419 protein-coding genes, 1 tRNA gene and 3 pseudogenes (2 of these 423 only partly in view) are annotated in these 452,510 nt (G+C 68.5%); 199 read left to right on the top strand and 224 right to left on the bottom strand.

Annotated elements, in window-relative coordinates; all coding sequences use genetic code 11:
• Together AC099J_RS03375 and AC099J_RS03370 are read left to right on the top strand one after the other, a co-directional pair.
• Positions 1-1,512, top strand: the end of a protein-coding gene (locus AC099J_RS03375; RefSeq protein WP_479613781.1) for a response regulator. Its footprint begins 1,845 nt before the window's first position; only the last 1,512 of its 3,357 coding nucleotides appear in the window; its start codon lies off the left edge, out of view; it ends in the stop codon at positions 1,510-1,512.
• A gap of 85 nt (positions 1,513-1,597) precedes the next feature.
• Positions 1,598-2,341 carry a substrate-binding periplasmic protein gene (locus AC099J_RS03370; RefSeq protein ID WP_479613780.1) on the top strand — a complete coding sequence of 248 codons (744 nt, stop codon included), beginning with the start codon at positions 1,598-1,600 and terminating at the stop codon, positions 2,339-2,341.
• Here AC099J_RS03370 and AC099J_RS03365 read toward each other — a convergent pair.
• Genes AC099J_RS03365 through AC099J_RS03330 form a run of 8 tightly spaced genes read right to left on the bottom strand, consistent with a single transcriptional unit; the run spans position 2,304 to position 15,246 of the window.
• The gene (locus tag AC099J_RS03365; RefSeq protein WP_479613779.1) at positions 2,304-2,591 is read right to left on the bottom strand and encodes a hypothetical protein; all 288 of its coding nucleotides are present in this window, start codon (positions 2,589-2,591) and stop codon (positions 2,304-2,306) included. The genes AC099J_RS03370 and AC099J_RS03365 overlap by 38 nt on opposite strands.
• 15 nt (positions 2,592-2,606) lie before the next feature.
• Positions 2,607-3,344, bottom strand: a complete 738-nt coding sequence (locus AC099J_RS03360; protein ID WP_479613778.1) for a cephalosporin hydroxylase family protein — start codon at positions 3,342-3,344, stop codon at positions 2,607-2,609.
• Entirely contained in the window at positions 3,334-4,404 is a 1,071-nt protein-coding gene (locus AC099J_RS03355; RefSeq protein WP_479613777.1) for a class I SAM-dependent methyltransferase, read from the bottom strand. Before AC099J_RS03355 ends, AC099J_RS03360 begins: the two co-directional genes overlap by 11 nt.
• Positions 4,401-5,246 (bottom strand): NAD-dependent epimerase/dehydratase family protein, encoded by an 846-nt coding sequence (locus AC099J_RS03350; RefSeq protein WP_479613776.1) that lies wholly within the window; start codon positions 5,244-5,246, stop codon positions 4,401-4,403. Before AC099J_RS03350 ends, AC099J_RS03355 begins: the two co-directional genes overlap by 4 nt.
• Positions 5,243-5,851: a dTDP-4-dehydrorhamnose 3,5-epimerase family protein gene (locus tag AC099J_RS03345; RefSeq protein WP_479613775.1), complete on the bottom strand. Its 609-nt coding sequence runs from the start codon at positions 5,849-5,851 to the stop codon at positions 5,243-5,245. Before AC099J_RS03345 ends, AC099J_RS03350 begins: the two co-directional genes overlap by 4 nt.
• Positions 5,848-6,927, bottom strand: a complete 1,080-nt coding sequence (gene rfbG, locus AC099J_RS03340) for a CDP-glucose 4,6-dehydratase (RefSeq protein WP_479613774.1) — start codon at positions 6,925-6,927, stop codon at positions 5,848-5,850. Before rfbG ends, AC099J_RS03345 begins: the two co-directional genes overlap by 4 nt.
• A 1-nt stretch (position 6,928) precedes the next feature.
• Positions 6,929-7,699 carry a glucose-1-phosphate cytidylyltransferase gene (rfbF, locus tag AC099J_RS03335; RefSeq protein WP_479613773.1) on the bottom strand — a complete coding sequence of 257 codons (771 nt, stop codon included), beginning with the start codon at positions 7,697-7,699 and terminating at the stop codon, positions 6,929-6,931.
• Positions 7,696-15,246, bottom strand: a complete 7,551-nt coding sequence (locus AC099J_RS03330; protein ID WP_479613772.1) for an O-linked N-acetylglucosamine transferase family protein — start codon at positions 15,244-15,246, stop codon at positions 7,696-7,698. Before AC099J_RS03330 ends, rfbF begins: the two co-directional genes overlap by 4 nt.
• Positions 15,247-15,561: 315 nt before the next feature.
• Here AC099J_RS03330 and motA point away from each other — a divergent pair, with 315 nt between their 5' ends.
• The 9 genes from motA to AC099J_RS03285 all read left to right on the top strand — a co-directional run bounded on the left by motA (position 15,562) and on the right by AC099J_RS03285 (position 24,925).
• The gene (motA, locus tag AC099J_RS03325; protein WP_479613771.1) at positions 15,562-16,419 is read left to right on the top strand and encodes a flagellar motor stator protein MotA; all 858 of its coding nucleotides are present in this window, start codon (positions 15,562-15,564) and stop codon (positions 16,417-16,419) included.
• 14 nt (positions 16,420-16,433) lie between these two features.
• A complete protein-coding gene (motB, locus tag AC099J_RS03320; RefSeq protein ID WP_479613770.1) occupies positions 16,434-17,396 on the top strand; it encodes a flagellar motor protein MotB in 963 nt (320 codons plus the stop codon).
• 66 nt (positions 17,397-17,462) lie between these two features.
• A complete protein-coding gene (gene cheY / locus AC099J_RS03315; protein WP_479613769.1) occupies positions 17,463-17,846 on the top strand; it encodes a chemotaxis response regulator CheY in 384 nt (127 codons plus the stop codon).
• Between the two features lie 7 nt (positions 17,847-17,853).
• Entirely contained in the window at positions 17,854-18,495 is a 642-nt protein-coding gene (locus AC099J_RS03310) for a protein phosphatase CheZ (protein ID WP_479613768.1), read from the top strand.
• 103 nt (positions 18,496-18,598) lie between these two features.
• A complete protein-coding gene (locus AC099J_RS03305; RefSeq protein WP_479613767.1) occupies positions 18,599-19,807 on the top strand; it encodes an EscU/YscU/HrcU family type III secretion system export apparatus switch protein in 1,209 nt (402 codons plus the stop codon).
• Positions 19,804-21,882 carry a flagellar biosynthesis protein FlhA gene (flhA, locus tag AC099J_RS03300; RefSeq protein WP_479613766.1) on the top strand — a complete coding sequence of 693 codons (2,079 nt, stop codon included), beginning with the start codon at positions 19,804-19,806 and terminating at the stop codon, positions 21,880-21,882. The genes AC099J_RS03305 and flhA overlap by 4 nt, the downstream gene beginning before the upstream one ends.
• Positions 21,879-23,456 carry a flagellar biosynthesis protein FlhF gene (gene flhF, locus AC099J_RS03295; RefSeq protein WP_479613765.1) on the top strand — a complete coding sequence of 526 codons (1,578 nt, stop codon included), beginning with the start codon at positions 21,879-21,881 and terminating at the stop codon, positions 23,454-23,456. Before flhA ends, flhF begins: the two co-directional genes overlap by 4 nt.
• On the top strand, positions 23,449-24,198 hold the full coding sequence (locus AC099J_RS03290) for a hypothetical protein (RefSeq protein ID WP_479613764.1): 750 nt from the start codon (positions 23,449-23,451) through the stop codon (positions 24,196-24,198). Before flhF ends, AC099J_RS03290 begins: the two co-directional genes overlap by 8 nt.
• A gap of 10 nt (positions 24,199-24,208) precedes the next feature.
• Positions 24,209-24,925, top strand: a complete 717-nt coding sequence (locus AC099J_RS03285) for an RNA polymerase sigma factor FliA (RefSeq protein ID WP_479613763.1) — start codon at positions 24,209-24,211, stop codon at positions 24,923-24,925.
• Between the two features lie 76 nt (positions 24,926-25,001).
• Here AC099J_RS03285 and AC099J_RS03280 read toward each other — a convergent pair whose 3' ends face one another.
• The 4 genes from AC099J_RS03280 to flgA all read right to left on the bottom strand — a co-directional run bounded on the left by AC099J_RS03280 (position 25,002) and on the right by flgA (position 27,527).
• On the bottom strand, positions 25,002-25,766 hold the full coding sequence (locus tag AC099J_RS03280; protein WP_479613762.1) for a PEP-CTERM sorting domain-containing protein: 765 nt from the start codon (positions 25,764-25,766) through the stop codon (positions 25,002-25,004).
• Positions 25,767-25,976: 210 nt separating this feature from the next.
• Positions 25,977-26,351 carry a hypothetical protein gene (locus AC099J_RS03275; RefSeq protein WP_479613761.1) on the bottom strand — a complete coding sequence of 125 codons (375 nt, stop codon included), beginning with the start codon at positions 26,349-26,351 and terminating at the stop codon, positions 25,977-25,979.
• A 19-nt stretch (positions 26,352-26,370) separates the two neighbouring features.
• The gene (gene flgM, locus AC099J_RS03270) at positions 26,371-26,694 is read right to left on the bottom strand and encodes a flagellar biosynthesis anti-sigma factor FlgM (RefSeq protein ID WP_479613760.1); all 324 of its coding nucleotides are present in this window, start codon (positions 26,692-26,694) and stop codon (positions 26,371-26,373) included.
• A gap of 107 nt (positions 26,695-26,801) precedes the next feature.
• Positions 26,802-27,527: a flagellar basal body P-ring formation chaperone FlgA gene (flgA, locus tag AC099J_RS03265; protein ID WP_479613759.1), complete on the bottom strand. Its 726-nt coding sequence runs from the start codon at positions 27,525-27,527 to the stop codon at positions 26,802-26,804.
• A 181-nt stretch (positions 27,528-27,708) separates the two neighbouring features.
• Here flgA and flgB point away from each other — a divergent pair, with 181 nt between their 5' ends.
• The 12 genes from flgB to AC099J_RS03205 all read left to right on the top strand — a co-directional run bounded on the left by flgB (position 27,709) and on the right by AC099J_RS03205 (position 39,406).
• Positions 27,709-28,137 (top strand): flagellar basal body rod protein FlgB, encoded by a 429-nt coding sequence (gene flgB / locus AC099J_RS03260; protein ID WP_479613758.1) that lies wholly within the window; start codon positions 27,709-27,711, stop codon positions 28,135-28,137.
• 11 nt (positions 28,138-28,148) lie between these two features.
• On the top strand, positions 28,149-28,553 hold the full coding sequence (gene flgC / locus AC099J_RS03255) for a flagellar basal body rod protein FlgC (protein ID WP_479613757.1): 405 nt from the start codon (positions 28,149-28,151) through the stop codon (positions 28,551-28,553).
• Positions 28,554-28,644: 91 nt separating this feature from the next.
• Positions 28,645-29,301: a flagellar hook assembly protein FlgD gene (locus AC099J_RS03250; protein ID WP_479613756.1), complete on the top strand. Its 657-nt coding sequence runs from the start codon at positions 28,645-28,647 to the stop codon at positions 29,299-29,301.
• A gap of 35 nt (positions 29,302-29,336) precedes the next feature.
• Complete coding sequence (gene flgE / locus AC099J_RS03245; RefSeq protein ID WP_479613755.1) at positions 29,337-30,563, top strand: flagellar hook protein FlgE; 1,227 nt, start codon at positions 29,337-29,339, stop codon at positions 30,561-30,563.
• Between the two features lie 25 nt (positions 30,564-30,588).
• A complete protein-coding gene (gene flgF, locus AC099J_RS03240) occupies positions 30,589-31,329 on the top strand; it encodes a flagellar basal-body rod protein FlgF (RefSeq protein WP_479613754.1) in 741 nt (246 codons plus the stop codon).
• Positions 31,330-31,341: 12 nt separating this feature from the next.
• The gene (flgG, locus tag AC099J_RS03235; protein ID WP_479613753.1) at positions 31,342-32,124 is read left to right on the top strand and encodes a flagellar basal-body rod protein FlgG; all 783 of its coding nucleotides are present in this window, start codon (positions 31,342-31,344) and stop codon (positions 32,122-32,124) included.
• Positions 32,125-32,134: 10 nt separating this feature from the next.
• A complete protein-coding gene (locus AC099J_RS03230) occupies positions 32,135-32,827 on the top strand; it encodes a flagellar basal body L-ring protein FlgH (RefSeq protein WP_479613752.1) in 693 nt (230 codons plus the stop codon).
• Positions 32,828-32,875: 48 nt separating this feature from the next.
• On the top strand, positions 32,876-33,991 hold the full coding sequence (locus AC099J_RS03225; RefSeq protein WP_479613751.1) for a flagellar basal body P-ring protein FlgI: 1,116 nt from the start codon (positions 32,876-32,878) through the stop codon (positions 33,989-33,991).
• Positions 33,992-34,843, top strand: coding sequence for a flagellar assembly peptidoglycan hydrolase FlgJ (flgJ, locus tag AC099J_RS03220; RefSeq protein ID WP_479613750.1), 852 nt, complete (start codon positions 33,992-33,994; stop codon positions 34,841-34,843).
• Complete coding sequence (gene flgK, locus AC099J_RS03215) at positions 34,840-36,744, top strand: flagellar hook-associated protein FlgK (RefSeq protein ID WP_479613749.1); 1,905 nt, start codon at positions 34,840-34,842, stop codon at positions 36,742-36,744. The genes flgJ and flgK overlap by 4 nt, the downstream gene beginning before the upstream one ends.
• Positions 36,745-36,917: 173 nt before the next feature.
• Positions 36,918-38,168, top strand: coding sequence for a flagellar hook-associated protein FlgL (gene flgL, locus AC099J_RS03210; RefSeq protein ID WP_479613748.1), 1,251 nt, complete (start codon positions 36,918-36,920; stop codon positions 38,166-38,168).
• Between the two features lie 41 nt (positions 38,169-38,209).
• Positions 38,210-39,406 (top strand): HDOD domain-containing protein, encoded by a 1,197-nt coding sequence (locus AC099J_RS03205; RefSeq protein ID WP_479613747.1) that lies wholly within the window; start codon positions 38,210-38,212, stop codon positions 39,404-39,406.
• An 89-nt stretch (positions 39,407-39,495) separates the two neighbouring features.
• Here the strand turns inward: AC099J_RS03205 and AC099J_RS03200 are convergent, their stop codons facing one another.
• Genes AC099J_RS03200 through AC099J_RS03190 form a run of 3 tightly spaced genes read right to left on the bottom strand, consistent with a single transcriptional unit; the run spans position 39,496 to position 42,235 of the window.
• On the bottom strand, positions 39,496-40,458 hold the full coding sequence (locus tag AC099J_RS03200) for a right-handed parallel beta-helix repeat-containing protein (protein WP_479613746.1): 963 nt from the start codon (positions 40,456-40,458) through the stop codon (positions 39,496-39,498).
• A complete protein-coding gene (locus tag AC099J_RS03195; RefSeq protein ID WP_479613745.1) occupies positions 40,455-41,597 on the bottom strand; it encodes a DSD1 family PLP-dependent enzyme in 1,143 nt (380 codons plus the stop codon). The genes AC099J_RS03200 and AC099J_RS03195 overlap by 4 nt, the downstream gene beginning before the upstream one ends.
• A complete protein-coding gene (locus AC099J_RS03190) occupies positions 41,597-42,235 on the bottom strand; it encodes a histidine phosphatase family protein (protein WP_479613744.1) in 639 nt (212 codons plus the stop codon). Before AC099J_RS03190 ends, AC099J_RS03195 begins: the two co-directional genes overlap by 1 nt.
• Before the next feature lie 200 nt (positions 42,236-42,435).
• Here AC099J_RS03190 and AC099J_RS03185 point away from each other — a divergent pair, with 200 nt between their 5' ends.
• Positions 42,436-42,780: a hypothetical protein gene (locus tag AC099J_RS03185; protein WP_479613743.1), complete on the top strand. Its 345-nt coding sequence runs from the start codon at positions 42,436-42,438 to the stop codon at positions 42,778-42,780.
• Positions 42,781-42,817: 37 nt separating this feature from the next.
• Here AC099J_RS03185 and AC099J_RS03180 read toward each other — a convergent pair whose 3' ends face one another.
• Positions 42,818-43,450, bottom strand: coding sequence for a TetR/AcrR family transcriptional regulator (locus AC099J_RS03180; RefSeq protein ID WP_479613742.1), 633 nt, complete (start codon positions 43,448-43,450; stop codon positions 42,818-42,820).
• A gap of 96 nt (positions 43,451-43,546) precedes the next feature.
• On the opposite strand from AC099J_RS03180, the gene AC099J_RS03175 reads away from it, so the two are divergent.
• The 4 genes from AC099J_RS03175 to AC099J_RS03160 all read left to right on the top strand — a co-directional run bounded on the left by AC099J_RS03175 (position 43,547) and on the right by AC099J_RS03160 (position 48,196).
• Entirely contained in the window at positions 43,547-44,350 is an 804-nt protein-coding gene (locus tag AC099J_RS03175) for an SDR family NAD(P)-dependent oxidoreductase (protein ID WP_479613741.1), read from the top strand.
• Between the two features lie 151 nt (positions 44,351-44,501).
• On the top strand, positions 44,502-45,638 hold the full coding sequence (locus AC099J_RS03170; RefSeq protein WP_479613740.1) for a DUF5938 domain-containing protein: 1,137 nt from the start codon (positions 44,502-44,504) through the stop codon (positions 45,636-45,638).
• 8 nt (positions 45,639-45,646) lie between these two features.
• Positions 45,647-47,188: an AMP-binding protein gene (locus AC099J_RS03165; protein ID WP_479613739.1), complete on the top strand. Its 1,542-nt coding sequence runs from the start codon at positions 45,647-45,649 to the stop codon at positions 47,186-47,188.
• 93 nt (positions 47,189-47,281) lie between these two features.
• A complete protein-coding gene (locus tag AC099J_RS03160; protein WP_479613738.1) occupies positions 47,282-48,196 on the top strand; it encodes an isopenicillin N synthase family dioxygenase in 915 nt (304 codons plus the stop codon).
• 3 nt (positions 48,197-48,199) lie between these two features.
• On the opposite strand, the gene AC099J_RS03155 is transcribed toward AC099J_RS03160, so the two are convergent.
• The 5 genes from AC099J_RS03155 to AC099J_RS03135 form a co-directional block, all read right to left on the bottom strand.
• Positions 48,200-48,820: a DUF4136 domain-containing protein gene (locus AC099J_RS03155; protein WP_479613737.1), complete on the bottom strand. Its 621-nt coding sequence runs from the start codon at positions 48,818-48,820 to the stop codon at positions 48,200-48,202.
• Positions 48,821-48,864: 44 nt separating this feature from the next.
• Complete coding sequence (ttcA, locus tag AC099J_RS03150) at positions 48,865-49,794, bottom strand: tRNA 2-thiocytidine(32) synthetase TtcA (RefSeq protein ID WP_479613736.1); 930 nt, start codon at positions 49,792-49,794, stop codon at positions 48,865-48,867.
• 70 nt (positions 49,795-49,864) lie between these two features.
• Complete coding sequence (locus AC099J_RS03145; RefSeq protein ID WP_479613735.1) at positions 49,865-50,248, bottom strand: dihydroneopterin aldolase; 384 nt, start codon at positions 50,246-50,248, stop codon at positions 49,865-49,867.
• Positions 50,245-50,667: a dihydroneopterin aldolase gene (locus tag AC099J_RS03140; protein ID WP_479613734.1), complete on the bottom strand. Its 423-nt coding sequence runs from the start codon at positions 50,665-50,667 to the stop codon at positions 50,245-50,247. The genes AC099J_RS03145 and AC099J_RS03140 overlap by 4 nt, the downstream gene beginning before the upstream one ends.
• The gene (locus AC099J_RS03135; RefSeq protein ID WP_479613733.1) at positions 50,648-51,448 is read right to left on the bottom strand and encodes an SDR family oxidoreductase; all 801 of its coding nucleotides are present in this window, start codon (positions 51,446-51,448) and stop codon (positions 50,648-50,650) included. Before AC099J_RS03135 ends, AC099J_RS03140 begins: the two co-directional genes overlap by 20 nt.
• 128 nt (positions 51,449-51,576) lie before the next feature.
• Between AC099J_RS03135 and AC099J_RS03130 the strand changes: the two genes are divergently transcribed.
• From AC099J_RS03130 to AC099J_RS03115, 4 genes are all read left to right on the top strand, one after another.
• Positions 51,577-52,680 (top strand): class I SAM-dependent methyltransferase, encoded by a 1,104-nt coding sequence (locus tag AC099J_RS03130; RefSeq protein WP_479613732.1) that lies wholly within the window; start codon positions 51,577-51,579, stop codon positions 52,678-52,680.
• Positions 52,681-52,768: 88 nt separating this feature from the next.
• Positions 52,769-52,963: a DUF2905 domain-containing protein gene (locus tag AC099J_RS03125; RefSeq protein WP_479613731.1), complete on the top strand. Its 195-nt coding sequence runs from the start codon at positions 52,769-52,771 to the stop codon at positions 52,961-52,963.
• A 14-nt stretch (positions 52,964-52,977) separates the two neighbouring features.
• Positions 52,978-53,919 carry an ROK family protein gene (locus AC099J_RS03120; protein ID WP_479613826.1) on the top strand — a complete coding sequence of 314 codons (942 nt, stop codon included), beginning with the start codon at positions 52,978-52,980 and terminating at the stop codon, positions 53,917-53,919.
• A gap of 169 nt (positions 53,920-54,088) precedes the next feature.
• A complete protein-coding gene (locus AC099J_RS03115; RefSeq protein WP_479613825.1) occupies positions 54,089-54,385 on the top strand; it encodes an H-NS histone family protein in 297 nt (98 codons plus the stop codon).
• A gap of 52 nt (positions 54,386-54,437) precedes the next feature.
• Here the strand turns inward: AC099J_RS03115 and AC099J_RS03110 are convergent, their stop codons facing one another.
• Positions 54,438-55,682, bottom strand: a complete 1,245-nt coding sequence (locus AC099J_RS03110) for a multifunctional CCA addition/repair protein (protein WP_479613730.1) — start codon at positions 55,680-55,682, stop codon at positions 54,438-54,440.
• Between the two features lie 117 nt (positions 55,683-55,799).
• On the bottom strand, positions 55,800-56,540 hold the full coding sequence (locus AC099J_RS03105) for an IclR family transcriptional regulator (protein WP_479613729.1): 741 nt from the start codon (positions 56,538-56,540) through the stop codon (positions 55,800-55,802).
• A 127-nt stretch (positions 56,541-56,667) separates the two neighbouring features.
• On the opposite strand from AC099J_RS03105, the gene AC099J_RS03100 reads away from it, so the two are divergent.
• From AC099J_RS03100 to AC099J_RS03080, 5 genes are read left to right on the top strand one after another with little or no spacing between them, the layout of a single operon-like run.
• Entirely contained in the window at positions 56,668-58,281 is a 1,614-nt protein-coding gene (locus AC099J_RS03100; protein ID WP_479613728.1) for an acyl-CoA carboxylase subunit beta, read from the top strand.
• Between the two features lie 14 nt (positions 58,282-58,295).
• Entirely contained in the window at positions 58,296-59,468 is a 1,173-nt protein-coding gene (locus AC099J_RS03095) for an acyl-CoA dehydrogenase family protein (protein ID WP_479613727.1), read from the top strand.
• A 5-nt stretch (positions 59,469-59,473) separates the two neighbouring features.
• Positions 59,474-60,319: an enoyl-CoA hydratase/isomerase family protein gene (locus tag AC099J_RS03090; protein ID WP_479613726.1), complete on the top strand. Its 846-nt coding sequence runs from the start codon at positions 59,474-59,476 to the stop codon at positions 60,317-60,319.
• Positions 60,316-62,388, top strand: a complete 2,073-nt coding sequence (locus AC099J_RS03085; RefSeq protein ID WP_479613725.1) for an acetyl/propionyl/methylcrotonyl-CoA carboxylase subunit alpha — start codon at positions 60,316-60,318, stop codon at positions 62,386-62,388. The genes AC099J_RS03090 and AC099J_RS03085 overlap by 4 nt, the downstream gene beginning before the upstream one ends.
• The gene (locus AC099J_RS03080) at positions 62,385-64,223 is read left to right on the top strand and encodes an acyclic terpene utilization AtuA family protein (protein WP_479613724.1); all 1,839 of its coding nucleotides are present in this window, start codon (positions 62,385-62,387) and stop codon (positions 64,221-64,223) included. The genes AC099J_RS03085 and AC099J_RS03080 overlap by 4 nt, the downstream gene beginning before the upstream one ends.
• 54 nt (positions 64,224-64,277) lie before the next feature.
• Here the strand turns inward: AC099J_RS03080 and AC099J_RS03075 are convergent, their stop codons facing one another.
• Positions 64,278-65,480, bottom strand: a complete 1,203-nt coding sequence (locus AC099J_RS03075) for an MFS transporter (protein ID WP_479613723.1) — start codon at positions 65,478-65,480, stop codon at positions 64,278-64,280.
• A 40-nt stretch (positions 65,481-65,520) separates the two neighbouring features.
• Entirely contained in the window at positions 65,521-66,567 is a 1,047-nt protein-coding gene (locus tag AC099J_RS03070) for a bifunctional nicotinamide-nucleotide adenylyltransferase/Nudix hydroxylase (protein WP_479613722.1), read from the bottom strand.
• Positions 66,568-66,834: 267 nt separating this feature from the next.
• On the opposite strand from AC099J_RS03070, the gene AC099J_RS03065 reads away from it, so the two are divergent.
• The 3 genes from AC099J_RS03065 to AC099J_RS03055 all read left to right on the top strand — a co-directional run bounded on the left by AC099J_RS03065 (position 66,835) and on the right by AC099J_RS03055 (position 68,719).
• Positions 66,835-67,125 carry a hypothetical protein gene (locus AC099J_RS03065; RefSeq protein WP_479613721.1) on the top strand — a complete coding sequence of 97 codons (291 nt, stop codon included), beginning with the start codon at positions 66,835-66,837 and terminating at the stop codon, positions 67,123-67,125.
• A gap of 101 nt (positions 67,126-67,226) precedes the next feature.
• Positions 67,227-68,018 carry a hypothetical protein gene (locus tag AC099J_RS03060; RefSeq protein ID WP_479613720.1) on the top strand — a complete coding sequence of 264 codons (792 nt, stop codon included), beginning with the start codon at positions 67,227-67,229 and terminating at the stop codon, positions 68,016-68,018.
• An 80-nt stretch (positions 68,019-68,098) separates the two neighbouring features.
• Entirely contained in the window at positions 68,099-68,719 is a 621-nt protein-coding gene (locus AC099J_RS03055) for a L,D-transpeptidase (RefSeq protein ID WP_479613719.1), read from the top strand.
• A gap of 10 nt (positions 68,720-68,729) precedes the next feature.
• On the opposite strand, the gene AC099J_RS03050 is transcribed toward AC099J_RS03055, so the two are convergent.
• The 8 genes from AC099J_RS03050 to AC099J_RS03015 form a co-directional block, all read right to left on the bottom strand.
• The gene (locus AC099J_RS03050; RefSeq protein ID WP_479613718.1) at positions 68,730-70,451 is read right to left on the bottom strand and encodes an AMP-binding protein; all 1,722 of its coding nucleotides are present in this window, start codon (positions 70,449-70,451) and stop codon (positions 68,730-68,732) included.
• Positions 70,452-70,455: 4 nt separating this feature from the next.
• On the bottom strand, positions 70,456-73,758 hold the full coding sequence (locus AC099J_RS03045; protein ID WP_479613717.1) for an acetyl-CoA carboxylase family protein: 3,303 nt from the start codon (positions 73,756-73,758) through the stop codon (positions 70,456-70,458).
• 24 nt (positions 73,759-73,782) lie between these two features.
• A complete protein-coding gene (locus AC099J_RS03040; RefSeq protein WP_479613716.1) occupies positions 73,783-75,480 on the bottom strand; it encodes an AMP-binding protein in 1,698 nt (565 codons plus the stop codon).
• Positions 75,477-76,508 carry an ABC transporter ATP-binding protein gene (locus AC099J_RS03035; RefSeq protein ID WP_479613715.1) on the bottom strand — a complete coding sequence of 344 codons (1,032 nt, stop codon included), beginning with the start codon at positions 76,506-76,508 and terminating at the stop codon, positions 75,477-75,479. The genes AC099J_RS03040 and AC099J_RS03035 overlap by 4 nt, the downstream gene beginning before the upstream one ends.
• Positions 76,498-77,541, bottom strand: a complete 1,044-nt coding sequence (locus AC099J_RS03030; RefSeq protein ID WP_479613714.1) for an ABC transporter ATP-binding protein — start codon at positions 77,539-77,541, stop codon at positions 76,498-76,500. Before AC099J_RS03030 ends, AC099J_RS03035 begins: the two co-directional genes overlap by 11 nt.
• Before the next feature lie 76 nt (positions 77,542-77,617).
• On the bottom strand, positions 77,618-78,514 hold the full coding sequence (locus tag AC099J_RS03025; RefSeq protein ID WP_479613713.1) for an ABC transporter permease: 897 nt from the start codon (positions 78,512-78,514) through the stop codon (positions 77,618-77,620).
• Positions 78,504-79,424 carry an ABC transporter permease gene (locus AC099J_RS03020; RefSeq protein ID WP_479613712.1) on the bottom strand — a complete coding sequence of 307 codons (921 nt, stop codon included), beginning with the start codon at positions 79,422-79,424 and terminating at the stop codon, positions 78,504-78,506. The genes AC099J_RS03025 and AC099J_RS03020 overlap by 11 nt, the downstream gene beginning before the upstream one ends.
• Positions 79,425-79,461: 37 nt before the next feature.
• Positions 79,462-81,057 carry an ABC transporter substrate-binding protein gene (locus AC099J_RS03015; protein WP_479613711.1) on the bottom strand — a complete coding sequence of 532 codons (1,596 nt, stop codon included), beginning with the start codon at positions 81,055-81,057 and terminating at the stop codon, positions 79,462-79,464.
• A gap of 175 nt (positions 81,058-81,232) precedes the next feature.
• On the opposite strand from AC099J_RS03015, the gene AC099J_RS03010 reads away from it, so the two are divergent.
• A complete protein-coding gene (locus AC099J_RS03010; protein ID WP_479613710.1) occupies positions 81,233-82,468 on the top strand; it encodes a TetR/AcrR family transcriptional regulator in 1,236 nt (411 codons plus the stop codon).
• 15 nt (positions 82,469-82,483) lie between these two features.
• Here AC099J_RS03010 and AC099J_RS03005 read toward each other — a convergent pair whose 3' ends face one another.
• The 12 genes from AC099J_RS03005 to AC099J_RS02950 form a co-directional block, all read right to left on the bottom strand.
• Complete coding sequence (locus AC099J_RS03005) at positions 82,484-83,248, bottom strand: enoyl-CoA hydratase (protein WP_479613709.1); 765 nt, start codon at positions 83,246-83,248, stop codon at positions 82,484-82,486.
• A 5-nt stretch (positions 83,249-83,253) separates the two neighbouring features.
• Positions 83,254-84,072, bottom strand: coding sequence for an acyl-CoA thioesterase (locus AC099J_RS03000; protein ID WP_479613708.1), 819 nt, complete (start codon positions 84,070-84,072; stop codon positions 83,254-83,256).
• 21 nt (positions 84,073-84,093) lie between these two features.
• Positions 84,094-85,302, bottom strand: coding sequence for an acetyl-CoA C-acyltransferase (locus AC099J_RS02995; RefSeq protein ID WP_479613707.1), 1,209 nt, complete (start codon positions 85,300-85,302; stop codon positions 84,094-84,096).
• Between the two features lie 12 nt (positions 85,303-85,314).
• Entirely contained in the window at positions 85,315-87,714 is a 2,400-nt protein-coding gene (locus AC099J_RS02990; RefSeq protein WP_479613706.1) for a 3-hydroxyacyl-CoA dehydrogenase/enoyl-CoA hydratase family protein, read from the bottom strand.
• A gap of 16 nt (positions 87,715-87,730) precedes the next feature.
• Entirely contained in the window at positions 87,731-88,174 is a 444-nt protein-coding gene (locus AC099J_RS02985; RefSeq protein WP_479613705.1) for a DUF2147 domain-containing protein, read from the bottom strand.
• Positions 88,174-89,970 (bottom strand): acyl-CoA dehydrogenase C-terminal domain-containing protein, encoded by a 1,797-nt coding sequence (locus AC099J_RS02980; protein WP_479613704.1) that lies wholly within the window; start codon positions 89,968-89,970, stop codon positions 88,174-88,176. The genes AC099J_RS02985 and AC099J_RS02980 overlap by 1 nt, the downstream gene beginning before the upstream one ends.
• A 4-nt stretch (positions 89,971-89,974) precedes the next feature.
• Positions 89,975-90,715: a TetR/AcrR family transcriptional regulator gene (locus AC099J_RS02975; RefSeq protein WP_479613703.1), complete on the bottom strand. Its 741-nt coding sequence runs from the start codon at positions 90,713-90,715 to the stop codon at positions 89,975-89,977.
• Between the two features lie 101 nt (positions 90,716-90,816).
• Entirely contained in the window at positions 90,817-91,179 is a 363-nt protein-coding gene (locus tag AC099J_RS02970; protein WP_479613702.1) for a response regulator, read from the bottom strand.
• A 105-nt stretch (positions 91,180-91,284) separates the two neighbouring features.
• Entirely contained in the window at positions 91,285-91,497 is a 213-nt protein-coding gene (locus tag AC099J_RS02965; RefSeq protein ID WP_479613701.1) for a hypothetical protein, read from the bottom strand.
• 87 nt (positions 91,498-91,584) lie between these two features.
• The gene (locus tag AC099J_RS02960; protein ID WP_479613700.1) at positions 91,585-91,749 is read right to left on the bottom strand and encodes a hypothetical protein; all 165 of its coding nucleotides are present in this window, start codon (positions 91,747-91,749) and stop codon (positions 91,585-91,587) included.
• Between the two features lie 135 nt (positions 91,750-91,884).
• Complete coding sequence (locus AC099J_RS02955; RefSeq protein ID WP_479613699.1) at positions 91,885-93,012, bottom strand: anhydro-N-acetylmuramic acid kinase; 1,128 nt, start codon at positions 93,010-93,012, stop codon at positions 91,885-91,887.
• A gap of 13 nt (positions 93,013-93,025) precedes the next feature.
• Positions 93,026-94,360 (bottom strand): peptidoglycan DD-metalloendopeptidase family protein, encoded by a 1,335-nt coding sequence (locus AC099J_RS02950; protein ID WP_479613698.1) that lies wholly within the window; start codon positions 94,358-94,360, stop codon positions 93,026-93,028.
• Between the two features lie 159 nt (positions 94,361-94,519).
• Between AC099J_RS02950 and tyrS the strand changes: the two genes are divergently transcribed.
• A complete protein-coding gene (tyrS, locus tag AC099J_RS02945; RefSeq protein WP_479613697.1) occupies positions 94,520-95,776 on the top strand; it encodes a tyrosine--tRNA ligase in 1,257 nt (418 codons plus the stop codon).
• A gap of 12 nt (positions 95,777-95,788) precedes the next feature.
• Here tyrS and AC099J_RS02940 read toward each other — a convergent pair whose 3' ends face one another.
• The 16 genes from AC099J_RS02940 to AC099J_RS02865 form a co-directional block, all read right to left on the bottom strand.
• Positions 95,789-97,261 (bottom strand): hypothetical protein, encoded by a 1,473-nt coding sequence (locus tag AC099J_RS02940; RefSeq protein WP_479613696.1) that lies wholly within the window; start codon positions 97,259-97,261, stop codon positions 95,789-95,791.
• On the bottom strand, positions 97,258-97,836 hold the full coding sequence (locus AC099J_RS02935) for an SCO family protein (protein WP_479613695.1): 579 nt from the start codon (positions 97,834-97,836) through the stop codon (positions 97,258-97,260). The genes AC099J_RS02940 and AC099J_RS02935 overlap by 4 nt, the downstream gene beginning before the upstream one ends.
• Before the next feature lie 71 nt (positions 97,837-97,907).
• Positions 97,908-98,501, bottom strand: a complete 594-nt coding sequence (locus AC099J_RS02930) for an SCO family protein (protein ID WP_479613694.1) — start codon at positions 98,499-98,501, stop codon at positions 97,908-97,910.
• An 8-nt stretch (positions 98,502-98,509) separates the two neighbouring features.
• Complete coding sequence (locus tag AC099J_RS02925; RefSeq protein ID WP_479613693.1) at positions 98,510-100,435, bottom strand: hypothetical protein; 1,926 nt, start codon at positions 100,433-100,435, stop codon at positions 98,510-98,512.
• A complete protein-coding gene (locus AC099J_RS02920) occupies positions 100,432-108,204 on the bottom strand; it encodes a hypothetical protein (RefSeq protein WP_479613692.1) in 7,773 nt (2,590 codons plus the stop codon). The genes AC099J_RS02925 and AC099J_RS02920 overlap by 4 nt, the downstream gene beginning before the upstream one ends.
• A 185-nt stretch (positions 108,205-108,389) precedes the next feature.
• Complete coding sequence (locus AC099J_RS02915; protein ID WP_479613691.1) at positions 108,390-109,109, bottom strand: ankyrin repeat domain-containing protein; 720 nt, start codon at positions 109,107-109,109, stop codon at positions 108,390-108,392.
• On the bottom strand, positions 109,064-109,555 hold the full coding sequence (locus AC099J_RS02910; RefSeq protein WP_479613690.1) for a GlcG/HbpS family heme-binding protein: 492 nt from the start codon (positions 109,553-109,555) through the stop codon (positions 109,064-109,066). Before AC099J_RS02910 ends, AC099J_RS02915 begins: the two co-directional genes overlap by 46 nt.
• Before the next feature lie 161 nt (positions 109,556-109,716).
• The gene (locus AC099J_RS02905) at positions 109,717-110,346 is read right to left on the bottom strand and encodes a response regulator transcription factor (RefSeq protein ID WP_479613689.1); all 630 of its coding nucleotides are present in this window, start codon (positions 110,344-110,346) and stop codon (positions 109,717-109,719) included.
• Positions 110,343-111,902, bottom strand: coding sequence for a sensor histidine kinase (locus tag AC099J_RS02900; protein WP_479613688.1), 1,560 nt, complete (start codon positions 111,900-111,902; stop codon positions 110,343-110,345). The genes AC099J_RS02905 and AC099J_RS02900 overlap by 4 nt, the downstream gene beginning before the upstream one ends.
• 35 nt (positions 111,903-111,937) lie before the next feature.
• Positions 111,938-114,046, bottom strand: a complete 2,109-nt coding sequence (gene fusA, locus AC099J_RS02895) for an elongation factor G (protein ID WP_479613687.1) — start codon at positions 114,044-114,046, stop codon at positions 111,938-111,940.
• A gap of 209 nt (positions 114,047-114,255) precedes the next feature.
• On the bottom strand, positions 114,256-117,075 hold the full coding sequence (gene prsT / locus AC099J_RS02890; protein ID WP_479613686.1) for an XrtA/PEP-CTERM system TPR-repeat protein PrsT: 2,820 nt from the start codon (positions 117,073-117,075) through the stop codon (positions 114,256-114,258).
• A 156-nt stretch (positions 117,076-117,231) separates the two neighbouring features.
• The gene (locus AC099J_RS02885; protein ID WP_479613685.1) at positions 117,232-118,029 is read right to left on the bottom strand and encodes a PEP-CTERM sorting domain-containing protein; all 798 of its coding nucleotides are present in this window, start codon (positions 118,027-118,029) and stop codon (positions 117,232-117,234) included.
• 380 nt (positions 118,030-118,409) lie between these two features.
• Entirely contained in the window at positions 118,410-119,465 is a 1,056-nt protein-coding gene (locus tag AC099J_RS02880; protein ID WP_479613684.1) for a Bug family tripartite tricarboxylate transporter substrate binding protein, read from the bottom strand.
• A gap of 18 nt (positions 119,466-119,483) precedes the next feature.
• Positions 119,484-120,149: an HAD family hydrolase gene (locus tag AC099J_RS02875; protein WP_479613683.1), complete on the bottom strand. Its 666-nt coding sequence runs from the start codon at positions 120,147-120,149 to the stop codon at positions 119,484-119,486.
• Between the two features lie 71 nt (positions 120,150-120,220).
• A complete protein-coding gene (locus tag AC099J_RS02870; RefSeq protein WP_479613682.1) occupies positions 120,221-121,042 on the bottom strand; it encodes a creatininase family protein in 822 nt (273 codons plus the stop codon).
• Between the two features lie 40 nt (positions 121,043-121,082).
• Entirely contained in the window at positions 121,083-121,397 is a 315-nt protein-coding gene (locus AC099J_RS02865; RefSeq protein ID WP_479613681.1) for an EthD family reductase, read from the bottom strand.
• 102 nt (positions 121,398-121,499) lie between these two features.
• Between AC099J_RS02865 and AC099J_RS02860 the strand changes: the two genes are divergently transcribed.
• The 5 genes from AC099J_RS02860 (at position 121,500) to AC099J_RS02840 (ending at position 128,750) form a co-directional block, all read left to right on the top strand.
• Positions 121,500-122,723 (top strand): YbfB/YjiJ family MFS transporter, encoded by a 1,224-nt coding sequence (locus tag AC099J_RS02860; RefSeq protein ID WP_479613680.1) that lies wholly within the window; start codon positions 121,500-121,502, stop codon positions 122,721-122,723.
• The gene (locus AC099J_RS02855; RefSeq protein ID WP_479613679.1) at positions 122,720-123,733 is read left to right on the top strand and encodes a LacI family DNA-binding transcriptional regulator; all 1,014 of its coding nucleotides are present in this window, start codon (positions 122,720-122,722) and stop codon (positions 123,731-123,733) included. Before AC099J_RS02860 ends, AC099J_RS02855 begins: the two co-directional genes overlap by 4 nt.
• Before the next feature lie 1,115 nt (positions 123,734-124,848).
• Positions 124,849-125,328: a hypothetical protein gene (locus tag AC099J_RS02850; RefSeq protein WP_479613678.1), complete on the top strand. Its 480-nt coding sequence runs from the start codon at positions 124,849-124,851 to the stop codon at positions 125,326-125,328.
• 88 nt (positions 125,329-125,416) lie between these two features.
• Positions 125,417-127,660 carry an ATP-dependent DNA helicase gene (locus AC099J_RS02845; RefSeq protein WP_479613677.1) on the top strand — a complete coding sequence of 748 codons (2,244 nt, stop codon included), beginning with the start codon at positions 125,417-125,419 and terminating at the stop codon, positions 127,658-127,660.
• 268 nt (positions 127,661-127,928) lie between these two features.
• Positions 127,929-128,750: a THxN family PEP-CTERM protein gene (locus AC099J_RS02840; protein ID WP_479613676.1), complete on the top strand. Its 822-nt coding sequence runs from the start codon at positions 127,929-127,931 to the stop codon at positions 128,748-128,750.
• Between the two features lie 46 nt (positions 128,751-128,796).
• On the opposite strand, the gene mdeB is transcribed toward AC099J_RS02840, so the two are convergent.
• Complete coding sequence (mdeB, locus tag AC099J_RS02835) at positions 128,797-131,415, bottom strand: alpha-ketoglutarate dehydrogenase (protein WP_479613675.1); 2,619 nt, start codon at positions 131,413-131,415, stop codon at positions 128,797-128,799.
• Between the two features lie 208 nt (positions 131,416-131,623).
• Here mdeB and AC099J_RS02830 point away from each other — a divergent pair, with 208 nt between their 5' ends.
• The 7 genes from AC099J_RS02830 (at position 131,624) to nadA (ending at position 145,014) form a co-directional block, all read left to right on the top strand.
• A complete protein-coding gene (locus tag AC099J_RS02830) occupies positions 131,624-134,734 on the top strand; it encodes an ATP-binding protein (RefSeq protein WP_479613674.1) in 3,111 nt (1,036 codons plus the stop codon).
• 8 nt (positions 134,735-134,742) lie between these two features.
• Positions 134,743-138,609 carry an ATP-binding protein gene (locus tag AC099J_RS02825; RefSeq protein ID WP_479613673.1) on the top strand — a complete coding sequence of 1,289 codons (3,867 nt, stop codon included), beginning with the start codon at positions 134,743-134,745 and terminating at the stop codon, positions 138,607-138,609.
• 15 nt (positions 138,610-138,624) lie between these two features.
• Positions 138,625-138,759 carry a hypothetical protein gene (locus AC099J_RS02820; RefSeq protein WP_479613672.1) on the top strand — a complete coding sequence of 45 codons (135 nt, stop codon included), beginning with the start codon at positions 138,625-138,627 and terminating at the stop codon, positions 138,757-138,759.
• Positions 138,756-139,730: a Bug family tripartite tricarboxylate transporter substrate binding protein gene (locus AC099J_RS02815; RefSeq protein WP_479613671.1), complete on the top strand. Its 975-nt coding sequence runs from the start codon at positions 138,756-138,758 to the stop codon at positions 139,728-139,730. The genes AC099J_RS02820 and AC099J_RS02815 overlap by 4 nt, the downstream gene beginning before the upstream one ends.
• 169 nt (positions 139,731-139,899) lie before the next feature.
• A complete protein-coding gene (locus AC099J_RS02810) occupies positions 139,900-142,998 on the top strand; it encodes a PAS domain S-box protein (RefSeq protein ID WP_479613670.1) in 3,099 nt (1,032 codons plus the stop codon).
• Positions 142,999-143,062: 64 nt separating this feature from the next.
• Positions 143,063-143,890, top strand: coding sequence for a pantoate--beta-alanine ligase (panC, locus tag AC099J_RS02805; RefSeq protein ID WP_479613669.1), 828 nt, complete (start codon positions 143,063-143,065; stop codon positions 143,888-143,890).
• Positions 143,891-143,892: 2 nt separating this feature from the next.
• Positions 143,893-145,014 (top strand): quinolinate synthase NadA, encoded by a 1,122-nt coding sequence (nadA, locus tag AC099J_RS02800; RefSeq protein WP_479613668.1) that lies wholly within the window; start codon positions 143,893-143,895, stop codon positions 145,012-145,014.
• A 173-nt stretch (positions 145,015-145,187) separates the two neighbouring features.
• Here nadA and panB read toward each other — a convergent pair whose 3' ends face one another.
• Both panB and nadB read right to left on the bottom strand, forming a co-directional pair.
• On the bottom strand, positions 145,188-146,042 hold the full coding sequence (panB, locus tag AC099J_RS02795) for a 3-methyl-2-oxobutanoate hydroxymethyltransferase (protein ID WP_479613667.1): 855 nt from the start codon (positions 146,040-146,042) through the stop codon (positions 145,188-145,190).
• A gap of 46 nt (positions 146,043-146,088) precedes the next feature.
• Complete coding sequence (nadB, locus tag AC099J_RS02790) at positions 146,089-147,666, bottom strand: L-aspartate oxidase (RefSeq protein WP_479613666.1); 1,578 nt, start codon at positions 147,664-147,666, stop codon at positions 146,089-146,091.
• A 346-nt stretch (positions 147,667-148,012) separates the two neighbouring features.
• Here nadB and AC099J_RS02785 point away from each other — a divergent pair, with 346 nt between their 5' ends.
• The 3 genes from AC099J_RS02785 (at position 148,013) to AC099J_RS02775 (ending at position 150,068) form a co-directional block, all read left to right on the top strand.
• Positions 148,013-148,264: a hypothetical protein gene (locus AC099J_RS02785; RefSeq protein ID WP_479613665.1), complete on the top strand. Its 252-nt coding sequence runs from the start codon at positions 148,013-148,015 to the stop codon at positions 148,262-148,264.
• Positions 148,265-148,335: 71 nt separating this feature from the next.
• Positions 148,336-149,388 carry an alpha/beta hydrolase family protein gene (locus AC099J_RS02780; RefSeq protein ID WP_479613664.1) on the top strand — a complete coding sequence of 351 codons (1,053 nt, stop codon included), beginning with the start codon at positions 148,336-148,338 and terminating at the stop codon, positions 149,386-149,388.
• Positions 149,389-149,531: 143 nt separating this feature from the next.
• Entirely contained in the window at positions 149,532-150,068 is a 537-nt protein-coding gene (locus AC099J_RS02775; protein WP_479613663.1) for a hypothetical protein, read from the top strand.
• On the opposite strand, the gene AC099J_RS02770 is transcribed toward AC099J_RS02775, so the two are convergent.
• Positions 150,046-150,516, bottom strand: coding sequence for a DM13 domain-containing protein (locus AC099J_RS02770; protein WP_479613662.1), 471 nt, complete (start codon positions 150,514-150,516; stop codon positions 150,046-150,048). The genes AC099J_RS02775 and AC099J_RS02770 overlap by 23 nt on opposite strands.
• Positions 150,517-150,661: 145 nt before the next feature.
• Here AC099J_RS02770 and AC099J_RS02765 point away from each other — a divergent pair, with 145 nt between their 5' ends.
• From AC099J_RS02765 to yfiB, 6 genes are all read left to right on the top strand, one after another.
• Positions 150,662-151,246 carry a lipocalin family protein gene (locus AC099J_RS02765; RefSeq protein ID WP_479613661.1) on the top strand — a complete coding sequence of 195 codons (585 nt, stop codon included), beginning with the start codon at positions 150,662-150,664 and terminating at the stop codon, positions 151,244-151,246.
• A gap of 121 nt (positions 151,247-151,367) precedes the next feature.
• Complete coding sequence (locus tag AC099J_RS02760; protein WP_479613660.1) at positions 151,368-153,533, top strand: protein-disulfide reductase DsbD family protein; 2,166 nt, start codon at positions 151,368-151,370, stop codon at positions 153,531-153,533.
• A gap of 38 nt (positions 153,534-153,571) precedes the next feature.
• The gene (locus AC099J_RS02755) at positions 153,572-154,222 is read left to right on the top strand and encodes a thioredoxin family protein (RefSeq protein WP_479613659.1); all 651 of its coding nucleotides are present in this window, start codon (positions 153,572-153,574) and stop codon (positions 154,220-154,222) included.
• A 152-nt stretch (positions 154,223-154,374) separates the two neighbouring features.
• Positions 154,375-154,884 carry a regulatory sequestration protein YfiR gene (gene yfiR, locus AC099J_RS02750; RefSeq protein ID WP_479613658.1) on the top strand — a complete coding sequence of 170 codons (510 nt, stop codon included), beginning with the start codon at positions 154,375-154,377 and terminating at the stop codon, positions 154,882-154,884.
• Complete coding sequence (gene dgcN / locus AC099J_RS02745) at positions 154,881-156,212, top strand: diguanylate cyclase DgcN/YfiN (RefSeq protein WP_479613657.1); 1,332 nt, start codon at positions 154,881-154,883, stop codon at positions 156,210-156,212. The genes yfiR and dgcN overlap by 4 nt, the downstream gene beginning before the upstream one ends.
• A 105-nt stretch (positions 156,213-156,317) precedes the next feature.
• A complete protein-coding gene (gene yfiB, locus AC099J_RS02740; protein WP_479613656.1) occupies positions 156,318-156,806 on the top strand; it encodes an outer membrane lipoprotein YfiB in 489 nt (162 codons plus the stop codon).
• 56 nt (positions 156,807-156,862) lie between these two features.
• On the opposite strand, the gene AC099J_RS02735 is transcribed toward yfiB, so the two are convergent.
• Positions 156,863-157,582 carry a YggS family pyridoxal phosphate-dependent enzyme gene (locus tag AC099J_RS02735; protein WP_479613655.1) on the bottom strand — a complete coding sequence of 240 codons (720 nt, stop codon included), beginning with the start codon at positions 157,580-157,582 and terminating at the stop codon, positions 156,863-156,865.
• Between the two features lie 37 nt (positions 157,583-157,619).
• Here AC099J_RS02735 and AC099J_RS02730 point away from each other — a divergent pair, with 37 nt between their 5' ends.
• From AC099J_RS02730 to AC099J_RS02715, 4 genes are all read left to right on the top strand, one after another.
• Positions 157,620-158,663, top strand: coding sequence for a type IV pilus twitching motility protein PilT (locus tag AC099J_RS02730; RefSeq protein ID WP_479613654.1), 1,044 nt, complete (start codon positions 157,620-157,622; stop codon positions 158,661-158,663).
• Positions 158,664-158,693: 30 nt separating this feature from the next.
• Complete coding sequence (locus AC099J_RS02725; RefSeq protein WP_479613653.1) at positions 158,694-159,329, top strand: cyclic nucleotide-binding domain-containing protein; 636 nt, start codon at positions 158,694-158,696, stop codon at positions 159,327-159,329.
• 31 nt (positions 159,330-159,360) lie between these two features.
• Positions 159,361-160,497 carry a PilT/PilU family type 4a pilus ATPase gene (locus AC099J_RS02720; protein ID WP_479613652.1) on the top strand — a complete coding sequence of 379 codons (1,137 nt, stop codon included), beginning with the start codon at positions 159,361-159,363 and terminating at the stop codon, positions 160,495-160,497.
• A 65-nt stretch (positions 160,498-160,562) separates the two neighbouring features.
• Positions 160,563-161,465: an NAD(P)-dependent oxidoreductase gene (locus AC099J_RS02715; protein ID WP_479613651.1), complete on the top strand. Its 903-nt coding sequence runs from the start codon at positions 160,563-160,565 to the stop codon at positions 161,463-161,465.
• A 26-nt stretch (positions 161,466-161,491) separates the two neighbouring features.
• On the opposite strand, the gene AC099J_RS02710 is transcribed toward AC099J_RS02715, so the two are convergent.
• Genes AC099J_RS02710 through AC099J_RS02700 form a run of 3 tightly spaced genes read right to left on the bottom strand, consistent with a single transcriptional unit; the run spans position 161,492 to position 163,176 of the window.
• Entirely contained in the window at positions 161,492-162,142 is a 651-nt protein-coding gene (locus AC099J_RS02710; RefSeq protein WP_479613650.1) for a BON domain-containing protein, read from the bottom strand.
• Positions 162,139-162,738, bottom strand: a complete 600-nt coding sequence (locus tag AC099J_RS02705) for a phosphoheptose isomerase (protein ID WP_479613649.1) — start codon at positions 162,736-162,738, stop codon at positions 162,139-162,141. The genes AC099J_RS02710 and AC099J_RS02705 overlap by 4 nt, the downstream gene beginning before the upstream one ends.
• Before the next feature lie 42 nt (positions 162,739-162,780).
• Positions 162,781-163,176, bottom strand: coding sequence for a YraN family protein (locus tag AC099J_RS02700; RefSeq protein WP_479613648.1), 396 nt, complete (start codon positions 163,174-163,176; stop codon positions 162,781-162,783).
• Here AC099J_RS02700 and rsmI point away from each other — a divergent pair.
• Positions 163,176-164,072, top strand: a complete 897-nt coding sequence (gene rsmI / locus AC099J_RS02695; RefSeq protein ID WP_479613647.1) for a 16S rRNA (cytidine(1402)-2'-O)-methyltransferase — start codon at positions 163,176-163,178, stop codon at positions 164,070-164,072. The two genes, AC099J_RS02700 and rsmI, sit on opposite strands and share 1 nt — an antisense overlap.
• Positions 164,073-164,087: 15 nt before the next feature.
• Here rsmI and AC099J_RS02690 read toward each other — a convergent pair.
• From AC099J_RS02690 to AC099J_RS02675, 4 genes are all read right to left on the bottom strand, one after another.
• Positions 164,088-164,163: transfer RNA gene (locus AC099J_RS02690), tRNA-Arg, on the bottom strand.
• Between the two features lie 168 nt (positions 164,164-164,331).
• Complete coding sequence (locus tag AC099J_RS02685) at positions 164,332-165,525, bottom strand: CaiB/BaiF CoA transferase family protein (RefSeq protein WP_479613646.1); 1,194 nt, start codon at positions 165,523-165,525, stop codon at positions 164,332-164,334.
• A gap of 15 nt (positions 165,526-165,540) precedes the next feature.
• On the bottom strand, positions 165,541-166,701 hold the full coding sequence (locus tag AC099J_RS02680; protein WP_479613645.1) for an acyl-CoA dehydrogenase family protein: 1,161 nt from the start codon (positions 166,699-166,701) through the stop codon (positions 165,541-165,543).
• Positions 166,702-166,719: 18 nt separating this feature from the next.
• Positions 166,720-167,571, bottom strand: a complete 852-nt coding sequence (locus tag AC099J_RS02675) for an HTD2 family dehydratase (protein ID WP_479613644.1) — start codon at positions 167,569-167,571, stop codon at positions 166,720-166,722.
• Between the two features lie 103 nt (positions 167,572-167,674).
• Here AC099J_RS02675 and AC099J_RS02670 point away from each other — a divergent pair, with 103 nt between their 5' ends.
• Complete coding sequence (locus AC099J_RS02670) at positions 167,675-168,625, top strand: LysR family transcriptional regulator (protein WP_479613643.1); 951 nt, start codon at positions 167,675-167,677, stop codon at positions 168,623-168,625.
• A gap of 341 nt (positions 168,626-168,966) precedes the next feature.
• Here AC099J_RS02670 and AC099J_RS02665 read toward each other — a convergent pair whose 3' ends face one another.
• Together AC099J_RS02665 and AC099J_RS02660 are read right to left on the bottom strand one after the other, a co-directional pair.
• A complete protein-coding gene (locus AC099J_RS02665) occupies positions 168,967-169,443 on the bottom strand; it encodes a hypothetical protein (RefSeq protein WP_479613642.1) in 477 nt (158 codons plus the stop codon).
• A 60-nt stretch (positions 169,444-169,503) separates the two neighbouring features.
• Positions 169,504-170,169, bottom strand: coding sequence for a TetR family transcriptional regulator (locus AC099J_RS02660; RefSeq protein ID WP_479613641.1), 666 nt, complete (start codon positions 170,167-170,169; stop codon positions 169,504-169,506).
• A gap of 178 nt (positions 170,170-170,347) precedes the next feature.
• Here AC099J_RS02660 and AC099J_RS02655 point away from each other — a divergent pair, with 178 nt between their 5' ends.
• From AC099J_RS02655 to AC099J_RS02640, 4 genes are all read left to right on the top strand, one after another.
• Positions 170,348-171,655, top strand: a complete 1,308-nt coding sequence (locus AC099J_RS02655; protein ID WP_479613640.1) for an efflux RND transporter periplasmic adaptor subunit — start codon at positions 170,348-170,350, stop codon at positions 171,653-171,655.
• A gap of 15 nt (positions 171,656-171,670) precedes the next feature.
• Positions 171,671-174,841, top strand: a complete 3,171-nt coding sequence (locus tag AC099J_RS02650) for an efflux RND transporter permease subunit (protein ID WP_479613639.1) — start codon at positions 171,671-171,673, stop codon at positions 174,839-174,841.
• On the top strand, positions 174,834-176,237 hold the full coding sequence (locus AC099J_RS02645; RefSeq protein ID WP_479613638.1) for an efflux transporter outer membrane subunit: 1,404 nt from the start codon (positions 174,834-174,836) through the stop codon (positions 176,235-176,237). The genes AC099J_RS02650 and AC099J_RS02645 overlap by 8 nt, the downstream gene beginning before the upstream one ends.
• 123 nt (positions 176,238-176,360) lie before the next feature.
• The gene (locus AC099J_RS02640; protein WP_479613637.1) at positions 176,361-176,969 is read left to right on the top strand and encodes a c-type cytochrome; all 609 of its coding nucleotides are present in this window, start codon (positions 176,361-176,363) and stop codon (positions 176,967-176,969) included.
• Positions 176,970-176,975: 6 nt separating this feature from the next.
• Here AC099J_RS02640 and AC099J_RS02635 read toward each other — a convergent pair whose 3' ends face one another.
• From AC099J_RS02635 to AC099J_RS02625, 3 genes are read right to left on the bottom strand one after another with little or no spacing between them, the layout of a single operon-like run.
• On the bottom strand, positions 176,976-177,545 hold the full coding sequence (locus tag AC099J_RS02635; protein ID WP_479613636.1) for a DUF2946 family protein: 570 nt from the start codon (positions 177,543-177,545) through the stop codon (positions 176,976-176,978).
• Between the two features lie 35 nt (positions 177,546-177,580).
• Complete coding sequence (locus AC099J_RS02630) at positions 177,581-178,576, bottom strand: YheT family hydrolase (protein WP_479613635.1); 996 nt, start codon at positions 178,574-178,576, stop codon at positions 177,581-177,583.
• 14 nt (positions 178,577-178,590) lie between these two features.
• Complete coding sequence (locus AC099J_RS02625; RefSeq protein WP_479613634.1) at positions 178,591-179,043, bottom strand: YybH family protein; 453 nt, start codon at positions 179,041-179,043, stop codon at positions 178,591-178,593.
• Positions 179,044-179,169: 126 nt separating this feature from the next.
• Between AC099J_RS02625 and AC099J_RS02620 the strand changes: the two genes are divergently transcribed.
• Genes AC099J_RS02620 through AC099J_RS02610 form a run of 3 tightly spaced genes read left to right on the top strand, consistent with a single transcriptional unit; the run spans position 179,170 to position 181,246 of the window.
• Entirely contained in the window at positions 179,170-179,757 is a 588-nt protein-coding gene (locus AC099J_RS02620; RefSeq protein WP_479613633.1) for a LemA family protein, read from the top strand.
• A 6-nt stretch (positions 179,758-179,763) separates the two neighbouring features.
• On the top strand, positions 179,764-180,726 hold the full coding sequence (locus AC099J_RS02615; protein WP_479613632.1) for a TPM domain-containing protein: 963 nt from the start codon (positions 179,764-179,766) through the stop codon (positions 180,724-180,726).
• Positions 180,727-180,739: 13 nt separating this feature from the next.
• Complete coding sequence (locus tag AC099J_RS02610; protein WP_479613631.1) at positions 180,740-181,246, top strand: TPM domain-containing protein; 507 nt, start codon at positions 180,740-180,742, stop codon at positions 181,244-181,246.
• A gap of 62 nt (positions 181,247-181,308) precedes the next feature.
• Here AC099J_RS02610 and AC099J_RS02605 read toward each other — a convergent pair whose 3' ends face one another.
• The 9 genes from AC099J_RS02605 to AC099J_RS02565 form a co-directional block, all read right to left on the bottom strand.
• Entirely contained in the window at positions 181,309-181,728 is a 420-nt protein-coding gene (locus AC099J_RS02605; RefSeq protein ID WP_479613630.1) for a F0F1 ATP synthase subunit epsilon, read from the bottom strand.
• A gap of 23 nt (positions 181,729-181,751) precedes the next feature.
• Positions 181,752-183,158, bottom strand: coding sequence for a F0F1 ATP synthase subunit beta (gene atpD, locus AC099J_RS02600; protein ID WP_479613629.1), 1,407 nt, complete (start codon positions 183,156-183,158; stop codon positions 181,752-181,754).
• A gap of 34 nt (positions 183,159-183,192) precedes the next feature.
• Positions 183,193-184,074, bottom strand: coding sequence for a F0F1 ATP synthase subunit gamma (gene atpG / locus AC099J_RS02595; protein WP_479613628.1), 882 nt, complete (start codon positions 184,072-184,074; stop codon positions 183,193-183,195).
• Positions 184,075-184,097: 23 nt separating this feature from the next.
• Complete coding sequence (gene atpA / locus AC099J_RS02590) at positions 184,098-185,651, bottom strand: F0F1 ATP synthase subunit alpha (RefSeq protein WP_479613627.1); 1,554 nt, start codon at positions 185,649-185,651, stop codon at positions 184,098-184,100.
• 46 nt (positions 185,652-185,697) lie between these two features.
• Positions 185,698-186,228 (bottom strand): F0F1 ATP synthase subunit delta, encoded by a 531-nt coding sequence (locus AC099J_RS02585; RefSeq protein ID WP_479613626.1) that lies wholly within the window; start codon positions 186,226-186,228, stop codon positions 185,698-185,700.
• Positions 186,229-186,235: 7 nt separating this feature from the next.
• Entirely contained in the window at positions 186,236-186,706 is a 471-nt protein-coding gene (locus AC099J_RS02580; protein WP_479613625.1) for a F0F1 ATP synthase subunit B, read from the bottom strand.
• Positions 186,707-186,739: 33 nt separating this feature from the next.
• Positions 186,740-187,009, bottom strand: a complete 270-nt coding sequence (atpE, locus tag AC099J_RS02575) for a F0F1 ATP synthase subunit C (RefSeq protein ID WP_056178876.1) — start codon at positions 187,007-187,009, stop codon at positions 186,740-186,742.
• A gap of 64 nt (positions 187,010-187,073) precedes the next feature.
• Positions 187,074-187,970: a F0F1 ATP synthase subunit A gene (atpB, locus tag AC099J_RS02570; RefSeq protein ID WP_479613624.1), complete on the bottom strand. Its 897-nt coding sequence runs from the start codon at positions 187,968-187,970 to the stop codon at positions 187,074-187,076.
• 29 nt (positions 187,971-187,999) lie between these two features.
• Positions 188,000-188,464, bottom strand: coding sequence for an ATP synthase subunit I (locus tag AC099J_RS02565; protein ID WP_479613623.1), 465 nt, complete (start codon positions 188,462-188,464; stop codon positions 188,000-188,002).
• Between the two features lie 282 nt (positions 188,465-188,746).
• On the opposite strand from AC099J_RS02565, the gene AC099J_RS02560 reads away from it, so the two are divergent.
• From AC099J_RS02560 to lipA, 3 genes are read left to right on the top strand one after another with little or no spacing between them, the layout of a single operon-like run.
• Positions 188,747-189,043 carry a YbeD family protein gene (locus AC099J_RS02560; protein ID WP_479613622.1) on the top strand — a complete coding sequence of 99 codons (297 nt, stop codon included), beginning with the start codon at positions 188,747-188,749 and terminating at the stop codon, positions 189,041-189,043.
• 27 nt (positions 189,044-189,070) lie between these two features.
• Positions 189,071-189,742: a lipoyl(octanoyl) transferase LipB gene (gene lipB, locus AC099J_RS02555; protein WP_479613621.1), complete on the top strand. Its 672-nt coding sequence runs from the start codon at positions 189,071-189,073 to the stop codon at positions 189,740-189,742.
• A gap of 3 nt (positions 189,743-189,745) precedes the next feature.
• Positions 189,746-190,738 (top strand): lipoyl synthase, encoded by a 993-nt coding sequence (gene lipA, locus AC099J_RS02550; protein ID WP_479613620.1) that lies wholly within the window; start codon positions 189,746-189,748, stop codon positions 190,736-190,738.
• A 17-nt stretch (positions 190,739-190,755) separates the two neighbouring features.
• Here the strand turns inward: lipA and ptsP are convergent, their stop codons facing one another.
• Genes ptsP through AC099J_RS02530 form a run of 4 tightly spaced genes read right to left on the bottom strand, consistent with a single transcriptional unit; the run spans position 190,756 to position 193,844 of the window.
• Positions 190,756-192,525 (bottom strand): phosphoenolpyruvate--protein phosphotransferase, encoded by a 1,770-nt coding sequence (gene ptsP, locus AC099J_RS02545; protein WP_479613619.1) that lies wholly within the window; start codon positions 192,523-192,525, stop codon positions 190,756-190,758.
• Between the two features lie 46 nt (positions 192,526-192,571).
• Positions 192,572-192,841 (bottom strand): HPr family phosphocarrier protein, encoded by a 270-nt coding sequence (locus AC099J_RS02540; protein ID WP_479613618.1) that lies wholly within the window; start codon positions 192,839-192,841, stop codon positions 192,572-192,574.
• Positions 192,810-193,253: a PTS sugar transporter subunit IIA gene (locus tag AC099J_RS02535; RefSeq protein ID WP_479613617.1), complete on the bottom strand. Its 444-nt coding sequence runs from the start codon at positions 193,251-193,253 to the stop codon at positions 192,810-192,812. The genes AC099J_RS02540 and AC099J_RS02535 overlap by 32 nt, the downstream gene beginning before the upstream one ends.
• A 57-nt stretch (positions 193,254-193,310) precedes the next feature.
• Positions 193,311-193,844, bottom strand: a complete 534-nt coding sequence (locus tag AC099J_RS02530) for a hypothetical protein (protein WP_479613616.1) — start codon at positions 193,842-193,844, stop codon at positions 193,311-193,313.
• Positions 193,845-193,991: 147 nt separating this feature from the next.
• Between AC099J_RS02530 and AC099J_RS02525 the strand changes: the two genes are divergently transcribed.
• Together AC099J_RS02525 and AC099J_RS02520 are read left to right on the top strand one after the other, a co-directional pair.
• Complete coding sequence (locus tag AC099J_RS02525) at positions 193,992-194,492, top strand: TlpA disulfide reductase family protein (RefSeq protein ID WP_479613615.1); 501 nt, start codon at positions 193,992-193,994, stop codon at positions 194,490-194,492.
• A 348-nt stretch (positions 194,493-194,840) separates the two neighbouring features.
• Positions 194,841-195,317, top strand: a complete 477-nt coding sequence (locus AC099J_RS02520; protein ID WP_479613824.1) for a GNAT family N-acetyltransferase — start codon at positions 194,841-194,843, stop codon at positions 195,315-195,317.
• Between the two features lie 7 nt (positions 195,318-195,324).
• Here the strand turns inward: AC099J_RS02520 and AC099J_RS02515 are convergent, their stop codons facing one another.
• The 21 genes from AC099J_RS02515 to AC099J_RS02415 form a co-directional block, all read right to left on the bottom strand.
• Positions 195,325-195,831 (bottom strand): redoxin family protein, encoded by a 507-nt coding sequence (locus tag AC099J_RS02515; RefSeq protein ID WP_479613614.1) that lies wholly within the window; start codon positions 195,829-195,831, stop codon positions 195,325-195,327.
• Between the two features lie 121 nt (positions 195,832-195,952).
• Positions 195,953-196,222 (bottom strand): 30S ribosomal protein S17, encoded by a 270-nt coding sequence (gene rpsQ, locus AC099J_RS02510; RefSeq protein WP_479613613.1) that lies wholly within the window; start codon positions 196,220-196,222, stop codon positions 195,953-195,955.
• 9 nt (positions 196,223-196,231) lie between these two features.
• Positions 196,232-196,453, bottom strand: coding sequence for a 50S ribosomal protein L29 (rpmC, locus tag AC099J_RS02505; RefSeq protein WP_479613612.1), 222 nt, complete (start codon positions 196,451-196,453; stop codon positions 196,232-196,234).
• 14 nt (positions 196,454-196,467) lie between these two features.
• Positions 196,468-196,884, bottom strand: coding sequence for a 50S ribosomal protein L16 (rplP, locus tag AC099J_RS02500; RefSeq protein ID WP_056178832.1), 417 nt, complete (start codon positions 196,882-196,884; stop codon positions 196,468-196,470).
• Between the two features lie 2 nt (positions 196,885-196,886).
• The gene (gene rpsC / locus AC099J_RS02495) at positions 196,887-197,786 is read right to left on the bottom strand and encodes a 30S ribosomal protein S3 (RefSeq protein ID WP_479613611.1); all 900 of its coding nucleotides are present in this window, start codon (positions 197,784-197,786) and stop codon (positions 196,887-196,889) included.
• 14 nt (positions 197,787-197,800) lie between these two features.
• Complete coding sequence (gene rplV / locus AC099J_RS02490) at positions 197,801-198,130, bottom strand: 50S ribosomal protein L22 (RefSeq protein ID WP_056178823.1); 330 nt, start codon at positions 198,128-198,130, stop codon at positions 197,801-197,803.
• A gap of 9 nt (positions 198,131-198,139) precedes the next feature.
• A complete protein-coding gene (rpsS, locus tag AC099J_RS02485) occupies positions 198,140-198,418 on the bottom strand; it encodes a 30S ribosomal protein S19 (protein WP_013899633.1) in 279 nt (92 codons plus the stop codon).
• 10 nt (positions 198,419-198,428) lie between these two features.
• Entirely contained in the window at positions 198,429-199,253 is an 825-nt protein-coding gene (gene rplB / locus AC099J_RS02480; protein ID WP_479613610.1) for a 50S ribosomal protein L2, read from the bottom strand.
• A complete protein-coding gene (gene rplW / locus AC099J_RS02475) occupies positions 199,253-199,579 on the bottom strand; it encodes a 50S ribosomal protein L23 (RefSeq protein ID WP_479613609.1) in 327 nt (108 codons plus the stop codon). The genes rplB and rplW overlap by 1 nt, the downstream gene beginning before the upstream one ends.
• A complete protein-coding gene (gene rplD, locus AC099J_RS02470) occupies positions 199,576-200,199 on the bottom strand; it encodes a 50S ribosomal protein L4 (RefSeq protein ID WP_479613608.1) in 624 nt (207 codons plus the stop codon). Before rplD ends, rplW begins: the two co-directional genes overlap by 4 nt.
• Entirely contained in the window at positions 200,199-200,873 is a 675-nt protein-coding gene (gene rplC / locus AC099J_RS02465) for a 50S ribosomal protein L3 (RefSeq protein ID WP_479613823.1), read from the bottom strand. Before rplC ends, rplD begins: the two co-directional genes overlap by 1 nt.
• 193 nt (positions 200,874-201,066) lie before the next feature.
• Positions 201,067-201,381 (bottom strand): 30S ribosomal protein S10, encoded by a 315-nt coding sequence (gene rpsJ / locus AC099J_RS02460; protein ID WP_243307437.1) that lies wholly within the window; start codon positions 201,379-201,381, stop codon positions 201,067-201,069.
• A 25-nt stretch (positions 201,382-201,406) separates the two neighbouring features.
• Complete coding sequence (tuf, locus tag AC099J_RS02455; RefSeq protein WP_479613607.1) at positions 201,407-202,597, bottom strand: elongation factor Tu; 1,191 nt, start codon at positions 202,595-202,597, stop codon at positions 201,407-201,409.
• Between the two features lie 108 nt (positions 202,598-202,705).
• Complete coding sequence (fusA, locus tag AC099J_RS02450) at positions 202,706-204,808, bottom strand: elongation factor G (RefSeq protein WP_479613606.1); 2,103 nt, start codon at positions 204,806-204,808, stop codon at positions 202,706-202,708.
• Between the two features lie 83 nt (positions 204,809-204,891).
• A complete protein-coding gene (rpsG, locus tag AC099J_RS02445; protein WP_479613605.1) occupies positions 204,892-205,365 on the bottom strand; it encodes a 30S ribosomal protein S7 in 474 nt (157 codons plus the stop codon).
• Positions 205,366-205,510: 145 nt separating this feature from the next.
• Positions 205,511-205,888: a 30S ribosomal protein S12 gene (gene rpsL, locus AC099J_RS02440; protein WP_011466063.1), complete on the bottom strand. Its 378-nt coding sequence runs from the start codon at positions 205,886-205,888 to the stop codon at positions 205,511-205,513.
• Between the two features lie 157 nt (positions 205,889-206,045).
• A complete protein-coding gene (locus AC099J_RS02435) occupies positions 206,046-207,206 on the bottom strand; it encodes a D-alanyl-D-alanine carboxypeptidase family protein (protein ID WP_479613604.1) in 1,161 nt (386 codons plus the stop codon).
• Between the two features lie 51 nt (positions 207,207-207,257).
• Complete coding sequence (locus AC099J_RS02430) at positions 207,258-207,905, bottom strand: alpha/beta hydrolase (RefSeq protein WP_479613603.1); 648 nt, start codon at positions 207,903-207,905, stop codon at positions 207,258-207,260.
• A gap of 13 nt (positions 207,906-207,918) precedes the next feature.
• Positions 207,919-208,254 (bottom strand): (2Fe-2S) ferredoxin domain-containing protein, encoded by a 336-nt coding sequence (locus AC099J_RS02425; protein ID WP_479613602.1) that lies wholly within the window; start codon positions 208,252-208,254, stop codon positions 207,919-207,921.
• A gap of 25 nt (positions 208,255-208,279) precedes the next feature.
• Positions 208,280-209,395 carry a VanZ family protein gene (locus AC099J_RS02420; RefSeq protein WP_479613601.1) on the bottom strand — a complete coding sequence of 372 codons (1,116 nt, stop codon included), beginning with the start codon at positions 209,393-209,395 and terminating at the stop codon, positions 208,280-208,282.
• Between the two features lie 11 nt (positions 209,396-209,406).
• On the bottom strand, positions 209,407-209,844 hold the full coding sequence (locus tag AC099J_RS02415) for a CopD family protein (protein ID WP_479613600.1): 438 nt from the start codon (positions 209,842-209,844) through the stop codon (positions 209,407-209,409).
• A 274-nt stretch (positions 209,845-210,118) separates the two neighbouring features.
• On the opposite strand from AC099J_RS02415, the gene hemB reads away from it, so the two are divergent.
• The gene (gene hemB / locus AC099J_RS02410; protein WP_479613599.1) at positions 210,119-211,138 is read left to right on the top strand and encodes a porphobilinogen synthase; all 1,020 of its coding nucleotides are present in this window, start codon (positions 210,119-210,121) and stop codon (positions 211,136-211,138) included.
• A 10-nt stretch (positions 211,139-211,148) separates the two neighbouring features.
• A complete protein-coding gene (locus AC099J_RS02405; protein WP_479613598.1) occupies positions 211,149-212,243 on the top strand; it encodes a magnesium transporter CorA family protein in 1,095 nt (364 codons plus the stop codon).
• A gap of 119 nt (positions 212,244-212,362) precedes the next feature.
• Here the strand turns inward: AC099J_RS02405 and AC099J_RS02400 are convergent, their stop codons facing one another.
• Positions 212,363-213,913, bottom strand: a complete 1,551-nt coding sequence (locus tag AC099J_RS02400; protein WP_479613597.1) for an SEL1-like repeat protein — start codon at positions 213,911-213,913, stop codon at positions 212,363-212,365.
• A 263-nt stretch (positions 213,914-214,176) separates the two neighbouring features.
• Complete coding sequence (locus AC099J_RS02395; RefSeq protein WP_479613596.1) at positions 214,177-215,283, bottom strand: porin; 1,107 nt, start codon at positions 215,281-215,283, stop codon at positions 214,177-214,179.
• Positions 215,284-215,611: 328 nt separating this feature from the next.
• Here AC099J_RS02395 and AC099J_RS02390 point away from each other — a divergent pair, with 328 nt between their 5' ends.
• Together AC099J_RS02390 and AC099J_RS02385 are read left to right on the top strand one after the other, a co-directional pair.
• Positions 215,612-216,286: a heavy metal response regulator transcription factor gene (locus tag AC099J_RS02390; protein WP_479613595.1), complete on the top strand. Its 675-nt coding sequence runs from the start codon at positions 215,612-215,614 to the stop codon at positions 216,284-216,286.
• On the top strand, positions 216,261-217,553 hold the full coding sequence (locus AC099J_RS02385; RefSeq protein WP_479613594.1) for a heavy metal sensor histidine kinase: 1,293 nt from the start codon (positions 216,261-216,263) through the stop codon (positions 217,551-217,553). Before AC099J_RS02390 ends, AC099J_RS02385 begins: the two co-directional genes overlap by 26 nt.
• Here the strand turns inward: AC099J_RS02385 and AC099J_RS02380 are convergent.
• From AC099J_RS02380 to AC099J_RS02365, 4 genes are read right to left on the bottom strand one after another with little or no spacing between them, the layout of a single operon-like run.
• Positions 217,522-218,169 carry a glutathione S-transferase family protein gene (locus AC099J_RS02380; protein WP_479613593.1) on the bottom strand — a complete coding sequence of 216 codons (648 nt, stop codon included), beginning with the start codon at positions 218,167-218,169 and terminating at the stop codon, positions 217,522-217,524. The genes AC099J_RS02385 and AC099J_RS02380 overlap by 32 nt on opposite strands.
• Before the next feature lie 22 nt (positions 218,170-218,191).
• Complete coding sequence (locus tag AC099J_RS02375) at positions 218,192-218,539, bottom strand: RidA family protein (RefSeq protein WP_479613592.1); 348 nt, start codon at positions 218,537-218,539, stop codon at positions 218,192-218,194.
• Between the two features lie 24 nt (positions 218,540-218,563).
• Positions 218,564-219,454 (bottom strand): amidohydrolase family protein, encoded by an 891-nt coding sequence (locus tag AC099J_RS02370; protein WP_479613591.1) that lies wholly within the window; start codon positions 219,452-219,454, stop codon positions 218,564-218,566.
• A 4-nt stretch (positions 219,455-219,458) separates the two neighbouring features.
• Complete coding sequence (locus tag AC099J_RS02365) at positions 219,459-220,148, bottom strand: dienelactone hydrolase family protein (RefSeq protein WP_479613590.1); 690 nt, start codon at positions 220,146-220,148, stop codon at positions 219,459-219,461.
• A gap of 169 nt (positions 220,149-220,317) precedes the next feature.
• Between AC099J_RS02365 and AC099J_RS02360 the strand changes: the two genes are divergently transcribed.
• Complete coding sequence (locus AC099J_RS02360; protein WP_479613589.1) at positions 220,318-221,067, top strand: SDR family oxidoreductase; 750 nt, start codon at positions 220,318-220,320, stop codon at positions 221,065-221,067.
• Between the two features lie 52 nt (positions 221,068-221,119).
• Here the strand turns inward: AC099J_RS02360 and AC099J_RS02355 are convergent, their stop codons facing one another.
• The 8 genes and pseudogenes from AC099J_RS02355 to AC099J_RS02320 all read right to left on the bottom strand — a co-directional run.
• Complete coding sequence (locus AC099J_RS02355; RefSeq protein ID WP_479613588.1) at positions 221,120-222,106, bottom strand: LysR substrate-binding domain-containing protein; 987 nt, start codon at positions 222,104-222,106, stop codon at positions 221,120-221,122.
• A gap of 39 nt (positions 222,107-222,145) precedes the next feature.
• Positions 222,146-222,580, bottom strand: coding sequence for a MaoC family dehydratase (locus AC099J_RS02350; RefSeq protein ID WP_479613587.1), 435 nt, complete (start codon positions 222,578-222,580; stop codon positions 222,146-222,148).
• A gap of 247 nt (positions 222,581-222,827) precedes the next feature.
• Entirely contained in the window at positions 222,828-223,820 is a 993-nt protein-coding gene (locus tag AC099J_RS02345) for an amidohydrolase family protein (RefSeq protein ID WP_479613586.1), read from the bottom strand.
• Positions 223,817-224,395, bottom strand: coding sequence for a 3-hydroxyanthranilate 3,4-dioxygenase (gene nbaC / locus AC099J_RS02340; protein WP_479613585.1), 579 nt, complete (start codon positions 224,393-224,395; stop codon positions 223,817-223,819). The genes AC099J_RS02345 and nbaC overlap by 4 nt, the downstream gene beginning before the upstream one ends.
• A 1-nt stretch (position 224,396) precedes the next feature.
• Positions 224,397-224,828: a RidA family protein gene (locus tag AC099J_RS02335; protein ID WP_479613584.1), complete on the bottom strand. Its 432-nt coding sequence runs from the start codon at positions 224,826-224,828 to the stop codon at positions 224,397-224,399.
• A gap of 83 nt (positions 224,829-224,911) precedes the next feature.
• Positions 224,912-225,292, bottom strand: a complete 381-nt coding sequence (locus AC099J_RS02330; RefSeq protein WP_479613583.1) for a RidA family protein — start codon at positions 225,290-225,292, stop codon at positions 224,912-224,914.
• A 21-nt stretch (positions 225,293-225,313) separates the two neighbouring features.
• On the bottom strand, positions 225,314-226,798 hold the full coding sequence (locus tag AC099J_RS02325) for a 2-hydroxymuconic semialdehyde dehydrogenase (RefSeq protein ID WP_479613582.1): 1,485 nt from the start codon (positions 226,796-226,798) through the stop codon (positions 225,314-225,316).
• Positions 226,799-226,898: 100 nt separating this feature from the next.
• A pseudogene (locus AC099J_RS02320) lies at positions 226,899-227,066 on the bottom strand (LysR family transcriptional regulator); the annotation flags it as partial.
• A 3-nt stretch (positions 227,067-227,069) separates the two neighbouring features.
• On the opposite strand from AC099J_RS02320, the gene AC099J_RS02315 reads away from it, so the two are divergent.
• Positions 227,070-228,005 carry a RibD family protein gene (locus AC099J_RS02315; RefSeq protein ID WP_479613581.1) on the top strand — a complete coding sequence of 312 codons (936 nt, stop codon included), beginning with the start codon at positions 227,070-227,072 and terminating at the stop codon, positions 228,003-228,005.
• On the opposite strand, the gene AC099J_RS02310 is transcribed toward AC099J_RS02315, so the two are convergent.
• The 4 genes from AC099J_RS02310 to AC099J_RS02295 form a co-directional block, all read right to left on the bottom strand.
• A complete protein-coding gene (locus AC099J_RS02310; protein ID WP_479613580.1) occupies positions 228,002-228,928 on the bottom strand; it encodes a class I SAM-dependent methyltransferase in 927 nt (308 codons plus the stop codon). The two genes, AC099J_RS02315 and AC099J_RS02310, sit on opposite strands and share 4 nt — an antisense overlap.
• 115 nt (positions 228,929-229,043) lie before the next feature.
• Positions 229,044-230,102 (bottom strand): glycosyltransferase family 4 protein, encoded by a 1,059-nt coding sequence (locus AC099J_RS02305; protein WP_479613579.1) that lies wholly within the window; start codon positions 230,100-230,102, stop codon positions 229,044-229,046.
• A 137-nt stretch (positions 230,103-230,239) separates the two neighbouring features.
• Positions 230,240-230,647, bottom strand: a complete 408-nt coding sequence (locus AC099J_RS02300) for a 6-pyruvoyl trahydropterin synthase family protein (protein WP_479613578.1) — start codon at positions 230,645-230,647, stop codon at positions 230,240-230,242.
• Positions 230,648-230,885: 238 nt separating this feature from the next.
• Entirely contained in the window at positions 230,886-231,881 is a 996-nt protein-coding gene (locus AC099J_RS02295) for a zinc-dependent alcohol dehydrogenase (RefSeq protein ID WP_479613577.1), read from the bottom strand.
• A 15-nt stretch (positions 231,882-231,896) separates the two neighbouring features.
• Between AC099J_RS02295 and AC099J_RS02290 the strand changes: the two genes are divergently transcribed.
• The 3 genes from AC099J_RS02290 (at position 231,897) to AC099J_RS02280 (ending at position 235,002) form a co-directional block, all read left to right on the top strand.
• Entirely contained in the window at positions 231,897-232,811 is a 915-nt protein-coding gene (locus tag AC099J_RS02290) for a CDP-alcohol phosphatidyltransferase family protein (protein ID WP_479613576.1), read from the top strand.
• 362 nt (positions 232,812-233,173) lie between these two features.
• A complete protein-coding gene (locus AC099J_RS02285; protein WP_479613575.1) occupies positions 233,174-234,526 on the top strand; it encodes an MFS transporter in 1,353 nt (450 codons plus the stop codon).
• 59 nt (positions 234,527-234,585) lie between these two features.
• Positions 234,586-235,002 (top strand): PPC domain-containing DNA-binding protein, encoded by a 417-nt coding sequence (locus AC099J_RS02280; protein ID WP_479613574.1) that lies wholly within the window; start codon positions 234,586-234,588, stop codon positions 235,000-235,002.
• Positions 235,003-235,005: 3 nt separating this feature from the next.
• Here AC099J_RS02280 and AC099J_RS02275 read toward each other — a convergent pair whose 3' ends face one another.
• Positions 235,006-235,887, bottom strand: a complete 882-nt coding sequence (locus tag AC099J_RS02275) for a ferritin family protein (protein ID WP_479613573.1) — start codon at positions 235,885-235,887, stop codon at positions 235,006-235,008.
• Positions 235,888-236,211: 324 nt separating this feature from the next.
• Complete coding sequence (locus AC099J_RS02270) at positions 236,212-236,826, bottom strand: glutathione S-transferase N-terminal domain-containing protein (protein ID WP_479613572.1); 615 nt, start codon at positions 236,824-236,826, stop codon at positions 236,212-236,214.
• Positions 236,827-236,937: 111 nt separating this feature from the next.
• On the opposite strand from AC099J_RS02270, the gene purB reads away from it, so the two are divergent.
• Positions 236,938-238,317 carry an adenylosuccinate lyase gene (gene purB, locus AC099J_RS02265; RefSeq protein ID WP_479613571.1) on the top strand — a complete coding sequence of 460 codons (1,380 nt, stop codon included), beginning with the start codon at positions 236,938-236,940 and terminating at the stop codon, positions 238,315-238,317.
• A 13-nt stretch (positions 238,318-238,330) separates the two neighbouring features.
• Positions 238,331-238,894: a YaeQ family protein gene (locus AC099J_RS02260; protein ID WP_479613570.1), complete on the top strand. Its 564-nt coding sequence runs from the start codon at positions 238,331-238,333 to the stop codon at positions 238,892-238,894.
• Here the strand turns inward: AC099J_RS02260 and AC099J_RS02255 are convergent.
• Positions 238,869-239,393, bottom strand: a complete 525-nt coding sequence (locus AC099J_RS02255) for a DUF3717 domain-containing protein (RefSeq protein WP_479613569.1) — start codon at positions 239,391-239,393, stop codon at positions 238,869-238,871. The two genes, AC099J_RS02260 and AC099J_RS02255, sit on opposite strands and share 26 nt — an antisense overlap.
• 307 nt (positions 239,394-239,700) lie before the next feature.
• Positions 239,701-239,817, bottom strand: a pseudogene (locus AC099J_RS02250) (TerC family protein); the annotation flags it as partial.
• A 14-nt stretch (positions 239,818-239,831) separates the two neighbouring features.
• On the opposite strand from AC099J_RS02250, the gene AC099J_RS02245 reads away from it, so the two are divergent.
• The 3 genes from AC099J_RS02245 (at position 239,832) to AC099J_RS02235 (ending at position 240,901) form a co-directional block, all read left to right on the top strand.
• Positions 239,832-239,960 (top strand): hypothetical protein, encoded by a 129-nt coding sequence (locus tag AC099J_RS02245; RefSeq protein ID WP_479613568.1) that lies wholly within the window; start codon positions 239,832-239,834, stop codon positions 239,958-239,960.
• A 76-nt stretch (positions 239,961-240,036) separates the two neighbouring features.
• Complete coding sequence (locus tag AC099J_RS02240) at positions 240,037-240,534, top strand: hypothetical protein (RefSeq protein WP_479613567.1); 498 nt, start codon at positions 240,037-240,039, stop codon at positions 240,532-240,534.
• 13 nt (positions 240,535-240,547) lie between these two features.
• Positions 240,548-240,901: a phage holin family protein gene (locus tag AC099J_RS02235; RefSeq protein WP_479613822.1), complete on the top strand. Its 354-nt coding sequence runs from the start codon at positions 240,548-240,550 to the stop codon at positions 240,899-240,901.
• On the opposite strand, the gene AC099J_RS02230 is transcribed toward AC099J_RS02235, so the two are convergent.
• Positions 240,860-242,404 (bottom strand): M48 family metalloprotease, encoded by a 1,545-nt coding sequence (locus AC099J_RS02230; protein WP_479613566.1) that lies wholly within the window; start codon positions 242,402-242,404, stop codon positions 240,860-240,862. The genes AC099J_RS02235 and AC099J_RS02230 overlap by 42 nt on opposite strands.
• Before the next feature lie 87 nt (positions 242,405-242,491).
• On the opposite strand from AC099J_RS02230, the gene moaC reads away from it, so the two are divergent.
• Positions 242,492-242,977 (top strand): cyclic pyranopterin monophosphate synthase MoaC, encoded by a 486-nt coding sequence (gene moaC / locus AC099J_RS02225; RefSeq protein WP_479613565.1) that lies wholly within the window; start codon positions 242,492-242,494, stop codon positions 242,975-242,977.
• A 7-nt stretch (positions 242,978-242,984) separates the two neighbouring features.
• On the opposite strand, the gene AC099J_RS02220 is transcribed toward moaC, so the two are convergent.
• From AC099J_RS02220 to AC099J_RS02210, 3 genes are all read right to left on the bottom strand, one after another.
• A complete protein-coding gene (locus AC099J_RS02220; protein ID WP_479613564.1) occupies positions 242,985-244,670 on the bottom strand; it encodes a PglL family O-oligosaccharyltransferase in 1,686 nt (561 codons plus the stop codon).
• Positions 244,671-244,816: 146 nt separating this feature from the next.
• Positions 244,817-246,403 carry a PglL family O-oligosaccharyltransferase gene (locus AC099J_RS02215; RefSeq protein ID WP_479613563.1) on the bottom strand — a complete coding sequence of 529 codons (1,587 nt, stop codon included), beginning with the start codon at positions 246,401-246,403 and terminating at the stop codon, positions 244,817-244,819.
• Between the two features lie 163 nt (positions 246,404-246,566).
• A complete protein-coding gene (locus AC099J_RS02210) occupies positions 246,567-247,034 on the bottom strand; it encodes a pilin (protein ID WP_479613562.1) in 468 nt (155 codons plus the stop codon).
• Positions 247,035-247,330: 296 nt separating this feature from the next.
• On the opposite strand from AC099J_RS02210, the gene AC099J_RS02205 reads away from it, so the two are divergent.
• Both AC099J_RS02205 and AC099J_RS02200 read left to right on the top strand, forming a co-directional pair.
• Positions 247,331-247,939, top strand: a complete 609-nt coding sequence (locus AC099J_RS02205) for a methylamine utilization protein (protein ID WP_479613561.1) — start codon at positions 247,331-247,333, stop codon at positions 247,937-247,939.
• Positions 247,940-248,033: 94 nt separating this feature from the next.
• Complete coding sequence (locus AC099J_RS02200) at positions 248,034-250,424, top strand: putative bifunctional diguanylate cyclase/phosphodiesterase (RefSeq protein ID WP_479613560.1); 2,391 nt, start codon at positions 248,034-248,036, stop codon at positions 250,422-250,424.
• Positions 250,425-250,506: 82 nt separating this feature from the next.
• Here AC099J_RS02200 and infA read toward each other — a convergent pair whose 3' ends face one another.
• Complete coding sequence (gene infA / locus AC099J_RS02195) at positions 250,507-250,776, bottom strand: translation initiation factor IF-1 (RefSeq protein ID WP_479613559.1); 270 nt, start codon at positions 250,774-250,776, stop codon at positions 250,507-250,509.
• Positions 250,777-251,238: 462 nt separating this feature from the next.
• Between infA and AC099J_RS02190 the strand changes: the two are divergent.
• The 3 genes and pseudogenes from AC099J_RS02190 to AC099J_RS02180 all read left to right on the top strand — a co-directional run.
• Positions 251,239-251,982: pseudogene (locus tag AC099J_RS02190) on the top strand (pseudouridine synthase); the annotation flags it as partial.
• Between the two features lie 134 nt (positions 251,983-252,116).
• Positions 252,117-252,440: a helix-turn-helix domain-containing protein gene (locus tag AC099J_RS02185; RefSeq protein WP_479613558.1), complete on the top strand. Its 324-nt coding sequence runs from the start codon at positions 252,117-252,119 to the stop codon at positions 252,438-252,440.
• Entirely contained in the window at positions 252,437-253,732 is a 1,296-nt protein-coding gene (locus AC099J_RS02180; RefSeq protein WP_479613557.1) for a type II toxin-antitoxin system HipA family toxin, read from the top strand. Before AC099J_RS02185 ends, AC099J_RS02180 begins: the two co-directional genes overlap by 4 nt.
• Before the next feature lie 19 nt (positions 253,733-253,751).
• Here AC099J_RS02180 and aqpZ read toward each other — a convergent pair whose 3' ends face one another.
• The gene (gene aqpZ, locus AC099J_RS02175; protein ID WP_479613556.1) at positions 253,752-254,447 is read right to left on the bottom strand and encodes an aquaporin Z; all 696 of its coding nucleotides are present in this window, start codon (positions 254,445-254,447) and stop codon (positions 253,752-253,754) included.
• 232 nt (positions 254,448-254,679) lie between these two features.
• Here aqpZ and htpG point away from each other — a divergent pair, with 232 nt between their 5' ends.
• Positions 254,680-256,734, top strand: coding sequence for a molecular chaperone HtpG (gene htpG / locus AC099J_RS02170; protein WP_479613555.1), 2,055 nt, complete (start codon positions 254,680-254,682; stop codon positions 256,732-256,734).
• Between the two features lie 14 nt (positions 256,735-256,748).
• A complete protein-coding gene (locus AC099J_RS02165; protein WP_479613554.1) occupies positions 256,749-257,105 on the top strand; it encodes a hypothetical protein in 357 nt (118 codons plus the stop codon).
• A gap of 87 nt (positions 257,106-257,192) precedes the next feature.
• Here the strand turns inward: AC099J_RS02165 and AC099J_RS02160 are convergent, their stop codons facing one another.
• The 5 genes from AC099J_RS02160 to AC099J_RS02140 form a co-directional block, all read right to left on the bottom strand.
• A complete protein-coding gene (locus AC099J_RS02160; RefSeq protein WP_479613553.1) occupies positions 257,193-258,233 on the bottom strand; it encodes a serine/threonine protein kinase in 1,041 nt (346 codons plus the stop codon).
• A 297-nt stretch (positions 258,234-258,530) separates the two neighbouring features.
• Complete coding sequence (locus AC099J_RS02155; protein ID WP_479613552.1) at positions 258,531-258,950, bottom strand: organic hydroperoxide resistance protein; 420 nt, start codon at positions 258,948-258,950, stop codon at positions 258,531-258,533.
• Between the two features lie 81 nt (positions 258,951-259,031).
• Positions 259,032-259,484 carry a MarR family winged helix-turn-helix transcriptional regulator gene (locus AC099J_RS02150; protein ID WP_479613551.1) on the bottom strand — a complete coding sequence of 151 codons (453 nt, stop codon included), beginning with the start codon at positions 259,482-259,484 and terminating at the stop codon, positions 259,032-259,034.
• A gap of 95 nt (positions 259,485-259,579) precedes the next feature.
• On the bottom strand, positions 259,580-260,005 hold the full coding sequence (locus tag AC099J_RS02145; RefSeq protein ID WP_479613821.1) for a CinA family protein: 426 nt from the start codon (positions 260,003-260,005) through the stop codon (positions 259,580-259,582).
• Between the two features lie 59 nt (positions 260,006-260,064).
• A complete protein-coding gene (locus AC099J_RS02140) occupies positions 260,065-260,613 on the bottom strand; it encodes a phosphatidylglycerophosphatase A family protein (RefSeq protein ID WP_479613550.1) in 549 nt (182 codons plus the stop codon).
• Between the two features lie 70 nt (positions 260,614-260,683).
• On the opposite strand from AC099J_RS02140, the gene AC099J_RS02135 reads away from it, so the two are divergent.
• The 5 genes from AC099J_RS02135 to gorA all read left to right on the top strand — a co-directional run bounded on the left by AC099J_RS02135 (position 260,684) and on the right by gorA (position 266,341).
• A complete protein-coding gene (locus AC099J_RS02135; RefSeq protein ID WP_479613549.1) occupies positions 260,684-262,231 on the top strand; it encodes a class I adenylate-forming enzyme family protein in 1,548 nt (515 codons plus the stop codon).
• A complete protein-coding gene (locus tag AC099J_RS02130; protein WP_479613548.1) occupies positions 262,231-262,788 on the top strand; it encodes a hypothetical protein in 558 nt (185 codons plus the stop codon). The genes AC099J_RS02135 and AC099J_RS02130 overlap by 1 nt, the downstream gene beginning before the upstream one ends.
• A 96-nt stretch (positions 262,789-262,884) precedes the next feature.
• Positions 262,885-264,612, top strand: coding sequence for a DUF2235 domain-containing protein (locus tag AC099J_RS02125; protein ID WP_479613547.1), 1,728 nt, complete (start codon positions 262,885-262,887; stop codon positions 264,610-264,612).
• A gap of 29 nt (positions 264,613-264,641) precedes the next feature.
• A complete protein-coding gene (locus AC099J_RS02120; protein WP_479613546.1) occupies positions 264,642-264,887 on the top strand; it encodes a PIN domain-containing protein in 246 nt (81 codons plus the stop codon).
• 77 nt (positions 264,888-264,964) lie between these two features.
• Complete coding sequence (gene gorA / locus AC099J_RS02115) at positions 264,965-266,341, top strand: glutathione-disulfide reductase (protein ID WP_479613545.1); 1,377 nt, start codon at positions 264,965-264,967, stop codon at positions 266,339-266,341.
• 9 nt (positions 266,342-266,350) lie between these two features.
• Here the strand turns inward: gorA and AC099J_RS02110 are convergent, their stop codons facing one another.
• The gene (locus tag AC099J_RS02110) at positions 266,351-267,100 is read right to left on the bottom strand and encodes an enoyl-CoA hydratase/isomerase family protein (RefSeq protein ID WP_479613544.1); all 750 of its coding nucleotides are present in this window, start codon (positions 267,098-267,100) and stop codon (positions 266,351-266,353) included.
• 105 nt (positions 267,101-267,205) lie between these two features.
• Between AC099J_RS02110 and AC099J_RS02105 the strand changes: the two genes are divergently transcribed.
• The 3 genes from AC099J_RS02105 to AC099J_RS02095 are packed head-to-tail and all read left to right on the top strand — an operon-like array spanning position 267,206 to position 270,326.
• Positions 267,206-268,702, top strand: a complete 1,497-nt coding sequence (locus AC099J_RS02105; RefSeq protein ID WP_479613543.1) for an AMP nucleosidase — start codon at positions 267,206-267,208, stop codon at positions 268,700-268,702.
• Positions 268,703-268,725: 23 nt separating this feature from the next.
• Complete coding sequence (locus AC099J_RS02100; RefSeq protein WP_479613542.1) at positions 268,726-269,889, top strand: GGDEF domain-containing protein; 1,164 nt, start codon at positions 268,726-268,728, stop codon at positions 269,887-269,889.
• Between the two features lie 32 nt (positions 269,890-269,921).
• A complete protein-coding gene (locus tag AC099J_RS02095) occupies positions 269,922-270,326 on the top strand; it encodes a phage holin family protein (protein WP_479613541.1) in 405 nt (134 codons plus the stop codon).
• A 43-nt stretch (positions 270,327-270,369) separates the two neighbouring features.
• On the opposite strand, the gene AC099J_RS02090 is transcribed toward AC099J_RS02095, so the two are convergent.
• Together AC099J_RS02090 and purT are read right to left on the bottom strand one after the other, a co-directional pair.
• A complete protein-coding gene (locus AC099J_RS02090; protein WP_479613540.1) occupies positions 270,370-271,509 on the bottom strand; it encodes a mechanosensitive ion channel family protein in 1,140 nt (379 codons plus the stop codon).
• Between the two features lie 310 nt (positions 271,510-271,819).
• Entirely contained in the window at positions 271,820-273,046 is a 1,227-nt protein-coding gene (gene purT, locus AC099J_RS02085) for a formate-dependent phosphoribosylglycinamide formyltransferase (protein WP_479613539.1), read from the bottom strand.
• 120 nt (positions 273,047-273,166) lie between these two features.
• Between purT and AC099J_RS02080 the strand changes: the two genes are divergently transcribed.
• A complete protein-coding gene (locus AC099J_RS02080) occupies positions 273,167-274,147 on the top strand; it encodes a hypothetical protein (RefSeq protein WP_479613538.1) in 981 nt (326 codons plus the stop codon).
• A 59-nt stretch (positions 274,148-274,206) separates the two neighbouring features.
• On the opposite strand, the gene AC099J_RS02075 is transcribed toward AC099J_RS02080, so the two are convergent.
• Both AC099J_RS02075 and AC099J_RS02070 read right to left on the bottom strand, forming a co-directional pair.
• A complete protein-coding gene (locus AC099J_RS02075) occupies positions 274,207-274,515 on the bottom strand; it encodes a CcdB family protein (RefSeq protein WP_479613537.1) in 309 nt (102 codons plus the stop codon).
• 27 nt (positions 274,516-274,542) lie between these two features.
• Entirely contained in the window at positions 274,543-274,863 is a 321-nt protein-coding gene (locus AC099J_RS02070; protein ID WP_479613536.1) for a type II toxin-antitoxin system CcdA family antitoxin, read from the bottom strand.
• Between the two features lie 48 nt (positions 274,864-274,911).
• On the opposite strand from AC099J_RS02070, the gene AC099J_RS02065 reads away from it, so the two are divergent.
• The 3 genes from AC099J_RS02065 (at position 274,912) to AC099J_RS02055 (ending at position 277,886) form a co-directional block, all read left to right on the top strand.
• On the top strand, positions 274,912-275,901 hold the full coding sequence (locus AC099J_RS02065) for an NUDIX hydrolase (protein WP_479613535.1): 990 nt from the start codon (positions 274,912-274,914) through the stop codon (positions 275,899-275,901).
• Between the two features lie 110 nt (positions 275,902-276,011).
• Positions 276,012-276,887, top strand: a complete 876-nt coding sequence (gene nadC, locus AC099J_RS02060) for a carboxylating nicotinate-nucleotide diphosphorylase (RefSeq protein WP_479613534.1) — start codon at positions 276,012-276,014, stop codon at positions 276,885-276,887.
• Between the two features lie 27 nt (positions 276,888-276,914).
• Positions 276,915-277,886 carry a tripartite tricarboxylate transporter substrate binding protein gene (locus AC099J_RS02055; RefSeq protein WP_479613820.1) on the top strand — a complete coding sequence of 324 codons (972 nt, stop codon included), beginning with the start codon at positions 276,915-276,917 and terminating at the stop codon, positions 277,884-277,886.
• Between the two features lie 150 nt (positions 277,887-278,036).
• On the opposite strand, the gene AC099J_RS02050 is transcribed toward AC099J_RS02055, so the two are convergent.
• The 6 genes from AC099J_RS02050 to AC099J_RS02025 form a co-directional block, all read right to left on the bottom strand.
• Complete coding sequence (locus AC099J_RS02050) at positions 278,037-279,245, bottom strand: HD-GYP domain-containing protein (protein ID WP_479613533.1); 1,209 nt, start codon at positions 279,243-279,245, stop codon at positions 278,037-278,039.
• A gap of 75 nt (positions 279,246-279,320) precedes the next feature.
• A complete protein-coding gene (locus AC099J_RS02045; protein WP_479613532.1) occupies positions 279,321-279,929 on the bottom strand; it encodes a rhomboid family protein in 609 nt (202 codons plus the stop codon).
• Between the two features lie 123 nt (positions 279,930-280,052).
• Positions 280,053-283,346: a YCF48-related protein gene (locus AC099J_RS02040; RefSeq protein ID WP_479613819.1), complete on the bottom strand. Its 3,294-nt coding sequence runs from the start codon at positions 283,344-283,346 to the stop codon at positions 280,053-280,055.
• Between the two features lie 287 nt (positions 283,347-283,633).
• A complete protein-coding gene (locus tag AC099J_RS02035; RefSeq protein ID WP_479613531.1) occupies positions 283,634-286,750 on the bottom strand; it encodes an efflux RND transporter permease subunit in 3,117 nt (1,038 codons plus the stop codon).
• Positions 286,751-286,763: 13 nt separating this feature from the next.
• Positions 286,764-287,927 carry an efflux RND transporter periplasmic adaptor subunit gene (locus tag AC099J_RS02030; protein WP_479613530.1) on the bottom strand — a complete coding sequence of 388 codons (1,164 nt, stop codon included), beginning with the start codon at positions 287,925-287,927 and terminating at the stop codon, positions 286,764-286,766.
• Positions 287,928-288,072: 145 nt separating this feature from the next.
• Complete coding sequence (locus AC099J_RS02025) at positions 288,073-289,587, bottom strand: efflux transporter outer membrane subunit (protein ID WP_479613529.1); 1,515 nt, start codon at positions 289,585-289,587, stop codon at positions 288,073-288,075.
• A gap of 435 nt (positions 289,588-290,022) precedes the next feature.
• Between AC099J_RS02025 and AC099J_RS02020 the strand changes: the two genes are divergently transcribed.
• Positions 290,023-290,424: a GreA/GreB family elongation factor gene (locus AC099J_RS02020; RefSeq protein ID WP_479613528.1), complete on the top strand. Its 402-nt coding sequence runs from the start codon at positions 290,023-290,025 to the stop codon at positions 290,422-290,424.
• Positions 290,425-290,586: 162 nt separating this feature from the next.
• Here AC099J_RS02020 and AC099J_RS02015 read toward each other — a convergent pair whose 3' ends face one another.
• Positions 290,587-293,859 carry a YCF48-related protein gene (locus AC099J_RS02015; protein ID WP_479613527.1) on the bottom strand — a complete coding sequence of 1,091 codons (3,273 nt, stop codon included), beginning with the start codon at positions 293,857-293,859 and terminating at the stop codon, positions 290,587-290,589.
• A 246-nt stretch (positions 293,860-294,105) separates the two neighbouring features.
• Between AC099J_RS02015 and AC099J_RS02010 the strand changes: the two genes are divergently transcribed.
• Both AC099J_RS02010 and AC099J_RS02005 read left to right on the top strand, forming a co-directional pair.
• Positions 294,106-294,948, top strand: a complete 843-nt coding sequence (locus AC099J_RS02010) for a ParB N-terminal domain-containing protein (protein WP_479613526.1) — start codon at positions 294,106-294,108, stop codon at positions 294,946-294,948.
• Between the two features lie 187 nt (positions 294,949-295,135).
• On the top strand, positions 295,136-295,918 hold the full coding sequence (locus tag AC099J_RS02005; RefSeq protein ID WP_479613525.1) for a transporter substrate-binding domain-containing protein: 783 nt from the start codon (positions 295,136-295,138) through the stop codon (positions 295,916-295,918).
• Between the two features lie 85 nt (positions 295,919-296,003).
• On the opposite strand, the gene glnE is transcribed toward AC099J_RS02005, so the two are convergent.
• The gene (gene glnE / locus AC099J_RS02000; RefSeq protein ID WP_479613524.1) at positions 296,004-298,859 is read right to left on the bottom strand and encodes a bifunctional [glutamate--ammonia ligase]-adenylyl-L-tyrosine phosphorylase/[glutamate--ammonia-ligase] adenylyltransferase; all 2,856 of its coding nucleotides are present in this window, start codon (positions 298,857-298,859) and stop codon (positions 296,004-296,006) included.
• Positions 298,860-298,883: 24 nt separating this feature from the next.
• Between glnE and AC099J_RS01995 the strand changes: the two genes are divergently transcribed.
• From AC099J_RS01995 to AC099J_RS01980, 4 genes are read left to right on the top strand one after another with little or no spacing between them, the layout of a single operon-like run.
• Positions 298,884-303,065 (top strand): YhdP family protein, encoded by a 4,182-nt coding sequence (locus AC099J_RS01995; protein WP_479613523.1) that lies wholly within the window; start codon positions 298,884-298,886, stop codon positions 303,063-303,065.
• Positions 303,062-303,886, top strand: a complete 825-nt coding sequence (locus tag AC099J_RS01990; RefSeq protein WP_479613522.1) for a carbon-nitrogen hydrolase family protein — start codon at positions 303,062-303,064, stop codon at positions 303,884-303,886. Before AC099J_RS01995 ends, AC099J_RS01990 begins: the two co-directional genes overlap by 4 nt.
• A complete protein-coding gene (locus AC099J_RS01985; RefSeq protein ID WP_479613521.1) occupies positions 303,886-305,949 on the top strand; it encodes a two-component system sensor histidine kinase NtrB in 2,064 nt (687 codons plus the stop codon). The genes AC099J_RS01990 and AC099J_RS01985 overlap by 1 nt, the downstream gene beginning before the upstream one ends.
• A 14-nt stretch (positions 305,950-305,963) precedes the next feature.
• Entirely contained in the window at positions 305,964-306,590 is a 627-nt protein-coding gene (locus tag AC099J_RS01980) for a response regulator transcription factor (RefSeq protein WP_479613520.1), read from the top strand.
• Positions 306,591-306,901: 311 nt separating this feature from the next.
• Here the strand turns inward: AC099J_RS01980 and AC099J_RS01975 are convergent, their stop codons facing one another.
• The gene (locus AC099J_RS01975) at positions 306,902-307,048 is read right to left on the bottom strand and encodes a hypothetical protein (RefSeq protein WP_479613519.1); all 147 of its coding nucleotides are present in this window, start codon (positions 307,046-307,048) and stop codon (positions 306,902-306,904) included.
• Between AC099J_RS01975 and mltA the strand changes: the two genes are divergently transcribed.
• Complete coding sequence (gene mltA / locus AC099J_RS01970) at positions 306,981-308,234, top strand: murein transglycosylase A (RefSeq protein WP_479613518.1); 1,254 nt, start codon at positions 306,981-306,983, stop codon at positions 308,232-308,234. The two genes, AC099J_RS01975 and mltA, sit on opposite strands and share 68 nt — an antisense overlap.
• 66 nt (positions 308,235-308,300) lie before the next feature.
• On the opposite strand, the gene AC099J_RS01965 is transcribed toward mltA, so the two are convergent.
• On the bottom strand, positions 308,301-308,768 hold the full coding sequence (locus tag AC099J_RS01965; protein WP_479613517.1) for a tellurite resistance TerB family protein: 468 nt from the start codon (positions 308,766-308,768) through the stop codon (positions 308,301-308,303).
• Between the two features lie 74 nt (positions 308,769-308,842).
• Positions 308,843-309,421 (bottom strand): DNA-3-methyladenine glycosylase I, encoded by a 579-nt coding sequence (locus AC099J_RS01960; RefSeq protein WP_479613516.1) that lies wholly within the window; start codon positions 309,419-309,421, stop codon positions 308,843-308,845.
• A 118-nt stretch (positions 309,422-309,539) separates the two neighbouring features.
• Here AC099J_RS01960 and AC099J_RS01955 point away from each other — a divergent pair, with 118 nt between their 5' ends.
• Positions 309,540-309,959, top strand: coding sequence for a universal stress protein (locus tag AC099J_RS01955; protein WP_479613515.1), 420 nt, complete (start codon positions 309,540-309,542; stop codon positions 309,957-309,959).
• Positions 309,960-310,057: 98 nt separating this feature from the next.
• On the opposite strand, the gene AC099J_RS01950 is transcribed toward AC099J_RS01955, so the two are convergent.
• Together AC099J_RS01950 and AC099J_RS01945 are read right to left on the bottom strand one after the other, a co-directional pair.
• Positions 310,058-310,681: a Crp/Fnr family transcriptional regulator gene (locus AC099J_RS01950; RefSeq protein ID WP_479613514.1), complete on the bottom strand. Its 624-nt coding sequence runs from the start codon at positions 310,679-310,681 to the stop codon at positions 310,058-310,060.
• Positions 310,682-310,721: 40 nt separating this feature from the next.
• On the bottom strand, positions 310,722-311,318 hold the full coding sequence (locus AC099J_RS01945; protein ID WP_479613513.1) for an IMPACT family protein: 597 nt from the start codon (positions 311,316-311,318) through the stop codon (positions 310,722-310,724).
• 234 nt (positions 311,319-311,552) lie between these two features.
• Here AC099J_RS01945 and AC099J_RS01940 point away from each other — a divergent pair, with 234 nt between their 5' ends.
• The 12 genes from AC099J_RS01940 (at position 311,553) to AC099J_RS01885 (ending at position 319,482) form a co-directional block, all read left to right on the top strand.
• Positions 311,553-312,350, top strand: coding sequence for an MlaE family ABC transporter permease (locus AC099J_RS01940; protein ID WP_479613512.1), 798 nt, complete (start codon positions 311,553-311,555; stop codon positions 312,348-312,350).
• Positions 312,347-313,315, top strand: a complete 969-nt coding sequence (locus AC099J_RS01935; RefSeq protein WP_479613511.1) for an MlaD family protein — start codon at positions 312,347-312,349, stop codon at positions 313,313-313,315. The genes AC099J_RS01940 and AC099J_RS01935 overlap by 4 nt, the downstream gene beginning before the upstream one ends.
• Positions 313,312-313,959, top strand: a complete 648-nt coding sequence (locus tag AC099J_RS01930) for a hypothetical protein (RefSeq protein ID WP_479613510.1) — start codon at positions 313,312-313,314, stop codon at positions 313,957-313,959. Before AC099J_RS01935 ends, AC099J_RS01930 begins: the two co-directional genes overlap by 4 nt.
• Positions 313,960-314,109: 150 nt before the next feature.
• A complete protein-coding gene (locus AC099J_RS01925; protein ID WP_479613509.1) occupies positions 314,110-314,433 on the top strand; it encodes an antibiotic biosynthesis monooxygenase family protein in 324 nt (107 codons plus the stop codon).
• A 98-nt stretch (positions 314,434-314,531) separates the two neighbouring features.
• Positions 314,532-314,969 carry a YciI family protein gene (locus AC099J_RS01920; RefSeq protein WP_479613508.1) on the top strand — a complete coding sequence of 146 codons (438 nt, stop codon included), beginning with the start codon at positions 314,532-314,534 and terminating at the stop codon, positions 314,967-314,969.
• The gene (locus AC099J_RS01915) at positions 314,966-315,364 is read left to right on the top strand and encodes a DUF1801 domain-containing protein (protein WP_479613507.1); all 399 of its coding nucleotides are present in this window, start codon (positions 314,966-314,968) and stop codon (positions 315,362-315,364) included. The genes AC099J_RS01920 and AC099J_RS01915 overlap by 4 nt, the downstream gene beginning before the upstream one ends.
• Positions 315,365-315,627: 263 nt before the next feature.
• Positions 315,628-316,374, top strand: a complete 747-nt coding sequence (locus AC099J_RS01910) for a type IV toxin-antitoxin system AbiEi family antitoxin domain-containing protein (protein ID WP_479613506.1) — start codon at positions 315,628-315,630, stop codon at positions 316,372-316,374.
• A complete protein-coding gene (locus AC099J_RS01905; protein ID WP_479613505.1) occupies positions 316,371-317,291 on the top strand; it encodes a nucleotidyl transferase AbiEii/AbiGii toxin family protein in 921 nt (306 codons plus the stop codon). The genes AC099J_RS01910 and AC099J_RS01905 overlap by 4 nt, the downstream gene beginning before the upstream one ends.
• A 72-nt stretch (positions 317,292-317,363) precedes the next feature.
• The gene (locus AC099J_RS01900) at positions 317,364-317,975 is read left to right on the top strand and encodes a Pr6Pr family membrane protein (RefSeq protein ID WP_479613504.1); all 612 of its coding nucleotides are present in this window, start codon (positions 317,364-317,366) and stop codon (positions 317,973-317,975) included.
• A 50-nt stretch (positions 317,976-318,025) separates the two neighbouring features.
• Positions 318,026-318,421 (top strand): tautomerase family protein, encoded by a 396-nt coding sequence (locus AC099J_RS01895; protein ID WP_479613503.1) that lies wholly within the window; start codon positions 318,026-318,028, stop codon positions 318,419-318,421.
• A gap of 87 nt (positions 318,422-318,508) precedes the next feature.
• Positions 318,509-318,961, top strand: coding sequence for a metallophosphoesterase family protein (locus tag AC099J_RS01890; RefSeq protein ID WP_479613502.1), 453 nt, complete (start codon positions 318,509-318,511; stop codon positions 318,959-318,961).
• Entirely contained in the window at positions 318,961-319,482 is a 522-nt protein-coding gene (locus AC099J_RS01885; protein ID WP_479613501.1) for a GNAT family N-acetyltransferase, read from the top strand. Before AC099J_RS01890 ends, AC099J_RS01885 begins: the two co-directional genes overlap by 1 nt.
• Before the next feature lie 3 nt (positions 319,483-319,485).
• Here AC099J_RS01885 and AC099J_RS01880 read toward each other — a convergent pair whose 3' ends face one another.
• Complete coding sequence (locus AC099J_RS01880; protein ID WP_479613500.1) at positions 319,486-321,429, bottom strand: patatin-like phospholipase family protein; 1,944 nt, start codon at positions 321,427-321,429, stop codon at positions 319,486-319,488.
• A gap of 379 nt (positions 321,430-321,808) precedes the next feature.
• Positions 321,809-322,381, bottom strand: coding sequence for a PAN domain-containing protein (locus AC099J_RS01875; protein ID WP_479613499.1), 573 nt, complete (start codon positions 322,379-322,381; stop codon positions 321,809-321,811).
• Positions 322,382-322,796: 415 nt separating this feature from the next.
• Between AC099J_RS01875 and AC099J_RS01870 the strand changes: the two genes are divergently transcribed.
• The 6 genes from AC099J_RS01870 (at position 322,797) to AC099J_RS01845 (ending at position 331,896) form a co-directional block, all read left to right on the top strand.
• Positions 322,797-323,921, top strand: a complete 1,125-nt coding sequence (locus AC099J_RS01870) for an MlaE family ABC transporter permease (RefSeq protein WP_479613498.1) — start codon at positions 322,797-322,799, stop codon at positions 323,919-323,921.
• Positions 323,922-324,084: 163 nt separating this feature from the next.
• Positions 324,085-324,912: an ABC transporter ATP-binding protein gene (locus AC099J_RS01865; RefSeq protein ID WP_479613497.1), complete on the top strand. Its 828-nt coding sequence runs from the start codon at positions 324,085-324,087 to the stop codon at positions 324,910-324,912.
• A gap of 1 nt (position 324,913) precedes the next feature.
• Entirely contained in the window at positions 324,914-325,912 is a 999-nt protein-coding gene (locus tag AC099J_RS01860; RefSeq protein WP_479613496.1) for an MlaD family protein, read from the top strand.
• Entirely contained in the window at positions 325,909-326,643 is a 735-nt protein-coding gene (locus AC099J_RS01855; protein WP_479613495.1) for an ABC-type transport auxiliary lipoprotein family protein, read from the top strand. The genes AC099J_RS01860 and AC099J_RS01855 overlap by 4 nt, the downstream gene beginning before the upstream one ends.
• Before the next feature lie 114 nt (positions 326,644-326,757).
• The gene (locus AC099J_RS01850; RefSeq protein WP_479613494.1) at positions 326,758-327,570 is read left to right on the top strand and encodes a DUF72 domain-containing protein; all 813 of its coding nucleotides are present in this window, start codon (positions 326,758-326,760) and stop codon (positions 327,568-327,570) included.
• A gap of 81 nt (positions 327,571-327,651) precedes the next feature.
• Positions 327,652-331,896, top strand: coding sequence for a response regulator (locus tag AC099J_RS01845; protein WP_479613493.1), 4,245 nt, complete (start codon positions 327,652-327,654; stop codon positions 331,894-331,896).
• 69 nt (positions 331,897-331,965) lie between these two features.
• Here the strand turns inward: AC099J_RS01845 and AC099J_RS01840 are convergent, their stop codons facing one another.
• The 3 genes from AC099J_RS01840 to AC099J_RS01830 are packed head-to-tail and all read right to left on the bottom strand — an operon-like array spanning position 331,966 to position 337,713.
• On the bottom strand, positions 331,966-337,116 hold the full coding sequence (locus tag AC099J_RS01840; protein WP_479613492.1) for a RecQ family ATP-dependent DNA helicase: 5,151 nt from the start codon (positions 337,114-337,116) through the stop codon (positions 331,966-331,968).
• 16 nt (positions 337,117-337,132) lie between these two features.
• Positions 337,133-337,438, bottom strand: a complete 306-nt coding sequence (locus AC099J_RS01835) for a type II toxin-antitoxin system RelE/ParE family toxin (RefSeq protein ID WP_479613491.1) — start codon at positions 337,436-337,438, stop codon at positions 337,133-337,135.
• A 2-nt stretch (positions 337,439-337,440) separates the two neighbouring features.
• Positions 337,441-337,713, bottom strand: a complete 273-nt coding sequence (locus AC099J_RS01830) for a type II toxin-antitoxin system ParD family antitoxin (RefSeq protein WP_479613490.1) — start codon at positions 337,711-337,713, stop codon at positions 337,441-337,443.
• 75 nt (positions 337,714-337,788) lie between these two features.
• Here AC099J_RS01830 and AC099J_RS01825 point away from each other — a divergent pair, with 75 nt between their 5' ends.
• The gene (locus AC099J_RS01825; protein ID WP_479613489.1) at positions 337,789-338,739 is read left to right on the top strand and encodes an ATP-binding cassette domain-containing protein; all 951 of its coding nucleotides are present in this window, start codon (positions 337,789-337,791) and stop codon (positions 338,737-338,739) included.
• Between the two features lie 14 nt (positions 338,740-338,753).
• Positions 338,754-339,551, top strand: coding sequence for an ABC transporter permease (locus AC099J_RS01820; RefSeq protein ID WP_479613488.1), 798 nt, complete (start codon positions 338,754-338,756; stop codon positions 339,549-339,551).
• Between the two features lie 78 nt (positions 339,552-339,629).
• Here AC099J_RS01820 and AC099J_RS01815 read toward each other — a convergent pair whose 3' ends face one another.
• From AC099J_RS01815 to AC099J_RS01750, 14 genes are all read right to left on the bottom strand, one after another.
• Positions 339,630-340,901: an aspartate aminotransferase family protein gene (locus AC099J_RS01815; RefSeq protein WP_479613487.1), complete on the bottom strand. Its 1,272-nt coding sequence runs from the start codon at positions 340,899-340,901 to the stop codon at positions 339,630-339,632.
• The gene (locus AC099J_RS01810) at positions 340,894-341,124 is read right to left on the bottom strand and encodes a hypothetical protein (RefSeq protein ID WP_479613486.1); all 231 of its coding nucleotides are present in this window, start codon (positions 341,122-341,124) and stop codon (positions 340,894-340,896) included. The genes AC099J_RS01815 and AC099J_RS01810 overlap by 8 nt, the downstream gene beginning before the upstream one ends.
• The gene (locus tag AC099J_RS01805; RefSeq protein WP_479613485.1) at positions 341,121-341,987 is read right to left on the bottom strand and encodes a phosphotransferase; all 867 of its coding nucleotides are present in this window, start codon (positions 341,985-341,987) and stop codon (positions 341,121-341,123) included. Before AC099J_RS01805 ends, AC099J_RS01810 begins: the two co-directional genes overlap by 4 nt.
• Before the next feature lie 106 nt (positions 341,988-342,093).
• Positions 342,094-343,122, bottom strand: a complete 1,029-nt coding sequence (locus tag AC099J_RS01800) for a histone deacetylase family protein (RefSeq protein WP_479613484.1) — start codon at positions 343,120-343,122, stop codon at positions 342,094-342,096.
• A 269-nt stretch (positions 343,123-343,391) separates the two neighbouring features.
• Positions 343,392-344,084, bottom strand: coding sequence for a GntR family transcriptional regulator (locus tag AC099J_RS01795; RefSeq protein WP_479613483.1), 693 nt, complete (start codon positions 344,082-344,084; stop codon positions 343,392-343,394).
• Between the two features lie 34 nt (positions 344,085-344,118).
• A complete protein-coding gene (locus AC099J_RS01790) occupies positions 344,119-345,012 on the bottom strand; it encodes a DMT family transporter (RefSeq protein WP_479613482.1) in 894 nt (297 codons plus the stop codon).
• Positions 345,013-345,073: 61 nt separating this feature from the next.
• Positions 345,074-346,111 carry a histone deacetylase family protein gene (locus tag AC099J_RS01785; protein WP_479613481.1) on the bottom strand — a complete coding sequence of 346 codons (1,038 nt, stop codon included), beginning with the start codon at positions 346,109-346,111 and terminating at the stop codon, positions 345,074-345,076.
• Between the two features lie 2 nt (positions 346,112-346,113).
• Entirely contained in the window at positions 346,114-347,481 is a 1,368-nt protein-coding gene (locus AC099J_RS01780; RefSeq protein ID WP_479613480.1) for an aminotransferase, read from the bottom strand.
• Positions 347,478-348,374 (bottom strand): 2-hydroxyacid dehydrogenase, encoded by an 897-nt coding sequence (locus AC099J_RS01775; RefSeq protein ID WP_479613818.1) that lies wholly within the window; start codon positions 348,372-348,374, stop codon positions 347,478-347,480. Before AC099J_RS01775 ends, AC099J_RS01780 begins: the two co-directional genes overlap by 4 nt.
• Before the next feature lie 95 nt (positions 348,375-348,469).
• Positions 348,470-350,104, bottom strand: a complete 1,635-nt coding sequence (locus AC099J_RS01770) for an ABC transporter ATP-binding protein (protein WP_479613479.1) — start codon at positions 350,102-350,104, stop codon at positions 348,470-348,472.
• Positions 350,105-350,106: 2 nt separating this feature from the next.
• Positions 350,107-350,949, bottom strand: coding sequence for an ABC transporter permease (locus AC099J_RS01765; protein ID WP_479613478.1), 843 nt, complete (start codon positions 350,947-350,949; stop codon positions 350,107-350,109).
• A 9-nt stretch (positions 350,950-350,958) separates the two neighbouring features.
• Positions 350,959-351,933 carry an ABC transporter permease gene (locus tag AC099J_RS01760; protein WP_479613477.1) on the bottom strand — a complete coding sequence of 325 codons (975 nt, stop codon included), beginning with the start codon at positions 351,931-351,933 and terminating at the stop codon, positions 350,959-350,961.
• A 245-nt stretch (positions 351,934-352,178) separates the two neighbouring features.
• A complete protein-coding gene (locus tag AC099J_RS01755; RefSeq protein ID WP_479613476.1) occupies positions 352,179-353,741 on the bottom strand; it encodes an ABC transporter substrate-binding protein in 1,563 nt (520 codons plus the stop codon).
• 49 nt (positions 353,742-353,790) lie between these two features.
• On the bottom strand, positions 353,791-354,630 hold the full coding sequence (locus AC099J_RS01750) for a class II aldolase/adducin family protein (RefSeq protein ID WP_479613475.1): 840 nt from the start codon (positions 354,628-354,630) through the stop codon (positions 353,791-353,793).
• Between the two features lie 237 nt (positions 354,631-354,867).
• On the opposite strand from AC099J_RS01750, the gene ylqF reads away from it, so the two are divergent.
• Positions 354,868-355,812 (top strand): ribosome biogenesis GTPase YlqF, encoded by a 945-nt coding sequence (gene ylqF, locus AC099J_RS01745; protein ID WP_479613474.1) that lies wholly within the window; start codon positions 354,868-354,870, stop codon positions 355,810-355,812.
• A 322-nt stretch (positions 355,813-356,134) separates the two neighbouring features.
• Here the strand turns inward: ylqF and AC099J_RS01740 are convergent, their stop codons facing one another.
• From AC099J_RS01740 to AC099J_RS01725, 4 genes are all read right to left on the bottom strand, one after another.
• On the bottom strand, positions 356,135-356,542 hold the full coding sequence (locus tag AC099J_RS01740; protein WP_479613473.1) for a hypothetical protein: 408 nt from the start codon (positions 356,540-356,542) through the stop codon (positions 356,135-356,137).
• Positions 356,543-356,664: 122 nt separating this feature from the next.
• Positions 356,665-357,657 (bottom strand): tripartite tricarboxylate transporter substrate binding protein, encoded by a 993-nt coding sequence (locus tag AC099J_RS01735; protein ID WP_479613472.1) that lies wholly within the window; start codon positions 357,655-357,657, stop codon positions 356,665-356,667.
• 187 nt (positions 357,658-357,844) lie between these two features.
• Positions 357,845-358,795, bottom strand: coding sequence for a Bug family tripartite tricarboxylate transporter substrate binding protein (locus AC099J_RS01730; protein WP_479613817.1), 951 nt, complete (start codon positions 358,793-358,795; stop codon positions 357,845-357,847).
• 212 nt (positions 358,796-359,007) lie between these two features.
• Positions 359,008-359,961: a 2-hydroxyacid dehydrogenase gene (locus AC099J_RS01725; protein WP_479613471.1), complete on the bottom strand. Its 954-nt coding sequence runs from the start codon at positions 359,959-359,961 to the stop codon at positions 359,008-359,010.
• Positions 359,962-360,082: 121 nt separating this feature from the next.
• Between AC099J_RS01725 and AC099J_RS01720 the strand changes: the two genes are divergently transcribed.
• On the top strand, positions 360,083-361,240 hold the full coding sequence (locus tag AC099J_RS01720; RefSeq protein ID WP_479613470.1) for a citrate synthase family protein: 1,158 nt from the start codon (positions 360,083-360,085) through the stop codon (positions 361,238-361,240).
• Between the two features lie 145 nt (positions 361,241-361,385).
• On the opposite strand, the gene AC099J_RS01715 is transcribed toward AC099J_RS01720, so the two are convergent.
• Positions 361,386-362,984 (bottom strand): GMC family oxidoreductase, encoded by a 1,599-nt coding sequence (locus AC099J_RS01715; RefSeq protein WP_479613469.1) that lies wholly within the window; start codon positions 362,982-362,984, stop codon positions 361,386-361,388.
• A gap of 169 nt (positions 362,985-363,153) precedes the next feature.
• Here AC099J_RS01715 and AC099J_RS01710 point away from each other — a divergent pair, with 169 nt between their 5' ends.
• The 5 genes from AC099J_RS01710 (at position 363,154) to AC099J_RS01690 (ending at position 367,443) form a co-directional block, all read left to right on the top strand.
• Positions 363,154-364,008, top strand: a complete 855-nt coding sequence (locus tag AC099J_RS01710) for a 3-hydroxybutyryl-CoA dehydrogenase (protein ID WP_479613468.1) — start codon at positions 363,154-363,156, stop codon at positions 364,006-364,008.
• A gap of 232 nt (positions 364,009-364,240) precedes the next feature.
• Entirely contained in the window at positions 364,241-364,831 is a 591-nt protein-coding gene (locus AC099J_RS01705; RefSeq protein ID WP_479613467.1) for a CHRD domain-containing protein, read from the top strand.
• A 185-nt stretch (positions 364,832-365,016) separates the two neighbouring features.
• Positions 365,017-365,823 (top strand): crotonase/enoyl-CoA hydratase family protein, encoded by an 807-nt coding sequence (locus AC099J_RS01700; RefSeq protein WP_479613466.1) that lies wholly within the window; start codon positions 365,017-365,019, stop codon positions 365,821-365,823.
• Positions 365,824-365,896: 73 nt separating this feature from the next.
• Positions 365,897-366,955 (top strand): helix-turn-helix domain-containing protein, encoded by a 1,059-nt coding sequence (locus AC099J_RS01695; RefSeq protein WP_479613465.1) that lies wholly within the window; start codon positions 365,897-365,899, stop codon positions 366,953-366,955.
• 107 nt (positions 366,956-367,062) lie between these two features.
• Positions 367,063-367,443, top strand: coding sequence for a PIN domain-containing protein (locus AC099J_RS01690; RefSeq protein ID WP_479613464.1), 381 nt, complete (start codon positions 367,063-367,065; stop codon positions 367,441-367,443).
• A 116-nt stretch (positions 367,444-367,559) separates the two neighbouring features.
• Here AC099J_RS01690 and AC099J_RS01685 read toward each other — a convergent pair whose 3' ends face one another.
• A complete protein-coding gene (locus AC099J_RS01685) occupies positions 367,560-368,144 on the bottom strand; it encodes a histidine phosphatase family protein (RefSeq protein ID WP_479613463.1) in 585 nt (194 codons plus the stop codon).
• Positions 368,145-368,239: 95 nt separating this feature from the next.
• On the opposite strand from AC099J_RS01685, the gene AC099J_RS01680 reads away from it, so the two are divergent.
• Both AC099J_RS01680 and AC099J_RS01675 read left to right on the top strand, forming a co-directional pair.
• Positions 368,240-369,061: an isocitrate lyase/PEP mutase family protein gene (locus AC099J_RS01680; RefSeq protein ID WP_479613462.1), complete on the top strand. Its 822-nt coding sequence runs from the start codon at positions 368,240-368,242 to the stop codon at positions 369,059-369,061.
• A gap of 35 nt (positions 369,062-369,096) precedes the next feature.
• The gene (locus AC099J_RS01675) at positions 369,097-369,990 is read left to right on the top strand and encodes a ketopantoate reductase family protein (RefSeq protein ID WP_479613461.1); all 894 of its coding nucleotides are present in this window, start codon (positions 369,097-369,099) and stop codon (positions 369,988-369,990) included.
• A gap of 43 nt (positions 369,991-370,033) precedes the next feature.
• Here AC099J_RS01675 and AC099J_RS01670 read toward each other — a convergent pair whose 3' ends face one another.
• Entirely contained in the window at positions 370,034-370,441 is a 408-nt protein-coding gene (locus AC099J_RS01670) for a hypothetical protein (protein ID WP_479613460.1), read from the bottom strand.
• Positions 370,442-370,619: 178 nt separating this feature from the next.
• Here AC099J_RS01670 and AC099J_RS01665 point away from each other — a divergent pair, with 178 nt between their 5' ends.
• Entirely contained in the window at positions 370,620-372,749 is a 2,130-nt protein-coding gene (locus tag AC099J_RS01665; RefSeq protein WP_479613459.1) for an ATP-binding protein, read from the top strand.
• A gap of 63 nt (positions 372,750-372,812) precedes the next feature.
• On the opposite strand, the gene AC099J_RS01660 is transcribed toward AC099J_RS01665, so the two are convergent.
• The 16 genes from AC099J_RS01660 to AC099J_RS01585 form a co-directional block, all read right to left on the bottom strand.
• A complete protein-coding gene (locus AC099J_RS01660) occupies positions 372,813-373,796 on the bottom strand; it encodes a response regulator (RefSeq protein ID WP_479613458.1) in 984 nt (327 codons plus the stop codon).
• A complete protein-coding gene (locus AC099J_RS01655; RefSeq protein WP_479613457.1) occupies positions 373,793-374,959 on the bottom strand; it encodes a sensor histidine kinase in 1,167 nt (388 codons plus the stop codon). Before AC099J_RS01655 ends, AC099J_RS01660 begins: the two co-directional genes overlap by 4 nt.
• A 24-nt stretch (positions 374,960-374,983) precedes the next feature.
• Positions 374,984-376,375: a sensor histidine kinase gene (locus AC099J_RS01650; RefSeq protein ID WP_479613456.1), complete on the bottom strand. Its 1,392-nt coding sequence runs from the start codon at positions 376,373-376,375 to the stop codon at positions 374,984-374,986.
• The gene (locus AC099J_RS01645) at positions 376,372-377,769 is read right to left on the bottom strand and encodes a class I SAM-dependent methyltransferase (protein WP_479613455.1); all 1,398 of its coding nucleotides are present in this window, start codon (positions 377,767-377,769) and stop codon (positions 376,372-376,374) included. Before AC099J_RS01645 ends, AC099J_RS01650 begins: the two co-directional genes overlap by 4 nt.
• A gap of 48 nt (positions 377,770-377,817) precedes the next feature.
• A complete protein-coding gene (locus AC099J_RS01640) occupies positions 377,818-378,672 on the bottom strand; it encodes a YecA/YgfB family protein (RefSeq protein ID WP_479613454.1) in 855 nt (284 codons plus the stop codon).
• Positions 378,673-378,829: 157 nt separating this feature from the next.
• A complete protein-coding gene (locus AC099J_RS01635) occupies positions 378,830-379,273 on the bottom strand; it encodes a PIN domain-containing protein (protein WP_479613453.1) in 444 nt (147 codons plus the stop codon).
• Between the two features lie 11 nt (positions 379,274-379,284).
• Positions 379,285-380,547 (bottom strand): THUMP domain-containing class I SAM-dependent RNA methyltransferase, encoded by a 1,263-nt coding sequence (locus AC099J_RS01630; protein ID WP_479613452.1) that lies wholly within the window; start codon positions 380,545-380,547, stop codon positions 379,285-379,287.
• A gap of 7 nt (positions 380,548-380,554) precedes the next feature.
• On the bottom strand, positions 380,555-382,135 hold the full coding sequence (locus AC099J_RS01625) for an RNA polymerase factor sigma-54 (RefSeq protein WP_479613451.1): 1,581 nt from the start codon (positions 382,133-382,135) through the stop codon (positions 380,555-380,557).
• A gap of 91 nt (positions 382,136-382,226) precedes the next feature.
• Positions 382,227-382,997 (bottom strand): LPS export ABC transporter ATP-binding protein, encoded by a 771-nt coding sequence (lptB, locus tag AC099J_RS01620; protein WP_479613450.1) that lies wholly within the window; start codon positions 382,995-382,997, stop codon positions 382,227-382,229.
• Positions 382,998-383,001: 4 nt separating this feature from the next.
• A complete protein-coding gene (gene lptA / locus AC099J_RS01615; protein WP_479613449.1) occupies positions 383,002-383,613 on the bottom strand; it encodes a lipopolysaccharide transport periplasmic protein LptA in 612 nt (203 codons plus the stop codon).
• A 110-nt stretch (positions 383,614-383,723) separates the two neighbouring features.
• Positions 383,724-384,377, bottom strand: a complete 654-nt coding sequence (locus tag AC099J_RS01610; protein ID WP_479613448.1) for a thiol:disulfide interchange protein DsbA/DsbL — start codon at positions 384,375-384,377, stop codon at positions 383,724-383,726.
• A gap of 48 nt (positions 384,378-384,425) precedes the next feature.
• On the bottom strand, positions 384,426-385,142 hold the full coding sequence (locus AC099J_RS01605) for an SPOR domain-containing protein (protein WP_479613447.1): 717 nt from the start codon (positions 385,140-385,142) through the stop codon (positions 384,426-384,428).
• 2 nt (positions 385,143-385,144) lie between these two features.
• Positions 385,145-386,830: an arginine--tRNA ligase gene (gene argS, locus AC099J_RS01600; protein WP_479613446.1), complete on the bottom strand. Its 1,686-nt coding sequence runs from the start codon at positions 386,828-386,830 to the stop codon at positions 385,145-385,147.
• 58 nt (positions 386,831-386,888) lie between these two features.
• Positions 386,889-387,494 carry a hypothetical protein gene (locus tag AC099J_RS01595; protein ID WP_479613445.1) on the bottom strand — a complete coding sequence of 202 codons (606 nt, stop codon included), beginning with the start codon at positions 387,492-387,494 and terminating at the stop codon, positions 386,889-386,891.
• Positions 387,487-388,521 (bottom strand): zinc-dependent alcohol dehydrogenase, encoded by a 1,035-nt coding sequence (locus tag AC099J_RS01590; RefSeq protein WP_479613444.1) that lies wholly within the window; start codon positions 388,519-388,521, stop codon positions 387,487-387,489. Before AC099J_RS01590 ends, AC099J_RS01595 begins: the two co-directional genes overlap by 8 nt.
• 8 nt (positions 388,522-388,529) lie before the next feature.
• Positions 388,530-389,489, bottom strand: a complete 960-nt coding sequence (locus tag AC099J_RS01585) for a Bug family tripartite tricarboxylate transporter substrate binding protein (protein WP_479613443.1) — start codon at positions 389,487-389,489, stop codon at positions 388,530-388,532.
• A 296-nt stretch (positions 389,490-389,785) separates the two neighbouring features.
• On the opposite strand from AC099J_RS01585, the gene AC099J_RS01580 reads away from it, so the two are divergent.
• A complete protein-coding gene (locus tag AC099J_RS01580; RefSeq protein WP_479613442.1) occupies positions 389,786-390,226 on the top strand; it encodes a PsiF family protein in 441 nt (146 codons plus the stop codon).
• Between the two features lie 49 nt (positions 390,227-390,275).
• On the opposite strand, the gene AC099J_RS01575 is transcribed toward AC099J_RS01580, so the two are convergent.
• From AC099J_RS01575 to AC099J_RS01560, 4 genes are all read right to left on the bottom strand, one after another.
• Entirely contained in the window at positions 390,276-390,728 is a 453-nt protein-coding gene (locus AC099J_RS01575) for a DUF2214 family protein (protein ID WP_479613441.1), read from the bottom strand.
• Entirely contained in the window at positions 390,718-391,677 is a 960-nt protein-coding gene (locus tag AC099J_RS01570) for a LysR family transcriptional regulator (protein ID WP_479613440.1), read from the bottom strand. Before AC099J_RS01570 ends, AC099J_RS01575 begins: the two co-directional genes overlap by 11 nt.
• 106 nt (positions 391,678-391,783) lie before the next feature.
• Positions 391,784-394,009, bottom strand: coding sequence for a catalase/peroxidase HPI (katG, locus tag AC099J_RS01565; protein WP_479613439.1), 2,226 nt, complete (start codon positions 394,007-394,009; stop codon positions 391,784-391,786).
• 184 nt (positions 394,010-394,193) lie between these two features.
• Positions 394,194-397,142 carry a DNA topoisomerase III gene (locus tag AC099J_RS01560; protein WP_479613438.1) on the bottom strand — a complete coding sequence of 983 codons (2,949 nt, stop codon included), beginning with the start codon at positions 397,140-397,142 and terminating at the stop codon, positions 394,194-394,196.
• A 203-nt stretch (positions 397,143-397,345) separates the two neighbouring features.
• On the opposite strand from AC099J_RS01560, the gene AC099J_RS01555 reads away from it, so the two are divergent.
• The 4 genes from AC099J_RS01555 to AC099J_RS01540 all read left to right on the top strand — a co-directional run bounded on the left by AC099J_RS01555 (position 397,346) and on the right by AC099J_RS01540 (position 400,065).
• On the top strand, positions 397,346-397,837 hold the full coding sequence (locus AC099J_RS01555; protein ID WP_479613437.1) for an SET domain-containing protein: 492 nt from the start codon (positions 397,346-397,348) through the stop codon (positions 397,835-397,837).
• An 82-nt stretch (positions 397,838-397,919) separates the two neighbouring features.
• Positions 397,920-398,678, top strand: coding sequence for a biotin--[acetyl-CoA-carboxylase] ligase (locus tag AC099J_RS01550; protein WP_479613436.1), 759 nt, complete (start codon positions 397,920-397,922; stop codon positions 398,676-398,678).
• A gap of 7 nt (positions 398,679-398,685) precedes the next feature.
• The gene (locus tag AC099J_RS01545; RefSeq protein ID WP_479613435.1) at positions 398,686-399,381 is read left to right on the top strand and encodes an SPOR domain-containing protein; all 696 of its coding nucleotides are present in this window, start codon (positions 398,686-398,688) and stop codon (positions 399,379-399,381) included.
• 15 nt (positions 399,382-399,396) lie between these two features.
• Positions 399,397-400,065 carry a glutathione S-transferase family protein gene (locus AC099J_RS01540; RefSeq protein ID WP_479613434.1) on the top strand — a complete coding sequence of 223 codons (669 nt, stop codon included), beginning with the start codon at positions 399,397-399,399 and terminating at the stop codon, positions 400,063-400,065.
• Positions 400,066-400,203: 138 nt separating this feature from the next.
• On the opposite strand, the gene AC099J_RS01535 is transcribed toward AC099J_RS01540, so the two are convergent.
• Genes AC099J_RS01535 through AC099J_RS01525 form a run of 3 tightly spaced genes read right to left on the bottom strand, consistent with a single transcriptional unit; the run spans position 400,204 to position 402,815 of the window.
• Entirely contained in the window at positions 400,204-401,637 is a 1,434-nt protein-coding gene (locus AC099J_RS01535; RefSeq protein WP_479613433.1) for a sensor histidine kinase, read from the bottom strand.
• Positions 401,634-402,308, bottom strand: coding sequence for a response regulator (locus tag AC099J_RS01530; RefSeq protein WP_479613432.1), 675 nt, complete (start codon positions 402,306-402,308; stop codon positions 401,634-401,636). Before AC099J_RS01530 ends, AC099J_RS01535 begins: the two co-directional genes overlap by 4 nt.
• Before the next feature lie 36 nt (positions 402,309-402,344).
• Positions 402,345-402,815: a MarR family winged helix-turn-helix transcriptional regulator gene (locus AC099J_RS01525; RefSeq protein WP_479613431.1), complete on the bottom strand. Its 471-nt coding sequence runs from the start codon at positions 402,813-402,815 to the stop codon at positions 402,345-402,347.
• Between the two features lie 143 nt (positions 402,816-402,958).
• Here AC099J_RS01525 and recA point away from each other — a divergent pair, with 143 nt between their 5' ends.
• Positions 402,959-404,011, top strand: a complete 1,053-nt coding sequence (gene recA, locus AC099J_RS01520) for a recombinase RecA (RefSeq protein WP_479613430.1) — start codon at positions 402,959-402,961, stop codon at positions 404,009-404,011.
• 125 nt (positions 404,012-404,136) lie between these two features.
• Positions 404,137-404,601 carry a recombination regulator RecX gene (gene recX / locus AC099J_RS01515; protein ID WP_479613429.1) on the top strand — a complete coding sequence of 155 codons (465 nt, stop codon included), beginning with the start codon at positions 404,137-404,139 and terminating at the stop codon, positions 404,599-404,601.
• A 48-nt stretch (positions 404,602-404,649) separates the two neighbouring features.
• Here recX and argC read toward each other — a convergent pair whose 3' ends face one another.
• On the bottom strand, positions 404,650-405,573 hold the full coding sequence (argC, locus tag AC099J_RS01510) for an N-acetyl-gamma-glutamyl-phosphate reductase (RefSeq protein ID WP_479613428.1): 924 nt from the start codon (positions 405,571-405,573) through the stop codon (positions 404,650-404,652).
• A gap of 190 nt (positions 405,574-405,763) precedes the next feature.
• On the opposite strand from argC, the gene sucC reads away from it, so the two are divergent.
• The 5 genes from sucC to AC099J_RS01485 all read left to right on the top strand — a co-directional run bounded on the left by sucC (position 405,764) and on the right by AC099J_RS01485 (position 410,801).
• Positions 405,764-406,924, top strand: coding sequence for an ADP-forming succinate--CoA ligase subunit beta (gene sucC / locus AC099J_RS01505; RefSeq protein ID WP_479613427.1), 1,161 nt, complete (start codon positions 405,764-405,766; stop codon positions 406,922-406,924).
• 9 nt (positions 406,925-406,933) lie between these two features.
• Entirely contained in the window at positions 406,934-407,827 is an 894-nt protein-coding gene (gene sucD, locus AC099J_RS01500) for a succinate--CoA ligase subunit alpha (RefSeq protein WP_479613426.1), read from the top strand.
• Between the two features lie 370 nt (positions 407,828-408,197).
• Complete coding sequence (locus AC099J_RS01495; protein WP_479613425.1) at positions 408,198-409,124, top strand: Stp1/IreP family PP2C-type Ser/Thr phosphatase; 927 nt, start codon at positions 408,198-408,200, stop codon at positions 409,122-409,124.
• A 45-nt stretch (positions 409,125-409,169) separates the two neighbouring features.
• Positions 409,170-409,835 (top strand): FHA domain-containing protein, encoded by a 666-nt coding sequence (locus AC099J_RS01490; protein WP_479613424.1) that lies wholly within the window; start codon positions 409,170-409,172, stop codon positions 409,833-409,835.
• 174 nt (positions 409,836-410,009) lie between these two features.
• The gene (locus AC099J_RS01485) at positions 410,010-410,801 is read left to right on the top strand and encodes a 3',5'-cyclic-nucleotide phosphodiesterase (protein ID WP_479613423.1); all 792 of its coding nucleotides are present in this window, start codon (positions 410,010-410,012) and stop codon (positions 410,799-410,801) included.
• An 11-nt stretch (positions 410,802-410,812) separates the two neighbouring features.
• Here AC099J_RS01485 and AC099J_RS01480 read toward each other — a convergent pair whose 3' ends face one another.
• The gene (locus AC099J_RS01480) at positions 410,813-411,001 is read right to left on the bottom strand and encodes a hypothetical protein (protein ID WP_479613422.1); all 189 of its coding nucleotides are present in this window, start codon (positions 410,999-411,001) and stop codon (positions 410,813-410,815) included.
• A 152-nt stretch (positions 411,002-411,153) separates the two neighbouring features.
• Here AC099J_RS01480 and AC099J_RS01475 point away from each other — a divergent pair, with 152 nt between their 5' ends.
• The 3 genes from AC099J_RS01475 to AC099J_RS01465 are packed head-to-tail and all read left to right on the top strand — an operon-like array spanning position 411,154 to position 412,229.
• Positions 411,154-411,468 carry an ElaB/YgaM/YqjD family protein gene (locus AC099J_RS01475; RefSeq protein ID WP_479613421.1) on the top strand — a complete coding sequence of 105 codons (315 nt, stop codon included), beginning with the start codon at positions 411,154-411,156 and terminating at the stop codon, positions 411,466-411,468.
• Between the two features lie 40 nt (positions 411,469-411,508).
• Positions 411,509-411,922, top strand: a complete 414-nt coding sequence (locus tag AC099J_RS01470; RefSeq protein ID WP_479613420.1) for a phage holin family protein — start codon at positions 411,509-411,511, stop codon at positions 411,920-411,922.
• Complete coding sequence (locus AC099J_RS01465) at positions 411,900-412,229, top strand: YqjK-like family protein (protein WP_479613419.1); 330 nt, start codon at positions 411,900-411,902, stop codon at positions 412,227-412,229. The genes AC099J_RS01470 and AC099J_RS01465 overlap by 23 nt, the downstream gene beginning before the upstream one ends.
• A gap of 13 nt (positions 412,230-412,242) precedes the next feature.
• On the opposite strand, the gene uvrA is transcribed toward AC099J_RS01465, so the two are convergent.
• Positions 412,243-415,224: an excinuclease ABC subunit UvrA gene (uvrA, locus tag AC099J_RS01460; protein WP_479613418.1), complete on the bottom strand. Its 2,982-nt coding sequence runs from the start codon at positions 415,222-415,224 to the stop codon at positions 412,243-412,245.
• A gap of 188 nt (positions 415,225-415,412) precedes the next feature.
• Here uvrA and ssb point away from each other — a divergent pair, with 188 nt between their 5' ends.
• Positions 415,413-415,922 (top strand): single-stranded DNA-binding protein, encoded by a 510-nt coding sequence (ssb, locus tag AC099J_RS01455; protein WP_479613417.1) that lies wholly within the window; start codon positions 415,413-415,415, stop codon positions 415,920-415,922.
• Positions 415,923-416,003: 81 nt separating this feature from the next.
• On the opposite strand, the gene mnmA is transcribed toward ssb, so the two are convergent.
• The 3 genes from mnmA to AC099J_RS01440 form a co-directional block, all read right to left on the bottom strand.
• Positions 416,004-417,110: a tRNA 2-thiouridine(34) synthase MnmA gene (gene mnmA, locus AC099J_RS01450; protein WP_479613416.1), complete on the bottom strand. Its 1,107-nt coding sequence runs from the start codon at positions 417,108-417,110 to the stop codon at positions 416,004-416,006.
• 66 nt (positions 417,111-417,176) lie between these two features.
• Positions 417,177-417,818, bottom strand: coding sequence for an NrsF family protein (locus AC099J_RS01445; protein ID WP_479613415.1), 642 nt, complete (start codon positions 417,816-417,818; stop codon positions 417,177-417,179).
• On the bottom strand, positions 417,815-418,384 hold the full coding sequence (locus AC099J_RS01440) for a sigma-70 family RNA polymerase sigma factor (RefSeq protein ID WP_479613414.1): 570 nt from the start codon (positions 418,382-418,384) through the stop codon (positions 417,815-417,817). The genes AC099J_RS01445 and AC099J_RS01440 overlap by 4 nt, the downstream gene beginning before the upstream one ends.
• Positions 418,385-418,532: 148 nt before the next feature.
• Here AC099J_RS01440 and AC099J_RS01435 point away from each other — a divergent pair, with 148 nt between their 5' ends.
• From AC099J_RS01435 to AC099J_RS01420, 4 genes are read left to right on the top strand one after another with little or no spacing between them, the layout of a single operon-like run.
• A complete protein-coding gene (locus AC099J_RS01435) occupies positions 418,533-418,817 on the top strand; it encodes a BufA1 family periplasmic bufferin-type metallophore (RefSeq protein WP_479613413.1) in 285 nt (94 codons plus the stop codon).
• A gap of 6 nt (positions 418,818-418,823) precedes the next feature.
• Entirely contained in the window at positions 418,824-419,663 is an 840-nt protein-coding gene (bufB, locus tag AC099J_RS01430) for an MNIO family bufferin maturase (protein ID WP_479613412.1), read from the top strand.
• Complete coding sequence (locus tag AC099J_RS01425) at positions 419,660-420,430, top strand: HvfC/BufC family peptide modification chaperone (RefSeq protein WP_479613411.1); 771 nt, start codon at positions 419,660-419,662, stop codon at positions 420,428-420,430. Before bufB ends, AC099J_RS01425 begins: the two co-directional genes overlap by 4 nt.
• Positions 420,427-420,882, top strand: coding sequence for a DoxX family protein (locus AC099J_RS01420; RefSeq protein WP_479613410.1), 456 nt, complete (start codon positions 420,427-420,429; stop codon positions 420,880-420,882). Before AC099J_RS01425 ends, AC099J_RS01420 begins: the two co-directional genes overlap by 4 nt.
• 6 nt (positions 420,883-420,888) lie before the next feature.
• Here AC099J_RS01420 and AC099J_RS01415 read toward each other — a convergent pair whose 3' ends face one another.
• Positions 420,889-421,377, bottom strand: a complete 489-nt coding sequence (locus AC099J_RS01415; RefSeq protein ID WP_479613409.1) for an NUDIX hydrolase — start codon at positions 421,375-421,377, stop codon at positions 420,889-420,891.
• Positions 421,378-421,502: 125 nt separating this feature from the next.
• On the opposite strand from AC099J_RS01415, the gene AC099J_RS01410 reads away from it, so the two are divergent.
• From AC099J_RS01410 to AC099J_RS01390, 5 genes are all read left to right on the top strand, one after another.
• Positions 421,503-422,645 carry a Re/Si-specific NAD(P)(+) transhydrogenase subunit alpha gene (locus tag AC099J_RS01410; protein ID WP_479613408.1) on the top strand — a complete coding sequence of 381 codons (1,143 nt, stop codon included), beginning with the start codon at positions 421,503-421,505 and terminating at the stop codon, positions 422,643-422,645.
• A 2-nt stretch (positions 422,646-422,647) separates the two neighbouring features.
• Positions 422,648-422,956, top strand: coding sequence for a proton-translocating transhydrogenase family protein (locus tag AC099J_RS01405; protein WP_479613407.1), 309 nt, complete (start codon positions 422,648-422,650; stop codon positions 422,954-422,956).
• Positions 422,953-424,374: an NAD(P)(+) transhydrogenase (Re/Si-specific) subunit beta gene (locus AC099J_RS01400; protein ID WP_479613406.1), complete on the top strand. Its 1,422-nt coding sequence runs from the start codon at positions 422,953-422,955 to the stop codon at positions 424,372-424,374. The genes AC099J_RS01405 and AC099J_RS01400 overlap by 4 nt, the downstream gene beginning before the upstream one ends.
• Before the next feature lie 114 nt (positions 424,375-424,488).
• Entirely contained in the window at positions 424,489-426,165 is a 1,677-nt protein-coding gene (locus tag AC099J_RS01395; protein ID WP_479613405.1) for a long-chain-fatty-acid--CoA ligase, read from the top strand.
• Complete coding sequence (locus AC099J_RS01390; protein WP_479613404.1) at positions 426,165-426,860, top strand: 5'-methylthioadenosine/adenosylhomocysteine nucleosidase; 696 nt, start codon at positions 426,165-426,167, stop codon at positions 426,858-426,860. Before AC099J_RS01395 ends, AC099J_RS01390 begins: the two co-directional genes overlap by 1 nt.
• 3 nt (positions 426,861-426,863) lie before the next feature.
• On the opposite strand, the gene corA is transcribed toward AC099J_RS01390, so the two are convergent.
• On the bottom strand, positions 426,864-427,850 hold the full coding sequence (gene corA, locus AC099J_RS01385) for a magnesium/cobalt transporter CorA (protein WP_479613403.1): 987 nt from the start codon (positions 427,848-427,850) through the stop codon (positions 426,864-426,866).
• A gap of 277 nt (positions 427,851-428,127) precedes the next feature.
• Here corA and hpf point away from each other — a divergent pair, with 277 nt between their 5' ends.
• From hpf to hprK, 3 genes are all read left to right on the top strand, one after another.
• Positions 428,128-428,457: a ribosome hibernation-promoting factor, HPF/YfiA family gene (gene hpf / locus AC099J_RS01380; RefSeq protein ID WP_479613402.1), complete on the top strand. Its 330-nt coding sequence runs from the start codon at positions 428,128-428,130 to the stop codon at positions 428,455-428,457.
• 117 nt (positions 428,458-428,574) lie between these two features.
• Complete coding sequence (locus tag AC099J_RS01375; RefSeq protein ID WP_479613401.1) at positions 428,575-429,042, top strand: PTS sugar transporter subunit IIA; 468 nt, start codon at positions 428,575-428,577, stop codon at positions 429,040-429,042.
• Between the two features lie 58 nt (positions 429,043-429,100).
• Positions 429,101-430,051 (top strand): HPr(Ser) kinase/phosphatase, encoded by a 951-nt coding sequence (gene hprK, locus AC099J_RS01370; RefSeq protein ID WP_479613400.1) that lies wholly within the window; start codon positions 429,101-429,103, stop codon positions 430,049-430,051.
• Between the two features lie 30 nt (positions 430,052-430,081).
• On the opposite strand, the gene fur is transcribed toward hprK, so the two are convergent.
• On the bottom strand, positions 430,082-430,510 hold the full coding sequence (gene fur / locus AC099J_RS01365) for a ferric iron uptake transcriptional regulator (RefSeq protein WP_479613399.1): 429 nt from the start codon (positions 430,508-430,510) through the stop codon (positions 430,082-430,084).
• Positions 430,511-430,594: 84 nt separating this feature from the next.
• On the opposite strand from fur, the gene AC099J_RS01360 reads away from it, so the two are divergent.
• The 12 genes from AC099J_RS01360 (at position 430,595) to AC099J_RS01305 (ending at position 443,711) form a co-directional block, all read left to right on the top strand.
• Positions 430,595-431,149 (top strand): outer membrane protein assembly factor BamE, encoded by a 555-nt coding sequence (locus tag AC099J_RS01360; protein WP_479613398.1) that lies wholly within the window; start codon positions 430,595-430,597, stop codon positions 431,147-431,149.
• A 48-nt stretch (positions 431,150-431,197) separates the two neighbouring features.
• Positions 431,198-432,046, top strand: coding sequence for a 4-hydroxy-tetrahydrodipicolinate reductase (gene dapB, locus AC099J_RS01355; protein WP_479613397.1), 849 nt, complete (start codon positions 431,198-431,200; stop codon positions 432,044-432,046).
• A 13-nt stretch (positions 432,047-432,059) separates the two neighbouring features.
• Positions 432,060-432,710 carry a MotA/TolQ/ExbB proton channel family protein gene (locus tag AC099J_RS01350; RefSeq protein ID WP_479613396.1) on the top strand — a complete coding sequence of 217 codons (651 nt, stop codon included), beginning with the start codon at positions 432,060-432,062 and terminating at the stop codon, positions 432,708-432,710.
• A gap of 1 nt (position 432,711) precedes the next feature.
• The gene (locus tag AC099J_RS01345; RefSeq protein ID WP_479613395.1) at positions 432,712-433,140 is read left to right on the top strand and encodes an ExbD/TolR family protein; all 429 of its coding nucleotides are present in this window, start codon (positions 432,712-432,714) and stop codon (positions 433,138-433,140) included.
• A gap of 119 nt (positions 433,141-433,259) precedes the next feature.
• Positions 433,260-435,947 carry a leucine--tRNA ligase gene (gene leuS / locus AC099J_RS01340; protein WP_479613394.1) on the top strand — a complete coding sequence of 896 codons (2,688 nt, stop codon included), beginning with the start codon at positions 433,260-433,262 and terminating at the stop codon, positions 435,945-435,947.
• A complete protein-coding gene (locus tag AC099J_RS01335) occupies positions 435,947-436,480 on the top strand; it encodes an LPS-assembly lipoprotein LptE (protein WP_479613393.1) in 534 nt (177 codons plus the stop codon). The genes leuS and AC099J_RS01335 overlap by 1 nt, the downstream gene beginning before the upstream one ends.
• A 13-nt stretch (positions 436,481-436,493) precedes the next feature.
• Complete coding sequence (locus AC099J_RS01330) at positions 436,494-436,958, top strand: Lrp/AsnC family transcriptional regulator (RefSeq protein ID WP_479613392.1); 465 nt, start codon at positions 436,494-436,496, stop codon at positions 436,956-436,958.
• A gap of 123 nt (positions 436,959-437,081) precedes the next feature.
• Positions 437,082-438,341 (top strand): ornithine--oxo-acid transaminase, encoded by a 1,260-nt coding sequence (gene rocD / locus AC099J_RS01325; protein ID WP_479613391.1) that lies wholly within the window; start codon positions 437,082-437,084, stop codon positions 438,339-438,341.
• A gap of 10 nt (positions 438,342-438,351) precedes the next feature.
• Complete coding sequence (gene holA, locus AC099J_RS01320; protein WP_479613390.1) at positions 438,352-439,413, top strand: DNA polymerase III subunit delta; 1,062 nt, start codon at positions 438,352-438,354, stop codon at positions 439,411-439,413.
• Between the two features lie 49 nt (positions 439,414-439,462).
• Positions 439,463-440,743 (top strand): glutamate-5-semialdehyde dehydrogenase, encoded by a 1,281-nt coding sequence (locus AC099J_RS01315; RefSeq protein ID WP_479613389.1) that lies wholly within the window; start codon positions 439,463-439,465, stop codon positions 440,741-440,743.
• Positions 440,744-440,762: 19 nt separating this feature from the next.
• Positions 440,763-442,238, top strand: a complete 1,476-nt coding sequence (trkA, locus tag AC099J_RS01310) for a Trk system potassium transporter TrkA (protein ID WP_479613388.1) — start codon at positions 440,763-440,765, stop codon at positions 442,236-442,238.
• A 6-nt stretch (positions 442,239-442,244) separates the two neighbouring features.
• Positions 442,245-443,711, top strand: coding sequence for a TrkH family potassium uptake protein (locus AC099J_RS01305; protein WP_479613387.1), 1,467 nt, complete (start codon positions 442,245-442,247; stop codon positions 443,709-443,711).
• Here the strand turns inward: AC099J_RS01305 and AC099J_RS01300 are convergent.
• From AC099J_RS01300 to AC099J_RS01290, 3 genes are all read right to left on the bottom strand, one after another.
• Positions 443,674-445,116 (bottom strand): MATE family efflux transporter, encoded by a 1,443-nt coding sequence (locus tag AC099J_RS01300; protein ID WP_479613386.1) that lies wholly within the window; start codon positions 445,114-445,116, stop codon positions 443,674-443,676. The genes AC099J_RS01305 and AC099J_RS01300 overlap by 38 nt on opposite strands.
• Positions 445,117-445,127: 11 nt before the next feature.
• Positions 445,128-445,832, bottom strand: a complete 705-nt coding sequence (locus AC099J_RS01295; protein ID WP_479613385.1) for an SDR family oxidoreductase — start codon at positions 445,830-445,832, stop codon at positions 445,128-445,130.
• A gap of 97 nt (positions 445,833-445,929) precedes the next feature.
• A complete protein-coding gene (locus tag AC099J_RS01290; protein WP_479613384.1) occupies positions 445,930-446,517 on the bottom strand; it encodes a TetR/AcrR family transcriptional regulator in 588 nt (195 codons plus the stop codon).
• A gap of 169 nt (positions 446,518-446,686) precedes the next feature.
• On the opposite strand from AC099J_RS01290, the gene gshA reads away from it, so the two are divergent.
• The 5 genes from gshA to kdpB form a co-directional block, all read left to right on the top strand.
• Complete coding sequence (gshA, locus tag AC099J_RS01285; RefSeq protein WP_479613383.1) at positions 446,687-447,979, top strand: glutamate--cysteine ligase; 1,293 nt, start codon at positions 446,687-446,689, stop codon at positions 447,977-447,979.
• Between the two features lie 151 nt (positions 447,980-448,130).
• Entirely contained in the window at positions 448,131-450,002 is a 1,872-nt protein-coding gene (locus tag AC099J_RS01280; protein ID WP_479613382.1) for a potassium transporter Kup, read from the top strand.
• Positions 450,003-450,252: 250 nt separating this feature from the next.
• Complete coding sequence (gene kdpF / locus AC099J_RS01275; protein ID WP_479613381.1) at positions 450,253-450,351, top strand: K(+)-transporting ATPase subunit F; 99 nt, start codon at positions 450,253-450,255, stop codon at positions 450,349-450,351.
• A 4-nt stretch (positions 450,352-450,355) separates the two neighbouring features.
• Positions 450,356-452,056 carry a potassium-transporting ATPase subunit KdpA gene (gene kdpA, locus AC099J_RS01270; protein WP_479613380.1) on the top strand — a complete coding sequence of 567 codons (1,701 nt, stop codon included), beginning with the start codon at positions 450,356-450,358 and terminating at the stop codon, positions 452,054-452,056.
• Positions 452,057-452,064: 8 nt separating this feature from the next.
• Positions 452,065-452,510 carry the start of a potassium-transporting ATPase subunit KdpB gene (gene kdpB, locus AC099J_RS01265; protein WP_479613379.1) on the top strand. The gene runs 1,636 nt beyond the window's last position, so only the first 446 of its 2,082 coding nucleotides appear in the window; its start codon is at positions 452,065-452,067; the stop codon falls past the right edge of the window.

Here is a 452,510-nt window from a genome sequence, read left to right as displayed (position 1 = left end):
GCCGCGCTGGGCACGCCACCGCCCCGCACCGAATCGCCCGCCGCCCGCCGGGCCAGCCGGCTGCTGCTGCTGGCCCCCACGCTTGCGCCCGTCGAGCTGCCCCGCTGGACACGCAACCTCGGACTGGCGTTCGAATACGCCGCGCGGCTCGCCCGCCCACTGCCCGATGTCGACCTGGTGCTGGTCGACCAGGCGCTGTGCGATGCGCATTTGATGGCCACCTTGCAGCGACCTGCGAACGCCGCCCACTGGCCCGGCATCGTGCTGCTGGCCAGCCCCGCAGGTGCCCCGGCCGATGGGCACAGCCTGCAAGGCGCGCATGCGGCGACCGGGCCATTCGACGGCGTGCTCCACAAGCCATTGGATGCCGGCAGCCTGCATGGCGAACTGATGCGCCTGCAACACCACTGGCGCGCCGCGCAGCAGGCAGCCCGGCCGGAGGCGCCCGACGACAGCGTGCAGATGGCCGCGCTGGCCGGCTCGCGGGTTCTGCTGGTGGAGGACAACGAGATCAACCAGGAAGTGGCAGGCGAGCTGCTGCGCGGTGCCGGCTTCATCGTGGAGATCGCCGGCAACGGGCAGATCGCGCTGGACCGGCTGCAGACGGCACCGTTCGACGTGGTGCTGATGGACATGCAGATGCCGGTGATGGACGGCATCACCGCCACCCAGGCGATCCGCCGGCAGCCGCAGTTCGATACGCTGCCGATCGTGGCCATGACGGCCAACGCCATGCAGCGCGACGTGGAGCGGTGCCTGGGTGCGGGCATGCAGGATTTCGTGACCAAGCCGATCGAACCGCACCGGCTGTGGGCGGCGCTGAAGACCTGGGTGCGCCCACCGCAGCAGGCCCCAGCCGCCCTGCCCGCCCCCGAGCCGCACCAGGCCGCAGCGCCGGTCGACTTGCCTGAACTGCCGGGCCTGGACTGCGCCGATGGCCTGACCCGCGTGGCCGGCAACCGCTTGCTCTACCGCTCCCTGCTGCAGCGCTTTGCCAACGCCCAGAGAGACGTGGTGGCGCAGATCCGCAGCGCCGTGGCCCAGGGCGATCTGCCGCGCGCCGAGCGCCTGGCCCACACCGCCCGCGGCGTTTGCGGCAACCTGGGCGCCCACCAGCTGGCCCGGCTCGCCCAGGCAGTGGAACAGGCGCTGGCCGCCGCGCCGCCCCAGGCATTGGCGCCCTTGCTGCTGGCCTTGGAGCAGCCCCTGGGCGAGATGATGGCCGGCCTGGACCGCTTCGAAGCGCGCCGCAGCACGCCGCCGCACGGGCCACCCGACGCGCCGGACGCGGGCCGCGCCCAGCAGGTGCTGCTGGAACTGGCGAGCCTGCTGGAGGATGATGACCCCCAGGCCCTGGACTACCTGGAGCAGCACGCGCAGGCGCTGGCTGCACTGCTGGGGCCGGCCCTGGGGACGCTGCGCGAGAGCCTGGCCGCATTCGATTTCGAGCAGGCGCTGCAGGTCGTGCAGACCAGGCTGCGGGCTGGACCGCAAGCCGCCCGGTCAGCCTGAGCAGACCGCGCTTGGCGCCGCACGCCAACAGGCATTTGGGTCAGCTGTTCATCGGTCAGGTTCATCACCGCTGGAGATTCGCATCATGCGCAGATGGTTCGTACCCCTGGCCCTGCTGGCCGCGATGTCCACGCCGCATGCGGCCGTGGACCTGGCCACCTTCCCCATCCCCGTGCACGTCGAAAGCGAGACACAGGGCCTGTTCATCGAGCTCACGCGCGAGATTGCCAAGGTGACCGGCCAGGCGGTCAACATCAAGATCATGCCGCCGCCCCGGGCCGCCCACAGCTATGCAGAGGGCAGTGTGGCGGGGCTGTTCCCGGCGCTGGACATCAACTTCGCGCCCGGCCAGACCATCACCCGGTCGGCCGAGTCGCTGGACTGCAAGGAAGACTTCGTCTTCACGCGCAAGGGCGCGCCTTTTCTCAAGGCGCTGGACGATCTAAAGGGCAAGCGGGTCGGCATCACGCGCGGCTACCCGTATGACCGTGAGGTCACAGAGAACACCACCTACACCGTCGAGGCCGGCCCCTCCGACGAGGCCAACATCCGAAAGCTCGTGGCCGGGCACCTGGACGCCTTCGTGCTCGACGAGAAGACCGGCGTCAAGGCCTTCGAAGCGCTGGGCATGACGGCGCAGATGCAATACGACCCGCAACGGCCCGTCTCGCGCCAGGACGTCTACTACGCGTTCCAGGGCACCGAGGGAGGCAAGGCACTGGCGGCCCAGTTCTCGCAGGCCCTGGCGCAGATGAAGGCCGATGGCCGCTACCAGTCGATCACGCGGGGCGTCACGATTGCCAAGGGTTGCCCGCGCGCGCCCAAATAGCCGGGCTTAGCGGTCCTGGGTTTAGATCCTCGATCACGATGCCGCCCTTGCTGGGCATGAAGCCTTGTTCGCGGATCAGGCGGCTGCCGTCGCCGCGTGCCACGCACGGAATCCTCGACGTCGGCCAGCGGCGATGCCTTGGCGGTGGGGTGGGCGACCGCCGGTCGGACAACACCTCCGGCACGCCGATTTCGGCCGGCGCGTTGTTGAGGTCGATTTGCATGAACGCCACCGGCTGCGGCGCAATCATGCTGGTGCTCCCGCCTCAGGCCACACGCCGCAAAAACCCGTTCGGCGCGACGGAGATCAACAGCTTGTTGTCCATTGCTTCGTCGATCTCAAATCCCGGCGCCGACGCCAGATAGGCATGCACGGCTGTCTTGGGGTTGTCACCGGGGCCCCAGGGGCGGTCCGCAAACACCTCCTTGGGCGTGTCCTCGACGACTGTATCGAACACCACGCAGTAGCTGCCCACCGTCACCATCGGCGCGTAAGCCTGCAGTTCGGCCAGTACATGCGCGTGCGTGTGGTTGCTGTCCAGGCAGACCAGAACTCGGCGCCGCTGCGCCGCGACGCGCGCTACCTGTGCCACGATGTCTGGCGCGACACTGGAGCCTTCGACCATCGTGATGCGCCTGGACATGGGATGGGCTTCGATCGCCGCGCGGTTATGCGCGCGGATGTCGATGTCCAGGCCCAACACCAGAGCGTCCGCAGGCCCCCCGCAGGCCGCATTCAGCTCCAGCATGGCCGCCGAAAACACCAGCGAGCCTCCATGGGCGATGCCCGTCTCGATGATCAGGTCGGGCTGGACGCGCCAGATCAACTCCTGCATGGCCACGATGTCCTGCGGGTACTGGATGATGGGCCGGCCCATCCATGAGAAGTTGTAGGAGTACTTGGGCGCCAGCGACGCCTGCATGAAGGCCTGCGCCGTAGCGCGCAGGGTGTGGTCCCGCCCATTGGCCTTGATGCGCTGGGCGACTTCCTGGTCAAAGTTCATGTCCATACTCCACGGAAAGGTAGTTGAAACGGTTGTGGGTCAGCGCGACGATCTCGTCGCGGTAGTTGGAATTCATCACGAACACGTCGTCGCCATCCCGCATTGCGGCGATGCCATCGGCGGGCGACAACACCTGCAGCCCGCTGGCCGCCAGGTACTTGCCTTGCTTGGCCGGACTGATGTCGATGACACGGGCCGGCGTCACCCCCCGACGCTGCAGGTGCAGCGTGAAGATCACGCCCTTGGAGGCGCCGCCCCAGACGGTGGCCCGGCCCATGGCAGCCCGCTGCGCCGCCGCCTCGATGCCCTGCAGGAAATCTGCGGGGAAGGCCACGGCGCTGGCCGCATCGGCCACGCTTTGGCGCAAGCTCGCCAGATCGGCAAGCACATACAAATACTGCCCGCCGAACACGCGCCCGCTTTCGAGCACGCGCCCGAACATCCGCTCGAAATCGCCGAGCCTGAAGTAGTTGACGTGCTCGTAAAAGATGTCGAACCAGGCACGGTGCCGGCAGATCCAGTCGAAACACGGCACTTCGATGTACACCACCCCGCGACCACCGTTGGCATGGGCGATGGCTGACAGGAAGCCAACGGGATCCTGCATATGCTCCAGCACGTGCCGCATGACCACGCCATCGGCCGACAGACCGAGCCCGGCCTCGAAGCGAGCCTTCACGATGGCCGGGTTTTGGCCTTCGTAGGCTGGGTCGATGCCGGTGATCTCGAAGCCCGCGCGTTGCAGATGCTCAAGGAAGGCGCCCTTGCCGCAGCCGACCTCGATCAGCGATTGGCCACCCAAATGACGCTGCAGGATCGCCGTCACGGCAGCCAGATGCCGCCCGAACACGGCAGAGATACCCTGCTCGTTCTGGTAGTGCTCGTCATAGACCAGCAAGGATGGGTCGAACGCCGCGTTGTAGACGAGGCCCGTGTCGGCGGCCTGCACCAGCCGCATGTCGCCCCGCGCGCAGGCCAGCGCCGACGCGCGGTCGGCGAACATGCGGTTCTGCAGCACGGGCAGCGCATCCACGCGGAACAGTTCGCGGGCCCGGCTCATGCGATCGACTCCAACGCCGCATCCAGGCGCTGGCGCTCGCCCCAGAACGCCATGGGCTCATGGTCTGGGTACGGGCGGCGGCCCCAGGCGGGCGCGATGGTCCAGCCCTCTTGCTCGATCCAGCGCGTGACCAGGGCACGCACCGAGACCGGCGTGCCCGAGCTGAGGTTCAGCACGCCGCGCTCGCGCGGTGCCAGCGCCAGGCGGACCAGCGTGCGAGCCACCTCCTGCACCGGCAGGTAGTCACGCAGCTGCTCGCCACCGGACATGTCGATGCCCGCATCGCCACGCTGCGCTGCGGTGCGCAGTGCCGGATACAGGGAATTGACGGGCTGGCCCTCGCCATACATGTAGAACAAGCGCGCCCACGTCAGCGCGAACGGATGCTTCGCCTGCAGCGCCTGCAGACGCTGGCGCAACTGGTCCTTCGCAACGCCGTAGGGGTTGTCGGGGTGCGTTTGCAGGCCTTCATGGAGGGCGCCGGACTGCATGCCGTATTCGAAACAGGTGCCTGCCACCACCATCGCCGGCAGACCGGCCTCGACCAGATGCTGCAGCAGCGCGAACTGGCGCGGCAACTCCTCATCCACATGACGGGCTTCACGGTAGTTCGGCAGGCCCTGCCAGGCCAGGTGCAGCAGCACGTCCGGGCGGCCCAGATGCGCATAGGCCTGCGGCGGCGGTCGGGACAGGTCCAGGCTCACCCAGCGCTGGCGCGGTGACGGCGGGTCCATGGCGGGCGACTGCCGCGACGCGGCCACCACGTCCACGTCGTGAGCACGCAGGGCCGCCAGCACATGGCGACCGATGAAGCCACTGGCGCCGGTGACGGCAATCTTCATGTCTTCTCCTCTGCAGGATCGACGCTCGCGATCCCTGCGTACGTAGCCCGGTCGATCAGCGCGCGCTGCGCGTCACGCGGGGACACCTCGGTCGCGGCCAAGGGCCAACGGATGGCCAGCGCCGGGTCAAATGGGTTGAGCCCATCCTCGGCCGGGCCTTCGTAGGGCGCCGTCACGAAGTACAGCGCTTCGGCCCCGTCGACCAGGGCCTGGAAACCATGGGCGCAGCCGGGAGGGATCACCAGGCTCTGCCGGTTCTGCTCCGACAGTTCGGCGCCGAACCACTGCAGATAGGTCAACGAGCCGGGTCGCAGGTCGACCGCCACGTCGTAGATGCGGCCGGCCGGGCAGCCCACGATCTTGGTCTCGTGGTGCGGCGGGTGCTGGAAATGCAGGCCACGCACGGTGCCCGCGCTGCGCGACTGCGAATGGTTGATCTGGACGATGCCTTGCGTCACGCCGATGGCCCGGAATTCCTCAGCGCAGTAGGCGCGCGCGAAGAACCCACGCGCATCGGCAATGGGCTTGCGCCGCACCAGCCAGACGCCAGCCAGCGGCGTCTGCGCGAAATCGAACCTCTGCGTGGAGCGCTCGGCATCGCTCATGGCGCACTCCCCAAAGCCTCGCCATACGAACGGATCTGCGCACGACACAGATCCGCGGCATCGTCGCCTCTCTGCCAGCCCCGGAACCACTCCACCGTGGTGGCCAGCGATTGCTCCAGGCTCCAGCGTGGGCACCAGCCGAGTTCGACCCGGGCCTGGGTGATGTCCAGGCGCAGCAGGCCAGCCTCGTGCGGATGCGCGGCGCCTTCGGGACAGTCCACACGCGCCGCGCCGCCCCACAGCCGCGCGAGCGATTGCGCGACCTCGCCGACCGAGGCGTCGCCGCCCGCCTCCGGGCCAAAGTTCCAGGCCTTGGCCGCACGCCGGCCGTCGGCCGCCAGCAGTCGCTCGGCCAGCGCCAGGTAGCCGCCCAGCGGCTCCAGAACATGCTGCCACGGCCGCACAGCCTGGGGGTAGCGCAGTTCAACCGGCCGCCCGGCGGCAAAGGCCTGCAGGCAGTCGGGCACCAGGCGCTCTGGCGACCAGTCGCCCCCGCCGATCACATTGCCTGCACGCGCGGTGGCAACGCAGGCGCCCGCCGCGAAAAAGCTGGCGCGGTAGCTGGCCGCCACGATTTCGGCCGCGCCCTTGCTCGCGCTGTAGGGGTCAAGGCCGCCCAATGCGTCGCCCTCGCGGTAGGGGTAGATCCATTCGCGGTTGTCATAGACCTTGTCGGTCGTGACGACGACCACGGCCTGCACGCTGGCCACCGCTCGCACCGCTTCGAGCAGATGGGCCGTCCCCATGACGTTCGTCGCAAAGGTGCCGAGCGGATCGGCATAGCCCGGCCGCACCAGCGCCTGGGCCGCCAGGTGCAGCACGACCGAAGGCCGGGCCGCCTCCAAAGCGCGCTGCAGGCCGCTGCGGTCGGCCAGGTCAGCGCGTGTGTCGCTGGCCAGCCCCTGCGCTACCTGCGCAAGCTCGAACAGATTGGGCGTGGTCGCAGGGTCCAGCGCATAGCCGTGCACCTGCGCGCCCAGGCCTTGCAGCCACAGCGCGAGCCAGCTTCCCTTGAAGCCGGTATGGCCTGTCACGAACACGGACCGGCCGCGCCAGCCATCGGAGTTCAGTCGCATGTCACCAGCACTTCCAGGGGGCCTTGCCCCTTTGCCAGAGGTCTTCCAACATGTTCTTCTCGCGCAGCGTGTCCATGGGCTGCCAGAAGCCGCGATGCTCGAAGGCTTCGAGCTGCCCATCGGCGGCGAGGCCATTGAGTGGCTCCAGCTCCCAGCTGGTAGCGTCGCTGGCGATACGCGCGATCACCTGAGGCGACAGCACGAAAAAACCCCCATTGATCCAGCCACCATCGCCGCGTGGCTTCTCGATGAACCCTTGCACGCTGGCGCCGTCACGGACCAATGCACCATAGCGCCCCGGTGGCATCACGGCGGTGACCGTGGCCAGCTTGCCATGGGCGCGGTGGAACGCGATCTCGGCAGCGATGTCCACGTCGGCCACGCCATCGCCGTAGGTGAAACAGAAGGCGTCGTCATCCCGCACATAGTCGGCCACGCGCCGCAAGCGCCCGCCAGTCATTGTGTCGTCGCCGGTGTCGACCAGGGTGACGCGCCAGGGCTCGGCATGTTTCTCGTGCACTTGCATGCGGTTGTTGACCATGTCGAACGTGACGTCCGACATGTGCAGAAAGTAGTTGGCAAAGTACTCCTTGATGACGTAGCCCTTGTAGCCACAGCAGATCACGAAGTCGTTGACGCCATGCGCCGCATACAGCTTCATGATGTGCCAGAGCATCGGCTTGCCGCCGATCTCGATCATGGGCTTGGGCTTGAGATGCGTCTCCTCGGAGATGCGGGTGCCCAGGCCACCGGCCAGGATCACGGCTTTCATGTCTTGTCCTCCTGTTCCCAGCGCACGAACATGGCGCGCAAGCTGGATTCAACCTGTCGCGCAAAACCCGGCTCGTCCATCAAAGGGCTGCGCTGCAACGCGGCGGGCAAGCTGACGCGCAGCGCCGCCAGGTGCGGCACGTCCGATGCCAGGGCGACGGCCTTGTCGATGTAGGCCTGCTCGTCGGCCGCGATCCATTCGGGATAGCCCGCCGCGTGCAACACGGAACTGCCCACGCACCCTACGCCAGGACGCCCCGCGAGCGTCACGAACGGCACGCCCATGTAGAGGCTTTCGAACAGTGTCGTGCCCGAGTTGTGCGGAAAGCAGTCCAGCGAGATGTCGATGCGCTGCAAGACGTCCCAGCCCGAGGCGCTGCAGCCGATCAGCAGCCTGTCGCGTCCGATGCCGTGTGTGAGGAAGCGCTCGGCCAGCGCATCCTGGTTGTGCCGCTCGGTGTAGCTGCGGCTGTCCACGACCAGCCGGGCATTCGGTACACGGCGCAGCAGCTCCGACCAGACCCGCACGGTGGCGTCGTTGATGCGGATCGCGCGCGTCAGCGTACCGAAGGTCACATGGCCATTGCGCTCGGCAGGCAGCGCGCCGGGCTCGCCGGTCTGCGCCTTGCCCGGTGGGCGGTAGACCCAGTTCGACGGCATGCGCCAGAGTTCTTCAGAGAACAGGTGCTCGCTGCCAGGGGGCGCATGCCAGATATCGCTCAGCAGGTAGTCGATGGCAGCGAGCCCCGTCGTGCTCACGTAGCCCAGCCAGCTGACCGAGACCGGTGCCGGTTTGCGCGCGAACGCGCCAAGCCGGTTGCCGGCGGTATGGCCGGCCAGGTCCACCAGCACATCGATGCCGTCGGCCCGGATGCGCTCGGCCAGCGCTGCGTCGCTGATGCCGCGTGTCGGCACCCAGTAGTCGACCATCTGCTTGTAGCGCGCCGTGGCCGCATCCTCGCGCTGCAGCTCGGCGTAGGCATACACCGTGACGCTCGCATGGTCGTGCCGGGCCAGCAAAGGCTCCAGAAAGTACATGCAGGAGTGATTGCAAAAGTCCGGGGAAACGTAGCCGATTTTCAGCGGCCGTCCCTGGGCTGGTGGATTGGCATGCGCGCGCCAGCTGGCGCGATGCCGCGCGTAGAACTGAGCGTCATGCAGCTTGTACTCGTCGAAGACCTGCTCGGCCGTCTTGCCCGGGTGGTAGTTCAATACGAACAGCAAGTTGCCATGCGCCACCATGTCGTCGGGCCTGAGCGCCAGCCCCCGACGCATGCTGTCCTCGGCCTCCTGCAGGCGCCCCTGGCCCTGCAGCACCACCCCCAGGTTGGCATGGGCCTGGGCCAGTTGCGGGTCCAGTGCCAAGGCCTTGCGGTAGCCGCGCTCGGCCTCCTCGAGACGTTGGGTGGCACTGAGGATCTCTGCCAGGTTGTTCCATCCCACGGCACTCTCGGGGTCGAGCGCCAGCGCGCGCCGGCTGCTGCTCTCGGCTTCCTCGTAGCGGCGCAACTCCTTGTAAGCCGTGGCCAGTTGCTGGTGAACCGGGATGGCATCGGCGTCCACTTGCAGCGCCCGCTGCAGGCAGGCCAGCGCTTCGGCATGGCGTTGCTGGCGCCGCAGCACGACACTCAGCTGCACATACGCGGTGATGTTTTCCGGGTTGTCGCGCAGCGCCTCACGCCAATGCACCTCGGACTCGAGCCAGCGCCCCTGCTCCTGCACGACCCGATCGAGATACGCACGTGCCGCCGGGAACGCGGGCTCCAGCGCAAGGGCATCGCGAAAGGCCTGCTCCGCCTGCGCAGGCTGACCTTGCGCCAGAAGATTGGTGCCCAGGTTGTAGTGGGTCGTGGCCGACTGCGGCTGCAGCGACAGCGCGCTGCGGTAGCTGGCTTCGGACTCCTCCAGACGCCCCGCTTCCTGCAGGACCAAACCCAAGGTGCCTTGGGCCTCGGCAAACTCGGGCACGAGCAGCAAGGCCTGGCGCAGGCTGGCCTCGGCCTCCTGCAGCCGGCCCTGGTCATGCTCGGCGCTGCCGCGGTCGAGCAGCGCGTGGGCACGTTGCACCAGTGCCACCAGCGGGTCGGCATCGGTGGCGCACCACTGCCTGAACATCTGCTGGTAGGCGTTCTCGACTTCGCGCGCAAAGCCGACCTCGTTCATCAAGGGGCTCGCCCGCATGCGTGGGCGCAGTTCGGCGCGCAGGCAGGCCAGTCGCGCCGAGTCCTGCGCCAGCGCCACGACCTTGTCGACATACCCGGCCACGTCCTGGGCGATCCATTCCGGATGTCCGATACCGTTCAGCACGGCGCTGCCCACGCGGCCGACGCTGGGCCGGCCGGCGAGCGTCACAAAGGGCACGCCCATGTACAGGCTCTCGAACAGCGTGGTGCCCGAGTTGTGCGGAAAGCAATCCAGCCCGATGTCGATGCCACGCAGCAAGTCCCACGGCGGGCTGTGATAGCCGATGGTCAGGCGCTCCGGCCCGATGCCGAACTCGGCAAAACGCGCCAGCAGGGCCTGCTGCGCGGACGCGTCCGCATAGCTCGAGCTGTCGACCACCAGCCGGGCCTGCGGCAATCGCTCCAGGATCTGCGACCAGGCCTGCAGCGTGTGCCGATTGATGCGCACCGCGCGCGTGAGCGTGCCCAGCGTGATGCAGCCATTGCGCTGCGCAGGCAGGGGCCCCACTTCGCCCATGCCGGCAGCTGGTCGATAGACCAGGCCGACCGGCAGCCGCCATGGCGTCTCCGAGAAGAGTGCCTCCGACCCCTCGGGCGCACTGGCGGCATCGGTCAGGTAGTAGTCGATGGCGGACAGCCCCGTCGTGTAGGCAAAGCCCAGCCAGCTCAGCGAGACCGGCGCCGGCTTGCGCGCGAAGACCCCGAGGCGGTTGCCCACCGTGTGGCCGGCAAGGTCCACCAGGATGTCAATGCCGTCGGCGCGAATGCGCTCGGCCACGGCGGCGTCGCTCAAGCCGCGCGTGGGCACCCAATGGTCGACATAGCCCTGGTAACGCTGTGTCGCTGCGTCTTCGCGCACCAGCTCGGCGTAGGCCCAGATCTCGACCGCCTGGCAGTCGTGCGCGGCCAGCAAGGGCTCCAGGAACCGTGCACAAGCGTGCTCGCGAAAGTCTGGCGACACGTAACCGACCTTCAGCCGGCGTGCCGCGCTGCGGGCGTTCGTGTGCGTCTTCCACATGCCGCGCAGTGGGTGACCGAAACGCCGGTCGTATTCGCGGTAGGCCGCGAATATCTCTGCGCCGCTGCGCTCCGGGTGGTAATTCAGCGTAAACAGCATGTTGCTGTAGATGTCTTCGTGGCCCGGCTGCACGGCCAGCGCCCGTTCGAAGTGGAGCACCGACGCGTCGTGCCGGCCCTGCTTCTGGTAGGTGATGCCCAGGTTGTTGAAGGCTTCCAGATACGCCGGCTTGAGCGCCAACGCACGGGCCAACACCTGTTCGGCCTCCGCGAAACGACCGCTGTCCTGCAGCGCATGGCCCAGATTGCAGAACACCTCGGCGTCGTCCGGCAGCAGTTGCGCGGCCCGGCGCTTGGCCATGATGGCTTCGCTAGACTTGCCCTGCGGCTGCAACATCACGCCCAGGGCCTTCCAGACGAAGCCGTTGTCGGGAAATTGCTCGGTCAAGGCCCGGGCCATCTGCTCGCCCTCGACGAAGCGCCGAGCGCGGAACAGTTCGGCCAACGCCTGCATCTGCTGTGGGGTGGGGCTGCCGTGCAAGCTGGTGCGCGGCGCCGCGGGCCGCTCCACGTAACGCTGGAACATGGCGCGGTAGGCTTGCTCGACGGTGCGCGCAAACCCAGCCTCATCCATCAGCGGGCTGGTGGCCATCTGCTGACGCAAGCCCGCACGCACGCTGGCCAAGGCGGGCAGGTCCTGCGCCAGGGCCACGACCTTGTCGACGTACTCGGCCTCGGTCTGTGCGATCCACTGCGGCCGGCCTAGGCCTTGCAGCACCGCACTGCCGATGCGGCCCACGCTCGCCCGCCCCACCAGCGTCACGACCGGCACGCCCAGGTACAGCATTTCAAACAGGGTCGTACCCGAGTTGTGCGGGAAGCAGTCCAGCCCGATGTCGACCGTCCGCATCAGATCCCAGGGCGGGCTGTGGCAGCCAATGGCCAGCCGCTCTTGCGGGATGCCGTGTTCGGCAAAGCGCGCTCGCAGGCGGCGGCAGGGCTCGTCGTCACTGAAGTTGCGGCTGTCGACGACCAGCCGTGAGCCCGGTACCCGCTGAAGGATCTGCGCCCAGACACGCACGGTGTGATCGTTGATGCGGATGGCGCGCGACAAGGTGCCGAAGGTGATGCAGTTCGACGCCACGGCCGGCAGCGGCCCGGGCTCGCCCATGCCAGGGTCAGGGCGGAACACCAAGCCGACCGGCAACCGCCACGGGGCCTCGGCAAAGACCGACTCAGCCCCCACGGGCACGCTGGCCTCGTCGGTCAGGTAGTAGTCGATGGCGGACAGGCCGGTTGTGTAGGCATAGCCCAGCCAGCTCAGCGAGACCGGCGCGGGCTTGCGCGCGAACACGCCCAGACGGTTGCCACGGGTGTGGCCGGCCAGATCGACCAGGATGTCGATGCCGTCGGCGCGGATGCGCTCGGCCACTGCGGCGTCGTCCACTCCCCGGGTCGCCACCCAGTGGTCGACAGACAGGCGGTAGCGTGCCGTGACGTCGTCTTCGCGGTCGAGTTCGGCATAGGCGAACACTTCGACCGCTGTCTTGTCGTGCGCCTGCAGCAGGGGCTCCAGAAAGCGCATGCAGGCATGCTGGCGAAAGTCGGGTGAGACGTAGCCAACCTTCAGGCGACGCCGCGCATCGCGCACGTTGGCATGCGCACGCCACTGGCTGCGCAGCGGCGCGCCGAAGTAGCGATCGAACGCGCGGTAGTCCGCGTAGATCTGCTCGGCGCTCAGATCCGGGTGGTAGTTCAGCAGGAACAACAGGTTGTCGAACAAATGCTGCGACTGCAGGCCCAGCGCGAGCGCCCGCCGGTAGCCGTCGACGGCCGACCCGAGATCGCCCAGATGCTGCAACAGGTTGCCCAGGTTGTGATGGGCCAGCGCGTAGTCGGGCTGCGCCTGCAGGGCGGCGCGGTACGAGGCCTCGGCCTCGGCCGTGCGGCCTTGGTCCTGCTGCAGCAGGCCGAGGTTGTTCCACACCTGCGCATGCTGCGGGCGCAGCGCGAGCGCTTCGCGCCAGCGCGTCTCGGCTGCCGCTGCGTTGCCCTGGGCATGCAGCGCATTGCCCTGGTTGAAGAGAAGTTCGGCGCGCAGCGCGGCGATCTCGGCATCGGCCGACAGGCTGGGCTGCACCGGCACGGGCTGCGCCGCGCCGCCGGACTCGGCATGCTGCTCGCGCCACCGCGCGAACATCTGCCGGTAGGCCTGCTCGACCGTGCGCACGAAGGCCCCCTCGTCCATCAGCGCGCTGGCCTGCATCTGCGCACGCAGCCCGCCGCGCAGTTCTGCCAACGCCGGCAGGTCCTGCGCCAGCGCCGCAAGTTTGTCCACGTATTCGTCTTCGCTGTACGCGATCCATTCGGGCCGCCCCAGGCCCTGCAGGACGGCGCTGCCGATGCGTCCCACGCTGGGCCGGCCGGCCAGGGTCACGAAAGGCACGCCCTGGTGCAGGCTTTCAAACAGGGTCGTGCCAGAGTTGTGCGGAAAGCAGTCCAGCCCGATGTCGATCGTGCGCAGCAGATCCCACGGCGGGCTGTGGCAGCCGATGGCCAGCCGTTCCCGCCCGATGCCATGCAGGGCGAAGCGCGCGGCCATCGCATCGGCCAGCACCGGATCCTTGAACGAGCGGCTGTCGATGACCAGGCGCGCGTCCGGCACGCGCTGCAGCAGCCTGGCCCAGGCGCGCACGGTGTGGTCGTTGACCCGGACGCCGCGCGTCAGGGTTCCGAACGTGATGTGGCCCGCGCGCAGGGCCGGCAGCGGCCCCGGGTCGCCCATGCCGGCACCGGGCCGGTACACCGCGAACGGCACGCCGGGCAGGCGCCATGGCGCCTCGGAGAACAGGGCTTCGCTACCGGGCGGCGCGCTGGCCGCGTCCGTCAGGTGGTAGTCGATGGCGCGCAGCCCGGTGGTGCTGGCGCAACCCAGCCAACTGACCGAGACCGGCGCGGGCTTGCGCGCGAAAACGTCCAGGCGGTTGCCCTTGGTATGGCCGGCCAGGTCGACCAGGATGTCGATCCGGTCGGCGTGGATGCGCTCTGCCAGCGCCTGCGCATCCATGTCCTGCGTGGGCACCCAATGGTCGACCAGGGTCTGGTAGCGCTCTGTCAGCGCATCGCCGGGCTGCCGCATCTCGGCATAGGCGAACAATTCGAACGCGCTGCGGTCGTGGCCGCTCAGCAGCGGCTCCATGAAGAAGGTGCAGGCATGGTGGCGGAAATCCGGCGAAACATAGCCCACCCGCAGGCGCCGACCGTCTGCGGACGGATTCGCATGCGCCGGCCAGTACGCGCGCAGTGGCGCACCGAAACGTTCTTCATAGGCGGCATAGGCCTGCTGGATCTGCTCGGCCGTCGCGTCCGGGTGGTAGTTCATGACGAACAGCAGGTTGTCGAACGCCACCCGGTAGTCCGGCTTGGCCTGGACCGCGCGCGACAGCGCATCGATGGACAGTTCGACCAACCCCTGGGCGGTATGGATGCCGCTCAGGTTGTTCCAGGCTTCGGCGAACTGGGGATTCAGCTCCACGGCGCGCTCGAAGTGGGCCGCAGCCTCGGCCACCTGGCCCTCGGCATTGAGCACCAGGCCCAGGTTGTTGAGTGTCTCGGCATGGTCGGGCCGCAACGCCAGGGAAGCGCGCAGGGCGGTGATCGCCGGGCTGCGTTGCTCCAGTTCGAAATGGGAGCGGCCCAGGTTGCACAGGCTCTCCGCATCGGCGGGGTCCAACGCCACGGCGCGCTGCTTGGCCGCCAGGGCCTCGTGCTTGAGCCCCTGCGCCTGCAACATCGCGCCCAGCGACTTCCACAGGAACGCGTCGGCCGGATAGCGCTGCAGCAGGCCCTGTGCACGTGCGGCGCCAGCCGCCCACTCGCGGCGCTGGAACAAATCGACCAGGGCCTGCTGCTCGGCTGGTGGCAGTAGTGCGGCCGGGGCCTCGGGCTGGGCCGGCGCGGCGACCACCGGGGGCCGGCGCGCCAGCCGTTCGGCGAGGCTCTGGGCCTGCGTGCGCTGCAACCCATGCGCGCGCGCCATCTCCAACACCTGCTCCGCCAGCGCCGGCTGCCCAGCGCGGATCAATGCGTCCACATAGCTGAACCAGAACTGCGGCCGCGCCGCGTCTGCATTCAAGGCCGCCTCGAAGTGCGCCAGCGCGTCCTGCGGGCGCCCCAGCTGAATCGCATACAGCACGCCCAGGTTGTGCAGCGCATCGGCGTGACCGGGCTGCTGCGCAAGCACCGCGCGGTACAGCTGCTCGGCCTGCTCGAAGTCGAACGCGCGGTGCCGCACGATGGCCTGCTCCAGCAGCTCGGGCCAGGCGGCAGCGTCAAGGAGTTCGGTCATCGGCATGGGCACAGCGTGCTGGCGTGGATCTGGCTGCCGAGAATAGCGATTGTTCGCCTGCAATATGGCTTGAATTGCGTTCGAATCATCGGCCAATTGCGGGCCTCGGGCCAGCGCCACAGCCGCCCGCCCGTGTGCCGACTGTTACAACGGCGCGCCGATCAGGCCGTGGTTTCAGGCGCTTATACGTGCTTAGAACGCTTCGTATCTCGCGCTCCATCCGATACATTTGCAAGCAGATAAGCCTTGTCGAACCGGCCGCCGTCCCAGGCGCGGCGCGGGCTGGTCCACCCCAACAACCCAGCAGCACCCTTCATGATCGTCATCATCGGCTACGTCGTCGCCATGGGTTGCATCTTTGGCGTGTACGTCTTTCACGGCGGCAACATCCAGGTGATCCTGACTGCGCTGCCGTTCGAGCTGATCACGATCTTCGGCGGCGCCCTCGGTGCGTTCGCCGTGAACAACCAGCCCAAGGTGCTCAAGGCCACGCTGAAGGCGCTGCCCACGGCCTTCAAGAGTTCGAAGTTCACCAAGGCCCGCTACATGGAGCTGATGGCGCTGCTCTACGACATCTTGCAGAAGGCGCGCAAGGACGGCCTGATGTCGATCGAGAAAGACGTGGAGGAGCCCGAAGCGTCGGAGATCTTCAAGAAGTACCCGACGGTGGGCAGCGACCACCACGTGGTGGAGTTCATGACCGACTACCTGCGCATGATGGTCTCGGGCAACCTGAACGCGCACGAGATCGAGTCGCTGATGGACAGCGAGATCGAGACCCACCACCAGGAGGCGCACGCCCCTGTGGCCGCCATCGCACGGCTGGCCGGCGCGCTGCCGGCCTTCGGCATCGTGGCCGCCGTGCTGGGTGTGGTGAACACCATGGGTTCGGTGGGCCAGCCGCCCGCCGTGCTGGGCGGCATGATCGCCTCGGCCCTGGTCGGCACCTTCCTCGGGATTCTGTTGGCCTACGGCGTGGTCGAGCCGCTGGGCGGCCTGCTGGAACAAAAGAGCGAGGACGCGGCCAAGGAGCTGCAGTGCATCAAGACCACGCTGCTCGCCAGCATGCAGGGCTACAACCCGTCGACTGCAATCGAGTTCGGCCGCAAGGTGCTGTTCTCGACCGAGCGCCCCAGCTTCGCAGAGCTGGAAGCCCACGTGAAGAAGAAGTAACGGAGGGCTGAACCATGGCCGGAGACGGAAAGAAGCTACAGCCGATCATCGTCAAGAAGATCAAGAAGTCGGGCCACGCCGTGCATGGCGGTGCGTGGAAGATTGCGTATGCCGACTTCGTGACGGCCATGATGGCCTTCTTCCTGCTGATGTGGCTGCTGGGCTCCACATCCGAGGGCGACAAGAAGGGCTTGTCGGACTATTTCAGCGCGCCGCTGAAGGTGTCGATGCAGGGCGGCACGGGCGCCGGGGCCAGCAACTCCATCCTGCCCGGCGGCGGCAAAGACCTGACCGAGAAGACCGGCCAGACCATGCGCGGCCAGTCCGACGATCCGATGAAGCGGCGCATGTCCGAAGAGGCGGCCAAGGCCGAGGTGGCGCGCCAGGATGCGCGCCGCATCGAGAGCCTGCGTGCCAAGATCGAGGCCATGATCACGGCCAGCCCGCGGCTGAACGAATACCGCTCGCAGATTCGGCTGGAGACCACGCCGGATGGCCTGCAGATCCAGATCGTGGACGACCAGAACAGGCCCATGTTCGACAGCGGCAGCGCGCTGGTCAAACCCTACATGCGCGACATCCTGCGCGAGATCGGCACCGCGCTGACCGGTGTGGAAAACCGCATCAGCCTGTCTGGCCACACCGACAACAAGCCCTATGGCAACGGCGACCGCGGCTACAGCAATTGGGAACTGTCGTCCGACCGGGCCAACGCTTCGCGCCGCGAACTGGTGGCCGCCGGCATGCCGGACGAGCGGCTGGGCCGCGTCGTCGGCCTGGCGGCCAGCAACCTGCTGGATCGGCAGAACCCGGGCGCCCCCGTGAACCGGCGCATCACGCTGACGGTGCTCACGCGCGAGGCCGAGGCGCGGCTGATCGGTGGTGCCACAATAGCTCCCTCCGCGGGCGCGCCACCAGCGCAGCCTGCGGAGACCGGCCCTCCCGCCGGGACCACCGCCGCACCCGGCACGTCATGAGGAATCGAGAGCCCGATCCATGCGCCCTGATCCTGCCAACCCCCGCTCACGCTAAAAGAGGCAAATGTGGCTGACCTACGCTTTCTGATCGTCGACGATTTCTCGACCATGCGCCGCATCGTGCGCAACCTGCTCAAGGAGAGTGGCTACACCGAGGCTGAAGAGGCCGAAGACGGTGTCGCCGCGCTGAACAAGCTGCGCAACGGCCGCTTCGACTTTGTCGTGAGCGACATCAACATGCCCAACATGAACGGCTTCGAACTGCTCACGCAGATCAAGCAGGATGAGAAGCTGAAACACCTGCCGGTGTTGATGGTCACGGCCGAAGCGCGCAAGGAAGACATCGTGGCGGCGGCCCAGGGTGGCGCCGCCGGCTACATCGTCAAGCCATTCACGAAAGCCACGCTCGAGGAGAAGGTGGCCCACATCCTCAAGAAGCTGGGGCTGTAAGGTGGATATGCAGACCAGCGACCTCTCCCCGCAGCCTGCCGACCCCTACCCTTCCCAGTCGCTGGACGGCGCCACGCCTGACGTCCACCACAAGATCGGCCTGCTGACCCGCCAGTTGCACGACTCGCTGAGCGAGCTCGGCTATGTCGACAAACTACGCGGCAGCGTTGACGAACTGCCGGACGCGCAGAGCCGTCTTTCCTACATTGCCCGCTTGACCGGCGAGGCCGCCGAGAAGGTGCTCAGCCGCGTCGAGCTGGCCAAGACGCAGCACGACTTCATCGCCTCCGAGACGCGCCGCATCGGCGCGCTGCTGGTCAAGGACCCGGTGGCCGCTGTGGCGACCGGGCAGATCTACAACTTCGTCGCCGACGTGGACAAGGCAAGCCAGGAGATCGACTCCCATCTGACCGAAATCATGATGGCGCAGGACTTTCACGATCTGACAGGCCAGGTGATCGCCCGCGTGGTGAACCTGGCCGCCACGATCGAAGAGCAGCTGGTGGCGATTCTGATCCAGACCGCGCCCTCGGCGGCGCCGGTCCCGTCGAAGGCTCTGCAGGGGCCGGTGGTGGACGCCGAGGCCCGGGACGACGTGGTGACGGACCAATCGCAAGTCGACGATCTGCTGGCCAGTTTGGGGTTCTGAGCGCGCCTGCGCGGTGGCCGATTAGCCCGGCCAACCGCCTTCTTATCGGGCTTTAGTTCCCGCCCCCGTTCCAGACAATGCGGCACCACCCTCGCCGCATGCCATGGAATCCAGCAGCCAAGACCGCAACCTTCCCGCCTCGGAGCGCAAGCTGGCGCAGGCGCGCAAGGACGGGCAGGTCTCGCGCTCCAAGGACTTGTCGCACCTGGCCGTGCTGGGCGTCGGCAGCTTCGCGCTGATGGTGCTGGCGCCGGTGTTCTTTCAGCACCTGAAGCTGGCGTTCAGCCAACAGTACAGTTTTCGCGCCGACACGCTGGCCCAGGCCAGCACCATGCTGGACCGGCTGCAGAGCATGACCATCGTGGGCCTGTCGGCCAGCGTCGCGTTTGCGGCCATCGTGCTGGTGGCGGCGATCGGCAGCGCCATTGCCGCCGGCGGCTGGATCATCACCACCAAGCCGCTGATGCCGGACCCGAACCGGCTCAATCCGCTGTCTGGCCTGGGCCGCCTGTTCTCCAAGGAACAGCTGGTCGAAGTCGGCAAGCTGCTGGTGATCACCGGCGTGCTGGGCGTGGTGGCCTGGTCCTATCTGAAGGGCAGCATCGAGCGCGTGGCCTCGATGGTGCTGCAGCCCTCGGTGGCCTCCATCGCCATGCTGGGCGATTGGCTGACGATGGGCCTGTCGCTGCTGCTGCTGGTGGTGTTCGTCGTGGCCATGGTGGATGTGCCGCTGCAGACCTTTCTGCTCAAGGGGCGGCTGAAGATGTCGCACCAGGAAGTCAAGCAGGAGCACAAGGAATCCGAGGGCAACCCGCAGCAAAAGGGCCAGCTGCGCGCACGGGCCCGCGAGATCGCCAACCGCCGCAGCATCCAGGCCGTGCCGAAGGCCGATTTCGTGCTCATGAACCCGACCCACTTCGCCGTGGCGCTGCGCTATGACGAGCGCACCATGGCCGCGCCGCAGGTCATCGCCAAGGGCGCGGACCTGTTGGCCATGCGCATCCGCGAGGTGGCGCAGCAGCATGCCATCCCCGTGCTGCAGTCGCCGATGCTGGCGCGCGCGCTGTACGCGCATGCCGAGCTGGACGGCGAGATCCCCTCGGCGCTCTACACCGCCGTCGCGCAGATCCTGGCCTACGTGTACCGGCTGAAGGCAGCCATGCGCGGCGAGGGCCCGATGCCCGAGGAGCAGCCCACGCCCTTCGTGCCGCCCGAGCTCGACCCGCTGGGCAAGACCGTGGTGGCCGAAACCACCGAAAGCCGCGGCGACGGCCCCATCGATGACATCACGCCCGTGGAGCCGATGAAATGAACCCCCAACTGCGCAAGGCCCAGGCCTGGCTGAAGGCCAACAGCACGCAGATGAGCGGCATGGCCGCGCCGCTGCTGGTGGTGGCGGTGCTGGCGCTGATGGTGCTGCCGATCCCGCCGTGGCTGCTGGACAGCTTCTTCACCGTCAACATCGCCGTGGCGCTGATGGTGATGATGGTGGCGGCGTACATGACGCGGCCGCTGGACTTCTCGGCGTTCCCGGCCGTGCTGCTGCTGACCACCTTGATGCGGCTGTCGCTGAACGTGGCCTCCACGCGCGTGGTCCTGATGGAAGGCCACACCGGCCCGGGCGCGGCCGGCGCGGTGATCGAGGCGTTCGGCCACTTCCTGATCGGCGGCAATTTCGCGGTCGGCCTGATCGTGTTCCTGATCCTCGTGGTCATCAACTTCGTGGTGATCACCAAGGGCGCCGAGCGCATCGCCGAGGTCTCGGCCCGCTTCACGCTGGACGCGATGCCCGGCAAGCAGATGGCGGTGGATGCCGACCTGAACGCCGGCCTCATCGACGACAAGGAAGCCAAGCGCCGGCGCCGCGAGGTCGGTGAAGAGGCGGAGTTTTTCGGCTCCATGGACGGTGCCAGCAAGTTCGTGCGCGGCGATGCCATCGCCGGCATTCTGATCCTGGTGATCAACATCGTCGGCGGCTTTGCCATCGGCATGCTGCAACACGGGCTGTCGGCCACCGATGCGGCCAACAGCTACATCCTGCTGGCGGTGGGCGATGCGCTGGTGGCGCAGATCCCCGGCCTGTTGATCTCGGTGGCCGCGGCCATGGTGGTCTCGCGCGTGGGCAAGGACGAAGACATCGGCGTGCAGATCGTCGACCAGCTGTTCAACTCGCCACGCACGCTGGGCATCACGGCCGGCATCCTGGCGATGCTGGGGCTGATTCCGAACATGCCGCATGCTGTCTTCCTGGGTGCGGCGGCCATTCTGGGCTATGCCGCCTGGGCCATGGCGCACAAGCCCAAGGAGGGCGTGGTCGTGGCGGGGCCGGCGCCATCGCCGCAGGATGGCGAGGCCAGCTGGGACGATCTGCAACCCGTCGACCTGCTGGGCCTGGAGCTGGGCTACCGGCTCATCTCACTGGTGGACCGCACGCGCCAGGGCGATCTGCTCAACCGCATCAAGGGCGTGCGCCGCAAGTTCGCGCAGGAGGTGGGCTTCCTGCCGCCGGCCGTGCATGTGCGCGACAACCTGGAGCTCAAGCCCAGCGCCTACCGCATCACGCTGCGTGGCGTGGTGGTGGGCGAAGGCGAGGCCTTCCCCGGCATGCACCTGGCCATCAACCCCGGCGGCATCACCACACCGCTGATCGGCGCGGCCACCACCGACCCGGCCTTTGGCCTGCCGGCGCACTGGATCGACGAGCGCCAGAAGGAAGCGGCACAAATGGCCGGCTTTACCGTCGTTGATTCGGAAACCGTCATGGCCACGCATCTCTCACACTTGATGCAGGTGCAGGCGGCACGTTTGCTCAGCCGCACCGAGACCCAGCAACTGGTGGAACACGTGACACGACTGGCCCCGAAACTGATCGAAGAAGTGGTGCCGAAGATGGTGCCCATCGCCACCTTCCAGAAGGTGCTGCAGCTGCTGCTGGAGGAGTCGGTGCACATCCGCGATATCCGCACCATCGTCGAGTCGCTGGCCGAGCACGCCGGCGCCATTGCCGACCCGCTGGAGTTGGCGCGCCGTGTGCGCATCGCCCTGGCGCCGGCCATCGTGCAGCAGATCTATGGCCCGACGCGCGAGCTGAACGTGATCGCCATCGAACCCGCTTTGGAACGCCTGCTGGTGCAGGCCCTGGGCAACGCCGCCGGCCCCTCGCTGGACCCGAGCGTGGCCGAGTTGCTCAGCAAGAACGCGGCCGACGTGGCCATGCGGCAGGAAGAGCTGGGCGTGCCGGCCTGCCTGCTGGTGCCCGACCAGATTCGCAATGCGATCTCGCGCCTGGTGCGCCGCGTGGCCCCCCGGCTGCAGGTGCTGGGCCACAGCGAGATCCCTGAAACCCATTCCATCCGCATCGGTCCCATCCTGAGAGGTGCATCTTGAACATTCAACGCTTTACCGCCGCGACCTCGCGCGAGGCCCTGGCCAAGGCCCGGATGGCTTTTGGCGACGGCACCCTGATCCTGTCCAACCGGCCCACGGCAACCGGCGTGGAGGTGATGGCCACGGCCGAAGACACGGTCGGCGCGTTGCCGGCCCCGGCGCTGGGCCCGCGCCAGGAGGCCACGCGCGCCGCCCTGGCCGGCCTGGCCACACAGGCCGCGCCGCAATCCACGGCCAAGGCCCGCATGGCCAGCCGCCCGCAGCCCGCCGACGAAAGCCCGGTGGCCGACGACGCCGATCAGCTGGCCATGAGCACGCTGTCGTTCCAGGACTATGTGCGCGAGCGCATGCTGCGCCGCCGGCACGAAGCGCTGGAGGGCGGCGGCAACGCCGGCTTTGCCGCACGCGCGCAGGCCGATGCGCCACGCGCCGCGATCGGCGTCGCGCCGACTGCCGGCCAGCTGGCCCAACTGGCCCAGCAACTGCAGGCGGCCAGCGTCCCATCGAAGGCCTCGGCCCCACCGGCCAAGCCTGCGGCAACGCGTGTGCAGCATGCGCTGCCGTTCGTCAAAGACGTGATCCACACACGCGCCGCAGCGCCGGCCGCCCCGGCGGCAGCGGCGCCCGCGCACGGCATCGCCGACGAGCTGCAAGCCATGCGCGAGATGATCGAGGAGCGCTTCAACACCATGGCCTGGCTGGGCCAGGCGCGGCAGGACCCGATCCAGTCGAACCTCATGCTCAAGCTGATCCGCTCGGGCTACTCGCCCGGCCTGGCCCGCGCCATGCTGGAGCGCCTGCCGGCAGACATGTCCGCCGGCGACGCCGTGCGCTGGATCGTCGAGGTGCTGGAGCGCAACCTGCGCACCGACGCGAAGCAACTGCCGCTGTACGAGCAGGGCGGCATCTACGCACTGGTGGGCGCCACCGGCGTCGGCAAGACCACGACCGCCGCCAAGCTGGCCGCGCACTGCGTGCAGCAGCACGGCGCTGCCAGCGTGGGCCTGATCACGCTGGACACGTACCGCGTCGGCGCGCACGAACAATTGCGCGCCTACGGCCGCATGCTGGGCGTCGTCGCCCACCTGGCGCACGACCGCGCCGCGCTGCAGGATTTGCTGGGCCTGCTGGGCAACAAGAAGATGGTGCTGGTGGACACCACCGGCGTCGCCCCGCGTGACCCGCGCAAGCAAAGCATGCTGGACGTGATGGACCTGCCCGGCGTGAACCGGCTGCTGGTCGTCAACGCCGGTGGCCACGGCGACACGCTGGACGACGTGATGAGTTCGTTCAAGACCAGCGGCGTGCAGCAGGCCATCCTGTCCAAGGTCGACGAGGCCGTCAAACTGGGCCCGGCGCTGGACGCCACGGTGCGCCATCAGCTGCTGCTGCGCGGTGTGTGCAACGGCCAGCGCGTGCCCGAGGATTTCGAGCGCGCCGACGCGGCCAAGCTGGTGGCCGCCTCGATGCGCAGCAGCGGGCGTTCTGCCTACGACCCGAAAGCACTGGACCTGAGCTTCTACTTCACGCCGGCGGGCGAACCGACACAGCGCGCGAGGTCAGCCCATGTTTGAGGCGATCGCCGGCCAGGGCGCCAGCCTGCGGCAGGGCATGCCGCAGGCGCCGGTGCGCCTGATCACCATGGTCAGCCAGGGCGACCAGTCCAACGAACAGCGCTTGCTGTGGCAACTGTGCCAGGCGCTGCAGGGCTACGGCTACCCACCGGTGGTGCTGGATGGCACGACTGTGGAATCGCGCGAGCAGCCCGGCCTGGTGGACCTGGTGCAGGACGCACCCTGGACCGCGCTGGGCGGAACCGACGCTTCGGACTGGGCCGTGCTGCCGGCAGCCGCCGGGCTGCGGGCACTGGCGCGCGAGCGCGGAGGGCCGTCACCGGTGGCGCGCCTGGGCCAGATCTTTCGTGGCTGCGGCGTGCTGGTGGTCTATGCGCGCAGCGAGCTGCTGATCCCGGTGCTGGCCGACAGCGGCGCCCAGCCTGTGCTGGCCGTGGCGCCGGGCCGCCAGTCCGTGGTGCGCGGCTACCAGACATTCAAACAGTTTCAGTTGCACGCCCGGCTGGTGCCGACACTGGTCTCGCTGGTCACCACCCCGCTCAGAAACGCGGACCAATTGGCGCGTTCAGCCGGTCGAACTCTGCAAAAATGCGCCATGGCTTACCTGGGTTGCCAAACCGATGTGATCACCGTGCGCAGCCTGCCGGGCAGTGGTCGGCGCCAGGACGACGTGCACCGCCTGGCGCTGCGGCTGCTGGAAGGTGGCTCGACCCCGTTTGCTGTCGTGGGGCGAGCCGGCTAGAAGGGACCTGATGTACACCGCCAAAGGCCAGCTGGATCGCGAGCACATGATCCGGCAGTACGTGCCCCTGGTGCGCCGGCTGGCCCACCACATGATCGCCAAGCTGCCCGCCAACATCGAGCTGGACGACCTGATCCAGGTCGGCATGATCGGCCTGTCGGAGGCGTTGACGCGCTATGAGGTGGCTCAGGGCGTGCAGTTCGAAACCTTTGCCACGCAGCGCATCCGTGGCGCCATGATCGACGAGCTGCGCGAGGGCGACTGGATGTCGCGCGGCTCGCGCAAAAGCCAGAAGGACATCGAGCGCGCTGTGCAGCGCGTCGAGCAGCGTGTCGGCCGCGCACCCAGGGAATCGGAGATCGCCGACGAGCTGGGCATGACCCTGCCCGACTACCAGGAGCTGCTGGGCAGGGTGCGCGGCACACAGCTGGTCTACCTGGAAGACATGGGCGGCGGTGAAGACGGCGACGATGGCTTTCTGGACCGCCACACCGGCGACGCCGAGGCCGACCCGATGCAGCGTCTGCGCGACAGCCGGCTGCGCAGCGCGCTGGTCGAGGCCATCAAGGCGCTGCCCGAGCGCGAGCAGTTCGTGATGAGCATGTACTACGAGCAGGACATGAATCTCAAGGAAATCGCCGCCGTGCTGGGCGTCACAGAATCGCGCGTGTGCCAGTTGCACAGCCAATCGGTGGCGCGGCTGCGGGCGAAGATGCGGGCGCATTGACGGCCGCTTTGAGCGCCCAGCAAAAAACCCGCCGAGGCGGGTTTTTTCTTTGGATGCAGGGATGTGCCTGCGCGTGTCAGACCTTGCGTCGGCGTGCCGCAGCGAGACCGGCCAGCGCCAGTCCGACCAAGGCCAGCGACGCCGGCTCAGGCACATCCCGGGAATCGCCCACGCCAGAGCCGCCAGCGCGCGCGCCGGTGATCATGTCCTGCGCACCGGCCGCTGTCAGCGTCATCACGTACTGGCCATCCAGCGCTTCAGACACGTCCAGCGCGTCGTAGAACGAGTAGAGATAGTTCGTCGTGGCTCCGCGCACGCCCGACGTTGCCTGAAACTCGCCAGCCGAATTGGTCCAGGTGCTGGAGGTGTCGTACAGGCTTTCCCAGATGCCCAGCTGGATGGCTGCGCTCATCGAGCTGTTCGTCGGGTTGAGCCAGGCATACGGGTCATAGACGCCGGTGTTCAGGCTCAGCGTGTAGTTCACGGCGCCCAGGAAATCCAGCGTGCGCGCGCGCTCGCCATCCATGTTCACGGTGTAGGTGATCCGATCGCCGCCGTTGATGGATTCGGCCAGGTCGTAGCAGTATGCAAAGAAGTCGTTGGACGAGATGAAGACGGACGGCTCGACGCCACTGGTTGCGGCCACGCTGCCGCTGAACATGCCGACATTGAGATTGTCCGTTTCGGTGCCGAACCGGACGTCGATGTTGCTGTCATAGCCCGAGTCGTGACGCGTGTCGTACAGGGCCGCATCGAAATCGACGCGGACCGTGGCGGCACTGGCAGTCGATGCGACGGCGGCCAAAACGAGGGGGGTAAGGATGTGTTTAATGTGTTTCATGGTGCTTCTTTGTATGCACCATGTGTGCCAGCTTGATGTGAACTTTTACTGCGGACAATCTCACGCCAGAAGTCCGATTCGGCCGGGAAATGTGAACAATGCGACGAGAAACCCTGTCGATGGAATTGACAGGTCTTTAGCGCACGGCGCGCAGGCGCCAATGAAAACGCCCCGCATGGCGGGGCGTTTGCGTGGGCAAAGCAGGCGTCTCTACCGTGCCGGTGCCGCGTAGATGCGGGCCACCGACCCCGTGAAGCCCCCAGCACGGCCGCTGGCGTAGGTGACGCTGTGCTGCGGCACCACGGCCGCCAGGCTCCGCTCATTCACGACGGCGCGGCGGGCCAGGTGTTCACGCTGACGGGAAAGGGACTGGGACACGGCCTGCAGCCGCGCGCGCACTGCCGGCTGCTGCAAGGTGTCCAGCGGTTCGATGCGGCCGGCCTGGGCCAGTTCGGCCATGGCGGTGCGCAGGGCCGTGGCCTCCCGCTCCAGGGCCAGCGCATCGCCGGTGACCAGCCGGGTGGCCATGCTGCCCAGCAACTGCTCGACATCGCCGAGGCTGCGTTCGAGACGGGGGGACGTCATGGCCGGCAACCCCGAACGCTCAGGCGCCGTTTGCCTTGGGTTGCAGCATTTCCTGGGCGTTTGCCAGCATCTTGTCGGCGATCGCCTCGGCATTCACTTTGTAGCTGCCGTTCGCCATGGCGGCCTTGACCGCGTCCACCTTGGTCTGGTCGATATCGCCCAGATCGCCACGGCGCGACGCTTCCATCGTGCGGGCCAGCGCAGAAACCGACACGGACGCGCCAGCGGCCGGCGTGCTTGCGGCCGTTTTCGCCTGCGTGGCGGCTTCCATGTCCTGCCCGGGCCGTTTCGCGACCGGAGCGTTGACTCCGGTGGGCAGCTCGGGCGATTGACCAATCTTCATCGCTCTCTCCAAAAGCCTCGGGTGCAAGGCATCGTGGCAATGGTTTCGGCAGTTCCTGCGGCAACTTGAGGGCCAGCATCATGTTTCGTTCCATCTCCTCGGGCCGGTCACAGCGCCAGCTGAACGGTGCGGGCATCCAGCACGACGCCCGAGAGGATGCGGCCATTGTCCATGCGCACCCGCGCCGGCTGGCCCACCACGCCAGCGCTGAGGGCCTGGGCGCTGGAACTGACGGCAAAGCCCTGGCCCTGCGCCACCACGCGCACCTGGGTGCCCGCAGCGAACACGGTGGCGGCGCGCACCATGGACTGGCGGATCGCCTGCCCCGGCATGTAGGTGCGGGTGGCGATCTGGCCCACCCACAGTTCGGGGTCGGCCAGCACGGGGGAGCGGTCTTCGGCCCAGTCGACCTCGGCCTGCTCGGCGTCGTTGGGGCCGAGCACCGTGCCCTGTTCCACCGGGCTGCGCAGCACCCAGGCCGGCCCGAAGGCCTTGACCGTGATCGGCAGAAAAACGCTCCAGCGGGTGGGTCCGTCCACGCAGCGCAGGCCCAGCCGGGCACGGCCCCACAAGCGCGCGTTGGGCGGCATGAAGGGCTCGACCTGGTTGCACGGGGCCAGCCGCAGCCGGCTGTCCAGCGCGCCGATGCTGACCTCCATGCGCAGGGGCATCTTGTCGTTCTGGGGCAGCGCGGCCAGCACGCCCTCGACCCATTGCTGTGTGGCGGCGGCATAGCCGGTGGTCGCGTCGGCCTGCGCCCAGGCGCCCGCGCAGCCGGCCAGCAGTGCGGGCAGCACCAGGCTGCGCAGCCATCGGATGGGGGCCATGGGCATCTCCTGCAAGCGTGAAAGAACGAGATCCACTGTAGGCACCCGGGCCCGACGCGAAGCGGGAAACAACCCGCCAAACACCGGCCTCATCGCGTCTTCGGCGCCGACCTCACTCCGCACAATTTGCAACACCCCCGGCACCGGACTCCCCCGTGCAGCCGGCCCGATTGCATGAGGTGATGCCATGTTGGACAGGTTGACCGGCTCCATCGATTTCCAGGCCCGCGCACTGGTGCTGCGCTCGGAACGCCAGCGCACGATCGCCAGCAACATCGCCAACGTGGACACGCCCGGCTTCGTGGCGCGCGACTACAAGTTCGGCGAGGCGCTGCAAAGCGTGATGGACAACCCGAAGGGCTACACCGTCAGCACCGCGCCGGCCCGCACCGACGCGCGGCACCTGGCGTTCTCGCGCATCGGCACGCTGAACGGCGGCGCCAACCAGCCCGAGCTGGGCTACAGCGTGCAGGCCCAGCCGAACCTGGACAACAACACCGTCGACCTGGACCGCGAGCGCGCCAACTTCGTCGACAACACCGTGCGCTATGAGGCGGCGCTGCGCTTCATCAACGGCCATTCCAAGACCATGCTGTCCGCCATCCAAGGGCAGTAAGGAGCGACGCCATGTCCATGTTTTCCATCTTCGGCATCTCGGGCAGCGGCATCAGTTCGCAGTCGCAGCGGCTCAACGTGGTGGCCAGCAACCTGGCCAACGTCGATGCCGTGGCGGGGCCCGACGGCACCCCCTACAAGGCGCGGCAGGTGGTGTTCCAGACCACGCTGATGGGGGCCGAGAGCGCGGCCGGCGTGGCCGTGCGCCAGGTCACCGAGAGCGAGGCGCCGGGCCGCAAGGTGCTGGACCCGAACCACCCGCTGTCCGACGCGCAGGGCTATGTGACGCATTCGAACGTGAACGCGGTCGAGGAGATGGTCAACATGATTTCGGCCTCGCGCTCCTACCAGAACAACGTGGAAGTCATGAACACCGCCAAGACCCTGCTGCTCAAAACGCTGCAGATGGGCCAGTGAGCACCGCCGGGCCGCCCCAAGGTGCTCAGCACCGCAGCACGCAGTGCGAAGGTACTCCAGTTCCGCCCGCCCACATTGAGAAGGACACCCCATGGCCATCAGCACCGACGTCATCAGCGCCATCAACGGCACCCCCGCCGGCAGCAGTGCCGGCAACAGCACCGCCACCGCACAGGCCACGCAGGACCGGTTCCTCAAGCTGCTGGTGGCGCAGCTGAACAGCCAGGACCCGATGAACCCGATGGACAACGCGCAGATGACCTCGCAGATCGCGCAGCTCAACACGGTGACCGGCATCGAGACGCTGAACGCCACGGTGACCGGCATGATCTCGCAGCTGGCCTCGCTGCAGACGCTGCAGGGCGCCAGTATGGTGGGCCGTGAGGTGCTGGTCGAGGGCTCGGGCCTGTCCGTGACCGACGGCGTGGGCCGCGGCAGCTTCGACCTGGGGGCCGCCGCCGACACGGCCAGGATCGAGATTCGCACCGCCGGCGGCACGCTGGTCGACACGCTGCAGATGAACGCGCTGAGTGCCGGCCGCCAGAGCTTCGAGTGGGACGCCTCCAAATACAGCGGCGGCGCCGACCTGCAGTTCAAGGTGACCGCCACCAGCAACAAGACCCCCGTCACCGCCACCCCGCTGGAGCGCGCCAAGGTCGGCGCCGTCAGCAACGAGAACAACGCGCTGATGCTGCAGCTGGCCAGCGGCGCGACCGTCGCGTACAGCGCCGTCAAGGCCATCTTCTAACTGCCCCGCACCTTCCTTCTCCACAGGAGTCCGCCATGAGTTTCCAACAAGGCCTGTCTGGCCTGAACGCCGCCAGCAAGAACCTGGATGTGATCGGCCACAACATCGCCAATGCCAACACCACGGGCATGAAGTCCTCGCGCGCCGAGTTCGCCGAGCTGTACGCCTCCAGCCTGGGCTCCTCAGGCGGCATCAACAGCGGCATCGGGGTGGAGGTCAACACCGTCTCGCAGCAGTTCACGCAGGGCAACGTGAGCATCACCGGCAACACCATGGACGTGGCCATCAACGGCAACGGCTTCTTCCAGATCACGCAGCCGAACGGCTCGCCCGCCTACACGCGGGACGGCACGTTCAAGCTGACCAAGGACGGCGAGATCGTCACCACCGACGGTGGCGCGCTGATGGGCGTGACCGCGCTGCCTGATGGCTCCGTGCCGACCGGTGGCGCGGTCGGCCCGCTGGTGCTGCCGGCCGGCGGCGAGATCGACGCCCAGATCAGCACCAAGGTGGACCTGCGCTTCAACCTGGACGCAGCGGCCGCCGTGCCCACCGGCACCGCGCCGGCGGCCCTGGTGCCGCCGCTGGAGACCTACGGCACTTCGGCCATCGCCTACAACTCGCAGGGCGCCGAGATCCCGGTGGCCATGTACTTCACGAAGACCGCCGCCAATGCGTGGGACGTGTGGACCTCGGTCGACGGTGCTGCGCCCACGCTGGCCGGCCCCATGACCTTCGGCAACGACGGCAACCTGACCTCGTCGCCCACGGGCCTGACGCCGCTGACGCTACTCGAATCCGACGGCGCGACCACCTTCCCGGTGGCGATCAACCTGGAGCGGGCCACGCAGTTCGGTTCGTCCAAGTTCTCGGTGACCAAGGCCGTGGGCGATGGCCAGGCGCCCGGCAAGCTCACCTCGATCAACATCGACGAGAGCGGCCTGATCCAGGGCGTGTATTCCAATGGCAAGTCGATCGCCGCGGGCCAGATCCAGCTGGCCACCTTTACCAACATGCAGGGGCTGGCGCCGATCGGCGGCAACCTGTGGCAGGCCACGTTCTCCTCGGGCCCGCCAACGGCCACCGGCGTGCCGGGCACCGGCAACCTGGGTGTGCTGCGCGCCGGCGCGCTGGAAGACTCCAACGTCGACCTGACCAAGGAGCTGGTCAACATGATGACCGCGCAGCGCACCTACCAGGCCAATGCGCAGACCATCAAGACGCAAGACCAGGTCTTGAACACGCTGCTGAACCTGCGCTGACCTGAGCCCACCAGAAAGCTGAGCCATGGACCACATCATCTACACCGCGATGACGGGCGCCATCGCCGCCTCGAGCCGGCAGGCGGTGTTGTCCAACAACCTGGCGAACGTGTCGACCAACGGCTTTCGCGCCGAGCTGTCGACCTTCCGCTCGGTGCCGCTGAACGGGCCGGGCTCCAGCAGCCGCGTGTTCGCGCTGGAGACCACGCGCGGCCACTCCGAAACCCCCGGCGCCGTGCAGCGCACCGGCCGCAACCTGGACGCCATGGCCCGCGACAACGCCTGGTTTGCCGTGCAGGGGCTGGACGGCACCGAGGCCTACACCCGTGGCGGCGCGTTCGAGGTCTCGCCGGCCGGCGTGCTGGTCACGCCCACCGGGCTGCCGGTGCTGTCGGCCGGGGGCGCGCCGATCGACGTGCCGCCGAATGCCGAAGTCACGCTCGGCTCGGACGGCACCGTCAGCGCCAAGGCCGGCAACCAGCCGTCGACCAACCTGGGCCGGTTGAAGCTGGCCACGCCGACGCCTGAAGAGCGGCTCAAGCGCAGCGACGACGGCCTGTTTCGCACCGCCACAGGCGACCCGCTGCAGGCCGACGGCAACGCGCGCCTGCAGGTCGGTGCGCTGGAGAGCTCGAACGTCAACGCGATCGAGACCATGGTCGGGATGATCCAGGTCGCACGCCAGTTCGAAGTGCAGATGCGCATGTTGCAGATGGCCGAATCGGGCGACAAGAGCGCCAGCCAACTGCTCGGTATTCAAGGATAAGGAAGCCTCGCCATGATCAATTCGCTCTGGATCTCCAAGACCGGCATGGAAGCCCAGCAAACCCAGCTGGACGTCATCTCGCACAACCTGGCCAACGTCTCGACCACCGGCTACAAGCGCGCCAATGCGGTGTTCGAAGACCTGATCTACCAGAACCTGCGCCAGGTCGGCGCCAACAACACCGAGGCCGAGCAGCTGCCCACCGGCCTGCAGCTGGGCCTGGGCGTGCGCACCGTGGCCACCAGCCGCTCGTATGCGCAGGGCACGATCCAGCTGACCAACAATGCCTTCGACGTGGCCATCAATGGCAACGGCTTCTTCAACATCCAGCTGCCCGACGGCAGCGTCGGCTACACGCGCGACGGCAGCTTCCAGGTCGACTCGCAAGGCCGGCTGGTCACCGCCAACGGGCTGCCGGTGGCCAACGGCGTGACGGTGCCGCCGAACGCGCTGTCGGTGAACATCAGCGAGACGGGCACGGTCTCCGTCGTGCTGCCGGGCAACGCCGCACCGCAGACGGTGGGCACCATCGCACTGTCGAACTTCATCAACCCGCCCGGGCTGGAGCCGCGCGGCCAGAACATCTTCACCGAGACCGCCGCCTCGGGCCAGCCGCAGGGCGGCACGCCGGGCACCAACGGGCTGGGCATCATGAAGCAGAACTACCTGGAAACCTCGAACGTCAACGTGGTGCAGGAGCTGGTGACCATGATCCAGACCCAGCGCGCCTACGAGATGAATTCCAAGGCCGTGCAGACTTCGGACCAGATGCTGCAGAAGCTGGCGCAGCTGTGAGGGCTCTGGCATGACTTACTCGCGACGCTTCACACCCTGGCTGCTGGCGCTGGCCGCGTTCGCGCTGGCCGGCTGCGAGACGCTGCAGCAGACGCCCAAGGTCGAGTTCCCCGCCGAATCGTTGTCGCGCCCGGTGGCCATGGCGCCGGCAACGCCCGTTGCCGTCACCGGCGGGCTGTATTCGCACGTGCGCTACCGCCCCTTTTTCGAGGACCGCCGCCCACGCCTGATCGGCGATTCGCTCACGGTGCAGATCGTGGAGAACATCAACGCCAGCCAGCGCTCGTCGTCCACGGTCGACAAGGCCGGCTCGGTCAACAGCGGCATCAGCGGCTTCCCGTTCCTTTCATCCAAGTTGCTGGGCAAGCTCAACGTCGGCGCCGAGACCGAGAACACATTTGCCGGCAGCGGCGGCACGCAAAGCGCCAACACCTTCACCGGCACCATCACCGTGACGGTGGTCGACGTGATGCCCAATGGCCACCTGGTGGTGGCCGGCGACAAGCAGATCGGCGTCAACCAGAACGTGGACGTGCTGCGCTTCTCCGGGACGGTGGACCCGCGCGCCGTGCAGGCCGGCAGCTCGGTGCCATCGACCGCCGTGGCCAACGTGCGGGTCGAATCGCGCGGCCGTGGGCAGCAGCAGGATGCGCAGGTAATTGGCTGGCTGGCGCGGTTCTTTTTGAGCGTTCTGCCGTTCTGACGCTGCGCAGAATAGGCGCAGCTTCCCCCACCCCCCCTGACTGCCGCCATGCCCAACGCCCTGCGCTTTCTCCTCCCGCTGCTCGCGGCGCTGTCGCTGCTGGCGCTGCCGGCGCAGGCCGCGCGCATCAAGGAGCTGGCGTCCGTCCAGGGCGTGCGCAGCAACCAGTTGACCGGCTATGGCCTGGTGGTGGGCCTGGACGGCACCGGCGACCAGACCACGCAGATGCCCTACACCACGCAGAGTCTGTCGAACTACCTGCAGCAGCAGGGCATCAGCCTGCCGGCGGCCGCCGCCTCGCAGTTGCAGCTGAAGAACGTGGCGGCGGTGCTGGTGACGGCGCAGCTGCCGGCGTTCGCGCAGCCCGGCCAGGTGATCGACGTGACGGTGGCCTCCATGGGCAACGCCAAGTCGATCAAGGGCGGCACGCTGATCGCCACGCCGCTGCGCGGTGCCGATGGCGAGATCTACGCGCTGGCCCAGGGCAGCCTGGTGGTGGCCGGCGCCGGCGCTGCCGCTGGTGGCAGCAAGGTGCAGATCAACCACCTGTCGGCCGGCCGCATTCCCGGCGGCGCGCAGGTCGAGCGCAGCGTGCCCTCGCCACTGCAGGACGGCGACTACGTCACGCTGGGGCTGGACGAATCGGACTTCCAGACCGCGCGCCGCGTGGCCGCCGCCATCAATGACCGGCTGGGCACGGGCCTGGCGCAGGCGCTGGACGGCCGCACGGTGCAGGTGCGCGCGCCGAACAACCCCAACGCCCGCGTCAACTTCATCGCCGAGTTGCAGGAGCTGCAGATCGAGAAGGTCATGCCCGCGGCGCGCGTGGTCATCAACGCACGCACCGGCTCCATCGTGCTGAACCAAGCCGTGACGCTGGGGGCCTGCGCCATTGCGCACGGCAACCTGTCGATCAGCATCGCCAGCACGCCGGTCATCAGCCAGCCGGCTCCGCTCTCGCAGGGGCAGACGGTGGTGACGGAGCAGGCGGACATCAAGGTCACGCAGGAGCCCGGCAAGCTGCTGTCGATGCCGGCCTCGTCGCAGCTGTCTGACGTGGTGCGCGCACTGAACGCGCTGGGCGCCACGCCGCAGGATCTGTTGGCCATCCTGCAGGCGATCAAGGCCGCAGGCGCACTCAACGCAGAGTTGGAGGTGATCTAGATGTCGCTCTCGCCCCTTGCCACCAACTCGAACGGCCTGGCCGCTGACGCGCGCTCGCTGGACGCGCTGAAAGCCTCGGCCAACAAGGACGGCGCCGGGGCCATCAAGGAAGCGGCCAAGCAGCTCGAATCGCTGTTCATGCGCGAGCTGATCAAGAGCATGCGCGAGGCGACGATGAAGTCCGGCATGCTGGACAGCAACCAGACCCAGATCAGCAGCGACCTGCTGGACCAGCAACTCTCGGTCTCGATGTCGGGCCTGCAGGGGGGGCTGTCCGCCGCGATCGAGCGCCAGCTGGCGCGCCAAACCGTGGGCATGGACAACACGCGCGTGCCGCCTGCCAGCGTCGAGAAGGTCTCGCGTGCCGGCAGCGGCACGGGCAAGACCGGCTTCGTGCAGCAGCACCAGGACGCGGCGGCCCGCATCGAGCAGCAAAGCGGCATCCCCGCCAGTTTCATGATCGGCCAGGCCGCGCACGAAACCGGCTGGGGCAAGCGCGAGATCAAGCATGGCGATGGCAGCACCTCGTTCAACCTGTTCGGCATCAAGGCCGGCGCGGGGTGGACAGGCAAGGTGGCTGAGGTGACGACCACCGAGTACGTGAACGGCGAGGCGCGCAAGATGAAGGCCAAGTTCCGCGCCTACGATTCGTACGAAGAGTCGTTCCGCGACTACGCCAAGCTCATCAACAACAGCCCGCGCTACGAGAAGGTGCGCACGCAGACCGCCTCGCCGCTGGCTTTTGCCACCGAGCTCAAGCGCGCCGGCTATGCCACCGACCCGGACTACGCCGGCAAGCTGAGCCGCGTGATCAACAGCACGCTGCAGGTGCAGCGGGCGCTCACGGCATGAGCAACATCCTCAATGTCGGCACGCGCGCGCTGCTGGCCAACGAGGTGGCGCTGCAGACGGCTGGCCACAACATTGCCAATGCCAGCACCGTGGGCTATTCGCGCCAGGTGGTGCGGCTGGCCACGGTGGAGGGGCAGTTCAGCGGCAGCGGCTACATCGGCAAGGGCGTGGACGCGGTGGCCATCGAGCGCGTGTACGACGCCTACCTCACGCGGCAGGCCGCGCTGTCCAAATCGGTCTCGGCGCAGGACGTGGCGCGTGCCGAGAAGCTGCTGCAACTCGAAGACGTGTTCGGCAGCGGCACCACCGGGCTGGGTGCTGCGGTCAACGAGATGCTGAACGCCTTCACCGACGTGGCCACCGCGCCGACCGACCTGACCGCCCGCACCGTGGTGTTGACGCGGGCCTCGGAGACGGCGGCACGCTTCAACGATTCGGCCACGCAGTTGGGCAACCTGCAGAAGGGCCTGACCGAGGCGCTGGAGAACAGCGTGGATGCAGTCAACGCGCTGACCACCAGCATCGCCGAGGTCAACAGCCAGATCCAGCAGGCGCGCGGCTCGGGCCAGTCGCCCAACGATCTGCTGGACAAGCGCGACAAGCTGATCAGCGACCTGAACCAGTACGTGCAGACCACGGCGCTGGACAACAACGACGGCACCGTCAGCGTGTTCGTGGCGCAGAGCCAGCCCATCGTGCTGGGCACCCGCGCGATCAATATGGAAGTGCGGGCCGACCCGATGGACCCGACGCGCAGCCAGCTGACGGTGGTCAACGGCAATGCGGTGGTACCGCTGCGCGAGGACATGCTGGGCGGCGGTTCGATGTCCGGGCTGATGCGCTTCCAGAACGAAGACCTGGTCGAGGCCACCAACCTGCTGGGCCGCATGGCGGTGGCCATCACGACAGTGGTCAATGCCCAGCATCAGCTGGGGCTGGACCTGGATGGCAACCCCGGCGGCGATCTGTTCAGCCCGCTGCAGATGCCCAACGGCATCGGCGCGGTGGCCAACACCGGCAGCGCCACCGTCGGCGTGAGCGTGGCGAATCCGTCGCAGGCACCGCAGCTGGAGGCGTCGGACTACCGCGTGGTGTTCAGCTCGCCGACCACCTTCACGGTGGAGCGCATGTCGGACGGCACCTTCCCCACTGTGGCCGCCGGCCCGCCACCGACGGTGGACGGCCTGGCGCTGAACATCACCGGCGCGGCCGCCGCGGGCGATATCTTTCTGTTGCGCCCGTTCAGCACGGCGGCCGATGGCATCCATACGGTGTTCGCATCGCCGCGCGACCTGGCCGTCGCCAGCACGGTGCAGGCCAGTATGGGCACCTCCAACACCGGCGGCCTGGCGGTGGCCAGTCTGCGCGCCGGCGTGACGCCGCAGCCGGCCGCCGTGACCATCAGCTTCGTCAACGGCACGACCTACACGCGCTCGGACACCGGGGCCGCCACCTACCCCTACAGCCCCGGCAGCGCGCTCACCTACGACGCGGCCCTACCTACCGCGTGGACACTGCAGCTGAGCGGCGCGCCCCAGCCCGGCGACACGCTGACCGTGGGGCCGATCAACACCGCCTTCGCGCCACTGGACGCCGGCAACGCGCAGGCGCTGATGGACCTGCGCGACCTGGCCATGTTCGACGGCGCGCCGCTGTCGGACGGCTACGCCGCGCTGCTCTCGCAGGTGGGTGTGCGGGCGCAGAGCGCCCAGTTCGCGGCCGATGTTTCCAAGGCCATCGCCGACAGCCTGGAGACGCAGCGCACCGGCGTCTCCGGCGTGAACCTGGACGAAGAGGCCGCCAAGCTCATCCAGTACCAGCAGGCCTACCAGGCTTCTGCCAAGATGATCCAGGTCGCGCAGACCATCTTCGACAGCCTGATCGCTACCGTCGCGCGCTAGACATGAACCACCCCCCAAGCGGCTTCGCCGCTCCCCCCTCTGCTGCGCGAGGAGGGCACACCCAGCGGCCTGGCAGAGCCAGTTCCGCGGGTGCCCTGGCCGGGCCTGTGGTCGGCGCGCTGCTGATTGGGCTGCGGGTGGCTCGCAGCTCAATCGATCATTGAGAGGGAACCATGGCCAACACCTTCACCCGCCTGGGCACCGCCAACACCTACGACAACGCGATGCGCACACTGCAGACGCGCCAGAGCAATCTGTCGGACCTGCAGGCCAAGCTGACCGAGGGCAAGCGCGTGACGCGGGCCAGCGACGACCCGACCGCCGCTGCGCAGGCCGAGCGCGCGCAGACGCGCATCGCCCGCATCACCGTGGAGCAGCGCGCACTGGAGGTGCAAAAGAGCGCCATCGCGCTGGGCGAATCCACCCTGGGCGAGGGCACGGCGCTGCTGCAGCAGTTCCGTGATCTGCTGGTGCAGTCGGGCAACGGCGTCAACAGCGCGACCGAGCGCGAGACGATTGCCAAGCAGCTGACTGGCCTGCGCGACGAGCTGTTCGCGCTGGCCAACCGCAAGGACGCCAACGGCATGCCCTTGTTCCACGGCCTGGGCAGCACGGTGGCACCGTTCGAGATCAGCGCCGACGGCGTCGCGCCCGACCCGGACTACGCCTTCAATGGCCTGCCCGGCCAGGCCGCTGCGGGGCAGACCTCGATCCCGTTCTCGCTGGACGGCCGCGCCACCTGGATGGACGTGCCCGAGAGCAACGGCGTCTTCAACGTGCGCCTGGGCGCCGGCAACACCGGCCAGGCGTACACCGATGTTGGTCTGATCAAAGACCCGGGCCTGATGGCCACCGAGGGCACGGACTACACCGTCACCTTCACCAGCGCGACGAGCTACGACGTGCTGAACAACAGCACCGGCCTGGCGACCACGGGCCAGCCCTATACGCCGGGCCAGACCATCACCCTGGGCGGCATCTCGATGGTCGTCAAGGGCGTGCCGGCGGTCGGCGACCAGCTGGAGGTGAATGCCAACCTGCCGAACGACCGGCCCAGCATCTTCGGCGTGCTGGACCGCGCGATTGCCGGCATGTTCGCGCCGGGCAGCAGCACCGTGGGCGCCAGCAGCACCGATGCGCAGTTCAACCACGAACTGTCGATCTCGCTGGCGCAGGTGGACACCAGCCTGGAGCGCATCGGCGCCGTGCGCGGCCAGGCCGGCGACCTGCTGAACCGGGCCGACCGCATCAGCAGCACGCAGGAGGAGCGCTCGATCCAGTCCGAGGCCGACCGATCGCGCGCAGAGGACATGGATATGATCAAAGGCCTGTCTGATTTCAAGAACCAGCAGACCAGCTACCAGGCCGCATTGCAGACCTACGCATCCATCCAGAAGCTGTCGCTGTTCAACTTCATCAACTAGTACTGCACAGCGCGCCCACCGCGCGTGCAGCGCGAGGACACATGTCGCAATCGGTCGTTGGCAGCATCACCCTGGGCTACCGCCCGCTGTGGAACAAGCAGCGCGAGCTGGCCGCCGTGCAGCTCTTCGTCGAAGCCGCCCAGGGCGGCGCCATCGACGCGGTGCACCTGGTGCAGACGCTGCAGGAGCTGTCTTCGATGGCCACGCCGCAGCTGCTGCTGTCCATGCACAACAAGCGCCTGCTGTCCGACATGCTGGCCCATGCCCCGCCCGGCGACTACTGGGTCGAGGTGCGCAACGAGTGGCTGAGCGAGCCCGACATCGCCGCTCGCGTCCCGCTGGCGCATGCGCGCGGACTGCAGCTGGTGTGGCGCGGCGCACTGGAGGACTGGGCGTCTGTGCCGCTGCGCGCGTGCTTCTTCCTGCGCCTGATGACCATGGAGCCGCATACGGTGGCCGCTGCGCTGCAGGTGGCCAGTGGCGGCCCTGGCGTCAGCCCCGTGGTCGCCGGCCAGCTGTACGAAGGCGTGCACAGCCGCGCGCTGGCCGAACACTGCCTGGACCAGCAGGACGCGCTGGCCCTGGTCGGCTGGCCCGATGAGGACGTGCTGCACGGCCACCGCCTGCAGCCCGTGGCGCCAGACCACCAGATCATCGTGCGTGCCGCCAAGGCGGTCGACGCCGACCAATCGATGGAGCAGATCGAAGCCGTCGTGCGCGACGAGCCGGTGCTGGCCTACCGCTTTCTGGCCTACACGAACTCGGCCTCGATGGGCCTGCGCACCGGCATCGATTCGGTGCGCCACGGGCTGATGATGCTGGGCTACGGCGCGCTCGGCCGCTGGCTGGCCGAGCAGCTGCCGCACGCCGCCACCGACCCCAACCTGCGCCCCGTGAAAGCGCAGATGGTGTTCCGCGCGCGCCTGACCGAGCACCTGCTGGACGCCGGAACCGAAGACAGCCTGCGCCGCGAGGTCTATCTTTGCGGGCTGTTCTCCGAACTCGACCTGCTGCTGCACGACCCGCTGGGCGTGCTGCTGAACCGCCTGCCATTGTCCGAGCGCATCTACGCCGCAGCCGTCAAGCGCAGCGGGCCGTATGCATCGGCGCTGCAGATGGCCCGCGCGTTGGAAGGCGACGACACCAAGACCATGCGCACCGTGGCGCGGACGCATGGGATGTCGATCGAGGAAGTGAATCGGCAGTTGCTGCGGACGTTGGTGGCGGCGCGCAAGTAGCGGGCGAAGACGGCACATCCAAAACCGACCAATTTGGATTCAAATCCCGACTGACTTAAATTGAAACGCCGTCCAATTCAAACCAAAGTTCAGTAGCCCAGCGTCTGCGCCCGCGTGCTACTGGCCCCTTCCAGCCGGTTGCCGCGCAGTTCGACCTGCCGGTCACCCGGCGCAACGCGCAGGTATTCGCCTCCCTTGGGCAGATCGTCGACGAGGGTGTTGTCCTGCATCACCAGCTCGTTGCGCGGCCAGGGGTAGCCCTCGGCGCCGTAGGACACCATGATCGGGTTCTGCGTGGCCGGGCCCTGGCGCAACTGGTTGTGGCTGACGCGCGCGATGCCGCCGTTCGGGAACTCCAGCTCGTAGCTGGCGCTGCCGGCCCCGCCGTCCAGGCGGTTGCCGTGGATCTCGTTGACGGCGGCGCGGCTCTTGAGCAAGTGGCCCACGCGCACATCGGTGAGGACGCTGTCACGCACGCTCAGCCGGGCGATGCGGCCCACATACAGGTTGTGGCTGTAGCCGTCGCCGGCGCCGTTGGCGTGGAAGCGGCTGCGCTCGATGACCAGTTCGCTCGCCGGGTCGTTGGCGCTGAGGATGCCGTTCTCGTTGTCCTCGAACACGCAGTCGACCACCTGCAGACGGCCGGTCTCGAAGCGGATGCCGGCGCCATTGCGCGGCTCGGCACGCGCGCCGCGGAATTCGAAACCCTCGATGCGGATGTCCTGCCCGCGCACGACCCAGATGGCCTTGCGCTCGGCGATGGCGCCGTCGGCCACGAGGCGCACGCGGCCGCCCACGGCCCGAATCTCCAGCCGGCGCTGTGTCCAGACTGCCACATCGGCCCGGTACTCGCCGGCCTGCACCTCGACCACATCGCCATCACGCGCCGCGCGCGCGGCCTGCGCGATGGTGGTGAAGGGTTGGCCAGGGCCGACCTGCAGCGTGGCGGCTAACGCGGCGGCCACGGGCAGCGCGCACAGCGCACCCACGATGGTCCCCACGAGCGCGCCCACCCAGGCGCGGCCCGGCGCTGCCAGACGCCGGCCACTCACCGCAGCGCCCCGCGTGCATCCACGCACAGCAGCTCGGCCACGCGCCCATCCTGCAGGCCACCACGCACGCCCACCATCCAGCCGTGCAGGTTGACGGTGGGGTCGCAATGCCCGGGAATCAGCCAGACCGTCTGGCCCCAGGCCGGCAGGCCCTGGCCGCCATCGGCATGCAGGATGCCGTGCTCATCGCCGCCATTGGCATAGCGCCACGGTGCGCCACCGCCGGGCCGGTGTACCAGCGGCAAGCCGGAATCGATGGCGTGGCTCTTGTGGCCGGCATCGCACACCGCATGCGTGGCGCAGACGCTGGTGACCTGTGATTTGAGGAACAGCGCATGCTCGAACGCGGGTTGCGCGGCGTCGGCCTCGTTGGCGCCGTAGTCAGCGTCCATGAACAGGAACGAGCCGCTCTGCAGCTCGCCATACACGCCGCTGGTGGCCTCGTGCACCATGCTGCCGGTGCCGGCGCCGGTGACCAGCGGCACCGTCACACCGGCCGCGCTGCAGGCGGCCTGAGTGGCGCGCACCTTGGCCAGCACGGTGGCGATGGCGTCGCGGCGGGCGGCGGCGCCGCGCAGGTGTTGCGCGCCGCCGTGGTAGGCCTGCAGGCCGGCGAAGCGCAGCGCCGGCTGCGCGGCGATCTGCTTGGCCAGCACCGCTGCGGCCGGCCCCGGGGGCACGCCGCAGCGGCCCTGGCCGACGTCGATCTCGACGAACACGTCGATGGCGTCATGCTCACCGGCCAGCGCCTGGGCCAGCCGGGCCACGCCCTCGGCATGGTCGACGGCAATCGCCAGCCGGCCCCCGCGCGCGCGCAGCGTGCGGGCCAGCGTGGCCACGCGCGCCAGCTTGGCCGGTGCGATGACTTCGTTGCTGATGTACAGGTCGGCCACGCCGCGTTCGGCCAGCGCTTCGGCCTCGGCGGTCTTTTGCACGCAGGCGCCGACCGCGCCGGCTGCCACCAGGCGCTGCGCCAGCGCGGCGCACTTGTGCATCTTGGCGTGGGGCCGCCAGCGCACCCCATGCGCCTGGGCAAAGGCCGCCATGCGGGCGATGTTGCGGTCCATGGCGTCCAGGTCGATGACCAGGGCCGGTGTGTCGATGGCGTCGACCGGGTCGCCAACGGCGGCGGCCGGCATCACGCGCTCACCTCGTCCAGCGCGCTGTCGTCCAGGTGGCCGGTGTCGGCCCAGCCCACCAGCGTCAGGCGGTCGGGCGTCCACAGCAGGCGGTTGATGGCCGCGTTGCCGAGCGCCCAGGTGCGAGGCGCCTGCAGTTCCTGGCCGGTGGCCGCGCGGTACAGCACGTCCAGCACGCCGCCATGGCCGACCACCACGATCTGCTCGCCGGCGTGGCCCACAGCCAGCCGCTGCAGCGTACTGACGATGCGTTCGCGAAAGCGCAGCAGCGATTCGCCGCCCTCGGGCTCGAAGGCCGGGTCGCGCTTGCGCCACAGCACGGCCTGCTCGGGCCAGCCGGCCTCGATCTCGGCAAAGGTGCGGCCTTCGAAGATGCCGAACGCGCGCTCGCGCAGGCCAGGGTCGGCCACCACCGGCAGGCCGGCGTTGTCGGCCACGGCGCGAGCGGTCTCGTGCGCGCGGCCGAGGTCGCTGGCGTAGACGCGGGCGATCGGCTCGCCCGCCAGCGCCGCGCCAACGCGCCGGGCCTGCCAGCGGCCGACGTCGTTCAGCGGAATGTCCAGATGGCCCTGGATGCGGGTGTCCACGTTCCAGGCGGTTTCGCCGTGGCGAATGGCAATGATGCGGGTGGCGTCCATCGGCGGATTCTAGGAGCGCGCCGGCCCCCGGCATCACCATGCAGCGCACGCGCTTCGGACGGCGTTCAGCATCCACCAGCTTGAGGACGGCCTACCGAGAAGTAGGTAGGACAACTGCAGCCTGCTCCACCAAGATCCTGGCCAACGATCCGCTCTTCGGAGATTGCCATGCTTGCCACAAGCCACCAGGGGGAATGACCATGCACCCAACGCCCACGCTGTCGACGCTGGCTGCACTGCCCACATCGCTGCAGCTGATCGTCTACCTGTACCTGTTGACCAACGCCGTGCGCATCTTCACCTACCTGCCGCAGATTCACGCGGTCTGGGCAGCGCGCGACGGTGCGCGCGCGATTTCGCTGCTGACCTGGGGATCGTGGGCGCTCTCGCACGCGGCAGCGCTGGCCTATGCGCAGCTGGTGGTGCACGACGTGGCGTTGAGCGTCATCTCGTGCATCAACCTGGCGGGCTGCAGCGCGATCACCGCGATCACCGTGCACCGCCGGCTGACCTGGCGGCGCATGGCGCTCGCGCCGGTGCACTGACCTGCTGCTGAACGCGCCGCTGGCGCCGCGGTAAGGCTCAGGCTGTCGCAGCCGGCGGGGCGACAGGCAGCAGCCGCCCCAACAGCGCGCCCACATCCCGCTTCATCGCGGCGATGGCCTTCTTGTCGCCCGACAGGTGCCGCAGCAGCGCCTGCTGGAACACGCCGTCGATGGTGGCGTAGGCCAGGGCCGAAGTGGGCAACCCCTCTCGCACACCGGCCAGCACGGCCAGGCGCGCCACCACGCGCCAGATCATCTTCTCCAGGCTCTTGTCGATGGCCACCACATCGGCGCGGAAGGCCTCTTCGAACATGGCCTGCGCGCGCAGGTCGTACCACAGGCGGTGCAGCGGTGCCTCGTCGCGCAAGGTCTGGCCCAGCGCGTCGAGGAAACCCTGCAGCAGCGTGGCGTGGTCAGGCGCCCCGGCCACGACGTCGTCATAGCGTGTGACACAGCGGGCCTTGTACTGGCGAACGCTGCACAGGATCAGGTCGGTCTTGTCGCTGAAGTAGTAGTGCAGCACGCCGTGCGTGAAGGCCGAGTTCTGGGCGATCTCGCGCAGACTGGTGCGCGCATAACCCAGCGTGGCCAGCGTCTGCAGCGTGGCCTCACCGAGCTCGGCGCGGCGCTGCTCGAACTTCTCGGCGACAGGCTTGGAGGCAGTGCGCATGGTGACGGCAAAGATAGCACAGGCGGTGTAAACCCCCGTGCGCTCTCCACTCGCCCAGTTTTATTCTGACAACTGTCCAAACCACACGGAGACACGATGACGAGCTACAACTTGGCGGGCCGTCGCGCCCTGGTGACCGGCGGCGCCCAGGGCCTGGGCGTCGGCATGGCGCAGGCGCTGAGCAACGCCGGTGCGGCGGTGATGCTCGGTGACCTGCAGGAGGCCGCCGGCCGCGATGCGGCGGGGGCCATCAACGCCTCGGGCGGCACTGCCCGCTTCGTGCGCATGGACGTTACGCAAGAAGCCGACTGGGAGCGCGCCGTGGCCGCCACCGTCGCCGAGCTGGGCGGCTTCGACATCCTCATCAACAACGCCGGCATCGAGATCACCTCGCTGGTGGTCGACGTGCGGGCCGACGATCTGCGCAAGATGTTCGATGTCAACGTGGTCGGCACGCTGCTGGGCATGAAGCACGCGCTGCGCGCCATGCGGCCGGGCGGCGCGGCGGGCCAGGGCGGCGCCATCGTCAACATCGCGTCCGTCGCGGCGACCATCGCGTTCCCGGCGATTGCGGGCTACTCGGCCAGCAAGTCGGCGGTGGACCGCGCCACCCGCGTGGCCGCCATGGAGTCCGGCAAGCTGGGCTATGGCGTGCGCGTGAACTGCGTCTACCCCGGCCTGGTGCCCACCGCCATGGGCATGCAGCTGGCCGCCGACGTGGTGGCCGCCGGGCTGTTCCCCAGCATCGACGCGGCCGTGGGTGCCATCGTCGGCGAAACGCCGCTGGGCCGTCTGGGCGAGGTGGCCGACATGGCGGACGCGGTGGTCTTCCTGTGTTCGGACGCGGCGCGATTCATCACCGGCATCGGCCTGCCGGTCGATGGCGGCATGGGCATGTAGGCCCGACACCACCCCCCAGGCGGCTTCGCCGCTCCCCCCTCTCCTGCGGGAGGGTGGCGCACCCAGCGCCCTGGCAGAGCCAGTTGCGCGGGTGCCCTGGCGGGCCGCTCCCGACCTTGACCCCTCGTTTGTCCACGCTGAAGGAAATCACATGAGCAACACCACCAAGAAGCCCGTCATCGTGTACGGCGCCAGTGGCTACACCGGCCGCCTGGTCTGCGAGTACCTGCGCGAATACGGCATCCCGTTCATCGCCGCGGGCCGCAGCCACGAGAAGCTCATCGACGCCATGCGCTCGCACGTGCCCGGCATCGAGACGGCCGACCACGAGGTCGTGCAGGTCGAGCACACCACTGCGGCGCTGACCGCGCTGTTCCAGGGCGCCTCCGTCGTGCTCAACACCGTGGGCCCGTTCGCCAAGTTTGGCCACGAGGTGGTGCAGGCCTGTCTGGCCGCCGGCTGCCACTACACGGACACGACCGGCGAGCAAGACTGGCTGATCACCCTTGACCAGGAATACGGCGCCAAGTTCGCCAAGGCCGGCCTGCTGCTGTCGCCAGGCCTCGCGCAGATGTACACCACGGGCGAAATCGCGGCCCAGCTGTGCCTGGAAACACCGGGCCTGGACACGCTGGACATCGCCGTGTTCTGGGGCGGCAGCCCGACCATTGCGTCGACGCAGACCATCCTGGTCAACGCGGCGACCAGCAAGGCCTTTCACCTGCAGGGCAAGCAGTACGTGGAATGGCAGCCCGACGCTGGCCTGTACCAGCTGGCGATTCCCGGCCAGCACGAGATGGCGCTGGCCCTGCCCTGGGGCGGCACCTCGCACCCGGTGTGGTTCAAGCGCGACCCGCGCGTGACCAACGTAAAGGTGCTGGGCGGTGTGTTCAACAAGCCGCTGATGCTGGGCGTGCCCAAGATCGTCGAAGCCGCGCTGAAGGCCACCGAGGGCATGAACGCCGACGACCGCTACGCCGCGCTGGCGCAAACTGCGGCCGGCGTCATGAACACCATGCCGCCGCGCGAGAACCCGCGCATCAACAAGTCGGTCGATTCGGTGCACGCCAGCGGGCCGCTGGGCCGCGCGCACTGCGTGATCTACGGCAACTGCAACTACAAGCAGACCGGGCTGCTGCAGGCCTTCGCCGCCCACTGGCTGCTGCAGCAGCCGCCCCTGCGCACCGGCTTTGCATCTGGCTGCCAGGCCTTTGGCCACCACGCGCTGTTGGGGGCACTGCACCACTTCGGCCTGGTGCAGCCACCGGTACGCACGGTCCACGTCTGAGGTGCTCCATGCAGCTCGTCGATTACCTCGACAAAGGCGCCCAGTCGGGGGCCGACGCGCCCTGCTTCACGATGGAGGGGCAGGACTGGAGCTACGCGCAGGTGCAGCAACTGAGCCACCGCGTGGGCCGGGGCCTGCAGCGTGCGGGCGTCGCACCGGGTGACAAGGTGGCCGTGCTGTCGTCCAACGACGCGACGGCCTTCGGCTGCGTGTTCGGCATCTCGCGCGCGGCGGGCGTCTGGTGCCCGATCAACCCACGCAACGAGATCGCCGAGAACCGCTTCGTGCTGCAGTCCTTCGACTGCGTGGCCCTGCTGTTCCACAGCCACTACGCGCCCATGGTGCAGGCCATGCGTGCCGAGCTGCCGCGCCTGAAGGCGCTGGTCTGCATCGACCAGCGGCTGGACTTTGCGCCCTCGCTGGCCGACTGGCTCGAAGGCGTGGGCAGCGCGCCGCTGCACGTGCGCCCCGCCGGAGACCTGGTCATGCTGCCCGGCACCGGCGGCACCACGGGCCAGCCCAAGGGCGTGATGCTGTCTGGCCGCAACCTGGAGACCATGACCGCGTTGACGCTGATGGGCTACCCGTTCGAGGGTCGGCCCACCTACCTGGCGCTGGCGCCGCTCACGCACGCGGCCGGCGTGCTGTGCCTGCCGATCATGGCGCTGGGCGGGCGCATCGTGATCATGGGCAAGCCCGATCTGGACGCTTTCCTGGTGCTGCTCGCGCAGTACCGCGTGACCCACACCTTTCTGCCGCCCACGCTGATCTACATGCTGCTGCAGCACCCGGCACTGGACAGCACGCGGCTCGATGCACTGCAGTGCTTCTGGTATGGCGCTGCGCCGATGTCGGTCGCCAAGCTGGAGGAGGCGCTGCAGCGCATCGGCCCGGTGATGGCCCAGCTGTTCGGCCAGACCGAGGCGCCGATGATGGTCTCGATGATGGCGCCGCGCGAGCATTTCAATGCAGATGGCTCCGTGGCGCGCGAGCGCCTGGCCTCGGCCGGCAGGCCCGGGCCGCTGGTGCAGGTCGGCATCATGGATGGCCGGGGCCGGCTGCTGCCCACGGGCGAGGTGGGCGAGATCGTGGTGCGCGGATCGCTTGTCATGATGGGTTACTACAAGAACCCCGAGGCCACGGCCGAGGCCGGCGTGCACGGCTGGCACCACACCGGCGACATCGGCCGACTGTCGCCAGACGGCTACCTCTTCATCGTCGACCGCGCCAAGGACATGATCATCAGCGGCGGCTTCAACGTGTATTCGGCCGAGGTCGAACAGGCGCTGCTGCAGCACCCCGCCATCCAGGACAGCGCCGTCGTCGGCTTGCCCGACGACAAGTGGGGCGAGCGCGTGGTCGCGGTGCTGCAGCTGGCACCTGGCCAGTCGCTGAGCCCCGAGGACGCACAGGCCTTCGTCAAGGCGCGGCTGGGCAGCGTGAAGGCGCCCAAGCAGGTGGAGGTCTGGCCCGAGCTGCCACGCTCCAAGGTCGGCAAGGTGATGAAGAAGGAAGTGCGGGCCACGCTGCTGGCGCGCCCGGGCGGCTGAGCGGCGGCGCGGCACGAACGCGTCCGCCTCGCCGACCGTCCAGCGGCCGGGGCGCTTTGCAGCGCCGCAGGCGCTCGAACTATGCTCGTCGGCATGGACAGCATCCCCCGCATCGACATCAGCGCGCTGGCCAGCGCGCACGCCCCGGACCACCTGGCCGTGGCGCAGCAGATCGGCCGCGCGTGCCGCGATACCGGCTTCTTCGTGGTCGACGGCCATGGCGTACCCGCCGCCACGACGGCCGGCGCCTTTGCCGCGGCGCAGACGGTGTTCGCGCTGCCGGCCGAAGCCAAGCGCGCGCTGGCGATCGCACGCCACGGCCACAACCGGGGCTACGTCGGGCTGGGCGTGGAGGCCTTGGACGCGGCCACCGGCCCCGACCTCAAGGAAGCCTACAACCTGGTGTGGACGGACGATGCCTCGCGGCCGCCCAACGTCTGGCCGCCGCTGGCGCACTGGCGCGCGCCGGTGCAGGCGTATTTCGACGCGCTGCTGGCCGTGGGGCGGCGCCTGCACCGCGCATTCGCGCTCGATCTGGGCGTGCCAGAGGACTTCTTCGACGACAAGCTGGACCGGCCCCAGGCCACGCTGCGCCTGCTGCACTACCCGGCACGCCCCGACGCCGATGCGCCACGCGGCCAGGCCGGCGCCGGCGCCCACACCGACTACGGCAACCTGACGCTACTGGCAACCGATGGCGTGGCGGGCCTGCAGGTGCGCAACCGCAACGGCATCTGGGTCGACGTGCCGGCGGTGCCCGGCAGCTTCGTGTGCAACATCGGCGACTGCCTGATGCGCTGGTCCAACGACGTCTATGTGTCCACGCCACACCGCGTGCTGGCGCCAGCGCAGGAGCGCTATTCGATCGCGTTCTTTCTGGACCCGAACCCAGACGCGCTGGTCAGTGCCATCGCGTCCTGCGTGCCGGCTGGCGAGGCGCCGCGGCACGCGCCCATCACGGCCGGGCAGTACCTGCAGCAGCGATTCGCCGCCACCTACGCACACTGAGCGCTACTTCTTCTCCAGCGGCACTTCGATGTTGACGCGCCGCACGCCGGCCGGCGGCTGCGGAAAGCTGCTGAGCGCGGCGTCGAACATCGGCGTCAGCAGTGCCGGGTCGCCCGGCCAGCGCGCCGAATGGACGGCGCGCGTCTCATACACCACCTGCTGGTTCGACAGGTCGCGGATGATGACGCTGACCTCGCGCTGCGCGAAGCTGTTGTCATAGCCGGTCTGCCAGCCCACACCCCATGCCGGGCCGTAGAAGCCGGCGCCGGCCCACCGCCGTCCATAGGGGCCGAAGCGGCTGTAGGCCCAGGGGTCGACCACCTGCACGTTGTTCTGCACCACGGTGCCGACCTGCACGCTGAAGCGGGCCGTGCCCTCGTCGCGCACCCAGCCGGCCTTGGCCAGTGCCGGCTCGGCAGCGGCTTCCAGCTGTGTAAGGGCACCGCCAGCCAGGGCCTGCTGCGACGGCAGGCGCTCGAAGCGGTAAGTGGCAGGCTGCGGCATGGTGCGCAGCTGCGAGAAGGTCTGCACATCGTTGTCGACGATCAAGCTGGTGGCGCAGCCAGACAACAGCACGACCGCGGCCAAGGCCGCAAACCACTGAAAACGTTGGTGAACCCGCATGCTGGCTGCCTCCTCGATGGTGTGAACCGCGCCGGCTGCTGCCGTCAAAGGCGGACGATCTGCAGCACGGACGCAGCTGGCGCCGCGATCTCTTCGGAATCGAAGGCCTTGTCGCCTTCGGGGTCGGGCACGCCGGTGGTTTTCAGACCCTTGAAGTCGTAGCGGGTTCCGTCCAGCAGGTGCGAAGGCACGACATTCTGTAACGCGCTGAACATGTTCTCGACGCGGCCGGGGTACTTCTTCTCCCACTCCTGCAGCATGCTGGCGACCTGCTTGCGCTGCAGGTTTTCCTGGCTGCCGCACAGCGTGCACGGGATGATCGGGAACGCGCGGTGGGTGGCCCAGCGGACCAGCTCACGCTCGGGCACATAGGCCAGCGGGCGGATCACGATGTGCCGGCCGTCGTCGCTGACCAGCTTGGGCGGCATGCTCTTCAACTTGGCGGCAAAGAACATGTTGAGCAGCAGCGTCTGCAGGATGTCGTCGCGGTGGTGGCCGAGCGCGATCTTGGTCGCCCCCAGCTCGTCGGCCACGCGGTACAAGATGCCGCGCCGCAGCCGGCTGCACAGGCCGCAGGTGGTCTTGCCCTCGGGGATCACGCGCTTGACGATGCTGTAGGTGTCTTGCTCTTCGATGTGAAAGGGCACGCCGGTGCTGCGCAGGTACTCGGGCAGCACGTGTTCCGGAAAGCCGGGCTGCTTCTGATCCAGGTTCACGGCCACGATGTCGAACGTGATCGGGGCGCGCGCACGCAGCTTGAGCAGGATGTCCAGCATGGCGTAGCTGTCCTTGCCGCCGGACATGCAGACCATGACCTTGTCGCCCTGCTCGACCATGTTGTAGTCGACGATGGCCTGGCCCATCAGGCGGCACAGGCGCTTTTCCAGCTTGTGGGTTTCGCGCTCGATCTTGAAGCGTTCGCCGGTCGGCGGGGGCGTGGCGGTGGCGGGTTCGTCGGTCCAGACGGCATTCATGCGGGCATCCTCAGGGGCAAGGGCGGGATTTTCCGCCATGTGGCGCCCGGCGCGCCCGGCCGGGGTCTATTCACCACTGCCCGGCTTCGATGCGGATGGCCACTTCGCAGTCCGCGAAGATCTCCAGCTTGGCGATCTTCACGCGCACGCCCAGCACGCCGGGCAGTTGCATCAGCCGCTGCGCGAGCTTGCCGATCAGGCTCTCCAGCAGGTTCACATGCTCGGCCGTGCATTCATCGATGATGATCTGGCGCACCTTGCGGTAGTCCAGTACATGGGTGATGTCGTCGTCGCGCGGGCGCAGGGGCTGCGTGCCCAGGTTCAGCTCGGTGTCCACCAGAATCGGCTGCGGCGCGGTCTTCTCGGAATCGAGGATGCCCAGGTTGGCGTCGAAGCGCAGCCCGGTGAGCGTGAGGATCTGCCTGCCCGACGGGGGCGCGGGGTGCAGGCTCACGATGGCACCGGCCTGTCGGCATGCGGCTTCGCGCGGAACACCTCCACGCCAACCGCCTCGCAATCGGGGTACACATCGGGCTTGCTGGTGGCCAGGTGCACGGCCTGCACGCCGGGGTGCTGCAGCAGTCGCGCGACCAGGTCGTCGCACAGCGTCTCCTGCAGCTCGACATGGCCTTGCGCGATGCGCTCGGCAATGACGGCGCGCACGAAATCGTAGTCCACCACTTCGTCGATGTGGTCGCGCGCCGGGGTCGACTGCGCGTAGGGTACATACAGCGCCACGTCAATCCACAGGCGCTGCGGCGCCGCCTTCTCGAACGCATGCACACCGATGCGCACCTGCACCTCGTGCCGGCGCAGGAACAGCTTGCGGCAGGTCTGCAGCAGGCCGAGGGACTCAGCGCTCGTTGACAACACGTGCATCCTCCTTGAAGCATTCGTCCACCATGAACATCACGTCGCGCTCCAGGGGCACCAGGTGCTGGCCATTGTCCACACACACGGTCACGCCCGTGATGGCGGGCGTGCTGGCCAGAAACAGGCAGGTGCGCGCGACATCGGCCGGGTCGGTCGGGCGGCGCAGCAGGTTGACGCGGCTGGCGCGTTCGAAATTCGCCGCCGTCTGCGGCCCGCTCACATACATCAGCCCCGGTGCCACGCCGCACACGCGCACGGCCGGCGCGAGCGACTGTGCCTGCAAGGCCACCGCGCGCTCCAGCGCCAGCTTGGACAAGGTGTAGGAGAAGTAGTCTGGGTTCAGGTTGAACACTTTCTGGTCGAGCACGTGGACCACGCACGCATCGGGCAGCGCGTGGCGGGCCAGTTGCCGCGCCAGTTCGCGGCCCAGCAGCAGCGGCGCGATCAGGTTGACCTCGAACTGGCGCCGCGCATTGCCGGGGTCGAAGTCCAGCCCCGTGTCCGGCTCGAACAGCGAGGCGTTGTTGACGACGGTGCGCAGTGGGCCGCCGGCCGCCTCGATCGTGGCCATCATCGCGGTGACCTGCGCCGGCTCGGCCAGGTCGGCCTGGACGAGGTCGACGCTGCAGCCCGCGTGGCGCAGCTCGGCCTGCAGTGCCGCAGCCTGTTCGCGTGAATGCTGGAAGTGGCACCAGACGCGCCAGCCGGCCTGCGCGAAGGCGCGCACCAGCTCCGCACCCAGCCGCTGGCCGCCGCCGGTGACCAGGACCTGGTCAGCCATGGACGTGCGGCGCATGGCCAGGCCCGCGCCGCATAATCACGGCCCATTGCGGCGTGGCGCCGGCTGGCAGCGCAAGCTGCTTGCGCCAGCCCATCGACTCGCCGGACATTCGCTCTCTTTCGTCACCCATGGCGCCCACACCCCTTCCTGAAGACCGTCCTGACAGATTGCTGCCGATTATCCGGCGGCACCTGGACGAGGCCGGCGGCTGGCTGGGGTTCGACCGCTTCATGGCGCTGGCGCTGTACACGCCGGGCCTGGGCTACTACGCCAACGCGCTGCCCAAGTTCGGCGCCATGCCGGCGGGCGGCAGCGACTTCGTCACCGCGCCGGAGATGTCGCCGCTGTTCGGCCGGGCGCTGGCGGCGCAGATCGGCGAGGCCTTGCGGGCCACCGGCACCGATGAGGTGTGGGAGTTTGGCGCCGGCACCGGCGCGCTGGCCCTGCAGCTGCTCGGTGCACTGGGCGAAGCGGTGCGCCGCTACACCATCGTCGACCTGTCGGGCAGTCTGCGCGCGCGCCAGCAGCTGGCCTTGTCCCAGCATGCCGACAAGCTGCAGTGGGTCGACCGCCTGCCCGAGCACATGGCCGGCGTGCTGGTGGGCAACGAGGTGCTGGACGCGATGCCGGTGCAGCTGCTGCAGCGCTCGGCAGGCAGGTGGCACGAGCGCGGCGTCGTGTGGGCTGGCGACGGCTTTGCCTGGCAAGACCGGCCGACCGCGCTGCGCCCGCCGGTGGACATGGCCGGCCCGCACGACTACCTGACCGAGATCCACCCCCAGGCCCAGGCCTTCGTGCGCACGCTGGCGGACCACGTCACGCGTGGCGCGGCGTTCTTCATCGACTATGGCTTCCCCGAAACCGAGTACTACCACCCGCAGCGCAGCAGCGGCACGGTGATGTGCCACCAGGCGCACCGCGCCGATGCGGACCCGCTGGTCGACGTGGGCGCCAAGGACATCACGGCGCATGTGGACTTCACCGGCGTTGCCGTCGCCGCGCAGGACGCCGGCTGGGACGTGCTGGGCTACACCAGCCAGGCGCGCTTCCTGCTCAACTGCGGCATCGTGCCGATGATGGAAGCAGCGCCGCTGGCCACCCGCAGCATGGCGCACCGGTTGATCGCCGAACATGAGATGGGCGAGCTGTTCAAGGTGCTGGGGCTGTCCCGGGGCGTCGCGCCCTGGGAAGCTGTCGGCTTCTCGAACGGCGACCGCAGCCATACCCTTTAGAAAATGAAGCCCCCACGCTCATCGCTGCGCGTATCGCTGCCCCCCGAGGGGCCGCGTCAAGGGCTTCGGGCGGCCGGGCGCCATTGACATGCTGCGCTGGCTGCTCGTCATCGTGCTCGCGCTGCTGCTGATCAGCTGGCTGCAGCCGTGGCTCTCCAAGCTGGGCTTTGGCAAGCTGCCCGGCGACCTGCGCTTCAAGCTGTTCGGGCGCGTGTGGTTCCTGCCGGTGATGAGCACCGTGCTGCTGAGCGCCGTGGCCAGTCTGGTCGCCAAGCTGATCTGATGGGTGCGCGGCCCATGCGTGCCTGCGTGGACATCGGTGGCACCAAGGTGGCGGTCGGCCTGTCCGACGGCCGCCCGGGCGCCGACGGCCTGCCCGTCCTGCTGGCCCGGCGCAGCGAGCCCACCGCCAACCGCGGCGCCCCCGACGCCTTGGCGCAGCAGGTGCTGCGCATGGTGGATGCGGCTTGCGCCGAGGCCGGTGTCGCGCCCTGTGACGTGCAGACCGCTGGTGTCGCATCCGCCGGCCCGTTCGTGCGGCACGACGGCTGCATCGAACTGGCCATGCCCAACCTGTGCGGCGGGCTGGCGGGCCCGGCGCGCGGCCTGCCAAACGACTGGACCAGCGTGCCGCTGCAGGCGCCGCTCGCTCTGCGCTTCGCCCAGTTGCAGGTGGAAAACGACTGTGTGGCCGCGCTGCAGGCCGAGCGCCGCTGGGGCGCACTGCAAGGCCTGGACCACTGCGCCTACGTGACCTGGAGCACCGGCATCGGCGTGGGCCTGTGCGTGGACGGCCACGTGTTGCGCGGAAAAAACGGCAACGCAGGCCATGCCGGCCACACCTTCGTCAGCGACGACACGCAGGCGCTGTGTGGCTGCGGCAACGTCGGCGATGTGGAGTCGCTGGTGGCCGGCAACGCCATCGCGCGGCGACTCGGGGTGGACACCGCCACCTGGATGGACCGCGCCAGCGCGGGCGACCCGGCCACCCTGGCCGAGGTCGATGGCCTGTGCCGCGTGCTCGGCCGCATGCTCTACAACCTGACGGCCACGCTGGACCTGGAGTGCATCAGCCTGGGCGGAAGCCTCTACTGGCACCACCGCGCCTGGTTATTGCCGCGCCTGCAGGCGGCGCTGGCCGCCCATCTGCCCGCATTGACAACCGGTGCCCGGCTGTGCAGCGCCGGCCTGGGAAATCGGGTCGGCGATTATGCGGCCCTGGCGTTGACGGCAAACTGATTCCAATATCCCGCTCCGCCTTCAATTCGCCACAGTGTGTAGGGTGATCCGCAGAAACCCTTGTCATCCGTACTGAATACGGCCTCAGGGTCTTCGAGTATTCGGACCATATTCAAATTTCCCTATAATCCGCTCGCCCGCCAATGATGGCGAGAGAATGGAACCCAGCATGAGCACGTACAAAGAACTTCTGCAGCAACGCGAGAATCTTGAGAAACAGATCCAGGAAGCACGCCAGCGTGAAAATCAGGAGGCCATCACCAAGGTGCGCGCCCTGGTGGCGGACTTCGAATTGACGGCGGAAGACATCTTCGGTGCGCCCCGCAAGGCGTCCAAGGCTGGCAGTACCGGCCAGAAGGTGGCGCCCAAATACCGCAACCCGGCCACCAACGACACCTGGACTGGCCGCGGCAAGCCGCCGAAGTGGATCGAAGGCAAAGACCGTGCCCCGTTTCTGATCGCCTGATTCTCTGCCGCAGCCGCCGCCCCCATGCTGGCGGCGAGTTTGCGGCAGCGCCTCAATCCGCACGCGCCAGATATTCCTGCAGCGCGCGCAGCCGGGCCGCCTGAATCAAGGCCCCGATTTCCGGCCCTTTGCGGCCAGCGGCCAGCGCGTCGCTGGCAATTCCCTCGGTGACCACGGCCAGTACGGCCTCCAATGCGCCCAAGAGGCGCTGGCGCTGCGGATATTCATCCTCGTCTTTCCCCAATCGCCCGCGCGCGTCGCATTCGCAGGCCAGCAGCGCTTCGCGGAATCTCGCCGGTTTGCGCACCGCATCGCATCTCTCCAGCAAGCGCAGCAGCGCCGCAGCGCCCAATTCGCCGCTGCGGTGGATGTTGCCGTGCTCGCGCGCGACCACGTCGGCCAGATCGCGGCAATCGTTGGGCACACGCAATCGCTCGCACAGCGCGCGCAGCAGCACCGCGCTGCGCTGCTCGTGGCCGATGTGGCGCGGCAGCACGTCGGCCGGCGTGGTGGCCTTGCCCAGGTCGTGGCACAGGCAGGCGAAGCGCACGGCCAGCGGCGCCTGCAGCCGCGCCGCCATGTCCAGCACCATCATCAGGTGCACGCCGGTGTCGATCTCGGGGTGGTACTCGGCGCGCTGCGGCACGCCCCACAGCGCGTCGACCTCGGGCAGCAGCCGCACCAGCGCGCCACCTTCGCGCAGCAGTTCGAACATGCGCGAGGGCCGTGCCTCCGTCAGCCCGCGCGCCAGTTCCTGCCAGACCCGCTCGGCCACCAGCGCGTCGACCTCGCCTGCCGCCACCATCGCGCGCACCAGCGCCAGCGTCTCGGGCGCCACGCCATAGTCCACGAAGCGCGCGGCGAACCGGGCCAGCCGCAGGATGCGCACCGGGTCTTCGCGGAACGCATCGGACACATGGCGCAGCACGCCGGCCTGCAGGTCGCGCTGCCCGCCGAACGGGTCGACCACGCCCTCCAGACCAGGCGCATCGGCCGGCTGGGCCATGGCGTTGATGGTCAGGTCGCGGCGCGCCAAGTCCTGCTCCAGCGTCACATCCGGCGCGGCGTGGAAGGCAAAGCCGTGGTAGCCGGGCGCGGTCTTGCGCTCGGTACGGGCCAGCGCGTACTCCTCACGCGTCTTCGGGTGCAGGAACACCGGAAAGTCCTTGCCCACCGGCAGATAGCCCTGGGCCAGCATCTGCTCGGGCGAGGCGCCCACGACCACCCAGTCGTGGTCGTGCACGGGAAGGCCCATCAGGGCGTCACGCACGGCGCCGCCCACTTTGTAGATCTGCATGGCCGGCAGTCTAGTGGGCGGTCTCGCCAGCGCTCTTGCGGCGCCGACCCGATGGTCGGTCGGACGGGGCTGCCGTGGTGTGCGGACCATCCTCCCCGCGTGGGCTTGCCATCCCCCTTACAACCGCCGCATCTCCTCCCGCAACAGCGCCGCCAGCACCGGCCCGCGCGCCTTCGGAATGCGTGACGCCGGCGCCACGATGCCCAGCGCCGCGTCGCCGCACGAGCCCAGCGCGAACCACCCGCCCACGCCCCCCAGGCCCTGGGCGTTGATCTGCACGAAGCCCTGCTCGCGCGCCTGGCGGATCCAGCGCTGCATCTTGGCCAGGCTCATGCGCTGCGTCTGGTAGGCGTCGGCATGGCGCGCGTAGTGCGCGGCGATCTCGGCGTCGTCCATGCGCGCCAGGAAGCAGAAGCTGGGAATGCCCAGGCCCAGCAGCCGCACCGTGTCCACCGCATCGATGAACACGCGCACCGGCCGTGGCCCCTCTTCCAGGTGCAGGCAGTGGCTGGCGTCGCCCGCGCGCACGACCAGGAACACCGGCTCGCCCGAACGCCGCGCCAGCGCCTTCATCACCGGCAGGCAGCGCGCGATCACGGGCGGCCGCTGCAGCGCCGCCAGGCCCAGCGCCAGCGCCTCGTCGCCCAGCCGGTAGCGCGTGCCGGGCTCGCGCTGCGCCAGCCCGGCACGCACCAGCGCGCCCAGCAGCCGGTAGGTGGTGGTGCGGTCCAGGCCGCACGCGCAGACGAGTTCGCGCAGCAGCAGCCCGTCGGCATGGTGCGCCGCCAGCAGCCGCAGCAGCGCCAGCGTGCGTTCGGTGCTTTGCGCGCCGCGCGCGGGCAGCGTCTCCTCGCTCATGGCAAACCCTCGCGTGTGCACATCGTGCACATTTTGCGCCCCTGCGTTTGCGACCCGCGCAGCCCTGCCCTGTAATCCTGTGCGACCGCGAACGCGCGCCATTCCCCCCGTCCACCCCACCGGCACCATGCGCCCCTACACCTCCCGCCTCCACCCCGCCTCCGAGGCCTTCCAGGCACAGCGCAGCGGCATGCTGGCCCTGGTCGATGAACTGCGCGCGCTGGAGCAGCGCGCCGCCGACGCCTCGGCCCGTGCCGCCCCCAGCTTCGCCAAACGCGGCGCGCTGCTGCCGCGCGAGCGCGTGGCGCGCCTGCTGGACCCGGGCCGGCCGTTCCTGCCGCTGTGCAACCTGGCCGGCTACGGCATGGACGACCCGGACCCGGCGCGCTGCACGCCCGGCGGCTCGCAGATCGCCGGCATCGGCTTTGTCTCGGGCGTGCGCTGCCTGGTGGTGGCCACCGACTCAGGCATCGACGCCGGCGCGCTCACCGAGGCCGGCAACCAGAAGCTGATGCGCTGCCAGGACGTCGCACTGGAGAACAAGCTGCCCTTCGTGCACCTGGTCGAATCGGCCGGCGCCAACCTGCGCAAGTACCGCGTCGACAAGTTCATCCGCGGCGGCGGCATGTTCTACAAGCTGGCGCGGCTGTCGGCCGCCGGGCTTCCGGTGGTCACCGTGGTGCACGGCTCGTCCACCGCCGGCGGCGCCTACATGCCCGGCCTGTCGGACGTGGTGGTCATGGTGCGTGGCCAGGCCAAAGCCTTCCTGGCCGGGCCGCCGCTGCTCAAGGCCGCAACCGGCGAGATCGCCACCGACGAGGCACTGGGTGGCACCGACATGCACGCCAGCATCAGCGGCCTGGCCGAGTACGTGGCCGAGGACGATGCGCATGCCATTGCGCTGGCGCGCGACATCCTGGCCAACCTGCCCTGGGACCGGCCCTTGCCGGCGCAAGGCATCGTCGCGCCGCTGCTGGAGCCGGCCGAGCTGGCCGGCGTGATGGTGCTGGAGCATCGGACGCCCATCGACATGCGCGAGGTCATCGCGCGGCTGGTGGACGGCTCGCGCTGGCTGGACTTCAAGCCCGACTACGGCCCGGCCACGGTCTGCGGCCATGGCCGCATCGACGACCAGCCCGTCGGCTTCATCAGCAACAACGGACCGATCGACCCGGCCGGCGCGACCAAGGCCGCGCAGTTCATCCAGCTGTGCGAGCAGTCGGGCACGCCGCTCGTGTTCCTGCAGAACACCACGGGCTTCATCGTCGGCCGCGCGTCGGAAGAGGCCGGCATGATCAAACACGGTGCCAAGATGATCCAGGCGCTGGCCAACGCCCGCGTGCCGCGCATCACGCTGTACTGCGGCGCGTCGTTCGGCGCGGGCAACTACGGCATGTGCGGCCGCGCGTTCCAGCCGCTGTTCTGCTTTTCGTGGCCGAATGCGCGCACGGCCGTGATGGGCGGCGAGCAGGCCGCCACCACGCTGGAGATCGTGGCGCGCCAGCAGGCCGCGCGCAAGGGCAAGCCGGTCGACGAGGCCGCGCTGGCCACGCAGAAGCAGGAGATCATCGCCAACTTCGAACGCCAGGCCAGCGCGTTCTACACCAGCGGCCACCTGCTGGACGACGGCGTGATCGACCCGCGCGACACGCGCGCCGTGCTGGCCTTCGTGCTGGCGACCGCGCGTGAAGCGCAAGCCCGTACACCGCGCGCCGTGCAGTTCGGCGTCGCGCGTTTCTGACCGCAGGAAGCCCCATGCTCTACACCCCCGACCACCACGCGCTGATCGCCAGCACCCGCCGCTTCGTCGAGACCGAGATCGACCCCTTCGTCGACGAATGGGAGGCGGCCGAGATCTTCCCCGCCCACGCACTGTTCAAAAAGATGGCTCAGCTCGGCCTGTTGGGCATCACCAAGCCCGAGGCCTTCGGCGGCCTGGGGCTGGACTTCTCCTACGCGCTGGCGGCCGCCGAGGCCATCGGCTACGCGCGTGCCCAGGGCGTGGGCATGGGCATCGGCGTGCAGTCCAACATGGCGACTCCGGCGCTGGCGGCGTTCGGCTCGGACGCGCTGCGGCGTGAGTTTCTGGCGCCGGCGATTGCGGGGGACATGGTGGCCTCGATCGGCGTGTCCGAACAAGGCGCGGGCTCGGATGTGTCGTCGCTCAAGACCCGCGCCAGACGCGTGGGTGGCGATGGCGGCGACTACGTGATCAGCGGCAGCAAGATGTGGATCACCAACGGCACGCAGGCCGACTGGATCTGCCTGCTCTGCAACACCTCGGACGGCCCGGCGCACAAGAACAAGTCGCTGATCATCGTGCCGCTCAAGGAGAACGGCCAGCGCGCCAAGGGCGTCCAGGTGCAGAAGATCAAGAAGTTCGGCATGTGGAGTTCCGACACCGCGCAGATCTTTTTCGACGAGGTGCGCGTGCCGGTGCGCCACCGCATCGGCGAGGAAGGCATGGGCTTCATCTACCAGATGCAGCAGTTCCAGGAAGAGCGGCTCGATGGCGCAGCCCGGCGGCTGGCCAGCATCGCGCTGATCGACGAGACAGCGGACTACCTGCGCCAGCGCATCGCCTTCGGCAAGCCGCTGCTGGACAACCAGTTCATCCAGTACAAGCTGGCCGAACTCAAGACCGAGCTGGAGGCGCTGCGCGCGCTGACCTACCGCGCCACCGAGCACTACATCGCGGGCGAAGACGTGACCGAACTCGCCTCCATGGCCAAGCTCAAGGCCGGCCGGCTGGGCCGGGAGATTGCGGACTGGTGCATGCAGTTCCAGGGCGGCATGGGCTACACCTGGGACAACCGCGTCTCACGCGCCTACCGCGACTACCGGCTGGGCTCCATCGGCGGCGGCGCGGACGAAGTGATGATGATGGTCATCGCCCGCAAGATGGGCTTGATGGACATGGGGCGCTGAGCGCCATGGCTTCGTTCGACCACATCCTCCTGCGCAGCGAACACGGCGTGCTGTTCGCCACGCTGAACCGGCCCGAGACGCGCAACGCGCTGGCGCCCGACGTCGTGGCCGAGCTGGCGCAGGCCGTCGGCCAGGCCGAGGCCGACACCGCCGTGCGCGCGCTGGTGCTGCGCGGCGCCCAGGGCTTCTTCTGCGCGGGCGGCAATGTCGGCAACTTCCAGGCGCGGCTGGACGCCGAGCCCGCGGGCGACGACCCCGTCGCCACGCGCAACCGCGCCTTCGGCCATTTCATGCAGCGCCTGGCCGCATTGCCCGTGCCCGTGGTCGCGCTGGTCGAGGGCGCGGCCATGGGCGGTGGCATGGGACTGGCCTGCGCGGCCGACATCGTGCTGGCCACGGCAGACGCGAAGTTCGCGCTCAGCGAGACCACGCTGGGCATCATCCCGGCGCAGATCGCGCCCTTCGTGGTGGCGCGGCTGGGCCTGCGCGCGGCGCAGCGCATGGGGCTGACCGGCGAGCGCGTGCAGGGCGAAACCGCTGTGCGCCTGGGGCTGGTGGATGCACTGGCGGCCGACGGCGCTGCGCTGGATGCACTGGCCGCCGAATGGCTCACGCGCATCTGCGCCTGCGCGCCCGGTGCCAACCGCGCGCTCAAGCCCCTGCTGCGCCGCTGCGGCCACGAAGACCAGGGCACGCTGCTGGACGACGCCGCCCACCTGTTCGCCGCCTGCATGCGCGACGAGGGCGCAGAAGGCATCGCCGCCTTTCGCACCCAGCGCCCCGCCGCCTGGCGCCGGGCCTTCGACGCTGCCGCCGTGCGCGCGGCCTCGTCCCCCGGAGCCACCCCATGACCAAACAGATCCGCCCCTTCCACACCGTGCTGGTGGCCAACCGTGGCGAGATCGCGCTGCGCATCTTCGCCAGCGTGCGAAGCCTGGGTTACGGCACGGTCGCCGTCTACTCGCAGGCCGACCGCGACAGCCCGCACGTGGCCGCCGCCGACCGCGCCGTCTGCATTGGCGCCGCGGCACCGCGCGAGAGCTACCTGAACATCGCCGCCCTGATCGCCGCCGCGCAGCAGGCCGGCGCCGACGCCATCCACCCCGGCTACGGTTTCCTGGCCGAGAACGCGGACTTCGCCGACGCCGTGGACGCGGCCGGCCTGGTCTTCATCGGCCCCACGGGCGCGGCCATCCGCGCCATGGGCAACAAGGCCCAGGCCAAGCGGCTGGTGACCGAGGCCGGCATGCCCTGCATCCCCGGCTACCAGGGGCGGGACCAGGGCGATGCAGCGTTTGCCCGCGCGGCGCAGGGCATCGGCTACCCCGTCATGGTCAAGGCTGCGGCCGGTGGCGGCGGGCGCGGCATGCGGCTGGTGCAGGGCGCCGACGCGCTGCCCGCCGCGCTGGCCTCGGCCCGCTCGGAAGCCGCCACGGCCTTCGGTTCGGACGAGCTGATCCTGGAACGCGCCGTGCGTGCGCCACGCCATGTGGAAGTGCAGATCCTGGCCGACGCGCACGGCCACGTGGTCCACCTCGGCGAGCGCGACTGCTCGGTGCAGCGGCGCCACCAGAAGGTCATCGAAGAGGCGCCCTCGCCCGCCGTCGACGCCGTGCTGCGCACACGCATGGGCACGGCCGCCGTGCAGGCCGCGCGCGCCATCGGCTACATCGGCGCGGGGACCGTGGAGTTCCTGCTCGACGCGGACGGCCGTGCCGTCGCCGGGCCGCGCCCAGGCGGCACAGCCCCCTTGGCGGGCAGCGAGGCCACACCCGTGCCGAGCGCGGCGGCGCAGTTCTTCTTCATGGAGATGAACACGCGGCTGCAGGTCGAGCATGCGGTGACCGAAGCGGTCTGCGGCCTGGACCTCGTGGCCTGGCAACTGCGCATCGCAGCCGGCGAGCCCTTGCGCCTGCAGCAGCAGGACATCGTGCCCACCGGCCATGCCATCGAAGTGCGGCTGACGGCCGAAGACGTGCCGGCCGGCTTTTTGCCGCAGACCGGGCCGGTGCTGCGCTGGCGCCCGCCCGGTGCGGCATTCGATGTGCGCGTGGACCACGCGCTGGCCGAGGGCGGCGCCGTGTCGCCGCACTACGACTCCATGCTCGCCAAGATCGTGGCCCATGGCGCCACGCGCGACGAGGCACGGCGCAAGCTGCTGCGCGCGGTTGAGCACTGCGTGCTGCTGGGCCTGCCGAGCAACCAGGGCTTCCTGGCCGACTGCCTGGCCGACCCGGTGTTCACCGAGGGCCACGGCGTGCACACCGGCTTCGTCGCCGAGCGCTTCGGCGCGCGCCTGGCCGAGCGGCCGACGCCCGGCCCGCGCACGCTGGCCTTTGCCGCGCTGGCGCTGCTGGGGCTGGAACAGCCGGCCGGTGCGTTGCCGATCGCGCCCGCGCCGCTGGCAGGCACCAGCGTGCTGGAACTGGCCAGCGGCGCCACCCACTGGCCACTGCGCGCGACGCCGCAGCCCCCCGGCTGGCGGCTGGACACCCCCGGCCTGCCGCCCCTCACGCTCGCCCATGCACAGTGGCTGGACGCGGGCCGCACCGCCCTGCGCGCCGAGTGCGACGGCATGACGGAAAGCATCGTCTGCGCGCTGCAGGGCGAGACGCTGCATCTGTTCCACGCCGGCCGCGCCTGGACCTTCGAGCGGCCCAACCCGCGCCGCAGCCGCGAAGCCGCAGACGGCAGCGGCGCCATCACCGCGCCGCTGACGGGCCGCATCGTCGACGTCGCCGTGCGCGAAGGCGATGTGGTGGCCGCCGGCCAGCGCCTCGTGGTGCTGGAGGCCATGAAGATGGAACACCAGCTCACCGCCCCCATCGCCGGCCGCGTGGCCGAACTCGCGGCCACCGCCGGCGGCCAGGCGGCCAAGGGCGCGCTGCTGCTGCGCATCGAGCCGGAGCCGACCCCATGAGCGCCGCACGGCCGCCCGAAGGCGCTCGCTCCGAAGCCGAAGGCACCCCCGTGAAGACCGTGCGCATCGGCGGGGCCAGCGGCTTCTGGGGCGATTCGGCCATCGCCACGCCGCAACTGCTGCAGGTACCCGGCCTGCATTACCTGGTCTACGACTACCTGGCCGAGACCACCATGGCCATCCTGGCGCGTGCACGCAGCAAGGACGCCAGCCTGGGCTACGCCACCGACTTCGTGCAGGCTGCGATGGCGCCGCACCTGCGCGACATCCTCGCCAAGGGCGTCCGCGTGATCGCCAACGCCGGCGGCCTGAACCCCGCTGCCTGCCGCGACGCGCTGCAGGCCACAGCGCGCGCGCAGGGCCTGGTGCCACGCATCGCCATCGTCACCGGCGACGACGTACTGCCCGGCTTCGAGGCCTTGCGCGCCGCCGGCCTGCGCGACCTGCACACCGGCGCCGTGCCACCGGCCGCGCTGGCCTCGGCCAACGCCTACGTGGGTGCGCAAGGCATCGCGCAGGCACTGGCGCTGGGCGCCGACATCGTCATCACGGGCCGCTGCGTCGACAGTGCCGTCGTCGTCGGCGCGCTGGCCCACGCGTTCCACTGGGACTGGCAGGACTGGGACCGCCTGGCCGCCGGCACGCTGGCCGGCCACGTGATCGAGTGCGGCGCCCAGGCCACGGGCGGCCTGTTCACCGACTGGCAGCAGGTGCCGGGCTGGGAGAACATCGGCTACCCGGTCATCGACGTGGCCGAAGACGGCAGCTTCGTGCTCTCCAAACCCGCAGGCACGGGCGGCCTCATCCACCCCGGCGCCGTGGCCGAGCAGGTGCTCTACGAGGTGGGCGACCCGGCGCACTACCTGATGCCGGACGTGAGCTGCGACTTCCGTCACGTGCGTGTGCAGGCCGCTGCGCCCGGCACCGTGCGTGTCAGCGGCGCGCGCGGCCGGCCGCCCACCGCCACCTACAAGGCCAACGGCACCTGGCGCGACGGCTACCAGCTGCAGGTCATGATGGCCATCCGCGGCATCGCAGCGCCGGCCAAGGCGCGCAAGACGGCCGACGCCCTGCTGGCCCGCACGCGCGCGCAACTGGCCGCGGCGGGCCTGGCCGACTACAGCGAAACCTGCGTGGAGCTGCTGGGCTGCGAATCGCTCTACGGCCCGCAGGCGCAGGCGTTGCCCACGCGCGAGGTCGTGCTGCGCGTCGCGGCGCGCCATGCCGACGCCCGGGGCCTGCAGTTCCTGCAACGCGAATGCGCCTCGGCCGGCACCTCCATGGGGCCGGGCACGCGCTCGTCGTTCTCGGGGCGTGCCGACGTGCAGCCCGTGGTCAAGCTGTTCTCGTTCCTGGTGCCCAAGACCGCAGTGGCGCTGCAGGTCACGCTGGACGGCCACGCGGAACCCGTGCCGCTGGCCGCGCAGGCCACGGCCGACACCGACCCGGCGCCAGAGCCCTGCTTACCCGAGCAGCCCGCACTGCCCAGCGGCCCCACCGTGACGGTGCCGCTGGTCGCGCTGGCCTGGGCGCGCAGCGGCGACAAGGGCGACGACGAGAACATCGGCGTCATCGCGCGCCGGCCTGCCCTGCTGGCACTGCTGCGCGCGCAACTCACGGCCGAGCGCGTGCGCGGGTATTTCGCGCACCTGGTGCAAGGCGAGGTCGAGCGCTTCGACGTGCCCGGCCTGCACGCGCTGAACTTCGTGCTGCACCGCGCGCTGGGCGGCGGCGGCGTCTGCAGCCTGCGGTCCGATCCGCTGGGCAAGTCTTATGCGCAGATGCTGCTGGACCTGCCCATCGCCATCCCGGCCGACTGGCCCGAGGCCACATGAACGCACGCGTACTCGGCTGGCCGTGATGGATCGCGATGCTGCGCAGGATGCGGATCAAGCCGTCCCGATGGCCCGAGCCCACAACGGCCTGAAAAACCACAGGCCCACCACTGGCCCCGGCAGCAGCAGCCAGGCAACGGCAGGCCCCAAGCGTTCCGCATGCGACGTCACCAGCGTGATGGACACCACCGTGATGGCAAACCCGATGCTGTTCTGGATCGCCAGCGCGCTGCCCACCGCGTGCGGCGGGCAGGCCTGGGCGGAGATGGCCGAGAACTGCGCCGAGTCCGCCACCACGGCCACGCCCCAGACAAGCAACGCGAGCACGCACACCACCGGCCCGGCGCGGCTGATCCAGGGGTAGGCCAGGCACATCGCGCCCGAGGTGGCGAGCGCGGCAGCAGCCACCCGGGGGCTGCCGAAGCGCCGGCTCCAGCGGCCCGCCGCCACGCTGCCGACGGCCCCTGCGCCAATCACCAGAAACGACAGGCCGGACACCAGCGCCGCCGGGGCCGCTGCGGCGCTGTCTGCCGGGCGCAGTGCGCCCGCCACGAGGAACGGCACCATGGTCCAGAACGCGTACAGCTCCCACATGTGGCCGAAGTAGCCGAGCGCCGAGGCGCGGAACGCCGGGGCCTTGAACACGCCCAGCGCTTCGCCCCAGCGGGCCGTGCGTTGCCCCGTTGATCGCTTCAGGTAGGGCCCGTCGCCCAGCCACCAGATCGCGGCCGCACCGGCCAGTGCCAGTGCCGAGGACGTCAGCACCACGCCTTGCCAGGGCAGCTCGCCACCGGCCGCGCGCACGGCATGCGGCAGCCCCGTGCCCAGCGTCAACATGGCCACCAGCAGGCCCAGCGTGGCACCCGCGCCACCCTGGCTCCATGCGATCACCATCTTCATGCCCAGCGGGTAGATGCCGGCCAGACACAGGCCGACGGCGAGGCGCACACCCAGGGCCTGGTCCAGGCTGAGCGGTGCGAGCGCAAACGCGGCGTTGAAGGCCGCCCCGAGCACGCTGGCCAGCGCGAAGATGCGGCTGGCCGGGAAGCGGTCGGCCAGCCCCGTGGTGGCCAGCAGCAGCGTGCCCAGGATGAAGCCGATCTGCACGGCGCTGGTCAGGTGCCCGAGCTGCGACGTCGTGAGCGACCAGGCGCGCACCAGGTCATCGGCCGCGCTGTTCGGGCTGAACCACAGCGAGGTGCCGAACAGCTGCGCGATGACGATGACCGCGACGGGGTGGCCTTTCAACAAGCGCATGCGCAATCACGTCACATCGGGCGCCGGTGCGGATGGGGCATCACCCCTGCGTCACGCCCAGAAAGTGGTCCAGCATGTGGAAGTGGTCGTCATGGAACTGGTCCTCCAGCGTCGCGATCTGGTCGATGGCGACCCACTCGACCGAGCGCGCGTCGTCGCCCGCCTCCACCGCCGGCAGCGTTCGATCACCCAGGTCGAAGTAGTGCGCGTGCGTGATGACGCGGCCGCGCTGGCTGCGGTCGGGATGGTCGAACACGGCCACCTCCTTCAGGCATTTGCGCAGCGCCGGCTCCAGCAAGGCCAGGTTGGTCTCTTCCTCCAGCTCGCGCACCGCGGACTGGTAGACCGTGTCACGCTGTTCGAGAAAGCCGCCCGGCACGGCCAGCAGGCCCTTGCCCGGGGCCTGCCCACGGCGGATTAGCAGCACGCGGCCCTGGCAGCGGATGACCGCGTCCACGGTCACGAACACGGGCGGGTACGGCGAGCCGGCCCACTCGGCCCGTCCCTGCACCAGAGCCTGCCACTCCTCGCGCAGGTGGGCCAGGGGCACCGCGTCCAGCCAGGCGCGCAGGAACTCCAGCGTGTTGGCCGGCAGGCTGGCTGCGACGCCCGTCAGCGCGGCCTGGGCCTGGCCGGGCGGCGCGGCCAGCAACGCTTCGCGCAAGGGCGTGCCGTCGTAGTGGCCGAGCTTGTCCACGGGCTGCAGCTTCCACTGTGGAAAGTCGCGCAGGTAGACGCTGGTCGCGTCCTTGAAATGGCCGACCAGCGCCACGCTGCGGGCGTCTGGCACGGCGTCGGCCACGGCCTTTCGCACGGCCTCGACCCAGCGCGGCTGGTCGTAGTAGTCACGCATGGGCAGCACCTCGATGCGCTCGCGCTCGGCCTCAGGCAGTGACTGGCGGACCATCTCCGCGCGCTCCTGCCAGGTCCACGGGTTGCGCGGTGTGCGCGCCTGCCAGGCCGAGCCGACCACCACGACGCACCGGCGCGCCATGCGCAGGGCCTCGCGCAGCAACGCCAGGTGGCCGTTGTGGAAGGGCTGAAAACGGCCGATGCAGACGGCCAGGTCGAAAGCGCGTGAGGGCATGGGGACTCCGTGGCAAGAGCAGTCATCGACGGACGCTCCATTGTGCGCAAAGACCGCGCGACCGCCCGCCACACGGTGCGTCCTACACAGCTGGATGTCAGCGCTGCGGCGCATGTCCGCAGGGGCGTGGGCCGTCCCGTCCTACGCCAGCGTCGGCGCAGGGCCGACGGTTCGCACACCGCACAGGCCTAAGCTGAACTCAGCCGGCTCTCACCGGCTTGTCCACCACAACGCAAACCGGACGGTTTGCACAACCGGAGCAATACCATGAAAGTTTCCAAGACCCTGACCTCGCTCGTCGCTGCTGCCTCCCTCGTGGGCGCCATCGGCATGGCCTATGCGCAGACCACCGGCGGCACCACGCAGACCCCGCAGCAAGGACAGATGGGCGCGACCGACGGTACGCCCAACAACAACAGCAACATGAACAACAGCAACATGAACAACAACTCGACCATGCCCGGCCAGACTGCTCCCATGGGTTCCACCACGGCACCCGGTAGCAGCACGACCATGGGCGCACAAGGCGATCTGGCACCCCAGGCAGACCGCAACTGAGTTGCTGCATGCCGGCACTGTTGCCCTGCACGGCCTGCCCATCGGGTAGGTGCGGTGCAGGGCATATTTGATTGGGGCAACGAATCTCGGAGCACACGGTCATGCACGCATCGACACTCCACCCTCAAGCGCAACCCGACGACGCGCTCGCGGGCATCAAATACGGCTTGCTGCTGGGCGCTGCCGTCCTCGCCCTCGTGCTGCCGCCCGTCGGCCCGCCAACGCCTTTCGGCGCGCCACCTGGCCCCCCCACAGCAGCCGCGACGGTCGAGACCCTGGCCATCGCCCCAGTCCAGCGCGTGCCCCGCTGGGCAGAGTTCGGCGGCGAAGCTGCATCCGACGACGTTCGCCGCATTGCCAACTGGGTGGCCGACTCCGGCGACAACCACCAACTCCATTTCGTGATCCTGGACAAGAAGAATGCCAGGGTCTATCTGTTCACACCGGATGCGCAGTTGCGCGCTGCGACGCCGGTGCTGCTGGGTTTTGCGGCCGGCGACCACACGGTGGCCGGCGTGGGACAGAAGCCCATCCACGAGGTGCGGCCCGAAGAACGGACGACGCCAGCGGGGCGCTTTGTCGCCCAGGCCGGCCGCAACACGACACCGGAAGACGTGGTGTGGGTGGACTACGAGGCCGCCGTGTCGATGCACCGCGTGCGGGCCACCGATCCTCGCGAGCGCCGGCTAGAACGCCTCGCCTCGCCCGGCGCTGAGGACAACCGCATCTCCTTCGGCTGCATCAACATGCCTGTGGCGTTCTTCGAGAACGAACTGTGGCCGGTGTTCCAGGGTGGCCGTGGGCTGGTCTACGTACTACCGGAAGTTTTGCCGCTGGAAGCGGTCTTCGCCCAGGCCTACGACCCCGCCGAACGGTACGCCGCAGCCCGCTGAACGGCGAGATTTCAACGCATTTGTGGGACAAGGCGCTTGTGCCTTGTAAGTAGTGACCTACGCCGCTAGCATGCGGCGCAATGCAATCATTTCTGCTGCACTGCACCACTGCACTGGCCATCACTTGGGCGGCCACTGCCCACGCCGCACCGGCAGACTTCGCAGGCCAGCGCCCCTCTGATGACGCGCGCTACGTCGCCGATTGGGTCATGGAGGCCCAAGACCACACCGGCCTGCCATTTGCCGTCGTGGACAAGAAGGCCGCCCGCATCTACCTATTCGACGCTCAGGGCCGGCTGCAGGCCGCATCGGCAGCGCTGTTGGGCCTGGCCCCCGGCGACCATGGCGATCCCAACCTGAACCAGCGCGATCTGTCCCAACTGGCGCTGCACGAGCGCACGACACCGGCCGGCCGCTTCAACGCCCAGCCCGGCCGCAACCTCAAGGGCGAGCCCGTGGTGTGGGTCGACTACGGTGCGGCGCTCGCCATCCACCGGCTGCGCCCCGGGCCTTCACAGGAGCGCCGCGCGGCGCGTCTCGACACCGCCACGCCCGAAGACAACCGCATCTCGCTGGGCTGCGTGGTCGTGCCGGTGAATTTCTACGAACAGTGGGTGGCGCCGATGCTCGGCCACAGCCGCAGCGTGGTCTACATCCTGCCGGAGACGCGGCCCGCGCACGAGCTATTCGGCTGGCAGTAGGCCTGCGCCATCACGGCGCCGTGCCGCTCTGCTGCTGCAGCAGCGCCGTCAGCTCACCCTTGAGCACCTTGCCGGTCGCGCTCGTGACCAGGTGATCCACGAGCCGGATCTCGGGCACCTTGTAGTTCGCCATGCGCTCGCGGCACCAGTCCTGTAGCGCATCGGCCGTGAGGCCCGCGCCGAGCGCCGGATCGAGCCGCACGAAGGCCACCGGCACCTCGCCCTTGTCGGCGTCCACGCGGCCGATCACGCCCGAGCCCATCACCGCCGGGTGCATGCCCAGCAGCGCCTCGACCTCGGCCGGGAACACGCTCATGCCCTTGACCTTGAGCATCTCCTTGCGCCGGCCGAGGAAGTGCAGATAGCCTGCCTCGTCCAGCATCGCGATATCGCCCGTGTGCAGCCAGCCGTCGCGCAAGGTCTGGGCGTTGGCTTCGGGCTTGTTCCAGTAACCCTTGAGCAGCGACGGCGTGCGGCAGCACAGCTCGCCTTCGCTGCCCAGTGGCAACAGCGCGCCGGTCTCGAAGTCGCAGACCTTGAACTCGGTGCCCGGCATCGGCAAGCCAACGAAGATCGGCCGCGTCTTAAGGTCGAAATCGCCAGACTGCATGCCGCGCGTGAACGTGTCGTTGGTGTGCGTCTCGGTCATGCCCCAGGCCGACTCGATCATCGTGGTGCCGGTCAACTCGCGCCAGCGTGCGCGGTAACCCAGGCCGAGCTTCTTCACGAACGAGGACACGCGCATGCTGCGCAGCGAGCGCAGGTAGTACTGGCCCACATCCGGGTGCTCCATGATCTCCACCGCCGAGTCCAGCACCAGGCCGGCGAAGCTCACGCGGTAGTGCTGCACGGCCATCATCCAGGCCACCGGGTCCCAGCGCGCCAGCATGACCACCGTGACGCCGCTGAACACGGGCTGGATCACCAGCGCGTTCTCGCCCGCGATCCAGAACGCGGGGTTGATGCCGATGCCGATGTCGTCCTCGTGCAGACCGACCGAGATGCCGTGCGTGGCGGCCGCCGTGTAGAGCATGTCACCCTGCGTGTGCACACAGCCCTTGGGCAGGCCCGTGGTGCCGCCCGTGTAGTTCAGCGCGGCCACGTCGTCCAGGCCCGGCGCCGGCAGCGGGACCGGCTGCGCCGTTGCGAGCGCAGGCAGCAGGTCCTCAGCATCCGGGCACGCGATGCGAGGGGCCGCAACGGCGCCCGGTAGCGGCAGCGTCGGCACATCGGGGCGCATGTCGGCAAAGCTCGTCACGAACAGGTGCCGCAGGGCGCCCTGGTCGCGTGCGGCGCGCGCCACATCCATCAGCTGGTCGAGCGCCAGCATCACCTGGGCACCGCTGTCGCGCAGCTCGTACAGCACCTCCTCGGTCTTGAACAGCGGGTTGACCGGAACGTGCACGGCGCCGAGTTTCAGAATGCCGTAAAACGCCACGAGGAACTGCGGGCAGTTGGGCAAGAACACCGCCACGCGGTCGCCGCGCCGCACGCCGCGCGCGATCAGCAACGCGGCGAAGCGATCGCTCAGGTCGTCGAGTTCGGCAAAGCCCAGCGTGCGGCCGTAGAAGATGACGACGGCCTTGTCCGGCTGCAGCCGCGCGCGCTCGCGCAGGTACTCGGACACCGGGCGCTGGCCCAGCGGGTAGTGGATCTCGCGCGGCACGCCGGCCGGCCAGTTCTGCTCGCGCAGCGCGGCCAGATTGGCGAGGTACTCGTCTTCCTGTGTCATGGCTTCACCAGGTTTCGATGTGCGAGCGCCGCCGGCCGCTGCGCGCCGGCCGCTCGCGCGCGGCAGACTGCAGGCCGCTGGCGATCCAGCGCCGCGTGTCGGCCGGGTCGATCACATCGTCGATCTCCACCACCGACGCCATGCTGAGCGCCTTGCCGTGCTCGTACATCTGCGCGACGCGGCGTTCGAACTCGGCCTGCTGTGCCTTCGGGTCCTCGATGGCGGCCAGTTCCTTGCGGTAAGCCAGCCGCACCGCGCCCTCCAGTCCCATGCCTCCGAACTCGCCGGTGGGCCAGGAGACGGTGAACACGGTGTCCTGGAAATCGCCGCCCGCCATGGCCAGTGCGCCCAGGCCGTATCCCTTGCGCAGCACCACCATGACCAGCGGCACAGTGAGCGACGCCGTGTTGACGAACATGCGCGAGACGCGCCGCACCTGGGCCGTCTTCTCGGCCTCGGGGCCGACCATGAAGCCCGGCGTGTCGCACAGCGAGACGATGGGCAGGCCGTGCGCATCGCACAGCTGGATGAAGCGCGACGCCTTGTCGGCCGCGTCGGCGTCGATGGCGCCGCCCAGGTGCATGGGGTTGTTGGCGATCAGGCCCACCGGCCGGCCCTCGATGCGCACGAACGCCGTCACCATGGCAAGGCCGAAACCCTGCCGCAGCTCCAGCACCGTGCCCGTGTCGGCCAGCAGATCGATGACCTTGCGCACGTCGTACACGCGCAGCCGGTTCTCAGGGATCACGCGGCGCAGCTCGCGCTGGTCGGCGCATTGCCAGGCGGTGAGCGGCCCCTGGAAATAGCCCAGGTACTGGCGCGCAGCGGCCGTCGCGGCGGCTTCGTCGTCGACCAGCACATCGATCACGCCGTTGGCGCTCTGCACGTCGGCCGGGCCGATCTGCTCGGGCGTGTAGACGCCCAGGCCGCCGCCTTCGATCATGGCCGGCCCGCCCATGCCGATGTTGGCGCTGCGCGTGGAGATGATGACGTCGCAGCAGCCCAGCAGCGCGGCGTTGCCGGCGAAGCAGCGCCCGTGCACGACACCCACCACGGGCACCAGGCCCGACAGGTGCGCGAAGGCCTTGAAGGTGGGGATGTCCAGGCTGGCCACCTTGAACAGCGCCTTGTCGGTGTCGCCGGGCCGGCCGCCGCCGCCTTCGGCGAACAGCACGAGTGGCCGTTCGATGTCGGCGGCCAGCTTGTACAGCCGGTCCTGCTTCTTGTGGTTGAACGAGCCCTGCGTGCCGGCCAGCACCGTGTAGTCGTAGGAGACGACGACCGTCTTGGCGCGCTCGGCGCCGTGGTCGCCCGCGTTCACGGTGGCCACGCCGCCGACCAGCCCGTCCGCCGGCGTGGTGCGTCGCAATTGCTCCACCGGGTGGCGGCTGCGCTGCGCGGCGATCGCCAGTGCGCCGTACTCGACGAAGCTGCCGGCGTCCACCAGGTCGGCGATGTTCTCGCGCGCTGTGCGCCCGCCCTGCGCGTGGCGCTTGCGCACGGCGTCCGGCCGCGCGTCGTCCAGCGTCATGCGGTGCCGGTCCACCGACTCGGCCAGGTCGGCACGGATGTGGTCCAGGTCGACTTGCTCCTCGCGTGCGTCGGCCAGGGCTTCGCCAACGCCCGGCTCGATGAACAGGATGGCCTGGGCCTGCAGCACCACATCGCCGACGGCTGTGGCCAGCCCGCGCACGACACCGTGGTGCTCGGCCGTGACCACGTGCTGCATCTTCATGGCCTCCAGCACCGCGACCTGCTGGCCGACGCGCACGACGTCGCCTTCGCGCACGTCGATGGCGATCACGCTGGCCTGCATGGGGGCGACCAGCGCCACGGTGCCGGGCGGTGCAGTGGTGGCGGTGGCTGCTGCGGCCACGGGCGCGGCGCTCTCGAAGAAGCGCTCCGGTTCGTCCTGCGCCGCGGCGCTGGCGAGCAGGGCCTCCATGTGGTGGTCCAGCCAACGCGTGGACACCTCGTTCGCCGCCACGTCTGGGTGCGCCAGCACGGCGGCGAGAAAGCCGAGGTTGGTCGCCACGCCCTCGATGCGGGTCTCGGCCAGCGCCCGGCGTGCGCGCGCCACGGCGTCGGCATAGGACGCCGATGGCGCGTGCACGATCAGCTTGGCCAACAGCGAGTCGTAGCTGCTGCTGGTGCGGTAGCCCAGGTAGCCGAAGCCATCGACGCGCACGCCCGGGCCCGACGGCAACTCGTATGCGGCCAAGGTACCCGATGCCGGCAGGGCACTGCCGTCGGCCTGCATGGTCTCCATGTTCACGCGCAGCTGGATCGCATGGCCGCGCGGCGCCGGCACGTCGGCCTGACACAGCCCGAGCGCTGCCAGCGTCTCGCCCAGGCACACGCGGATCTGCGCCTGCACGAGGTCCACGCCATAAACGGCCTCGGTGACCGTGTGCTCGACCTGCAGGCGCGGGTTGGCCTCGATGAACACGAAGCGGTCAACGCGGCTGCGGTCGACCAGGAACTCGAAGGTGCCCAGGCCCCGGTACCGCGCGCCGCGTGCCATGCGCAGTGCAGCGTCGGCGATGCGCTCGCGCAGGGCGGCGGGCAACGTGGGGCTGGGCGCGATCTCCACGATCTTCTGGTGGCGGCGCTGCAGGCTGCATTCACGCTCGCCGAAATGGCTGACCTCGCCCGTGCCATCGCCCAGCACCTGGATCTCGATGTGGCGCGCGTCGGCGATCAGCTCTTCGCAGTAGACCTCGCCACGGCCGAACGCGGCCAGCGCTTCGGCACTGGCGCGCGCGTGGGCCTCGGCAATGTCGGATGCCTGCTGCACAACGCGCATACCGCGCCCGCCGCCGCCGGCGATCGCCTTGATCAGCATGCCGCCGCCGTTCAGCGACGCGGAGAAGGCCTGGGCGCCGGCCACGTCGACGGCGCCGGGCGTGCCGGCCAGAACGGGCACGTCGTGCTCGGTGGCGGCGCGGCGCGCACGGGCCTTGTCGCCGAACAGGCGCAGCACATCGGCGGAGGGGCCGATGAACGCCAGCCCGGCCGCGGCGCAGGCGTCGGCCAGCGCGTCGCTCTCGCTCAGAAAGCCATAGCCAGGGTGCACGGCGTCGCAGCCCGCAGCACGGGCCGCAGCGACGGTCTGCGCCACGTCGAGGTACGCGGCGGCGCCACGGCCGGGCAGCAGTTGCGCGGCATCGACGCGCAGCACGTGCAGCGAGCGCGCGTCGTCGGCTGGGTGCACGGCCACGCTGCGCAGGCCCAGGTCGGCGCAGGCACGCGCGATGCGGATGGCGATTTCGCCGCGGTTGGCAATGAGGATGGAGCGTTGGGTCATGCGGTGGGTTGCGTTCGGCAGGGGCTACAGCAGCTTGGCCAGTTCTTCTTTCTTGACCTTGCCGGTGGCCGTCATCGGCAACGCGTCGATGAAGCGGATCTCGGGCACCTTGTAGGCGGCCATGTTGCGTTTGCACCAGTCGATGAGCTGCTGCTCGTCGAGCTCGGCGCGGCGCGCCGGGTCCACGCGGATGAAGGCCACGGGCACCTGGCCGCGTTCTGCATCCGGCCGGCCAATGACGCCCGAACCCAGGATGGCGGGGTTCTGGCCCAGCAACGCCTCGATCTCGGCCGGGAACACGCTCATGCCTTTGACCTTGAGCATCTCCTTGCGCCGCCCGAGGAAGTGCAGGTAACCCATCTCGTCGATGACGCCGATGTCGCCCGTGTGCAGCCAGCCGTCACGCAAGGCCTGGGCCGTGGCCTCGGGCTTGTTCCAGTAGCTCTTGAGCAGCGAGGGTGAGCGGCAGCAGATCTCGCCCTCCTCCCCAAGCGGCCTGAGCGCGCCGGTCTCGAAGTCGCAGATGCGGAACTCGGTGCCCGGCATCGGCAGGCCCACGAACACGGGCTGCGCCTTGAGATCGAAATCGTCACCCTGCATGCCGGTGGTGAAGGTGTCGCAGGTGTGCGTCTCGGTCATGCCCCAGGCGGCCTCGGCCATGACGGTGCCGGTCAGCGCCTGCCAGCGGCGGCGGTAGTCGATGTTGAGCTTCTTCACGAACGAGGACACGCGCACGCGCTGCAGCGAGCGCAGGTCGTAGTCGGCGGACGTGGGGTGCTCCAGCAGCTCGACCGCGTTGTCCACCAGCAGGCCAGCCACGTTCACCTTGTAGTGCTGCACGGCGGCCATGAAGCCCACCGGGTCCCAGCGCGCCAGCAGCACGCAGGTGCCGCCGCTGAAGATCGGGAAGATCAGCGCGAAGTCTTCGCCCGCGATCCAGAACACGGGGAAAAAGTTGATGCTGATGTCGTCGGGCGACCCAGGCGAGCCCACCGTGCAGGTGGTCGCGGCCGTGTAGAGCATGTTGCGCTGCGTGTGCACGCAGCCCTTGGGCATGCCCGTGGTGCCGCCCGTGTAGTTGAGCGCCGCCGTGTCGTCCAGGCCGACCGTCACCTGCGGGCACGCAGCAGGCGCACCCGCCAGCGCGCGCAGCAGGTCGATGGTGCCGGGGCATTCGATCTTGGGCTGGCGGATCGACTCGGGCACCGGGATCGTGGGCGCGGCGGGCAGCGCATCGGCAAAGCTGGTCGTGAAGACGGTGGTGAGCGGCGAGCGCTCGTGCACGGCCTGCACCAGCGGCATGAGCTGGTCCTGCACGATGGCGACCTTGGCGCCGGTGTCCTGCAGCTCGTAGACGAGCTCGGCCTCTTTGAACAGCGGGTTCACGGGCACGTGCACCGCCCCCAGTTTCATGATGGCGTAGAAGGCCACCACGAACTGCGGGCAATTGGCCAGGAACACGGCCACGCAGTCGCCCTGGCGCACGCCATGCCGTGCCAGCAATGCGGCCAGCGCGTCGCTCTGCTGGTCGAGCTGGCGGTAAGTGAGCTCTGCGCCGTAGTAGATGTAGGCCGGCTTGTCGGGCTGGATGGCCGCCCACTGGCGCAGATAGTCGGTCAGCAGCACCTCACCGAAGCGGTAGGTCGGCTGGCGCGGGATGTCGGCGGGCCAGTGGCGCTGCTGCAGTTGCGCGATGTGGCGCAGGTAGTCGTCCTGGTTCATGGCAATGCGGTCTCCAAGAGGGTGTCGGCGCGTGCGGCGGGCGCAGGCGTGGCCACGGCGTGGACGCGCGCGGCCTCGACATGGCAGGCGGCCCAGTGCACCGGCGAAAACTCCGTGGCCGCCGGCTTGTCGACGCGGCAGATGTCGATGGCCAGCGGGCAGCGCGGATGGAACTTGCAGCCCGGCGGCGGCGCCAGCGCGCTGCCGATCTCGCCCTGGATCATGCCCACGGGCAGCGGCACATCGGGGTCGGGCCGCAGCACCGAGGCCAGCAGCGCGCGCGTGTAGGGGTGGCGCGGCGCGCCGAAGACCTGGGCCGTCGGCCCCTGCTCGACCATGTCGCCCAGGTACATCACACCCACCGCGTCGGCGAAGTGCTCGACCAGCGCCAGGTCGTGCGCGATGAGCAGATACGTCAGGCCGTACTGCTGCTGGATGTCGGCCAGCAGGTTCAGGATTTGCGCGCGGATCGACACGTCGAGCGCCGAGGTCGGCTCGTCGAGCACCAGCAGGCGCGGCTTCAGCGCGAGCGCACGCGCAATCGCCACGCGCTGTCGCTGGCCGCCGCTGAACTCGTGCGGGTAGCGCTTGGCCGCATCGGGCGGCAGGCCCACCACGTCGAGCAGCTCGGCGATGCGGCCGTCCAGCTCGGCGCGGGTGGGCTTCTCGTTGGCGAGGATGGGCTCGGCAATGATGGTCGCCACGCGCAGGCGCGGGTTCAGCGAGGCGTACGGGTCCTGGAATACAGCTTGCACCTGGCGCCGCCAGGCGCGCTTGTCCGCACCTTTGAGCGAGGCGACGTCGCGGCCATCGAAGCGGATGCTGCCGGCACTCGGCGTGTCCAGCCCCAGGATCAACTTGGCACAGGTGGTCTTGCCGCAGCCCGATTCGCCGACGATGGCAAAGGTGCTGCCGGCCGGCACGTCGAAGCTGATCTGCTCCACGGCCTTGACCGGGTTTTTGGAACTGCGGACCTTGAAATGCTTCTGCAGGCCCTCGACCTGCAGCAGCGGCACATCAACCGGCATGCGGCGCTCCTTCGTGCAACCAGCAGGCGGCGCGCTGGCCGGCGCCGGTCTCGAATTCGGGCGGGTACTCCACCTCGCAGCGCGCCATGCGCTGTGGGCAGCGCGCGGCAAAGCGGCAACCGGCAGGCGGGTTCAACAGGCTGGGCGGCTGCCCGCCGATGGAGGTGAGCCGCTCGCGCGGCTGGCCCAGCCGCGGAATCGACGCCAGCAGCGCCTGCGTGTAGGGGTGCGCCGGCGCGTGGTAGATGCGGCGCACCGGGCCGGACTCGACCACGCGGCCGGCGTACATCACGGCGATGCGGTCGCACATCGACGCGGCCACGCCCATGTCGTGCGTGATCATGAGGATGCCCACGCCCGTGTCCTGCTGAATGCGCTTGAGCAGGTCGATCATCTGCACCTGGATCGTCACGTCGAGCGCGCTGGTGGGCTCGTCGGCGATCAGCAGGCGCGGCTGGCAGGCAATGGCCATGGCCGCGACCACGCGCTGGCGCATGCCACCGCTGAACTGGTGCGGGTAGTCGTCCAGCCGCTTCTCGGGCGAGGGGATGCGCACGCGGCCCAGCACGTCGATGGCGGCGCGTCGCGCTTCGGCGCGCGAGCCCGCCAGGCCGTGGTAGCGGAACGGGCCGCCGACCTGGTCGCCGATGGAGTAGACCGGGTTCAGCGAGGTCAGCGGGTCCTGCGAAATCATGGAGATGCGGTTGCCGCGCCATTCGCGGGCCATGTCGCGTTCGGACACCTGCACCAGATCGACGCCGTCCAGCTCGATGCGGCCGCCCGCGATGCGCCCGGCCGGGCGCGGCAGCAGCTTCAGGATGGACAGGCCGGTCATGGTCTTGCCCGAGCCCGATTCGCCGACGATGCCCAACGTCTCGCGTTCGGCCACTTCCAGGTTCACGCCGTCGACGGCACGCACCGTGCCGTTGCGCACGTCGATGTGGGTCTGCAGGTTGGTGATGCGCAGCAGCGGTGCGACCGTGGTGGTCGGCACGGTCGACGCTTTGGGCATCGGCAGGGTGGAGGCGCTCATGGGTGCACCCCTCGGCCTGCGGCCTGTCCCGCCAGGCTGGAGCAAGCTTGTCTGGGGCGCCCCGGCGCCGTGCTCATCATCGTTGCTTCCTCCGCGGATCCAGCGTGTCGCGCAACCAGTCGCCCACCAGGTTGGACGCCAGGCAGGTCAGCATGATGGCGATGCCGGGCAGCGTGATGAGCCACCAGGCGTGCGTCATGTAGTTGCGCGCGTCGGCCAGCATCAGGCCCCAGGACACGTCGGGCTGCTGGATGCCCAGGCCGAGGAAGCTCAGCGACGCCTCGAACACGATGACCTGGCCGACCTGCAGCGTGGCCAGCACCAGCAGCGTGTTCGACACGTTGGGCAGCAGGTGGCGCCGCAGGATGGTGAAGTTGCTGCACCCGGCCACGCGCGCCAGCGCCACGTAGTCGCGCTCCTTGAGCGACAGCACTTCGCTGCGGATGATGCGCGCGTACCAGGTCCAGTAGGTGATCACGATCACGATGACGACGGTGGAAAAGCTCGGGTCCAGCACCACGGCCACGACGAGCGCGAGCGCCAGCGAGGGAATCGACATCTGGATGTCCGCCAGGCGCATCAGCACCGCATCGACCACGCCGCCGAAGAAGCCGGCGACCAGGCCGATGAGCGCCCCGATGCCGCCCGACAGCACGATCACGTACAGCGCCACCGTGACGGACACGCGGGCGCCGGCAATGATGCGGCTGGCGATGTCGCGGCCCAGGTTGTCGGTGCCCAGCCAGTGCGCGGCCGTGCCGTCGGCATGCCAGGCCGGCGGCTTGAACACGTTGGCCAGGTCGAGCGCGTTCGGGTCCCAGGGCGTCAGTGCCTCACCGCCGATGGCGGCAATGCCGAGCAGCAGCAGCACGCACAGCGACACCCACGGAATGCCCTGGCCGCGCAGGCGGCGCAGCCAGCCGGCGCGAGCGGGCACCTCGGCCACGGTGGCGACAGTCGATTCAGCCTGCATGGCGGATCCTCGGGTCGATGACGCCATAGCTCAGGTCGACCAGCAGGTTGGCCGCCACGAACAGCACCGACGTGAACAGAACGCCGGCCTGCACGACCGGGAAGTCGCGTGCAAACACGGCCTCGACCACGGTGCGGCCCAGGCCCGGCCACGCAAACACCACCTCGACCACGAACGCCCCGCCCAGCATGGCGGCGAAGTACACGCCCAGCATGGTCACGAGCGGAATGGCGGCATTGCGAAACGCGTACTTGGTGACCAGCAGCCATTCCGGTGTGCCGAGCGAGCGGCCCATGCGGATGTAGTCGCTGTCCAGCACATCGAGCATGGCCGAGCGCACGATGCGTGTCTGCGCCGCCACCGGGTACCAGCCCAGCGCGATGGCCGGCATCAGGATGTGCGCCGCCGTGCCGTGGCCGAAGGCCGGCAGCCAGCCCAGGTGCACCGAGAACACCAGGATCAGCAGCAGCCCGACCCAGAAGCCCGGCATCGACTGCCCCAGCATCGCAAAGCCCTTGCCAAAGCTGTCGAGCCAGGTGCCGCGGTACACGGCCGACAGCATGCCCAGCGGCACGGCCAGCGCGATGCTGAACAGCAGCCCGGCGCAGGCCAGCTGGATGGTGGCCGGCAGGCGCTGCAGCACGAGGTCGAGCGCGGGGGTCTGCCACCGGTAGGAGTTGCCGAAATCGCCCACCAGCGCGTGCTGCGCAAAGATCAGGTATTGGCGCCACATCGGCAGGTCCAGCCCCATGCTGGTACGCATCGCCTCGATCACGGCGGGCGGCGCGTCCACCGGCAGCAGCAGCACGATGGGGTCACCCGACAGGCGCGAGATGATGAAGATCACCATGCTCGCGCCGACGATGCTGATCAGGCCCAGCCCGAATCGGCGCAGAAGGAATTGAATCATCGACGCGATGCTCGCCAGTGGAGGGTTGCGCGGCCGCCTACTGCTGCTTCAAGCCGATCTGCTGCAGGTTGCGCCAGAAGCCGGGCCACGGCCAGGGCGTGTAGTCGACCTTGTCGCGCCAGGCCATCGTGACCAGCGGCCGGTAGGTGGGCAGGCCGCCCAGCACACGCTCGTGCTTGAGCTTGCCGATGCGCTGCAGCACGGCTTCGCGCTGCGCCGGGTCCATGGTGCGCTTGGCCTCCTCGACCATCGCGTCCAGCTCGGGGTCGTTCGCATACGAGTAGCTGCCCCAGCCCTTGCCAGCCACGAAGCTGTGCAGGTGGCCGGCCCAGGCCGTGCCCGGATCGCCCGGGACGCCCTGGCCCCACATCCAGCTGATCACGCCATCCATCTCGGGCGGGCCGTTGCGGCCGCGTCGGCCCAGGTTGATCCAGGCGCCGTATTCCAGACCTTGCACCTTGCAGCGGATGCCGGACGCCGTGAGGTAGGCGAACACGGCCTCGCCCATTTCCTTGACGTTCGGCTCGCGTGGCGTCGTGAGGTTGTAGCAGTTGGTGTCGAAGCCGCGCGGAAAACCGGCTTGCGTCAGCAGTTCCTTGGCCTTGCGTGGGTCGTAGGGGTAGGGCTTGAGGTTGGGGTCGTAGCCGGCACCGCCCTTGCCCACCTGCACGTAGCGCTCGCCCTGGCCGAACAGCACAGCCTTGACGATGGCGTCCACGTCGATGGCATGCGCTGCGGCCTGGCGCACGCGCACGTCACGCCACGGGGAATTGGGCACCTGCTCGGCGAAGTCGATGAACAGGTTGTTGCCCGACACCACGGTGCTGGTCTGCACGCCGGGCATCTTCTTGAATTCGGCAATCATCGACGGTGGCACGGCGTCGATCCAGTCCACGGCCCCGGTCTTGAACGCGGCGACCCGCGTCAAGTCTTCGGGGATCACCTTGATCGTGAGGTTCTTGACGGTGGGCCGCGCGGTCTTGTGCCAGTAGTCGTCGAAGGCTTCGAGCTTGAGCTCTTCCTTGATGCTGCGCGAGACGAACTTCCACGGCCCGGTGCCGACCGGCGCCTTGGCAAAGCCCTCGTCGCCCACCTTCTCGAAGTAGGCCTTGGGCATGGCCCACAGCTGCAGGTTGTCGGCGATGTAGGAACCGTCGCCTTCCTTGAAGTGGATCTTGAAGTGGTGGTCGCCCACGACCTCGAAGCGCTCGACCGAGGCCTGCAGGTGCGACCAGCGCGACTGCGCCGGGTCGGCCAGGCGCTTCTGCGAGAACTCGAAATCGCGCGCGGTCAGCGGGTCGCCGTTGTGGAATTTCACGCCCTTGCGGATCTTTACGTCGAGCACGGGCTTGCCGCCGACCTCGGTCACCTCCCACGATTCGGCCAGCCAGTTCACGCGCTTCTGGGTCGGGTCGGGCTTGACGAGCTGCTCGAACATCTGGCCGATGAAGTAGGTGTCGACACCGGCCGCGTACTTCACCGGGTCGAGCGTGGTGGCCTCGGCGGCGAACGCGATGGTCAGGCTGCCGGTGGCGGGCTTGACGGTCTGCGCGAACGCGAGCGGGCCGGTCAGTGCCAGCGTTGCCGCCAGCGCGAGCGCGCGCATCGCAGGGAATCGGATCTGCAGGGCCATGTGTCTTGTCTCCTGGTGGTCGTCTGCCACGTGCCAAAAACCGTTGATTCGAAAAACGCATGTGCATCACAACACGTCAATGATCGACTTCAAATCGGGAATACCCGCTGTTCTAAAACTGTCCCGGTGGCGACATTGAAACGGCTTGCCCCAGGACTACAGACCCCTTGACACCATGATCCAAAGCCGCGATGCCGCTGCGCGCACACCGAAGTTCACGCACAAGCGCGAGGCACTGCTGGGTGCCGCCGCCCACCTGTTCAACCAAAGCGGTGTGAAGAGCGCGACGCTGTCCGACGTGGCGGCCCACGTGGGCCTGGTCAAGAACAGCGTGACCTACTACTACCGCAAGAAGGAGGATCTGGCGACCGCGTGCTTCCTGCGCGCGATCGAGGACTACCAGGGCTTCATCGCGCAGGCGGCGGCCAAGACCACGGTGGCCGAACGCCTGCAGGAACTGTTCCGCCAGCTTGCAGAGCGGCTGGCGGCGATCGAGGCGGGCACGCAGCCGGCGCTGATCCTGTTCCACGACCTGCGCACCTTGCCGCAGCCGCAGCTCGAACAGGTGTTCGCCGCCTACACCGACATGTTCCGGCGCGTGCGCGATCTGCTGCGCAGCCCGGAGACGGCCAGCCTGTCGCGCGAGGCGTTCAACGCACGCGGGCACATCCTGCTGTCCACGCTGAACAGCCTGCGCAGCTGCGTGCAGCGGCACGAGCCGCACGAGTACGGCCGCATCGCCGAGCGTTCGGCCGACCTGTTGCTGCGCGGCATGGCCGGCAACGCCGCCGCATGGCACGACGCGGGGCCCGAGCAGGATTGGGTGCTCAACAGCGAGACCGACATGGCACCCGGCTCGTTCCTGCGTTCGGCGACGGAACTGATCAACGAGCAAGGCTACAAGGGCGCATCGGTCACACGGATCGCCGAGCGGCTGCACCTGACGAAGGGCGCCTTCTATGCCCGCCACGAGGCCAAGGACGATCTCGTCACGCTGTGCTTCACGCACACCTTCGACATCGTGCGCAAGGCGCTGAGCCTGTCGCAGTCGGCGCCGGGCTCGGGCTGGGACCAGCTGTGCATGGCCACGCGCGGGCTGGTGCGCTTTCAGCTGTCGGCGGCGGGGCCACTGCTGCGGCTCACCGCCATCTCGGCGCTGCCCGACCCGGTGTACCGCGCGCGCATTCTGGACGCGACCAACCGCCTGACCGAGCGCATGACGAACCTGATCGTGGAAGGCGTCATGCAGGGCGCGATCCGCCCGCTGGATGCGTCACTGGCGGCGCAGATCGCCCTGAGCGGGATCAACGCGGCGGCGGAACTGCGGCGCTGGTCGGCGGGTGCCGATGTCGGCAACGCGGCGCCGCTGTACGCAAAGCCCCTGCTGCTGGGGCTGCTGCACCCCGGCTGAGCCGGCGCCTGCGCTTCAGAGCTTGGAGAAGTCGGGCTTGCGCCGCTCCATGAACGCGCCAAACGCCTCGCGCGCGGCGGGCTCGGCCAGCATGCGGCGGAAGATCACGCCCTCTTCGTCCATGCGGGCGTGCACCTGGTCGGCGCTGCCCTTCTTCAGCAACTGCTTGCTGGCAACCAACGCGCTGAGCGGCTTGGCTGCCAGCTTGCGGGCCTGGGCCTGCGCCAGGTGCGTGACCTCGGAGGGCGGCACCACGCGGTTGACCAGACCCACTTCCAGCGCGGCCTCGGCCATGAAGGGTTCGCCCAGCAGCAGCGCCTCGGCCGCGCGGTGGTAGCCCATCATTTGCGGCACCAGCAGGCTGGAGGCCGCCTCGGGCACCAGGCCCAGGTTCACGAAGGGCATCGAGAACGCTGCGTTGTCACCGGCATAGACCAGGTCGCAATGGAACAGCATGGTGGTGCCGACGCCGACGGCCGGGCCGCAGACGGCGGCGATCAGCGGCTTGGAAAAGCGCGCGATGCCGTGCAGGAAGCGGAACACCGGCGCGTCCTCGCCGCCGGGTGGCGTGTTGAGGAAGTCACCGATGTCGTTGCCGGCGCTGAAGATCGTCTCGTGGCCTTGCAGCACCACCACGCGCACCGCCGGGTCGGCATCGGCCGTGGCCAGCGCGTCGGCCAGCACGGCGTACATGGCGGCGGTGATGGAGTTCTTCTTGTCGACGCGGTTGAGGGTGACGGTGGTGACGCCGGCCTCGGTGTGGATCAGGATGTCGGTCATGGGTCTCACTCTTTGTAGTAGACGATCTGGTGCGATGTTGCCAGCAGTTCGCCGGCCTCGTTCCACAGCTGCGCAGTCTGGTCGAAAAATCCGTTGCGAAAGCTCTGCCCCCGCGCCTGCGCGAACAGGTAGCCGCTTGCGGTGCGCGCCAGCATCGCCGCATCGGCATGGAAGTAGGTGGTGATGGACACGGTGCCGGCCGGCACCCGCGTGGCGCGGCGCAGCCAGACGCGCGGGTAGAACACATCGGCCAGCGCCGCCAGCGCCGCAAAGTCCAGCGGACGCGGCGGGTCGTCGCGCACCCACAGCTGCGACAGGCTGTGCGTGCCGCTGCCGTCCCATGCCGGCGGGATGGTGCCGTGCACCGGGCGCATGTCGTAGCGCCGCAGCCACTCCACGGCGCGGGCTTCCTCGCGCGGCACCGTGTGTGGCGCCGCCGCGGGCGGCATGGGCAGATCGTTCACGCCCCAGGTGTCGCGCCGCGCGGCGGTGAGCGCGGTGCCGGTGAGCACCGTCTCGGGCGTGCCGTCGGCACCAGGCTGCGTGATGGCCAGCATCCAATGCTGCGTGGCGCGGTTGGTCCGCACCGGCTGCGCCACCAGCCGAAAGGGGGCGGCGGCCAGGGCGCTGGCGTAGTTGACCGTCAGCGCGACCGGTGCACCCAGCAGCTGTGGGTGCTGCAGCACGCCGTTCAGCGCGGTGGCCGCGGTGATGCCGCCGAACGGCCCCACCATGTTGGCCCAGGCCGGGTGCGCGGCACCGGTGTAGGCGTGTTCACCATCGGGCTGCAGCGCGATGCCTTGGTCGAGGAAATGGGCGTCCATGCGGGGCCTCCGGTCGTCGGATCAAACGCGCTCGAAAATGCCTGCGGCGCCCTGGCCCATGCCGACGCACATGGTGACCATACCGTACTGCAGCTTCCTGCGGCGCAGGGCATGCACCACGGTCGCGGCGCGGATGGCACCGGTCGCGCCCAACGGATGGCCCAGCGCGATGGCGCCGCCCATCGGGTTGACCTTGGCCGGGTCCAGCCCCAGCGTGTTGATCACCGCCAGCGATTGCGCGGCAAAGGCCTCGTTCAGCTCGAACCAGTCGATCTGGTCCTGCTTGAGGCCGGCGTTGCGCAGCGCTGCCGGGATGGCCTCCACAGGGCCGATGCCCATGATGTGCGGTGGCACGCCACGGCTGGCGTACGACACGAAGCGGGCCAGCGGCGTCAAGCCGTATTGCTTGACCGCACGCTCGCTGGCCAGGATCAGCGCGCCGGCGCCGTCGGACGTCTGCGAGCTGTTGCCGGCGGTGACCGAGCCGCGCGCCGAGAACACCGGGCGCAGCTTGCCCAGGCCCTCCAGGCTGGTGTCGGGCCGGGGGCCTTCGTCCAGCGCCACGCTGCGGCTGCGCAGCACGGGCTTGCCGGTGGCCAGATCGGCGCTTCGGTCGACCGCCTCCACGGGCGTGATCTCGTCGGTGAACTCACCGGCCTGCTGCGCAGCCAGCGCGCGCCGGTGCGATTCGACGGCGAACGCGTCCTGCGCATCGCGGCCCACCTTCCACTGCGTCGCCACCTTCTCGGCCGTGAGGCCCATGCCGTAGGCGATGCCGTAGTCGTCCACATTGGTGGTGTCGGCAAAGATGGTGGGCGACAGCGAGGGCGAGTTGCCCATCATCGGCACCATGCTCATGCTCTCGGTGCCGGCGGCGATCATGACGTCGGCCTCGCCCACGCGGATGCGGTCGGCCGCCATCTGCACGGCCGACAGGCCCGAGGCGCAGAAGCGGTTGACGGTGATGCCACCCACGCTGTGCGGCAGCCCGGCCAACACGGCGCCGATGCGCGCCACGTTCAGGCCCTGCTGCGCTTCGGGGATGGCGCAGCCGCAGATCACGTCTTCGATGGACTTCGGATCGAGCCCCGGCACCTGGGCCAAGGCCGCGCGCAGGGCGCTGGCCAGCAGCTCGTCGGGCCGCATGTTGCGAAAGAAGCCGCGGTGCGAACGCCCGATGGGCGTGCGGGTGGCGGCGACGATGTAGGCGTCTTGGACTTGTTTGCTCATGGGTGGCTCCGATCAGTTGCGCAGCGGCTTGCCGGTATTCAGCATGCCCATGATGCGTTCCTGGGTCTTGGGGTGGACGATCAGGCTGCAGAAGGCCTGACGTTCGAGCGTCATCAGGTATTCCTCTGACACCAGCGTGTTGGCGTCGACATCGCCGCCCGTCACCACGCCTGCGATCAGGCTGGCGATGTGGAAGTCGTGCGCGCTGATGAAGCCACCGTCGCGCATGTTGACCAGCTGGCCCTGGATGGTGGCCTTGCCGCTGCGGCCGGCCACCGGGAACAGGCGGCGCGCGGGGGCGCGGTAGCCGGCGTCGGCCATGGCGCGGGCCTGGCCGATGGCCACGTACAGCAGCTCGTCCTTGTGCGGCACGACGATGTCGCTCTCCAGCAGATATCCGAGCGCGCGGCTTTCCAGCGCGCTGGTGCCGACCTTGGCCATCGCGGCAGCAGTGAAGCCTTCGCTGACCGACTTCAGCAAGTCCTTGTCGGTGGACGTGGCGGCGTTCTCGGCGGCACGTCGGGCGATGTACGTCAGGCCGCCAGCGCCGGGCACCAGGCCGACGCCGACTTCGACCAGGCCGATGTAGCTCTCCATCGCCACCACGCGCCGCGCCGAATGGATGGCCAGCTCACAGCCGCCCCCCAGCGCCAGGCCGCGCACGGCCGACACCACGGGCACGGCGGCGTAGCGCAGCTTCAGCATGCTCTGCTGCAGCGCCAGCTCGGCCTTCTCGACGGCGCGCACGCCGGACATCATGAACGCGGGCAGCATGGCCTGCAGATCGGCGCCGGCCGAGAACGGCTCGTCGCCGGACCAGACCACCAGGCCCTGGAACTGCTGCTCGGCCAGGTCGACCGCGCGCGACAAGCCCTGCGTCACCTCGGGGCTGATGGCGTGCATCTTGGTCTTGATGCTGGCGATCAGCACCGTGCCATCCAGCGTCCACAGGCGGATGGCGGCGTCCTCGTGCAGCGTGGTTCCTGCCGTCTCAAAGCCGGTGGCGCCGCTGCCCAGCACGGTCTCGGGGAACAGCTGACGGCCATGCACCGGCAGCAGGCGGCGCGGCTCGAAGCAGCTGGTGCTTGGGTTCCACGAACCCTCGGCCGTGTGCACGCCACCGGCCTGCGCGACCGGGCCTTCGAACACCCAGGCCGGCAACGGTGCGCTCGACAAGGCCTTGCCCGCATCGATGTCCTCTTTGACCCACTGCGCGACCTGCAACCAGCCCGCCTCTTGCCACAGCTCGAACGGGCCCTGGCGCATGCCGAAGCCCCAGCGCATGGCGAAGTCCACATCGCGCGCCGTCTCGGCAATGCCGGCCAGATGCACCGCCGCGTAGTGAAAACTGTTGCGCAGGATCGCCCACAGGAAGCGGCCTTGCGGGCCCTCGCTATGGCGCAGCAGGCGCAGGCGTTCGGCGGCGGGCTTTTTCAGCATGCGGCCGTAGACCTCGTCGGCCTTCTCGCCGGTCGGCACGTAGCCCTTGCTGCGCGCATCGAAGCGCAGCACGTCGCGGCCGACCTTCTTGAAGAAGCCGGCCTTGGTCTTTTGGCCCAGGTGGCCCAATTCCAGCAGCGTCTTCAACACGGTCGGCGTGCCGAAGCTGGCGTAGAACGGGTCGGTCTCGGGCGTGAGCGTGTCCTGCAGCGTCTTGATGACGTGGGCCATCACATCCAGCCCCACGACATCGGCCGTGCGGAAGGTGCCGGAAGCGGCGCGGCCCAGGTTCTTGCCGGTCAGCTGGTCGACGATGTCGAACGGCAAGCCGTGCTGCTGCGCCTCGTGCATGGTGGCCAGCATGCCGGCGATGCCGATGCGGTTGGCGATGAAGTTCGGCGTGTCCTTGGCGCGCACCACGCCCTTGCCCAGGCCGGTGGTGACGAACGCTTCCAGGTCGTCCAACACGGCCGGCGCGGTGTCGGGCGTGGCGATCAGCTCCACCAGCGCCATGTAGCGCGGCGGGTTGAAGAAATGGATGCCGCAAAAGCGCGGGCGCATCGCCTCGGGCAGCGCCTGCGCCATCTGCGAGATCGACAGGCCCGAGGTGTTGGACGCCACGATGGCGTGCGGCGCCAGGTGCGGCGCGATCTTTTCGTACAGATCGCGCTTCCAGTCCATGCGCTCGGCGATGGCCTCGATCACCAAATCGCATTCGCCCAGCAGCGCGAGGTGCTCCTCGTAGTTGGCGGGCTGGATCAACGCGGCGTCGGCGGCCACGCCCAGGGGCGCGGGCTTGGCCTTCTTCAGGCCTTCGATGGCGCGCGTGACGGTGCCGTTCTTCGGGCCTTCCTTCGCAGGGAGGTCGAACAGCACGACCGGCACACGCACATTGGCCAGGTGGGCGGCAATCTGCGCGCCCATCACACCGGCGCCGAGCACGGCGACCTTCTTCACATGGAATCTCGTCATCTTGTTGTCCTTGCTCTCAGGGAACTCTCGTCCAGGTCTGCGTGCGGCTGAAGGGGCCAATCGAGCCGCGCACTTCCAGCTTGGCACCGCCCTCGATGGGCGTCAGGCGCAGCGTGTAGCTCTTGCCGACTTCGGGGTCGAGCACCTTGCCGCCCTCCCACACGTCGCGGCCTTCGGCCTTCTGCGCACCGCGCACGATCTCCAGGCCCAGCATCAACTGGTCTTTGCGGTCGTCGGTGCAGGCGGTGCAGCGCGCGGCAGGGTCGGCGCCGGGGCGCAGCAGCTTGTCGATGCGGCCCGTCAGCACGCCGCCGCGCTCGGCGATGACGACCTGCGATTTGGGCTCGCCGGTCTTCTCGTCCACGGTCTGCCAACGGCCGACCGGCGTCATCTGCGCCCAGGCCAGCACCGGGGCGCACGCGCACAGCCAGGCGGCCAGCGCAAGTCGTGCGGTGCGCATCACGCCAACGCGGCTTCGGTGTCCATCAGGACCTTGGTGCCGGTGCGAGCGGTGCGCATCAGGCTGGCGGTCTCGGGGAACAGCTTGGCGAAGTAGAAGCGGGCCGTCTGCAGCTTGGCCACGTAGAACGGGTCGGTGTTGCCAGCCGCGATCTCGCGCAGCGCGACTTGTGCCATGCGCGCCCAGAAGTAGCCAAACACGAGGTGGCCGACGACGCGCAGGTAGTCGACGGCGGCAGCGCCCACTTCGTCGGGGTTCTGCATGCCCTTGAAGCCCAGCTCGGTCGTGAACTTGGTGACCTGCTCGCCCAGCACCGCCAGCGGGCTGATGAACTCCGACATCTTCTCGTTCACGCCTTCCTCGGCGACCAGCGCAGCGACCAGTTTGCCGAACTTCTTCAGCGACGCACCGCCGCTGCCCAGCACCTTGCGGCCCAAGAGGTCGAGTGCCTGCACGGCGTTCGTGCCCTCATAGATCATGTTGATGCGGGCGTCGCGCACGTACTGGTCCATGCCCCACTCGCGGATGTAGCCATGGCCGCCGAACACCTGCTGGCAGGCGGTGGTGGCCGTCCAGCCGTTGTCGGTCAGGAAGGCCTTGACGATGGGCGTCAGCAGGGCGACCAGTTCGCCGCTGTCCTTGCGCACCTTCTCATCCGGGTGGTGGTGCTCCTGGCCGATCAGCTGCGCGCAATAGATGGCCAGCGCGCGGCCACCCTCGGCATAGGCCTTGGCGGTCAGCAGCATGCGGCGCACGTCGGGGTGCACGATGATGGGATCGGCCGGCTTGTCCTTGGCCTTGGTGCCCGAGAGCGAGCGCATCTGCAGCCGGTCCTTGGCGTAGGCCAGCGCGTTCTGGTAGGCCACCTCGGTCAGCCCCAGCGACTGGTTGCCCACGCCCAGGCGGGCCGCGTTCATCATCACGAACATCGCGGCCAGGCCCTTGTTCGGCTCGCCGACCATGGTGCCGACGGCGTCTTCCAGCACCATCTGGCAGGTGGAGTTGCCGTGGATGCCCATCTTGTGCTCGATGCCGCCGCACCAGATGCCGTTGCGGCTGCCCAGGCTGCCGTCGTCGTTGACGTTGAACTTGGGCACAGCGAACAGGCTGATGCCCTTGCTGCCGGCCGGCGCATCGGGCAGGCGGGCCAGCACCAGGTGGACGATGTTCTCGACCATGTCGTGCTCGCCGGCCGAGATGAAGATCTTGTTGCCGGTGATCTTGTAGCTGCCGTCGCCCTGCGGTTCGGCCTTGGTGCGCAAAAGGCCCAGGTCGGTGCCGCAATGCGGCTCGGTCAGGCACATGGTGCCCGTCCACTCGCCGCTGGTGAGCTTGGGCAGGTACATCTTCTGCTGCTCGGGCGTGCCGTGCGCGTGCAGCGCTGCGTGCGCGCCGTGCGAAAGGCCGGGGTACATCGTCCAGGCCTGGTTGGCCGAGTTCAGCATCTCGTAGAAGCACTGGCTGACGACCAGGGGCAGCCCCTGGCCGCCGAAGGCCGGGTCGCTGCTCAGCGCGGCCCAGCCGCCTTCGACGAACTTGGCGTAGGCCTCTTTGAAGCCGTCGGGCGTCTTCACTTCGTGGGTGGTCTTGTCGAGCTGGCAACCCTGCTCATCGCCGATCTGGTTCAGCGGAAAGGCGACCTCGGCGGCGAACTTTCCACCCTCCTCCAACACGGCGTTGACGGTGTCCACGTCCACTTCGGCATACGCCGGAATGTCCTTGAACGCGTCGGTGACGCGCAGCACTTCGTGCAAGACGAATTGCATGTCGCGCAGAGGCGGGGTATAGCTGGGCATGGGTCTACTCCTTGGGGCTGGGGGTGGTTTTGGAAGAGCGTGCGCGGCGTGGCGCGGGGGCGGGAATGGAAATCGGTCGGCCGGCGGCCACGGTGCGCGTCAGCGGCGCGGTGGTGTCTGTGCCATAGCGCGCCAGGATGTTGGCCATGCCGGTGTGGGCGCGGTCCATCGAGGCCGGGTTCTGCAGGAAGCGGGCCTCGTAGTGCAGCGCGAGGATCAGGCCGTGGATCTCGAAGGCCATCTGCTGCGCATCGGCATCGGGCCGCAGGTCACCGCACTGCTTGGCCAGCAGCACGGCGTGGTCCAGCGCCGCCAGCCACGAACGCACGGAGCTGGCGAGTGCATCGCGTACCGGGCCGGGCCGGTCATCGAACTCCACCGCACCGCTGATGAAGATGCAGCCGGACTGGATCTCCAACGCGACGCGCTGCATCCAGTTCTCGAACAGTGCCCGCACCCGCGCAATGCCCCGAGGCTGGGCCATGGCGGGAAGGAAGACTTCTTCCTCGAAGCGCCGGTAGTACTCGTGGATGACCGAGATCTGCAGCTCTTCGCGTGAACCGAAATGCGCGAACACGCCGGACTTGCTCATGCGCGCGACCTCGGCCACGGCGCCGATCGACAAACTCTCCAGGCCGATCTGCGTGGCCAGATTCAACGCCGCGTCGACGATGGCGGTCTTGGTCTGCTGGCCTTTGGGCAGCGCGCGGGCGCTGGGCGTGCGAACAGTCCGGGTGGTGGGCATGCGGGCGGGTAGGGTGAAAAAAGAACGAGCGTGCTATTTTGCGTTAGAACCAATCGCTCGCGCCAGCCCCCGTGCAACATTTTTTTTAAAGCGCCCCGCGCTCAGCGGGTCTGGCAGTAATCCAGGAAGTCGTCGATTTCGGTGGACTTGTCGAACACCGCATCGGCCCCCTGGGCAAGGCAGCGTGCGCGTACGTCCTTGTTGGCGAAGTTGGTGAGCACCACGACGCGCTGAGTTGCGGCCCGCGACCGGCACGCCCGCAGCACCCCCAGGCCAGAGCCTTGGCGCAGGAACAAGTCGACCACGGCCAGCTCCCATTCCTCCCCATGGTGGCGCAGCCACTCCAGCGCTTCAGGTTCCGAGCGCACCGTGGCGACGACGCGCGCCTGCGCGACCTCGCTCAACGCGACGATAAGGTTGTCGCGGATGACGTCCAGATCTTCCACGAGGAAGACTTGCAGCAACGGGCTCGGGGGTGGGGTGCTGGTCAATGAGGTCACTCCGGCAGTCTGCGTTGCGCAGCCAGGGTCACTGGTAGGACGACAGGCCGTGCCGGCGCAGGTACCGGCTCAGCGCTCTGCCAGCGCAGTGCCGCTGATGGCCTTGCCGATCTGCTCGAACAGCCGGCCGGCTGCGCGCTGCTCGTACAGGCCCGCGGCGCAGGTGGCGATGACGACGGCCTTTGCGCCACCACTCTGCGGGTCGACCACGCCCATGTGGCAGGCGCGCCGGTACTGGGAGCCGGTCTTTTGGATGCGCCACGTCCGCTTGCAGTTGCGCACGCCAGTCCTGCGCGGCGCCGACCGTTGCCGATGCTGCTGCGGCCATCCAGGCGACGACCGCCAGCGTCGCGCGGCGCGCAGCCCGCATCACGGGTCTTGTCGGCTGCTGCGCTCCACCCAGTCCTGGTGTTCACGCCATGGGCGCGTGCGCTCGTTGCGCCGCTCCTTGCGCGTGTACGCATACCACGCGTACACGGCCAGTGCGAGGCCTCCGAGCCCCACCATCAAAATGACCAGCCATATCGACGACACACTCAGACTCCCATGTTGCGCACCGCCCGCAATACCGGGCTCGTCAGCCCATCATTGCAGAGCGGGAGCATGACCGAAAGCGCGTGAAGCTCCTTCACGTGTCGGACAAAAGCCTTTTCGGCTGCGGGGTTGGCCTCAGGCCGGGTAGATGGCGCCCAGAATGCGCGGGCCGCGCGCGCCGGTGACGCTGACAAGGTTGCCCGGCAGCCGGGCCACGGTACGGCTGGCCAGCCAGGCGAAGGCGGCGGCCTCGACCTGCAGTGGCGGCAGACCCAGGGCCGCCGACGACACCACGCTCAGACGTGGCAGGCCGTGCTGAAGCCGGGTCATCAAGTCCAGGTTCAGAGCCCCGCCGCCGCACACCACCAGCCGCCCGGCCGTGGGCGCATGGCGCTGCACGGCCTGTGCGCAGACCTCGGCCGTGAAGGCGGCCAGCGTGGCCTGCACGTCGACCGGCGCGAGGCCTGCGAAGTCAGCCAAGCGGACGCGCAACCAGTCGGGGTGGAACAGGTCGCGCCCGGTGCTCTTGGGTGGCGGCAATGCGAGAAAGGGCTCGGCCATCAGCACCGACAACAACCCGGCGACCACCCGACCACTGGCACCCCAGGCACCTTGCGCGTCGTACGGCTGGCCCAGGTGCTGCTGGCACCACAGGTCGAGCAGCGCATTGCCTGGCCCGCAGTCGAAACCCAAGACGGCCTCGGCCGAACCGGGCGAAGGGAGCACGCTCAGATTGGAGATTCCACCCAGGTTCAGCACCGCCAGAGCGCCCCCACCCTGGTCGCCGCCGAACACCGCCTGGTGGAAGGCGGGCACCAGCGGCGCGCCCTGCCCCCCGGCCGCCAGATCGCGGCTGCGGAAATCGGCCACAACGTCGATGCCTGCCAGTTCGGCCAGCAGCGAAGGGTTCTGCAACTGCAAGGTGTAGCCCACGCCATCGTGTGCGAGTGGCTGATGGCGCACTGTCTGGCCGTGCGCGCCGATGGCCGTGATGTCGCCCGGCGCCAAGCCCTTGGCGCGCAGCAGTTCGGCGACCACGCCGGCGTAGCTGCGCGCAATGCCGTTGGCCGCCAGCGCGGCGCGGTGCAGTTCGTCGGGGCCGGAGGTGTTGAGCGCGAAGAGCTCGGCGCGCAATGCCGGCGCGAACGGGGCGCTGGCATGGGCCTGCACCTGCAGACCCCTGGTGGACATCTCGGCGATGACGCCGTCCACACCGTCCAACGAGGTGCCGGACATCAGGCCGATGTAGAGCGCACCGGCCATCGGGCGCGTGGTCTTACTGGGCGCTGGCCTGCTGGATGGCGGCAGCCGACGACAGCTGCTGGCGCATCACCGACGCCGTGCGTTCGAACTGCGCCTTGGCTGCGGCGGAGACCGTGCCCTTTTCGGACTGCTCGGCGATGTCGGTTGGGTCCTGGTGTTCGCCGTTCACGCGGAACTCGAAGTGCAGATGCGGGCCGGTCGTCCAGCCCGTCATGCCGACGGCGCCGATGTGCGCGCCCTGATCGACGCGCTCGCCCTGCTCCACCAGGATGCGGCTGAGGTGGGCGTACACGGTGACCATGTCGTTGCGGTGCTTCACGTAGACGACGTTGCCAAAGCCGTTTTGCACGCCGGCAAACTCGACCACGCCGTCGCCAACCGTGCGCACCGCCGTGCCGACGGGCGCCGCGTAGTCCACACCCAGATGGGCGCGCCAACGCTGCAAGATGGGATGGAAGCGGTTGGAGAAACCGCTGCTCACGCGTGAAAACTCCATCGGCGATGAAAGGAAGACCCGGCGCAGGCTGTTGCCATCGAGCGCGTAGTAGCCACCCTTCTGGCCGGGCTCCTGGAACCACATGGCCTGGAACACCTTGCCGTTGTGGGCGAACTCGGCGCTGAGCACGCGGCCGGTGCGCAGCACTTCGCCATCGGCCTCGAACGTCTCGTAGACCACCGAGAACCGGTCGCCTTTGCGCAACGCGTGGAAATCGATGTCGCCCGCGAACATTTCGGCCACCTGCGTGGCCAACGACTCCGGCAGGCCGGCGTCGTCGGTCGCGGCGAACAGCGTGCTGCGCACGGTGCCGCTGGCCAGCTGGCTGGCGGCCTCTACGGGCTGCTGCTCCAGGCGCGAGACAAACCCTTCGGGCGTGCGTTCGACCACCAGGCGCTGGAACTCGGCGTCGGTGTTGGCCGACCAGCGCAGGCTGAGCTTTTGCAGGGACTCGTCGTCCGCCGCCTCGGCCGTGACGGCACGGCCCGCGCGACCCAGGGCCTGGCGCACCCGCGCGTCGCCGCTCAGGTAGGCGACCGCAGCCGCGTCACGGATACCCAGGCGCCCCAGCAGCGAGCGAGCGCTGTCACTGGAGCGCGTCACCTCGGTGCGGTACAGATTGAACCGGTGCACGTCCAGCGCCTCGATCTGCGCAGACAAGCCCGTGGGCTCGACCGAATACTGCAGCTCCCGCACCGGCATGTCGGATGCGTCGGGCACCAGCGAGGCGACCGCAAACGCACCACCCCCACCGCACAACAGCAGTGCAGCGACGGCAGCACTCACACGCTTGGGATGGCGCTGCAGCAAAGACGCAGCAAAGTCGAGAACGGTGGTCAGACCGTGGTTCAAAAGCGTAGTCCCCTGATTGACCTACAGAAAAACGAAGCGAACCCGCGTGGGCGGATTGCATTGACTCGGGATTTCGTCTTACAGCGCAACCTAAAATTGCTGACAAAACCGCGAGCAAGTATAGCGACGTCATCCGCCCGCAACAAATGGAAAACCCTCATGGCTCAACCCTCTAACAGTTTGCCTGGTCCCGCAGCACCTATTTCCGAGGGTGTTCAGCAGGCCCTGGCCGTCACGCTGCGCGGCGTCGATGAGCTGATTCCGCAGGCCGACTGGGTCCGCAAACTGCAAAAGTCCGAAGCCAGCGGCCAGCCGCTGCGCATCAAGCTGGGCCTGGACCCGACCGCGCCCGACATCCACATCGGCCACACCGTGGTGCTGAACAAGATGCGCCAGCTGCAGGACCTGGGGCACACCGTCATCTTCCTGATCGGCGACTTCACGACCACCATCGGCGACCCGTCTGGCCGCAACAGCACGCGCCCGCCGCTCACCCGCGATCAGATCGAGGCCAACGCGCAGACCTACTACCAGCAGGCCAGCCTGGTGCTGGACCCGAGCAAGACCGAGATCCGCTACAACAGCGAATGGAGCGACCCGCTGGGCACGCGCGGGCTGATCCAGCTGGCGGCCAAGTACACGGTGGCCCGCATGATGGAGCGCAACGACTTCCATGACCGCTTCCACGCCGGCACGCCGATCAGCGTGCATGAGTTTCTCTACCCGCTGATGCAGGGCTACGACTCGGTCGCACTCAAGAGCGACCTGGAACTGGGCGGCACCGACCAGAAGTTCAACCTGCTCATGGGCCGCCACCTGCAGGCCGAATACGGGCAGGAGCCGCAATGCATCCTGACCATGCCGCTGCTCGAAGGTCTGGACGGCGTGGAGAAGATGTCCAAGAGCAAGAACAACTACATCGGTATCTCGGAGGCGCCCAACACCATGTTCGCCAAGGTGCTGTCGATCAGCGACGTGCTGATGTGGCGCTGGTACACGCTGCTGTCGTTCCAGAGCGAGGCGCAGATCGAGAAGCTGAAGGCCGAGGTCGAGGCCGGGCGCAATCCCAAGGATGCCAAGGTCGCGCTGGCCAAGGAGATCACAACGCGCTTCCACAGCGCGCAGGCGGCGGAAGCGGCGGAGCAGGATTTCGTCAACCGCAGCAAGGGCGGCGTGCCCGATGAAATCCCCGAGTTGCAAGTGCCGCTGGCCGAAGGCGGCGCGCCGCTGGGCATCGGCGCGCTGCTGAAGGCGGCCGGCCTGGCGGCTTCCAGTGGCGAAGGCAACCGGCTCATCGACGGAGGCGGGGTGCGTGTGGATTCCAGCGTGGTCAGCGACAAGGGCTTGAAGCTGGCCGCCGGCAGCTATGTGGTGCAGGTGGGCAAGCGCAAGTTCGCACGCGTGACGCTGGGCTAGTGCCCGCGCCGGTCATCGCCCGCCGGCTGGCCGGTCGATGCTGACCATCGGCAGCACCACGCGCGGCGGCTGGTCCGGGCTGAACTCCAGCACCGTCCAGGCCGTGGAGGCGCCGTAGCCGGCGGCATCGTCGCGCGGCAACTGCCATTCCCAGCCGCCTTCGGCGCGCAAGCGCCCCTGCCGGGCCAGCGCCTGCTGCCACTGCGCGCGCGTGGCCGGAGCGCCGTCGCCTAACGCGGCGTCGGCGCTGAGGCAGGCGGCCTCGGCCCAACGCTGGGCCAGCGGGCGCGGCGGTGTGCCGGGATACGGATGGGCGCGCCAGCGCCGCGCACCGGGGGCCGGCAGGTCGGCCAGGGGTTGCAACCACCAGCCGGGTGAGGGTGCGGCGGTTTCGTCCAGCCACAGACCAGCTTCGCCGGCCCGGAGCTGCGGTGTGGCCAGGCGCCGCCACTCCAGGCGCTGACCGCTGGCCAGCAGCACGGTGGCGGCGATCCGGGCCAGCGCCGCGCCCAGGGCATGGCCCTGCGCGCCCGGTCCGACCCAGACCGCCAGCGGCGCCGCAGCCGGGCGTCGTTGCAGCCAGGCGTCAAGCAACGCCACGCTGCGGGCTTCGGCGCCGCCGAACAGCCAATGCGTGCCGGCCGGCGCCATCGCCTGCGGGTCGGCCACCAGCGGGAACAGCGCCGGCAGCGGCGGTGCGTCGCCGGCCTCAGGCCGCCAGCCGCGCCAGACCGGGGCCAGCGCGGCGAGCAGATCAGGCTGGGACTGCCAATCACGCCATTGCCGCGCGGCTTCGGCGGGATCTGCGGCCTCCACTTCTTCCAACCGCGCCCGCCCCTGCAGGCGTTCCGCCAAGCAGGCGCGCAGGCGCTGTTGCACGTCGCGCTCGATGGGCGAGGCACCGGCCATGCGGAGCAGCGCTAGGCGCGGGAGCACGCGTGGCGCGCCCTGCGTGGCCAGGGCTTCGACATGGTGGGCCAAGACACCGAGCGCGGCCTCGTCGATGTCGAAGCGGGGCATGGCTGCGGCCAACACGCGGCCGTCTGCTGCGCGGCCTTCGCGCACCGCTCGCGCCAGGCGCGTGCGGGCCTGGGCGCGCACGCTCTCGTCCGGTGACGACCAGGCCGGCCAGCGCAAGTCCGGCGCGCGCTGCCCGCCTTCACCGCCCCCGGTGGCCTGAAGGCCATGGCAGTTGGCACAGGCCACGGCCGCATCGCGCAGCACCCAGCCACCGTCGGCTCCGACGCGGGCCGACAAGCCGGCGCCGCGCTCGTACAACGCCCGGCCTGGGGGTTCGGTCGCCTGAGCGCTCTGATTGGCTGAAGGGCCTGAGTCGGCTTGACCACCTTGGCTGGCCTGGTTGCCGTGCACGGCCTGGGCGCAGCCGGCGGCCAGCAGCAGGGCCACCGTCGGGAGCCGCAAGCGGATCACGGTGCTCCACAGACTCGCCTGCTGCGAGGTCCGGGTCAGAGCAAGCCCGCTCAAAGGACGCGCTGCAGTTGCTGCGCCAGCGCCTGCGGGCTGCCATCGGGCCGCAGCTTGGCCCAGTGCCCGGATGCGGCGCGGCCGGCAATCAGGCCCGTCTGGTGGGCGTCCGGCGTGTCGACCCACAGGCCCAGGCGCGACAGCACGCGCTGCACATCGGCCGGCTGGCCACCGAGAAAGCGCCAGCCCGGCACGTCTGCGCCCTGGCGCTGCGCGAAGCGCTTGAGCTCGTCCGGCCCGTCGTTCAGCGGGTCCACGGTGATCGACAGGAACCAGATGTCGGTACCAAAGCGCGGTCCCAGCAGATCGCGCACCTGCATGAGTTGCTGGGTCAGCAGCGGGCAGGCCGAGGAGCAGCCGACAAACGCAGCGTTGACCAGCACCGCGCGTGGCGCCAGCAGGTCGCTGAAGAAGGCATGGCGGCGGCGGTCCTGGTCGACGAGGGGCGTGTCGGTGAACCAGGCCTTGCCGCGTGCGCCGCGCTGCGACGCGGGGTCGTCCTGCGCGGTCGCGCACAGCGCGGCCGGCAGCACCAGGCCGAGACACAGGGCGTGCATCGCGGTGCGCCTGCTCATCGTGTCTGCGGCACCTTCGGCGCAGCTGCGCTCGTGACCCGTGACGGCCTCTCCTCGTCCACGCGCCACCTTCATGACCGCCCCCGACCTGGCGCGAGCGCCTGTTCGAGCTGCGCCATGTCCGGCAGCCCCACGATGCGCCGCGGCGCCTGGGCGGTGCCTGCCAGCCAGAGCGGGCCGTGCGCGCTCGGGTCGCCGCCGCCATCTGCGCCCAGCGCGTCCAGCGTGCGGAACATCACCTCTGGCCGGCCAGTCAGCCACCACCAGTGCGGCCCGGGCTCGAAACGGCTGGCAAAGGCCTGCAGCCGAGGCGGGTCGTCGTTGAGCGGGTCGATCGACAGCGAGATCAGCACCAGATCGCGGCCCAGCCGTGGCGCCAGCCGCTCCTGCAACTGCGCCAACATGGCCGACTGCACGCCGCAGATGCTGGTGCAGGTGGTGAACACGAAGTTGACCAGTGCCAATCGGTCCCGCCAGATGTCGCTGCGCAGCCGCAGCGGCCGGCCGTCGCGGTGCAGCAGCAGGCTGTCGGGCACCGTCGGGCTGGCGGGCCAGGCTGGCGCGGCAACCAGCGCGGCTGTGCCAGCGGCCAGCGCCAGGCAGCGGCGGCGACTGATCGGTTCCGAGATCGGGCGGTTGACAGGGCGGCTGATGGACATGGTCATGGGATGCGTCATGGCGCCTCAGCGGCGCGGATAAAGCTGGTGTAGCCCCAATGCGCGCGGGCACCGGGCGGCGGACTGGGGTGCACGTACCACAGGCCGGCCGCCAGGGCAGGAAGCTCGGCCCGGTAGCGCCCCTGACCCTGCGCGCGCGCCAGCACCTGCACGCCGGTCGCGCCCGGCTGGAACAGACGCAGCGACACGGCGGCGGGCAGTGCGTCGTCGGGCGTGCCGTCGATGCGCAGCGCCAGCACCCCGTGCGCCACCGGCAACTGCTCCCAGGCCAGCTGCCAGCCGGGCGCTGGCGCGGCCGGTCCCGCAGCCAGGCTGAGCGCGGTGCACTGGCGCGTGCGTGGCGATTCGGTGGCCACGGCCAACATCAGCTGCGTGGCGGCCGGCAGCGTGAACTGAGCCTCGTACACGCCGGGTGTGGTCTCGCGCAAGCCGCGCCGCGCGATGCGCACGGCACGCAGCTCGTGCCCACGCGCCGAGACGCTGCCGGCGGGCGCGTTCATGCCCTCCATGTAGAAGTAGATGGCGTTGTCGCCGGGGCTGGCGATGAAGCTGCCGCTGCCGTCCGTCATCGCGGCCTGCGGCGCGGCCAGCGGCAACTGCGGCGTGCGGCCGGGCGCGCGCTCGCCCATGGCGATGGGCTGCACGCGCGGCGTCTCGGCCAGAGAAGGCCAGGCGATCAGCGACACCGCTTCGGTGTCCAGTGCACGCACGTAGGCATAGCCCGGCGTGGCGCCGAGGTCGTAGGGTCGACCGCTGACGGGAATGCGGTGCGCATGGCGAAAGGAGGCCAGGTCGACCACGTCGACCTGATGCCGCGCCGGGTTGGCCACCAGCAGCCAACGGCCGTCGGGCGAAAGCAGCATGGGCCCGATGCCGCTGGACAGGGCCAACGTGCCCTGCGGCTGGCCCCGGTGGTCGAAGGCGTGCAGCACGCCGGCCCGCGCCTCGGCCACGACGAAACGGCGCCCCGCCGCGTCGAACACCACGTTCAGCGGCATCGCCCCCTGCCCGCCCGTGGCCGGCAGCGGCGCGCGGCGCACCACCTGCAGGGTGTTGGGGTCGATGAACACCACCTCGTCGGCCTCGCGCTGCGCAACAGCCACCCAGCCGGCCGGGTCGAAGGCCATTTCCACATGGCCACGCGCCAGCGGCAGCCAGTGCTGGCGGTGCGGCGCGGCAGCTTCGACCACGGCAATGCCGCCGGTTGCAGCGTGCACGGCACTGCCCGGCGCACGGTACGTTGCCCCGCCCGCCGCACTCTGGCTCGCCTGCGACACGCCAGCCCACACGCGCGCGCCGCCAGGCTCCACGCGCACGCGGCCGGGCGCACCCGGCAGCACGATGGGCGGCAGCGTGCGCAGCGCGTCCAGATCGGCCAGCGCGAGCGCATTGGCGCTGGGCACGCTGACCCACAGCAGCCGCTCGTCCGGCGTCGCCGCCCAGTCGAAGCCCGGGCCGGGCAGCGTGAGCGTGGCGCGCAGGCTGGTCTTGCCGGCAAACTGCACACGCGGGTCCAGCACCGAGATGCTGGCGTCGGCGTTGAGCGCGAGCACGTCGTAGCCGTTCAGGTCGGCCAGCGACTGCGGGTTCAGCCCGGTGCCGCGCGCGTAGCGGGCCACGCGGCGCTGGCAGGCTGCCGCATCGTCGGCCGGCGCGTCGGTGGTCTGCAGCGCGTCCAGCCAGATGCCGGGCAGCGTGCGCACCGGGGCGCCGTCGTCGCTGCCGGTGACAGTGGCGCGCAGCCGCGCGGGGGCGCCGGCGCGCAGGCCGGCCGCGTCCAGAGGCTCCAGGCTCAGCGTGACGCGCAGGCCGTCCTGGTCGAGCTGGTGCTGCCACGCCGGGGGTGCTGCGAGCACAGAGGCGGCGAGCAGACCCGCCACGCTCGCCAGCACGCGCCTGTGCAGGAACAGGCGCGGCCTCATTGGCATGAGGTCCTCAGACCATGGCGCAGGCGCAGTGGCACGGCACGTGGGCCGACGCGCATCGTCGCCCACAGCCCGCTGGTGACACCGAAGCCGCCGATGTCGCGCAGCAGGTAGTCGCCGGCAGTGCCCTGAAAGCCGCCCGCGCTCTCCAGCAACCAGTCGAAATGGGCGCTCGGCGAGATGCTGTCCTGCGCGCCGGTGTACATGCCCAACGCGTTGCGGCCTTGGCATTGGCTGTGCGTGCGCAGTGTGGACGCCGGCTCGGAACTGGCCAAGTGCAGGCCACCCTGCAGCCGCACGGCGGGGCCGGGGCGTCGGTACAACGGCATCTCGTGCAGCTTCGGGCCCAGCGCGCCGTCCGGCATAGGGTGCTGCAGGGTAGGGTCGCTCAGGTACGGGTCGCGCAGCCAGCCATGGCCGTGTAGCGCCATGGTGCTGCCGCGGCCCACGCCGGTGGGCATCAGCATGCGCAATCTCGCCTGCGCAAATGCGGGCACCGTGAACACCGGTGTCGCGGGCGCGCCCTGCAGGTGGCTGCCGCGCGGCGGTAGCAGCTGCGGCTGCATCGGCGCGCCGGCGCCGGGCGACGTGCAGCAGGTGTCGGCAAAGCCCTCGTGGGAATGCTCCAGCGCACCGAAGCCTTCGCCCTTGTGCGCCACCGGGCTGCCGGGTGTGGATTCACTGTTCATTGAGGGGCCCGCACCGAAGTCGGCCGAGGGGTCGATGCCGAAGCGGAACCACAGCGGCTCGCTGGCGTAGTTGATGCCCATCTGCCCGGCATCGTGCGCGTCCTCCGGGGCGAAGCGCTCGAACGGCATGCGGTCGGACTCGCGCTCCGCGGCCAGCGGCCCCACGGCGGAGGAGCGGCCCTGTGCACGCGTGCCGTAGCGAAGGTTCAGACCCTTCTGATGCACGGTCACCAGATCGCGGAAGTAGTGCAGTTGCGGCTTGCCCTCCTCGTCGTGCGCCGGGTGGTAGACATCGGCCGTCGCCCGCGTAGCGCGCGCTGGGCCGCCGTTCTGCCGGTCGGGGGCTTTGTCGTCCACGCTTTCCAGCCACAGGCTGCGACGCGGTTCGATGACCAGCGCACCGACGGCCGCCTTCTGCCCCTGCTTGATCCGGTCCGGTGGCGAGAGGTTGGTGCCACCGAACTCGATGTCAGCATAGGCACAGGGATCCGCTTGCAGCAGGCGTGTCGTTCTGGCGTCGATCGGCTTGTGCTTGCTCCAGTTCCCCCGCCATGTCTTCAGCGCCTCCAGCTCCCGCTGGCGCAACGCCTGGCTCTCATGCAACACGCGCAGTTCGGACTCGGCGCGAGCCAGTGGCTGGCGCACATCCTGCCCGCTGGCGCCCGCAGCGCGCAGGCGCTGCACAGTGGCCGTGGCGGCGTCGAGCGGGCGGCCCGCGTTCTCCTGCTCGCGCAGCAGCCGTGTCTCGAGCGCCGCATAGTCGTGCGCACCGCCGTCCGGGTCGGCATCGTCGTCCACGCCGGGCGCCAGGAACACGGCACTGAGCGCCAGCCGGGCGGCCAGCGCGTCCAGTCGCTCAGCCGTCTGCGCCGCCAGCAGGCTGTTGCGCGCAGTCACCGTGAGCCGCGGGCTGGTGCTGGCAAGGGCCGACTTCAGGCTGGCCACGATCGGCTCGTGCAGCGGCGTGGCGCAGCGCAGTGGCAGCACGCCCTGAGCGCCCGCGTCCCCGCCCAGGCGCGCGCGCAGTGCCTGCAGGCTGTCGAAAGCGGCCGCGTCGGGATAGGTCGGCACGTTGTCGGGTGCCAGCACCGTGCCGCCTTCGACACGCTGCAGCGCGGCCACCTGCGCGCGCAGCGCGGGCTCGGCCAACTGGGCGACGGCCTTAGGCTGCAGGTCGTGCAGGCACGCCACCACTTCCTGCCGCTTGACATCGGTGTCCAGCGTGCTGCCGAGCTGGGTCAGGAAGCTCGCGAGGTAGCGGTGGTAGTCGGCGGCGCTCACGCCCTGCCAATCTGCCGGCGCGCCGCTGCGCACAGTCAGGTCCGCTGCCTTCAATCCCGGCTGCAGCTTCTGCAGTGCGACGGTGGCCCGGTTGCTCAGTGCGATGCGGCGCGGCCCTGGGCGCTCGCTGGTCGCGCGCGCAGCGGCAAGTCGCAGCGCATCGGTGGTGTCGTCGTCCGCCGGCGACATGGCGCCGTCCTGGCCGCGCAGCAGCACATCCAGGCTGCGCGTCAACGCCACCACGTCGAAGCCCTGATTCGGCGGCCGCACGAGCAGCCTCTGCTCGACCCCAGGCACGGCCTTCCACGACCGCGCCAGCCATGCTGGCAACTGGCGTTCGTCGACACGGTAGACATGGCGGCGGTAGAAGACCAGGTCGTCGAAGTTGCCGGCCTCGACCTCGCGCAGGCATTGCGGCACCGCCTGCTGCGGCGCGAGTTCGCCCGCGTACCACTGGTACAGAACGCTGTGGCCGGGCCGCGCCAGCGACACGCTGTTGAAGCCAACGGCCGATGCGTCGCTCAGCTGCGTGTCATAGAGCACCATCTGTGGGTGCAGACCGATGCGGTTGGACGGCCGCACATGGTTGTTGTTGAACGAGGCGTGCTCGCTCTCGCCCGTACTGTCCTTTTTGGGCATCAGCATGCTCAGCGTGGTGTGCCCGGCCAGGTCGGGCATGTTCTGGCGCGCCACCGGCAGCCGGTTGTCCAGCCGCACTTCCACACACTCGCCGGCGGCAGCGCGCAGCACCACCGGCTCGAGCGGCGCCGTAGGCTTGAGCCGATAGGTCTTCGCATCGATGTCCTCATGGCGCACGATCAGGATCGCCGTCGGGCCGTGCAGCGGCCCGACGCCCAGCACCGAGGTCTGCAGCGGCGTCGTGCCCGTGAGCAGTTCGTCCTTGGCAAAGCTCTGCAGCGTGATGCGGTTGCGGTGTGGGTTGTAGACCAGCGAGCCGCCATCGGAACGCAGGCCACGCTTGGCCGGCACGCTGACGTTGGCCGCTGGCGGCAGCAGATCGTTGGCCAGGCCGGCCACCAGGTGGTAGGCCCGCACGCGCGCACCGGCAGGGCATGCGGCCCGCCCCAGCACGGCAACATGCGGCCTGCCCGAAGGCGGCGCGCCCTTGTGGGCGCTGGGCGCGTACAGCAACGTGGGCAGCGGGTTGGCGGGCAGCAGCGCCAGCTGGTCCTGGTCGTCGCGCTGGCGCGCGTTGACATCGGGCGCCGGATCGCGCCGCTCCAGCGTGCGGACCATACCCCACACGCCGTTCCACAGCCCGTCCTGGCTGGTGTCCACGGCATACAGCCGATCAGTGCTGTTGAGGAGGTCGTTGGACCAGTGGTCGGTGATGCGCGTGGACAGCGTGAACTGCTCGGACAAGCCGATGTTCTGCGAGCCGCGCCAGCCTGAATGCGGCGACTGCCCATAGCCGCTGCCGGCCTGCAGCCACTTCAGTCCGTTGATGGCGCCCGTATGCTCGTGCTCATGCGAGCCGGCCTGGATCTTGATGCGGACCATGTCACCCGAGTACGCGCGCAGGATGGGCGTGAACGGGTCACCGGGGCGCACATCGTGCGTAAGCGGGGTGTACGGCGTGTCGCCATGCACCAAGTTCAGCGCCGCGATCTGCCGATCGACCCGGCTCTTGAACGCCAGTGCCAAATCGCCAGCGCCGCCGATGGACTGCTTGGCCTGCCCGGGACCGGGCATGTCCACCGTGTTGCCGTCCAGGTTCAGCACGCGCGCGGCCACGGGCTCTTGCCGGTAGTTGACCACCATGGTGCCGATGTCATCGGCCGAGATGATCTCAGGGCACGGCCTTGGCACACGGTCCGGCAGCTTGGCGGCGGGGTAGCTCTCGATGCTGTCGTCGGCCTTGCGCCGCTTCAGGTCGAAGGTCGTCGCATGTTCCTGGTTCACGCCGCCGGGGCAGGTATCAGGCAACGCCACGACATCGGGAAAGTTCGGCGAGGACGGCTTGCGGAACGATGGCGTGACGGCCTTGCGGAAGGCCTGTTGGTTGGCCGGGTCGTCCTTGGGCACGAGCATGCCTCGCGCGTCCAGTCCCCGGAACTCGGACTTGCGGTACGCATGCTGGAAGTCGCCGAACTGCAGGAAAAATTCGCGGTGCGATTCGTGTTCCTTCTCATTGGCCGAGCGGATCACTGCCTGCCAGCTGGTCGGCCCGCCGTCGCAGCGACGCGCTGGCCCCCAGGTGTTCGGGTCCAGGTCGTTGCAGGCCACCAGCGCGGGCTGGTTGCGGTTGTAGAGCAATTCGTTGCTCTCGTTGTGTACCCAGGTCGATTCCGGTGGCTCGGTCAGCATGGTCGCGTACAGCCCCACCTGCTGGTGCGTGGACGGGCCCAGGTGGTCGTGCGTGAAGGTGATGCCCAGGCCCCGGTGCACATGCTCCTTGTTGACGATGGGGTCGGAGAACCAGCGCTGGATGGTGGTGCGGGCGCCCAGCCAGTCGCACACGCCGGGGCGCCCCAGGCCGGAGGCGTCGCGGTTGTGAAAAACGTCGTAGCCGTACTTGTCCCAAGCCTCTGAACAGTTCTTGGCCTCGGCGTATCGATCGGGGATGTTGCCTTGGAACGCCCCCGGCTTGTCATCGACCAAACCGAGCGTTCCGAAGTAATAGTGTGGCTGCGGCTTCAAAGGGTCTTTGGCCTGGCCGGTGTAGGGGTTGGGCACTGCATACCCGTTGGCTTCATTCCACTTGTTGATCGCATGAATGCGCTGGCGCACCATGCCGGGCGAGAAGGTGCCGTCCTCGTAGTTCCAGCCGTTGGCCGAGCCGTCGGCCGAGGGCAGGTCCCACTTGGGCAAGTGGATGTGCTGGCCGATCACGTCGGTAGGCGTGCGCACCTGGTAGTCGTCCATCTCGTATTCCTTGGGCACGAGATTGGTGTGCAGGTAGCGCGCGCAATCGAAGGTGTTCATGCGCATGACCAGCGGCTCGGGCGGGCGCGGATTCGGAACCCTGTCTGCCCCAGGCAGCGTGCGGAATCCTGTCGCCAGCGTCGCTTCCACGTCCTCCCACAGCGTCAAGATGCGCTGCTGCGGGTAGTGGTCGCCCAGCTTGTTGATGGTCACATCGAGCTGGATGTTGGCGCCTTTGTAAATGCGAGGCGTCTCGGCGTTGAAGTCACTCTTGCCTGGCAGACTGGTTTTGCCGTCGCTGCCGTAGTAGTGGCCAGGCGCTCCGGCGGTCAGCGTCTGGCGCCGGTCGTCCATGCAGGGCTCGAAGAACGGCGCGCCGGCCACGCGCTTGCCGCCGTTGGTCTCGAACCGTGCCGCCTGGACCGCGCCGCCGGGCAGCACCGCCACACTGGAATGTGACGGCTTTTCGTGGAACTCCATGGCGAGCTTCTCGAGTTCGGTGCCGGCTTCGTCGAAGTACTGCGGCTTGGCCTTCTTTTCTTTCTTGCTGGCGTCCAGCCGCGTGAAACTGTCCTCGGACTCGCTGCCGGCCGAGTAGCCGTAGACCGCATGGCGCGGCACCCCGCCATCGGCGCCGCCCACGCGGCGGTCCATGTCCAGCGGCGGCGTGGTCGGGCGCGAGCCCACGGTGTGCTCGATGCCGGCGATAAAGAACGGGTAGCCCGGGTTGCGCGCCCGGTCCGTCACGTCGGCCAGAGAACCGAGGGGCTGGCGGTTGTGGATCGACTTGGCCGGGTTGGGCTTGACTTGCACGGCGCCTGGCATGGGCGCCATCGCCTTGCCCGGCAGCGGCACCACGGCCGGGATCGGGGTGCCGGCCACCAGCTCGCCGTCGGGCAGCGCGCGGGCGCCCTTGGCCGGTGTGCCGTCGGCCAACCCGAAAGGCTTGCGGTGGATGCGATCAGGCGCACCCTGGCTGACCTGCAGAGCACTGCCCGCCTCGAACGTATCGTGGATGCGCCACAGGTACCACATGCCCTGCGCGAAGTGCGGGTAATAGTGGCAGTGAAACACCGCATCGCCCGCGCTCTTGTTGCGGTTGCCCGAGCCGCCGAAGGCGATCTCATAGGTATAGCCCGAGCCTGGTCCGATGGCCTGCGCGTCGATGTAGTTGGAGTTGTCGTCGTTGGGGTTGAACAGCCACTGGTGGTTGTGCAGATGGAAGATGTGCTGTTCCTTGCCGGTGTGCAGGTTGCGGAACTTGACGAAGTCGCCGATGTAGCTGTGGTGCACGTTGGCAGGGTCGTGCGGGTAGTAGGCTTTCTCCGCCTTGGGCCCGCGCAGCGGCACGCCGGGCATGCGCTTGTCCAGATCTTCAGCCAGCTTCTTGAGCTGCGACTCCACACCGTCTGCAAAGTGACCATGCAGGTTCACGCCGACCAGGTCCGGTGTGGCTTCGCCCCGCACCGTCTTCTGCTCGCCAGGCACCAGCTGCTCCAGGCCCAGGTTGGCAGGCTTGTCGACCAACAGCGCCGGGTCGCCCACAGTGAACGACGACAGGAAGAACTCTTCGAACGCGCAGTCCACGCAGTCGCTCATGGGGCCGACGCCGAGGCGGTTGGCCACGACCTCGGCGCCCACACCGGCGCTGCCGTAATTGATCATGAAGGCGTCGCGCACGCCGTGCAGCGTGTGGCCCAGCACCGGGTGCTCGAACAGCCCCGGGAAGGCCTGGGCGGCGGCGTTCTCGTCATGGAACACGCTGACGAATTCGCGGAACGGCTCCAGCCGGTTCGGCAGGCTGGGATTGGTGACGCCGGTGGATTCCAGCGGATAGGTGCTGGACGGGAAGCCACCGTCTTTGTTCGGACCAATGACGATGGCGTTGACGTCGCCATGCACCACGCGGCGCACGCCGTTGCGGACGTCCAGCATCGCCAGGATGGGCAGCCCGGCCTTGCCCTCCTTCGACCACGGCGCGCCGACGGGGTAGCGGGCCTCGTAGTTGACGATGGGCTGGCCCGGGCTGTCGCCCTCGGCGGTGCAGGCGCGCTGCTGGTCGTGCGCGCAAGCCTTCACGTTTTGCCCGACCAAGACTGGGTCGGTCCGCAGTCGGGTCGCCAGCCGAAGCTCCTCCTCCGTCACCTGCCCCCGGTACGCGCGCCCGCCTATCGGGTGCACCGCCACCGCACCGAACAGGCCCGTGCCGCTGGTGCCGGCCGTGCCCTCACCGCCGAACGCAGCACCGGGATTGGTGACCAGGAAGCTGCCTTCGGCAGGCGCGAAGAAGGTGTAGGTCTTGCTCTCGCCCGGTGCGGCCAAACTGGACGAGTTAACGCCGACATGCGAGGCGTCCGACGCGATGCTGCCCACCAGTTGCAAGCCGTTGGGGTGGAAGCCCACGCGCCGGCTGGCGACCTGGTCGTCGATGTCCATGTTCGGATCGTCCGAGCGCTGGTCCATTGGATGATCAGCGGCCAGCAGTGGCCGCTTGTGCGCCTCGAACGGGTTGGAGATGGTGCTCAGCAGGTTCGTGAACCGCACCTGCAGGCACTCGCCGGCCGCCAGCCGCAGCACCAGCGGACGCGGGCGCAGGTCGGGCCGCAGCGTGACCGTTGGCTGGCGCTTCAGCCGCAGCGCCTGGCGCGCGGCCTCCAGATCGGCCTCGTCGGCTGGGCGCGCCGCCTTGCCTGGCTCGCGCACCACCAGGTCATGCCGCAGCGCATACATCTGCCAGTTGACGTTCTGCGCGCCGAGCCGGTTGAACACCATGGGCATGTCGATGGCCACAACATCCGCATGCACGGTGTTCTCGGCATGGCAGCCCGTTGCCTGGGCCCAGGCTACGGGCTGCCATGAAAGCAAGGCGGCAGCCAGCCAGGCGGCGCGACCGGTGGGAAAGGCTTGCATCGGAATCCTCCTCTCGTTCGCGGCATCCTGCGACGCGGAGGCAAACGCAAAAAGCCGAATCGTGCAAACCATCCGCAACGCAAAGGACGCCGCTCTGTATCAATTGCAAGCACTTGTGAGTTCAGGCGAATGGTGGGTGGAGCGCCCAGAAACCTGCGCGCTGTTCAACCCACGAAGTGAGCCGTTCACCGCGCTCCCGCCCGCTCCAGCATCGCCACCATGGCCGCAAAGCCGCGCGCACGGGCCAGCGCCAGCGGCGTGTGGCCCTGGCGGTCGGCCAGCTGCAGGTTGGCGCCCGCCGCGATCAACGCGGCCAGCGTCTGCTGGTGGCGCGGGCCACCATCGCCCAGCACCACGGCCTCGATCACGGCCGTCCAGTGCAGGTTGTTCACATGGTCCAGCGGCGCGCCGGCCGCAATCAATTGCTGCACCACACCGGCATGGCCCAGGTGCGCGGCGGCGATCAAGGCCGTACCGTCGTAACGGCTGGTGACCTGCTTCGCACTGGCGCCCAGCGACAGCAGCAGGCGCAGCGTGTCCTCGTCGCCCGCCACTGCGGCAATGGTGACGGCGTCGTAGCGGTCGTGCTCCAGCGCGTTCAGGTCGGCGCCCGCTGCGGCCAGGCGGCGGATGGCCGCGTGCTCGCGCGCGAACGTGGCGACATGCAGGGCAGTGCGGCCATGGCTGTCGCGCGCCCGGGTGTCGGACTTGGCGGCCAGCAGCCGGTCTAGCTTCGCCACATCACCCCGCTGCGCCGCGGCCAACAGGCCTGTGTAGCGCGCTGCCTCGTCGGCGCCCGGCGCGGTCTGCGCAAGAGCGCCCAAAGCCGAGGCCAGCAGGCCGACCGCGAGCAGGCGTTTCACTTCAGCAGGTCCTGCACCTTGGCGATGGCGGCCACGGCGCATTGCTCGTCCAGATGCCCACCCGGCGCGCCGCCGACGCCGACGGCGCCGATGGTCTCGTTGCCGACCTTGATCGGCACGCCGCCGCCCAGCAGCAAGAAGCCCGGCAAATGGACCAGGTTGGCCGCGCCGGGGTTCTTCTGCGCGCCTTCCATCATGGCCTGTGTCGGGCTCTTGGCGGACGCCGAGGTCCAGGCCTTCTGCTGGCTGGACGCCAGGGTGTGGGGGCCCGCGTTGTCGGCGCGCTGCACGGCACGCACGCCGCCGGCATGGTCGACCACCGTCGCGGCCACGGCGTAGCCGTTGGTCGCGCAGGCGGCGACGGCAGCGGCAGCGATCTGGTTCGCCAGATCCAGCGACATGTTGCGCTCGGTGCGCACGGCCTGGGCGAACGCGCCCTGGGTGGCGAAGGCCAGCAGGCTGGCGGCGAGGAGGGCGGAAATCTTCATGGTGTGTGCGGTCTGTTCAGAGGGTGCGGCGCGGGGTTCGTCGCCGTGCAGTGACTGTAGAAAAAGCGCCCTTGCGCCACCATGCGGGCGGCTACGCCCAGCCCTCCGTAGAACTACGGAACGCCGCAATGACGGGACTGCGGGACTACAGGACGACGGCGCTACGCCGCGTCGGCATCGACCAGGCTGGCGTAGCCGCGGATCAACTGCGCCAGCGACCCGGCCTCCAGCTTGTCGAACAGATGCGCGCGGTGGCTCTCGACCGTGCGTGGCGACAGGCCCAGTGCGCGGCCGATCTCCTTGTTCGTGAGCCCTGCGACGATCAGGCCCAGCACCTCACGCTCGCGCGGCGACAGCTGGGCATAGCGCTCGCGCGCGGCGCGGTCGGCCTGGTGGCGTTCGCGCGAGCGCACGTGCTGGCGGACAGCGTTCTGCAGGGCCTCGATCAGCAGTTCGTCGTCCACCGGCTTTTCCAGGAACTCGGCCGCGCCGGACTTGAACGCACGCCGGCACATCTCCACCGTGCCGTGGCCGGTCAGCAGGATGACGGGCTGGTCCACGCCCTCGTCCACCAGCCGCTGCAGCACGGCCAGGCCGCCGATGCCGGGCATGCGCACGTCCAGCACGATGGCGCCGATGGCCTGGCGGTCAAAGCGCGCCAGAAAGTCCAGCGGGTCGGCCCAGGCCTCGACGCGCAGGCCGATGGTGGCGATCAGCAGCGCCAGCGCTTCGCGCACGGCGGCGTCGTCGTCGATCAGGTGGACCAGCGGCGTGCTGGGGCCGGGGTTCACCGGGAAACCTCGGGGCCGACGGCTTGCGGTGCGGGCCTGTCCGTCCGGCCGGGCGAGGCCGGTGCAGCAACCCCCTCGGCCAACGGCAGGCGCAGGCGGAACACGGCGCCGCGCAAGGCTGTGTGGCCAGCGCTGGCCGGATGGGTCGCGTTGGCCGCGCTCAGGCTGCCGCCCATGCCGCTGGCCAGGCTCTCGCACAGGCTCAGGCCCAGCCCCAGCCCGCCTGGTCGCGTGCTGAAAAAGGGTTCGAACACGTGGGGCAGCACCTCGGGCGACAAGCCAGGCCCGCTGTCGTGCACCTCCAGCACACCCTCGGCCTCTTCACGCGCAAGCGACAGCGCCAGGCGGCGCCCAGCCGCAGGCGTCTGGTCCAGCGCCTGCAGGGCGTTCTGCAGCAGGTTATGCACGATCTGCTCCAGCGCCACCGGGTCGGCCCGCACGCGCACGGCACCGGCCGCGCCGTCCCACTGCAGCGCGACGTCGCGGCGGCGCACTTCGGGCTCCAGCAGGTCCAGCGCCTTGGCCACAGCGGCATGCAGATCCACCGCCTGCAGCTGCGCGCCCAGCTCTGGCCGCTCGACCGCACGGCGCAGCCGGCCCACCACCTCGGACGCGCGGCGCGCCTGCGCCACGGCCTGGCCCATGGCATCGCGCGCCGTGGCGACGTCGGGTGGCTCCTCGGCGATGAGCCGGCGCGCGGCCTGGGTGTTGGCCAAGAGCGCGGTCAGCGGCTGGTTCAGCTCATGCGCCATGCCGGCCGCCAGTTCGCCCAGCGCGTTGAGCCGGCCCACCTGCCCCAGCCGCAGCAGCGCCTCGGCCCGGCGGCGCGCGGCCGCCTGCTGCTGCAGCCAGCGGGCTGCTGCCAGCACTGCCGCCAGGGCTGCAGCCAGCAGCAGCATCTGGCCCCAGGGCAGCTCGGCCCAGCCCACGGTGCGCTCGGCCACCACATCGAAGGGCTGGCTGGCAGCGGCCAGCGTCTTGTGGAAATCGTAGGACCAGCCCCGGTCCGTGAGCTGGCCGGGCTGCAGCGCCAGCCGCTGGCCGCCCAGTGCGAGCGCGATGGCCACCGGGCTGTCCTGCGGCGCCATCGGCCACTCACTCCAGGGCACCATGCTCCGGATGTCGATCTGCAGCGCGTAAGAGGCGGGCTCGGCGGCCAGCACCATGCGGTAGCGGCCCTGGCCCAGATCCACGTCGGCCAGCGCCGGCCGCTTCTCGGCGCGTGACCGCCCTTGCGCCTGACGCAGCGCTGCGTCAGCCCAGGGCGTGGCCGCATCGCTGCGGCTCACCGACAGGATCTGCGGGTACACCGAGGGCAGGCGCGCCAGCGCATCGCCGGCCTGCGATTGCGAAGCCGGCTGCAGCAGCGCGAGCATGGCCAGCACCGCGTCGTGCGCCACCACGCGCTGGCTCAGCAACCGGTGGACGATGCGCGCGTCGGTCTCGAAGGCCGTGTGTTCACGCTCCAGCGCCAGACGCGCCAACCCCACGCCGCCGGCGGCGCTGAGCACCGCCCAGGCCAGCAGCCACCAGAGGAAGGGGGAGCGAGTCCGCATACGCGCATTCTTGCGCAGGCGCCCGCTGGCCAAGCTCAATGCCGCGCAGTCACAACCTTCTCAGCCACATCCTTCGCTGCCTGCGCGTAGTGCCGGAACTCCATGCTGTAGGTCGCCCGCCCCTGCGTCAGCGAACGCAGCGTGGTCGAGTAGCCGAACATCTCCGACAACGGCACCTCGGCGCGCACCAGCTTGCCGGTGCCGCCGGGCAGGTCTTCCATGCCCTGCACCATGCCGCGCCGCCCTGACAGGTCGCCCATCACGTTGCCCATGAAGTCTTCGGGCGTCTCCACCTCGACCGCCATCATGGGCTCCAGCAGCACCGAGCTAGCGCGGCGCAGGCCCTCGCGCAGCGCCATCGCGCCGGCCATACGGAACGCGTTCTCGTTGGAGTCCACGTCGTGGTAGGAGCCGAAGGTGAGCGTGACCTTCACGTCCACCACCGGATAGCCCGCCAGCACGCCGGCCTTCAGCGCCTCGACCACGCCCTTGTTCACGGCCGGGATGAACTCGCGCGGCACCACGCCGCCCTTGATGGCGTCGACGAACTCGAAGCCCTTGCCCTCGGGCTGCGGCTCCAGCTTCAGCACCACGTGGCCGTACTGGCCCTTGCCGCCGGACTGCTTGACGAACTTGCCTTCCACGTCTTCGGCCACCTTGCGGATGGCCTCGCGGTAGGCGACCTGGGGCTTGCCCACGTTGGCCGACACGCCGAACTCGCGCCGCATGCGGTCCACCAGGATCTCCAGGTGCAGCTCGCCCATGCCGGCGATGATGGTCTGGCCCGATTCCTCGTCCGTGCGCACGCGGAACGACGGGTCTTCCTGCGCCAGGCGGTTGAGCGCGATGCCCATCTTTTCCTGGTCGGCCTGCGTCTTGGGCTCCACGGCCTGCGCGATCACGGGCTCGGGGAACACCATGCGCTCCAGCAGCACCACCTTGGCCGGGTCACTCAAGGTGTCGCCGGTCGTCACGTCCTTCAAGCCCACGGCCGCGGCGATGTCGCCGGCGTACACGGTGTCGATCTCTTGCCGCTCGTTGGCATGCATCTGCACGATGCGGCCGATGCGCTCACGCTTGCCCTTGACCGGGTTGTAGACCGTGTCGCCAGACTTCACCACGCCCGAATAGACGCGGAAGAACACCAACTGGCCCACGAAAGGGTCGGTCATGATCTTGAAGGCCAGCGCCGAGAACGGCTCGGCGTCGGACGGATGGCGCTCGACCACGGTCTCGTGCACATGCTCGTCATGGCCGGCAATGGCCGGGATGTCCAGCGGCGAGGGCAGGTAGTCGACCACCGCGTCCAGCATGGCCTGCACGCCCTTGTTCTTGAACGCGCTGCCGGCCAGCATCGGCACGATCTCGCCCGCGATCGTGCGCTGGCGCAGGCCGGCCTTGATCTCGGCCTCGGTCAGCTCGATGCCGTTCAAGTACTTGTCCATCAGCTCTTCGTTGGCCTCGGCCGCCGCCTCGACCATCTTGCTGCGCCACTCGGTGGCCAGCGGCAGCAAGGCGGCCGGGATGGCGCCGTAGGTGAACAGCACGCCCTGGCTGGGTTCGTCCCAGACGATCGCCTGCATCTTCACGAGGTCGACCACGCCCTGGAAGCCTTCTTCGGCCCCCACAGGAATCTGGATCGGCACGGCGTTGCCCTTCAGCCGCTCGCTGATCTGGCGCCGCACGCGGAAGAAGTCCGCGCCCACGCGGTCCATCTTGTTGACGAAGGCCAGGCGCGGCACCTTGTACTTGTTGGCCTGGCGCCAGACGGTCTCGCTCTGCGGCTGCACGCCGCCGACTGCGTCATAGACCATGACGGCGCCATCGAGCACGCGCATGCTGCGCTCGACCTCGATCGTGAAGTCCACGTGGCCCGGCGTGTCGATGATGTTGATGCGGTGCGCCGGGTAGTCGCCTGCCATGCCCTTCCAGAAGGCGGTGGTGGCGGCCGACGTGATGGTGATGCCGCGCTCTTGCTCCTGCTCCATCCAGTCCATGGTGGCGGCGCCGTTGTGCACCTCGCCGAGCTTGTGGTTCACCCCCGTGTAGAACAGGATGCGCTCGGTGGTCGTGGTCTTGCCGGCATCGATGTGCGCGCTGATGCCGATGTTGCGGTAATGCTGGATGGGGGTCTTGCGGGTCATGGCAGTCTCACTGCTGAGTGGGACCGGACCGCACAAAAAAAAGAAGCGGCGGCTGGTCCCTGGACAAGGGAGAGCCGCGGGGGGGCGGCTCAGATTCGAAAGATGAATGCAGCGGCGAAGTGGTACATCGGAGGCTCCGTGAGTAGCGGGTGTTCGAAAAGCTTAAGCCAAAGCAGTTGGCGCCGCCAGCGAAGAATGCAAGTGGTGCATCAGGAGCTTCCCAGCGCGCCCTTGAGTTGGGCGTAGGTGGCCTTCTGGTCGTCGTCCATGCGGCCGGCCGGCACGGCCTGCAGCGCCGCCAGCGCGCCGGCCCGGTCGCCCGTGGCCAGCAGCTGCTGCGACAGGTGCAGGCGCGGCTGCACCGCCAGGGGCGCCAGGTTGGTCGCTGCGCGCAGCGCCGCGATCGCCTCGTCGTGCCGCCCGGCCTGGGCCAGCGCCATGCCCAGCGTGTCGAGCACGTTGGCGTTGTTGGGCAGCGCGGCGATGGCCTTGCGGCTGTTGGCCAGTGCGTCTGCGCTGCCTGCCAGCACCTGCGCCCAGGCGAGGTCGTTCAGCACCATCGGGTTGTTCGGTGCGGTGGCAGCCAGTTGCTGCAGCAGCTCCACCGCCTGGCGCGGGCGACCCGCATCGAGCGCGCGCTGCGCGGCGAAACCCAGTACCGCCGTGTTGCCCCGAAAACGCCGCATGGCGCCGGCCAGCTCGCCATCTGCGGCGCCCGTGCGGCCGGCGGTGTCGAGCGTGCGCACGACGCGCAGCGTGGCGGCGGGCTCCATGCCGCTGCGCGCGGCCTTGTCGAACTGCACCAGCGCCGCCTCGGTCTTGCCGGTGCGTGCCAGCACATCGCCCTGCAGCAACAGCGCCGCCCCCTTCAGCTCTTCGCGCTCGCCCATCTGGCGCGCGATCGACAGCGCCTCCTCCGGGTTCTTGGGCAAGGCCAGGTCGGCCAGCTCGAGGTAGATGGTCGCGTCGAACGGGCGCTCCTTCAGCAGGGTGCGCAGCAGCGTGGCGGCTTCGGTGCGGCGGCCGGCCGCGGCGTCGAGCCGGGCCAGGCGCAGGCGCCACTCCGGCCGCTGCGGCTGGCTGGCCTGCAGCTTGCGGTAGAGCTCGCGCGCAGGCTCGGTCTGGCCCAGGCGCTCGTGCACGCTGGCCTGCAGGGCCTGCGCCTGGACCGGCGCGCCGTCCAAAGCCGCGCCGGCGCGCGCTGTCGCCAGCGCCAGGTCGTGCTGGCCGGCGCGGAACTGCTCTTCGACCACCGCCTCGCGCAGCGGCATCGATGCCGGCACTGCGGCCAGCCCGCGCTGCAGGATGGCCAGCGGCGCAACACCCGCGCGCACGCCGGCGCTCTCCGTGCTGCGCTGCAGTGCGGCGTACTGCAGAACCACCTGCGCGTTGGCGGGGCCGGCGTCCATTGCCCGGGCGTAACGCGCGCGCAACTCGTCTTGCTGGGCTGGCGTACGGGCCATCGGCGCGAGGGCCACCAGCGCTGCGGCGTGGCCCGGTTCGCGGTCCAGCACGGCCAGCGTCGTGCTCCAGGCCGCGGCCGGTTCGCGTTGCGCCGCCTGCACGGCGGCCAGCGTCAGCCGGGCCTGCGCCGCTTCGGGCAGCAGCGCCAGGCCCCGGTCGGCCAGGCGGCGCGCCTGGTCGAGATAACCCACGCGCAAGGCGGACGCGACGACGCGGCCGCGCAGGCCCGCGTCCTGGCCGCTCGCGGCGGCGGCTTCGTCGAGCAGGCGTGCGGCCTGCAGCTTCTCGCCCAGCCCGGCCCGGGCCTCGGCCAGGCCCAGCATCACGTCGACATTGCCAGGCCGGGCGGCGGCCAGCCCGGCCAGGGTGAGCGCAGCTTCCTTGCGCGCGCCGCGCTTCCACTCGATGTCGGCCTTCATGGTCAACAGCTCCACATCCTGTGGCGCGATCGTCAGCCCGCGGCCGATGACCGCCATGGCTTCGTCCGGCTTGCGGCCGCGCATCTTGCTCTGCACCAGCATGCGCAGCGCGGGCAGTGAGCGCGGATGCTCCTGCGCCAGCGTCTGCAGCCGCTTGTCGGCCAGCAGCAGGTCGCCCTTGCTCAGCTCGGCCGAGGCCGCCAGCAGGCCGACCGGCAGGTGGTGCGGCGACATGACCAGCGCCCTCAATGCCGCGGCATGGCTCTCGTCGACACGCCCCGCTCGCGCAAACAGCAGGGCATCGAGATAGTGCGTCCAGAAAAAATTCGGTGCCTGCTTGCGCAGTTGGTCGCGCACGGCGGCGGCCTCGTCGGTCTTGCCGGCATGGACCAGCGCTTCGCCGTATTCGCCCGTGACGCCCCAGTTCCACGGCGCCGCCGTGTGCGCCCGCCGGATCGCGTCCAGCGCGCGCGCCTGGTCGCCGACGGCGCCTGCCAGGCGTGCAGTGGCCCGCAGCAGCCACCACGGCAGCCGTTCATCGGCCTGCGTCGTGTCGCCAAGCGCTGTCAGCAGCGCCAACGCTTCGGCCACCTGCCCGGTGGTGGCCAGCAGCTGCGCCCGTGCCAGCGTGACCTCGGGCGTGTCCGCGGCGTCCTGCAACTGCTCCTGCGCGCGAGCGGGCTGCTTCTGGCCCACATACGCGATCGCCACCAGCGCACGCAAGCGGCTGTCGTCGTGCCGGTCGGCCAGCCGGCGGTCCTTGAACTCGCGGACCAGCTTGTCGAACTCGGTGCGATCGAGCTGGATGGAGGCGATTCGCAGCAGCAGGTTCTCCGGCCCGCCGGCTTCGACGGCCTTGCGCAGTTGCTGCTCTGCACCGGCCAGGTCATGGACGCGTTCCAGCGCGTCGGCCAGCTGCGCGCGGGCGACGGCCGAGCCGGGTTCGGCCTGCACGGCGTTCTTGAATTCGATGACGGCTTCGCGGTACTTGCCGGCTTCCAGGTAGTGCCGGCCCGCTGTGGCGTAGTCGCCCTGCCGCTGGCATCCGCCCAGCAGCGCGAGCGTGGCCAGGACGATCGCCAGACAATCCGATCCGAAGACCCGCGAACGGGCGGCGCCAGGGGTGCGGTGCAGGGACATGGTCATGGAAGACTCTCTGAAAAAAGCGCTGCCGCGCCAGTTCGGTCCGAGGGGATGCGCGGCCCGCACATGCGCGCGGCCGGCGGGGCCCGGGCAGCTCGCCCGCCCAGGCCCGAAAGGAAAGGGCCGGTCAGGCCGGCCCTGGGTGCAGCCGCTGGCGGCTTAGCGAGCGGCCTTGCGGCGGCGCATGCCGACCAGGCCCAGCAGGCCGGCGGCGCACAGCAGCGCGGTGGCTGGCTCAGGCACGTCGTTGCCGGGCGGGGGTGCCGTGGCGCCGAAGCCGTCCAGGTAGATGTAGCCTTCGTGCGCGGTCGGGCCGCAATCGGACGCCAGCACCGTCAGCGTGAAGTCGTTGCCCAGACGCGTGGCGTCGATGACCAGGTTCTCGATCTGCCAGTCCGCCGTGTAGAAGTAGCTGCCCGCCTGGGTGAAGCGGCTGTCGACACCGCCACCGCCGCCAACGGCGTTGTAGATGCGCGAGATCGGCGTGTCACCGCGGGTCAAGTCCTTCAGCTCGATGATCATCGCGGCCGACTGCTGCGCCGAGTGGCCACCGTTTTCGAGCACCGCCAACCAGGCGAAGAAGATGTTCGAGTCGGTGTAGTTGGTCACCGTCTGGCTGGCCACGGAGACGTAACCGCCGGTCGTCGTGTCCTCCACGCGCAACGAGTGGGAGCCACCGTAGACGATGTTGGGCATCAAAGCGCCGAAGGTCGGGTCCAGACCTGGGCTGACCACCTGCGAATGCGTGGTCGCGATCGCTGCGCTATAGAGAGACCCACCGGGCAGGTAGTCGCTCGGGTTCATCGTGCTCAGGTTCTGGCCGTTGCGGTCGCCGCCGCCGATGGTCCAGCCTGTGGCCGTCCCGTCGTCGAAGCCGCCGTTGACGAAACCTGCTGCTTGTGACAGGGCTGCCGTGGTCAGCGTCACCGCCGCCACTACGAATGCTTTCAGTCTCATATGTGTTCTCCTGCTTGGTTCCGATCCCCATGACCGGCCCAGACACATAGCAATCCATAGGCCAATTCGTAACTTATCTGTAACACCCTGATTAAGAAGACTTATTTCACGTGTGGGATTTTTCTTGTCAATGATATGTAAGCTATATCGACCAAATCGCACGATGTTTTTGCACTCTTTGCTGAAAATCCAGCGCTTTGCATGCAATCGATCCGGACTTGTGCGGCGCTCGCGCAGCGCCGGCGTCGGCTGCGGTCGGGAGCCGACCCACAAAAAAGCCGGGGCGCATGGCCCCGGCTTCGGTCTTTGTGCACTTCGCTTTTGTGCACTTCGCGATACTGCGCCCCCAACGCGCGGCCTGGGCCGCCGGGGGCCGCCGCTCACTCGGCCCGGATGTCGTTGGCCTTCACGATATCGCCATAGCGCTTGTAGTAGTCACGCGTCAGCTTGGCCAACTGCTCGGGCGTGCCACCACCGGGCTCATCGCCGCGTTCCACGATGCCTTTTTGGATGTTGGCGTCCCCCAGGGCCGCGTTCATCGCAGCGTTGGTCTTCTGCACGATGTCGGCGGGCAGGCCGGGCGGGCCGTACAGGCCGATGAACGAGATCAGCTCGAAATCCTTCAGTCCCGCCTCGGCCGCGGTCGGCACATCGGGGAAGGCCGGCACGCGCTTGGCGCCGGTCACGATCAGTGGACGCAGCTGGCCCGACTTGATGAACGGCGCCACCACCGAGGCGGCGTCGAACATGGCGCTGACGCGCCCGGCGATCAGGTCGGTCATGGCCAGGCTGCTGCCCTTGTAGGGGATGTGGTTCATCTTGGGCTTGCCGATCCGCTCGCGGAACATCTCCATGGCCACCTGGGTCAGGCTGCCGGGGCCGCCGCTGCCGTAGTCGATGTCCTTGCCCGCCTGGTCCTGCGCTTTCACCCAGGCGGTGAATTCGGCGAGGTTCTTGGCGGCAACCGATGTCGGCACCACCAGCACCAGCGCGGACTGCAGCAGCAGGCCGATGGGCGTCAGCTTCAGCGGATCGGCCACGGCCGTGTTGCGGTAGGTGTGCGGATTCAGCGTGATGACGCCGTTGCCCACCAGCAGGCGGTAGCCATCGGGTGCGGCCTTCATGACGTTGTCGGTGCCGATGTTGCCGCCGGCGCCGGCCTTGTTGTCGATCACCACGCCCTGGCCCAGCACCTTCTGCATGCCGACGGTGACCATGCGGCCGGCGAAGTCGGTCTGGCCGCCCGGCGGGTAGCCCACGACCAGCGTCACGGCCTTGGTGGGCCAGGCGCTCTGGCCCCAGGCGGGGGCACCTGCGGCGGCCAGGCCCGCAGCGGTGAGGCCCCACTGCAGCGCCGTGCGGCGTGACACCGGTGTGGGACCTGGCAGGGACGGGGGCCCGAAAGAGGGCACGGCGCAATGGTCGGTGGAATGCATCGGGAGTCTCCTTGTGGTTCAGCCGCCGCGCGCTGACAGGGTGGCCAGCCGACCGGGCAGTTCCCGCAGGCTGGCAATCCGCTCGACGTGCGGGCCGATATTAGGCGGCAGTTCCTCCTCGTGCGTGCCGAGGGCAAACACCGTCATGCCCGCCGCCAGGCCGGCCTGCATGCCGGGCAGGCTGTCCTCGACCACGGCACAGTGCTCGGGCGCCACGCCCAGCGCGGCGGCCGCGTGCAGGTACAGATCGGGAGCAGGCTTGAAGCGGCCAATGTCGTAGGCGCTGAAGATCGCCCCCTCGAACAGCGGCAACAGGCCGCACAGGCCCAGTGTCAACTCTGTCTTGTGGCGCGGGCCGTTGGTGGCCACGCAGCACGGCATGGCCAGGCCGGCGACGACTTCGTGCGCGCCGGCCATGGGCTGCAGGCGCTCTCGGAACAGCTGCGCCATGCGCGCACGCAGCGTCTGCTCGAAGTCGGCCGGCAACGGCTCCGGCACGTGCTGCTGCACGAAGGCGATCTGCGTCGCCATGCTGGCGCCCTTGTGCCGGGCCAGTGCGTCGGCCGCAGCCGGTGGCAGGCCATGCAGGGCGCCATGCTCCTGCAGCGCCTGCAGGCCCAGCGGTTCGCTGTCGACCAGCGTGCCGTCGCAATCGAAGATCACGGCGTGGATGTAGTGGTTCATGGTGGCGAAGTGGGGGTGGTTGGTGGCGATGCGGGGCAGGGGTGGAGCGGCGCGGTGCCGCCGAGGCAGCGCTAGCCCAGGTCGGGCCGGTCCACCAGCGTGGACAACGGCAGGCTGCTGATCTCGCCCAGCAGTGCTGCCAGTTGCAGCCCCGCCGCCTCGACCACCACCCGCCCCTTGTCGCCCGTGGCCACGGCCGCGTTGCCGGCCGCGCCCGTGCGGTTGTAGTCCTGCATCTGCCAGCCCAGCTTGGCACTCTTGCCGTTGCCCAGGATGGGGTAGAGCGCGGCGCGGTCCTGCGAGGTGGACCGGAAGTCACGCGCCTGCGCCATGTCCACGTGGGCAGGGTCCAGCGCCAGCATCATCGACGTTTCGATGTCACCGCCGTGGATGCCGAAGCGGTGCTCCTGCGCGCTGAACAGGCCGTCCACCGCGTCGCCCAGCGGCAGGTTGAACCAGCTGCAGTGGTAGCAGATGAGCTCGCAACGCGTGCGCAGGTCGCGCGCCACGATGTCCAGGATGGAGACCTGTCCGCCGTGGCTGTTGAGCAGCAGCAGCTTGCGCAGGCCGGCGCGCGCCACCGATTCGCCGATCTCCGTCCACAGGCGGATGGTGGTCTCGGCCGACAGGCTGAGCGTGCCGGGAAAGCGCTGGTGCTCGTTGCTGCGTCCCACTGCCTGCGTCGGCAGAAACAGCACCGGCAGCGCCGCTGGCAGGTGCGGCAGCGCGGCGGCGATGACGCCATCGACCAGCACCGTGTCGACGCTCACCGGCAGGTGCGGGCCATGCTGCTCGATGGCGGCCACCGGCAGCACGGCCACCGTGGCGGCCGGGTCCAGCCGGGCGAAATCGCGGGTCGTGAGGTCGGCCCAGAAACGGGAGGAAAGCGTCATGCGGCCATGGTACGCAATGGGCTGCCCGCCCCGAGCGACGTCAACCGACGACAACCTCGCTGATCTGCAGCACGGGTTGCAGATCGGTGTAGTTGGCGATGTCGCCCATGATCTCCTTGGCGTGCGGCCCGAACCCCGCCTGGAACGCCTCGACGCTGCCGCACAACAGGTGGCCGATGGCCACGTAGGTCGGCGGCGCACCGGGCGCGCCACCGGCCAGGCCCTTGTCGACGGTGTAGGAAGTGCACGCCTCGCCCAGGCGCGCCTTCACCATGGGCATGTGCTTGTCGCGGTAATAGGCATGGTCGAAACGGGCCCCGGGCGTGTGCGGGTACATGACGCTGACTTTGATCATTCGTGTGTCTCCTTGCCGACGGCCCAACGCCGCCGTGGGCAGCATCATGCCGCGTCTGCGGCGTTGACCTAACATGCGCCCGCCCTTGCGCCCCACCTCCACATGCCTTCCCCACCCCCCGGCCCCTGGGCCATCGCCGCCACCGGCGCCGTGGCCCTGGCCACGGCCATGGGCATCGGCCGTTTCGCCTTCACGCCGCTGTTGCCGATGATGCTGCACGACGGCGTGCTCGATCTGGCCGGCGCCAGCTGGCTGGCCAGCGCCAACTACCTGGGGTACCTGATCGGCGCCATCCTGTGCACCATGCAGCCGTGGATCTGGCGGCGCATCGGCAACCCGCCGCCGCCGGATGCAGCCGCCATGGTGCGGGGCGGCCTGGTCGCCACCACGCTGCTGACGCTGGCCATGGCCATTCCCTGGCCAGCAGCCTGGCCGGCGCTGCGCCTGGCCGCCGGCGTGGCCAGCGCCTGCGTGTTCGTCTACGTCTCGGGCTGGTGCCTGGCGCAGCTGGCACGGCGCGGGCGTGCGGCGCTCGGCGGGATGATCTATGTCGGCCCGGGCACCGGCATCGTGCTGAGCGGGCTGATCGCCGGCGCCATCGTGGCCGGGGCGGGCAGCGCGTGGATGGGCTGGGTGGTCTTCGGCCTGCTGGCCGGCGTGCTGACCGTTGCCGTGCGCCCGGTGCTGCTACGCGGCACCTTGCCGCTGGCCGCAGACAGCGGCACCGGCCCGGCCGGCCCCGGCCGCAGCGCGCCGCGCGGCGAGGTCGCTCTCTTGATCGCCGGCTACGGCTGCGCCGGCTTCGGCTACATCATCACGGCCACGTTCTTGCCGGTGATCGCGCGGCAGGCGCTACCGGGCTCGCCCTGGCTGGATCTGTTCTGGCCGATCTTCGGGCTGGGCGTGATCGCCGGCGCGATGCTGACCACGCGCGTCTCGCTCGCCCATGACATGCGCCACCTGCTGGCCGGCTGCCACGCGGTGCAGGCCGTGGGCGTTCTGGCCAGCCTGGTCAGCCCCAGCTTGCCGGGCTTTGTGCTGGGCAGCGCGCTGCTGGGCCTGCCGTTCACGGCCATCACCTACTTCGCGATGCAGGAGATCCGCCGCCTGCAGCCGCAGCAGGCCGCCAGCTTCATGGGGCTGGCGACCGCGCTGTACGGCATCGGGCAGGTGGCCGGGCCGCCGCTGGTAGCGGTGCTGGTCGCATGGAGCGGCTCGGCCGCGCGCGGGTTCACGCTGTCGCTGCTGACCGCGACCGGCGCGCTCTTGCTGGGCGCGGCGCTGTATCTGGTGGGGGCGCGGCGCTACCCCAAGGCACGACCATGACGCGTCTCGCGCCTGCCCTCCCCCGGCCCGCCACCATCCAGGACGTGGCGCGGCTGGCAGGCGTCTCGGCGATGACCGTCTCGCGTGCCTTCAACGCGCCCGACAAGGTGTCGCCCGCCACATTGAAACGCGTGCGCGCGGCCGTGGACGAGACCAGCTTCGTGCCCAACGCCATGGCCAGCGGGTTGCGGCTGTCGCGCGCGCGCTTGGTCTCGGCCCTGCTGCCCACGCTGGTCGGCCCGGTCTTCCAGGAGATGGTGGAGGCGCTGGACCACGCGCTGCACGCACGCGGCTACCAGCTGATGATCGGCCAGAGCGGCTACGACCACACGCGGGAAGAGCAGTTGCTCACGACCATCATCCAGCGGCGCCCCGACGGCATCGTCATGGCCGGGCTGGTGCAATCAGCGCAAGCGCGGCGCGCGCTGCTGGCCTCGCGCATCCCGGTGGTGGAGACCTGGGACCTGACGGACACCCCGGTGGACATGCTGGTCGGCTTCTCGCACGTGGAAATCGGCAAGGCGGTGCTGGACTTTTTGCACGCGCGCGGCCACCGCCGCGTCGGCCTGATCAGCGCCGACGACCAGCGCGCGCGTCGCCGCCTGGCGGGCTATGCCGACTGCGCGCGTGCGCGTGGGCTGCCCGAGGTGGCCACTACCTTCACCGTGCCGCCCAGTACCTTGGGCGCGGGCCGTGCCGGGCTGGCCGAGCTGCTGGCGCGCGACGCCGGCATCACGGCCGTGTTCTGCAGCTCCGACATGCTGGCGCTGGGGGCGCTGATCGAGGCGAAGCAGCGCGGCATCGACGTGCCGGGCCAACTGGCCGTGATCGGCCTGGGCGACCAGGGATTCGCTGCCGACGCCACGCCGCCATTGACCACCGTGCGGATCGACGGCACGCGCATCGGCCGCCTGGCTGCGCAGATGGTGGTGGACCGTGCCGAGCGCGGCACGACCGATGCCGAGCGCGTCGACATCGGTTTTGCGATCGTCGAACGCGAGAGTGCCTGAGTGCCTGAGTGCCTGAGTGCCTGAGTGGCTGAGTGGCTGAGTGGCTGAGCGTTATGCCTTTCAAGGTCGTTGCAATCGAGAGGCCGGCCTGGGCAGGGCCGCCCGGCCTGGGGTGTCCGCCGTGGCCGCCCGGTGGACGCGTCCCTCGCCCAGGGGCTCGGGCAGCCTGCGGTGCTCGGCCTGCGGGCGCATTGCACAACTCGCACCACTCCCTTTGTTCGTTCACCTCGAACAAGTGCAATGAGCCAGTCATTGAAGCGTGCTGCGCCGCCGCCCGCAGTCCTGCGCTCCTCGGCGCGGCCACAGGTTGGCCACGGCGGGCACCCCAGGCCGGGCTACGTTGCTGGTGGCTGGAGCGCTGTCGGGGGACAGGCTCGCGTGACGCTGGCTCGCGCGCTCCGGACTACTGGTGGGCCCTCTCGTCGGGCTACACGCGGGCCGTGTCGTCGGGCCACCAGCGGCCCCTCTCGCCGGCCTACCAGCGCGCACCTTGCATCGGAGTCAGCCGCACCGAGCCCGGCATGGGGTACCCCCAGGGCCGGCCCTGCAGATGCGCCGAGGAGCGCAGCGGCATGGGCGGCGGCGCAGCACGCTCCGTAAACTGACTCATTGCACCTGTTCGAGGTGAACGAACGAAGTGAGTGGTGCGAGTTGTGCAATGCGCCCATGCCGCGAGCACCGCAGGGGACCCCGAGCCCCTGGGCGAGGGGCGCTGAGCCGGGCCGGCCCTGGGGGTGCCCCATGCCGGGCGGCCCCCAGCACACCTGACACACCTGACACACCTGGCACACACCAGCGTGAAGACCTTGAAAGGCATCGGACTGCGTGCCTCGGTGTCGTCCGAGGTTCGGCTTATCGTGCGGATCTTCAAGCTCCACAGGGCCACCGCCTTGGCCCCCCATGCGAGGCCCTTGCGCGGCCGCGACGGGATGTGCTGCGACACCGGGCGTGTATCCCTGGCGAACTGCCGGGGAACCTGTCGAGGGGACAATCTCCACACTTTGCATTGCGCCGTGTCGAACAACCCGCAACCGTACCTCCGCTGCTTGCGCGCGATGCCCGGATGCGAGGCGTAGGCCGATGCTGTGCCGTGGCCCCGTCCTGAAAGCTCTCAGATGCCCCGCCTGCACACCGTGCTCCTGACCTCGATCAGCCTGCTGGCCAGCGCTGCGTTCGCGCAAGTGCAGGACGACCCTCTGCAGTCGCCCGCCTGCCTGGCAGCCCGGCAACGCCTGGACGCGGCGCAGGCCGACGCGCAGCGCCTGACGCCGCAATTGCGCGCGCTGCGCCGGCAGGTGGCCGACGTGTGCCTGCGCGCCCGCGCCGATGCGCCGCGCGCCGCGCGCCTGGCACGGCCGGCCGAGGCCGTGCCCTCCACCATCGCCCCGCCGCCGCAGGTTGCGGCGCCGGCCGCCCTGCCCAGGCCTGCCGTGCCCGCCGCTCCCTCGGCACCCCAGCCCGCACAGGTGACGCGCTGCGACGCCGGCGGCTGCTGGGACAGCAGTGGCCAGCGCCTGAACCGCAGCGGCGCCCTGCTGGTCAATCCGCAGGGGCAGATGTGCACGCAGCAGGGGACGGTGCTGGTCTGCCCGTGAAGGCGCGCCCGCAAGCCCCCAGCGCCACACATCGCAGCGCACGCCACAGCCCGCCAGACGCCTGCCACGCGGCGCATACCATCGGTCCATGGACTACCTGATCGCCGTGCGCGCCCTGTGCGAGTTCACGGCCAAGCAGGGCGACCTGGACCTGCGTTTCACGCCCGCGCCCACGGCGCTCGAAGGCATTGCCGGCCACGCGCTGGTGACCGGACGGCGCGGCCCGCACTACGAAGCCGAAGTACACCTGGAAGGCTGCGTGGGGCCAGTGCGAGTCCGCGGCCGGGCCGATGGCTTCGACGCCTCTCGGAACCGGCTCGAAGAAATCAAGACGCACCGCGGCGACCTGTCGCGCCAGAGCGCGCACCAGCGCCACCTGCACTGGGCGCAGCTGAAGGTCTACGGCGCGCTGCTGTGCGCCGCGCGCGGCCTGCCCGAGCTCACGCTGGCTCTGGTCTATTTCGAACTGGGCAGCCAGCACGAGACCGCTTTCGAGGAACGCCACGACGCGCAAGCGCTGCAGGCCTTCTTCGAGGACCAGTGCCGTCGCTTCCTGGCCTGGGCCGAGCAGGAGCTGGCACACCGACAGGCGCGCGATGCGGCGTTGGCGGCCCTGGCGTTTCCGCATGCCGAATTTCGCCCCGGCCAACGCACGCTGGCCGAAGCCGTCTACCGCGTCGCCGCGCATGGCCGCTGCCTGCTGGCACAAGCCCCCACCGGCATCGGCAAGACGGTGGGCACGCTGTTCCCGCTGCTCAAGGCCGCGCCCGGCCAGCGGCTGGACAAGATCGTCTACCTGGCCGCCAAGACGCCCGGCCGCCAATTGGCGCTGGACGCACTGGCGCGCATTGCCGCGCCCGGCACGCCGTTGCGGGTGCTGGAGCTGACCGCGCGCGACAAAGCCTGCGAACACCCGGACAAGGCTTGCCACGGCGATTCCTGCCCGCTGGCGCGCGGCTTTTACGACCGGCTGCCGGCCGCGCGCGCAGCCGCCGTGGCGGCCGGGCCGCAGCACCGCACAGCGTTGCGCGCCGTGGCGCTGGCCCATGCGGTGTGCCCGTATTACCTCGGCCAGGAGCTGGCACGCTGGGCCGACGTGGTGGTGGGCGACTACAACTACTGGTTCGACGGCAGCGCCATGCTGCACGCGCTGGCGCAGCAAAACGAATGGCGCGTCGGCGTGCTGGTCGACGAGGCACACAACCTGGTGGAGCGCGGGCGGGGCATGTACACCGGCGAGATGCAGCGTGCCGACCTGCGCGCCCTCAAGCGTGGCGCCCCCGCGCCCGTGCGCAAGGCACTGGAGCGGCTGGAGCGCCACTGGCGCGCGCTGCTCAAAGAGAGCGCGGACGACTACACCGTGCGCGATGCTCTGCCCGACGCCTGGTTGGACGCGCTGCAGCAAGCGGCCACCGCCCTGGGTGAGCATTTCGCCGAGACTGCCGCCACGCCGCCGGATGCAGACTTGCAGCAGTTCTGGTTCGAGGCGCTGCAGTTCCTGCGGCTGGCGCAAAGCTTCGGCACGCATTCCCTGGTCGACATCACGCGCACGCCGGGTGGCGCGGTGCTGTGCATCCGCAACCTGCTGCCCGGCCACTTTCTCGGCCCGCGGCTGGCGGCGGCGCAGACGGCCACGCTGTTCTCGGCCACGCTCAGCCCCACGGCGTTCTACCGCGACACGCTGGGCCTGCCGGCCGAGACGGCCTGGGTCGACGTGCCATCGCCCTACACGGCCGGCCAGCTGGCGGTGCGCGTGGCCGGCGGCATCTCCACCCGCTTCGCCGACCGCCAGGCCTCGGCCGCGCCGATTGCCGCGTTGATCGCCGCGCAGCACCGGGCGGCGCCGGGCAACTACCTGGCCTTCTTCAGCAGCTTCGACTACCTGGACATGGTGGCGGCGCAGTTCGAGGCAGCGCACCCGACCATCACGACATGGCGCCAATCGCGCCGCATGCGCGAGGACGAGCGTCAGGCATTTCTGGAGCGCTTCGTCCCCGGCGGCGCCGGCATCGGCTTTGCGGTGCTGGGCGGCAGCTTCGCCGAAGGGGTGGACCTGCCGGGCGATCGGCTGATCGGCGCCTTCGTCGCCACGCTGGGCCTGCCCCAGATCAACCCGGTCAACGAGGTCATGCGCCGGCGCATGCAGGACGCCTTTGGCGCCGGCTACGACTACACCTACCTGTACCCAGGTCTGCGCAAGGTGGTGCAGGCGGCGGGCCGCGTCATCCGCACGCGCGAGGACCGGGGCGTGGTGGTGCTGATCGACGAGCGCTACACGCGCCGCGCCGTGCAGGCGCTGTTGCCCGCCTGGTGGCAGGTGCAGGCGGAGTGACCGGCTGGCTTGTCCTCAATGAGCGCAAATGTACCGAGAGCATTCGAGCTGATCGTAAGCTATTGATTTTGTTGAGTTTCAAAATGTAGCCAAATGGCGCGTCGGCCTGATTGACAGCGTTTTGTACTCAAAACGCTCTTTCCGGTTCAACGCATTGAATCCAAAGGACAAACCTTCAAGGGCATGTGGTTTGCGTACAGCTGAGTATCAACTTATCGGTTGATCGCGTGATGCACCAATCGTCCCGCGCACATCCTGGAGATCCTCTATGCACTTCCCACACGTCAAAACCCGCCTGGCCCAACTGGGCCTGGCATGCGTTGCCACCTTTGCAGCAGCGTCCGCCTCGGCAGCCCCCATCGCCAACTGGGACTACATCGTCACCAGCGCGTTCGTCACCACCCCCGGTGCGACCACCTTCGTAGGCGAAGGTGCTGGCACCGCCAACGGCTGCGAGATCATCGGCGCCACCTCGATCACCTGGGGCTCCTGCGCCACGGGCGGCCCGCGCAGCGGCATCGGCATCACCAACACCCCGCGCACCGGCACGCTGGTGACCGACGGCGCTCCCGCCCCGGCCAACACCTACACCCACAGCAACTTCCCATTGAGCTCGGCCTTCGCCACGCTCACCAGCGCCACGATCTCGGCCACGTTGGGCCTGCGCCCGCAGGGTTCGACGGACCCCTACGCCTACCAAACGGCGACTTACAACATCCGCTTCGAAGAAACCTTGAACCAGGCGCCCTGCACGGTCACCAGCCCCACGCCCTGCAACGACATCTGGGTGCTCGATGGCTCGCTGAATGCCGCGACCATCATCGATGACACGCAGTACTTCTTCAGCTTCTTCGCCGCCCCGGCCTTGGGCGCGCTGACGCCCGCCGCCTGCGCCGCCGTTGGCGCGCCCTCGCCTTGCACCGGTTTCACCACCGTCGAAGGCGCCGCCAACGCGGTGAACTTCGCGCTGACCGTGACCAGCCAGCCCGTCACCATCGACGTGCCGGAGCCCGCCTCCATCGCACTGCTGGGCGTCGGCCTGCTGGGCCTGGCCGGCGTGCGCGCACGCAGGTCGCGTCGCAACGCCTGATCGCCGGCGTCACGCCAACCCTTCACCCCGCCTCGGCGGGGTTTTTTCATGCCTGTAGCGCAGCGCGCGCAGCCGCCACCACGGCGGCTGCATCGACACCGAAGAACTGCCGCAGTGCAGCCCGCGTGTCGCTGCGGCCGAAGCCGTCCGTGCCCAGCGTCACGTAGCGCCGGCCATCCGGCAGCCAGGCGCGCACGCTCTCGGGCACGGCGCGCACATAGTCGGTCGCGGCGATGACGGGGCCGGCGCTGTCCTGCAGCAGCGTGGCGATATAGGGGCTGGCACCGGCTGCGCCATCACGCGCCAGCTCGCTCCAACTGGTGATGCTGAACACGGTGACGGCCATGCCATCGGCAGCCAGTTGCCCGGCCGCCTTCAGCACCTCGGTCAAGATGGCGCCAGAGCCAAGCAAGGTGACTGACGCGCCGTCCGCCGGGCCGAAGCGACCGAAGCAGTAGCCGCCGCGCACCACGCCATCTGCCGCGCCCTCGGGCAGGCTGGGCTGGGCGTAGTTCTCGTTCATGAGCGTGACGTAGTAGAAAACGTCCTTCTGCTCGACCAGCATCTCGCGCATGCCCGCGTCCACGATCACGGCCATCTCGCCGGCGAACGCCGGGTCGTAGGCCTTGCAATTGGGGATCGTCGCGGCGATCAGGTGGCTGCTGCCATCCTGGTGCTGCAGGCCCTCGCCGCCCAGCGTGGTGCGGCCCGATGTCGCGCCCAGCAGAAAGCCGCGCGGGCGCTGGTCGGCCGCAGCCCAGATCTGGTCGCCCACGCGCTGGAAGCCGAACATCGAGTAGTAGATGTAGAACGGCAGCATCGACACGCCATGCACGCTGTAGCTGGTGGCCGCCGCTGTCCAGCTGGCGATCGCGCCGGCCTCGCTGATCCCTTCTTCCAGGATCTGCCCGTCCAGCGCTTCGCGGTAGCTCAGCACCGAGCCGATGTCTTCCGGCGCATAGCGCTGGCCCACGCTGCTGTAGATGCCAACCTGCTTGAACAGATTGGCCATGCCGAAGGTGCGCGCCTCATCGGCCACGATGGGCACGATGCGCGGCCCCAGCTGCGGGTCTTTCAACAGCTGGCCCAGCATGCGCACGAAGGCCATGGTGGTGCTCATGTCCTTGCCGTCTGCGGCCAGCGCGAACTGGGCAACGCTGGCCAGGTCGGGCACGCTCAAGCGGTCGCACACGGTCTCGCGCTTGGGCAGGTAGCCGCCCAGGGCCTGGCGGTGGGCGTGCAGGTACCGCATCTCGGGGCTGTCATCGGCCGGTTTGTAGAACGAGAGCGAAGTGGCCTGCTCGTCGGTGAGCGGCAGGTCGAAGCGGTTGCGGAAAGCGATGAGGTCGGTCTCATCGAACTTCTTCTGGCTGTGCGTGGTCATCTTGCCCTGGCCCGCCGCGCCCATGCCGTAGCCCTTCTTGGTGTGGGCCAGGATCACGGTGGGCTGGCCGGTGTGGGCGGCAGCCGAGGCATAGGCGGCGTGGATCTTCACCAGGTCGTGCCCGCCCCGGCGCAAGCGGTCGATCTGCTCGTCGGTCATGCCCTGGGCCAGGCGCGCCAGCTCCGGGTTCTGGCCGAAGAAGTGCTCGCGGTTGTAGCGCCCGTCCTTGGCGGCGAAGGTCTGCATCTGGCCGTCCACCGTGTGCGCGAAAGCGCGGGTCAGCGCGCCTTCGGTGTCGCGCGCAAACAGGCCATCCCAGTCGCTGCCCCAGACCAGCTTGATGACGTTCCAGCCGGCGCCGGCGAACAGCTTTTCCAGCTCGTCGATGATGCGGCCGTTGCCGCGCACCGGTCCATCGAGCCGCTGCAGGTTGCAGTTGACGACCCAGACCAGGTTGTCCAGCCCTTCGCGCGCGGCCAGCGTCAGCGCGCTCATGGACTCGGGCTCGTCCATCTCGCCGTCGCCGAACACGCCCCAGACTTTGCGTTGCTGGCAATCGAGCAGCTGGCGGTGCGTCAGGTAGCGCATGAAGCGCGCGTGGTAGATCGAGCTGATGGGGCCGATGCCCATGGAGCCGGTGGGGAACTGCCAGAAGTCCGGCATCAGCCAGGGGTGCGGGTAGCTGGACAGGCCCCGTGCGCCGGCCGCAGGGGCCGTGAGCTCCTGGCGGTAGTGCAACAGATCGGCTTCGGTCAGCCGGCCCTCCAGAAAGGCGCGGGCATAGACGCCCGGTGCGCTGTGCGGCTGGAAGAACACCAGGTCGCCCCGGTTCTGGCCGCCGCCCAGGCCCTGACGGGCGTGGAAGAAGTGGTTGAAGCCCACTTCGAACAGATCGGCCGCGCTCGCATAACTGGCAATGTGGCCCCCCAGCTCGCCATAAGCCTGGTTGGCCCGCACCACCATCGCCAGGGCGTTCCAGCGCATCAGCGACGCAAGCCGCTCCTCGACGGCCAGGTCGCCGGGGAACACCGGCTGCTGCTCCACGGCGATGGTGTTGAAGTACGGCGTGCTGAGCTCGGGCTGCCAGCCGATGCGCTGGGCGCGGGCCACGCGGGCCAGCTCGTCCAGCATCCAGCGTGCGCGCTCGGGGCCGCCGCTGGCCACCAGCGCGGCAAAGGATTCGCGCCATTCGGCGGTTTCCTGTGGATCGGAATCGTGCGGTGGCGGTGTGTCGGCGGGCTGCGGTTGCAGCAACTGGGCGATCGCATGGGGGGCGTTCATGGGGGTCCCGGGTCTGGTGATGCACACACTTTAGGCGGTCTTGCGCGCCGGCAACGCAAGACCCTGGGCAGCCCCCGGACCGCACTGGCGGCGGTCCCGTTGCTGCCCCTCTCAAACTCTGCTACAAGCAGTTGCAACTAAACGCGCACATGTAGCGCGGAGATTTCGGCACAAAAGCGCAACAAAACCCCGACCTCTACGCCGTCAGATGACCGCCCCGCCAAGCTCACAGCCTGCGGACACCCTTGAAACCCTGCGCCCACAGTTGGCCATCCTGCAGGCCACGCTGGAGGCTCAGCGTGTAGAGCTGCAACAGCTGCGACAGCGCGAGGCCGCGCACGCAGCGCGGGCAACCATCGCCTCGCAGCTGCCGGTGCTGACGTTCGAACTGGCAGTCGATGCCGCAGGCAGCGCCAGTTGGCGTTACCTGAGCGAACACGCAGAAGACGTCGTCGGCAGCGCCGCGCTGTCGCAGGACGCCGCCGGCCTGTGGCAGCACCTGCATCCGGACGATGCCCAGCAGGTGCGCAACACCTTGGTCGAAGCCGCCCGCCAGGCACGCAGCGGGACGCCCACGGCTGCTGTGTCCATGACGGCGCGCGTGGTCCGCGAGGGCGCGGTGCACTGGCTGCAGCTGGGCACCACGCCCCGGCTCGAAGGCGACGACGGCGCGCTGTTGTGGAGCGGCACCGTGCAGGACGTGACCGAGCCCATGCGGGAGCGCGAGCGCCTGGTCAACAACGAGGCCTACACCACGATGTTGTTCCAGAAGTCGCAGCGGGCCATGGTGGTCTATGACCCCGAGCTGCCGGGCTTCATCGACTGCAACGAGGCGGCCATCCAGATCTACGGCTACAAGACCCGCGAGGAGGTGTTGGGCAAAGTGCCGCTGGACATGCAGGCCGAGTTTCAGTACGACGGAACGCCGACGCGCATGGTCGCTTTCCAGCAGCGCCACGCCCGTCTGGCACGGGAGAGCGGCGTGACCGTGTTCACCGCACTCCACCAGCGGCCAGATGGCGAACTGTGGGACGCGCGCGTGCATCTGATGGCGTTTTCGTTTCAGGGCCGGCGGCTGCTGCAGTTCACGCTGGAGGACGTCACCGCGCAGCGCCGCGACGAGGCGCAGCTGATGTTCAACCGCTTCGTCGTGGAGAACACCGGCCCCATGCTCTGGCTGGACACCGAACATGGCCGCGTGATGTACGGCAACCTGGCCGCACAGCAGCACCTGGGTTATGGCGCCGAAGCCCTCACCGGCCTCAGCATCGCCGATTTCGACCCGGACTACGACACCTCGGCCTACGCGCGCAACATTCGCGAGCTGCGCGAGAGCTCCACCCGCCGTGTGTTCGAGACCCGGCACCGCCGCGCCGACGGCATGCTGGCCGATGTGGAGGTGATGCTGTTCCTGGCCGGCAGCCGCGAGTCCGAGCGACTGATCGTCTCCATCAAGGACATCACCGCGCAGAAGCAGGCTCAAACGCAGCTGGTGCAGGCCAAGGAACTGGCCGAGCAGGCCACACAGGCCAAGTCCGACTTTCTGGCCAACATGAGCCACGAAATGCGCACGCCGATGAACGCCATCATCGGCCTGTCACACCTCACACTGAAGACCCCGTTGAATGCGCAGCAAAGTGACTATGTGCGCAAGATCCACGCCTCGGGCACGCACCTGCTGGGGCTGATCAACGACGTGCTCGACCTGTCCAAGATCGAGGCCGGCAAGCTGACCATCGAGACGGCCGATTTCGAGCTGGACACGTTGACCGGGCAGCTGACGGACCTGCTGTCCGACAAGGTGCGCTCCAAGCCGCAGCTGCGGCTGCACATCGACATCGCGCCGGACGTGCCGCGCCGTTTGGTGGGCGACGCGATGCGGCTGGGCCAGATCCTGCTGAACTTCACCAGCAATGCCGTCAAGTTCACGGCCGCAGGCGAGATCGAGGTCACCGCCTCGGTGCGCGACCTGGACGCGGCCAGCGTGCTGCTGCACTTCGCCGTGCGTGACACCGGGATCGGCCTGAAGCCCGAGCAGATCAAACGCCTGTTCCAGAATTTCCAGCAGGCCGACACCTCGACCTCGCGCACCTACGGCGGTACCGGCCTGGGCCTGGCCATCTCCAAGAAACTGGCAGAGCAGATGGGCGGGCAAGTCGGCGTGCACAGCGTGTACGGCCAGGGCTCCACCTTCTGGTTCACCGTCAGGCTGGGGCTGCCCGTGGATGCGCGCAACGGCGCTGCAGGCACGGCCCACGCACCGGCGCAGGACGACCTGTTGGAACGCGTGCGCGCACACGGCGGCGCCCGGGTGCTGCTGGCCGAAGACAACCCCATCAACCAGCTGGTGGCCAGCGAGCTGCTGCGCGATGCGGGCCTGGTCGTGCAGGTGGCCGACAACGGACGTGTGGCGGTCGACATGGCGTGCGCCGGGCACTACGACCTGGTGTTGATGGACATGCAGATGCCCGAGATGGACGGGCTGCAGGCCACACGTGCGCTGCGCGCCATTGACACACTGCGCGGCCTGCCGGTGATCGCCATGACGGCCAATGCCATGCAGGCCGACCGCGATCGCTGCCGCGACGCTGGCATGGACGACTTCGTCAGCAAACCCATCGACCCCGAGGCGCTGTGGCTGGTTCTGCTGCGCTGGCTGCGCCCACGCGCGAGCGCCGCCGCTGCCGCCCGCGCTTCGCGCCCCACGGCGCAGGTCGCCACGCAGCTGCCCGCTGCGCTCTACCGCCTGAGCGATGTGGACACCGCCGCCGGCCTGCGCCGCGTGCTGGGCCGCGAAGCGCTGTATCTGGCGCAACTGCGCCGCTTCTACAACAGCTACGCCGGCGGCCTCGGGTCGCTGCGAGCGGCGCTGCACAGGCAGGACCTTGCGCAGGCCGAGCGCTGGGTGCACAGCCTGCGCGGCGTCTCGGCCAGCATCGGCTGCACGCAACTGCCCGCATTGGCGCTGACGCTGGAGCAGGGCTTGCGCGCGGGTGCGCCGGCGTCAACACTCGCAGCGCTGGTGCAAGCTCTGGAGGCCCCCTTGGCGCTGCTGATCGCCGAACTGCGTGAAGCCCTTCCGGCCGAACCGCCGCCGACCACGATCGCCGCGACGGACAGCGCCGAAGCACCCTGGGTGGCTGACCTGAACGAGTTGCTGCGCGATGACGACGCAGCGGCGGCCGGCTTCATGCGCGACCATGAGGCCGCACTGCGCAGCAGCCTGCACGAACGCTTCGACGCCGTGCGCGCCGCAGTCGATGCCTTCGACTTCGATGCGGCGTTGGCCCTGACCGCCCCTCCCCGCTCGACCGGATAAAGGCCAGCATGCCGCCCGGCCACACCATCGCCCATGACGACCGCCTCATCGCGCTGATGCAGGATGGCCGGCGCACCCGCGTGCGGCGCGCGCCCGGCTGCGTGCACTGGTGGCCCCTTCTGGCCTGCTGGCTCGTTGCGGCATGGGCGCTGGCCTCGCAGGCGCTGCACGCCGCCGAAGCAGGCCGTGCGGCCAACCCGGTGATCGTGGTCCTGCATTCCCAGCACATCGGCTTCCCCGTGTTCGACGCGGTCTCCCAGGGCATCCTCAGCCAGGCGCGGGAGGAAAAGTTCAACTTCTCGCGCTTCTTCGTCGAGCACCTGGACCTGTCCCGCCGTGGCACGCCAGAAGACCGCAGCGCGCTGGCGGCCCGACTGGCGCAAAAGCTCGGGCGCGAGCACGTGGCGGTGGTCATCGCCGAAGGCGACCTGGCCACGGGGTTTCTGGCCCGCGAGGGCCGGGCGCTGTTCCCCGACGCGCTGGTGATCAGCACGGCCCGCGAGCCCGTGAACCCTGCGCTGTTCAGCCCACGCCCGCTGGTCCACATGCCCATGCGCTCGGACTTCGCCAAGGGCGTGCGCATGGCCCTGTCCGTCGTGCCGGGCACGCGCCGGGTGCTGGTGGTCGGCGGGGCATCGCTGGGCGACAAGGTGTATGTGGACGATATGCGCCGGGTCGAACAGGATCTCGGAGGCCTGGTCGAATTCGCCTACACCGACCGCCTGTCGCACCAGGCCATGCTGGATCAGGTCGCGCAGGCCAGCCGTGGCACGGTGATCTTCTTCCTGAGCTTTTTCGCTGATGCCACGGGCGCCGGCTTCGTGCCGTTCGACGTGCTGGCGCGCATCGTGCAGGTCGCATCGGCGCCGGTGTTCGGCACCTCGGAGGCCGCCTTGACGCAGGGCGCAACGGGCGGCATGGTCTTCCAGAACAATGCATTCGGCCGGCAGGTCGCAAGCCTGGCGCTGCGCCACGTGCGCAGGCAGGCGCCGATGGTCGAGCCAGGCAGCGTCATCGCGGCGCCCAGCGTGCCGATGTTCAACTGGCCGCAGTTGCAGCGCTGGCGCATCGATCCAGATCTGCTGCCGCCGGGCAGCACCGTCCTCAACCGGCCGCCCACGCTGTGGGAGCAGTACCGGACCGAGGTGCTGGCGGTGTGCGCGGCGTTTGCGGTGATGGTCCTGTTGGTGCTCGCATTGGCCCTGCAGGCGCGGCGGCGACACCAGGCCGAACAAGCTGCCATCGAGAGCGAAGACCGCTTGCGGGTGATCGTGGAGACCGCGCCCGAGGCCATCACCGTGTACGACGCCGACCAGGGCCGGCTCGTGGACGCCAACGCCAAAGCGGTCCAGCTGTTCGGGCGCGACCGCGCAACGCTGCTGCAGGGCCGGGTGGAGCAGCTCTACGGCGAGCAGGCCGGGGGCGACGAGCCCACGCTGGCCGACCACATCGCGCGCGCCTTGAAGGGCGAAGAGGTCACGTTCGAGCGCTCGGTGGTGGGGCCGGGCGACGGCGAGGCCCCCCAGTGCGCCGTCCACCTCGTGCGCCTGCCGTACCGAGGGCAGCAGCTGGTGCGGGCGTCCCACACCGACATCACGGAGCGCAAGGCGATCGAGTCGGCGCTGCGCTTCGCGGCCGAACACGTGGGCAATGGTGAGGACCACGGTGTCTTCCTCACGCAACTGCTGGGCTTCCTGTGTGCGGCGCTGAAGTGCGAGGCCGGCATCGTGGCGCGCAGGATCGGCGACGCCAGGGCCGAAACCGTCATCGTCCTGCGCGATGGCCAGGTGTTGCCCAATTTCTGCTTTGCGACGCAAGGCAGCGGCAGCGACCGGTTGATGAGGACCAAGCGCACGGTGGTGCTCCCGAGTGCCGTGTGCGAGACCTTGCCCGACGATCCGCTGCTCGCGCAATGGCGTGCGCAAAGCCTGGTCGGCGCGATGCTGTGTGACTCTCAAGGCGCACCGATTGGCCACCTCACCGTGATCGGGCGGCAGCCGCTGGCCCACCCCGAGCGCGCGAGCGCCGTGATGCAGATCTTGGCGGCCCGCGCGGCGCAAGTGCTGGAGGCCATGGACAACGCTGCTGCTGTTCAGCGCTACCAGGCCGACCTGGAGGGCCAGGTGGCGACGCGGACATCGCAGCTGGCAAGCACCAACGCGGCGTTGTCCCAAGCGCTGGACGCCGCCGAGGCCGCCACGCGGGCCAAGTCCGGGTTCCTGGCCAACATGAGCCACGAGATCCGCACACCCATGAACGCCATCATCGGCCTGAGCCACCTGACGCTGAAGACCGCGCTGGACGCACAGCAGCGCGACTACGTGGGCAAGATCCACCAGTCAGGCACGCATCTGCTGGGGCTGATCAACGACGTGCTGGACCTGTCCAAGATCGAGGCCGGCAAGCTCAGCCTGGAGGCCACCCCCTTCCATCTGGACGAGCTGACCGGCCAACTAGTCGGCCTGCTGAGCGACAAACTCAAGGACAAGCCGCAGCTGACACTGCGGTTCGACATCGCGCCCGATGTGCCGCGCCAGCTGGTCGGCGATGCGCTGCGGCTGGGGCAGATCCTCGTGAACTTCACCAACAACGCCGTCAAGTTCACTGCCAAGGGCGAGATCGAGGTCAGCGCCCGCCTGCGCGACCTGAACGAGGCCAGCGTGCTGCTGCAGTTTGCCGTGCGCGACACCGGCATTGGCCTGACGCCCGAGCAGATCGGCCGGCTGTTCCAGAAGTTCCAGCAGGCCGACACCTCCACCTCGCGCAAATACGGCGGCACCGGCCTGGGGCTGGCCATCTCCAAGCAACTGGCCGAACAGATGGGCGGGCAAGTCGGTGTGCACAGCACGCCCGGCCAGGGCTCCACGTTCTGGTTCACCGCCCGGCTCGGCCTGCCCCTGGAAGCCGGCGCGCCACTGGCGCTCGCGCCGGTGCAGGAGGATCTGCTGGAGCGCGTGCGCCAATGCCGAGGCGCCCAGGTGTTGCTGGCCGAAGACAACCCCATCAACCAGCTTGTGGCGTGCGAACTTCTCAAGGACGCAGGCCTGTCGGTGGACACCGCCGACAACGGCGCCATCGCCGTGCGCATGGCCCAGCAACGCCCGTACGACCTGGTGCTGATGGACATGCAGATGCCCGAGATGGACGGGCTGCAGGCCACACGCGCGCTGCGCGCGCTCGACACGTTGCGCGGCCTGCCGGTGATCGCCATGACAGCCAACGCCATGCAGGCCGACCGCGACCGCTGCCGCGACGCCGGCATGGACGACTTCGTCAGCAAACCCATCGACCCCGACGCGCTGTGGCGGGTGCTGCTGCGCTGGCTCAAGCCGCAGGCCGGGGCCGGCGCCGCACCACCCGCCGGCCCCTTGCCTGCGGACACGGTCAACAGCGACGCCGACCCCGAGATGGCCGCAGCGCTGGCCCGTTTGCCGGACTTCGATGCTGCCGCCGGATTGCGCCGCGTGCTCCACCGGCATGGCCTGTACCTGGCGCTGCTGCGCCGCTTCGTCGACGCCCATGCCGATGGCCTGGCACCGCTGCGCGCGCTGCTGCGCGCGGGCGACCGTAGCGGCGCGGAGCGCTGGGTGCACAGCCTGCGGGGCGCCGCTGGCAATCTGGGCTGCGCGCTGGTGCCGGGCCCCGCCCAGGCGCTGGAGCAGGCGCTGCACGGCGACAGCGACGTGGCGCTGCTGGCCCCACAGATCGACGCGCTGGACCAGGCGCTGCGCCAGCGCCACGCCAGCCTCAGCGCCGTGCTGGCGGTGGCCGGCCGTGCGAGCGCTGCCGCGACCGACACCGGCTCGGGCAGCGCGGTGGTGCCCGACCCGGCGGCGCAGCAGGCCGCACTGCATCGGCTGACCGCCATGCTGTAGGAGGGCGACCCCGATGTGGCCGCCTTCGTGCACGATCACCAGGCCGAGCTGCGCTTGCTGTTCGCGGACCGCTACAGCACCGTGCGCCGTGCGGTGGATGGCTACGATTTCGACCAAGTTTTGCAACTCATACAAGAACTTACATCATGACCATTGCGACACCCCACCGCATGAACCGCAGGCGCTGCGCGCACTGGCTCGGCGCGCTGGCACTACCCCTGCCGGCAGCGCGCGCCCAGGAGCCATTGCGCCTGCTGACCGGCTTTCCGGCCGGCATCGTCGACCAGACTGCCCGCGTGCTGGGCGAGGTCATGGGACCGGCGCTGTCGCGCAGCGTGGTGGTCGAGGCCCGACCCGGCGCGGCAGGCCGCCTGGCGGTCGAGGCAGCGCGCACCGCACGGCCCGATGGCCACACGCTGCTGGTCGTGCCGCACGGTGCGATGACGCTGTTTCCGCAGGTGTTCCGCCAACTGCGCTACGACCCCGAGCGCGACTTTGTACCCGTCGCGCAGTTGGTCCATTTCGACTTCGCACTGGGCGTGGCACCGCAGGTCACGGCGCAGCGGCTGCAGGAGCTTGCGGCGTGGGTGCGCGCGCGCCAGGAAGCCACTGGTTACGGTTCGCCCGGGGTGGGCACGTCGCTGCACTTTCTGGGCGAGCGCTACGCCGCCCTGACGGGCCTGGCCCTGACGCACGTGGCCTACAAGTCGCCGGCCGAGGTGGTGACAGCGGTCATGGGCGACCAACTGCCGATGGCCTTTTTGCCGCTGGGCGACCTGTTGCCGTCCGCGCGCGCGGGCCGCCTGCGGCTGCTGGCCTCCACGGGCACCGAGCGCGCGCCACAGACGCCCGAGCTGCCAACCTTCCGCGAGGCCGGCGTCGACCTGCAGTTGCGCGGCTGGATCGGCCTGTATGCCCCGGCCGGCACACCACCGGACCGCGTGGCCGAACTGGCGCGTGCGGCCACCGACGCCATGCGCCAGCCGCGCGTGCGCCAGGCGCTGGATGCATTCGGCCTGAATGTCTCTGGCGCCGACGGGGCCGAACTGGCCCGCGTGCAGGCTGCGGAGACCCGATTCTGGGCCGACGTGGTGAAGCAGACCGCCTTCCAACCGCAATAGCGCGGGCAGCGCTGAGCACCTCATCGCGCACCTTGTTGCGCGCCGGCTCGCGGCCGCCCGGCGCGCCTGTGCTTCGGGTCTGCACCGCTCGCCACGGTTGGCCCGGGCGGCAAAGTCTGCTACAAGCTCCGCAGCACTTGGCGCGCAACCGACTTCCCAGCATCTGGCCATGCCCGCATCGCCACCCCCCAATGACGCCGCGCTCAGCGCGCCCGCGACCTCTGCGGTCCCGGAGATCGAAGCCCTGCAGCACGCGCTGGCCGAGGCCCGCGCCGAGCGTGACCGGTTGCAGACCGCCTGCGACGCCCTGGCGCTGCTGGTGTTCCAGTGGCGCATGGACGCGCGGGGCCAGGGCCGCTTCACCTACGTGGGCGACACCGCACAAGAGGTGCTCGGCATCGCCCGCGAACTGCTGCTGGCCGACCCGCAGGCGCTGTGGTCGCGCCTGCCCGCCACCCACCAGACGCTGCTGCGCAAGCCCCGCGCCACGACGCGGCGCGTGCGGCTGCGCCAGCCCGATGGGCAGGCACGCTGGTTCCAGATCTGCCTGCGCCCCGGACCGCAGGCGGCCGATGGCGCCACGCTGTGGAACGGCTCGGTGCGCGACGTCGACGCCGAGCACCGCGCCATGCAGCGGATGGTGGAGAGCGAGGCCTACAACTCCATGCTGTTCCGCCAGTCGCGCCGCGCCATGGTGGTGCTGGACCTGGTCAACGGCCGTTTCACCGACTGCAACGACGAGGCCGCGCGCATCTACGGCTATGCGCGGCGCGAAGACATACTGGGCAAGACACCGCTGGACGTGCTGGCCCCTGTGCAGTACGACGGCCAGCCCTCGCAGGAGATGCTCACGCAGCAGCGCGCTGCGCACCTGGCCAACCGGCCGGGCGTGGCCGTGTTCGAAGTACGCCACCAGCGGCCCGACGGCACCGTCTGGGACGCGCGGGTGCACATGGTGCCGTTCGACTTCCGGGGCCGCGAGCTGCTGCAGTTCACGCTGGAGGACATCACCGCCCACAAGCGCAACGAACGGCTGCTGCTGTTCACCCGGCACGTGGTCGAGAATGCCGGGCCCATGTTGTGGGTGGATGTCGACACGGTGCGTGTGGTCTACGCCAACGAAGCGGCCCAGCAGCACCTGGGCTACGGCGCGCAGGAGTGCATCGGCCTGTCGATCGCCGACTTCGACCCTCACTACAACATCGCTGAGTTCGGCAAGCACATGGCCTCGCTGCGCACGATGGGCCGGCACCGCCGTTTCGAGTCCCGGCACCGGCGCGCCGATGGCCGCCTGGCCGACGTGGAGGTGTTGCTGTTTCTGGCCCACACGGACGAGGGCGAGCGGCTGATCGTCTCGATCAAGGACATCACCGAGCAGAAGCGGGCCCAGCGCCAACTGGTGCAGGCCAAGGAACAGGCCGAGCAGGCGGCGCAGGCCAAATCGGACTTCCTGGCCAACATGAGCCACGAGATCCGCACGCCGATGAACGCCGTCATCGGCCTGGCCCACCTCGCGCTGAAAACCAGCCTGGATGCGCGTCAGCGCGACTACGTGGAGAAGATCCACCAGTCCGGCCTGCACCTGCTCGGGCTGATCAACGACGTGCTGGACCTGTCCAAGATCGAGGCCGGCAAGCTGGACATCGAGGCCGCGCCGTTCCAGCTCGACGCCCTGCTCGGCCACCTGTTGAACCTGGTGGAGGCCAAGCTCGCCGGCAAGCCGCTGGCGCTGCGCGTGGACGTTGGCCCCGACGTGCCGCGCCGCCTGTTGGGCGACGCGCTGCGCCTGGGCCAGGTGCTGATCAACTACACCAACAACGCGATCAAGTTCACCGCGGCCGGCGAGATCGTGGTGGCGGTGCGCCGCGTGCCGCAGGCACCGCAGCAGCCGCTCGACGACAGCACGGTGACGCTGCACTTCGAGGTGCGCGACACCGGCATCGGCCTCACGCCCGAACAGTGCGCACGGCTGTTCCAGAACTTCCAGCAGGCCGACGCCTCCACCTCGCGCCGTTACGGTGGCACCGGCCTGGGCCTGGCGATCAGCAAGCGGCTGGCCGAGTTGATGGGCGGTGGCGTCGGCGTCCACAGCCAGCCCGGCGCGGGTTCCACTTTCTGGTTCACCGCCAGGCTCGGCGTGGCGGGGCCCGGCGATGCCGACAGGGTCGACACGACGCAGCCGCAGCAGGAGCTGTTGACCCAGGTACGCCAGCGCGCCGGCCGCATCCTGTTGGCCGAGGACAACCCCATCAACCAGCTCGTGGCGCGCGAGCTGCTGGAAGACGCGGGCCAGCGCGTGGACGTGGCCGACAACGGCGCCATCGCCGTGCGCATGGCCCAGGCCACGCCCTACGACCTGGTGCTGATGGACATGCAGATGCCCGAGATGGACGGCCTGCAGGCCACACGCGCGCTGCGCAGCATGCAGTCGCTGCAGGGCCTGCCCATCGTGGCCATGACCGCCAACGCCATGCAGGCCGACCAGGAGCGCTGCCGCGCCGCCGGCATGGTGGACTTTGTCAGCAAGCCGATCGAGCCTGTGGCGCTGTGGCAGATGTTGCTGCGCTGGCTGCCAGTGCGCCCGGCGGCCACCGTGGTGGCCAGCGCCACTGCGACCGAAGACGTGCCCGGCACCGCTGCCGCCCGGGCCGACACCGGCCGGCCCGCCTGGCACGCGAGGCTGGCCAGCGTGCCTGATCTGGACGCCGACGCCGGCCTGGCACGGGTGCTGCATCACGCGACGCTGTACGAGCAACTGCTGCGCCGCTTCGTCGCCAGCTATGCGGATGGGCTGGCGCCGCTGCACGCGGCCCTGGCAGCCGGCCGCAGAGGCGATGCCGAGCGCTTCGTCCACACGCTGCGCAGTGTCGCGGCGAGCCTGGGCGCGCGCGCGCTGCCGGCCCAGGCCCACGCACTCGAGCAGGCACTGCGCATGCAAGCCGCGCCGCAGGATCTGGATGCGCTGGCCGCACCACTGCAGCAGGGGCTGCAGACGCTGCACGACCGGATCGCCGCCGCGCTGGGTCCGCCGCAAGCGCCGCCCCCCGCCGTACCCGCCCCCGCCGTGCCAGCCCCCGGCGTGCCCGCGCACCAGCTGCTGGACGAGTTCGTGGGCTTGCTGCGCGACGGAGACGCCCAGGCCCCGCAGTTCCTGCAGCGCCACGCCACGGCGCTGGGGCCCTTGCTGGCGCCGCACCACGACGCCCTGGGCCTCGCGCTGGACGCGTTCGACTTCGACAGGGCACTGGCGCTGCTGGCGGACAGTTGAATTGCAGACAGCCCGCGCCCGCTCATCGTGCAAACTCGTGGCTTTGCTTTCCGGAGACACCCGCATGCACGTAGTGCACCACATCGCCGCACTACGCGCGGCACTGGAAGCCGGCCCACGACCGGCCTTCGTTCCCACCATGGGCAATCTGCACGAGGGCCACCTGGCCCTGGTGCGCCAAGCCAAGGCCAGCGGCCGCCCGGTGGTCGCCAGCATCTTCGTGAACCGGCTGCAGTTCGCACCCCACGAAGATTTCGACCGCTACCCGCGCACCCTGCCGCGCGATGCCGAGCTGCTTCAGGGCGCCGGCTGCGACCTGGTCTTCGCACCCGACGAACGTGAGATGTATCCGCAGCCACAGGGCTACAAGGTGCACCCGCCCGCTGGGCTGGCCGATATCCTGGAGGGTGAGTTCCGGCCCGGCTTCTTCACCGGCGTGTGCACGGTGGTCATGAAGCTGTTCGAGATCGTGCAGCCCGGCCTGGCGCTGTTCGGCAAGAAGGACTACCAGCAGTTGCGCGTGATCGAGGGCATGGTGCGCGACTTCGCCATGCCGATCGAGATCATCGGCGGCGAAACCGTGCGCGCCAGCGACGGCCTGGCCCTGTCGTCACGCAACGGCTACCTGAGCGAGACGCAGCGCGCCGAAGCCCTGGCGTTGCGGGCGCAGTTGCAGGCCGTGGTCGACGCCGTGCGGGCAGACCGCAGCCGCATCGCCGCCGCCGAAGCCGCCGCCATGCAGGCCCTGCGCGCGCGCGACTGGTTGCCCGACTACGTGGCCGTGCGCCGCCGCAGCGATCTGGCGCCACCGCAGGATGCGGGCGACGCGCTGGTGGTCGTGGCCGCCGCCAAGCTCGGCAGCACGCGGCTGATCGACAACCTGGAGTTCTGAGCGTGTCGGCCGCCATCATCAACGTTGACTACGAGCGGCCCCTGGCCGGGGCCGCCGGCACCGCCTGCGACACGCGCCATGCCTGGGCACGCGTGCCGCCCGAGCCGGCGGCTGACGAGCGCGCGCGGCTCAAGGACCGCATCCGCCACCTGCTGCGCGATCGCGATGCGGTGATGGTCTCGCACTATTACGTGCACCCGGATCTGCAGGACCTGGCCGAAGAGACCGGTGGTCTGGTCAGCGATTCGCTGGAGATGGCGCGCTTCGGCCGCGACCACCCGGCGCAGACGCTGGTCGTCTCGGGCGTACGCTTCATGGGCGAGTCGGCCAAGATTCTGTCGCCGGCCAAGCGCGTGCTGATGCCCGACCTGGACGCGACGTGCTCGCTGGACCTGGGCTGCCCGGCGGACGCGTTTGCAGCGTTCTGCGACCAGCACCCGGACCGCACCGTCGTCGTCTACGCCAACACCAGCGCGGCTGTGAAGGCGCGCGCCGACTGGATGGTCACCTCCAGCTGCGCGCTGGACGTGGTGCGCGCGCTGAAGGACCAGGGCCGCAAGATCCTGTGGGCGCCCGACCGGCACCTGGGCGACTACATCCAGCGCGAGACCGACGCCGACATGCTGCTGTGGCAGGGCGCCTGCATCGTGCACGACGAATTCAAGGCGCTGGAGCTGGAACTCATGGTGCAGGAGCACCCCGGCGCCAAGGTGCTGGTGCACCCCGAATCGCCCGCCGCCGTGATCGCACTGGCCGACGCCGTGGGCTCGACCTCGGCCATCCTGGCGGCCGCGCAGCGCCTGGACGCGCGCACCTTCATCGTCGCCACCGACACCGGCATGCTGCACAAGCTGCGCACGCTGAACCCGGGCAAGACCTTTCTGGCCGCGCCCACGGCCGGCAACGGCGGCAGTTGCAAGAGCTGCGCGCACTGCCCCTGGATGGCCATGAACGGCCTGGCCGGCGTGGTGCACGCGCTGGAGACCGGGGCGGGAGAAGTGCAGGTCGACCCGGCACTGGGGCTGCGGGCACGGCGACCGATCGACCGCATGCTGGACTTCACGGCAGGGCTCAAGAAGGGGGTACCGGCCGGGAGCTTGGTGCAGGGGATGGGGGCGGCGTGAGGGGACGGCTGGCGCGCCTGGGCCCCGCACCAGGGTGACCGCCCCGGGGCTCTACCCGATGCCGCCCGATAGGCCGCCTGGACGGCATGCACCAGCGAAGGATGCCAGGTGCCGAGCTTGGCGACTGCCCATGCGGTGCGGCCGGTGGTACCGAGAACCCACTCGGTCGGCGCTCACCAGGCGTGCACCGCATCGTCCGGAAAGCTCCCGTCCTTCACCGCCCGCACATACGCTGCCAGTGCTTCGGCAACACCCGGCGCGTCCGCCATGAAGTTGCGCACGAATCTGGCCATCTTGCCCAGGTTCATGCCGAGCATGTCGTGCAGCACCAGCACCTGGCCGGCCGTGCCACGGCCCGCGCCGATGCCGATGGTGGCGCAGTGGGCCAGCTGCTGTGTGAGCGTGGCCGACAGCGCGGCCGGCACCATCTCCAGCACCAGCATCGTGGCGCCGGCGTCCTGCAGCGCCAGCGCCTGCTGCGTCAACACGGCGGCGGCGGCTTCGCCCTTGCCCTGCACGCGGTAGCCGCCCAGCGCATGCACGGTCTGTGGCGTGAGGCCCAGGTGCGCGCAGACGGGAATGCCGCGCTCGACCAGGAAGCGCACGGTCTCGGTCGTCCAGCCGCCGCCTTCGAGCTTGACCATCTGCGCCCCAGCCTGCATCAGCACCGTTGCGCTGCGCAGGGCCTGCTCGCGCGATTCCTGGTAGCTGCCGAATGGCATGTCGGCGATCAGCCAGGCCGCGCCCTGCACGCGCTGCAGGCCACGGGCCACGCTCTCGGTGTGGTAGCGCATGGTCTCCAGGCTGACGCCGACGGTGCTGGGCAGGCCCTGGCAGACCATGCCGACCGAATCGCCGACCAGCAGGCAGTCAACCCCGGCCGCATCGGCGATGGCGGCGAAGGTAGCGTCGTAGGCCGTGAGCATGGCGATCTTCTCGCCGCGCGCATGCATGTCGGCCAGGCGCGGCAGGCTCATGGGTTTGCGGGGGCTGCCGGGCTGCAGGCCGCCGTAGACGGGGGTGGACATGGGAGGGTCTCCGTTGCAAATCAGTTGGCGGGCATGGGTCGGGGCATCAGGCCACCGCTGGCACCAGGATGGTGGGGGCCGCAGGCGCGGCCGTCAGCGGGTAGTCGCGGCTGAAATGCAGGCCACGGCTTTCGCGCCGGGCCTGGGCCGAGCGCACGATCAGGTCGGCCACCTGCACGAGGTTGCGCAGTTCCAGCAGGTCGCGCGTGACATGGAAATGGGCGTAGAACTCGTGGATCTCGGCCTTCAGCAGCGCGATGCGGTGGGACGCGCGCTCCAGCCGCTTGTTGGTGCGCACGATGCCCACGTAATCCCACATGAGGCGGCGCAGCTCGTCCCAGTTGTGCGAGAGCACGACCATCTCGTCGGCATCGGTCACACGGCTGTCGTCCCAGGCCGGCAGCGCGGCGCCAGCCTGCAGGGGCGACGCGGCAATCGCCTGGGCCACCGCGCGCGCGAACACCAGGCATTCGACCAGCGAATTGCTGGCCAGCCGGTTGGCACCGTGCAGGCCGGTGCAGGCGGTCTCGCCGATGGCGTACAGGCCGGGCACGTCGGTGCGGCCCGCCAGGTCGCTCAGCACACCACCGCAGGTGTAGTGCGCGGCCGGCACCACGGGGATGGGGCTCTGCGTGATGTCGATGCCCAGTTCGGCGCAGCGCGCCAGGATGTTGGGAAAGTGCGCGCGCAGGAAGGCCGGGCTCTGGTGCGAGATGTCCAGGTGCACGCAATCCAGGCCGTGCTTCTTCATCTCGAAATCGATGGCGCGTGCCACCACGTCGCGCGGCGCCAGCTCGGCGCGTGCGTCGTGCGCCGGCATGAAACGCGTGCCGTCGGGCAGCAGCAGCCGGCCGCCTTCGCCGCGCACGGCCTCGCTGATCAGGAAGGACTTGGCGTGCGGGTGGTACAGGCAGGTCGGGTGGAACTGGATGAACTCCATGTTCGCGACGCGGCAGCCGGCGCGCCAGGCGGCGGCGATGCCGTCGCCGGTGGCGGTGTCGGGGTTGGTGGTGTAGACGTAGACCTTGCCGGCGCCGCCCGTGGCCAGGATGGTGTGCGGCGCGCGGAAGGTGGCGACCTCGTCGCGCAGCGCGTCCAGCGCGTGCAGGCCGACGCAGCCCGGGTCGGCGCGGCCGAGCTTGCGGCCCGTGACCAGGTCGACCAGGGTGTGCTGCTCGAACACGGTGATGCCCGGCGTGGCGCGCACGGCGTCGACCAGCGCGCGCTGGACGGCCGCGCCGGTGGCGTCGGTCGCGTGCACGATGCGGCGCTGGCTGTGGCCCCCTTCACGCGTGAGATGCAGCGCGCCGCTCTCCAGCGTAAACGGCACGCCCAGCTCACGCAGCCAGGCAATGGCCGCAGGCGCCTGCTCGACGACCAGGCGCGTGGCGGCCAGGTCGGACAGGCCGGCGCCGGCCACAAGCGTGTCGTCCACATGCTGAGCCAGGGTGTCCTCTGCCCCCAGCACGGCGGCCAAACCACCTTGCGCCCATTGGCTGGCACCGTCACCCAGTGCGGCCTTGGTGATCACGGCCACGCGGTGGGTGGGGGCCAGACGCAGCGCGGCGCTGAGGCCGGCCAGGCCACTGCCCACGATCAGGACGTCGAAGTCGTGCGATGCCATGGCAACGGATGTCGGATACGGTGGGGGCTCCGCAGGCGGGCGCAGGCACTGCGCGGGCTGCGGAGGGCTGGTACCGGGGCGCAGGCCCTCGTGGGGCTGTGCCCCGGAACGGGCGGGGGCTCGCATTGGCGAGGCGCGCATCTTAGGCCAAGGCCGCAGGGGCGCGACGGGATGCAGATCGGCACCGGCGCCACCGAGCCGCCAACCGGGTTCGCCCTTGCCCGTCACACCTGCTGATGCGTACACTTTCGAGTACGAATAGGAGAGCATTGATGCACGCATTGGGCCCGCCGGCGCGCGTTGGCGCTACAGAGCGCGCCGTACGAGGCGATCGAGCCCCCTCGCCATGAGCGCCGGCGCCACGCCCCGCATGCAGCGCTACGCCAACCTGGCCGGCGACTCCGGTGTGGCCGCATACGCAGTTGCGCGGGGACAGATCACGGTACGGTTCCGGGGCGGCGCCACCTACCTCTACGATGCCGCGCACCCGGGCGCGGATGCCGTCGCACAGATGCAGCAGTTGGCCGTCGCAGGTTGTGGATTGAGCACCTTCATCAGCCGCCACGTGCGTGAGAACTACGCGCGCAAGCTGCGCTGAGCGCTGCGTGGCGGCGCGCATCAGGCACCGATCACAGGCCCATCCACGCCACCCCCCAGGAGAAAAGCACCATGCCATTCCTGCAACGACTTGTGACCCTGGCCTGCGCCGTCCTGGCATTGGCGGCCCCGGCGCACGCTGCAATGGGCCTGACGGAGATCGCCGAGACGCCGCAGGACGGCCCGATCACGCTGTACTACCCCACCGCCATGCCCGAGCGCACGGTGATGCGCGGCGCCTTTGCCCTGCGGTTGGCTGAGAACGCGACGCCTGCGCGCGGCAATGGCCGGCTGGTGGTGATCTCGCACGGCTCGGGTGGCTCGCCCTGGGTGCACCACGACCTGGCGCGCCAGTTGGTGAACGCCGGCTTCGTCGTGGCCCTGCCCAGGCACCGAGGCGACAACCACCTGGACTACAGCGGCGCCGGCCCGGACAGCTGGAAGCTGCGGCCGGCAGAAGTCTCGCGCGCCATCGACGCGGTGGGCCGCGACAGCCGCTTCGCGCCGTTGCTGTCGCTGGACCGCGTCAGCGTGTGGGGTGGCTCGGCTGGCGGCCACACGGCGCTGACGCTGGCCGGCGGCAGTTGGTCGCCGGCACGCTTTGCGCAGCACTGCGATGCCCACCTGCAAGACGACTTCCCGGCCTGCGCCGGCCTGTTCCTGGCGCAGACCGGCGGCTGGGCCGATGGCCTGAAGCGCTGGGCCGTGCGCACGGCCTTGAATTGGAAGTTCGACGACGCCAGCCCCCACACCCACCACGACCCGCGCATTGCGGCGGTGGTGGCCATGGTGCCGCTGGCGGCCGATTTCGACCCGGCCTCACTGACGGCGCCGCGCGTGCCGCTGGCACTCGTCACGGTGCGCCAGGACCGCTGGCTGGCGCCGCGCTGGCACGGCGACCGGGTGCTGCAGGCCTGCCGCAGCTGCGAGCACCTGGCCGATCTGCCGACGGCCGGCCACGGCGCCATGCTGTCGCCGCTGCCGCCGGGAATGACCGGGCTGGTGGGCGACATGCTGAACGACCCGCCGGGCTTCGACCGCACCGTGCTGCCAGCAGTGGATGCCAAGGTCGTGGCGTTCTTTGGCCGACATGTGCTGGCCCCGCCAGCCGCCGTCAGGCCTTGAAGGGTCGAGAGCAGCGGGTGGGCGGGCCTGCGCTGCGCTTGATGCTGCGGCGCCGACACCGGCAAACGTACTCCAAATGAACGATGCGCGGCCGCCGGCGCGCAGCGACAGTCGAGGAACCCGCCCAGCCTTGAGGAGCCACCATGCAGACCAGCGCCACCGTCTTCCATGCCCCCCGTGGCGCCTGCGTGCCGCCGCTGTGGTGGGCCGACCTGGAGGGTGCGGCGCCCGAGTCCGCACGCTCTGCCGGACGCATCGGCACGGCCGACCACGACTTCATCGCACTGCTGAACGCCTTCCGCGCCACCGGCGGGCTGGTGCGCGGTGAAACGCTGGCCGACCAGATGCAGCTGCGCGGCCTGGGCGGCTACGCGGCGCTGGCAAGGCTGATTGCCAACGGCGCGGTGCTGAGCTTTGCCTGGCAACAGGAGTATTGGCTGCCCGCGTTCCAGTTCGACGCCCAGCTGGCGGTGCGCGAGGCATCGCGCCGCGTCGTACAGGAACTCACAGGCGCCTTCGACGGCTGGGCCTGCGCCCGTTGGCTGGTGACGCCCCACGCCGCCCTGGCGCCGCAGACGCCGCTCGAAGCACTGGAAACCGACGCGGCCACCGTGCTGCAGGCGGCCCGCGCCGACCGCTTCCGCGCGTTGGCGCCGGCTACCGGTAGCGTGCTGCGGTGATGAACTCGCTGAAGGTCTCGCACCAGACGATCACCGTGTCGTAGGCCGCGACGTCGACAGACGCTGGCACCGGCACGACGAAGTTGTCGAAGGTCTTGACGTCGCCCACGCGCACCATGCGGGCTTTGAGCCGCGCGAACTCGGCCTCGGTCTCCACGAACGCCGGCGACAGGTAGAGCTTGTAATCTGGCCCAGGGGCCAGCCGGCCTTGCAGCGCGATGCTGGTGCGCCCCACCGACACGGTGCCCTCTCCCCAGTGCAGCACATCGCTGTCCTGCAGATCCCGACGGAACTGGCCGGTATAGGTGGCCTGCTGCGCCTGGGCCACCACGTCGCTGGCGCTGGGGCCGGCGGGTGCCGTGAGGATCGGTAACAGATAGATGCCCAGCGCAAATCCGAGCGCGCCGACGACGGCGTGGGTGGCGAGGAGGAGCAGGAGTTTGCGCATAGTGGGTGGTGCGCCCGGATTCTCCTACAGCGCGCCGGGGCTGTGCGGCAATGGCTGACTTACGGTCGGGATGCCCGCTGGCCAGGCAGGCAAGGCCCCGGCACGAGAGTGGCGCGTCTAACATCTCGCGACCGGGGAAACACCAATGCGACAACGCTCTCTCGTCCTGCTGATGGGCGTCGCCCTCGTCGGTGTGCTCGTCGCGTCCTGCGCCGGCACGCCCCGGCGCGCAGTGCCGCCGTTGCCAAGCGCCGGCACGGTGGACCTGCCGCGCTTCATGGGCCGCTGGTATGTGATCGCCAGCATCCCGACCTGGCTGGAACGCGGCGCAGTGGACGCCACCGAACACTACGCGCTGCGCCCCGACGGCACGGTGGACATCGACTTCCGCTACCGAAGGGACGGCCAGGCCAGCTCGTTCAGCCAACTCGGCTCGCGCGGCTTCGTTCTGGACGACAGCCGCGCCGTCTGGGGTGTGCAGTTCCTCTGGCCGATCAAGGCGGACTACCGCATCGCCTGGGTGGCCCAAGACTACGGCAGCGTGATCGTGGCGCGTGAAAAGCGCGACTACGTCTGGATCATGGCCCGCACGCCGACGCTGGCCGAGGACGAATACCAGCAACTGGCGCAGCGTGTCGCGGCCATGGGCTACGACCCGGCGCTGCTGGAACGCGTGCCGCACACCAGTGCCGGGGACGGCACGGCCGCGGGAACAGACAAGGGGCGCTAAAGCCCGCACGGCGCAGCGGGCACCCCGTTGGCAGCCGGGTGCGCTGGCAAAATCGCGCGTTCCGCCCCGCTGGAACTTTGCCGCCGGGTGCCCGCTCTCACGGTCCCCTCACGCCCTCGCCATGCTCCTGCGCCTTCTGCCTGCCCTTGCCCTGTGCGCCGCCGCACTGCCGGCCCTGCCCGCCCTGGGCCAGGCCGACCGTGCCGTGGTGACGACACCGCAGGTACGGGCCGAGCTGGTGGCGCTCGCACCCGAAGGCGTGCAGCCGGGCAAGCCGCTGTGGCTGGGCCTGTCGATCACGCACAAGCCCGAGTGGCACACCTACTGGAAGAACTCAGGCGATTCCGGCCTGCCGACAACCGTCGAGTGGCAACTGCCGGCCGGCTTGCAGGCGGGCGACATTGCGTGGCCGGTGCCGCGCAAGATTGCTGTCGGCTCACTGGCGAACTACGGCTACGAGAACACGGTGTTGTTGCCGGTGCCCGTGACGGTGCTGCCCGATTTCCAACCGCCGGCGCTGGCGCGCCAGATCGACATCACGCTGCGCGCGGCCTGGCTGGTGTGCCGCAAGGAGTGCATTCCCGAGGAGGGCGAGTTTCACCTGAAACTGCCGGTAGGGGGCAGCACGGCGATGCACATGGCGGCCTTCGACGCGGCGCTCGCGGCCCAGCCCCAGCCGCTGGGCGCGGGCAGCACGGTCGACATCGACGGCCAGGCGATCCGCGTGTCGGTTGCCGGGCTGCCTGCCGATCTGCGCGGCCGCACGCTGGAGTTCTTCCCCGAAACGGCCGAGGTGATCGAAACCGCGGGCGCCTGGACGCAGGCCTGGGCCGGTGATGTGTGGACGGCGCGCGTGCCGCTGTCGGCCCAGCGCAGCCAGAGTCCGCAAGCGATGCCGGTCGTGGTGGCCTTGGACGATGCCGGCGGCCAGCGCCGCGCCTGGCGCGCGGAGGCGGCCGTCAACGGCGTCTGGCCGCAGGGTGTGACGCCTGTGGCGGTGTCGCCGCAGCTGCAGGCCGCGCTGGCAGCCAATGCCGCAGCAGCCGCACAGGCCGCCCCGGTGGACACCAGTCTGCGCATCGGCTGGATGGCAGCGCTGCTGGGCGCGCTGCTGGGCGGCTTCATCCTGAACTTCATGCCCTGCGTGTTCCCGGTGCTGGCGATCAAGATGCTGTCGTTCTCGCGCCATGGCAACACCGGCTCGGCGGCGCGCACGCTGCGCGCGGATGGGCTGGCCTACAGCGCTGGTGTGGTGCTGTCGTTCGTGGCGCTGGGTGCTGTGCTGCTGGCGCTGCGGGCGGCGGGCGAGCAACTGGGCTGGGGCTTTCAGCTGCAGTCGCCGGCCGTCGTGGCGGCGCTGGCCATCTTGTTCACGCTGATGGGGCTGAACCTGGCGGGCGTGTTCGACATCGGGCAGGTGCTGCCGGGCCGCGTGGCGTCCTATGAATCGAAGCGGCCGACGGTGAACGCGTTCCTTTCCGGCGTGCTGGCGGTGGCGATCGCGTCGCCGTGCACGGCGCCATTCATGGGCGCATCCATGGGTTTTGCAATCGGACTGCCGGCGACCGAGGCGTTGGTGATCTTCGCTGTCGTCGGCCTGGGCATGGCGCTGCCGTTCCTGCTGGCCAGCGTGGTGCCCGCCGTGGTGCGCTGGCTGCCGCGGCCGGGACCGTGGATGGAGGTGTTTCGCCGATGCATGGCGTTTCCGATGTTCGCCACCGTGGCCTGGCTGGTCTGGGTGCTGGGCCAGCAGAGCGGCATCGACGGCGCTGCGGCCCTGCTGCTGCTGCTGGTGGCGCTGGCCGCCGTGGCGTGGGCGATGGGCCTGGCCGGCCGCACGCGCTGGATCATGGGCGCCATCAGCGTGGCGCTGGCGGCTGTGCTGCTGGCCACGCTGGGACCGGCCATCGTGCGGCCGCTGGAGGCCGGCACGGTCGCCCGCGCCGGCGACCGCTGGCAGCCCTGGGCGCCGGGCCGCGTCGAGCAGATCCTGGCTGGCGGCCAGCCGGTGATGGTCGATTTCACCGCCGCCTGGTGCGTGACCTGCCAATACAACAAGAAGACCACGCTGGCCAACGCGCAGGTGCTGGCCGACCTGGACGCCCGTGGCGTGCAGCTGCTGCAAGCCGACTGGACGCGGCGCGACCCGGACATCACGGCCGCGCTGAAGCAGCTGGGCCGCAGCGGCGTGCCGGTCTATGCGCTTTACACGCCGGGCCGCGCGCCGGTGGTGCTGTCCGAGATCCTGGGGGTGGACGAGCTGCGCTCGGCCATCGCCCGCCTGTGAGCCTGTTTGTGAGCCTTCTCAACCCGCAAGGAGTCGATGTGAAACAAGCAACCCGCACCCTGTTCGCCCGCCGCCGCAGCGCGCTGCTGGCCACCGCCTGCATCGCTTTGCCTGCGCTGCTGGCCGGCCAGGCCGCCCATGCCATGGCCACCGTAGGCCAGCCGGCGCCATCGTTCACGCTGCAGGACACCAGCGGCAAGACCCGCACGCTGGCCGAGTTCAAGGGCAAGACCGTGGTGCTGGAGTGGGTCAACCCAGGCTGCCCCTTCGTACGCAAGCACTACGACAGCGCCAACATGCCCGGCCTGCAGAAGGAATTCACCGGCAAGGACGTGGTCTGGCTGGCCGTGAACTCGACCGAAAAGGCGGCCTCCGATTACCTGGCACCGCCACAGCTGGCAGGCTGGATGAAGGACAAGACCGGCGCGCCCACCGCCACGCTGATGGACGAGGAAGGCACCGTGGGCAAGGCCTATGGCGCCCGAACCACGCCGCACATGTACATCGTGAACCCGCAGGGCACGCTGGTCTACGCCGGCGGCATCGACAGCATTGCCTCGGCGCGGGCGAGCGACATCAAGACGGCCACCAACTATGTGCGCCAGGGCTTGACCGAAGCGCTGGGGGGCAAGCCGATCAGCATGGCCACCACGCAACCCTACGGCTGCACCATCAAGTACAAAAGCTGACGACCCCGCGCCTCTTTCGGCTCCACACAAGGCCTACTGGTAGCATGCCCGCTGATCCGCCGCGAGGCGGAACAGCAAGACGATCCGCCATGTTCTCCGGGGTCCCCGCCACCCTCCTCCTGCGCTCACCTCCGCTCTGGCGCCTCGTCCTCGTGTGCATCGGATTTTGGGCACTGGGCGCGCCCGTCCAAAGCCGAGCCGCCGATGCCGGGCTGGACGTACGGGAAACGCTGTTGGGCATCCTGGCCTATACCCGCTGGCCGGTCGAACCCCAGCCACTGCGCCTGTGCGTGCTCGGTCAAAGCCCGCAGACGGCACAGCTGCTGCAGGAAGGGCTGGCGCGGCCCGGCCAGCCCCCCATCGACATACGCCGACCGGAGCCGGATGCCCACCTCGCGTCTCATTGCGATGCGCTGTACGTGGGCCAACTTGCGGCCGAGGCCTGGCGCGAGCTGTTGCCGCCGTTGACAGGCCGTGCCGTGCTGACCGTGTGTGAACGCTCGTCACCCTGCAGCGCGGGCGGCATGGTGCGGTTGGACATCGGCGCCAAGGGCGAGCCGGTGCGGTTCGAGGTCAATCTGGATGCCGTGGCGCGCAGCGTGGTGCGCATCCACCCGCAGGTGCTGCGCCTGGGCCGCCGCACGCCGGGGGCCGTGCCGTGAGAGGCGCCCGCCCATCCAGCGCTGTGCGCGCCGCGTCGCAAAAAGCAGACGCACATGCACGCGATGCGTCACCGCCGCCGCGCCAGAGCCTGCAGCAGGCGCTGCGCACCGCCCATCTGCGCATCGCCATGGTCAGCATGACGGCGGTGGGGCTGGTGCTGTTGCTGGCTGCGACGCTGGCACTGCGCACTTACGCCACGCACAACCTGGACTTGGTCGCCCGCTCGATCGCCTACACGGTCGAGGCCGCGGTCGTCTTCAACGACCGCGCGGCGATCGAGGAGCAGTTGACCCTGGTCGCCCAACGCGAATCCTTGCGCAGCGTGGAACTGCGCAATGCCAAGGGCGTCGTGCTGGCCCGCTACGAGCCGGCCGCTGGCAATGGCGACCGGCGCCTGCTCAAGCTGGTCGGCGACCGCATGGCCGCCTGGCTGATGCCGCACCCGGCGGTGGCGCCCGTCATCGAATCGAACCGGCGGATCGGCGAAGTGCGCCTGCACGGGGACGGCGCCATCTTCGCCCGCTTCCTGGCGAGCGCGCTCGGCGGCACGCTGCTGTGCCTGCTGCTGGTGGCGCTGGGCCTGCGGCAGGTGATGCGGCGCATGCAGCGCGACATCGTCGAGCCGGTGCAGGGGCTGATCGCCATGACGCACGGCGCCCGCACGCAGCACGCCCGCACCCACCGCGCGCCGGCCTCTGCGATCGCCGAGTTTCATGACCTGGGTGAAGACTTCAATGCGCTGCTGACCGAGATCGAGCTGCAGCAGGCACAACTGGCGCAGGAGAACCGCTCACTGTCGCACCTGGCGAACCACGACAGCCTGACCGGTCTGTACAACCGCGCGTTCTTCAGCCGCCGCCTGGCGCGCATGCTGCAGGACGCGGAGGGCGAAGGCACGCACATCGGCGTGCTGTACATGGACAACGACCACTTCAAGGAGGTCAACGACCGCTACGGCCACGGCGTGGGCGACCTGCTGCTGGTCGAGGTGGCCAAGCGTATCCGTGCACAGCTGCGCGAGGGCGACCTGGTGGCGCGGCTGGGGGGCGACGAGTTCGCAGTGCTGCTGGCGCCGGTGCACCACCAGCGCGACGCCCTGCGCATCGCCGAGAAGATCAACCTTGCCATGGCCGAGCCGCTGCCCGGTCGGCCCGACATCGTGCCCTCCGTCAGCATTGGCGTGGCGGTCTATCCGCAGCACGGGGAGACGGCAGAGCACTTGCTGCGCGCCGCGGACCGTGCCATGTACCGCGTCAAAAAAATCCGGCGTGGCACCAGCCGGGTGTTCGACGACTCGCGCATTGCCAGCGACATTCCGGAGCACTGACCCCGCACACCCCTTTCCGCGTCTACGTCCAAGAAAAGAATACATATGAAGGCCCGGCATCTCCGAGCAGAAACCTTGATTGACCACCGTCCAACGGAACGGCACATGCGGCGAACGTTGCTGCGCAGCGCGCTGAGCGGCATTGGCACCGCGCTGCTGGTGGCCTGCGCCACCCCGCCACCGCCCCCTGCAAATGAGCCGGTCACGCAGGCACTGAAGCGGATCGGCTTCGTCCAGACCGACCACGGCTGGGAGTTCCTGCTGAGCGGCAAGCTGCTGTTCGAGCACGACTCGGCCACGCTCGATGCAGAGCACCAGGCCGTGGCGGAGCGGATCGGCCGCGAGCTGGCGATCCTGGACATCCGCTCGGTACGCGTGGAAGGCCACACGGACAACGTCGGCAGCAACGACTACAACCTCGCGCTGTCACGGCGCCGCGCAGAAGCGGTGCGGCGTGCGCTGGTGGACGGTGGGCTGCGCAAGGCGGTGATCGAAGTGCACGGGATGGGCCGCTCGGCCCAGCTGATGCCGAACGGCACCGCCGAGCAACGCATGCAGAACCGCCGCGTGGCGGTGATCGTGCCGGCCCAGTAGCGGCCGCCTGGGCAACGCGCGCGGCGCCCGTGTGGGCACCTGACCATGGACGGCCGTCAGCGGGTGCCGAAGATCGCGGTGCCGACACGCACGATGGTGCTGCCGGCGGCGATGGCGGCCTCCAGGTCCGCCGTCATGCCCATGGACAGGGTGTCCCACGGCGCGGCGCCGGGCAGCCCGGCCTGGCGCAGCTGCTCGAACAAGGCACGCGCCTGTTGGTGCACGGCAAGCTGTGCCTCGAAGTCGCTGGCCGGCTCGGGGATGGTCATCAGCCCGCGCAGCGCCAGCCGCGGCAGCGCCGCCACTGCGCGGGCCAGGGCCAGCGCCTCCGCCGGGGCCACGCCCGCCTTGTTGGGGCCGCCGTCGATGTTGACCTGCAGGCAGATCTGCAGCGGCCCCAGTTCGGGCGGCCGCTGTTCGGACAGGCGCTCTGCGATCTTCAGCCGCTCGACGCTGTGCACCCAGTCGAAATGGGTTGCGACCAGACGTGTCTTGTTGCTCTGCAGCGGGCCGATGCAATGCCAGACGGAAGCCTGCGTCAGGCGGCCGGACTCAGCCTCCCAATCGCGCACGGCGCGGATCTTGTCCACACCTTCCTGCACGTAGTTTTCGCCGAACGCGCGCTGACCGGCTTCGATGGCTTCCAGCACGCAGGCCACCGGCATGGTCTTGGAGACGGCCAGCAACGTGACGCTTTCGACGGGCCGGCCGATTTGCTCACAGGCTGTCGCAATCCTTCCACGCACTTGTTGGAGATTGTTACGGATGCTCGTCATAATCGTTCGCGAGAGTACCAAATCGGCGAGGCATTTCGTGGACATCACCCAACTGCTGGCCTTCAGCGTCAAGAACAAAGCCTCGGATTTGCACTTGTCGGCTGGGCTGCCACCGATGATCCGCGTTCACGGGGATGTTCGCCGCATCAACGTCGAGCCACTGGACCACAAGACTGTCCATGCCATGGTGTACGACATCATGAGCGACAGCCAGCGCAAGCACTATGAAGAGTTCATGGAGGTCGACTTCTCGTTCGAGATCGAAGGCCTGGCGCGTTTTCGGGTCAACGCGTTCAACCAGAACCGGGGTGCCGGTGCGGTGCTGCGAACCATCCCGTCGAAGATCCTCACCTTGGAGCAGTTGAATGCCCCCAAGATCTTCGGCGAACTGGCACTGAAGCCGCGCGGCATGGTGCTGGTGACGGGCCCCACGGGCTCGGGCAAATCGACCACGCTGGCCGCGATGGTCAACCACCTGAATGAAACCGAATACGGCCACGTGCTGACGGTGGAAGACCCGATCGAGTTCGTGCACGAGTCCAAGAAGTGCCTGATCAACCAGCGCGAAGTCGGCCCGCATACCTTGAGTTTTGCCAACGCCCTGCGCTCGGCGTTGCGTGAAGACCCGGACGCGATCCTGGTCGGCGAAATGCGCGATCTGGAGACCATCCGCCTGGCCATGACGGCGGCCGAGACGGGCCATCTGGTGTTCGGCACGCTGCACACCTCCAGTGCAGCCAAGACCATCGACCGCATCATCGACGTGTTTCCGGCCGAAGAGAAAGACATGATCCGCGCGATGCTGTCCGAATCGCTGCAGGCCGTGATTTCGCAGACGCTGTGCAAGACCAAGGACGGCCAGGGCCGCGTGGCGGCGCACGAGATCATGTTGGGCACCAGCGCCATTCGCAACCTGATCCGCGAGGCCAAGGTGGCGCAGATGTATTCCACCATCCAGACCAGCAACGGCGTGGGCATGCAGACACTGGACCAGAACCTGACCGACCTCGTCCGGCGCAACATGATCACCCCGGCCGAGGCGCGCGGCAAGGCCAAGATCCCGGAAAACTTCGCCGGGTGATCCGGCCGCGTGCACGGAACCTGGCCACACATGCGCGGACTATTCGAACTGTTGCGACCGCGTACCCCGGCACCGGCGGAGCCGAGGGCTTCGCGTGACTCAACCTTGTTCACGACCGCGTTCACGTCGCAGGGTGTCGAGGCATCGAGCGTTGTGCACTGGGAGTCGCGGGCCGTCGAAATCGGCGCCAGGCGCATCTCCTCAGGCAAAGCCGTGGCGCTGCTGCAAACGCTGTGGGCCAAAGACAAGAACATGGAGCAGCTCGATGCGCAAGCGATCGAGCGCTTGGAGCGGTACTTCCACTTTGCATCCGTGCCGGCGGGGCGCGACGTCATCCGCCAGCACGAGTACGGCAACTTCATGGTCGTGCTGCTCAAAGGCACGATCGCGGTGGACCGCCTGCAGCCCTGGGGTGAGCACCTGCGGCTGGCGGAGACGCGCCCGGGCGATATCCTGGGGGAGATGTCGCTGCTGGACAGCGGCATCCGTTTTTCTGCCTGTACGACGGTCGAAGAATGCGAGATCGGCGCATTGAGCGCCGAGTCCATGGACGACATGATGAATACCGACCCCCGCCTGGCGGCGGCGCTGATCGCGCTGCTGGCGCGCAAGCTCTCGCTGCGGCTGCGCGCCGTCAGCGCGCGCTTCAGCGACCGCCCGAACTAGCCCTTTCGGCTGCCGACACAGGAAATTTTCGATGGAACGAGACCAGGCCAGTAAATTCATCAACGACCTGCTGCGCCTCATGATCAGCCGGCAGGGCAGCGACCTGTTCCTGACGGCGGAATTCCCGCCCGGCGTCAAGGTGGACGGCAAGATCACCAAGGTCTCGCCGCAACCGCTGCTGCCCACGCACACCATGGCGCTGGCCCGTTCGATCATGAACGACAAACAGGCCGCCGAGTTCGAGCGCACGAAGGAGTGCAATTTCTCGATCTCGCCGGCCGGCATCGGCCGCTTCCGCGTGAACGCCTTCATGCAGCAGGGCAGAGTCGGCATGGTGCTGCGCGTCATCCCGACGACGCTGCCCACCATCGACGGCCTGGGCGTGCCGCAGGTGCTCAAGGACATCGTGATGAGCAAGCGCGGCCTGTGCATCCTGGTCGGCGCCACAGGCTCGGGCAAGTCGACCACGCTGGCGGCCATGGTGGACTGGCGCAACGAGAACTCCTACGGGCACATCATCACGATCGAAGACCCCGTGGAGTTCGTGCACCCGCACAAGAACTGCGTCATCACGCAGCGTGAGATCGGCCTGGACACCGACAACTGGCAGGCGGCGCTGAAGAACACGTTGCGCCAGGCGCCCGATGTGATCCTGATGGGCGAGATACGCGACCGCGAGACTATGGACCATGCGGTGGCGTTCTCGGAAACCGGCCACCTGTGCCTGGCCACCCTGCACGCGAACAACGCCAACCAGGCACTGGACCGCATCATCAATTTCTTTCCCGAAGAGCGCCGCGCGCAGCTGCTGATGGACCTGTCGCTGAACATCAAAGCGCTGGTCTCGCAGCGCCTGTTGCCGCGCCAGGATGGCAAGGGCCGCACGGCGGCGGTCGAGGTGATGCTGAACACGCCGCTGATCTCCGACCTGATCTTCAAGGGCGAGGTGGCCGAGATCAAGGAGGTCATGAAGAAGAGCCGCAATCTGGGCATGCAGACCTTCGACCAGGCGCTGTTCGACGCCTACGAAGCCCACCGCATCACCTACGAGGACGCGCTGCGCAACGCGGATTCCTTGAACGATTTGCGCCTGCAGATCAAGCTCAACAGCCAGCGCACGAAGTCGCAGGACCTGGCGGCCGGCACCGAGCACTTGACCATCGTGTGAGGATGCGGGGGGTGCCGGGGCGCACTCCTAGAATCCGCGCTTCATTTCCCAAGGAGCGCAGCCGCATGGCATCCACCAACCCCCGAACCTATTCCCCCGTGCCGTCACAGAAGGTGGCCTTCCTCGGCCTGGGCGTGATGGGTTTCCCCATGGCCGGCCACCTGGCGCTGGCGGGGCACCAGGTCACCGTCTACAACCGCAGCGCGGCCAAGGCGCAGGCCTGGGCCGACGAGTTCAAGGGCCAGCGTGCCGCCACGCCGCGCGAGGCTGCGGCCGGCGCCGATATCGTCTTTTGCTGCGTCGGCAATGACGATGACCTGCGCTCGGTGGTGCTGGGCGCGGACGGCGGCCTGGCCGGCATGCGGCCCGGGGCTGTGTTCGTCGACCACACGACGGCCTCGGCCGACGTCGCGCGCGAGCTGCATGCCGCAGCGCGCGCGGCCGGCCTGCACTTTGTCGACGCGCCGGTATCCGGCGGCCAGGCCGGAGCGCAAAACGGCATGCTGACCGTGATGTGCGGCGGCGACGCGGAGCCCTTCGCACGCATCGAGCCAGTGGCGCAGGCGTTCTCGCGGTCCATCGTGCTGCTCGGGGCCAGCGGGTCGGGTCAGTTGGCCAAGATGGTCAACCAGATCTGCATCGCCGGGTTGGTGCAAGGCCTGTCCGAAGGCATTGCGTTCGGGCAGCGCGCCGGCCTGGACATGGCCCAGGTGCTGGATGTGATCAGCAAGGGCGCGGCGCAGAGCTGGCAGATGGAGAACCGCGGCAAGACCATGGTCCAGGGCAAGTTCGACTTCGGCTTCGCAGTGGACTGGATGCGCAAGGACCTGGGCCTGGTGTTGGACGAGGCCCGCCGCAACGGCGCGCGCGTGCCGGTGACGGCGCTGGTGGACCAGTTCTACGCAGACGTGCAGCAGGCCGGCGGCCAGCGCTGGGATACGTCGAGCCTCGTGACGAGACTCAAGTAGCGCATCGACGCACGCGCCGCACCCAATCAGCGCGGTGCGGTGGGTGTGGCGGCGGGCGGGGCCTGGCGGTTCAGGCGCGCGAGCTCATCTTCCGTCAGCGTCTCGAACACCCGCACGACCTTGGTGACACTGCCTACGCCGCGGGCGATCTCGGTGGCGCGGTTGGCCTCACGCGGAGTCACGCGACCCATCAGGTAGACCACGCCACGTTCGGTGATGACCTTGAACGCGCTGATCTGCACGTCCTTGGCGTCGACGAGCGAGGCCTTGACCTTGCCGGTGGTCAGCACATCGGACGAACGCTGTGTCAGGCTGGACGGCGCCATCACGGCCAGGTCGTTGACGACGGAGCGCACGTTGTCCACGCGCGCCACGATCTGCTCGGCCCGCTGCTGGTCTTGCGCCGAGGCGACCTCGCCCGTCAACAGCACCTGGCGGTTGAAACTGGTCACGTTGATGTGGGCGTTGTCGCCCAGGTTGTCCTTCAACCGGCTGGCGGCGCGCAACTCGATGCCTTCGTCTTCGAGCTGCGCGCCCGAAGTGCGACGGTCCAGCGCCACCAGCATGCCGCCGGCCGCCGCGCCACCGACCACCAGCGGCACACAGGCCGACAAACTGGCGGCGAGGGCCGCAGCGCTCAGCGACAGCACCACGAGGCGTTGGGAGATCTTCTTCATGAACTGGTTTCCTGGTCACCTAACAATTGGGAATCGACACCATCGCACAGGCAGTGCAGCACCAGCAGGTGAACCTCCTGGATGCGGGCCATGCGCTCGTGCGGCACGCAGATGTGCACGTCGGTCTCGCGCAGCGCGCTGCTCATCTTGCCACCGCCGCGACCGGTGAGCGCCACCACGGTCATCTCGCGCGCATGGGCCGCCTCGACCGCAGCCAGCACATTGGCTGAGTTGCCGCTGGTGGTGATGGCCAGCAGCACGTCGCCCGAAGAACCGAGCGCCCGCACCTGGCGCGCGAACACCTGGTTGAAGTCGTAGTCGTTGGCAACAGCCGTGAGGATGGACGTGTCGGTGGTCAGCGAGATCGCGCCCAGCTCGGGCCGTTCGCGCTCGAAGCGGCCGACGAACGCGGCCGCGAAATGCTGCGCATCGGCCGCCGAGCCGCCATTGCCGCACGCCAGCACCTTGCCGCCACTGGTGACGGACGCGAGGATGGCCTGCACGGCCGCCGCAATCGGCTTGCTGAGCACCTGCGCCGATTGGTACTTGAGGTCGGCGCTGTCGATGAAGTGCTGCTGTATACGTTGCTCTAGCATGGCGCGCGATGATACCCGTGCGTCCAAAGCCACCTTCGGGTGTCAGGATGCGTCAAACGCCGCCTGCAGCCACTGCACCCGGCCGCCCTCCAGCACCACCACGTCGAAGCGGCATGGCGGCAGCGTGCGCTGGCGCATCAGATAGTGCCGCGCCGCAAACACGATGCGTTGGCGCTTCACCGGCCCGATGCTGGCCGCCGCACCACCGTGCGAGCGGCTGGCGCGCCGCCGCACTTCGACGAACACCACGGTGCCGTCGGGGGCGCGCAGGATCAGGTCGATCTCGCCACCGCCACGGCCCGGGGTTCGATAATTGCGCTCCAGCAGGCGCAGGCCGGCGGCTTGCAGATGCGCGAGCGCGGCGTCCTCGCCGGCGTCGCCCGCCTGCTTGGTGGTGGCCGGCCGGGCCGCCGCACCGTTCTTCCAGAGGAAACCCATTGAGCGCTTCTTTCGCCTTGGCATTGCAGGCCGCACGCGAGGCCGCCGCGGCCCAGCACTACCCGTCTTCGGCACTCTACGTCGTCGCCACGCCCATCGGCAACCTGGCCGACATCGGTCTGCGCGCACTGCATGTGCTGGCCACGGTGGATGCCATCGCCTGCGAGGACACGCGCCACACGCAAGGCATGTTGCGCATCTACGGGATCGAGCGGCCTTCGGCCCAGCTGGTGGCCGCACACCAGCACAACGAGGCCGAGGCCGCGCAGGCCGTGCTGGCGCGGCTGCAGCAGGGCCAGCGCGTGGCCTACGTCAGCGATGCCGGCACGCCGGCACTGAGCGACCCGGGCGCGCGCCTGGTGGCCGCTGCGCGCGCGGCCGGCCATGTGGTCGTGCCGCTGCCTGGCGCCAGCAGCGTGACGGCGGCGCTGTCGGTGGCGGGGATCATCGAAGACACGGGCTTCGTGTTCACGGGCTTCCTGCCCAGCAAGGCCAGCGAACGCGATGTGGCTGTGCAGACGCTGGCGGCCGAGACACGCGCCATCGTGCTGCTCGAAGCCCCGCACCGCATCGAAGCGCTGGCGCGCGCGCTGGCGCCGTTGGGGCCGCGTCTGGTCACCGTGGGCCGTGAGCTGACCAAGCAATTCGAAGAGATCGCCAGCGTGCCGGCCGAGGCGCTGGCCGCCTGGCTGGCTGAGCTGCCGACGCGCACGCGCGGGGAGTTCGTGCTGGTTGTGCACCCGGCCCCTGCAGAGGCGCCGGTCGAAGACCTGCGGGTGCTGAAGCTGCTGCTGGCGGAGCTGCCGCTGAAGGCCGCCGTAAAACTGGCGGCCGAGATCACGGGCCAACCGCGCAATGCCTTGTACGCGGCGGCGCTGCAGATCAAGCAGGCGTGAGGGAGAAAAAGGGGTTGGTGCGGCTGGCGGGGATCGAACCCACGACCCTTGGCTTCGGAGGCCAATACTCTATCCACTGAGCTACAGCCGCGACCGGGCGGGATTGTAGCTGTCACGCCAGAGGCCTTTGCCTTCACCCGCCGGGGGCATGGCGCCGGACAGCACGCAGGCCGTGTGTGGGTGCTGCCGTGCTAGCCCGCCAAGCGCCCGACACCAGGAACCAGTGCGGCCGTGCGATCAGGCGGCCGGCCTGCTCAGATCAGATCGCGCGCGAGGTGCGCAAGGCTTCGATGCCCTCGGCCGACCAGCCGAGTTCGCCGAGGACGGCCTCCGTATGCTGGCCCAGGCCCGGCACACCGTCCATGCGTGGCGCAAAGTCGCTGCTGCTGCCCGGCGGCAGCAGCGCGGGAATCGGGCCGGCCGGCGTCGGCACTTCGGTCCAGCGGCCGCGGGCCTTGAGCTGCGGGTGCTGCCAGACATCGGCCATGGTGTTCACGCGCGCATTGGCGATCTGCGCTGCGTCCAGCCGCTGCAACACTTCGTCGGCCGTCATCTTCGAGAAGCTCTCGACGATCAGCGCGCGCAGCGCCTCGCGGTTGGCCGTGCGTTTGGCGTTGGCCGAGAAGCGTTCGTCCGTCGCGACGGCGCTCTGGCGCAGCACCTGTTCGCAGAACACGGCCCACTCGCGCTCGTTCTGCAGGCCCAGCATCACCGTGGCGCCGTCGCCGGCCGGGAACGGGCCGTAGGGGTAGATGGTGGCGTGCGCGGCGCCTGCGCGCGGCGGTGGCGGCGCACCGTCGTAGGCGTAGTACATCGGAAAGCTCATCCACTCGACCATGCTCTCCAGCATCGACACGTCGATGCGGCTGCCCTTGCCGGTCTTGCCCCGCTGCAACAGCGCCGCCAGGATGGCCGAGTACGCGTACATGCCGGCCGCAATGTCCGCGATGGAGCAACCGGCCTTGGCCCCTTCATCGGCCGTGCCGGTCACCGACAGAAAGCCGGACTCGCTCTGGATCAGCAGGTCGTACGCCTTCTTGTCGCGGTAAGTCCCTGGCCGTGCGGCGTCGTCGCCATAGCCGGAGATATCGCAGACGATCAGCTTCGGATGCTTTTCCTGCAGTGCCTCGAACGACAAGCCGAGCCGCGCCGCGGCCCCCGGCGCCAGGTTCTGCACCAGCACATCGGCCTGCTCCAGCAGTTGGCCCAGCACCTTTTGCGCATCGGGATGCTTGACGTCCAGCGTGACGCTTTCCTTGGATCGGTTGGTCCAGACGAAGTGCGAGGCCTGGCCCAGCACGCGCGTGTCGTAGGCGCGCGCGAAGTCGCCCACACCGGGGCGTTCGACCTTGATGACGCGCGCGCCCAGGTCGGCAAGCTGGCGCGTGCAGAACGGTGCGGCAATGGCGTGTTCCAGCGTGACGACGGTGATGCCGTCCAGGGGGCGGGTCATGGCGTGCCTGCCTTCTCAGAACGAACGCGGCAGGCCGAGGATGTGCTCGGCCACGTAGGCGTAGATCAGGTTCGTGGAGATCGGCGCCACCTGGTACAGCCGCGTCTCGCGGAACTTGCGCTCGATGTCGTATTCGTTGGCGAAGCCGAAGCCGCCGTGGGTTTGCATGCAGACGTTGGCCGCCTCCCAGCTGGCCTTGGCGGCCAGGTACTTGGCCATGTTGGCTTGGCCGCCGCAGTCCTGGTGCGCGTCGAAGCGGCGCGCGGCCTCGAAGCGCATGAGGTTGGCCGCTTCCACCTCGATGAAGGCGTCCGCAATCGGAAACTGCACGCCCTGGTTCTTGCCGATGGGGCGGTCGAACACGATGCGCTCGCTGGCGTATTTGCGGGCGCGCTCGATGAACCAATAGCCGTCGCCGATGCACTCGGCGGCAATCAGCGTGCGCTCGGCGTTCAGGCCGTCCAGGATGTACTTGAAGCCCCTGCCCTCTTCGCCGATCAGGTTCTCTTCGGGAATCTCCAGGTCCTCGAAGAACAGCTCGTTGGTCTCGTGGTTCACAAGGTTGGGGATAGGCCGCACCGTCAGGCCGTGGCCGATCGCGTCGTGCAGGTTGACGATGAAGATCGACATGCCTTCGGACTTCTTCTTGACCTCGGCCAGCGGCGTGGTGCGCGCCAGCAGGATCATCAGGTCCGAATGCTGCACGCGTGAGATCCAGACCTTCTGGCCGTTGACGACGTAGCGGCCGTCCTTCTTGACGGCGGTGGTCTTGATCTTGGTGGTGTCGGTGCCGGTGGTCGGCTCGGTCACGGCCATGGACTGGATGCGCAGCTTGCCGGCCGCGATGCCGGGCAGGTACTTGTCCTTCTGCGCCTTGCTGCCGTTGCGCAGCAGCGTGCCCATGTTGTACATCTGGCCGTGCACGGCGCCAGCGTTGCCGCCCGAACGGTTGATCTCTTCCATGATCACCGTGGCGGCGGTCAGGCCCAGGCCGGTGCCGCCGTATTCCTCGGGGATCATGGCGGCCAGCCAGCCGGCCTCCATCAAGGCGTCAACGAACTTCTCAGGGTAGGCCTTCAGCGCGTCCACCTTGCGAAAGTACTCATCGGGAAACTGCCGGCACAGCTGGCGCACAGCGTCGCGAATCTCTTGGAAGTCGTCGGGTTCGTTGAACATGGTGTGTCTCCTTCGGGGTCAATACAGGGTGGCGGTGGCGTCCATGGCCAGGTGCCCGTCTTCGTTGCGGGCCCAGAGCTTGATCGTTTCAGCGTCTTCCTGACGCCCGCAGACGGTGAACGGGGCAATGTCGAACAGTGGCTTGACGGCACGGAACTGGAAGGTCTTGACGCGCGCATCCGGCAGCTGGCGGCGCAGCAGATCGAGCAGCAGCGTGGCGATCAGCGGGCCGTGCACGATGAGACCGGGGTAGCCCTCGACCTCGGTCACGTACTGGCGGTCGTAGTGGATGCGGTGGCCGTTGAACGTGAGCGCGGAGTAGCGGAACAGCAGCACGTCGTCAGGGACGATGCGCCGCTCCCACGCTGCGTCGGCCGGGGCCGGCGTCGGCGCGGGGGCCGCCTCGCCAGGGGCCGGCATGTCGCGGTAGACGATGTCGTGCTCCTCGACGATCGCCAACGTGCCATCGCCGCGCACCTCATGCCGCACGTTGACGAACACCAGCGGGCCGGTGCGGCCTTCCTTCACGCGCACATCGAGGATGCGCGACGCGCGCGCCAGCGCCTGGCCCACGCGTAGCGGCTGCAGGAACTCGATGCGGCTGCCGGCCCACATCCGGCGCGGCAGCGGCACCGGCGGCAAAAAGCCGCCGCGCTGGGGGTGGCCGTCCGGCCCGATCTGCGACTGCCGCGCCATCGGCAGGAAGTACAGCCAGTGCCAGCAGGGTGGCACCGGCGTGCCGCTTTGGGCGGGCGCGTCGTCGCGGTCGAGCGTGGCGCTCAGGCCGCGCACGGGCGCGGCCGTGGCGATGTCGTCCAGCGTCTCGGTGCGGCCAATCCAGCTGCGCAGGTGGTCGATGTCCAGGCTCATGCGTGTCTCCTCCAAATGTGATCGCCCCATTCTGCGGAAGGCAGCGGTATCTGTGAAATACTGTTTCGACCTAGCGGCTAGGTGAAATCCAGCTACCTCCCCCATGGAACTGCGGCAACTGCGTTACTTCGTCGGCGTCAGCGAATCGGGCAGCCTGCTCAAGGCATCGGCCCGTCTGCACGTCGCGCAGCCGGCGCTGGGCCAGCAGATCGCGGCGCTGGAGAACGATCTGGGGGCCAAGCTCTTCGATCGCTCCAGCCGCGGCATGCAGCTGACCGAGGCCGGCAAGTTGTTCCTGCAACACGCGCAGCTGGTGCTGGCCGACGTGGAGCGTGCACGCATGGCGGTGCGCGCTTCCACTGCGGTGGTCTGCGGCGAGGTCGCCATTGGCCTGCCGACCACGGTGTCGCTGATTGCCACCACGCCCATCCTGCAGACCTGCCGCGAGCAGTTGCCACAGGTCAAGCTCAAGATCGTCGAGGCCTACAGCGGCTTCCTACGCGAATGGCTGCTGTCGGGCCGGCTGGACCTGGCGCTGCTGTTCGGCGACACCACCGACGTGGCGCTGGCACGCCAGCCACTGCTGGAGGACCGGCTGGCGCTGGTGACCTCGCCACGCGCCGGCCCGCTGCCCGCGACGCTGCCGATCGAGGCCCTGGCCGACTGGCCGCTGGTGCTGCCGGGCCGCGAGCACGGGCTACGCCGCATCATCGACGACGCCTGCGCGCCATGGGGCCTGCAGCTGCACGTGGTGGCCGAAATCGAATCGCTGCCCAGCGTCAAGAAGGCCGTCCAGGCGCGCATCGGCAGCACCATCTTGCCGCTGGGTGCGGTCGCCGAGGAAGTGGCGGCCGGCCAGCTGTGCGCCGTGGCCATCGACAACCCGGCCATGGCGCGCCGCGTGATCTGCGCGACCAACCTGACGCGCCCGCCTACCGTGGCTGCCAGCGCGGTGAGCGCGATGGTGCAGGAGGTGGTGCGCGAGATGGTGGCCAGCGGGGCATGGCCGGCCCGGTGGATCGGGGCGGGGTCGGCGGGGCCGCCCGCAGGCTGAGCCGCGCTGCGTCTGCGGGCATGCACGTCGTGCGGCGAGCGGGCGGGGCTGGCTTCTGCCGCCTTGGTCGCCTTGGTCGCCGGCCAGCAACTCGAACGCAGCCTCTGGGAAGGCCTGCGCCAGCCGCCGGTCCAGCGTCAGCAGGCGCATGCTGTGGCGTTGCGCTACAGCGAGCAGGTAGGCGTCGGTGGTCTGGCGCGGGCCGGACAGGTGCCCGCAGTCGCAGGCGGTGACCGCCGGGGTGTCGGCCAGGTACACGTGCTGCGCATCGTAGCAACGGCTCGGAGCGCAGGCAATGAAGACCGGGCCGGAGATGCCCCCGGTTGCGCACAGCCTTGCGCTCAAGCGGCTTGAGCCGGCCAATCGCACCAAGCCGAGCGGGGCAGATCAGGCTGGTGGTCCGCCCGGCGCAGCCTGACATACAGCTCCAGCTGGCATGGCAGGCCCGCACGCACGTGCACACGGAACTCGATCTGCCGTGCGTCGCCCGCCTGCGGCAGCCGCTGGTAGCCCCAGACGAAATACACCCGGCCCTGCGCCGCAGCGATGGCCGCCTGCAGCGCCATGGTGGCCGGCTCGAACACGCCGCCAGGCGTCAGCAGCGATTTGACGCGCACCCGCCAGCTGCCGGTGGACAGCGCGGTTTCCTTGTAGGCCAGGAAGGCGTGGTCTTCGCCGCTCGCCCCGTCATGTGCCAGGAGCTGGCACAGCGTCTCGTAGCGGGTGTGGCCGTCGGAGACCGGGCACTGCAGGCGCACCGCCCCCGCCGGCAGCGGTAAGCCCGGGAAGCGTGACGGGCGGGGAACGGGCGTGACCATGCACCCAGCATGGTCGTGAGGCCCGGTTTCAGCGCCATTGCAAGCAACCGGAAAACTGTTTCACTTGTTGCCCCCTGCACGCTCCACGCCCGCCTCGCCGGGCGCCAGGCCCAGCCCGGCCAGGTAGACGTCGATCACCTGCCCGCCCAACGCCGGCAGGTCGAAGGCGGCGGGCGCCAGCAGCCAGTTGCGGATCAGCCCGTCGATCAACGCGTGCAGGCCCTCGGCCGCCTGGGCGGCCGGCAGCGGCAGGCGCGCCCGGCGATGGCTGGCCGCCAGCCGCAAGGCCCTGCCGATGTCGCGCACGCACTGGTCGCGGACGGTGCGGTGCCGGTCGCGCACCGCGTGCATCTCGTCCACGTATTCGACCTTCTGCATCGCGATGTCGACCACGCAGCGCAACTGGGCATCGGCGGTGAGCTGGACCAGCGCCGCCATCAGCGCCACGCGCAACTGCGCCAGTGCATCGCGCGCCTGGCCTTCGGGTGCGCGTTGCGCCGGCTGCAGCGACTGCTCCAGCGGCAGCGTGACGCGCTCCATCATGGCGTTGAAGAGGTCCGCCTTGTCCTTGAAATGCCAGTAGATCGCGCCGCGCGTGGCGCCGGCCTGGGTGGCGATGTCCTGCAGCGAGGTGCGCGAGACGCCACGCGCCTGGAACAGCGTCTCGGCCGCATCCAGCAGCCGGTGCCGCGTGGCCAGAGCTTCTTCCTTGGTGCTGCGTGCCACGCGTTCTCCACATAAAAATTGGGTGCAAGAGCTTCAATATACATCCATTGATGTATGTAACTGCATTAGACTCCACGGGCTTTCCCCGATGGCACGGCTGGCACTGCGCGCGTCTGGTGCGTCCAGCCCGCCTACATCGCCCAAAAACACCCGCCTTCGATCCCCGGAAAGGAATCGCATGTCCGTCCTGCGTCCCGGCCTACGCCCCACTTCACAACCGCAGGCGCGTGCGCTTGCCGTCCTGACCCTGGCCGTTCTGCTGGCCGCTTGCGGCAAAGGCGATGAGAAAGCCGCCACTGCCGCACCGGCGGGCGGCGGCAGGCCGCCACCGGAGGTCGGCGTGGTGGTGGCACAGCCGGGTGACATCGGGCTGGTGACCGAGCTGCCGGGCCGGCTGGAAGCCTCGCGTGTGGCCGAGGTGCGCGCCCGGGCGGCGGGCATCCTGCAGCGCCGCCTGTTCCGCGAAGGCAGTGACGTGAAGGCGGGCCAGCCCCTGTTCACCATCGACGCTGCACCATACCAAGCCAACTTTCAAAGCGCGCAGGCCTCGCTGGCCCGCGCCCAGGCCAACCTGACACAGGCCGCCGAGCTGGCCGAGCGCTACAAGCCGCTGGTCGAGGCCAACGCCATCAGCAAGCAGGACTACGCCAACGCGGTGGCCGCCAAGGGGCAGGCCGATGCCGATGTCGCCGTGGGCAAGGCTGCCGTGCGGACGGCCAAGATCAACCTGGACTACGCGGCCGTGACGGCGCCGATCTCCGGCCGCATCGGCCGCGCGCTGGTGACCGAGGGCGCGTTGGTCGGCCAGGGCGAGGCGACGCCGCTGGCGGTGATCCAGCAGGTCAACCCGCTGTACGTGAACTTCACCCAATCCGCCACCGAAGTGCTGCGCCTGCGCCGCGCGCTGGAGGCTGGCACGCTGAAGGCCGGCGGCGGCGGCGGTGCAGCCAGCGTGCGCATCGTGCTGGAAGACGGCTCGGTCTACGGCGCGCCGGGCCGGCTGCTGTTCTCCGACCTGACGGTCGACGCCGCCACCGGCCAGGTCACGCTGCGCGCCGAGGTGCCGAACCCGCGCGGCGACCTGCTGCCGGGGCTGTACGTGCGCGTGCGGCTGGAACAGGCCCAGGCGACGAACGCCATCTCGGTCCCGCAGCAGGCGGTGACGCGCAACGAGAAGGGCGACTCGCTGACGGTGGTCGGCGCCGACGGCAAACTGTCCACGCGCGAGGTCAAGGTGACGGCCGGCCAGAACAACCGCTGGATCGTGACCGAGGGCCTGAAGGGCGGCGAGCAAGTCATGGTCGACGGCTTCCAGAAACTGCAGATGATGCCGCCCGGCTCGCCGGTGAAGGCTGTGCCCTGGCAGGCACCGGGCGCGGCTGCGCCGGCCGCGCCGGCCGCGCCTGCCGCGCCTGCTGCGCCTGCTGCGTCGGCTGCGTCGGCTGCCCCAGCTGCCGCCATGCCGGCTTCGGCACCCAAGCAATAAGCAGAGCACGCACCTATGGCCAAGTTCTTCATCGAACGCCCGATCTTCGCGTGGGTGATCGCCCTGTTCATCATCGTGGTGGGCAGCGTGGCGATCACCCAATTGCCGATCGCGCAATACCCGCCGGTCGCACCGCCTGCGATCGTCATCAACACCGCCTACCCGGGCGCCTCGGCGCAGACGCTGGAGGACAGTGTGCTGTCCGTCATCGAGCGCGAAATGAACGGCTCACCGGGCCTGATCTACATGGAGTCGGTGGCGCAGGCCGACGGCTCCGGCTCGATCACCGTGACCTTCGAGCCCGGCACCAACGCCGACCTGGCGCAGGTGGACGTACAGAACCGGCTGGCACGCGCCACGCCGCGCCTGCCAGCCGCCGTGACGCAGCAAGGCGTGCGCGTGGACAAGGCGCGCAACAACTTCCTGCTGTTCACGATGCTGTCCTCGGACAACCCGGACTTCACCACGGTGCAGCTGGGGGACTACGCGGCGCGCAACATCCAGCCAGAGTTGCAGCGTGTGGCCGGCATCGGCCAGGTGCAGCTGTTCGGCAGTGAAAACGCCATGCGCATCTGGATCGACCCGGCGCGCATGCGCGGCCTGTCGGTGTCGTCGGCCGAAGTCTCGGCGGCCATCCGTGCCCAGAACGCCCAGGTGTCGTCCGGCTCCATCGGCGACCTGCCCAACGTGGCCGGCCAGGGCATCTCGGCGACCGTGGTGGTCAAGGGCCAGCTGTCCACCGTCGCGCAGTTCGAAAACATCGTGCTGCGCGCCAATGCCGATGGCTCCACCGTGCGCCTGAAAGACGTGGCACGCGTGGAGATCGGTGGCCAGAGCTACGCCACGTCGGCCCGCCTGAACGGCCAGCCGGCCGTGGGCCTGGGCGTGCAGCTGGCACCCAGCGGCAACGCGCTGGAATCGGCCCGGCTGGTGCACGCCAAGATGCAGGACCTGTCCAAATTCTTCCCGGAGGGCGTGAAGTTCGACATCCCCTACGACAGCTCGAACTTCGTGAAGATCTCGATCACGCAGGTGACGCAGACGCTGCTGGAAGCCGTGGCGCTGGTGTTCCTGGTGATGTTCCTGTTCCTGCAGAACTGGCGCTACACCATCATCCCGACGCTGGTGGTGCCGATCGCGCTGCTGGGCACCTTTGCCGTGTTGCTGGCGCTGGGCTTTTCGATCAACGTGCTGACCATGTTCGGCATGGTGCTGGTGATCGGCATCGTGGTGGACGACGCCATCGTGGTGGTGGAGAACGTCGAGCGCATCATGACCGAGGAAGGCCTGTCGCCACGCGAGGCCACGCGCAAGGCCATGCAGCAGATCTCCGGCGCGATCATCGGCGTGACGGTGGTGCTGATCTCGGTGTTCGTGCCGCTGGCGTTCTTCGCCGGCTCCACGGGCAACATCTACCGCCAGTTTTCGGCCGTGATGGTGGCCTCGATCGCGTTCTCCGCGTTCATGGCGCTGTCGCTCACGCCGGCGCTGTGCGCCACGCTGCTCAAGCCGGTGGAGGCCGGCAGCCACCACGAGAAGCGCGGCTTCTTCGGCTGGTTCAACCGCAGCTTTGCACGCACGGCCAAGGGCTATGAGGGCTTGGTCGCGCGCATGCTCAAGCGGGCGGCGCGCTACCTCATCATCTACGTGGCGATCATCGGCGCGGTGGTGGTGGTCTACCAGCGGCTGCCCTCCTCCTTCCTGCCGCAGGAAGATCAGGGCAACATTCTGGTGAACGTGCAGTTGCCTCCGGGCGCGACGCAAGAGCGCATGCTGGACGTGATGCAGCAGGTCGAAGGCTTCATCCTGAAGCAGCCCGAAGTGCAGAGCATGGTCTCGGTGCTGGGCTTCTCGTTCTCCGGCCAGGGGCAGAACGCCGGGCTGGCGTTCGTCACGCTGAAGGACTGGTCGGAACGGAACGACCCGGCCAACTCGGCCGACGCGCTGGCAGGCCGTGCGTTCGGCGCGCTGTCTGGTGTGCGCGACGCGTTCATCTACCCGCTGAGCCCGCCGCCGATCCCGGAACTCGGCTCGGCCAGCGGCTTTTCCTTCCGGCTGCAGGACCGCTCGGGCCAGGGCCATGCGGCGCTGGTGAACGCGCGCAACCAGCTGCTGGGCATGGCCTCGCAGAGCAAGGTGCTCGCGCAGGTGCGACCGGACGGGCTGGAAGACGCCCCACAGCTGCAGATCGACATCGACCGCGACAAGGCGCAGGCTCTGGGCGTGGGTTTCGATGCGATCAACACAGCCCTGTCGACCGCGCTGGGTTCGAGCTACATCAACGACTTCCCCAACCGCGGCCGCCTGCAGCGCGTGGTGGTGCAGGCCGACGCACCCGCCCGCATGCAACCTGCAGACCTGCTGCGGCTGAACGCGGCCAACGCCCAGGGGCAACCGGTGCCGCTGTCGGCCTTCGCGACGACGCGCTGGATCACGGGCGCCATGCAGACCGTGCGCTACAACGGCTACCCGTCCATGCGCATCAGCGGTGGCGCGGCGCCGGGCCAGAGCACGGGCGCGGCCATGGACGAGATGGAGCGCCTGGCGGCGCAACTGCCGGCCGGCTTCGGCTACGAGTGGACGGGCCAATCACGCGAGGAGAAGCTTGCGGGCTCGCAGGCCATGATCCTGTACGCCTTCGCCATCCTGGCGGTGTTCCTGTGCCTGGCGGCGCTGTACGAGAGCTGGTCGATCCCGCTGGCGGTGATCCTGGTGGTGCCGCTGGGCGTGCTGGGCGTGCTGCTGGCCACCTTGCTGCGCTCGTATGCGAACGACGTGTACTTCCAGGTGGGCCTGATCACCATCATCGGCCTGACGGCCAAGAACGCGATTCTGATCATCGAGTTCGCCAAGGACCTGCAGGCGCAGGGCAAGGGCGTGGTCGAGTCGGCGCTGGAGGCCGCGCACCTGCGATTCCGGCCCATCATCATGACGTCGCTCGCCTTTGGCCTGGGCGTGGTGCCGCTGTTCATCGCCTCGGGTGCCGGTTCGGCCAGCCAGCGCGCCATCGGCACCGGCGTGCTGGGCGGCATGGTCACGGGTACCTTGCTGGCCGTGTTCTTCGTGCCGGTGTTCTTCGTGGTGGTGCGCGGCATCTTCAAGGGCAGCAAGCGCCAGCACGAGATTTACGAGGAGCACGCGCGACAGGCCGGCGTGGGCAATCAGAAAGGTGCCGCACATGACTAAGCATTCGAAGCGCCTGTTGGTGCTGGCGGCAGCCACCGTGCTGGCGGGCTGTTCGTTCATCCCGACCTACGAGCGGCCAGCAGCGCCGGTGGCGGCGCAGTTTCCCGACGCGGGCACGGCGACGACGGCCGGCACGCAAGCCGTGGCCGACCTGCCGTGGCAGACCTTCATCCGCGACGCGCGGCTGCGGGGCCTGGTCGAAACGGCGCTGGCGAACAACCGCGACCTGCGCGTGGCTGTGCTGAACATCGAGCAGGCGCGGGCGCAATACCGTATCCAGCGCGCCGACCGCCTGCCCACGGTGGGCGCCGGCATCAGCGGATCGCGCACCCCGCAGGCCGGTGGCGACACGCTGACCGTGTACCAGGCCGGCCTGACCTTCTCGTCCTGGGAGATCGACTTCTTCGGCCGCATTGCCAGCCTGAGCGAAGCGGCGCTGGCGCAATACCTGGCGACAGAAGAGGGCCGCAAGGCCACGCAGATCAGCCTGGTCGCCTCGGTGGCGAATGCCTATCTCAGCCTGCTGGCCGACGACGAACTGCTGGCGCTGACGCGCCAGACGCTGGCCACGCGCGAGGAATCGATCAAGCTGTCCAGGCTGCGCTTTGACAGCGGCGTTGCGTCCGAGCTGGACGTGCGGCAGGCGCAATCGCTGCTGGAGGCCGCGCGCGCCACCTTGGCCCAGGTGCAGCGCCAGCGCGCGCTGGACGTCAACCTGCTGACCCTGCTGATCGGCCAGCCCAACTGGGCGCAGCAGTTGGCCGGCACACCGGCGTCGCCACAGCTCGAAAGCGCCGTCATGATGAACGAGTTGCCGGCCGGCCTGCCATCGGAAGTGCTGATCTCGCGGCCGGACATCCGCCAGGCGGAGCAACTCTTGATCGCCAGCAACGCCAACATCGGCGCGGCGCGGGCGGCGTTCTTTCCACGCATCACGTTGACGGCCGGCTTCGGCACGGCCAGCACACAGCTGTCTGGGTTGTTCGAAAGCGGCTCGTTCGGCTTGAGCCTCGCGCCGCAGTTGCTGCTGCCGATTTTCGACGCCGGCCGCAACCAGGCGGGCCTGGAGTCGGCCAGGGTGGGCCGCGACATCGCCGTGGCGCAGTACGAGCGCGCCATCCAAACGGCGTTCCGCGAAGTGGCGGACGCGCTGGCCGGCCGCGCCACCCTGAGCGAGCAATTGCGCGCGCAGCAGGCCCAGGTCGAGGCGGAGTCGGCGCGCTTCAAGCTGTCGGACCTGCGCTACCGCAATGGCGTGGCCAGCTACCTGGATCTGCTGGACGCGCAGCGCTCGCTGTTCACCACGCAGCAGGCGGTGGTGCAGACGCGGCTGGCGCAGTTGCAGAACCAGATCGGGCTGTACAAGGCGTTGGGCGGCGGGTGGGCCACACCCTGAACGGCGGCGCACGCGGCGCTGTGACAGCGGGCTCCACGAGGGCCTTGCCATCGACCCCGAAGTTATACTCGCCGGCTGCACAGAGCCCCCACGACACGAAGAAGCCCGATCTTTGAGGACAACATGAGCGATTCAGCGCACGGACATGCCGAAGACGAGGCCCACACCGGCCCGATCAAGAACCCGAAGCAATTGCTGGTGGCCGTATTGTTCTCGTTCGTGGTGCCGATTTTCATCATCATCGGCCTGGTGTATTTCGTCGTCTCGGACGCCAAGCCGTCGGGCGTGGCGGACAGCCAGTCCATGGGGTTGGGCGGCGTGACGGAGCAGTCCCTGGGCCAAAGCGTGGTCATGCGCCTGCAAAAGGTCGGGACGGTCGAAATCCGCGATGCCAACCGCGAACTGGCCACCGGCGAGCAGGTCTACAAGGTGCAGTGCGCCGCCTGCCATGCGGCGGGCGTGGCAGGTGCACCCAAGTCGGGCGACACGGCCGCCTGGGCGCCACGGATCGCCACTGGTTTCGAAGCCCTCTTGAATTCGGCGATCGCCGGCAAGGGCGCGATGGCGCCCCAGGGTGGCGGTGATTTCGAAGAAACCGAGATCGCCCGCGCCGTGGCGTATATGGCCAATGCCTCGGGTGGGAAGTTTCCTGAGCCGGCTGCACCTGCGGCTGCAGGGGCATCGGCCCCGGCGGAGGCCGCATCGGCGGCCCCGGTGGCCGCCGCGAAGTAAGACGATTCAGCTCGCGCGCGCGTCTTGCGGGCGCTGTGCGACGGCCGTCAGCGCTTGCGGGCTGCGCACGAATCCGTAGCGCTGGGGCAGCTCAGCCGCCACCACCGGCGTTGCAGCCCAGTCGCCCCGCTCGATCGCGGTGGCGACGAGCTCCACATCCATCGAATGCACCAGGCCGAGCCCCAGGTCGGTCTCTGCGTAAACCCAGCCCTGCTCGTCCACCAGGCATTGCGCAAAACGCGCCGCGTGGCCGCCCTGGCTGGCGATCGACAGATCCGGTGACAGCCGCCAGACCCAGGGCGCAGCCTCCAGCTCGACGTAGACGCGCTGAGGGCCGTTCTGAAAGAACCAGCAGCCCCGCGCATCGCACGCATAGTTGCGGTGGATGAACGCCAGCAGCTGCACGTGGCGCAGCACAGAGCCCTTGCTGGCCGGCGTGCCGGCGGCAAAAGGCCCGCAGGCCTGCACCTGGTCATCGCGCAGATACCAATCCCCACGCGCATCCAGGCCCAGCCAGCCATAGCAGTCGGGCACGTTGGGCCACTTTGCGATGGCCTGTTTGACGATGTCGTCCATGGCCCATTATGGGCATGGGGCGGGCACCACGTCGCTCAGCGGCTGGCGGCCAGCAACCAGTCGCCAACGGCCTGCGGCATGGCGATCACGTGGCCGGGCCAGCGCCCTTGCGGAAAGCCGACATGTCCGCCGTGTGTGGGCTGCCACAAGGTGACGCTGGCGCCGACGTCTGCGGGCCGGGGCAGGCTGGTCGCCGGAACGAAAGGGTCGTTGCGCGCGTTGACCACCAGCGTGGGCACCCGGATGCGCGCCAGGTGCGGCTTGGCGGACGCGCGGGACCAGTAGTCGTCCGTGTCCCGAAAGCCATGCAGGGGCGCCGTAAAGACGTTGTCGAATGCGTAGAGATCGCGCGCAGCCAACAACGCATCGCGGTCGAACAAGCCAGGGTGCTGGGCCAGTTTCAACAACGCCTTGGGCTTCATCGAGCGCAGGAACATGCCGGCATAGACCAGCCGGCTGAAGCCCTGCCCCAGGGCCATGCCGCCAGCCATCAGGTCGACCGGTGCGCTGACGGCCGCCACGGCACTGACTTCGCGCGTTGCGATGCTGCCCATCTCTTCGGCCCATCGGAGCAGAGCGTTACCGCCCAACGAGACGCCGATGGCGACGATCGGCCCGTCGTGGGACGCCCGCAGACGGCGCAGGATCCAGCCTACCTCCTCGAAATCCCCGGAGTGGTAAGCACGTGGGGCCAGGTTCAGCTCGCCGCTGCAACCACGGAAATGCGGCACCGTGTAGACCATGCCATGCCGACGCGCATACTCGCCGAAGGCTTGCGCATAGTGGCTGGACGACGAGCCTTCGAGCCCATGGAACAACACCATCAGCGTGCGCCGCGAAGGCGTGGCGGCAGGGTCGATGGACAGCGCTGCAGCGTCGGCGGTATCGACATCGATGAAGTCCATGTCGGGCGTGATCCAGCGTTCGCGCTTGAAGGCCAGCGGCGCTCCCCGTTGACGCCGCGCGCCCAATGAGGCCCAGATCGTCTGGAGATCACCGCCGGGCAACCACCAGGGCGCGGCGTAGTCCATCGTGTTGCCTGTGCTCAGTGCAGAGTCTGCGGGCCGGCAGGGTCCTGGCCTTCGCCGGCACCGGTGGTTTCAGGGCTGGCGTGGTGGGCCACCATGCGCCAACCCTGCGCCGTTTTCTGATAGACGTTGGTGGCGGTGACGTAGCCCACGCGCACACCGGCGTCGGTCACGATCTCGATGCGCTCGATCAAGCTGTGGACGGCACTGGTCAGTGACTCGACTTTGCGGACCCTGCGTGGCAGTGCGCGCACGACGCCGTTGGCGAACAACGCTTCATAGGCCGAGCGGATCATCGAAGCCCCCACCAGCCTGGGGCCGCCGGGATGCACACAGACAATGTCGTCTTCGTCAGCCCAGACGCGCATCATGCGGTCGATGTCGCCATGCTGCATCGCATCGTAGAACGCAGCCTCGGCGTCATCGGCAGTTCCGGCGAGCGCGGCGGCCTGCTGTTGGGCTTTGGTCATGCGGCCTGGGATTCGTGAAGAATGCGAGCGATTGTGCAACGAACTGCACAGCTTCCAGCGGTCAGCCCGCGTCCGGTATGCTTGCGCCGCCCCGCCGACGGCGGAGCGTTACCAGGAGAAGAACCCATGAAGCGCTGGATTGGCATTGCCGCCCTGCTGCTGAGCCTGACCGGCTGCGGCTACAACGATTTCCAACGCCTGGACGAGCAGTCCAAGGCCGCCTGGAGCGAAGTTCTGAACCAATACCAACGCCGAGCGGACCTGGTGCCCAACATCGTGGCCACGGTCAAGGGCGAGGCAGCGTTCGAGCAGGACACGCTGACCAAGGTCATCGAGGCGCGTGCCAAGGCCACCTCGATCCAGGTCACGCCGGAAACCCTGAACAACCCCGAGGCGATGCAGAAGTTCCAGGCCGCGCAGGGCGAGCTGGGCAGCGCCCTGTCGCGCCTGATGGTGGTCAGCGAGCGCTACCCGGATCTGAAGGCGAACCAGGGCTTTCGCGACCTGCGTGTGCAGCTGGAAGGCACGGAGAACCGCATCACCGTGGCCCGCAACCGCTTCATCCAGACGGTGCAGGAGTACAACGTACTGGCCCGCAGCTTCCCGACCAACCTGACGGCCATGGTGTTCGGCTACGACGCCAAGCCGGCCTTTGCAGTCCAGAACGAGGCGCAGATCTCCACGCCGCCGGTGGTCGACTTCAACAAGAAGTAGGGCCGCTTGAAGACGCTGCGCTCAACGTTCTGGCGGCTGCTGGCTGCAGCGCTGTTGTGCGCGTGGGGGCTGGCTGCTGCGCAACCGCTGCAGCCGGTGCCGCCGCTCAGCGGCCGTGTGGTCGACACCACCGGCACGCTCGACGCGTTGCAGCAGGGCGCACTGGATCAGAGCCTCGCGGCGCTGGAGAAAGACCGCGGCGCCCAGGTGGTGGTGCTGCTGGTGCCGACCACGGCACCCGAAGACATCGCCTCGTACGCCAACCGCGTGGCCAACGCATGGAAGATCGGCCGACGCGACATCGGCGACGGCGTGCTGCTGCTGGTGGCCAAGAACGACCGCAAGCTGCGCATCGAGGTGGCCAAGACGCTCGAGGGTGCGATCCCTGACCTGGCGGCCAAACGCATCATCGACGAGGCCATCACGCCGCGCCTGCGGCAGGGCGACTTCGCAGGGGGCCTGCAGGCCGGTGTGGCGCGGATCGATGCTCTGGTGCGCGGCGAAGCACTGCCCCCGCCTACCCGGCAGACCAGCCCGCCCGGTCTGCAAGGCGACTGGACAGGCCAGCTTCCCGTGCTGCTGGTCGCAGCGTTCGTGCTCGTGCCGTTCGCGGCAGGCGTGTTGCGGCGCATGCTGGGACGCAAGCTTGGCGCGCTCGCTACCGGGGCGGGGGTCGGCGGGATCGTCTGGCTGGTCCTGCAGCTGGGGGTGGTGTTGGCATTGGCTGGCGGCGTCATCGCATTCTTCATCGCGCTGCTGTCTGGCAATGTCGGCGGCGGCCTGCAACCACCTGCGCGCCGCGGCCGGGGCGGTGCCGCCCACGGCGGTTGGATCGCTGGCGGCGCTGCGGGCGCGGGCTGGGGCGGCGGGGGCGGGGGCGGGGGCGGTGGCGGCTTTGGTGGCGGGGGCGGCTTCGGTTCGGGTGGCGGCGGTGACTTCGGTGGCGGCGGCGCCTCCGGAGACTGGTGAGAGGCAACGGCATATGGCACGCTGGCTGCGTTTTCTGAAGCACCGCTGGACAGACGTCTCCACGGTACGGCGACTGATCGATGCTGAGGCACGGCACCGGTTGGAGCGGCGCATTGCGGCCAGCGAGGCGCGGCACGGCGGCGAGGTGCGCATCTGCATCGAGGCCGCGCTGCCCAACAGCTACCTGTGGCGTAACGCCAGTGCGCGCGAGCGTGCCGTGGCGATGTTCGGCAAGCTGCGCGTGTGGGACACGGAGCGCAACAACGGCGTCCTGATCTACCTGCTGCTGGCCGACCATGCCATCGAACTGGTGGCCGACCGCGGGCTGAACCACTGCGTGGACCCCGCGCACTGGCAGCGCGTCGTGGAACACCTGCGCGAAGCTCTGCGCGCCGGTCGCTACGAGGATGGACTGACCACAGCGCTCGAAGAAGTGTCAGCCGAGCTTGTGCGCCATTTCCCGCGGGAACCCGCGGATGGCGATGCGAACGAGTTGGAGAACGCACTCGTGATCCGTTGAACGCCGCTTAAAAAAGCAAAAAGCCACCGCGTGCGGTGGCTTTTGCTTGGGGCAAGAAGGCGTTACTTCTTTTGCCGGTACTTGCGCAGCGCAGCGATCTGCGCGGCCATCACAGCCAGCTCGGACTGCGCCTTGGCGATGTCCAGCTCGCCCTTGGCGTTGCGCAGTGCCTCTTCGGCAGCAGCCTTGGCTGCGTTGGCCTTCTCGTCGTCCAAGTCCTTGCCGCGGATCGCGGTGTCGGACAGGACGGTCACTGCGTTGGGCTGCACCTCGAGGATGCCGCCGGCGACGAAGATGAATTCTTCAGTGCCATCGGGCCGCTCGATGCGCACCGAGCCGGGCTTGATGCGCGTGATCAGCGGCGTGTGGCGCGGGTAGATGCCGAGCTCGCCGGCCTCGCCGGGCAGGGCCACGAACCGGGCCTCACCCGAGAAGATGGACTCCTCGGCGCTGACGACGTCAACTTGAAATGTCGTTGCCATGGGGTTCCTTGCGAAGCGCCCGGTCAGGCGATCTTCTTGGCCTTTTCAAAGGCTTCGTCGATGGTGCCGACCATGTAGAAGGCCTGCTCGGGCAGGTGATCGCACTCGCCAGCCACGATCATCTTGAAGCCGCGGATGGTCTCAGCCAGCGTCACGTACTTGCCGGGCGAGCCGGTGAACACTTCTGCCACGTGGAACGGCTGCGAAAGGAAACGCTGGATCTTGCGCGCGCGGGCCACAGCCAGCTTGTCTTCTGGTGCCAGCTCGTCCATGCCCAGAATCGCAATGATGTCGCGCAGTTCACGGTAGCGCTGCAGCGTGCCCTGCACGGCGCGGGCGGTCTCGTAGTGGTCCTGGCCGACGACCAGCGGGTCGAGCTGGCGGCTGGTCGAATCCAGCGGGTCCACGGCGGGGTAGATGCCCAGCGAGGCGATGTCACGCGACAGCACCACGGTGGAATCCAGGTGGGCGAAGGTCGTGGCGGGCGACGGGTCGGTCAAGTCATCCGCAGGCACGTACACGGCCTGGATCGACGTGATGGAGCCCACCTTGGTCGAAGTGATGCGCTCTTGCAAGCGGCCCATTTCCTCGGCCAGCGTCGGCTGGTAGCCCACGGCGGAAGGCATGCGGCCCAGCAGCGCGGACACTTCGGTACCGGCCAGCGTGTAGCGGTAAATGTTGTCGACGAAGAACAGCACGTCCTTGCCTTCGTCGCGGAACGACTCGGCAATCGTGAGGCCGGTCAGCGCCACGCGCAGACGGTTGCCCGGGGGCTCGTTCATCTGGCCGTAGACCATGGCCACCTTGGACTCGGGCAGGTTCTCCAGATTCACGACGCCAGAATCGGCCATCTCGTGATAGAAGTCGTTGCCTTCGCGGGTACGCTCGCCCACACCAGCGAACACCGACAGACCGCTGTGGGCCTTGGCAATGTTGTTGATGAGTTCCATCATGTTCACGGTCTTGCCCACGCCGGCACCACCGAACAGGCCCACCTTGCCGCCCTTGGCGAACGGGCACACCAGGTCGATCACCTTGATGCCGGTTTCCAGCAGCTCCTGCGAGGGCGACAGTTCGTCATACGCAGGCGCCTTGCGGTGGATCGAGGCGGTCAGGGTCTGGTCGACCGGACCACGTTCGTCGATGGGGCTGCCCAACACGTCCATGATGCGACCGAGCGTCGCCTGGCCCACCGGCACCATGATCGACGAGCCGGTGTTGAACACCATCAGCCCGCGACGCAGGCCGTCGGAAGAACCCAATGCGATGGTCCGCACCACGCCGTCGCCCAGCTGCTGCTGGACTTCCAGCGTCAACGCCGAGCCTTCCATCTTCAGCGCGTCGTAGATCTTGGGCATCTGGTTGCGCGGGAACTCAACGTCGACCACAGCGCCGATACATTGAACAATCTTGCCTTGTGCTTGAGCCATTTGTTGCTCCAAAAATTTCGAATCCGGGGCGGCGTCAGACCGCCGCTGCGCCCGCGACGATCTCGGACAATTCCTTCGTGATCGCCGCTTGACGCGACTTGTTGTAGACCAACTTCAGCTCGGCAATCACGTTGCCGGCGTTGTCGGTCGCGGACTTCATGGCCACCATGCGCGCGGACTGCTCCGACGCCATGTTCTCGGCCACAGCCTGGTAGGCCAGCGCCTCGACGTACCGCACCAGGAGCTCATCGATGACCGATTGGGCGTCCGGCTCGTAGATGTAGTCCCAGCTCAGCGCGCCCTTGACTTCAGCCTTGGCCTCGTCGCGCATCCTGGCGCTGGACAGCGGCAGCAGTGGCTCCACCACAGGTTCCTGCTTCATCGTGTTGATGAAGCGGGTGTAGCAGAGGTAGACCGCGCCAAGTTTGCCTTCGGCATACGCGTCGAGCAGCACCTTGACGGGGCCGATCAGCTTGTCGAGGTGCGGCGTATCGCCCAGGTGCGTCACGTGCGACACCACACGAGCATTCATGCGGTTCAGGAAGCCCAGGCCCTTGCTGCCGATGGCCACCGTCTGCGGGACGCCGCCTGTGCCCTGCACTTCACGCAGCTTGCCCACCAGCATCCGCAACAGGTTGGTGTTCAGCCCGCCGCACAAGCCCTTGTCGGTCGTCACCACGATGAAGCCAACGTCCTTGGCGTCGTTGGGCTTCATGAAGACGTGCGTGTACTCAGGATTCGCCTCACCCAGATGGGCCGCGATGTCGCGGATCTTGGTGGCATACGGGCGCGCTGCGCGCATCCGTTCCTGGGCCTTGCGCATCTTCGACACCGAGACCATTTCCATGGCCTTGGTGATCTTGCGGGTGTTCTCGACCGACTTGATCTTGCCGCGAATCTCTTTACCAGCAGCCATGCAAGACTCCTTTGCTTACGTGATCAGGCAAAGGACTTCTTGAACGCGCCGATGGCGGCCGAGAGTTCGGCTTCAGCGTCCTTGTCCAGGGCCTTGGTCGCTTCCAGCTTGGCCAGCAGCGCGGCGTTCTTGTCCTTCAGGTGGGCGTGCAGGCCGTGCTCGAACGGCAGCACCTTCTTGACTTCGATGTCGTCCATGAAACCCTTGTTCACGGCAAACAGCGTCGCGCCCATCAGGCTGATCGGCAGCGGTGCGTACTGGGCCTGCTTGAGCAGTTCCGTCACGCGGGCACCACGGTCCAGCTGCTTGCGGGTGGCTTCGTCCAGGTCGGAGGCGAACTGCGCGAACGCAGCCAACTCACGGTACTGCGCCAGGTCGGTACGGATACCGCCGGACTGGCCCTTGATGATCTTGGTCTGCGCAGACGAACCCACGCGCGACACCGAGATACCAGCGTTGATGGCGGGGCGGATGCCAGCGTTGAACAGACTGGTTTCCAGAAAGATCTGGCCGTCGGTGATCGAAATCACGTTGGTGGGCACGAAGGCCGACACGTCGCCAGCTTGCGTTTCGATGATTGGCAGTGCCGTCAGCGAACCAGTCTTGCCCTTGACTTCACCCTTGGTGAAGGCTTCGACATAGTCGACGTTCACGCGGGCAGCGCGCTCAAGCAGGCGGCTGTGGAGATAGAACACGTCGCCGGGATAGGCTTCACGGCCCGGCGGGCGGCGCAACAGCAGCGAGACTTGGCGGTAAGCCACGGCCTGCTTGGACAGATCGTCATAGACGATCAGCGCGTCCTGGCCGCGGTCGCGGAAATACTCGCCCATCGTGCAGCCGGAGTAGGCCGACACGTACTGCATGGCCGCGGATTCGGAGGCCGAAGCCGCCACGACGATGGTGTAGTCCATCGCACCGGCCTGCTCCAGCGCGCGCACCACGTTTTTGATGGAAGACGCCTTCTGGCCAATCGCCACGTAGACGCAGGTCATGTCCTGACCCTTCTGGTTGATGATCGCGTCGATCGCCACCGCGGTCTTGCCGGTCTGGCGGTCACCGATGATCAGCTCGCGCTGACCACGGCCGACGGGCACCATGGAGTCGATGGACTTCAGGCCGGTCTGCATCGGCTGGTCAACCGACTTGCGGGCGATCACGCCCGGTGCGACCTTTTCGATCACGTCCGTCATCTTGGCGTTGATGGGACCCTTGCCGTCGATCGGCTGGCCCAACGCGTTGACGACCCGGCCGATCAGTTCGGGGCCGACCGGCACTTCCAGAATGCGGCCCGTGCACTTGACGATGTCGCCTTCGGAGATGTGTTCGTACTCGCCCAAAATCACCGCGCCGACCGAGTCGCGCTCCAGATTCAAGGCCAGGCCGAAAGTCTGCGCGCCGCTGGCGGTCGCCGGAAACTCCAGCATTTCGCCCTGCATCACGTCGGACAGGCCGTGCACACGCACGATGCCGTCCGTGACCGAGACCACGGTGCCCTGGTTGCGGATGTCGGCAGTGGCGCCAAAGCCTTCGATGCGGCTCTTGATGAGTTCGGAAATTTCTGCGGGATTGAGCTGCATGACTCGTTCCTTCTTTCAATAAATGGAGACAACGTCACTCGCCGCTTCAGGCGGTGAGCGCAGCTTTCATCTGTTCGAGGCGGGCCTTGACCGAGGTGTCCAGCACCTCGTCGCCGACGACGGCGCGGATGCCGCCGATCAGGGATTCGTCGATTTCGACGCGGGTCGTCAGCTTGCGACCGAAGCGGCGCTCCAGCACTGCCGACACGTCCTGCAGCGCAGCACTGTCGATCGCAAAGGCACTGTAGACCACGGCATCGGACGCGCCACTGACGGCGTTCTTCAGCTTGCGGAACTGCTGGGCTGCTTCCGGCAGGGCCGCCAGACGGCCGTTGTCGATCAGCACGCGCAGGAAGTTTTTGCCCGTGTCGGGCAACGGCTCCTGAGCCAGACCGGCGATCAGGTCAAAGACCTGTTCGGGCGTGGCCTGCGGGTCAGCCGCAAAACTGAGCAACTGCGGATTGCCAACGAGCGCGGCCAAGGGTTCCAGCCAGCGGGCCGTGGCGTCCAGATCGGACGCACTGGCCTTGAACAAGGCCTCGGCATAAGGACGCGCAATGGTCGCGATTTCGGCCATATCGTCCTCAGAGCTCCGTCTTCAGACGCTGCAGCAGATCAGCATGCACACCGGCATTGACTTCCTTGCGCAGGATCTGCTCGGCACCCTTGACGGCCAATGCTGCGACCTGCTCACGCAGGGCCTCACGGGCACGCACGGATTGCTGCTCGGCCTCCACTTGCGCAGCGGCCACGATCTTGGCAGCCTCTTCGCTGGCACGGGCCTTGGCTTCTTCGATGATCTGCTGTGCACGACGCTCGGCATCGGCAAGACGACCGGCAGTCTCGGTACGAGACAAGGCCAGTTCCTGTTCGACACGCTGGTTGGCGGAGCTAAGGTCGGCCTTGGCCTTGTCAGCGGCCGCCAGGCCAGTGGCGATCTTTTGTGCACGCTCGTCCAACGCCTTCGCGATCGGTGGCCACACGAATTTCATCGTGAACAACACCAACAGCAGAAAGACGATCCCCTGGACGAACAGGGTCGCGTTGATACTCACGGCAACACCTTTCTCAAGCGGCGCAGAGCGCGATTACTTCGGCAGGTTGGCCAGGAAAGTCGCGGCAAACGGGTTGGCGAAGGCGAACAGCAGGGCAATGGCCACGCCGATCAGGAAGGCCGCGTCGATCAGACCGGCCAAGATGAACATCTTGGTTTGCAGGTCGTTCATCAGTTCGGGCTGGCGTGCCGAAGATTCGAGGAACTTGCCGCCCATGAGGGCAATGCCGATCGATGCGCCGATTGCGCCCAGACCCACGATCAGACCACTTGCCAGCGCGACGAGACCGAGAATGTTTTCCATGATGACTCCTTAGATTGAAAGATGAAGAGAAAAGAAAGAAACGAGAAGCAAGCAGGAACCGCTCTCAGTGGGCTTCATGTGCCTGGCCCAGATAGATGAGCGTCAGCATCATGAAAATGAATGCCTGGAGCGTGATCACCAAGATATGGAAGATCGCCCAGACGGTACCGGCAATGACGTGGCCCACTGGCAACAGCACTCCCGAGAACGAGGCCGCCATCGCGCCGCCCATCAGCGCGATCAGCATGAAAACGAGTTCGCCTGCGTACATGTTGCCGAACAACCGCATGCCATGCGACACGGTCTTGGCCACGTACTCGATGATCTGCATCAGCAGATTGATGACGCCCAGGATGATGGCGAACACAGGGTTCTTGCTGGTGCCGAACGGTGCGCTGACCAGTTCATGCGCCCAGCCGCCCACGCCCTTGATCTTCACGCTGTAAATCAGGCACAGCAGCAGCACGGTGGAGGACAGACCCAGCGTGGTCGAAAGATCGGCCGTCGGCACAACGCGCATGTAGGCATGGGCCGGGTCGTGGCCCAGTGCACCGTAGACCTGCGTCCAGATGGCGGGCAAAAGATCAACCGGCAGCATGTCCATCGCGTTCAGCAGGAAGATCCAGACGAACACGGTGAGCGCCAGCGGCGCGATGAACTCGCGGCTCTTGGCGTTGTGGATGTTGGACTTGGCCTGGTTGTCGACCATTTCGACCAGGATCTCGACCGCTGCCTGAAAGCGACCCGGCACGCCGGAGGTGGCCTTGCGGGCAGCAGCCCACAGTACCCAGCAACCGATGACGCCGACGATCAAGGCGTAAAGAACGGAATCCAGGTTGATGACGTTGAAGTCAACAATGGCGGTCTGAACGACGGGATTGAGACCCCAATCCACCTGCCAGTGCTGCAAGTGGTGGACGATGTACTCGCTTGCGGTCGGTGCGTGTCCTTCGGTGGCCATCTTTCAGTGTCTCTTCCCTAAGCGAAACATCAGTTCCGGTTCAACAATCGAGGCCGCGCCACAAGCGCGACCCAGTACATCTTCATGGCGGCGATCACGCCGGCCAGCATCGCCAACCAGTGCAGGTCACCGACCAGCACAGGCGCAGCAGCCAACATGGCCACGCTGAGCAACAGCTTGATCAACTCCCAGACCGCAAATCTCAACATCGCCGACTGCGCAGGCACCGCGCGACGGGTGCCACGCACGAACAGCGCAGCGGGCAGCGCCACCGACAAGGCCCCGTACAGGGCCGATACAGCAGCGGACCACTCACGCACCCACACCCACGCAACAACCGACACGAGCAATCCCATGACCAGTTGGGCAACGATCACCCACCAGGGTGACAGTGCAGGATGTGCTTCGCGCAAGCGCCGCGCCTCTTCGGCAGTCAGGGGCTTGAAATCTGCTTCTTCAGCATCAACCTCGGGACCAAGAGCGTTGGTAGTCATCTGTTATCTGCTCCGGCCAATCGATGCGCCGCGGTGCGCCGGTCGGGTACGTGGATCACGACCTGCCAGCGCTTCGCGAAGCCTCCCCCGAGATTTCTACAAAGCCCTTTATTATACGTAGAAACCCCTGACGCTCGACTATTTGACGGGACGCGTCGTTTTTGCGCAGGCCTTGCATGGTGTGCGCCACGGTTCGGCGCATCGTCGACTGCAGAGCCGTCCGCGCGTCGATGACCGAAGTCGATCCACACGGCGGCGCCAACTCAACGAAGGACATCCGGGATGAACACCCCTCGAGAAGAAGCCTCTGACGGCGCGCGCAAGGACTCGCTGATCGAGTACCCCTCGCTGTTTCCTATCAAGGTGATGGGCGTCAAGGCCGACGGCTTCGTGCACGCCGTCACGCAGATCGCGCGCGAGTTCGACCCCCTCTTCGACGCCAGCACGGTGGAACTGCGCGAGAGCAAGGGCGGCAACTATCTGGGCGTGACTGTGACCGTGACGGCCACGTCGCGCGAGCAGCTCGATGAGCTGTACCGGACGCTGAGCACCCACCCCTTGGTCAAGGTTGTGCTGTAGCGGATGGAGAGACTGACCAGCCCCGCCATGCGGGCCGAGTCGTGGGGCCGTGTGGAGTGCGCTCGCACCTACGAGGCCATGCAGCAATTCACCGCCACACGCACCGCTGCTACACCGGATGCCCTGTGGCTGTGCGAGCACCCGCCAGTATTCACACAGGGCCTGGCCGGCAAGGCAGAGCACATCCTGCGGCCAGGCGACATTCCGGTCCTGGCCACGAATCGTGGTGGACAGGCGACGTTCCATGGGCCCGGCCAGGTCGTTGCTTACCCCTTGGTGGACCTGCAGCGCGCGGGCTACTACGTCAAGGAATACGTCTATCGCATCGAACAGGCGGTGCTGCGCACGCTGGCACATTTCGGTGTGACCGGGCACCGCGTCGTTGGCGCACCTGGCATCTATGTGCGGCTCGATGACCCCTTCTCGCACGCGGTGCTGGCCAAGGCGCCGGAAGGTCAGGCGCCGAGCTTCGTCGGCCTTGGCAAGATTGCAGCATTGGGCATCAAGGTGAGTCGGCACTGCACGTACCACGGGGTGGCACTGAACGTGGCGATGGACCTGGAGCCCTTCTCGCGCATCAATCCGTGTGGATACGCCGGACTGCAAACCGTCGATCTTTCTACAATCGGCGTCCCCATCACCTGGAACGAAGCGGCGTCCGTGTTGAGCGACAAGCTCATTGCCCACCTCGCCCCCTGACACATGAGCACCCCCGAAGTCGTTCGCGAGGCGCAAGACGCCGCTACCTACAACCCGCTGGCCAAGCAGAAGGCCGGTGCGAAGCTGTCTCGCATCCCGGTCAAGGTCGAGCAGGCCGAGACCCTGAAGAAGCCGGATTGGATTCGGGTCAAGGCCGGCTCACCGACGACGCGCTTCTATGAAATCAAGCAGATCCTGCGGGAGAGCAATCTACACACGGTCTGCGAGGAAGCGTCCTGTCCCAACATCGGCGAGTGCTTCGGCAAGGGGACGGCCACGTTTATGATCATGGGCGACAAGTGCACGCGGCGCTGCCCGTTCTGCGACGTGGGCCATGGCCGCCCCGACCCGCTAGACGCCGACGAGCCACTGAACCTGGCCAGAACGATTGCGAAGCTGGGTCTGAAGTACGTCGTCATCACCAGCGTGGACCGTGACGATCTGCGTGACGGTGGCAGCGGCCACTTTGTCGAGTGCATCCGCCAGACGCGTGCGCTCTCGCCGTCCACGCAGATCGAAATCCTGGTGCCCGATTTCCGGGGACGCGACGACCGCGCGCTGGAGATCCTTAAAGCAGCGCCGCCCGACGTGATGAACCACAACCTGGAAACGGCCCCGCGCCTGTACAAACAGGCACGTCCAGGCAGCGACTACCAGTTCAGCCTGAACCTGCTGAAGAAGTTCAAGGCCTCGCACCCCAGCGTGCCGACCAAAAGCGGCATCATGGTCGGCCTGGGGGAGACGGACGAAGAGATCCTGCAGGTCATGCGCGACATGCGAGCGCACGACATCGACATGCTGACCATTGGCCAGTATCTGTCCCCCAGCAGCAGCCACCTGCCCGTGCGCCGCTACGTGCACCCGGAGACGTTCAAGATGTTCGAGCAGGAAGCCTACGCCATGGGCTTCAGCCACGCCGCCGTCGGTGCCATGGTGCGCTCCAGCTACCACGCCGACCAGCAGGCTGGTCACGTGCTGCTGCTCGCGCCAACCTGAGCAACTGGGGCTGCGCGTCAGTCCTTGGCGAGCAGCAGGGCAGGCTCCTCAGCCTCCAGCACCTCAGCGGCCCACACAGCAAGTTTGCTCGCGTCGGCACGCAGGATCTCCTGCTTGACTGCAAGGATCTGTGAGGGGTGCATCGAAAAGCTGCGCAAGCCAAGGCCCAGCAGGAGGCGCGTGTATTGCACGTCGCCGGCCATCTCGCCACAGACGCTCACGCCCTTGCCCTGCGCCCGGCATTCGGCAATGGTGTCCGCCAGCAGTCGCAACACCGCTGGGTGCAGAGGGTCGTACAGATGGGCGACCGATTCGTCCGCACGGTCGATGGCCAGGGTGTACTGGATCAGATCGTTGGTGCCGACAGACAGAAAATCGAAGTAGCGCAGGAACAGCGGCAGCGTCAGTGCCGCGGCGGGCACCTCGATCATCGCGCCCAGTTCCACCGGGCCGTAGGCCACACCCCGGTTGTCCAACTCGGCGCGTGCGAAGTCGATCAACGCCACGGTCTGGCGGATCTCGCTGCCATGCGCAAGCATCGGGATCAGCATCTGCACGGGGCCATGCACGGCCGCCCGCAAGATGGCGCGCAGCTGTGTCAGAAACATCGCCGGGTCGGCCAGGCTCCAGCGGATTGCGCGCAGACCCAGGGCTGGGTTCAGGTGCGATTCCTCTTTCAGCGCGCGGTCCATCAGCGGCTTGTCGGCGCCGATGTCGACCGTGCGGATCGTCACCGGGCGCCCCTCCATGCCCAGCACCGCGCGGCGATATGCCTCGTACTGCTCTTCTTCATCGGGCAGCGCGCCCTGTCGGCCCATGAATAGAAATTCGCTGCGGAACAGGCCCACGCCAGCCGCCCCCGCCTTCAGAGCCGCCTGGGCGTCATCGGGCATCTCGATGTTCGCCAGCAGCTCGATGCGCTCGCCGTCCAACGTCACGGCAGGCGTGTAGCGCAGGCGCGTGAGGCGCTCGCGCTCTAGCTCGCCCTGGCGCTGCTTGAAGCCGTACTCTGCCAATATGATGGCCGACGGATCGACGATCATCACGCCGGCATCGCCGTCGATGATCACCCAGTCGTCCTGGCGCACCAGCTGGCTGGCGCTGCGCGCACCGACCACGGCGGGAATGTCCAGGCTGCGTGCGACGATCGCCGTGTGCGAGGTCTTGCCGCCGACATCGGTCACAAAGCCGGCGAACACGCTTTGCTTGAACTGCAGCATGTCGGCTGGCGACAGGTCATGGGCGATCAACACCAGCGGCACATCGACCGTGTCGTCCAGCAGCAGATCCTGTTGCGTCTTGCGGCGCGGTGCGGACGGCGCCACCGGGGACGCAACGCCCTTCATGTAGCGCAGGATGCGCTCCACCACCTGCTCCAGGTCGGCCTTGCGCTCGCGCAGGTACTCGTCCTCCATCTCATCGAACTGGCGGGCGATGATTTCCAGCTGCGTTGTCAACGCCCATTCGGCGTTGTAGAGCCGATCGGTGATCCAGTGTTTGACGCCGCTGGTCAGCGCCTCGTCCTGCAGCAGCATCAGGTGCACGTCGAGCATGGCCGCCAGTTCGTGCGGCGCATCGTTCGGCCCCATTTGCGCAACGCTCACCTGCAGCCGGTGCAGTTCATCGACAACCGCATTGCGGCCTGCGCGCAAGCGATCAATTTCGGATTGGACGTGGTCCGCCTCGATGAAATAGTGCGCGACGTCGACCCGGCTGGAGGCCATCAGAATGGCGCGCCCAATCGCGACGCCGCGCGCCACGGGCAGGCCGTGCACCGAGAACGTCATGGTCGCAACGCCTCGGCGGCGGCTCGGCAAGCGGCGGCGCCTACGGTCATTCCGCCTCGCCGAACTTGTCTTCGATCAGCGCCAGCAAGGCGTCCATCGCCTCCTGTTCCCGCGCGCCTTCGGTATCCAGCTCCACGGTGGTGCCCTTGCCTGCGGCCAGCATCATGACCCCCATGATGCTCTTGGCATTGACCCGGCGCTCGCCGCGTGCGATCCAGACCTCGCAGGGGAAGCTGCCGGCCAATTTGGTCAGCTTGGCCGATGCCCTCGCGTGCAAGCCCAATTTATTGCTGATGATCGTGGTGGCTTTGATCATTACTTTTCCTCGCCTGATTCTGCGGTGCGGTGATGGCGACCTGCATGATGCCCCTGGCACCACCGTCCAATGCGCGAGACACCAGCGCGTCCAGCGGCTCATGTCGGTAGCTGACCGTGCGCAGCAGCATCGGCAGGTTGACGCCGGCGACCAGTTTGGAGCGGATCCCGTCCACGAGCTTCTGCGCCACGTTGCACGGCGTGGCGCCGAACACGTCGGTCAGCACCAAAACATGGGGCGTCGTCATCTGTGCCATCGCGATGCGCGCGGCTGAAAACGTTTCCTCGGGCGATACATGGGGCTGGACATCCAGCGATTTCAGACCCGTCTCGCAGTCCGGAAATACGTGCAGCGCACATTGCCGCAACGCATGCGCCAACGGCGCATGGGCGATGATTAGGATGCTGTTCATTTGCAGGACATTATCGGGTGACCCGTCGGCCAGCCCACACGCGCCTGAGGCACGTGGTCACCGCAAGGCCAGACTGGTGAAGAACGTTTGCGCAGCCAGGGGAACAGGCCTTGGCGCCAGCACCACTGCATGGAACACATGCACGCCCGCCGCATCGACCCGTGCGAACCAGCTTGCATCCAACGCCACCTCGCCGCCTTCGGCACTGCGGCCCAATGCCTGCATGCGTATCGATTGCGGTGCTTGCCAGGCACCTGCCAACGTGAACGGTTCCTCTCGCGGCAGTTCTGCCCGACTGTGGGCAAGCACGGCGACCCTCCAGCCGGCGAGCACTGCCTGCGCCTCGCCAGTGTCTGCCACCAGCACGTGCGATACGGCGAAAGTCGCGCCATCGGCCTGACAGCCCACCATGGAAAGTGAACGCGTCCGCCCTCCCATGCTGACATCGCGCGTCACGGCGTCCGGCTTGCAAGGCAGCAACATCGACAGCGCACCGCCATCCAGGCGAACGTCGCGCCAGTTCAATGCGGGACTGCAACCCAGCATCGCCACAGCCAGGCATGCGCACCACCACTTGCGTTTGTCGAACATCGCGGAATTATCGAATGGCGCTCTGCCCCCGCGCGGCCTGGCGCCCTCGAGCCAGCACGTCTGAACTTTTTGGGTATTCTCGGGTCGCTCATGCTCATCAACAGTTGACATGCATCGCCCCGCCACACTTGCCTCCCGCCCACCCTCATGAAAAAGTTCTACACCCTTGGTGGCGTTGCTGCACTGCTGACTGCCGGCGTGCTCGGCTACCAGGTGATGGCGTCTCCCACCAGCGCCCCGGCAGCCCACTACGTGCTGCTGGACGGCAGCAAGCGCACCACAGAAGACTTCAAAGGGCGGGTCACCTTGGTGAATTTCTGGGCGACGAGTTGCGTGACGTGCGTGGCGGAGATGCCACGCATCGTGGCGACGTATGACAAATTCAAATCGCGTGGCTATGACACGTTAGCCGTCGCCATGCAGTACGACCCGCCGAGCTACGTCGTGAACTTCGTCGAGACCCGCAAGTTGCCGTTTCGCGTTGCCATCGACAACACGGGTGCCGTGGCCAAGGCGTGGGGTGAGATTCAGTTGACGCCGACCACGTTCGTCGTCAACAAGCGTGGGGAGATCGTGAAGCGCTATGTGGGCGAGCCTGACTTTGCGGAACTGCACATCCTGATCGAAAAGCTGCTGCAGGAAGCCTGAGGCGCAGGCGCCTGCACGCTGCTGCCGGAACGCGTCATGGCCGGCGTTGCAACCAGCACTCGAAGCGCGCCTGTGATCTGCCGGCCCGCCTGTTCCATTGGGGCGCGCCCTCTGTGGTCGGCCTGTCACCGCCCCAGTAGGCGGCAGCGCCATGACTCCGCAACTCCGGTTGGGCCACGCCGTCATGGCCACGGCTCTTGCTCCGAATGTTGGGGGGCGTCGACGGCCGGCGGCCGCGTCACGGGGGTGCCGCAAGCTGCGGTTGCGCTGCTCAGAGCATGCGCCAATGCGCTCGTTACACTGCAGCACACCCAGACCCCCGCCGCCTGTCCAGAATTGACGACACCGATCATCCACATCATCCAGCCGTCCTCGGCCGGCGAGCTGGACGCCACGATCCAGATCTTCCAGGAATATGCCGACAGCCTGGGAGTGGACTTGGCGTTCCAGAACTTCACGGCCGAACTCGCCACCCTGCCCGGTGAATACGCTGCCCCACGTGGCACGCTGCTCCTGGCACTGGTCGACGACGCGGTGGCGGGGTGCTGTGCGCTACGTCCGCTGGACGAAGCTGACTATGCCAACGCCTGCGAGATGAAGCGACTTTACGTACGCAAGGCGTTTCGTGGATTCGGGCTGGGGCGGCAACTGGCGGAAACCGCCCTCGATGCGGCCCGCCGCGCGGGCTACACGCACGTGCTGTTGGACACCCTGGACGACATGGAGGCCGCGCGCGCGCTGTACGACGAGCTCGGTTTCGAAGAGGTTCCGCCCTACTACCACAACCCCATCGCGGGCGCACACTATCTCAAAGCCGCGCTGTAGCGCCCCATCAGGCCTTCGCTTGGGAGAGCAGCGTGGCAGCGTCGCTGACTTCGAACTTGCCAGGCGCCTCGACGTTCAAGGAGACCACCTTGCCGTCCTTGACCAGCATGGAATATCGATTGCTGCGCAGGCCCATGCCACGCGCCTCCAGGTCCAAAGTCAGGCCCGTGGCCTTGGCAAATGCGGCACTGCCATCGGCCAGCATCCGCACCTTGTCGCCCGATTTCTGGTCGCGCGCCCAGGCACCCATGACGAAGGCGTCGTTGACGCTCACACACCAAATTTCATCCACGCCCGCCGCCTTCAACGCGGCGTGCTGGTCGACGTAGCCGGGAACGTGCTTGGCCGAACAGGTCGGGGTGAAGGCCCCCGGAAGACCAAACACGGCAATGGTCTTGCCGGCTGCGGCCTTCGAGATGTCCACCGGGTTGGGGCCGATGCTGCAGCCTTCGCCCTCGACTTCCGAGTACTCCATCAGAGTGGCCGAGGGAAGGGTGTCGCCGACTTTGATCATGCTGATGCTCCTGTACGAAGATGAAACGATGAAACGATGCGGTCCGCGCAAAGCTGAAACGGAAAACGGCCCACATTGTGGGCCGTTTCAATTGGTGTCGCCAGCAACCACTGGCGATGACTCAGAGTGCGGGAGCCTTCTGCACAAGGCGCGTTGCAACCCAGTTCTTGGTCTTGGAGATAGGCCGGCTTTCCGTGATCTCGATTGTGTCGCCGAGCTTGAACTCGCCCTTTTCGTCATGGGCGTGGTACTTGCTCGAGCGGCCGATGATCTTGCCGTAGAGCTCGTGCTTGACACGGCGCTCGATCAGCACGGTCACAGTCTTGGCGCGCTTGTCGCTGACAACCTTGCCAACCAGGGTGCGCTTGAGGGAGGGTTTTGCTTCCGTCATGGTGCTTCCTTACTTGGCGGCCGATTCGGCCAGCTGCTTCTGCGCCAGGATGGTCTTGGCGCGCGCGATGTCGCGGCGCGTCGAACGCAACGTCGAAACATTGTTCAGCTGCTGCGTGCCCTTTTGCATGCGCAGGCCGAAATGGGCCTTTTGCAGCGCCTTGACTTCGGCTTGCAGGCCGGCAGCATCTTTGCCGCGCAGGTTGTTGCGGGATTCAGTAATTTTGGACATGGTCGTTTCCTGGATCACTGGCCGATCATGCGGCTGACGAACGTCGTGCGCAGCGGCAGCTTGGCAGCCGCCAGGCGAAACGCCTCGCGGGCCAGCTCTTCCGGCACACCGACGATCTCAAACACGATCTTGCCAGGCTGGATCTCGGCCACGTAGTACTCAGGGTTGCCCTTGCCGTTGCCCATACGCACTTCTGCGGGCTTTTGCGAGATGGGCTTGTCCGGGAACACGCGGATCCAGATGCGGCCGCCACGCTTGACGTGACGCGAAATCGCACGACGAGCGGACTCAATCTGACGCGCAGTCAGACGACCCCGATCCGTGCACTTCAGGCCGAAGTCACCGAATGCCACCGAGCTGCCCCGGGTGGCGATGCCGGTGTTACGGCCCTTTTGCTCTTTGCGGTACTTGCGACGAGCAGGTTGCAACATGTTTATTCTCCTTTACCGTCAGCAGCGGGTGCTGCAGGCGCGGCTACCTTGCGGACGCGCTGAACGGTAGATTTCGGCGCAGCTGCGCCTGATGCATCGGTAGGCTTGTCGGAACCATCAGCCGGGGCAGCTGCGCCACCCATGGGGCGGCGCGGGCCGCGCGCTGGCGGACGGTCATTGCCGCCGGGACGACCACCACGGTCGTCACGACGAGGACCACGCGGACGACGCTCTTCTTCGGGGCGGGCTTCCTGCATGACAGGTGCATCGCCACGACCCAGCGTGTCGCCCTTGTAGACCCAGACCTTGACACCGATGATGCCGTAGGTGGTCTTCGCTTCGGACGTGCCGTAGTCGATGTCGGCACGCAATGTATGAAGCGGCACGCGACCTTCGCGATACCACTCGCAACGTGCGATTTCGATGCCGTTCAAGCGGCCCGACGACATGATCTTGATGCCCTGTGCGCCCAGACGCATCGCGTTCTGCATCGCGCGCTTCATGGCGCGGCGGAACATGATGCGCTTTTCCAGCTGCTGGGTGATCGAGTCGGCAATCAGCTTGGCATCGATTTCAGGCTTGCGCACTTCTTCGATGTTGACGGCCACCGGCACTCCCAGCTGTTTCGCCAGTTCGCGCTTGAGGTTCTCGATGTCCTCGCCCTTCTTACCGATCACCACACCCGGACGCGCCGAGAAGATGGTGATGCGGGCGTTCTTGGCAGGACGCTCGATCAGCACGCGCGACACCGAAGCGTTCTTCAGCTTCTTCTTCAGGTACTCGCGCACCTTGATGTCTTCGGCCAGCATGCCGGCGAAGTCCTTGTTGCTGGCGTACCAGCGGCTGGACCAGTTACGGCTGACCGCGAGGCGGAAGCCGGTTGGATGGATTTTCTGTCCCATAGCTTTCCAGACCTTTAGTTGCCAACCGTCACGTACACATGGCACGTGGGCTTGCTGATGCGGTTGCCACGGCCTTTGGCGCGAGCGGCGAAACGCTTGAGCGTGGCGCCTTGCTCGACGTAGATGGTCTTGACCTTCAACTCGTCGATGTCGGCACCGTCGTTGTGCTCGGCGTTCGCGATCGCGGACTCCAGCACCTTCTTGATGATGACGGCGGCCTTCTTCTGCGTGAACTGCAGCGTGTTCAGCGCTTGGTCCACCTTCTTGCCGCGGATCAGGTCAGCGACCAGGCGGCCCTTGTCGACCGACAGACGAACGCCCCGGAGGACTGCACGTGTTTCCATGGTCTTTCCTTACTTCTTCTGGACTTTTTTGTCCGCAGGATGGCCCTTGAAAGTCCGGGTCAGCGCGAACTCGCCCAGCTTGTGGCCCACCATTTGGTCGGTGATATAGACCGGCACGTGTTGCTTGCCGTTGTGCACCGCGATCGTCAGGCCGATGAACTCGGGCAGGATCATGGAGCGACGCGACCAGGTCTTGATCGGCTTCTTGTCCTTGGTGGTCACGGCCTTGTCGGCCTTGGCAACCAAGTGATGGTCCACGAAGGGACCCTTCTTGAGAGAGCGGGTCATGTGCTATCCCTTACTTCTTGCGACGCGACACGACCATCACCTGGGTGCGCTTGTTGTTGCGGGTGCGGTAACCCTTGGTCAGGTTGCCCCATGGGTCGACAGGATGGCGGCCTTCGCCGGTCTTGCCTTCACCACCACCGTGGGGGTGGTCGACCGGGTTCATCACCACACCGCGAACGGTCGGGCGGATACCCATCCAGCGCGTCACACCGGCCTTGCCCAGACGGCGCAGGCTGTGCTCTTCGTTGGCCACTTCGCCAATGGTCGCGCGGCATTCGATGTGGATCTTGCGAACCTCACCAGAGCGCATGCGGACCTGGGCGTAGGTGCCTTCGCGTGCCAGCAGCGTCGCAGACGTACCAGCCGAACGCGCGATCTGCGCGCCCTTGCCGGGCTGCAACTCGATGCAGTGGATCGTCGAGCCCACCGGGATGTTGCGGATCGGCAGCGTGTTGCCCGCGCGGATCGGCGCTTCGGCACCGGACAGCAACGTGGCGCCGGCTTCCAGACCACGCGGCGCAATGATGTAGCGACGCTCGCCGTCGGCATAGCACACCAGAGCGATGTGGGCCGAACGGTTCGGGTCGTACTCAATGCGCTCGACCTTGGCGGGGATACCGTCCTTGTTGCGCACGAAGTCGACGACGCGGTAGTGGTGCTTGTGACCACCGCCGCGATGGCGAATCGTGATGTGACCGTTGTTGTTGCGGCCAGCCTTCTGGAACTGGGATTCCAGCAAGGGTGCGTGCGCCGGACCCTTGTACAGGTGGTCACGCGTGACCTTCACCATGCCGCGACGGCCTGGCGAAGTGGGTTTCATCTTGATGACGGCCATTACGCACCTTCCCCGGTCAGATGGAGTTCTTGTCCAGGCTGCAGGGTCACATACGCCTTGCGCACGTTGTCCCGGCGGCCCATGGACTTGCCGAAGCGCTTGGACTTGCCCTTGGTGTTGACCACGGACACGCCCTTGACCTCGACCTTGAACATCAGCTGCACAGCAGCCTTGATCTCATGCTTGGTCGCGTCCTGCAGGACCTTGAAGGTCACGGCATTGGACTTTTCGGCAACCATGGTGGCCTTCTCGGACACCACGGGCGCCACGAGGACCTTCATCAGGCGGCCTTCGTCGAACTGTTGAGTGGACTTGGAGGAGCTCATGCGAACATCTCCTTGAGTTTGTCCATGGCAGCCTTGGTCACCAGGACTTTCTTGTAATGCACCAGCGAAACCGGGTCGGCGTAGCGTGGCTCGACGACCAGCACGTTGACCAGGTTACGGGACGCGAGGTACAGGTTTTCGTCGACTTCGTCGGCAATCACCATGACCGAGGATGCCAGGTTCATGGCCTTCAGGCGCGCAGCCAACGGCTTGGTCTTGGGCGAATCCACAGCAAGGGACTCGACCACAGCCAAACGGCCTTCACGGGCCAGCTGCGAGAAGATGGACGCCATGCCGGCGCGGTACATCTTCTTGTTGATCTTCTGCGTGAAGTTTTCGTCCGGCATGTTCGGGAAAATCCGACCGCCCCCGCGCCACAGCGGCGAAGACGTCATACCGGCACGTGCGCGACCCGTACCCTTTTGCTTGAAGGGCTTCTTGGTCGAGTGATGGACCTGCTCACGGTCCTTCTGCGCACGCGTGCCCTGGCGGGCGTTGGCCTGGTAGGCCACCACGACCTGGTGCACCAGGTCTTCGTTGTAGGCACGACCGAACACGGTGTCGGGCACGTCCACCTTGGACGCGGCTTGACCCTGGTCGTTGAGGAGTTCGAGCTGCATCAGTTCGCTCCCTTTTCAATCTTGGCCTTGATGGCCGGACGCACCGTCACGAAGCCACCTTTGGAGCCGGGCACGGCGCCGCGGATCAGCAGCAGCTGACGCGCTTCGTCGATGCGGATCACGTCGAGGTTCTGCGTGGTCACGGTGTCGTCGCCGAGGTGGCCCGACATCTTCTTGCCGGGAAACACGCGGCCGGGATCCTGCGCCATGGAGATCGAGCCGGGCACGTTGTGCGAACGGCTGTTGCCGTGCGATGCGCGCTGCGACTTGAAGTGGTGACGCTTGATGGTGCCCGCGAAGCCCTTGCCGATCGTCGTGCCTTGCACATCGACCTTTTGACCCACGGCGAACAGCGAAGCCACGGCTACGGTAGAACCGGCCTGGTACTGGGCTGCCACATCGGCGGTCAGGCGGAATTCCTGGACGACTTCACCGGCTTCCACACCTGCCTTGGCAAGGTGGCCGGCTTGCGGCTTGGTCACACGCGAAGCTTTGCGCGCGCCGAACGTTACCTGCAGGGCAACGTAGCCGTCATTCTCTTGGGTCTTGACCTGGGTCACACGGTTGTTGGACACATCGACCACCGTGACGGGCACTGCATCGCCATCGTCGGTGAACAAACGCATCATCCCAACCTTGCGCCCCAGCAACCCCAGCGAGTTGCTTTGACTCATAGTTTTCTCCGTAACTCTCACCACCACAACTGCAATTGGCTGCGGCGATCCTCTACCAACAAGCAAAGGACGACGTGAAAGACTGTTGATGAACCCCTGCCCAAAATGAGCAGAGCCAAAAATTATAGCGCGAAGCCGCCGCAAGGGCAACTTCGCGCTTTTGGATATAGCGACCGAGGCCGCTTGCCGCAAATTACTGCAGCTTGATCTCGACGTCGACGCCAGCTGGCAGGTCCAGCTTCATCAGGGCATCCACGGTCTTGTCCGTCGGGTCGACGATGTCCATCAGACGCTGATGCGTGCGGATTTCCAACTGGTCACGGCTGGTCTTGTTGACGTGCGGCGAACGCAGGATGTCGAAACGCTTCATGCGCGTCGGCAGGGGCACCGGGCCCTTGACGATGGCGCCGGTGCGCTTGGCGGTGTCGACGATCTCGGCAGCGGACTGGTCGATCAGCTTGTAGTCGAAGGCCTTCAGGCGGATGCGGATCTTCTGCTTGGTAGACATGGTGCTTCCTTGTGCTCAGTTCCGCTTACGCGATGATCTTGGCCACGACGCCAGCGCCGACCGTCTTGCCGCCTTCGCGGATGGCGAAGCGCAGGCCTTCTTCCATGGCGATCGGGTTGATCAGCTTGACCGTGATGCTGACGTTGTCGCCGGGCATGACCATTTCCTTGCCTTCAGGCAACTCGATCGCGCCGGTCACGTCCGTCGTGCGGAAGTAGAACTGCGGGCGGTAGTTGTTGAAGAAGGGCGTGTGGCGGCCGCCTTCGTCCTTGCTCAGCACGTAGATTTCGGACGTGAAGTGCGTGTGCGGCTTGATCGAGCCGGGCTTGCACAGCACTTGGCCGCGCTCGACTTCTTCGCGCTTGGTGCCGCGCAGCAAGATGCCCACGTTGTCGCCTGCCTGGCCTTGGTCCAGCAGCTTGCGAAACATTTCCACGCCGGTGCAGGTGGTCTTGGCGGTGGCCTTGATGCCGACGATTTCGATTTCTTCACCGACCTTGACGATGCCGCGCTCGACACGACCGGTCACCACGGTGCCGCGGCCAGAGATGGAGAACACGTCTTCGACGGGCATCAGGAAGGCGCCGTCCACTGCACGCTCGGGCAGGGGGATGTAGGTGTCCAGCGCTTCGGCCAGCTTCAGGATAGCGCCCTCGCCCAGCTCACCCTTGTCGCCTTCCATGGCCAGCTTGGCGCTGCCGTGGATGATGGGGGTGTTGTCGCCGGGGAAGTCGTACTTGTCCAGCAGCTCGCGCACTTCCATTTCGACCAGTTCGAGCAGTTCGGCGTCATCCACCATGTCGCACTTGTTCAGGAACACGATGATGTAGGGCACGCCGACCTGGCGGGCCAGCAGGATGTGCTCGCGCGTCTGGGGCATGGGGCCGTCTGCGGCAGAGCACACCAGGATGGCGCCGTCCATCTGCGCGGCACCGGTGATCATGTTCTTGACGTAGTCGGCGTGGCCGGGGCAGTCGACGTGGGCATAGTGGCGGTTGGCCGTCTCGTATTCCACGTGCGCGGTGTTGATCGTGATGCCGCGGGCCTTTTCTTCTGGAGCCGCATCGATCTGGTCGTACGCCTTGGCCTGGCCGCCGAACTTGGCTGCCAGCACGGTGGTGATCGCCGCCGTCAGCGTGGTCTTGCCGTGGTCCACGTGACCGATCGTGCCGACGTTGACGTGCGGCTTGGTCCGTGCGAATTTCTCTTTTGCCATATCAAATCTCCAAAGAGCATGTCCCGTGAAAGGGTTTTACGTCTGCACGGCATTGCTGGTTCGTCACGCACGGGCACGTGACGGCACACCGTCGCAGACAGGGAAAAGTTACTTAGTACGGGAAGCCACGATGGCTTCGGCCACATTGCGGGGAGCTTCGGAATAGTGCTTGAACTCCATCGTGTACGTGGCGCGACCTTGCGTGGCCGAGCGCAGCGTGGTGGAGTAGCCGAACATCTCCGACAGCGGCACTTCGGCCCGGATGGCCTTGCCGCCACCGACCATGTCGTCCATGCCCTGCACCATGCCGCGACGCGAGGACAGATCGCCCATCACGGTGCCGGCGTAGTCTTCAGGCGTCTCGACTTCCACGGCCATCATGGGCTCGAGGATGACCGGGCCGGCTTTGCGGCAGCCTTCCTTGAAACCGAAGATGGCGGCCATCTTGAACGCCAGCTCGTTCGAGTCCACGTCGTGGTAGGAGCCGAAGTGCAGCGTGACCTTCACGTCCACCACCGGATAGCCGGCCAGCACGCCCTGGGTCACGGCTTCGTTGATGCCCTTTTCCACCGCGGGAATGTACTCGCGCGGCACCACGCCACCCTTGATCGCGTCCACGAACTCAATGCCCTTGCCGGCCTCGTTCGGTTCGATCTTCAGCACGACGTGGCCGTACTGGCCCTTGCCGCCGGACTGACGCACAAACTTGCCTTCGGCTTCTTCGATGGTCTTGCGGATCGTCTCGCGGTAGGCCACCTGCGGCTTGCCGACGTTGGCTTCCACGCCGAACTCGCGCTTCATGCGGTCCACGATGATTTCGAGGTGCAGCTCGCCCATGCCGGCGATCAGCGTCTGGCCAGACTCTTCATCGGTCTTGACGCGGAACGACGGGTCTTCAGCAGCCAGGCGTTGCAGCGCAATGCCCATCTTTTCCTGGTCGGCCTTGGTCTTGGGCTCCACCGCCTGCGTGATCACGGGCTCGGGGAACACCATGCGCTCCAGGATGATCGGCGAGCCCACATCGGCCAGCGTCTCGCCCGTGGTCACGTCCTTCAGACCCACGCAGGCAGCGATGTCGCCGGCGCGGATTTCATCGACTTCCACGCGGTCGTTCGCCATCATCTGCACGATACGGCCGATGCGCTCTTTCTTGCCCTTGACGGAGTTGAACACCGTGTCGCCCTTGGACAGCACGCCCGAGTAGACGCGCACGAAGGTCAGCTGGCCCACGAACGGGTCGGTCATCAACTTGAACGCCAGTGCCGAGAACTTCTCGCCGTCGTCCGCCTTGCGGGTGATGGGCTTCTCGTCCTCGTCGGTACCGGTCACGTCCGGGATGTCCACGGGCGAAGGCAGGTAGTCGATCACGGCGTCCAGCATGCGCTGAACGCCCTTGTTCTTGAAGGCCGTGCCGCACAGCATCGGGTGGATTTCCGTCGCGATCGTGCGCGTACGCAAGCCGAGCTTGATTTCGTCTTCCGTGAGCGCGCCCTCTTCGAGGTACTTGTTCATCAGCTCTTCGCTGGCCTCGGCAGCCGCCTCGACCATCTTCTCGCGCCATTCCTCGGCCAGGGCCACGAGGTTTGCCGGGATTTCCTGGTAGTCGAACTTCATGCCCTGCGAAGCCTCGTCCCACAGGATGGCCTTCATCTTCAGCAGATCGACCACGCCGACGAAGTTTTCTTCGGCGCCGATCGGGATCACCACGGGCACGGGGTTGGCCTTCAGGCGCAGCTTCATCTGGTCATAAACCTTGAAGAAGTTGGCACCGGTACGGTCCATCTTGTTCACAAACGCCAGACGGGGCACCTTGTACTTGTTGGCCTGGCGCCAAACGGTTTCCGACTGCGGCTGCACGCCACCCACGGCGCAATAGACCATGCAGGCGCCGTCCAGCACGCGCATGGAACGCTCGACTTCAATGGTGAAGTCCACGTGACCGGGGGTGTCGATGATGTTGAAGCGGTGCTCGGGGTAGGACAGGTCCATCCCCTTCCAGAAACAGGTCACGGCAGCCGAGGTGATCGTGATGCCGCGCTCTTGCTCCTGCTCCATCCAGTCCATGGTCGCCGCGCCATCGTGCACTTCGCCGATCTTGTGGTTCACACCGGTGTAGAACAGGATGCGCTCGGTGGTCGTCGTCTTGCCGGCGTCGATGTGCGCCGAGATGCCGATGTTGCGGTAGCGCTCGATGGGGGTTTTGCGGGCCATGAAATTACTCCATTAATGGCGTGAAGCCCGCCCGTCGGCAACGACGGGTCGGGCTCCAGACCTCTCAGACAGGGATATGAGGATCAGAAACGGAAGTGGCTGAAGGCCTTGTTGGCCTCTGCCATGCGGTGCACTTCGTCGCGCTTCTTCATCGCACCACCGCGGCCTTCGGTGGCTTCCATCAGCTCGTTGGCCAGGCGCAGGGACATGGACTTCTCGCCGCGCTTGCGGGCGGCTTCCTTGATCCAGCGCATCGACAACGCCAGGCGGCGCACCGGGCGCACTTCCACGGGCACCTGGTAGTTCGCGCCACCGACGCGGCGGGATTTCACCTCAACCATCGGCTTGACATTGTTGATGGCCATGGTGAAGGCTTCGACCGGGTCTTTGCCCGGGTTCTTCTTCTCGATGAAGTCGAGTGCGCCATAGATGATGCGCTCGGCGACGGCCTTCTTGCCGCCTTCCATGATCACGTTCATGAACTTGGACAGCTCGACATTGCCGAACTTGGGATCCGGCAGGATTTCACGCTTGGGTACTTCGCGACGACGTGGCATTTTTCACCTCTTTGCTTCAGTTGGCCTTCTTGCGAGGGCCGCGGGAGCCATCTGGACTCCCACTTACTCGACCCGACATGGGTCACTACGCTGCATCACCGCGCCACGCGGCAAACAGCACCTTGAACTCAAACCGACAGAAGGCTTACTTAGCCTTCGGCTTCTTCGCGCCGTACTTGGAACGCGACTGCTTGCGGTCTTTCACGCCTTGCAGATCCAGTGAACCGCGCACGATGTGGTAACGCACACCCGGCAGATCCTTGACACGGCCGCCGCGGACCAGCACCACGCTGTGTTCCTGCAGGTTGTGGCCTTCACCGCCGATGTACGAGATGACCTCGAAACCGTTGGTCAAACGCACCTTGGCGACCTTGCGAAGCGCCGAATTCGGCTTCTTCGGGGTCGTGGTGTAGACCCGGGTGCACACGCCGCGGCGCTGGGGAGAGTTCTGCATGGCAGGACTCTTGGATTTGATCGTCTCGACCTCGCGGCCCTGACGCACTAGTTGATTGATGGTTGGCACTCAAGCCTCCTTGTGATGACCGGTGGCAACCGGCGCCCCAACAGCGCCCCACCAGTCGACAACCGTTTGAAACGGCAAACGTGATTCCCTCGGAAATTCCGAAAAGCCTGCGAGTATAGCCGGGTGGCTGACGGGCCGCAATCCTGGGTGGTGCGTGCTACTTGATCCAAAGCCGCAAGGCATCCCAGGCGCGTCCCAGCACGCCGGCCTGCTCGACCGGCTCCAGCACCACCAGCGGCACGCTGATGAGTTGCTGCTCGCCCAGCGAGACCTTCAGCGTGCCCACGGCCTGACCCTTGGTGAACGGCGCCACCAGTGGATCAGGGCGGGCAATGTCAGTCTTGACCTTGCTGGCGCTGCCTGAAGGCACTGCCACGACAACAGGCTCCGGCCGGCCCAGCTTCAGGATATTCTCCTTGCCCTTCCAGACCGGCACCGAGACGATCGCCTGGTTGGCATCGAACAGCTTGACGCCCTCGTAGGCGGTGTAGCCCCAGTTCAGCAGCTTCTGCGACTCGTTGGCGCGCGCGTTTTCGCTGCTCGCGCCCAGCACGATGGCCAGCAGACGACGACCACCCGTCAGATTGGGAAAATCACGCTTGGCCGTGGTGATCATGCAATAGCCCGCCGCATTGGTATGGCCCGTCTTCAGGCCATCGACCGTGGGGTCGCGGAACAGCAGCAGGTTGCGGTTGGTGTCGTTGGACACCGGCGTGCCCTGGTAGCGGTATTTCCTGATGCTGTAGTAGTGCACGTACTCGGGAAAGTCGAGCATCAGACGCGTCGACAGCACCGCCAGGTCGCGCGCCGTCGTCGTATGGCCGGCCTCGGTCAGCCCTTCCGGGTTCTTGTAGCCCGTGTTCTTCATGCCCAGCACCTTGGCCTGCTCGTTCATGAGCTGCACGAAGCGCTCGACCGTGCCGCCCACGCCTTCGGCCAATGCCATCGTGGCGTCGTTGCCCGACTGGACGATCATGCCCTTGATCAAATCTTCGACCGGCACTTGCATCTTCGGGTCGATGAACATGCGCGAGCCTGGCATCTTCCAGGCGCGCTGGCTCACGGGGAGCGCCTGGTCCAGCGCGACCTTCTTCGACTTGAGCGCGTCGAACACGAGGTACGCCGTCATCAACTTGGTGAGCGAGGCCGGCTCCACCGGCGTGTCGGCGTCCTTTTCCACCAGGACCTGGTTGGCGGTGACATCGACCAGCAGATAAGCCCGCGCGGCAACTTCGGGGCCTTGGGGGACCTGGGCGGACGCCAGGCCGACGACAACCGCCAGCAGCGAAGCCAGCAGTGCTTTGAGAACACAGTTCATGGGATCAGAAAATAAGGAAGGGGCGCGCCGCCATTCAGACGGCGGCGCAGATCAGACAGCGAAAGAAGCCCGCAGATGGCGGACGACCAGGCTCTTGAGAAGCGGCAATTGTCCGTGAAAGAAATGGCCACCCCCGGGCACCACGGTAACAGGCAGTGACTGCGGCCGCGCCCAATCCATCACCGAGGCCAGGGGCACCGTGTCGTCTGCCTCACCGTGCACGATCAGGCTGCGCTCGTGCAACGACGCAGACAGCGGCGCGACGTCGAAGCGCGAGGCGGCAGTGCCGATCAGCACCAGTGTCTCGACCGGGCGCTCCGCAGGTACCGCCAGCAGCGCACGGCTGACCACGAAGGCGCCGAACGAGAAACCCGCCAGCGCCACCGGCGCCGCCGCATCGCCACCCACCTGCGCCAGCACCGAGATGAAATCCTCGGCCTCGCCCTGCCCTGCGTCGTGCACGCCTGCGGACTTGCCAACGCCTCGGAAGTTGAAACGCACGGCTGTCCACCCGCACTGCACGAAGGCCCGCGCCAGGGTCTGCACGACCTTGTTGTCCATGGTGCCGCCGAACAGGGGATGCGGGTGCGCAATCAGCGCCACGCCACGCGCCGGAACATCGGTGGCCGCTGCGTCACGCAGCGCCTCGATCGGGCCGGCGGGCCCTTGCAGCATCAGGCGCTCGGTGGAGGCGTTCATGCCGGCGCTCCGCTCATCGGCCCAGGTGCGCCGGCGTGCGCAGCCGCTCGACGACCTGCCCGTTCTTCAGGTGTGATTCGACGATCTCATCGATGTCCTGTGCGTCCACATAGCTGTACCAGACAGCCTCGGGGTAGACCACCGCCACGGGGCCCGCAGCGCAGCGGTCCAGGCAGCCCGCCTTGTTCACGCGCACCTGGCCCGGGCCCGCCAGGCCCGCCGCCTTGACCTGCGCCTTGCAGCGATCGAAGCCCTCCTGCGCGTTGTGGTGGGCACAACTGTCCTCACCGTTCTGGCGGTCGTTGAGGCAGAAGAAGATGTGTCGCTCGTAGTACGAAGATTCGCTCATCCAGGCATTCTAGAAAGCTCGGGCTTCAACTGCCTCGCGCCGGCTCTGGTCGCGACAGGCGCAGCAGCAGGTAGGCCCCTGCCGCGAATGGCCACAGCCAGCCCAGCCACTGGGCCAGGCCATGGAAGCGAATGAATCGGCCCTGCTCCCAGTCCTGCAGCGTCTGCGCGAAGTACGCACTGGTCGGCGCCTGGTTCAACACGCTCAGGTGCAGCACCAGCGCCAGCAGCGCCAACGCCGTGCAGACGCGCGCACGCAGCGGCAGCAACAGCACGGCCATCAGCACGGCGGCTGCCCAGCCCACGCGCACCGGCAGGCTCCACCACTCCCAGGCATGCACGGGCCCATAACTCAGCGCTGCCGACAGGCCGGTCGCCCCGGCGCCCAGCAGCGTCAGCACCAGCAGGAACCAGGCACGCCGGCGCACACCCGCGATGACGCCGTAGCCGATCAGGCACGGAATCAACGCGCCCAGCATCACGCAGACCATCTCGGTGCCGGGCACCATGGGCTGCAGCTCGATCTCGCGCACCGGCAGCCAGTCCAGGAACGGTGTGTCGGCCAGCTGCTCGGCCAGCGCAGATTCGAGCCGCTCGAACACCTGGCCCAGCCCCAGCGGCACGGCCGCAGGAAACAGCAGCGCCGGTGGCCACAGCGCCAGCAGCACCATGGCGCCGCGCGCATCGAAGGTCAGCCAGCCCGCGCGAAAGCGGCTCCAACGGTCGATGGTGCCGGTGCGCTGCAGCAGTTGCGCCAGCACGGCACCCAACAGACTGCCCGCCGCATTCAGCGCGAGATCGACGTTCGAGGGCACGCGCCGCGGCAGATAGCCCTGTGCCATCTCCATCAGCAGCGAGACGCCCGCGCCTGCGAGCGTGGCCAGCAGCACCGGCCAGCGCGTGCGCCCCGATCGGAGCCCCGCCAGCGCGAGCAGGAAGCCCAGCGGCGCATAGCCCGCGACGTTGACCTGCACGTCGAACCAGGTCCACCAGCGCGGCAGTGCCGCCCCCAGAAACGACCAGGGCGCGATGCCCTGGTCGCGCCAGCCTTCGAACGGGTACAGGCTGGCATAGACCACCAGGCCTGCGTAGGCCAGCGCGAGCGGCCAGGCCGATGTCTTGTGCGCAGCTGTCGGAGGCACCGGCCGGCGCGTCAGAACGGCTTGACCACCGCCAGCACGACCGCTGCCACCAGCAGCAGCACCGGCGCCTCGTTGAACCAGCGGTACCACACATGGCTGCGCGTGGGCTGCCCGTTGCGAAAGCGCCGCAGCTGCGCGGCGCAGGCATGGTGATAGCCCAGCACCAGCAGCACCACGAACAGCTTGGCATGCATCCAGCCGTTGCCCTCGCTGGCTGGGCCGCGTCCGATGCCGTAGTACAGCCACAGCGTCAGCCCCAGCGCCAGCGCCGGCACCGCCAGCAGCGTGGAAAAGCGCAGCAGCTTGCCCGCCATCAGTAGCAGCCGCTCACGCTCGGCGCCGGACTGCGGCGGGACCATGGCCAGATTGACGAAGATGCGGGGGAGATAGAACAGACCGGCGAACCAGCTGGCGACGAACACGATGTGGAAGGACTTGACCCAGAGCATCGTCCCAGTTTAGGACACCGGGCCACAGGCGCGGAGCGATGCGGCCGTTCAAAAAAATACCCCGACCGAGGGCCGGGGCCTGAAGCCCGTTAGCTGTTACACATCGAGGCTCCCGCTCAGGGAGGTGAAGCGGGGGTGGGCGGTGAAACCGCCCGCAGCCAATCTAGCAAACGCCGATAGGGGCAGCAAGTGGGTTTGCCCCAGGCCCGCCCCCCGCACCACCCGCACCACGCGCACCACGCGCGCGCCAGGGCGATCAGGCACAATTTTCCCCATGAGCCAGCCCCACCTCTCCCCCCTTGCCGCCTTCCCCGCCGCCCGCCCGCGCCGCTTGCGGCGCGATGCCTTCACGCGCGATCTGGTGCGTGAGCACACGCTGACCGCGCACGATCTGATCTACCCGGTGTTCGTGCTGGATGGCGCAGGCCGGCGCGAGGCCGTGGCCTCCATGCCCGGCGTGGAGCGCCTGAGCCTGGACCAGCTGCTGCCCGTGGCAGAAGAGTGCGTGCGGCTGCAGATCCCGGTGATGGCTCTGTTCCCGGTGATCGACGCGTCGCTGAAGGCGGAAGACGGGCGCGAAGCGCACAACCCCGACGGGCTGATTCCGTGCGTGGTGCGTGCATTGAAGGAGCGCTTCCCGCAGCTCGGCGTCATGACCGACGTGGCGCTGGACCCTTACACCAGCCACGGCCAGGACGGCCTGCTCGACCCCACCGGCTACATCGTGAACGACGCCACCACCGCCGTGCTGGTGCGCCAGGCGTTGACGCAGGCCGAGGCGGGCGTGGACATCCTGGCGCCCAGCGACATGATGGACGGGCGCATCGGCGCGATCCGCCAGGCGCTGGAAGCGCGCGGCCTGGTGCACACGCGGATCATGGCCTACAGCGCCAAGTACGCCTCGGCCTTTTACGGCCCGTTCCGCGACGCCGTAGGCTCGGCTGCCAACCTCGGCAAAAGTAACAAGAAGGTCTACCAGATGGACCCGGGCAACACCGACGAAGCGCTACGCGAAGTCGCCATGGACATCGCCGAAGGCGCCGACATGGTGATGGTCAAACCCGGCATGCCCTACCTGGACGTGGTGCGCCGCGTGAAGGACCAGTTCGGCGTGCCCACCTTTGCCTACCAGGTCAGTGGTGAATACGCCATGCTCAAGGCCGCCGCGCAGAATGGCTGGCTGGACCACGACGCCGTGATGATGGAATCGCTGTTGGCCTTCAAACGCGCCGGCGCCAACGGTGTGCTGACCTACTTCGCGCTGGACGCCGCCCGGCTGCTGCGCGCCGCCTGACGCCGCTGGCATGCGCGTCTTTCACATCCAGGGCAGCCAGGTCACCGAGACCGGCCAGGTGCCCCAGGCAGACCCTGCTGCCGGCTTCATCTGGATCGCCTGTGCGCGCGACGAGTTCAAGAACCAGCTGGCCACCGTGCAGGCCGCGCTCGCGCAGCTGAGCGGCACCGCGCTGGTCGATCTGCACGTCTCCGATCTGCTCAACCAGCAACTGCCCTCGCGCTACGACTACACCTCGCAGTACGACCTGCTGGTGTTCCGCCGGCTGGCCAGCGGCGCCGGCCAGCACCGGCCCGGCGAGACCGGCCGCGAACGCCACGGGCCACCGGTGCTGCACCGCATCGACACCAGCGCCGTCGGCTTTGCCGTGTTCGACCAGGTTTTGTTGACCGTGCACCCCGAGGACTGCGCCGTGCGCGATGCCTTCGCCGCGCGGCTGCTGCAAGGTGCGGCCGAACCGCGCGAAGGCGGTGTGCTGCGCCAGCCGACCTCGCCGGCCGACCTGATGCTGCGCCTGGTGAACCACATGGTGGACGGCTACCTCGAACTGCGGCGCGAACTCACGCGGCAGATCGACCACTGGCAATCCGAGCTGCTGCACCCTCGGGCCCGGTTCCAGGCGTGGGCGACATTGCTCGACGTGCGCCTGGGGCTGCACCACCTCGACGAAATCTGCGAAGACCAGCGCGCCGCCGTGCAGGACTGGATCGACGCCATCGAAGCCTGGCCGCCGAGCGACACGCCGCTGGCGCAGCGCGAGCGTGACCTGCTGACAGTGCGCAGTCGCGACGTGCTGGAGCACATCGAACGCGTCGTGCACCACGTGCGCCGGCTGGAGCACAGCGCCGAGACCGCCGTGCAGATGCACTTCAGCATCCAGGGCAACCGCGCCAACGACATCATGCGCACGCTGACCGCGCTGACCGCCATCTTCCTGCCGCTGAACCTGATCGCCGGCATCTTCGGCATGAACTTCGAGTTCATCCCGCTGCTGCATAGCCAGCAGGGCTTCTGGTGGGCGATGGGCGCGATGGCGCTGATCACGCTGGTGCTGGTGGCGCTGTTCTGGCGCAAGCACTACCTGGTGTCGCGCAGCAGGCGCTAGCGCAGGCCAGCGGGCGCAGCGGCTGGCACAGACCGGAGGCCGTAGCTCGCGTCAGGCGCGCCAGCCGTATCAGTCGCATTGGTCGCATCAGTCGCATTGGTCGCGTCATATCAGCCGCGTCAGCCGGCCAATGCCAGCGCCAGCGGCTTGCGGGCACGAAATGCCCACTTCGATCCCATCCGGAACGATTCCAGCACCGTCGACGACGCGCTCGCGAAGAACAGCTCGTCGCGCAGCCCCAGCCGCTCGAAGGCGCGCCGCTGGCGCACCGAGCGCCGGCGCAGGTCGCCCTCGAATGCCTGGCCCTCGCCTTGCAATTGCTCGAAGAACGCCGCTGTGCGCGCCAGCCCTTGCAGCGCCGATTCGGACAGCGCCGGCACCGCGCGTGGCGCCGACAGGCGCGCCTGCGTGATGAACGGGTTCTGGCCCACCACCAGGCCCCAGGGCCGGCGGCCCTCGACCGGGTCCACGCTCAGCGCCTCCAGCTTGGTCAGCCCGAAATCGCGCGCCAGCGTCAGCCGCTGCGCCAGCCACGGGTCGCTCTGGCGCAATTGCTCGATGGCCTGGGCAGCGACCTGCGCATCGCCTGGCACCGGCAGCACCAGAGAGCGCAGCAGGCGCTGCGCATGGGCGTCGCCCTGCGCTGCGGCCGCGTGCAGCCAGCCGATGGCCTGCTCAGACTCGGCCAGCGTGCCGGCCGAGCGCAGCACCAGCGCGCCCAGCTTGCGCTGCGCCTCGGCCTGGCCCTTCGTTGCGGCCTTTTCCAGGAAGAAGCGCGCCAGCTGCGGGTTGGCCACCGACAGGCGGTGGTCGGCATGCGCGGCGTACAAATCCAGCCAGGCGTCGTCGCGGCCGGCATCGGCCGCGCGCAGCAGCAGCGCCACACCCTTGCGCATGTTGGCCGTACCGGTCAACCGCGCCGGGCTCAAAGGGCCGCTGGCGATGCCGCACAGCGCGCGGCCCAGCAGGCAGGCGGCGTCACGGTCGCCACGCGCCATGGCCATCTCCAGGCTGGCCTCGACCTGGTCGGGCGCCAGGCCGCGCAGGTCATGCCCACTGCGCTCGGCCTGCAGCAGCGCCGCCACCACCAGGTCCGACAGTGCATGCGTCAGCTTGGGCGCCAGGGCCAGCGCGAGCTGCAGGCAGTCGCCCAGCAGGACCTGGTCGCCGCCCTCACGCGCCTGGCGCGTGGCCATCACCGCCACCTGGGCCACGTCCAGCGCGGCGCTGCCGACGAGCGCCTGCGCCATCGCGTGCAGCGCATCGGCGGTGTGGGCCTGGCGCACCGCCGCCACAGCCTGGCGCGCCTCGATGTGACCGCCGGCCGCGGCCCGCTGCAGCCAGGCCTCGCCGGCCGCCACGCGGCTGTGCTGCACGCTCAACCACACCCCCAGTTTGAACTGGCCCAGCAGGCTGCCGGCCGCGGCGGCCTGCTGCAGTGCGTTCTCCTGCTGCAGCTGCAGCAAGTCCTGCAGCGGCAGGTTCTCGGCGATGGCGCGGGCCGTCTCGGGCAGATCGCGCACGCTGGGATGCGCCAGGTATTCCAGGCCGGTGGCGATGTGCTTGGGAAAGCCGTCGCCGCCGACCAGGTAGCGGCGGCCGGCCTCACCGCGTGCTGCCGCGTCGCCCTGGCGGGCCAGGGCCAGCAGTTGGATGTCTTGTCTGCGCATGCTGTTCAACTCCAGTGTGTTGCGGGGGCAGCACACCGGGCCGGCCTTCTGAGCCTTCTGCCCGGGTGCAGCCCCTCATTCAGGACTGGTTGGGAGCATAGAAATCGGCGCCTGACGGCAACATGGCGCGCGCATGACATTCGCGTCATGTTGGCGTGGCGCCGACCCATGTGAAAAAGCCCGCACCCCTTGCGGGATGCGGGCGAAAAATTCACCTTGGAGAAGCTCGCCAGCGCAGGCTGGCGAGGCGGGCAACGCCCGGCTTAGAACGCGTGGCGCAGACCGATGTCCAGGCCCTTGGAGTTGTCGTTCGCGCTGGTCAGCGTCGCGCCGTTCAGTGCGATGCCGGCGCCGCCCTTGTTCTTCACGTACGCAAACGTGGTGTAGAGGGCGGTGCGCTTGGACAGGTTGTGCACGTAACCCACGGCGAACTTGTCGGCCTTGGCATCGACGCCCAGGTACTCGAGCTCGGCACGCGACCACGAAGCGCGGATCTCACCTGCACCGACCGGCACCTTGGTGCCCACCGTGTAGGAGGTGGTTTCCGGATCGCCGAAGGTGGCGTTGCTGACCTCGGCCTGGCGGTAGCCGGCCAGCAGGCTGGCGGGGCCGAAGTTGTAGGCGCCTGCAACGCTCCAGTCCTTGATGTCACCGATGCGGAAGTTCGTCGCGTCGGCGGTGTAGTCGGTCTTGCCGTAGGCCAGGCTCACGTCCACCGGGCCGTTCTTGTAGCCGGCGCGGGCGGCGTAGCCATTGCCGTTGTCGCGCGTCGCGCCAGCGTTCTGCTCGCCACGGTAGGCCTGCAGGGCGCCGTAGAAGCCGCCGAAGTTCGGCGTGAAGTAGGCCACCGAGTTGTCGACGCGGGTGGCGACGGGGCCGCTCACGCCCAGCGTGGTGTTGGTCATGAGGGTCGCGCCCACACCGTTGTCGCCGAACGGGTCGGCAGCCGAGCCCGTCAGGTACTGCAGCGAGAAGTCACGGCCCAGGCGAATCTCGCCCCAGCCATCGCCCATCACGCTGACGGTGGCGCGGCGCGCGAAACGCAGGCCGCTGTCGTTGGCGATGGTGCCGAACTGGTTGTTGCCGCCGCCCTGGCCGGACGTGCGGTTGGTCGAGGCGCTGCCGTCGTCCAGGTTGAAGCCCGATTCCAGCCAGAAGCCCGCCTTCAGGCCGCCGCCGAGGTCTTCGACGCCGCGAAAGCCGAGGCGGCTCGACGCATTGCCGCCGCTGCCCAGGCCGGACTTGTTGGAATCGCTGCCGCGGCCGATCTGCACGGTGGCGTCGGCCACGCCGAACAGCGTGACGGAGGATTGCGCGTAAGAGGTGGCGCTGACAGCAGCCAGAACTGCCAGTGCGGCGAATTTTTTCATGGTCATCCTTGAGTGAGGTTTGATCGGTACATGCCCCGCGTCGTGTGGCGGGCCATGGGGTGAAGCGTAGGCACCGGCTGCCCGCGCCGCGAGGCCCCGCATCGCAAACGCAGGGGCACCATGCGCACACCCCCCCGCGTTTGGGACCACGCCGTACCGCCGTTACGACAGGCACGCAGTCGCCGCCTCTATTTCCAATTCGGCAACAGTGCGTTGCCGGCGCGTCCATTGATGCGCCGGCATGCGCCACCTAAAGTCAGTCCGCCAGCTCCGCTGGCCGATACACAGGCTCACCAAGCCTGCTTTCTCCCTGCCGAAGCTCCCCGCCATGCGCTTGCTCACGATCGAAGACGAACCCCGGACCGCCGCCTACCTGCACAAGGGCCTGACCGAGCACGGCCACGTGGTGGACACCGCGCACAACGGCATCGAGGGCCTGCACCTGGCCACCTCGGGCCGGTACGACCTGATCCTGCTGGACGTGGTGCTGCCCGGCGCCGACGGCTTCGAGGTGTTGCGCACGTTGCGCGCGCAGCAGCAGACGCCGGTGTTCTTCCTGTCCGGCCGCGACCAGGTGGAAGACCGCGTGAAGGGCCTGCAACTTGGCGCCGACGACTACCTGGTCAAGCCGTTCGCTTTTGCCGAACTGCTGGCCCGCATCCAGAACGTGGCGCGGCGCGGCATGCCGGCCGCCGACTCCCTGCTCCGCATCGGCGAGCTGGAGATCGACAGCCTGCGCCGCCGCGTGCAGCGTGCCGGCCAGCGCATCGACCTCACGACCAAGGAGTTCGCCTTGCTCGACTACCTGGCGCGCCACGCCGGCGAAGTGGTCTCGCGCACGCTGATCGCCGAGGCCGTGTGGGACATGCACTTCGACAGCGACACCAACGTCATCGACGTCGCCGTGCGCCGCCTGCGCGCCAAGGTGGACGACCCCTTTGCCGGCAAGCTCATCCACACCGTACGTGGCGTCGGCTATGTCCTCGATCAGCGCGACCCCTGATCGCCCCGTGCCCAGCGCCGCGCCTGAGGTCGCGCTGCGCGGCATGGCCCGGCTGCGCGACTCCATGGCGGCGCAGATCGCGCTGGCGATCGCACTGGTCACGGCGCTGCTGGTGGTGGCCAGCTGCGCCATGGTGGGCCGCCTGATGGCCGAAGAGTTCGACGCGCTCAGCGCGCCCGTCGCAAACGCAGCGCATCTGCCTACCACGCGCCCACCAGTGCGTGCCGACATGGATCTGCAGCAGCGGCAGACCCGGCCATGGGACGAGCAACGCACGGACTTCATCCGCCGTGGTTGGCGCATCCTGTTCCTCACGCTGGGCACCGGCGCGGCCATCGCCGGCCTGTTCGCCTGGTGGATCACGCGGCGCATCCTGGCCTCGGCCCGGCACCTGGGCGACACGGCCGACCGCATCGGCGCCCAGGCCCTGCACGAGCGCCTGGTACCCGGCCACAGCCCGACCGAGCTGCAGCCGGTGGCGCACGCCTTCAACCGCATGCTGGACCGCCTGCAGGACGCGTTCGGCCGGCTGTCGGACTTCTCGTCCGATCTGGCGCATGACCTGCGCGCACCCATCCACCGCCTGCAGACGGCGGCCCAGGTGACGCTGGCGCGCGAGCGCAGTGCCGACGAATACCGCGCCGTGCTGGCGTCGGCGGTCGACGACTACGAGCGCATCGGCCGGCTGATCGACAACATCCTGTTCCTGGCACGCGCCGACCATGCGCAGACGCGCATCGCCCCTGCCTGGGTGCCGCTGGCGCCGCGCCTTGCGCAGTGGGCCGACTACTTCGGCCTGCTGGCGCAAGAGCGCGGGCTGGAACTGGTGGTGGATGGCGGGCCGCACGCCAACGCGCCGCAGCCGCTCAAGGTCTGGACCGACGACACCCTGCTCGGCCGCGCGGTGGGCAACCTGCTCACGAACGCGCTGCGCCATGCGCAGCCAGGCAGCACGGTCGTGCTGTCGGCCCGCAGCACGCCACAGGGCCAGGTCCGCATCGAGGTGGCGAACCAGGGCGCACCGATCGCCCCGCAACACCACGACCGCATCTTCCAGCGCCGCTACCGCGTGGAAGACCCGAACGTGCCCACTGAGCCCGGCTCGGGCCTGGGCCTGGCCATCGTGCAAAGCATCATGCACCTGCATGGCGGTCGCGCCAGCGCCCGCAGCGCACCCGGCCAGCCGACGGTGTTCGCGCTGGACTTTCCGACGCCGCAGCGCCGGCTCGTCGACTTCAGACCAGATCGTTCACGATCTGCTCGCTAGCGTAGGCGCGCTGCACCGCAGGCCGCGCCAGCATGCGCGACAGGTAGGGCCCCAGGTGCGGCATCGAGCGTGCGGGGTGGCCGAAATTGCGCGTCCAGCGGCACAGCATCAACAGGTAGGGGTCGAGCGCGCTGTAGGTCTCGCCCAGCAGCCAGGGCTGGCCATGGCGCGCCAGTTCCTGGTCCAGCAGTTCGAGCAAGCTGCCGACGCGCGCCTCGGCGCGCGCCTTGATGGTGGTGGCGCCGTGCACGTGGTCCGGCGAGGCCCAGCGCTCGGGGTAGAAATACAAGATCAGCGTGGCGTGCAAGGTGTTGGACAGCCAGAACATCCACTTGTAGAACTGCGCCCGCTCGTGCGAGCCCAACGCCGGCACCAGCGCCGCCTGCGGGTGGCGGTCGGCCAGGTGCAGCAGGATCGCGGCCGTCTCATAAAGCACCGTGTCGCCGTCCACCAGCACCGGGATCAGGCCGTTCGGATTCAACCGCAGGTACGCCTCGGACTTGTGCGCGTTGCTGGCGCGGTCCACCAACTGCAGCGCGAACGGCACGCCCAGCTCTTCGAGCAGCATGTGCGGCGCCATGCTGGCGTCGGTGGGGTGGTAGTACAGCTGCAGCATGGGGGCTTGCGCTCGTGCGCGGCTACTTGGCCGCCACCACCATGATCTCGACCAAGAGGCGCGGGTCGGCCAGCTTGGCCTCGACGCAGGCGCGCACCGGCAGCTGGGCCGGGTCGACCCAGGCCGACCAGACCTCGTTCATGGCCGGGCGGTTGCCGATGTCCGTCAGCCAGATCTGGGCCGAGAGCAGCTTGGTCTTGTCGCTGCCGCAGGTGGCCAGCAAAGCATCGATGCGCCGCAGGATCTGCTGCGTCTGGCCTTTCACGTCGGCGGTGGCGTCATCGGCCACGATGCCGGCCAGGTACACCGTGTTGCCGTGCACCACGGCGTTGGACAGGATGGGGTTGGGTTCGAAGCGTTGGATGGTCATGGAAACTCCAAGTGAAAGAAAGGTTCAGGGAGGCGGCGGCATGCCGAACAGCCCGGCCGCGTTGTCCCAGGCGATGCGGCGCGCCAGCGGCGCCGGCAGGTCACCCAGCCAGCGACGGTAGGCCTGCATCAAGGCGTCGTAGGACTGCCAGCGCTGGTTGACCCAGGTGTCCGAGCCGATCAAAAACCGCGTGGGGTACTTGTGCAACAACGCGCGCCAATCGGGGCACAGCAGGCCGCCCTCGCACGTGAGGCCGGGCCGGTACGACAGCTCGCCCATCAGCTTTGGATACTTCGCCAGCAGTGCATCGACGCGCGCCGCCGGTGCGCCGCCGATGCCGGTGTGCGCCCAGATCAAGCGGGCATCGGGCGCGTGCGCCATCAACAGGTCGATGGCCACATCGTCTACATGCGCCAGCACCGCGAGCTGGTGTGCCTGCGCGAACTGCATCAGCTCGATGGCGACCGGGCCGTTGGCGTTGGCGCTGTCGTACAAGTGGAACTCGCCGATGCCACGGTACGGGCCGGCGCCGGTGCCCTTGGCGAACTCGCTGCGCACCATCTCGGCAATCGACGGGTCACGGAACCAGTTGCTGTAGTCGTCGCGGTTGCGGTACAGGCGGATGAAGGGCACGACGGTGACGCCGGCCTGCTGCGTCATCGGGCTGTCGGCCAGCAGTTTGGTGCCGTCGTTGGTGCGTGAGTTGGCGATGATGGCGCGCACGCCGTTGCGCTGCATGCGGCCCAGCGCGTCGGCCAGCGGGTGCGGCGCGGCCGGCAGGTTCCACGCCTCCACGTTGTAGTGCAGGTGCGTGTCGAACAGCGGGCCCGCGTAGTCTGCAGCGCGCGCCGGCAGGGCCGCTGCCAGCAGCAGCGTGGCCAGTGCAGCCGAGGAGGCAGTCAGGCGCGCGCGCACGTCGTCAGCCCACGTGCTTTTTGAAGAAGGCGAGCGTGCGCTCCAATGCCAGCTTGGCGGCCGGTGCGTCGTGCGAGCCGCGCTGGTCGCAGTTGAAGCCGTGGTCGGCCGCGTAGACATGGACCTCGACCTCGGGGTGCGCCTTCTTGAAGGCCTGCACCGAGTCCAGCGGAATCCAGTGGTCCTTCTCGCCGAAGTGCGCGAGCACCGGCACCTTTGGCTTGCGGGCGACCTCCTCGGCCGTGGTCACGCCGCCGCCGTAGTAGGGCACGGCCGCGACCAGGCCGGTCAGGCCACAGGCGCTGCGCCAGGTGAGCAGGCCGCCCCAGCAGTAGCCGACGATGCCGACCTTCCCGCCGCTCTGCTTCGCCGCTTGGTCGATGGCAGCCTGGATGTCGGCCAGCACGCCGGGCGCGGGCAGTTCTTCGACAGCGGCCTTCAGGCCCATGCCGGCCTGCATGTCGTCACCGGTGTAGCCCAGCTCCACGCCGGGCTTGACGCGGTGGAAGGTGGACGGCGCCACGGCCAGATAGCCCTGGGCGGCATAGCCATCGGCCACGCTGCGGATGTGCGAGTTGACGCCGAAGATTTCCTGCAGCACGACGACGGCACCCTTGGGCGCGCCGGCCGGCTCGGCAACGTAGGCGGGAAAGACGAAACCGTCGGCGGACGTGAGGTCGATGAACTGGCCCATGCTGGTCGTGCTCCTGTTGCTTGTGTTGGGGGTGGCGGAAATCGCGAAGCTGGTTTGTAGCAGGATTCCCCTTGTCCCTGCGGGGCACACCGGCATGGGCACACCAGGCACTGACTTAGCATGCGCCACCGTCTGAAGAGACAGATGCAACAGACACATGGGGGCTCACATGGACAAGATCGTTCTCGTCACCGGCGGCAGCCGGGGCATCGGCGCGGCCACCGCGCTGCTGGCGGCGCGCCAGGGCTGGGCCGTGGCCGTCAACTACACGCGCGATGCGGCCGCAGCCGAAGACATCGTGCGCCAGATCCGCGCACTGGACGGCGGCCGCGCCATTGCCGTGCAGGCCGATGTGGCGGACGAGGCGCAGGTGCTGGCCATGTACGCCCGCGTCGATGCCGAGCTGGGCCGGCTGACGGCGTTGGTCAACAACGCCGGCGTGGTCGATGCCGCGCAGCGGCTGGAGGACATGAGCGTGGCCCGATTGCGCCGCATGTTCGACATCAACCTGCTCGGCGCGCTGGTCTGCGCACGCGAGGCCGTGCGCCGCATGAGCACGCGCCATGGCGGCGCGGGCGGCAGCATCGTCAACATGTCCAGCGCTGCCGCGCGGCTGGGGGGCGCCGGCCAGTATGTGGACTACGCGGCCAGCAAGGGCGCCATCGACAGCTTCACCATCGGCCTGGCGAAGGAGGTGGCGGCCGAGGGCATCCGCGTCAACGCCATCCGCCCCGGCCTGATCGAGACCGACATCCACGCCTCGGGCGGCCTGCCCGACCGCGTGGCCCAGCTGGCGCACCTGGTGCCCATGGGGCGCGGCGGCACGGCCGACGAGGTGGCGCAGGCCGCCGTGTGGCTGATGGGCGAAGGGGCCAGCTACACCACCATGGCGCTGATCGACGTCTCAGGCGGCCGGTGATTCAAGGCCCGTTCACGATCAGGCTGGCGCTCATTCCCCTGCGCGGCTGAGGTCACGGCGGCCGCGCCGCGCGCTCGCCACGCGGCGGAATGGAATCGCGCAAGGCCGTCGTCAAGCGGCTTAACACCGCACCTTGTGGCCGGTCCGAGCGCACGGTGTAGCCCACGGTGCCGAACACGCCGAGCGAGCCCATTGGCAAGATGGCCACCAGCCCTGCGTGCTGCAACGCAGTCACAGCCGACATCGGCATCAGCGCGACCATCGACGAACGCCGCAGCAGCGCGATGTTGGTCAGGATGGACACCGAGTGCACGACGCGCTGCGGCAGCTGCAGGCCCGTCTTTTCGAACATCGCGCGGGCCGTGCCAAAGGCCACCGAGTCCGGCGTCGGCAGGATCCACTGCAGCGCCTGCAAGTCCGCCAATGCGATCTTGCGCCGGCGCCGAATCGGATGCTCGCGCGAGACCACCACGCACAGCGCCTCGTCGTACAGCGTCACGTGCGCCAGGCGCGCGCGCTCGTCGGGCAGCAAGATAGGGTCGCTTGGGGCCGGCAGGAAGCCGATGACGATGTCCAGGTCACCGCGCGCCAGGGCTGGAAACAAGGTGGCATTGGTGCCCACGCGCACCTCGAAAGTGATGTCCGGCGTTGCCTCCAGCAGGCGCGCGATGGCGTCGGGCAGCAAGGCTGTCGACGCGGTCAGCAAGGTGCCGACGATCACATGCCCCGAGGTGCCGCTGTGCCAGGCGTTGAGCCCCTCGGCCAGGTAGCGCAGCTCGGCCAGCAAGGGCTTGGCGTGGTGCTCGAACGCCACGCCGAACTCGGTGAGCACCACGCCGCGTTTGCCGCGCACGAACAGGGTCTCGCCCAGGTGGCGTTCCAGTTCGTGGATGGACTTGCTGACCGCCGGCTGGGTCATCGCCAATTCGCGCGAGGCAGCCATGATGGACCCGGCCTCGGTCACCTTCTCGAACACGGCCAGCTGGTGCAGCTTGAGCGTGCGGGCCAGCGAGAGCCGGGAGTGCTTTTCGGGTTTCATGCGCCGACGGGATGGCGCGGGGTTGCCATCAGTGCGGCCTCAACGCTCCGCCCGCGACGTCGGCATCACCAGCGCATCGCCATCGATGACGACCTTGCCGGCCACCGTGCACACGGTGGTCAGCGTCACGCGGCGCTTTTCCTGCGAGATCTCCTTGACGGTGACCGTGGCCTTCACCGTGTCGCCCGGGCGCACCGGCGCCTTGAAGCGCAGGTTCTGCCCCAGGTAGACCGTGCCCGGCCCGGGCAGCCGCCCGGCAATGGCCGCCGAGATCACGCTGGCCGTCAGCATGCCGTGGGCGATGCGGCCCTTGAACTGCGTGGTCTGCGCGAACTCCTCGTTGATGTGCACCGCGTTGTTGTCGCCCGAGGCGCCGGCGAACAGGATGATGTCCGCCTCGGTGATGGTCTTGGCAAAGCTGGCTTGCATGCCGACGGTGAGGTCTTCGAAGTCGTAACCGTTCAGTTCGTTCATGGGGGTGTCTCCTTGGGGTCGTGGCTCAGGCGGCCAGCGTTTCGGGTCGGGTGTGTCTTGGGTCTGCGGCGCCGCGCCTTGCGTGCCCGCCCCGCGCATTCTGAACGCCTGCAGGCGCTGCGCACGAAGAACTTGGGCCTGGTAGATGCTCTTGAAGCTGGCCGCCGCGGTGAACCGGCTGAACAGCACGATGCACAGGCAGATCACCAGGCGCCGCTGGCCACTGCGGCGGCGCCGGTATGCGGTGCTACAGCGCGAAGAAGGCGCGCGCGTTGTCCTGCAGGATCTGCTGGCGCTGCGCCGGGTTCAGGAAGCCGGCCCCGCGCACCAGCGCGCCGACCTCCTGCTCACCCAGCGGAAAGGGGTAGTCCGAGCCCAGCATCACGCGCTCGGCACCCATCACGTCGACCAGCAGGCGCAGCGCACCCGGGTCGAACACGATGCCGTCCACGTGCAGCCGGTGCGCGTATTCCGAGGGCGGGCGCGGGCAGTCCTGGCGCACGATGTCGCGGTGCTTCCAGGCGTTGTCGGCGCGGCCCAGCATGTAGGCGAAGCTGCCGCCGCCATGGGCAAAGCAGATCTTGAGCGACGGCGGAATGCGCTCGAGCGCGCCGGACAGGATCAGCGACAGCATGCCCAGCTGCGTCTCCGCCGACATCGCCACCAGCCAGGGCAGCATCCACTTCTTCATGCGCTGGCCGCCGCCCATCATGTCCCAGGGGTGCACGAAGACGGGCACGGCGTTCTCGGCGCAGTAGGTCAGGAAGTCCACCAGGTCGGGGTGGTCCAGGTCCTTGTCGCCCACGTGGTTGCCGATCTGCACGCCCACGCAGCCGGCGGCCATGGCGCGCGAAGCTTCGGCGCAGGCCCGCTGCACGTCCTGCAGCGGCACCTGGGCCAGCGGCTTGAGCCGCGTGGCGTGCGGGGCGCAGAAGGCCACCGCCTTGTCGTTCATCTGCGCGGCCCAGTCGGCTGCGCGCGCGGCCTCCCAGGCATAGCCGAACATCACCGGCGTGGCGCAGACCAGTTGCAGCGCGATGCCCTGCGCGTCCAGCTCGGCGATGCGGGTGTCGGCATCCCACAGCGCGCGGTGCACCGGGCGGAAGGGACGGTCGCCCAGCATGATCTGGCCGGTCTTGCCGCCGGCGTCGATGGCCAGCCAGGGCGCGCGCTCGGCCTCGACCGCATGGGCCTCCTGGCGCGTGATGGGCGGCAGGAAGTGCGAGTGGATGTCGATCACGCGAGCACCCCCTTGCTGTTCTCGTTGAGCGTGCGGTGCCAGCTGGCGAAGTCGCGCCCGGGATGGACCTCTCCGCACAGGGTGCAGCTGCGCTCGGCCTCGGTGCTGGTGTAGAAGCGCTCGTACACCGGCGGCAGGTCGGCCACGATGCTCTGCAGCAGCATCTCGTGGCGCTGCACCACGGCGCCGCAGGCCGCGCAGTTCCATTGCAGCGCGTCGTACTGGCCGGGCGGGCGCTTGCGCTCCACCACCAGGCACAGGCTGCCAGCCTCGGGGCGCTGCGGTGAATGCAGGGTGTGCGGCGGCATCAGGAAGATGTCGCCCTCGCGCAGCGGCACATGCTCGTAGCGGCCCGCCTCCCACATCAACAGCGACGCATTGCCCTTGAACTGGTAGAAGAACTCTTCGACCGGATCGTCATGGAAGTCGCTGCGCGCATTCGGCCCGCCCACCACGGTGACCATGAAATCGCTGTCCTGCCAGACCTGCTGGTTGTTCACCGGCGGCTTCAGCAGGTGGGCGTTCTGGTCGAGCCAGCGCGGAAAGTTCAGCGGGCGCCCGTATGTGAGCTGCATGTCATGTCTCCTTGGGAAGCAGGGGTTTGTAGGCCACGCCCTTGATCTCGATCACAAGGTGCGGGTGGGGCAATTGGTGCACGGCCACGGTGGTGCGTGTCGGGCCGTCGTAGTCGAAATACTGGGCCCAGACTTCGTTGTAGCCGCCGAAGTCGTTCATGTTCACGAGAAAGGCCTGCGTCTCCACCAGGTCGGCGAGGTCGGCGCCCGCGCTCTGGAGGATGTCGCGCATGTTCTCGATGACCGCGCGGGTCTGCTGGCGGATGTCCAGCGCGGTGACGCCCATGGCATCGACCTGCACGCCTTCGAAGCTGTTGTCGGGCCGGCGCGAACTGGTGCCCGAGACGAACAGAAAATCGCCCGCGCGCTTGACATGCGGAAAGCGTCCGCGCGGGGTCGCCTTGCCGGCGACGAGTTGGGCCTGGGTGCTCATGGTGGTGGGGTTCCTGCGATGCGGGTGGAGAAGTCTCGAAGCCTGCACCACCGAATGCAGCGGGTGGCGCATCGGTGTCCTCTTCAGGCGTGGAACACGAACTCGATCTCGACCAGCGCGCCCAGCGGCAAGGCGCTGACGCCCAGCGTGGTGCGCGCCGGCGGCGCCACGTCGGCGAACTGGCGTTCCCAGGCCGCGTTGAACACGTCGAACTGCGTGAAGTCGGCCAGGTAGACGCGCGCCAGGCACAGCTGCGCAAGCGTGAAGCCGTAGTCGGGCAGCGCCAGCCTCAGGTTGTCGAAGACGCGCTGGGTCTGGGCGTCCATGCCGCCCTCGGCCAGGCCGCCGCCGGCCGGGTCCAGCGCCACCATGCCCGAGACGAAGCCCAGAGGCCCGCTGCGCACGCAGGGTGTGTAGAGAAAGCGCGGCGCCGCAACGCGCGCGGAGGTCAGCAGTTCACGCATGGCAAGGCCTTGTGACCCGGCTCAGACGGACACGCAGATGTTGGTGGTCTCCGAATAGAAGTCCAGCGAGAAGCGGCCGCCCTCGCGCCCGATGCCCGACAGCTTGGAGCCGCCGAACGGCGTGCGCAGGTCGCGCGAGAACCAGGTGTTGATCCACACGATGCCCACATGGAACTGCCGCGACACGCGGTGCGCGCGCGCCAGGTGGGTGGTCCACACGCAGCCGGCCAGGCCATAGGGCGTGCCGTTGACGCGGGCCATGACCTCCTCCTCGGTGTCGAACGGTGCGATATGGCAGACCGGGCCGAACACCTCTTCGCGCACGCAGCGCGCATCGTCCGGCAGGCCGGTCCAGATCGTCGGCTGCACGAAGGCGCCGTTGTCGCGCGCATCGCCGAACTTGGGCACGCCGCCGCCGGTCACCACCGTCGCGCCCTCCTGCACGGCCAGCTTGTAATACTCCAGCACCTTGTCGCGGTGCTCGTGCGAGATCAGCGAGCCCATGAACACGCCGGGCTCGTCGGGCCAGCCGATCTTCAGGGCTTCGGTCTTTGCCTTCATCGCGGCGACGAACTTGTCGAAGATCGGCCGCTCGACATAGACGCGCTCGGAGCACAGGCAGACCTGGCCCGAATTGGAGAAGCTCGACTTGATGACGCCTTCGACGGCGGCCTCGAAGTCGCAGTCGGCGAACACCACGGCGGCGTTCTTGCCGCCGAGCTCGAACGAGATCTCCTTCACGCCATCGGCCACGGCTTTCATGATGGTGGCGCCGGTGCGCGACTCGCCGGTGAAGGTGACAGCGTCCACATCGGGGTGCTTGGTCATCGCCTCGCCGGCCGAACCGGGGCCGAAGCCGTGCACGAGGTTGAACACGCCGGGCGGCACGCCAGCCTCCTGGAAGGCTTCGGCGAGCAGTGTGGCGGACGAGGGGCTCTCCTCCGAGGGCTTGGCCACCACGGTGTTGCCGCAGATCAGCGCCGGGCCGAGCTTCCAGGTCATGGACAGGAGCGGCAGGTTCCACGGGCAGATGCTGGCCACCACACCCAGCGGCTTGCGCACGGTGTAGTTCATGAGGTTCTGGCCGTTGGCCAGGCGCGTCTCGAAGTAGTCGCCGTGCGCGACCTTGCCCAGGTCGGCGAAGGTGCGCAGGTTGCTGATGCCGCGGAACACGTCCAGCGCGCGGGCCTGCTCGATGGGCCGGCCGGTGTCGGCCACTTCGGCGGCGACGAACTCGTCGAAGCGGCGCTCGATCACGTCGGCCACGCGGTGCATCAGGCGGGCGCGCTCTTCCACGCTGGCCTGGCCCCAGGGGCCGGACAAGGCCTTGCGTGCGGCCTTGACGGCGCGGTCGACCAGCGCCGCGTCGGCCTCGTGCACCTTGCCGAGCACCTGGCCGTCCAGCGGGCTCACGTTGTCGAACTGCTTGTCGGTGGAGATGAAGTCGCCATCGACGAAATTGCGCAGCGATTTGAGGGTGGATGGCAGGGCGAACTTGGCGGGCATTGCAGACTCCGGGTGTGAATGCGGCGGAGTCTAGGAAGCGCGATCACGCTTGGATAATGAAAAGATCGCTGTCAGGCATAGCCATCGGGAATACCCCGCAGCGCTCGAACAAGGGCACGGCCAGACCCTGTTCCAGCTGCTGGATCTGCCGGATGACGGCCGACTGTGTGAGCGCCAACTCGTGCGCGGCCTGGGTGCAGGCCACCGTGCGCGCCGCCACAAGACGGGCTGGCGTACTACAGGGCGCGGTGTCTGCGACTGCTAGCATGCTTTGCACCTTTGTCCATGGAGTCCTCGTCTGAGCGCCCTGCCCGCCCCCCTGTCCGATGCGTTGCCCGCCGGCGATGTGCAGGCGCTGTGGCCGCTGTGCCTGGCGCTCGCGCAGCGACGCCGCGCGCGGCTGCCGGCCGTTGACGCCAGCCTGCCGCTCGATTGGTCCGCCTCGCACGGCTATACGCTGCGCGGCGACTGGGATGCGCCGGCCGCGACGCTGTTCGACCTGCTCAAGCCGCTGCTGGACCGGCAGGGCGCGATGGCCGACTGGACCATCGGCCAGCTGGGCCAGAGCCTGGACGGCTGCATCGCCACGCACAGCGGTGATTCGTACTTCGTCAATGGCCCCGACGGGCTGGTGCACCTGCACCGGCTGCGGGCGTTGTGCGACGCGGTGATCGTCGGCGCCAGCACCGCCTGCCTGGACAACCCGCAACTGACCACCCGCCGCGTGCCGGGGGCCAACGCCACGCGCGTGGTGCTCGACCCGCACCTGCGTGTGCCGGCGGACGCCCGCATCTTCACCGACGGCCAGGCCCCCACGCTGCTGGTCTGCGACGAAGCCCACCGCGCGCGCGCCGAAGACCGCATGGGAGCGAACAGCGTTGTTGTCGTGGCGCGCGGCACGCACGGCGATCTGCAGCTGCACGAGGTCGTGCGGGCACTGCGGGCGCGCGGCCTGCACACGTTGTTTGTGGAAGGCGGCGGCGTCACGGTGTCGCAGTTCCTGCAGCAGGGCTGCCTGGACCGGTTGCACCTGATCGTGGCGCCGCTGCTGATCGGCGGCGGCCATCCCGGTCTGCAGGTGCGCCGCTCCAATGCCATGTCCGATGCGCTGCGCCCACCGGCGCGCAGCTTCGTGCTGGGCAGCGACGTGCTGTGGGATCTGGATGTGCGCGTGGCGCCGTCGGCGCCGCACGCCGTGCCGACCTAGCCAGGCCAGGCCATCAGGTCGATGTGGCCGACGCGCAGCTGGGCCGTACCCCGCGCCGCCAGCCGCCGCACCTGCCAACCCTGCACCATCGCTGCATCCTGCGGCCGCTGCTCGATGGCCGCGTTGCCGATGCCCTGCACCATTGCGTCCCACATGGCTGCATCGTCCGCGCCGATCTGCCAGTCGCTCTGCGCCAGCTGCACCGTGTAGCCAGCCGCACGCAACGCGTGGTCCGCACACACCACCGCCGCGCCACCCAGCGCCGGGCCGAAGCCCTTGTCGCGCTGCTGGTGCGCGCGGAAGGCATCGTGCACGGCGGTGTCGTCCCCATCCGCGGGGAGCCAGCCCAGGCGGTCGTCCACGTTCAGCGCCCAGCACACGGCCGCGCCGCCGGCATGGCAGCGCGCCACCAGATCCTGCAGCCAGGGGGCTGAGACGAGGTCCATCAGTGCCGAGGCCGTGACCAGGTCGGCACCGTGCAGCGGTACATCGGCCAGGCCGGCCGCGAGATCGGCCTGGCAACAGGTCACCTGCAGGTGCAGGCCCCGGCCGCTGATGGTGCCGTCGGCGGCGACATGCAGGCCCTCGGCTTGCGCCCAGGTGGCCAGTGCGCCCGGCACGGCGGCCAGCAGCGCCGGGTCGTGGTCGAACAGCCGCCAGTGCTGGCGCCCGCCCAGGCGCAGCGCGATCGCGCGCAAACTGGCGCCGGTGCCGCAGCCGAGGTCGACCACCGCAAGCGGCGCGCCCGGGGCCACCTGCGCGTGCAGCCGCTCCGCGAGCGCAGGCCAGTCGAGCGTGGCGGCGGCCTCGTTCCGCGCGGCGCGGTCGAAGGGCTCGCGCAGCGCCAGCCAGTCGCGGCTGAAGCCGGTCATGGCGCGTAGCCCCGCGTGCTTGCGCGGGCCTGAGCCGGCGGTCGTGAACATGGCGCAGGGCGTGGCCCTGATCCGCAAGGGCGAGCAGGCGGCTGCCCTGCGTAGCGCGCGGAACTGCGCCATGGTCCGCAGGGGCGAACAGGCACACGTGCGGGGTGGTGCGCAATCACCGCGCCACCCCGGCCAAGCTCGTGGCAAAGCGCGCAGCAGCGTCGTGCCAACGCGGCAACTGCTGGGCCGCCGCATGCGCACCCGCCGACAAGGCCTGGCGCGTGGCCGCATCGTCCATCAAGACCCGCAATGCCTCTTGCAGCGCAGCGGCGTCGCCCACCGGCACCAGCAGGCCGGCACTGGCGGGCACGGTGTCAACCACCGCTCCGGCCGCACAGCCCACCACCGGCAGCCCATGCGCCAGCGCCTCCGCGAAGGCCATGCCATAGCCCTCGTGGTGCGAGGCCAGCACGAAGGCATCGGCCTGGTCGTATAGCGATGCGAGGTGCGCGGCGTCCACTTCGCCATGCCAAACGATGCGCTCGGCCAGGCCCAGGCGCGCTGCTGCATCGCGCACGGCGCCTGCGGTGGCCGCGTCGCGCTGCAGGCTGCCCGCGCAGTGCAACTGCCAGCGCCGATCACGCAGACCGGCCAAGGCCTGCAGCAGCTCTGCATGGCCCTTGCGCGCGGTGACGCTGGCCACGCACAGCAGCGACAGGGCGAGCGGCCCGGCGCCGCCGCCACGCGCCAGAGGCGCCGCGTCGGTGCCGGGCTCGACGACGGTGATGCGTGCGGCCGGCACCGCGTAGTCAGCCAATGCCCGGGCCGTGGCCGGGCTGGTCACGATGACGTGGCGCGCGCAGGCCAACGCGCGCTGCTCGCTCGCGCGCAAGGCGGCCTGCTGCGCGGGCGTGAGCCCGGTCTCCAGCGCCAAGGGGTGGTGCACCAGGGCGACCCAGCGCAGGCGGTGCGTGTGGTGCGCGGCCAAGTCCGCCAGCGCGCCGAAAGCCAGACCATCGGCCACCACGAGCGCGCCATCGGGCAAGGCCTCGACCACGCGCTGCGCCTGCGCCAGCGTAGCGGCATCCACCAGCGGAAAGCCGTCGCCGGGCGAGCACCAGTCGATGGTCCAGCCGCTGGCGCGCAGGGCGTCGGCGATGCGGCGGTCGTACAGCGTGCCGCCGGTGCGCGCCTGCGCATCGCCCGGCACCAGGAAGACGGCGTGCCGGTCCAAGGCGGTCGCTGGACCAGCATCGGCCTGTCGGCCTGCGGTGCGCGCCCGTTCGCGCGGCGGGGCGATGCCGACGGCGGGAGGCCGTGACGTCGCGTCGCGCTGCGCCGCCAGCACGCCGGTCGCAGGCCGAGCGGCGCTCACGCGACCGGCAGCGCACCCTCGTACGCGGCCCAGGCCACGTGCGATTCGTGCAGCTGCACGCGCAGCGATTCCAGGCCGGCGGCATAGGCGCCCAGCTCGCCTGCCGCCGCGCGCGCGGCGATGCGGTCGAACACCACGCGGGCCATGAACTCGGTGGTGGTGTTCTGGCCCGCGAAGTCGGCCTCTTCGTCCAAGTTGCGAAAGTTCAGCGCCTCCAGCACGCTGCGCAGCACCGTGGTGGCGCGCGCGATGTCGACCACCATGCCGTCGGCGTCGAGCGCGCGGCGGCGGAACTCGGCATCGACCACGTAGGTGGCGCCGTGCAGCCGCTGGGCCGGCCCGAAGGCTTCGCCGCGGAAGCTGTGGGCGATCATGAAATGGTCTCGGACGCTGACGCTGTACATGAAATTCCTTGGTTGTCTAGGGAGCAGCGGGAGCTGCGGAACGGACCATGCCAGGGCACCCGCGGAACTGGCTCTGCCAGGCCGCTTGGGCGGCCTTGCAGGCCGCGCCGCGCATTGCCGCCCGGCCCGCGCCAGGCACAAAAGGTCCACTGGAGCTTTTTGTGTCCGGGCTCGGTCCCCCTTGCGCAGCAGGGGGGTCGGCGCAGCGCGCAGCACGCAAACTGGGGGGTGTGTCATCTCAATAGTCGATGCGCTGGCACAGCGTGTCGGGCGCGCCAGCGGCGAGCCGCGCCAGCACGGCAGGCAGGTCGTCAAACGCTGCAGTGTCGGTCACCAGCGCGTCCAGCGCGGGCTCGCGCAGCAGCGCCAGGGCCAGCGCCATGCGGCGTGCGTAGCTCCAGCGGCTGCGCTGGGCCGTGGCCACGTGGCCCACCTGCGAGCTGCGCAGCGTCAAGCGCCGCGCGTGAAAGGCCTGGCCCAGCGGCAAGGCGACGGCCTGCTGGCCGTACCAGCTCAGCTCCAGCACCGTGGCCTCGAAGGCGGCCAGGCCCAGCGCCGTGACCAGGCCCTGCGGCTGGCCGCTGGCGTGCACGACCAGGTCGGCATCGGGCGTGGCCGTGTCGGGCGTGGCAAAACCGAAGCCGAGCTGCACGGCCAGCGCGGCGCGCTGCGCTCGCACGTCTACCAGCTCGACCACGCAACCCGGCACCCGCGCCGCCAGCCAGGCCACCAGCAGACCCACCACGCCACCGCCGACGACGGCGATGCGGTCGCCCACGCGCGGCGCCGCATCCCACAGCGCGTTGACGGCCGTCTCCATGTTGGCGGCCAGCACCGCGCGCGCCGGCGGCAGGCCGTCGGGCAGCGGCTGCACGGCGCTGGCCGGCACCTGGTAGCGGCTCTGGTGCGGGTACAGGCAGAACACCGGGCGGCCCTGCAGCGCGGACGGGCCGGCCTCGACCATGCCCACGCTGGCGTAGCCGTACAGCAGCGGCCCAGGGAAATCGCCCTGCTGGAACGGCGCGCGCATGCGCTGGTGTTCGCTGGTCGGCACCTCGCCACGGTAGACCAGCAGCTCGGTGCCACGGCTCACCGCGCTGTGCAGCGCGCGCACCTGCACTGCGCCCGCGGCCAGCGGGCCCAGCGAGCCGCTGCGCAGTGCGGCGTGCTGCGGCGCCTCCAGCCAGCAGGCGCGGAAGTCTTGCGCGGGAGAGGGAATGGCGTTTGCTGGCATGCTGTGAACCATCTTATGACGAGCCCCTTTTCCCCCGCGCGGCAGCTGCCAACCACGCCCGAGGCGGACACCGGTGCGCCTTCAGGCCCGGGGTTGGGGCGCGCGTCGTCCGGCGGCCGGGCGGCGCGCAGTGGCGGATCTGAAGCTGCAACTGCAGCTGCTGCGCTGCAAGCACCGTTCGGTGCGGCCGAGCGTGTGCAGCGCGCGCTGCGGCGCGACGTGGCCCGCGCCCTGGTCGTCGCGGCGCTCGCGCTGGCTGCAGTGGCGCTGGCCCTCACAGCGCTGCCGCTGGCAACGCCGCTCGGCCTCTGGGTCGTGGCCAAGGCGCTGGCCGTGTTCGCGGTCGGCGCGGTCTGCGTCTGGCGCGCTCTGCCGGCCCACGCGCCGCACGCGCGCTTCGGCTCTGGCAACGGCATCACGTTGTTGCGGCTGGCCATGGTCGCGCTGCTGGCCGCGGGTGTGGGCGAGCCGGCCACGCGTTCGCCGCTGCTGGCCTGGTCGGCCGTGGTGCTGGCCACGCTTGCGGCGCTGCTCGACGCGGTCGACGGCCCGCTGGCCCGGCGCCAACAGCTGGCCAGTGCGTTCGGCGCCCGCTTCGACATGGAGACCGACGCGTTCCTGATCCTGGTGCTGAGCGTGCTGGTGCTGCAGTTCGACAAGGCCGGCGCCTGGGTGCTGGCTGCCGGCGCCATGCGCTATGCCTTCGTGCTGGCAGCCGGCGTGTGGCCCTGGCTGGCCGCACCGCTGCCCGCAAGCATGCGCCGCAAGACGGTCTGCGTGGTGCAGATCGTGACGCTGATCGTCTGCCTGGGGCCAATCGTTCCAGTGGCCTGGTCCACCGCCATCGCCGCGGGCGGGCTGGCGGCGCTGGTCTATTCGTTCGGGGTGGACGTCTTGTGGCTGGCGCGGCAGCGAACGGCCGGGCGGTAAGCGCCTCCTCCACATCTGCTCTTGCCCCGGATAGACTCGATCACACCACGTCACAACAGGTTGTACAGATGAAAGCGCTCATTGCATTGGTTGTACTTGCGTCGTGCATGACGGGCTGCGCGGTCTACACCCCGTCGGGGGCCGTCGTCGTCGATCCTGGCCGGTCACAGAGTTCGGGCGACAGGTTTTGCCCGCCTGGCCAGGCCAAAAAGGGAAACTGCTGAGCGCGGCTTTCTGCAGCCCTGCCAATCCAGCGCGGACCGGCAGCGCACGGGCCAGGCCGATCATCTCCATCGCTGCTGGCGTGTTCTCATTCACTTCATGTCAGCAGCTCAAAGACGAGCGGCGCTGCTTGCAAGACCATGCCTGACATGGCGTCCTTGCCGGGCTCAGGCATGGCCCTTCACCCGCCCCGCGCAGGCCCCAGTTTGATAACCCCCACCCCCTTGCGCCGCATCGCCTGGCACTTGATGCCCCTGCTCCTGCTCTGCCAAGTATTGAACCACGTGCACCACAGCAACGTCGGCTACGCACAGTTGCAGATGAAGGCGTGGCTGGGCTTTCCGGACGCAGTGTTCGGCCTGGGAGCGGGCATCTTCTTTCTGGGCTATGCGCTGTTGGAATGGACAGGCAACGTGCTGCTGGCGCGGGCCGGTATCCGGCGCACGCTGCTGCGCATCTTGGTGCTGTGGGGCCTGGCGTCGGCGGCCCTTGTGTTCGTGACCACGCCGACGCATTGGTACCTGCTGCGCTTCCTGACGGGCGTGTTCGCGGCGGGCTTTACGGCGGCCGTGCTGCTCTACCTGGCGCTGTGGTTTCCCGCGCAGCAGCGGGCACAGATGACGGCGCTGTTCTTCATGGCCTTCGCCGCCGCGCCCATCGTCGCCGGGCCCATCGCCGGTGTCGTGCTGAGCCAGTTCCACGGATGGCACGGTCTGGCGGGCTGGCAGTGGTTGTTCCTGATCCTGGGGCTGCCGACGGTGCTGCTCGGCATGCTGGCCTACTTCTGGCTGCCCGACGGGCCGTCGCAGGCGAGCTGGCTGTCACCGACGCAGCGCCAGCAGGTGCTGGCGGCGCTGGCGGCCGAGCACGCCGGGGCCGCCCCGCTGGGCGCGGGCGCGGTGCTGCGCGATGGGCGCGTCTGGTTGCTTGGGCTGATCGGTCTGCTGGTGGCGATGGGCATCTATGCGCTGACCTTCTGGCAGCCCACGCTGCTGGTGGCCGCCGGGCTCTCGCTGCCGCAGGTGGGGCTGGCGGCGGTGCTTCCGGCGTGCGCCAGCATCGCCACCATGGTGGCCGTGGGCCGGCTCTCGGATCGACTGGCGGAGCGACGCAGCCATTTCGCGGTGATGGCGCTGCTGGGCGCTGCTGGGCTGTGTGCGCTGCCCTGGGCGCTGTACGCGCCCGGGCCGGCGCTGGCCTGCCTGACGTTGGCCTCGGCTGGGCTGTCGGGTGCGTTCGTCTTGCTGTGGCCGATCGCGGCCAGCTGCATGGCGCAGCGCACGGCGGCGGCCGGCTTCGCGCTGATCGCCAGCATCAGCGCGTGCGGCGGCCTCTTGGCGCCGCTGCTGGTGGGCGGCATGAAGGCGGCCACCGGCGGCTTCGTGGTGAGCTTTTCGGTGCTGGGCGCGGCCCTGGTGCTGGCGGCCCTGCTGATGCGCTTTGCCCTGCGGGTCCACATCGTGCCGCCCGCTCAGCTGCACGGCCTGCGGTAGCTTGCCGGCGCACGGCCCGCGCAGCACATCGCACAATCGCCGGCCAGGAGGTCCGCCCCATGGAACTGCGTATCGAAGTGCTGCGCCTGAACCCCGGCGACGACCTGCGCGGCGCGCTGGAGGCCTGGAGCCGCACCGCCGCCAGCGCACCGCTGCCGGTGCAGGCGGCCTGCGTGCTGTCCGCCGTGGGCAGCCTCACGCGGGCGATGCTGCGCTATGCCGACGCGCCGGCCGGCACGCGCATCGACGGCCCGTTGGAGTTGTTGACGCTGACCGGCACGCTGGGCACCGGCGGTGTGCACCTACACGCCAGCGTGGCCGATGCCAAGGGGCAGGTGCTGGGCGGGCATTTGATGCCGGGCTGCAATGTGCGTACCACGGCCGAGATCGTGCTGGGGCTGCTGCCCGGGCAGGTGTTCGACCGGGCGCCCGACCCGCTGACGGGGTTTCTGGAACTGGTGGCGCGGCCGCGCTGAGACTCAGGCTGCGCCGGCAGCCCCAGCGGCGCCAGCGGCACTTGCGGCCTCTGCTGCATCTTCGCGGCTGATTTCCTTGCGGTAGCGGTTCAGCTCCTGCACGGTCTTGAAGCTGCGCTCCATCAGCAGGCTGAGGTTGTGCAGGATGCGGTCGACGACCTTGCCTTCCCACTCGGCGTCGAACTTGATCTGCTCGTCCAGCCAGTGCTCCAGCCACTCGGGGTTGGGCAGGCGCGACTGGATGGTGTCGCGCGGGAACAGGCTCTCGTTCACGTGCAGGTTGGTCGGGTGCAAGGCCTGGGCCGTGCGCCGTGCGCTGGCCATCAGCACGCCGACCTTGGTGAAGGCGGTGCGGGCCTCGTTGCCCATCTGCAGGATGGCGCGCTTCATGTAGCGCAGGTAGGCACCGCCATGGCGGGCCTCGTCCTGGCTCAGCTTGCCGTAGATGTTCTTGATGACCGGCTCGGTGTGCCATTCGGCGGCGCGCCGGTACCAATGGTTGAGCCGGATCTCGCCGCAGAAGTGCAGCATCAGCGTCTCAAGCGCCGGCGCCGGGTCGAACTCGAAGCGCACTTCGTGCAGCTCGTCCTCCGTCGGCGCCAACTCGGGGCGGAAGCGCCGCAGGTATTCCATCAGCACCAGCGAATGCTTCTGCTCTTCGAAGAACCAGACCGAGATGAAGGCCGAAAAGTCGCTGTCGTGCAGGTTGTCGCGCAGGAACATCTCGGTGGCCGGCAGGGCGGACCACTCGGTGATGGCATTCATCTTGATCGTCTGCGCCTGTTCGTCGGACAAACGCGTCCCGTCGAACTGGGCCCAGGGGATATCGTGCTCCATGTTCCAACGCACGGCTTCGAGTTGCTTGAAGAGTTCGGGGTACAGCATGTTGCACTCTGATGACGACGTGCTCATTCTAGGCGGCGGCCTTGTGTACAGGCGCCCCGGCGCCGTAGGACCATGCCGACAGCTGACCGGTTCACACTTCTTTACGGACGCCGTCGGGCGGAATTGGGAACTTCATCCAGCGCACGGCTTCTATGGCAGGGTGTGCGGAGATCGCTCCGCAACCACGGTTTTCGCTGCGAAGCCTTCCTGCCTTGATGGCACGGACGAAATCCCGGGGCGGTTCTCCTCCTCCTCCCTCCCCCCTCGTTCCCCCCGGGGCGCTTCGCAGCCTTTCATCTTCAGCCCTTCTGGGCCGGCACCGGATCAGCAGGGTCGGGTGTCGATGAAGCTCTGGCGCAGCATGAGCTTGTCCTGCAGCCTGACCAGATTGGGGTGGGTGTGGCGCCACGTGATCTCGGGGAAGCGGAACTCCAGCCAGCCCAGCGCGCAGCCCACCGAGATGTCGGACAGGCTCAGGTGGATGCCGCTGCAGTAGGGTTTGTCGCCCAGGCCCTGGCTGATCGCTTTCAGGCCGGCCGTGACCTTGCCGAGCTGGCGCTCGATCCAGGCCTGGCTGCGCTCGCCAGCGGCGCGGTGCACCCAGGTGGCCTCCAACCGGGCCAAGACACCAGCGTCCATGACGCCATCGGCCAGCGCCTCCCAGGTTTTGACCTCGGCGCGCTCGCGTCCCTGGGTGGGGATCAGCCGGCCAACCGGCGACAACGTGTCCAGATATTCCACGATCACGCGCGAATCGAAGACAGCCTCGCCACCCTCCATGACCAGGCAGGGCACCTTACCCAGAGGGTTGGAGCGGGAAATGGTGGTCTCATCGGCCCAGACGTCTTCGCTCGTGAACTGGTAGTCGAGCTTCTTCTCGGCCATGACGATGCGCACCTTGCGCACGTAAGGGCTGCTGAGGGATCCGATCAGTTTCATGGGCATGGGATGGTGGTGGGCAGCCCGGGCACCAGCGCAGGCCCGATCGATTCTAGGCGCCCGGCCGGCCCACCCGCCGGGCGCCCGTGGTGCGCAACCTACAATTCCGGCATGACTTTCTCGACGATCTCCGCGCTGTCGCCGCTGGACGGGCGCTACGCCGCCAAGCTTTCGGCACTGCGCCCTTTGATGAGCGAACAAGGCTTCATGCACCGCCGCGTGCAGGTCGAAATCGCCTGGTTCATCGCCTTGAGCGACGCCGGACTGGACGAATTCAAGCCACTCAGCGCCGCGGCTCGCGCAACCCTGCTGGGCCTGGTGCAGAACTTCAGCGAGGCCGACGCGCTGGCAATCAAGGAATTCGAGAAGACCACCAACCACGACGTCAAGGCCGTCGAGTACTGGATCAAGGCCCAGTTCGATGGGCACCCCGAGTTGCTGGCGGCCAAGGAGTTCGTGCACTTCGCCTGCACCAGCGAGGACATCAACAACACCAGCCACGGCCTGCAGCTCAAGGCCTTGCGCGCCACCGTGCTGCTGCCGGCGCTGGACGGCATCTGCGCCAAGCTGCGCGAGATGGCCCACGCGTTTGCCGATGTGCCCATGCTGGCACGCACCCACGGCCAGACGGCCAGCCCGACGACCGTCGGCAAAGAGGTGGCCAACGTGCTGGTGCGGCTGGAAAAAGCCCGTGCCCGCATTGCCGGTGTGGAGCTGATGGCCAAGATGAACGGCGCGGTGGGCAACTACAACGCGCACCTGTCGGCCTGGCCCGATGTCGACTGGGAGGCCTTCAGCCGCCGGGTCATCGAGACGCCCGAGCCGCTGGGCCTGGGCCTCACGTTCCAGCCCTACAGCATCCAGATCGAGCCGCACGACTACATGGCCGAGCTGTTCGACGCCGTGGCGCGTGCCAACACCATCCTCATCGATTGGTCGCGCGACGTCTGGGGCTACATCAGCCTGGGTTATTTCAAGCAGCGGCTCAAGGCCGGGGAGATCGGCTCGTCGACCATGCCGCACAAGGTCAACCCGATCGACTTCGAGAACGCCGAGGGCAACCTCGGCCTGGCCAATGCGCTGCTGCGCCACCTGTCCGAGAAACTGCCCATCAGCCGCTGGCAGCGTGACCTCACCGATTCCACCGTGCTGCGCAACATGGGCGTGGCGCTGGGTTACGCGGTGCTGGCCTATGGGTCTTTGACGACAGGGCTGAACAAGCTTGAGCTGAACCGCGAGGCGCTGGAGGCCGACCTGGACGCCGCCTGGGAAGTGCTGGCCGAGCCGATCCAGACCGTCATGCGGCGCTACGGTGTGCAGGGCGCGTATGAGGCGCTCAAGGAAGCCACGCGCGGCAAGACAGTGGCGGCCGAAGATCTGCACAAGCTGATCCGCTCTCTGGCCATTCCGGACGCCGAGAAAGATCGCCTGCTGGCGATGACGCCCGCCAGCTACGTCGGCAAGGCCGTCGCGCTGGCGCGCCAGGTCTAACGGTCAACATTCGATGGCCATCAAGTCCACGGTCTTCAAGGCCAACCTGACCATTGCCGACATCGAGCATGGCTACTACGCCGACCACAACCTGACGCTGGCGCGCCACCCCAGCGAGACCGACGAACGCATGATGGTGCGGCTGGCCGCGCTGGCGCTGAACGCGCACGCACTGCAGACGGTGTGCGAGGGCAACGGCACCTGGGCCTTCGGCGCAGGGCTGTCCGACCCGGAAGACCCCGACGTCTGCCTGCGCGACTACACCGGCCGCCCGCGTTTGTGGATCGAGGTCGGCATCCCTGAAGACCGCCCGCTGTCCAAGGCGTGCGGCAAGGCCGACGCGGTGGCGGTGTATGCCTACCAGTCGTCGGCCGAGCTTTGGTGGAACGCCATTCAGAGCAAGCTCACGCGGCTGCGCAATCTCACGGTCTGGCGCATGTCCACGGCCAGCAGCCAGGCCCTGGCCGCGATGGCCGAGCGCAGCATGCAGCTGCAGGCGACGGTGCAGGACGGGCAGCTGATGCTGTCGGACGCCAGCACCAGCGTGGAAGTCAGCTGCGAACGCTGGATGGGTTGATCAGGGCGTTGTTGGCGCTGCGGGCGGCTCCGTCGTCCGCAGGCGTCGACACGGGCGAAGGCGCTGGTGCCGGGGCTGAGGCAGGCGCTGCAGCCGCCGGGCCGGCCCGCTCCGCATAGCGGTTGAAGCGCCAGGCGTCGCCCTGCAGCGTGATGCGGCGCCAGGTCGAGCGCTTTTGCGCCGGCGACATCTCGGGCCACAACTGCACCTCTTCGAAGCTGCGGCCGCAGCCCTTGCATTCGTTGTCGCCCTGGCTGGTGGAACAGATGGCGATGCAGGGCGTGTCCGGCTGCGTGGCATACCAGGCGAGCCAGGCCGCCTTGGCCTTGGCCGGCAGCGACACCTCGTCGGCCTCGTCTTCGTGGAAGTACACCATCAGCGCGTAGACCTCGGCCAGGGCACGCAGCTCGGGGCCGAGCGTGATGCCGTCGGGCGAAGGTGTGCGTTCGCGCCAGTGGTTGATGGCAGCCTCGATGTCGGTGATGTGGATGCCTGCCATGGAGCGCCGGAGGAAAAGGGACGTGGATGATAGCGCCGCCCCCCCGCACAGGCCGGCCCGCTCCCGCAAGCCGTTTCCCGCACGACGGCAAGGGCTTGGGAAGGGCTCAATGGCGATGCTGTAGTCCGGCCCGCGAAGGGGAGTAGCTCCCACCCGCTGCGCCAAGGGACGGCCCCCACACCGGACGCTGGCGCATCGGTCATTCGGCATCGTCGTCATGACGACGTACCCCACTTCCGGCGCGCCAGGCATTCATCGGACTCACTCCGAGCCCGGCAAGACCTTCGATCTGAACCTGGACAGGTTTGGTCGAAGCGTGCGGGCCGTGGCTGTCGCCGTCGCTGTGTGGGTCGGCCAGCAACTTGTAGGGGGCCCACACCAGGCCCAGGCCACCCACCAGCATCAGGCCCGGGATCTTGAGCAATCGTCAATGAGCAGATGCCGGATGGTGTCTTCGACCAGAATGCCCCGCTGCGCTGGGCCGTATCCGCGCTGGCCATCGTGCTGGTGCTCGGCGCCGGTATGCTCAAAGAACGCAGCATGGGGCGCGCACGTTTGCAGGCCTGAAGCCCTGACCTGCGGGCCCGGCGCAGCTACCGCTAAGCTGGGTCCGTCTTCCACCGTTCACCACTGAAGGATCATTGTGGAAACCATCATTGTCTACATCGACGATGCAGCCCACGCCCGGCAGCAGCTGGCGCCCCTGTGCGCCACGCCCGAGGCCGGGCCGGCCGCGCCGGTGCACTGGGTGCTGGTAGCCTGCGCGCCGCGCATGGCCCAGCGCATCAGCAAGTGGGTCAGCCGCAGCGCACGCGAGAGCTGGCGCGCCAAGTGGGCGGACAGGCTGTTCGTGGCGGTCTCGCCCTGGCTGCGCCACCAGGGCCACCGCACCACCGAGGTGGTCGCCAAGGGGCCGTTGCCGGAGTTGGCCACCGAGCTGCAGGCACGGCACGCCGGCGCCCGCACGCTGGATGCCCGGCGCCCCAAGCACGAAGCAGTCGGCACGCACGCTGCGCAGAATGGGCAAGCCCCCCGCACCGCGCCCGACGCCACCCCGTCACAACGGCCCTGGTCGCTGCCGGGCACGCTGAGCGGTTTGGGCATGGGGATGGGCGTGCTGTTCACGCTCGGTGCCGAGTGAGGGCCGCGCCATGCTGAAGCTCGCGCTCAAGTGGCTGCTCAGCGCCGTCACGCTGCTGGTGGTGGCCAACGTCTACAGCGGCGTGCAGATCCCGGGTTTCGGCTCGGCGCTGCTGGCCGCGCTGGTGCTGGGCCTGCTCAACACCATCGTGCGCCCGGTGCTGGTGGTGCTGACGCTGCCCGTCACGGTCGTCACGCTGGGGTTGTTCCTCTTCGTGATCAACGCGCTGATGTTCTGGGCTGCGTCGGGCCTGCTGTCGGGCTTTCAGGTGGCGGGCTTCGGCGCGGCGCTGATCGGCTCGCTGCTGTACTCGCTGCTGAACCTGCTAGTTGACCTGGCGCTCGAGCGCCTGTTCCTTCACAAGTGATTCGAGCTGGCGCGTGCGGGTGTCGATGATCGACGCCTCGATGTGGTCCACCGGGCCATCGCCCGGGCGCGGCGCGCGCGCGTAGTTCTGCGCCGCCTTGAAACGGTCGAGCGCGCCGGTGTAGTCCAGCCGGGCCACCTGCTGCTCGGCCTCGGCGCGGATGGCACGCAAGGTCTGGCCCTGCTGTGCGTAGGCGCTGGACAGCAGCTGCCAGGCCACGGCGTCGCGCGGCTCCTGCGCCACACGCGCGCGCAGCTTGCCTGCGGCCTCCCCGGCCTGGCCGTTGCGGATCTGGATCTGCGAGCCCAGCAACAGCTCGGGCCGGCCCTGCCCGGCCGCCGGTATGGTGGCCAACGCGGCGGACGCACGCTCCGCATCACCGGCCGCCCACTCGGTCTCGGCCAGCAGCAACTGCACCACACGCAGCGCCTTGGGGTCTGCCTGCACGGTCGTGCGCAGCGTCTGCACCAGCGCACGTGCCTGCGCCGCATCGCGCTGCCGGCTGGCGGCCAGCGCGCCGGCATACAACACCGGCACCGTGGTGGCCACGGGGCTCGCGGCCGGCAACGTCTGCGCCTGCGTGACCCAGGTGCGCAGCAGCTCGGGGCCGGGGTTGGACAACACGCGCGAACGCGCCGCCATCATGGCGTGCACCAGGTCGGGTTGCGCCGGCGCGGCGCGACGCTCGAGCAAGGCCTGGCGCGCCTGCATGTCGGCGATGCGCTCAGTCGTCAGCGGGTGGCTGCGCAGGTAGGGGAACGAGCCGTTGTCGTTGAGTTTGCTGGCCTGCTGCAGCTTGTCGAACATGCTCACGAAGCCGACCGGGTCGAAGCCGGCCTGCGTCATCACGCCATAGCCGATGCGGTCGGCCTCGCGCTCCATGTCGCGCGAGAAATTCAGCTGGCTCTGGATGGCGGCCGCCTGCCCGCCCATGATCATGGCGCTGGCCGCATCGGGGCTCTTGCTGGCCGCCAGCATGCCCAGGATCATCGCGCCGATCGCCCACGGCGCCAGGCGCGAGGACTGGCTCATCAACCGTGAGATGTGCCGCTGCGTGACGTGCGTCAGCTCGTGTGCCAGCACCGAGGCCAGCTCGTCGCGCGTGGTCACCACGCCCATCAAGCCCAGGTGCAGGCCCAGGTAGCCACCGGGCAGCGCGAAGGCGTTGATGCTGCGGTCGCGGCCCATGAGGATTTCCCACGCGAAGCGCTCGCCCAACTCGGGCGACAACTCGCCGCGCTGCTTGGCCGCGGCGATCAACGGCTGCCACAGGCTCTGCACGTAGTCCTCGAGCACCGCGTCTTCGATGAAATCGGGGTCGCGGTACAGCTCGCGCGCAATGCGCTCGCCCAGCTTGCGCTCGGTGGCGGTGTTCATGTCGGCGCCATCGCCCAGGCTGGGCAACTGCGCGTGGGCCGGCGCCAGCAGCAGGCACGAGGCCATCAAGATGCACAGCACGCGCTGCGCGGTGCGCGCAAAGAGGTTCGGATTCGACAAAGCCATGGACCCTATGATGCGCGCAGCGGTCGCAGGTTCAGTGCCACCCGCCGAATCCCCTCTTCGCCACCACCCACTCGCATGAGCGCACCCATGAGCGCATTGACCCATTTCGACCCCACTGGCCAGGCCCACATGGTGGACGTGGCCGACAAGCCCGCCACCCGGCGCGTGGCCGTGGCCACGGGCCGCATCGAGATGCTGCCCGCCACGTTGGCTCTGATTGCAGCCGGCAACGCCAACAAGGGTGACGTGCTGGGCATCGCGCGCATCGCGGCGATCCAGGCGGCCAAGAAGACCAGCGAGCTGATCCCGTTGTGCCACCCGCTGGCATTGACGCGCGTGGCCGTGGCCTTCGAGCTGGCCGATGCGCAAGCCGCCGTGCCGTTCGTCGAATGCCGCGTCACGGCCGAAACCATCGGCCCCACCGGCGTGGAGATGGAAGCCCTGACCGCTGTGCAGGTCGGCCTGTTGACCATCTACGACATGTGCAAGGCCGTGGACCGGGGCATGACGATGACCGGCGTGCGCCTGCTGGAGAAGCACGGCGGAAAATCAGGCGACTGGGTGGCCGGCTGAGCGCGCCTCAGCGCTTCGTCGCCGCGCGCGCGGCCCACTGCGCATAGGCCTCGGGGAACGCCGCCTCGAAGCGCAAGCGGTGCAGCGGCACCTCGTCGTGCAGGCCCAGCAGCAGCGCACTGTCGAGCAGCTTTTCGGCCACGCGCGCCTCGGGCGAGAAGTGCAGCAGCTCGGTCGCCAACGCATGCACGCGCGCCGCGCTCTGCGGGGTCACGCGCGTGGTGGTGAGCTCGGCAAAGCGCACCTGGCGTTGCAGCAGCCAGCTGGCCTGCAGCTTGGGCAAGGTGTCGTCCTGGTACTGCGGCAGCCGCACCTCGGGCGGCAGGTAGATCTGGCTGATGCGCCGGTAATCCCATGCGGCGTAGGCGCTGGCGGCGAACAGCACACTGGCCAGCAGCACAGGCAACAGGGCGTAGCCCCGCCGCGTGGCAGTGGACGGCAACGCCTTCACCGGCGCGCCGCGCCACAGCAGCCCCAGGCTCAGGCCGCAAGCCAGCTGGAAAGGGCCATACCAGAGCGGGTATTCGAGCAGGCTGTGCAGCACGATGACGCCCAGCACCAGCCAGGCCATCTGACGCAGCGGATCGGTCTCGCGCCAGGGCCGGCGCAGCACCACCCAGCCCAGCAGCGCCGCGCCCGTCAGCACGGCAAAGGGCAGGCCCAGCTCCACCGCCAGCTGCAGCGGCAGGCTGTGCGCGTTGTCCAGGATGTCGCAAAAGCGCGGGCCGTCGTACAGCGTCATGTAGTGGGCGTAGTCCAGCTCGCCCCAACCCCAGCCACGCCAGGGGCGCTGGGCGATCAAGTCCAGCACGTTGCTCCACAGCGTGAGCCGGCTGGAACAGACCGCATCCCCGGCACGCAGGCGCGAGAACATGCCGTGCAGTGCAGGGTCCAGCCCGATCGCCCAGGGCAGGCCCAGCACGCCGATGGCGTAGCAGGCGAGCGTCCACACCAGCCACAGCAGCACGCGCCGGTCGCGCCGCCACACGAGGACGGCAGCGCAGATGCACACCAGCTGCAGCAGCCCGGTGCGCGAGGACGATGCGGCATTGCCGACGGCCAGCAACGCCAGCGCCGCAGCCAGCGCCAGCTCGGCCGCGCGCGAGGGTTCGGCACTGCGGCGCGGCAGCACGCGCCAGGCCAGCAGCGCCGCCAGCGCGATGTTGGTCAGCGAGGCGAACTGGTTGCGTTGGCGCAGGTTGGCGAACGCCTCGCCTTCTGGCGACCAGTTGACCCAGGGTGCCAGCGGTGCGGCGTGGCCGGTGTATTGCAGCAGGGCCAGGACGCAGCTGATGAGCCCGGCCGCCAGCCAGGGCCACAGCGCGCACCAATAGGCCCAAGGGTGGCCGGCGATGGTGGCGCCGCCCGCCTGCCGGGCGAGCATGGCGCCCAGCACGACGAGCAGCAGGCCGCCGGCCAGGGCGAGCAGCTCGTAGGACGTGGGCCAGGCGTCGCGCGGCATGGCGGCCCAGGCCAGCGTGGCGAGGATGGCGAGTGCGACTGCGGCGCTGGCGCGGGGGGAGGAAGAAGGGCGCTGGGCGAGCGGCGCGCTGGCGATGACGGCGGTGCAGACCAGCCAGGCGGAGAGCAGCCAGGGGAAGATGGAGGGGACCGGGCCGGGGGCTAGGGGGTTGAGCCAGGGGAAGATAAGTAGAAGGAGGATGCCGGCAAGGTTAGCGCGCAGTTGGGTCACGACGCGCATGGTAGAGCAGGCATTTTGAGGCCCCACGACAGGTCAACCGCCGCTGCGGCTCGACAGCCATTCGAGCAACGTGGCCCAAAATGGCCTTCTCAACGTCGATAGACAAGCAGGTCTCATTGGCTGGCAGTTCGGAAGCTTTACTTGAGCCACAGCACTCCTGCGATCGACGGGTCGGCCGCAGCCTGGGCTGCCCATGCTGCGCGCACTGCATTGCATTCTTGAGGCGGGACAACAGCACACATCCTTCGGAGCCATGTCGCCGCTTCTTCAGGCCGCCCAGTCCATGCGAGGCCGGCGGCGAGCTTGTGAATCGTGCCCGCATTTGGATAAATCCAGGCAACCCGGCGTATCCAGTCAACATTGGCAGACGCGTTTGCCGGAGAGAGATCCAGCCTCGCGAGAGCGATTGGGCCGCGCATTTGATCAAGTAGTAAAACATCGGGAGCAACCTTAGGGATGTCGATTTTGAAGTTTGCGCGCTCGAACCGAAGTACCTGGTATGCCGCCTCGATACGCATGTAGTCGCGCACCACGCCAGTGAGCATCAAACCGCATGCAATCAACAGCACCAACTGCGTCATCAGGCCATTGACGGGCAGTACCGGTGCCCGAAGCCGCGATTCCAACGCCCCGACAACAAGCCCAACAGGAAGCAGCATGTACGCATGGTGCAGAGGGAACTCCAACATCGCGTGATTGCCGACGATGAGCAACATCATGATCAACATGGCACTGCTGCTGTCACGCACCGAGCGGATTCGCCGCCACAACCACATGAGCAGCAGGGCAACCAGGCCGATGCCGATCGGAATGCCGCACCATAGAACAACATCCAGAAATAAGTTGTGGGAGTACTGGAATAGGATATGCAGAGGCGGATGATCTTCGGCCACAGTCAATTGAGCCATATTTCCCTGGTTCCAGCCGTAGCCCCACCATGGCGCCTTCGTCACGCCGTCGAATAACATCTGCCACGCCTGTAGGCGAAGCCCTCCCGAACTGCGCGCTGCTATATCCGCCGCATCTTCAAAGGGGGGCAACAACAAAAACCGGGTGGCCACGGGCGCGAAGAACGCTTGCGCGACGAAGCACAAGGCAAGCAGAACGGCTACCCAACGCGCACGTCGCCAAGGCCACAACGAAGCCCAGCACCAGACGCACGCCAGCAACAGAAGCACAGCCAGCCAAGCAGTACGCGAAGCCGTCAGGACCAGTCCCCACGACAGGAAAAGCGTGCCGAAGGCCGCATAATGCGGACGCATACGGCCACGTAGGCTGAACCACCACAAAGCGACGACACCCCACAACAGCAGTGTGGCCAGCTGGTTGGGTTGACCTACGTTGGCATAGGGACGACCGCTGCCGCTTCCCATCAGCCAAATATCGAGGATTTCAAGCCCCAGCCATTGGTGGAGTTGCAGTCCGACCGACAAGACGGCGGCGATCAGGATCGCAGCAAAAATGCCGTCACCCAACTGCCCAGGCTCGTGCTGCTCCCAACGCTGCCCGACCAGTACAGCAAGCGCGAACCCCAAAATGTAGGCACTGTTGATCCACGCGATGCCGACGAATTGAAGTTGGCCGAATGCGTACTGCACCCAAGGAATCGCTGCCACTGCAATCGCAACTCCGGCAATGAGTGGGAGTTGGACGATCCGATGACGCTGGCCCCCTGACAGCGCACAAGCCATGACCAGTAGTACAGCTGATGCCCAGGCGTCCATATGGAAGGTCGACCATGGGGGATAGTGGTTTGGGAGGAGCCATGCCCACGACAAGGCGACAGACCAAGCCAACAACCAAAAAGACGAAACGCGAAATACGAGCGCCATCAGATGCTGCAAAAAAATAGGCTCCCGAAGGAGCCTGGATGCGGAGTGGGTAAAATCAACCCTTACAGCTTGAAGGGAGGTACTTCGATTCCAAAAGAGCAGTAATCGAACTTATGGCATTGATCGGAGCCGCATTACAGACCCACGTGACTTGCCCATTGGGCTGCGCGGTACCGACAAACTGCACGCCCTTGCCAGTAAGCTTGCTCTCATTCGTGCCATTGCCAGCCACCACGATCGTACCCGTGGTCGTCGCCGCGCTGACGTAGCCGACGCCAGTCACGAATTTGGACGCCTGCGTTTCAACAGGATTGCTGGCGGTCGGAGGGAAACCGGAGCCGCTTTGCACAGCCTCCGCCAGAGTTGTTTTCGCGGAAGACCCGGCCAAAATCAACTCGGATACCTTCGCCCGCACGGTGTAATCCTGATAAGCCGGCAACGCAACGGCCGCCAAGATGCCGATGATCGCGACCACGATCATCAGTTCGATCAGGGTAAAACCCTTTTGGATTGAACGCTTCATTCACAAACTCCTAGTGATGGGAAAGACGGCACCGACAGCGCGTGCACTTCGCTGTCTCTGCAGGTTGCATGCCAAGCCGCAGCGCTAATGAAGTTCACGCACCCACGGGCACTTTTCCACGGCGGCCGGCCTTTGCACGCCATGCGCGGCATGCAAAACGAACATTTTTGACTGCCACGCCCGACATTTTTGTCAGCTCGGCCTGGCGCACTACCTTGATGGCACCACCCAAATCCCATCGCCATAATCCACCCGCACCCTACCCCCCCGGACTGCCCACCACCCGCCGCCTAACCATGGCCCTGCCCCCTGCCCAATTCCTGCTGGCCTGCTTCGCCACCCTCGCAAGTGCATCAGCCAGCGCCGCTACGCTGCAGGTGCAGACGCAAGACGCGGCCGGCAAGCCCCTGGCCGGTGCCGTCGTGTTCCTCGAATCGGCTCAGGCCAAGGCCGCATCCAAACCCCTGGCGGCCGCCGAGATCGCGCAGTTCAACAAAGAGTTCGCGCCGCTCGTCAACGTGGTCACGGTTGGCACGTCGGTGACCTTTCCCAACCGCGACACGGTGCGCCACCACGTCTACTCGTTCGCACCGGTCAAGTTCGAGCTGAAGCTCTACATCGGCACGCCCGCCGCGCCAGTGGTGTTCGACAAGCCCGGCATCGCGGTGCTGGGCTGCAACATCCACGACACGATGGCGGCCTGGGTCGTGATCGTGGAGACGCCCTACTTCGGCCGCAGCGGCGCCGACGGCAAACTGGCGCTGAACGACGTGCCTGCGGGCAACTACCGACTGCGCATCTGGCACCAGAACCTGCCGGTTGGCGCGCCGCCCACCGACCAGGCGCTGAGCCTGGCCTCGGCCGGCGGCGCGGTCACGGTGAAGGTTCCGGGCCTGGAGCCTTGAGAGGCCATCGCTTGAGCCCACACACGCCCCGGCAAGCGCAGCTCAGTGCGCCAGCGCCGATGGGCGGGCTCTTGCCCTGCGGGCCGCGGCCCTCATGAAACGCCTGACGTGGTGGCACTGGCCGCGCAGCGCCATCGCCGACTGGCGGCTGTCCACGCGCATCCTGGTGCCGTCGCTGGCGCTGCTGCTGCTGGTGCAGGGCGCAGTGTTCCTGGTGGTGCGCGGCAGCATCGAGCGCAATGCCCGCGCGCAGATCGACCAGGAGCTGCGCGTGGGCGAGCGTGTGTGGCGCCGCCTGTTGGAGCAGAACGCGCAGAACCTGCGGCAGGGCGCAGCGCTGCTGGCAGCGGATTACGCCTTTCGCGACGCAGTGGGTTCGGGCGACCTGGAGACCATCCGCTCGGCGCTGGACAACCACGGCGCACGCATCGGCGCTGACGTGACGGCCTTGCTCGACACGCGCCTGTGGCTGCGGGCGCTCAGCGACACGCCCGATGCGATCGCCATCGCGCCGGTGCTGCAGGCCCTGGGCAGCAGCCTGTCGCGCAGTGAGAACAGCACGCAGGTGGCGCTGGTCGGCACCACCCCTTACCAGTTCGTGATGGTGCCGATGCGCGCGCCGCTGATCGTCGGCTGGGTGGTGATGGGCTTCCCGCTGACGGCGGGCCTGGCCGAGGACATGCGCCAGCTGTCGGGCGTGCACGTGGCGCTGCTGACCCAAGCGCCGGGCGCGGCGCAACCGCAACTGGGCATCAGCACGCTCAGCCCGGCACAGCTGCAGGCGCTGCAGGCCGGCGGCCTGGCGCAGACGGAGGTTGCGATCGACGGCGACACCATGGTGCTGCGCAGCGTGGACCTGCGCGCCGGCAATGGCGAGGTGCGCACGCTGCTGCTGCGTTCGCTGAACGAGGTGACGGCGCCGTTCTCGCAGATCCAGGCGGTGCTGGCCGTCATCACGGCGCTGGGGCTCTTGCTGTTCACGCTGGGCAGCGTGGTCACAGCGCAGCGCGTGACGACGCCGCTGCGCTCGTTGCTACAAGCGGCCGAGCGGCTGGGCCGCGGCCAGTACGAGCAGCGCATGCAGCACATCGAGCGGCGCGACGAGATCGGCGAGCTGGCCAATGCGTTCGACCGCATGCGGCAGAACATTGCGCTCAGCCAGAACGAGATCCGCCAGCTGGCGTATTGGGACCGGTTGACGCGGCTGCCCAACCGCATGCGATTTCGCGACGCGGTGCGCGAGGCGATTGCCGCGCGCCAGGCTGAGCCCGGCAACAGAGCGCCGCTGGCCGTGGTGGTGCTGAACCTGGACCGCTTCAAGCACGTCAACGACGTGCTGGGCTACGCCATGGGCGACCGGCTGCTCAAGGCCGTGGCCGAACGCCTGTTGCTCCGCATGCAGCACATCGGCGGCCTGCTGGCACGCATGGGTGGCGACCAGTTCGCCGTGCTGCTGCCCGCTGCCGATGCGGCGCGCGCCGTGGTGGTGGCGCAGCAGCTGGGCGAGTCCTTCGTGCAGCCGATGACGTTCGACGACCAGACGGTGGACCTGTCTGCCTCCAGCGGCATCGCCTGCTGGCCCGAGCATGCCGAAGACGTGGACGCGTTGCTGAGCCGGGCCGAGGTGGCGATGTACGCGGCCAAGAGCCGCACGACGGCGGTCCAGCTGTACGACCAGGCGCTGGACTCGACCAGCGCGCAGACGCTGTCGCTGCTGTCCGAGTTGCGCCACGCGGTGGAACACTACGAGCTGCGCCTGTTCCTGCAGCCCAAGATCGCGCTGGCCGACCGTCAGGTGGTGGGCGCCGAAGCGCTGATCCGCTGGGAGCACCCGCAGCGCGGCATGGTGCGGCCGGACGACTTCATTCCGTTTGCCGAGCAGACCGGCTTCGTGCGCCAGTTGACGCTGTGGATGATCGAGGAGGTGGCGCGGCAGTGGACGGCGCTGCAGCCTGCCGACGGCCTGCTGCGGATGTCGGTCAACCTGTCTACGCGCGACCTGATGGACCAGGAGTTGCCGGCCAAGCTGATGCAGCGGCTGACGCCGCACGGCGTGTTGCCCAACGGCTTGTGCCTGGAGATCACCGAGAGCGCCATCATGGACGACCCGCAGCGCGCCGAGGTCACGCTGAACCGGTTGGCCGAGCTGGGCTTCAAGCTGTCGATCGACGATTTCGGCACCGGCTATTCGTCGCTGGCTTACCTCAAGCGGCTGCCGGTGGACGAGATGAAGATCGACAAGTCGTTCGTGATGGCCATGGAGCGCGACCCGGACGACGCCAAGATCGTGCGCTCCACCATCGACCTGGCGCACAACCTGGGCCTGTCGGTGGTGGCCGAGGGCGTGGAGACGGCTGCCATTTGGGACTTGCTGCGCGAGCTGCAGTGCGACGAAGCGCAGGGCTACCACATGGGGCGGCCGGTGCCGGCGCTGGCGTTTGCCGCCTGGCGCGAGCGTTGGAACGCGGAGACGGTGGGCGCCTGACGGGGCGACGGGCCGGCCGGGCCCTTGAAATCAACCGGCGCGCGTGGCCGGCGGGTGTGCCGTCAGCGGCTGCTGGTGCCCGTCAGCGGTTGCCGTAGGGCCGGGGAGCGCCGGGCCCGGGGCCGCTGCGCGTGTCCAGGTGGCGGAACGTGATGCGGCCCTTGGTCAGATCATAGGGAGACAGCTCGAGCGACACGTTGTCGCCCGCCAGGATGCGGATGCGGTGCTTGCGCATCTTGCCGCCGGTGTAGGCGACGAGCGAGTGGCCGTTCTCCAGCGTTACACGAAAGCGCGAGTCGGGGAGCACTTCCTCGACCTTGCCACGCATCTCAATCAACTCTTCCTTGCTCATGCAGTCTCCTTGCGGAATGAATGGGCGCACAGCCTTCCAGGGGCCGGCGCAAAAAACGCTGTCACACACCACCGGCGGACCAATGCCGGGAAAAAGGTCGCGGGCCACGGCTCACCGGTCGTGCGCGCGGCTGTTTCTTTCGCTTGACCACCGCGCGGACGGTGGGAGCCGGTCGCGCGGTGCGGCGCTGCTCGGGTGGGGCAAACGCCTGTCAGACGACAGCCGCAGCGCCACAGTGAGCACGTCGCGGCAAAACGCGCAAGTGTACCTGTCAGAGCTGCAGGGAATTGCGGCTGGATGGGGCCGCCAGCGCCGCGTGCAGGGGCTTTGCGCGCCCCTGGCGTAGACTGCCCGCGCCCCGCCAGCCCCAGGCCGCATCCCATGAACGATCCCCGTCCCCCAGCCCCCCCCATCCGCCGCATTCCCAAGGCCACGGTGCCGCAGGCCGCCGCCGAGCCGACGCGGCTGAACAAGCGCATGGCTGAGATGGGGCTGTGTTCGCGGCGCGAGGCCGATGACTGGATCGACAAGGGCTGGGTGCGTGTGAACGGCGCGCTGGCCGTCACCGGCCAGAAGGTGACGACGCAGGACCAGATCAGCGTGGAGCGCGCGGCCGAGGGCCACCAGGCGCGGCAGGTCACCGTGCTGATGCACAAGCCGATGGGCTTCGTCAGCGGCCAGGCCGAGGATGGCCACGAGCCGGCCGTCACCCTGTTCACGGCACGCAACCGCTGGGCCGAAGACCGGGCGCCGATGCGCTTCGACCATGCGCAGCTGCGCGGCCTGGCGCCCGCGGGCCGGCTGGACATCGATTCGGTAGGCCTGTTGGTGCTGACGCAGGACGGCCGCGTGGCGCGCCAGCTGATCGGCGAAGACGCCGGGATGGAGAAGGAATACCTGGTGCGCGTGCAGTTGGGCGAGCGCACGCTCGACGTGCGCTCTGCATTCCCGGCGCCCCAGCTGGCGCGGCTGCGCCATGGCCTGTCGCTGGACGGCAAGCCGCTGAAGCCGGCCGTGGTCGAGTGGGAGAACGCCGAGCAGCTGCGCTTCGTGCTGGTGGAAGGCAAGAAGCGCCAGATCCGCCGCATGTGCGAGCAGGTCGGCCTCAAAGTGGTGGGCCTCAAGCGCATCCGCATGGGCCGCGTCGTACTGGGGCGGCTGCCCGCGGGCCAATGGCGGTACCTGGCCCCCGGTGAGAGCTTCTGACGGTACTGGCGGTTAACGTCTCCATGGGACGTTATATCGCGCCGGACCGCTCCCACGAGAGATATTATTGACCCACGCTGAGTGTTCGCCATCCTTTTTTGGAGGCGCCTGTTGACGTGCTGGAGAGTCGTGAAGTGGAATTCCCCATCCCGCTGCCCGTCGAGCGCGCCATCCAAAAGCTGGGCAGCGACATCTCGCTGGCCCGTCGACGGCGCCACATTTCGCAAGCGTCGTTGGCCGAACGCATGGGCGCCTCCCTGTCCACCGTGCGGCGCATGGAGAAGGGTGATGGCCGCGTGCCCCTGCACTTTTTTGCCCGCGCGCTGCATGTCTTCGGCGAGATTCAGGCGCTGGCGCAATGGCTGGACACGGCGAACGACGACATTGGCCTGACGCTGATGGACCAGCAGTTGCCCAAACGCGTGCGAACCAGGCGCGCTGGATCGGGAGCCTTGTGACCCCTGGTGCTGCGCCCCAGCAGCGGGCGGTGCAGCTGTGCATCGGCAAGGCGGGCACGCCCATCGCCGCCCTGCTGTATGTGCAGCAGGGCCGGCGCGAGCACAGTACGTTGGCCTATGGGGACGCCTGGCTGGCGACCCCGGAGCGGTTCACCGTGTCGGCTGACTTGCAACTGGCGCCAGGCCACCAGCCACACAAAGCGGCGTCGCCGCACGATTCGGTGTTCCATGGCGCCATCGCCGACACGGCCCCGGATGCCTGGGGTCGGCGCGTCATTGCCCGCGCCCACGCGAAGCGCCGCAAGGACGAACCGCAGTTGCCGGCGCTCAGCGAGATGGACTACCTGCTCGCCGTCGACGACCTCAGCCGGGTCGGCGCGCTGCGTCTGCGCGACGCCGATGGACACTGGCACCGCACGCCCGAAGCCGGCCGCCGCAGCACACCACCACTGATCGAACTGCAACGCGTGTACCAGGCCAGCCACGCGCTGGAGCGTGGGCAGGAGACAGCCGAGGACTTGCGCTATCTGCAGGGCCGCGGCACCTCGCTGGGCGGCATGCGCCCCAAGTGCACGATGGTGGATGAGGACGGCTGGCTCGCGATTGGCAAGTTTCCGAGCGTGGCCGACACGCGCAGCGTGACACGCGGCGAGGTGTTGGCGCTGCGACTCGCGGCGCAAGCGGGCATCGAGGCCGCAACCGCGCGCGTCGTGCTGTTGGGCGATGTGCCGGTGTCCGTCATTCGCCGTTTCGACCGCGATGGGGTTGATGGCCGAATTCCTTACCAGTCGGCCGCATCCCTGCTGCAGGCCTCGCGCGAGGAAGATCGCAGCTACGCCGAGATCGCGGACGCAATTCGCACCCATGGCCACGCGCCCACGCAGGACGTGCAGCAGCTATGGCGCCGGCTTGTGTTCAATCTGCTGATCACCAATGTGGACGACCACCTGCAGAACCACGGCTTTCTGCACGTGGGGCGGGGTCTGTGGCGTTTGGCACCAGCCTTTGACATCAACCCGTTTCCAGACAAAGACCGGGAATCCAAGACTTGGCTGTCCGAGCAGGACGGGCCGATCACCGACGTGCGCATGTTGCTGGGCCGGGCGACCTATTTCGCGCTCGACGCGCAGCATGCGCAGCGCGTACTGACCGAGGTGCACGCCGCCGTGTCGGACTGGCGCCGGATGGCACTCAGCCCGCAAGTGGGGCTGAGGGCGGCGGAATTGGACGAGTTCGCGCCGGCCTTCGAGCATGCGCAGATGGAAGAGGCCGCCGCGCTGCTGGGGCGCTAGCGGCCTCCCATCGGGGACCTCAATCGTCGCTGAGCACCGCCTGGTAGATCAGGGCGCCGATGATGGCGCCGACGATCGGTGCCACCCAGAACAGCCACAGATCACCCATGGCGCCGGTCTGCGCGAACAGGGCCGGGCCGGTGCTGCGCGCCGGGTTCACGGACGTGTTGGACACCGGGATGGACACCAGGTGGATCAGCGTCAGGCACAGGCCGATGGAGATGCCGGCAAAGCCACCCTGCGCGCGCTTGGCAGTGCTGCCCAGGATGACCAGCAGGAACACGGCGGTCAGCACCACCTCGCAAATCAGCACGGCCACCATGCTGTACTTGCCGGGCGAGTTCGCGCCGAAGCCGTTGCTGGCAAAGCCGCCGACCTCGAAGCCGGGCTTGCCGGTGGCGATCATGTACAGCACCCAGGCAGCGACGATGGCGCCCAGCACCTGCGCGATGACGTAGCCGGGCAACTCTGCCCAGCGAAAACGCCCGGCCACTGCCAGGCCGACCGAGACGGCCGGGTTGAAGTGGCCACCCGAGATCGGGCCAAACGCGTAGGCGCCGGTCAATACCGTGAGGCCGAAGGCAAACGACACGCCCAAGAGCCCGATGCCGACCTCGGGAAACCCAGCCGCGAGCACGGCGCTGCCGCAGCCGCCCAGCGTGAGCCAGAAGGTGCCAAGGAACTCGGCGGTCCACTTTTTGATGTTGCTGTCCATGTTTGTTGATCTCTCTTGTGTCGATGGTGGAGTACGGTCGCAGGTGACGAGCCGGCCGGTCGGAATTGTCTGCACGCCCTTGTGTGAACTTATTACAAGGTGCGCAAACTTGTAACCAGTTGGCACAGAGCGACTAAATTTTTCACGACTTGAAGGTTTTCGTGCCCGCCCATAATTGGGGACTGTGCCGTGCATCACGCGCGACAGCCCATTTTTTGATGTTGAACGGACGATGACCAAACAAACACTTTCCTTCCAGGCCGAGGTTGCCCAGCTGCTGCACCTCGTCACGCACGCGCTGTATTCCAACCCTGAGATCTTTCTGCGTGAGCTGGTCTCCAATGCCTCGGACGCCTGCGACAAGCTGCGCTTCGAGGCGTTGAACGACGGCAAGCTGTACGAGGACGCGCCCAACCTAGAAGTCCGCGTGAGCTTCGACAAGGCGGCCAAGACGCTGACCATCACCGACAACGGCATCGGCCTGTCAGAGGAAGAAGCCATCGCCAACCTGGGCACCATCGCCAAGAGCGGCACCAAGGAGTTCATGGGCAAGCTGTCGGGCGACCAGAAGGTCGACGCGCAGCTGATCGGCCAGTTCGGTGTGGGCTTCTACTCGGGCTTCATCGTGGCCGACAAGATCACCGTCGAATCGCGACGCGCCGGCCTGCCGGCCGAGCAGGGCGTGCGCTGGACGAGCGGTGGCACCGGCGACTTCGAAGTGGAGGCCATCACCCGCGCCACACGCGGCACCAGCGTCACGCTGCACCTGCGCCCTGAGGCCGAGGAATACCTCAGCAGCTGGAAGCTCAAGTCCGTCATCGGCAAATACTCCGACCACATCTCCCTGCCCATCCTGATGCGCAAGGAAGAGTGGAAGGAAGGCGAGGACAACAAGGGCGGTGACATGGTGCTCACCGACGAGTGGGAGACCGTCAACAAGGCCACGGCCCTGTGGTCGCGCCCCAAGAAGGACGTGACCGCCGACGAGTACAACGAGTTCTACAAGCAGATCAGCTACGACCACGAGGCCCCACTGGCCTACACGCACAACCGCGTGGAAGGCAGCACCGAGTACACGCAGCTGCTGTATGTGCCCTCCAAGGCGCCGATGGACCTGTGGAACCGCGACAAGAAGGGCGGGCTGAAGCTCTACGTCAAGCGCGTGTTCATCATGGACGAGGCCGAGGCGCTGCTGCCCAGCTACCTGCGTTTTGTCAAGGGTGTGGTCGATTCAGCCGACCTGCCGCTGAACGTCAGCCGTGAGCTGCTGCAAGAGAGCCGCGACGTGCGCGCCATCCGCGACGGCTGCACCAAGCGCGTGCTGTCGATGCTGGAAGACCTGGCCAAGAAGCAGAAGACCGTGCCCGAAAGCGGTGAGGGCAAGATCGATATTGGCTCCGGCGAATCCGTACCGGCACCCGAGCCGACCGAGGCGTTGAACGACGGGGGCAACGTGAGCGATGTGAGCGACGTGGTCGACAAGACCACGACGACGGCGGCCGATGCCTCGGCCCAGCACGCCGACGAGTCGGACAAGTACGCGCGCTTCTACGCCGAGTTCGGCTCGGTGCTGAAAGAAGGCCTGGGCGAAGACTTCGCCAACCGCGAGCGCCTGGCCAAGCTGCTGCGCTTTGCCAGCACGCAGTCCGACGCCGTGACCGTTTCCTTCGCCGACTACAAGAGCCGCATGAAGGAAGGCCAGGAGGCCATCTACTACATCACCGCCGACAGCCTGCCCGCCGCCAAGAACAGCCCGCAGCTGGAAGTCTTCAAGAAGAAGGGCATCGAAGTGCTCTTGATGACCGACCGCGTGGACGAGTGGGCGCTGAACTACCTGAACGAGTTCGACGGCACGCCGCTGCAGTCGGTCGCCAAGGGCGCGGTCGATCTGGGCAAGCTGCAGGACGAGGACGAGAAGAAGGCTGCGGAAGAAGCCGCCGAAACCTTCAAGCCGCTGCTGGCCAAGCTCAAGGAAGCGCTGAAGGACAAAGCCGAAGACGTGCGCGTGACGACCCGTCTGGTCGATTCGCCCGCCTGCCTGGTGGTGCAGGACGACGGCATGAGCACGCAGCTGGCCCGCATGCTGAAACAGGCCGGCCAGCAGGCGCCGGCCGTCAAGCCGGTGCTGGAGGTGAACGCCGAGCACGCGCTGGTGAAGAAGCTGGACGGCTCGGTGCACTTCCACGATCTGGCGCACATCCTGTTCGACCAGGCGCTGCTGGCCGAAGGCGGGCTGCCGGAAGACCCTGCCGCCTACGTGCGCCGTGTGAACGCCTTGCTCGTCTGAGAGTCCAAGCTGCCATGACCACCTCGCCCCTGCTCCGCACCTCTCGCGCCCTTGCGGCGCTGGCCACCGCTGCCCTGCTGGGCGGCTGCGCGGCGGGCGTGGGAATCGGCATCCCGATCTTCCCCGGCGTTTCGCTCGGCGTGGGCGTCGGGTCGGGCGGCTTCAACCTCGGCGTGGGCACCGGCGTCGGCCCGGTTGGCGTGGGCGTGGGCGTCAACCAGCGCGGCCAGGTCTCCGCCGGGGCGGGTGTGGGCGTCAGCACTGGCATTGGCGGCGGCGCCAGCGTGGGCGCGGGGGTAGGCACCGGCACGGTGATCTACGACCCGCATGATCCCCGGCACAACAAGCCGGGCAGCACCGACCCGCGCTAGCCGAAGCCTGCCGCCTGCGCGCCCAAGTGCGTCAGGCGGAGTGCTTTGCCTGCGCGCGCCGTCGCGCAGAGCGCCATGGTGCCACCACTACACGACCAGCGGCTGCTGCGCCATCGCTTCGACCTGCTCCTGCAGCATGACGACCTGGCCCTGCCAGTAGTCGCTGCTGCCGAACCACGGGAAATTGGCCGGAAACGTCGGGTCGGCCCAGCGCCGCGCCAGCCAGGCGCTGTAGTGGATCAGCCGCAGCGTGCGCAGCGGCTCGATCAACGCCAGTTCTCGCCGGTCGAACGCGCGGAACTGCTCGTAGCCATCGAGCAGGCCGGACAGCTGCAGCGTACGCTGTCGGCGGTCGCCTGAGAGCAGCATCCACAAGTCCTGCACCGCCGGGCCGGTGCGCGCGTCGTCCAGGTCCACGAAATGCGGGCCGCCGCCGGGGCGGTCGGTCGGCGTCCACAGGATGTTGCCGGGGTGGCAGTCGCCATGCAGGCGCAGCAGCGCGATGCCGGTGTCGGCCTGCGCCAGAGGGCCATCGGCAATGGCCTGCAGCGCCAGTGTGCAGGCTTTGTCCCAATCGGCCTGCACGTCCAGCGGCACCATGTCGTGGCCCAGCAGCCAGTCATGCGAGGCGGTGCCGAAGCTGGCCAGATCGAGCGCCGGGCGTTCCACGAAGGGGCGTGCCGCGCCCACGGTGTGGATGCGCGCGAGAAAGCGTCCGATCCACTCCAGCACCTCGAAATCGTCGAGCTCGGGCGGGCGGCCCCCACGGCGCGGGCAGACGGAAAAGTAGAACGCGTCGAAGCGATGCAGCGTGGCACCACCGATGACCAGCGGGCCCACGGCCGGGATCTCGGCAGCGGCCAATTCGGTGCCGAAGGCGTGTTCTTCCAGGATCTGCGCCTCGCTCCAGCGGCCGGGCCGGTAGAACTTGGCGACCACCACCTCGGGCACGCCCTCGGGCGGGTCTTGCAGGTGCACCTGGTAGACGCGGTTCTCGTAAGAGCTGAGCGCCATCAGCCGGCCGTCGCCGACCAGACCGATGGTGTCCAGCGCGTCGAGCACGCGGTCGGGCGTCAGGGCTTCGTAGGGGTGGCGGGCGCTGTCGCCGAAAAGGGAATCAGGGTGCATCCCCGATTGTGGCGCGCGGGGCCGGAATCATCCGTTCTGCACCACGCGGCGTCCCCACCGTACGCACAAGCTTGGGGCCATGTGATTCCGATGGCCGCAGAGCAGGCCAAGCCAGGGCACCCGCGGAACTGGCTCTGCCAGGCCGCTGGGTGGCCTGGCAGGCCGCGCTGGGCCAGTGGCCCAGCCCCTCGCCGGCACAAGCGGTCCACTGGACCTTTTTGTGTCCGGGCTCGGCCCCCTTCGCGCAGCGGAAGGGGGTTGGCGGAGCGTGCAGCGCGCAGCCTGGGGGTTGGTTGTTTACACCAGGGTGATCTCGACCGGGATGTTGCCGCGCGTGGCGTTCGAGTAAGGGCACACGCCGTGGGCGGCGTCGACCAGGGCCTGGGCGGCTTCGCGCTCCATGCCGGGCAGCGAGACCTTCAGGCGCACCGCGATGCCATAGCCATGGGACGTGGGGCCGAGGTCGACTTCAGCGTCGACGGCCACGCCATCGGGCACGGCGATCTTCTTCATGCCGCCCACGGCCTTCATGGCACCGATGAAGCAGGCCGAGTAGCCGACGGCGAACAACTGCTCGGGGTTGGTGCCGGTGCCCGAGGTGCCGGGCGAGCTGAGGCTCACTTCGAGTCGACCGTCGGAGCTTTTGCCGGCGCCGTCGCGGCCGCCCGTGGTGTGTGATTGCGCGGTGTAGAGAACCTTGTCGAGGGTGGTGGTCATGGCATCGTCCTTGAAGTGGTGCTTCGCAATGAAGCGGGGGTTGGGAAACAGAAAACGAAAAGCGAGAACTGCGGCGGCGCCCTACCCGGCGAGCCGCTGACGCAGCGTACGCACCTGCTGTGTCAGTGCCTGCACCTCGCCCAGCGAGCACTGCGAGGCCGCCAGCACGCAGCCGGGGATGCGCGCCGCGCGGGCCTTGAGCTTGCGCCCATCGGCCGTGAGCGACAGGTGCACGCGCCGCTCATCCTGCACATCGCGGATGCGGGCGACCAGACCGGCCGACTCGAGCCGCTTGAGCAAGGGCGTCAGCGTGCCGGAATCGAGGAACAGGCGCTCGCCCAGCTCGGAGACGGACAGGCCGTCACGCTCCCATAAGGCCAGCATGGCGAGGTATTGCGGGTAGGTGAGGCCCAGGTCTTCGAGCAGGGGCTTGTACAGCTTGGTCATCGCCAGCGAGGCCGAATACAGCGCGAAGCACAGCTGGTGGTCCAGCTGCAGCGCCTTGTCGTTCGCGATGGTGCGGGGGGAAGCCATGGCGCAATTGTAGTTCGCAATTCAATTGCGTGCAACTTAATTGTGAGCGTTTGAAACGGCCGGCGCTGTGCCTCAGCCGCGGCCAGCGCCCGTTGTCAGCCCGCCTCGACCAGCGCCAGCAGCCGTTGCAAGGCGTGCTGCACGGTGGCCGCGCGCACGGCGGCGCGGTCGCCCGGAAAACGCTGCACCTGCGTGTGCACACGCCCCGCCACGGCCCAGCCGAACCAGACCATGCCCACCGGCTTGTCGGCGCTGCCGCCGGCCGGGCCGGCCACGCCCGTCACCGCCACTGACACCTGGGCATGGGCGTGGGCCACGGCCCCCTGCGCCATGGCGCGTGCCACGGCTTCGCTGACGGCACCATGCTGCACGATCAACGCCGCGTCCACGCCTAGCAATTCGGTCTTGGCGGCGTTGGAATAGCTGACAAAGCCGCGCTCGAACCAGTCGCTGGAGCCAGCCAGATCGGTGCAGGCGCCGGCGATCAGGCCGCCGGTACAGCTCTCGGCGGTGGCCATCATCCAGCCCTTGTTGCGCAGTTGCGTGGCCAGGCGTGCCACGAGATCGGGGACGGCATCGTTCACCAGAAGAACCTCCACAGTGCCAGGACGAACAGCGTGCAGAACGCCGCCACCAGGTCATCGAACAATATGCCGAAGCCGCCACGCGCGCCCCAGCCCTTGAATGCCGTGTCGGCCCAGGCCACCGGCCCGGGCTTGGCGGCGTCGAAATAGCGGAACAGCGCAAACGCCGCCAGCTGCCCCCAGAACGTGAGCGGCATGGCCAGCCACAGCACCAGCCAGAAGGCCACCACCTCGTCCCACACGATGGCGCCAGGGTCGGCCACACGCAGGTTGCGCGCGCACACCGTGCAGGCCCACCAGCCCAGCGGCAGCGACACCGCGATCAGCCAGCCGATCTGCGCCGTATCGAGCCAGGCCAGCAGCACCGCGTAGACCAGCCAGGCCCACAGCGTGCCCACCGTGCCGGGCGCCTTGGGCGACAGGCCCGCGCCGAAACCCAGCGCGATGCAGTGTGCCGGATGCGACAGCATGAAGCGCGCCGTGGGCCGCCGCGGCGCCCCCTGCGGCGCAGAATTCAGAGGAAGAACGGCGGGTTCGTGCGTCATGGAATGCCTGGATGGTAGCGGCGCACCTGCCGCCTATCATCGTCCCGCAAACGGCTGCCACACCACCACCATGCACGACTTCATCGCCCAACAATCCTTCGCCCGCATCGCCGACCTGATCGCTCGCCACGCGCAGCAGCAGCCCGGCCACGCGGCGCTGATCGACGCCACACAATCGCTGGACTACGCGGGCCTGGACCGCACGATGGACCAGGTGGCGCTGGCGCTGCAGCAGGCCGGCATCCAGCCCGGCGAGGCGATTGCCATCTGCGCGGCCAGCTCGGTGCCCTACGCCTGCGTGTTCCTGGGTGCGCTGCGCGCCGGTGTCGTCGTGGCGCCGCTGGCCCCTGGCTCCACCGCGCAGAGCCTGCTGCAGATGATCGACAACGCACAGGCCAGGCTGCTGTTCCTGGATGCCGCCACGGGCGAGACGATGGGCCCGGCCGGCCCCGGCGAGCCGCCGCGCATCGCGCTGGACGCCAGCGACGCAGGCCGGCCGCTGGCCGAGTGGCTGGCACCGGCCGGGCAGAAGCCGGCACCGGCCGAGGTCGATGGCCAGGCGCCGTTCAACATCATCTACTCCTCGGGAACCACGGGTGACCCCAAGGGCATCGTGCAGTCGCACGGCATGCGCTGGGCCCATGTGCAGCGTGGCGTGGGCTACGAGTACGGGCCGGGCACGGTCACGCTGCTGTCCACGCCGCTGTACTCCAACACCACGCTGGTGCTGTTCTTTCCGACGCTCGCGTTCGGCGGCACGCTGGTGCTGATGGCCAAGTTCAACGCCGCCGAATACCTGCGCCTGGCCCAGGCCCACCGGGTCACGCACACCATGCTGGTGCCGGTGCAGTACCAGCGCCTGTTGGCGCTGCCTGGCTTCGGTGACGCCGACCTGTCCAGCTTCCAGTTCAAGTTCTGCACCAGCGCGCCGTTCTCGGCCGCGATGAAGGCCGAAGTGCTCAAGCGCTGGCCCGGTGGCCTGATCGAGTTCTACGGCATGACCGAAGGCGGGGGCAGCTGCGTCCTGGAGGCCCACCTGCACCCCGACAAGTTGCACACCGTGGGCCGGCCTGCGCCGACCAGCGACATCCGCCTGATCGACGACGCCGGCCTCGAAGTGGCGCCCGGTGAAGCCGGCGAGGTGGTTGGCCATTCGCCCGGCATGATGACCGGCTACCACCGCAAGGACGACAAGACGCGCGAGGCCGAATGGTTCGACACCAGTGGCAAGCGCTTCATCCGCACCGGCGACATCGGCCGCTTCGACGCCGATGGCTTTCTGATCCTGTTCGACCGCAAGAAAGACATGATCATCTCGGGCGGCTTCAACATCTACCCGAGCGATCTGGAGGCCCTGCTGCGCGAGCACCCGGCGGTGCTGGAGGCCGCCGTGGTGGGCGTGCCGTCGGAGGCCTGGGGCGAGACGCCGGTGGCCTTCGTCGTGCCGCGCGAGGGCGAGCCGATCGAGGCCGGCGCGCTGAAGGACTGGGCCAACGAGCGCGTCGGCAAGACGCAGCGGTTGAGCGAGCTGGTGCTGGTCGACAGCCTGCCGCGCAGCGCCATCGGAAAAGTATTGAAACGCGAGCTGCGCGACCGCTGGGCGGCGCCACAGGGCTGATGGCCAGCGGGCCGGTGCGCGACCAGCACAAGGCCACGCTGGAGCGCGCCATCTTCCGCGAGTTCGCGCAGCGCTACCGCCACGACGTGGACCTGCGCTCGGTGGCCAGCGGCGACCCGAACGCGCGCGAGCCCGACATCCTGGCCAGCTCTACCGAGAGCGACGACCGCCTGGCCTTCGAACTGGTGCGACTGACCGAGCAGGACAGCCAGATGCTCGCGCGCCAGCTGCCGCGGCTGCTGCCGCCCGACGCCCTGCCGGCCCGGCTGCCGCCCGATTCGGCGTCGGTCGATGCCTTCTCGCGCAAGTTCAAGAAGGCCGAGTCCGGCCTGTACAACGGCGTGCACGCGCAAGACCTGGAACTGCTCGCTTGGTCCGACCACCTGGCCACGCCCTGGCCGCAGGTGCTGGCCAGCGCCGAGGCCTGGCTGACGCACTACGCCAGCGCCGGGCATTTCGCGATGGTCTGGCTGTGGCGCCGGCCCGACTTTCCGGGTGATCCGGGCCAGTCGGCCTGGGTCTGGTCGCGCGGCCGGGGGTTGCGGCGCTTCGGCTGAAGCACCGCCTTCTTCATCACAACGCAGCATGCCGGCGCGCCGCGCGGCTTGCATACTGGCCGCGCCGCCCAGTGCACGGGCGCTAAGGAACACCGGATGGACCTGCCCGTTGAACTGCCGCCGCGCCAGCTGATCGTTTGCTGCGACGGCACCAACAACAACCTGACCGGCGGCGCGTCGGACACCAACGTCGTCAAGCTGGCACAGCTGTTCGCAGGCTCGCCAGTGGATGCGGCGCAGACCCTGTTCTACGACCCCGGCGTGGGCAATGCCGGAGAGCTGCCCGGCGCCACGGTGATCGACAAATGGAACCGGCTGCGCGCACGCATCGCCGGACTGGCGTTCGGCCGCGGCGTCTACGAGAACGTGGCCGAGTGTTACCTGTTCCTGATGCGGCACTATCGCCCGGGCGATCAGATCTTCATCTTCGGCTTCTCGCGTGGTGCGTTCACGGCGCGCAGCCTGGCCGGGCTGGTGAACCTGTTCGGCGTGCTGCGGCCGCATGCGGACTCGATGGTCGAAACGCTGATCCACATCTACTTTTCCGACCGCGGGTCGGAAGCAGAAAAGTTCAAGCGCATCGCGGAGCAGGCTTCGGCCCTGCTGGCCGACGCACAATGCCGCAGGGTGGAGATGCAGTTTGTCGGGGTCTGGGACACGGTCGCCTCCGTCGGACTGTGGCCGTTCCACGAGCGCATCAGCGCCACGCCCACCATCGCCGGCAAGCGCTTTCGCAACGTGCGCCAGGCATTGGCGCTGGACGAGCACCGGGCGCAGTTCAAGCCGCGGCTGTATGCCGACGACAACGGCCACTACACGACAGAGGGCAAGCACCGCGCAACGCTGCAGCAGCTGTGGTTTCGCGGGTCGCACTGCGATGTGGGCGGCGGCTACGAGCCGGCTGCGACCGGCGTTTCGGACCAGGCCCTGGCCTGGATCGTCAGCCAGGCCGTGCAGTGCGGCCTGCGGCTGCGCGGCTGTGATGGCCCGCTGGACACCGAGGCCGCCGTGTTGCAAGCCGTGTCCAAGCTCCAACTGCCGCCCGGCGCCGAGCGTCCGCCGGCCCGGCCCCGGGTGGACGACATGCTGAACCGCACCTGCCTGTGGGCACTGACGGGCATGGCGGTGCGCAACACCATGCGGGTGGACATCCACCACAAGCCTGCGCGGTTCATCACGCCGGTAGAACACGCCAGCGTCAAAAACCCCGCGCTGCGCTACCCGGACGACACGGTCTGGAGCAAGCGGCGCAACCTCGCACAGCCGCTGCTGGCGGGCCTGCTGGCCGTGCTGCTGGCCAACCTCATCGGCTGGCTCCAGACACCCGCCCTGCCGCTGAAGGGCCTGGGCCAGAACATGATCCAGCTGTTCACCCAGGCGTGGACCCATCTGGCGCACAACCTGCAGTTCCAGTGCTGGCAGTTGACCTGGATGATGGAGGACCGGCTGGGTGCCGGCACGGCCCTGTTCGCCTCGCCGCGCTGGGCGCTGCTGCTGGACCTGCTGCTGATCGCCAGCTACGCGTACGTGCTGTCGTGGTTCGCGGTGGCCGGCTTCGCCCGGCGGGCCGGCTTGCGCCGCGCTGGCGACCCGGTGCCGGCGTGGTTGAACCTGCTGGGCTGGGCGCTGCCCGTAGCCGTGTTCGCCGATGTGCTGGAGAACCTGGCCACCTGGCTCACGCTGACCGCCTGGCATCTGGAACGGCCTTTCCTCGCGTGGTTCGCCGGCCTCTTCATGACACTCTTCGCAGCGGCCAAGATCATCGGGCTGGTGGGGACGCTGACGTTGGCGGCGGGCCGGCGTGCAACCACACTGGATGCCTAGAATGCGCAGAAATCTGTAGTCTCGATCAGGTGACCGATGAGGCGCTGCGCTTCATCAACGCCTTGCAATCGATGCCTGGTGTGGAGCGCCCAATGCTCGGCGCGGAATGGCCTGTGTTTCGAGAACTCTGCGCGACGAAGCAACTGGCCGCCAACCAGATCCCCGATGCGTGGCTCGCAGCGGCCGTGTTGCAACAAGGTGAACACCTGGTCAGCTTCAATGCCGACTTCAGGCGACTGCTGCCACGTTCGCAGTTCACTCGACTGACGGCGTAAGGCATTGCCCGGCGCACTGGCCGGCCGCAACGATCCCGGCGATCATCGCTGCGACTGGCCACAAGGAATCGACACGCATGGACAACAACACTTTCGACTACGACCTGCTGGTCCTCGGCGGCGGCAGCGGCGGCGTGCGCGCCGCGCGCATGGCGGCGCAGCGCGGGGCCCGTGTGGCCCTGGTGGAGGCCGCAGCGCTGGGCGGCACCTGTGTCAACGTGGGCTGCATACCCAAGAAGCTCTACAGCTACGCCGCCCACTACGGCTCGGCCTTCGACGAGGCCGCCGGCTTCGGCTGGGAGGTCAAGCCACCGCGCTTCGACTGGGGCACGCTCAAGACCAACCGCGCCAAAGAGATCGCACGGCTGAACGGCATCTATGGCGACCTGCTGAAAAGCGCGGGCGCCGAGATCGTCACCGGCTGGGGCCAGGTGGAAGACGCGCACACCTTGCGCGTGGGAGAGCGGCGCCTGCGCGGGCGGCACCTTCTCATTGCCACTGGTGGCACGCCCTTCATGCCAGATGTCGCCGGCAGCGAGTTGGCCGTCAGCTCCGACCAGATGTTCGACCTGGACCCGTTCCCCAAGCGCCTGGTGGTGGTGGGCGGCGGCTACATCGCCTGCGAGTTCGCCTCCATCTTCCGCAAGCTGGGCGCGAACGTGGTGCAGCTGCAGCGCGGTGGCCGCTTGCTGAGCGCGTTCGACGAGGACATCAGCCGCTTCCTGGCGTCCGAGATGGGCAAGACCGGCATCGACCTGCGGCTGAACGCACAGATCGAGCGCATCGCCCAGCGCCAGGGCGGGCTGCATCTGACGCTGGCCGACGGCACGCTGCTGGACGCCGATACCGTGCTGTTCGCCACCGGCCGCAAGCCCAACACCGCAGGCATCGGGCTGGAGGCAGCGGGCGTGCGCCGCGACGACAAAGGCCACATCGAGGTCGACCAGCAATACCGCAGCTCGGTGCCGTCGATCCACGCGCTGGGCGACGTGTCGACCCGCGTGCCATTGACGCCGGTGGCCACGGCCGAAGCCATGGCGCTGGTGGACCACCTGTTCGGCCCGCTCCCAGGCCGCCCCGCGCGCACCGTGTCCTACGACAACATCCCGACCGCGGTGTTCACGCATCCGCCGGTCGGCACCGTGGGCCTGACGGAGGCCGCCGCCCGCGCGCAGTACGGCGAGGTGCGCATCTTCCGGACAGAGTTCAAGCCGCTGCAGCACACCTTGTCGGGCAGCAGCGAACGGGTGCTGATGAAGCTGATCGTGGACGCCGCCAGCGACCGCGTGGTGGGCCTGCACATGGTCGGCCAGGAGGCCGGCGAGCTGGTGCAGGGCTTTGCCGTCGCATTGCGCGCCGGTGCCACCAAAGCGCAGTTCGACAGCACCATTGGCATCCACCCGACGGCGGCCGAAGAGTTTGTGACCATGCGCGAACCGGCGCCGCAGGATTGAGACGCCGGGTCAACGCCCCGTGAACTGCGGCGCGCGGCGAGCCTGCCACGCGGCCACGCCCTCGCGCAGATCGTCCGAGGCCAGCGTTTGCAGCACGGCGGCGCGCACGGCCTGCGCGTCGACTTCGCCGCGGGCAATCTGGTTCAAATGGCGCTTCATGTCCAACAGGGGCAGTGGGGCCATGGCGGCCAGCCGCGCGCACAGCGCATCGGCCTGCGCGTCGAGCTCGTCGGCGGCTGTCAGGTGCGTGAGGAAACCGCAGGCCTGCATGGCGGCGGCGTCCAGCTTCTCAGCCGTCAGAAACAGGCGTTTGGCCGTGTCCAGACCCAGCCGCGACACATAGCGCTGCAGGCCGCCGAGGTAGAAGTGCAGGCCCAGCCGCGCGGCCGGCATGAACATCTCGGTGGCCGGCGAGCCGATGCGAAAGTCACAGGCCAGCGCCATATCGGTCGCGCCGCCGTACACGCCGCCCTGCAGCACCGCGACGGTGACGGCGCGGCACTGCTCCAGTGCGTCCACCATGTCGCCGAAGCCCGCTCCCTCGGCCTGGCTGCCACCGACCTCGGCGATGTCGTAGCCCGCGCAAAAATACTTGCCGGTGCTGCGCAGCACCAGCACCAGCACGCCGTCGGCCTGGTCCACGGCCGCCACATGGGCGCGCAGCACCGGCAGATCTTCGGGCGCCAGCTTGTTGGCAGCCTGGGGGCGCTGCAGCGTGATGGTGGCAATCGGGCCGGCAATGGCGAGAGTGGGGGTCATTGGCAAGCAAGGGAATCAGGGGCGCCCAATATAAGCGGGGCCGTGCGCGGGCCGTGCGGCAGGGGCCCGCCCTGAAAGCAGGCACGGGCATTGCACAATGACCGCATGCCCTACCTGCCGCCCTTCATCGCACCGACCTTCTACACCGACCCGGCCGCCGCGCTGCAGCAGGTACAGCACATCTACGCCCAGCAGATCGACCACCTGCGCGCCGCCATGCAACGCTATGTGGCCGGTGACACGCCGCCTGGCCACGTGCGCGCCTGCTACCCCTTCGTGCGCTTGCATACCGAGACGCTGTCGCGTGCGAAAGTCGAGGACGAGCTGGACCGCCTGGCCTATGGGTTCGTGGCCGGCGCCGGCCGCTTCGAGACCACGCTGACGCGGCCCGACCTCTTCGGCAAGTACTACCTGGAGCAGTTCCGCCTGCTGCTGCAGAACCATCAGGTGCCGCTGGAAGTGGGCACCAGCACGCAACCCATTCCGGTGCATTTCTCGTTCGCCGAACACGACCACGTGGAAGGCAGCATGACGGCCGAGCGCCGCGGCCTGATGCGCGACGTCTTCGACCTGCCCGACCTGGCGGCCATGGACGACGGCATCGCCAACGGCACCTACGCGCCCAAGCCCGGCGAGCCGCAGCCGCTGTCACTGTTCACGGCGCCGCGCGTGGACTACTCGCTGCACCGGCTGCGCCACTACACGGGCACGGCGCCCGACTGGTTCCAGAACTTCGTGCTGTTCACCAACTACCAGTTCTACATCGACGAGTTCGTGCGCATGGGCCACGAGGCCATGGCCGATGAAAACAGCGAGTACATCGCCTTCGTCGAACCCGGCAACGTGGTCACGCGCCGCAAGGACTTGCCGCCGCAGGACATCGACGCCATGGGCGCCCTGCCCCCCAGGCTGCCGCAAATGCCGGCCTACCACTTGCTGCGCAGCGACCACACCGGCATCACCATGGTGAACATCGGCGTCGGCCCGGCCAACGCCAAGAACATCACCGACCACATCGCCGTGCTGCGCCCGCATGCCTGGATCATGCTGGGCCACTGCGCCGGCCTGCGCAACACGCAGCAGCTGGGCGACTACGTGCTGGCCCACGGCTATGTGCGCGAGGACCATGTGCTGGACGAAGAGCTGCCGCTGTGGGTGCCGATCCCGGCGCTGGCCGAAGTCCAGCTGGCACTGGAAAAGGCCGTGCGCGACGTCACCAAGCTCGAAGGCCCCGCGCTCAAAGGCGTGCTGCGCACCGGCACCGTGGCCAGCACCGACAACCGCAACTGGGAGCTGCTGCCCGACAACCGGGCCCAGCTGCGCTTCAGCCAGAGCCGCGCCGTGGCGCTGGACATGGAGAGCGCCACCATCGCGGCCAACGGCTTTCGCTTCCGCGTGCCCTATGGCACCTTGCTCTGCGTCTCCGACAAGCCGCTGCACGGCGAGATCAAGCTGCCCGGCATGGCCAACCACTTCTACCGCGAGCGTGTGGACCAGCACCTGCGCATCGGCATCCGCTCCGTGGAGCTGCTGCGCGCCCAGGGCATCGACGAACTGCACAGCCGCAAGCTGCGCAGCTTTGCAGAAGTCGCGTTTCAATAAGCTGACCGGACGCCCACGACAACGTGCAGATCGACATCCTCTCCCTGATCACCGTCGCGATGGTCAACCTGCTGGGCATCTCCATCGTGCTGCCGCTGATCATGGGGCGCCAGCTGACAAGCGCAGCGCGCAGTGCCCAGGCCGCGCTGCTGCTGCTGACCCTCGGTTGGACGGCGCTGACGCTGTCGGAGTACAGCTCCTCGTCGGTCCTGTCGGTGCTGGCCATGGCCTGCCTGTCGGGCTGCATGGTGGTGCTGCACCGGGCCTTGACCGGCTGGCTGGGCCCGCGCCCCGGCGGCCGCGCGCTGGTGGTGCTGGCCGTGCTGATGCCGCTGGGCTACGCGCTCGCCCATGCCAACTACCCGGTGCGCGTGGGCTGGTCCAACTTTCTGCTGGCCGCCATGCTGCTGCTGCTGGCACGTGCCACCACCGTTTCGCACCGCGACGCCGGCCGGCACTGGCGCATCGTGCTGCTGGTCTGCTTCGTGGTCATGGCCGTTCTGACGGGCGCGCGCGGCGTGCTCGGCGCGTTCTTCACCGATCAGTACCCGACGTTCCGCACACCCAACCCGGTCAACATCGCCGCGGCCCTGGCCATCAACATCGCCGTGGTGCTGGGCACGGTGGCCTTGCTGGTGGCCTGGCGCGACGAAGCCGAAGACCGGCTGCGCGCCATGGCCAACACCGACAGCCTGACCGGCCTGCCGAACCGCCGCGACTTCCACGCGCGTGCCGAAGCCCTGTTCGCCAACGCCAAGCGCTACCGCACGCCGCTGACCGCGCTGATGCTGGATCTGGACCATTTCAAGAACATCAACGACAGCCACGGCCACGACAAGGGCGACCAGGCGCTGCAGTTGTTTGCCAAGTTGCTCAGCCAGAACCGGCGCACCGGCGACCTGGCCGGCCGGCTCGGTGGCGAGGAGTTCTGTGTGTTGCTGCCCAATGCCCAGCGCAACACGGCCAGCGGATTCGACGAGCGGCTGCGGGCGCTGCTGGACGAGCAGGCCACGCAGCAGCTGGGCTTTGCGATCGGCTACAGCGCCGGTGTGGCCGCGCTGACCGACGGTGACGCGACACTGGCCGGCCTGTTGGCGCGTGCCGACGCGGCGCTGTACGAGGCCAAGCACGGCGGCCGCGCGCAGACGCTGATGGGCGCAAGCGGCACCGGTGACACGGTGATCTGACCGGCGCGGCGCCCGCCCTGTAGCATGCCCGCATGCTCGATCAGATCTACCCGTTTCTCATCCACTGGATCATCACTGCGCTCTCGCTCTGGGTCGCCAGCCACATCTTCAAGGGCCTGCGCTTCGACAGCACGGCCTCGCTGGCCGTCTCGGCCCTGCTGCTGGGCTTTGCCAACGCCATCGTCAAGCCGCTGCTGATCATGCTCACGCTGCCGCTGACGCTGCTGAGCTTCGGCCTGTTTCTGCTGGTCATCAACGCGCTGGTGATCCTGCTGGTGGCGGCGCTGGTGCGGGGCTTTCACATCTCGGGCTTCTGGACGGCACTGTTCGCCAGCCTGTTCGTCTCGGTGCTGAGCATCGTGATCGGCTCGTTCGTGGCCAGCAGCGACCCGGCCCAGCAGATCCAGATGCCGCAGGGCAGCGGCAACTGGCTGTAGCACCCCTGCTGAGCCAGCGACCCGATGCGTCCGGGCGGGCGGCTCAGGGCGTAGCCACCGCCGCAGCCGTGGGCATGGGCACGGGCGCATCGGCCCCGGCCTGCGGCCACGGCGGCGTGCCGGCTTCGCTGCGCAGCTCCGCGCGCATCAGCGGCAGGTACTGCGGGCATTCGCGTTGGATGAAGACGATCAGGCCCTCGCGCAGCCGGCAGCGCAGATCCCAGGCCAGGCTGGAGTTGGCGGCCGTGGCCAGCAGGCGCAACTGCATGCTGCGCTCGCCGGCCTCAGTCACTTGCAGCAGGCACAGGCGGCGGTCCCATTCGGGCGCGGCCTCGCACAGGCGTTGCGCCTCGGCGCGCAGTGGCTCGAGCGGCATGCGGTAGTCGACCCACAGGAACACGGTGCCGATGATGTCGGCGCTGTTGCGCGTCCAGTTCTGAAACGGGTTCTCGATGAACCACTGCAGCGGAATGATCAGCCGGCGCTGGTCCCAGATCGCCAGCACCACATAGGTGCCGGTGATCTCTTCGACGCGGCCCCACTCGCCCTGCACGATGAGCACGTCGTCCAGCCGGATCGGCTGCGCCAGCGCGATCTGCAGGCCGGCGATCAGGTTGCCGAACACCGGCTTGGCGGCAAAGCCTGCCACCAGTCCGACCACGCCGGCCGAGGCCAGCAGGCTGGCACCGAACTGGCGCGCCCCGGGAAAGGTCATCAGCATCAGCGCCAGGCCGGCCAGGGCAACGACGAACATCACCGTGCGCGACAGCACCTTGGCCTGGGTGTGGATGCGGCGCGCGTTCAGGTTGTCGGCCACGGCCAGCGGGTACTGGTCGATCACGCCCTGGGCCACGCCGGAGACGGCACGCAGGCCCGTCCAGGTCAGCGCGGCCAGTAGCAGGAGGCCGTTGATGTGGCGCAAGCCGGCGATCCAGGGCATGGTGTCGGGCGCGCCCTGCCAGACCAGCTGCAGCGCGATGAAGGGCAGCAGCCAGCGCGTGGGCAGGCGCACGGTGCGCACGACGGTGGCCGCCGTCGGCATGCCGCGCGTCACACGCGTCAGCACGGCGCGCCCAGCGCGGTGCACGACCAGCGCCAGCAGCACGGCCACCGTGGCGGCCACGCACAGGCCCATCACCGAGGCGTCGGCCCAGGTGATCAGTTGGTTCCAGTCGATCGGCATGCGGGCATGCTAGCGAGGCGCGCGATAGGCCCGCATAGCGCGCGGGTAACGAGCCAGCGCACGCGGCGGCCCCTGCGCTGGGCGGGCCCATCAGCGCCGTGCCGATGGCCGTAGACCAGGCCATGCCAGGGCACCCGCGGAACTGGCTCTGCCAGGCCGCTGGGGAGGCCTTGCAGGCCGCGCCGGGCCAGTGGCCCGGCCCCTCCCCAGGCACACAAGGTCCACTGGACCTCGTGTGTCCGGGCTCGGCCCCTTGAGGGGGATGGGATGTCTACACGAAGTGAGACATCCAAACGGGGTGGTTGTTGTTTCAAGCTTCGCGCGGCCGCACCAGCGCAGCGGCACGCTTGGCGTTCGTGCGCGCCTGCTCCACATCGGCATGGCGCGCCAGCAGCACGCCCATGCGGCGCTTGACGAAGCTCTCGGGCTTGCCGAACAGGCGGATTTCGGTGCCGGGCACCTGCAACGCTTCGGCCACGCCGTCGAACACGATGCCGGTCGCGTCCACACCGCCATAGACCACGGCGCTGGCGCCAGGCGTCATCAAGCCGGTGTCCACCGGCAGGCCGAGGATGGCGCGCGCGTGCAGCTCGAACTCGTTCTGCCACTGCGTGGCCATGGTCACCATGCCGGTGTCGTGCGGGCGCGGGCTGACCTCGCTGAACCACACCTGCTCGCCCTTGACGAACAGCTCCACACCGAACAGGCCCAGGCCAGCCGGCTGGCCGTCCAGGCCACGGCCCAGGTCGTCCGTCACCGCCCTGGCGATCTCCTGTGCGCGCTGCAGCGCGGCCGGGTGCATGGGGTGCGGCTGCCAGCTCTCCACGTAATCGCCGCTCACCTGCACGTGGCCGATCGGCTCGCAGAAATGCGTCTGCACACTGCCATCGGCGGCGCGGGCGCGCACGGTCAGCAGGGTGATCTCGTAGTCGAAATCGATGAAGCCCTCGACGATCACGCGGCCGTGGCTGACGCGGCCGCCGGCCATTGCGACCTCCCAGGCCTTGCGCACATCGGCCGGGCCGTCGATCTTGCTTTGGCCCTTGCCCGAGCTGCTCATGACCGGCTTGACGATGCAGGGGTAACCAATGCCGGCATCGATGGCCGCCTGCAGCTCGTCGAAGGAGTCGCAGAACCGGTAGGGGCTGGTCGGCAGCCCCAGCGTCTCGGCCGCCAGGCGGCGAATGCCTTCGCGGTCCATCGTCAGCCGCGCGGCACGCGCCGTGGGCACCACGCGCACGGTGCCGGCGGCTTCCAGTTCGGCCAGCGCGGGTGTGGCGATGGCCTCGATCTCGGGCACGACCCAATCAGGCTTCTCCTGTGCGATCAGGGCTTTGAGCTGCTCGGGGTCGCTCATGGCGATGGTGTGCGCGCGGTGCGCGACCTGGTGGCCGGGTGCATTGGCGTAGCGGTCCACCGCAATGGTTTCCACACCCAGGCGCTGCAGCGCGATCAGCACCTCCTTGCCGAGTTCGCCGGAGCCCAGCAGCATGACGCGCGTGGCGTGGGGTGACAAAGGGGTGCCGAAGGTGGTCATGGGCGGTGTCCGTGAAAATTCTGGGTCGCGGGCACTGTAATCGACCATCGGCGCGGGCGGCTCCGGGCCTGAGACTTGCTATAAACGGCGCCTTTTGCTCCACCGCTCCAGAAAGTGTCCATGCCGCTATTGATCGATGTTCCTCCCGGTACGCTGAAGGAGGGCCTGTTCGGCGGCGTATTTCTGCATGTGTTCGAGAGCCTGCCCTACTTCCGCCAGCACGGCATCTTCCCGGCCTGGAACATCACGTCGAAGCTGTACGGCAAGTCGCCCGGCTACACCGTGATCCCTGGGCTCATCGATCTCAGCTACACGCCCGCCACGCCGACGCGCCGCTTGCCGCTGGCCTGGGTGCGCGACCGGCACTGCGCGATGCTGGGCTCGGACTGGCACCAGCTGCACCGGCTGTGGAACGACTACTTCACCATTCCGCAGCGCTACCACGCGCGCGTGGCGCCGCTGGGCGATCTGTCGCAGGCACTGGGCGTGCACTACCGCGGCAACGACAAGACCTCGGTCGCCTGGGACAGCAACCCGGTCACGCACGCCGAGTTCTTCGCGATCGTGCTGGATTTTCTGAAGACGCGGCCGCACCTGCAGCGCCTGTTCGTCGCCACGGACGACAAGGCGTTTCTGCAGTACGTGAAGCAGCACTCGCCGCTGCCGGTGGCAGATTTCGGCGGCGGCTCGTTCCACTTCACCGAGAAGACCGACGAGGCCCGCTGGGAAGAGGCCGAGCTGGCGATCACCGACTGCGTGGCGTTGTCCACATGCCAGGCGGTGATCAACACCTCCTCGGCACTCTCGGCGTTCGCCAAGATCCTGAATCCCGACATCGAGATGGTGCGCTGCGCGGCCAGCAAGATGTTCTCGGACATCCCGTACTTTCCAATCGCCTACGTGCCGGTCTATGCGTCCAGCGACCCGCAGGTGCAGGCCACGATCACGCGCATGATGGCGGGCGACTGGACGCAGGCGCCCACGGCGCCGCGCTTCACGCAACCCTTTTTCTACCGCCTGCGGCGCATCGGCCGGCGCACGCGTGTGCGCAATGTGATCGCCACCGTGAAATCGCTGGGGCGGCCCGGGCAGGCGATCTGAGCGTGAGCCCTGCGTCAGCAGCGTGGCCCGCCCGCCCCGCAAGCGGCCGCGAGCAGTCGTCAGTACCCGCGCACCATGAAATCGACCATGGCCTCGATCTGGGGCTGCGCGCCGGCATCGAGGCGCTCTAGCGGCTGGCGCAGAAACCTGGCCGGCACGGCCAGGATGTTGGGTGTGTCCACGATGTAAGTGACGCCCTGTACCAGGATGAGCGCTTGCGCGCGCGACATCACCACGCTGCCGGCTTGCGCAGCCAGCAGGGGCAGGCACCAACGCGTGGCGGTACTGACCAGATCGCTTTGCACGTCCAGGTACAACGCATGGCTGGCATGCGGGTTCGGGTTGCGGTAGAGATCGAAGCGCGGCATCAGAGACGGGCGTGACGCAGTACCCCGTCAGCCCCGCTCGGGTGCTGAGCCTGACGCCATGAAGCCCTGCAACTGCTCGGCCGCAGTGCCATGCTCGTCCACACGCTGCGCATAAGCTTCGAGCGCATCCCGATTGTCGAGTGCCCACTGGTTGCACTGCGCATAACCACCAGGCGGCAGCCACCCGCCAGCGGACTGCGCTTGCGAGACCACCGGCACCAGTTGCGGCACCACCTTCACGGGGATCAGCTCGAAACGGCCATCCGGGTGCGCCACCACGTCGAAGAGCCGCCCAGCGAATTTCTTGCCGAGAGAAATCTGACCACTGCTGCCAACTTCTTTGAGCATGCACCCTCCTGCAAACTTTCATGCCATCATGCGGCATTAGATTAAGCCATGTCAATCGCACGGCCCTTGCCCGCTTCCTCCGACACCATCAGCGCCGAACTGGTCGCCGTGCTGGTCGCCGTCACCGGTGGCCAGGCACGCTTTCTGACGACGCACGACGGCCAGGCCTTGCCCAGCGGCCCGCTGGAGGTGGACCACCGATCCCTGCAGACCGGCATGCGCGCCTGGATCGAGGCGCAGACGCACCACCCGATCGGCTACATCGAGCAGCTCTACACCTTCGCCGACCGCGACCGCGCGCGCAATGACGACCGCCGCGTGATCTCGGTCAGCTACCTGGGCCTGACGCGCGAGGCGCCTGCGCCGCACCAGGCCGTGGGCTGGCGCGACTGGTACCACCACTTTCCCTGGGAAGACCAGCGCGCACCAGCGGCGGCCGAGTTGCTGGCTGACCACCTCGCGCCGGCCCTGGCCGCCTGGTGCCAGGGCGCACCGGCCGCCGGCCGGGCCCTGCGTCGCCAGCGCGCGGACACGGCCTTCGGCCTACACGGTGCACCCTGGAACGAGGACTTCGTGCTGCAGCGCTACGAGCTGCTGTACGAGGCCGGCCTGGTGACCGAAGCGCAGCGCAGCCCTGTGCCCGCTGCGCGCGGCCTGCCCACCACGCGCGGCCTGCCAGCGGCCCGGCGCCAGGCGCTGGCCGCCCGCACCGGTGTGCCCATGCAGCTGGACTACCGGCGCATCCTGGCCACCGGCATGGCGCGGCTGCGCGCCAAGATCAAGTACCGGCCGGTGGTCTTCGAACTGATGCCCGAAGCCTTCACGCTGCTGCAGCTGCAGCAGACCGTGGAAGCGCTGGCCGGGCGCGCGTTGCACAAGCAGAACTTTCGCCGCCTGGTGGAGCAGCAGGCGCTGGTCGAAGAGACCGGGCAGCTGACCCAGGGCACCTCGGGCCGGCCGGCACAGCTGTTCCGCTTTCGCGACGATGTGCTGCTGGAGCGGGCGATCTCGGGCAGCAAGCTGCCGTTGTCGCGCTGAGCGGCGGCAAACAAAAGATACAACTCTGGCCGCCGACTTATGCTCAAAAAAAGTATAAATGAGGTGCCCACTTTTTTTAACGCTTATATGCTCACCATGAGCACAATCACATGCGCATACCGAACGAGACAAGAGAGCCGCCCACCCCCCTGCCCCGCGTGATGCTCGAGCCGCTGGTGCGCGCCGCGCTGCTGGAAGACCTGGGCCGTGCTGGCGACATCACCAGCCAGGCCGTGGTGCCCGCCGATGCGCAGAGCCGGCTGCAGCTGGTGGCGCGCCAGGGCGGCGTGCTGGCCGGGCTGGCGCTGGCGCGCCTCGCGTTCGAGCTGGTCGATCCGGCCATCGTCTGGAAAGCGCGCCTGCAGGACGGCGCGCGCCTGGCAAGCGGCGACGTGATCGCCACGCTCGAAGGCCCAGCGCGCGGCATGCTGACGGCCGAGCGCACGGCGCTGAACTTTCTGGGCCACCTGTGCGGCGTGGCCAGCGCCACGGCGCGCATCGCCGATGCGATTGCCCACACCAAAGCGCGCGTGACCTGCACCCGCAAGACCATGCCCGGCCTGCGCGCGCTGCAGAAGTACGCGGTGCGCGCCGGTGGTGGCAGCAACCACCGCTTCGGGCTGGACGACGCGGTGCTGATCAAGGACAACCACATCGCCATCGCCGGTGGCCTGGGCCAGGCCGTGGCGCGCGCCCGCGCTGCCATCGGCCACATGGTGCAGATCGAGGTCGAGGTCGACACGCTGGACCAACTGCGCGAGGCGCTGGCGTTGCAGGTGCCCATCGTGTTGCTGGACAACATGGACCTGCCCACGCTGCGCGAAGCCGTGTCCATCACCGCCGGCCGCGCGGTGCTGGAGGCCTCGGGCCGCGTCACGGTCGAAACTGCACCGGGCATCGCCGAGACCGGCGTCGACCAGATCGCCGTGGGCTGGATCACGCACAGCGCTGCGGTGCTGGACATCGGCCTGGACACACTGGAGTAGGACGCTGCCATGCCACGCCGCCGCACCATGCGCGCTCTGCTCGACCTGGCCCTGGCCGCCCTGCTCGCCCCCGCCGCGCAGGGCACCGAGCCGAACGCCCCCAGCCGCCCGATCACCATCGTCGTGACCTTCCCGCCCGGCGGCGGCACCGACCTGCTGGCACGCAAGCTGGGCCAGGTGCTGCAGCAGGAGCTGGGCCAGACCGTGGTGGTGGAGAACCGCGCCGGTGCCAGCGGCAACATCGGTGCCAGCCTGGTGGCCAAGGCCGCACCGGACGGCCACACGCTGCTGATGGTCAACAGCTCGTTCGCGATCAACCCCGGCGTGTTCGGGCCTCTGGACTTCTCGCCCGCGCGCGATTTCACCGCGGTGATCAACGTCGGCTTCGTGCCCTCGGTGCTGGTGGTGCCGCCGGGCTCACCCTGGCAGGCGCTGCCCGATCTGCTGGCTGCGGCCCGCACGGCGCCGCAGCCGGTGTTCTTTGCTTCCTGCGGCGCTGGCACGCCGCAGCACCTGGCCGGCGAGATGCTGCACCTAGCGGCCCAGGCGCCGCTGGCGCAGGTGCCCTACAAGGGTTGTGGCCCGGCGCTGGCCGACGTGATGGCGGGCCAGGTGGGCCTGGGCATCGTCACCGCCAGCAGCGCGGCACCGCTGCTGGCAGCCGGCAAGCTGCGCGCGCTGGGCATCACCTCGCTCGCGCGCACAGCACAACTACCCGACGTTCCCACCGTGGCCGAGCAGGGGGTGCGTGGCTACGAGATGGACCAATGGCACGGCCTGCTGGCCCCGGCCGGCACACCGGCGCCGGTGGTCGAGCGGCTGAACCGCGTGCTGGCGACGGCGCTGGCCGGCAGCCCGCTGCGCGGCACGCTGCAGCAGCTGGGCTACACGCTGACGGCCGGCGAGCAGGCCACGCCCGCCGCCTTCCAGGCGCTGGTGGCGCGCGACCTGCGGCGCTTCGGCACCATCACGGCGCAGCGCGGCTTGCGAATCGAATAACTTCGACCGACTTGCGACGGATCAAGGGCGCGCGCTCCCCGCACGACCCAGCCAGGGCACCCGCGGAACTGGCTCTGCCAGGCCGCTGGGTGCGCCCCCTGTGGGGGGATGGGACGGCTACACGAAGTGAGTCCGTCCAAACGGGGGGAGTCAAATCAGCGCCAATAGGCGGTCCAGCGACACCTGCACCTTGATGTCGCGCTGCGGCACGCTGGCCGTGATCTTGTACTGCGGCAGGCTGGTGTCGCGCACGATCATCTCGCCGGTGGGCATGCCTTCGCGGTTGACCAGCACGGCGACGCGCGGGGTGCTGGTGTTCTTGCCGCGCTGAATGACGGCCGCCAGCTCGTTGCTGGCCAGCCGCACGTACAGCCCGGGCGAGTACACGCCCACGGCCTTGATCAGCGCGGCACCGGCCTCGTCGACCTGGTGCTCCTCGTCGAAGTAGCAGCCCTGCATGGCGGCCGAGGTCGACATCGGCGTGCGTGACACGCGCGGCGCCAGCCGGCTGGTGAACACATCGGCGCGCTGGATCAACCGGGCGATGCGCAACGCCGGGATCTTGCGCGCCAGCGGGCCGGGCGAGCGGTCGTGGTGGTGGCGCACGGCCAACAGCCAGTTCTCGTCGGTCACGCCCATCTCCAGCAACATGGTGAACGAGCGCTGGGCATGCAGCTCGATGGCCTCGATCTGCGCCGAGGTCAGCGCCTCGGTCTGCTGCGCCAGCACGTCCTGCAGGCTGGTCATGCTGATGTTCATCGTCAGCGCCGCCTTGCCCAGCATGGCATCGAGTTCGGGTGGCCAGTGCAGCACTTCGCGCGCGGCCAGGCTGCACACCACGTAGACCAGCATGGCGTGGGTGGCGCTGTACATGCGCAGCTCGGTGGCCGAGAGATGGTTCAGCGCGAACAGCGTGGCGTCCGGGTGGTGCTCCACCAGATCGCTCATTTCGGCGTAAAGCTTGTCCAGGCGGGCGAGGAAGGTCTCGCTGTGCGCATCGCGCAGCAGGGCATGGGCACGCGCCTGCAGTTCCAGCCAGTCGGGCCGGTCGGGTTTCTCGGGCGGGCGGGCGTTGGCAAACAGGTCGTCGGGGGCGATCTGCACCTTCTGGATTTCGCCCAGCGGGCGCTCGGAGCGCAGCATGCTCTGCAGCTTGCCGACGTAGGCGCGCTGGCGGTCGTCGTTGGCGTCCATGTCCACGCACAGCGTCATGCCGCGTGACGTCCAGTAGGTGATCTCGTCACGCGAATGGATCACATAGCCCTTATTGGCCAGAAGCACGCCCCGCTCGGTGCGCAGCTCGAACGGCAGCGGCTGACCGAGCCGGATCGCTTCGATGTTCACGGCGACGAGGTTCATGGTGCCGGGAATTATCCGGGCGCCCCCCCGCCCCCTGCAGCCCGAAATGCACCCGGAACGCCGCGTTGTTTGAGCTCAAGGGAGCGTGCGCGCCGCAGCCCTGGTGCAGCAGATCCGCCAGGCCCCACGCGCCCCATAGGCCAGCAGCGCGCCGCAGCTACCGGCCAGCGCGCCTGTCAGGTGGGCGGCCGTGGCCACGGCAAAGCCCCACTCGGGCTCGAACACCAGGGGCTGGCGCCAGGCAGCCTCGACCACCAGCTTCAGGCCCAGCCCCGCGCCCAGCAGCGCCGCCCAGGCCTGCAGCCCGCGCTGCAACGTGCAGTGCACGACCAGCACCGCCACCGCCGCGTGCAGCACGCCGGACAGCCCGGCGTAGCGCCCGATCTGCGGGAACAGCCACAGCCCCAACGTCGACAACGGCCAGGCCAGCGCCAGCGCCAGCGTGCCGGCGGCCGGCACACGCAGCGCCTGCCCCAGCACGGCCAGCGCGCCCAGCGCCAGCAGGTTGGCCACGCCATGCGCGGCTGAGCGGTGCACCAGCGCGGCCGTCCACCACGTCCACGCAAGGTCTGCGTCTTCGCGCCACCATTCCCAGGCCACCGGGTTGCGCGCCGCCCAGGCCAGCAGCGTGCCGGCGGCCAGCAGCAGGCACAGGGCGGTCCAGGTCCAGGGGGGGCGCAGCACGGTGGCCAGTGTGGCATGGACACAGCGGACAGCGGGCCTGATCGAAGCCGTGACTCTCCGGCACCTCGCAGTCGTCAGGCAGAGCACGTGCGGCGCGAACGTCTTCGAACGCCCGCGCCATTCTCACGGCGCGGCATTGCGCGTGATCACGCCGCCGCTCCCAACCGTCACGACGCCTTGCAACCCTACGCGAGCGACGGCCGTCATGCCGCCCACCTGCTGCGAATAGGTGGAAAACCAGTTCGCACCGCCATCGCGCGTGACCATGACGGTGCCGTAGGTGCCGACCGCAACGCCCGTCGTGGATGAAGCGAAAGTAACTCCATAGAACCAGTACTCCGAATAGAAGGGAAACCGTGCGGCCTGCCAAGTTGCTCCCGCGTCGGCGCTGCGAAGCACCACCCCATCCTGCCCGACCGCAAAGGCCAGGTCGGCGGTCGCGAAGGTCACGGCGAAGAGGTGTTTCGCCGTGCCGCTCGTGACCGGCAGCCATGTCTGTCCTCTGTCCAAGCTGCGATGGATTACCCCGGCGCCGCCGACCGCGAGGCCCACGGCCGCACCGTTGAAGGCAAGGCCGCGTGCCATGAAGGGGGTTCCCGGTACCAAGTTCCAGGTCGCACCGGCATCTGCCGTGCGCAGCAAACCGTAGCCGGCTGCAACCACTCCCACCGAACTGCTTGCCGGCGCGAACGCCCACAGGCTATCCGTCGTGACAGTGGCCACCGGCGCCCAGTCTGCACCTCCGTTGACGGTGCGCACAATCGTGCCGTTGATGCCCACCGCCACGCCGGTCGTGGCATCGAAGAATCCGGTGGCGTTCAGCTGCGTCGTTGTGCCGCTTGCGACAGGGGCCCAGGTCTGGCCTGCGTCGGTGCTGCGTAACATCCGCCCGCCGATACCAACCGTCACGCCAGTCGAAGGCGCCGGGAAGGCGACACCGTTCAGCGACTGCCCGAATCCACCCAGTGCGACAGTGCTCCACGTCTGGCCGAAGTTCGCGCTGCGGAAGATGCTCCCGAACTGCCCCACGGCAAGCACTTTGCCCCCCGGGCCAAAGCCAACCCCGTAAATGGCCGCGAACGGAGGTGGCACCGAGGGTGTGCCCCAGTTCGCACCGCCGTCGGTAGTGATGCGCACGCCGCCCTGGCCAAGTACCATCGCGCCGGCCGACGCATTGCCGAAGTGGATGCCATGAATCTGCTCAGTCGTGCCGCTGCCCACAGTCTGCCAAGACTGACCCGCATCGCCGCTGCGTAGCAGAGTGCCGCCCTCCCCACCGGCAAATGCGATGTCACGAGTGACGAAGCTCACGGCACCGAGATTGGCAGACCCCGTTGTGATCCCTGTCCAGTTGGCGCCGCCGTTGACGCTGCGCATGATCTTTCGGCCGTCGCCAACAATGATGCCAACGCCGTCGGCGTTGAACGCCATCGCGTGCAGCGCGGTCGGTCCGCCGTCGCTGACAGCGGGCGTCCAACGCAGGCCGCCATCCGTACTGCGCAGAATCACGCCATTTTTGCCAGCCAGGCAGAACGCTCCGGTGTTGGTGAAGGCGACTGCCGCCAGACCGTTGCTGACCGGCATGGCGACTTCGACCCAGTGGAGCCCGCCGTCCACGCTCCGCCTGATCGGCAAATTACCGCTACCGTCCACGACTGAGCTGGTGATGCCGATGCCATTGGCATCGAACGCAAGGCCTCGGAAAGTACCTCTGCGCCAGCCACTTTCGCTGACGACCGTCCACGACACGCCGGCGTCTGCACTGCGCAGGATTGTCCCCATGCCGCCTGTGGCAAACACTGTTGTCCCATCACGCCAAACTGCCGCCGAGAGCTCAACACCCGTAGGACGTGGATCGACAATCTGCCACTCAAGAGCTTCCAGGATCGCCGCTGCTCCCACCGCCGTGCCACCGGGATTGCCGACGATCACGCGCACGGCATTCACGGACGCCGCGGCACTCGCGAGGTGCAAGTAACTCGATTCGGTAGCGCCAGGAGCATTCGTCCATGACACCCCGTAATCGCTGCTCAACTGCCACTGGAACTGCAGACTTTCACCGCTAGCCGCAGCAGTGAACAACGCGTCCGTGTGACCCGGCCGCCACGTGGCGGCAGTCGGCTGCAACGTGATCACTGGCGCATCCAGCACGCGCAATTGCGCCACCGCGCTTGTCGTCGAGCCCACACTGTTCGACACCGCGACCCGCAAACGCTTCCTGTCGTCGCCAGTCATTACGCTCGCAAGCGATAGCGTGGAGCCGGTAGCACCTTGAACGTTCGCAAACGTGATACCGCCATCGACGCTGACCTGCCATTGGTAGGTGACGCTGGGAACGCCATTCGCCTGCACCGCGAACGTGGCCTCCATGCCCTGGCCGACAGCAACATCGCCCGGTTGGCGCTGGATGGCAGGCGCCACCGGCGTCAGCACGACCAGCCGTGCTGACGCAGAGTGCACATCCCCACGCACGTTGGTCGCAACAGCGCGAACAAGCGTTCCATCATCGCCAGCGGAAACCTGCGACACCGTATAGCTGCCGCCAACCGCGCCCGCGATGTCTGCCCAGGTGCCGCCGGCGTCGCTGCTGCCTTGCCAGCGCAGCGTCGGTACAGGGGTTCCAGCCGCGCTGGCCATGAACGTCGCCGCCTGACCACGCAATGTCGCCGCGTCGACCGGATTCACCGTGAAAACCGGCGCAATAGCTGACGTAACACTTAGACGCACCGCTGCGCTGGTCACCGCGCCCATGCTGTTGCTGACGAGAACTCTAAACATCGCTTCGTCGCGAATGGTGACGGCGGCGAAGGCCAGCGTCGGCAAGGTTGCGCCGGCCATATCTGACCAGCTAGAGCCGTTGTCGCTCCGCTGCCATCGATACGAGAGTGAGGTGCCACTGGCTGTCACGCTCATGGCGACCGCTTGGCCCGCGATCGCCGACGTGTCGCTTGGCTGCACGGTGATGGCGGGCATCGTGGCAGCGGCCAGAACCGTCAATGTGACAACTGAGCTCACCACCTGGTTCGCAGCGTTCTGGCGATCCGTGGCAACAACTCTCAGCTGCGATCCGGTGTCCGCAGCGCGAACCTGGCCCAACGACAACCGTGGCGCCGTACCGTGCGTAATGTCGGTCCACACGTCCGACTGCAACTGTTGCCACTGCAACGCAGCATCGCCACGGACCACGACCGTGAAGACGGCCTCCGTGCCATCACTAGCCTGCACGTCCGCGGGCTGCGTCGTGATCGCGATGGCTTGCGCGCCAACGCCACTGCCGCTATCGCTATCGCTATCGCCCCCACCACCGCAAGCCGCGACAAACGCGGCGAGCAACAAGCAAAGCCCTCGAACCATGACATGCGACAGTGTGCCGCTGGAACGCGCGCGCAAAAGCGCGACGCTGCTGTGAACGTTCATCCTCACGTTGAATCCCTCTGATAGTGCTCGCTTGTGGCTGTGGCGAACCTTGGTGCGGCGCGCGTCCCAGCCCTGCGTGAAGCCGCTCTGCGGCAGGTCTGACTGACGCCGTCATGCTGCCAGCACGTTCGCTCGCAAGCCCCGACAAATGATCCGCTCGGGTGGGCCGGAATTCGCCCAGTTGCCGATGCGTCCCGCTGCTAGGCGCATTGCCTACCTTGATATTTTTGAGCCGCTCTAACGCGAAGCGGCCAGTCCACGCGCCGCCCCGGGGCAAAGGCGCGGTGCTATTGCAAGTCGATCGGCACGACAGCCGTGCGCCCGCGCATCCGCCGCACCGTGCGGCGCAGCCACTGCTCCAGGTCATCCACGTAGGTGAAGACGGCCGGCACCACCAGCAGGCTCAGCACCGTGGAGGTGATCAGCCCGCCGATGACGGCCGTGGCCATGGGCGAGCGGAAGCTGGAATCCGCCGCGCCCCAGCCGATGGCAATCGGCAACATGCCCGCGCCCATGGCCAGCGTGGTCATGATGATCGGCCGCGCGCGCTTGTGGCAGGCGTCCAGCAGCGCATCCCAGCGCGACTTGCCGGCGACGACGGGCTGGCCGTCGCTGCCATCGTTTCCACGCCGCGCCACGATGGCGTATTCGACCAGCAGGATGGAATTCTTGGTCGCCACACCCATCAGCATGATCAGCCCGATCAGCGAAGGCATCGAGAAGCTCTTCTCCGCGAGCAACAGCGCCACGAACGCGCCGCCCAGCGACAGCGGCAGCGCCGCGAGGATGGTGACCGGTTGCAGGAAGTCCTTGAACAGCAGCACCAGCACGATCCAGATGCAGACCACGCCGGTCAGCATGGCCAGGCCGAAGCCGGTGAACAGCTCGCCCATCGCCTCGGCGTCGCCCACATCGATGATGCGCACGCTGGCCGGCAGGCTCTTCACGGCGGGCAGCTGGCGCACCGCCTCGGTCACGTCGTTCAGGCCGCGCGTGGACAGCTCGATCTCGAAGTTCACATTGCGCGCGCGGTCGTAACGGCTGATCACGGCCGGGCCGCCCGCCAGTTCGAGCGTGGCCACCTCGCCCAGGCGCACCGGGCCGTGGGCGCCGGGCACCGCCAGGCTTTCCAGCAGCGCAAGGTCTTGCCGCGCGTCGTCGCGCAGCTTGACCATGATGGGGACCTGGCGCTCGGCCAGATTCAGCTTGGCAAGCTGGTTGTCGTAGTCGCCCATGGTGGCCACACGCAAGGTGTCGGCCATGGCCGCGCTGGTCACGCCCAGATCGGCGGCGCGCGCGAAATCGGGCCGCACCACGATCTCGGGCCGCACCAGGCTGGCCAGCGAGGTCACGTTGCCGATGCCGGGGATGGTGCGCAGCTCGCGCTCTACCGCGGTGGCGGCCTGGCGCAGTGCGTGCGGGTCCTGGCTGGACAGGGCCAGCACGTACTTGTCGTTGGCGCCGCCCAGTCCCACGCCGGTGCGCACGCCCGGCATGTCGGCGAGCGACTCGCGGATCTGTTGCTCGATCACCTGCTTGCGTGGCCGCGTGCCGCGTGGCGCCAACTGCAGCGTCAGCGTGGCCTTGCGCGCCTCGACGAAGTTGCCCGAGAACGGGTCTGCGCCGGCGCTGCCGGCGCCGATGGCGGTGTAGACATCGCCGATGTGGTCGATCTTCAGCAGCCGCTGGCGCACCGCCTCGGCGGCGGCCATGGTCTGCGCAAGCTTCGCGCCGGGTGGCAGTTCGACACGCACCTGGGTCTGCGTGTTGTCGTCCGGCGGAATGAAGCCCGAAGGCAGCAGCGGGATCAGCGCCAGCGAGCCGAAGAAGAACAGCGTGGCGCCGACCATGGTCAGCACGCGGTGGCGCAGGCAGGCCCGCGCGGCGCGCATGTACCAGGCGAGCCAGCGCGGCTCTTTCTCCTGCCCCACCATCGGCTTCATGATGTAAGCCGCCATCATGGGCGTGAGCAGCCGCGCCACGACGAGCGAGGCAAACACCGCCAGCGACGCCGTCCAGCCGAACTGCTTGAAGAACTTGCCGACCACGCCGCTCATGAAGGCCGTGGGCAGGAACACGGCGATCAGCGCGAAGGTGGTGGCCACCACCGCCAGGCCGATCTCTTCGGCCGCCTCCATCGCCGCCTGGTAGGGCGATTTGCCCATGCGCAAATGGCGCACGATGTTCTCGACCTCGACGATGGCGTCGTCCACCAGGATGCCGACCACCAGCGACAGCGCCAGCAGCGTGATGATGTTGATCGAGAAGCCCAACAGGTACATGCCGATGAACGCCGGGATCACCGACAGCGGCAGCGCCACGGCCGACACGATGGTTGCGCGCCAGTCGCGCAGAAACAGCCAGACCACCAACACCGCGAGGATGGCGCCCTCGTAGAGCAGCGTCATCGAGGCGTCGTATTCCTCGGCCGCGATCTTCACGAAATCCAGTGTGCGCGTGAGCTGGATGTGCGGGAAGTCCACCTGTAGCGCGCGCAGGACCTGTTCGACCCCGGCGCCCACTTCCACCTCACTGGCGCCGCGCGATCGCGCCACCTCGAAGCCCACCACCTGCTTGCCGTTCAGCACGGCCGTGGCGCGCTGTTCGGCCACGGTGTCTTCCACCGTCGCGACATCCTGCAGCGTGATGCGCCGGCCATCGGCCAGCGGAATCTGCAGACGGCGCAGTTCGTCGGCCGAGGCGACGGTGGCAATCGTGCGCACCGGCTGCTCGCTGCCGCCCAGGTCGGCGCGGCCGCCAGCGCTCTCCTGCTGCACCTGGCGCAGTTGGCGCGACACATCGGCAGCGGTGGCGCGCAGCGCCTGCAGCTTGGCCGGGTCCAGCGCGACGCGCACCTCGCGGCTGACGCCGCCCACGCGGTTGACGGCGCCCACGCCACGCACGGCCAGCAGCCGGCGCGCAATCGTGTCGTCGACGAACCAGGACAGGGCCTCATCGTCCAGCCGGCTCGAGGAGATCGCAAACGCCAGGATGGGCTGCGCCGCCAGGTCGAGCTTGGTGACGATGGGGTCGCGCAAATCGGCCGGCATGTCCGAGCGCACGCGGCTGACGGCCGAGCGCACGTCGTCCACGGCCTCCTGGATCGGCTTCTCGAGCACGAACTCCGCCGCGATGGTGGCCGAGCCATCGGTCAGCGTGCTGGTCACGTGCTTCAAGCCCTGCAGCGTGGCGATGGCGTTCTCGATCTTGCGCGCGACGTCGTTCTCCAGCTGCGAGGGCGAGGCCCCGGGCAGCACGGCGGTGACGATGACGACCGGCAGGTCCATGTCCGGAAAGTTCTGCACCTTCATCGACTTGAACGCGAACAGGCCGCCTAGCGTCAGCATGACGAACAGCATGGCTGCGGGGATGGGGTTCTTGATGGACCAGGCGGAGAGATTCATGCGCGGCTCCGCTTCACTTGGGCGAGGACGTGGCGCCGGCCGGTGCACCCACCGACACTGCGTCGACCACCCGCACCAGATCGCCATCGTTCAGGAAGCCCGCGCCCTCGGTCACGACGCGCGCATCGGCCGGCAGATCGCCGCTGATCTCGATGCGCTCGCCCACGCGCCGGCCAGCCTGCACCTTGCGCATCTGCACGCGGCTGTCGGGCTGCAACACCATCACGGTGTTGAAGCCGTCACGTGGCACCACGGCCGATTGCGGCACGGTGAGCGCGGTGCTCTTGCCGAGCATGAATTCGCCGCGCGCGAACATCCCGGCCTTGATGCCTGCGTTGCCTTGCACGCCGGGGATGTCGACATAGACCAGCGCATTGCGCGTCTGCGGATCGACGGTCGGCGCGACGCTGCGCACCCGGCCCTGCACCTGCGCACCGCCCGGGGCCACGACACGCACCGGCAGGCCCACGGTCAGCTTGCCCAGGTCCGCCGCGCCCACCTCGGCCCGCCATTCGAGCCGCCCCTGTCGGATCAGCCGGAACAGCTCGGTGCCCGAGCCCACCACGCTGCCCACGGTGGCGCTGCGCGCGGAGATCACGCCATGGTCCGGCGCCAGGACCTGCGTGTTGCGCCCGCGCACCTGCTGCGCGGCCAGCACGGCCTGCGCCGCCTCGACGCGCGCCTTGGCGGTCTGCTCGGCGGTCTGGTACTGGGTGATCTGCTGCTGGCTCAGCGCCCCGGTCTGCTCCAGCGTGCGGGCGCGCGCGGCGTTGCCGGCGGCGTCGGCCGCGGTGGCGCGTGCCTCTGCCAGCGCGGCGCGGGCCTGCGCCACATCGGCGTCGATGGTCTCGGGTGCGAAGCGGGCCAGCACCTGGCCGCGCTGGACGACATCACCCACATTCACACGCACCTCGGACAGGCGCAGGCCAGCGGATTCGGAGCCGACGCTGGCCTCCTGCCAGGGGGCGATGTTGCCGTTGGCCGAGAGCGTGAGGGCCAGCTCGGCCGTCTCCGGTGCGGCCACGCGCACGGTCAGCGCGGGGCGGGGCTGGGCCGTGGCGGCCACTGGTTCGGCGGGGCCGTCGGCGGGCTTGGCGCCGCGTGTGAACCAGAAGGCGGCCGCGCCCAGCAGGCCAACGGCGATGACGAACAGAACGGTGCGGTTGGTACGGGTCATGGTGCTCGGTTGCATCTCAATGATCGATTGGGCTGCGTGCCACGCGCAGGCGATACCACAAGGCGTGTCTGGATCTCACTGCGCAGGAGAGCGGGGGCACGGGCCGAGGCCGCCGGGTGGGCGCTTGCGCTCCAACGGGTTCGTTTCATCTTTGCACCACATTCTGCGGTCGCGTCCAGCCGCCGCCCAACGCGCGGTAGAGCGAGACCCATGCACCTGCGCGGTCGCGCTGCAGCGCCACGCGCGCGGTCTGCGCCGCGAACAGAGTGCGACGCGCATCTTCCAGCTCGAACAGGCTGACCAGGCCGCTGTCATAGCGCGACTTCGCGGCGTTGAAGGCGCTCTGGTACCCGGCGACCGCCGTGTCGGCGTCGCCCGCGCGCAGACCGCTGTCCTGCAGCCGCAGCAAGGCCTCTTCGACCTCGCGCACCCCCAGGCGCACCTGGGCGCGGTAGCGCACCACGGCCTCGTCGTAACGGGCCTGCGCGGCCTCGGCGTTGGCGGCGCGGGTGCCGCCGTCGAAGATCGGCAAGGTCAACTGCAGCGGGCCGATGCGCCAGCTGTTCAGCGTCTCGCTGGCGCCGCCACCGCGCACGTGCAGCGCGGCGATGCTGCCCGACAGCGACAGCCGTGGGTAGCGCTGGGCCTGCGCGGCACCGACCTCACCGCTGGCAGCGGCCACGGCCAGTTCGGCGGCGTAGACATCGGGCCGCTGCGCCAATGCCTTGGCCGGCACGCTGACCACGGCCTGCAGCATGGGCAGCGTGAGGTCGGTGGCCTGCGCGTCCAGTCGCTGCGCCAGCGTGACCGCATCCCAACCCGTCAGCGCGACCAGGGCCTGGCGCTGCAACGCGCATTGGGTGCGCTGCTGCGTCAAGCGAGCCGAAGCGTCGGCAGCGCTGGCGCGGGCCAGGGCGGCGTCGGCGGGTGCCGTGAAGCCGGCCTGGGCCGAGAGATCCGTCAGCCGTGCGCTCTCGCGTCGCGATGCGTTGTCCGCACCCGCAACCTGCAGCTGCAGCGCACAGGCGCGCTCGGCGAAATAGGCGTTGGCCGTTTCGGCCGCCACCGAGACGCGGGCCGCGTGCCACTGAGCCTGGCTGCCGTCCAGCCGCGCGGACGCCGCGTCGCGGCCCGCAGCCAGGCCGCCGAACAGATCGATCTCCCACCCCGCCTGCAGCCCGGCCTGTGCATTCGTGAAAGTGGGCAGGGCGGCCGAGCCGCCGCCACCGGACACGTTGCCACCCGTGCCCGATAACGTGTTGCCGCGGCTGAGCGACAGCGATCCATCCAGCGTCGGCGCCATGGCCGCGCCGGCCTGCACGCGCGCAGCACGGGCCTCGGCGATGCGCGCTGCGGCGCCAGCCAGATCGGGGCTGGCGGCCTGGGCGGCGGCGATCAGTTCCGCCAGCAACGGGTCGCCGGGTTGCTGCCACCAGTCGGCCAGGGCCGCCGCCGAGCCACCGTGCGGCAGCGCGGCAGCGGGCGCCGACGCGTGCCACTGTGCGGGCACGGGGGCCTCGACCTGGGCGGGCGGCCTGGCGACGCTGCAGGCGGTGAGCGCCAGCACCAGCGCGGCCAGTGCGCAGAGCACCGGCGGTCTGGTCCAGCCGTCGATGCGGGCAGCCGCACCGGCTCGGGGGGAGGTGGCGGACACGTTCATGGCCGGCGCATTACACCACCCACCGTCCCTGTCGGATCGCACCAGTCGGGGTTGTCGAGACGGCTGCCGGGCTTCTCGCGGGTCGGCACCTGCGGGCCGGTCCAACTGCAGCATCGGACGGCCCGCGCCCTGCCATTCTGGCAAATGCCGTGAGGCCTTTGCGCGCCCCGTGGCGGCGCGCGCGCACCGGTTCCTACAATCGCCCCATGCCGACGAACTTGGACTGCACCCCCGTTGCCTTGGTTGCGCTGCCAGCTGCTGTAACGCGCCCGCGTGCGCTCGCCAAAAGAGCTCGTCGTCAGCAGACGCCAGCACTTTCCTAAGCCCGGCGGTCCGCTCCCACTTTTCAGCGCAACCATCCACCGTCGGGCATCAGACTCGCGCGGCCGCGCGCACCGCTCTGCCCGGGTGGCGCGCGCACAGTTGGAGTGCCTCATGCATGCAGTTGTTCACGGCGAGCGCACGCTCACCGATCTCGATTTCGCCCGTCTCTCCAAGCTACTGCTGCGGCAACCTCCGCCGCCTCTGGCGGACTTGCTCGCCAGTGCCGACGTCACCAGTGGCCGAACCGTCGGAGCAGACGTGGTCACCATGAATTCGCGCGTGGAGCTGGTCGACCTGCACACGCGGCGCCGCCAGGTGCTCACGATCTGCTACCCCCGAGATGCCGAACCCGCTGCGGGCTGCGTTTCGGTCCTCTCACCTATCGGCCACAGCCTGCTCGGGCTGAAGACCGGCGACGTCGCCAGGTGGCACACGCCTTACGGCGACGTGTGCGAGGCCGAGGTCGCGGCCCTGCTGTTCCAGCCCGAGGCCAGCGGCGACTACACGACGTAGCCTGCTGAAGGCCGCCGACGCGAGCGAGCAGCGCCGCGCGCACACGCCATGCCTTCTGGCTACCACCGCTGGCACCGCGCGACGAGTACGTGACCGGCACCAAGCGCGCCGGCGGCGCACTTCTTACCAGGCCATGCGCGACCTTCGGGATTCAGACGAAAGTCAGGGCGCCGTGTTGAGCGTGATCACGCCGCCGAACCCCACAGTGACCACGCCTTTCGCTCCCACGCGCGCCACGGCTTGCATTCCTCCGAGGCGCTGCGTGTAGTCGTCCGACCAGGTGGCGCCACCGTCGCGCGTGATCATCACCGTCCCGAGGTCGCCGACGGCCACGCCCGTGGTCGACGACGTGAACGCAACGCCGTTGAACCAATAGTCGGAGTACAAAGGGAACTGACCCACGTGCCACGTGGCGCCGGCATCGGTGCTGCGCAGCACGGTCCCATTCGCTCCAATGGCGACGGTGACGGTGGCGCTGGCGAACGTGACGGCGACCAAGCCTTTGCTCGTGCCGCTGGCGACAGGCAGCCAGGTCAGTCCGCCGTCCTGGCTGCGGTGGATGGCGCCGCCATCGCCGACGGCAAGGCCGGTCTGCTCATCATTGAAGGCAAGCCCCCTGACTTGCAGACCAGCGGCATTTGGAACAGGTGTCCACGTGGCGCCTGCATCTGTCGTACGGAGCAAGCCACTACTGGCTGCCACCACGCCGGTCGTGGCATCGACCCGCGCAAAGTCGGATAGCCAGAGGGCGGCGCCGCTCGTCGCTGGCGTCCAGCTTGCACCCCCGTCCGTTGTGCGGATGATCGACCCGTCGGCACCCAGGGCCACACCGGTCGTCGCATCGAAGAAGCCGACAGCCGTGTGATCGGTGGTCGTGCCGGTCGCGATGTTGATCCAGGTTTGGCCGGCATTGGTGCTGCGAAGCATGATGCCGCCGCCGCCGACCGCAACGCCGTTGGAGGGCGTCGAAAATGCCACGGCGAAGAGCCACCGATCAAGTCCGCCTCGCGCGACCGTGCTCCAGTTCAGCCCGCCGTCGGCGCTGCGGAAGATGCTGCCGTATCCGCCCACTGCCACGGCGTTGCCCGTCGGGCCGAAACTGACAGCCATCAACGTTGTGTAGTTGTGTGACATGTTTGCGGCATCCCAACTGGATCCACCGTCGTGTGTGACCCGCAGGCCTCCCTGCGACAACGCAAGTGCTCCCGTGGAGGAACTGCCGAAATGGATGCCTAGAATGCCCTGGCTGGTCCCGCTGGCTGCCACCTGCCACGTCAGGCCCGCATCGGCGCTGCGCAGCAATGTGCCGTCGAAGCCACCTGCAAAGACGATGTCGCGTGTGGCGAATGCCACTGCCCTCAGGTGGGCCGTGGCGCTCCCAACGCGGTTCCAATTGGCGCCACCGTTGATGCTGCGCAGGATGGTGCCGCCATCGCCGACGATCACGCCGACCCCGTCAACGTTGAACGCCATGGACCACAGCGCGGCCGAGCCCGCATCGCTTGTTGCGGGCCGCCAGGTGAGGCCTGCGTCGGTACTGCGCAGGATCACGCCGTTCTTGCCAGCCAGGCAGAATGTGCCAGTCGGGCTGGCCGCTGCGGCGAACAGCCCGTTCGTGGCGGGCATGGCCACTTGCACCCAGTGCAGGCCTCCATCGACGCTGCGCCTGATCGGCAGGTTGCCGCTTCCTGTGTCAGACGTCGTGATACCGATGCCATTGGCGTCGAATGCAATCCCCATGACAGCGACGGAGAGGAAACTGCCCTCACTGACGACGGACCAGTTCGCGCCAGCGTCGGTGCTGCGCAGGATGGTGCCACCGGCTCCAGTGGCAAAGACGGTGGATGCATCACGCCATACCGCGCCCGTCAGTGGCGCGCCGGTTGGACGGGGTTGAACCATCTGCCAGCGCAGCGCTTCCAGGGAGGCATGCTGGCTGACGGTCGATCCGCCAGGGTTGCCGACGACCACGCGCACGGCGTTGACGGATGGGCTGGCATTCACTGCGTGCAGGTAACTTGTGCCGATGGCGCCGGGCGCGTTCGTCCAGGATGCGCCACGATCGCTGCTCAGCTGCCACTGGAACGTCAGGTCACTGCCGCTGGCAGCCGCAATGAACAGTGCATCCAAATGGCCAGGGCGCCAAGTGGCGGAAGTTGGCTGCAGCGTGATGAAAGGCGGCTGGACAACGCTGAGTTGGACTGCAGCGCTGATGACCGACCCGACGCTGTTGGTTGCAACCACCCGAAAGCGCTTGCCGTGGTCGCCGAAGATGACGGGGCCGAGCGCCAGCGTGGCATTGGTTGCACCGTTCACATTGGTAAAGCTGGTGCCGCCATCGACACTGACCTGCCATTGGTAGGCAACGCTTGGCACGCCACTGGCCTGCACCGTGAAGTTCGCCTGCATCCCTGGGCCGACCGACATGTCTTGCGGCTGGGCCTGAATGGCCGGTAGTGTGGGTGTTTGAACGACCAGCCGTGCTGCCGCAGAGAAAACGTCCCCACGCTGGTTGGTGGCAACGGCGCGCACGAACTTGCCGCCGTCGGAGGCTGCTGCTTGGGCGATCGTGAAGCTGTTGCCCGTGGCGTCCGCGATATCGGCCCAGGCGGTGCCATCGGCGCTGGATTGCCAACGAACTGTCGGGGTCGGCGCTCCCACCGCGCTAGCGTGGAAGGTGGCGCTTTGGCCCGTCGCCGTGATGGTGTCGACGGGGCTGATCACGAAGCTGGGCGCTCCGGCTGCCCCGACGCCTAGCTGCGCCAAGGCACTGGTGACGCTGCCACTGCTGTTGCTCACGACGACGCGGAATGCCGCAAGGTCATCGGCGAGCGTGACCCTCAACGTCAAAATGGGTGCCGTGGCTCCTGCAATGTCTGCCCATTCGCCGCCTGCATGGCTGCGCTGCCAGCGATAGCTCAGGTTGGTGCCTGTCGCGGTGACGCTCAAGCTGACTTCCTGCCCGTCGACGGAAGAAACATCAACCGGCTGGACAGCGATGGCTGGCGCGACCGGCGTGGCCTCGACCGTCAGCGTCACGATGGAGCTCACGATCTGGCGCGCAGGGTTGTGGCGCGACGTGGCGACGACGCGGAACTGCGCGCCGCTGTCCGACGCCTGGACAGACGCCAGCGTGAGACGAGGGGATTGCGCTCCCGACAAATTTGCCCAGCCCGTCGGCTGGAGGCGTTGCCATTGCAGATCGGCGTCTCCTGTCAACGCCACCGTCAGCGTTGCGGTGCCGCCTTCCACGGCGCTCACGTCGGCAGGTTGTGCCGCGAACATCAGTTCGGTCGTGGCGCTATCGTCGCCGCCACCGCCCCCGCACGCTGCGATGAATGCGGCCAAGAGCCAGCAAAGAGACAGGCGCAGGAGCTGGACGATCGGATGGTGCGCATGTGCGCGCGGCCTGCCGCAATGGGAGTTCGTGGTCAAAGCAATGCGCTCCGGTGGAAGATTTGGATATTCGGCGGCGATGCACCGGGTACACGGTCCACGCGATGGAGCCAGCAGGCGCCAATTCCGCCTTGGTCCGGCCCGGGCGATGGTGCCCAAAGAGCCGCTATAAAGAACTGGAGAATCGTCCACTGAACTCGACCGAAATCCGCGCTGGTCAACCGCAGGGGCATGGAGAGACCATCTCCTAGAATCCGCCCCTTTTTCCGCACCCGCCCCCACCCCATGCACATCGTCGTCAACGAAGAACTCAAGGCCTACATCGACCCCCTCACGCCGGACGAACGCGAGGCGCTGGAGCGCAGCATCCTGGCCGAGGGCTGCCGCGATGCGCTGGTCTTGTGGGGCGACGTGCTGGTGGATGGCCACAACCGCTATGGCATCTGCAAGGAACACGGCCTGCCGTTCCAGACGGTGCAGAACACACGCTTTCAATCCATCGAAGACGTGCACCTGTGGATGATCGACCAGCACCTGGGGCGGCGCAGCATCTCGGATTTCCAGCGCGGCGTGCTGGCCTTGCGCAAGCGCGACATCGTGGCCGCGCGGCGCGCAGAGCGCGAGAAAGCCGCCCCGGCCGATGTGTCTGCACCAGCCGCACAGATGCCACCGGCCGAGGCGCTGGACACGCGCGAAGCCCTGGCCAAGGCCGCGCGCATCAGCAACAGCCAGGCCGTGATGATCGAGAAGATCCACCAGCATGCCGCGCCCGAGGTGGTGGCCGCCGTGCGCGCCGGTGACATCTCGATCAACGCGGCTGCGGCCGTGGCCAGCCTGCCGGCCGAGGAACAGGTAGCAGCCGCTGCCGCTGGCAAGGACGAGCTGAAGCAGGCCGCCAAGCGGGTGCGCGAGGCCGGCAAGAAGAAACCTACCGTCGAGGCGGACGGCGAAGCGGCGCCGACGGCCAGCGGCGAAGACACGGTCGAATCGCTGCGCGCGCGCGTGGCCGAACTGACGGCGGAGAACAAGGCATTGAAGAAGCAGGTAATGCATCTGCTGGGGCAGCGGCCGGGGGTCAGCGCGGCACCAGATGAGGCAGAGCCGGTGCAGGACGACGCGCCGTTCTGACATCGACGGGGCGTTCATCCGCGGCTGCTGTCCCCGCCCTCTTTCCAGCCATCTTCCCAGCCATCTTCCCAGCCATCTTCCCAGCCATCTTCCCAGCTCTCCCGCGAGGAGTGAGCGGGGCAAGACCCGTCTGGAACCGGCTGCGCTATTCTGTGGCGCCGCATTCGGCTGCCACTTCAAGATCTACATGACCGCCAAGAAACTGCTCTCGTTCACTGCCGCCGCACTGATTGCCGGCCTGTCGTTCACCGCCCCGGCGCAGGCCGGCCCGCGCCTGGACAAGATCATGGAGGCCAAGTTGATCCGCGTCGGCACGCCGGGCGACTACCGGCCGTTCGCGATCAAGACCGACAGTGGGTATTCGGGCCACGACATCGACCTGGTCGAGACCATGGCCAAGGAATTGGGCGTGAAGATCGAGTACGTGCCCACCACCTGGCCCAACCTCATGAAGGACCTGCAGGCCAACCGCTTCGACATCGCCGTGGGCGGCATCACGCGCAACGTGACGCGCATCCGCCAGGTCGAGATGCTGCCGGGCTACGCACCCTTCGGCAAAGTGGCGCTGGTGCGCGCAGCCGACAAGGCGAAGTTCACGACGCTCGAATCGCTGAACCAGCCCGGCGTGCGCGTGATCAAGAACCCCGGCGGTACCAACGAGACCTACGTGCTGGAGAACCTCAAGGCCGCGCAGGTCAGCACGCACGACAAGAACGCCGAGATTCCAGCGTTGATCGCAGACGGCAAGGGCGATGTGATGATCACCGAGACTTACGAGGCGCTGGTCTATGCCAAGGCCGACCCGCGCCTGCACGCCGCCTTCATCGGCCAGCCGCTGACACCGCCCAACACACTGGGCTTCATGCTGCCGCCGGACGATGCCGACTACACGCGGCTGATGGGCTTCGTCTGGGGCCTGGTGGAGCAGCGCGGCGCCGTGAAGCAGGCCGCCGATCGCTGGTTGAAATAGCGCGGGCGGCCGGCTGAAGGCTGGAGCGGCCATCGCTCGCGCTCACGCAAGAGCCCTGACCACTGCCTTTTCAAGCCCTGAACGATCAGCCGAACACCGCCTTCCACAGCGCCATCACCGCACCGCGCTCGGCCTGCAGGGCCGGCGGCACCACCTGCGTGGGCGCCTCGTCCAGCCGGGCCTGGTGCTGCGCATGGCGCAGTTCGCGGTAGGCATCGGCAGCGGTGCGGCCGGCCCCAGCGGGCAGCAGGCCCACGCTCTCGGCGCGCTGCAGCAGCGCGATGTTGCCGACGTTGGCAATCAGCGCCTCGTGCGTGCCGGACTGCGACAGCACCAGGTACTGCACCGCGAACTCGGCATCCACCATGCCGCCGACGCTGTGCTTGATGTCGAACTTGCCACCCCGCACCGGATGCGCGGCGCGCACCTTGTCGCGCATGGCCACGATCTCCTGGCGCAGCGCGGCCGCGTCGCGCGGCGCGGAGATGACGGCGCTGCGCACGGCGTCGAAGCGCGCACGCAGTGACTCCATGCCGATGACAAAGCGAGCCCGGGTCATGGCCTGGTGTTCCCAAGTCCAGGCAGTGTTGCTGCCCCGGCGCTGCTGATAGTTGGCGTAGGCATCGAAAGTGGTGATCAACATGCCGGAGCTGCCGTTGGGCCGCAGCGCGGTGTCGATCTCGAACAGATCGCCCTCGCCGGTCTTCACCGTCAGCCAGTTGATCATCTTGCGCACGAAGGCGGCATAGGCCTCGGGAGCGCGCTCGTCGTCGTCCTCGTAGACGAAGACGATGTCCAGGTCGCTGCCGTAGCCCAGCTCTTTGCCGCCCAGCTTGCCGTAGCCGATGATGGCGAACTGCGGCTCGGGCCGGTGCGCGTTGCGCAGGCGCTGCCAGCACCAGCGCGCCGTCACGCGCAGCATCACATCGGCCAGCGCCGAGAGATCGTCGGCCACCTGCTCGACCGTCAAGGCGCCCTCGACATCACGCGCCAGCGTGCGAAAGACCTCGGCGTGGTGCGCGCGGCGCAGCAGGTTGAGCAGGGCCTCTTCGTCGTCCTCGCCGGTGCGGGCCAGCGCGCTGCGGCGCTCTTCAAGTTCGTTCTCGAACACCTCTGGCGCGAAGCGGTCGGCCAGCATGGTGTTGGCCGCCAGCTCATCGATCACGCCGGGGTGGCGCAGCAGGTAGCGGGCGGGCCAGCGCGCGGCGCTCAACAGGCGCAGCAGGCGGTCGTGCACGGCCGGGCGCTCCAGCAACAGCGCCAGGTAGCTCTCGCGGCGCAGCAGCGGCTCGACCCAGTCGGCCCAGCGCACGGCGCCCTGCTGGCGGCGTTCGGCGGCTTCATCGTCGGGCGCGTCTTCCTGCAGCCAGGCGGCAGTTCGCTGCACCAGGCGCAGCAGCCGCGTGCGGCTCTCGTCGCGCAACGCCAGCACGCGCGGGTGTTCGCGCCAGGCTTCGATGCGCGCGCGGAACGGCGGCGCCAGGCGCTCCACGACACTGTCGAAATCAGGCGCGGGCGCGCGTTCGCCGCGCTGCGGCTTCACGCCGCCGTTGCAACCGGTGCAGCCGGGGGTGGCAGCGCCGCCGAGCAGCGTGTCGAATTCCTGCGCCACCAGCTCGCGGTGCTGGTCCAGCTCGGTGAGGAACGGGCAGCACGAGTCGTAGCCCATGCTGTGGGCGATCCAGGCCAGGTCTTCGTCGCCGCTGGGCAGCACATGGGTCTGCTGGTCGTCCAGGTACTGGATGCGGTGCTCGACCCGGCGCAGGAACTCGTAGGCGCAGGCCAACGCATCGGCCGTGGCCTGCGGCATCAGGCCGGCGCGGGCCAGGCGCTGCAGGGCGTCCAGCGTGGGGCGCGTGCGCAGCTCGGGGAACTGGCCGCCGCGCACCACCTGCAGCAGCTGCACGGTGAACTCGATCTCGCGGATCCCGCCGCGCGAAAGCTTGACATCGTTGGCGCGCTCCGGGTGGCCGGCGCTGCGGCGTTGCGCGTGTTCGCGGATCTGCCGGTGCAGCACGCGCAGCGCGTCGAACACGTTGTAGTCCAGGTAGCGACGAAAGACGAAGGGCAGCACCACGCCGCGCAGCGCCTGCGCCCCGCCGTCTTCGACACAGCGGCGCGGCGCCACAACGCGGCTCTTGAGCCAGGCGAAGCGCTCCCATTCGCGGCCCTGCGATTGCAGATAGTCCTCCAGCGCGCCCATCGAGACCGCCGGCGGGCCCGAGTTGCCGTGCGGGCGCAGCGCCAGGTCGACGCGGAACACGAAGCCGTGCTCCGTCGTGTCGCCCACCAGGCTGTAGATGATCTTGACGGCCTTGGCGAAGTATTCGTGGTTGCTGGTGCGGCCCCGGCCGTCGGCGTCGCCGGCGGTCTCGCCATCGTGGTCGTAAACGTAGATCAGGTCGATGTCGCTGGAGACGTTCAACTCGCGCGCACCGAGCTTGCCCATGCCGATGACCCACATGTGGGCGCGTGCGCCGCTCGGGCCGCAGGGCATGCCGTGGCGGGCGTCCAGCTCGCGTTCGGCTTGTTCGCAAGCGGCGTCCAACGCCAGTTCGGCCAGGTCGGTGACGGCGCGGGTCACCACGGCCAGGGGCGCCTGGCGGTCGCAGTCCAGCGTGACCAGGCGCTCCATGACCAGCTGGCGCAGCATGCGCAGCGCGGCACTGGTGGCGTGGCCCTGGTCGCGCAGCGCCTGCAGTGTGGCGCGCATGGCTTCGCGGCGGGGCGGGCCCTCGGGCAGCAGGGCCAACTCGGCCGCGTAGCGCCGTCGCAGCCGCTGCACGAAGCGCGAACCGCCGGACAGAGCGCTCGCATCGGTAGGAAGATGGGGTGCCGGATCGGCAGGGCCGCAGGCCTGCACGTCGGGGCGGTTCGGGGGTGTCGGACTGGTCAAAGGGTCACTGTCTCTGAAGGAACCGGGGCCGGGGGCGCGGGTCATAATTCCTGCCCCATCCTGCTTGCAATGACAGACCCGACGCCTAGCCCCTCACGCCTGCTCAAGCTGGCGGCCGCTACGGCGCCCTGGGTGCTTGGCCTGGTGCTGGGTTTCTGGCTCTTGTTGGGCACGGCCTGGGCTGTTTTGCACGGTTGGATTGTGCCGCGTATCGGCGAATTCCGCCCGCAGGTCGAGGCCGTGTCCGGCAGACTGCTGGGGGTTTCCGTGCGCATCGGCGCGATCACCGCCAGCGATGGCAAGCTAGTGCCCGATTTCACCTTCACCGATGTGGTGCTGCACGATGGCCAGGGCAAAGAGGGCCTGCGCATCGCGCACATGGTGGCCATGCTGTCGCCTCGGTCGCTGGCGCGACTGGGTTTCGAGCAACTGGTGATCGACGCGCCGGTGCTGGACATCGAACGCACGGCCGCAGGCCACCTGCGCGTGGCCGGCATCGACCTGGGCGGCGGCGACGCGGCACGCCCCGGCAGCAGCCACCCGGCCGCCGACTGGCTGTTCTCACAGCGCGAAGTCGTGGTGCGCCAGGCCCGGGTGCGCTGGACCGACGCACAGCAGGGCACCGAGACGGTCGAACTGCGCGACGCCGACCTGGTGCTGCGCAACAGCGCGCGGCGTCACCACCTGCGGCTGGACGCCACGCCCCCCGATGCCTGGGGCGAGCGCTTCAGCGTGCGGGCCACCATGCGCCAGTCGCTGCTGAACCCGCGCCGCGGCAACTGGCGCGCCTGGGATGGCCCGGTGTACGCCGATTTCCCGCGCATCGACTTCGCCCGTCTGCGACCCTTCGTGGCACAGGCCGGCGGCATCGGCGGGGCCGAACTGCTGGCCGGCCACGGCGCGCTGCGCGCCTGGGCCGACGTGGTGCATGGCGATGTGTGGGGCGGCACGCTGGATGTGGACTTGCAGGGCGCCAGCGCCCGGCTGCGGCCTGACCTGGCGCCGCTGTCGCTGCCCGTGCTGCGGGGCCGGCTGCGTGGGCGCGAACTGGCCGGCGGCATGGAGCTGCAGACCGAGCAGCTGCGCTTCACCACCGCCGATGGCACGGCGTGGACGGACGGTGACGTGTTCCTCAGCTACATGCGCGGCGAAAGCCGGGTGCCCGGCCAAGGCGTGCTGCGCGCCGACCGCATCGACCTGGCGGCGCTGGCGCAGCTAGCCACCCGCGTCCCACTGTCCGCAGGCCTGCAGGCCCGGCTGGCCGAGCTGGCGCCGCAGGGCCAGGTCGACGGGCTGGACGCCAGCTGGCAGGGCCGCATCGAGGCGCCCGCCAGCTGGCGCGTGCGCGGCCACGTGCGCGATCTGGCGCTGGCCGCCGGCGTGCCGGCCCCGCGCCGGCCCGACCTGCACCACCCCATGGGCCGGCCCGGCGTGCGGGGGGCTGAGTTGCGCTTCGACCTGACGCAGGCGGGCGGCAAGGCCACTGTGGCGATCGAGCGCGGCGCGCTGGAATTCCCTGGCGTGTTCGAGGAGCCGCTGGTGCCGATGGCGCGGCTGGACGCCGAACTGCAGTGGCGCCACGAGGGCGCACGACTGCGCGTGCAGGTGCCGCAGCTGCGCTTTGCCAACGCCGATGCCGCCGGCGAGCTGCAGGCCGTCTGGCACAGCAGCCCCGACCCGGCCAACGACGGCCGTGTCCATGGCCCGGGCACGCTGGATCTGTCGGGCGCGCTGCAGCGGGCCAACGCCACGCGCGTGCACCGTTACCTGCCGCTAGCCCTTGGCGATGACACCCGGCATTACGTGCGCGACGCGGTACAGGCCGGCCAGGCCAGCAGCGTGCGCTTCAAGGTGCGCGGCGACCTGTACGACTTCCCCTATGCCAACCCCAAGCTCGGCGAATTCAACATCACCGCCCAGGTGCAGGGCGTGCACTACGCCTATGTGCCGCCGCGTCTGCAAGGCGCCGGCGAGCCGCCCTGGCCGGCGCTGACACAGACTGCCGGCCGCCTGGTGTTTGAGCGTAACGGCATGCAGGTGCGCGAGGCCAGCGGCCAGCTGGCTGGCGTGGCCGGCTTCACCGTGACGCGGGCCGAGGCCGACATCGCCGACTTCCGCCACACCGAGGTCGCCGTGCGCGCCGAGGGCCGCGGCCCGCTGGAGCAGATGCTGGCGGCCGTTGGCGGCTCGCCGCTGGCGCAGATCACCGCCGGGCAACTGGCCCAGGCCAGCGCCACCGGATCGGCCGACCTGAAGCTGCAGCTCGCACTGCCGCTGGCAGACCTTTCGCGCAGCAAGGTGCAGGGCAGCGTACTGCTGGCCGGCAATGATGTGCGCCTGCGCCCGGGCACGCCGTTGCTGGCGCGCACGCACGGCGCTGTGGGCTTCAGCGAGAGCGGCTTCGCCGTGGCCAACCTGCAGACCCGCGTGTTCGGCGGCGACGCGCGGCTGGACGGTGGCCTGCGTGGCGATCAGCTGGCGATGCGCGCGCAGGGCACGGCCACGGCCGAGGGCCTGCGCCTGTCGCCAGAGCTGGGCCAGGTGGCACAGTTGGCCCAGCGCGCCAGCGGCAGCACCCCCTACAGCGTGACGCTGGGCCTGCTGGAGGGAGCGCCGGTGTTCGCACTGGACAGCACCCTGCAGGGCCTGGCGCTCGATTTGCCGGCGCCGCTGGCCAAGACGGCCGAAGCGCTGCTGCCGCTGCGCCTAGCGCTGGCGCCACTGGGCACCACGCCGCGCACGGACCAACTGTCGCTGCAGCTGGGCCAGCTGCTGTCGGCCACCTACGTGCGCGACATCAGCGGTGCCACGCCACGGGTGCTGCGCGGCGCCATCGGTTTCGGGTTGCTGCCCGACGAAACCGCGCCGCTGCCGGCGCAGGGCGTGGCAGCCAACCTGCGCCTGGACGCCGCGCCGCTGGACGCCTGGCGCGCCACATTGGACGGGCTGACACCTGCGGCAGCCGCACCGGTGCCCACATCCTCCCCGGCGACCTCGACCGCAACGGCGGACGCGCCCAACTCCGCACCCGCACGTTCTCCCTCGCCCACGTCGGCACAGGCGCCCGCAGTTGCCACCACCACGAACGGCCCGGCGCTGGACGCCAGCTACCTGCCCGACCGCTTCGCCCTGCGCGCCAGCGAACTCAGCTACGGCGGGCGCACGCTGCACCGGCTGGTGGTCGGCGGCTCGCGCGAGGGCGAGACCTGGCGCGCCAACGTCGACGCGCAGGAGATGAGCGGCTATGTCGAATACCGCCCCGGCCAGGGCGCGGCCTCGGGCCGGGTGCATGCGCGGCTGGCGCGGCTGGTCATTGCTGCGGGGAAAGAAGACGAAGTCACCACGCTGCTGGACCAGCAACCCGCCAGCGTGCCGGCACTGGACGTGGTGATCGAAGACTTCGAGCTGCGTGGCAAAAAGCTGGGGCGCGTCGAGGTCGACGCCGTGAACCGCGGCAATGCCGAATGGCGGCTCAACAAGCTGCAGCTGACGATGCCCGAGGCGCGCTTCACCGCCACCGGCGATTGGTTGGTGCGCGCGCCCGGCCACGCGCGCAACACGGCGATGGACTTTCGGCTGGACATCCAGGACGCCGGCGCGCTGCTCGCGCGCCTGGGCATGGACGGCGTGTTCCGCCGCGGCGATGGCCATCTGCAAGGCAAGATTTCCTGGGCCGGCTCGCCGCTGGCGCTGGATAACGCCACGCTGGACGGCGCCTTCCATCTGGACGTGGCCGACGGCCAGTTCCTCAAGGCCGACGCCGGCCCCGCGCGGCTGCTGGGTGTGCTCAGCCTGCAGTCGCTGCCGCGCCGGCTGACGCTGGATTTCCGCGACGTGTTCAGCGAGGGCTTCGCCTTCGACTTCGTGCGCGGCGATGTGCGCGTGGCGCAGGGCCGGGCCAGCACCAACAACCTGCAGATGAAGGGCGTCTCGGCCGCCGTGCTGCTGGAAGGCAGCGCCGACCTCGTGCGCGAGACGCAGGACCTGCGCGTCGTCGTGGTGCCCGAGATCAACGCCGGCACCGCCTCGCTGGTGGCCTCGGTCATCAACCCGGCCATCGGCGTGGGCACCTTCCTGGCGCAGTGGCTGCTGCGCCGCCCGCTGATGGAGGCGGCCACGCAGCAGTTCCACATCGACGGCACCTGGAGCGACCCGCGCATAGAACGCGTGGGCCGCGACGGCACGCGCACCGAGCTGGCCAACGACGCAGCCACCACCCGCCACCCCGCACCGACGAGAGCCACACCATGAAGATCGCCGCGCTGCAGATGGTCTCGTCCACCCGCGTGGCCGACAACCTCGCGCAGGCGCGGGCACTGCTGGAGCAAGCCGCCGCCGCTGGGGCCGAGCTGGCCGTGCTGCCCGAGTACTTCTGCCTGCTGGGCGCGCGCGACACCGACAAGCTGGCCATCCAAGAGACGTTCGGCGACGGGCCGATCCAGACCTTCCTGGCCGGCGCCGCGCGCGCGCTGGGCCTGTGGATCGTCGGCGGCACGCTGCCGCTGCGCACAGCGGCGGGGACCGATGGCGCGCGCGTCACGAACAGTGCGCTGGTCTTCGGCCCCTCGGGCGCGTGCGTGGCACGCTACGACAAGATCCATCTGTTCCGCTTCGACAACGGCAACGAGCGCTACGACGAAGCGCGCGTGCTGGAACGCGGCAACACACCCACGCTGGTCGACCTGACGGCGCGGGACGGCCGCGTCTGGCGCGTGGGCCTGTCGGTTTGCTATGACCTGCGCTTTCCCGAGCTGTACCGCCAGTACGCGGCCGCCGGCGCCGACCTGCTGCTGGTGCCCAGCGCCTTCACGCACACGACCGGGCAGGCGCACTGGGGCACGCTGCTACGCGCCCGCGCCATCGAGAACCTGGCCTATGTGCTGGCGCCCGCGCAAGGCGGCCTGCACGAGAACGGCCGGCGCACCTGGGGCCACTCGATGCTGGTGGACCCGTGGGGGCTGGTGCTGGCCGAGCAGGACGAGGGCGCGGGCTGCGTGCTGGGCGAGATGGATGCACAACGGTTGGCCGCCACACGGCGTCAGCTGCCGGCGCTGGACCACCGCTTGCTGTGATGCTGGACAGACTGCCCCCCTGGCGCTGGCTGCAGTTCCTCTGGCGGCGCTGGTCGCTGTGGTCGCTGCTGATCGCGCTGGTGGTGGGCGTGCTGGTGACGCTGGTCTGGCTGGCCGGGCGCTATGAAGCCAGCCAGGTGCAGAACAAGGTGGAGCGCGACACCGCGGACGCCGTGGTCGATGTGCGGGCCGCGCTGGGGCGCAATGTGCAGACCTTCCAGTCGCTGCACGCGGCCGAGCCCTCGACCGACAGCTGGCACCAGCGGGCCGAAGCCATGCTGCGCGACCGGCGCGAGCTGATGCGCGTGGAGTGGCGCAGCCCCGGCCTGCAGATCCTGACCGAGCTCGACACGCCCTACCGCCCGGCGGTGTTCGCCCGGCTGGGCCGCGAGAGCTCGCACTCCGACGTGGCGCTGACCTGCGCCTCGGCGCGGCGGCTGAACGGCCCTTCCTATTCGTCGAGCTATTTCCTGCCGCAGGCCGACGGCCTGGGCCTGGAGGTCATGGACCTGTGCCTGCCGCTGACGGACAGCGGCCGGCTGACCGGCTATGTGCTGGCCACCTATTCGCTGCAGGACATCCTGAGCGACCTCATCGGGCACCAGCTCACGCGCAGCCAGGAAGCCTCGTTCGTCGAGACCGACGGCACGCGGCTGGCGCTGCACGGCTCCTCGCGCCGCGGCGCGCGCGTGTTCACCGCCCAGCAGCTGCTGGACCTGCCGGGCAACACCATGCTGCTGCGGCTGGACAGCTGGCGCGGCGCGCCCGACCTGCTGCCCAACGTGCTGACGGCGCTGGTCACCGGCATGTCGATCGCGCTGGTCTCGGTGCTGGTGCTGCTGGCCAAGGACATGCGCCGGCGCCAGCGCGCCGAGCGTGATCTGGCCGATGCGCTGGCGTTTCGCAAGGCGATGGAGGATTCGCTGCTGACCGGCCTGCGCGCGCGCGACCTGGACGGGCGCATCACCTATGTCAACCCGGCGTTCTGCAGCATGGTCGGCTTCACGCCCGAGGAGCTGTGGGGCACCGACACGCCGGCCCCCTACTGGCCGCCCGAGCTGGTCGGTGAATACGAGCAGCGCCAGGCGATCCGGCTGGCCGGCCACCTGCCGCCGCGCGAGGGCTTCGAATCGGTGTTCCAGCGCAAGGACGGCACGCGCTTTCCGGTGCTGATCATCGAGGCGCCGCTGATCAACGCCCAGGGCGTGCAGACCGGCTGGATGAGCGCCTTTCTGGACATCAGCGAGCAGCGCCGCGTGGAAGAACTCTCGCGCGCCAGCCTGGAGCGGCTGCAGGCCACGGCGCGCCTGGCCACCGTGGGCGAGATGGCATCGCTGCTCAGCCACGAGCTGAACCAGCCGCTGGCCGCCATCTCCAGCTACGCCACCGGCACGCTGAACATGCTGGAGCACGCACCCGCCGGCGCCGCCGACATGCGCATGGCCATGCGCCGCATCGCCGAGCAGGCCGAGCGCGCCGGCCGCGTCATCAAGAGCGTGCACGACTTCGTGCGCCGGCGCGACGAAGAGCACGAAGCCGTCGCGCCGCAGGTGCTGCTGGACGCGATCTGGCCACTGGTCAGCCTGCAGGCACACAAGCTGCGCGTGCGCGTGCGCACCGAGATCGCGCCCGGCCTGCCCCTGGTGCGCTGCGACAGCACCATGGTCGAACAGGTGCTGCTGAACCTCGTGCGCAACGGCATGCAGGCCATGGACGCGCCCGAACTGCACCACCGCGAACTGGTGCTGGGCGTGACCCATGCCGGCGCACGCCAGGGCGCCAGCCGGCCCAATGGCTGGCTGGAATTCTCGGTGGCCGACCTCGGCCACGGCATCGACGCGCGTGTGGCAGCCCAGCTGTTCACGCCCTTCTTCACGACCAAGGCGGAAGGCATGGGGCTGGGCCTGAGCCTGTGCCGCACGGTGGTCGAGCAGCACGGCGGTTTTCTCGGGCACGAGGCCAACCAGCCACGCGGCACCATCTTTCGCTTCACGCTGCCGGCGCAAGTGCCGGAGGCGGCCCCCGCGATGCAGTCGCAGCCGGCGCCACCCGTCACGGTTTGAGAGCGGAGGAACGCATGCAACCCATTCAGGACGCGCTGGTCCACATCGTTGACGACGACTGCGGCGTGCGCGACGCGTTGTCCTGGCTGCTGCGTTCGCGTCGGCTGCTCAGCCAGACCTACGACAGCGCCGAAGCCTTCGACGCCGTGCTGCAGGCCGGCTTCACGCTGCACCAACCCAGTTGCCTGCTGCTGGACGTGCGCATGCCCGGCATGAGCGGGCTGGCGCTGTTCGACAAGCTCTGCGCGCAGGGCCTGGCGGCCGACCTGCCGGTGATCTTTCTGACCGGTCATGCCGATGTGCCCACGGCGGTGGACGCCGTCAAGCACGGCGCCTTCGACTTCTGCGAGAAGCCGTTCTCCGACAACGCGCTGGTCGACCGCATCGAACAGGCGCTGGCGCAGTCGGCGCAGCGGCTCTCGGCGCTGCGCGGCAGCACGCAGCTGCGTTCGCGCGTGAACGAGCTGACCGAGCGCGAGCGCGATGTCATGCGGCTGGTGGTCGAGGGCCTGCCGAACAAGCTGATCGCCGAGCAGCTGGCGATCAGCGTGCGCACGGTCGAGGTGCATCGCGCGCGCGTGTTCGACAAGATGGAGGTCAAGTCCGCGGTGGAATTGGCCAACCTGTTGCGCCGGCTGTAACTGCATCGCGGACCTGCCGCAGACATCTGTGTGGCGGATGACGCCAGCTTTCCATGCCTGTCCTACAAGCGCCGCCGCCGGCCGACTACAGCGCGGATGCCGCAAGGAGACGATGCTTGACGCATCTTCCACCCCAAGAGGTTTGCACCATGAATTCCGTCATCTACATTGTTGGCCTGGTCGTCGTCGTCATCGCCATACTGTCGTTCTTCGGCCTGCGCTGACCCGCCACGACCGCCGCGCCGGGCCAACCCGGGTGCCACCAGGGCCGCGTGAGCGGCCCTTTGTACGTTTGCCGGTCGCCTGTGCGTTCAGTCCTTGCGCGGCGTATCGGCGCCCGGCTCTGGCGGCGGCGTGTCGCGTAGCTCGCCTTTGTCGCGCCCCGAGAACATGGTCCACCAGACGATGCCCACCAGCAGCAAGAGGGCGCCGAGGGCTTCGAGCAAAATCAGGACCATGAACCGACTCTCCAGGTGGGTGGGATGCGCGGCGATTGTAGGAAGCCTCGTCTCCTGCACCAGCCATTCCCCGCCGCGGGACACCCCGACTCCCAGCCCCGCACCGCCGCTGACCACACGCCCCGCGCCCTATCCGGAGCTGCCGCCCGTGGCCGACTTCCCGGGCGACATCGCCCCCCTGCCGCCGCCCATCGTGCAGGGCCGCAGCCGCTGGGTGGCAGTGCGCTGGAACGAGCTGCCCGGCGTCTCCACGGACGCGCTGCACGAAGCCTGGAACGCCTGGATGCGCAGCTGCGAGCGCCCTGGTGGCACCTGGGCCGCGCTGTGCCCCGAGGTGCGCCGCATGAGCATCGCCACGCTGGACGAACAGCGCGCCTGGATGGTCGCGCGGCTGCAGCCCTACCGCATCGAGCCGCTGCCCGGCAGCCCCCCCAGCGACGGTTTGCTCACCGGCTACTACGAGCCCCTGTTCGAGGCCACACGCACGCCCAGCGCGGCCTTCGGCGTGCCGCTGTACCAGCCGCCCACCACGTTGGCGCAGCGCAAGCCTTGGTACACGCGCCAGGAGATGGACACGCTGCCCGAGGCGCAGGCGCAGCTGGCCGGCCGCGAGATCGCCTGGTTGGCCGACCCGGTGGACGCGCTGGTGTTGCAGATCCAGGGCTCTGGCCGGCTGCGCGTGACCGAGGCCGATGGCCAGCAACGCCTGGTGCGCGTGGCCTATGCCGCCACCAACGACCAGCCGTACAAGAGTGTGGGCCGCTGGCTGCTGGACCAGGGCGCCATTCGCGACGCCACCTGGCCCGGTATCAAGGCCTGGACGCTGCAGAACCCGCAGCGCGTGCGCGACATGTTGTGGAGCAACCCGCGCATGGTGTTCTTTCGTGAAGAGCCGCTGCCCGAATTCGAGGCCGCCTTCGGCCCGCGCGGCGCCCAGGGCGTGGCGCTGACGCCAGGCCGCTCCATCGCGGTCGACCCGCGCAGCATCCCCTACGGCACGCCGGTGTGGCTGGCCTCGCAGGGCCCTGTCATCACGCTGGCGCGGCTCGTGTTGGCGCAGGACACCGGCAGCGCCATCGTCGGCGCGGTGCGGGCTGACTACTTTGCCGGCTGGGGGCTGGAGGCCGGCGACATCGCCGGGCGGCTCAAGCAGCCGTTGAAGCTGTGGGCGCTATGGCCGCGTTGAGCCGGCTGATGCGTGCTGCTGCCGCTTTGAGGGCCCGTTACGTGCGGCTGCCGCGTTGAGCGGCCATCACACCCCGCCGGAAACTTCCTTGGCCCGCATCTTGGCGCCAATGTACTCGCCGTGCGTGACATGCAGCAGCCCGGCAATCTTGCTGATGGCGTGGTGCTCGTTGGCCTGCACCTGCAGGTCGGCATAGGCCACCGTCCACAGCGCCTCGACCAGCGCGATCTTCTGCGGCTGCGTGAAGCGCTCGTTCAAGACGCTGGTGAAGCGGTGGTAGTCGTACAGCCGGTGCGCCTCGGTGGCAGCCAGCTCCACCAGGCGTTCGAGCTCGTCGTCGGCCAGCGCGAACTTGCGCCGCAGTGCGGACAGCACGGCCTGATGCTCCACCGGGCCGGCCGATGAATCTGACCGCATCACCTCCACCAGCAGCACGGCGGCAGCCAGTTGCTCCTCGTGCGCGCGCTGCGCGGGTGACTGGTCGGCGTTCGGCATGGTGAAGGTGTCGAACAAGTCCTTGAGAGTGCGGAGCATGGCGGCGGCCTGGTTGGCAAAAGCAAAGGACGATGGACCCGGCGCGGCGGCGCCGGTTCCCACGATGGCTCCGATCAGGCCCCGGCAGAGCGCCGGAAACAGTGCAGCGCATGGTCGTCCACCATGCCGATGGCCTGCATCCAGGCGTGCACGATGGTCGGGCCGACGAACTTGAAGCCTCGGCGTTTCAGCTCCTTGGAGACACGCTCGGACAACGGCGTCGACGTGGCGACGTGCACGCCGTCGCTGCGCAGCACCTGGCCGTCGGTGAAGGCCCAGCAGTAGTCCGCGAAACTCTCGCCGGCATCGGCCATGGCGTTGTAGATCTGCGCGCCGGCAATCGTCGCCTCGATCTTGGCGCGCGAGCGGATGATGCCGGCGTCCTGCAGCAGCGCGGCGACCTTGTGTTCGTCGTAGCGCGCCACCCGGCGCGGGTCGAAGCCGTCGAACGCCGCCCGAAAGGCCTCGCGCTTCTTCAACACGGTGATCCACGACAGCCCGGCCTGAAAGCCTTCGAGCATCAGCATCTCCCACAGCATGCGCGGGTCGCGCTGCGGCACGCCCCATTCGGTGTCGTGGTAGTGCTGGTAGAGCGGGTCGGCGCCGCACCAGGCGCAGCGCTGCAGCGTGTCGGGCGTGTGGGTGACGGGCATGGTCATGCATGATTGTGGCTTTGGCCTGTCGACATGAGGGAGATCAAGACGACGGCTGATCTGCGGGCCATACTCGCCCGCCAACCCGGTGTTCATCAACCCAAGAAGGAGATGCTCCATGAAGATTCTGATTGCCGCCGACGGCAGCGAACATACACAGCGCGTGCTGGACTATCTGGCCACGCACGAATGGCTGGCTGCGGCCAACCAGTTCACCGTCATCACCGTCGTGCCCGAGGTGCCCAAACGCGCCGCGTCCTACCTGGACCACGACACCGTGCACGGCTACTACAAGGAAGAGGCGGAGAAGGTGCTCGACCCGGTGCGCGCGTTTTTCACGCTGCACCGCATGGAGGCGCAGTTCGAGTTCAAGGTCGGACACCCAGGCGACGAGATCTCCCACTACGCCACCGAGGGCGGGTACGACCTGCTCATGATGGGCAGCCATGGCCACGGCGCTCTGGGCAAGCTGCTCATGGGCTCGGTCGCCACCAAGGTGCTGAGCATGTGCCAGGTGCCGTTGCTGATCTTGCGCTGACGCCACGCGGCACGCGGCCTGGTTGTGCCGCGCTCGCCACAGCAGGTGCAGGTGAGCCCAGGGGTGCTGCTCAGTTGCAGCCCCTGCCGGTGATGCTTTCAGCCGGCCGCCACTTGCTGCAACCCATCCACGTCGGTCAGCTGCAGGCGCATGCCGTCCTGCAGGATCAGGCCGCGTTCGCGCAGCTGGCGCAACGCGCGCGAGAAGGTCTCCGGCGCCATGCCCAGGTGTGCGGCGATGGTGCGCTTGCGCTGTTGCAGCTCGATGGCGACACGCCCGTCGGCAGCGCTGTGGGCGTGCTGCAACAGCCACTGGGCGCAGCGTGCCTCAGTGCCCTGCATCAGCAGCGCCAGCATCGCCTCGGCCTGGTGGCGCTGTGCCTGCGCGAGGTCGTGCACCAGCGCGCTGGCGGCTGCCGGCTGCGTGGCATGCCAGTCGCGCAGCGCCTGTGCGTCGAAGCACCACATCTGCACCGGCGTCTCAGCCACCCAGTCGCACAGGGCGCCCTGGCCCAGCAGCACGGTGCCGACGTCCAGCCAGCCTGGTTGTTCGACAGCCAACACGCGGTGCCGCAGCGCGCCGCGCACGCGCAGGCCGGCCGCAGCCTGGCCGCTGCGCAGGAACAGCGCTTCGGTCGGCTCTGTGAAGCGCGCCAGCAGGAGTTCACCCGCAGCGGCACTGCGCGCCGCGGGGACCAGGGGAAAACCATCGAGCCAGCTCATGGCGCCCAGTGTGGGCACGCGGCGCGCGCCACGCCTTGACCTATCGCAATGGCGATGCGCTTTCCCAGACCAGCCGGCCCTGGCCCAGGTCCGTCAGGCGCCGCTGCAGCGCCGGCGCCTCGGGTTCGGCGATCTCCAGCTGCATGCGCACCAGCGGGCCGTGGTCGACCTGCAGCAGCCGGGCCCCGGCCGCCTCGCAGGCGCGGCGCGCCGTGCCCTCCAGTGCATAAGGCATCACGCATTGCAGTGGCACCTGGCGCACCAGCGCCACCTTGTCGGCCGCCAGAAGTGCCTGGGCCACGGCATCGGTGTAGGCCCGCACCAGCCCGCCTGCACCCAGCTTGATGCCGCCGAAGTAGCGCACCACGGTGGCCAGCACGCCGTCCAGATCCTGCTGGCGCAGCACATGCAGCATGGGCCGGCCGGCCGTGCCGCCGGGCTCGCCATCGTCCACCGCCGCCGAATCGCCGCCCGCCAACAGCGCCCAGCAGACATGGGCCGCGCCGGGGTGTTCGACCCGCAGCGCGGCCACCACCTGCTGGGCCGGGCCGCGGCCGGCGATCGGCTGCACGCAGGCGATGAAGCGGCTCTTCTTCACCAACAGCTCGTGGCGCACGGCGTGGGCGATGGTCAGCATCAGCGCCGCGCCGGGCTGCCCCCAGCAAGATCGCACCGCCAGCGAAGCCGACGCAACTCCCATGGGCGCCGCCCGGCCGCCCGAAGAGGCTCAGCACTGCAGTGCGCAGCACGAAGGCCATCGAATGCGCCTTGACCGGGCGCCCGAAGGCGCTCAGTCCGCAAGCAAAGCCGAAGGTGGTGCATAGAGCGTCGAGCCTACAGGGGAAACGGGGTCGCTCTGTATCATCGCCCGATGCCCCTGGCCACCTTGTCGACGCCCTCGTTCCACGGCCACGGTACGTGGTGGGCGCGCATCGGATACGGCTTGCGCGCGTGGTGGGATGTGCTGTTCTTCGGCGCGCTGGCGTTGGTGTTTGCGCTGTCGCCTTCCACCCACGATGCGCGTGGCCGCGCCGCCACGGCGCGCTGGATCCACGCCACCACCTGGCTGTCGTTGCCCTGGTTCGCGGTGCTGAGCGCTCTGGTCAGCGTGGCGCTGATCCGCATCGTGGTGGTCACGGCACAGAGCTACGGCCTGTCGACCTTCGCGCTGGAAATGGTGGTCCGCGTGTTGGTGCTGGAACTGATCCCGCTGGCGGCGGCCTTGATCGTGCTGCTGCGCGCGGCCGTGGTCGGTGACATCCTGCCGCCGCAGGGCAGCGCGCTGCAAGGCCCGCTGCACGCGGACCGCTGGCGGCACGACCTGGTGCCGCGCGTGCTGGCGCTGGCGTTTTCGGTGCTGGCCTTGGCCACCGTGAGCGCGGTGCTGGCCCTGGTGCTGGCCTATACCGCCGTCTATGGGCTTTCGCCCTGGGGCCTGGCGCCCTATACGCGCATGGTGGGCCGCGTGTTCGACCCGGCCATCACCGTGGGCCTGGCGCTGAAGATCGCACTGTTCAGCCTGGCCGTGGCCGTGGTGCCGTTGGCCAGTGCGCTGCAGGAGGGCCAGCGGCCGCAGCCGGGCCGCATGCCGATGCGCAGCGGCACGCTGCGCGTGTTCGTGGTGCTGCTGCTGGTCGAATCCGCGTCGCTGGCGCTCAAGTACGCATGACGCCGCCCTTGCAAGACCCCGAACCGACGGACCACGCGCCGGCCCATGTGCAGTTCAAGGCCGGCCTGCTGCTGGCCCTGGTGCTGCTGGTGGTCTGCGCCGCCGTGACCTATGTGCTGTATGCGCGCGGCACATTCGAGCGCACGCAGGAGCTGCGGCTGATGGCCGAGGATTCAGAAGGCGTCAGCGTCGGCATGGACCTGACCTTCGCCGGCTTTCCCATCGGCCGCGTGCGCCGCATCGAACTGGCCGAAGACGCCCGGGTGCGCATCGTCGTCGACGTGGCCGCCAACGACGCCGGCTGGCTGCGCAGCAGCAGCATCTACACGCTGGAGCGCGGCCTGGTCGGCGATGCGAAGCTGCGCGCGTTCACCGGTGTGCTGACCGATCCACCCCTTGCGCCCGGCGCCGAGCGCCCGGTGCTGCGCGGCGATGTCAGCGCCGAGATCCCACGGCTGGTGGCCACGCTGCAGGCGCTGACCGGCAATCTGGAGCGCATGACGCAGGAAGGTTCGGCCATCGACACCAGCCTGGCCAACGTGCGCGCACTGACCGAAGGCTTTCAGGGCCGCTATGGCGTGCTGGGCGCCACGCTGGGCGGCGACGACAACGCCAAGAAGCTGATCGCCGCGCTGGACCGTGCCAACGCGTTGCTGGGCCGCACCGACACGCTCGTGGGCCGGGCCGATGCGCGCCTGTTCGGCAAAGCGGGTGTGGTCGACGACGCGCAGGCCATGGTGCGCCAGCTCAACGCGCTGCTGACGGACGCCCAGGCCAGCCTGAGGAAGCTGGACGCTGTGCTGGTCGAAGCCCAGGCCGTGGGCGCCAACGCACGCGAGGCCACGCAGGACCTGGCGCCGCTGCGCGCCGAGGTCGAGAGCAACCTGCGCCGCATCGACGCGCTGCTGGGCGAGGTGCAGCGCAAGTGGCCGTTCGCGCGCGAGAGCGAGATCAAACTGCCGTGACGCGCCGGCTGTCTTTCGCGATGGCGTGGGTCTGGCTGGCTGGCGCGCTGCTGGCCGGTTGCGCAAGCAAGCCGGCCGTACCCGCGTGGCAGGGCGATGCCCACGCCGCACTGCAAGCCGCCGTGGCCGCCACGCTGGCAGGCGACGCGCGCGTGGCCGAGGCCGAAATGACGCGCACGCGCCGCGCCCTCGGCGCCACCGGCCAGCCGGCCCTGCTGGCGCGTGCCGAGCTGGTGCTGTGCGCCGCGCGTGTGGCCAGTCTGGACCTGGCGGGCTGCCCTGCCTACGAGGCGCTGGCGGTGGATGCCGAGCCGGCCGAGCGCGCGTATGCCGCGTACCTGTACGGCCGTGTGCCTACCGATCAAGTGCCGCTGCTGCCGGCGCAGCATCAGGCCATGGCCGCGGGCGGTGGCGGGGCCGCCGCGCTGCAGGACCCGCTCGCGCGGCTCATCGGCGCAGCCGTACTGCTGCGGCAGACGCGCATGGCGCCGGCCGACGTGGCGGCGGCAGTGGAGACAGCGTCGGCGCAGGGCTGGCGCCGCCCGCTGCTGGCCTGGCTGGGCATACAGTTGCGGGCAGCGGACGCGGTAGGGGATGCACAGGAAGCGTCCCGCATCCGCAGGCGGATCGCATCAGTGCGGTGAAGTCGCATGGCTCCGAAGACGACTACGCACTCGTGTTGGTGGCGGTGGTGACCACATTGACCTGTGGGAAGGCGGTTCCCTGACAGGTCCGACAGCTCGCATGCACAGCTACGAAGCGGCTCCCCGCCACACAACACCGGGCCGCCGTTCATGTACACATCCACCTTCATCTTCGCGCCCGGCACGTTCGACGACGCGTTCCACCGGCTCGACCAGCAGATCGCCGAGATGGCGCGCGCGCTTCCCGGTTACCTCGGCGAAGAGACCTGGGAGAACCCGACCACCGGCCTGGTCTCGAACGTCTACTACTGGGACAGCCTGGACGCACTGCAGCAGCTGGTGCGGCACCCGGACCACCAGCAGGCCAAGCAGCGCCAGGCCGAATGGCTGGCCGGCTACCACGTGGTGATCGCGCAGGTGCTGCGCACGTACGGCGACGCACGCCTGGCCGACCGTTTGCCTCTGACCGCCTGACACGTTACCGGCGCGCTGGGGCGACCGCGTGTCGAATCCGCGCCGCCTGCTTCGTCGTGGCATCGACGCGCTTGTTCAACCCCTCCAGGAGACCCCTCATGCGATTCATGGTCATCGTCAAGGCATCGGCCGACAGCGAAGCCGGCGTCATGCCGAGCGAGCAGCAACTGGCCGAGATGGGCCGCTTCAACGAAGCGCTGGTGCAAGCCGGCGTGATGCAGGCCGGTGAGGGCCTGCACCCCAGCGCCAAGGGCGCGCGCGTGCGCTTCTCGGGCGCGAGCCGCACGGTGGTCGACGGCCCGTTCGCCGAGACCAAGGAACTGATTGCCGGCTTCTGGCTCTGGAAGTGCGCCTCGCTGCAGGAGGCCATCGATTGGGCCAAGCGCTGCCCGAACCCGATGCCAGGTGAGTCCGAGCTGGAAATCCGCCAGGTGTTCGACGCGGAGGATTTCGGCGCGGCGCTGACGCCCGAGCTGCGCGCGTTGGAGGACCGGCTGCGCGAACAGGTGGCGGCCCAGCAGGCCGGCACACCATGATGCCGAACAGCGGTTCCACATCGGCCGATGGCGCGGCCTACGTCGCCGCGCTGGACGGCTGGCAGCAACGCCAGGTGGCGGCACTGCGCGCGGCGGTGCTGGAGGCGGCGCCGCTGCAAGAGGTCATCAAGTGGGGCCATTTGGTCTACCTCTCCAACGGCCCGGCACTGTTGCTGCGGGCCGAGCCCCAGCGCGTGCTGTTCGGCCTGTGGCGTGGGCAGCGCATGGCCGCGCTGGAGCCGCGGCTCAAGCCTGGCGGCCAGTTCGAGATGGCGACGCTGGCGCTGCTGGAGAACACGCCGCTGGAGCGCGACACCGTGCAGGCCCTGGCCCGCGAGGCCGTGGCGCTGAACGCGGCGCTGGGCGATCCGACGGCGGTGATGCGGCAGCGGTGATGGGGCGGCGGCGGCCGTGGGATCGGCGATGCCTGGCAGCTCTCGACACGCTCCAGATCGCGAAGTCGCTACTGTGTGGGAGGGGGCCGAAAGCCCCACCTCACAGTCGGGAGGCGGCATAAAAATCTTCTTCTAACTCGCACCTTGTGAGATTTTTATTTGATTTTTTATGCGGAACAGCGGACTCGACAGCTGCCGGTCTCCTCAACGTCGTGGTGAATGTGCTGTAGTTGACATGAAATTATTGCGTTAAAGTCCATCCGATGGGATCTTCGCCAAGTTTTTTATTCCGTCAGTTGCTGGCTGAGATCCCGCGGGGTACGCCCTTGTCCACACCTTTGCTACGTGCAGGCGGACTCGGCGCCAAGCAGGCGGCGCGGCTGGCGGAAGGCGGTTGGCTTCAGCGCTTGGGGCGCGGCACCTACCTATTGCCCGGCGACAAACTGGACCGCGACGCCGCCCTGGCCCTGCTGGCGGAGTCGGTCCCAGGGCTGCACGTGGGGGGCAAGACGGCCCTGGCATGGCGCGGTGTGCGGCACAACCTGACCTTCACGGAACGCTTGAGCCTCTGGGGTGACCAACCCGCCAAGCTGCCTCTATGGTTCACGGCGACGTTCCCGGCTCACTACCAGGCGACCCAGTTGTTCGACGACGGCTTGCCAGCCTCGTCGGGGCTCGCGCCGCTGCCGGACGGCCGGCCCGACGTGGCGGTGTCTACGCCCGAGCGTGCCCTGTTGGAACTGCTGAGCGATGTCGGTAAGTCGCAAGGCCTGGAAGAGGCCTGGCATCTGGTCGAGGCCGCTAGGTCCCTGCGCATGAACGTATTGGAGGACCTGCTGGCCCACCTCACGCGCATCAAAGTGGCGCGGCTGGCCCATACCTTGGCCGATGAGTTGGAACTGCCGTGGAAGGACCTGGCGCGTGCGCACAGCGAACGCCTGGGCGGTGGGCGCCGGTGGGTGTCGGCCACCAAGACCGGCGAGCGACTCAATCTGAAGCGACCGGCATGAACGCGCAGTACATCCGCACGGTGCAGTTGCTGCTCAACGTGTCCGAAGCGGTCTTCGATACGACAGCCTTCGCCATGAAGGGCGGCACGGCATTGAACCTGTTCATGCAGGACATGCCGCGCTTGTCGGTGGACATCGACGTGGTCTTCGTGCCGCACGCGTTGCCTCGGGACGAGGCCCTGCGCGCCATCGGCGAAGAACTGGCCGCTGCCCAGGCGCGCATCGAAGCGTTGGGATTCGATGCCGTGCTGCGCAAAGCCAAGGAGGGCAACGAGGCCAAGTTGTTCGTACGCAGCGCGCAGGCGGAGGTCAAGGTCGAGGTGAACTTTGTCTTTCGTGGCACGGTGCTGCCGCCCGAGCGGAGATCGCTAAGTCTGGCGGCGCAACAGATGTTCTCGGCCAATGTGGAGGTGCCCGTGCTGGCGCCGCCTGAGCTCTATGCCAGTAAGCTCGTGGCGGCGTTGGATCGGCAGCATCCGCGCGACCTGTTCGACATGCAGTTGATGCTGGCTGACAATGGGTGGAGCGACGCCTTGCTGGACTGCTTCGTGGTCTACCTGGCCGGCCACCATCGACCGGTGCATGAAGTGTTGTTTCCGAACGAGAAGCCGCTCGAAGTGGTGTTCGAGAACGAGTTCATAGGCATGACCTCGGTTCCGGTGCATCTCGACGATCTGCTGGCGACCCGGCGTCGCCTGGTCGAAGAATTGCCGCGCGCCTTGCGGCCACGGCATCGGCAATTTCTGCTGTCGATGGTGCGCGCCGCGCCGGAATGGGACTTGCTGCCCTATCCTCATCTGGCGCAACTGCCCGCGCTGCAATGGAAGCTGCGCAACCTGGCCCAGTTGCGCAAGAACCCCGGAAAGTTCAAGCAGCAACACGAAGAATTGGCAGCACGGCTGGAACGCGCGGCGTAACGCGCTCCCTGCTTGGCGCCCTGTACTTGAATGCGCCGCACCGCCCTCTGCACACGCTCGACACCACCGCGCATGCCCACCACCACCCCGCCGCCGCTGCGCGCCCTGCGCCTGGCCTTCGCGCTGCTGACGCTGGGGGCGGTCGGCTGGCAACTGGTGCTGCACCTGCGTGCCGGGTACAGCCCGCTGAACTTCTTCAGCTACTTCACCAACCTCTCGAACCTGCTCGCGGCGCTGGTGCTGCTGGCGGCGGCGTCGGGCGCGGCGTTCACGCGACGGCCCGGCTTCGATCTGCTGCGCGGCGCGGCCGCGGTGCAGATGGCGCTGGTCGGGCTGGTGTTCGGTGCGCTGCTGCGCGATGTCGATCTGGGCGACCTGCGGCCCTGGGTCAACACCGTCGTGCACCTGGTGATGCCGGTGGTGGTGGTGGCCGACTGGTGGCTGGCGCCGCCGCACACCCGGCTGCAGCCCCGGCACCTGGCGGCGGTGCTGGTGTTCCCCGCGCTGTACCTGGCCTACACGCTGGCGCGCGGCGCCATGGTTGGCTGGTACCCCTACCCGTTCCTGAACCCGGCGCTGGCCGGCGGCTACGGCGGCGTGGCGCTGTACGCGGCGGGCATCACGCTGGGCTTCGTCGTGGTGGGCGGCGTGCTGTTCGCGCTGGGCAACCGCTTTCGCCACTGACCGGCCGGGCGAGAATTGCGCGTCTGCCCACCAGCGCCACCACCCACCGCATGCCCAGCGCCACCGTCGAGATCCGCCGCTCCTACAGCCCAGAGGACGAAAGCCGCTTGCTGGACATCGTCCACGCCTGCATCGTCGAGGCGTTCCGCGTCTCACCGGTGCACCGCAACCTGACACTGACCGTGCACCCGCCGCACCGTTTCCTGGGGCGCACCGATTGCCCGGCACCCGAGTACCTGACCAACATCAGCATCTTCGTGCTGCCCGGGCGCTCACTGGCGGCCAAGCGCCGGCTGTACCGGCTGCTGGTCACGCGGCTGGCCACGTTGGGTATTCCGCCAGTGTGCGTGCTGGTGCGCCTGCACGAGCTGCCGCCCGAGAACTTCGCGGTGCGCGGCGGACTGCCGATCTGCGATGTGGAGCTGGGTTACCCGGTGGACGTATGAACACAGCGCAGCGCCGACCCAGCACGCGCGCCCCCGCTTGGGTGGGACAGGCCGCAGGCCAAAGGGTGCGCCCGTGAGCCGGACACCATGACCCGCATCGGTCTGCTCTCCGACACCCACGGCCTGCTGCGCCCGGCGGTGCTGGACTTCCTGCGCGGCAGCGACCACATCGTGCACGCTGGCGACATCTGCGAGCCGGCCATCCTCGACCAATTGGCCGCGTTGGCGCCGCTGACGGCCGTGCGCGGCAACAACGACCACGGCCCCTGGGCCACGCGCCTGCCCGAGACGGCCCTCGTGGACATCGACAGCATGCGCTTGTGCGTGCTGCACGACATCGCGCTGCTGCGGCTGGACTCGGCCGCCGGCGTGCAGGTCGTCGTGACCGGCCATTCGCACCGGCCGCACATCGCGCGCGAAGGCGGCGTGCTGTATGTAAACCCCGGCAGCTGCGGGCCACGCCGCTTCACCCTGCCGATCGCGGCGGCCGAACTGTGGATCGAGGGCGGCGTGGTGACGGCGCGCATCCAGGAGTTCTGATGGACGGCGCGGTCGTCTCGACGCCCCGGCTGCTGCTGCGCCAGTTGACGCTGGACGACGCGCCGTTCTACCTGGCGCTGTTGAACGGCCCGAGCTGGCTGGCCCAGATCGGCGACCGCCAGGTGCGCACGCTGCAGGACGCGCACAAGCACATCCGCAGCCACATCCTCACGCCGTACGCCGCGCACGGCTTCGGCATGACGCTGGTGCAACGCCGCAGCGATGCCGCACCGCTGGGCCTGTGCGGCCTGGTGCGGCGCGACACGCTGCCGGCGCCGGACCTCGGCTTTGCGCTGCTGGGGCCCTACCAGGGCCAGGGCTACGCGCAGGAGGCGGCGCAGGCCGTGCTGTGGCATGCCTTCGGCCCGCTGCGGCTGGCGCGGGTGCTGGCCATCACGGCGCCGACCAACCAGCGCTCGGCACGGCTGCTGTCGCGGCTGGATTTCGCCTTCCAGGGCCTGGTGCCGCTGGGCGCGCGCAAGGTGCATCTGTATGCGCGGGACGCGACGGCGCCGCACTGACGATCAGACGTCAGGCGGCGCCAACGCCGGGGGCTGCGCGCCCTCGCCCGAGTCCACCGCCAACCCCAGCCGCCGCCGCTGGCCCGCATCCAGCGCCGCCATCACCGTCTTGGCATGTGAATAGCCGCGCGCGACGATCTGGTCGATGCTCTTCCACTGCAGCATGCCGACGCGCTCCAGCGCGGGGTGGAAGTACAGGTCGCAGTTCTGCTGCGCCTGGCGCTGGCGCGACATGCTGTACAGGCCGGTCACCGTGATCAGGTAGGTGGGCAGCAGCGGCAGCCGGTAGCGACGCTGCGCCAGGGGGCGCAGGCGGTCGCGCCACAGGCTGATGGTGCCGGGCATGTCTTGCTCGCGCACCGGCTGCACCGCGCTGCGGGTGTTCAGGTCGATGCCGATCACGGTGCCGACGCCGCGCATGCGGCGCATCACATCGACCGGGAAATTGTTGAAGGTGCCGCCATCGCACAGCAGCTCGCCGTCGCGCACCACCGGCGGCAGCGCGCCGGGGATGGAGATGCTGGCCAGCAGCGCCTGCACCAAATTGCCATGCGCCAGCCGCTGCTCACTGGCGCGTGAGTAGTTGGTGGCCACGCAGTGGTAGGGCTTCCACAGGTCTTCGATGTCGGCGTCGAAGCCCACCAGCTCGCGCACCGCACGCTGCAGCACGCCGCGCAGCCGCACCCCCTTGAACAATGACAGCAGCGGGAACAGGTTGTAGTCGCCGGTGGGGTTCACGGCGAAGGCGCGGCGCGCGTTGTCCATCACCTTGTCCAGCGGCTGGTCGGAGGCCACATACGCCCCCATCACGGCGCCGATGCTGGTGCCGCCGACGCAGTCGACAGGCACGCCCTGCTCCAGCAGCGCGCGGTACACGCCCAGGTGCGCGAAGCCGCGTGCGCCGCCACCGGCCAGCACCAGCCCGATGGCGGTGCGCGACTGCATGCGCGCCAGCCGCGCCATGTCGGTGGCCAGCGCCGGGCGCACGTGCAGGTGGCCGGCCAGCGGGCGGCGGGCCAGCCATTCGGCCGTGCCGCGCGGCGAGGTCTTGTCGGCCGGGTGCAGCAGCACCAGGATCTCGGCCACTTCGGTGCGCGGCGGGCGGTGCGTCAGAAAGCGCTGTTCGGTCTGGTGCAGCACGGGCGGCTGCGTCGCGTCGGCCAGCAGCAGCAGCTCATCGCAGTGGCGGCAGCAGCGCTGCGTCCAGGCCGTGGGCAGGGCATCGGCCAGCAGCAGCATGGCATCGTGCGTGGCCTCGATCTCGTCCAGCAGCAACGCCACGCGGTGGCTGGCCTCGGCCCGCGCCTCGGGCAGTGGGTCGTCCAGCGCCACGCCGGCCTCGCGCAGCAAGTTGGCGATGTCCTCGCCGGTCACCACCCGCACGCGGCTGCCGCGCAGGCAGTCGGCCAGCTCGCGCGCCAGCGCCGCTGCAAAGCCTGCCAGGTCCACGCCGTCCGTGATCGGCACCAGGCCCATGGCCACCGGCCGGTCTTGCTGGCTGTGCCGGCCCTCGCCCTGCAGCCGCCGCACGATCTGGCGCGTGAGGGCGATGGAGACCTGGGCGCTGCTCTCCAGCAGCTGGGTGAACTCGGACTTGGCCAGCCGCACCAGCACCGAATCGCGCACCGCGACCACAGTGGCCGCGCGCGGATCGCCGGTGTACAGGCTCATCTCGCCGACGGTCTGGCCGCGCGCCATCTCGCCCACCATGCGCTCGGCGCCGTCGTCGCCGCGCACGTAGGCGCGCAGCCGGCCGCTGACCACCAGGTACATGGAATCTCCCTGTTCGCCCTGCGTCATGAGGGTCTGGCCGCCGTCGATCTCGACCCAGCGCAAATGCTGGCGCAGGTGCGCGAACGAGGCCTCTTCGATGTCGCCGAAGATGGCAGCGAGATGCCGCCGGAGCAGCTGGTCGTGGAAGTGCTGGCGTGCCGCGGTGTTGTCCATGCGCAGAGGGGCAGCGAGGGGGGCGCGATTGTATGGTTGAGGTACTTGGCGCTTGCCGCTAACGAATAACTGTGCTACCCCAGAGACATGCCCTGCACCAGACGGTGCATCGACTGGTCGCCAGTTGCGAAAGCCTCTACCACCAGCTCAGACCACCAAAAAGACTCAGCCTGGACCAAGGCTGATCCACCTCTTCAGCGGCCACTGCGGGCTCTGCGCAGCATCGTCGATGCTTGTTGGCAGAAGAGTGCGCCGGCCGTGTAGTGACACACGAAGTCTCGGACTTGGCGGAGCGTCTGCTGCAGAACCGTGCGGCGCGGAACGCACCACGTCAGAACCGAAAAGTTGCGGGGCATGTGGACCAGAAAACCGTTCTTCGTCACCGTGCGGGCTCAATGCGAAACCCCGATTCACAACACGAATCCTTGGATGCAGGCGGGACCTGACGTTTGATCCAACAGCGCGGCGCGGGCCCTTGAATGTTCGGCTTCACATATGTCCATGCAAGACAGTCGGAAACCGAACTGCAGATGGCTCTGCAGTCCGCAGGTGACGCGCGCGTCAGTGTGAAGTTGCCCATGTCGGACCCACGCCGGTTGGTATCCAACTCGATGGGACCCATGCCCGGCGCAGAGATCTGGGACGGTGCTGACTCCCTCGAAGCCGGCAGCACGCGGCCTGCGGTCGCGAGCGTTCTCTGCAGCGTTGATGCGTTTGCCTGGGCGCTGGCAATCGTGTCACGCAATTGCGTGGCTTCCACCGGAAGTGCGTCGCCCCGTTGAATTAGCTTGTCGATGATGGCGAGAGAGCGTGTACTGAGTTCCACGATGCTCGCGGCATCAGCCGAAGCCGTCGTAAGCAACTTACCCTTGACAAGCTCAACGCCGAGCCCGCCGAGAAGTGCGCCCACGACACCTGTGATGATCGGGTAGACGATGTACTTTCTGAGCATGCTGGCGTCCTCCGGATTTGATCTGCACACGAAATTCTCTGCCCACTTGCAACAGACGCAGGGCTGCGAGATGACTGCCCCGCGTTCAGAACGCCGGGCGCGTATCGGACAAATTGCTCTGGGGTGCCTTGCGCGCGCTTAACGTGAAGGTCATGTGGCGAGCGGCGCGCGGGACACGGGCAGGCAACCAAGCATCGCTGGGATCGCGTCGCTTTGCGTCGCAGATCCTGAGCGGCCGTCCCCAACGTTGAGGAAAACTGTGTGCTGAGAGTGGACCCGCACGCTCGGGGCAGTCGTCCTGAACTGTGCGCAAAGGGGGCGCGAACCCGCTGTGGTCCTACGACCAAGTACAGAAACGGCTTGGTACGATGCGCGCTCCCCCATCCCGCACCCATTCCGCCGCCCGCAATACTGCATGGATGCACCCTCCCCCCAGCCCCCGCGCATCACCCGGCAGGACCAGCCTGAAGGCGCTGTGGCTCGGCTGTCCGGGCACTGGGTGGCGGCGGAGCTGGCCCGCGCCGGGATCCTCGCGCAACTGAACCGAGGCCTGGCCGCACCGACAGCCGGCGGCTGGGATCTGCAGGGCGTCGAGCGGCTCGACCATCTGGGCGCACAGCTGCTGTGGAACCACTGGGGCCGCGACTGGCCGCAGCGCCTGCAGCTGCTGCCCGAGCAGCGCAGCATGCTGGAGCGCGTGGCGCAGTTCACCACCTCACCGCAAGCCCCGCCGCCCACCGGCTTCGCGCAGCAGGTGGACGCACTGGGCGTGGCTGTGCTGCAAGGCCTGGCGCAGGTCAAATACGGCGTGCGCCTGGTGGGCCAGCTGGCGCTGGACATGTGGCAGCTGTTGCGCCGTCCGCACCAGGGCCCGTGGCGCGACATCTCGGGCCACCTCTACCAGATGGGCACCATGGCGCTGCCGATCACCACGCTGGTGGGCGCGCTGATCGGTGTGGTGCTGGCCTACCTCACCTCGCTGCAGCTGCGCCAGTTCGGCGCCGAGTCGTTCATCGTCAACATCCTGGGCGTTTCGCTGGTGCGCGAGCTGGGGCCGATGCTGGCGGCCATCCTCGTGGCGGGGCGCTCGGGCTCGGCCATCACGGCGCAGATCGGCGTGATGCGCGTGACGGAAGAGCTGGACGCCATGCGCGTGATGGGCATCCCGCACGGCTTTCGGCTGGTGATGCCGCGCGCCATCGCGCTGGCCATCGCCATGCCGCTGATCGCCACCTGGACGACGATCGCCGGGCTGGCCGGCGGCATGCTGGCGGCCGATCTGGCGCTGGGCATCACGCCGGCGTTTTTCATGGGGGCGCTGCCCGACGCGGTCAGCGCGGCCAACCTGGCGCTGGCGGTCAGCAAGTCGGCGGTGTTCGGCATCCTCATCGCGCTGATCGGCTGCCACTACGGCCTGCGCGTCAAGCCCAACACCGAAAGCCTGGGCAAGGGCACGACCTCGGCCGTGGTCACGGCCATCACCGCGGTGATCGTGGTCGACGCGATATTCGCCGTGGCGTTCCGGAGCGTGGGGATATGACGGCCAGCGCAGCGCCGGGCCGCCCCAAGCAAGCTGACGCCCCCCCGGGGGGCAGCGAACCTCGCGCAGCGGGGAGCGTGGGGGCCACATGCCCAGAGCCCGGCCGCCCCAAGCACGCTCGCTCGCGCTTGGCGGGACAGGCCGCAGGTCGAAGGGTGCGCACGTGACGGCCAGCGCAGCAACATCTCCCATCGTCGACGTGCGCGGCCTGTGGACGGCGTTCGGCAGGGGGCGCGAGCAGGTCGTCATCCACCAGGATCTGGATCTGTCGATCGACGCCGGAGAGGTCGTGGCGCTGGTGGGCGGCTCGGGCACCGGCAAGACCGTGCTGCTGCGCCAGATGCTGGGGCTGGAGAGCCCTTACAAGGGCGATGTCACGGTGCTGGGCGAGCCGGCCGCGCAACTGGGCCGGCGCGGCGCGGCCAGCCGCGTGGGCATGCTGTTCCAGCAAGGTGCGCTGTTCTCGGCCTTCAGCGTGCTGGAGAACATCGCGTTCCCGCTGCGCGAGCTGCAAAAGCTGCCGGCCGACCTGGTGCGCGACACCGCGCTGGTCAAGCTGCAGATGGTGGGCCTGGGGCCGCAGCATGCGAACAAGATGCCGTCCGATCTGTCCGGCGGCATGGTCAAGCGCGTGGCGCTGGCGCGCGCTCTGGCGATGGACCCGCCGCTCCTGCTGCTGGACGAGCCCACCGCCGGGCTGGACCCGAACGGCTCGGACGAATTCGTCGAGTTGCTGCGCTCGCTGCACGCCGAGCTGAAGCTGACGGTGGTGATGGTCACGCACGACCTGGACACCCTGTTCGCGCTGGCCAGCCGCGTGCTGGTGCTGGCCGACAAGCGCGTGATCGTGACCGGCCCGCCGGCCGAGGTGGCGCACTTCGACCATGCGTTCACACGCGACTTCTTCCAGGGCGAACGCGGTCGCCGCGCCATGACGCCGCTCGAACACATCGTGGCGGCGCCGCCTGCGCCGCCCACTGAGGAACACTGACATGGAAAACAAATCACACGCCCTGGCCGCCGGCATCTTCGTGCTGGTGGTCACTGCCCTGCTCGTGGCCATGGCCGTCTGGCTGGGGCGCGACAGCGGCAGCAGCCACACCTACGAGATGTCGACCAGCGAATCCGTGACCGGCCTGCAGCCGCAGGCGCCGGTGCGCTACAAGGGCGTGGCCGTCGGCAAGGTGAGCTACATCGGCTTCGACCCGGACGTGACCGGCAACGTGGTGATCCGCCTGTCGGTGGACGACACCACGCCGCTGTCGCCCAGCACCTTTGCCACGCTGAGCTACCAGGGCATCACCGGCCTGGCCTTCGTGCAGCTGGACGATGCCGGCGAGGCACAGGCGAAGCTGGCCCCCGGCTCCAGCGGCGTGCCGCGCCTGCCGCTACGCAACTCGCGCCTGGGCGAGCTGACCGACCAGGCGCCGGTGCTGCTGTCCAAGGTGCAGACGCTGATGGACAACGTGAACCTGTTGTTGGGCGAGCAGAACCTGAAGAAGGTCGGCGCCGTGCTGGACAACACCGCCGAGGCCACGGCCCGCATCTCCGAGGCCGCCGCCAACATCAACAGGCTGACGGCGCAGATCGAAACCACCATGCGCCAGCGCGTGGACCCGGCGCTGGCCAGCGTGCCGGCCATGACCAGCGAGGTGAGCAGCAGCCTGAAATCCGTGCGTGAGGCGGCCGATGACGTCGCCCGCATGTCACGCAACATCGACAAGACGGCCGACCGGCTGAACCAGCCCGACGGCCCGCTGGACCGCCTGGCCGAGGGCACGGCCGCGCTGTCGCGCGTGGTCGAGACCTTTGGCGCAGCCACGCTGCCGCGCGTGAACCGCGTGACCGAAGACGCCTCGCGCGCCGCGCGCCAACTGAGCCGCACCGTCAACGGCATCAACGACAACCCGCAATCGCTCATCTTCGGCAGCGGCGCCGTGCAGCCGGGGCCTGGCGAGCAGGGCTTTGTGGCCCCAGGAGGAACACGATGAAACCGAACCCGACCGCAGCGCAACTTGCGTCGATGCGCCCCTTGCCCCTGGCGGCACAGGGGTCGGTGGGCGCACGCCGCGCCACCGGCACGCGCGTCACCGCCGTGCTGGGCCTGTTCGTGCTGGTCGCCGTGCTGGCGGGCTGCTCCGTGCTACCCGACACGCCGCAGCGCCCCGCGCTGTACGACTTCGGCCCAGGCCCGGTGGCCAGCGCACCCAGCGACCGCCGCGCGCCGCTGCCGCCGCTGGCACTGTCCGACGTCGAGGCCGCTGGCCCGCTGGAGGCCGCCACCGGCGTGCTGTACCGCCTGGCCTATGCCGATGCGCAGCAGCTGCGCCCCTACGCGCAGGCGCGCTGGAGCATGCCGCCGGCGCAACTGGTGCGCCAGCGCCTGCGCCAACACCTCAGCCAGCGCCGCGCCATCCTGGGCGCCGGCGAAAGCGCCTCGCTGATGCGCACCGACGGTCAGCAGCCGCTGGTGCTGCGCGTGGAGCTGGAAGAATTCAGCCAACTGTTCACGGCGCCAACCTCCAGCGCCGGCCTGGTGCGCCTGCGCGTCACGCTGATCGACAACCTGCCGGCTGGCGAGAAGCTGCTGGCGCAGCGCCCCTTCATCGTGCAGCGCCCGGCCGCCACGGCCGACGCGCCCGGCGGCGTGCGCGCGCTGGCTGAAGCCACGGACGCGGCGGCGGGCGAGATCGCACAGTGGTTGGAGACGGTGGTGCGCTGAGCACCTGAGCGCCCGCCCGCCGCACGGGCCGCCGGCGCTTCGCCGCATTACGAATTCAGACACAGACAGCCCTCGCGGCGCGTATGCTCGCCGCTTCCAAGAACCAAAACAGACATGGACACCTCGGTCACGCAGCGCATCCGCGTGGGCATCGGCGGCTGGACATTCGCGCCCTGGCGCGGGCGGTTCTTTCCTGCTGGTCTGCCGCACAGCCAGGAGCTGCATTTCGCCAGCCGCGCCGTGACCGCGATCGAGATCAACGGCACCTACTACAGCACCCAGTCCCCCAAGAGCTTTGCGCGCTGGCGCGACGAGACGCCAGACGGCTTCGTCTTCTCGCTGAAGGCCCACCGCATGGCCACCAACCGGCGCGTGCTGGCCGAGGCGGGCGATTCCATCCACAGATTCATCGGCAGCGGCTTGTCCGAACTGGGCCCCAAGCTGGGGCCCATCGTCTGGCAGTTCGCGCCGAGCAAGTCGTTCGAGCCGGTGGACTTCGAGGCATTCCTCGCCCTGCTGCCACTTGAGGTCGATGGCCTGGCGCTGCGCCATGTGCTGGATGTGCGACATGACAGCTTCATGACGCCGGCCTACCTGGCGCTGGCGCGGCGTTACGGGTGCGCCACAGTCTTTGCCGATGCGGAGCAGTTTCCCAGCTTCGCCGATGTGACGGGCGACTTCGTCTACGCGCGGCTGATGCGTTCACAGGCCGATTGCACCACCGGCTACGCCGACGATCTGCTGGGCCGCTGGGCCGACGTCGCGCGCGACTGGGCGCGTGGCGTGACGCCGGCCGGTGCACCGCTGGTGGCGCCGGCGCAGGATAGCGGCAAGCCGCGTGACGTGTTCATGTTGTTCATCAACGGGGCCAAGGAGAGAGCCCCGGCTGCGGCGCAGGCGTTGATCGGCCGCTTGTCTGAGGGCTGAGCGAGGGGACGTTCCATGCCAGGAAGACCGACCAAGCAGCGTCCGATCGCGCGCGCTGCCTCTCTGTTTCGATGGCTTTTGTTGGCCTGGATCACCGGGCTCCTGGCGCCGGCCTGCCTGGCGCAGACCCCGGCGCAGCAGCCCGTGCCGGACAAGCGCACCATCGTCATCCTGCATTCCCAGCATGTGGGCTACCCGGTGGTGGAGGCCACCCAAAGCGGCATCTTGTCGGCCGTGCGCGACGCCGGCTTGAGCGTGTCGGACGTGCAGGTCGAGTACCTGGACCTGGAACGCCACCCCTCGACCGAACACCGCGCAGCGCTTACGCCTCTGTTGCAGGCGCGCGCACGCAAGTTGAATGTCGCGATCCTGTTCGCACAGGGGCATCCGGCGCTGGACTATGCGCTGAACGAAGGCCGCTCGCTGTATCCCGGCGCCGTCCTCATGACCAACGTGCGGCGCTTTGCAGAGGTCGATCGTCTGCAAGGCAGCCGGATGATCCACATGCCCTGGTGGCCGGACTACGCCGGTACGCTGCGCCTGGCCATGGCCACCCTGCCCACGACACGGCGCGCCATCGTGGTCGTCGGCGGCAGCGCGAGCGATACGCCGTATGCCAGGCTGGCGCGTGCGGAGCTGGCACCGCTCGAATCCCAGCTGCAGATCGAATACACCGACCAGCTGCGCTACGAAGACATGCTGGCGCGCGTGCGGCAAGCCGGCGCCGACACCGTCGTGCTGCTGGCGCCGTACTTCGGTGACGACTATGGCGTGACCAAGATCCCCGTCGAAGTGGCCAATGCCGTGAGCGCGCAAGCGCCGGTGCCGGTCTTCGCGCTGGCCGACTCGTTCCTGCGTCATGCCGTCCTGGGCGGCTCTGTCCTGAGCACCGAGACCTACGGCAAGCGCCTGGGCACGGTGGCCACCGACTACCTGCGCGGCGACCTGCGCCTGCAGCAGCAGGTGACACGCATCGAGCCGGTCTACGTCCCTACCTTCAATTGGCCGCAGCTGCAGCGCTGGCGCATCGACCCGGACCAGCTGCCGCCGGGCAGCGCATTCCTGGACCGACCCCCGACGCTGTGGGAACAGTACCGTTGGCAGGTGATCGGCGTGATCGGCGCGTTCACGCTGATGGCCCTGCAGATGCTGGCCCTGGCCATGCAGGCGCGCAAGCGGCGCCTGGCGGAGCAGGCGGCCCAGGCCAGCGAGGCGCGTGCCCGCGTGTTGACCGAGGCAGCGCCCGAGGCCATCTTGTCCTACGACATCGACGCCGGCCGGGTCGTGGACGCCAATGCCAATGCCTTGCGCCTGTTCGGCTGCACGCTGACCGAGTTGACCGAGGGCGGGCTCGAGCGCTTCTACCGCCCCGCGCGGCCCGATACAGTGACGCGCGAGCAGGCCGAGCAGCGCGTGTTGGCGGGCGAACTGGTCGAAGTCGAGCGGATCGTGGTGCGTGAGGATCTGGGCGAGGACATCCACTGCGAGACGCGCCTGGTGCTGCTGCCCTATGCAGGCCAGCGCATCCTGCGCGCCACGATCACCGATGTCAGCGCGCGCAAGGCCATGGAGTCGGCGCTGTACTTCGTCGCGCAGCGCGCCGGTGCAGGGCCCGAGAGCGAAGGTGCATTCGGCCGCGAGCTGCTGGGGTTCGTCAGCCAAACCTTCGGCTTCGACCATGCCATGCTGCTGGGCCGCACCGATGCCGGCGGGGTGCAGGTGCTGCAGGCCGTGGCCGGTGACGCCGCGCTGGCCGTGCACGCGGCCGACGCACAGGCCCTGCTGGGCTGCCCGGTGCTGGCCGAATCTGGCACGCAGATCGTGGCGCAGGGCGCCCGCCAGCGCTGCCCGGACAGCACGCTGCTGGCGCTGTGGCAGGCCGAGAGCCTGGTGAGGGTGCCGCTGTGGGATGCGCAGGGCCAGCCGCTCGGCGACATCGTGGCCACCGGGAAACGCGCGCTGCACCACCCGGGGCGTGTGCACTCGGTCTTGCAGGTGCTGGCGGTGCGGGCAGCGCAGGATCTGGAAGGGCAGCACACCGCCGCCGCGCAGCAGCGCCACCAGGAAGAACTCGAACGCAAGGTCGCCGAACGCACCGGGGCGCTGGCCCAGGCCAATGCCGAACTGGAGGGCGCGCGCGACGCGGCCGAGGCGGCCACACGCGCCAAGAGCGAGTTCCTGGCCAACATGAGCCACGAGATCCGCACCCCGATGAACGCCATCCTCGGCATGACCCGGCTGGCCCTGCGTGGCCCGATGGAGGGCAAGCAGCGCAGCTACCTGGACAAGACCATCGTCGCCGCCGAATCGCTGCTGGGCATCATCAACGACATCCTGGATTTCTCCAAGATCGAGGCCGGCAAGCTGGAGCTGGAGAGCCAGCCCTTCGATCTGGCGCAGGTGGTGCACGATGTGGCCTCGCTGCTCGGCGCACGCGCGGCGGAGAAGGGGTTGTCGCTGCGCATCGCCATCGATGCGGCCGTGCCGGCGGGCCTGTCCGGCGACGCGCTGCGCCTGAACCAGGTGCTGATGAACCTGTGCGGCAACGCCATCAAGTTCACCGAACACGGGGAGATCGTGGTCGCGGTGCTGCACATGGCGCGCACCGGCCCACGGGTGGAGCTGGAGTTCTCGGTCACCGACCGGGGCATCGGCATGACCCCAGCGCAGGTCGATCAACTGTTCCAGGCCTTCACCCAGGCCGACACCTCGCATGCGCGACGCTTCGGCGGCACCGGGCTGGGCCTGGCGATCAGCAAGCAGCTGGTGGAACTGATGGACGGGCAGATCCGCGTGGAAAGCCGGCCCGGCGAAGGCAGCCGTTTCAGCTTCACCGCGCAGTTCGACGTCGTGGAAGGGGCGGCAGCGCAAACGGCGTTGCCGGGTCTGCGCGGCCAGCGGCTGCTGGTCGTGCATGCGCACGCCGATGCACGCGAACACGCGCGCGCCGTGCTGGATTCGCTGGGCATGCGCGCCGCGCTGGCGGGCTCGGTCGACGAAGCGCTGGCGCTGGCGCACCAGGCCGACGTCGCCGCCCAGGGCTTCGGCATCGTGCTACTGGATGAAGCCCTGGCCGGCCGCGGCGGCACGCACGCGGCCGAGCGCATCCGCGCGGCGCTGGGGCCGGCAGGCGAGGTGCACGTGGTGCTGCTGACAGCCGATGTCAGTGCCGCCCGGGCGCACGACCGCCAGCGTGCGCCGGGCATCGACGCCTACCTGCCCAAGGCCTTCGGCGCTTCGCAGATCGTCGACACGCTGATGGGCCTGCTGCGCCCGGCCCGGGGGTCGGCGGCGGCCGTGTCGGCCGCCCCGGCGTTGCGCGGCATCGCCGGCATGCGGGTGCTGCTGGTCGAAGACAACGACTTCAACCAGGAGGTGGCCTCGCATCTGCTGGGGGAGGAGGCCGGTGTGCTGATCACCATCGCCTCGAGCGGCGAAGAAGCGCTGCAGCGCCTGCGCGAGCAGGAGTTCGAGGCCGTGCTGATGGACATCCAGATGCCGGGGATGGACGGCTATGAGACCACTGCGCTGGCCCGCGCAGAACCGCGCTGGCGCGCCCTGCCCATCATCGCCATGACGGCCCATGCCACCCAGCAGGACCGCGAACGCTGCCTGGCCGCGGGCATGGACGATTTCGTGTCCAAGCCATTCGACTTCGATGTACTGTGTGCCACGCTGGCGCGCTGGCGCGCCGCCAGGCCGAATCCCGCTGCGGCCCCCGCACGTACACCTGCACCTGCACCTGCACCTGCACCTGCTTCTGCATATGGACCCGCGCGGGCGCCCGTCCCCGTCCCCGTCCCCGTCCCCGTCCCCGTCCCCGTACCCGTACCCGTACCCGCATCTGCGCTGGCACCGGCACCGGCACCGGCACCGGCCCCTGCGCTGCCACCGGCACCCCTGCCCGCATCGACGCCAAGCATGGCGGCAGCACCGGCTGCGCCTGCCCCTGCGGCGCCGGGCGGGGGCCTGCCGGGCGTGGACACCGAGGCGGGGCTGCGCTATTGCAACGGTTCGGCCAAGCTCTATGAGCGCGTGCTGCGCAGCTTCCTGGACGGGCAGGCGGGCGTGATCGAGAACATTGGTGAAGCGCTGTCGGCCGGTGACCTGGATACGGCCGAGCGCCTGGCGCACACGCTCAAGTCCAACGCCGGCACCGTGGGGGCGCTGGCGCTGGCGAAGGCAGCCCGGCGCGCCGAGGAGCGCCTGCAGGCCGCACGCGCGGCCGGTGAGCCGCTGGACATCGACGATCCCGACCTGCACGCGCTGCGTGGGCCGTTGGACGAGGTGCTGGCGGGGCTGCGGGCACGGTTCGCCATTGGCTGAGCCGGCAGTCGTCGCGCCGCTTTCCCGTCGACGGGCGCACGGCGACCAGTGTCCAAGCGCATGCGGTGTTCAAGCGGCCTGGACCACCACCTCCGCCAGCACCACCTCCCAGCGATCACAGCGCAGCGCCTCCTGGTGCGCCTCTTCGCTGTCCTCGCGCCGGCGCACCAGCACGGCGCGCACGCGCACGGCAACGACGGGCACGGCGGGGTCCAGCTGGCAACCGCGTGACAGGCGGCCGACCACCTGCCCCGTGCCATCCAACAGCTCGCGTCGTTCATCGCGCATGCGCAGCTGCAGCGCATCCCCCACGGCCAGGCGCGCGATGGCAGCGTGCAGCGGATGGCCTGCGGCGTGGCGGCCGGCAAAGCTCAGGTCCACATCGGCCGGTGTCAGCGCCAGTGTGCGGCGCGACATGGCGGCCGGTAGCTCGACGGGCGCACTCGCGGGCTGGTCCAGGCACGCGACGCCGGCTTCGTGCAGTACATCGAACACCGATCGCCGTGTGGCCGCCAGGCGCGCCAGCGTCAGCGTCTCGCGCGCCCGCGTCACGGCCACGTAGGCGAGGCGGCGCAGCACGTCTTCGGGCTCGCTGACGCCCGGCGACCAGCCGCCGTCCAGCACCACCACGTGGTCAAACTCCAACCCTTTGGCGCCGTGGGCCGTGGTCAGCAGCAGCGCGCTCTGGCGGCGGCGCTGCTCGCGGCCCCAGTCGACCAGCCACTCGACGAGGTGCGATGGCGGCATCTCGGCGCCGGCGGTCTCCAGCGCATAGGCGTCCAACGCCTCGCGCAGCAAATTCCACCAGGGGCCGGTGTGTGGCGGCTGGTCCAGCCAGGTCTGCACGGTGGGCGCGGCCACGAACAGCAGGCCGTCGTCGGCGCGCAGCCATTCCAGCAGCGCCTGCGTCTCGCGCAGGCGCCAGAACGGCGGCATCTGCTCGCGGCCCAACTGCACCGGCTGGCCCAGGTGCTCGGCGTAGGCGCGCAGCGGCTCCAGCTGCTTCCAGCTGCGGGCGATGACGGCGCAGCGTGCCCAGTCCCACGCCGGGTCCAGCGCGGCGAGTCGGCGCAGTGCGTCCAGTGCCTGCACGGCCTGCACGTCGCCGTCGTGCGCCGGTGTGAGCCGCAGCACGCGGCCGCGCGCCACCGGGTCCAGCGCCTGCCAGCGGCCACCGGGTGGCGCGTTCCGGCGCTTGCGGTCGATGCGGATGGGGTGCGCGGCCTTCAGGCGGTCGGGCGCGGGTGCGATGAGCCGGTTGGCGGCGGCAATGATGTGCGCGCTGGAACGGTAGTTCTCGACCAGGTACTCGGTGCCGGCCTTGTAGTCGGCCTCGAACTGGCGAATGAACTGCACCGAGGCACCAGCGAAGGCGTAGATGTTCTGGTCGTCGTCACCCACGGCGAACAGCGACAGGCGCGTGTCCTCGCCCTGGCGGCTGCGGCCGGCCAGCGCGCCGATCAACGCGTACTGCGCGGGGCCGATGTCCTGGTACTCGTCGACCAGCATCCAGCGAAAGCCGGCCAGCAACTGCTCGCGCTGTGCGTCGGCGTCTTCGGGCGCCAGGCCCTGGCCCTCCAGCAGCGCCGTGGCGCGGCGCATCACGCCGTCGAAGAAGCCCTCATCGGGCTGGCTGCCAGCCTGCACGCGCGTGCCGGTGAGGCGCATGGCCAGTGCGTGGCAGGTCAGCACCGTCACGCCACGCGCGTCATCGCCAACCAGGTCGTGCAGCCGCTGGCGGATCTGCACCGCGGCGTGGCGGTTGTAGGCCAGCGCGACGATGCCGCTGGCGGCTTCTCGTCGCACGCGCAGCAGGTACGCGATGCGGTGCACCAGCACGCGCGTCTTGCCCGAGCCGGGGCCGGCCAGCACCAGCACGCTGGTCATCTCGCGCTCGTCGGCCACGATGCGTTGTTGCTGGCGATGGTCCAGCGCTTCGACGATGGCGCGCCAGGAGGCGGGCAGCGTTTCGCGCGCGGTCTCTTTCTCGCGCCCCGGCAGCCAGCGCGTGAGGAAGTCCGCGCGCTCCATGCGGAAGTAGTCCAGCGTCAGCCGCAACGCATCGGCCATGGCGGCCAGGCCGCGCTGGGCGTATTCGGCCATCACGTGGATCTGCAACACCACCTCGTCGTAGTGCATCTTGAGCGGCTGGAAGTCGGCCTTGGCAAAGCTGCGCTTCTCCTGCGCCAGGCGGATGGTCATGGCCGGGCGGAACACGGCCAGGCCCTTGTTCAGGCGCAACACCTCCTGCTCGTGCAGCCACAGCAGCGCGCGGTCCAGCAGGCGTGGCAGGTTGGGCGTGCTGGAGGCCAGCACGAGGTCTTCGCGCAGGGCAGAGGTAAGCCGGCCCAGTGTGGTGCTCGCCAAGAGGTCGGTGCCGCGCGCGCCGCCTGCGCATTGGGCCAGGTGCGCCAGCAGCACCTGCGAAGCGGCGCGACGGCGCTCGGACAGTTCGGCGATGCGGGACCACGGGCGGCGCAGCTCCACGCGCGCGGTCTCGGGGTCGAGCCGGCGCAGGGCGAGGCTGTCGCCACCGCTACCACGGTCTTCGTCGCGCCCGTCGGCAGCCAGGCTGCGCAGCAGGCGCCACACGCGTTCGGGCAGGGCCTGCGAGTGGCCATCGTCCTGCAAAGCCTGGCACAGCTTGCGCAGGTGCAGGGTGGCGTGCTGGCCGGGCTCCAGGTCGGGGTCGGCGATGCGCAGGGCCGAGATGAGCGCCGCCTCCATGGCCGAGGCTTCTTCGAGCCGCTTGACGGACGCGTTGGGCACGCCCAGGTGCACATAGGCCGTCAGCGCCAGGTCGTTGCTGGAGATGCCCAGTTGCTCCAGGTCGAACAGCGCCTTGCGCACGCCCTGGGGCGAGAGCCGGGCCACGCCCATCAACTCGTCGGTGGAGACGCCTTTGTCCGGGTCGGCCTGCAGCAGCAGGCCGATGATGTCGAGCAGCTGTGTGCGGTACGGGGGAACGATGCCATGCGCCACCAGCGCTTCGCGCGCGGCGTCGAGCGAAGGCACGCGCAGCGAGGAGGGGAAGACGCTGACGATGTTCTCTTCGCGCGACAGCAGGCGCGCCTCTTCGAGCCAGGCCACGGCCGTGCGCACGCGGGTGTCGTCACTGAGCTGGTCACGCTGAAACTCGGCGCTCTCGTCTTCACGCAGAATCTCGCCGGCCGTAGCGACGATCTCGCCCACCGTGTCGCCGGGCCGGCGCCGCCGCTCCAACCGGCGCAATGATCTGAGGATGGCCTGGATCTCGCCCTGCGTGAGCCGCGAGCGGGCCGACAGCTTGAACTGCCGCTCCACGTCGTCTTCGGCATAGAGCAGCACACAGCGCGCCGCGCTGCGGTCACGCCCGGCGCGGCCGGCCTCCTGCAGGTAGTTCTCCAGCGAGCCGGGCACGTCGGCGTGGATGACCAGCCGCACGTCGGGCTTGTCGATGCCCATGCCGAAGGCGTTGGTGGCGGCCATCACGCGCAGCTCGCCGGCGATGAAGCGTTGCTGGGTGCTCTTCTTGGTCTCGGGCGGCAGGCCGGCATGAAAGTGCCCCGCCGCCCAGCCCTTGGCGCGCAGGAATTCGGCGATCTCTTCCGTGCCGCGGCGCGAGCTGGCGTAGACGATGGCGCCGTCCTTCGCATCCGGCTGCAGGTCGTGCGTGAGCAACTGGTGGATGGCCTCCAACTTGGTCGCGCCGCTGGTGGGAATGACGGCAAAGTCCAGGTTGTCGCGCTTCGCACCGCCGTCCAGCACCTGCAGTTCCACACCCAGGCTGGTGCGGAAGTAGTCGACGATGTCGGTCACCACATCGGGCTTGGCGGTGGCCGTCAGACACAGCACCGGCGGCACGGGATCAGGCCCCGCCAGCTCGCGCATGCTGCGGCCCACGTAGCGGTAGTCGGTGCGGAAGTCCTGCCCCCATTTGGACAGGCAGTGTGCCTCGTCCATCACCCACAGGCCGATGCTGCGCTGGCGCAGGGCGGTGCGCAGCGCGCGGCTGCGCAACTGCTCGGGCGAGACCAGCAGGATGGCGATGTCGCCCAGGCGCAGGCGCTCCAGCACCTCCGCGCGCTCGGGCATGGAGAGCAGGCCGTTCAGCGCGGCGCAGGCGCTGATGCCGCGCGCCTCCAGCCCGGCGACTTGGTCGGCCATCAACGCGACGAGCGGAGAGATCACGACCGTCAGCGCGCCGGTGTGGTCGTAGCGGGCCAGCGCCGGCAACTGGTAGCAGATGGACTTGCCGGTGCCGGTGGGCAGGATGCCGAGCACCGGCTCGCTGGCCAGCACGGCCTGCACGATGCGCTGCTGCAGCGGGCGGCCCTGGTCGTCGGCCGGCTCGGGGCGAAAGCCCTGCAGGGTGGGGAACCAGTGGCGCAGCACGGCTTGGGCGTCGTGGTGTTCGGCGCACCAGGCGCAGTCGGGCTGGTTACAGGCGCGGTCGCGCAGATCGCGCACCAGGGCGGCAGCTTGCGGGAACTGGTACAGCACCCAGGGCGGCATGACAGAGTTGCCACCGGCCACGCTGATCCAGGCCAGCGCGTAGGCGAGGGGCCAGGCCGCCAGCAGCAGGGCTGGATCGTGTGCGCGGGTGCTGCACGCGCGGCCTTGCAGGAAGGTGGCGAGCGCGCTCTGCAGCGTGGCGTCGTCGGGTGCCGGTGTCACCCGCAGTTCGGCAGAGCCCTGCGCCGCGCGCAGCTCCGCGAACAGTTGCGCCGTGCCCGCACCGTCCGCGTCGCGCGCGGCCAGCCCATGCCAAAGCAGCAGCAGCTGCGGGTCGGCCTGGCGCAGCGCCAGCACCTGGTCCTGCAGCAGCTGCAGCGTGAGCCGCGCATCCAGCTCCGGGTCGTTGCGCTGCCCGCGCCGGATCGCGCCGTCCTGGTAGTGCTTGACGAGGTGGTGATACGGGTTGCGAGGAAAGGCCAGCGGGTTCAGGCGCAGCGTGTCGATGCGGGGCAGGCGCAGCAGCGCGCTGTGCGGTCGCGCGGCGGCCAGATGCGGCGCGTCGAAGGCGATGAGGTTGTGGCCCAGCAGGTAGGTGGCGCCTTGGGCGTGGGCCTCAAGGGCCAAGAGTGCGGCCTGCAGGTCGCCGTGCGCTTGCACGAAAGCCTGGCCGTCGTCGCCGCGCACCGCCGCCAGTTGGTGGATGCGGCTGTCCTCGATGCCGACCTCCAGGTCGAGCGAAACACATGCATGGACGACGGTCGCCGCGCCCCTGAAAGTTGTCACAGCGCCGATCCCCGCATCACCTGCGCGACACGCCGAACTTCGCCCGCGTCACATCCCGCGCACTGTGCAACACGCGCAGCACCTCGATGCCATCACGGATGGGCCGATAGAACACCACGTAGCGCTTCACAGGAAACGCCCGCAGCTTGGGCGCCAACTCAAGCCGTTCGCGCCCCATCTCAGGCTGCGTGGCGAGCAAGGCCAGCTTGCCGTCGAGCATGTCCATGAACAGGTCGGCCTGCTGCTCGCTGTCATCGGCGATGTAAGCCCAAATATCCGCCAGATCGGCATGTGCCGATGGCCGCTTGCGGACTTGCGGCAAGCTCAGCCCCCGGCGGCGCTCACGCGTGCAGCACGGCGGCGCCGGCCTTCTGCCTTCACCTCGTGCATGTCCAGCGGCGTGGCGGGCCCGCTGTCGATGCCGGCCTGGATGTCGCCTCGCAGTCGCTGCAGCTTGGCCTCGCGTTGCGCGTCGTGGTCCTGCAGCATGCGCAGGCCATCGCGCACAACCTCGCTGGCGTTGTTGTAGCGGCCGCTTGCGATCTGCATCTTGACGAAGGTTTCGAAGTGCTCACCCAGAGCCACGCTGGTCGGCATGTGATCTCCTTTCACTAACTGTTAGTGATTATCCGCAGCCGGGCAAGCGGCGACAAGCTGGCCCACAATCCCCGCATGCCCTCCCCCCTGTTCGACGTGCAGACGCTCACCAAGCGCTACGGCACAGCCACCGTGGTCGACGACCTGTCGTTCTCCATCGCCCCGGGCGAATGCCTGGGCGTGATCGGCCCCAATGGCGCCGGCAAGACCACCACCATCCGCATGTGCCTGGGCCAGACGGCGCCGGACGCCGGCCGCATCACCTACCACGCCGCCGATGGCCGCGCGCTGCAGATGCCGCAGGACGCGCTGGCCATCAAGGCCGAGCTGGGCGTGGTGTCGCAGTCCGACACGCTGGACCCGGATTTCAGCTGCCGCGAGAACCTGCTGGTCTACGGCCGCTACTTCGGCCTGCCGCGCGCCACCATCGCCGCACGCGTTCCCCAACTGCTGGAGTTCGGCGCGCTGACGAGCAAGGCCGATGCCAGGCCGGTCGAGCTGTCCGGCGGCATGAGGCGACGGTTGAGCCTGGCGCGCGCGCTGGTCAACGACCCGCGCCTCCTGCTGCTGGACGAGCCCACCACCGGGCTGGACCCGCAGGCCCGCCACCTCATGTGGGAGCGGCTGCAGTTGCTGCTGCAGCAGGGCAAGTCCATCCTCTTGACCACGCACTTCATGGACGAGGCCGAGCGCTTGTGCTCGCGCCTGCTCGTGCTCGACCACGGCAGGAAAATCGCTGAAGGCAGGCCGCGCGACCTGATCGCCGAGCATCTGGAGCCCGATGTCGTCGAGGTCTATGGCAACGGCGCACTGGCACTGGCCAAGGACGCGGCCCACTCCCCGCTGCGTGCCTTGGCAGCGCGTGTGGAGGTCAGCGGCGAGACCGTGTTCTTCTATACCGCAGACGCCAAGCCGCTGCTCGCAGCGCTGGGCGTGCACACCCAGATGCGCACGCTGCACCGGCCGGCGAATCTGGAGGATCTGTTCCTCAAACTCACGGGCCGGCAGATTCGGGAAGACGCATGAGCATGAGCATGAGCATGAGCATGAACATCTGGCGTGCACCCGAACTGTCTTCCCGCTGGTGGCCGGTTTTCCTTCGCAACCTTTTGGTCTGGCGCAAGCTGGCCATCCCAAGTCTGGTCGGCAACATCGCCGAGCCGCTGATGTGGCTGGTGGCCTTCGGCTACGGCATGGGTGCGCTGGTGGGGCAGCTGCAGGTCGGGGGCGAGACGGTGCCCTACATCCTGTTCCTGGCCTCGGGCTCGATCTGCATGAGCGCGATGAACGCGGCCTCGTTCGAGGCGTTGTATTCGGCGTTCTCGCGTATGCACGTGCAGAAGACGTGGGAGGGCATCATGAACGCGCCGGTGAACCTGGACAACGTGGTGCTGGCCGAGCTGCTGTGGGCCGCGTTCAAGTCCATCTTCACCGTGACGGCCATCCTGTGCGTGATGCTCGCGCTGGGCATCAGCCACAGTTGGAAGCTGCTGGTGGCGCTGCCGGTGCTGCTGGCGGCCGGCATCATGTTCAGCGCCATCGCGCTGGTGTTCAACGCGCTGGCCAAGGGCTATGACTTCTTCACCTACTACTTCACGCTGGTGCTGACGCCGATGATGTTCCTGTCTGGGGTGTTCTTCCCGCGCGAGCAGCTGCCCGAGATCGTGCGGCTGATCTCGGATTGGCTGCCGCTGACCAACGCCGTGGAGCTGGTACGCCCGCTGTTCATGGACCGCTGGCCGGAGCACGCGCTGCGCCATGGGCTGGTGGTGGTGGGCTACGCCGTGGTCGCGTTCTGGGTGGCGCTGGCGATGACGCGCAAGCGGTTCAGGGGCTGAGCGCCTGAAGACCTGAACGCGCCGAGCACATACGGCGCCTCCGGCATGGCGCACTGACGGTGCATCAAGCATGCCCCGTCACCCCAGCCCCGCCAGCACCTCGTCCAGCCGCTCCACCAGCAGATCCGCATGCTCGCGCTGGAACACCAGCGGCGGGCGGATCTTCAGCACATTGGCGCCGGGGCCGGTGGCGCTCAGCAGCACCTGGCGCTGGCGCAGGCCGTTGACCACGCGCGCGGCCTCGGCCGTGGCCGGGGTCCGCGTGGCGCGGTCGGTGACCAGTTCGACGCCGACGAACAGGCCGGCGCCGCGCACCTCGCCCACCAGCGCGTGGCGCTGGCCCAGCGCGGCCAGGCGTTCGCGCAGGTAGCCGCCCACTTCGAGCGCTCGCTGCTGCAGCCCATCGTGCTGGATCACATCCAACACGGCCGACGCTGCAGCCATCGAGACGGGGTTGCCGCCGAAGGTGTTGAAGTAGCGGCTGGCCTGGCCGAAGGCCTGCATGACGCCTGGCCGCACCGCCAGACCGGCCACCGGGTGGCCGTTGCCCATCGGCTTGCCCATGGTCACGATGTCGGGCACCACGCCGTGGCGCTCAAAGCCCCAGAAGCATTCGCCGGTGCGGCCGAAACCGGGCTGCACCTCGTCGGCGATGAACACGCCGCCGGCCGCGCGCACGACCTCTACCGCCTCGCGCAGGAAGCCCCGCGGATCGGTGAACACGCCGTCGCTCGAGAAGACAGTGTCGACCAGCAGCGCGGCCGGCTTCAGGCCGTGCGCGTGAAGATCGGCGATGGCCGCACGCACGCCATCGGCAAAGCGCGGGCCGGTGTCGGCATCACCACCCTCTGGCGCATCCACCAGCCGCACGTGGTCGCCGAGCTGCACGTACTTGCCCAGTGACGGCGAGGCGCAGGCCAGCGCCGAGGTCACGCCGTGGTAGGCGAAGCGCGTGACGATGAGGCCCGTGCCGCCGCTGTGCGCGCAGGCGATGCGCATGGCCAGGTCGTTGGCCTCGCTGCCGGTGCAGGTGAAGGTGGCGTGGCCCAGTTCCGGTGGCATGGTGGCCAGCAGCCGCTCGGCGTAGTCGAGGATGCCCTCGTGCAGGTAGCGCGTGTGCGTGTTCAGCGTGGCGGCCTGGCGGGCGATGGCGTCCACCACGCGCGGGTGCGCATGGCCGACGCAGACCACGTTGTTGTAGGCGTCCAGCCAGGGCGTGCCGGCGGCGTCGTACAGCCACACGCCTTCGCCGCGGACGGGGTGGAAGGGCTCGTCGTAGAACAGGCGGTAGGCCGGGCCCAGCAGGCGGCCCCGGCGGGCCAGCATGTCGGCGTTGGTGGTCTCAGGCATGGGTAGCCTCCTGGGCCCGGCAGGCTGCGTAGATGGCCTCTTGCACCTGCTCCGGCGTGAGGTCTGCGCAGGCTGCGAGACGCGCCCACGAGACGGCGTTGTTGCGCATGAGGTAGCCCGCGTTGTCGGGCTGGCGGGCAGCGCGCCAGCCGCTGATGGCGACCACCATGGCCAGGCGGGCGCGCACCAGGTCGAGCAGCGCCAAGGTTTCCGCTTCCGTCAACGGTGACACCGCGTGGTAGTCGGCCGCGAACCGCGCGATGGTGGCCAGCGCGTCGCCCTGCGCGTCCAGGTGGTAGGAGGCCGCGACGGCCAGGTCGTCACCAGCGGCGCATGCACCATGTCGCCGAAGTCCAGGATGCCGGCCACGCGCGCGGGGTCGGCCGCATCGACCAGCAGGTTGTAGAGGTTGAAGTCGTTGTGGATGGGCTGGCGGCGCAAGGCGGCCAGTTGCGGCTTGGTGCGCTGCTCGAAGCCGTCGAGCGCGGCCTGCGCCAGCGCACGGCGCGCCGGGTCGGCCACGTGGACCAGCAGCGGGCGCACGCGGTCGGCACGCTGGATGTCCCACGGCAGTTCGCGGGCGGCAGCCGGGTGCGTGAGGCCGGCCAGCGCCTGGTCCAGCCGCGCCAGCATGCGGGCCACGTTGGTGCGCTGCGCGGCCGAGCGTGGCGCGTTCGGCATCGGCAGGCCTTCGAGGTAACTGAACACGCGGGCGACGCGGGTGCGGCCTTCGGCGTCTTCGATCTGGACGGACGGCGCGCCGTGCCGGTCCGGCTGCAGGCGCTGCACCGGCAGGTCGGGGTCGGTGGCGGCAATGTGCAGCAGCGCCTGGGTCTGAAAATCCGCGACCAGGGGGTCTTCATCCGGGTGCGACAGCTTGAGCATGCAGCGCGCGCCCCCATCGGCCGGCTGCAGCAGGAAGTTGGCGTCGCGCTCGCCCGTGAGCGGTGTGAGCTCGCCTTGAAGGCCATACAGGCGCAGCAGCAGGTCAGAGGCCCATGCCGTCGCGACGGGAGCGGGCGGCGCCGTCAGCACGGCGGCCTCTGGCAAGGCCGCGCGGATGGCGGCGTCGAGGTCGTGCGCCATCAAGCGGCGCCTCCATTCGACCGCGCCATCATCGGCATCAGGCCGTCAGCGCCCCAGCCGCCTTCGCTGGGCCGATGCCCGCAAGCGGGGCCCCTCGTCCGCGCGCTCATGCCGCCCCCTCAAACCCACCCAGCGCACTCGCCAGGTTCGGCCCCAGGTCTTCGGACAGGTACCCGCCCTCCTGCACCAGCACCGTCGGCAGGCCCAGCCGCGCGATCTCGCCGAGGATGCGGCCGAAGCCCGCCGTGCTGACGGCCAGCGCCTGGTAGGGGTCGTGCTCGTGCGCGTCCAGCCCCAGCGCCACCACCAGCGCGCCGGGCGCATAGGCGCGGATGGTGGCCAGGGCGGTGGCCAGCGCGGCGAGGAAGGCCTCGTCCTGCGTGCCGCGCGGCAGCGGCAGGTTCAGGTTGTAGCCCAGGCCCTCGCCCTCGCCCACCTCGTGCGCGTGGCCGGTGAAAAACGGCGTGCAGAAATGCGGGTCGCCATGCAGCGAAATCGTCAGCACGTCCCTGCGGCGCCAGAAGATGCCCTGCGTGCCGTTGCCATGGTGCACGTCGATGTCCAGGATGGCCACGCGGTCGTAGCGGCCGCGCAGGTGCTGGGCGGCGATGGCCGCGTTGTTCAGGTAGGTGAAGCCGTTGGCGCGGTCGGCATACGCATGGTGGCCCGGCGGGCGGCACAGCGCATAGGCGGCGGGCTCGCCGTCCAGCACCAGCTGCGCGGCGTGGGTGGCGACGTGGGCCGACCAGGTGGCGGCGTGCCAGGTGTGCTGGCCGATGGCGCATGCCATGTCGCCCATGTGGTAGCCGGCCTGGCCGACCAGGCTGTCGGGGTAGGTGAAGGGCTGGCCCGGGAACGGGTGCACGTTGGGCATGACCTCGTCGGACGCGCCTTCGAGCAGCTGCCAGCGCTCCCACGCCGTCTCCAGAAAGCGCAGGTACTGCGGTGTGTGGATGGCCGCGCGCGGGCCGGGGCCGTGGTCGTCGGGCGCCACGACCACGTGGCCCTGGGCGCGGGCGGCGTTCAGCAGCAGCGTGCCGCGTTCGGGCTGCTCGTTGCTGCGCTTCAGGCGCCCGCGGACGATGAACTGCTGCGGGTCGTGGCCGGTGTGCTGGTCGCTGTAGATGACGTGCATGGTGGGCTTTCAGTATTGGGGTTCGACGGTCCAGCTGATGGGGATCTCGGCCACGCTGGCGAGGCCGGCAGCTCCAGCGCCATGCGCGCGATGCGGGCCACGTCCTCCGGCTGCGTGGCGTGGCGCAGCTGCTCCGGCGTGAGGCCGGCCGCCATGTCGGTGGCGACGAAGCCCGGGCACAGCGCGGTGCAACGCACGCGCGCGCGATGGCCAGGCCGATGCCGCGGTTGCCGCCGCTCACCATGGCAACGCGTGCGTGGGCGGTCATCTCACGATTTGGTGAAGAGGCCGCTGGCATGGGCCTTGGCGTCCTCGAGATGAAAGCGCAGCGCGTGCTGCACGGCGTCCACGTCGCGCCGGGCCATCGCGTGGGCGATGGGGCGGTGCGTTTCGGCCAGGGCCTTGAGGTCGCCGTAGCTGTCTTCGCTCAGCGCGAGGAACATGCGCACCTCGGTCTGCAGGTTGTCGAACAGCCGGTGCAGGTAGTGGTTGCCCGAGAGCGCGCTGATCGCAAAGTGGAAGTCCAGGTCGAGCGCCACGCGCTCTCGCGACGCCAGCGTTTCCGCGCGTGCCACCATGTCGTCCACGCGCGCATCGAGCGCTGCCAGCTCGGCATCGCTGGCCAGCTGGCAGGCCAGCGCGGCGCCCAGCAGTTCGAGCTGGATGCGCACCTCGTACAGGTCGTTGACCTGCTTGGACGAGACCGTGCGCACCGCAAAGCCGTGGCGCGGGCGCGAGACCAGAAGGCCCAGGCTCTCCAGGCGGCGCGCGGCTTCGCGCACGGGCGCGCGGCTCACGCCCATCTGGCGCGCCAGCTCGGCCTCGACGATGCGCTCACCGGGCCCGATGCGGCCCGACAGGATGGCCTCCTGCAGCTGCGCCTCGACCACGCCGACCAGATCGGGCATCTGGATCGAGGAAAACGCGGGTGCTGGGGCGGCTTCGGCCCGGCTGAATGTCATGGTGGGTTTCCTGTCTCTCTTGTTGTAGCGTGCATCATGCCGGCCGCCGCGCCCGCGCCAGGTACACCCCGGCGACCGCGATCAGCGCCATGCCGGCCAGCGCCAGGGCGTCCGGCGGACGCTGGAACCACAGCGTGCTGATCAAGACCGCCAGCAGCAGCTGCACGTAGTTGAGAGGCGCCAGCGTGGCCGCGCCGACACGGCGGAACGCGGCCAGCAGCAACAGCTGCGCGCTGCCGCTCACGGCGCCCCCGGCGATCAGCAGCGCCATCTCGGGCCACGGTGGAATCACGATCTGCGGCATGAACAGCACCGGCAGATTGGTGATGACCAGGCAGGCCAGCGCCATGTGCGCGAACTGCACCGGCGCCGCCACCAGGCCGGAGAGCCGGCGCGTGAGCACCTGGAACAGCGCATAGCACACCGCAGACACCGCCATCAGCAACGTGCCCACCAGCGGCAGGCTGCCGCCCGGTCGCACGATGCACAGCATGCCGGCGAAGCCCAGCAGCACCGCCGTCCATTGCGCGCGGCCCACACGCTCGCCCAGCAGCCAGGGCGACAGCGCCACCATGATCAGCGGCGCCGTGAAGTAAATGGCCGTGGCCTCGGCCAGCGGCATGGTCACCAGCGCGGTCATGAAGCAGGTGGCCACGATGCCCAGTGCCACGCTGCGCGCCGTCAGCAGCTTCTGGTGCGGCTGGCGCCACAGCTTGAGGTCGCCGTGGCGCAGCAGCAGCACCAACGCGATGGTGCCGATGGCGGTGTAGCGGCCCAGGTTGACGACGGCCGGCGCGTAACTGGCCACCATCTGTTTGGCGAAGGCGTCGTAGGCCGCGAACAGCACGAGTGCGCACAGGAACAGCGCGATGCCCGTGGCCGCGCTGTCGCTGCGTGGCGCGGCTGCAGGCCGCTGGACAGCGCTCATGGGAATCCCTGCGCGCACTGCCCTGCGGTGCGCGCGTGCTGGGGGCCGCCCGGCGCATCGCTCACCCTTGCAGCCCCTCCAGGAACGCATCGAGCGCCGCGCCGATGGCGCCCACCATGTAGCCGCCCTCTTGCACCACCACGGTGGGCAGGCCCAGCGCGCGCACGCGGGCACCGGCCAGGCGGAAGGCTTCCATGTCGAACTTCAGCACGCTGATCGGGTCGTCCTTGTAGGTGTCGAAGCCCAGCGGCATCACCAGAGCCTGCGGCTGGAAGCGCTCGATCGCGGCCACGGCCGTGTCCAGCGCGCTGGCGAACGCCGCGTTGCCGCTGCCATGGGCCAGCGGCAGGTTCAGGTTGCAACCCTCGCCTTCGCCGGTGCCGCGCTCGTGCGCGTAGCCGGTGTACCAGGGGTAGTAGCCGGCCGGGTCGGCGTGGGTGGAGACGGTCAGCACATCGGCGCGCTCGTAGAAGATCTGCTGCGTGCCGTCGCCATGGTGGGCGTCGATGTCCAGCACGGCCACGCGGGCGTGCGTCTGGCGCAGCGTGGCGGCGGCGATCGCGCTGTTGTTGACGTAGCAGAAGCCGCCGGCGCGCGCATGCTGGGCGTGGTGGCCCGAAGGCCGGCACAGCGCATAGGCGACGCCGCCCCTGGCCCGCACCGTCTCGGCCGCCGCCAGCGCGGCATGGGCCGAACGCAGTACCGAGCGCCAGGTGTGCGGGCCGATCGGGCAGGCCAGGTCGCCGATGTACCAGCCAGTCTGCGCGATGACCGAGGGCGATGGGCACGGGCCGAGCCGGGCCCCGTGCGGCGACAGATTGGGCAGCACCTCGATGCCGGGTTCCAGCCCCGGGCTGCCGAGCTGTTGCCAGCGCTCGTAGGCGGTCTGCAGAAAGTCCAGGTAGTCGGCGCTGTGCACCAGCTCCAGCGCAGCGCGGCCGGCATCCGGCGGGGTGCTGACGGTGATGCCGCGTGCGCCCAGCGTGCCCATGAGTGCCTCGGCCCGCGTGGGCAGGTCGGTGGGCTTGCAGATGCGGCCCAGGCGCATGAACTGCTGCGGGTCGTGCAGCAGCTGGTCGTCGGAGAAGAAGGCTTGCATGGTCAACCCTTCATTTCCGCGTCGAAACGGTCCATCGCACGCGTGAGGCGCGCGAACAGATCGGCCAGCTCGGCGGCCGTGATGATGAGCGGCGGGCACAGGCCCATGGTGTCGCCCATGGCGCGCACGATGAGGCCCTCTTCCAGCGCGATCGTGGCCAGGCGAAAGCCGGCCTTGTGCTCGGGCGCGAACGGCGTGCGTGCGGCCTTGGCGGCCACCAATTCCAGCGCGCCGATCAGGCCCACGCTGCGCGCGTGGCCAACCCAGGGCCGGCTAGCGAACGACTGCAAGCCGGCCGCAAATGCGGGAGCGAGCGCCTGCACGTGCTCGACGATCTTCTCGTCCTCGTAGACCTTCAGCGCCTCCAGCGCCACCGCGCAGGCGACCGGGTGGCCCGAGTAGGTGTAGCCGTGGCCGAAGCTGCCCAGCTTGCCGCTGTGCGCAGCAATCGCGCTGTGCACCTTCTCGTTGACCATCACCGCCGAGATCGGCACGTAGCCCGACGACAGCGCCTTGGCGCAGGTGAGGATGTCGGGCTGGATGCCGTAGGTGGTGCTGCCGAACATGTTGCCGGTGCGGCCGAACCCGCAGATCACCTCGTCCGCGATCATCAGCACGTCGTACTTGCGCAAGACCCCCTGCACCCTCTCGAAGTAGCCGGCCGGCGGCAGCATGACGCCACCTGCGCCCATCACCGGCTCGGCGATGAAGGCGGCCACGGTCTCGGGGCCTTCGGCCAGGATGCGTTCTTCCAGCTGCGCGGCAAGCCGTGTGGAGAAGTCCTGCTCGGTCTCGCCGGGCTGGCTGTAGCGGTAGTGGTGCGGGCAGTCCACATGCAGGAAGCGCGCGATCGGCAGATCGAAGTCGCGGTGGTTGCTGTCCAGCCCGCCCATGCTGGCGGCCGCCACCGTCACGCCGTGGTAAGCATTGCGCCGCGCGATGATTTTTTTCTTGGCCGGCTGGCCGATGGCGTTGTGGTAGTACCAGACCATCTTGGCCGCGCTGTCGTTGGCCTCGGAGCCCGAGTTGGCAAAGAACACGCGGGCCATCGGCACCGGCGCCAGCGCCAGCAGCCGCTCGGCCAGATCGGCCACCGCCACGTTGGTGCGCTGGTTGAACGTGTGGTAGTACGGCAGCGTCTTCAAAGCCTTGGCGCCGGCATCGGCCAGCCGCTGGTTCGAGAAGCCCAGCGAGGCGCACCACAGGCCGGACATGCCCTCCACATAGCGCTTGCCCTGGTCGTCGATGACGTGGATGCCGTCGCCCCCCACGATGACCAGCGGCGGCGTGTGCGGCAGCGCGGCGAGGTTGGTGTAGGAGTGCAGGTGTGTGGCGACGTCTTTGTCGCCGGTGCTCAGGGGTTGGGTCATCGGGTTCCTTCGGTGTCGGCGCGACAGGGTTCGAGACGCGCCAGGTTGTCGTGGGTCTGACGCGCGATGGCCTCGGGGCCGGTGCGCGTGGCGATGTGCGGCGTGACCGTAATGCGCGGATGCTGCCAGTACGGGTGGGCGGACGGTAGTGGTTCTTCGGTGAAGGCGTCCAGCACGGCCGAGACAAGGCGGCCGCTGTCGAGCGCGGCGAGCAAATCGGCCTGCACCAGGTGCGCGCCCCGGCCGGCGTTGACCAGGCGCGCGCCTTGCGGCAACTGTGCGAACAGGTCGGCATTCAGGATGCCGCGCGTGCCGTCGTTCAGCGGCAGCAGACAGACCAGCGTGTCGCAGCCGGCGAGAAACGCAGCGCGGCCGGCGTCGCCGTGAAAGGCCTCGATGCCGGCCGGCAACCCGGCCTTGGGCGAGCGGCTCCAGCCGCGCACCGCGTAGCCGATGGCCACCAGCGTGCGGGCCGCCGATTGGCCCAGCACGCCCAGGCCGGCGACGCCGACGCGGTGGCGGCCCGGCGTCACGATGGGCGCTTCCTCCCACCTGCTTCGGCGCTGGTTGTCCAGGTAGCGGCCCATGTGGCGCTGGCCGTGCACCACGGCCCAGGCCACATAGGCGTTCATGCCGGCGGCCATCTCGGGGTCGACGATGCGGCAGACCGGCACGTCGGGCAACGACGGGTCGCGCGTGATGTGGTCGGTGCCGGCGCCGATGGACTGCACCAGCCGCAGGCGCGGCATGCGCGCCAGCAGGCCGGGCGGCGGCGACCAGCAGACCACAGTGTCGATGTCGTCGAGGTGGCCGAGTTGCTGCACGCGGATATCGGCCAAGCGCAGTTCGGCTTGCGGAAAGCGCGCGCGGAAGGCCGGCACCAGGTAGTCCATGGCGATCTGGTCCGACACCAGGGCGATGCAGCGGCGGGTGGCGATGCCTGCGGCTGCGGCTGCGGCGCGGGCGCCTTCAGGTGGCCGGTCGCCACTCATGCGGCCACCGCCTCTAGCGCCGCCGCCGACAACCTCGGCTGCGCCTCGATCAGCGTGCGCGTGTAGGCGTGCTGCGGGTCGGCCAGCACCTTGGCCGTCTCGCCATACTCGACGATCTCGCCGCGCTGCATGACGGCGATGTGGTCGCACATCTCACCGGCCACGCGCAGGTCGTGCGTGATGAAGACCATGGCCAGCTGGAAGCGCTGGCGCACCTCGGCAAACAGCTTCAAGACCTGAGCCTGCACCGACACGTCGAGCGCGGACACCGGCTCGTCGGCCACCAGCAATTGCGGCTCCATGGCCAGTGCGCGGGCGATGCCGATCCGCTGGCGCTGCCCGCCCGAGAACTCGTGCGGGAAGCGGTCTGCCGCCTCGGGGCCCAGGCCCACCAGCTGCAACAGTTCATGCGCCCGGGCCATGGCTTTGTCTTTCGACAGGCCCTGCGCAATCGGCCCTTGCGCGATGGCCGCGCCGATGCGGTGGCGCGGGTTCAGCGAGGCGTACGGGTCCTGGAACACCATCTGGATCTTGCCCTGCGCCTGCGCGCGGTACTGCGCACCCGGCTGCATGGCCTGGCCCTTGAACAGCACGCGCCCGCTGTCGAACGGCGCCAGGCCGACGATGCAGCGACCGACCGTGGACTTGCCCGAACCGGATTCGCCGACCAGGCCCAGCGTCTCGCCGCGCCGCACGTCGAACGACAGGCCCTTGGCCGCCTCCACACGCCGGCCCTTCTTGAACAGGCTGCCACCGGTCACATAGGTCTTGCGCAAGTCCTGCACCTGCAGGACGTGGTTGACATCGCGCCCGTCGGCCGGCGCACGCATGGTGCCCTGCGGGATGGCGGCGATCAGCCTGCGCGTGTAGGCATGCTGCGGCCGCGCCAGCACGGCGGCAGCGGGGCCGGATTCAACCACCTCGCCCGTCTGCATGACGACGACGTGGTCGGCGATCTCGGACACCACGCCGAAGTCGTGGGTGATGAAGAGCACGGCCGTGCCCTTGCGCTGCTGCAGTTCGCGGATGAGCTTCAAGATCTGCGCCTGCGTGGTCACGTCCAGCGCGGTGGTGGGCTCGTCGCAGATCAGCAGCGCGGGCTCCAGGACCAGCGCGCAGGCGATCACCACGCGCTGGCGTTGGCCGCCCGACAGGCGAAACGGGTAGCTGTCGATCAACAGCTCGGGCTCTGGCAGGCCGACGTCGGTCAGCGCCGCGAGGATGCGCCGGCGCTTCTCGGCGCTGCCGATCTGCACGTGCGCATCGAACACCTCGGCGATCTGCTCGCCGATGCGCATGACAGGGTTCAGCGCCGTCATCGGCTCCTGGAACACCATGCCCATGCGCCGGCCGCGCAGCGTGCGCAGTTGGTCTTCGCTTAACTGCAGCAGGTCGTGCCCGTCGAACAGGATGCGGCCGGCCACCGGCTCGACCTGCGGGCGCGGCAGCAGGCCCATGATGGCGTTGGCGATCATCGACTTGCCCGAGCCGGATTCGCCGACGACGCACAGCGTCTGCCCCGGCAGCAGCTGCAGCGAGGCGCCCTGCACGGCCAGCGCGCGGTCGGCACCAAAGGGCAGGCGGATGTCCAGGGCCTGGATGTCGAGCACGGGTGGGGCGATCGGTTCCATCTTCATTTCCCTCTCCCATCGGCGCGCGCGTTCAGGCCATCGTTCAGGCCTTCACCGACCAGGTTCAGGGCCAGCACCGTCAGCAAGATGGCGAGGCCGGGGAACACCGCCATCCACCAGGCCTGGCGCAGCACCGAGCGGGCCGAGCCGACCATGTAGCCCCAGCTCATCTGGTTCGGATCGCCCAGGCCGAGGAAGCTCAACGACGATTCGAGCAGGATGGCCGTGGCCACCATCAGCGAGGCCATGACGACGATCGGCGAGGCCGCATTCGGCAAGATCTGCGTCAAGATGATGCGCGGCGTGGACTGGCCCGCCAGCTGCGCTGCCGCCACGAAGTCGCGCTGGCGCAGCGTGAGGAATTCGCTGCGCACCAGCCGCGCCACCGGCGGCCACGACACCACCGCGATGGCCGTGACGATGGACTGCACCGAGGGCTCGAAAATGGCCACCAGCACGATGGCCAGCGCGAAACTGGGAATCGCCTGGAACAGCTCGGTGAAGCGCATCAGCGTGGCGTCGACCCAGCCGCCGAAGTAGCCAGAAACGGCGCCGACGCCCACCCCGATCAGCAGCGACACCACGGTGGAGACGACGCCGATCAGCAGCGACACGCGCGCGCCGGCAACGATGCCCGAGAGGATGTCGCGGCCCATGGTGTCGGTGCCCAGCGGCATGCCCTGCTCGGCCAGGGGCGCGGCGAACGGCATGCCGGCCATGTCCCACGGGTCGTTCTGTGTGATGAAGGGGCCGAGCACGGTGACCAGCGCCACCAGCATCAGCACGATGAGGCCGAAGACGGCGCCCTTGTTGCGGCAAAAGCGCCGCCAGAAGTTGCTTTTCATGGGGGCTCCTCAGCTCAGCTCGATGCGCGGGTCCACGAGCGTGTAGACGAAATCGGTGATCAGGTTGAACAGCACGGCCATGGCCGCGGTGAACAGGAAGCAGCCCAGCAGCAGGTTGTAGTCACGCTGCAGCAGCGCGTCGAACATCAGCCGGCCGATGCCGGGCCAGGCGAACACGGTCTCGGTCAGCACGGCGCCGCCGATCATGCCGCCGGCCTGGATGCCGGCCAGCGTGACCACCGGCAGCAGCGCGTTGCGCAGGATGTGCTTGCGCTGGATGCGGCCGGGCGGCACGCCCTTGGCGCGGGCGGTCTTCACGAAATCCATCTGCGCCACCTCCAGCATGGCGGCGCGCGTCATGCGGGCGTAGACGGCCATGTAGAACAGGCCCAGCGTGCCGGCCGGCAGGATCAGGTGCTTGGCGATGTCCAACACGTGGGCCATGCCGGTGAGATCGGCGCCCACGGTGAAGAAGCCGAAGGCGGGCAGCAGGTCCATCTGCACGGTGAACACCAGCACGGCCATCATCGCCAGCCAATACAGAGGCGTGGCGTAGAAGACCAGCGCCACGACGGTGATGGCGCTGTCGATCCATTGGCCGGCATAGCGGCTGGCCAGCGCGCCCAGGCCGATGCCCATGGCCAGCGACAGGGCGAAGGCGGTGCCGGTCAAGAGCAGCGTGGCGGGCAGCCGGTCGAGGATCAGATCGACCACCGGCTGCTGCTGGCGGTACGAGTAGCCCAGGTCGAGCTGCACCACATGGCCCAGGTAATTGATCAATTGCACGGGCAGCGGCTGGTCCAGCCCGAACTGCGCGCGCAACTGCGCCACGAACTGCGGGTCGGACGCCCCGGCCTCGCCGGCCATGATGGACACCGGGTCGCCCGGCGCGGCACGCACCAGCATGAAGTTGACGGTGGCGATCACCAGCAGGGCCAACAGGCCTTGCAGGATTCGCACGGACATGAACTGGAGTCGTTTCATCGCTTGGATTCCATGGCGCACCGCGTGGCACGGCGCTGTTCCGAAGGGCGCGAGCAGGCCAGGCCAAGGCACCTTTGGCCCTGGCTCTGCCAGTCCGCTGGGGAGGCCTTGCAGGCCGCGCCGGGCCAGTGGCCCGGCCCCTCGCCAGGCACAAATGGTCCACTGGACCTTTTGTGTCCGGGCTCGGCCCCCTTCGCGCAGCGCAACGGGGTTGGCGGAGCGCGCAGCGCGGAGACTGGGGGTTGTTACGCGAGCTTCACCCGGCCCAGGCTGTCGTTCAGGCCGATGCCCGAGCTGACGACGTTCTGGATCTTGCTGCGGTACAGCGTTGGGAAGTTGATCTCGTGCAGCCAGGCCACCGGCACCTCATCGACCAGGATCTTCTGCGCCTGCAGGTAGATGGCCTTGCGCTTGGCCGGGTCGCTCTCGCGCGCACCGGCGGCGAACAGCTCGTCGACCTTGGGGTTCACGTAGCCGGCTACGTTGTTGAACGGCGAGCCCTTGGCGATGTTGTCGCTGGTGTAGTTGCGGCCCACGCCCAGCGCCGGGTCGCCGTACTGGTAGACGTAGGTGAAGGCGAGGTCGAAATCCCACTCGTTGCAGCGCTGGTTCCAGCCGGCCACGTCGGTGGCGACGGTCTCGATCTTGATGCCGGCCTGCGTCAGGTTCTGGCGCACGATCTCGGCCTGGCGCTGCCACGATTCGCCATAGGGCAGGGGCAGCAGGCGGATGGTCTCGCCCTTGTAGCCGGACTCGGCCAGCAGGGCCTTGGCCTTGGCCAGATCGCGCGGGTATTTGGTGACGTCGGCGCTGTAGTGCGCAATGTTGCTGTTGAACGGGCCGGTGGCCGGCTTGGCGTAGCCGTACCAGGCGATCTTGGCCATGGCTTCGCGGTCGATGGCCGTCCACACCGCCTGGCGGAACTTCACGCTGTTCATCGGCGCGGTGCGGTTGTTCATCCACAGCCAGCTGTGCGGCGCGAAGAATTCCCAGCCCTTGGTGGTGACGGCGGCACCCGGCAGCTTGGCCAAGCGGCCCACGTCGAAGTATTCGACCGTGCCGCCCGGCGCGATGTCGACCTTGCCCGATTCGAATGCGGCGGCGCGCGCGGCGGCGTCAGGGATCACATGGAAGTACACGCTCTCCACATTGACGGCGCCGGCCTGGTGGTAGTCGGGGTTGGCGACCAGGTGGATGTAGCTGCCCTTGGCCCATTCCTTGAACTTCAGCGGGCCGGTGCCGATGGGCGTGGCATTGGCCGGGTTGGTCAGGAAGTCGGTGCCCTCGTACAGGTGCTTGGGCACCATGGGCATGGTGCCGTTCTCGAAGATGCCCATGAACGGGCCGAACGGCTGCTTGAGCTTGAATTCGACCGTCAGCGTGTCGAGCGCCTTGATCGATTCCACATGCGCCAGGCTGGCGCGGAAGCGTGCGTGCGTCTTGCGTAGGAACACGTCGCACGAGAACACCACGTCGGCCGAGGTGAAGGGCTTGCCGTCGTGCCATTTCACGCCCGGCTTGAGCTTGAAGACGTAGGTCAGCGCGTCGGGGCTGACCGTCCACGAGGTCGCCAGCTGGGGCTGCGGCTGCAGCTTGTCGTCGTAGCGCAGCAGGCCTTCGTAGATGTTGCCGGAGATCAGCTGCGTCGGGCCGTTCTGCACGATGCCCATCATCAGGCCCGGCGGCTCGGGCTGCACCATCACATTGACCACGCCCTTCTTGGCTTGCGCCAGACTGTGCAGAGGCACGCCGGCGATCGACAGGCCGAGGGCGGCGGAGCTGGCTTGGAGCAGGTGGCGGCGTTGCATCGTGGCGGTCCTTTCAGTGGGGATGTGGGGGAGCAGGAGTCAGCGGGAATCAGTCGCGGAACGAGGCGCTGGTCGGCGCTTCGAGCCGCTGCAGCAGCGCACGCCATTCGCGGGCATAGGGGTCGGTGGGCACGGCGGCCAGGCGGTTGGTGTCACCGCTGGCGTACTGCTGCGCGGTCAGCTCGCACACCTCTTCGGGCACCGGGTAGATGGCCTGGCCGGTGCCCTGGACGGCGATCTGCACGCGGCAGGCGCGCTCCAGGTTGTGCATCAGGATGAAGCCCTCGGCCACGCTGCGGCCCAGCGTCACCAGGCCGTGGTTGCGCAGGATCAGCGCGCGGTGCGTGGCGCCCAGATCGGCCACCAGGCGCTCGCGCTCGGCATGGTTCAGCGCGATGCCTTCGTAGTCGTGATACGCCACGCGGTTGTGGAACTGCAACGCCCACTGGTTGCACGGCTGCAGGCCACCGGCCAGAGAGGACACGGCCACGCCCGCCACCGTGTGGGTGTGCAGCACGCAGACGGCGTCGTGCCGGGCGGCGTGCACGGCGCTGTGGATGGTGAAACCGGCGGGGTTCACGTCGTAGCCATTGGGCTCGACGATGTGGCCCGCCAGGTCGATCTTGACGAGGGAGCTTGCCGTGATGTCGCGAAACAGCATGCCGAAGGGGTTGATCAGGAACTGGTCGTCCGTGCCCGGCACGCGCGCGGAGATGTGGGTGTAGATGCTGTCGTCCATGCCGTAGAGCGCCACCAACCGGTAGGCTGCGGCCAAGTCTTCACGGACCTGGCGCTCGGCGTCCGACGGCGCGTGGCCCGAAGACACCTGCAGTGTGGTCTGCGAAGGGGCAAGCGCGTGCAAGGTAGGGCTGCGGGTGGCGGTGGTCATGGAGTTCTGGAAGCCTGTGGTTGTCTGCCGGAAGTTGTTTGTCATCTGTCGACAGCTGACATCATGCAGATTGCATGCCAGCCAGAACATCCGCAAATACCCGTTGATCGTGCGCAAAGTGGTTGCAAATACTGCAAAAGTGCACCAGCGCCGTGCGCCGAGTTCATGAGCGTGCGCAAACGGGTCTGCGCCGCGCCGCGACAATCCCCGTCCCGCCTCTCGCCCGAAAGCCCACTCATGTCCATCCAATGGTTCCCCGGTCACATGCACACGACCCGCAAGGCGATCGTGGAGCGCATGCCGGAGATCGACGTGGTGATCGAGCTGCTGGACGCGCGGCTGCCCGGTTCCAGCGCCAACCCGCTGCTGGCCGAGCTGACGGCCGGCAAACCGGCGCTGAAGATCCTGAACAAGCAGGACCTGGCCGACCCGGCGCAAACGGCCCTGTGGCTGGCCCACTTGCAGGCCCGGCCCGGCACCCAGGCGCTGGCGCTTGACGCGGGCGAGACGGCGCCGGCACGTCAGCTGGTGGCCGCCTGCCGCGCGCTCGCGCCGCTGCGCGGCGGCATGGTCAAGCCGATGCGGGTGCTGATCTGCGGCGTACCCAACGTGGGCAAGTCCACCCTGGTCAACACCTTGCGCGGCAAGCGCGCCGCCAAGACGGGGGACGAGGCCGGCATCACCAAGCTGGAGCAGCGCATCGTGCTGGAGGACGACTTCTATCTGTACGACACGCCCGGCATGCTGTGGCCGCGCATCGCCATCGAGCAGAGCGGCCAGCACCTGGCGGCCAGCGGCGCGGTGGGCCGCAATGCCTACGACGATGAAGACGTGGCGCTGGCGCTGCTCACGCAGATGCTGCGCCACCACCCGGACCGGCTGCAGGCGCGCTATGCGATCGAGGACATGAGCGGCTGGAACGACGAAGCCGTGCTGGCTGGCATCGGCCGCAAGCGCGCGCCGCTGCTGGCCGGTGGCCGGCCGCATCTGCAGAAGGCCGCCGAGATCGCGATCCACGATTTCCGCAGCGGGGCCTGGGGGGCGGTGACGCTGGAGACGGTGGAGGAGTTCGTGGGGTGGGAGGAAGAGGCGCGGGTGCGGGATGCGGAGCGCGATGCGAAGAAGGTGGCGCGCAAGAAGCCGAAGGCGAAGCCCGATCTGCGGCAGGAACGTGGGGGCTGAGCCCTACATGCTGCACTCCAAGAGAACACTCTTTCGGCCGAACCAACTCGTCCAACAGCCTGTTGGACCAAGGCAATCAACACCCGATCAAATCCCATCGTCTGCCGTCTCGCGCTCGATCTGCTCGATGCTGGGAAGGCTGGTCCGCAGTTCCGGGGTAGGGGCTCCACCAGTTGGTAGTCCGCCACGCCCAGCGGCTTGTTCAGGTTGCGCAGCGCGTACTCGGCCACCACCTTGTTCTCGCTCTTGCACAGCAGCGGCCCGATGGTCGGCCCGTCCTGCGGATGATTGACCTATTCGTCCACGGCGGTCAGGTAGAAGCTCAACTGGCCCAGATGTTGAAGCGATAAGCATCTTTGAGCGATTCACGTGCCAGGTCGGACTGCGCCGCGGCGCAGTGTGGCGGGGAAGTTGGTGGCTGCTTGGCCGCTGCGCTCGAGCAAACGGGTTTCGATGACCAGAATGTCGCGCGACAAGTTGTGCGCGATGGCCTTGGCCGCATACCAGCTTCGCGTCTGCGGGCCAGGCAGTTTGTCCAGCAGTGCCTGATGGTGGTACCAGGGAAATTGTGCAAGCGGGCTTGCACAAATTCCGCATGCGGCCACGCTGCCGACTTTCCGTAGGCATTGCTTGACGCCTTGTTCGCGCGCGCCGTCTTGGCGGTTACCGCCGTCATCTTCGTGTGCAGCGCCAGGTCGGAGACGGCTTGTTCGATTTCTACGTCGTTCATGGGGATGTGGCCTCGCGCGGGGCAATCGCAGCGCCATTGTCAGGCGAGTTTGCGCACCTCCCAGCCGACCACGCGAGCCCACAGGCCGTCTGGCGCCACGGTCTCAACAACCCCCACCCCACTCACTCCAACGCAATCCCCGCCGCCTTCACCACCTTGCTCCACTTCGCCAGGTCCGACTTGATCAGCGCCGCATAGTCCTGCGGCGTGCCGCCCTGGATCTCGATGCCGGCGGCCTCCAGCTTGGCGCGCACGTCGGGCATCTTCAACGCCGCGTTGATCTCGGCGTTCAGCTTGTCGACGATGGCCTTGGGCGTGCCGGCCGGTGCCAGCATGCCGCCATTCGTGTTCGCGTCGTAGCCCTTCAGGCCCTGCTCGTCGGCGGTCGGCACATCGGGCAGCGCGGCGGTGCGCTTGGCGGTGGACACGGCCACAGCGCGCACGTTGCCGGCCTTCACCTGCGACTGGATGGCGCTGATGGTGTCGATGTACAGCGCGGTGCGGCCACCCATCAAGTCCGGATGCGCGGCGGCCGAGCCCTTGTAGGGCACCAGCAGCATGTCGGTGGCGGCGGCCATGCGGAACATCTCGGCCGCCATCTCCTGCGCGCTGCCACGGCCCGAGGTGGCGACCTTGGCCTGGTCGGGGTTGGCCTTCATCCAGGCGATCAACTCCGGCAGCGTCTTGGCGGGGATCTGCGGATAGATCGCGAACACCAGCGGCACCACGTGGGTGTAGACGATGGGCTCGAAGCTCTTCTCCGGGTCCCAGCCCAGGTTCTTGAACAGGAACTTGTTGATGTTGTGGCTGCCGCCGACGATGCCGATGGTGTAGCCGTCGGGCGGCGACTTGGCGAGCAGGTCGGTGCCCAGGTTGTTGGACGCACCGGGCTTGTTGTCCACGATCACCGGCTGGCCCATGGAGGCGGCCAGCTTGTCGCCGACGACGCGGGCAATGATGTCGATCGCACCGCCGGGCGGGGCCGGCACGATGATCTTGATGGCGCGGCTGGGGTAGGCCTGGGCGCTGGCCAGCGTGGGTGCCAGGGCCAGCGCGGCGATGGCGGCGGCTGCGGCCGTGGCGGCGATGGTCTTCAGCAGGGTCTTGCGGTGCATGGTGTCTCCTCTTGCGGGTGGATGGGCGGGTGGAACGATCGTCTTGCCGTGTGGCTCAGCCGCGCCTGACGAAGGGCTTGGCGCTGGGCATCACGGCCATGTGCTGCGGCAGACCGGGAAGACGGCGGTGGCGCCTGCCACCGCCAGCGCGGTGGGCGCGGGGGCGGTGGGGACAGGCACCGTCATGTCACTCCACCGTGATCTTGCGGCTGCGGATGATCTGGGCGTAGCGCGCTTTGTCGTCCGCGATCATCTTGCCGAACTCGGCAGGCAGGGTCGCGCGCGGCACGCCGCCCAGGGCGACGAAGCGGGCTTTGACGGCTTCATCGGCCAGCACGGCGCGCACATCGGCCGAGATCTTCTCCACCAGCTCGGCTGGCGTGCCGGCCGGGGCCAGCAGACCGATCCACGAGATGGCGTTGAAGCCGGGCACCGTGCCCTCGGCCAGCGTGGGCACATCGGGGAAGGCGGCGACGCGCTGGGCGCCGGTGACGGCCAGGGCCTTGAGCTTGCCGGCCTTGATATGGCCCGAGGCCTCCAGCACCGTCATGAACGACAACTGCACATGGCCGGCCAGCAAATCGGCAATCGCCGGGCCGCCGCCACGGTAGGGCACGTGCAGCACGAAGGTGCCGGTCTGGTCCTTGAACAGCTCGGCCGCCAGGTGCGGCGCACCGCCAGCGCCCGAGCTGCTGTAGCTCAGCTGGCCGGGCTTGGACTTGGCCAGCGCGATGAACTCGGCCGCCGTCCTGGCCGGGGTCGCGGGGTTGACCATCATGGCTAATGGCAACTCGGCCACCAGCGAGACCGGGGCGAAGGCCTTGTCGGCGTCGTAGGGCAGCTTGGCGTAGAGCGACGGGTTGATGGCCTGCGTGCCGATGTTGCCCAGCAGCAGGGTGTAGCCGTCGGGCTTGGCTTTGGCGACGTAGTCCGCACCGATCTGGCCGGCGGCGCCGCCCTTGTTCTCGACGACGACCGGCTGGCCCCAGCGGCGGCTGAGCTGCTCGGCGATGACGCGGCCACCGGTGTCGGTGCCGCCGCCGGGTGGAAAGGGCACGACCAGCGTGACGGGGCGCGCGGGGAAGGTCTGGGCGAACGCGGGGGCGCTGGTGAGTGCGCCGAGCGCGCAGGCGACGATGGCGAGCGTGGCTGCGAGCTTGGCGGGCTTGGCGGGCTTGGCGAGCTGGGCGGGTTGGCAGGCCAGAGGGGTACGGCTGGTGGTCAAGGCAATGTCTCCGTGAGGGGTTCGAGGCGTGCAGGTCGCAAGCGGCTTGGGGTCGCCGGTCTGGTTGCGGGGGTGGCGGCGGGCGGCGGCCGCGTGGTGGGTGTCGCGCGGCTGCGCTCGCGCGCTCAGGTGGTCAGGCTCATGGCCGGGCGCTCGCCGGCGATGGCCTGGTCCACACTGGCCAGCACCATCTCGGCCATGGCGGTGCGGGTCTCCCAGGTGGCGCTGGCGCGGTGGGCCTGCAGCGTCACGTTCTCGCACTGGCGCAGCGCCAGCGGCACGCGCGGCTCGTCGACGAACACGTCCAGCCCGGCGCCGGCGATGCGCCCGGCCACCAGCGCTGCGGTCAGGTCGGCTTCGTTGACCAGCCGGCCCCGGGCCACGTTGACCAGAAAGCCGCGCGGGCCGAGGGCATCGAGCACGGCGGCATTGACGATGCCCTCGGCCTGGTCGGCGGCGGCGCACAGCACCAGCGCGTCGCACTGGCGGGCCAGGTCGACCAGGTCGGCCACGAAGGTGTGGGGCACGTCGTCCATGGCGCGCAGGTCGGTGTAGAGGATGGGGCAGCCGAAGCCCGCAGCGCGCTGGGCCACCGCGCGGCCGACACGGCCCATGCCGACGATGCCCACGCGCATGCCGCTGAAACGGCGCGCCAGGGGGATGGCGCTGGGCTGGGGCTTCAACTCCCACTCGCCATCGCGCACGAAACGGTCGCCAGCGGCCAGGTTGCGGCAGGCGGCGATCAACAGGCCGATGGCCAGGTCGGCCACGTCTTCGGTCAGCGCGCCCAGCGTGGCGGTGACGGCCAGGCTGCGGCTGCGGCAGTAGGCCAGGTCGACCGCGTCGGTGCCGACACCGTTGACGGCCACCACCTTGAGCGCCGGCAGCATCTCCAGCATGGCGCGGGGGATGCCGGTGTGGCCGCCGGTGATCGCGGCCTGGATGTGCGCGCCGTGCTCGCGCAGGTACCCCGCCTGGTCCTGCACCTCGAACAGCTTGTGCACGGTGTAGCGCGCGGCCAGTTGCTCGTTCACCGAGGGGATCAGGATGGGGTTGAGTTGCAGGACTTGGGGTTGCATGGGCTTGTCTCCGAAGGGAACGGCGGCGGCTGCGGCGTTGAACCGATCGTAATCAATCATTGATTTTCAACGCAATCTTGACGATTAAAATCAATGTATATAAATCAACGAGCGCTTTCCCATGGCTTCCTGGATCTCGATGGAAGAGGCCTGCCGCCTGCTGGGCGTGCGGCCGCAAACGGTGTATGCCTACGTGAGCCGAGGCAAGCTGGAGGTGACGCCCGACCCGGCGGATTCCCGGCGCAGCCTGTACCGCGCCGAGCATGTGGCCGGGCTGGCCAAGCGCAAGCAGGCCGGCCGCAAGCACGAAACATTGGCCGCCAACACGCTGTTCGGCGCGGAGCCGAGCATCCCCACGGCGCTCAGCTCGTTCGTGCGCGGGCGGCCGCACTACCGGGGGCAGGACGCCATCGCCCTGGCCCGCACCGCCACGCTGGAAGACGCGGCCCGGCTGCTGTGGGACGCGGCGCAGCCGGTCGACTTCGCCTGCGCCACAGCGGTCGAGCAGCCGGGCCGGGTGGCCGCGTTCACGGCGCTGGGGGCGTTGGCGGCGACCGGGCATTCCACGCGCGGGCGCTTGACGCGCGTGCTGCACCTGGAATGCCAGGGCCTGGTCGGCCAGGTGGCCAATGCCTTCGGCGCGCAGCCGGGCGGGCAGCCGCTGCACCTGCGCTTTGCGGCGGGGTGGCAGCAGCCGGCCCCGGTGGCCGAGTTGCTGCGCACGGCCATGGTGTTGCTGCTGGACCATGAGCTGACCAGCTCGGCCTTTGCCGCGCGCATTGCCGCGTCGACCGGGGCTTCCCTGCCGGCCTGCCTGCTGGCGGGGCTGACGACCCTCTCCGGCCCGCTGCATGGCGATGCCTCGGGCCGCGTGCAGGCGCTGTTTGCCGACGTGCAGCGGCTGGGGGAAGACGCGGTGCTGGCGCACCATCTGTCGGCCGGGCTGCCGCTGGCCGGCTTCGGCCACTTTCTCTACCCCGATGGCGACCCGCGCGCCGCCGCGCTGCTGGCGCTGTGCGAGCCATCACCGGTGGTCGCGCGCTTCATCGACAAGGCCACCGCGCTGACCGGCCTGCAGCCCAACATCGACGTGGCGCTGGCCGCGCTGGTGGCGCACCACCGGCTGCCGGCGGATGCGGCCTTCGGCCTGTTCGCCACGGCGCGCAGCGTGGGGCTGCTGGCGCACAGCCTGGAGCAGCTGGGCGAGGCGCAGGTGATCCGGCCACGTGGGCGCTATGTGGGTTTGGCGCCGGACGTGCAGGCACTCGCACGGGCCTGACCGCTCGAACGCTCATGCGACTGCGGGTCTGCTTGCCCGAGCGCGTGCATGTGCGTCACATGTGGTCACATGTGAGCGTGGGCCGAGCGTTCAGCCAGGCACAGCGCTCGCTACCAGCCGCTGGGCCGCAAGGCGCGCCGACGCCTTACCCCGCGTCCTCGCGCAACATGGCCACCGCTTTCTCGGCCAGCATGACCACGGTGGCATTCAGCCCGCCGCCGACGATGCTGGGCATCACCGACGCATCGACTACGCGCAGCCCCTGCAGGCCGTGCACGCGCAGCCGGTGGTCCACCACGTCCAGCGGGCCTGGGCCCATCCGGCAGCTGCCCACCGGGTGGTAGGCGGTGTCGGCGTGCTCGCGGAGGTAGGCCTCCAGCGCCAGATCGCCCCGGGCGCGGGCCAGCGCGCGCGGCTCGCGCCCGCCCAGCGCGGCCAGCGCCGGTTGGGCCACGATGCGGCGGGCGATGTGCAGCCCACGCAGCAGGCATTCCAGGTCTTCGCGCTCGCCCAGGAAGTTGGGGTCGATCTGCGGCGGCTGGTCCGGGTCTTTGCCCTCGAGCCGCACGCTGCCGCGGCTGGCCGGGCGCAGCACGCTCACATGCAGCGAATAGCCGTGACCCGGCAGCACGCGCCGCCCGTGGTCCACCAGTTGGCCGATGACGAAGAACAACTGCAGGTCGGGCAGCGGCTCGCTCGGCTGGCTGCGCACGAAGCCACCGGCCTCGGCCAGGTTGCTGGTCAACAGGCCGCGCCGGTGGCGCGCCCAATCCACCACGCCGCGCGCGGCCCGCAGCGCGCCGCCGGGTGACAGGCCCAGGGCATCGCGCGCGCCCGGCGCGCGCAGGCTCAGCACCAAGTCCACGTGGTCGTGCAGGTGCAGACCGACGCCGGGCAGCGCGTGCCGCAGGGCCACGCCCTGCTCGACCAGATGCGCGCGAGGGCCGATGCCCGAGAGCATCAGCAGCTGCGGCGAATGCAGCGCGCCTGCCGCCAGCAGCACCTCGCGCCGCGCGTGCAGGCGCTGCACCAGGCCGTCGCGGTGGTAGTCGACGCCGACGGCGCGCGTGCCCTCCAGCACGATGCGCACCACCTGCGCGCCGGTCACCACCTGCAGGTTGGGCCGCGCCAGGTGCGGCTTGAGGTAGGCCGTGGCGGCGCTGCAGCGCTCGCCGCCGCGCTGGGTCACCTGGTAGAAGCCGATGCCTTCTTGTTCGGCACCGTTGAAGTCGGCATTCGGCGCCAGGCCGGCCTGCTGCGCCGCCTGCACAAAGGCCAGGCTGGTGGGGTTGGGCGATTGCAGGTCGGCCACATGCAGTGGCCCGTCGTCGCCGTGCCAGGCGTCCGCGCCGCGGCTGTTGCACTCGCTCTGGCGAAAGTACGGCAGCAGTTCGTCGTACGACCAGCCCGCGTTGCCGGCGGCGGCCCAGGCGTCGTAGTCGGCACGGTGGCCGCGCGCGTAGACCATCGCGTTGATGGCGCTGGAGCCGCCCAGCACCTTGCCGCGCGGCTGGTAGCCGCAGCGCCCGTTCAGCCCGGGCTGCGGCACGGTGGCCAGCCGCCAGTTGGCGCCGCCGGTGCGCGCCAGCAGGGCGATGCCGGCAGGGCAGCGGATGAGCGCGCTGCCGTCCGGCGGGCCGGCCTCGATCAGCGCCACCTGCACGCGCGGGTCTTCGCTGAGGCGCCCGGCCAGCACGCAGCCGGCCGAGCCGCCGCCGATCACCAGGTAGTCAAAGCTGTTCATCAGGGTCTGTCGGGACGGGCACAGGTGCGCACAGGAGTTGCTTGGCGCTGGGTGCGGGGCACGGCCGCGCAACAGGCTGGTGCCTGCAGCCCGACTTTATGATGCCAGCATTGCTGCAGCGCAACATGGCGCGCCACCCGATTTCCCACCATCACAGGAGCTTCCCCACATGAGCAACACCATCCGCACCGTCGGCATCATCGGCGCCGGCACCATGGGCAACGGCATTGCACAGGCCTGCGCGACCAGCGGCATCGACGTCGTCATGGTCGACATCTCGAACGATGCCGTCGCCAAGGGCGTGGCCACCGTGGCCGGCAGCCTGGACCGGCTGATCAAGAAGGACAAGATCACCGAGGCCGACAAGGCCGCCGCGCTGGGCCGCATCACCACCAGCACGCAATACGCCGACCTGGCCGCCGCGCAACTGGTGATCGAGGCCGCGACCGAGAACTACGAGCTCAAGCTGAAGATCCTGAAGCAGGCAGAAAGCGTGCTGCCGCCCGAGGCGCTGATCGCATCGAACACCTCGTCGATCAGCATCACCAAGCTGGCCGCAGCCACCAGCCGGCCCGAGCAATTCATCGGGATGCATTTCTTCAACCCGGTGCCGATGATGGCGCTGGTGGAGATCATCCGCGGCCTGCAGACCAGCGACGCCACGCACGCTGCCGTGCAGGCGCTGGCGACCGCACTGGGCAAGTCGCCCATCACGGTGAAGAACGCGTCGGGCTTCGTCGTCAACCGCATCCTGGTGCCGATGATCAACGAGGCCTTCTTCGTGCTCGCCGAAGGCGTGGCGACCGCCGAAGACATCGACGCCGGCATGAAGCTGGGCTGCAACCACCCCATCGGCCCGCTGGCCCTTGCCGACATGATCGGCCTGGACGTGTGCCTGGCGGTCATGAACGTCTACCTGGAAGAGTTCGGCGACAGCAAGTACCGGCCGTGCCCGCTGCTCAAGGAGATGGTGGCCGCCGGCCGCCTGGGCCGCAAGACCGGGCGCGGCGTGTACGCGTATTGAGCCCACGCGGCTGGCTGGATGCGCTGCGGTGAGCGCTCAACACCCGGCCGCACTGGGAAGGCACACAGCGTCGAAAAAATTGCCACTGCGCGTCTGACGCGCCAGTCGATGCGGCACTTTGCTGCCCCGTACAACGCAGTAAGTCGATGATTTCGTGAATAATTTCCGCCTGGTGCGCTGGCTGAGGCGCAAATATTGCTTATGGCGCCTCCATCCAAAAGGAGGAGACACGATGCCGATGTTCCCACTGGCCGTAGCAATCAGCGCGGCTCTGGTCACCCTGGCGCAGCCGAGCGAGGCTGCCCTCATCCGGTACCAGAGCCCGCTGGCCCCCGAGGTTGCCGGCGCCACCGGATCGGGCAGCGTCACCGTCGATTACGACTCGGTGGCGCACACGCTGCAGATCGCGACCGACTGGAGCGGCCTGTCCGGCACCACCACCGTGGCCCACATCCACTGCTGCACGCTGATGCCGGGCGAGGGCACGATCGGCGTGGCGGTCACACCGGGCACACTGCCCGGATTCCCCACGGCCGTGAACGACGGCAGCTATTCCATGCTGCTGGACCTGAGCGACCCATCGACGTACACGGCCGGCTTCCTCACCAACTTCGGGGGCGGCGTGGTCGGCAACGCCGAGGGCGCGCTGATCGCCGGCTTCGATGCCGGACGGGCGTACCTCAACATCCATACCACGACCTTCCCGGGCGGTGAGATCCGTGGCTTCCTGCATCAAGTGCCCGAGCCGGCCAGCCTGGCCCTGGTGGCCCTCGGTCTGGTCGCCATCGGCTGGGGTCGGCGCCAGTTGCGCCCGCGCGGCTGAACCGCGGGGCGCCCGCCGCGCCCCAACCCGGCGCCCTCAGCCGGCGGGCCGCACGGGCGTCGCAAAGGCGTCGCACCGTCCATCACCCTGCGCACAGAATGCACCGCCCGCCGCGTCGGCGCGTCTGCGTTTCTGCGGGCGACGCATCGCGACGCGGGCGCTAACGCCAGGAGACAGGTGACCCCATGGAACACGCGACACCCCCCGAAGGCCGCATCGTCTGCGAACAGCGCGGCCACATCCTCTTGATCGGCATCGACCGCCCGGCCAAGCGCAACGGCTTCACGCCGCCGATGCTGCGCGCGCTCTCCGATGCCTACAGCCGGCTGGACGACGACCCCGCACTGCGCGTGGGCGTGTTGCATGCTGAGGGCGCGCACTTCACGGCCGGGCTGGATCTGCCCAGCTTCGCGCCGCTGATGCAGCGCGGCGAGAAGGCGTATGCCGACGGCCAGGTCGACCCGGTTGACCTCGGCCAGCCGCCTTACCGCCGCCGCACCAAGCCCATGGTGGTGGCGGTGCAAGGCATCACCTACACGCTGGGCATCGAGCTGATGCTGGCGGCCGACATCGTCATCGCGGCCGACGACTGCCGCTTCTCGCAGCTGGAAGTGCAGCGCGGCATCATGGCCACCGGCGGCGCCACGCTGCGCATGGCCGAGCGCGCGGGCAGCGGCAACGCGCTGCTGCATCTGCTGACGGCCGACGTGTTCGATGCAGCCGAAGCGCTGCGGCTGAACTTCGTGCAGAAGGTGGTGCCGGCGGGCACGCAGCTGGACGAGGCGCTGCGCATTGCCGAGGCGATTGCCGCCCAGGCGCCGATGGCCGTGGTGGCGACGCGCCAAAGCGTGCGCAAGACGGTGGAGGTCGGGCCGCTGGCGGCGGCTGCGGAGTTCATTGACGTGCAGCGCAAGCTGGCGAACAGCGAGGATGCGGCAGAGGGCGTGCGGGCGTTCGTGGAGCGGCGGGCGGCGCGGTTCAGCGGGAAGTAGCAGGGCACTAGGCCGGCGCGCTGGTTGACAAATCTCCGTGGCGAATAGAATTCGTCAACCAAGGAGGTCCACCATGATGCATGACCGCATCCGACGCGCCCGCGTGCTGCGGGGGCTCAGTCTGGAGGCGTTGGCGCAGCAGCTGGGCGACATCAGCAAGCAAGCGCTCAACAAGTTCGAGAAGGGCGAATCGGTGCCCAATTCGACCCGCTTGCTGCAGTTGTCCCAAGCACTTGCCGTCAAGCCCGAGTACTTTTTCCGCTCAGATGCGGTCACGCTGGCGCCATTGGAATTCAGAAAGCTGGCCAAGATGCCGAAGTACCGGCAGGACCAGGTCGAAGAGCAGATGCGCGAGCACCTCGAGCGCTACATCGCGTTGGAGCGATGCTTCGATGCGGCCGATGTCAGGGCACAGCCGGCACCGGCCCATGCGATTGCGGTGACCTCGGTCGACAACGCAGAAGCTGCCGCCAAGCGCCTGCGCGATGAATGGTCGATCGGCGGTGACGCCATTGCCAACCTTACCCAGCTGCTGGAAGAGCACGGAATCAAGGTGGCGCTGCTGGAGGGCCCCGAAGACTTCGATGGTGCGTGCGCTGCGACGCACGACGGTGCGCATGTGCTGATCGCGCTCAACGCCACGCGACCCGGAGAACGCATGCGCTTCACGGCAGCGCATGAACTTGGCCACTGGATCATGGCGCTGCCAGATGCCATGCCAGAGAAGGAAAAGGAGTCGTGCTGTCATCGCTTTGCCGGGGCATTTCTTTACCCAGCGGAGCAGGTCGTCCTAGACTTCGGCGGGCACAAGCGCTCGCGCTTGCATCCGGCAGAGTTGCTCAATGCAAAGCGGCGCTATGGCATCTCCATGCAGGTCGCGCTGAGACGACTGAAGGACCTGGACCTGCTCAGCGACGCGGGCTACAGGTCGATCTTCATCCAGTTCAGCCAACAAGGCTGGCGCTCGGCGGAGCCTGAGCCCTTGCTCGCGGAACGGCCGCGCCGGTTCGAATCGCTAGTGTTCTGGGCTCTGGCGGAAGACCTATTCACCCCGTCGCGGGCTGCAGAGTTTCTGCAGCGGCGGATCGACGAGTTGGAGCCTGCCCTGCGGGGGCTGGCGGAGCACGAATGAGCCGTGTGGTCTACGTCAGCGATACCAACATCTGGATCGACTTTCGCCACGCTGGGCTGCTGGAGCAGTTGTTCTAGCTGCCGTTCAGTTTGTGTAGCACGGACTTCGTGCTACAGGAGCTGCACGATATCGAGCACGGGGTGTTGATCGGCTTCGGCCTTCTGGTGGAAACCATGGACGAGTCGGCTATGCAGCGCCTGTTCAAACTAAAGCTCGCGCACAACAACAGCTCGGTGGCTGACGTTTCCTGCTATCTGCTTGCCCAGGACACCGGACGACCTCTGCTGACTGGCGATGGGCGGTTGAGAAAGCAGGCCCAGCAGGACGGATTGCAGGTCTTTGGCGCGCTATGGCTGCTGGACCAGCTGGTGTCGCACGCGGTTGTCAGCCCAGCGCAAGCCCGCCACGGTCTGCAGGCCATGCTCACACATGGAGCGCGCCTCCCCGGTTCCGAGTGCCAGGCGCGGCTCAGCGCCTGGTCTGCTTGACCGCCGCCGTGGAGATTGGCTACGTGATGGAGGGCGAGGTGTCGTTCCCGGTGGCATCTACATGGTGCAAAAAGGCAAGCCGCAGGCGAAGCCTGCACCTTGAGCCCGGCGCGCCCTCACGGCGCGATCCGCCCCACCACGTCCACCCCTGCAGCGCCACCGGCTTTGCGCCGCACCACCACGCCCTCGCCCGACGCCGGGTACACCCCCGTCAGCGCGGTGATGTTCACCTGGTGCGTCACGACCACCAGCACGCCGGGGCCGCGCCAGGCGGCCAGCTCTGCCAGTGCGGCAGCGGTCTGGGCCGGGGCGCTGCCCGACTGGCCGAAAAACGAGTTGAAGGCCGGCGCGTCGCGCACCTGGCCGGGGAAGGCCAGCTCGGCCGTCTCGCGTGTGCGGCACCACTGCGAGCTGCGCACGGCCCCCACCTGCACGCCGCGCGCACGGAAGCGCTCGCCGAGCGCGCGGGCCTGGTCGCGCCCCTCGGCGCTGAGGTTGCGCTGGGTCGCGCAATCGCCCAGCTTGAAGTTCGGCGGGTCGCCCACGCCAGGCGCCTGGGCGTGGCGGAACAGCACGATGCCGGCCGGGGCGAGCGCGTCCCAGCTGGTGTCCGGCGTCTGCGCAGAGGCTGCGGTGGCAGCGGCAGCGCCCAGGGTGACCAGGGCCAGTGCGAGCCAGCGTCGACGGTTGCGGTGGCGCATCCCTATCCTTTCGATCCGCTGCCCCCGGCGGGGGCCGTGATCGGCGACCATACTGCGCCTGCCAGCACGGCGCCCGACCCGATTGGAGATCCCCCATGACCCCACCCGTTGAAACGCGGCGTGCCGCGTTTCGCGCGCTGCACCAGCAAGGCTGCTTCGTGATCCCGAACCCCTGGGACGCCGGCAGCGCGCGCTACCTGGCCAGCCTGGGCTTCCAGGCGCTGGCGACCACCAGCTCGGGCCACGCCTGGTCGCAGGCCCACGCCGACGGCGCCATGCCGCGCGACGCCGTGCTGGCGCACCTGCGCGAGATCGTGGCCGCCACCGAGCTGCCGGTGAACGCCGACTTCGAGGACGGCTACGGAGATACGCCCTTTGACGTGGCCGAGAGCGTGCGGCTGGCCGTGGCCACCGGCGTGGCCGGCCTGTCGATCGAGGACGGCACGGGCGACGCCGGGCGGCCCCAGTACCCCGTGGCCGAAGCGGTGGAGCGCCTGGCCGCCGCGCGCGCGGCCATCGACGCGGCCGGTGGTGGCACGCTGCTGGTGGGCCGGGCCGAGAACTTCATCGTGGGCCGGCCGGACCTGGACGACACCATCGCCCGGCTGCGCGCCTACGCCGCAGCGGGTGCCGACTGCCTGTACGCGCCCGGCATCCGCACGCGCGCGCAGATCAGCGCGGTGGTGGCGGCCGTGGCGCCCAAGCCGGTGAACCTGCTGGTCGGCAGCACCAGCGACCTGACCATGGCCGACATCGCCGCGTTCGGCGTACGCCGCGTCAGCGTGGGCGGTGCGCTGGCGCGTGCGGCCTGGGGCGGCTTCATGCGGGCGGCGACCGTGCTGGCGCACGAGGGCCGCTTCGACGGGTTCGAGGGCGCAGCGGCGGGCGGCGATCTGAACGCGCTGTTCGAACGCTGAAGCGCTCCCATCCACCGACACCAAGGAGAAATGCGATGCGGGTTGCCGTGATGGGCGCAGGCGCCGTGGGCTGCTACTACGGCGCGATGCTGGCGCGCGCCGGGCATGACGTGGTGCTGATCGGGCGGCCGCAGCATGTGCAGGCGGTGCAGCAGCACGGCCTGCGGCTGCAGATGCAGGGGCTGGATGTGCAAGTGCCGATGCAAGCGAGCACCGAGCCTGCGGCCGTGCTCGGCGCCGATCTGGTGCTGTTCTGCGTGAAGTCGCCCGACACCGCCGCCGCCGGCCAGGCGCTGGCGCCGCACCTGGCGCCGCACGCAGTGCTGCTGTGTCTGCAGAACGGCGTGGACAACGCCGAGCGGCTGCGCGCGGTGGTGCCGCAGGAGGTGGCGGCCGCGGTGGTGTATGTGGCGTCCGAGATGGCCGGCCCCGGCCACGTGCGCCACCACGGCCGCGGCGAGCTGGTGATCGCGCCCTGCTCCATCGGGCCGGCGCTGGTGGCCGATTTCGCGGCGGCCGGCGTGCCGGTGACCAGCTCGGACAACGTGCAGGGCGCGCTGTGGGCCAAGCTGGTGCTGAACTGCGCGTGGAACGCGCTGTCGGCCATCACGCGGCTGCCCTATGGCGCGCTGGCGCGCGGTGAGGGCGTGCCGCAGCTGATCGACCAGGTGCTCGACGAATGCCTGGCGGTGGCGGCGGCCGAGCGGGTGGTCGTCGAGGGCGATGTGCGTGCCGCCGTGCGCCGCATCGCGGAGACCATGCCGACGCAGTCGTCCTCCACCGCACAGGACCTGGCGCGCGGCCGGCCCACCGAGATCGCGCACCTGAACGGGTTGATCGTGCAGCGCGGCCAGGCGCTGGGCATCGCCACGCCGGTGAACGCGGCGCTGACGACGCTGGTGCGGCTGCTGGAGCGCAGGGGCGCCTGACGGGGCTTGGGCAAGCGCAGCGCGCCGACCTCAGCGCCCCTTTTCAGCCCGCCAGCGGCCCCACACGCGCGACGAACGCCGCATAGGCCGGCCCGCCGCGCGCACGCAGGGCCTGCACGTGCGCAGCCAGTCGCTCGGCGGCGGCCTCGTGCTCGGCGGCCTTGATGTCGGCGATGTCGGCTTTCAGCTTCGCCAGACAGTCGCGCGCCTGCTGGGCCTTGAGCGAGGCGGGCGGGTGCTCGCGCGCGGCGTCCAGCAGCATCTCGGTGATCCACTCCAGCTGCGTGCCGTAGGACGCCTTGTCGAACGCCTGGCGCTCCACGCGCGCATTGCCGGCGCCGGGGTGGATCAGGTCGGCGAACCAGGTCGTGTTCGGCTCGATGTCCTGCGCGACGCTGCCGCTGAAGGGGAAGTGGTAGTGCGGTGCCCAGCACCAGAACCAGGGGGCCATGGCTTCTCCTGTGGGGGGTGTTGACCAGTGCCGGCGGCGCGCCCGCCGTACAAGCCCGCCATGTTGCGCGCGATGCTGCGCTGCGTCATCGGCCGTTTTGCGGATGCCGGGCGGCCGCCCCTCGCATCTGGGATCACAATGCAACGGCACCGCGCGCCCACGCTGTGGTGCGCAGGTGATGACCATGACCATGCTGTGCCACAACAACGACCAACATCTCCAGCCGGACGAAGCCGAACCGGTGGCCAGCGCCGCCCCGCATCCCCTGTGGCAGCTCTCGCGCGACCTGCTGCTCACCGCCACCGACAGCGGTGAGATCACCGCCGTGAACCCGGCCTGGGAACGCGTGCTGGGCCGCACCGAGAGCGAGCTGATCGGCCAGCCGCTGTTCGACCTCGTGCACCCGCACGACCGTGAACGCACGCGCGCCAGCATGGAGGCGCTACTGGCTGGCCGGGTGCCGCCGACCTTCGAGGCCCGTTGGCGCCACCAGGACGGCGGCTGGCGCACCATCTCCTGGAGCGCCAACTGGGGCGACGGCATGCTGTTTGCCTCCGGGCGCGACGTCACCGGTTCCGGCGAGCACGCAGCCTCGCTGCGCGAGGCCGAAGAGCAGCTGCGCCAAAGCCAGAAGCTGGAGGCTGTCGGGCAGCTGACCGGCGGCATCGCGCACGATTTCAACAACCTGCTGACCATCATCAGCACCTCGATCCAGCTGCTGCAGCGGCCCCAGTTGGCCGAGGACCGGCGCCAGCGCTTCATGGGCTCGATCGCCGACGCCGTGGCGCGCGCCTCGCGGCTCACCGGCCAGCTGCTGGCCTTCGCACGGCGCCAGGCGCTGCAGCCCGTGGTGTTCGACGCCAGCCGCAACATCGCTGCGATGGGCGAGATGGTGCAGACGCTGGTAGGTGCGCGCATCGCGCTGTCGCTGACCAGCGACGGCCCGGCCTGCTGGGTCGACGCCGACCCCGGCCAGTTCGACACGGCTGTGGTGAACATGGCCGCGAACGCGCGCGACGCGGTGGACGGGCCCGGCCATCTGGTGATCGACACACGCCGGGTGCGCGGCATTCCCGCACTGCGCGGGCACCCGGCCGTGGCGGGCGATTTCGTGGCCGTGGCGGTGACGGACACCGGCAGCGGCGTCGACCCCGAGCGCATCGACCGCGTGTTCGAACCCTTCTACACGACCAAGGCGGTCGGCAAAGGCACGGGCCTGGGCCTGTCGCAGGTGTTCGGTTTTGCCCACCAGTCCGGCGGCGACGTGCGCGCACACAGCGTGCCCGGCCAGGGGTCCACCTTCACGCTGTACCTGCCGGCGGCGCACCGTGAAGCCCAGGAGGAAGACGCACACGCACACGCGCACGCGCCCGGCGCAGCAGCCGGCGCCGTGGCCCGGGGCCGGCTGCTGGTGGTGGAGGACCACCCCGAGGTCGCCGCTGCGGCCGAAGCCACGCTGATGGAGCTGGGCTACGAGGTGTCCATGGCCGCCAGCGCCGAAGAAGCCCTGGCCCTGCTGGCGCAGGATGCAGCGCGCTTTCGCGCCGTGTTCACCGACGTGATGATGGCCCACATGGACGGCCTGACGATGGCGCGCGAGATCCGCCGGCGCCACCCGCACATGCCGGTGTTGCTGTGCAGCGGCTACAGCAGTGTGCTGGCCGATGACGGCGACCATGGCTTTGCGCTGCTGCCCAAGCCCTACACGCTGGATGCGCTGGCGCATGCGCTGGACGGCGTCATCGCCGGTGGCGAGGCGGCCAGCCGGCGCGCCCTGGCCGCGCCGCGGACACCCGCCGCCGGTGACGCCGCCACCGCCGAGCAGGCGCGCCTGGCCGACCTGGATGCGCTGCAGATTCTGGACACGCCGCCGCACGACCAGTTCGACGCGCTGACACGCATCGCGGCCACGCTGTTCGACGCGCCCATTGCCCTGATCTCGCTGATCGATGCCGAGCGCCAGTGGTTCAAGTCCAGGATCGGCGTGGACGCCACCGAGACGCCACGCGAGGTGGCCTTCTGCGCGCATGCGATCGAGCGGCCAGACCAGGTCATGGTGGTGCACGACGCCACGCGGGACGAGCGCTTCGCGCACAACCCCATGGTGCTGCAGGCCCCGCGCATCCGCTTTTACGCCGGCGCGCCGCTGGTCACCTCCTGGGGCCACGCGATCGGCACGATCTGCGTGGTCGACACCGTGCCGCGCCGGGCCGATGCGCGGCGGCTGGAGGCACTCAAGCTGCTGGCGCGCGAGGTGGTAGAGCGCATGGAACTGGCGCGCGTGCGCAGCGAGGACGTGGCCGGATAGCGGCCGGCGGATCGCCCGCCTGCTGCGGCACGAGGCCTGCGCCCGGCCAGAACGGTCCGGGTCCTAGTCTGTGCCGGCTTGTTCGATGTCTTCGATCGCCGCCGCCATCCAGTCCGCCGCCAGGCTGCCCGCCGCCGGCAGCGGGCCGGGCACGACGAGCCAGCGGCCGTCGGCCTGCGGCTGCAGCGTGGCGCCCGTGTCGGCCCACAGCAGCCAGGCCAGCCAGGCGGTGCCGGCGGCGCTGACGGGCTCGGCCGTGGGGGCCTCCAGCGGCCAGACCAGGGCCGTGCGGTCGCGCACCAGCAACCGGCCTTCGTGGATCTCGGCCGCGCCAGCAAAGGCTTCGTCCAGCACGGCCAACGGCGGGCGGCTCTTGCCCTGGTCGGCGAACCAGCGGCCCCAGGCCGCCAGCTCGTTACCGATGGCCACGCTGCGCGCGGTCTCGGCCTGCATCAGGTCGGCGTGGTCCATCTTGCGCCAGTCGATCGCAGGCGGGCGGCACCCGGCCACGGTGGCGGCGCGCAGGTAGCCGTCCAGCCGCTCGGAGTAGTCGGGCCGCACGAATCCGGCGCAGGCGATGGCGATCTGCGTGGCGCGCGTGGCCAGCAGCTGGCCCTGGCGCACCATGAGCTTTTCGCGCAGCAGCGTGTCGCGCTCGGCGCGCAGGCTGGCCAGCTCGAGCGCGTTCTTCAGGTCGGCGCGCAGGCTTTCCAGGTCCCACGGCTTGGTGATGTAGCGGTAGATCTCACCGGAGTTGATGGCCTCGATGGCCTCGCCCAGCTCGGAGTAGGCGGTGGTCAGCATGCGCACAATGGACGGGTGGTGGTCGCGGGCGTAGCGCAGCAGCTCGTTGCCCAGCGCACCGGGCATGCGCTGGTCGGACACCAGCACGGCGATCTCGTCGCCATGCTCGCGCAGCATGACCTTGCCGGCCTCGACGGACGACGCTGTCAACACCGGGGCCAACGGGTTCACCAGGCGCTCGAAGTACTTGAGCGCCATGGCCTCGTCATCCACGTACAGGATTTTCTGGGGTTGCATGCTCATGTTCTCGATTCCTCGCTGCCCTGAAAGTTCAAGGTCACGGTGCTGCCCTCTCCGGGTTCGGAGTTGATTTCGATGCCCCCGCCGATCGACTGCATCACGCGGCGGCAGAACATCAGGCCCATGCCATGCCCACCCGAGGAGGCCCGCGTGGTGACCGGCTCCAGGGTCAGCCGCGACAGGATTTCCGGCGGGATGCCCGGCCCGTTGTCGACGAAGCGGATCCACGGCTGCGACGGCAGGTTGGGCAGCCCGCCCAGACCGAGTTCGATGTGCAGCGACGGCTCGGCGCGCCCGCGCAGCGCCTGCAGCGCGTTCTTGGTCAGCGTGCACAGCACGAGATAGAGCAGGTCACGCCGCCCAGGCAGGTAGAAGTCCCGGATCAGGCGCACGCTGACCCAGTCGTACTCTGCGCCATCGAACGGGTATTCATCCATCAGCGCCTTGACGAGGGCGCCGGCGCCCACGCTGTGCGCGCGGGCGCCGGGGTAGGCATCGCGCGCGGACTGCACGAAGGTGCTGACCAGGGACTGGCAATACAGCGCGCGGCGCTCGGCCGAGTCCAGCGCGGCCACGATCTCACCTGACCGCTGCTCGCGGAACACGGCGCGGCCGTTGGTCGACTCCAGGGCCTGGTAGCGGTCGCGCAGCGCACTCATGTAGCCACGCACGGTGCCCAGCGGCGTGTTGAGCTCGTGCGCCAGGAAGCCCAGCGTCTCGCGCATGGCCGTGGCCCGGCTTTCGTGCAGCGCGCGCTCGCGGGCCTGGGCCCGCTGCAGCGCCAGCGCCTCGCGCAGGCACTGGCGGGCGGCCGGCTCGTCCAATGGCTTTTCCAGGATGCGGAACACCGAACCTTCGTTGACGGCGGTGATGGCCATGTCCTTGTCGGCATAGGCGGTGTAGAGCAGGGGCACCAGGTGGCGGTATTCACGTTTCACGATGCGCAGCAACTCGATGCCGCTGCGCTGCGGCATGCGGTAGTCGGTGACCAGGATCGCGACCTTGGCGTTGTGCAGGCGCAGGAACTGCAGCGCTTCGTCGACACCGGAGACGGCGTCGATGCGGAACTCGTTCTCAAACGTGCGGACGAACCACTTGCGCGATTGCGCGTCGTCGTCGACCAGCAACAGGGTGTGGGCTTCCTGGTCCGGCGTGGGTAGATGCATGGCCGCTCTCCTTGTCTCTTTTTCTCAGGGGGTCGCCGCCGCGAGCGGTGCTGGCGCGCTGGCCGAGGCGGTGGCCAGCTGCAGGTCGAAGCGCATCTCGGTCCAAAGACCTTCTTCACTGTCGCAAGCCAGCAGGCCACCGTGCCGCTGCACGATGCTGTAGCTGACCGCCAGGCCCAGGCCCAGGCCCTGCCCCACATCGCGCGTGGTGAAGAAGGGTTCGAACACCCGCGTCAGGTTCTCGGGCGCGATGCCGGTGCCGTTGTCGCGCACGCGCACCAGCAGGCGGCTGGTCTCGCGCGTGGCGGTGATGGCAATGCGCATCGCCAGGTCGGGCTGTTGGCGCTGGGCCTTGTGCAGGGCCATGGCGGCGTTGCCGAGCAGGTTGACCAGCACGCCGATGATGGCCGGCTCGTTGCCCAGCACGTGGGTGTCCATGGGCAAGGTGGTCTGCACCTCGATGCCCTTGAGCTCAAAGCCGGTCAGGCGCAAGGCCGAGCGCAGCGCCTTCTCGAACAGGAAGATGCGGTTGCTCTCGCCGCCGGGCTTCTGGTAGGCGAAGGTCTTCAAGTCGGTGACGATGCTCTGCACGCGCTGCATGCCTTCCTTGGCGTCGGTCAGGCTTTCCTTGAGCTCCGGGCTGGTGGCCACGACGGAATCCATGAGCGCCATGTTCAGCGCCATCATGCTGTAGTTGACGGGGTTGTTGACCTCGTGCAGCAGGCCGGCGGACAACGTGCCCAGCGCGGCCATTTTCTCCTGCTGCATCATGTGGCCCTTGATCTGTGCGAGTGCATCGTTGGTGCTTTGCAGCGATGCGTTTTTCACCGAGACCTCGTGCTGCAACGCGAACAGCTGCATGCGGGCGCCTTCGTTGAAGTAGGTGCAGCCAGCCGAGATGGTGGACGAAAACAGCAGGAACAAGGTGTTGCCGACCAGTTCCGGACTGGGCGGCCCCCAACCGCCCGCATGCGCCACGCAGGCCACGACGTAAGCCACGCACGTGAACGCGCCCAGGCCGATGGCCTGCAGCATGCCGATGGGGATGATGATGCCGGCCGCATACAGCGCCAGGCTGAGCCCGAACACGTAGGGCGAGCCGGCGCCCTGTGTGGCGTAGATCATCCCGCTGATCATGAGCTGCGGCAGCACCAGCCACAGCAGCGTCAACGCGCGCACGTTGCGTGGCGCGAACGGCGTGAACAGCAGCCCCAGCGCCAGCAGCATCAGCACTGTCGCGCCGGCCCGCGCCAGCCACAGCTGCCTGGCCTGATCCGGATAGAAAGCCAGGTCCAGCGCCACACCACCGGCCACCAGCACGCAGCCCACCGCACAGCCGGCACGGCTGTACTTCAGGCGGAAGGCGGCCAATTGACGCTCGTAGTCCAGATGGACTTGCGGGTTCACGGGCGTCATCCCGTGTTGTGCAGTTGCATGAACACGTTGACGCCGGTGACATCGGTCCAGATGCGCTCGACGCGATTGCCGTCTGGTGCCAGCCGGCGCATGCTGTCTTCGTCGCGGTAGATCAGGTGCCACTCCAACAGGTGTTCCATCACGCCCCGCTCGGGGTTGGCGCGGTGCACATTGGTCACCAGCAGGCCGCCGCCGCGCCGGGTGCGCGCAGAGAAATACTGCAGCAGGCGGTGGCAGACCTTGTCGGACAAATAGTCGAACAGGCCGGCGCAGTAGACGAAGTCGAAGTCGCTGCCGATCCCGGCGCGATCGCCCGCACCGCGCTTGAGCAGGTTGTGCACGGACTCCTGGACCAGCGTGATGTCGACCTGCACGCCACGCTGGGCGCAGGCGTGATCGATCTTCTGGCGGGTGTAGCGCAGCGTTTCCTCACTGAAGTCCACCAGCGTGAAGGCCAGGCGTTCGGGCGTCGGGTGTTCGGCGATCAGGCGCTGGATCTCCACGGCGGGGCCGCAGCCGACGTTCAGCACGCGCACGGGCGGCGCGTCGGCTGGGCGATCCGCTGGCAACTGCGCCAGCGTGTCGACAAGGATGTCGATGCGGTTGCGGTGCGCGCGCGCCACGGCGGCGTTGAGAAACAGCGCGTTGATGATCTGGAAGTAGGTGCTGGCGCCATCGCGCGGGTCCTCCAGCATCTGGTTGACCATCTGGTAGTCCCCGGCGTAACCCAACGGCTTGGCGAAGGTGCGGTAGACGAACGGCGCACGCAGGATCAGCGGGTGGATCGCCGTTTGCGCAAACGTGCGGTGCGTGGCCTGCAGCAACTCGGGCACCAGGCGCGACACATGCTCCAGCCGATCGAAGTACACACGCGCGCGCCGCATCAGCGGCTCCGCAATCTCGAAGAACACGTCCTTGCGCAGCCGCCCGTCGACGTCCTTGGGCAAGGTGGCGGCCATGTCGGCCTGGTCGATCCAGCGCGACACGTCGGACAGGTAGGCCCGCAGTTCGCTCACGGCCACCTGGTAGTCCTGGTCGATGCTGAAGCGCGCGTCCCAGTCCTCCACGAAGGCCTGGGCCTGCAGCGCGTACGAGGCCGGGCCGTGGCCGATGACGGACAGCTCGTCCCATTCGTCCGTCAGCGTGACCGACACGACCGCCATCAACCCGGTGTTCAGCAGGCTCACGACGACGGCCTTGCCGCGGTAGACCGCCCGCTCGCCCGAACGCACGGTCAACTCGCTCAGCACCTCGCTGACCTGCACGATGGAGTAGGGGTTGTAGATCTCCATCACCAGCGAGCGCCGTTGGTAGTTGGTCAGCAGGCCACGGACCACCTCACCCTGGCTGTTGCGAAAAGTGATGACAGCATCGATGGAACGGGGGGACAGCACGGTGCGAACCTCGGCGGACTCGGGAAGGGGGAGCCGACAGCGCAGGCGTCAGCCGGCGCCGTGGCACTTCTTGTACTTTTTTCCGCTGCCGCAGGGGCAGATGTCGTTGCGGCCCGGAGCGCTGTCGCGGCGCACCTGCGCCACGCGCGGGCCGAGCGATTTGCCGATCTGGCGCAGGTCGTAGACGGCCCAGACGGCTTCGCCGAAGTCTTCCAGACGCGCGGCCGACATGCTGGGCGGGCCGTCCTCGCCGTCGTCGGTCTCGAAGGCCGAGACCTCGGCCGGGCCAGCGTCGTCCTCGCACAGTTTGGCCAGTGTGCCGAGGGCTTCTTCCAGCCAGCGGGCGGCTTCCTTGTCGCGCGAGGAGACGATCCACTCGTCGGGCCAGGACTCCACGGCCAACATGAAGCCCAGCGCCCAGATCTGCGCGAACGCTGGCAGCACGGGCTCGGTGCCGTCCTCGTCGGCTTCGCCCAACGCGGCCGCGCGCTCGTCCTCGGGCATGGCAGCGATGGCACCGCGCACGTCCAGCACCTGCGGGCAGTAGGCACGCTCGTCGTCCAGGGTGTCGACCTCGGCGTCCAGGCCGGCGGAGATTTCGCGCCAGCGCCGCAGCCAGAGCTGCTCGAACTGCTGCAGGCGCGCGGCGTCGCCGAACAGCGTGGCCAGGCTCTCGTCCGAATCGAGCAGCACGGGCCAGTACTGTGCCGGCAGGATCGGGCTGCGGCTGCAGATCAGCGCGGCCATGAAGCCTTCGCAGAACTCCCATTGCGGCACCTGGGCGCTGCGGTCACGCAGACCATCCAGCAGATCATCGAGCTGATCGAAGTCCTCGGGTTGCATGGCGGTGGTGGTCGCCGCGACCGGGTTGGAGGCGGCAGAAGAGGGAATCGGCTGAGACATCTGGAAACCGTGCCTTTGGGGCGTTGCAAAGACGAACCAGCCCGACGCCATGTCGGATCGGCTGCAGGGGCACGGCATAGACCGCACCGCGCGACTTTTGTATCAAAAGTTGGCGACAGTGTGCCAGCGCCGGCAGACGAATGCGCTGCTAGCGACCTCAGCAGCCAATGCGATTGGTAACAAAGCGTTGTGACACTGCGACACCGAGCGTGGCCAGCGCGCGGCGTGTGGCCAGTACCGCGTGGTCCTTGCTGAGGAGCACGGCGCCGTGGGCCAGCGCAAGGTCGATGAAGGGCTGGTCGTCCGGGTCGGCGCAGCGCACAGGCGCGCCGGCCACCGGGGCGCACTGGCGACAAGCGGCGTCGTACACGGCCAGCACAGTGGCCGGCTCCAGCGCGCGTGCGCGCATCCAGTCGGCAACGCGCGGGTAGCCCAGCACGCGGGCCAGTTCATCGCGCATGCCGGGCAGACCCAGCCAGTGCAGCGCGCCACTGGCCAGCGCCTCGCGCAGCGCCTGCGTGGACGGGTCGCCAAAGACCAGCAGGTCGAGCGCGACGTTGGTGTCCAGCACCACGGCGCGGGGCGCGGTGGCGGCCTGCATCCGGGCGTCCGTCAGGTCGGCTCGGGTGCGGGGCCGGCAGCGGCCGCGCGCGGGCGGGCCGAGCCGGCCACCATGTCGAAGCGGAACAGCCGGCACTCGATAGGGCCGTTCCACATCGGCACGCGGCGCGATTCCTTCAGCCGCATGCGCTTGGGCAGTTGCAGGTCGGGCGTGAGCACCCAGGCCGTCCAGCCGGCGTAGTGCTTCTTCCAGTGCGTGGCCAATTGCGGGAAGAAGGCGCCGCCGTCATCGGTCTCGGCCTGTTCGCGGGCGCCAGCGCGGGCCACGCCACCAACCTCGATGCGCTCGCCGTACGGCGGGTTCAGCAGGATCACGCCGCTGGCAGCCGGCGGCATGCGCTGCAGGGCATCGCCGCCGCGCAGCTCGATGGCATCGGCCACGCCGGCACGTTCGGCATTGCGCTGCGCGAAGTCGACCATGCGGTGGGCCACATCGCTGCCATAGGCGACCACGGGCAGGACGTCGCCGGCCGCAGGCGGCGCCGGCGTGGATTGCGCGCGCAGGGCCGCCCAGACGTGGGGCTGGAACGGCAGCAGCTTTTCGAAACCGAAGCGCCGCAGCGCACCGGCCGGGATGCCGCGCGCAATCTGCGCCGCCTCGATGGCGATGGTGCCGCTGCCGCAGCACGGGTCGTACAGCGGCTGCGCGGACACCTCGCCGGTCTCCGGGTTCCACCAGCCGCTGGCAGCCAGCATGGCGGCGGCCAGCGTTTCCTTCAGCGGCGCGTCGCCCTTGTCCTGGCGCCAGCCGCGCTTGAACAGCGCCTCGCCGCTGGTGTCGATGTACAGCGTGCAGGTGTCGGTCGTGAGGTGCGCGAACACCCGGCAGTCGGGCCACTGCGTCTCGATGCTGGGGCGCACGCCGCCGGCCTTAGCACGAAAGCGGTCGGCGATCGCGTCCTTCAGCCGCAGCGTGGCGAAGTTCAGGCTGGTCAGCGGGCTGTGCTGGGCGGTGGTCTCGATCTTGAACGTCTGTTTGGGCGTGAACCAGATCTCCCACGCCACTTCGCTGGCGATGGCGTACAGGTCGTGCTCGGTGCGGTAGGGCGCGTGGGCCAGCTCGATCAGCACGCGCTGGGCCAGACGGCTGTGCAGGTTCAGCTGCATGGCCTCGCGCCAGCCGGCGCGCACGCGCACGCCGCCGCGCAGCGTCAGCAAATCCTGGCCGGCACGGCCGGTCAGCGCATGCACCTCTTGCGCAAGGTACTCCTCGACGCCGGCGGCGCAGGGCAGGAACAGGGAAAAGTCGCTCACCGGAACCTCACAGGGCTTTGCGCAGATTGGTGGGGGCGATGCGCAGTGCCTCGCGGTACTTGGCGACGGTACGGCGGGCGCATTCGATGCCTTGCTCCTTGAGCATCTCGGAGATCTGGCTGTCCGACAGCGGCTTGCGGTTGTCTTCGGCGTCGACGAACTGCCGGATCAGCGCGCGCACCGCCGTGCTGGAGGCGTTGCCCCCGGTCTCCGTGCCCAGCGAGGAGCCGAAGAAATACTTCAGCTCGAAGGTGCCGAACGGCGTGGACATGTACTTGGCGGTGGTCACGCGGCTGATGGTCGATTCGTGCAGGCCCAGCTCGTCGGCAATCTCGCGCAGCACCAGCGGGCGCATCGCCAACGCGCCGTGGGTGAAGAAGTTCTTCTGCCGCTCGACGATGGCGTTGGAGACGCGCAGGATGGTGTCGAAGCGCTGCTGGATGTTCTTGATGAACCAGCGCGCCTCCTGCAGGCGCTGCTGCAGCGCGGCGGTGTTGGAGGCCTCGCGCCCGCCGCCCTTGTGCTGCTTCAGCGCGTTGGCGTAGATGTCGTGCACGCGCAGGCGCGGCATGACTTCGGCGTTGAGCTGAGCCCGAAAGCGCGCCTGCGTGCCCCGGCCGATCTTGACCACGATCACGTCGGGCACCACGATGTTGCGTTCCACGTCGACGAACTTGCGGCCGGGCTTGGGCTCCAGCCGCGTGATCAAGGTGAGCGCGGCCTTGATGCCGGCTTCGTTGTCGCCGCACAGATGGGCCAGGCGCTTCAGGTCGCGCCGTGCCAGCAGATCCATGGACTGGCGGCACATGCGCAATGCGGTACGTCGCAGCGGCGCCGAGACCTGGGACTCGGGCAGGGCCTTGATCTGCAGCGTCAGGCATTCGCCCAGGTCGCGTGCGCCGACGCCGGCCGGCTCCAGGCTCTGCAGCAGCCGCAGCGCCACGGTGAAGCGGTGCACCAGCTCTTCCTGCGCCTCGGGGTCGCCTTCGGAAAAGCCACGCGCCAGCTCGTCCAGCGTGTCTTCCAGGTAGCCGTCTTCGTTCAGCGACTCGATCAGGAAGCGCAGCGCGGCGGTGTCGGTCTCGGACATGCGCAGCGCCAGCGCCTGGCGGTGCAGGAAGCTGGTCAGCGATTCCTGGCTGCGCGCCAGTTCGGTGGCGTCGGTCTCGCCCTCGTCGCCCAGGTTGTTCTTGCGCGGCTGGGCGTCGCCACCCCACTCGCCATCGTCCGGCGCGACATCGTGCGTGCCGTCGCCCTCCCAGTCGGGGGCGTCGTCCTGGCCGGTCAGCGGCGACTCGGACTCGTTGCGGTTGTCCGCGGTGGTCTCGCTGGCGTAATCCTGGCCGCTCGGCCCGATGGCCTCGGCGTCGCGGTCTTCCTCGCGCACCGGCGCATCGGACTGGGCCAGCCCGAAATCCTCGCGCGGTGCCTCCTCCATCGAGTTTTCGAGGAAGGGGTTCTCGTCCAGCATCTGCTCGACTTCCTGCGCCAGCTCCAACGTGGACAACTGCAGCAGCCGGATGGACTGCTGCAATTGGGGCGTCAGCGCCAGGTGCTGCGAGACGCGGAGGGAGAGGCCTTGTTTCATGAAGTGCCGAGCGCCGCACGGCCGCCCGAAGGCGCGAGCGTCCCCTCGGGGGGCAGCGCAGTACACGAAGTGACAAGCGTGGGGGCCATATTCACATTCGGAAGTGCTCGCCCAGGTACACGCGTCGCACCTCGGCGTTGTTGACGATCTCGGACGGCGTGCCCTTGGCCAGCACGGAGCCATCGCTGATGATGTAGGCGTGGTCGCAGATGCCCAGCGTCTCGCGCACGTTGTGGTCGGTGATCAGCACGCCGATGCCACGCGATTTCAGGAAGCTGACGATGCGCTGGATCTCGATCACGGCGATCGGGTCGATGCCGGCGAACGGCTCATCGAGCAGGATGAAGCGCGGCTGCGTGGCCAGGGCGCGGGCGATTTCCACGCGCCGGCGCTCGCCGCCGGAGAGCGACAGCGCCGAGGACTCACGCAGGTGCTCGACGCGCAGGTCCTGCAGCAGCGCGGTCAGGCGCTTTTCGATCTCGTGGCGGCCAAAGCCCTTGCCCTCGGGCGTCTCCTGCAGCTCCAGCACGGCCCGCACATTCTCTTCGACCGTAAGCTTGCGGAAGATGGACGCCTCCTGCGGCAAATAGCTCAACCCCAGGCGCGAGCGGCGGTGGATGGGCATGTGCTCGATCGACTGGCCGTCGATGGAGATGGCGCCGCCATCGGCCCGCACCAGGCCGACGATCATGTAGAACGACGTGGTCTTGCCGGCCCCGTTGGGGCCCAGCAGGCCGACGACCTCGCCTTCGTTGACGGTCAGCGAGACGTCCTTGACGACCTTGCGGCTGCCGTAGGACTTCTCCAGGTGGCGCACGACCAGCCGGCTGCCGGAGCTGGTGAAATTGCTGTCTGGCTCCACCACGCTATTTGGTCCCACCGTCCAGCCGGATGCTGGGGCGCAGCGGCTGGGTCGGCGCCACGGGCGCGGCCGGCGCGCTGGCCGACGGCTGGGGTGTCAGCACCGCACGCACACGGCCAGAGCCACCCGGGCTGCCGGGCTTGCCGGCATCGACGGTGAAGACCTCGGACACGTTGTCATAGACGATCACCGCGCCGGTGACCTCGTCGTTCAACTGCGTGCCGACATAGCGGCGCAGCACGGCGCGGCGGATGAAGGTGACCTTGTCGGCCCGGCCGTCGTATTCGATGACCTCGCCCTCGCCCTCGATGAATTCGTTGACGCCTTCGCGCTTCTGGCGAAAGAAGGCGCGCTTGCCTGCCTCGGCCGTGACCACGCCGAACTGGTAGCCCTGCGCGTCCTTGCGCACTTCGACCCGGGCGCCCCGCGTGACGATGGTGCCCTTGGTCATCAGCACGTTGCCGGTGAACACGTTGGTCTGCTTCAGGTCGTCATAGCGCATGGCGTCGGCTTCGATGTTCATGGGCTTGTCGCGGTCCGCCCGCTCGGCCTGCGCCAAGCCGGTGGCCAGGCCGAGGACCGCACAGACGAGAAAGAGAGCGTATGGGTTTTGCATATGAGGCACGAAACTTGCTGGCGCATTGTAGCGGCCACTTTGGGCCGCAAAAACGACAAGGCCCGCACGAGCGGGCCTTGTCGTTTCTACGCAAACCGCGCAGCGGATGGTCAGGTTTTGGCCTTGCGCTGCTCGGCCAGCAGCTGGTCGGTGATGACCAGGGCGCGGTCCATGGACTGCGCCAGCGTGCCGTCGGTGTAGTAGCGCCCGTGGATGCCCATGGCTGGCACGCCGGCCAGCTTGTAGGCGTCCTGCAGCTGCGTGGCCTTGCGCACCTTGGTGCTGACGGCGAACGAGGCGTAGGTCTCCTCGGCCTTGACCTTGTCGACGCCCTGCTTGACCAGCCAGGCCAGCACGGTTTCGTCCCGGTTGAGCTGCTGCTTCTCGATGTGGATGGCGTAGAAGGCCTTGCGATGCAGGGTTTCCACCAGGTTCAGCGCCTCCAACGTGTAATAAAGCTTCTGCAGAGGCACGAAATCGTTACGGAAGGCCACCGGCGAACGTCGGAACGCCACGTCCTTGGGCAGACGCTTGACCCACTCTTCCAGCCGCGGCTCGAATGTGTTGCAGTGCGGGCAGGCATACCAGAAGAACTCGACCACCTCCAGCTTGCCGGCTGGAGCCTCGACACCGGCGGGCTTGTCCAGCACCAGATAGTCGGTACCGGCCTGCGGCGCCCGGCCTTGGGCCTGGGCCAGCGGCACCGTCGCCATGCCCAGTGTGGACACGGCCAGACCGGCCTTGGAAAACTCACGACGTTTCATTGATTTCACTCCTTGGCCGCTTGTGACAGGGGCCGACGACAAAAAGTTTCAGCGCTGCACGCGCACCAGCGCCGTGTCGGCGCCAGAGTCGCTCAGGCGCTCCTTGGTCCGCTCGGCGTCGTCGCGGTTCTTGTAGGGGCCCATGCGCACGCGGTAGACGGTGCGGCCGGCCTGCTCGCGCTCGGTCACGCGGGCCTCCAAGCCCATCATCGCCAGGCGGGCGCGCTGGGTTTCGGCATCCTCCGGGGTGCGAAATGCGCCGGCCTGAATGAAATATTCGAACGGATCGGCCGCAGGCGCTGCAACCGCGGCCGGTGCCGGGTTGGCGCTGCGCGCACGGGCCAGGTCGCCCAGCGGGTCGGACGAAGGCGACGGGCGGGTGGCCGTGCCAGGGCGGGCAGCCGGCTCGCTCGACGCCGACGGGTCGACGGGAGGCGGCAGCCCGGGCGCGACGAAGGCCGGCGCCGGGGGTGGGGCCGTCGGGCGCGCGGGGTTCTTGCCGTGCAGCGGGGCGTTCGGGTCCCAGTTCTGGTTCTTGCGGCTCTCTGCGGCGTCATGGTCGGCGTTGCGGCTCTGGGTCTTGCCGCTCATGAACGGGATCGGCACCTTGGTCACATACACGGCCACGGCCAGCGCCGCCACCAGGCCGACCACCACGCCGACGATGAACCCGACGAGGGTGCCGCCCGCCTGGCGGCGCGGGGCCTGGGCCAGGCTGGCGCCACTGGCCTTGGCGGGCCGCTTGCGTTGTTCCGATTGCTTCATCTCTACATTTTCTCGGGGGCGCTGACCCCCAACAGGGCCAGGCCGTTGCGCAGGACTTGCGCGGTCGCGGCGACCAGGGCCAGACGGGCGGCCTTGACGGCCTCGTCGTCGACCAGGATGCGCTCGGCATCGTAATAGCTGTGGTAGCTGGCCGAGAGTTCGCGCAGGTAAAAGGTGACGTCGTGCGGGGCGAATTCAGTGGCGGCGCTGGCCAGCATGTCCGGATAGCGCGCCAATAGCAGCATCAGCGCCTGGGCCTGCGGGCTTTGCAGCGGTGCCAGGTCTACGGCCGCAAGGTTGGCGCGGTCGCCGCCCCAGGCCGTCAGCACCGAGCAGATGCGCGCATGGGCGTACTGCACGTAGTAGACCGGGTTGTCGTTGCTCTTGGCGATGGCCAGGTCGACGTCGAAGGTGTATTCGGTGTCGGGCTTGCGGCTGAGCAGGAAGAAGCGCACCGCGTCCGTGCTGGTCCACTCGATCAGGTCGCGCAGCGTCACGTAGCTGCCGGCGCGCTTGGAGATCTTGACCTCGACCCCGCCGCGCATCACGCGCACCATGGTGTGCAGCACGTAGTCGGGGTAGCCCTCGGGAATGCCGACATCGGCCGCCTGCAGGCCGGCGCGCACGCGGGCGATGGTGCCGTGGTGGTCCGTGCCCTGGATGTTGACGACCTTGGTGAAGCCGCGCTCCCACTTGGCGATGTGGTAGGCCACATCGGGCACGAAGTAGGTGTAGCCGCCAGCTGCCTTGCGCATGACGCGGTCCTTGTCGTCGCCGTAGTCGGTCGACTTGAGCCACAGCGCGCCGTCCAGCTCGTAGGTCTTGCCGGAGGCCTGCATGCGGGCGACCGCACCCTCGACCTTGCCGCTGGTGTAGAGGCTGGACTCCAGATAGAAGTTGTCGAACCGCACCTGGAAGGCCTTCAAGTCCAGGTCCTGCTCGCGGCGCAGGTAGGCCACGGCGAACTCGCGGATCGAATCCAGGTCGTCGATGTTGCCGCTGGCCGTGACCTCGCGGTCGTCGGCCTTGACGGCCTTGCCGGCCAGGAAATCCCTGGCGATGTCGGCGATGTACTCACCGTTGTAGGCCGGCGCGTTCTCGCCGCTCGGCCACTCGGCGTCGCCGGGCTTGAAGCCCCGGGCCCGCAGTTGCGTGGAGCTGGCCAGCGTGGCGATCTGCACGCCCGCGTCGTTGTAATAGAACTCGCGGAATACGTCCCAGCCCTGCGACTGGAACAGGTTGCAGATGGCATCGCCCAGCGCCGCCTGGCGGCCGTGGCCCACATGGAGCGGGCCGGTAGGGTTGGCCGAGACGAACTCGACCAGCAGCTTGCGGCCGTTGCCGGGCTGCACGCCGAAGCGCTCACCACGCTGCAGCACCTCACGCACCACCTGCTGCTTGGCTGCACCCTTGAGCTTCAGGTTCAGGAAGCCGGGGCCGGCGATGTCGATCGAGTCGACCCACAGAGCCACGGCCGGCTGCGCCAGCAAGGCGGTGCGCAGCTGCTCGCCGAGTTGGCGCGGGTTGAGCTTGAGCGGTTTGGCCAGCTGCATGGCCGCGGTGCAGGCGTAGTCGCCATGGGCTGCCACCTTGGGTGTCTCGAAGGCGGCGCGGGCGCCGGCGCCCGGCGACACCTGTTCGAGCGCTGCACCCAATGCAGACAGCAATTCTTGTTTGACGGAAAACATCGGTGGATTTTAGGTGGCACCCTGCCAGGGGTTTGCCGAGGTCGGCCCCATGCGCGTGTCAGCCAGGGCCGATGGGCAGCGCGGCGTAGACCAGGGCACCCGGCTCACCGGCGCTGGGCCGGTGCGCCAGCGGCGTGGCCAGCAGCCATTCGCCATGCACCGCGTGTTCCTGCCCGCTCTGCAGCCAGGGCAGCGGCGCGGCGTCGGGCAGGCGTTGCGCGGCCAACGCGTGCGGGCCCTGCGTTGCGATCGCAGCCGTCACAGCCATGGCAGCCATCGGCACCGCCGGGTCCGCGTCGAAGGTCTGCACCCGCAGGCCCTCGCCATCCGGTGCGGCCTGCGGCGCCTGCAGGACACAGACCCAGCGCGACAAGTGGCACAGGTGCGGGCGCATCCGCGCGCTCATGGGCGTGGGCTCGCGCAGCAGGCGCTGGTAGGCATCTTCCTGCAGCACCTGGGCGTCGCGCAGGCCGTACAACGTCAGATAGCGGGGGCCGGTCTGCGGCCAGGTCGCGCCGAAACGCCGCGCCCACAGGATGCCGGGAACGGTGAGTCGCTCGGGCACGTGTTCCTGGGCATGCCAGGCGTTGTAGTCGGCTTCCAGTTCCGGCGTGACGCCGTTCCACAGCGCGAGCAAGGCCGTGGCGGCAGCGCGCTCAGGCATCGCCCGCCTGCGGGCGCAGCAGCACCTTGCTGGCATGCTTGCCGTGTGCCAACGCAAAGCCTTCCCTCGCCTGCGACAGCGGCAGCACATGGCTGACCATCGGACGCAGCACGGTGTCCATCTCGGCCAGCAGGGCGAGCGCCAGCGGCCAGTCGGACTCGGGCGGGCGGAACGAGCCGCGCAGCTGCTGCTGGTTGCGCACCAGCGGCGTCAGGTCCAGCGCCAACGGCCGCGCATGGATGCCGGTGACGACGACGATGCCGTTGCGGCGCAGCAGCGCCAGCGCCTCGGCGATGGTCTCTGGCACACCGGTGGCTTCGAACACGATGTCGAACGGCGCGCCACCCGTGAAGGGGTGCGTGCCCTCGGCCAGCGACTGCGTTTTCACATCCACCAGCGCGTTGAAACCCATGGCGCGCAGCGCATCGAAGCGCGCCGCGTCGTCAAACCCGCTGACCACCACTTGGGCCGCCCCGGCACGCCGCGCCAGCGCCGCGATGCCCTGGCCGATGGTGCCAGGCCCCATGACCAGCACGCGCAGCCCAGCCACGTCGCCCGCGATGCGCAGCGCCTGCATGGAGATCGTCAGCGGCTCGGTCAACGCGGCCAGTTCGTCGCTGAGTGCGTCGGGCACCGGCACGCAGTTGCGCTGCGGCACACGCACCCAAGCGGCGAAGGCGCCATCACGCGTCATGCCGATGCCACGGCGGCGCTCGCACGCGTCATGCCGGCCATCGGCACAGGCGGGGCACACGCCGCAGGTGACCGACGGCCGCACCACCACGCGCTGGCCGGCCAGCGGGCCGGTCTTGGCCACGCCGACGAATTCATGGCCGATCGTGACCGGGATGCTGGGGGCGATGAATGCGTAGCTGGGCGTCCAGTCGTCCACATGCAGATCGCTGCCGCAGATGCCGGTGGCACGCACCTGCACCAGCACGTCGTCGGAGTCGGCCGGCACAACGGGCCTCGGCACGTCGACCAGTTCCAGACCCGCCGCGGCGCGGGTTTTCTGCAGGGCTTGCATGCTGCGGATCAATCGACGGTGATGCCGACCTTCTGGATGATCGCGCCCCATTTCGTGCCTTCCTCGGCGATGAAGCTTTTGAAGGCGTCCGGCGTGCCGCTGCCGATGACCAGACCCTGCTTGGCGAAGGCCTCGCGCACGCCGGCTTCCTGCATGACGGCGTTGACATCGGCATTGATGCGGGCCACCACCTCGGGCGGCGTGCCGGTGGGCGCGAACAGGCCGTTCCAGGCCAGCGCCTCGAAGCCCGGGTAGCCCTGCTCGGCCACGGTCGGCACATCGGCCACGCCCTCCACGCGCTTCAAGCTGGTGGTGGCCAGCAGGCGGATGCGGCCGCTCTGGATCAAGGGCAGTAGCGCTGGCGCCACCGCGAACAAGCCATGCGTCTCGCCCGAGGCCACCGACAGCCCGGCCGGCGGCGAGCCGGCGAACGGAACGTGCGTGGCCTCGAAGCCTGCGGTGCTGCGAAACAGCTCCATCGTCAGGTGCGAGGAGCTACCCGCGCCCACCGAGGCGTAGCTGACCTTGCCGCCCTGCTGCTTGGCCCAGGCCACGTACTCGGGCAGGGTCTTCGCCGGGTTGGCGGTCGGCACGGCCAACACGTTCGGCTGGGACGAGGTCAGCACGATGGGGATCAAGTCGCGCGCCGGGTCGTAGCTCATCTTCTTGTACATGAACGGGCCGAACGCGATGGGCCCGTTGAAACCGACGCCCAGCGTCAGCCCATCAGCCGGCGCCTTGGCCACCAGACCCATGCCCAGCATGCCGCCGGCACCGGGCTTGTTGTCGACGACGACGGGTTGTTGCCAGCGGTCGCGCAGCTTGTCGCCCAGGGTGCGGGCGATGAAATCGAGCGAGCTGCCGGCCGGTGCGGGCACCACCAGCTTGAGGGGTTTGGTGGGCCAGGCCTGCGCCGAGGCCGCCAGACTGAGAGTGCAGCCAAGTGCGAATGCGAGAAGGGTCTTCATGGTCGTGTCTCCAGGGTGGAACGGCGCGGGGGTGCGTCGCTGTGCGGCGCATTCTGTGCCAGCCGGGCTATCGTTCAAACACCGGTTGCCAAACCCATGACAGATGAAGACGCTGGCATGAACTGCGCCACCGGCGCCAGCGGCTGGAGGAATCCGCGCAGACCATCCTCGAACGGCTGACGCAACGTGTGACAAACGCCCTCAAAAGCCGTCATCCGTAGCCATTGCCTGGCGTTAGAGTCGAGCTGCGCACTGTAGCAAGCACTTTCCCCCCCCACTCTCCAGAAGGACACAACATGTTCAACATCGCCTCCCTGATCCTGGCCGCCGCGTTCGCCCTGTCCGTGGGCACGGCCCACGCCGCCGAGGACGCCAAGCCCGGCTCCAAGCTGGGCGCCTGCAGCAAGGAAGCCGCGGCCAAGGGCCTCAAGGGCGATGAGCGCAATCAGTATCTTTCCGCCTGCAACAAGGGCACGACCGCCGCAGCCGCACCGGCGGAGAAGGCCGCCAAGAGCGGCTCCAAGCTCGGCGCGTGCAGCAAGGAGGCGGCAGCCAAGGGCCTCAAGGGCGACGAGCGCAATCAGTACCTGTCCAGCTGCAACAAGGGCGAGACGGCAGCGGCGGCCCCCGGCGACAAGCCGGTCTCCAAGCTCGGCACCTGCAGCAAGGAAGCCGCAGCCAAGGGTCTGAAGGGCGATGAGCGCAACAAGTACCTGTCGGAGTGCAACAAGGCCTGAAGCCAGCCCGTCCCCGCCTCGACGGCCCCGTAAGGGGCCGTCGGCGTTTCTACTTGCCGAAACCGCGCGCCAGGAACACCGCCAGCAGCGCCACCAGCGGAATGACGTGTGCCTGCACCATGACCGTCTTACGCGTGCGGCGCACTTCGTCGTCGGTCGGCAGCGCGCCGGTGGCGCGCAGGGCCTTGCGCCAGCGCAGGTAGGTGAGCGTCGGCTTGATCGACACCAGCCCGATGACCACGAACAGCGCAAGCTTGGTGTGCAGCAGCGGGTTGCTCCAATACCAGCCCACGCCTTTGGAACCCCAGTAGGTGCGCACCAGCCCCGTCACCAGCACCACGACGGCGGCAATGCCGTAGAGCAGGTCGACCCGTGCCAGCCGCTCAACGATGCGCGCGTTCATCCACTCGACGCGGCACAGCGCGGCCTCGCTGGCGAGGAAGGTCACCATCGTGAAGATGGCCAGCCAATGGACGTAGGCCAGCAGGGTTTCAAGCAGCATGTCGTGACTCCTTGGAAGGGGGAACGGGCTGGCCGCTCCAGTACGAGCTCTGGCCGTAGTGGAGTTTCAGATGGTCGATCCACAGCCGCACGCGCAGAGGCAGGTGCTTGCGCTGCGGAAACACGGCGTAGATGCCGCTGGGTGCGGCGGCAAACTCTTCCAGCAGCACCACCAGCCGGCCGGCGGCGACGTCGGCCTCGACCTCCCAGGTGCTGCGCCAGGCGATGCCCCAGCCCGCCAGGCACCAGTCGTGCAGCACCTGGCCGTCCGAGCAGTCCAGCGGGCCGCCGGGCTTCAGGTGGATCAGCTCGCGCCCTCCGCCGACAGCGGGCACGCGAAAGGCCCAGCCCCGCGTCTGCGAAGCGTCGGACGACAGGCTCAGGCAGTCGAAATGCGCCAGGTCGGCCGGCCGTTGTGGCGTGCCGTGACGTTTCAGGAAGGCCGGCGTGGCGACACACTGGCGCCGGTTGTCGGCCAGGCGCACGCTGACCAGCGAGGAATCGGGCATGTCGCCCACGCGCACGGCGCAGTCGAAGCCCTCGGCGGCCAGGTCGACGACGCGGTCCGACAGGTTGAGCGAGATGCTGACCTCCCGGTGCAGCTCGCGAAAGCGCGGCACCAGCGGCGCCACGTGGCGCCTGCCAAACCCGGCCGGCGCCGTGAGGCGCAGATGCCCGCTGGCCTTGACGCCGCCGGCGCTGACGCTGGCCTCGGCGTTGGCCAGATCGGCCAGCAGGCGCTGGCAATCCTCCAGAAAGGCGCTGCCCTCGTGCGTCAGCGAGATGCGGCGCGTGGTGCGCACCAACAGGCGCACACCCAGCCGCTCCTCCAGCGCATCCAGCCGCCGGCCCATGATGGCCGGCGCCACGCCCTCGGCCTTGGCCGCCGCCGTCAGGCTGCCGCGCGCGGCCACCGAGACGAAGGATTCCAGCTGCTTCAGTCTGTCCATGGCGGGCGATTATGCGGACGCGCCGCACGCAAGCCCCCCGTCACAGAACGTCAGCGTCTGCGGCGTTGCGGCGGCAGGCGCTGCATGCAGCCCCGGGCGGGTGGTGTCATCGCAAGCCGACACGGCCCAGGTTCATGACCTTCGTCCACGCGGCAACAAAGTCCTGCACGAACTTGCCGTTCGCATCGGACGCCGCGTAGACCTCGGAGACGGCACGCAGCTCCGAGTTCGAACCAAAGATCAGGTCGACCGGCGTTGCCGTCCACTTGACCTTGCGGCTGGCACGGTCACGGCCCTCGTACAGACCTTCGGCCTGGTCGGACTTGGCCCACACGGTGGACATGTCGAGCAGGTGCACGAAAAAGTCGTTGCTCAGGGTGCCGGGACGCTGGGTGAACACACCGTGCGCCAGACCATTCACGTTGGCGTTGAGCGTGCGCATCCCCCCCACCAGCACGGTCATTTCCGGCACGGTCAGCGTCAGCAGGTTGGCGCGTTCGACCAGCATTTCCGCCGGCGAGAGGCGCTGCGCGGCGCCGAAGTGGTTGCGAAAGCCATCGGCCCCAGGCTCCAGCACGGTGAATGCCGCCGCATCGGTCTGCTCGGGCGATGCGTCCATGCGGCCCGGCGTGAAGGGCACCCTCACCGTGTGCCCGGCCCTGCTGGCCGCCTGTTCGACGCCAGCTACGCCGCCCAGCACGATCAGGTCTGCCAGCGACACCTTCTTGCCGCCCTTCTGCGCCGCGTTGAAGTCGCTGCGGATGCGCTCCAGAGCGTCGAGCACGCGGGCCAGTTCGGCCGGGCTGTTGGCCGCCCAATCCTTTTGCGGCGTCAGCCGGATGCGCGCGCCGTCCGCACCACCGCGCATGTCGGTGCCGCGAAAGGTGGCCGCAGACGCCCAGGCGGTGCGCACGAGCGCGGGTACCGACACCCCCGATGCCAGGATCCTGGACTTGAGCGCGGCGACGTCCCGGGCATCGACCAGCTTGTGGTCGACAGCGGGAATCGGGTCTTGCCAGATCAGCGGCTCTTTCGGGACTTCGGCGCCCAGGTAACGGCCACGCGGGCCGAGGTCGCGGTGCGTCAGCTTGAACCATGCCTTGGCGAACGCGCGTTCGAACTCGGCCGGATCGGCCAGGAAGCGCTGCGTGATCTTCTGATAGCTCGGGTCGACCTTCAACGCCAGGTCGGTCGTGAACATGATCGGCGCGTGGCGCTTGGCGGCGTCGTGCGCGTCCGGTACGGTGAGGACCTGATCGGCGTTCTTGGGAACCCACTGCACGGCCCCGGCCGGGCTCTTCGTCTGCACCCAGTCGAACGCATACAGGTTGGACAGGTACTGCGTGGTCCACTGCGTCGGCTTGGCGGTCCACGCGCCTTCCAGGCCGCTGGTGATCGCGTCGGCGCCCTTGCCGGTGCCGCACTTGTTGGCCCAGCCCATGCCCTGGGCTTCCACGGGCGCGGCGGCCGGTTCAGGGCCCAGGCATTTGGACGGGTCGTGCGCACCGTGCGCCTTGCCAAAGGTGTGGCCACCCGCGATCAGCGCGACGGTTTCCTCGTCGTTCATGGCCATGCGACCAAAGGTCTCGCGGATGTCGCGCGCTGCAGCAGCCGGGTCGTGGTTGGCGTTGGGGCCCTCCGGGTTCACGTAGATCAACCCCATCTGCACCGCAGCCAGCGGGTTGTCGAGCATCCGGTCGCCCGTGTAGCGCTTGCTGTCCATGAACTTGGCTTCAGGCCCCCAGTAGACCGTGTCGGCTTCCCAATCGTCCTCGCGCCCGCCGGCGAAACCGAACGTCCGAAAGCCCATGGATTCGAGCGCGACATTGCCGGTGAGAACCATCAGGTCAGCCCAGGACACGCTGCGGCCGTACTTCTGCTTGACAGGCCACAGCAGGCGCCGCGCCTTGTCCAGGCTCGCGTTGTCGGGCCAGCTATTGAGCGGCTCGAAGCGCTGCTGGCCACCGCCCGCACCACCGCGCCCGTCCCAGGTGCGGTAAGTGCCTGCGCTGTGCCAGGCCATGCGGATGAAGAACGGGCCGTAGTGGCCATAGTCGGCCGGCCACCAGTCTTGCGATGTGGTCATCACGGCGCCGATGTCCTTCTTCAGCGCCTTGAGGTCGACCTTTTTGAAGGCCTCGGCGTAGTTGAAGCGCTCACCCATCGGGTTGGACGCGGCGCCATGCAGACGCAAGGGCGAGAGGTCCAGCTTTTGCGGCCACCAGAACTGGTTGGACGCCGTGTTGCCCTGTGCCTGCGCCAGGCCAGGTGCAACGACCGCTGCAAATGTGAGCGCAAGAGTCGCGGCCCACGTCGATTGTCGAACAAACATGTCTGTAGCTCCCCCGTATGCAATCGATACGGTGAAGTCATGCTCGGTGGGCCGTCTTAAGGTCAGCTTACGGCGCGCCGGCGTTTGCGCCGGCGGGTGTAACAGCGTGCGCCAGCACCCGGCCCGCCCCGCGCGCCGGACACACTCCGAAACGAGCCGACAAGCTCCAGACGCGCGCTGCGCTTCAGGCGGCCAGGTGCTTGCCCAGGATGCCGGCCAGCTCGAACATCGTGGCACTGGGCTTGCCGAACACGGCCAGCAGCTTGGCATCGGCCTTGATGCTGCGCTTGTCGGCCGGGTCCTGCAGGCCCTGGACCTTGATGTAGTCCCAGATCTTCTTGGTGGCCTCGGTGCGCAGCACGTTCTCGGGGCCGATCACGGCGGCCAGGGCCGCGCTGGGCTTCAGGCCGCTGCCGGCTGCGGCCTTGCGGGGCGCGGCCTTCTTGGCGGCTGCAGGCTTGGCGGCGGCGGTCTTGCTGGCGACCTTGGCCGCCACCTTCTTCGCCGGCGCCTTGCCAGCCGGCACGCCGGCCGCCGTCTTGCGCGGCGGGAACTTGGAGGCGCGCGGCTCGAACTCGAAAGTCACCTTGCCCTCCTCCGCATTCCAGGCCAGGAAGGCCTTGAACGAGCGCCGCGTGCGCATGCTGACGAACTTGTCCAACAGGTCGGTCTTGCCGGTGGCCAACAGCTTTTCGACCTGGGCCCGCTCCACGGGCTGCTGCAGGATGATCTTGCCGGTCTTGAAGTCGCAGTCGGGCACGGTCTGCGCCAGCGTGGGCACGGACTTCGCGCAGACGTAGTTGGCGCCATGCTCGAACACCGCCGCGCCGCACTTGGGGCATTTGCCCAGCGACGCCTGGCCGGCGAAGTCGACGATCTCACCGGTCTCGCCGGCATCCTTGTCGTCGCCGAAGTCGAACTCCAGCTTCCAGTTGCTGTCCTCGTCGCTGAACTTCAGGATGATCTCGGACGTGAACGGCCAGCCGGCCTTGGAGCGAAAGCCCTCGATCGGGCCGATGTGCTTGTCGCGCACCAGGCCCTCGGCCTCGGTGATCTCGAAGGTGCGGCCGGCTGGCGACTTGGTGAACGAGAAGCCGCAGGCCTCCGCGCCGGCCTTGCCCACGCAGGCGTAGCGACGGTAGTTCTCCTTGACCACGCCGCCGCAATTCGGGCACGGCGCCGCCAGCGTCGCATAGTCGCCGGGCACGGTGTCGCGGTCGTATTCCTTGGCCTTCTTGACGATGTGCTCCGTCATCGCCGCGATCTCGCGCATGAAGTTGTCGCGGCTGAGCAGGCCCTTTTCCATCTGCGCGAGCTTGTATTCCCAATCGCCCGTCAGCTCGGCGCGCGACAGCTCTTCCACGCCCAGGCCGCGCAGCAGCGTCATGAGCTGGAACGCCTTGGCCGTGGGGATCAGTTCGCGGCCTTCGCGCAGCATGTACTTCTCGTTGAGCAAGCCTTCGATGATGGCTGCGCGCGTGGCGGGCGTGCCCAGGCCCTTGTCCTGCATGGCCTCGCGCAGTTCGTCGTCGTCGATGGTCTTGCCCGCGCCTTCCATGGCACCCAGCAGCGTTGCTTCGCTGTAGCGCGCAGGCGGCCGGGTCTTCAGCGCCTTGACGTCGGCGGACTCGACGCGTACCTGCTCGCCCGGCTTCACGGGCACGAGGTTCTTGCCGTCTTTCTCGTCCTCTTCGGTCACGGCTTCCTTGCCGTAGATCGCCATCCAGCCCGGCTTGACCAGCACCTTGCCGTCGGAGCGGAAGGCGTATTTCTTGGCCTCGTGCTCGACGGTGCTGATGCGCGTCGTGACCTGGAATTCGGCGCTAGGGAAGAACACCGCGAGGAAGCGCCGCACCACAAAGTCGTAGAGCTTCTGCTCGGCGTCCGACAGGCCGCTGGGGGCCTGCAGTGTGGGGATGATGGCGAAGTGGTCCGACACCTTGGCGTTGTCGAACACGCGCTTGGTGGGCTTCACATAGTTGCCGTCGATGGCTTGCTGGGCGAATGGCGCCAAGTGCTTCATGCCGCTTCCCGCCAGCATCTTCATCGTGTCCTTGACGACCGGCAGGTAGTCCTCGGGCAGCGCGCGCGAATCGGTACGCGGGTAGGTCAGCGCCTTGTGGCGCTCATACAGACTCTGCGCCAGCGCCAGCGTGGTCTTGGCCGAGAAGCCGAAGCGGCCGTTGGCCTCGCGCTGCAGCGAAGTCAGGTCGAACAGTAGGCCGCTGGCCTGGGTCGTGGGCTTGCTTTCTTCGGTGACAGTGGCGCGCTTTCCGCGTGCGGCCTCGGCAATCACCTGCGCGTCGCGCGCGTTCCACACGCGGTCGGCACGTTGCTCGGCGTCGGGCTCGCCATTGGCCAGCACTGGCGCGCCGGCCTTCTTCCACGCCGGGTCGAAATACTTGCCGGGATATTGGCCAGCCTCGGCCTGGAAGATGCCGTGGATTTCCCAGTAGTCGCGGCTCACGAACTTGCGGATCTGCTCCTCGCGCTCGACCACCACCGACAGCGTGGGCGTCTGCACCCGGCCGACCGTCGTGAGGAAGAAGCCGCCGTCGCGCGAGTTGAAGGCCGTCATGGCCCGCGTGCCGTTGATGCCGACCAGCCAGTCGGCCTCGGAACGCGAACGCGCCGCATCAGCCAGGCCCTGCATCTGCGCCTCGCTGCGCAGCTTGCCGAAACCGTCGCGGATGGCCTGCGGCGTCATCGACTGCAGCCACAGGCGCTTGACCGGTTTGTTCAGCGGCTTGGCGCCACCGGCGTACTGCTCGATCAGGCGAAAGATCAGCTCGCCCTCGCGCCCCGCATCACATGCGTTCACGAGTGCGGTGACGTCCTTGCGCTTGGCCTGCTTGACGACCGCGTTCAGCCGCGACTTGGTCTTGTCCACGGGTTTGAGGTCGAAGTACGGCGGGATGACGGGCAGGTGCGCAAAGCTCCACTTGCCGCGCTTGACGTCGAACTCCTCGGGCGCCTGGATCTCCACCAGGTGGCCGACCGCGCTGGTCACCACGTACTGGTCGTTCTCGAAATGGTCTTCGTGCTTTTCGAACTTGCTGGCGCCAGGCGTCAGCGCGCGCACGATGTCTTGCGCAACCGAAGGCTTCTCGGCAATCACCAAGGTCTTGGTCATAGTTGTTTCGCGGTTCCTTCAAGGTCTGGCGCGTGCGGGTCACAGGCCAGCGCCGAAAAATTTTGCCGAATGTAATGCACGGTGCCCATGCGATTGCACGGCCCGGGCACTGGTGCGTCCGTGGCATCGCGCCTCCTACAATTCGCAGCGATCTCGCGTGCGCCTGCGCGCACATGCTTTTTTTAAACTAACAGAGTTTCGCCTTGGCTTCAAAAATCGCCCGACAGCCCAGCCGGCCTGAACGCCGCATCCAGACCCGCCGATCGGGTGTGCACGGCAAGGGCGTGTTCGCCGTGCAGGACATCGCCGAGGGCGAGACCATCATCGAGTACGTGGGCGAGATCGTCACCTGGCAGGAAGCGCAGGATCGCCATCCGCACGACCCGAGCGACCCCAACCACACCTTCTATTTCCACGTCGATGCCGACCGCGTCATCGACGCCAAGTTCGGCGGCAATTCCTCGCGCTGGATCAACCACGCGTGCGAGCCTAACTGCATCGCCGATGAACAGGACGGGCGCGTCTTCATCAAGGCGCTGCGCGACATCCGCGCCGGCGAAGAGCTGAACTACGACTACGGCCTGATCATTGAAGAGCGCTACACCAAGAAGCTCAAGGCCGAGTACCCCTGCTGGTGCGGCGCCAAGAGCTGCCGGGGCACTTTGCTGGCACCGAAGCGAGGGCACCGGCGGTGAGCGCAGCGCCGGGCCGCCCCAAGCAAGCGCGCTCCCCCTCGGGGGGCAGCGAACCTCGCGCAGCGGGGAGCGTGGGGGCCACATGACTATCCGCTGGCCGGCCGAGGACATCTGGGAAGCCGTGGCCCCGCTGCTTCCCGGCTTCACGGTGGAGGTGCTGCCCGAGATCGATTCGACCAACAGCGAGCTGATGCGCCGCATCCGTGCGGGGCGCGGCGAACCCACCCTGCTGGTGGCCGAACGCCAGAGCGCCGGGCGTGGCCGCATGGGCAAGCCCTGGCAGGGCGAGGCCGGCGCATCGCTGAGCTTTACGCTGGCGCTGCCGCTGGCGCCACAGGATTGGGCTGGCCTGTCGCTGGCGGTCGGTCTGGCCGTGGCACGCAGCCTGCACCCGGATTTGCGGCTGAAATGGCCCAACGACGTGTGGCTGGCCGATCGCAAACTGGGTGGCATCCTGATCGAGACCACGGCGGTGGAGGGCGTGCGCCACGCAGTGATCGGCATCGGCCTGAACATCCAGCCGCGCGACGGTGCCGGCCTGGCCACGGCGCCGGCATGGCTGAGCGAGCTGCGGCCACACTGGGATGCAGGCGATGCACTGCGCGCGATCGCCGCGCCGCTGGTGCGCACGGTGCAGGCGTTCGAGCGCGAGGGCTTCGCGCCGCTGCGCGCCGGCTTCGAGGCGCTGGACCTGCTCAAGGGCCGTGCGCTGCGCCTGTCCGACGGCACCATGGGCCTGGGCGAAGGCGTGGACGACGACGGCGCCCTGCTGCTGCGCACCGATACCGGGCTGCAGCGCGTGACCAGCGCCGAGGTCAGCGTGCGGCCGGTCGCAGGCTGACGAGACGATGCTGCTGCGCTCCACGGTCATTGCGCTGTTGGCGGCCAACGCCCTGTACTACGGCTGGTCGCATGGCCTGTTGGCGCCGATCGGCCTGGCACCGGCGCCGGCGCGCGAGCCGCAACGGATTTCGCAGCAGATCCGGCCCGAGACGCTGCAGGTGATGCAGGCCGGCGTGCCGGACGCATCGGCAGCGCTGGCCGCTTCGGCACCGCTGGCGGGCGGCAGCGCGCCGGGCACGGCGGCGTCCAGCCCCACCAGCCCGCTCGCCTGCCTGCAGGCCGGACCGTTCGACGCGGTACAGGCCGAGGCGCTGCGCCAGGCGCTGACGGCGGCCGCGCTGCCGGCGGGTGCCTGGTCGCTGGAGGGTGGCGGCAAGCCCAATCGCTGGATCGTCTACATGGGCCGCTATGCCGACGCCGAGGCGCTGGACAAGAAGCGCACCGAATTGCGCGCGCTGCGTGTGGAAACCGCGCCCATCGGGCAGGCGGCGCTGTCACCCGGCTTGTCGCTGGGCGTGTTCAGCACGGTCGCGGGCGCCCAGGAACATCTGGCCCAACTGTCGCGCCGCGGCGTGCGCACCGCCCGTGTGGTGCCGGAGAACCCCGACGCGCCAGACGCCACGCTGCGCCTGCCGGCCGCCGACGAGGCGCTCGCGGCCCGCGTGCGGGCACTGGCGCCCCGCCCCCTGACCCCCTGTTGAACAAGGACGCATGTCATGAGCACTTTGCAGCTGTACTTCGGCCCTGGCGCCTGTTCCTTCGTGCCGCACACCTTGCTGGAGGCCAGCGGCGCGGCCTTCGAACCGCAGCTCGTGAAGCTGCACAAGCGCGAGAACGACGACGCCCCTTTCCGCAGCCTGAACCCGCGCGGCCAGGTGCCGGTGCTGGTGCACGGCGAGGAGGTGATCACGCAGATCGTGGCCATCGTGACCTACCTGGATGCGCTGTTCCCCGAGCAGCACTTTCTGCCGCAGGCGCCACTGGCCCGCGCCCGCGCCATGGAGCTGCTGGCGTGGATGAACAACACCGTGCACCCCACATTCACGCATGTGTTCATGCCGCACAAGTACAGCGATGACGCTGATGTGCAGGCCAAGCTCAAAAGCTTCAACGCGGGCCAGTACCGCCAGCTGCTGGAGGAGCTGCAAACGCTGGTGCAGCGCTCGGGCGCGGCGACCGGCGGCTGGCTGGCAGGTGCGCACTTCGGCCCGCTGGACGCCTACGCGCTGACGCTGACGCGCTGGGGCACGATCGCCGGCATCGACCCGCAAGGGCTGCCGTTGCTGTGGTCCTACGTGCAGCGCGTGGCGGCCCACCCGCCCGTGGCCCGCGCGATGGAACGCGAGCGCCTGCAGCTCAACCTGTTCAAGCCCGCAGGCGGCTGATGGGGCGTCGCGCGCTCACCGGCGTTACTTCGGCTTCGCCTGCGGCGCGCGCTTGCTCGGGCAGGCCCGGCGCGGCGCTCGCTGGCGTCCCTTTTCCTGCGGCTTCGACGCGAGCGCCTTCGGGCGGCCGCGCGGCGCTCATGCACGCGCGGTGAACTGCACGCTCACGCGCGTGCCGGGCGGCGTCTGGTCCGGATGGGTGTCGTGCAGCGTCACCGTGGCCTGGTGCTGGGTTGCGATCTCCCGCACGATGGACAGGCCCAGGCCGGAGCCATCGGCATCGGTGCCCAGCGCGCGGTAGAACGGCTGGAACACCAGATCCCGCTCGGTCGCGGGGATGCCGGGGCCGGAGTCTTCCACCTGCAACAGCGGGCCGCCTGCGCCAGCCCGCACGCGGGCCGTGATGACGCCCGGGTGGCCGGGGCGCGAGGGCGTGTAGTTGATGGCGTTGTCCACCAGGTTGCGTACCAGCTCTTTGAGCAGGGTGGCGTTGCCCTCCAGCAGCATGCCCGGCGTGCCGGGCGCGGCACCTTCGTAGCCCAGGTCCAGGCGCCGCTCCAGCGCGCGCGGCAGGGCTTCCTGCACCACGTCGACCACCAGCCGCGCCAGGTCGCAGGGCTGGCGCGTGATAGGAACGCCGCCGTTCTCGGCGCGTGCCATTGCCAGCAGCTGGTTCACCGTGTGCGTGGCGCGCATGCTGGAGCGGCGGATCTGCTGCAGCGACTGCTTGAGCTCGTCGGTGCCGGCGCCCTCACGCTGCGCCAGGTCGGCCTGCATGCGCAGCCCGGCAAGCGGTGTCTTGAGCTGGTGTGCGGCGTCGGCCAGAAAGCGCTTTTGCGTGGCGATGGAATCCTTCAGCCGCGTCAGCAAGTCGTTGACGGACGAGACCAGCGGCGCCACCTCCAGCGGCACGGCGCGCTCGTCCAGCGGCGACAGGTCGTCGGGTTTGCGCGCGCGGATGCGCTCCTCCAGCTCATTCAGAGGCCTGATGCCGCGCACTAGCGCCAGCCACACCAGCAGCACGGCCAGCGGCAGGATGACGAACTGCGGCAGCATCACGCCTTTGATGATCTCGGCGGCCAGCACCGAGCGCTTCTCGCGGGTCTCTGCGACCTGCACCAGCGCGGGCGCCGAGCCCGGCGGCTCCAGCGCCACCCAGGCGTAGGCCACGCGCACCTCCAGCCCGCGCAACTCGTCGTCGCGCAGCCGCACCTCGCCCGGAAAGGCCTGGTCCATGTCGCGCGGCAAGGGCAGGTCGCGGTCACCGCCCAAAAGTTCGCCTCGAGCGCCCAGCACCTGGTAGACGACTTCGTCGGAGTCGTCGGCGCGCAGGATCTCGCGCGCCGGTTGCGGCAGGTTGAACTGCGCACGGCCCGGCTGCGGCGCCGCCACCAGCTGGGCGAGCGCGCGCACGTTGTATTCCAGCGCGCGGTCGAACGGGTTGCCGGCGATGCCCTGGGCCACCAGCCAGGTCAGCGCCAGGCTGACGGGCCACAGCAGCAGCAGCGGCGTCAGCATCCAGTCCAGGATCTCGCCGAACAGCGACCGCTGCTCGCGCTGGAAGATCTTCACGTCGCTATTTTTTCCAGGCAGTAGCCCAGGCCGCGCACCGTGGCGATGCGGATTGGGCCTTTCTCGATCTTCTTGCGCAGGCGGTGGATGTAGACCTCGATCGCATTGGTCGAGACCTCCTCGCCCCACTCACACAGGCGCTCGACCAGCTGGTCCTTGCTGACCAGGCGGCCGGCGCGTTGGAGCAGGACTTCCAGCAAGCCCAGCTCACGTGCCGACAGCTCGACCATCTTGCCGTCGATGGTGGCCACGCGTCCGGCCTGGTCGTATTCCAGCGGGCCGTGGCGGATGGCACTGCTGGTGCCGCCCATGCCGCGCCGGGTCAAGGCACGCACGCGGGCCTCCAGTTCCTGCAGCGAGAAGGGCTTGGCCATGTAGTCGTCGGCGCCGTAATCCAGGCCCTTGACACGCTCATCGATGCTGTCGGCCGCCGTGAGGATCAGCACCGGCAGGCTGGAGCCGCGGCCGCGCAAGGCCTTGAGCACCTCCAGGCCATGCATCTTGGGCAGGCCCAGGTCCAGGATCAGCAGGTCGAACTGGCTGCTGGTGCGCAGCGCGGCATCGGCCTCGGTGCCGCTGGCCACGTGGTCCACCGCCGCGCCGGAACTACGCAGTGCGCGCAGCAGCCCGTCTGCCAGCACCTGGTCGTCTTCGGCAATCAGGATGCGCATATCGGGTCTCCATCGGGTTGGCGGGGCCGGCGGATTCTAGGAGGCATAGGCTTCCAGCCCCAGCGCGACCACCGTGGCCACCTCGGCGCCCACGGCGTCGCGAAACTCCCGCTCAGCCTGCGCGATGGCGCTGCGAAAGGCCTGCTGCCACGCGTGGCCGCTCGCGGTGAAGACCACGCGCCGGGCGCGCGCATCCAGCGGGTCGGGCTCCCGTGTCACCAGTCCCCAGGCTTCGCACTGGTCCAGCAGGTCGCCCATGGCCTGCTTGCTGATGCCGGCACGCGCCGCCAGCTCGCTGGGGCGGGTGCCGCCGCTGTCCAGATGACGCGTGATGTGCACGTGGGCGGCGCTGACCTGGGCCCGCGCCGCCAGGTTGGACAAGGCCAGCGGCACCTGTTCGTCATGCGCCATCAGTTCCAGCACGCGAGCGTCGAAGCGGCGCAGCGCATCGCCCATCAGTCGGCCCAGATGGGTTGTGCGCCAAGCTTCTGCAGAGACCGATTCCATGGCTTCAAATAGTAAGACAAACTGACTAAAAAACGGGGTTTTGTTTTTCAATGCTGCCGTAAACTACTGTTCAAGCATCCAGACAAGGCCTTCTGCAGGCACCGGATGCATTCTTCAAGCCATTGATTTCAAGGAGTTTTCTCATGGATGCACCCGTCAAGACCACCGCCGCCCAAGCCGAGAAGGCCAAGGCCCTGCAAGCCGCACTGGCCCAGATCGAAAAGCAGTTCGGCAAGGGCACGATCATGCGGCTGGGCGAGGGTGAGGTGATCGAGGACATCCAGGTCGTCTCCACCGGCTCGCTCGGTTTGGACATCGCGCTGGGCGTCGGCGGCCTGCCGCGTGGCCGCGTGGTCGAGATCTACGGCCCGGAATCGTCGGGCAAGACCACGCTGACGCTGCAGGTCATCGCCGAGATGCAGAAGCAGGCCGGCACCTGCGCGTTCGTCGACGCCGAGCACGCGCTGGACATCCAGTACGCGCAAAAGCTGGGCGTTAACCTGCAGGAGTTGCTGATCAGCCAGCCCGACACCGGCGAGCAGGCACTGGAAATCGTCGATTCGCTGGTGCGCTCGGGCGCGGTCGATCTGATCGTGGTCGACTCGGTCGCCGCGCTGACGCCCAAGGCCGAGTTGGAAGGCGAAATGGGCGATTCGCTGCCCGGCCTGCAGGCCCGGCTGATGAGCCAGGCGCTGCGCAAGCTGACGGCCACGATCAAGAAGACCAACTGCATGGTCATCTTCATCAACCAGATCCGCATGAAGATCGGCGTGATGTTCGGCAGCCCCGAGACCACGACCGGCGGCAACGCGCTGAAGTTCTACGCCTCGGTGCGGCTGGACATCCGGCGCACCGGCACCATCAAGAAGGGCGACGACGCGATCGGCAACGAGACCAAGGTCAAGGTGGTCAAGAACAAGGTGGCGCCTCCGTTCAAGACGGCCGAGTTCGACATCCTGTTCGGTGAGGGCATTTCGCGCGAGGGCGAGATCATCGACATGGGCGTGGAGGCGCGTATCGTCGACAAGTCTGGCGCCTGGTATGCCTACAACGGCGAGAAGATCGGCCAGGGCCGCGACAACGCGCGTGAGTTCCTGCGCGAGAACCGTGACCTGGCGCGCGAGATCGAGAACAAGGTGCGCGAGAGCCTGGGCATCGCGCTGCTGCCGGCCGACGTGGTCGCCGCTGCGGCCTGAGTGTCGCCCGGCCGCCCGAGGACGCCCAGCCACCGCCGTGCGCAGCACCAAGGGACCGCCGTGAGCCCCGCGCCGGGTCGCCTCACCCAAGCGCGCACCACAGTGCGCACTGCGAAGGTCCAGCTGTGAGCCCCGGCGCGGCGCGGCCCACGCTGTCGCTCAAGGGGCGCGCGTTGCGCTACCTGAGCCAGCGCGAGCACTCGCGCAGCGAGCTCGAGCGCAAGCTCGCCCGGTTCGAGGAAGAAGCAGGCGCCATTGCCCGGGCGCTCGATGATTTGCAGGCCAAAGGCTTCATCAGCGAGGCGCGGGTCGTGGAGTCCGTCATCCACCAGCGTGCACCACGCATGGGCGCGCTGCGACTGCGTCAGGAGCTGCAGCACAAGGGCATCGCACCCGAGGCCATTGCGCAGGCGTTGGCAGGCCTGCAAAACACTGAGCTCGAGCGCGCCCGCGCGTTGTGGCAGCGCCGGTTCGACACGCAGCCAGCCGACGCCAAGGAGCGGGCCCGGCAGATGCGTTTTCTGCTGGCCCGCGGTTTCAGCGGCTCGGTGGTAGCGCGGGTGCTGCGGGCTGGCCGCGACGACGAGTGACGCCTTCGGGCCGGGTTGGGCCGACCGGTCACGGGTGCCGCCAGGGGCTCAGAGCCCGAGCATCAACTTCAGGTTTTGCACTGCGGCGCCGCTGGCGCCTTTGCCCAGGTTGTCCAGACGGGAGATGACGACTGCATGGCGCGCGTCCTCGTTTGAGAACACGCGGATCTCCAACTCGTTGGTGTCGTTCAACGCCAGCGCATCCAGCTTGCCGCTGTCCGTGGGGGGCAGGACCCGCACGAATTGCTCGGGCGTGTTGCTCTTGTCGTAGTGCGCGGCCAGCGCGGCCTGCAGATCGGCCGCGCGCTGCTTGCCCGGCAGGTCGTCCAGATGCAGCGGCAATTGCACCAGCATGCCCTGGCGGAAGTTGCCGACTGAGGGGATGAACACCGGGCGCCGCGTGAGGCCGGTGTAGTGCATGATTTCGGGGATGTGCTTGTGCTTGAGGCCCAGCGCGTAGGTCTCGAACAGCGGCGCCTCGTTCCTCTCGTAGGCCTCGATCATGGTGCGGCCACCGCCGGAATACCCACTGACCGAGGGCAGCGCGATGGCGAAATCGGCCGGCAACAGCCCAGCATCGACCAGCGGCCGCACCATGGCAATGGCGCCGGTGGCATAGCAGCCCGGGTTGGCGACACGGTCTGCCTTGGCGACAGCAGCCGCATGGCCGGCGACCAGCTCGGGAAAGCCGAACACCCAGGCCGGGTGCACGCGGTGGGCCGTGGAGGCATCGATGATCTTGGGCTTCTTGCCCGGCAACTGGTCGATCAGCGCGACCGATTCGATCGCCGCATCGTCATGCAGGCACAGGACCACCAGATCGACGGTGCCCATCAATTCACGTTTGGCGTTCACATCCTTGCGCAGTTCGGGCGCGATGCTGACGAGTTCGATCTGCGGCATGCCCTGCAGACGTTCGCGGATCTGTAGACCGGTGGTGCCGGCTTCGCCGTCGATGAAAACCTTGGCCATGGTGCAATTGTTTCGCTAGAGTGACGTAGTGTGTTGACAAGCTGCCAGCACGCAATTGGTGCAGCGCACCATGATACAGTCCGCGACTGTCCGCCGCCCGGTTGTCAAGCCACCGTCGCTCTTGGACAACACACAGCAGAGCACCTCCCGCCTCTTCCCCGTTCCCAACCTTCTTCCGAGAGATTTACTCATGAAGATTCACGAGTACCAAGGCAAGGAAATTCTTGCCAAGTTCGGCGTACCGGTGCCCCGCGGCATTCCGGCATACACGGTGCAGGAGGCGGTCGAGGCCGCCCAAAAACTCGGCGGCCCGGTGTGGGTGGTCAAGGCGCAAATTCACGCAGGCGGCCGCGGCAAGGGCGGCGGTGTCAAGGTGGCCAAGAGCGTCGAAGACGTCAAGCGCATCGCCGGCGAAATCCTGGGCATGCAGCTCAAGACGCACCAAACCGGCCCCGAAGGCCAGAAGGTCCGCCGCCTCTATATCGAAGACGGCGCCGACATCCACAAGGAATACTACGTCTCGGCCGTGACCGACCGCGCCACGCAGAAGATCGCGTTCATCGCATCCAGCGAAGGTGGCATGGACATCGAGGAAGTGGCCCACTCCTCGCCCGAGAAGATCATCACGGTGTTCGCCGACCCCAAGGAAGGCCTGACCGACGCGCAAGCCAAGCAGATCGCCGACGGCATCGGCATGCCGGCCGATTCGACCGCGCAGACCGTCGACATCCTGAAGAAGCTCTACACCTGCTACATGGAGACGGACGCCTCGCTGGTCGAGATCAATCCGCTGAACCGTGACAGCAAGGGCAAGGTCATGGCGCTGGACGCCAAATTCAACTTCGACAGCAACGCGCTGTTCCGCCACCCCGAGATCGTCGCCCTGCGCGACCTGGACGAGGAAGACGCGGCCGAAGTGGAAGCCAGCAAGTTCGACCTGGCCTACATCAGCCTGGACGGCAACATCGGCTGCCTGGTCAACGGCGCGGGCCTGGCCATGGCGACCATGGACACCATCAAGCTGTTCGGCGGCGAGCCGGCCAACTTTCTGGACGTAGGCGGTGGCGCGACTCCCGAGAAGGTCACCGAAGCCTTCAAGATCATGCTGAAGAACAAGAACGTGAAGGCCATCCTGGTCAACATCTTCGGCGGCATCATGAAGTGCGACACCATCGCCACCGGCGTGATCGCGGCCTGCAAGGCCGTGAACCTGCAGGTGCCGTTGGTGGTGCGCATGAAGGGCACGAACGAAGTGGAGGGCAAGAAGTTGCTGGCCGATTCGGGCCTGCCCATCATCAGCGCCGACACCATGGCCGATGCGGCCCAAAAAGTCGTGGCCTCGGTCAAGTAAGGAGCCCTCATGTCCATCTATATCAACAAAGACACCAAGGTCATCACGCAAGGCATCACCGGCAAGACCGGTCAGTTCCACACGGAAAAGTGCCAGGAATACGCGAACGGCGAGAACGCCTTCGTGGCAGGCGTGAACCCGAAGAAGGCCGGCGAGTCGATTTTCAACATCCCGATCTTTGCCTCGGTGAAGGAAGCCGCCGCACAGACCGGCGCCACCGTGTCTGTGATCTACGTGCCGCCTCCGGGCGCTGCCGCTGCGATCTGGGAAGCCGTCGAGGCCGACCTCGATATGGCGATCTGCATCACGGAAGGCATTCCGGTGCGCGACATGCTGGAAGTGCGCAACAAGATGAAGGCCAAGGAAGCGGCCGGCGGCAAAAAGACGCTGCTGCTGGGCCCCAACTGCCCGGGCCTGATCACGCCCGACGAGATCAAGATCGGCATCATGCCCGGCCACATCCACCGCAAAGGCCGCATCGGCGTGGTCAGCCGCTCCGGCACGCTGACCTATGAAGCCGTGGCGCAGTTGACCGAAATCGGCCTGGGCCAGTCCAGCGCGGTCGGCATCGGCGGCGACCCGATCAACGGCCTGAAGCACATCGACGTGATGCAGGCATTCAACGACGACCCTGATACGGACGCCGTGATCATGATCGGCGAGATCGGCGGGCCCGACGAGGCGGACGCCGCCCGCTGGTGCAAGGCCAACATGAAGAAGCCGGTGGTCGGTTTCATCGCCGGCGTGACGGCGCCACCGGGCAAGCGCATGGGGCATGCCGGTGCGTTGATCTCCGGCGGTGCCGACACGGCGGACGCCAAGCTGGCCATCATGGAAGAGTGCGGCTTCACGGTGACGCGCAATTTCTCCGAGCTGGCCAAGCTGCTCAAGAGCAAGATCTGACGGCGCGACAGCCGCACGCAACAAAGCGCCCCTCTCGGGCGCTTTTTTTGTTTCGGGGGTACGCCCGCTGCGCCGTATAACGCCAAGGGCCGCACGCCCCGCCATGAACCCCGGCAGGTGATTGGCGCGAAATTTATTCGCTCACAGCTGAAAGATTCGCGTAGAAGCGTAACAGAATGTCGGCTTTACATCGCCGCACTGCGCGCCGCCTCCTGGGCTGACAGGCATGGTGCCAACATAGGCCAGATGGCGCGCGGTGCACATAAGACTGACAAGAAGGCGAAAAGACGGCCATGCAAACCAGAGCACTCGGCAGGCGCAGCGCTGCGTTGGCTGCAGCACTGCGGCCAAGTCGGCTCGGCGCCCGTCTATGATGCGCCGCCTGCGGCGTGTTCGTGGACTGCTGCCTGGCAGCTTGCAACCCAAAGTGGCGGTCGGCGAGCCCTCCGACATGGCCGCCAATCTCCCGCCACGCCACGCTGAAGACATCGACTCCGCGCACCTCATGGAATACGCGTTCTGCTCGCACACCCACACGGGACTGCGGCGAGCCAACAACGAAGACGCCGTCTACTTCGACGAGGCACGCGGCATCGGCATCTTGGCCGATGGCATGGGGGGCTACAACGCGGGGGAAGTCGCAAGCGGCATGGCGACCAGCGTCACCCAAACCGAGCTGCAACGCTGGCTGGATCCGGACGGTGCTCCGGCAACTTCCCGGGACACCGTTCGCGCCGTCGACGCCGCCGTACGGGCCGCCAATCTGGCCGTGCTGAATGCCTCTCAGGCCCACACCGAGTACGCCGGCATGGGGACGACCATCGTGGTGGCGGTGTTCCAGGACGACCGGGTCTGCGTCGCGCATATCGGCGATTCACGTTGCTATCGCCTGCGCCAAGGCCAGCTCGCGCAGATCACCAAAGACCATTCACTGCTGCAGGAGCAGCTCGATGCCGGACTGATCAGCCCCGAGCAAGCGGCCTTTTCGACCCATCGCAACCTGGTGACGCGTGCGCTGGGCATCGACGACGGCGTGGAGACGGAGATCAACGAATTCGCGGTCGTTGCGGAGGATCTGTATCTGCTGTGCTCCGACGGTCTGTCCGACATGGTGGACGATAGCGTCATCGCCGAGGCCATGTCGGCGCCAGGTTCGCTCGCGCACAAGGCAAGCCGCCTCATCGATGCGGCCAACGACCACGGAGGCCGCGATAACATCACCGTGCTGTTGGTGCATGCAATCGCGGGTGCCCGCAAGAAGGGCTTCATGGACAAGCTCTTGCGCACCCAGGCATAGACGGGAACGAAACTGGACACGCATGAACAGACTCAGGAGCAGAGCATGCCGAAGCTGATCGTCTCGATCGACGGTGTCGTCATCAAGGAGGTCCAGCTCACCAAGGAGCGCACGACGCTGGGACGCCGGCCCTACAACGACGTGGTCATCGACAACCTGGCCGTCAGCGGTGAGCATGCCGTGGTGCTGCTGTCGGGCACCGAGGTCCAGCTGGAAGACCTCAACAGCACCAACGGCACCTACGTCAACGCCAAGGCCATCCGCAAGCAGGTGCTGCGGCACAACGACATGCTGGAGATCGGCAAGTACAAGATCAAATTCCTGCACGACGCGCAGGAGAGCGGCTTGTCGCAACGAGCGGCGCTCGCACCGCGGATGGAACCGCCCACACCTCAACGTCGGGCGTTCGACGCCATCAACCCGACTGCAGTCGAGACGGCGCCGTCTGCTCAGGCCTCGATTCGCGTGATGTCGGGTTCGGCGGCGGGCCGAGAGGTCACGTTGGTCAAGGTCACGACCACGATCGGCAAGCCCGGCATCGCCGTGGCGGCGATCACGCGCAAGCCTGAGGGCTATGTCGTGGTCCATGTCGAGGGGTCCAACCCGCCGCTGCTGAACGGTGCAGCCGTCGGTGCCGCGCCGATGGGCTTGAAGAATGGCGACGTGCTCCAGCTTGCTGGCACGCAAATGCAATTTGTCTGCGCCGGTTGAGTTCGTGGCCAGACCAGGGCTTGACGATGTGAGCGCTGCCACGCCGACCCGGCAGCGCGTCAAACGGGGTGGACGAGACCCTGCAAACCGCTACAGAATCGGCGCCGGGCATGTAGCCTACGGTGCCACGGCACAGCGCGCTCAGTGCCGTCTCCTCCACTTCCTAGGATGCGAATGAAGTTGCGCGTGTTGGGGTGTTCCGGCGCCATCGCGAAAGACTGCCGCACCACGTCGTTCCTGGTGGATTCGGACGTGCTGATCGACGCGGGAACCGGCGTCGGTGATCTCTCTCTGGACGAGATGCGCGAGATCGACCACGTTTTTCTCACCCACTCCCACCTCGACCACATTGCCGCTCTGCCGCTGATGGTCGATGCGATCGCCTCCCAGCGCACCGGCCCGATCCAGATCCACGCTCTGCCTGGCACCATCGCGGCGTTGCGCACCCACATCTTCAACAACGTGATCTGGCCAGACTTCAGCCGGATCCCGTCGGAGTCCTCTCCGTTCGTCCATTTCCATGAGATCGAAGTCGGCCAGAGCGTTCAAATCGGCCACAAGATGATCGAGGCCCTGCCGGCCGTGCACACGGTCCCGGCGTGCGGCTATGCGGTGTCCGCTGGCGGCCCGCACTGGGTGTTCACGGGTGACACGGAGCGCAATCCAGCGCTGTGGCAGCGGCTGGAACACATGGACGTGGCGATGCTGGTCATCGAGACTGCATTCAGCAACCGCGAACAGGACCTGGCCCGCCGCAGCCTGCACCTGTCACCGATGGCCCTGGCCGACGAACTCAACAACCTGACCCCGGGTCGACAGTTGCCCATCTACATCACCCACACGAAGCCATCGGAAACGGTGCTGATCATGGCCGAGATCGAGCAATTCGACCGCACCGATGCCGCGTCGGCACATGCCCGCCACGACATCCGCTGGCTGGAAGCCGGCCAGGAATTCGATATCTGAGAAGCCCGGCTTCAAGGCGTCGGCGGCGCCACCGTGAAATTGATCGACGCCAGGTACCAGAGGATCAAGGTGGGAATCACCACCGGCAGCGACATGGCGAGGAACAGTACGACCGCCAGCGCGAAGGCGGACACGTCCTGCCACCACTGGCGCAACAGCACCAGCAAGTCGACGTTCCAGAAATGCTCCTTGTCTTTCACCGGATCTCCCCGTTCTGGGCCGAACGCTGGGCTTCAGTGTAGTCTTGCAACTCAAAAATAGCCCTTTGCATACGCGAGGAAGCGGTCGAGGCGGGGTCGTATCTGATAACCTGCCACCCGTCCATCGACACCATTAAAGAAGGGAGATCTCCATGGCAAACACCACGTCCGTTGAATCACAAGAACAACTGGTCAGCGACATCAAGTCTGTGATCTCCGACGCTGAGGAAATGCTCAGCGCGACCGCCGACCAGGCGGGCGAAAAGGTCACCAACTTGCGCGCCCGCATCCAGGTTCGATTGCACGACGCCAAGCTGCGCTTGGTCGATGCAGAGGAGGCACTGCTGGCCAAGACCAAGGCTGCGGCCCGCGCCACTGATGACTACGTCCACGAATCCCCCTGGACCGCCATCAGCGTCGCCGCAGCCGCCGGACTGGTGCTCGGTCTGGCGCTCAGCCGCCGTTGATGCCCGTGTGCGTCCCTGAGGGCGCCCGCAGGACAGCACCGTGGCCCAAGTAGAAGGCGGCGGACCGGTCGGCGCGCTGCGCCGCATCCTCGCAACCGGTCTGTTGGCGGCGCAGACGCGCCTGCAACTGATCGGTAACGAAATTCTGATCGAGAAGCACCGCGCCCTCACGGCGTTGGTGCGTACCGCTCTTGCCGCGTTCTGCCTGTGCGCGGCCTTGGCCCTGTCCACGGTCTTGCTGCTGGTGCTGCTGTGGGACCAACGCATTGCGGTGCTGGCTGTGCTGATCGTCGTGTTCCTCGGCGTCGCGCTCTGGCTCGGACGTTCGGTCCAGCGGTCGTATGCCGAGCAAGACCACCCGTTCGCTGCCAGCGTGTCCGAGCTGCAGGACGATCTACGTCAGTTGAAGTCTGCCGCTCAGCGTGCCCGACATGGCGACGAAAAGCCTCGCTGACCTGCAACGCGAGCGCGGTCGACTGGTCGAACGCATCGCCACCCAGCGCGCAACGCTGGCGATGCAGTTCGTACCCGTTGCCCATGCGCTGCAGTGGGGTGAGCGCGTCGTGCAGACATTCGAAAGTGCCAAGCGCTTCGTGCGCGAGCACCCGCTTGCCATGGGCAGTTTGGCGCTGGTGTTTGTGTTGCGCCGCCCGCGCAAGCTCGGCAGGTGGCTCCGTCGTGGCCTGCTTCTGTGGCGCAGCTGGCGGGGCCTGCGCACGGTGGCCGCATCCGTGCAGCGCCACCTGGACAAGATGGGCTGACCAGCCTGCTGCTTCACGCCTGCAGGTAGCGTTGCAGGTAACGGCCGGTATGGCTGCGAGGATCGGTGGCGATGTCCTCGGGCGTGCCGGCCGTCACAACCGTGCCCCCACCGTCGCCCCCCTCGGGACCCATATCGATCAACCAGTCGGCCGTCTTGATCACATCCAGGTTGTGTTCGATGACCACGATGGTGTTGCCGGCGTCGCGCAGCTGGTGCAGCACCTTGAGCAGCAGATCGATGTCGGCGAAATGCAGGCCGGTGGTGGGCTCATCCAGGATGTACAAGGTGCGGCCGGTGTCGCGCTTGGACAGCTCCAATGCCAGCTTGACGCGTTGCGCCTCGCCGCCGGACAGCGTGGTCGCGGCCTGCCCCAGCTTGACATACGACAGCCCCACATCCAACAGCGTGCGCAGCTTGCGGGCGATGTTCGGCACGGCCTGCAGAAAGTCGTGTGCGGCCTCGACCGTCAGGTCCAGGATCTGCGCGATGTTGCGGCCCTTGTACAACACCTCCAACGTCTCTCGGTTGTAGCGCCGGCCATGGCAGACGTCGCACGGCACGTAGACGTCCGGCAGGAAATGCATCTCGACCTTCACCACGCCATCGCCCTGGCAGGCCTCGCAACGCCCGCCCGCCACGTTGAAGCTGAAGCGACCCGGGCCGTAGCCGCGTTCGCGCGCCATCGGCACTTCGGCCATCAACTCGCGGATCGGCGTGAACAGCCCGGTGTAAGTGGCCGGGTTGCTGCGGGGTGTGCGGCCGATCGGCGACTGGTCGACGTTGATGACCTTGTCGAAATACTCCAGCCCGAGGATCTCGTCGTGCGGCGCCGGCTCCTCGTGCGCGCGGTACAGATGCCGCGCTGCGGCCGCATACAGCGTGTCGTTGACCAGCGTGGACTTGCCCGAGCCCGACACGCCGGTCACGCAGGTCAAGAGGCCCACCGGCACGTCGACGTCCACGCCCTTCAGGTTGTGGCCGCGCGCGCCGCGCACGCTGAGCATCTGCAGCGTCGCGCCGGCTGGCGCCTTGCCGGTCTGCAGCGTGACCGGCAGCCAAGGTGTGCGCCGCGCTGGCACGGCAATGCGCAGTGCGTGGGACAGATAGCGCCCGGTCAGCGAACGCGGGTTGGCCTTGACTTCGTCGTAGTTGCCCTGCGCCACGACCTGGCCGCCGTGCACACCGGCGCCCGGCCCCATGTCGATGATGTGGTCGGCCGCGTGCATCATGTCTTCGTCGTGCTCGACCACCAGCACGCTGTTGCCGATATCGCGCAGGTGTTTCAGGGTGTCGATCAGCCGGTCGTTGTCACGCTGGTGCAGCCCGATGCTGGGTTCGTCCAGCACGTACATCACGCCGGTCAGCCCCGAGCCGATCTGCGATGCCAGGCGGATGCGTTGCGATTCGCCGCCCGACAAGGTCTCGGCGCTGCGGTCCAGGCTCAGGTAGTTCAGGCCCACGTCGTTCAGGAACTTCAGCCGCAGGCCGATCTCGCGCACCACCTTGGCGGCGATTTCCGCCTTGGCGCCGTGCATGGTCAGCGATTCGAAATAGGCCTGGGCCTCTCGCAACGTGGTGCGGCTGATCTCGTAGATCGCGCGGATCTGCGCGCCCTCGCCGATCTTGACGTGGCGTGCCTCGCGCCGCAACCGCGTACCGTGGCAATCCGGGCACGCCTGGGTACTGCGGTAGCGGGCCAGGTCTTCGCGCACGACGGCGGAATCGGTCTCGTGGTAGCGCCGCTGCATGTTCGGGATCACGCCCTCGAACGGGTGCTTCTTGCTGACCTTGCGGCCCTGCGACTGGCCCGATTCCATCACGTAGCTGAACTTGATCTCCTCCTCGCCCGAGCCGTGCAACACCGCCTGCTGCACGGCGGCCGGCAGTTCCTCGAACGCGGTCTCCACGTCGAAGCTGTAGTGGCGGCCCAGGCTTTCGAGCATCGCGAAGTAGTAGCCGTTGCGCCGGTCCCAGCCCTTGATGGCGCCGCTGGCCAGGCTCAGCGTGGGGAAGGCGACCACACGCGTCACATCGAACACCTCCTGCGCGCCCAGCCCGTCGCAGCTGGTGCAGGCGCCCACCGGCGAGTTGAACGAGAACAGCCGGGGCTCCAGTTCGCTGATCGAATAGCCGCACACCGGGCAGGAGAACTTGGCATTGAACCAATGCTCGCGCGCCACGCCCGGCGTGCCGTCTGCTTCCGCAGGCGCATCCATCTCCAGCGCGATGGCGCGCCCGCCGGCCAGCCGCAGCGCAGCCTCGAAACTCTCCGCCAGGCGCTGGCGCAGGCCGCCGGCGCCTTCGTCGCCCTGGCGCACCTTGACGCGATCGATCACCACGTCGATGTCGTGCTTCTCGGTCTTCTTCAGCTTGGGCAGATTGTCGAATTCAAACGCCTGCCCATCGACGCGAAAGCGCACGTAGCCCTGCGCCTGCAGGTCGGCAAACACGTCGGTGAACTCGCCCTTGCGTTCGCGTGCGATCGGCGCCACCACCATCAGCCGGGTGCCGTCGGGCAGGGCCAGCACATGGTCGACCATTTGCGCCACCGTCTGCGCCGACAGCGGCAAATCGTGGTCCGGGCAATAGGGCGTACCGGCACGCGCGAACAGCAGGCGCAGGTAGTCGTGGATCTCCGTCACCGTGCCGACGGTGGAGCGCGGGTTGTGGCTCGTGGCCTTCTGCTCGATGGAAATCGCGGGCGACAGGCCCTCGATCATGTCCACGTCGGGCTTGTCCATCAGCTGCAGGAACTGACGGGCATAGGTCGAGAGGCTTTCCACATAGCGCCGCTGCCCCTCGGCATACAAAGTGTCGAATGCCAGCGAGGATTTGCCGGACCCCGACAAGCCGGTGATCACGACCAGCCGGTTGCGCGGTATGTCGAGATCGATGTTCTTGAGGTTGTGCGTGCGCGCGCCACGGATGCTGATGCGCTGCTGCTGCAGCGCCGCGGCGAGATAGGGGCCGTCGTCGTCCGTGGAGTTGTTCAAGTTGCGCGCCCGGGAAAACCCGACATGATAATCCGCACAGCGCCCTTGCGCTGCTCGCCCATTTGGCGTCCGGGCATGGGCATCTGGCCGGTCTGCGGTGCGCCAGGGCGCCCGCCGGCCGCCGGTCCGCGCAACCGACATGCGGCACAATTGACGCCCTTTTCCTTCCAACCACCAGGCAGCACCGCATGGCATCCGTCAACAAAGTCATCATCGTCGGCAACCTGGGCCGTGACCCCGAGGTGCGCAGTTTCCCAAGCGGCGACCGCGTGGCCAACGTCACCGTCGCTACCACCGAAACCTGGAAGGACAAACAGACCGGTGAGCGCCGCGAGGCCACCGAATGGCACCGCCTGGTGTTTCGCGGGCGCTTGGTCGACATCGTCGAGCAGTACCTGCGCAAGGGCTCGCAGGTCTATGTGGAAGGTTCGATCCGCAGCCGCAAGTACAACGACGCGACGGGCATGGAAAAGTCCATCACGGAAATCAACGTCAACGAAATGACCATGCTGGGCAGCCGTCAAGGTGCCGGTGGCCCCGGCGCTGCGGGCGGTGGTGAGGACGACGGCGGCGGCTACGAAGCGCCTCGCCGCCCTGCGCCAGCCAGCCGCCCTCCCGCCGCTGCGCCGCGCGCGCCGGCTCCCGCGCCCAAGGCGTCGAGCGGCTTCGACGACATGGACGACGACATCCCGTTCTGACCGCCACGGACGACGTGCCCTGCAACAAGGGGGTGCCGGCTGCACAGCCGGCACCCCCTTGTCACGTCTACGCGCGACAGCTCATGGCGCGGCGGCCGCGATGATGCCGCCGCCCAGACAGACGTCGCCGTCGTACAGCACGGCCGACTGCCCGGGCGTCACGGCCCACTGCGGGCTGTCGAACGTCAATGCGAAGGCGCCCTGCGGCTCTTCGGCCAGGCGGCACGGCGCATCGGCCTGCCGGTAGCGCGTCTTGCTGGCGTACAGGCCCGGCGCCGGGGCGGCACCGGCCACCCAGCTGGCGCTGTCCGCCTGCAGCGCGTGCGAGAGCAGCCAGGGGTGCTCGTGGCCCTGCACCACCCACAGCGTGTTGTGTTCCATGTCCTTGCGCGCGACGAACCAGGGCGCATGTTCGCCGCCGCCGCGCGGCGCGCCCTTGTCCTTGACGCCGCCGATGCCCAGGCCCTGGCGCTGGCCCAGCGTGTAGAAGCTCAACCCCTGGTGGTGGCCGAGCACGCGGCCCCGGTCGTCCTTGATCGGGCCGGGCTCTCTGGCGATGTAGCGGTTCAGGAACTCGCGGAACGGCCGCTCGCCGATGAAGCAGATGCCCGTCGAGTCCTTCTTCTTCGCGTTCGGCAGGCCGATCTCGGCGGCGATGCGGCGCACCTCCGTCTTGTGCAGCTCACCGACCGGAAACAGCGTCTTGGCGAGCTGCGCCTGCGTCAGACGGTGCAGGAAGTAGCTCTGGTCCTTGGCCGGGTCCAGGCCCTTGCGCAACTCGAAGCGCCCTGCGCGTTCGCGCACACGGGCGTAGTGGCCGGTTGCGATCTTCTCGGCGCCCAGCCGCATCGCGTGGTCCAGGAAGGCCTTGAACTTGATCTCGGCATTGCACAGCACGTCCGGGTTGGGTGTGCGCCCGGCCTGGTACTCGCGCAGGAACTCGGCGAACACGCGGTCTTTGTAGTCGGCCGCGAAGTTGACGTGCTCGATCGCGATGCCCAGCACGTCGGCCACGGCGGCCGCGTCCACGAAGTCGATGTTGGACGAGCAATATTCGCTGTCGTCGTCGTCTTCCCAGTTCTTCATGAAGATGCCGACCACCTCGTGGCCCTGCTGGCGCAGCAGGTACGCCGTCACCGCGGAATCGACGCCGCCACTCAGACCCACCACCACGCGCTGTTTTTTCATGACGACGGGATTGTTGCAGCCTCGCCCTGGCGGTGCCGCCATGCGGGCAATCCGGCAGGCGTCGCCTTACCAGCGCAGCAGCCTGCGCGCCAACGTTGCCCCGCCCAGCACTGGCAACGCCATGCCGGCCACGTACCAGACGGCCAGAAATGGGGCCTCGACCTCGGGGCAATGCAGGGCGTAGGCAGCAGCCCCCACGCCGGCCGCCAGCAGGCCTGCAGCGGCACCGGCGGCCGCCGGCCGCGTTGGCGCCAGCGAGCGCAAGGCGGCCAGAGCGGCCACGAAGGTCGGCAGCGCCAGCAAGCTGATGTTCAGCGCACAACTGCGCCAGGTGCTGCCCATGACCAGCGCTGCGCGCGTGCCCTCGGGCGCGCGCCACAACACGAACAGAGCCACGGCCCAGATCACCAGCACAGGCGCCAGCGCCCCCCACGCGGCGCCCCCGGCGCGCACGCCCGGGCGAGCCAGGCGCTGCGCCAGCACGAAGCCAGCGGCGGCCAGGCTCAAGGGAAGCGCCATCTTCCACCAAAAGCCGGCGCCGGCCATGGCCTGCGCCAGGTCGGCACGCAGGCCGAACACGGCCAGCACCAGCATCAGCGCGAGCGCAACGCCGGGCACCAGGGCCAGGCCCAGGCGCGTGGCTGCGGCCCGGCGCGGCACCGGCTGCACGCCGGTGGCCAGCAGCGCGATCAACTCGTCGGTTTTCATGGCGCGCCTTTCAGCCGTGCGGCCAGGGCTTTCAGGCCACGGTGCACACCCACCTTGATGGCCGACTCCGACATGCCGGTGCGCTGCGCAGTCTCGGCAACCGAAAGACCTTCAAGCTTCACGTGCACGATGGGCAGCCGGTGCCGGTCGGGCAAGGTATCCAGCAGCACGGCCAGGTCGCGCCGGGCATCGCTGGCCTCGGTGGCGGATGCGGCGAACACTTCGAGTTCATCGTCCAGCGGATCGTGCAGGGCGTCACGGCCTGCCTTCGCGCGCAGCAGGTCGACCAGCTTGTAGCGCGCAATCGCGTGCACCCAGGCCGTCAGGGGCTGGTCGCTCTGGTAAGTGTGGCGTTGGTTGTGCACGGCCAGCAAGCATTCCTGAACAAGATCTTCCACATCGTTGGGCCAGCCGAACAGCCGCCTGCCCAGATAGGCCCGCAAGTGCGCGCCCAGCTGCTGCAGGAACACGTGGTAGGCACGGGCGTCGCCGTCCATTGCCTGCAGCAGCAGGCCGCGCAAACGGGTTTCCGCCTCGCCAACATCGCGCGCACTTGCTTGTTTCATTCGCGGTGGGTGGCCATCCGGTTACAGCATGGGCCTGAAAAAAGTGGACGGATTGTGCCGCGCGCTGTAACCCCTCTGCGCATCGGCCCGAATTCATGTAGGACTGCGCCGCCCGGTGCTGTCGTCTTCAACATCAAGGAGTTCTCGCATGCTCAACCGCTCTCTCGCCATCACCGCCCTGGCGCTCGGCGCCGCCGCTGCCGCCGGTACTGCGCTCGCCCAGACCAAGCCCATGGCTGACGGCAAACCCGCCATGGAAAAGTGCTACGGCGTCTCCATGGCCGGCAAGAACGACTGCGCGGCCGGCGCCGGCACCAGCTGCGCCGGCACGTCCAAGATGGACTACCAGGGCAACGCCTGGAAGAACGTGCCCGCAGGGACCTGCGTCACGATCAAGACGCCCAAGGGCATGGGCTCGCTCAAGCCCATCTGATCGCCCATGGCCCGCCACACGATCGGTGCCGGCCTCGGCCTGAAGCCCGAGCATTTCGATGCCGCTCTGGCGACGCGGGCCGAAGGCCTGTGGTTCGAGGTCCACGCCGAGAACTACATGGTGGACGGCGGGCCGCGGCTGGCCTGGCTGCAGGCCGTGCGCGAACACCACCCGGTGTCGCTGCACGGCGTGGCGCTGTCGCTGGCGGGCATGGCGCCGCCGGACGCGGGGCACCTGGCGCGACTGTGCGCACTGACCCGTCGTGTAGAGCCGGTGTTGGTTTCTGAACACCTGGCCTGGTCCGGCATCGGCGGGGTGCACTTGCCCGACCTGCTGCCGTTTGCGCGCACCCATGCCGCCCTCGCACGCATCGCGGGCCACATCGGCCGCGTGCAAGACGCGCTGGGCCGCAGCATTGCCATCGAGAACCCGTCGCACTATCTGCGGCTGGAAGGGCACGATTGGGACGAGATCGACTTTCTGAACGCATTGGTGCAACGCAGCGGCTGCACATTGCTGCTGGATATCAACAACGTCCACGTGTCGGCCCACAACCTCGGGTTCGACGCCGAGGCCTGGCTGGACCGCTTCCCGGCCCAGGCCGTCAGCGAAGTGCATCTGGCCGGGCACACGCCAGACCCGCAGCTGGGTGCGGCGCTGCTGGTCGACTCGCACGACGCGCCGGTGGCGCCTGCGGTGTGGCAGCTGTGCGCGCGCTTCCTGCAGCGCGCCGGGCCGCGGCCGGTGCTGATCGAGCGCGACGCCCAACTACCGCCGTTCGGCACCTTGATGCATGAGCGCGCGCAGGCCCAGCAACTGCTGCAGGCGCAGGAGGAGCTTGCGTGACCGACCCGGAACACCACTTTCAGCAGGCGTTCTGCCAGGCACTGCTGGCACCCGACGACGAGGTGCCCCAACTGCTGCCGGGCCTCGGCACGCAGGCGGCCTTCGCGGTCTACCGCAACACGGTCATGAAAGGCTGCGTGGACGCTCTGCAGGCCAATTTCCCGACGGTGGACCGGCTGGTCGGCACCGATTGGTTCCGCGCCGCTGCAGCGCGCTATGTGGTCGCAGCACCGCCGCGCGACGGCCGCCTGCTGGCCTACGGTGACGGCCTTCCCGCCTTCCTGGTCGACCTGTTGCCGCCGGATCTGGCCTACGTGGCCGAGGTCGCGCAGCTCGACATCGCCTGGCGTGCCTGCCACGCGGCGGCCGACGCGCCGGTGCTCGACCCCGCCGCCCTGGCGAGGCTGACGCCCGAGGCACTGGCCAACACCGTGCTGCGCCCCCACCCGGCGGCGCGCTGGGCCTGGTTCGACACGCTGCCGGCATTTGCGCTGTGGCAGTCTCACCGCCCCCCCGGCGCGCCCGCCGACACGGAGATCGCGTGGCTCGGCGACGGCGGCTTGCTGACACGGCCCGGCGACCACGTGCAGTGCCAGCCGGTCGACGCTTCCACACACGATTTCCTGCAGGCTTGCGCCAGCGGGCAAACGCTGGGCCACGCGGCCGAACACACGTTGGAGCGCCACCCCGGCGCAGATCTGGGCGCGCTGCTGCAGCAACTGCTGCTGGCCGGCGCCTTCACCGAACACCCTCCGGAGAGACCATGAGCGCAGCAACGCACCCACCACGCCATCCCACCTGGCAGCGCATCACCGCGTTGCTGCAGCGCGCCATTCCCCATGACCTGCTGGCGCTGGCAGCACGTCTGGCGGTAGCGGCCATCTTCTTCCAGTCCGGCCGCACCAAGGTCGATGGCCTGCTGACCGTCAGCGACAGCGCATTGGACTTGTTCCGTAACGAGTACCGGGTGCCGGTGGTGCCGCCCGAGATCGCGGCGCACCTGGCTGCCTATGCCGAGCACGCGTTGCCACTGCTGCTGGTGCTGGGCCTGGGGACGCGGCTGTCGGCACTGGCGCTGTTGGGCATGACGGCGGTGATCCAGATCTTCGTCTACCCCGATGCATGGCCCACGCATCTGAGCTGGGCGGCCTTGCTGCTGTATCTCGCCGGGCGCGGCGGTGGCCGGCTGGCGCTAGACCGGGCGCTTAGGCTGGACTGAACGGGTTCATCCATTGGCGCCGGCCAACACGGAACCGTCGGTGAATACCGTGTCGAGCGGGAACCGCCGCCCGGTCAGGTAGTCCTCCATGCAGCGCAGCAGCAAGGGGCTGCGGTGGCGCGCCACGCTGGCGCGGATTTCGTCGGGCGTCAGCCAAACCGCCTGCACGATGCCTTCGTCCAGAACCCGGTCGGCCACGGCCTCGCCCACCTCACCGCAGAACGCGAAGCGCAGGTAGGTCACGTCTTCGCCCGTCGCGGGCCGCTGAAAGCGCGACAGGTACACGCCAATCAGCGCCGTCGGCCGGAACAGGTGGGCCGTTTCCTCCAGCGCCTCTCGCGCGCAGCCCTGCGCGGGCGACTCGCCGGGCTCCAGATGGCCGGCCGGGTTGTTCAACCGCAGTCCTTCGGGGGTGTGCTCCTCGACCAGCAGGAAGCGCCCGCCGCGCTCGATGACCGCGGCGACGGTGACACTGGGTTTCCAACGTGCTTGCATGGTGCCGATCATAGGAAGCGCGACGTTCGGAAGGCAACCGCGCCTACGCGTTTCGACCATCGGTCTGCGCGATGAAGTCATGTAAGCTCCCGCCCAATCGGAGACAACGAGGGAAGGGAATGACCATGCAAATTGGAGTACCTGCCGAAACCACGGCAGGAGAGACGCGGGTGGCAGTGACGCCGGAGACGGCGAAGAAGCTCATCGCGCAAGGCCACGCGGTGCACGTGCAAAGCGGCGCCGGCGTTGCCGCCAGCGTCACCGACGAGGCGTATGCCGCCGTCGGCGCACAGATCACCGACCGCGCAGGCGCCCTCGGCGCCGATCTGGTGCTGAAGGTGCGCAGCCCGTCCGCCGAAGAACTGCCCCTCATGAAGAGCGGCGCAGCCTTGGTCGGCATGCTCAACCCGTTCGACAAGGACGGCCTGGGCCGCCTGGCCGCAGCCGGCCTGACCAGCTTCGCGCTGGAGGCCGCACCACGCACCACCCGTGCGCAGAGCATGGACGTGCTGTCGTCTCAGGCCAACATCGCCGGCTACAAGGCCGTCATGATGGCCGCCGACAAGTACCAGCGTTTCTTTCCCATGCTGATGACCGCTGCCGGCACCGTGAAGGCCGCACGCGTGGTGATCCTCGGCGTGGGTGTGGCCGGCCTGCAGGCTATCGCGACCGCCAAGCGCCTGGGCGCGGTGATCGAAGCCTCGGATGTCCGCCCTTCCGTCAAGGAGCAGATCGAGTCGCTGGGCGGCAAATTCATCGAAGTCTCTTACGACACCGCCGAAGAGAAGGAAGCGGCCGTCGGCGTCGGCGGCTACGCCAAACCCATGCCGCCGAGCTGGCTGGCACGCCAGCAGGTCGAGGTGGCCAAGCGCGTGGCCCAGGCCGACATCGTCATCTCCACCGCGCTGATCCCGGGCCGCGCGGCGCCCACGCTGATCACCGAGGACATGGTCAAGTCCATGAAGCCCGGCTCGGTCATCGTCGACATCGCCGCCGGCAAAGGCCCGGCGAATGCCGATGGCACCGTCGGCGGCAACTGCCCGCTGAGCGAAGCCGACCGTACGGTGCTCAAGCACGGCGTGACCATCGTCGGCGAAACCAACCTGCCGGCACTGGTCGCAGCGGACGCATCGGCGCTGTACGCGCGCAACGTGCTCGACTTCCTGAAGCTCGTGCTGCCCAAGGACGCCGGCTTCACCGTGCCGATGGACGACGACATCGTGGCGGCCTGCCTGATGACCCAGAACAACGCAGTTACGAGGGCCTGACCATGGACATCGTCTCCCCCACCATCACCAACCTCATCATCTTCGTGCTGGCCATCTATGTCGGCTACCACGTGGTCTGGACGGTCACCCCCGCGCTGCACACGCCGCTCATGGCGGTGACCAACGCCATCTCGGCCATCGTCATCGTGGGCGCCATGCTGGCCGCAGGGCTGACCGAAGGCTTTGTCGGCAAGACCATGGGCGTGCTGGCCGTGGCGCTGGCGGCGGTCAACGTGTTCGGCGGCTTCCTCGTCACCCGGCGCATGCTGGAGATGTTCAAGAAGAAGGACAAGAAGGGGGCAGCCAAATGAGCATGGACCTCGTCACGCTGCTGTACCTGGTGGCCAGCGTCTGCTTCATCCAGGCCTTGAAGGGCCTGTCGCATCCCACCACGTCGATCCGCGGCAATGTCTTCGGCATGATCGGCATGACGATCGCCGTGCTGACCACCGGCGCGATGATCGTCACGCTGGCCGGCTCCGCCATGGGCCTGACCTGGGTGCTGCTCGGCCTGGTGGTCGGCGGCGGCGCCGGTGCCGTGGCGGCCCAGCGCGTGGAGATGACCAAGATGCCCGAGCTGGTCGCCTTCTTCCACAGCATGATCGGCCTGGCGGCCGTGTTCATTGCGGTGGCGGCGGTGTCCGAGCCCTGGGCGTTCGCCATCACCACCAAGGGTGGAAGCATTCCGGGCGGCAACCGCATCGAACTGGCGCTGGGCGCCTTCATCGGCGCGGTCACCTTCACCGGCTCTGTCATTGCCTTCGGCAAGCTGTCGGGCAAGTACAAGTTCCGCTTGTTCCAGGGTGCGCCGGTGCAGTTCAAGGGCCAGCACCTGCTGAACGCCTTGCTCGGCGTGGCCTCGGCGTTCTTCATCTTCGGCTTTTGGCACAGCCAGAGCTGGATGGACATCGTGCTGGTGATCCTGCTCGGCTTTGCGCTGGGTGTGCTGCTGATCATCCCCATCGGCGGGGCCGACATGCCGGTGGTGGTGTCCATGTTGAACAGCTACTCGGGATGGGCGGCGGCGGGCATCGGCTTCAGCCTGAACAACAGCATGCTGATCATCGCCGGCTCGCTGGTGGGCAGCTCGGGCGCCATCCTCTCCTACATCATGTGCAAGGCGATGAACCGCTCGTTCTTCAACGTGATCCTGGGCGGCTTCGGCGGTGAGGCGACGACGGCCGTGGCCGGCGCGCAGCAGCAGCGCGCCGTCAAGAGCGGCAGCGCCGACGACGCCGCCTTCGTGCTGGGCAATGCCGAGACGGTCGTCATCGTGCCGGGCTACGGCCTGGCGGTAGCGCGCGCGCAGCATGCGGTGAAGGAACTGGCGGCCAAGCTGACCGAGAAGGGCATCACCGTCAAGTACGCGATCCACCCGGTGGCAGGGCGCATGCCGGGTCACATGAACGTGCTGCTGGCCGAGGCCGAGGTGCCCTACGACCAGGTGTTCGAGATGGAAGACATCAACGGCGAGTTCGGCCAGGCCGACGTGGCCATCATCCTGGGCGCCAACGACGTGGTGAACCCTGCAGCGCACACCAAGGGCAGCGCCATCTACGGCATGCCAATCCTGGAGGCCTACAAGGCCAAGACCATCATCGTGAACAAGCGCTCGATGGCGGCGGGCTATGCGGGCCTGGACAACGAGCTGTTCTACATGGACAAGACCATGATGGTGTTCGGCGACGCCAAGAAGGTGGTCGAGGACATGGTGAAGGCGGTGGAGTAACGCGCACTTCAGGCGCGTGGCCTTGCCCCCGAGCATGCTGGGGGCAAGGCCCGCGGCGCAAGCGGCCTCGCGAACACAATGCGCGCGCTGGCCTCAGACCTGCAAGGAGACATCATGACCGAACGCATCTGGCTCGACAGCTATCCACAGGGCATGCCCGCGGACGTCGATGCCTCCCAATATCCCTCACTGGTGGCGCTGATGGAGGAGAGCTTCTCCAAATTCGCCGACCGCACCGCCTACAGCTTCATGGGGTGCGATGTCAGCTACGGCCGCACGGACGAGCTGAGCCGCAAGTTCGCCGCCTATCTGCAAAGCCTGGGCCTGGCGCGCAACGACCGCGTCGCCATCATGATGCCGAACGTGCCGCAGTACCCGGTGGTGGTGGCGGCGATCCTGCGCGCAGGCTACGTGGTGGTGAATGTCAACCCGCTCTACACGCCGCGCGAGCTGGAAGGGCAGCTCAAGGATTCCGGCGCCAAGGCGATCGTGATCATCGAAAACTTCGCCGCCACGCTGGCGCAGTGCATCGCAGCGACGCCGGTCAAGCATGTGGTGCTGTGTGCCATGGGCGACCAACTCGGCCTGCTCAAGGGTGCGCTGGTGAACTATGTGGTGCGCAAGGTCAAGAAGATGGTGCCGCCTTACCAGTTGCCGGGCGCGGTGCGCTTCAACGATGCCATCAGCCGCGGCGCCGGTGCCAGCTTCACGAAGCCGGCCATCGGGCCGGACGACATCGCGCTGCTGCAGTACACCGGCGGCACCACCGGCGTGGCCAAGGGCGCCGTGCTGCTGCACCGCAATGTGATCGCCAACGTGCTGCAGTCCGAAGCCTGGAACCAGCCCGCCATCCGGCGCGTGCCCGAGGGCGAGGTCTACACCAGCGTGTGCGCGCTGCCGCTGTACCACATCTTCGCGTTCACGGTCAGCATGATGCTGAACATGCGCAGCGGCGGCAAACTGGTGCTGATCCCCAACCCGCGCGACCTGCCTGGGACGCTGAAAGAGCTGGCCAAGCACCGGATCCACAGCTTTCCGGCCGTCAACACCTTGTTCAACGGCCTGGCCAACCACCCGGATTTCAACACCGTCGACTGGAGCCATTTGAAGCTGTCGGTCGGCGGCGGCATGGCGGTGCAAAGCGCGGTGGCCAAGCTGTGGCTGAGCAAGACCGGCTGTCCGATCTGCGAAGGCTATGGCCTGTCGGAGACCTCGCCCTCGGCCAGCTGCAATCCCACGGACAGCAAGGAATACACCGGCACCATCGGCCTGCCGATCCCCGGCACCTGGTTCAAGCTGCTGGACGACGACGGCAACGACGTGCCGGCCGGCCAGCCGGGCGAAATCGCGATCAAGGGCCCGCAGGTGATGGCCGGGTATTGGCAGCGGCCCGACGAGACCGCCAAAGTCATGACGGCCGACGGGTACTTTAAGACCGGCGACATCGGCACCATGGACGCGCGCGGCTACTTCCGCATCATCGACCGCAAGAAGGACATGATCCTGGTCAGCGGGTTCAACGTCTATCCGAACGAGATCGAGGATGTGGTGTCGCAACTCGAGGGCGTGCTCGAATGCGCCTGCGTCGGCGTGCCGGACGACAAGACCGGCGAGGCCGTCAAGCTGGTGATCGTGCGCAGTGCACCCGACCTCACCGAGGCCGCCGTGCGCGAGCACTGCAAGGCCAACCTGACGGGCTACAAGCAGCCGCGCGTCGTGGAATTCCGCAACGACCTGCCCAAGACCCCTGTGGGCAAGATCCTGCGTCGGGAACTGCGCGACAAGACCTGATGCGAACGGCCATCGTCGGCGCGATGCAGGAGGAGCTCGCGGCCGTCCTGGCGCTGATGCCCGGCGCGCAGCGCCACATCGTGGCCGGTCGCACCTTCTGGGAAGGTGACCTGCACGGCCACGACGTGGTGGCCGTGCTGGCCCGCATCGGCAAGGTAGCCGCCGCCACCACGGCCACGTTGCTGGTCGAGCGGTTTCGGGTGGACCGTGTGGTCTTCACCGGCGTGGCGGGAGGCCTGGGCGCCGGTGTGCGCGTGGGCGATGTGGTGGTGGCCAGCACCTTTGTGCAACACGACATGGATGCTTCGCCGCTGTTCCCGCGCCATGAGATTCCGCTGTACGGGCAGAGCCGCTTCGCCGCCGACCCGGTGCTGCGCGACGCGCTGGCACAAGCCGCGCGGCGTGCGCTGCCGCAATCACGTGTGCACGAGGGACTGGTCGCGAGCGGCGACCGCTTCGTCTGCAGTGCAGACGAGGCCCGGGCGTTGCTGCAAGCCCTGCCCGAGGCGCTGGCCGTCGAGATGGAGGGCGCCGCCTTCGCCCAGGTGTGCCACGATTTCGGCGTGCCGTTCGCCGCCGTGCGCACGGTCTCCGATCGGGCCGACGACACGGCGCATGGCGACTTCCTGGCGTTCATCCGCACCGTGGCCAGCCCGCATTCGGCGGCCATCGTCGCGGCCCTGCTGGCCGATTGACCGCTACTTCAGCCAGCCGCGCTTGCGGAAGTACCACATCGGCACGAGCGCGCTGGCCAGCATCAGCGCGATCGCGTACGGGTAGCCCAACTGCCAGTCCAGCTCGGGCATGAACTTGAAGTTCATGCCGTAGATGCTGGCGATCAGCGTTGGCGGCAGCAAGGCGACGCTGGCCACCGAGAAGATCTTGATGATCTTGTTCTGGTTGATGTTGATGAAACCGACGGTCGCGTCCATCAGGAAGTTGATCTTGTCAAACAGGAAGGCCGTGTGGTTGTCCAGCGACTCGATGTCGCGCAGGATCTGGCGCGCCTCTTCGAACTGCTCGGCATTCAGCATGCGGCTGCGCATCATGAAGCTGACCGCGCGCCGCGTGTCCATCACGTTGCGGCGGATGCGGCCATTCAAGTCTTCGTGGCGCGCGATGGCACCCAGCACCTCGCCTGCGAGGTTGTCGGTCACGTCGCCGGCCAGCACCTGCGCGCTGACTTTCTCCAGCTCGACGTAGATGCCTTCGAGCGTGTCGGCCGAGTACTCGGCATCGGCGTCGAAAAGCTTGAGCAGCACTTCCTTGGCGTCTTCCAAAAGGCCCGGCGCACGGCGCGCGCGCATGCGCAGCAGGCGGAACACCGGCACGTCTTCGTCGTGGATCGAGAACAGCACGCCGCGGCTCTTGAGCTCGGCGTTGTGCTGGTTCAGGATGAAGGCCACGCGGACCGAGCGCGGGTCTTCCTCGTCGGCGATCAGGAAGTCGCTGCGGATGTGCAGCTCGCCGTTGTCTTCCTCGTAGAAGCGCGCGGACTCCTCAATGTCCTCGTCCATCGCGTCTTCCGGAATCGACAGGCCGTAGTACTGCTTGATCCAGCGCTTCTCTTCGACCGTGGGCGACTCCAGGTCGACCCAGATCGGCTGGAACTGTGAGAGCTCTTCGAGGGCTTCGATTTCTTCCTGGACCAAGCGCCCGTTGACCAGCGAAAAGATGTTCAGCATAGGCGATTCCCTGTGATGTTCTGGATGAGAGGCGAAGCGAATGGGGCGCGCTTTCGACCCCTGCTCACAGGGCGTCGAAAGCTACCGACTCGGGCAGGTGTCCAAGGTCGTATCTCCTTGACGGAAAGGGCGCAAATTATCGCACCGCAACATTCTCCCGGCCGCTGTTCAAGCGCGTCAGCAGATTGCGCCGGGCTTGTTTAGGGTCTCTTGCAATTGGCCCCCATCGCGCGCATAGTGACTCGACCGTTCCGGTGAAACAGCAAAAGGAGGCTCCATGAATTTGACGATCAGCGGTCACCATCTCGAAGTGACGCCCGCGCTGCGCAGCTATGTGATCAACAAGTTGGATCGCATCACGCGGCACTTCGATCAGGTGGTCGATGTCAAGGTCTTGCTGACGGTGGAAAAGCTCAAGGAGAAGCAGAGTCGGCAGCGCGCCGAATGCAACATCCACGTCAAGGGAAATGACATGTTTGCGGAGAGTGCACACGCTGATCTCTACGCTGCCGTCGATGAGCTGGTGGACAAGCTCGACAGGCAAGTTGTCCGCCATAAGGACCGTATTCAAAACCACCACCATGACGCTCCCAAGCGTTTGATGTAGGCTCGGTTGGTCGGGCACGCCTCCCGCGCGCCCTTCCGACAAGATCGAGGCCGCCTATCAGGGCGGCCTTTTCGTTCCTGCAACTTTATGTAACGGCGTGCATAATCCGCCTTCGATATGAACCGCCTCGCGTCCATCCTGCCCGCCGCTCAGGTGCTTGTGAGCGTCGACGCCACCAGCAAAAAGCGTGCTTTCGAAGAAGCGGGCCTGCTGTTCGAAAACCTCCATGGCCTCTCACGCGCATTGGTGACAGACAGCTTGTTCGCACGCGAACGTCTGGGGTCCACCGGCCTCGGCCACGGTGTGGCGATTCCACATGGGCGCATCAAGGGCCTGAAGGCTCCCATGGCGGCCGTCGTGCAACTGGCCGAGCCAATCGGCTTCGATGCGCCGGACGAGCAGCCCGTCAAGCTGCTGATTTTTCTGCTGGTACCCGAGACCGCCACGCAAAAGCATCTGGAAATCCTGTCGGAGATTGCAGAGCTGCTCAGCGATGCGCCGCTGCGCGAGAGGATGAAGAGCAGCGCTGACGCCGCCGTCTTGCACGAACTGATTGCCACCTGGCAGTCGGCCCAACCCGCCTGACGATGCGCCCTGTGGCGATCCCGCCCCGCTACAGCCGGCCGACGGCTGCCCCATCGCCATGAAACCCACCGTCGTCAGTGCCGACGTCCTGTTCGAAGCCTTCCGCGGCCTGCTGCGTTGGGAGTGGGTGGCAGGCCTCGGCGCCTCCGAACGCCGCTTCGACGAAGTCGCAGTGCGGGCCGCGCGCTCGGGTGCGGATCTGGTCGGCTACCTGAACTACATCCATCCCTACCGCGTCCAGATCATGGGCGAGCGTGAGGTGGCCTACCTCACGAACGCCACGCCGGAAGACTGCGCGCGCCGCATCTCACGCATCGTCACGCTGGAGCCACCGGTGCTGATCCTCGCAGATGGGCAGACCGCACCGCAGGCGCTGCTGTCCATGTGCGAGCGGGCGCAGATTCCGATGTTCGCCACAGGTGAGTCATCGGCTTTCGTCATCGACGTGCTGCGCGCCTACCTGTCCAAACACTTCGCCGACCGCACTTCGATGCACGGCGTGTTCATGGACATCCTGGGGTTGGGCGTCATGATCACCGGCGAGTCCGGCCTGGGCAAGAGCGAGCTGGGGCTGGAGCTGATCTCGCGCGGCAACGGCCTGGTGGCGGACGACGCCGTCGACCTCTACCGCATCAACCAGACAACCATCGAAGGGCGCTGCCCCGAGCTGCTGCAGAACCTGCTCGAGGTGCGCGGCATCGGCCTTCTGGACATTCGCGGCATCTTTGGCGAGACCGCTGTACGCCGCAAGATGCGCCTGCGCATGATCGTGCACCTGGTGCGGCGCGAAACCATGGAGCGTGAACACGAGCGCTTGCCCTATGAGCCCCTGACGCAGGATGTGCTGGGCGTTGCCGTGCGCAAGGTCATCATCCAGGTGGTGGCAGGCCGCAACATCGCCGTGCTGGTCGAAGCGGCGGTGCGCAACACCATCTTGCAACTGCGCGGCGTGGACACCTACCAGGAATTCGTCGAGCGCCACCGCAAGGCGATGGACGGCGAACTCTGAAACCGAGCCGGGCCAGGGCCCGGTCTGCGCTCAGTTCCGGCTGGGCTTGGCAGCGCACTCCACGCACAGGCCATACAAGGACATCGCATGGTCCTGCACCGTCCAACCCATGGATTTGGCGACGATCTGCTGACGCTTTTCGATCTCGGCATCGAAGAACTCTTCGACCTTGCCGCACACGGTGCAGATGAAGTGGTCGTGGTGCCGGCCCTCATCCAGCTCGTAGACCGCCTTGCCCGATTCGAAGTGGCTGCGCGACAGGATGCCGGCCTGCTCGAACTGCGTCAGGACGCGGTAGACCGTGGCCAGGCCAATATCCGAACGCTCGATCAGCAACACGCGGAACACATCTTCCGCCGTCATGTGGCGCAACTCGCCTTTCTGGAAGATTTCAAGAATCTTCAGCCGGGGCAGCGTGGCCTTCAGACCAGTGCTCTTGAGTTCGTCGATATTGGCCATGCGATGGGTTGGTCCTGATGTCGGCGCACCGTCCGAAAAAGGAGGGGCCGCTACAATCGCGCGATCATAGCGCTGCCTGTACACATGCCCTTTTCCCGCACCTTCTGCCTCCGCACCTGCCTGTTGATCGCCTGCGCAGGCTTGACGGCGTGCAGCACGGTGACCGAGGCTACACGCAAGGCCGCCAGCGCCATCGTGCCCTACAGGATCGAAATCGTACAGGGCAACTTCGTGTCCAAAGAGCAGGTCGAAGCCCTCAAGCCCGGCATGTCGCGCACCCAGGTGCGCGAGATCCTGGGCACGCCGCTGCTGCAGAGCGTGTTCCACAGCAACCGCTGGGACTACGTGTTCACGATGAAGCGCCAGGGCACCGAGAACCAGGCGCGTCAGTTGACAGTCCACTTCAAAGAGGACGTCATGGAGCGCGTCGAGGGCGACCCGATGCCCAGCGAATCCGAGTTCGTCGCACTGTTGGGCGCGAACCGCAAGCCGCAGGCCGTGCCGGTGCTGCAGGCCAGCGAAGACAGCCTGAAAGCGTACGCCCCGCCGGCGTCCATCACGGCGGCCACGCCTGCGTCTCCCCCCGCGACCGCGCCCCTGCCGACCACCTATCCCCCGCTGGAAACACCGGGCCGCTGAGCGCCCTGTGCGCTCGGCTGCAGCGGGATGCCTGACCCAGCCATTGCGATGACCACTGCCTCTTCTCCCCTCTCTCACGACGCTTGCGCAACTACGTACGGCGTCGCCATCGCAGGCGCATCCGGCCGCATGGGCCGCACCTTGGTCGAAGCCGTGCTGGCTTCGGGTGATTGCCGGCTGACGGGTGCGCTCGACGTAGCCGGCAGCCCTGGCCTGGGCACCGATGCAGCCGCCTTCCTGGGCCGCCCCGGCGGCGCCACGATCACCGCCGACCTGGCGCAGGGCCTGCAGCAGGCGCAGGTGTTGATCGACTTCACGCGCCCCGAAGGCACGATGGCCCACCTGCAGGCCTGCCGCGCCCGTGGCGTGGCCCTGGTCATCGGCACCACCGGGTTCAGCGACGCGCAGAAAGCCGAGATCCAGGCTGCATCGGCCGACATCGCCATCGTGATGGCCCCCAACATGAGCGTGGGTGTCAACGTCACGCTCAAGCTGCTGGAGATGGCCGCCAAGGCCATGCCCACCGGCTATGACATCGAAATCGTCGAGACCCACCACCGCCACAAGGTCGACGCGCCCTCGGGCACGGCGCTGAAGATGGGCGAAGTCATCGCCGATGCGCTGGGCCGCGACCTGAAGCAATGCGCCGTCTATGCGCGCGAAGGCGTGACCGGCGAGCGCGACCCCTCCACCATCGGCTTTCAGTCGCTGCGCGGCGGCGACGTGGTCGGCGACCACACGGTGATGTTTGCCGGCACCGGCGAGCGCATCGAGATCTCGCATCGCGCCACGAGTCGCATGAACTATGCGATCGGCAGCCTGCGCGCGGTGCGCTTCCTGGCCGGCCGCAAGAGCGGCCTGTTCAGCATGTTCGACGTGCTGGGCCTGAACGGATGACGCGTTCGCGTCGATGAACGCGCTGGACCTGCTCACCGGGGGCGATGCGGTCAGCCGGCTGGTGGCCTGGCTGTTGCTGGCCATGTCGGTCGCCAGCTGGGTCGTGATCCTCTGGAAATTCCTGCTGCTGCGCCGCGCGGGGCGCGATGTGGTCCGAGGCACGGCTGCGTTCTGGCAGTCCGCTTCGCTGGAGGCTGCCTCCGAGCGTGTCGCAGCGTTCGACCGCGCCGCCCTGTTGCTGCCGCTGGTGCAAGCCACCCGCAGCCAGCCGCCGGGCACGCTGGCCAGCGCCGGCGCGCGTCACCAGCAGCTCACGCGCGTCTTGCGCGATGCCCTGCACCGCGGCCTGCAGCGGCTGCAGTTCGGCCAGACGCTGCTGGCCACCGTGGGGTCGACCGCGCCCTTCGTCGGCCTGCTGGGAACGGTCTGGGGCATCTACCACGCGCTCACGGCGATTTCCGCTTCCGGTCAGATCAGCATTGACCAGGTGGCCGGCCCGGTCGGCGAAGCACTCATCATGACCGCCGCCGGCCTGGCCGTGGCCATTCCCGCCGTGCTGGCCTACAACTGGTTCGGCCGCAGCATCGCCCGCATCGAGGCCGACCTCGAAGGCTTCGCGCGCGACCTGCGCGAACTGCTCGCGCCGCAGCCCCAAGAAGACTGACATGCCATTCGGCCGCCTGGAACGCAGCGACAGTGACCGCCCGATGGCCGAGATCAACGTGACCCCGCTGGTCGACGTGATGCTGGTGCTGCTGGTGATCTTCATCATCACGGCGCCGCTGATGGCCAGCTCGATCAAGCTGGACCTGCCGCGCAGCGCGGCGGCCAAGCCAGACACGCCGCCGCAGTTCGTCAGCCTGGTGATCACGCCTGACGGGCAGATCCATTTGGACGAGCGCACGGTCACGCCCACGCAGCTCAGCGAAGCCCTGGTGCGCCGTGCCGCGCAGGCCCCGGACACCGAGGTACAACTGCGGGCCGATGCCGCCGTGCCCTACGGCCGCGTGGTCGAAGTCATGGGCCTGGCCCAGCAGGCCGGCCTGAACCGCATCGGCTTCGTGGCCGAGGCCCCGGCCAGCCCCCGACCCTGAGGCCCGGCGCGGCGTTCGCGGCGGTGCCGGTCGTGCCCCGCGCGGCCAGGGTCGAGCGCCTAAAATCCACGCATCCTGGCCCGTGCGGCCCCTTCGCGACGCGATCGCCCAACGCCCTCATGCAAGACAAGTACAACCACCTCGAAGTCGAACCCGCTGCCCAGGCGCACTGGAACGCGCGCGACGCCTACCGCGTGAGCGAAGACCAGGACAAGAAGAAGTTCTACGCCTGCTCCATGCTGCCCTACCCCAGCGGCAAGCTGCACATGGGCCACGTGCGCAACTACACCATCAACGACATGCTCACGCGCTATCTGCGCATGAACGGTCACAACGTGTTGATGCCCATGGGCTGGGACGCCTTCGGCCTGCCGGCCGAGAACGCCGCGATGAAAAACGGCGTGCCGCCCGCGCAGTGGACCTACGACAACATCGCCTACATGAAGCAGCAGATGCAGGCGATGGGGCTGGCCATCGACTGGAGCCGCGAGGTGGCCACCTGCGATCCGACCTATTACAAGTGGAACCAGTGGCTGTTCCTCAAGATGCTTGAAAAAGGCATTGCCTACCGCAAAACCCAGGTCGTGAACTGGGACCCGGTGGACCAGACCGTCCTGGCCAATGAGCAGGTCATCGACGGCAAGGGCTGGCGCACCGGCGCACCGGTCGAGCGGCGCGAAATCCCCGGCTATTACCTGAAGATCACCGACTACGCGGACGAGTTGCTGGACCACGTGCAGAACCGGCTTCCGGGCTGGCCCGAGCGCGTCAAGCTGATGCAGGCCAACTGGATCGGCAAGAGCGAGGGCGTGCGCTTCGCATTCACGCACGACATCTGCGACAACGCCGGCGCATTGATCGGCGACGGCCGCATGTATGTGTTCACCACGCGTGCCGACACCATCATGGGCGTGACCTTCTGCGCGGTCGCGCCCGAGCACCCGCTGGCCATGCAAGCCGCACTGACCAACCCGACCCTGGCCGCTTTCATCGAGCAGTGCAAGAAGGGCGGCACGACAGAGGCCGAGCTGGCGCTGCGCGAAAAGGAAGGTATGCCCACCGGCCTGTTCGTCACGCATCCCGTGACGCACCGCGAGGTGCCGCTGTGGGTTGGCAACTACGTGCTGATGGGCTATGGCGACGGCGCCGTCATGGGCGTGCCTGCACATGACGAGCGCGACTTCGCCTTCGCGCTGAAGTACGACCTGGACATCGTGCAGGTGGTGCACATGGATGGCGAGCACTATGACTACCACCACTGGCACGACTGGTACGGCGACAAGCAGCGCGGCGTGACCATCAACTCCGACATCTTCAGCGGGCTGGAATACAAGGACGCGGTGGATGCCGTGGCGCGCATGCTGGCCGGCAAGGGCCTGGGCGAGAAGAAGGTGACCTGGCGCCTGCGCGATTGGGGCGTGAGCCGCCAACGCTACTGGGGCACGCCGATTCCCATCATCCACTGCGACGAACACGGCGCCGTGCCGGTGCCTGAGAAAGACCTGCCGGTGGTGCTGCCGCAGGACTGCGTGCCCGACGGCAGCGGCAACCCGCTCAACAAGCACGTGGGCTTTCACGCCGGTGTGGTCTGCCCCGTCTGCGGCAAGGCCGCGCGGCGCGAGACCGACACCATGGACACCTTCGTGGACTCGTCCTGGTACTTCATGCGCTATTGCGACCCGCAACTGGATGCCGCGATGGTCGGCGAGGGCGCGGCCTACTGGATGCGGGACCAACACCTGTCCAAGGGTGGCAGCGGCATGGACCAGTACATCGGCGGCGATGAACACGCCATCCTGCACCTGCTGTACGCGCGCTTCTGGACCAAGGTCATGCGCGACCTGGGCCTGGTCACTATCGACGAGCCCTTCACCAAGCTGATGACGCAGGGCATGGTGCTCAACCACATCTACTTCCACCGCGACGAGAAGGGTGGCAAGCACTACCACCCGCCGCATGAAGTGACGCCCACGCTGGACCCGCAGGGCCGCATCGTTGGCGGCACTGCGGCCGATGGCACCGCCGTTGAATACGGCGGCGTCGGCAAGATGGGCAAGAGCGAGCGCAACGGTGTCGACCCGCAAGACATGATCGAAAAGTACGGCGCCGACACCGCCCGCCTGTACACCATGTTCACCGCGCCGCCCGAGGCCACGCTGGAATGGAACGACGCTTCGGTCGAGGGCTCCTACCGCTTCCTGCGCCGGGTCTGGAACTTCGGCGTGAAGCTGGCGGGCAGCGATTTCTCGGGCGCGCTGGCCGGTGCGGCCGGCGCCAGCAAGCTGGCCGACGTGAAGTTCGACAAGGACGTCAAAGCCCTGCGGCTGGAGATCCACAGCGTGCTCAAGCAGGTCGACTACGACTACCAGCGCATGCAGTACAACACTGTGGTCTCCGGTGCCATGAAGCTCTTGAACGCGCTGGAAAGCTTCAAGGCCCTGGACGCCGCCGGCGCGCCCATCGCGCTGGCCGAGGGCTTCGGCATCCTGCTGCGCTGCCTGTACCCCGCCACGCCCCACATCGCCCAGGCGCTATGGCAAGAGCTCGGCTATGACGGCCGCTTCGGCGAATTGCTCGATGCGCCCTGGCCGCAGGTCGACGCCGGCGCGCTGGCACAGGACGAGGTCGAACTGATGCTGCAGATCAACGGCAAGTTGCGCGGCGCGATCCGCGTGCCGACCGGGGCGGACAAGGCGACGATCGAGGCCGCAGCGCTGGCGCACGAGATGTTTGCCAAATTCTCCGAAGGCGCCAAGCCCAAGAAGGTGATCGTGGTGCCCGGGCGCCTGGTCAACGTGGTGCTGTGATGCGCAGCGCCCTGCCTACCGCAACGCCCCGTCTGCCGCAGCGCCGCGCGCTGCTGGCCGGCGCGCTGGCCCTGCCGCTGGCCGCCTGCGGCTTCAAGCTGCGCGAGCCGCCACGCTTTGCCTTCAACTCGATCTATGTCGACATGCCCGAGGCTTCGCCGCTGGGCAACGAGCTGCGCCGCAACCTGGCCGGCACCGGCCGCGTGGAGGTCATCACCGACCCGGCACGCGCGGCGCAGGCCGAAGTGCGCCTTACGCCCACGCTCGACCAGCGCGAGCGCGTGGTCGTCGGCCTGACGTCCTCGGGCCAGGTGCGCGAACTGCAGCTGCGGCTGCGCTTTCGCTTTCGCGTGCGTACCCAGCAGGGCGCCGATTTCATCCCCGACGTCGAGATCTTGCAGCAGCGCGACATCAGCTTCAACGAGTCGCAGGTGCTGGCCAAGGACGCCGAAGAAGCGCTGCTCTACCGCAACATGCAGTCCGACATCGTGCAGCAGATCATGCGCCGGCTGGCGGCCGTCAAGCCCGCCTGACCAGGCGCGGCCGATGGAACTCGACCGCATCGACCTGCGCCTCCTGGAGCTGCTGCAGCGCGACGGGCGGGCCAGCGCGCAAGCCCTGTCGGAGGCGGTGCACCTGTCGGCCCGCGCCACCCTGAACCGCGTGCGCAAGCTGGAGGCGCAGGGCCTGATCAGCGGCTACCGGGCCGTCGTCAACCGCGGCGCCATCGGCCCGGCCATCGTGTTCTTCGCCGAGATCGCGCTGAAGGACCAGCGCCAGGCCGCCTCGCGCCGCTTCGAGGCGCGCATGCAGGCTGCCCCCGAGGTGGTCGCCTGCTACCTGCTGAGCGGCCGCTACGACTACCTGGTGCGCGTCGCCTGCCACGACCTGACGCAGTACCAGCGGCTGGTCAACGTCTGGCTGGAAGACGCCACGCTCGGCATCGAGAAGATCACCACCAATACCGAGCTGCAGACGGTCAAGGAGTTCGGCGGCTTTCCTCCGGTTTGAACCCACTTCCGAATCGGAAGCGCGAGGCGCGCAACTCGGCCCATCGCGGTTGCCGAGGCCACCCAGATCGGCCGCGCCCGCCAGACCTCTTTTCCTAGACTGGAGGCTGGAAAGGAGCAACCCATGGACCGCCACCCCATCCCCCTGTCGCAGACCCTGATCGAGGCCGAACGTCACGTCTGCGCGCCCAACTACCAACCGCTGCCGATCGTCGTCGAGCGCGCGCTGGACTGCCACGTCTGGGACGTCGACGGCAAGCGCTACCTGGACATGATGGGTGCGTATTCCGCCGTCAGCCACGGCCATCTGCACCCGCGCATCGTGGCTGCCGCCATGCGCCAGTTGCAGCGCGTGGCCGTGACCTCGCGGGCCTACCACGGTGACACGCTGGCGCCGTTTCTCACCAAGCTGTGCGCGCTGGCCGGCTTCGACCAGGCGCTGCCGATGAACACCGGTGCCGAGGCCGTGGAGACCGCCATCAAGGCCGTACGCCGCTGGGGCCACCAGGTGCGCGGCATTGCCGACGGCAGCGCCGAGATCCTGGTGGCGCGTCACAACTTCCACGGCCGCACCACGACTGTCATCAGCGCCTCCAGCGAACCGTCGTACCGCGCCGGCTTCGGGCCGCTGACGCCGGGCTTTCGCTGGTTCGACTTCGGCGACATCGCCAGCGTGCGGGCCGCCACGACGCCCGCCACCTGCGCGGTGCTGGTCGAGCCGATCCAGGGTGAGGCCGGCGTGGTGCTGCCGCCACCGGGGTTCTTCGCAGCACTGCGCGCCTGGTGCGATGCCCACGAGATCCTGCTGATCGCCGACGAGGTGCAGTCCGGCCTGGGCCGCACCGGGCGCTGGTTCGCGTTTGAGCACGAGGGCATCCGGCCTGACGGGCTGATTCTGGGCAAGGCGCTGGGCGGCGGGCTGCTGCCGGTCAGCGCCTTCCTGGCCGACCGCGCACTGATGGGCGTGTTCAACCCCGGCAGCCACGGCTCCACCTTCGGCGGCAACGCGCTGGCGGCGGCCGTCGGGCTGGAAGGGCTCTTGGTCATGGAAGACGAGCAACTGGTGCAGCGCTCGGCCGAGCTGGGCGTGCACCTGCTGCAGCGGCTGGAGCAGGTGCGCCAGCGCTTTCCCCACCTGGTGCGCGCCGTGCGCGGGCGCGGGCTGTGGGCCGGCGTGGACCTGGACCCGGCGCAGGCCAGCGCACGCGAGGTGGCCCTGCGCCTGGCGCAGGCGGGCGTGCTGTCCAAGGAGACGCACGAGACCGTGATCCGCTTCGCGCCGCCGTTGACGATCACGCGTGCGCTGATCGACGAGGGCGTCGACGTGTTCGCGCAGGTGCTGGCCGGGCTGCCTGCCCGCGGCGCCGGCACACGCGAGCCGTAAACTCGCCGCCATGCAACTGGCGCCGGCGCAACTCTCGCAACACCTGCAGCGCGGCCTGCGCAACCTGTACACCCTGCACGGCGACGAGCCACTGCTGCTGCAGGAGGCGGCCGACACCATCCGCGCCGCCGCGCGCGCCCAGGGCCATACCGAGCGCAGCGTGTTCACCGTGGCCGGCGCCCACTTCGACTGGGCCGGCGTGCTGGCCGCCGGCGGCTCGCTGAGCCTGTTCGCCGACAAGCAGTTGATCGAGTTGCGCATCCCCTCCGGCAAGCCCGGCAAGGACGGCAGCGCGGCACTGCAGCGCATGGCCGAATCGGCGCCCGGCAACGACAGCACGCTGCTGCTGGTCAGCCTGCCCAAGCTGGACCGCGCGACGAAAACCGGCGCCTGGTTCGGCGCGCTCGAGAACCACGGCGTGACGGTGCAGATCGACCCGGTAGAGCGGGCCGCGCTGCCGGGCTGGATCGCCCAGCGCCTGAAGGCCCAGGGCCAGCAGGTCGCGGCCGGCGAGGACGGCCAGCGCGCACTGCAGATGTTCACCGACCGCGTCGAGGGCAACCTGCTGGCCGCGCACCAGGAGATCAACAAGCTGGCGCTGCTGTACCCGCCCGGCGACCTGTCGGCCGCGCAGATCGAAAGCGCCGTGCTGAATGTGGCGCGCTACGACGTGTTCAAGCTGTCCGAGGCCGTGCTGGCCGGCCAGACGCTGCGCGCACAGCGCATGCTGGCGGGCCTGCAGGCCGAGGGCGAAGCCGCCGTGCTGGTGCACTACACGCTGGCCGAAGACATCCGCGCCCTGAAGCGCGTGCGCGACGCCATGGACGCCGGGCGCCCGCTGCCGATGGCGCTGCGCGAGCAGCGCGTCTGGGGCCCACGCGAGAAGCTGTTCGAGCGCGTGCTGCCACGGCTGACCGCCCCCACGCTGGGGCGGCTGCTGCAGGCGGCGCACCAGGTCGACGGCATCGTCAAGGGCCTCAAATACCCGGACTGGCCCACCGATGGCTGGCAGGCCCTGCAGCGGCTGGCGCTGGCCCTGTGCCGCGTCTGCCGGCCGCCACCGGCCCGCTGAGCCCGTGCCCTCTGGGCGGCACCCTGGCAACTGCGTCAGAATCGCGCCCATGAACGCGCTGAACGTTGCCGAATACACGCAAACGCTGGGCCTGCAGGCCCGGCAGGCCTCTGCCGCCATGGCGCGCGCCTCTGCCGCCACCAAGAACCGCGCGCTGCGCACGCTGGCGCGCCTGCTGCGCGAGAGCACCGAGGCGCTGCAGATCGACAACGCCAGGGACATCGCCCGCGCCACAGCCGCCGGCCTGGCCGCGCCGATGGTCGACCGGCTCAAGCTCACGCCCAAGGTGCTCGACACCGTGGCCGAAGGCTGCGAGCAGCTGGCCGCCATGCCCGACCTGATTGGCGAGATCAGCGGCATGCAGCAGCAGCCCAGTGGCATCCGCGTGGGCCAGATGCGCGTGCCGCTCGGCGTCTTCGCGATGATCTTCGAGAGCCGGCCCAACGTGACCATCGAGGCCGCCAGCCTGTCGATCAAGAGCGGCAACGCCTGCATCCTGCGCGGCGGCTCCGAGGCCATCGAGTCGAACAAGGCGCTGGCCCGGTTGGTGCAGCAAGCGCTCGAAGAAGCCGGCCTGCCAGCCGATGCGGTGCAACTGGTGCAGACCACCGACCGCGATGCCGTGGGCCAGCTCATTGCCATGCCCGAGCATGTGGACGTGGTGATTCCGCGCGGCGGCAAGAGCCTGATCGAGCGCATCAGCCGCGAGGCCAAGGTCCCTGTCATCAAGCACCTGGACGGCAACTGCCATGTCTACGTGGACGACCCCTGCGACATCGCGATGGCCGTGACCGTGGCCGACAACGCCAAGACCAACAAGTACAGCCCCTGCAACGCCGCCGAGGGCCTGCTGGTCGCGCGCGGCGTGGCGGCGGCCTTTCTGCCGAAGATCGGCGCCGTCTACGCCGCCAAAGGCGTGGAGATGCGTTGCGACGCCGAGGCGGCGGCCATCCTAAGCACAGTGCCCGGCGCCCAGATCGTGGCCGCCACCGAGCAGGACTGGTTCGAGGAGTATCTCGCGCCCATCATCAGCGTGAAGATCGTCGACGGGCTGGACGCCGCCATTGCCCACATCAACCACTACAGCAGCCACCACACGGACGCCATCCTCACGCGCGACCACATGCATGCCCAGCGTTTCCTGCGCGAAGTCGATTCCGCCAGCGTGATGGTCAACACCAGCACGCGCTTTGCCGACGGATTCGAATACGGCCTGGGCGCGGAGATCGGCATCAGCACCGACAAGTTTCACGCGCGTGGTCCGGTCGGCCTGCTGGGCCTGACCTCCCTCAAATACGTCGTCCTGGGCAACGGGGAAGTGCGGAACTGACCGGCTCGCCCGGTACATCATGAGAATCATCATCCTGGGCGCTGGCCGTGTCGGCGAGAGCGTGGTCGACGGCCTGGTCTCCGAGCAGAACGACCTCACCGTCATCGATACCGACGCTGGTCGCCTGCGCGCATTGGAAGAACGCTACGACCTGCGCGGCGTGGTGGGCAACGGCATTGACCCCAGCGTGCTGGAGGAAGCCGGCGCCAGGGATGCCGACCTGCTGATCGCCTGCTCCGCGTTGGACGAGACCAACCTGGTGTGCTGCAAGGTGGCGCACCGTGTGTTCAACGTACCCACCCGCATCGCCCGCGTGCGCTCGAGCGCCTATGGCCACGGCAGCGCGCTGGTCGACAAGGAAGGCTTCGCCGTCGACCGCGTGATCTGCCCCGAAGAATCGCTCACGCGCTACATCTTCAAGCTGATCGAGTACCCCGAGGCGCTGCAGGTGCGCGAGTTCGCCGGCGGCCTGGCCTGCCTGGTCTCGGTGCGCGCCGTGGCCGGCGCGCCGCTGGTGGCGCACAGCATCGCCGAGCTGCGCGAGTGCGTGCCCGACGTGCCGATGCGTGTGGTCGCGATCTACCGCCGCTTCGCCGATGAGCCCGACCGCTTCATCGCCTGCGAAGGCTCGACCCGCGTGGAGCCCGGAGACGAGGTCTTCGTGCTGGCCGCGCGCAACGACATCCCCAACGTACTGCTGGCGCTGCACCGCGACGAACACCGGGGCAAGCGCCGCGTCGAACGCATCATGATCGCCGGGGGCGGGCGCGTCGGCACCCGGCTGGCGCTGGAACTGGCCAAGGCAGAGCCTGGCTACAACGTGAAGGTGGTCGAGGTGAACCCCGCGCGCTGCACCGCCCTGGCCAGCCTGCTGCCGCATGAGGTGCTGGTGCTGCAGGGCGACGCCACCGACGAAGACCTGCTCGAAGAAGAGAGCATCGAATCGGTCGACCTGTTCCTGGCGCTGACCAGCGACGACGAGAACAACATCATGTCCAGCCTGCTGGCCAAGCGCCTGGGCGCCAAGCGCGTGCTGGCGCTGATCAACCGGCGCAGCTATGCCGAGCTGATGCACGGCACGCAGATCGACATCGCGCTGTCGCCGGCGCAGACCATGATCGGCGAGCTGCTGGCCCACGTGCGCCAGGGCGATGTGCAGGCCGTGCACAGCCTGCGCCGCGGCGTGGCCGAGGCGCTGGAGATCGTGGCCCGCGGCGACCGCAAGACCTCGCGCGTGGTCGGCTGCAAGGTGCGCGACCTGCGGCTGCCGGCGCAGGCGCACTTCGGCCTGATCGTGCGCGACCTGCCCGACCCCCTGGCCATCCCGGCGTCAGACGGCGAGGCGGCGCACGCGCCGCAGGCCGCACCCCGCGTCATCATCCCGACCGGTGACACGGTGATCGAGAGCAACGACCACGTGGTGATCTTCGTGCCGCGCAAGCGGCTGATCCGCGAGGTCGAGAAGCTGTTCCGCGTGAGCGCCGCGTTCTTCTAAGCCGGCATGCGCGACGTATTTCCCGTCCTGCGTGTGCTGGGCGTCATGCTCAGCTTCATGGCGCTGGCCATGGCTTTGCCGATGGGCGTCTCCTGGGTCGCGCAGGATGGCGTGACCGACGCCTACGTGGCGTCCATGCTGATCACACTGGTGGTCGGCGGGCTGCTGTGGGGTGGCATGCGGCGCTTCAAACGCGAACTGCAGCCACGCCATGGCGTCATGCTGGTGACGCTGGCCTGGGTGCTGATGCCGCTGTTGGCGGCCGTGCCGATCATGCTGGCACTGCAACAGATCGGCCGGCCGATCACCTTCACGTACGCGTACTTCGAGGCCGTCTCGGGGCTGACCACTTCCGGCGGCACCGTGCTGTCGCAGCTCAACACACTGCCGGTGTCGCTCAACCTGTGGCGATGCTTCCTGCAGTGGGTGGGTGGCATGGGCATCCTGATCCTCGCGGTGGCGGTGCTGCCGCTGCTGGGGGTGGGTGGCGCGCAGCTGTTTCGGGCCGAGGCCGCCGGCCCGATCAAAGACAGCAAGCTCACGCCGCGTATTGCCGAGACGGCCAAGGGCCTGTGGGGGGTGTACGCCACGCTGTCGATTGCCTGCGCGATGGCCTACTGGGTGGCAGGCATGCCGCCGATGGAGGCCATCATGCACATGTTCACCACCGTGAGCCTGGGCGGCCTGTCGCCACACGACACCAGCTTCGGCTACTACCAGTCGCCGCTGCTCGAAGCCATCTGCGTGCTCTTCATGCTGTTCGCCAGCTGCAACTTCGCGCTGTATTTCAGCGCTGCGCGCAAAGGCAATGCGCGCGTCGCGCTGCGCGACCCCGAACTGCGCGCCACGCTGGCCGTGCTGATCGGGGGCGGGCTGCTGGCGGCCGCGTTGCTGTGGGCCAAGGGCGTCTACCCGCCGCTGGACGCCCTGCGCCATGGCATGTTCAACGTGGTCTCGATCGCCACCACCACCGGCTACGCTTCGCAGGACTATCTGCTGTGGCCGGTGTTCCTGCCCATCTTCATGCTGCTGCTGTCGGGCGTGGCGACCAGCGCTGGTTCCACCGGCGGCGGCATCAAGATGGTCCGCATGCTGATCCTGCTGCAGCAGGCGCGGCGCGAGATGCGCCGCCTGGTGCACCCGCGCGCGGTGCAGCCGGTGAAGCTGGGCCATGCGGTGGTCGACGCGCCGGTGATCTTCGCCGTGCTCGCCTTCATGCTGCTGTATGGCGCCACGGTGATCGTGCTGTCAATGGTGCTGCTGCTGACCGACCTGGACCCGGTCACCGCGTTCAGCGCCGTCATCGCCAGCGTCAACTGCATGGGGCCGGGGCTGGGCATCGTCGGGCCCACTTCCTCGTTCGCCGTGCTGACGGATTTTCAGATCTGGGTCTGCACGCTGGCGATGCTGATGGGGCGGCTGGAGCTGCTGAGCTTCATGGCCTTGCTGACGCCGTCGTTCTGGCGGCGCTGAGCGGCGCAGCCTCCCAGCTGCCCAGCCAGATCGCCCCACCGATCACGGCCGCATACACCGCCAGGCTCAGCGCCACCACGCCATAGAACGCCGTGGCCGGCGCCTGCAGCACCGACACACAGAGCCAGCCACCGACCGCCACCACCACCAGCCGCGCCAGGCTGCCGGCCAGCGGCCAGAACATGCGGCCTGCGCCCTGCGAGGCGAAGAACAGCGCCAGCCCCAGACCGAACAGGCCGTAGCCGCCGCCCACGATGCGCAGGTAGCTGGCGCCCAAGTCGCGGATGGTGGCGTCGGCGGTGAACAGGTTCATCCACAGCGCAGGAAAGACGGCCACGGTGAGGCCGATAGCGCCGGTGATCGCCGCCACCAGCGCGCCACCGATCCAGCTCACGCGCAACGCGCGCGCCGCCTGGCCTGCGCCCATGTTGGTGGCCACCATGGTGGTCAATGCGGTGCCGAAGCCGAACGCGATCGGCACCAGGATGTATTCGAGACGCGCCGCCACGCCATACCCGGCCAGCGCCGCCGTACCGTAGCTGCCGACCACAGCCGTGGCCACGGCAATCGAGGCATTGCTGATCACCGGGCTCATCGACGCCGGCAGGCCCACGCGCAGGATGCCCTGCAGCAGGCTCTTGCTGAAGCGCCAGGGCGCGCCCTGCAGGCGCACCGCGCCGTGGCGCCGCAGCAGGTGCACAGCCAGCACCAGCGCCGCGCCGATGTTGACGGCCAGCGTGCTCCAGGCCGCGCCGGCAATGCCCAGGGCCGGCACCGGGCCCCAGCCGAACACCAGCAGCGGGCACAGCAGCAGGTGCACCAGGGTGGTGGCCAGCAGGCCCAGCGAGGGCAGCAGCATGTTGCCGCTCCCACGCACGATGCCGGCCAGCACGTTGATGGCCCAGATGGCAGCGGCCCCGCCGAAGATCACGTTCGAATAGGCCAGCGCGGCTTCTAGCGCGGCGCCGCGCCCGCCCATCGCGCCATAGACCGTGCGGCCGAACAGCAGCAGCGCGCCCATAAACAACGCCGCCATGACCAGGGCCACCAGCAGCGCGTGCTGCGCCAGCCGGTTCGCATCCTCGCTGCGGCCTGCGCCCAGCGCGCGTGCCACGGCCGCCGTCGTCGCCCCGCCGATGCCGCCGGCCGACATCTGCATCATCAGCATGGACAGCGGCAGCACCAGCGCCACGCCGGCCAATGCATCCGGCCCCAGCAGGCCGAGGATGTAGCCGTCATAGCCGATCATGATCGTCATCGCGAACAGGCCGATGACATTGGGCGTGGCCAGGCGCAGCAGCGTGGGCAGCAGCGGCGCGTGCAGCATCTGCTGTGTGCGCGCGTTGGGCGCCTGCTGCGCGTGGCTTGCGGGCCGCGCCATGGGGGCGGCAGTGGCGGCGGTCATGGGGCCCCCGCTCAGCGCTCGACGGGCACCAGGTACACGCCGGGATGGGCCGACAGGCCCTGCTTGACCAGCCGCGTACCCTCGTCGCCCAGCACCTCCTCGGCGCCGGCCTGCAGCGCGTCGAAAGCCTGGCGCACGATGGCCTCGGGCGTGGACTTGGGGCTGTCGATGCCGCGCGTGAGATCGGTGTCGACCAGGCCCATGTGCAGGCCCAGCACCTGCGTGCCCTGCGCGCGCAGCTCGTGGCGCAAACCATTGGTCAGCGACCACGCGGCGGCCTTGGTCGAGCCGTAGACCGCCAGTTGCGGTGAGCTGATCCAGGCGGCGACCGAGAGCACATTCAGGATGGCGCCGCCCCCGTTCGCCGCGAGCACCGGCGCGAAGGCGCGGCACAGCAGCATCGGGCCGATCACGTTGGTCTCGTACTGCGCGCGCACGGCCTCGATGCTGCTGTCCAGAAAGCCGCCGAAGGTCGCCATGCCTGCGTTGTTGACCAGCAGCGTGAGGTCGCCGCAGCGCTGTGCGGCGGCGGCGACATCCTCGGGATTGGTGACATCGAGCCGGATCGCTTCGACGCCGGGCAGTGTGACGCTGGCCGGGTCGCGCGCACCGGCGTAGACCTTGCGGGCGCCGCGGGCCAGTGCCTCGCGGGCGAAGGCCAGGCCGATGCCGCGGTTGGCGCCGGTGATGAGGACGGTGGCGTTGTCGAGTTGCATGAAGTGCTCCTTGGGGTTGGTGCCGGCTGGCCGGCTTGCTGACATGATGAACGTCATATTGCAGGACCTGCAAATGCGTGCGGCTGCGCCATGCGGGTCAATGTGGCGCACCGTGGTCGTACTGCGCCAGCAGCAGGCGCCGGGTCTCGGCCAGCAGCGCGCGGCCTTCGGCGTTGTCGCCCAGCGCGCGCGCCAGCTGCAGGGCGCCCACCAGTTGGCCCGCCACGGCGCCGGCGTCGGCTGCCGCAATGGCGGGCAGCGCCTGCGTCACGGTGGCCATCAGCGCCCGCACGCGCAGTGCGGCGGCCTCGGCCACATCGGGCGCCTGGCGCGGCATTTCGGATGCCAGCGCGGCGACGGGGCACCCACGCTCGGGCGTGGCCAGATGCGCGTCCGACAAATACTGCTCCACCAGCGCACGGATGGGGCTGGCGCCGCGCGACTGGCGCAGCGCCAGGCCTTTGGCCATGCGCGCCGCGCTGTCTTGCCCGGCGTGGGCGATGGCCTCGCACAGGAGAGCATCGCGTGAAGCGAAGTGCGCGTAGAAGCCGCCGTGCGTCAGGCCCGACTGCTTCATGATGTCGGCCACGCCCACCCCCCAGAAGCCGGATTGCCGCATGACCCGCGCCGCGTTCTCGACGATGCGCTCGTGCGTGATCTGCTTGCGGCTGGGTGCTGTGTCCATGGGGCGAACAGTAGCACAAAATATGACGGTCGTCATATGAACTTGCCGAATGCGGCGTTGGCTGCTTGCTTTTCCAGGGCCGACACCCTATATCGCTAGGAGGCTGCCGGCTGGGGCATGCTCGACAGCCTCCTAGAATTCGCTCCATCAATAGCCAAGGGCCTACCGCATGGTTCCGCATCTCGTCACAGCGCTCAACGGCCCGATCAACGAACTCGAACAGCGCATCCTCGATTCCACGCCAGCCATCGAACGCTGGTTCCGCCTGGAATGGATGGAGCACACGCCCCCGTTCTACTGCTCAGTGGACATCCGCAATGCCGGCTTCAAGCTGGCGCCGGTGGACACCAACCTGTACCCGGGCGGCTGGAACAACCTGACGTCGGCCATGCTGCCGCTGGCGGTGCAGTCCGCCATGGCCGCGATCGAGAAGATCTGCCCCGAGGCCAAGAACCTGCTGTTGATCCCCGAGAACCACAACCGCAACAGCTTCTACCTGGCGAACGTCGCGCAGCTGCAACGCATCTTCCACATGGCCGGGCTGAACGTGCGCATCGGCTCGGTCGACCCGGACATCAAGGAGTCCACGACCATCGCCCTGCCCAATGGTGAAGCGGTCACGCTCGAGCCGGTGGTGCGCAACAAGCGCCGGCTGGGGCTGAAGAACTTCGACCCCTGCACGATCCTGATGAACAACGACCTGTCCGCCGGCGCGCCGGGCATCCTGGAAGAGCTGCACGAGCAGTATCTGCTGCCGCCGCTGCACGCGGGCTGGTCGGTGCGGCGCAAGAGCCGGCATTTCCAGAGCTACGAGGAACTGGCCAAGCGCTTCGGCAAGCTGCTGGGCATCGACCCCTGGCTGATCAACCCGATGTTCAGCAAGTGCGGCGAGGTCGACTTTCAGCACGGCGCTGGCCTGGATTGCCTGCAGACCAATGTGGACGCGCTGCTCGGCAAGATCCGCCGCAAGTACAAGGAATACGGCATCAACGAAAAGCCCTTCGTCGTCGTGAAGGCCGACAACGGCTCGCAGGGCATGGGCATCATGACCGTGCGCGACGTGGCAGACCTCGACGCGCTGACCGCCAAGACGCGCGACCGGATGGCCGCCGCCAAGGATGGCCAGTTGGCGCTGGACGTGATCATCCAGGAAGGCGTGCTGACGGCCGAACGCATGAACGACGCCGTGGCCGAGCCGGTGGTCTACATGATGGACCGCTACGTGGTCGGCGGCTTCTACCGCGTGCATGCCGACCGTGGCGTCGACGAGAACCTCAACGCCCCGGGCAGCCGCTTCGTGCCATTGGCGTTTGCCGAGAGTACGCACTTACCTCAGCCAGGCGTCAAGCCAGGTGCCAGCGCCCCGAACCGCTTCTACATGTACGGCGTGGTCGGCCGATTGGCCATGGTCGCGGCCAGTTACGAACTGGAAGCCACGGACCCGGACGCAGAAGTGTATTGACACGGGCTTGCGTGCAGTACGTAGTTGCTGCATCGCAACATGAGGTCCATGCACGGCCGTGCGCTGCTTGCAAGCCAGGGGCCGCGGCGCACAATGACCTTCCCACAAAAACGGCGTTGTCGCCCGCCCGCAGGCGGTGAGACGCGTGCCAGTGCAAAGCTCCAAATCCTCTAACCTCCCGGCGCTGACCCTGAGCGCCATCGGGGTCGTCTACGGCGACATCGGCACCAGCGTCCTGTACGCGGTCAAGGAAGTCTTCCACACCGGCCATGTGCCATTCACACACGCCAACATCTACGGCGTGCTGTCGATCCTGTTCTGGACGCTGACGGTCATCGTCTCGCTCAAGTACGTGGTGCTGGTGCTGCGCGCCGACAACGGCGGTGAAGGCGGCCTGGTCGCCATGCTGGCGCTGGCCTCGCAGTCGGTCAAAGACAAGCCCAAACTGCGCCAGGTGCTGCTGCTGGTGGGCATCTTCGGCACCTGTTTGTTCTACGGCGACGGCGTCATCACACCGGCGATCTCGGTGCTGTCCGCGGTCGAAGGGCTGGAGGTGGTCTCGCCGGCGTTCCGCAAGGCGGTGATCCCGCTGACGCTGGTGATTCTCTTCGTGCTGTTCTTCGTGCAAAAGCGCGGCACGGCCGGCATCGGCAAGTTGTTCGGGCCGCTCACGCTGGTCTGGTTCATCGCCATCGCGCTGCTCGGCATCTCGCACATCTGGCACCACCCCGAGATTCTGGGCGCGCTGAGCCCGCACCACGCGCTGCGCTTTCTGTGGAACAACCCGGGCACCAGCTTCATCATCCTGGGCGCCGTGGTGCTGTGCGTGACCGGGGCCGAGGCGCTCTACGCCGACCTGGGCCACTTTGGCAAGCGGCCCATCCGGCTGGCCTGGTTCGCCGTGGTGATGCCGTGCCTGACGCTGAACTACTTCGGCCAGGGCGCGCTGCTGTTGACCAACCCGGAAGCCGTCAAGAACCCGTTCTTCATGATGGCGCCGGAATGGGCGCTGCTGCCGCTGGTGGGCCTGGCCACCATGGCCGCGGTGATTGCCTCACAGGCGCTGATCACCGGCGCGTTCTCGGTCACCAAGCAGGTCATCCAACTGGGCTACCTGCCGCGCCTGCAGATCCAGCACACCAGCGTGAAGTCGGCCGGCCAGATCTACATGCCGTTCGTGAACTGGGGCCTGTTCCTGGCGATCGTGCTGGCGGTGGTGATGTTCAAGTCGTCCAGCAATCTGGCGGCGGCCTACGGCATCGCCGTGTGCACCGACATGCTGATCACCACGGTTCTGACCTTCTTCGTCATCCGCCACGGCTGGAAGTACCCGCTGTGGTTGTGCGTGATGGCCACCGGCGTGTTCTTCCTGATCGACTTCGCGTTCTGGGCATCGAACCTGATGAAGCTGTTCGACGGCGGCTGGTTCCCGCTGTTCATCGGCGGCCTGGTATTCACGCTGATGATCACCTGGCACGACGGCCGGCGCCTGATGAACGATGCGCTGCGCGCCGACGCCATCGACCTCAAGAGCTTTCTCGAATCGGTGTTCGTCAGCCCGCCCGCCCGCGTGGACGGCACGGCTGTGTTCCTGACCGCCGAGCCCGGCAGCGTGCCCAATGCGCTGCTGCACAACCTCAAGCACAACAAGGTGCTGCACGAGCGCAACATCTTCGTCACCGTGCGCAGCCACGAGCGGCCGTGGATCGGCATGGACAAGCGCCTGCAGATCGACGCGCTGGGCCACGACTGCTGGCAGGTGGTGCTGCACTACGGCTTCAAGAACGACCCCGACCTGCCGCGCGCCCTGCAACAGATGCGCACGCGCGGCTGCGAGATGGAGCCGATGACGACCAGCTACTTCCTCTCGCGCGACCTGGTCGTGCCCACGCTGGGCGGCGGCATGGCGCCCTGGCGCGAAAAGCTGTTCGCGCAGATGCACCTGAACGCCAGCGCGGCGGCGCAGTTTCTGAACCTGCCGAACAACGCGGTGGTGGAGCTGGGCTCCAAGGTTGAGATCTGAGCATCCAGGCGCCTGCCCGCCCCGCGCGCCCGTGCATGCGGGCGGCCGCCTTGACACTTTCCTGATACCGCCCGCGCGAGTCTCTACACCGTCCTGAGGCGTGCGTTCGCACACTGCCTGCATCGTGTTTTCGATTGCAGGAGTGATGCATGGATTTCGTCTGGATTGGCGCCATCGGGCTGCTGTGGGTGGCCGTGGCGGAGCTGGCCTTTGGCCTGTCAAAGCTCGATCGGGCACAGGAGCCGCAGCCGTGATCGCGCTCGAAGCCCTCTACGGCCTGGCCGGCCTCATTGCTGTGCTGCTGCTGGCCTACCTCGTCTACGCGCTGATCTGCGCCGAGGAGTTCTGAGGCCATGAACTCGCACGCTTGGGCCCTGCTGGGCCTGTATCTGCTGTTGCTGGGCCTGGCGGCCTGGCCCCTGGGCCGCTGGCTGGCCGCACTGTGCGAGGGCCGGTTGCCTGCCTGGCTGCAGCGCGCGGAAACACCGCTGCTGCGCATGGCCGGCGTGCAGCGCGAAACCTCGATGCAGTGGCGCGGCTACGCGCTCGCCGTGCTGGCTTTCAACCTGACTGGGGCGCTGGCGCTGTACGCGCTGCAACGCCTGCAGGGCGCGCTGCCGCTGAACCCTGCGGCCATGCCAGCCGTCTCGCCCGACTCGGCCTTCAACACCGCCATCAGCTTTGTCAGCAACACCAACTGGCAGGGCTACGCAGGCGAGTCCACGATGGGCCATCTGACGCAGATGCTGGGCCTCACCGTGCAGAACTTCTTGTCGGCCGCCACCGGCATCGCCGTGGCCTTTGCGCTGGTGCGGGGCTTCGCCGCGCGCGGTGAGGCAGTCGGCCACGGCGTCGGCAACTTCTGGGTCGATCTGCTGCGCGTCACGCTATGGCTGCTGCTGCCGCTGTCGTGCGTGCTGGCGCTGTTCTTCGTCGGCCAGAGCGTGGTGCAGAGCCTGGCCGCCAGCATCGAGGTGCAGACGCTGCAGGGCGCGGCCACGCAGACCATCGCCATCGGCCCGGTCGCCTCACAGGAGGCGATCAAGATGCTGGGCACCAACGGCGGCGGCTTCTTCAACGCCAACTCGGCGCACCCGTTCGAGAACCCCACGGCACTGGCCAACCTGGTGCAGATGCTGGCGATCTTCTGGGTTCCGGCGGCGCTGTGCTTCGCGTTCGGCCGCGTGGTCGGCGACATCCGCCAGGGCTGGGCGCTGCTGGCGGCGATGACGGCGCTGTTCGTGGCCGCCGTCGTGGTGACGACGTGGGCCGAAGCGGCGGGCAACCCGCTGCTGGCCGCGCTCGGAACTGACCCCGCGGCCGGCAATCTGGAGGGCAAGGAACTGCGCTTCGGCGTCGCCACCTCGGCGCTGTTCGCCGTCATCACCACGGCCGCATCGTGCGGCGCCGTCATCGCCATGCATGACGCCTTCACGCCGCTGGGTGGCATGGTGCCGATGGTGCTGATGCAGCTGGGCGAGGTGGTGTTCGGCGGCGTCGGCTCGGGCCTGTACGGCATGCTGGTGTTCGCCGTGCTGGCGGTGTTCATCGCGGGGCTGATGATCGGCCGCACACCGGAATACCTGGGCAAGAAGATCGAGGTGCGCGAGATGAAGCTGATCGCGCTGGCCATCCTCGTCACGCCGCTGCTGGTGCTGCTGGGCACGGCGCTGGCCGTGGCCACAGAGGCTGGCCGCGCCGGCATCGCCAACCCCGGCGCGCACGGCTTCTCGGAGATCCTGTACGCGCTGAGCTCGGCCGCCAACAACAACGGCAGCGCTTTTGCCGGCCTGTCGGCCAACACGCCCGTCTACAACGCGCTGCTTGGGGTGGCCATGTGGCTGGGCCGCTTCGGCGTGATCGTGCCGGTGCTGGCCCTGGCCGGTGCGCTGGCCAACAAGCAGCGATTGCCGGTGACGGCCGGCACCATGCCGACGCACGGGCCACTCTTCGTGGGCCTCCTGATCGGCACGGTGCTGCTGGTGGGGCTGCTCAACTACGTGCCGGCGCTGGCGCTCGGGCCGGTGGTCGAACACCTGATGCTGTGGAAGTGAGAACCGTCATGTCCAACCACCACAAGTCGTCAACGCTCTTCGACGGCGCGCTGCTGAAGCCGGCGCTGGCCGGCGCCCTCTCCAAACTGAGCCCGCGCGTGCAATGGCGCAACCCGGTGATGTTCATCGTCTACGTGGGCAGCATTGCGACCACGCTGCTGTGGCTGCAGGCACCGGGCGCGGCCGACGCCGGCTTCGTGCTGGCCGTGGCCCTGTGGTTGTGGTTCACGGTGCTGTTCGCCAACTTCGCCGAGGCGCTGGCCGAAGGCCGCAGCAAGGCGCAAGCCGCATCGCTGCGAGGCCTCAAGCGCGACACCTGGGCCAAGAAACTGGCCGCGCCGCGCCACGGCAGCGGCTTCACGCCCGAGCAGGCCAGCAACCTGCGCCTGGGCGACGTGGTGCTGGTCGAGGCTGGCGACACCGTGCCGCTGGATGGGGAGGTGATCGAAGGCGT

It is taken from the genome of Rhodoferax sp. RT4P68, assembly GCF_056521305.1.
Note: the sequence above shows the minus strand (reverse complement) of the source record. Positions and strands in the feature narration are given on the sequence as shown.

Excerpts from the sequence above, each read along its gene's own strand:
- AC099J_RS03370 (WP_479613780.1), top strand. The coding sequence starts at position 1,598 with ATGCGCAGATGGTTCGTACCCCTGGCCCTGCTGGCCGCGATGTCCACG.
- AC099J_RS03365 (WP_479613779.1), bottom strand. The coding sequence starts at position 2,591 with ATGATTGCGCCGCAGCCGGTGGCGTTCATGCAAATCGACCTCAACAAC.
- AC099J_RS03360 (WP_479613778.1), bottom strand. The coding sequence starts at position 3,344 with ATGAACTTTGACCAGGAAGTCGCCCAGCGCATCAAGGCCAATGGGCGG.
- AC099J_RS03355 (WP_479613777.1), bottom strand. The coding sequence starts at position 4,404 with ATGAGCCGGGCCCGCGAACTGTTCCGCGTGGATGCGCTGCCCGTGCTG.
- AC099J_RS03350 (WP_479613776.1), bottom strand. The coding sequence starts at position 5,246 with ATGAAGATTGCCGTCACCGGCGCCAGTGGCTTCATCGGTCGCCATGTG.
- AC099J_RS03345 (WP_479613775.1), bottom strand. The coding sequence starts at position 5,851 with ATGAGCGATGCCGAGCGCTCCACGCAGAGGTTCGATTTCGCGCAGACG.
- rfbG (WP_479613774.1), bottom strand. The coding sequence starts at position 6,927 with ATGCGACTGAACTCCGATGGCTGGCGCGGCCGGTCCGTGTTCGTGACA.
- rfbF (WP_479613773.1), bottom strand. The coding sequence starts at position 7,699 with ATGAAAGCCGTGATCCTGGCCGGTGGCCTGGGCACCCGCATCTCCGAG.
- AC099J_RS03330 (WP_479613772.1), bottom strand. The coding sequence starts at position 15,246 with ATGACCGAACTCCTTGACGCTGCCGCCTGGCCCGAGCTGCTGGAGCAG.
- motA (WP_479613771.1), top strand. The coding sequence starts at position 15,562 with ATGATCGTCATCATCGGCTACGTCGTCGCCATGGGTTGCATCTTTGGC.
- motB (WP_479613770.1), top strand. The coding sequence starts at position 16,434 with ATGGCCGGAGACGGAAAGAAGCTACAGCCGATCATCGTCAAGAAGATC.
- AC099J_RS03310 (WP_479613768.1), top strand. The coding sequence starts at position 17,854 with ATGCAGACCAGCGACCTCTCCCCGCAGCCTGCCGACCCCTACCCTTCC.
- AC099J_RS03305 (WP_479613767.1), top strand. The coding sequence starts at position 18,599 with ATGGAATCCAGCAGCCAAGACCGCAACCTTCCCGCCTCGGAGCGCAAG.
- flhA (WP_479613766.1), top strand. The coding sequence starts at position 19,804 with ATGAACCCCCAACTGCGCAAGGCCCAGGCCTGGCTGAAGGCCAACAGC.
- AC099J_RS03290 (WP_479613764.1), top strand. The coding sequence starts at position 23,449 with ATGTTTGAGGCGATCGCCGGCCAGGGCGCCAGCCTGCGGCAGGGCATG.
- AC099J_RS03285 (WP_479613763.1), top strand. The coding sequence starts at position 24,209 with ATGTACACCGCCAAAGGCCAGCTGGATCGCGAGCACATGATCCGGCAG.
- AC099J_RS03280 (WP_479613762.1), bottom strand. The coding sequence starts at position 25,766 with ATGAAACACATTAAACACATCCTTACCCCCCTCGTTTTGGCCGCCGTC.
- AC099J_RS03275 (WP_479613761.1), bottom strand. The coding sequence starts at position 26,351 with ATGACGTCCCCCCGTCTCGAACGCAGCCTCGGCGATGTCGAGCAGTTG.
- flgM (WP_479613760.1), bottom strand. The coding sequence starts at position 26,694 with ATGAAGATTGGTCAATCGCCCGAGCTGCCCACCGGAGTCAACGCTCCG.
- flgA (WP_479613759.1), bottom strand. The coding sequence starts at position 27,527 with ATGCCCATGGCCCCCATCCGATGGCTGCGCAGCCTGGTGCTGCCCGCA.
- flgB (WP_479613758.1), top strand. The coding sequence starts at position 27,709 with ATGTTGGACAGGTTGACCGGCTCCATCGATTTCCAGGCCCGCGCACTG.
- flgC (WP_479613757.1), top strand. The coding sequence starts at position 28,149 with ATGTCCATGTTTTCCATCTTCGGCATCTCGGGCAGCGGCATCAGTTCG.
- AC099J_RS03250 (WP_479613756.1), top strand. The coding sequence starts at position 28,645 with ATGGCCATCAGCACCGACGTCATCAGCGCCATCAACGGCACCCCCGCC.
- flgE (WP_479613755.1), top strand. The coding sequence starts at position 29,337 with ATGAGTTTCCAACAAGGCCTGTCTGGCCTGAACGCCGCCAGCAAGAAC.
- flgF (WP_479613754.1), top strand. The coding sequence starts at position 30,589 with ATGGACCACATCATCTACACCGCGATGACGGGCGCCATCGCCGCCTCG.
- flgG (WP_479613753.1), top strand. The coding sequence starts at position 31,342 with ATGATCAATTCGCTCTGGATCTCCAAGACCGGCATGGAAGCCCAGCAA.
- AC099J_RS03230 (WP_479613752.1), top strand. The coding sequence starts at position 32,135 with ATGACTTACTCGCGACGCTTCACACCCTGGCTGCTGGCGCTGGCCGCG.
- AC099J_RS03225 (WP_479613751.1), top strand. The coding sequence starts at position 32,876 with ATGCCCAACGCCCTGCGCTTTCTCCTCCCGCTGCTCGCGGCGCTGTCG.
- flgJ (WP_479613750.1), top strand. The coding sequence starts at position 33,992 with ATGTCGCTCTCGCCCCTTGCCACCAACTCGAACGGCCTGGCCGCTGAC.
- flgK (WP_479613749.1), top strand. The coding sequence starts at position 34,840 with ATGAGCAACATCCTCAATGTCGGCACGCGCGCGCTGCTGGCCAACGAG.
- flgL (WP_479613748.1), top strand. The coding sequence starts at position 36,918 with ATGGCCAACACCTTCACCCGCCTGGGCACCGCCAACACCTACGACAAC.
- AC099J_RS03205 (WP_479613747.1), top strand. The coding sequence starts at position 38,210 with ATGTCGCAATCGGTCGTTGGCAGCATCACCCTGGGCTACCGCCCGCTG.
- AC099J_RS03195 (WP_479613745.1), bottom strand. The coding sequence starts at position 41,597 with ATGCCGGCCGCCGCCGTTGGCGACCCGGTCGACGCCATCGACACACCG.
- AC099J_RS03190 (WP_479613744.1), bottom strand. The coding sequence starts at position 42,235 with ATGGACGCCACCCGCATCATTGCCATTCGCCACGGCGAAACCGCCTGG.
- AC099J_RS03185 (WP_479613743.1), top strand. The coding sequence starts at position 42,436 with ATGCACCCAACGCCCACGCTGTCGACGCTGGCTGCACTGCCCACATCG.
- AC099J_RS03180 (WP_479613742.1), bottom strand. The coding sequence starts at position 43,450 with ATGCGCACTGCCTCCAAGCCTGTCGCCGAGAAGTTCGAGCAGCGCCGC.
- AC099J_RS03175 (WP_479613741.1), top strand. The coding sequence starts at position 43,547 with ATGACGAGCTACAACTTGGCGGGCCGTCGCGCCCTGGTGACCGGCGGC.
- AC099J_RS03170 (WP_479613740.1), top strand. The coding sequence starts at position 44,502 with ATGAGCAACACCACCAAGAAGCCCGTCATCGTGTACGGCGCCAGTGGC.
- AC099J_RS03165 (WP_479613739.1), top strand. The coding sequence starts at position 45,647 with ATGCAGCTCGTCGATTACCTCGACAAAGGCGCCCAGTCGGGGGCCGAC.
- AC099J_RS03160 (WP_479613738.1), top strand. The coding sequence starts at position 47,282 with ATGGACAGCATCCCCCGCATCGACATCAGCGCGCTGGCCAGCGCGCAC.
- AC099J_RS03155 (WP_479613737.1), bottom strand. The coding sequence starts at position 48,820 with ATGCGGGTTCACCAACGTTTTCAGTGGTTTGCGGCCTTGGCCGCGGTC.
- ttcA (WP_479613736.1), bottom strand. The coding sequence starts at position 49,794 with ATGAATGCCGTCTGGACCGACGAACCCGCCACCGCCACGCCCCCGCCG.
- AC099J_RS03135 (WP_479613733.1), bottom strand. The coding sequence starts at position 51,448 with ATGGCTGACCAGGTCCTGGTCACCGGCGGCGGCCAGCGGCTGGGTGCG.
- AC099J_RS03130 (WP_479613732.1), top strand. The coding sequence starts at position 51,577 with ATGGCGCCCACACCCCTTCCTGAAGACCGTCCTGACAGATTGCTGCCG.
- AC099J_RS03125 (WP_479613731.1), top strand. The coding sequence starts at position 52,769 with ATGCTGCGCTGGCTGCTCGTCATCGTGCTCGCGCTGCTGCTGATCAGC.
- AC099J_RS03120 (WP_479613826.1), top strand. The coding sequence starts at position 52,978 with ATGCGTGCCTGCGTGGACATCGGTGGCACCAAGGTGGCGGTCGGCCTG.
- AC099J_RS03115 (WP_479613825.1), top strand. The coding sequence starts at position 54,089 with ATGAGCACGTACAAAGAACTTCTGCAGCAACGCGAGAATCTTGAGAAA.
- AC099J_RS03110 (WP_479613730.1), bottom strand. The coding sequence starts at position 55,682 with ATGCAGATCTACAAAGTGGGCGGCGCCGTGCGTGACGCCCTGATGGGC.
- AC099J_RS03105 (WP_479613729.1), bottom strand. The coding sequence starts at position 56,540 with ATGAGCGAGGAGACGCTGCCCGCGCGCGGCGCGCAAAGCACCGAACGC.
- AC099J_RS03100 (WP_479613728.1), top strand. The coding sequence starts at position 56,668 with ATGCGCCCCTACACCTCCCGCCTCCACCCCGCCTCCGAGGCCTTCCAG.
- AC099J_RS03095 (WP_479613727.1), top strand. The coding sequence starts at position 58,296 with ATGCTCTACACCCCCGACCACCACGCGCTGATCGCCAGCACCCGCCGC.
- AC099J_RS03090 (WP_479613726.1), top strand. The coding sequence starts at position 59,474 with ATGGCTTCGTTCGACCACATCCTCCTGCGCAGCGAACACGGCGTGCTG.
- AC099J_RS03085 (WP_479613725.1), top strand. The coding sequence starts at position 60,316 with ATGACCAAACAGATCCGCCCCTTCCACACCGTGCTGGTGGCCAACCGT.
- AC099J_RS03080 (WP_479613724.1), top strand. The coding sequence starts at position 62,385 with ATGAGCGCCGCACGGCCGCCCGAAGGCGCTCGCTCCGAAGCCGAAGGC.
- AC099J_RS03075 (WP_479613723.1), bottom strand. The coding sequence starts at position 65,480 with ATGCGCTTGTTGAAAGGCCACCCCGTCGCGGTCATCGTCATCGCGCAG.
- AC099J_RS03070 (WP_479613722.1), bottom strand. The coding sequence starts at position 66,567 with ATGCCCTCACGCGCTTTCGACCTGGCCGTCTGCATCGGCCGTTTTCAG.
- AC099J_RS03065 (WP_479613721.1), top strand. The coding sequence starts at position 66,835 with ATGAAAGTTTCCAAGACCCTGACCTCGCTCGTCGCTGCTGCCTCCCTC.
- AC099J_RS03060 (WP_479613720.1), top strand. The coding sequence starts at position 67,227 with ATGCACGCATCGACACTCCACCCTCAAGCGCAACCCGACGACGCGCTC.
- AC099J_RS03055 (WP_479613719.1), top strand. The coding sequence starts at position 68,099 with ATGCAATCATTTCTGCTGCACTGCACCACTGCACTGGCCATCACTTGG.
- AC099J_RS03050 (WP_479613718.1), bottom strand. The coding sequence starts at position 70,451 with ATGACACAGGAAGACGAGTACCTCGCCAATCTGGCCGCGCTGCGCGAG.
- AC099J_RS03045 (WP_479613717.1), bottom strand. The coding sequence starts at position 73,758 with ATGACCCAACGCTCCATCCTCATTGCCAACCGCGGCGAAATCGCCATC.
- AC099J_RS03040 (WP_479613716.1), bottom strand. The coding sequence starts at position 75,480 with ATGAACCAGGACGACTACCTGCGCCACATCGCGCAACTGCAGCAGCGC.
- AC099J_RS03035 (WP_479613715.1), bottom strand. The coding sequence starts at position 76,508 with ATGCCGGTTGATGTGCCGCTGCTGCAGGTCGAGGGCCTGCAGAAGCAT.
- AC099J_RS03030 (WP_479613714.1), bottom strand. The coding sequence starts at position 77,541 with ATGAGCGCCTCCACCCTGCCGATGCCCAAAGCGTCGACCGTGCCGACC.
- AC099J_RS03025 (WP_479613713.1), bottom strand. The coding sequence starts at position 78,514 with ATGCAGGCTGAATCGACTGTCGCCACCGTGGCCGAGGTGCCCGCTCGC.
- AC099J_RS03020 (WP_479613712.1), bottom strand. The coding sequence starts at position 79,424 with ATGATTCAATTCCTTCTGCGCCGATTCGGGCTGGGCCTGATCAGCATC.
- AC099J_RS03015 (WP_479613711.1), bottom strand. The coding sequence starts at position 81,057 with ATGGCCCTGCAGATCCGATTCCCTGCGATGCGCGCGCTCGCGCTGGCG.
- AC099J_RS03010 (WP_479613710.1), top strand. The coding sequence starts at position 81,233 with ATGATCCAAAGCCGCGATGCCGCTGCGCGCACACCGAAGTTCACGCAC.
- AC099J_RS03005 (WP_479613709.1), bottom strand. The coding sequence starts at position 83,248 with ATGACCGACATCCTGATCCACACCGAGGCCGGCGTCACCACCGTCACC.
- AC099J_RS03000 (WP_479613708.1), bottom strand. The coding sequence starts at position 84,072 with ATGGACGCCCATTTCCTCGACCAAGGCATCGCGCTGCAGCCCGATGGT.
- AC099J_RS02995 (WP_479613707.1), bottom strand. The coding sequence starts at position 85,302 with ATGAGCAAACAAGTCCAAGACGCCTACATCGTCGCCGCCACCCGCACG.
- AC099J_RS02990 (WP_479613706.1), bottom strand. The coding sequence starts at position 87,714 with ATGACGAGATTCCATGTGAAGAAGGTCGCCGTGCTCGGCGCCGGTGTG.
- AC099J_RS02985 (WP_479613705.1), bottom strand. The coding sequence starts at position 88,174 with ATGCGCACCGCACGACTTGCGCTGGCCGCCTGGCTGTGCGCGTGCGCC.
- AC099J_RS02980 (WP_479613704.1), bottom strand. The coding sequence starts at position 89,970 with ATGCCCAGCTATACCCCGCCTCTGCGCGACATGCAATTCGTCTTGCAC.
- AC099J_RS02975 (WP_479613703.1), bottom strand. The coding sequence starts at position 90,715 with ATGCCCACCACCCGGACTGTTCGCACGCCCAGCGCCCGCGCGCTGCCC.
- AC099J_RS02955 (WP_479613699.1), bottom strand. The coding sequence starts at position 93,012 with ATGGCCGGTGCGCTCTACATCGGCCTGATGTCCGGCACCTCGTTGGAC.
- tyrS (WP_479613697.1), top strand. The coding sequence starts at position 94,520 with ATGGCTCAACCCTCTAACAGTTTGCCTGGTCCCGCAGCACCTATTTCC.
- AC099J_RS02935 (WP_479613695.1), bottom strand. The coding sequence starts at position 97,836 with ATGAGCAGGCGCACCGCGATGCACGCCCTGTGTCTCGGCCTGGTGCTG.
- AC099J_RS02930 (WP_479613694.1), bottom strand. The coding sequence starts at position 98,501 with ATGACCATGTCCATCAGCCGCCCTGTCAACCGCCCGATCTCGGAACCG.
- AC099J_RS02925 (WP_479613693.1), bottom strand. The coding sequence starts at position 100,435 with ATGAGGCCGCGCCTGTTCCTGCACAGGCGCGTGCTGGCGAGCGTGGCG.
- AC099J_RS02920 (WP_479613692.1), bottom strand. The coding sequence starts at position 108,204 with ATGCAAGCCTTTCCCACCGGTCGCGCCGCCTGGCTGGCTGCCGCCTTG.
- AC099J_RS02915 (WP_479613691.1), bottom strand. The coding sequence starts at position 109,109 with ATGCGCCGTGGCCGCCATCGCCAAGGTGCAGGACCTGCTGAAGTGAAA.
- AC099J_RS02910 (WP_479613690.1), bottom strand. The coding sequence starts at position 109,555 with ATGAAGATTTCCGCCCTCCTCGCCGCCAGCCTGCTGGCCTTCGCCACC.
- AC099J_RS02900 (WP_479613688.1), bottom strand. The coding sequence starts at position 111,902 with ATGCGGACTCGCTCCCCCTTCCTCTGGTGGCTGCTGGCCTGGGCGGTG.
- fusA (WP_479613687.1), bottom strand. The coding sequence starts at position 114,046 with ATGACCCGCAAGACCCCCATCCAGCATTACCGCAACATCGGCATCAGC.
- prsT (WP_479613686.1), bottom strand. The coding sequence starts at position 117,075 with ATGACCATGTCCCTGCACCGCACCCCTGGCGCCGCCCGTTCGCGGGTC.
- AC099J_RS02885 (WP_479613685.1), bottom strand. The coding sequence starts at position 118,029 with ATGAGACTGAAAGCATTCGTAGTGGCGGCGGTGACGCTGACCACGGCA.
- AC099J_RS02880 (WP_479613684.1), bottom strand. The coding sequence starts at position 119,465 with ATGCATTCCACCGACCATTGCGCCGTGCCCTCTTTCGGGCCCCCGTCC.
- AC099J_RS02875 (WP_479613683.1), bottom strand. The coding sequence starts at position 120,149 with ATGAACCACTACATCCACGCCGTGATCTTCGATTGCGACGGCACGCTG.
- AC099J_RS02870 (WP_479613682.1), bottom strand. The coding sequence starts at position 121,042 with ATGACGCTTTCCTCCCGTTTCTGGGCCGACCTCACGACCCGCGATTTC.
- AC099J_RS02865 (WP_479613681.1), bottom strand. The coding sequence starts at position 121,397 with ATGATCAAAGTCAGCGTCATGTACCCGCACACGCCCGGGGCCCGTTTC.
- AC099J_RS02860 (WP_479613680.1), top strand. The coding sequence starts at position 121,500 with ATGCCTTCCCCACCCCCCGGCCCCTGGGCCATCGCCGCCACCGGCGCC.
- AC099J_RS02855 (WP_479613679.1), top strand. The coding sequence starts at position 122,720 with ATGACGCGTCTCGCGCCTGCCCTCCCCCGGCCCGCCACCATCCAGGAC.
- AC099J_RS02850 (WP_479613678.1), top strand. The coding sequence starts at position 124,849 with ATGCCCCGCCTGCACACCGTGCTCCTGACCTCGATCAGCCTGCTGGCC.
- AC099J_RS02845 (WP_479613677.1), top strand. The coding sequence starts at position 125,417 with ATGGACTACCTGATCGCCGTGCGCGCCCTGTGCGAGTTCACGGCCAAG.
- AC099J_RS02840 (WP_479613676.1), top strand. The coding sequence starts at position 127,929 with ATGCACTTCCCACACGTCAAAACCCGCCTGGCCCAACTGGGCCTGGCA.
- mdeB (WP_479613675.1), bottom strand. The coding sequence starts at position 131,415 with ATGAACGCCCCCCATGCGATCGCCCAGTTGCTGCAACCGCAGCCCGCC.
- AC099J_RS02830 (WP_479613674.1), top strand. The coding sequence starts at position 131,624 with ATGACCGCCCCGCCAAGCTCACAGCCTGCGGACACCCTTGAAACCCTG.
- AC099J_RS02825 (WP_479613673.1), top strand. The coding sequence starts at position 134,743 with ATGCCGCCCGGCCACACCATCGCCCATGACGACCGCCTCATCGCGCTG.
- AC099J_RS02815 (WP_479613671.1), top strand. The coding sequence starts at position 138,756 with ATGACCATTGCGACACCCCACCGCATGAACCGCAGGCGCTGCGCGCAC.
- AC099J_RS02810 (WP_479613670.1), top strand. The coding sequence starts at position 139,900 with ATGCCCGCATCGCCACCCCCCAATGACGCCGCGCTCAGCGCGCCCGCG.
- panC (WP_479613669.1), top strand. The coding sequence starts at position 143,063 with ATGCACGTAGTGCACCACATCGCCGCACTACGCGCGGCACTGGAAGCC.
- panB (WP_479613667.1), bottom strand. The coding sequence starts at position 146,042 with ATGTCCACCCCCGTCTACGGCGGCCTGCAGCCCGGCAGCCCCCGCAAA.
- nadB (WP_479613666.1), bottom strand. The coding sequence starts at position 147,666 with ATGGCATCGCACGACTTCGACGTCCTGATCGTGGGCAGTGGCCTGGCC.
- AC099J_RS02785 (WP_479613665.1), top strand. The coding sequence starts at position 148,013 with ATGAGCGCCGGCGCCACGCCCCGCATGCAGCGCTACGCCAACCTGGCC.
- AC099J_RS02780 (WP_479613664.1), top strand. The coding sequence starts at position 148,336 with ATGCCATTCCTGCAACGACTTGTGACCCTGGCCTGCGCCGTCCTGGCA.
- AC099J_RS02775 (WP_479613663.1), top strand. The coding sequence starts at position 149,532 with ATGCAGACCAGCGCCACCGTCTTCCATGCCCCCCGTGGCGCCTGCGTG.
- AC099J_RS02770 (WP_479613662.1), bottom strand. The coding sequence starts at position 150,516 with ATGCGCAAACTCCTGCTCCTCCTCGCCACCCACGCCGTCGTCGGCGCG.
- AC099J_RS02765 (WP_479613661.1), top strand. The coding sequence starts at position 150,662 with ATGCGACAACGCTCTCTCGTCCTGCTGATGGGCGTCGCCCTCGTCGGT.
- AC099J_RS02760 (WP_479613660.1), top strand. The coding sequence starts at position 151,368 with ATGCTCCTGCGCCTTCTGCCTGCCCTTGCCCTGTGCGCCGCCGCACTG.
- yfiB (WP_479613656.1), top strand. The coding sequence starts at position 156,318 with ATGCGGCGAACGTTGCTGCGCAGCGCGCTGAGCGGCATTGGCACCGCG.
- AC099J_RS02735 (WP_479613655.1), bottom strand. The coding sequence starts at position 157,582 with ATGACGAGCATCCGTAACAATCTCCAACAAGTGCGTGGAAGGATTGCG.
- AC099J_RS02725 (WP_479613653.1), top strand. The coding sequence starts at position 158,694 with ATGCGCGGACTATTCGAACTGTTGCGACCGCGTACCCCGGCACCGGCG.
- AC099J_RS02720 (WP_479613652.1), top strand. The coding sequence starts at position 159,361 with ATGGAACGAGACCAGGCCAGTAAATTCATCAACGACCTGCTGCGCCTC.
- AC099J_RS02715 (WP_479613651.1), top strand. The coding sequence starts at position 160,563 with ATGGCATCCACCAACCCCCGAACCTATTCCCCCGTGCCGTCACAGAAG.
- AC099J_RS02710 (WP_479613650.1), bottom strand. The coding sequence starts at position 162,142 with ATGAAGAAGATCTCCCAACGCCTCGTGGTGCTGTCGCTGAGCGCTGCG.
- AC099J_RS02705 (WP_479613649.1), bottom strand. The coding sequence starts at position 162,738 with ATGCTAGAGCAACGTATACAGCAGCACTTCATCGACAGCGCCGACCTC.
- AC099J_RS02700 (WP_479613648.1), bottom strand. The coding sequence starts at position 163,176 with ATGGGTTTCCTCTGGAAGAACGGTGCGGCGGCCCGGCCGGCCACCACC.
- AC099J_RS02685 (WP_479613646.1), bottom strand. The coding sequence starts at position 165,525 with ATGACCCGCCCCCTGGACGGCATCACCGTCGTCACGCTGGAACACGCC.
- AC099J_RS02680 (WP_479613645.1), bottom strand. The coding sequence starts at position 166,701 with ATGTTCAACGAACCCGACGACTTCCAAGAGATTCGCGACGCTGTGCGC.
- AC099J_RS02675 (WP_479613644.1), bottom strand. The coding sequence starts at position 167,571 with ATGAGCCTGGACATCGACCACCTGCGCAGCTGGATTGGCCGCACCGAG.
- AC099J_RS02670 (WP_479613643.1), top strand. The coding sequence starts at position 167,675 with ATGGAACTGCGGCAACTGCGTTACTTCGTCGGCGTCAGCGAATCGGGC.
- AC099J_RS02665 (WP_479613642.1), bottom strand. The coding sequence starts at position 169,443 with ATGGTCACGCCCGTTCCCCGCCCGTCACGCTTCCCGGGCTTACCGCTG.
- AC099J_RS02655 (WP_479613640.1), top strand. The coding sequence starts at position 170,348 with ATGTCCGTCCTGCGTCCCGGCCTACGCCCCACTTCACAACCGCAGGCG.
- AC099J_RS02650 (WP_479613639.1), top strand. The coding sequence starts at position 171,671 with ATGGCCAAGTTCTTCATCGAACGCCCGATCTTCGCGTGGGTGATCGCC.
- AC099J_RS02645 (WP_479613638.1), top strand. The coding sequence starts at position 174,834 with ATGACTAAGCATTCGAAGCGCCTGTTGGTGCTGGCGGCAGCCACCGTG.
- AC099J_RS02640 (WP_479613637.1), top strand. The coding sequence starts at position 176,361 with ATGAGCGATTCAGCGCACGGACATGCCGAAGACGAGGCCCACACCGGC.
- AC099J_RS02635 (WP_479613636.1), bottom strand. The coding sequence starts at position 177,545 with ATGGACGACATCGTCAAACAGGCCATCGCAAAGTGGCCCAACGTGCCC.
- AC099J_RS02630 (WP_479613635.1), bottom strand. The coding sequence starts at position 178,576 with ATGGACTACGCCGCGCCCTGGTGGTTGCCCGGCGGTGATCTCCAGACG.
- AC099J_RS02625 (WP_479613634.1), bottom strand. The coding sequence starts at position 179,043 with ATGACCAAAGCCCAACAGCAGGCCGCCGCGCTCGCCGGAACTGCCGAT.
- AC099J_RS02620 (WP_479613633.1), top strand. The coding sequence starts at position 179,170 with ATGAAGCGCTGGATTGGCATTGCCGCCCTGCTGCTGAGCCTGACCGGC.
- AC099J_RS02610 (WP_479613631.1), top strand. The coding sequence starts at position 180,740 with ATGGCACGCTGGCTGCGTTTTCTGAAGCACCGCTGGACAGACGTCTCC.
- AC099J_RS02605 (WP_479613630.1), bottom strand. The coding sequence starts at position 181,728 with ATGGCAACGACATTTCAAGTTGACGTCGTCAGCGCCGAGGAGTCCATC.
- atpD (WP_479613629.1), bottom strand. The coding sequence starts at position 183,158 with ATGGCTCAAGCACAAGGCAAGATTGTTCAATGTATCGGCGCTGTGGTC.
- atpG (WP_479613628.1), bottom strand. The coding sequence starts at position 184,074 with ATGGCTGCTGGTAAAGAGATTCGCGGCAAGATCAAGTCGGTCGAGAAC.
- atpA (WP_479613627.1), bottom strand. The coding sequence starts at position 185,651 with ATGCAGCTCAATCCCGCAGAAATTTCCGAACTCATCAAGAGCCGCATC.
- AC099J_RS02585 (WP_479613626.1), bottom strand. The coding sequence starts at position 186,228 with ATGGCCGAAATCGCGACCATTGCGCGTCCTTATGCCGAGGCCTTGTTC.
- atpE (WP_056178876.1), bottom strand. The coding sequence starts at position 187,009 with ATGGAAAACATTCTCGGTCTCGTCGCGCTGGCAAGTGGTCTGATCGTG.
- atpB (WP_479613624.1), bottom strand. The coding sequence starts at position 187,970 with ATGGCCACCGAAGGACACGCACCGACCGCAAGCGAGTACATCGTCCAC.
- AC099J_RS02565 (WP_479613623.1), bottom strand. The coding sequence starts at position 188,464 with ATGACTACCAACGCTCTTGGTCCCGAGGTTGATGCTGAAGAAGCAGAT.
- AC099J_RS02560 (WP_479613622.1), top strand. The coding sequence starts at position 188,747 with ATGAACACCCCTCGAGAAGAAGCCTCTGACGGCGCGCGCAAGGACTCG.
- lipB (WP_479613621.1), top strand. The coding sequence starts at position 189,071 with ATGCGGGCCGAGTCGTGGGGCCGTGTGGAGTGCGCTCGCACCTACGAG.
- lipA (WP_479613620.1), top strand. The coding sequence starts at position 189,746 with ATGAGCACCCCCGAAGTCGTTCGCGAGGCGCAAGACGCCGCTACCTAC.
- ptsP (WP_479613619.1), bottom strand. The coding sequence starts at position 192,525 with ATGACGTTCTCGGTGCACGGCCTGCCCGTGGCGCGCGGCGTCGCGATT.
- AC099J_RS02540 (WP_479613618.1), bottom strand. The coding sequence starts at position 192,841 with ATGATCAAAGCCACCACGATCATCAGCAATAAATTGGGCTTGCACGCG.
- AC099J_RS02535 (WP_479613617.1), bottom strand. The coding sequence starts at position 193,253 with ATGAACAGCATCCTAATCATCGCCCATGCGCCGTTGGCGCATGCGTTG.
- AC099J_RS02530 (WP_479613616.1), bottom strand. The coding sequence starts at position 193,844 with ATGTTCGACAAACGCAAGTGGTGGTGCGCATGCCTGGCTGTGGCGATG.
- AC099J_RS02525 (WP_479613615.1), top strand. The coding sequence starts at position 193,992 with ATGAAAAAGTTCTACACCCTTGGTGGCGTTGCTGCACTGCTGACTGCC.
- AC099J_RS02515 (WP_479613614.1), bottom strand. The coding sequence starts at position 195,831 with ATGATCAAAGTCGGCGACACCCTTCCCTCGGCCACTCTGATGGAGTAC.
- rpsQ (WP_479613613.1), bottom strand. The coding sequence starts at position 196,222 with ATGACGGAAGCAAAACCCTCCCTCAAGCGCACCCTGGTTGGCAAGGTT.
- rpmC (WP_479613612.1), bottom strand. The coding sequence starts at position 196,453 with ATGTCCAAAATTACTGAATCCCGCAACAACCTGCGCGGCAAAGATGCT.
- rplP (WP_056178832.1), bottom strand. The coding sequence starts at position 196,884 with ATGTTGCAACCTGCTCGTCGCAAGTACCGCAAAGAGCAAAAGGGCCGT.
- rpsC (WP_479613611.1), bottom strand. The coding sequence starts at position 197,786 with ATGGGACAGAAAATCCATCCAACCGGCTTCCGCCTCGCGGTCAGCCGT.
- rplV (WP_056178823.1), bottom strand. The coding sequence starts at position 198,130 with ATGGAAACACGTGCAGTCCTCCGGGGCGTTCGTCTGTCGGTCGACAAG.
- rpsS (WP_013899633.1), bottom strand. The coding sequence starts at position 198,418 with ATGACCCGCTCTCTCAAGAAGGGTCCCTTCGTGGACCATCACTTGGTT.
- rplB (WP_479613610.1), bottom strand. The coding sequence starts at position 199,253 with ATGGCCGTCATCAAGATGAAACCCACTTCGCCAGGCCGTCGCGGCATG.
- rplW (WP_479613609.1), bottom strand. The coding sequence starts at position 199,579 with ATGAGCTCCTCCAAGTCCACTCAACAGTTCGACGAAGGCCGCCTGATG.
- rplD (WP_479613608.1), bottom strand. The coding sequence starts at position 200,199 with ATGCAGCTCGAACTCCTCAACGACCAGGGTCAAGCCGCGTCCAAGGTG.
- rplC (WP_479613823.1), bottom strand. The coding sequence starts at position 200,873 with ATGAGTCAAAGCAACTCGCTGGGGTTGCTGGGGCGCAAGGTTGGGATG.
- rpsJ (WP_243307437.1), bottom strand. The coding sequence starts at position 201,381 with ATGTCTACCAAGCAGAAGATCCGCATCCGCCTGAAGGCCTTCGACTAC.
- tuf (WP_479613607.1), bottom strand. The coding sequence starts at position 202,597 with ATGGCAAAAGAGAAATTCGCACGGACCAAGCCGCACGTCAACGTCGGC.
- fusA (WP_479613606.1), bottom strand. The coding sequence starts at position 204,808 with ATGGCCCGCAAAACCCCCATCGAGCGCTACCGCAACATCGGCATCTCG.
- rpsG (WP_479613605.1), bottom strand. The coding sequence starts at position 205,365 with ATGCCACGTCGTCGCGAAGTACCCAAGCGTGAAATCCTGCCGGATCCC.
- AC099J_RS02435 (WP_479613604.1), bottom strand. The coding sequence starts at position 207,206 with ATGAACTGTGTTCTCAAAGCACTGCTGGCTTCGCTGCTGGCGGTTGTC.
- AC099J_RS02430 (WP_479613603.1), bottom strand. The coding sequence starts at position 207,905 with ATGAACGCCTCCACCGAGCGCCTGATGCTGCAAGGGCCCGCCGGCCCG.
- AC099J_RS02425 (WP_479613602.1), bottom strand. The coding sequence starts at position 208,254 with ATGAGCGAATCTTCGTACTACGAGCGACACATCTTCTTCTGCCTCAAC.
- AC099J_RS02415 (WP_479613600.1), bottom strand. The coding sequence starts at position 209,844 with ATGCTCTGGGTCAAGTCCTTCCACATCGTGTTCGTCGCCAGCTGGTTC.
- hemB (WP_479613599.1), top strand. The coding sequence starts at position 210,119 with ATGAGCCAGCCCCACCTCTCCCCCCTTGCCGCCTTCCCCGCCGCCCGC.
- AC099J_RS02405 (WP_479613598.1), top strand. The coding sequence starts at position 211,149 with ATGCGCGTCTTTCACATCCAGGGCAGCCAGGTCACCGAGACCGGCCAG.
- AC099J_RS02400 (WP_479613597.1), bottom strand. The coding sequence starts at position 213,913 with ATGCGCAGACAAGACATCCAACTGCTGGCCCTGGCCCGCCAGGGCGAC.
- AC099J_RS02395 (WP_479613596.1), bottom strand. The coding sequence starts at position 215,283 with ATGAAAAAATTCGCCGCACTGGCAGTTCTGGCTGCTGTCAGCGCCACC.
- AC099J_RS02390 (WP_479613595.1), top strand. The coding sequence starts at position 215,612 with ATGCGCTTGCTCACGATCGAAGACGAACCCCGGACCGCCGCCTACCTG.
- AC099J_RS02385 (WP_479613594.1), top strand. The coding sequence starts at position 216,261 with ATGTCCTCGATCAGCGCGACCCCTGATCGCCCCGTGCCCAGCGCCGCG.
- AC099J_RS02380 (WP_479613593.1), bottom strand. The coding sequence starts at position 218,169 with ATGCTGCAGCTGTACTACCACCCCACCGACGCCAGCATGGCGCCGCAC.
- AC099J_RS02375 (WP_479613592.1), bottom strand. The coding sequence starts at position 218,539 with ATGACCATCCAACGCTTCGAACCCAACCCCATCCTGTCCAACGCCGTG.
- AC099J_RS02365 (WP_479613590.1), bottom strand. The coding sequence starts at position 220,148 with ATGGGCCAGTTCATCGACCTCACGTCCGCCGACGGTTTCGTCTTTCCC.
- AC099J_RS02360 (WP_479613589.1), top strand. The coding sequence starts at position 220,318 with ATGGACAAGATCGTTCTCGTCACCGGCGGCAGCCGGGGCATCGGCGCG.
- AC099J_RS02355 (WP_479613588.1), bottom strand. The coding sequence starts at position 222,106 with ATGAAACCCGAAAAGCACTCCCGGCTCTCGCTGGCCCGCACGCTCAAG.
- AC099J_RS02350 (WP_479613587.1), bottom strand. The coding sequence starts at position 222,580 with ATGAACGAACTGAACGGTTACGACTTCGAAGACCTCACCGTCGGCATG.
- nbaC (WP_479613585.1), bottom strand. The coding sequence starts at position 224,395 with ATGCAGCTCACATACGGGCGCCCGCTGAACTTTCCGCGCTGGCTCGAC.
- AC099J_RS02335 (WP_479613584.1), bottom strand. The coding sequence starts at position 224,828 with ATGAGCACCCAGGCCCAACTCGTCGCCGGCAAGGCGACCCCGCGCGGA.
- AC099J_RS02330 (WP_479613583.1), bottom strand. The coding sequence starts at position 225,292 with ATGCGTGAACTGCTGACCTCCGCGCGCGTTGCGGCGCCGCGCTTTCTC.
- AC099J_RS02325 (WP_479613582.1), bottom strand. The coding sequence starts at position 226,798 with ATGCCCGCCAAGTTCGCCCTGCCATCCACCCTCAAATCGCTGCGCAAT.
- AC099J_RS02310 (WP_479613580.1), bottom strand. The coding sequence starts at position 228,928 with ATGTTCACGACCGCCGGCTCAGGCCCGCGCAAGCACGCGGGGCTACGC.
- AC099J_RS02300 (WP_479613578.1), bottom strand. The coding sequence starts at position 230,647 with ATGTACAGCGTCAGCGTCCGAGACCATTTCATGATCGCCCACAGCTTC.
- AC099J_RS02295 (WP_479613577.1), bottom strand. The coding sequence starts at position 231,881 with ATGCCAGCAAACGCCATTCCCTCTCCCGCGCAAGACTTCCGCGCCTGC.
- AC099J_RS02290 (WP_479613576.1), top strand. The coding sequence starts at position 231,897 with ATGACGAGCCCCTTTTCCCCCGCGCGGCAGCTGCCAACCACGCCCGAG.
- AC099J_RS02285 (WP_479613575.1), top strand. The coding sequence starts at position 233,174 with ATGCCTGACATGGCGTCCTTGCCGGGCTCAGGCATGGCCCTTCACCCG.
- AC099J_RS02280 (WP_479613574.1), top strand. The coding sequence starts at position 234,586 with ATGGAACTGCGTATCGAAGTGCTGCGCCTGAACCCCGGCGACGACCTG.
- AC099J_RS02275 (WP_479613573.1), bottom strand. The coding sequence starts at position 235,887 with ATGCTGTACCCCGAACTCTTCAAGCAACTCGAAGCCGTGCGTTGGAAC.
- AC099J_RS02270 (WP_479613572.1), bottom strand. The coding sequence starts at position 236,826 with ATGAAACTGATCGGATCCCTCAGCAGCCCTTACGTGCGCAAGGTGCGC.
- purB (WP_479613571.1), top strand. The coding sequence starts at position 236,938 with ATGACTTTCTCGACGATCTCCGCGCTGTCGCCGCTGGACGGGCGCTAC.
- AC099J_RS02260 (WP_479613570.1), top strand. The coding sequence starts at position 238,331 with ATGGCCATCAAGTCCACGGTCTTCAAGGCCAACCTGACCATTGCCGAC.
- AC099J_RS02255 (WP_479613569.1), bottom strand. The coding sequence starts at position 239,393 with ATGGCAGGCATCCACATCACCGACATCGAGGCTGCCATCAACCACTGG.
- AC099J_RS02245 (WP_479613568.1), top strand. The coding sequence starts at position 239,832 with ATGCCGGATGGTGTCTTCGACCAGAATGCCCCGCTGCGCTGGGCCGTA.
- AC099J_RS02230 (WP_479613566.1), bottom strand. The coding sequence starts at position 242,404 with ATGGCTTTGTCGAATCCGAACCTCTTTGCGCGCACCGCGCAGCGCGTG.
- moaC (WP_479613565.1), top strand. The coding sequence starts at position 242,492 with ATGAGCGCATTGACCCATTTCGACCCCACTGGCCAGGCCCACATGGTG.
- AC099J_RS02215 (WP_479613563.1), bottom strand. The coding sequence starts at position 246,403 with ATGGACGCCTGGGCATCAGCTGTACTACTGGTCATGGCTTGTGCGCTG.
- AC099J_RS02210 (WP_479613562.1), bottom strand. The coding sequence starts at position 247,034 with ATGAAGCGTTCAATCCAAAAGGGTTTTACCCTGATCGAACTGATGATC.
- AC099J_RS02205 (WP_479613561.1), top strand. The coding sequence starts at position 247,331 with ATGGCCCTGCCCCCTGCCCAATTCCTGCTGGCCTGCTTCGCCACCCTC.
- AC099J_RS02200 (WP_479613560.1), top strand. The coding sequence starts at position 248,034 with ATGAAACGCCTGACGTGGTGGCACTGGCCGCGCAGCGCCATCGCCGAC.
- infA (WP_479613559.1), bottom strand. The coding sequence starts at position 250,776 with ATGAGCAAGGAAGAGTTGATTGAGATGCGTGGCAAGGTCGAGGAAGTG.
- aqpZ (WP_479613556.1), bottom strand. The coding sequence starts at position 254,447 with ATGGACAGCAACATCAAAAAGTGGACCGCCGAGTTCCTTGGCACCTTC.
- htpG (WP_479613555.1), top strand. The coding sequence starts at position 254,680 with ATGACCAAACAAACACTTTCCTTCCAGGCCGAGGTTGCCCAGCTGCTG.
- AC099J_RS02165 (WP_479613554.1), top strand. The coding sequence starts at position 256,749 with ATGACCACCTCGCCCCTGCTCCGCACCTCTCGCGCCCTTGCGGCGCTG.
- AC099J_RS02160 (WP_479613553.1), bottom strand. The coding sequence starts at position 258,233 with ATGCACCCTGATTCCCTTTTCGGCGACAGCGCCCGCCACCCCTACGAA.
- AC099J_RS02155 (WP_479613552.1), bottom strand. The coding sequence starts at position 258,950 with ATGACCACCACCCTCGACAAGGTTCTCTACACCGCGCAATCACACACC.
- AC099J_RS02150 (WP_479613551.1), bottom strand. The coding sequence starts at position 259,484 with ATGGCTTCCCCCCGCACCATCGCGAACGACAAGGCGCTGCAGCTGGAC.
- AC099J_RS02145 (WP_479613821.1), bottom strand. The coding sequence starts at position 260,005 with ATGATGGCCACCGCCGAGAGCTGTACCGGCGGCCTGATCGCCGGCGCC.
- AC099J_RS02140 (WP_479613550.1), bottom strand. The coding sequence starts at position 260,613 with ATGACGCACGAACCCGCCGTTCTTCCTCTGAATTCTGCGCCGCAGGGG.
- AC099J_RS02135 (WP_479613549.1), top strand. The coding sequence starts at position 260,684 with ATGCACGACTTCATCGCCCAACAATCCTTCGCCCGCATCGCCGACCTG.
- AC099J_RS02130 (WP_479613548.1), top strand. The coding sequence starts at position 262,231 with ATGGCCAGCGGGCCGGTGCGCGACCAGCACAAGGCCACGCTGGAGCGC.
- AC099J_RS02125 (WP_479613547.1), top strand. The coding sequence starts at position 262,885 with ATGGACCTGCCCGTTGAACTGCCGCCGCGCCAGCTGATCGTTTGCTGC.
- gorA (WP_479613545.1), top strand. The coding sequence starts at position 264,965 with ATGGACAACAACACTTTCGACTACGACCTGCTGGTCCTCGGCGGCGGC.
- AC099J_RS02110 (WP_479613544.1), bottom strand. The coding sequence starts at position 267,100 with ATGACCCCCACTCTCGCCATTGCCGGCCCGATTGCCACCATCACGCTG.
- AC099J_RS02105 (WP_479613543.1), top strand. The coding sequence starts at position 267,206 with ATGCCCTACCTGCCGCCCTTCATCGCACCGACCTTCTACACCGACCCG.
- AC099J_RS02095 (WP_479613541.1), top strand. The coding sequence starts at position 269,922 with ATGCTCGATCAGATCTACCCGTTTCTCATCCACTGGATCATCACTGCG.
- AC099J_RS02090 (WP_479613540.1), bottom strand. The coding sequence starts at position 271,509 with ATGCCGATCGACTGGAACCAACTGATCACCTGGGCCGACGCCTCGGTG.
- purT (WP_479613539.1), bottom strand. The coding sequence starts at position 273,046 with ATGACCACCTTCGGCACCCCTTTGTCACCCCACGCCACGCGCGTCATG.
- AC099J_RS02080 (WP_479613538.1), top strand. The coding sequence starts at position 273,167 with ATGCCGCTATTGATCGATGTTCCTCCCGGTACGCTGAAGGAGGGCCTG.
- AC099J_RS02075 (WP_479613537.1), bottom strand. The coding sequence starts at position 274,515 with ATGCCGCGCTTCGATCTCTACCGCAACCCGAACCCGCATGCCAGCCAT.
- AC099J_RS02070 (WP_479613536.1), bottom strand. The coding sequence starts at position 274,863 with ATGCTCAAAGAAGTTGGCAGCAGTGGTCAGATTTCTCTCGGCAAGAAA.
- AC099J_RS02065 (WP_479613535.1), top strand. The coding sequence starts at position 274,912 with ATGTCAATCGCACGGCCCTTGCCCGCTTCCTCCGACACCATCAGCGCC.
- nadC (WP_479613534.1), top strand. The coding sequence starts at position 276,012 with ATGCGCATACCGAACGAGACAAGAGAGCCGCCCACCCCCCTGCCCCGC.
- AC099J_RS02055 (WP_479613820.1), top strand. The coding sequence starts at position 276,915 with ATGCGCGCTCTGCTCGACCTGGCCCTGGCCGCCCTGCTCGCCCCCGCC.
- AC099J_RS02050 (WP_479613533.1), bottom strand. The coding sequence starts at position 279,245 with ATGAACCTCGTCGCCGTGAACATCGAAGCGATCCGGCTCGGTCAGCCG.
- AC099J_RS02040 (WP_479613819.1), bottom strand. The coding sequence starts at position 283,346 with ATGAACGTTCACAGCAGCGTCGCGCTTTTGCGCGCGCGTTCCAGCGGC.
- AC099J_RS02035 (WP_479613531.1), bottom strand. The coding sequence starts at position 286,750 with ATGAATCTCTCCGCCTGGTCCATCAAGAACCCCATCCCCGCAGCCATG.
- AC099J_RS02030 (WP_479613530.1), bottom strand. The coding sequence starts at position 287,927 with ATGACCCGTACCAACCGCACCGTTCTGTTCGTCATCGCCGTTGGCCTG.
- AC099J_RS02025 (WP_479613529.1), bottom strand. The coding sequence starts at position 289,587 with ATGAACGTGTCCGCCACCTCCCCCCGAGCCGGTGCGGCTGCCCGCATC.
- AC099J_RS02020 (WP_479613528.1), top strand. The coding sequence starts at position 290,023 with ATGCATGCAGTTGTTCACGGCGAGCGCACGCTCACCGATCTCGATTTC.
- AC099J_RS02010 (WP_479613526.1), top strand. The coding sequence starts at position 294,106 with ATGCACATCGTCGTCAACGAAGAACTCAAGGCCTACATCGACCCCCTC.
- AC099J_RS02005 (WP_479613525.1), top strand. The coding sequence starts at position 295,136 with ATGACCGCCAAGAAACTGCTCTCGTTCACTGCCGCCGCACTGATTGCC.
- glnE (WP_479613524.1), bottom strand. The coding sequence starts at position 298,859 with ATGACCCGCGCCCCCGGCCCCGGTTCCTTCAGAGACAGTGACCCTTTG.
- AC099J_RS01995 (WP_479613523.1), top strand. The coding sequence starts at position 298,884 with ATGACAGACCCGACGCCTAGCCCCTCACGCCTGCTCAAGCTGGCGGCC.
- AC099J_RS01990 (WP_479613522.1), top strand. The coding sequence starts at position 303,062 with ATGAAGATCGCCGCGCTGCAGATGGTCTCGTCCACCCGCGTGGCCGAC.
- AC099J_RS01985 (WP_479613521.1), top strand. The coding sequence starts at position 303,886 with ATGCTGGACAGACTGCCCCCCTGGCGCTGGCTGCAGTTCCTCTGGCGG.
- AC099J_RS01980 (WP_479613520.1), top strand. The coding sequence starts at position 305,964 with ATGCAACCCATTCAGGACGCGCTGGTCCACATCGTTGACGACGACTGC.
- mltA (WP_479613518.1), top strand. The coding sequence starts at position 306,981 with ATGGTCCACCAGACGATGCCCACCAGCAGCAAGAGGGCGCCGAGGGCT.
- AC099J_RS01975 (WP_479613519.1), bottom strand. The coding sequence starts at position 307,048 with ATGGTCCTGATTTTGCTCGAAGCCCTCGGCGCCCTCTTGCTGCTGGTG.
- AC099J_RS01965 (WP_479613517.1), bottom strand. The coding sequence starts at position 308,768 with ATGCTCCGCACTCTCAAGGACTTGTTCGACACCTTCACCATGCCGAAC.
- AC099J_RS01960 (WP_479613516.1), bottom strand. The coding sequence starts at position 309,421 with ATGCCCGTCACCCACACGCCCGACACGCTGCAGCGCTGCGCCTGGTGC.
- AC099J_RS01955 (WP_479613515.1), top strand. The coding sequence starts at position 309,540 with ATGAAGATTCTGATTGCCGCCGACGGCAGCGAACATACACAGCGCGTG.
- AC099J_RS01950 (WP_479613514.1), bottom strand. The coding sequence starts at position 310,681 with ATGAGCTGGCTCGATGGTTTTCCCCTGGTCCCCGCGGCGCGCAGTGCC.
- AC099J_RS01945 (WP_479613513.1), bottom strand. The coding sequence starts at position 311,318 with ATGCTGACCATCGCCCACGCCGTGCGCCACGAGCTGTTGGTGAAGAAG.
- AC099J_RS01940 (WP_479613512.1), top strand. The coding sequence starts at position 311,553 with ATGCCCCTGGCCACCTTGTCGACGCCCTCGTTCCACGGCCACGGTACG.
- AC099J_RS01935 (WP_479613511.1), top strand. The coding sequence starts at position 312,347 with ATGACGCCGCCCTTGCAAGACCCCGAACCGACGGACCACGCGCCGGCC.
- AC099J_RS01925 (WP_479613509.1), top strand. The coding sequence starts at position 314,110 with ATGTACACATCCACCTTCATCTTCGCGCCCGGCACGTTCGACGACGCG.
- AC099J_RS01920 (WP_479613508.1), top strand. The coding sequence starts at position 314,532 with ATGCGATTCATGGTCATCGTCAAGGCATCGGCCGACAGCGAAGCCGGC.
- AC099J_RS01915 (WP_479613507.1), top strand. The coding sequence starts at position 314,966 with ATGATGCCGAACAGCGGTTCCACATCGGCCGATGGCGCGGCCTACGTC.
- AC099J_RS01910 (WP_479613506.1), top strand. The coding sequence starts at position 315,628 with ATGGGATCTTCGCCAAGTTTTTTATTCCGTCAGTTGCTGGCTGAGATC.
- AC099J_RS01905 (WP_479613505.1), top strand. The coding sequence starts at position 316,371 with ATGAACGCGCAGTACATCCGCACGGTGCAGTTGCTGCTCAACGTGTCC.
- AC099J_RS01900 (WP_479613504.1), top strand. The coding sequence starts at position 317,364 with ATGCCCACCACCACCCCGCCGCCGCTGCGCGCCCTGCGCCTGGCCTTC.
- AC099J_RS01895 (WP_479613503.1), top strand. The coding sequence starts at position 318,026 with ATGCCCAGCGCCACCGTCGAGATCCGCCGCTCCTACAGCCCAGAGGAC.
- AC099J_RS01890 (WP_479613502.1), top strand. The coding sequence starts at position 318,509 with ATGACCCGCATCGGTCTGCTCTCCGACACCCACGGCCTGCTGCGCCCG.
- AC099J_RS01885 (WP_479613501.1), top strand. The coding sequence starts at position 318,961 with ATGGACGGCGCGGTCGTCTCGACGCCCCGGCTGCTGCTGCGCCAGTTG.
- AC099J_RS01880 (WP_479613500.1), bottom strand. The coding sequence starts at position 321,429 with ATGGACAACACCGCGGCACGCCAGCACTTCCACGACCAGCTGCTCCGG.
- AC099J_RS01875 (WP_479613499.1), bottom strand. The coding sequence starts at position 322,381 with ATGCTCAGAAAGTACATCGTCTACCCGATCATCACAGGTGTCGTGGGC.
- AC099J_RS01870 (WP_479613498.1), top strand. The coding sequence starts at position 322,797 with ATGGATGCACCCTCCCCCCAGCCCCCGCGCATCACCCGGCAGGACCAG.
- AC099J_RS01860 (WP_479613496.1), top strand. The coding sequence starts at position 324,914 with ATGGAAAACAAATCACACGCCCTGGCCGCCGGCATCTTCGTGCTGGTG.
- AC099J_RS01855 (WP_479613495.1), top strand. The coding sequence starts at position 325,909 with ATGAAACCGAACCCGACCGCAGCGCAACTTGCGTCGATGCGCCCCTTG.
- AC099J_RS01850 (WP_479613494.1), top strand. The coding sequence starts at position 326,758 with ATGGACACCTCGGTCACGCAGCGCATCCGCGTGGGCATCGGCGGCTGG.
- AC099J_RS01830 (WP_479613490.1), bottom strand. The coding sequence starts at position 337,713 with ATGCCGACCAGCGTGGCTCTGGGTGAGCACTTCGAAACCTTCGTCAAG.
- AC099J_RS01825 (WP_479613489.1), top strand. The coding sequence starts at position 337,789 with ATGCCCTCCCCCCTGTTCGACGTGCAGACGCTCACCAAGCGCTACGGC.
- AC099J_RS01820 (WP_479613488.1), top strand. The coding sequence starts at position 338,754 with ATGAGCATGAACATCTGGCGTGCACCCGAACTGTCTTCCCGCTGGTGG.
- AC099J_RS01815 (WP_479613487.1), bottom strand. The coding sequence starts at position 340,901 with ATGCCTGAGACCACCAACGCCGACATGCTGGCCCGCCGGGGCCGCCTG.
- AC099J_RS01805 (WP_479613485.1), bottom strand. The coding sequence starts at position 341,987 with ATGGCGCACGACCTCGACGCCGCCATCCGCGCGGCCTTGCCAGAGGCC.
- AC099J_RS01800 (WP_479613484.1), bottom strand. The coding sequence starts at position 343,122 with ATGCACGTCATCTACAGCGACCAGCACACCGGCCACGACCCGCAGCAG.
- AC099J_RS01795 (WP_479613483.1), bottom strand. The coding sequence starts at position 344,084 with ATGACATTCAGCCGGGCCGAAGCCGCCCCAGCACCCGCGTTTTCCTCG.
- AC099J_RS01790 (WP_479613482.1), bottom strand. The coding sequence starts at position 345,012 with ATGAGCGCTGTCCAGCGGCCTGCAGCCGCGCCACGCAGCGACAGCGCG.
- AC099J_RS01785 (WP_479613481.1), bottom strand. The coding sequence starts at position 346,111 with ATGCAAGCCTTCTTCTCCGACGACCAGCTGCTGCACGACCCGCAGCAG.
- AC099J_RS01780 (WP_479613480.1), bottom strand. The coding sequence starts at position 347,481 with ATGACCCAACCCCTGAGCACCGGCGACAAAGACGTCGCCACACACCTG.
- AC099J_RS01775 (WP_479613818.1), bottom strand. The coding sequence starts at position 348,374 with ATGGACTACCTGGTGCCGGCCTTCCGCGCGCGCTTTCCGCAAGCCGAA.
- AC099J_RS01770 (WP_479613479.1), bottom strand. The coding sequence starts at position 350,104 with ATGGAACCGATCGCCCCACCCGTGCTCGACATCCAGGCCCTGGACATC.
- AC099J_RS01765 (WP_479613478.1), bottom strand. The coding sequence starts at position 350,949 with ATGAAAAGCAACTTCTGGCGGCGCTTTTGCCGCAACAAGGGCGCCGTC.
- AC099J_RS01760 (WP_479613477.1), bottom strand. The coding sequence starts at position 351,933 with ATGAAACGACTCCAGTTCATGTCCGTGCGAATCCTGCAAGGCCTGTTG.
- AC099J_RS01755 (WP_479613476.1), bottom strand. The coding sequence starts at position 353,741 with ATGCAACGCCGCCACCTGCTCCAAGCCAGCTCCGCCGCCCTCGGCCTG.
- AC099J_RS01750 (WP_479613475.1), bottom strand. The coding sequence starts at position 354,630 with ATGACCACCGCCACCCGCAGCCCTACCTTGCACGCGCTTGCCCCTTCG.
- ylqF (WP_479613474.1), top strand. The coding sequence starts at position 354,868 with ATGTCCATCCAATGGTTCCCCGGTCACATGCACACGACCCGCAAGGCG.
- AC099J_RS01740 (WP_479613473.1), bottom strand. The coding sequence starts at position 356,542 with ATGAACGACGTAGAAATCGAACAAGCCGTCTCCGACCTGGCGCTGCAC.
- AC099J_RS01735 (WP_479613472.1), bottom strand. The coding sequence starts at position 357,657 with ATGCACCGCAAGACCCTGCTGAAGACCATCGCCGCCACGGCCGCAGCC.
- AC099J_RS01725 (WP_479613471.1), bottom strand. The coding sequence starts at position 359,961 with ATGCAACCCCAAGTCCTGCAACTCAACCCCATCCTGATCCCCTCGGTG.
- AC099J_RS01720 (WP_479613470.1), top strand. The coding sequence starts at position 360,083 with ATGGCTTCCTGGATCTCGATGGAAGAGGCCTGCCGCCTGCTGGGCGTG.
- AC099J_RS01715 (WP_479613469.1), bottom strand. The coding sequence starts at position 362,984 with ATGAACAGCTTTGACTACCTGGTGATCGGCGGCGGCTCGGCCGGCTGC.
- AC099J_RS01710 (WP_479613468.1), top strand. The coding sequence starts at position 363,154 with ATGAGCAACACCATCCGCACCGTCGGCATCATCGGCGCCGGCACCATG.
- AC099J_RS01705 (WP_479613467.1), top strand. The coding sequence starts at position 364,241 with ATGCCGATGTTCCCACTGGCCGTAGCAATCAGCGCGGCTCTGGTCACC.
- AC099J_RS01700 (WP_479613466.1), top strand. The coding sequence starts at position 365,017 with ATGGAACACGCGACACCCCCCGAAGGCCGCATCGTCTGCGAACAGCGC.
- AC099J_RS01695 (WP_479613465.1), top strand. The coding sequence starts at position 365,897 with ATGATGCATGACCGCATCCGACGCGCCCGCGTGCTGCGGGGGCTCAGT.
- AC099J_RS01685 (WP_479613463.1), bottom strand. The coding sequence starts at position 368,144 with ATGCGCCACCGCAACCGTCGACGCTGGCTCGCACTGGCCCTGGTCACC.
- AC099J_RS01680 (WP_479613462.1), top strand. The coding sequence starts at position 368,240 with ATGACCCCACCCGTTGAAACGCGGCGTGCCGCGTTTCGCGCGCTGCAC.
- AC099J_RS01675 (WP_479613461.1), top strand. The coding sequence starts at position 369,097 with ATGCGGGTTGCCGTGATGGGCGCAGGCGCCGTGGGCTGCTACTACGGC.
- AC099J_RS01670 (WP_479613460.1), bottom strand. The coding sequence starts at position 370,441 with ATGGCCCCCTGGTTCTGGTGCTGGGCACCGCACTACCACTTCCCCTTC.
- AC099J_RS01665 (WP_479613459.1), top strand. The coding sequence starts at position 370,620 with ATGACCATGACCATGCTGTGCCACAACAACGACCAACATCTCCAGCCG.
- AC099J_RS01660 (WP_479613458.1), bottom strand. The coding sequence starts at position 373,796 with ATGAGCATGCAACCCCAGAAAATCCTGTACGTGGATGACGAGGCCATG.
- AC099J_RS01655 (WP_479613457.1), bottom strand. The coding sequence starts at position 374,959 with ATGCATCTACCCACGCCGGACCAGGAAGCCCACACCCTGTTGCTGGTC.
- AC099J_RS01650 (WP_479613456.1), bottom strand. The coding sequence starts at position 376,375 with ATGACGCCCGTGAACCCGCAAGTCCATCTGGACTACGAGCGTCAATTG.
- AC099J_RS01640 (WP_479613454.1), bottom strand. The coding sequence starts at position 378,672 with ATGTCTCAGCCGATTCCCTCTTCTGCCGCCTCCAACCCGGTCGCGGCG.
- AC099J_RS01635 (WP_479613453.1), bottom strand. The coding sequence starts at position 379,273 with ATGCAGGCCGCCACCGCGCCCCGCGCCGTGGTGCTGGACACCAACGTC.
- AC099J_RS01625 (WP_479613451.1), bottom strand. The coding sequence starts at position 382,135 with ATGAAACAAGGCCTCTCCCTCCGCGTCTCGCAGCACCTGGCGCTGACG.
- lptA (WP_479613449.1), bottom strand. The coding sequence starts at position 383,613 with ATGCAAAACCCATACGCTCTCTTTCTCGTCTGTGCGGTCCTCGGCCTG.
- AC099J_RS01610 (WP_479613448.1), bottom strand. The coding sequence starts at position 384,377 with ATGAAACGTCGTGAGTTTTCCAAGGCCGGTCTGGCCGTGTCCACACTG.
- AC099J_RS01605 (WP_479613447.1), bottom strand. The coding sequence starts at position 385,142 with ATGAAGCAATCGGAACAACGCAAGCGGCCCGCCAAGGCCAGTGGCGCC.
- argS (WP_479613446.1), bottom strand. The coding sequence starts at position 386,830 with ATGTTTTCCGTCAAACAAGAATTGCTGTCTGCATTGGGTGCAGCGCTC.
- AC099J_RS01595 (WP_479613445.1), bottom strand. The coding sequence starts at position 387,494 with ATGCCTGAGCGCGCTGCCGCCACGGCCTTGCTCGCGCTGTGGAACGGC.
- AC099J_RS01590 (WP_479613444.1), bottom strand. The coding sequence starts at position 388,521 with ATGCAAGCCCTGCAGAAAACCCGCGCCGCGGCGGGTCTGGAACTGGTC.
- AC099J_RS01585 (WP_479613443.1), bottom strand. The coding sequence starts at position 389,489 with ATGAAGACCCTTCTCGCATTCGCACTTGGCTGCACTCTCAGTCTGGCG.
- AC099J_RS01580 (WP_479613442.1), top strand. The coding sequence starts at position 389,786 with ATGTTCAACATCGCCTCCCTGATCCTGGCCGCCGCGTTCGCCCTGTCC.
- AC099J_RS01575 (WP_479613441.1), bottom strand. The coding sequence starts at position 390,728 with ATGCTGCTTGAAACCCTGCTGGCCTACGTCCATTGGCTGGCCATCTTC.
- AC099J_RS01570 (WP_479613440.1), bottom strand. The coding sequence starts at position 391,677 with ATGGACAGACTGAAGCAGCTGGAATCCTTCGTCTCGGTGGCCGCGCGC.
- katG (WP_479613439.1), bottom strand. The coding sequence starts at position 394,009 with ATGTTTGTTCGACAATCGACGTGGGCCGCGACTCTTGCGCTCACATTT.
- AC099J_RS01560 (WP_479613438.1), bottom strand. The coding sequence starts at position 397,142 with ATGACCAAGACCTTGGTGATTGCCGAGAAGCCTTCGGTTGCGCAAGAC.
- AC099J_RS01550 (WP_479613436.1), top strand. The coding sequence starts at position 397,920 with ATGACTATCCGCTGGCCGGCCGAGGACATCTGGGAAGCCGTGGCCCCG.
- AC099J_RS01545 (WP_479613435.1), top strand. The coding sequence starts at position 398,686 with ATGCTGCTGCGCTCCACGGTCATTGCGCTGTTGGCGGCCAACGCCCTG.
- AC099J_RS01540 (WP_479613434.1), top strand. The coding sequence starts at position 399,397 with ATGAGCACTTTGCAGCTGTACTTCGGCCCTGGCGCCTGTTCCTTCGTG.
- AC099J_RS01530 (WP_479613432.1), bottom strand. The coding sequence starts at position 402,308 with ATGCGCATCCTGATTGCCGAAGACGACCAGGTGCTGGCAGACGGGCTG.
- AC099J_RS01525 (WP_479613431.1), bottom strand. The coding sequence starts at position 402,815 with ATGGAATCGGTCTCTGCAGAAGCTTGGCGCACAACCCATCTGGGCCGA.
- recA (WP_479613430.1), top strand. The coding sequence starts at position 402,959 with ATGGATGCACCCGTCAAGACCACCGCCGCCCAAGCCGAGAAGGCCAAG.
- argC (WP_479613428.1), bottom strand. The coding sequence starts at position 405,573 with ATGGCCAAGGTTTTCATCGACGGCGAAGCCGGCACCACCGGTCTACAG.
- sucC (WP_479613427.1), top strand. The coding sequence starts at position 405,764 with ATGAAGATTCACGAGTACCAAGGCAAGGAAATTCTTGCCAAGTTCGGC.
- sucD (WP_479613426.1), top strand. The coding sequence starts at position 406,934 with ATGTCCATCTATATCAACAAAGACACCAAGGTCATCACGCAAGGCATC.
- AC099J_RS01495 (WP_479613425.1), top strand. The coding sequence starts at position 408,198 with ATGATGCGCCGCCTGCGGCGTGTTCGTGGACTGCTGCCTGGCAGCTTG.
- AC099J_RS01490 (WP_479613424.1), top strand. The coding sequence starts at position 409,170 with ATGCCGAAGCTGATCGTCTCGATCGACGGTGTCGTCATCAAGGAGGTC.
- AC099J_RS01485 (WP_479613423.1), top strand. The coding sequence starts at position 410,010 with ATGAAGTTGCGCGTGTTGGGGTGTTCCGGCGCCATCGCGAAAGACTGC.
- AC099J_RS01475 (WP_479613421.1), top strand. The coding sequence starts at position 411,154 with ATGGCAAACACCACGTCCGTTGAATCACAAGAACAACTGGTCAGCGAC.
- AC099J_RS01465 (WP_479613419.1), top strand. The coding sequence starts at position 411,900 with ATGGCGACGAAAAGCCTCGCTGACCTGCAACGCGAGCGCGGTCGACTG.
- ssb (WP_479613417.1), top strand. The coding sequence starts at position 415,413 with ATGGCATCCGTCAACAAAGTCATCATCGTCGGCAACCTGGGCCGTGAC.
- mnmA (WP_479613416.1), bottom strand. The coding sequence starts at position 417,110 with ATGAAAAAACAGCGCGTGGTGGTGGGTCTGAGTGGCGGCGTCGATTCC.
- AC099J_RS01445 (WP_479613415.1), bottom strand. The coding sequence starts at position 417,818 with ATGAAAACCGACGAGTTGATCGCGCTGCTGGCCACCGGCGTGCAGCCG.
- AC099J_RS01440 (WP_479613414.1), bottom strand. The coding sequence starts at position 418,384 with ATGAAACAAGCAAGTGCGCGCGATGTTGGCGAGGCGGAAACCCGTTTG.
- AC099J_RS01435 (WP_479613413.1), top strand. The coding sequence starts at position 418,533 with ATGCTCAACCGCTCTCTCGCCATCACCGCCCTGGCGCTCGGCGCCGCC.
- bufB (WP_479613412.1), top strand. The coding sequence starts at position 418,824 with ATGGCCCGCCACACGATCGGTGCCGGCCTCGGCCTGAAGCCCGAGCAT.
- AC099J_RS01420 (WP_479613410.1), top strand. The coding sequence starts at position 420,427 with ATGAGCGCAGCAACGCACCCACCACGCCATCCCACCTGGCAGCGCATC.
- AC099J_RS01415 (WP_479613409.1), bottom strand. The coding sequence starts at position 421,377 with ATGCAAGCACGTTGGAAACCCAGTGTCACCGTCGCCGCGGTCATCGAG.
- AC099J_RS01410 (WP_479613408.1), top strand. The coding sequence starts at position 421,503 with ATGCAAATTGGAGTACCTGCCGAAACCACGGCAGGAGAGACGCGGGTG.
- AC099J_RS01405 (WP_479613407.1), top strand. The coding sequence starts at position 422,648 with ATGGACATCGTCTCCCCCACCATCACCAACCTCATCATCTTCGTGCTG.
- AC099J_RS01400 (WP_479613406.1), top strand. The coding sequence starts at position 422,953 with ATGAGCATGGACCTCGTCACGCTGCTGTACCTGGTGGCCAGCGTCTGC.
- AC099J_RS01395 (WP_479613405.1), top strand. The coding sequence starts at position 424,489 with ATGACCGAACGCATCTGGCTCGACAGCTATCCACAGGGCATGCCCGCG.
- AC099J_RS01390 (WP_479613404.1), top strand. The coding sequence starts at position 426,165 with ATGCGAACGGCCATCGTCGGCGCGATGCAGGAGGAGCTCGCGGCCGTC.
- corA (WP_479613403.1), bottom strand. The coding sequence starts at position 427,850 with ATGCTGAACATCTTTTCGCTGGTCAACGGGCGCTTGGTCCAGGAAGAA.
- hpf (WP_479613402.1), top strand. The coding sequence starts at position 428,128 with ATGAATTTGACGATCAGCGGTCACCATCTCGAAGTGACGCCCGCGCTG.
- AC099J_RS01375 (WP_479613401.1), top strand. The coding sequence starts at position 428,575 with ATGAACCGCCTCGCGTCCATCCTGCCCGCCGCTCAGGTGCTTGTGAGC.
- hprK (WP_479613400.1), top strand. The coding sequence starts at position 429,101 with ATGAAACCCACCGTCGTCAGTGCCGACGTCCTGTTCGAAGCCTTCCGC.
- fur (WP_479613399.1), bottom strand. The coding sequence starts at position 430,510 with ATGGCCAATATCGACGAACTCAAGAGCACTGGTCTGAAGGCCACGCTG.
- AC099J_RS01360 (WP_479613398.1), top strand. The coding sequence starts at position 430,595 with ATGCCCTTTTCCCGCACCTTCTGCCTCCGCACCTGCCTGTTGATCGCC.
- dapB (WP_479613397.1), top strand. The coding sequence starts at position 431,198 with ATGACCACTGCCTCTTCTCCCCTCTCTCACGACGCTTGCGCAACTACG.
- AC099J_RS01350 (WP_479613396.1), top strand. The coding sequence starts at position 432,060 with ATGAACGCGCTGGACCTGCTCACCGGGGGCGATGCGGTCAGCCGGCTG.
- AC099J_RS01345 (WP_479613395.1), top strand. The coding sequence starts at position 432,712 with ATGCCATTCGGCCGCCTGGAACGCAGCGACAGTGACCGCCCGATGGCC.
- leuS (WP_479613394.1), top strand. The coding sequence starts at position 433,260 with ATGCAAGACAAGTACAACCACCTCGAAGTCGAACCCGCTGCCCAGGCG.
- AC099J_RS01335 (WP_479613393.1), top strand. The coding sequence starts at position 435,947 with ATGCGCAGCGCCCTGCCTACCGCAACGCCCCGTCTGCCGCAGCGCCGC.
- AC099J_RS01330 (WP_479613392.1), top strand. The coding sequence starts at position 436,494 with ATGGAACTCGACCGCATCGACCTGCGCCTCCTGGAGCTGCTGCAGCGC.
- rocD (WP_479613391.1), top strand. The coding sequence starts at position 437,082 with ATGGACCGCCACCCCATCCCCCTGTCGCAGACCCTGATCGAGGCCGAA.
- holA (WP_479613390.1), top strand. The coding sequence starts at position 438,352 with ATGCAACTGGCGCCGGCGCAACTCTCGCAACACCTGCAGCGCGGCCTG.
- AC099J_RS01315 (WP_479613389.1), top strand. The coding sequence starts at position 439,463 with ATGAACGCGCTGAACGTTGCCGAATACACGCAAACGCTGGGCCTGCAG.
- trkA (WP_479613388.1), top strand. The coding sequence starts at position 440,763 with ATGAGAATCATCATCCTGGGCGCTGGCCGTGTCGGCGAGAGCGTGGTC.
- AC099J_RS01305 (WP_479613387.1), top strand. The coding sequence starts at position 442,245 with ATGCGCGACGTATTTCCCGTCCTGCGTGTGCTGGGCGTCATGCTCAGC.
- AC099J_RS01300 (WP_479613386.1), bottom strand. The coding sequence starts at position 445,116 with ATGACCGCCGCCACTGCCGCCCCCATGGCGCGGCCCGCAAGCCACGCG.
- AC099J_RS01295 (WP_479613385.1), bottom strand. The coding sequence starts at position 445,832 with ATGCAACTCGACAACGCCACCGTCCTCATCACCGGCGCCAACCGCGGC.
- AC099J_RS01290 (WP_479613384.1), bottom strand. The coding sequence starts at position 446,517 with ATGGACACAGCACCCAGCCGCAAGCAGATCACGCACGAGCGCATCGTC.
- gshA (WP_479613383.1), top strand. The coding sequence starts at position 446,687 with ATGGTTCCGCATCTCGTCACAGCGCTCAACGGCCCGATCAACGAACTC.
- kdpA (WP_479613380.1), top strand. The coding sequence starts at position 450,356 with ATGAACTCGCACGCTTGGGCCCTGCTGGGCCTGTATCTGCTGTTGCTG.